The 450,365-nt window shown below is 70.5% G+C and carries 442 protein-coding genes, 3 tRNA genes, 6 pseudogenes and 1 riboswitch (1 of these 452 cut by a window edge); of the genes and pseudogenes, 247 read left to right on the top strand and 204 right to left on the bottom strand.

The annotated features are described in order from the left end of the window. The first annotated feature begins 119 nt into the window (after positions 1–119). Entirely contained in the window at positions 120–767 is a 648-nt protein-coding gene (locus ACGFIB_RS07840; RefSeq protein ID WP_357242071.1) for a response regulator transcription factor, read from the top strand. Positions 768–1,014: 247 nt separating this feature from the next. Here the strand turns inward: ACGFIB_RS07840 and ACGFIB_RS07835 are convergent, their stop codons facing one another. Then, a complete protein-coding gene (locus ACGFIB_RS07835) occupies positions 1,015–2,622 on the bottom strand; it encodes an ABC-F family ATP-binding cassette domain-containing protein (RefSeq protein ID WP_142567904.1) in 1,608 nt (535 codons plus the stop codon). 26 nt (positions 2,623–2,648) lie between these two features. Next, complete coding sequence (locus ACGFIB_RS07830) at positions 2,649–2,816, bottom strand: hypothetical protein (RefSeq protein ID WP_393369434.1); 168 nt, start codon at positions 2,814–2,816, stop codon at positions 2,649–2,651. 790 nt (positions 2,817–3,606) lie between these two features. Here ACGFIB_RS07830 and ACGFIB_RS07825 point away from each other — a divergent pair. Then, entirely contained in the window at positions 3,607–5,064 is a 1,458-nt protein-coding gene (locus ACGFIB_RS07825; protein WP_357241290.1) for an MDR family MFS transporter, read from the top strand. Between the two features lie 146 nt (positions 5,065–5,210). On the opposite strand, the gene ACGFIB_RS07820 is transcribed toward ACGFIB_RS07825, so the two are convergent. From ACGFIB_RS07820 to ACGFIB_RS07805, 4 genes are all read right to left on the bottom strand, one after another. Beyond that, on the bottom strand, positions 5,211–6,404 hold the full coding sequence (locus ACGFIB_RS07820) for an endo-1,4-beta-xylanase (RefSeq protein WP_357241293.1): 1,194 nt from the start codon (positions 6,402–6,404) through the stop codon (positions 5,211–5,213). Positions 6,405–6,451: 47 nt separating this feature from the next. Next, positions 6,452–6,841: a polysaccharide deacetylase family protein gene (locus ACGFIB_RS07815; protein WP_393369429.1), complete on the bottom strand. Its 390-nt coding sequence runs from the start codon at positions 6,839–6,841 to the stop codon at positions 6,452–6,454. A gap of 223 nt (positions 6,842–7,064) precedes the next feature. Further along, entirely contained in the window at positions 7,065–9,059 is a 1,995-nt protein-coding gene (locus ACGFIB_RS07810) for an ABC transporter ATP-binding protein (protein WP_393369426.1), read from the bottom strand. A gap of 32 nt (positions 9,060–9,091) precedes the next feature. Beyond that, positions 9,092–9,796 (bottom strand): TetR family transcriptional regulator, encoded by a 705-nt coding sequence (locus ACGFIB_RS07805; protein ID WP_393369423.1) that lies wholly within the window; start codon positions 9,794–9,796, stop codon positions 9,092–9,094. A gap of 202 nt (positions 9,797–9,998) precedes the next feature. Between ACGFIB_RS07805 and ACGFIB_RS07800 the strand changes: the two genes are divergently transcribed. After that, positions 9,999–10,733: an alanyl-tRNA editing protein gene (locus ACGFIB_RS07800; protein ID WP_208762049.1), complete on the top strand. Its 735-nt coding sequence runs from the start codon at positions 9,999–10,001 to the stop codon at positions 10,731–10,733. A 24-nt stretch (positions 10,734–10,757) separates the two neighbouring features. Here ACGFIB_RS07800 and ACGFIB_RS07795 read toward each other — a convergent pair whose 3' ends face one another. Beyond that, complete coding sequence (locus tag ACGFIB_RS07795) at positions 10,758–11,372, bottom strand: GNAT family N-acetyltransferase (RefSeq protein WP_393369419.1); 615 nt, start codon at positions 11,370–11,372, stop codon at positions 10,758–10,760. Continuing rightward, positions 11,369–11,914 carry a DinB family protein gene (locus tag ACGFIB_RS07790; protein ID WP_393369416.1) on the bottom strand — a complete coding sequence of 182 codons (546 nt, stop codon included), beginning with the start codon at positions 11,912–11,914 and terminating at the stop codon, positions 11,369–11,371. The genes ACGFIB_RS07795 and ACGFIB_RS07790 overlap by 4 nt, the downstream gene beginning before the upstream one ends. Positions 11,915–11,973: 59 nt before the next feature. On the opposite strand from ACGFIB_RS07790, the gene ACGFIB_RS07785 reads away from it, so the two are divergent. Next, positions 11,974–12,951: a helix-turn-helix transcriptional regulator gene (locus ACGFIB_RS07785; protein ID WP_393369413.1), complete on the top strand. Its 978-nt coding sequence runs from the start codon at positions 11,974–11,976 to the stop codon at positions 12,949–12,951. A 51-nt stretch (positions 12,952–13,002) separates the two neighbouring features. On the opposite strand, the gene ACGFIB_RS07780 is transcribed toward ACGFIB_RS07785, so the two are convergent. Further along, complete coding sequence (locus tag ACGFIB_RS07780; protein ID WP_357241310.1) at positions 13,003–13,599, bottom strand: hypothetical protein; 597 nt, start codon at positions 13,597–13,599, stop codon at positions 13,003–13,005. 117 nt (positions 13,600–13,716) lie between these two features. Beyond that, complete coding sequence (locus ACGFIB_RS07775; RefSeq protein WP_263407669.1) at positions 13,717–13,848, bottom strand: helix-turn-helix domain-containing protein; 132 nt, start codon at positions 13,846–13,848, stop codon at positions 13,717–13,719. 92 nt (positions 13,849–13,940) lie between these two features. Between ACGFIB_RS07775 and ACGFIB_RS07770 the strand changes: the two genes are divergently transcribed. Beyond that, on the top strand, positions 13,941–14,486 hold the full coding sequence (locus tag ACGFIB_RS07770; RefSeq protein ID WP_393369410.1) for an alpha/beta hydrolase family protein: 546 nt from the start codon (positions 13,941–13,943) through the stop codon (positions 14,484–14,486). 192 nt (positions 14,487–14,678) lie between these two features. Here the strand turns inward: ACGFIB_RS07770 and ACGFIB_RS07765 are convergent, their stop codons facing one another. Beyond that, positions 14,679–15,524, bottom strand: coding sequence for a PIG-L family deacetylase (locus tag ACGFIB_RS07765; RefSeq protein WP_229689466.1), 846 nt, complete (start codon positions 15,522–15,524; stop codon positions 14,679–14,681). 80 nt (positions 15,525–15,604) lie between these two features. On the opposite strand from ACGFIB_RS07765, the gene ACGFIB_RS07760 reads away from it, so the two are divergent. Then, a complete protein-coding gene (locus ACGFIB_RS07760; protein ID WP_393369407.1) occupies positions 15,605–16,084 on the top strand; it encodes a hypothetical protein in 480 nt (159 codons plus the stop codon). A 19-nt stretch (positions 16,085–16,103) separates the two neighbouring features. Here the strand turns inward: ACGFIB_RS07760 and ACGFIB_RS07755 are convergent, their stop codons facing one another. Next, positions 16,104–17,303, bottom strand: a complete 1,200-nt coding sequence (locus ACGFIB_RS07755) for an MFS transporter (protein ID WP_357258429.1) — start codon at positions 17,301–17,303, stop codon at positions 16,104–16,106. A gap of 147 nt (positions 17,304–17,450) precedes the next feature. Here ACGFIB_RS07755 and ACGFIB_RS07750 point away from each other — a divergent pair, with 147 nt between their 5' ends. Continuing rightward, positions 17,451–18,155 (top strand): alpha/beta fold hydrolase, encoded by a 705-nt coding sequence (locus ACGFIB_RS07750; protein WP_393369404.1) that lies wholly within the window; start codon positions 17,451–17,453, stop codon positions 18,153–18,155. 34 nt (positions 18,156–18,189) lie between these two features. Here the strand turns inward: ACGFIB_RS07750 and ACGFIB_RS07745 are convergent, their stop codons facing one another. Next, positions 18,190–19,140 carry a sigma-70 family RNA polymerase sigma factor gene (locus ACGFIB_RS07745; RefSeq protein WP_393369401.1) on the bottom strand — a complete coding sequence of 317 codons (951 nt, stop codon included), beginning with the start codon at positions 19,138–19,140 and terminating at the stop codon, positions 18,190–18,192. A 154-nt stretch (positions 19,141–19,294) separates the two neighbouring features. Here ACGFIB_RS07745 and ACGFIB_RS07740 point away from each other — a divergent pair, with 154 nt between their 5' ends. The 4 genes from ACGFIB_RS07740 (at position 19,295) to ACGFIB_RS07725 (ending at position 23,644) form a co-directional block, all read left to right on the top strand. Next, positions 19,295–20,686: an MFS transporter gene (locus tag ACGFIB_RS07740; RefSeq protein ID WP_357241334.1), complete on the top strand. Its 1,392-nt coding sequence runs from the start codon at positions 19,295–19,297 to the stop codon at positions 20,684–20,686. Between the two features lie 212 nt (positions 20,687–20,898). Then, positions 20,899–21,324 (top strand): ester cyclase, encoded by a 426-nt coding sequence (locus tag ACGFIB_RS07735; protein ID WP_357241337.1) that lies wholly within the window; start codon positions 20,899–20,901, stop codon positions 21,322–21,324. Between the two features lie 71 nt (positions 21,325–21,395). After that, entirely contained in the window at positions 21,396–22,241 is an 846-nt protein-coding gene (locus ACGFIB_RS07730) for an MBL fold metallo-hydrolase (protein ID WP_393369397.1), read from the top strand. 167 nt (positions 22,242–22,408) lie between these two features. Further along, positions 22,409–23,644: a family 16 glycosylhydrolase gene (locus tag ACGFIB_RS07725; RefSeq protein WP_393369395.1), complete on the top strand. Its 1,236-nt coding sequence runs from the start codon at positions 22,409–22,411 to the stop codon at positions 23,642–23,644. A gap of 13 nt (positions 23,645–23,657) precedes the next feature. Here ACGFIB_RS07725 and ACGFIB_RS07720 read toward each other — a convergent pair whose 3' ends face one another. The 3 genes from ACGFIB_RS07720 to ACGFIB_RS07710 all read right to left on the bottom strand — a co-directional run bounded on the left by ACGFIB_RS07720 (position 23,658) and on the right by ACGFIB_RS07710 (position 26,122). Further along, positions 23,658–24,758 (bottom strand): calcium:proton antiporter, encoded by a 1,101-nt coding sequence (locus tag ACGFIB_RS07720; RefSeq protein WP_357241343.1) that lies wholly within the window; start codon positions 24,756–24,758, stop codon positions 23,658–23,660. Positions 24,759–24,955: 197 nt separating this feature from the next. Next, positions 24,956–25,831 (bottom strand): NUDIX hydrolase, encoded by an 876-nt coding sequence (locus ACGFIB_RS07715; RefSeq protein ID WP_393369393.1) that lies wholly within the window; start codon positions 25,829–25,831, stop codon positions 24,956–24,958. Positions 25,832–25,870: 39 nt separating this feature from the next. After that, on the bottom strand, positions 25,871–26,122 hold the full coding sequence (locus tag ACGFIB_RS07710) for a hypothetical protein (protein ID WP_142567888.1): 252 nt from the start codon (positions 26,120–26,122) through the stop codon (positions 25,871–25,873). Positions 26,123–26,899: 777 nt separating this feature from the next. On the opposite strand from ACGFIB_RS07710, the gene ACGFIB_RS07705 reads away from it, so the two are divergent. Continuing rightward, on the top strand, positions 26,900–28,492 hold the full coding sequence (locus ACGFIB_RS07705) for a cellulose-binding domain-containing protein (protein WP_393370030.1): 1,593 nt from the start codon (positions 26,900–26,902) through the stop codon (positions 28,490–28,492). Positions 28,493–28,648: 156 nt separating this feature from the next. On the opposite strand, the pseudogene ACGFIB_RS07700 reads toward ACGFIB_RS07705, so the two are convergent. Both ACGFIB_RS07700 and ACGFIB_RS07695 read right to left on the bottom strand, forming a co-directional pair. Further along, positions 28,649–29,053 (bottom strand): annotated as a pseudogene (locus ACGFIB_RS07700) (ISL3 family transposase); the annotation flags it as partial. Then, complete coding sequence (locus ACGFIB_RS07695; RefSeq protein WP_030510433.1) at positions 29,050–29,418, bottom strand: VOC family protein; 369 nt, start codon at positions 29,416–29,418, stop codon at positions 29,050–29,052. The gene ACGFIB_RS07695 and the pseudogene ACGFIB_RS07700, both read right to left, overlap by 4 nt. A gap of 63 nt (positions 29,419–29,481) precedes the next feature. On the opposite strand from ACGFIB_RS07695, the gene ACGFIB_RS07690 reads away from it, so the two are divergent. Beyond that, a complete protein-coding gene (locus ACGFIB_RS07690) occupies positions 29,482–29,949 on the top strand; it encodes a MarR family winged helix-turn-helix transcriptional regulator (protein ID WP_393369390.1) in 468 nt (155 codons plus the stop codon). A gap of 261 nt (positions 29,950–30,210) precedes the next feature. Here ACGFIB_RS07690 and ACGFIB_RS07685 read toward each other — a convergent pair whose 3' ends face one another. Further along, the gene (locus ACGFIB_RS07685) at positions 30,211–31,056 is read right to left on the bottom strand and encodes a M15 family metallopeptidase (protein WP_393369387.1); all 846 of its coding nucleotides are present in this window, start codon (positions 31,054–31,056) and stop codon (positions 30,211–30,213) included. A 175-nt stretch (positions 31,057–31,231) separates the two neighbouring features. Between ACGFIB_RS07685 and ACGFIB_RS07680 the strand changes: the two genes are divergently transcribed. From ACGFIB_RS07680 to ACGFIB_RS07665, 4 genes are all read left to right on the top strand, one after another. Beyond that, a complete protein-coding gene (locus tag ACGFIB_RS07680; protein WP_142567885.1) occupies positions 31,232–32,065 on the top strand; it encodes a prolipoprotein diacylglyceryl transferase in 834 nt (277 codons plus the stop codon). 362 nt (positions 32,066–32,427) lie between these two features. Beyond that, the gene (locus ACGFIB_RS07675; RefSeq protein WP_357241360.1) at positions 32,428–32,733 is read left to right on the top strand and encodes a hypothetical protein; all 306 of its coding nucleotides are present in this window, start codon (positions 32,428–32,430) and stop codon (positions 32,731–32,733) included. Next, positions 32,730–34,298 (top strand): radical SAM protein, encoded by a 1,569-nt coding sequence (locus tag ACGFIB_RS07670; RefSeq protein ID WP_357258445.1) that lies wholly within the window; start codon positions 32,730–32,732, stop codon positions 34,296–34,298. Before ACGFIB_RS07675 ends, ACGFIB_RS07670 begins: the two co-directional genes overlap by 4 nt. Positions 34,299–34,314: 16 nt before the next feature. Next, positions 34,315–34,797 carry a hypothetical protein gene (locus tag ACGFIB_RS07665; RefSeq protein WP_393369383.1) on the top strand — a complete coding sequence of 161 codons (483 nt, stop codon included), beginning with the start codon at positions 34,315–34,317 and terminating at the stop codon, positions 34,795–34,797. 51 nt (positions 34,798–34,848) lie between these two features. On the opposite strand, the gene ACGFIB_RS07660 is transcribed toward ACGFIB_RS07665, so the two are convergent. Beyond that, entirely contained in the window at positions 34,849–35,034 is a 186-nt protein-coding gene (locus tag ACGFIB_RS07660) for a hypothetical protein (protein ID WP_393369381.1), read from the bottom strand. Positions 35,035–35,110: 76 nt separating this feature from the next. Continuing rightward, on the bottom strand, positions 35,111–35,776 hold the full coding sequence (locus ACGFIB_RS07655) for a DNA-binding response regulator (protein WP_393369379.1): 666 nt from the start codon (positions 35,774–35,776) through the stop codon (positions 35,111–35,113). 81 nt (positions 35,777–35,857) lie between these two features. On the opposite strand from ACGFIB_RS07655, the gene ACGFIB_RS07650 reads away from it, so the two are divergent. The 3 genes from ACGFIB_RS07650 to ACGFIB_RS07640 all read left to right on the top strand — a co-directional run bounded on the left by ACGFIB_RS07650 (position 35,858) and on the right by ACGFIB_RS07640 (position 39,404). Continuing rightward, a complete protein-coding gene (locus tag ACGFIB_RS07650) occupies positions 35,858–36,736 on the top strand; it encodes an oxidoreductase (RefSeq protein WP_393369377.1) in 879 nt (292 codons plus the stop codon). Between the two features lie 105 nt (positions 36,737–36,841). Next, complete coding sequence (locus ACGFIB_RS07645) at positions 36,842–37,804, top strand: ankyrin repeat domain-containing protein (RefSeq protein WP_357258461.1); 963 nt, start codon at positions 36,842–36,844, stop codon at positions 37,802–37,804. A 418-nt stretch (positions 37,805–38,222) separates the two neighbouring features. After that, on the top strand, positions 38,223–39,404 hold the full coding sequence (locus tag ACGFIB_RS07640) for an ATP-binding protein (RefSeq protein ID WP_142567879.1): 1,182 nt from the start codon (positions 38,223–38,225) through the stop codon (positions 39,402–39,404). A gap of 105 nt (positions 39,405–39,509) precedes the next feature. Here ACGFIB_RS07640 and ACGFIB_RS07635 read toward each other — a convergent pair whose 3' ends face one another. Both ACGFIB_RS07635 and ACGFIB_RS07630 read right to left on the bottom strand, forming a co-directional pair. After that, on the bottom strand, positions 39,510–40,340 hold the full coding sequence (locus ACGFIB_RS07635; protein WP_393369373.1) for a MauE/DoxX family redox-associated membrane protein: 831 nt from the start codon (positions 40,338–40,340) through the stop codon (positions 39,510–39,512). A gap of 3 nt (positions 40,341–40,343) precedes the next feature. Further along, positions 40,344–41,369 (bottom strand): hypothetical protein, encoded by a 1,026-nt coding sequence (locus tag ACGFIB_RS07630; protein WP_393369371.1) that lies wholly within the window; start codon positions 41,367–41,369, stop codon positions 40,344–40,346. Between the two features lie 287 nt (positions 41,370–41,656). Between ACGFIB_RS07630 and ACGFIB_RS07625 the strand changes: the two genes are divergently transcribed. Continuing rightward, entirely contained in the window at positions 41,657–42,157 is a 501-nt protein-coding gene (locus tag ACGFIB_RS07625) for a SigE family RNA polymerase sigma factor (protein ID WP_357016788.1), read from the top strand. Between the two features lie 6 nt (positions 42,158–42,163). Here the strand turns inward: ACGFIB_RS07625 and ACGFIB_RS07620 are convergent, their stop codons facing one another. Then, the gene (locus ACGFIB_RS07620; RefSeq protein ID WP_393369368.1) at positions 42,164–43,177 is read right to left on the bottom strand and encodes a thermonuclease family protein; all 1,014 of its coding nucleotides are present in this window, start codon (positions 43,175–43,177) and stop codon (positions 42,164–42,166) included. A 136-nt stretch (positions 43,178–43,313) separates the two neighbouring features. Next, entirely contained in the window at positions 43,314–43,811 is a 498-nt protein-coding gene (locus ACGFIB_RS07615) for a MarR family winged helix-turn-helix transcriptional regulator (protein WP_393369365.1), read from the bottom strand. Between the two features lie 98 nt (positions 43,812–43,909). Between ACGFIB_RS07615 and ACGFIB_RS07610 the strand changes: the two genes are divergently transcribed. The 3 genes from ACGFIB_RS07610 to ACGFIB_RS07600 all read left to right on the top strand — a co-directional run bounded on the left by ACGFIB_RS07610 (position 43,910) and on the right by ACGFIB_RS07600 (position 46,697). After that, positions 43,910–44,473, top strand: coding sequence for a YceI family protein (locus ACGFIB_RS07610; RefSeq protein WP_357258473.1), 564 nt, complete (start codon positions 43,910–43,912; stop codon positions 44,471–44,473). A 191-nt stretch (positions 44,474–44,664) separates the two neighbouring features. Further along, positions 44,665–44,754, top strand: a tRNA-Ser gene (locus ACGFIB_RS07605). A 518-nt stretch (positions 44,755–45,272) separates the two neighbouring features. Then, a complete protein-coding gene (locus ACGFIB_RS07600; RefSeq protein ID WP_393369362.1) occupies positions 45,273–46,697 on the top strand; it encodes a serine/threonine-protein kinase in 1,425 nt (474 codons plus the stop codon). Positions 46,698–46,947: 250 nt separating this feature from the next. On the opposite strand, the gene ACGFIB_RS07595 is transcribed toward ACGFIB_RS07600, so the two are convergent. Next, positions 46,948–47,298, bottom strand: a complete 351-nt coding sequence (locus ACGFIB_RS07595) for a hypothetical protein (protein WP_357258480.1) — start codon at positions 47,296–47,298, stop codon at positions 46,948–46,950. 71 nt (positions 47,299–47,369) lie between these two features. Further along, positions 47,370–48,272 carry an alpha/beta fold hydrolase gene (locus tag ACGFIB_RS07590; protein ID WP_393369358.1) on the bottom strand — a complete coding sequence of 301 codons (903 nt, stop codon included), beginning with the start codon at positions 48,270–48,272 and terminating at the stop codon, positions 47,370–47,372. A 94-nt stretch (positions 48,273–48,366) separates the two neighbouring features. Between ACGFIB_RS07590 and ACGFIB_RS07585 the strand changes: the two genes are divergently transcribed. Next, positions 48,367–48,972, top strand: a complete 606-nt coding sequence (locus tag ACGFIB_RS07585) for a PadR family transcriptional regulator (RefSeq protein ID WP_393369355.1) — start codon at positions 48,367–48,369, stop codon at positions 48,970–48,972. Positions 48,973–49,150: 178 nt separating this feature from the next. Here the strand turns inward: ACGFIB_RS07585 and ACGFIB_RS07580 are convergent, their stop codons facing one another. From ACGFIB_RS07580 to ACGFIB_RS07570, 3 genes are all read right to left on the bottom strand, one after another. Further along, positions 49,151–49,699 (bottom strand): hypothetical protein, encoded by a 549-nt coding sequence (locus ACGFIB_RS07580; RefSeq protein WP_357258489.1) that lies wholly within the window; start codon positions 49,697–49,699, stop codon positions 49,151–49,153. A 931-nt stretch (positions 49,700–50,630) separates the two neighbouring features. After that, positions 50,631–51,152 carry a GNAT family N-acetyltransferase gene (locus ACGFIB_RS07575; protein ID WP_393369352.1) on the bottom strand — a complete coding sequence of 174 codons (522 nt, stop codon included), beginning with the start codon at positions 51,150–51,152 and terminating at the stop codon, positions 50,631–50,633. Positions 51,153–51,306: 154 nt separating this feature from the next. Then, positions 51,307–51,738: an ester cyclase gene (locus tag ACGFIB_RS07570; RefSeq protein ID WP_393369350.1), complete on the bottom strand. Its 432-nt coding sequence runs from the start codon at positions 51,736–51,738 to the stop codon at positions 51,307–51,309. Positions 51,739–51,824: 86 nt separating this feature from the next. Here ACGFIB_RS07570 and ACGFIB_RS07565 point away from each other — a divergent pair, with 86 nt between their 5' ends. Then, entirely contained in the window at positions 51,825–52,457 is a 633-nt protein-coding gene (locus tag ACGFIB_RS07565) for an SbtR family transcriptional regulator (RefSeq protein WP_393369347.1), read from the top strand. 216 nt (positions 52,458–52,673) lie between these two features. Here the strand turns inward: ACGFIB_RS07565 and ACGFIB_RS07560 are convergent, their stop codons facing one another. Together ACGFIB_RS07560 and ACGFIB_RS07555 are read right to left on the bottom strand one after the other, a co-directional pair. After that, a complete protein-coding gene (locus ACGFIB_RS07560) occupies positions 52,674–53,342 on the bottom strand; it encodes a haloacid dehalogenase type II (protein WP_393369344.1) in 669 nt (222 codons plus the stop codon). 132 nt (positions 53,343–53,474) lie between these two features. Continuing rightward, entirely contained in the window at positions 53,475–53,630 is a 156-nt protein-coding gene (locus ACGFIB_RS07555) for a hypothetical protein (RefSeq protein WP_357242107.1), read from the bottom strand. Between ACGFIB_RS07555 and ACGFIB_RS07550 the strand changes: the two genes are divergently transcribed. Continuing rightward, complete coding sequence (locus ACGFIB_RS07550; RefSeq protein WP_393369341.1) at positions 53,559–54,332, top strand: SDR family NAD(P)-dependent oxidoreductase; 774 nt, start codon at positions 53,559–53,561, stop codon at positions 54,330–54,332. The two genes, ACGFIB_RS07555 and ACGFIB_RS07550, sit on opposite strands and share 72 nt — an antisense overlap. 194 nt (positions 54,333–54,526) lie before the next feature. Here ACGFIB_RS07550 and ACGFIB_RS07545 read toward each other — a convergent pair whose 3' ends face one another. Continuing rightward, positions 54,527–55,387: a helix-turn-helix domain-containing protein gene (locus ACGFIB_RS07545; RefSeq protein ID WP_393369338.1), complete on the bottom strand. Its 861-nt coding sequence runs from the start codon at positions 55,385–55,387 to the stop codon at positions 54,527–54,529. A gap of 102 nt (positions 55,388–55,489) precedes the next feature. Between ACGFIB_RS07545 and ACGFIB_RS07540 the strand changes: the two genes are divergently transcribed. After that, positions 55,490–56,185: an SDR family NAD(P)-dependent oxidoreductase gene (locus ACGFIB_RS07540; protein ID WP_357241418.1), complete on the top strand. Its 696-nt coding sequence runs from the start codon at positions 55,490–55,492 to the stop codon at positions 56,183–56,185. Here the strand turns inward: ACGFIB_RS07540 and ACGFIB_RS07535 are convergent. The 3 genes from ACGFIB_RS07535 to ACGFIB_RS07525 form a co-directional block, all read right to left on the bottom strand. Then, positions 56,154–56,636: a hypothetical protein gene (locus tag ACGFIB_RS07535; RefSeq protein ID WP_393369333.1), complete on the bottom strand. Its 483-nt coding sequence runs from the start codon at positions 56,634–56,636 to the stop codon at positions 56,154–56,156. The two genes, ACGFIB_RS07540 and ACGFIB_RS07535, sit on opposite strands and share 32 nt — an antisense overlap. A 145-nt stretch (positions 56,637–56,781) precedes the next feature. After that, positions 56,782–57,150 (bottom strand): barstar family protein, encoded by a 369-nt coding sequence (locus ACGFIB_RS07530; protein WP_393369330.1) that lies wholly within the window; start codon positions 57,148–57,150, stop codon positions 56,782–56,784. A gap of 8 nt (positions 57,151–57,158) precedes the next feature. After that, entirely contained in the window at positions 57,159–57,572 is a 414-nt protein-coding gene (locus ACGFIB_RS07525; RefSeq protein WP_317984827.1) for a ribonuclease domain-containing protein, read from the bottom strand. 396 nt (positions 57,573–57,968) lie between these two features. Between ACGFIB_RS07525 and ACGFIB_RS07520 the strand changes: the two genes are divergently transcribed. Further along, entirely contained in the window at positions 57,969–58,496 is a 528-nt protein-coding gene (locus tag ACGFIB_RS07520) for a DUF4142 domain-containing protein (protein ID WP_393369327.1), read from the top strand. A 54-nt stretch (positions 58,497–58,550) separates the two neighbouring features. On the opposite strand, the gene ACGFIB_RS07515 is transcribed toward ACGFIB_RS07520, so the two are convergent. After that, positions 58,551–58,673: a hypothetical protein gene (locus tag ACGFIB_RS07515; protein ID WP_263407668.1), complete on the bottom strand. Its 123-nt coding sequence runs from the start codon at positions 58,671–58,673 to the stop codon at positions 58,551–58,553. A 422-nt stretch (positions 58,674–59,095) separates the two neighbouring features. Between ACGFIB_RS07515 and ACGFIB_RS07510 the strand changes: the two genes are divergently transcribed. Further along, a tRNA-Arg gene (locus ACGFIB_RS07510) sits at positions 59,096–59,168 on the top strand. 77 nt (positions 59,169–59,245) lie between these two features. On the opposite strand, the gene ACGFIB_RS07505 is transcribed toward ACGFIB_RS07510, so the two are convergent. Continuing rightward, a complete protein-coding gene (locus ACGFIB_RS07505) occupies positions 59,246–59,716 on the bottom strand; it encodes a hypothetical protein (RefSeq protein WP_357258518.1) in 471 nt (156 codons plus the stop codon). 362 nt (positions 59,717–60,078) lie between these two features. Here ACGFIB_RS07505 and ACGFIB_RS07500 point away from each other — a divergent pair, with 362 nt between their 5' ends. After that, a complete protein-coding gene (locus ACGFIB_RS07500) occupies positions 60,079–60,543 on the top strand; it encodes a hypothetical protein (RefSeq protein ID WP_393369323.1) in 465 nt (154 codons plus the stop codon). A 186-nt stretch (positions 60,544–60,729) separates the two neighbouring features. On the opposite strand, the gene ACGFIB_RS07495 is transcribed toward ACGFIB_RS07500, so the two are convergent. Then, positions 60,730–61,251: a hypothetical protein gene (locus ACGFIB_RS07495; RefSeq protein WP_357258524.1), complete on the bottom strand. Its 522-nt coding sequence runs from the start codon at positions 61,249–61,251 to the stop codon at positions 60,730–60,732. Between the two features lie 236 nt (positions 61,252–61,487). Beyond that, the gene (locus ACGFIB_RS07490) at positions 61,488–61,862 is read right to left on the bottom strand and encodes a hypothetical protein (RefSeq protein ID WP_393369320.1); all 375 of its coding nucleotides are present in this window, start codon (positions 61,860–61,862) and stop codon (positions 61,488–61,490) included. Between the two features lie 501 nt (positions 61,863–62,363). Here ACGFIB_RS07490 and ACGFIB_RS07485 point away from each other — a divergent pair. Continuing rightward, the gene (locus tag ACGFIB_RS07485; protein ID WP_393369317.1) at positions 62,364–63,095 is read left to right on the top strand and encodes a DUF6461 domain-containing protein; all 732 of its coding nucleotides are present in this window, start codon (positions 62,364–62,366) and stop codon (positions 63,093–63,095) included. A 139-nt stretch (positions 63,096–63,234) separates the two neighbouring features. Further along, positions 63,235–64,035, top strand: coding sequence for an alpha/beta fold hydrolase (locus ACGFIB_RS07480; RefSeq protein WP_393369314.1), 801 nt, complete (start codon positions 63,235–63,237; stop codon positions 64,033–64,035). A 36-nt stretch (positions 64,036–64,071) separates the two neighbouring features. Here ACGFIB_RS07480 and ACGFIB_RS07475 read toward each other — a convergent pair whose 3' ends face one another. Together ACGFIB_RS07475 and ACGFIB_RS07470 are read right to left on the bottom strand one after the other, a co-directional pair. Further along, positions 64,072–64,311 (bottom strand): NUDIX hydrolase, encoded by a 240-nt coding sequence (locus ACGFIB_RS07475; RefSeq protein WP_357241436.1) that lies wholly within the window; start codon positions 64,309–64,311, stop codon positions 64,072–64,074. A 92-nt stretch (positions 64,312–64,403) separates the two neighbouring features. Further along, positions 64,404–64,916, bottom strand: coding sequence for an SMI1/KNR4 family protein (locus ACGFIB_RS07470; RefSeq protein ID WP_393369310.1), 513 nt, complete (start codon positions 64,914–64,916; stop codon positions 64,404–64,406). A 549-nt stretch (positions 64,917–65,465) separates the two neighbouring features. On the opposite strand from ACGFIB_RS07470, the gene ACGFIB_RS07465 reads away from it, so the two are divergent. Genes ACGFIB_RS07465 through ACGFIB_RS07455 form a run of 3 tightly spaced genes read left to right on the top strand, consistent with a single transcriptional unit; the run spans position 65,466 to position 68,307 of the window. Beyond that, positions 65,466–66,311 (top strand): peptidoglycan-binding domain-containing protein, encoded by an 846-nt coding sequence (locus ACGFIB_RS07465; protein ID WP_357258535.1) that lies wholly within the window; start codon positions 65,466–65,468, stop codon positions 66,309–66,311. A gap of 42 nt (positions 66,312–66,353) precedes the next feature. Further along, complete coding sequence (locus tag ACGFIB_RS07460) at positions 66,354–67,250, top strand: peptidase inhibitor family I36 protein (protein WP_393369306.1); 897 nt, start codon at positions 66,354–66,356, stop codon at positions 67,248–67,250. 34 nt (positions 67,251–67,284) lie between these two features. Then, on the top strand, positions 67,285–68,307 hold the full coding sequence (locus ACGFIB_RS07455) for a SpoIID/LytB domain-containing protein (protein ID WP_393369303.1): 1,023 nt from the start codon (positions 67,285–67,287) through the stop codon (positions 68,305–68,307). 62 nt (positions 68,308–68,369) lie between these two features. Here ACGFIB_RS07455 and ACGFIB_RS07450 read toward each other — a convergent pair whose 3' ends face one another. Next, a complete protein-coding gene (locus ACGFIB_RS07450; RefSeq protein ID WP_393370026.1) occupies positions 68,370–69,491 on the bottom strand; it encodes an NBR1-Ig-like domain-containing protein in 1,122 nt (373 codons plus the stop codon). 182 nt (positions 69,492–69,673) lie between these two features. Between ACGFIB_RS07450 and cpt the strand changes: the two genes are divergently transcribed. Together cpt and ACGFIB_RS07440 are read left to right on the top strand one after the other, a co-directional pair. Continuing rightward, the gene (cpt, locus tag ACGFIB_RS07445) at positions 69,674–70,210 is read left to right on the top strand and encodes a chloramphenicol phosphotransferase CPT (RefSeq protein ID WP_142567847.1); all 537 of its coding nucleotides are present in this window, start codon (positions 69,674–69,676) and stop codon (positions 70,208–70,210) included. Positions 70,211–70,595: 385 nt separating this feature from the next. After that, positions 70,596–71,027, top strand: coding sequence for a substrate-binding domain-containing protein (locus tag ACGFIB_RS07440; protein WP_393369301.1), 432 nt, complete (start codon positions 70,596–70,598; stop codon positions 71,025–71,027). A gap of 46 nt (positions 71,028–71,073) precedes the next feature. Here ACGFIB_RS07440 and trpD read toward each other — a convergent pair whose 3' ends face one another. Next, positions 71,074–72,126 (bottom strand): anthranilate phosphoribosyltransferase, encoded by a 1,053-nt coding sequence (gene trpD / locus ACGFIB_RS07435; RefSeq protein WP_393369298.1) that lies wholly within the window; start codon positions 72,124–72,126, stop codon positions 71,074–71,076. Positions 72,127–72,292: 166 nt separating this feature from the next. Between trpD and ACGFIB_RS07430 the strand changes: the two genes are divergently transcribed. Both ACGFIB_RS07430 and ACGFIB_RS07425 read left to right on the top strand, forming a co-directional pair. Beyond that, positions 72,293–73,327, top strand: coding sequence for a zinc-binding dehydrogenase (locus ACGFIB_RS07430; RefSeq protein WP_393369294.1), 1,035 nt, complete (start codon positions 72,293–72,295; stop codon positions 73,325–73,327). Positions 73,328–73,389: 62 nt separating this feature from the next. After that, positions 73,390–73,893: a nucleotidyltransferase domain-containing protein gene (locus ACGFIB_RS07425; RefSeq protein ID WP_142567844.1), complete on the top strand. Its 504-nt coding sequence runs from the start codon at positions 73,390–73,392 to the stop codon at positions 73,891–73,893. A gap of 17 nt (positions 73,894–73,910) precedes the next feature. Here ACGFIB_RS07425 and ACGFIB_RS07420 read toward each other — a convergent pair whose 3' ends face one another. Both ACGFIB_RS07420 and ACGFIB_RS07415 read right to left on the bottom strand, forming a co-directional pair. Then, positions 73,911–74,612 carry a helix-turn-helix domain-containing protein gene (locus ACGFIB_RS07420; protein ID WP_393369290.1) on the bottom strand — a complete coding sequence of 234 codons (702 nt, stop codon included), beginning with the start codon at positions 74,610–74,612 and terminating at the stop codon, positions 73,911–73,913. A 122-nt stretch (positions 74,613–74,734) separates the two neighbouring features. Continuing rightward, positions 74,735–75,187, bottom strand: a complete 453-nt coding sequence (locus ACGFIB_RS07415) for an Lrp/AsnC family transcriptional regulator (protein WP_357258557.1) — start codon at positions 75,185–75,187, stop codon at positions 74,735–74,737. A 109-nt stretch (positions 75,188–75,296) separates the two neighbouring features. Between ACGFIB_RS07415 and ACGFIB_RS07410 the strand changes: the two genes are divergently transcribed. Beyond that, on the top strand, positions 75,297–75,782 hold the full coding sequence (locus ACGFIB_RS07410; RefSeq protein ID WP_357258560.1) for a DUF2000 domain-containing protein: 486 nt from the start codon (positions 75,297–75,299) through the stop codon (positions 75,780–75,782). A gap of 341 nt (positions 75,783–76,123) precedes the next feature. After that, complete coding sequence (locus ACGFIB_RS07405; protein WP_393369285.1) at positions 76,124–77,572, top strand: pectinesterase family protein; 1,449 nt, start codon at positions 76,124–76,126, stop codon at positions 77,570–77,572. Between the two features lie 67 nt (positions 77,573–77,639). Here ACGFIB_RS07405 and ACGFIB_RS07400 read toward each other — a convergent pair whose 3' ends face one another. The 10 genes from ACGFIB_RS07400 to ACGFIB_RS07355 all read right to left on the bottom strand — a co-directional run bounded on the left by ACGFIB_RS07400 (position 77,640) and on the right by ACGFIB_RS07355 (position 86,271). Beyond that, positions 77,640–78,035: an ACT domain-containing protein gene (locus tag ACGFIB_RS07400; RefSeq protein WP_393369282.1), complete on the bottom strand. Its 396-nt coding sequence runs from the start codon at positions 78,033–78,035 to the stop codon at positions 77,640–77,642. A gap of 78 nt (positions 78,036–78,113) precedes the next feature. Then, complete coding sequence (locus ACGFIB_RS07395) at positions 78,114–78,767, bottom strand: DUF6461 domain-containing protein (protein WP_393369279.1); 654 nt, start codon at positions 78,765–78,767, stop codon at positions 78,114–78,116. Between the two features lie 186 nt (positions 78,768–78,953). After that, positions 78,954–80,618, bottom strand: a complete 1,665-nt coding sequence (locus tag ACGFIB_RS07390; protein ID WP_393369276.1) for a sensor histidine kinase — start codon at positions 80,616–80,618, stop codon at positions 78,954–78,956. 1 nt (position 80,619) lies between these two features. Continuing rightward, positions 80,620–81,294: a response regulator gene (locus ACGFIB_RS07385; protein ID WP_142568106.1), complete on the bottom strand. Its 675-nt coding sequence runs from the start codon at positions 81,292–81,294 to the stop codon at positions 80,620–80,622. Between the two features lie 25 nt (positions 81,295–81,319). Next, complete coding sequence (locus ACGFIB_RS07380) at positions 81,320–82,840, bottom strand: serine hydrolase domain-containing protein (RefSeq protein WP_393369273.1); 1,521 nt, start codon at positions 82,838–82,840, stop codon at positions 81,320–81,322. Positions 82,841–82,987: 147 nt separating this feature from the next. After that, positions 82,988–83,512 (bottom strand): DnaJ family domain-containing protein, encoded by a 525-nt coding sequence (locus ACGFIB_RS07375; protein ID WP_393369270.1) that lies wholly within the window; start codon positions 83,510–83,512, stop codon positions 82,988–82,990. 178 nt (positions 83,513–83,690) lie between these two features. Continuing rightward, entirely contained in the window at positions 83,691–84,137 is a 447-nt protein-coding gene (locus ACGFIB_RS07370) for a hypothetical protein (RefSeq protein WP_357258578.1), read from the bottom strand. A 58-nt stretch (positions 84,138–84,195) separates the two neighbouring features. Continuing rightward, on the bottom strand, positions 84,196–85,035 hold the full coding sequence (locus ACGFIB_RS07365) for a CDP-alcohol phosphatidyltransferase family protein (protein WP_357241499.1): 840 nt from the start codon (positions 85,033–85,035) through the stop codon (positions 84,196–84,198). 113 nt (positions 85,036–85,148) lie between these two features. Continuing rightward, positions 85,149–85,274, bottom strand: coding sequence for a hypothetical protein (locus ACGFIB_RS07360; protein WP_393369266.1), 126 nt, complete (start codon positions 85,272–85,274; stop codon positions 85,149–85,151). Between the two features lie 484 nt (positions 85,275–85,758). Then, positions 85,759–86,271 carry an SRPBCC domain-containing protein gene (locus ACGFIB_RS07355; protein WP_393369263.1) on the bottom strand — a complete coding sequence of 171 codons (513 nt, stop codon included), beginning with the start codon at positions 86,269–86,271 and terminating at the stop codon, positions 85,759–85,761. 143 nt (positions 86,272–86,414) lie between these two features. On the opposite strand from ACGFIB_RS07355, the gene ACGFIB_RS07350 reads away from it, so the two are divergent. Beyond that, complete coding sequence (locus ACGFIB_RS07350) at positions 86,415–86,903, top strand: DUF5946 family protein (RefSeq protein ID WP_357258588.1); 489 nt, start codon at positions 86,415–86,417, stop codon at positions 86,901–86,903. 103 nt (positions 86,904–87,006) lie between these two features. On the opposite strand, the gene ACGFIB_RS07345 is transcribed toward ACGFIB_RS07350, so the two are convergent. After that, the gene (locus tag ACGFIB_RS07345; RefSeq protein WP_393369261.1) at positions 87,007–88,104 is read right to left on the bottom strand and encodes a L,D-transpeptidase; all 1,098 of its coding nucleotides are present in this window, start codon (positions 88,102–88,104) and stop codon (positions 87,007–87,009) included. Between the two features lie 242 nt (positions 88,105–88,346). Here ACGFIB_RS07345 and ACGFIB_RS07340 point away from each other — a divergent pair, with 242 nt between their 5' ends. From ACGFIB_RS07340 to ACGFIB_RS07330, 3 genes are all read left to right on the top strand, one after another. Beyond that, positions 88,347–88,955: a cupin domain-containing protein gene (locus tag ACGFIB_RS07340; RefSeq protein ID WP_167748114.1), complete on the top strand. Its 609-nt coding sequence runs from the start codon at positions 88,347–88,349 to the stop codon at positions 88,953–88,955. Positions 88,956–89,122: 167 nt separating this feature from the next. Next, positions 89,123–90,553 carry an aldehyde dehydrogenase family protein gene (locus ACGFIB_RS07335; RefSeq protein WP_393369259.1) on the top strand — a complete coding sequence of 477 codons (1,431 nt, stop codon included), beginning with the start codon at positions 89,123–89,125 and terminating at the stop codon, positions 90,551–90,553. A 161-nt stretch (positions 90,554–90,714) separates the two neighbouring features. Next, complete coding sequence (locus ACGFIB_RS07330; protein WP_393369256.1) at positions 90,715–91,272, top strand: hypothetical protein; 558 nt, start codon at positions 90,715–90,717, stop codon at positions 91,270–91,272. Between the two features lie 3 nt (positions 91,273–91,275). Here ACGFIB_RS07330 and ACGFIB_RS07325 read toward each other — a convergent pair whose 3' ends face one another. From ACGFIB_RS07325 to ACGFIB_RS07310, 4 genes are all read right to left on the bottom strand, one after another. Then, on the bottom strand, positions 91,276–95,688 hold the full coding sequence (locus tag ACGFIB_RS07325; protein ID WP_357258600.1) for a cation-translocating P-type ATPase: 4,413 nt from the start codon (positions 95,686–95,688) through the stop codon (positions 91,276–91,278). Positions 95,689–96,170: 482 nt separating this feature from the next. Then, positions 96,171–96,521, bottom strand: coding sequence for an STAS domain-containing protein (locus tag ACGFIB_RS07320; protein WP_357241522.1), 351 nt, complete (start codon positions 96,519–96,521; stop codon positions 96,171–96,173). Positions 96,522–96,721: 200 nt separating this feature from the next. Then, on the bottom strand, positions 96,722–97,579 hold the full coding sequence (locus tag ACGFIB_RS07315) for an SAM-dependent methyltransferase (protein ID WP_357241525.1): 858 nt from the start codon (positions 97,577–97,579) through the stop codon (positions 96,722–96,724). 301 nt (positions 97,580–97,880) lie between these two features. Next, entirely contained in the window at positions 97,881–98,384 is a 504-nt protein-coding gene (locus ACGFIB_RS07310; RefSeq protein WP_142567826.1) for a VOC family protein, read from the bottom strand. A gap of 195 nt (positions 98,385–98,579) precedes the next feature. Between ACGFIB_RS07310 and ACGFIB_RS07305 the strand changes: the two genes are divergently transcribed. Beyond that, the gene (locus ACGFIB_RS07305) at positions 98,580–98,792 is read left to right on the top strand and encodes a hypothetical protein (RefSeq protein WP_357241532.1); all 213 of its coding nucleotides are present in this window, start codon (positions 98,580–98,582) and stop codon (positions 98,790–98,792) included. Positions 98,793–98,931: 139 nt separating this feature from the next. Here the strand turns inward: ACGFIB_RS07305 and ACGFIB_RS07300 are convergent, their stop codons facing one another. Next, the gene (locus ACGFIB_RS07300) at positions 98,932–100,458 is read right to left on the bottom strand and encodes an ROK family transcriptional regulator (protein WP_393369250.1); all 1,527 of its coding nucleotides are present in this window, start codon (positions 100,456–100,458) and stop codon (positions 98,932–98,934) included. Between the two features lie 322 nt (positions 100,459–100,780). Between ACGFIB_RS07300 and xylA the strand changes: the two genes are divergently transcribed. From xylA to ACGFIB_RS07285, 3 genes are all read left to right on the top strand, one after another. After that, the gene (gene xylA / locus ACGFIB_RS07295; RefSeq protein WP_191051108.1) at positions 100,781–101,926 is read left to right on the top strand and encodes a xylose isomerase; all 1,146 of its coding nucleotides are present in this window, start codon (positions 100,781–100,783) and stop codon (positions 101,924–101,926) included. 28 nt (positions 101,927–101,954) lie between these two features. Beyond that, positions 101,955–103,325 (top strand): xylulokinase, encoded by a 1,371-nt coding sequence (gene xylB / locus ACGFIB_RS07290; RefSeq protein WP_393369247.1) that lies wholly within the window; start codon positions 101,955–101,957, stop codon positions 103,323–103,325. A gap of 124 nt (positions 103,326–103,449) precedes the next feature. Then, on the top strand, positions 103,450–104,103 hold the full coding sequence (locus ACGFIB_RS07285; RefSeq protein ID WP_357258610.1) for a DUF998 domain-containing protein: 654 nt from the start codon (positions 103,450–103,452) through the stop codon (positions 104,101–104,103). A gap of 122 nt (positions 104,104–104,225) precedes the next feature. Here the strand turns inward: ACGFIB_RS07285 and ACGFIB_RS07280 are convergent, their stop codons facing one another. The 3 genes from ACGFIB_RS07280 to ACGFIB_RS07270 all read right to left on the bottom strand — a co-directional run bounded on the left by ACGFIB_RS07280 (position 104,226) and on the right by ACGFIB_RS07270 (position 107,281). Beyond that, complete coding sequence (locus ACGFIB_RS07280; RefSeq protein WP_393369244.1) at positions 104,226–105,017, bottom strand: SDR family NAD(P)-dependent oxidoreductase; 792 nt, start codon at positions 105,015–105,017, stop codon at positions 104,226–104,228. Beyond that, entirely contained in the window at positions 105,008–106,522 is a 1,515-nt protein-coding gene (locus tag ACGFIB_RS07275; protein WP_393369241.1) for an MFS transporter, read from the bottom strand. Before ACGFIB_RS07275 ends, ACGFIB_RS07280 begins: the two co-directional genes overlap by 10 nt. A gap of 63 nt (positions 106,523–106,585) precedes the next feature. Continuing rightward, the gene (locus tag ACGFIB_RS07270; protein ID WP_393369239.1) at positions 106,586–107,281 is read right to left on the bottom strand and encodes a type 1 glutamine amidotransferase domain-containing protein; all 696 of its coding nucleotides are present in this window, start codon (positions 107,279–107,281) and stop codon (positions 106,586–106,588) included. A 131-nt stretch (positions 107,282–107,412) separates the two neighbouring features. Here ACGFIB_RS07270 and ACGFIB_RS07265 point away from each other — a divergent pair, with 131 nt between their 5' ends. Continuing rightward, a complete protein-coding gene (locus ACGFIB_RS07265) occupies positions 107,413–108,363 on the top strand; it encodes a LysR family transcriptional regulator (RefSeq protein ID WP_393369236.1) in 951 nt (316 codons plus the stop codon). 56 nt (positions 108,364–108,419) lie between these two features. On the opposite strand, the gene ACGFIB_RS07260 is transcribed toward ACGFIB_RS07265, so the two are convergent. Then, on the bottom strand, positions 108,420–108,995 hold the full coding sequence (locus ACGFIB_RS07260) for a helix-turn-helix domain-containing protein (protein ID WP_191051101.1): 576 nt from the start codon (positions 108,993–108,995) through the stop codon (positions 108,420–108,422). Between the two features lie 213 nt (positions 108,996–109,208). On the opposite strand from ACGFIB_RS07260, the gene ACGFIB_RS07255 reads away from it, so the two are divergent. Both ACGFIB_RS07255 and ACGFIB_RS07250 read left to right on the top strand, forming a co-directional pair. Continuing rightward, positions 109,209–110,723: an MFS transporter gene (locus ACGFIB_RS07255; RefSeq protein ID WP_393369233.1), complete on the top strand. Its 1,515-nt coding sequence runs from the start codon at positions 109,209–109,211 to the stop codon at positions 110,721–110,723. A 77-nt stretch (positions 110,724–110,800) separates the two neighbouring features. Beyond that, complete coding sequence (locus tag ACGFIB_RS07250; protein WP_393369231.1) at positions 110,801–111,874, top strand: alkene reductase; 1,074 nt, start codon at positions 110,801–110,803, stop codon at positions 111,872–111,874. A 223-nt stretch (positions 111,875–112,097) separates the two neighbouring features. Here the strand turns inward: ACGFIB_RS07250 and ACGFIB_RS07245 are convergent, their stop codons facing one another. Genes ACGFIB_RS07245 through ACGFIB_RS07230 form a run of 4 tightly spaced genes read right to left on the bottom strand, consistent with a single transcriptional unit; the run spans position 112,098 to position 116,082 of the window. Beyond that, positions 112,098–112,673, bottom strand: coding sequence for a GTP-binding protein (locus ACGFIB_RS07245; protein ID WP_142567814.1), 576 nt, complete (start codon positions 112,671–112,673; stop codon positions 112,098–112,100). After that, positions 112,654–113,001, bottom strand: a complete 348-nt coding sequence (locus tag ACGFIB_RS07240) for a DUF742 domain-containing protein (protein ID WP_223852897.1) — start codon at positions 112,999–113,001, stop codon at positions 112,654–112,656. The genes ACGFIB_RS07245 and ACGFIB_RS07240 overlap by 20 nt, the downstream gene beginning before the upstream one ends. A 31-nt stretch (positions 113,002–113,032) precedes the next feature. Next, positions 113,033–113,440, bottom strand: coding sequence for a roadblock/LC7 domain-containing protein (locus ACGFIB_RS07235; protein WP_142567813.1), 408 nt, complete (start codon positions 113,438–113,440; stop codon positions 113,033–113,035). Continuing rightward, entirely contained in the window at positions 113,437–116,082 is a 2,646-nt protein-coding gene (locus ACGFIB_RS07230) for a sensor histidine kinase (RefSeq protein WP_393369228.1), read from the bottom strand. Before ACGFIB_RS07230 ends, ACGFIB_RS07235 begins: the two co-directional genes overlap by 4 nt. A gap of 186 nt (positions 116,083–116,268) precedes the next feature. On the opposite strand from ACGFIB_RS07230, the gene ACGFIB_RS07225 reads away from it, so the two are divergent. Beyond that, positions 116,269–117,081 carry an SDR family NAD(P)-dependent oxidoreductase gene (locus ACGFIB_RS07225; RefSeq protein ID WP_142567811.1) on the top strand — a complete coding sequence of 271 codons (813 nt, stop codon included), beginning with the start codon at positions 116,269–116,271 and terminating at the stop codon, positions 117,079–117,081. Between the two features lie 8 nt (positions 117,082–117,089). Here the strand turns inward: ACGFIB_RS07225 and ACGFIB_RS07220 are convergent, their stop codons facing one another. Further along, a complete protein-coding gene (locus ACGFIB_RS07220) occupies positions 117,090–117,929 on the bottom strand; it encodes a helix-turn-helix transcriptional regulator (protein ID WP_357258631.1) in 840 nt (279 codons plus the stop codon). Positions 117,930–118,091: 162 nt separating this feature from the next. Between ACGFIB_RS07220 and ACGFIB_RS07215 the strand changes: the two genes are divergently transcribed. The 4 genes from ACGFIB_RS07215 to ACGFIB_RS07200 all read left to right on the top strand — a co-directional run bounded on the left by ACGFIB_RS07215 (position 118,092) and on the right by ACGFIB_RS07200 (position 122,020). Beyond that, entirely contained in the window at positions 118,092–118,871 is a 780-nt protein-coding gene (locus ACGFIB_RS07215) for an SDR family NAD(P)-dependent oxidoreductase (protein WP_142567809.1), read from the top strand. A gap of 181 nt (positions 118,872–119,052) precedes the next feature. After that, entirely contained in the window at positions 119,053–120,096 is a 1,044-nt protein-coding gene (locus tag ACGFIB_RS07210) for an acyltransferase family protein (RefSeq protein WP_357258637.1), read from the top strand. A 173-nt stretch (positions 120,097–120,269) separates the two neighbouring features. Continuing rightward, a complete protein-coding gene (locus ACGFIB_RS07205) occupies positions 120,270–120,470 on the top strand; it encodes a hypothetical protein (protein ID WP_142568101.1) in 201 nt (66 codons plus the stop codon). A gap of 41 nt (positions 120,471–120,511) precedes the next feature. After that, positions 120,512–122,020, top strand: coding sequence for an SPFH domain-containing protein (locus ACGFIB_RS07200; protein WP_357258640.1), 1,509 nt, complete (start codon positions 120,512–120,514; stop codon positions 122,018–122,020). A gap of 120 nt (positions 122,021–122,140) precedes the next feature. Here the strand turns inward: ACGFIB_RS07200 and ACGFIB_RS07195 are convergent, their stop codons facing one another. After that, complete coding sequence (locus tag ACGFIB_RS07195; protein ID WP_189104859.1) at positions 122,141–122,983, bottom strand: helix-turn-helix transcriptional regulator; 843 nt, start codon at positions 122,981–122,983, stop codon at positions 122,141–122,143. A gap of 201 nt (positions 122,984–123,184) precedes the next feature. On the opposite strand from ACGFIB_RS07195, the gene ACGFIB_RS07190 reads away from it, so the two are divergent. Then, positions 123,185–124,216 carry an aldo/keto reductase gene (locus ACGFIB_RS07190; RefSeq protein WP_393369220.1) on the top strand — a complete coding sequence of 344 codons (1,032 nt, stop codon included), beginning with the start codon at positions 123,185–123,187 and terminating at the stop codon, positions 124,214–124,216. A 22-nt stretch (positions 124,217–124,238) separates the two neighbouring features. On the opposite strand, the gene ACGFIB_RS07185 is transcribed toward ACGFIB_RS07190, so the two are convergent. The 3 genes from ACGFIB_RS07185 to ACGFIB_RS07175 all read right to left on the bottom strand — a co-directional run bounded on the left by ACGFIB_RS07185 (position 124,239) and on the right by ACGFIB_RS07175 (position 128,203). Further along, positions 124,239–125,771, bottom strand: coding sequence for an MDR family MFS transporter (locus tag ACGFIB_RS07185; RefSeq protein ID WP_393369217.1), 1,533 nt, complete (start codon positions 125,769–125,771; stop codon positions 124,239–124,241). Positions 125,772–125,889: 118 nt separating this feature from the next. After that, a complete protein-coding gene (locus ACGFIB_RS07180) occupies positions 125,890–127,968 on the bottom strand; it encodes a glycosyltransferase family protein (RefSeq protein ID WP_142567804.1) in 2,079 nt (692 codons plus the stop codon). A 67-nt stretch (positions 127,969–128,035) separates the two neighbouring features. After that, entirely contained in the window at positions 128,036–128,203 is a 168-nt protein-coding gene (locus tag ACGFIB_RS07175; protein ID WP_357241574.1) for a type 2 periplasmic-binding domain-containing protein, read from the bottom strand. Here ACGFIB_RS07175 and ACGFIB_RS07170 point away from each other — a divergent pair. Beyond that, a pseudogene (locus tag ACGFIB_RS07170) lies at positions 128,197–128,331 on the top strand (carboxymuconolactone decarboxylase family protein); the annotation flags it as partial. The gene ACGFIB_RS07175 and the pseudogene ACGFIB_RS07170 sit on opposite strands and share 7 nt — an antisense overlap. A 114-nt stretch (positions 128,332–128,445) precedes the next feature. On the opposite strand, the gene wecB reads toward ACGFIB_RS07170, so the two are convergent. Further along, entirely contained in the window at positions 128,446–129,573 is a 1,128-nt protein-coding gene (gene wecB, locus ACGFIB_RS07165) for a non-hydrolyzing UDP-N-acetylglucosamine 2-epimerase (RefSeq protein WP_357241577.1), read from the bottom strand. A gap of 222 nt (positions 129,574–129,795) precedes the next feature. Between wecB and ACGFIB_RS07160 the strand changes: the two genes are divergently transcribed. The 7 genes from ACGFIB_RS07160 to ACGFIB_RS07130 all read left to right on the top strand — a co-directional run bounded on the left by ACGFIB_RS07160 (position 129,796) and on the right by ACGFIB_RS07130 (position 139,304). Beyond that, positions 129,796–131,463 carry a glycosyltransferase family 4 protein gene (locus tag ACGFIB_RS07160; protein WP_393369212.1) on the top strand — a complete coding sequence of 556 codons (1,668 nt, stop codon included), beginning with the start codon at positions 129,796–129,798 and terminating at the stop codon, positions 131,461–131,463. A 110-nt stretch (positions 131,464–131,573) separates the two neighbouring features. Continuing rightward, the gene (locus ACGFIB_RS07155; protein ID WP_142567800.1) at positions 131,574–132,836 is read left to right on the top strand and encodes a nucleotide sugar dehydrogenase; all 1,263 of its coding nucleotides are present in this window, start codon (positions 131,574–131,576) and stop codon (positions 132,834–132,836) included. A gap of 14 nt (positions 132,837–132,850) precedes the next feature. Continuing rightward, positions 132,851–133,939 carry a glycosyltransferase gene (locus ACGFIB_RS07150; protein WP_189104858.1) on the top strand — a complete coding sequence of 363 codons (1,089 nt, stop codon included), beginning with the start codon at positions 132,851–132,853 and terminating at the stop codon, positions 133,937–133,939. A gap of 127 nt (positions 133,940–134,066) precedes the next feature. Continuing rightward, positions 134,067–135,893 (top strand): DUF4434 domain-containing protein, encoded by a 1,827-nt coding sequence (locus ACGFIB_RS07145; RefSeq protein WP_357241583.1) that lies wholly within the window; start codon positions 134,067–134,069, stop codon positions 135,891–135,893. A 313-nt stretch (positions 135,894–136,206) separates the two neighbouring features. Beyond that, the gene (locus tag ACGFIB_RS07140) at positions 136,207–136,788 is read left to right on the top strand and encodes a hypothetical protein (protein ID WP_393369209.1); all 582 of its coding nucleotides are present in this window, start codon (positions 136,207–136,209) and stop codon (positions 136,786–136,788) included. 310 nt (positions 136,789–137,098) lie between these two features. Beyond that, the gene (locus tag ACGFIB_RS07135) at positions 137,099–137,755 is read left to right on the top strand and encodes an NUDIX hydrolase (protein ID WP_142567797.1); all 657 of its coding nucleotides are present in this window, start codon (positions 137,099–137,101) and stop codon (positions 137,753–137,755) included. A 244-nt stretch (positions 137,756–137,999) separates the two neighbouring features. Next, on the top strand, positions 138,000–139,304 hold the full coding sequence (locus ACGFIB_RS07130) for an acyltransferase family protein (protein WP_393369206.1): 1,305 nt from the start codon (positions 138,000–138,002) through the stop codon (positions 139,302–139,304). Here the strand turns inward: ACGFIB_RS07130 and ACGFIB_RS07125 are convergent. Further along, on the bottom strand, positions 139,283–140,104 hold the full coding sequence (locus tag ACGFIB_RS07125; RefSeq protein WP_393369204.1) for a polysaccharide deacetylase family protein: 822 nt from the start codon (positions 140,102–140,104) through the stop codon (positions 139,283–139,285). The two genes, ACGFIB_RS07130 and ACGFIB_RS07125, sit on opposite strands and share 22 nt — an antisense overlap. Positions 140,105–140,239: 135 nt before the next feature. On the opposite strand from ACGFIB_RS07125, the gene ACGFIB_RS07120 reads away from it, so the two are divergent. Both ACGFIB_RS07120 and hisC read left to right on the top strand, forming a co-directional pair. Continuing rightward, entirely contained in the window at positions 140,240–140,716 is a 477-nt protein-coding gene (locus tag ACGFIB_RS07120) for a hypothetical protein (protein WP_357241595.1), read from the top strand. A gap of 75 nt (positions 140,717–140,791) precedes the next feature. Further along, a complete protein-coding gene (gene hisC, locus ACGFIB_RS07115; protein WP_357241598.1) occupies positions 140,792–141,856 on the top strand; it encodes a histidinol-phosphate transaminase in 1,065 nt (354 codons plus the stop codon). A gap of 366 nt (positions 141,857–142,222) precedes the next feature. Here the strand turns inward: hisC and ACGFIB_RS07110 are convergent, their stop codons facing one another. The 5 genes from ACGFIB_RS07110 to purD all read right to left on the bottom strand — a co-directional run bounded on the left by ACGFIB_RS07110 (position 142,223) and on the right by purD (position 148,408). Next, entirely contained in the window at positions 142,223–143,185 is a 963-nt protein-coding gene (locus ACGFIB_RS07110; protein WP_142567785.1) for an EamA family transporter, read from the bottom strand. A gap of 36 nt (positions 143,186–143,221) precedes the next feature. Beyond that, on the bottom strand, positions 143,222–144,466 hold the full coding sequence (locus tag ACGFIB_RS07105) for a transcriptional regulator (protein ID WP_167748113.1): 1,245 nt from the start codon (positions 144,464–144,466) through the stop codon (positions 143,222–143,224). 263 nt (positions 144,467–144,729) lie between these two features. Then, positions 144,730–146,007: a UDP-N-acetylglucosamine 1-carboxyvinyltransferase gene (gene murA / locus ACGFIB_RS07100; RefSeq protein ID WP_142567784.1), complete on the bottom strand. Its 1,278-nt coding sequence runs from the start codon at positions 146,005–146,007 to the stop codon at positions 144,730–144,732. A 173-nt stretch (positions 146,008–146,180) separates the two neighbouring features. Next, positions 146,181–147,029: a phosphoribosylaminoimidazolesuccinocarboxamide synthase gene (locus ACGFIB_RS07095; RefSeq protein WP_393369200.1), complete on the bottom strand. Its 849-nt coding sequence runs from the start codon at positions 147,027–147,029 to the stop codon at positions 146,181–146,183. Positions 147,030–147,166: 137 nt separating this feature from the next. Next, the gene (purD, locus tag ACGFIB_RS07090; RefSeq protein WP_393369197.1) at positions 147,167–148,408 is read right to left on the bottom strand and encodes a phosphoribosylamine--glycine ligase; all 1,242 of its coding nucleotides are present in this window, start codon (positions 148,406–148,408) and stop codon (positions 147,167–147,169) included. A gap of 127 nt (positions 148,409–148,535) precedes the next feature. Between purD and ACGFIB_RS07085 the strand changes: the two genes are divergently transcribed. Together ACGFIB_RS07085 and ACGFIB_RS07080 are read left to right on the top strand one after the other, a co-directional pair. Next, complete coding sequence (locus tag ACGFIB_RS07085; RefSeq protein WP_393369195.1) at positions 148,536–148,658, top strand: hypothetical protein; 123 nt, start codon at positions 148,536–148,538, stop codon at positions 148,656–148,658. A 247-nt stretch (positions 148,659–148,905) separates the two neighbouring features. Then, positions 148,906–150,024 carry a magnesium and cobalt transport protein CorA gene (locus ACGFIB_RS07080; protein ID WP_357241606.1) on the top strand — a complete coding sequence of 373 codons (1,119 nt, stop codon included), beginning with the start codon at positions 148,906–148,908 and terminating at the stop codon, positions 150,022–150,024. An 86-nt stretch (positions 150,025–150,110) separates the two neighbouring features. On the opposite strand, the gene wrbA is transcribed toward ACGFIB_RS07080, so the two are convergent. Beyond that, positions 150,111–150,719 carry an NAD(P)H:quinone oxidoreductase gene (gene wrbA / locus ACGFIB_RS07075; protein ID WP_142567780.1) on the bottom strand — a complete coding sequence of 203 codons (609 nt, stop codon included), beginning with the start codon at positions 150,717–150,719 and terminating at the stop codon, positions 150,111–150,113. Between the two features lie 225 nt (positions 150,720–150,944). On the opposite strand from wrbA, the gene sigJ reads away from it, so the two are divergent. The 3 genes from sigJ to ACGFIB_RS07060 all read left to right on the top strand — a co-directional run bounded on the left by sigJ (position 150,945) and on the right by ACGFIB_RS07060 (position 153,435). Continuing rightward, entirely contained in the window at positions 150,945–151,880 is a 936-nt protein-coding gene (gene sigJ, locus ACGFIB_RS07070; protein WP_357258665.1) for an RNA polymerase sigma factor SigJ, read from the top strand. Between the two features lie 144 nt (positions 151,881–152,024). Next, positions 152,025–153,221 carry a cytochrome P450 gene (locus tag ACGFIB_RS07065; protein WP_393369190.1) on the top strand — a complete coding sequence of 399 codons (1,197 nt, stop codon included), beginning with the start codon at positions 152,025–152,027 and terminating at the stop codon, positions 153,219–153,221. A 19-nt stretch (positions 153,222–153,240) separates the two neighbouring features. Continuing rightward, complete coding sequence (locus tag ACGFIB_RS07060; protein WP_139573837.1) at positions 153,241–153,435, top strand: ferredoxin; 195 nt, start codon at positions 153,241–153,243, stop codon at positions 153,433–153,435. Between the two features lie 127 nt (positions 153,436–153,562). On the opposite strand, the gene ACGFIB_RS07055 is transcribed toward ACGFIB_RS07060, so the two are convergent. From ACGFIB_RS07055 to fbaA, 4 genes are all read right to left on the bottom strand, one after another. Further along, a complete protein-coding gene (locus ACGFIB_RS07055) occupies positions 153,563–154,489 on the bottom strand; it encodes a glycerophosphodiester phosphodiesterase family protein (protein WP_393369187.1) in 927 nt (308 codons plus the stop codon). Between the two features lie 102 nt (positions 154,490–154,591). Next, positions 154,592–155,875 carry an adenylosuccinate synthase gene (locus ACGFIB_RS07050; protein ID WP_142567776.1) on the bottom strand — a complete coding sequence of 428 codons (1,284 nt, stop codon included), beginning with the start codon at positions 155,873–155,875 and terminating at the stop codon, positions 154,592–154,594. Positions 155,876–156,091: 216 nt separating this feature from the next. After that, entirely contained in the window at positions 156,092–156,514 is a 423-nt protein-coding gene (locus ACGFIB_RS07045; RefSeq protein WP_142567775.1) for a DUF3151 domain-containing protein, read from the bottom strand. Positions 156,515–156,618: 104 nt separating this feature from the next. After that, complete coding sequence (gene fbaA, locus ACGFIB_RS07040; protein WP_142567774.1) at positions 156,619–157,641, bottom strand: class II fructose-bisphosphate aldolase; 1,023 nt, start codon at positions 157,639–157,641, stop codon at positions 156,619–156,621. A 176-nt stretch (positions 157,642–157,817) separates the two neighbouring features. Here fbaA and ACGFIB_RS07035 point away from each other — a divergent pair, with 176 nt between their 5' ends. Together ACGFIB_RS07035 and ACGFIB_RS07030 are read left to right on the top strand one after the other, a co-directional pair. Further along, a complete protein-coding gene (locus ACGFIB_RS07035; protein ID WP_229689460.1) occupies positions 157,818–158,498 on the top strand; it encodes a DedA family protein in 681 nt (226 codons plus the stop codon). A 130-nt stretch (positions 158,499–158,628) separates the two neighbouring features. Next, positions 158,629–159,090 (top strand): hypothetical protein, encoded by a 462-nt coding sequence (locus ACGFIB_RS07030; RefSeq protein WP_393369183.1) that lies wholly within the window; start codon positions 158,629–158,631, stop codon positions 159,088–159,090. Here the strand turns inward: ACGFIB_RS07030 and ACGFIB_RS07025 are convergent. After that, positions 159,062–159,619 carry an orotate phosphoribosyltransferase gene (locus ACGFIB_RS07025; protein WP_142567772.1) on the bottom strand — a complete coding sequence of 186 codons (558 nt, stop codon included), beginning with the start codon at positions 159,617–159,619 and terminating at the stop codon, positions 159,062–159,064. The two genes, ACGFIB_RS07030 and ACGFIB_RS07025, sit on opposite strands and share 29 nt — an antisense overlap. Positions 159,620–159,809: 190 nt before the next feature. On the opposite strand from ACGFIB_RS07025, the gene ACGFIB_RS36735 reads away from it, so the two are divergent. Further along, on the top strand, positions 159,810–163,601 hold the full coding sequence (locus ACGFIB_RS36735; protein WP_457852306.1) for a hypothetical protein: 3,792 nt from the start codon (positions 159,810–159,812) through the stop codon (positions 163,599–163,601). A gap of 273 nt (positions 163,602–163,874) precedes the next feature. Continuing rightward, the gene (locus tag ACGFIB_RS07015; protein WP_393369180.1) at positions 163,875–165,863 is read left to right on the top strand and encodes an NYN domain-containing protein; all 1,989 of its coding nucleotides are present in this window, start codon (positions 163,875–163,877) and stop codon (positions 165,861–165,863) included. A 232-nt stretch (positions 165,864–166,095) separates the two neighbouring features. On the opposite strand, the gene ACGFIB_RS07010 is transcribed toward ACGFIB_RS07015, so the two are convergent. Together ACGFIB_RS07010 and ACGFIB_RS07005 are read right to left on the bottom strand one after the other, a co-directional pair. After that, a complete protein-coding gene (locus ACGFIB_RS07010) occupies positions 166,096–166,722 on the bottom strand; it encodes a response regulator (protein WP_142567769.1) in 627 nt (208 codons plus the stop codon). Positions 166,723–166,725: 3 nt separating this feature from the next. Continuing rightward, entirely contained in the window at positions 166,726–170,937 is a 4,212-nt protein-coding gene (locus tag ACGFIB_RS07005) for a HAMP domain-containing protein (protein WP_393369177.1), read from the bottom strand. Positions 170,938–171,153: 216 nt separating this feature from the next. Here ACGFIB_RS07005 and ACGFIB_RS07000 point away from each other — a divergent pair, with 216 nt between their 5' ends. Then, positions 171,154–172,629, top strand: a complete 1,476-nt coding sequence (locus ACGFIB_RS07000; protein ID WP_393369174.1) for a PP2C family protein-serine/threonine phosphatase — start codon at positions 171,154–171,156, stop codon at positions 172,627–172,629. A gap of 76 nt (positions 172,630–172,705) precedes the next feature. Here the strand turns inward: ACGFIB_RS07000 and ACGFIB_RS06995 are convergent, their stop codons facing one another. Then, positions 172,706–174,559 carry a S9 family peptidase gene (locus ACGFIB_RS06995; RefSeq protein ID WP_393369171.1) on the bottom strand — a complete coding sequence of 618 codons (1,854 nt, stop codon included), beginning with the start codon at positions 174,557–174,559 and terminating at the stop codon, positions 172,706–172,708. A 109-nt stretch (positions 174,560–174,668) separates the two neighbouring features. After that, positions 174,669–177,392, bottom strand: a complete 2,724-nt coding sequence (locus ACGFIB_RS06990; protein ID WP_393369168.1) for a LuxR C-terminal-related transcriptional regulator — start codon at positions 177,390–177,392, stop codon at positions 174,669–174,671. Between the two features lie 133 nt (positions 177,393–177,525). On the opposite strand from ACGFIB_RS06990, the gene ACGFIB_RS06985 reads away from it, so the two are divergent. Together ACGFIB_RS06985 and ACGFIB_RS06980 are read left to right on the top strand one after the other, a co-directional pair. Then, positions 177,526–178,254 (top strand): ABC transporter ATP-binding protein, encoded by a 729-nt coding sequence (locus ACGFIB_RS06985; protein WP_357258692.1) that lies wholly within the window; start codon positions 177,526–177,528, stop codon positions 178,252–178,254. Next, positions 178,248–180,710 carry an FtsX-like permease family protein gene (locus tag ACGFIB_RS06980; RefSeq protein ID WP_393369165.1) on the top strand — a complete coding sequence of 821 codons (2,463 nt, stop codon included), beginning with the start codon at positions 178,248–178,250 and terminating at the stop codon, positions 180,708–180,710. Before ACGFIB_RS06985 ends, ACGFIB_RS06980 begins: the two co-directional genes overlap by 7 nt. A gap of 106 nt (positions 180,711–180,816) precedes the next feature. On the opposite strand, the gene ACGFIB_RS06975 is transcribed toward ACGFIB_RS06980, so the two are convergent. Continuing rightward, complete coding sequence (locus ACGFIB_RS06975; RefSeq protein ID WP_357241652.1) at positions 180,817–181,632, bottom strand: putative RNA methyltransferase; 816 nt, start codon at positions 181,630–181,632, stop codon at positions 180,817–180,819. 116 nt (positions 181,633–181,748) lie between these two features. On the opposite strand from ACGFIB_RS06975, the gene ACGFIB_RS06970 reads away from it, so the two are divergent. The 4 genes from ACGFIB_RS06970 to ACGFIB_RS06955 all read left to right on the top strand — a co-directional run bounded on the left by ACGFIB_RS06970 (position 181,749) and on the right by ACGFIB_RS06955 (position 184,507). Further along, positions 181,749–181,895, top strand: a complete 147-nt coding sequence (locus ACGFIB_RS06970) for a hypothetical protein (protein WP_357241655.1) — start codon at positions 181,749–181,751, stop codon at positions 181,893–181,895. Between the two features lie 109 nt (positions 181,896–182,004). Next, a complete protein-coding gene (locus ACGFIB_RS06965; protein WP_357258701.1) occupies positions 182,005–182,667 on the top strand; it encodes an MBL fold metallo-hydrolase in 663 nt (220 codons plus the stop codon). A gap of 403 nt (positions 182,668–183,070) precedes the next feature. Next, positions 183,071–183,484: a universal stress protein gene (locus ACGFIB_RS06960; RefSeq protein ID WP_357258704.1), complete on the top strand. Its 414-nt coding sequence runs from the start codon at positions 183,071–183,073 to the stop codon at positions 183,482–183,484. 42 nt (positions 183,485–183,526) lie between these two features. Further along, positions 183,527–184,507 carry a GlxA family transcriptional regulator gene (locus tag ACGFIB_RS06955; protein ID WP_409348762.1) on the top strand — a complete coding sequence of 327 codons (981 nt, stop codon included), beginning with the start codon at positions 183,527–183,529 and terminating at the stop codon, positions 184,505–184,507. 67 nt (positions 184,508–184,574) lie between these two features. On the opposite strand, the gene ACGFIB_RS06950 is transcribed toward ACGFIB_RS06955, so the two are convergent. Both ACGFIB_RS06950 and ACGFIB_RS06945 read right to left on the bottom strand, forming a co-directional pair. Then, positions 184,575–184,736, bottom strand: coding sequence for a hypothetical protein (locus tag ACGFIB_RS06950; RefSeq protein WP_393369161.1), 162 nt, complete (start codon positions 184,734–184,736; stop codon positions 184,575–184,577). A gap of 21 nt (positions 184,737–184,757) precedes the next feature. After that, entirely contained in the window at positions 184,758–185,351 is a 594-nt protein-coding gene (locus ACGFIB_RS06945; RefSeq protein WP_357241668.1) for a TetR/AcrR family transcriptional regulator, read from the bottom strand. 156 nt (positions 185,352–185,507) lie between these two features. Here ACGFIB_RS06945 and ACGFIB_RS06940 point away from each other — a divergent pair, with 156 nt between their 5' ends. The 5 genes from ACGFIB_RS06940 (at position 185,508) to ACGFIB_RS06920 (ending at position 190,848) form a co-directional block, all read left to right on the top strand. Next, on the top strand, positions 185,508–186,431 hold the full coding sequence (locus tag ACGFIB_RS06940) for an NADP-dependent oxidoreductase (protein WP_393369158.1): 924 nt from the start codon (positions 185,508–185,510) through the stop codon (positions 186,429–186,431). Between the two features lie 108 nt (positions 186,432–186,539). Beyond that, the gene (locus tag ACGFIB_RS06935) at positions 186,540–187,487 is read left to right on the top strand and encodes an aldo/keto reductase (RefSeq protein WP_393369155.1); all 948 of its coding nucleotides are present in this window, start codon (positions 186,540–186,542) and stop codon (positions 187,485–187,487) included. Positions 187,488–187,554: 67 nt separating this feature from the next. After that, positions 187,555–188,028, top strand: coding sequence for an NUDIX hydrolase (locus tag ACGFIB_RS06930; protein WP_357241677.1), 474 nt, complete (start codon positions 187,555–187,557; stop codon positions 188,026–188,028). A gap of 73 nt (positions 188,029–188,101) precedes the next feature. Continuing rightward, positions 188,102–188,326, top strand: coding sequence for a DUF342 domain-containing protein (locus tag ACGFIB_RS06925; RefSeq protein ID WP_142567756.1), 225 nt, complete (start codon positions 188,102–188,104; stop codon positions 188,324–188,326). Positions 188,327–188,466: 140 nt separating this feature from the next. After that, positions 188,467–190,848 carry an ATP-binding protein gene (locus tag ACGFIB_RS06920; RefSeq protein ID WP_393369152.1) on the top strand — a complete coding sequence of 794 codons (2,382 nt, stop codon included), beginning with the start codon at positions 188,467–188,469 and terminating at the stop codon, positions 190,846–190,848. On the opposite strand, the gene ACGFIB_RS06915 is transcribed toward ACGFIB_RS06920, so the two are convergent. Then, on the bottom strand, positions 190,811–191,365 hold the full coding sequence (locus ACGFIB_RS06915) for an ATP-binding protein (RefSeq protein ID WP_357241683.1): 555 nt from the start codon (positions 191,363–191,365) through the stop codon (positions 190,811–190,813). The two genes, ACGFIB_RS06920 and ACGFIB_RS06915, sit on opposite strands and share 38 nt — an antisense overlap. Positions 191,366–191,465: 100 nt before the next feature. Continuing rightward, the gene (locus ACGFIB_RS06910) at positions 191,466–191,657 is read right to left on the bottom strand and encodes a DUF5999 family protein (RefSeq protein ID WP_142567753.1); all 192 of its coding nucleotides are present in this window, start codon (positions 191,655–191,657) and stop codon (positions 191,466–191,468) included. Positions 191,658–192,184: 527 nt separating this feature from the next. Here ACGFIB_RS06910 and ACGFIB_RS06905 point away from each other — a divergent pair. Then, positions 192,185–192,646, top strand: coding sequence for a PPOX class F420-dependent oxidoreductase (locus tag ACGFIB_RS06905; RefSeq protein WP_357016088.1), 462 nt, complete (start codon positions 192,185–192,187; stop codon positions 192,644–192,646). 82 nt (positions 192,647–192,728) lie between these two features. On the opposite strand, the gene ACGFIB_RS06900 is transcribed toward ACGFIB_RS06905, so the two are convergent. Continuing rightward, entirely contained in the window at positions 192,729–193,391 is a 663-nt protein-coding gene (locus ACGFIB_RS06900; protein WP_393369149.1) for a GNAT family N-acetyltransferase, read from the bottom strand. A gap of 142 nt (positions 193,392–193,533) precedes the next feature. On the opposite strand from ACGFIB_RS06900, the gene ACGFIB_RS06895 reads away from it, so the two are divergent. From ACGFIB_RS06895 to ACGFIB_RS06830, 14 genes are all read left to right on the top strand, one after another. Beyond that, positions 193,534–194,433 (top strand): GNAT family N-acetyltransferase, encoded by a 900-nt coding sequence (locus tag ACGFIB_RS06895; RefSeq protein ID WP_357258716.1) that lies wholly within the window; start codon positions 193,534–193,536, stop codon positions 194,431–194,433. A 324-nt stretch (positions 194,434–194,757) separates the two neighbouring features. Continuing rightward, a complete protein-coding gene (locus ACGFIB_RS06890) occupies positions 194,758–196,542 on the top strand; it encodes a class I adenylate-forming enzyme family protein (RefSeq protein ID WP_393369145.1) in 1,785 nt (594 codons plus the stop codon). Between the two features lie 65 nt (positions 196,543–196,607). Beyond that, positions 196,608–198,176, top strand: coding sequence for an NAD(P)-binding domain-containing protein (locus ACGFIB_RS06885; protein ID WP_393369142.1), 1,569 nt, complete (start codon positions 196,608–196,610; stop codon positions 198,174–198,176). Beyond that, the gene (locus tag ACGFIB_RS06880) at positions 198,173–199,240 is read left to right on the top strand and encodes an alpha-hydroxy acid oxidase (RefSeq protein WP_393369140.1); all 1,068 of its coding nucleotides are present in this window, start codon (positions 198,173–198,175) and stop codon (positions 199,238–199,240) included. The genes ACGFIB_RS06885 and ACGFIB_RS06880 overlap by 4 nt, the downstream gene beginning before the upstream one ends. After that, positions 199,234–200,625, top strand: a complete 1,392-nt coding sequence (locus ACGFIB_RS06875; protein WP_393369137.1) for a cytochrome P450 — start codon at positions 199,234–199,236, stop codon at positions 200,623–200,625. The genes ACGFIB_RS06880 and ACGFIB_RS06875 overlap by 7 nt, the downstream gene beginning before the upstream one ends. Before the next feature lie 45 nt (positions 200,626–200,670). Beyond that, the gene (locus ACGFIB_RS06870) at positions 200,671–202,029 is read left to right on the top strand and encodes a cation:proton antiporter domain-containing protein (protein WP_142567748.1); all 1,359 of its coding nucleotides are present in this window, start codon (positions 200,671–200,673) and stop codon (positions 202,027–202,029) included. Between the two features lie 153 nt (positions 202,030–202,182). Next, positions 202,183–202,821 carry a response regulator transcription factor gene (locus ACGFIB_RS06865; RefSeq protein ID WP_357241707.1) on the top strand — a complete coding sequence of 213 codons (639 nt, stop codon included), beginning with the start codon at positions 202,183–202,185 and terminating at the stop codon, positions 202,819–202,821. Continuing rightward, entirely contained in the window at positions 202,818–204,137 is a 1,320-nt protein-coding gene (locus ACGFIB_RS06860; RefSeq protein WP_357241710.1) for a sensor histidine kinase, read from the top strand. Before ACGFIB_RS06865 ends, ACGFIB_RS06860 begins: the two co-directional genes overlap by 4 nt. A 220-nt stretch (positions 204,138–204,357) precedes the next feature. Beyond that, on the top strand, positions 204,358–204,816 hold the full coding sequence (locus tag ACGFIB_RS06855; protein WP_393369134.1) for a nuclear transport factor 2 family protein: 459 nt from the start codon (positions 204,358–204,360) through the stop codon (positions 204,814–204,816). A gap of 225 nt (positions 204,817–205,041) precedes the next feature. Then, the gene (locus tag ACGFIB_RS06850; RefSeq protein ID WP_393369131.1) at positions 205,042–205,545 is read left to right on the top strand and encodes a hypothetical protein; all 504 of its coding nucleotides are present in this window, start codon (positions 205,042–205,044) and stop codon (positions 205,543–205,545) included. Beyond that, a complete protein-coding gene (locus ACGFIB_RS06845) occupies positions 205,545–207,026 on the top strand; it encodes a hypothetical protein (protein ID WP_357258736.1) in 1,482 nt (493 codons plus the stop codon). The genes ACGFIB_RS06850 and ACGFIB_RS06845 overlap by 1 nt, the downstream gene beginning before the upstream one ends. Further along, entirely contained in the window at positions 207,023–208,627 is a 1,605-nt protein-coding gene (locus ACGFIB_RS06840; protein WP_393369128.1) for a VWA domain-containing protein, read from the top strand. Before ACGFIB_RS06845 ends, ACGFIB_RS06840 begins: the two co-directional genes overlap by 4 nt. An 11-nt stretch (positions 208,628–208,638) precedes the next feature. Continuing rightward, positions 208,639–209,754, top strand: a complete 1,116-nt coding sequence (locus ACGFIB_RS06835) for an ATP-binding protein (RefSeq protein WP_393369125.1) — start codon at positions 208,639–208,641, stop codon at positions 209,752–209,754. Next, positions 209,751–212,582: a DUF5682 family protein gene (locus tag ACGFIB_RS06830; protein ID WP_393369122.1), complete on the top strand. Its 2,832-nt coding sequence runs from the start codon at positions 209,751–209,753 to the stop codon at positions 212,580–212,582. The genes ACGFIB_RS06835 and ACGFIB_RS06830 overlap by 4 nt, the downstream gene beginning before the upstream one ends. Positions 212,583–212,714: 132 nt before the next feature. Here the strand turns inward: ACGFIB_RS06830 and ACGFIB_RS06825 are convergent, their stop codons facing one another. Then, on the bottom strand, positions 212,715–213,812 hold the full coding sequence (locus ACGFIB_RS06825; RefSeq protein WP_393369119.1) for a sporulation protein: 1,098 nt from the start codon (positions 213,810–213,812) through the stop codon (positions 212,715–212,717). Between the two features lie 104 nt (positions 213,813–213,916). Continuing rightward, positions 213,917–215,176, bottom strand: a complete 1,260-nt coding sequence (locus ACGFIB_RS06820) for an MFS transporter (RefSeq protein WP_142567741.1) — start codon at positions 215,174–215,176, stop codon at positions 213,917–213,919. Between the two features lie 394 nt (positions 215,177–215,570). Here ACGFIB_RS06820 and ACGFIB_RS06815 point away from each other — a divergent pair, with 394 nt between their 5' ends. Continuing rightward, a complete protein-coding gene (locus ACGFIB_RS06815; RefSeq protein ID WP_357241731.1) occupies positions 215,571–217,019 on the top strand; it encodes an MFS transporter in 1,449 nt (482 codons plus the stop codon). Between the two features lie 113 nt (positions 217,020–217,132). Further along, entirely contained in the window at positions 217,133–218,215 is a 1,083-nt protein-coding gene (locus tag ACGFIB_RS06810; RefSeq protein ID WP_393369116.1) for a lysylphosphatidylglycerol synthase transmembrane domain-containing protein, read from the top strand. Positions 218,216–218,247: 32 nt separating this feature from the next. On the opposite strand, the gene ACGFIB_RS06805 is transcribed toward ACGFIB_RS06810, so the two are convergent. Both ACGFIB_RS06805 and ypfJ read right to left on the bottom strand, forming a co-directional pair. Then, positions 218,248–218,973, bottom strand: a complete 726-nt coding sequence (locus ACGFIB_RS06805; protein WP_393369113.1) for a DedA family protein — start codon at positions 218,971–218,973, stop codon at positions 218,248–218,250. Positions 218,974–219,104: 131 nt separating this feature from the next. Continuing rightward, entirely contained in the window at positions 219,105–220,046 is a 942-nt protein-coding gene (gene ypfJ / locus ACGFIB_RS06800) for a KPN_02809 family neutral zinc metallopeptidase (protein WP_393369110.1), read from the bottom strand. 292 nt (positions 220,047–220,338) lie between these two features. On the opposite strand from ypfJ, the gene ACGFIB_RS06795 reads away from it, so the two are divergent. Both ACGFIB_RS06795 and ACGFIB_RS06790 read left to right on the top strand, forming a co-directional pair. Continuing rightward, the gene (locus ACGFIB_RS06795) at positions 220,339–220,935 is read left to right on the top strand and encodes a class I SAM-dependent methyltransferase (protein ID WP_357241742.1); all 597 of its coding nucleotides are present in this window, start codon (positions 220,339–220,341) and stop codon (positions 220,933–220,935) included. Between the two features lie 245 nt (positions 220,936–221,180). Next, positions 221,181–221,780: a sugar O-acetyltransferase gene (locus tag ACGFIB_RS06790; RefSeq protein WP_393369106.1), complete on the top strand. Its 600-nt coding sequence runs from the start codon at positions 221,181–221,183 to the stop codon at positions 221,778–221,780. Positions 221,781–221,912: 132 nt separating this feature from the next. Here ACGFIB_RS06790 and ACGFIB_RS06785 read toward each other — a convergent pair whose 3' ends face one another. Beyond that, positions 221,913–223,013 (bottom strand): PDDEXK family nuclease, encoded by a 1,101-nt coding sequence (locus ACGFIB_RS06785; RefSeq protein WP_357241748.1) that lies wholly within the window; start codon positions 223,011–223,013, stop codon positions 221,913–221,915. Between the two features lie 50 nt (positions 223,014–223,063). Continuing rightward, the gene (locus tag ACGFIB_RS06780; RefSeq protein ID WP_357241751.1) at positions 223,064–223,402 is read right to left on the bottom strand and encodes an Imm51 family immunity protein; all 339 of its coding nucleotides are present in this window, start codon (positions 223,400–223,402) and stop codon (positions 223,064–223,066) included. 252 nt (positions 223,403–223,654) lie between these two features. Here ACGFIB_RS06780 and ACGFIB_RS06775 point away from each other — a divergent pair, with 252 nt between their 5' ends. Then, positions 223,655–224,521: a DUF6745 domain-containing protein gene (locus ACGFIB_RS06775; RefSeq protein WP_357241754.1), complete on the top strand. Its 867-nt coding sequence runs from the start codon at positions 223,655–223,657 to the stop codon at positions 224,519–224,521. A 157-nt stretch (positions 224,522–224,678) separates the two neighbouring features. Here the strand turns inward: ACGFIB_RS06775 and ACGFIB_RS06770 are convergent, their stop codons facing one another. Next, positions 224,679–225,998 carry a hypothetical protein gene (locus tag ACGFIB_RS06770; protein ID WP_393369102.1) on the bottom strand — a complete coding sequence of 440 codons (1,320 nt, stop codon included), beginning with the start codon at positions 225,996–225,998 and terminating at the stop codon, positions 224,679–224,681. 1,194 nt (positions 225,999–227,192) lie between these two features. Here ACGFIB_RS06770 and ACGFIB_RS06765 point away from each other — a divergent pair. Both ACGFIB_RS06765 and ACGFIB_RS06760 read left to right on the top strand, forming a co-directional pair. Continuing rightward, complete coding sequence (locus ACGFIB_RS06765; RefSeq protein ID WP_357241760.1) at positions 227,193–228,653, top strand: RICIN domain-containing protein; 1,461 nt, start codon at positions 227,193–227,195, stop codon at positions 228,651–228,653. A gap of 144 nt (positions 228,654–228,797) precedes the next feature. Next, entirely contained in the window at positions 228,798–229,331 is a 534-nt protein-coding gene (locus tag ACGFIB_RS06760) for a kinase (RefSeq protein WP_357241763.1), read from the top strand. 233 nt (positions 229,332–229,564) lie between these two features. On the opposite strand, the gene ACGFIB_RS06755 is transcribed toward ACGFIB_RS06760, so the two are convergent. The 5 genes from ACGFIB_RS06755 to ACGFIB_RS06735 form a co-directional block, all read right to left on the bottom strand. Beyond that, positions 229,565–229,978 carry an RNA-binding S4 domain-containing protein gene (locus tag ACGFIB_RS06755; protein ID WP_357241766.1) on the bottom strand — a complete coding sequence of 138 codons (414 nt, stop codon included), beginning with the start codon at positions 229,976–229,978 and terminating at the stop codon, positions 229,565–229,567. A gap of 430 nt (positions 229,979–230,408) precedes the next feature. Beyond that, the gene (locus tag ACGFIB_RS06750) at positions 230,409–232,079 is read right to left on the bottom strand and encodes a caspase, EACC1-associated type (RefSeq protein WP_393369098.1); all 1,671 of its coding nucleotides are present in this window, start codon (positions 232,077–232,079) and stop codon (positions 230,409–230,411) included. After that, the gene (locus tag ACGFIB_RS06745; RefSeq protein WP_393369095.1) at positions 232,066–232,392 is read right to left on the bottom strand and encodes a hypothetical protein; all 327 of its coding nucleotides are present in this window, start codon (positions 232,390–232,392) and stop codon (positions 232,066–232,068) included. The genes ACGFIB_RS06750 and ACGFIB_RS06745 overlap by 14 nt, the downstream gene beginning before the upstream one ends. A gap of 741 nt (positions 232,393–233,133) precedes the next feature. After that, a tRNA-Pro gene (locus tag ACGFIB_RS06740) sits at positions 233,134–233,210 on the bottom strand. 35 nt (positions 233,211–233,245) lie between these two features. Continuing rightward, a complete protein-coding gene (locus tag ACGFIB_RS06735) occupies positions 233,246–234,178 on the bottom strand; it encodes a metallophosphoesterase (RefSeq protein ID WP_393369092.1) in 933 nt (310 codons plus the stop codon). 80 nt (positions 234,179–234,258) lie between these two features. Here ACGFIB_RS06735 and ACGFIB_RS06730 point away from each other — a divergent pair, with 80 nt between their 5' ends. Next, on the top strand, positions 234,259–234,714 hold the full coding sequence (locus ACGFIB_RS06730; protein ID WP_142567662.1) for a GatB/YqeY domain-containing protein: 456 nt from the start codon (positions 234,259–234,261) through the stop codon (positions 234,712–234,714). A gap of 105 nt (positions 234,715–234,819) precedes the next feature. On the opposite strand, the gene ACGFIB_RS06725 is transcribed toward ACGFIB_RS06730, so the two are convergent. Next, positions 234,820–237,075, bottom strand: a complete 2,256-nt coding sequence (locus ACGFIB_RS06725; protein WP_393369088.1) for a transglycosylase domain-containing protein — start codon at positions 237,073–237,075, stop codon at positions 234,820–234,822. Positions 237,076–237,334: 259 nt separating this feature from the next. On the opposite strand from ACGFIB_RS06725, the gene ACGFIB_RS06720 reads away from it, so the two are divergent. Further along, positions 237,335–237,631 (top strand): WhiB family transcriptional regulator, encoded by a 297-nt coding sequence (locus tag ACGFIB_RS06720; RefSeq protein WP_030506755.1) that lies wholly within the window; start codon positions 237,335–237,337, stop codon positions 237,629–237,631. Positions 237,632–237,739: 108 nt separating this feature from the next. On the opposite strand, the gene ACGFIB_RS06715 is transcribed toward ACGFIB_RS06720, so the two are convergent. Further along, complete coding sequence (locus ACGFIB_RS06715; protein WP_142568080.1) at positions 237,740–238,852, bottom strand: ArsA family ATPase; 1,113 nt, start codon at positions 238,850–238,852, stop codon at positions 237,740–237,742. Between the two features lie 108 nt (positions 238,853–238,960). Next, on the bottom strand, positions 238,961–239,920 hold the full coding sequence (locus ACGFIB_RS06710; RefSeq protein ID WP_142568079.1) for an ArsA-related P-loop ATPase: 960 nt from the start codon (positions 239,918–239,920) through the stop codon (positions 238,961–238,963). A gap of 511 nt (positions 239,921–240,431) precedes the next feature. Between ACGFIB_RS06710 and ACGFIB_RS06705 the strand changes: the two genes are divergently transcribed. The 4 genes from ACGFIB_RS06705 (at position 240,432) to ACGFIB_RS06690 (ending at position 242,820) form a co-directional block, all read left to right on the top strand. Beyond that, positions 240,432–240,584 carry a DUF4177 domain-containing protein gene (locus tag ACGFIB_RS06705; RefSeq protein ID WP_076440089.1) on the top strand — a complete coding sequence of 51 codons (153 nt, stop codon included), beginning with the start codon at positions 240,432–240,434 and terminating at the stop codon, positions 240,582–240,584. Beyond that, entirely contained in the window at positions 240,584–241,045 is a 462-nt protein-coding gene (locus ACGFIB_RS06700) for a RidA family protein (RefSeq protein ID WP_191051015.1), read from the top strand. The genes ACGFIB_RS06705 and ACGFIB_RS06700 overlap by 1 nt, the downstream gene beginning before the upstream one ends. A 93-nt stretch (positions 241,046–241,138) precedes the next feature. Next, a complete protein-coding gene (locus tag ACGFIB_RS06695) occupies positions 241,139–241,963 on the top strand; it encodes an NUDIX hydrolase (RefSeq protein WP_142567659.1) in 825 nt (274 codons plus the stop codon). A 122-nt stretch (positions 241,964–242,085) separates the two neighbouring features. Beyond that, a complete protein-coding gene (locus ACGFIB_RS06690; protein ID WP_393370017.1) occupies positions 242,086–242,820 on the top strand; it encodes an MBL fold metallo-hydrolase in 735 nt (244 codons plus the stop codon). 7 nt (positions 242,821–242,827) lie between these two features. Here ACGFIB_RS06690 and ACGFIB_RS06685 read toward each other — a convergent pair whose 3' ends face one another. Next, positions 242,828–243,508, bottom strand: a complete 681-nt coding sequence (locus ACGFIB_RS06685; protein WP_030506761.1) for a Crp/Fnr family transcriptional regulator — start codon at positions 243,506–243,508, stop codon at positions 242,828–242,830. 343 nt (positions 243,509–243,851) lie between these two features. Here ACGFIB_RS06685 and nth point away from each other — a divergent pair, with 343 nt between their 5' ends. From nth to ACGFIB_RS06670, 3 genes are all read left to right on the top strand, one after another. Continuing rightward, positions 243,852–244,589, top strand: a complete 738-nt coding sequence (gene nth / locus ACGFIB_RS06680; RefSeq protein WP_393369085.1) for an endonuclease III — start codon at positions 243,852–243,854, stop codon at positions 244,587–244,589. Positions 244,590–244,667: 78 nt separating this feature from the next. Further along, on the top strand, positions 244,668–245,342 hold the full coding sequence (locus ACGFIB_RS06675) for an NUDIX hydrolase (RefSeq protein ID WP_142567657.1): 675 nt from the start codon (positions 244,668–244,670) through the stop codon (positions 245,340–245,342). An 88-nt stretch (positions 245,343–245,430) separates the two neighbouring features. Beyond that, the gene (locus ACGFIB_RS06670) at positions 245,431–246,621 is read left to right on the top strand and encodes a MarP family serine protease (protein WP_142567656.1); all 1,191 of its coding nucleotides are present in this window, start codon (positions 245,431–245,433) and stop codon (positions 246,619–246,621) included. 193 nt (positions 246,622–246,814) lie between these two features. Here the strand turns inward: ACGFIB_RS06670 and ACGFIB_RS06665 are convergent, their stop codons facing one another. From ACGFIB_RS06665 to acs, 4 genes are all read right to left on the bottom strand, one after another. After that, complete coding sequence (locus ACGFIB_RS06665) at positions 246,815–247,201, bottom strand: DUF309 domain-containing protein (RefSeq protein WP_393369082.1); 387 nt, start codon at positions 247,199–247,201, stop codon at positions 246,815–246,817. A gap of 506 nt (positions 247,202–247,707) precedes the next feature. Beyond that, the gene (locus tag ACGFIB_RS06660; RefSeq protein ID WP_142567654.1) at positions 247,708–248,628 is read right to left on the bottom strand and encodes an alpha/beta fold hydrolase; all 921 of its coding nucleotides are present in this window, start codon (positions 248,626–248,628) and stop codon (positions 247,708–247,710) included. Further along, positions 248,618–249,121 (bottom strand): phage holin family protein, encoded by a 504-nt coding sequence (locus tag ACGFIB_RS06655; RefSeq protein WP_357016240.1) that lies wholly within the window; start codon positions 249,119–249,121, stop codon positions 248,618–248,620. The genes ACGFIB_RS06660 and ACGFIB_RS06655 overlap by 11 nt, the downstream gene beginning before the upstream one ends. A gap of 251 nt (positions 249,122–249,372) precedes the next feature. Further along, positions 249,373–251,349 (bottom strand): acetate--CoA ligase, encoded by a 1,977-nt coding sequence (gene acs, locus ACGFIB_RS06650; protein ID WP_357241786.1) that lies wholly within the window; start codon positions 251,347–251,349, stop codon positions 249,373–249,375. A 262-nt stretch (positions 251,350–251,611) separates the two neighbouring features. On the opposite strand from acs, the gene ACGFIB_RS06645 reads away from it, so the two are divergent. From ACGFIB_RS06645 to ACGFIB_RS06605, 9 genes are all read left to right on the top strand, one after another. Then, positions 251,612–252,388: a Fic family protein gene (locus tag ACGFIB_RS06645; RefSeq protein ID WP_393369078.1), complete on the top strand. Its 777-nt coding sequence runs from the start codon at positions 251,612–251,614 to the stop codon at positions 252,386–252,388. Positions 252,389–253,375: 987 nt separating this feature from the next. Continuing rightward, entirely contained in the window at positions 253,376–254,464 is a 1,089-nt protein-coding gene (ssd, locus tag ACGFIB_RS06640; RefSeq protein WP_393369075.1) for a septum site-determining protein Ssd, read from the top strand. Next, on the top strand, positions 254,461–255,639 hold the full coding sequence (locus ACGFIB_RS06635) for a TadA family conjugal transfer-associated ATPase (protein WP_393369072.1): 1,179 nt from the start codon (positions 254,461–254,463) through the stop codon (positions 255,637–255,639). Before ssd ends, ACGFIB_RS06635 begins: the two co-directional genes overlap by 4 nt. Continuing rightward, on the top strand, positions 255,636–256,376 hold the full coding sequence (locus tag ACGFIB_RS06630) for a type II secretion system F family protein (protein WP_393369069.1): 741 nt from the start codon (positions 255,636–255,638) through the stop codon (positions 256,374–256,376). Before ACGFIB_RS06635 ends, ACGFIB_RS06630 begins: the two co-directional genes overlap by 4 nt. Before the next feature lie 171 nt (positions 256,377–256,547). Further along, the gene (locus ACGFIB_RS06625) at positions 256,548–257,294 is read left to right on the top strand and encodes a type II secretion system F family protein (protein ID WP_357258789.1); all 747 of its coding nucleotides are present in this window, start codon (positions 256,548–256,550) and stop codon (positions 257,292–257,294) included. 233 nt (positions 257,295–257,527) lie between these two features. Further along, a complete protein-coding gene (locus tag ACGFIB_RS06620) occupies positions 257,528–258,241 on the top strand; it encodes a DUF4244 domain-containing protein (protein WP_393369064.1) in 714 nt (237 codons plus the stop codon). Positions 258,242–258,318: 77 nt separating this feature from the next. Next, the gene (locus tag ACGFIB_RS06615; RefSeq protein ID WP_393369061.1) at positions 258,319–258,732 is read left to right on the top strand and encodes a TadE family type IV pilus minor pilin; all 414 of its coding nucleotides are present in this window, start codon (positions 258,319–258,321) and stop codon (positions 258,730–258,732) included. Between the two features lie 312 nt (positions 258,733–259,044). Further along, positions 259,045–259,449 (top strand): Rv3654c family TadE-like protein, encoded by a 405-nt coding sequence (locus ACGFIB_RS06610; protein WP_393369058.1) that lies wholly within the window; start codon positions 259,045–259,047, stop codon positions 259,447–259,449. A 291-nt stretch (positions 259,450–259,740) separates the two neighbouring features. Next, positions 259,741–261,639: a hypothetical protein gene (locus ACGFIB_RS06605; RefSeq protein WP_393369055.1), complete on the top strand. Its 1,899-nt coding sequence runs from the start codon at positions 259,741–259,743 to the stop codon at positions 261,637–261,639. Positions 261,640–261,790: 151 nt separating this feature from the next. On the opposite strand, the gene ACGFIB_RS06600 is transcribed toward ACGFIB_RS06605, so the two are convergent. Beyond that, on the bottom strand, positions 261,791–264,079 hold the full coding sequence (locus tag ACGFIB_RS06600) for a DEAD/DEAH box helicase (RefSeq protein WP_393369052.1): 2,289 nt from the start codon (positions 264,077–264,079) through the stop codon (positions 261,791–261,793). A gap of 403 nt (positions 264,080–264,482) precedes the next feature. Here ACGFIB_RS06600 and ACGFIB_RS06595 point away from each other — a divergent pair, with 403 nt between their 5' ends. From ACGFIB_RS06595 to ACGFIB_RS06575, 5 genes are all read left to right on the top strand, one after another. Beyond that, positions 264,483–264,833 (top strand): STAS domain-containing protein, encoded by a 351-nt coding sequence (locus ACGFIB_RS06595; protein ID WP_030506779.1) that lies wholly within the window; start codon positions 264,483–264,485, stop codon positions 264,831–264,833. A 19-nt stretch (positions 264,834–264,852) separates the two neighbouring features. Then, positions 264,853–265,281: an ATP-binding protein gene (locus tag ACGFIB_RS06590; protein ID WP_191051001.1), complete on the top strand. Its 429-nt coding sequence runs from the start codon at positions 264,853–264,855 to the stop codon at positions 265,279–265,281. A gap of 591 nt (positions 265,282–265,872) precedes the next feature. Next, positions 265,873–268,206, top strand: coding sequence for a sodium-translocating pyrophosphatase (locus tag ACGFIB_RS06585; protein WP_191051000.1), 2,334 nt, complete (start codon positions 265,873–265,875; stop codon positions 268,204–268,206). A 169-nt stretch (positions 268,207–268,375) separates the two neighbouring features. Next, entirely contained in the window at positions 268,376–268,909 is a 534-nt protein-coding gene (locus ACGFIB_RS06580; protein ID WP_393369049.1) for a SixA phosphatase family protein, read from the top strand. Between the two features lie 50 nt (positions 268,910–268,959). Beyond that, complete coding sequence (locus ACGFIB_RS06575; RefSeq protein ID WP_393369046.1) at positions 268,960–271,041, top strand: FUSC family protein; 2,082 nt, start codon at positions 268,960–268,962, stop codon at positions 271,039–271,041. A 4-nt stretch (positions 271,042–271,045) separates the two neighbouring features. Here the strand turns inward: ACGFIB_RS06575 and serB are convergent, their stop codons facing one another. Next, on the bottom strand, positions 271,046–272,269 hold the full coding sequence (gene serB / locus ACGFIB_RS06570) for a phosphoserine phosphatase SerB (RefSeq protein WP_189104852.1): 1,224 nt from the start codon (positions 272,267–272,269) through the stop codon (positions 271,046–271,048). A gap of 200 nt (positions 272,270–272,469) precedes the next feature. Here serB and ACGFIB_RS06565 point away from each other — a divergent pair, with 200 nt between their 5' ends. Both ACGFIB_RS06565 and ACGFIB_RS06560 read left to right on the top strand, forming a co-directional pair. Beyond that, on the top strand, positions 272,470–273,204 hold the full coding sequence (locus ACGFIB_RS06565; RefSeq protein ID WP_357016274.1) for a GNAT family N-acetyltransferase: 735 nt from the start codon (positions 272,470–272,472) through the stop codon (positions 273,202–273,204). Then, a complete protein-coding gene (locus ACGFIB_RS06560) occupies positions 273,201–274,205 on the top strand; it encodes a 1-acyl-sn-glycerol-3-phosphate acyltransferase (protein WP_393369042.1) in 1,005 nt (334 codons plus the stop codon). The genes ACGFIB_RS06565 and ACGFIB_RS06560 overlap by 4 nt, the downstream gene beginning before the upstream one ends. A 97-nt stretch (positions 274,206–274,302) precedes the next feature. On the opposite strand, the gene ACGFIB_RS06555 is transcribed toward ACGFIB_RS06560, so the two are convergent. Genes ACGFIB_RS06555 through ACGFIB_RS06545 form a run of 3 tightly spaced genes read right to left on the bottom strand, consistent with a single transcriptional unit; the run spans position 274,303 to position 276,724 of the window. Next, positions 274,303–274,866, bottom strand: a complete 564-nt coding sequence (locus ACGFIB_RS06555; protein WP_142567639.1) for a hypothetical protein — start codon at positions 274,864–274,866, stop codon at positions 274,303–274,305. A gap of 41 nt (positions 274,867–274,907) precedes the next feature. Further along, a complete protein-coding gene (locus tag ACGFIB_RS06550; RefSeq protein ID WP_393369038.1) occupies positions 274,908–276,065 on the bottom strand; it encodes an S-adenosylmethionine:tRNA ribosyltransferase-isomerase in 1,158 nt (385 codons plus the stop codon). Then, complete coding sequence (locus ACGFIB_RS06545) at positions 276,062–276,724, bottom strand: SDR family NAD(P)-dependent oxidoreductase (RefSeq protein ID WP_357258809.1); 663 nt, start codon at positions 276,722–276,724, stop codon at positions 276,062–276,064. Before ACGFIB_RS06545 ends, ACGFIB_RS06550 begins: the two co-directional genes overlap by 4 nt. Positions 276,725–276,848: 124 nt before the next feature. Here ACGFIB_RS06545 and ACGFIB_RS06540 point away from each other — a divergent pair, with 124 nt between their 5' ends. The 4 genes from ACGFIB_RS06540 (at position 276,849) to ACGFIB_RS06525 (ending at position 280,175) form a co-directional block, all read left to right on the top strand. Next, positions 276,849–278,060: a GAF domain-containing sensor histidine kinase gene (locus tag ACGFIB_RS06540; RefSeq protein WP_393369034.1), complete on the top strand. Its 1,212-nt coding sequence runs from the start codon at positions 276,849–276,851 to the stop codon at positions 278,058–278,060. Further along, positions 278,057–278,680, top strand: coding sequence for a response regulator (locus ACGFIB_RS06535; RefSeq protein WP_142567635.1), 624 nt, complete (start codon positions 278,057–278,059; stop codon positions 278,678–278,680). The genes ACGFIB_RS06540 and ACGFIB_RS06535 overlap by 4 nt, the downstream gene beginning before the upstream one ends. A 41-nt stretch (positions 278,681–278,721) precedes the next feature. Further along, on the top strand, positions 278,722–279,186 hold the full coding sequence (locus tag ACGFIB_RS06530; RefSeq protein ID WP_142567634.1) for a MarR family winged helix-turn-helix transcriptional regulator: 465 nt from the start codon (positions 278,722–278,724) through the stop codon (positions 279,184–279,186). Between the two features lie 80 nt (positions 279,187–279,266). Further along, the gene (locus ACGFIB_RS06525) at positions 279,267–280,175 is read left to right on the top strand and encodes an LLM class flavin-dependent oxidoreductase (protein WP_393369030.1); all 909 of its coding nucleotides are present in this window, start codon (positions 279,267–279,269) and stop codon (positions 280,173–280,175) included. A gap of 99 nt (positions 280,176–280,274) precedes the next feature. On the opposite strand, the gene ACGFIB_RS06520 is transcribed toward ACGFIB_RS06525, so the two are convergent. After that, positions 280,275–281,000, bottom strand: coding sequence for a hypothetical protein (locus tag ACGFIB_RS06520; RefSeq protein ID WP_387251946.1), 726 nt, complete (start codon positions 280,998–281,000; stop codon positions 280,275–280,277). Between the two features lie 70 nt (positions 281,001–281,070). Here ACGFIB_RS06520 and ACGFIB_RS06515 point away from each other — a divergent pair, with 70 nt between their 5' ends. The 3 genes from ACGFIB_RS06515 to ACGFIB_RS06505 are packed head-to-tail and all read left to right on the top strand — an operon-like array spanning position 281,071 to position 282,921. Beyond that, positions 281,071–281,859 carry an ABC transporter ATP-binding protein gene (locus ACGFIB_RS06515; protein WP_142567631.1) on the top strand — a complete coding sequence of 263 codons (789 nt, stop codon included), beginning with the start codon at positions 281,071–281,073 and terminating at the stop codon, positions 281,857–281,859. A 59-nt stretch (positions 281,860–281,918) separates the two neighbouring features. After that, positions 281,919–282,668 carry a sulfite exporter TauE/SafE family protein gene (locus ACGFIB_RS06510; protein ID WP_357241839.1) on the top strand — a complete coding sequence of 250 codons (750 nt, stop codon included), beginning with the start codon at positions 281,919–281,921 and terminating at the stop codon, positions 282,666–282,668. Positions 282,669–282,702: 34 nt separating this feature from the next. Continuing rightward, the gene (locus ACGFIB_RS06505) at positions 282,703–282,921 is read left to right on the top strand and encodes a hypothetical protein (RefSeq protein WP_393369025.1); all 219 of its coding nucleotides are present in this window, start codon (positions 282,703–282,705) and stop codon (positions 282,919–282,921) included. Between the two features lie 88 nt (positions 282,922–283,009). Here ACGFIB_RS06505 and ACGFIB_RS06500 read toward each other — a convergent pair whose 3' ends face one another. The 3 genes from ACGFIB_RS06500 to ACGFIB_RS06490 form a co-directional block, all read right to left on the bottom strand. Next, complete coding sequence (locus ACGFIB_RS06500; protein WP_142567629.1) at positions 283,010–283,918, bottom strand: Rieske (2Fe-2S) protein; 909 nt, start codon at positions 283,916–283,918, stop codon at positions 283,010–283,012. Between the two features lie 100 nt (positions 283,919–284,018). Then, positions 284,019–284,621: an HD domain-containing protein gene (locus ACGFIB_RS06495; protein ID WP_142567628.1), complete on the bottom strand. Its 603-nt coding sequence runs from the start codon at positions 284,619–284,621 to the stop codon at positions 284,019–284,021. Positions 284,622–284,764: 143 nt separating this feature from the next. Further along, positions 284,765–284,926 (bottom strand): hypothetical protein, encoded by a 162-nt coding sequence (locus ACGFIB_RS06490; protein ID WP_191050984.1) that lies wholly within the window; start codon positions 284,924–284,926, stop codon positions 284,765–284,767. A 562-nt stretch (positions 284,927–285,488) separates the two neighbouring features. Here ACGFIB_RS06490 and ACGFIB_RS06485 point away from each other — a divergent pair. Together ACGFIB_RS06485 and ACGFIB_RS06480 are read left to right on the top strand one after the other, a co-directional pair. After that, positions 285,489–286,346, top strand: coding sequence for a helix-turn-helix domain-containing protein (locus tag ACGFIB_RS06485; RefSeq protein ID WP_142567626.1), 858 nt, complete (start codon positions 285,489–285,491; stop codon positions 286,344–286,346). A 33-nt stretch (positions 286,347–286,379) separates the two neighbouring features. Beyond that, on the top strand, positions 286,380–286,616 hold the full coding sequence (locus tag ACGFIB_RS06480) for a DUF397 domain-containing protein (protein WP_191050982.1): 237 nt from the start codon (positions 286,380–286,382) through the stop codon (positions 286,614–286,616). A gap of 222 nt (positions 286,617–286,838) precedes the next feature. On the opposite strand, the gene ACGFIB_RS06475 is transcribed toward ACGFIB_RS06480, so the two are convergent. Together ACGFIB_RS06475 and ACGFIB_RS06470 are read right to left on the bottom strand one after the other, a co-directional pair. Beyond that, a complete protein-coding gene (locus ACGFIB_RS06475; RefSeq protein ID WP_393369020.1) occupies positions 286,839–288,287 on the bottom strand; it encodes a catalase in 1,449 nt (482 codons plus the stop codon). Positions 288,288–288,350: 63 nt separating this feature from the next. Further along, positions 288,351–288,794, bottom strand: coding sequence for a Fur family transcriptional regulator (locus tag ACGFIB_RS06470; protein ID WP_142567623.1), 444 nt, complete (start codon positions 288,792–288,794; stop codon positions 288,351–288,353). Positions 288,795–288,911: 117 nt separating this feature from the next. Between ACGFIB_RS06470 and ACGFIB_RS06465 the strand changes: the two genes are divergently transcribed. Together ACGFIB_RS06465 and ACGFIB_RS06460 are read left to right on the top strand one after the other, a co-directional pair. Further along, positions 288,912–290,003 carry a CapA family protein gene (locus ACGFIB_RS06465; protein ID WP_357241854.1) on the top strand — a complete coding sequence of 364 codons (1,092 nt, stop codon included), beginning with the start codon at positions 288,912–288,914 and terminating at the stop codon, positions 290,001–290,003. 223 nt (positions 290,004–290,226) lie between these two features. Further along, entirely contained in the window at positions 290,227–290,877 is a 651-nt protein-coding gene (locus tag ACGFIB_RS06460; RefSeq protein ID WP_142567621.1) for a TetR family transcriptional regulator, read from the top strand. 26 nt (positions 290,878–290,903) lie between these two features. Here ACGFIB_RS06460 and ACGFIB_RS06455 read toward each other — a convergent pair whose 3' ends face one another. Continuing rightward, positions 290,904–291,299 carry a hypothetical protein gene (locus tag ACGFIB_RS06455; protein WP_142567620.1) on the bottom strand — a complete coding sequence of 132 codons (396 nt, stop codon included), beginning with the start codon at positions 291,297–291,299 and terminating at the stop codon, positions 290,904–290,906. A 163-nt stretch (positions 291,300–291,462) separates the two neighbouring features. Here ACGFIB_RS06455 and ACGFIB_RS06450 point away from each other — a divergent pair, with 163 nt between their 5' ends. Next, complete coding sequence (locus ACGFIB_RS06450) at positions 291,463–292,002, top strand: tetratricopeptide repeat protein (RefSeq protein ID WP_142567619.1); 540 nt, start codon at positions 291,463–291,465, stop codon at positions 292,000–292,002. Positions 292,003–292,239: 237 nt separating this feature from the next. Here ACGFIB_RS06450 and ACGFIB_RS06445 read toward each other — a convergent pair whose 3' ends face one another. From ACGFIB_RS06445 to ACGFIB_RS06415, 7 genes are all read right to left on the bottom strand, one after another. Further along, on the bottom strand, positions 292,240–293,676 hold the full coding sequence (locus ACGFIB_RS06445) for a hypothetical protein (RefSeq protein WP_393369013.1): 1,437 nt from the start codon (positions 293,674–293,676) through the stop codon (positions 292,240–292,242). 97 nt (positions 293,677–293,773) lie between these two features. Further along, positions 293,774–296,365, bottom strand: coding sequence for an ATP-dependent chaperone ClpB (gene clpB, locus ACGFIB_RS06440; protein ID WP_357258836.1), 2,592 nt, complete (start codon positions 296,363–296,365; stop codon positions 293,774–293,776). A 23-nt stretch (positions 296,366–296,388) separates the two neighbouring features. Next, positions 296,389–296,736 (bottom strand): heat shock protein transcriptional repressor HspR, encoded by a 348-nt coding sequence (locus tag ACGFIB_RS06435; protein WP_393369010.1) that lies wholly within the window; start codon positions 296,734–296,736, stop codon positions 296,389–296,391. A 4-nt stretch (positions 296,737–296,740) separates the two neighbouring features. Continuing rightward, a complete protein-coding gene (gene dnaJ / locus ACGFIB_RS06430; RefSeq protein WP_142567615.1) occupies positions 296,741–297,910 on the bottom strand; it encodes a molecular chaperone DnaJ in 1,170 nt (389 codons plus the stop codon). A 113-nt stretch (positions 297,911–298,023) separates the two neighbouring features. Further along, positions 298,024–298,665 (bottom strand): nucleotide exchange factor GrpE, encoded by a 642-nt coding sequence (gene grpE, locus ACGFIB_RS06425; protein WP_393369006.1) that lies wholly within the window; start codon positions 298,663–298,665, stop codon positions 298,024–298,026. Continuing rightward, positions 298,662–300,527 carry a molecular chaperone DnaK gene (gene dnaK / locus ACGFIB_RS06420; protein WP_142567613.1) on the bottom strand — a complete coding sequence of 622 codons (1,866 nt, stop codon included), beginning with the start codon at positions 300,525–300,527 and terminating at the stop codon, positions 298,662–298,664. The genes grpE and dnaK overlap by 4 nt, the downstream gene beginning before the upstream one ends. Before the next feature lie 240 nt (positions 300,528–300,767). After that, complete coding sequence (locus ACGFIB_RS06415; protein WP_142567612.1) at positions 300,768–301,268, bottom strand: RAD23 family protein; 501 nt, start codon at positions 301,266–301,268, stop codon at positions 300,768–300,770. A gap of 169 nt (positions 301,269–301,437) precedes the next feature. Between ACGFIB_RS06415 and ACGFIB_RS06410 the strand changes: the two genes are divergently transcribed. The 3 genes from ACGFIB_RS06410 to ACGFIB_RS06400 all read left to right on the top strand — a co-directional run bounded on the left by ACGFIB_RS06410 (position 301,438) and on the right by ACGFIB_RS06400 (position 304,768). Beyond that, positions 301,438–303,162 (top strand): pentapeptide repeat-containing protein, encoded by a 1,725-nt coding sequence (locus ACGFIB_RS06410; protein WP_393369002.1) that lies wholly within the window; start codon positions 301,438–301,440, stop codon positions 303,160–303,162. Positions 303,163–303,308: 146 nt separating this feature from the next. Continuing rightward, positions 303,309–304,037: an ABC transporter ATP-binding protein gene (locus tag ACGFIB_RS06405; RefSeq protein WP_223852888.1), complete on the top strand. Its 729-nt coding sequence runs from the start codon at positions 303,309–303,311 to the stop codon at positions 304,035–304,037. Beyond that, positions 304,034–304,768, top strand: coding sequence for an ABC transporter permease (locus tag ACGFIB_RS06400; protein WP_357291328.1), 735 nt, complete (start codon positions 304,034–304,036; stop codon positions 304,766–304,768). The genes ACGFIB_RS06405 and ACGFIB_RS06400 overlap by 4 nt, the downstream gene beginning before the upstream one ends. A gap of 54 nt (positions 304,769–304,822) precedes the next feature. Here the strand turns inward: ACGFIB_RS06400 and ACGFIB_RS06395 are convergent, their stop codons facing one another. Then, a complete protein-coding gene (locus tag ACGFIB_RS06395) occupies positions 304,823–305,809 on the bottom strand; it encodes an AraC family transcriptional regulator (RefSeq protein ID WP_393368998.1) in 987 nt (328 codons plus the stop codon). Between the two features lie 80 nt (positions 305,810–305,889). Here ACGFIB_RS06395 and ACGFIB_RS06390 point away from each other — a divergent pair, with 80 nt between their 5' ends. From ACGFIB_RS06390 to ACGFIB_RS06340, 11 genes are all read left to right on the top strand, one after another. After that, complete coding sequence (locus ACGFIB_RS06390; protein WP_393368996.1) at positions 305,890–306,726, top strand: NAD(P)H-binding protein; 837 nt, start codon at positions 305,890–305,892, stop codon at positions 306,724–306,726. Between the two features lie 107 nt (positions 306,727–306,833). Further along, positions 306,834–307,628, top strand: a complete 795-nt coding sequence (gene proC / locus ACGFIB_RS06385; protein ID WP_142567608.1) for a pyrroline-5-carboxylate reductase — start codon at positions 306,834–306,836, stop codon at positions 307,626–307,628. Between the two features lie 100 nt (positions 307,629–307,728). After that, positions 307,729–309,117 (top strand): efflux RND transporter periplasmic adaptor subunit, encoded by a 1,389-nt coding sequence (locus ACGFIB_RS06380; protein WP_393368993.1) that lies wholly within the window; start codon positions 307,729–307,731, stop codon positions 309,115–309,117. Positions 309,118–309,245: 128 nt separating this feature from the next. Continuing rightward, on the top strand, positions 309,246–309,905 hold the full coding sequence (locus tag ACGFIB_RS06375; protein WP_189104876.1) for an ABC transporter ATP-binding protein: 660 nt from the start codon (positions 309,246–309,248) through the stop codon (positions 309,903–309,905). 10 nt (positions 309,906–309,915) lie between these two features. Beyond that, on the top strand, positions 309,916–311,100 hold the full coding sequence (locus ACGFIB_RS06370) for an ABC transporter permease (protein ID WP_393368990.1): 1,185 nt from the start codon (positions 309,916–309,918) through the stop codon (positions 311,098–311,100). 78 nt (positions 311,101–311,178) lie between these two features. Next, positions 311,179–312,342 carry an acetoin utilization protein AcuC gene (locus tag ACGFIB_RS06365; protein ID WP_393368987.1) on the top strand — a complete coding sequence of 388 codons (1,164 nt, stop codon included), beginning with the start codon at positions 311,179–311,181 and terminating at the stop codon, positions 312,340–312,342. Positions 312,343–312,384: 42 nt separating this feature from the next. Further along, entirely contained in the window at positions 312,385–313,161 is a 777-nt protein-coding gene (locus tag ACGFIB_RS06360; protein WP_393368984.1) for a phosphatase, read from the top strand. Positions 313,162–313,472: 311 nt separating this feature from the next. Continuing rightward, a complete protein-coding gene (locus ACGFIB_RS06355; RefSeq protein ID WP_114029719.1) occupies positions 313,473–313,676 on the top strand; it encodes a helix-turn-helix domain-containing protein in 204 nt (67 codons plus the stop codon). A 156-nt stretch (positions 313,677–313,832) separates the two neighbouring features. Beyond that, on the top strand, positions 313,833–313,931 hold the full coding sequence (locus tag ACGFIB_RS06350) for a 30S ribosomal protein bS22 (protein ID WP_018654693.1): 99 nt from the start codon (positions 313,833–313,835) through the stop codon (positions 313,929–313,931). Positions 313,932–313,972: 41 nt separating this feature from the next. Continuing rightward, positions 313,973–315,028 carry an NAD-dependent epimerase/dehydratase family protein gene (locus tag ACGFIB_RS06345; protein ID WP_393368981.1) on the top strand — a complete coding sequence of 352 codons (1,056 nt, stop codon included), beginning with the start codon at positions 313,973–313,975 and terminating at the stop codon, positions 315,026–315,028. Positions 315,029–315,037: 9 nt separating this feature from the next. Further along, positions 315,038–315,988: a lysophospholipid acyltransferase family protein gene (locus tag ACGFIB_RS06340; RefSeq protein ID WP_393368978.1), complete on the top strand. Its 951-nt coding sequence runs from the start codon at positions 315,038–315,040 to the stop codon at positions 315,986–315,988. Between the two features lie 138 nt (positions 315,989–316,126). Here the strand turns inward: ACGFIB_RS06340 and ACGFIB_RS06335 are convergent, their stop codons facing one another. The 3 genes from ACGFIB_RS06335 to ACGFIB_RS06325 all read right to left on the bottom strand — a co-directional run bounded on the left by ACGFIB_RS06335 (position 316,127) and on the right by ACGFIB_RS06325 (position 318,502). After that, complete coding sequence (locus ACGFIB_RS06335) at positions 316,127–316,996, bottom strand: HAD family hydrolase (RefSeq protein ID WP_142567601.1); 870 nt, start codon at positions 316,994–316,996, stop codon at positions 316,127–316,129. A 55-nt stretch (positions 316,997–317,051) separates the two neighbouring features. Then, positions 317,052–317,807, bottom strand: coding sequence for a DUF5667 domain-containing protein (locus ACGFIB_RS06330; protein WP_393368975.1), 756 nt, complete (start codon positions 317,805–317,807; stop codon positions 317,052–317,054). A gap of 155 nt (positions 317,808–317,962) precedes the next feature. Further along, on the bottom strand, positions 317,963–318,502 hold the full coding sequence (locus tag ACGFIB_RS06325) for a sigma-70 family RNA polymerase sigma factor (RefSeq protein ID WP_357241901.1): 540 nt from the start codon (positions 318,500–318,502) through the stop codon (positions 317,963–317,965). A 289-nt stretch (positions 318,503–318,791) separates the two neighbouring features. Here ACGFIB_RS06325 and ACGFIB_RS06320 point away from each other — a divergent pair, with 289 nt between their 5' ends. After that, positions 318,792–320,432 carry a putative quinol monooxygenase gene (locus tag ACGFIB_RS06320; protein ID WP_357258867.1) on the top strand — a complete coding sequence of 547 codons (1,641 nt, stop codon included), beginning with the start codon at positions 318,792–318,794 and terminating at the stop codon, positions 320,430–320,432. A 34-nt stretch (positions 320,433–320,466) separates the two neighbouring features. Here ACGFIB_RS06320 and ACGFIB_RS06315 read toward each other — a convergent pair whose 3' ends face one another. Continuing rightward, positions 320,467–320,715 (bottom strand): glutaredoxin family protein, encoded by a 249-nt coding sequence (locus tag ACGFIB_RS06315; RefSeq protein WP_142567597.1) that lies wholly within the window; start codon positions 320,713–320,715, stop codon positions 320,467–320,469. A 194-nt stretch (positions 320,716–320,909) separates the two neighbouring features. On the opposite strand from ACGFIB_RS06315, the gene ACGFIB_RS06310 reads away from it, so the two are divergent. The 7 genes from ACGFIB_RS06310 (at position 320,910) to hemL (ending at position 328,646) form a co-directional block, all read left to right on the top strand. Continuing rightward, positions 320,910–321,608 (top strand): redox-sensing transcriptional repressor Rex, encoded by a 699-nt coding sequence (locus ACGFIB_RS06310; protein ID WP_142567596.1) that lies wholly within the window; start codon positions 320,910–320,912, stop codon positions 321,606–321,608. A gap of 25 nt (positions 321,609–321,633) precedes the next feature. Beyond that, on the top strand, positions 321,634–322,932 hold the full coding sequence (locus ACGFIB_RS06305; RefSeq protein ID WP_393368969.1) for a glutamyl-tRNA reductase: 1,299 nt from the start codon (positions 321,634–321,636) through the stop codon (positions 322,930–322,932). Between the two features lie 35 nt (positions 322,933–322,967). After that, positions 322,968–323,840: a hydroxymethylbilane synthase gene (gene hemC / locus ACGFIB_RS06300; RefSeq protein ID WP_393370012.1), complete on the top strand. Its 873-nt coding sequence runs from the start codon at positions 322,968–322,970 to the stop codon at positions 323,838–323,840. Further along, positions 323,837–325,426: a bifunctional uroporphyrinogen-III C-methyltransferase/uroporphyrinogen-III synthase gene (locus ACGFIB_RS06295; RefSeq protein ID WP_142567593.1), complete on the top strand. Its 1,590-nt coding sequence runs from the start codon at positions 323,837–323,839 to the stop codon at positions 325,424–325,426. The genes hemC and ACGFIB_RS06295 overlap by 4 nt, the downstream gene beginning before the upstream one ends. A 66-nt stretch (positions 325,427–325,492) precedes the next feature. Then, complete coding sequence (gene hemB, locus ACGFIB_RS06290) at positions 325,493–326,479, top strand: porphobilinogen synthase (RefSeq protein WP_357241914.1); 987 nt, start codon at positions 325,493–325,495, stop codon at positions 326,477–326,479. 120 nt (positions 326,480–326,599) lie between these two features. After that, positions 326,600–327,244, top strand: a complete 645-nt coding sequence (locus ACGFIB_RS06285; RefSeq protein WP_142567591.1) for a bifunctional DNA primase/polymerase — start codon at positions 326,600–326,602, stop codon at positions 327,242–327,244. Positions 327,245–327,350: 106 nt separating this feature from the next. Next, positions 327,351–328,646 carry a glutamate-1-semialdehyde 2,1-aminomutase gene (gene hemL / locus ACGFIB_RS06280; protein WP_357258876.1) on the top strand — a complete coding sequence of 432 codons (1,296 nt, stop codon included), beginning with the start codon at positions 327,351–327,353 and terminating at the stop codon, positions 328,644–328,646. 1 nt (position 328,647) lies between these two features. Here the strand turns inward: hemL and ACGFIB_RS06275 are convergent, their stop codons facing one another. Beyond that, on the bottom strand, positions 328,648–329,244 hold the full coding sequence (locus ACGFIB_RS06275; RefSeq protein ID WP_393368964.1) for a Uma2 family endonuclease: 597 nt from the start codon (positions 329,242–329,244) through the stop codon (positions 328,648–328,650). 100 nt (positions 329,245–329,344) lie between these two features. Further along, complete coding sequence (locus ACGFIB_RS06270; protein WP_393368961.1) at positions 329,345–330,238, bottom strand: EamA family transporter; 894 nt, start codon at positions 330,236–330,238, stop codon at positions 329,345–329,347. Between the two features lie 201 nt (positions 330,239–330,439). Between ACGFIB_RS06270 and ACGFIB_RS06265 the strand changes: the two genes are divergently transcribed. The 6 genes from ACGFIB_RS06265 to ccsB all read left to right on the top strand — a co-directional run bounded on the left by ACGFIB_RS06265 (position 330,440) and on the right by ccsB (position 336,419). After that, the gene (locus ACGFIB_RS06265; RefSeq protein WP_393368957.1) at positions 330,440–331,453 is read left to right on the top strand and encodes a LysR family transcriptional regulator; all 1,014 of its coding nucleotides are present in this window, start codon (positions 330,440–330,442) and stop codon (positions 331,451–331,453) included. Between the two features lie 12 nt (positions 331,454–331,465). After that, positions 331,466–332,206 carry a histidine phosphatase family protein gene (locus ACGFIB_RS06260; protein WP_357258885.1) on the top strand — a complete coding sequence of 247 codons (741 nt, stop codon included), beginning with the start codon at positions 331,466–331,468 and terminating at the stop codon, positions 332,204–332,206. A gap of 76 nt (positions 332,207–332,282) precedes the next feature. Next, the gene (locus tag ACGFIB_RS06255) at positions 332,283–332,915 is read left to right on the top strand and encodes a TlpA family protein disulfide reductase (RefSeq protein WP_308424362.1); all 633 of its coding nucleotides are present in this window, start codon (positions 332,283–332,285) and stop codon (positions 332,913–332,915) included. Further along, positions 332,908–333,639: a cytochrome c biogenesis CcdA family protein gene (locus tag ACGFIB_RS06250; protein ID WP_142567585.1), complete on the top strand. Its 732-nt coding sequence runs from the start codon at positions 332,908–332,910 to the stop codon at positions 333,637–333,639. The genes ACGFIB_RS06255 and ACGFIB_RS06250 overlap by 8 nt, the downstream gene beginning before the upstream one ends. Next, positions 333,639–335,456 carry a cytochrome c biogenesis protein ResB gene (locus ACGFIB_RS06245; protein ID WP_393368953.1) on the top strand — a complete coding sequence of 606 codons (1,818 nt, stop codon included), beginning with the start codon at positions 333,639–333,641 and terminating at the stop codon, positions 335,454–335,456. Before ACGFIB_RS06250 ends, ACGFIB_RS06245 begins: the two co-directional genes overlap by 1 nt. 3 nt (positions 335,457–335,459) lie before the next feature. Further along, a complete protein-coding gene (gene ccsB / locus ACGFIB_RS06240; RefSeq protein WP_357241934.1) occupies positions 335,460–336,419 on the top strand; it encodes a c-type cytochrome biogenesis protein CcsB in 960 nt (319 codons plus the stop codon). A gap of 90 nt (positions 336,420–336,509) precedes the next feature. On the opposite strand, the gene ACGFIB_RS06235 is transcribed toward ccsB, so the two are convergent. Next, entirely contained in the window at positions 336,510–336,815 is a 306-nt protein-coding gene (locus tag ACGFIB_RS06235; protein ID WP_167748073.1) for a PLD nuclease N-terminal domain-containing protein, read from the bottom strand. A gap of 536 nt (positions 336,816–337,351) precedes the next feature. On the opposite strand from ACGFIB_RS06235, the gene ACGFIB_RS06230 reads away from it, so the two are divergent. Both ACGFIB_RS06230 and ACGFIB_RS06225 read left to right on the top strand, forming a co-directional pair. Next, positions 337,352–338,059, top strand: coding sequence for a hypothetical protein (locus ACGFIB_RS06230; RefSeq protein WP_393368948.1), 708 nt, complete (start codon positions 337,352–337,354; stop codon positions 338,057–338,059). Positions 338,060–338,068: 9 nt separating this feature from the next. Next, a complete protein-coding gene (locus ACGFIB_RS06225; protein ID WP_142567580.1) occupies positions 338,069–338,305 on the top strand; it encodes a hypothetical protein in 237 nt (78 codons plus the stop codon). A 111-nt stretch (positions 338,306–338,416) separates the two neighbouring features. Here the strand turns inward: ACGFIB_RS06225 and ACGFIB_RS06220 are convergent, their stop codons facing one another. Beyond that, positions 338,417–338,638, bottom strand: a complete 222-nt coding sequence (locus tag ACGFIB_RS06220; protein WP_079315524.1) for a BldC family transcriptional regulator — start codon at positions 338,636–338,638, stop codon at positions 338,417–338,419. A gap of 259 nt (positions 338,639–338,897) precedes the next feature. Here ACGFIB_RS06220 and ACGFIB_RS06215 point away from each other — a divergent pair, with 259 nt between their 5' ends. Then, positions 338,898–339,107: a DUF4229 domain-containing protein gene (locus ACGFIB_RS06215; protein WP_142567579.1), complete on the top strand. Its 210-nt coding sequence runs from the start codon at positions 338,898–338,900 to the stop codon at positions 339,105–339,107. Here the strand turns inward: ACGFIB_RS06215 and ACGFIB_RS06210 are convergent. After that, on the bottom strand, positions 339,104–340,351 hold the full coding sequence (locus ACGFIB_RS06210; protein ID WP_357258890.1) for a hypothetical protein: 1,248 nt from the start codon (positions 340,349–340,351) through the stop codon (positions 339,104–339,106). The genes ACGFIB_RS06215 and ACGFIB_RS06210 overlap by 4 nt on opposite strands. Positions 340,352–340,452: 101 nt before the next feature. Between ACGFIB_RS06210 and ACGFIB_RS06205 the strand changes: the two genes are divergently transcribed. From ACGFIB_RS06205 to ACGFIB_RS06120, 18 genes are all read left to right on the top strand, one after another. Next, positions 340,453–341,175 (top strand): demethylmenaquinone methyltransferase, encoded by a 723-nt coding sequence (locus ACGFIB_RS06205; RefSeq protein WP_142567578.1) that lies wholly within the window; start codon positions 340,453–340,455, stop codon positions 341,173–341,175. A 162-nt stretch (positions 341,176–341,337) separates the two neighbouring features. Beyond that, on the top strand, positions 341,338–342,591 hold the full coding sequence (locus ACGFIB_RS06200) for a geranylgeranyl reductase family protein (protein WP_393368944.1): 1,254 nt from the start codon (positions 341,338–341,340) through the stop codon (positions 342,589–342,591). Next, a complete protein-coding gene (locus ACGFIB_RS06195; protein ID WP_357241946.1) occupies positions 342,588–342,770 on the top strand; it encodes a hypothetical protein in 183 nt (60 codons plus the stop codon). The genes ACGFIB_RS06200 and ACGFIB_RS06195 overlap by 4 nt, the downstream gene beginning before the upstream one ends. Positions 342,771–342,772: 2 nt before the next feature. Continuing rightward, the gene (locus ACGFIB_RS06190) at positions 342,773–343,132 is read left to right on the top strand and encodes an NADH-quinone oxidoreductase subunit A (protein ID WP_142567576.1); all 360 of its coding nucleotides are present in this window, start codon (positions 342,773–342,775) and stop codon (positions 343,130–343,132) included. 2 nt (positions 343,133–343,134) lie between these two features. After that, on the top strand, positions 343,135–343,686 hold the full coding sequence (locus ACGFIB_RS06185; RefSeq protein WP_142567575.1) for a NuoB/complex I 20 kDa subunit family protein: 552 nt from the start codon (positions 343,135–343,137) through the stop codon (positions 343,684–343,686). Then, positions 343,683–344,348 (top strand): NADH-quinone oxidoreductase subunit C, encoded by a 666-nt coding sequence (locus ACGFIB_RS06180; RefSeq protein ID WP_142567574.1) that lies wholly within the window; start codon positions 343,683–343,685, stop codon positions 344,346–344,348. The genes ACGFIB_RS06185 and ACGFIB_RS06180 overlap by 4 nt, the downstream gene beginning before the upstream one ends. Before the next feature lie 49 nt (positions 344,349–344,397). After that, positions 344,398–345,726 (top strand): NADH-quinone oxidoreductase subunit D, encoded by a 1,329-nt coding sequence (locus tag ACGFIB_RS06175; protein WP_142567573.1) that lies wholly within the window; start codon positions 344,398–344,400, stop codon positions 345,724–345,726. Between the two features lie 53 nt (positions 345,727–345,779). Beyond that, positions 345,780–346,484, top strand: a complete 705-nt coding sequence (gene nuoE, locus ACGFIB_RS06170; protein WP_393370009.1) for an NADH-quinone oxidoreductase subunit NuoE — start codon at positions 345,780–345,782, stop codon at positions 346,482–346,484. A gap of 87 nt (positions 346,485–346,571) precedes the next feature. Next, positions 346,572–347,858: an NADH-quinone oxidoreductase subunit NuoF gene (nuoF, locus tag ACGFIB_RS06165; protein ID WP_393368939.1), complete on the top strand. Its 1,287-nt coding sequence runs from the start codon at positions 346,572–346,574 to the stop codon at positions 347,856–347,858. Then, entirely contained in the window at positions 347,855–350,251 is a 2,397-nt protein-coding gene (locus tag ACGFIB_RS06160; protein WP_393368936.1) for an NADH-quinone oxidoreductase subunit G, read from the top strand. Before nuoF ends, ACGFIB_RS06160 begins: the two co-directional genes overlap by 4 nt. After that, on the top strand, positions 350,248–351,606 hold the full coding sequence (nuoH, locus tag ACGFIB_RS06155) for an NADH-quinone oxidoreductase subunit NuoH (RefSeq protein ID WP_142567569.1): 1,359 nt from the start codon (positions 350,248–350,250) through the stop codon (positions 351,604–351,606). Before ACGFIB_RS06160 ends, nuoH begins: the two co-directional genes overlap by 4 nt. After that, positions 351,593–352,108 (top strand): NADH-quinone oxidoreductase subunit NuoI, encoded by a 516-nt coding sequence (nuoI, locus tag ACGFIB_RS06150; RefSeq protein WP_139574090.1) that lies wholly within the window; start codon positions 351,593–351,595, stop codon positions 352,106–352,108. Before nuoH ends, nuoI begins: the two co-directional genes overlap by 14 nt. Further along, the gene (locus ACGFIB_RS06145) at positions 352,101–353,021 is read left to right on the top strand and encodes an NADH-quinone oxidoreductase subunit J (RefSeq protein WP_142567568.1); all 921 of its coding nucleotides are present in this window, start codon (positions 352,101–352,103) and stop codon (positions 353,019–353,021) included. Before nuoI ends, ACGFIB_RS06145 begins: the two co-directional genes overlap by 8 nt. After that, positions 353,018–353,314, top strand: a complete 297-nt coding sequence (gene nuoK / locus ACGFIB_RS06140; RefSeq protein ID WP_030506864.1) for an NADH-quinone oxidoreductase subunit NuoK — start codon at positions 353,018–353,020, stop codon at positions 353,312–353,314. The genes ACGFIB_RS06145 and nuoK overlap by 4 nt, the downstream gene beginning before the upstream one ends. A 66-nt stretch (positions 353,315–353,380) precedes the next feature. Further along, a complete protein-coding gene (gene nuoL / locus ACGFIB_RS06135; RefSeq protein WP_142568067.1) occupies positions 353,381–355,222 on the top strand; it encodes an NADH-quinone oxidoreductase subunit L in 1,842 nt (613 codons plus the stop codon). Continuing rightward, on the top strand, positions 355,222–356,727 hold the full coding sequence (locus tag ACGFIB_RS06130) for an NADH-quinone oxidoreductase subunit M (RefSeq protein WP_142567567.1): 1,506 nt from the start codon (positions 355,222–355,224) through the stop codon (positions 356,725–356,727). The genes nuoL and ACGFIB_RS06130 overlap by 1 nt, the downstream gene beginning before the upstream one ends. Further along, a complete protein-coding gene (nuoN, locus tag ACGFIB_RS06125; protein WP_357016455.1) occupies positions 356,727–358,280 on the top strand; it encodes an NADH-quinone oxidoreductase subunit NuoN in 1,554 nt (517 codons plus the stop codon). Before ACGFIB_RS06130 ends, nuoN begins: the two co-directional genes overlap by 1 nt. Positions 358,281–358,291: 11 nt before the next feature. Then, on the top strand, positions 358,292–359,287 hold the full coding sequence (locus ACGFIB_RS06120) for a polyprenyl synthetase family protein (RefSeq protein WP_357241960.1): 996 nt from the start codon (positions 358,292–358,294) through the stop codon (positions 359,285–359,287). Between the two features lie 533 nt (positions 359,288–359,820). Here the strand turns inward: ACGFIB_RS06120 and ACGFIB_RS06115 are convergent. Then, positions 359,821–360,564, bottom strand: coding sequence for an SDR family oxidoreductase (locus ACGFIB_RS06115; RefSeq protein ID WP_393368931.1), 744 nt, complete (start codon positions 360,562–360,564; stop codon positions 359,821–359,823). Positions 360,565–360,642: 78 nt separating this feature from the next. Here ACGFIB_RS06115 and ACGFIB_RS06110 point away from each other — a divergent pair, with 78 nt between their 5' ends. Continuing rightward, on the top strand, positions 360,643–361,116 hold the full coding sequence (locus ACGFIB_RS06110; protein WP_142567562.1) for an RrF2 family transcriptional regulator: 474 nt from the start codon (positions 360,643–360,645) through the stop codon (positions 361,114–361,116). A gap of 2 nt (positions 361,117–361,118) precedes the next feature. Here the strand turns inward: ACGFIB_RS06110 and ACGFIB_RS06105 are convergent, their stop codons facing one another. Further along, positions 361,119–361,946, bottom strand: coding sequence for a TIGR03621 family F420-dependent LLM class oxidoreductase (locus tag ACGFIB_RS06105; RefSeq protein ID WP_393368927.1), 828 nt, complete (start codon positions 361,944–361,946; stop codon positions 361,119–361,121). Between the two features lie 75 nt (positions 361,947–362,021). Continuing rightward, complete coding sequence (rarD, locus tag ACGFIB_RS06100; RefSeq protein WP_393368924.1) at positions 362,022–362,927, bottom strand: EamA family transporter RarD; 906 nt, start codon at positions 362,925–362,927, stop codon at positions 362,022–362,024. Positions 362,928–363,062: 135 nt separating this feature from the next. On the opposite strand from rarD, the gene msrA reads away from it, so the two are divergent. The 3 genes from msrA to ACGFIB_RS06085 all read left to right on the top strand — a co-directional run bounded on the left by msrA (position 363,063) and on the right by ACGFIB_RS06085 (position 365,510). Further along, on the top strand, positions 363,063–363,725 hold the full coding sequence (gene msrA, locus ACGFIB_RS06095) for a peptide-methionine (S)-S-oxide reductase MsrA (RefSeq protein WP_393370007.1): 663 nt from the start codon (positions 363,063–363,065) through the stop codon (positions 363,723–363,725). Between the two features lie 320 nt (positions 363,726–364,045). Next, complete coding sequence (locus ACGFIB_RS06090; RefSeq protein ID WP_393368921.1) at positions 364,046–364,558, top strand: hypothetical protein; 513 nt, start codon at positions 364,046–364,048, stop codon at positions 364,556–364,558. Positions 364,559–364,580: 22 nt separating this feature from the next. Beyond that, positions 364,581–365,510, top strand: a complete 930-nt coding sequence (locus tag ACGFIB_RS06085; RefSeq protein WP_393368918.1) for a hypothetical protein — start codon at positions 364,581–364,583, stop codon at positions 365,508–365,510. A gap of 53 nt (positions 365,511–365,563) precedes the next feature. On the opposite strand, the gene ACGFIB_RS06080 is transcribed toward ACGFIB_RS06085, so the two are convergent. The 3 genes from ACGFIB_RS06080 to ACGFIB_RS06070 form a co-directional block, all read right to left on the bottom strand. Further along, complete coding sequence (locus ACGFIB_RS06080) at positions 365,564–366,511, bottom strand: hypothetical protein (RefSeq protein ID WP_393368915.1); 948 nt, start codon at positions 366,509–366,511, stop codon at positions 365,564–365,566. A 770-nt stretch (positions 366,512–367,281) separates the two neighbouring features. Then, positions 367,282–367,470, bottom strand: a complete 189-nt coding sequence (locus ACGFIB_RS06075; protein ID WP_393368912.1) for a hypothetical protein — start codon at positions 367,468–367,470, stop codon at positions 367,282–367,284. 228 nt (positions 367,471–367,698) lie between these two features. After that, positions 367,699–367,935 carry a hypothetical protein gene (locus tag ACGFIB_RS06070; RefSeq protein ID WP_393368909.1) on the bottom strand — a complete coding sequence of 79 codons (237 nt, stop codon included), beginning with the start codon at positions 367,933–367,935 and terminating at the stop codon, positions 367,699–367,701. 131 nt (positions 367,936–368,066) lie between these two features. On the opposite strand from ACGFIB_RS06070, the gene ACGFIB_RS06065 reads away from it, so the two are divergent. Next, positions 368,067–368,336: a GntR family transcriptional regulator gene (locus tag ACGFIB_RS06065; RefSeq protein WP_076437814.1), complete on the top strand. Its 270-nt coding sequence runs from the start codon at positions 368,067–368,069 to the stop codon at positions 368,334–368,336. Positions 368,337–368,533: 197 nt separating this feature from the next. Here ACGFIB_RS06065 and ACGFIB_RS06060 read toward each other — a convergent pair whose 3' ends face one another. From ACGFIB_RS06060 to ACGFIB_RS06045, 4 genes are all read right to left on the bottom strand, one after another. Next, positions 368,534–369,931: a replication initiator gene (locus ACGFIB_RS06060; RefSeq protein WP_393368905.1), complete on the bottom strand. Its 1,398-nt coding sequence runs from the start codon at positions 369,929–369,931 to the stop codon at positions 368,534–368,536. Positions 369,932–370,613: 682 nt separating this feature from the next. Next, entirely contained in the window at positions 370,614–371,867 is a 1,254-nt protein-coding gene (locus ACGFIB_RS06055) for a recombinase family protein (protein WP_393368902.1), read from the bottom strand. Next, complete coding sequence (locus ACGFIB_RS06050) at positions 371,816–372,127, bottom strand: recombinase family protein (RefSeq protein ID WP_393368899.1); 312 nt, start codon at positions 372,125–372,127, stop codon at positions 371,816–371,818. The genes ACGFIB_RS06055 and ACGFIB_RS06050 overlap by 52 nt, the downstream gene beginning before the upstream one ends. 164 nt (positions 372,128–372,291) lie before the next feature. Continuing rightward, entirely contained in the window at positions 372,292–373,200 is a 909-nt protein-coding gene (locus tag ACGFIB_RS06045) for a LysR family transcriptional regulator (RefSeq protein ID WP_357242001.1), read from the bottom strand. Positions 373,201–373,342: 142 nt separating this feature from the next. Between ACGFIB_RS06045 and ACGFIB_RS06040 the strand changes: the two genes are divergently transcribed. The 6 genes and pseudogenes from ACGFIB_RS06040 (at position 373,343) to ACGFIB_RS06020 (ending at position 376,744) form a co-directional block, all read left to right on the top strand. Next, complete coding sequence (locus tag ACGFIB_RS06040; RefSeq protein WP_357242003.1) at positions 373,343–373,807, top strand: ester cyclase; 465 nt, start codon at positions 373,343–373,345, stop codon at positions 373,805–373,807. A gap of 119 nt (positions 373,808–373,926) precedes the next feature. Further along, positions 373,927–374,025: pseudogene (locus ACGFIB_RS36730) on the top strand (peptide-methionine (S)-S-oxide reductase MsrA); the annotation flags it as partial. Positions 374,026–374,214: 189 nt separating this feature from the next. Beyond that, complete coding sequence (locus ACGFIB_RS06035) at positions 374,215–374,685, top strand: hypothetical protein (protein ID WP_182883167.1); 471 nt, start codon at positions 374,215–374,217, stop codon at positions 374,683–374,685. A gap of 131 nt (positions 374,686–374,816) precedes the next feature. Next, positions 374,817–375,038: a hypothetical protein gene (locus tag ACGFIB_RS06030; protein WP_393368894.1), complete on the top strand. Its 222-nt coding sequence runs from the start codon at positions 374,817–374,819 to the stop codon at positions 375,036–375,038. 450 nt (positions 375,039–375,488) lie between these two features. After that, a complete protein-coding gene (locus ACGFIB_RS06025) occupies positions 375,489–375,917 on the top strand; it encodes an Rrf2 family transcriptional regulator (RefSeq protein WP_357242012.1) in 429 nt (142 codons plus the stop codon). An 89-nt stretch (positions 375,918–376,006) separates the two neighbouring features. Then, positions 376,007–376,744, top strand: coding sequence for an NIPSNAP family protein (locus tag ACGFIB_RS06020; protein WP_357242015.1), 738 nt, complete (start codon positions 376,007–376,009; stop codon positions 376,742–376,744). A 145-nt stretch (positions 376,745–376,889) separates the two neighbouring features. On the opposite strand, the gene ACGFIB_RS06015 is transcribed toward ACGFIB_RS06020, so the two are convergent. Continuing rightward, entirely contained in the window at positions 376,890–377,501 is a 612-nt protein-coding gene (locus tag ACGFIB_RS06015) for a DUF4240 domain-containing protein (RefSeq protein ID WP_393368889.1), read from the bottom strand. 177 nt (positions 377,502–377,678) lie between these two features. Here ACGFIB_RS06015 and ACGFIB_RS06010 point away from each other — a divergent pair, with 177 nt between their 5' ends. From ACGFIB_RS06010 to ACGFIB_RS05990, 5 genes and pseudogenes are all read left to right on the top strand, one after another. After that, the gene (locus tag ACGFIB_RS06010) at positions 377,679–377,987 is read left to right on the top strand and encodes a type II toxin-antitoxin system prevent-host-death family antitoxin (RefSeq protein WP_357242021.1); all 309 of its coding nucleotides are present in this window, start codon (positions 377,679–377,681) and stop codon (positions 377,985–377,987) included. Between the two features lie 3 nt (positions 377,988–377,990). Then, positions 377,991–378,509 carry a type II toxin-antitoxin system RelE family toxin gene (locus ACGFIB_RS06005; protein ID WP_393368885.1) on the top strand — a complete coding sequence of 173 codons (519 nt, stop codon included), beginning with the start codon at positions 377,991–377,993 and terminating at the stop codon, positions 378,507–378,509. 28 nt (positions 378,510–378,537) lie between these two features. Further along, positions 378,538–378,636, top strand: a pseudogene (locus ACGFIB_RS06000) (peptide-methionine (S)-S-oxide reductase MsrA); the annotation flags it as partial. Between the two features lie 321 nt (positions 378,637–378,957). Further along, positions 378,958–381,033, top strand: coding sequence for a WD40 repeat domain-containing protein (locus ACGFIB_RS05995; RefSeq protein ID WP_393368882.1), 2,076 nt, complete (start codon positions 378,958–378,960; stop codon positions 381,031–381,033). A gap of 467 nt (positions 381,034–381,500) precedes the next feature. Next, positions 381,501–381,599, top strand: a pseudogene (locus tag ACGFIB_RS05990) (peptide-methionine (S)-S-oxide reductase MsrA); the annotation flags it as partial. On the opposite strand, the gene ACGFIB_RS05985 reads toward ACGFIB_RS05990, so the two are convergent. Together ACGFIB_RS05985 and ACGFIB_RS05980 are read right to left on the bottom strand one after the other, a co-directional pair. Next, on the bottom strand, positions 381,600–382,034 hold the full coding sequence (locus tag ACGFIB_RS05985; RefSeq protein WP_393368879.1) for a type II toxin-antitoxin system VapC family toxin: 435 nt from the start codon (positions 382,032–382,034) through the stop codon (positions 381,600–381,602). Next, entirely contained in the window at positions 382,031–382,210 is a 180-nt protein-coding gene (locus ACGFIB_RS05980; RefSeq protein WP_167538702.1) for a hypothetical protein, read from the bottom strand. Before ACGFIB_RS05980 ends, ACGFIB_RS05985 begins: the two co-directional genes overlap by 4 nt. A gap of 88 nt (positions 382,211–382,298) precedes the next feature. Here ACGFIB_RS05980 and ACGFIB_RS05975 point away from each other — a divergent pair. From ACGFIB_RS05975 to ACGFIB_RS05965, 3 genes and pseudogenes are all read left to right on the top strand, one after another. Beyond that, positions 382,299–382,397 (top strand): annotated as a pseudogene (locus tag ACGFIB_RS05975) (peptide-methionine (S)-S-oxide reductase MsrA); the annotation flags it as partial. Positions 382,398–382,540: 143 nt separating this feature from the next. Further along, positions 382,541–382,747 carry a hypothetical protein gene (locus tag ACGFIB_RS05970; RefSeq protein WP_357016507.1) on the top strand — a complete coding sequence of 69 codons (207 nt, stop codon included), beginning with the start codon at positions 382,541–382,543 and terminating at the stop codon, positions 382,745–382,747. Then, positions 382,744–383,160 carry a type II toxin-antitoxin system VapC family toxin gene (locus tag ACGFIB_RS05965; RefSeq protein WP_357242033.1) on the top strand — a complete coding sequence of 139 codons (417 nt, stop codon included), beginning with the start codon at positions 382,744–382,746 and terminating at the stop codon, positions 383,158–383,160. The genes ACGFIB_RS05970 and ACGFIB_RS05965 overlap by 4 nt, the downstream gene beginning before the upstream one ends. A 300-nt stretch (positions 383,161–383,460) precedes the next feature. On the opposite strand, the gene ACGFIB_RS05960 is transcribed toward ACGFIB_RS05965, so the two are convergent. Continuing rightward, positions 383,461–384,543, bottom strand: a complete 1,083-nt coding sequence (locus ACGFIB_RS05960) for a questin oxidase family protein (RefSeq protein ID WP_393368875.1) — start codon at positions 384,541–384,543, stop codon at positions 383,461–383,463. Between the two features lie 10 nt (positions 384,544–384,553). After that, positions 384,554–385,129 carry a dihydrofolate reductase family protein gene (locus ACGFIB_RS05955; RefSeq protein ID WP_357242039.1) on the bottom strand — a complete coding sequence of 192 codons (576 nt, stop codon included), beginning with the start codon at positions 385,127–385,129 and terminating at the stop codon, positions 384,554–384,556. A 100-nt stretch (positions 385,130–385,229) separates the two neighbouring features. Here ACGFIB_RS05955 and ACGFIB_RS05950 point away from each other — a divergent pair, with 100 nt between their 5' ends. Next, a complete protein-coding gene (locus ACGFIB_RS05950; protein ID WP_393368871.1) occupies positions 385,230–386,255 on the top strand; it encodes an ArsR/SmtB family transcription factor in 1,026 nt (341 codons plus the stop codon). Between the two features lie 287 nt (positions 386,256–386,542). Further along, on the top strand, positions 386,543–387,355 hold the full coding sequence (locus tag ACGFIB_RS05945; RefSeq protein ID WP_357258954.1) for an inositol monophosphatase family protein: 813 nt from the start codon (positions 386,543–386,545) through the stop codon (positions 387,353–387,355). Between the two features lie 134 nt (positions 387,356–387,489). On the opposite strand, the gene ACGFIB_RS05940 is transcribed toward ACGFIB_RS05945, so the two are convergent. Together ACGFIB_RS05940 and ACGFIB_RS05935 are read right to left on the bottom strand one after the other, a co-directional pair. Further along, positions 387,490–388,152: a hypothetical protein gene (locus tag ACGFIB_RS05940; RefSeq protein WP_393368868.1), complete on the bottom strand. Its 663-nt coding sequence runs from the start codon at positions 388,150–388,152 to the stop codon at positions 387,490–387,492. Beyond that, on the bottom strand, positions 388,145–389,152 hold the full coding sequence (locus ACGFIB_RS05935; protein ID WP_393368866.1) for a sugar-binding transcriptional regulator: 1,008 nt from the start codon (positions 389,150–389,152) through the stop codon (positions 388,145–388,147). The genes ACGFIB_RS05940 and ACGFIB_RS05935 overlap by 8 nt, the downstream gene beginning before the upstream one ends. 13 nt (positions 389,153–389,165) lie before the next feature. Between ACGFIB_RS05935 and ACGFIB_RS05930 the strand changes: the two genes are divergently transcribed. From ACGFIB_RS05930 to ACGFIB_RS05905, 6 genes are all read left to right on the top strand, one after another. Further along, positions 389,166–390,341, top strand: a complete 1,176-nt coding sequence (locus tag ACGFIB_RS05930) for an ABC transporter permease (protein ID WP_357242053.1) — start codon at positions 389,166–389,168, stop codon at positions 390,339–390,341. 7 nt (positions 390,342–390,348) lie between these two features. Then, positions 390,349–391,350: a substrate-binding domain-containing protein gene (locus ACGFIB_RS05925; RefSeq protein WP_357242055.1), complete on the top strand. Its 1,002-nt coding sequence runs from the start codon at positions 390,349–390,351 to the stop codon at positions 391,348–391,350. Beyond that, on the top strand, positions 391,351–392,952 hold the full coding sequence (locus tag ACGFIB_RS05920) for a sugar ABC transporter ATP-binding protein (protein WP_357242058.1): 1,602 nt from the start codon (positions 391,351–391,353) through the stop codon (positions 392,950–392,952). 47 nt (positions 392,953–392,999) lie between these two features. Next, entirely contained in the window at positions 393,000–393,671 is a 672-nt protein-coding gene (locus tag ACGFIB_RS05915) for an SIS domain-containing protein (protein WP_357242062.1), read from the top strand. A 2-nt stretch (positions 393,672–393,673) separates the two neighbouring features. After that, positions 393,674–395,143, top strand: a complete 1,470-nt coding sequence (xylB, locus tag ACGFIB_RS05910) for a xylulokinase (RefSeq protein ID WP_357242104.1) — start codon at positions 393,674–393,676, stop codon at positions 395,141–395,143. A gap of 89 nt (positions 395,144–395,232) precedes the next feature. Beyond that, positions 395,233–395,877: a transaldolase family protein gene (locus tag ACGFIB_RS05905; RefSeq protein ID WP_357242065.1), complete on the top strand. Its 645-nt coding sequence runs from the start codon at positions 395,233–395,235 to the stop codon at positions 395,875–395,877. 43 nt (positions 395,878–395,920) lie between these two features. Here ACGFIB_RS05905 and ACGFIB_RS05900 read toward each other — a convergent pair whose 3' ends face one another. The 3 genes from ACGFIB_RS05900 to ACGFIB_RS05890 all read right to left on the bottom strand — a co-directional run bounded on the left by ACGFIB_RS05900 (position 395,921) and on the right by ACGFIB_RS05890 (position 397,555). Then, positions 395,921–396,043 (bottom strand): hypothetical protein, encoded by a 123-nt coding sequence (locus tag ACGFIB_RS05900; protein ID WP_393368860.1) that lies wholly within the window; start codon positions 396,041–396,043, stop codon positions 395,921–395,923. Positions 396,044–396,243: 200 nt separating this feature from the next. Further along, positions 396,244–396,771, bottom strand: a complete 528-nt coding sequence (locus tag ACGFIB_RS05895) for a glycosyltransferase family 39 protein (protein WP_393368857.1) — start codon at positions 396,769–396,771, stop codon at positions 396,244–396,246. 118 nt (positions 396,772–396,889) lie between these two features. After that, complete coding sequence (locus tag ACGFIB_RS05890) at positions 396,890–397,555, bottom strand: TetR/AcrR family transcriptional regulator (protein ID WP_393368854.1); 666 nt, start codon at positions 397,553–397,555, stop codon at positions 396,890–396,892. Between the two features lie 109 nt (positions 397,556–397,664). Here ACGFIB_RS05890 and ACGFIB_RS05885 point away from each other — a divergent pair, with 109 nt between their 5' ends. Beyond that, positions 397,665–398,612, top strand: a complete 948-nt coding sequence (locus tag ACGFIB_RS05885) for an SDR family NAD(P)-dependent oxidoreductase (protein WP_393368851.1) — start codon at positions 397,665–397,667, stop codon at positions 398,610–398,612. Positions 398,613–399,044: 432 nt separating this feature from the next. Here the strand turns inward: ACGFIB_RS05885 and ACGFIB_RS05880 are convergent, their stop codons facing one another. Together ACGFIB_RS05880 and ACGFIB_RS05875 are read right to left on the bottom strand one after the other, a co-directional pair. Next, positions 399,045–399,671: a hypothetical protein gene (locus tag ACGFIB_RS05880; protein ID WP_393368848.1), complete on the bottom strand. Its 627-nt coding sequence runs from the start codon at positions 399,669–399,671 to the stop codon at positions 399,045–399,047. 581 nt (positions 399,672–400,252) lie between these two features. Continuing rightward, on the bottom strand, positions 400,253–400,765 hold the full coding sequence (locus ACGFIB_RS05875) for a MarR family winged helix-turn-helix transcriptional regulator (protein ID WP_142567548.1): 513 nt from the start codon (positions 400,763–400,765) through the stop codon (positions 400,253–400,255). A gap of 88 nt (positions 400,766–400,853) precedes the next feature. On the opposite strand from ACGFIB_RS05875, the gene ACGFIB_RS05870 reads away from it, so the two are divergent. Further along, on the top strand, positions 400,854–402,047 hold the full coding sequence (locus ACGFIB_RS05870) for an FAD-dependent oxidoreductase (RefSeq protein ID WP_393368844.1): 1,194 nt from the start codon (positions 400,854–400,856) through the stop codon (positions 402,045–402,047). Between the two features lie 368 nt (positions 402,048–402,415). On the opposite strand, the gene ACGFIB_RS05865 is transcribed toward ACGFIB_RS05870, so the two are convergent. After that, positions 402,416–402,811, bottom strand: coding sequence for a MerR family transcriptional regulator (locus ACGFIB_RS05865; RefSeq protein ID WP_142567546.1), 396 nt, complete (start codon positions 402,809–402,811; stop codon positions 402,416–402,418). Between the two features lie 56 nt (positions 402,812–402,867). Here ACGFIB_RS05865 and ACGFIB_RS05860 point away from each other — a divergent pair, with 56 nt between their 5' ends. After that, positions 402,868–403,818, top strand: a complete 951-nt coding sequence (locus ACGFIB_RS05860) for an oxidoreductase (RefSeq protein ID WP_393368840.1) — start codon at positions 402,868–402,870, stop codon at positions 403,816–403,818. A 180-nt stretch (positions 403,819–403,998) separates the two neighbouring features. Here ACGFIB_RS05860 and ACGFIB_RS05855 read toward each other — a convergent pair whose 3' ends face one another. The 7 genes from ACGFIB_RS05855 to ACGFIB_RS05825 form a co-directional block, all read right to left on the bottom strand. Next, entirely contained in the window at positions 403,999–404,604 is a 606-nt protein-coding gene (locus ACGFIB_RS05855) for a response regulator transcription factor (RefSeq protein ID WP_142567544.1), read from the bottom strand. Continuing rightward, positions 404,601–405,737, bottom strand: coding sequence for a sensor histidine kinase (locus ACGFIB_RS05850; protein WP_393368837.1), 1,137 nt, complete (start codon positions 405,735–405,737; stop codon positions 404,601–404,603). Before ACGFIB_RS05850 ends, ACGFIB_RS05855 begins: the two co-directional genes overlap by 4 nt. Positions 405,738–405,747: 10 nt before the next feature. Beyond that, positions 405,748–406,521, bottom strand: a complete 774-nt coding sequence (locus tag ACGFIB_RS05845) for an ABC transporter permease (protein ID WP_357248059.1) — start codon at positions 406,519–406,521, stop codon at positions 405,748–405,750. Continuing rightward, positions 406,503–407,255, bottom strand: coding sequence for an ABC transporter permease (locus ACGFIB_RS05840; protein ID WP_393368833.1), 753 nt, complete (start codon positions 407,253–407,255; stop codon positions 406,503–406,505). The genes ACGFIB_RS05845 and ACGFIB_RS05840 overlap by 19 nt, the downstream gene beginning before the upstream one ends. After that, on the bottom strand, positions 407,248–408,216 hold the full coding sequence (locus ACGFIB_RS05835) for an ABC transporter ATP-binding protein (protein WP_393368830.1): 969 nt from the start codon (positions 408,214–408,216) through the stop codon (positions 407,248–407,250). The genes ACGFIB_RS05840 and ACGFIB_RS05835 overlap by 8 nt, the downstream gene beginning before the upstream one ends. 278 nt (positions 408,217–408,494) lie before the next feature. Further along, positions 408,495–409,181 (bottom strand): siderophore-interacting protein, encoded by a 687-nt coding sequence (locus ACGFIB_RS05830; RefSeq protein ID WP_393368827.1) that lies wholly within the window; start codon positions 409,179–409,181, stop codon positions 408,495–408,497. Continuing rightward, a complete protein-coding gene (locus ACGFIB_RS05825; protein ID WP_393368825.1) occupies positions 409,178–409,930 on the bottom strand; it encodes an MBL fold metallo-hydrolase in 753 nt (250 codons plus the stop codon). The genes ACGFIB_RS05830 and ACGFIB_RS05825 overlap by 4 nt, the downstream gene beginning before the upstream one ends. Positions 409,931–409,958: 28 nt before the next feature. Here ACGFIB_RS05825 and ACGFIB_RS05820 point away from each other — a divergent pair, with 28 nt between their 5' ends. Then, positions 409,959–410,435 (top strand): MerR family transcriptional regulator, encoded by a 477-nt coding sequence (locus ACGFIB_RS05820; protein WP_393368822.1) that lies wholly within the window; start codon positions 409,959–409,961, stop codon positions 410,433–410,435. A 210-nt stretch (positions 410,436–410,645) separates the two neighbouring features. Here the strand turns inward: ACGFIB_RS05820 and ACGFIB_RS05815 are convergent, their stop codons facing one another. Together ACGFIB_RS05815 and ACGFIB_RS05810 are read right to left on the bottom strand one after the other, a co-directional pair. Then, complete coding sequence (locus ACGFIB_RS05815) at positions 410,646–411,281, bottom strand: helix-turn-helix domain-containing protein (protein ID WP_393368819.1); 636 nt, start codon at positions 411,279–411,281, stop codon at positions 410,646–410,648. Then, positions 411,278–411,673: a DNA-binding protein gene (locus tag ACGFIB_RS05810; protein WP_357016552.1), complete on the bottom strand. Its 396-nt coding sequence runs from the start codon at positions 411,671–411,673 to the stop codon at positions 411,278–411,280. The genes ACGFIB_RS05815 and ACGFIB_RS05810 overlap by 4 nt, the downstream gene beginning before the upstream one ends. A gap of 59 nt (positions 411,674–411,732) precedes the next feature. Here ACGFIB_RS05810 and ACGFIB_RS05805 point away from each other — a divergent pair, with 59 nt between their 5' ends. Both ACGFIB_RS05805 and ACGFIB_RS05800 read left to right on the top strand, forming a co-directional pair. Further along, positions 411,733–413,001 (top strand): PEP/pyruvate-binding domain-containing protein, encoded by a 1,269-nt coding sequence (locus ACGFIB_RS05805; protein WP_393368815.1) that lies wholly within the window; start codon positions 411,733–411,735, stop codon positions 412,999–413,001. 105 nt (positions 413,002–413,106) lie between these two features. Then, entirely contained in the window at positions 413,107–413,721 is a 615-nt protein-coding gene (locus ACGFIB_RS05800; RefSeq protein ID WP_393368812.1) for a histidine phosphatase family protein, read from the top strand. A gap of 137 nt (positions 413,722–413,858) precedes the next feature. Here the strand turns inward: ACGFIB_RS05800 and ACGFIB_RS05795 are convergent, their stop codons facing one another. Beyond that, entirely contained in the window at positions 413,859–414,965 is a 1,107-nt protein-coding gene (locus tag ACGFIB_RS05795) for a LacI family DNA-binding transcriptional regulator (protein ID WP_393368810.1), read from the bottom strand. 142 nt (positions 414,966–415,107) lie between these two features. On the opposite strand from ACGFIB_RS05795, the gene ACGFIB_RS05790 reads away from it, so the two are divergent. From ACGFIB_RS05790 to ACGFIB_RS05765, 6 genes are all read left to right on the top strand, one after another. Beyond that, on the top strand, positions 415,108–416,463 hold the full coding sequence (locus tag ACGFIB_RS05790; RefSeq protein ID WP_142567526.1) for an ABC transporter substrate-binding protein: 1,356 nt from the start codon (positions 415,108–415,110) through the stop codon (positions 416,461–416,463). 6 nt (positions 416,464–416,469) lie between these two features. Beyond that, complete coding sequence (locus tag ACGFIB_RS05785) at positions 416,470–417,435, top strand: carbohydrate ABC transporter permease (RefSeq protein WP_357262882.1); 966 nt, start codon at positions 416,470–416,472, stop codon at positions 417,433–417,435. Continuing rightward, positions 417,435–418,259 carry a carbohydrate ABC transporter permease gene (locus tag ACGFIB_RS05780; RefSeq protein ID WP_142567524.1) on the top strand — a complete coding sequence of 275 codons (825 nt, stop codon included), beginning with the start codon at positions 417,435–417,437 and terminating at the stop codon, positions 418,257–418,259. The genes ACGFIB_RS05785 and ACGFIB_RS05780 overlap by 1 nt, the downstream gene beginning before the upstream one ends. A 5-nt stretch (positions 418,260–418,264) precedes the next feature. Then, positions 418,265–419,170 carry an ROK family protein gene (locus ACGFIB_RS05775; RefSeq protein ID WP_357248024.1) on the top strand — a complete coding sequence of 302 codons (906 nt, stop codon included), beginning with the start codon at positions 418,265–418,267 and terminating at the stop codon, positions 419,168–419,170. A 186-nt stretch (positions 419,171–419,356) separates the two neighbouring features. Continuing rightward, on the top strand, positions 419,357–420,517 hold the full coding sequence (locus tag ACGFIB_RS05770; RefSeq protein WP_393368805.1) for a glycoside hydrolase family 68 protein: 1,161 nt from the start codon (positions 419,357–419,359) through the stop codon (positions 420,515–420,517). Next, positions 420,514–421,554, top strand: a complete 1,041-nt coding sequence (locus ACGFIB_RS05765; protein ID WP_393368802.1) for an alpha/beta hydrolase — start codon at positions 420,514–420,516, stop codon at positions 421,552–421,554. The genes ACGFIB_RS05770 and ACGFIB_RS05765 overlap by 4 nt, the downstream gene beginning before the upstream one ends. Here ACGFIB_RS05765 and lgt read toward each other — a convergent pair. From lgt to ACGFIB_RS05745, 3 genes are all read right to left on the bottom strand, one after another. Continuing rightward, the gene (lgt, locus tag ACGFIB_RS05760) at positions 421,549–422,460 is read right to left on the bottom strand and encodes a prolipoprotein diacylglyceryl transferase (protein WP_393368800.1); all 912 of its coding nucleotides are present in this window, start codon (positions 422,458–422,460) and stop codon (positions 421,549–421,551) included. The two genes, ACGFIB_RS05765 and lgt, sit on opposite strands and share 6 nt — an antisense overlap. A 132-nt stretch (positions 422,461–422,592) precedes the next feature. Then, positions 422,593–423,897: a cellulose binding domain-containing protein gene (locus ACGFIB_RS36695; RefSeq protein ID WP_409348761.1), complete on the bottom strand. Its 1,305-nt coding sequence runs from the start codon at positions 423,895–423,897 to the stop codon at positions 422,593–422,595. 721 nt (positions 423,898–424,618) lie between these two features. Further along, positions 424,619–425,632 (bottom strand): helix-turn-helix transcriptional regulator, encoded by a 1,014-nt coding sequence (locus ACGFIB_RS05745; protein WP_393368797.1) that lies wholly within the window; start codon positions 425,630–425,632, stop codon positions 424,619–424,621. Positions 425,633–425,726: 94 nt separating this feature from the next. On the opposite strand from ACGFIB_RS05745, the gene ACGFIB_RS05740 reads away from it, so the two are divergent. Next, a complete protein-coding gene (locus ACGFIB_RS05740) occupies positions 425,727–426,125 on the top strand; it encodes a VOC family protein (protein ID WP_142567518.1) in 399 nt (132 codons plus the stop codon). 19 nt (positions 426,126–426,144) lie between these two features. On the opposite strand, the gene ACGFIB_RS05735 is transcribed toward ACGFIB_RS05740, so the two are convergent. Beyond that, positions 426,145–426,708 (bottom strand): TetR/AcrR family transcriptional regulator, encoded by a 564-nt coding sequence (locus tag ACGFIB_RS05735; RefSeq protein ID WP_142567517.1) that lies wholly within the window; start codon positions 426,706–426,708, stop codon positions 426,145–426,147. A gap of 83 nt (positions 426,709–426,791) precedes the next feature. On the opposite strand from ACGFIB_RS05735, the gene ACGFIB_RS05730 reads away from it, so the two are divergent. Then, on the top strand, positions 426,792–427,676 hold the full coding sequence (locus ACGFIB_RS05730; protein WP_357262859.1) for an NAD(P)H-binding protein: 885 nt from the start codon (positions 426,792–426,794) through the stop codon (positions 427,674–427,676). 60 nt (positions 427,677–427,736) lie between these two features. On the opposite strand, the gene ACGFIB_RS05725 is transcribed toward ACGFIB_RS05730, so the two are convergent. From ACGFIB_RS05725 to ACGFIB_RS05715, 3 genes are all read right to left on the bottom strand, one after another. Beyond that, a complete protein-coding gene (locus ACGFIB_RS05725) occupies positions 427,737–428,243 on the bottom strand; it encodes a C40 family peptidase (RefSeq protein WP_357248000.1) in 507 nt (168 codons plus the stop codon). A gap of 130 nt (positions 428,244–428,373) precedes the next feature. Continuing rightward, a riboswitch (cyclic di-AMP (ydaO/yuaA leader) is annotated at positions 428,374–428,532 on the bottom strand. A 315-nt stretch (positions 428,533–428,847) separates the two neighbouring features. Then, positions 428,848–429,939 (bottom strand): hypothetical protein, encoded by a 1,092-nt coding sequence (locus ACGFIB_RS05720; protein WP_393368792.1) that lies wholly within the window; start codon positions 429,937–429,939, stop codon positions 428,848–428,850. A gap of 93 nt (positions 429,940–430,032) precedes the next feature. Continuing rightward, on the bottom strand, positions 430,033–431,241 hold the full coding sequence (locus ACGFIB_RS05715; protein ID WP_393368790.1) for an FAD-dependent monooxygenase: 1,209 nt from the start codon (positions 431,239–431,241) through the stop codon (positions 430,033–430,035). Between the two features lie 83 nt (positions 431,242–431,324). Here ACGFIB_RS05715 and ACGFIB_RS05710 point away from each other — a divergent pair, with 83 nt between their 5' ends. Then, positions 431,325–431,906 carry a TetR family transcriptional regulator gene (locus ACGFIB_RS05710; RefSeq protein WP_393368787.1) on the top strand — a complete coding sequence of 194 codons (582 nt, stop codon included), beginning with the start codon at positions 431,325–431,327 and terminating at the stop codon, positions 431,904–431,906. A gap of 118 nt (positions 431,907–432,024) precedes the next feature. Here the strand turns inward: ACGFIB_RS05710 and ACGFIB_RS05705 are convergent, their stop codons facing one another. Beyond that, positions 432,025–433,014 carry a pirin family protein gene (locus ACGFIB_RS05705; protein WP_357247990.1) on the bottom strand — a complete coding sequence of 330 codons (990 nt, stop codon included), beginning with the start codon at positions 433,012–433,014 and terminating at the stop codon, positions 432,025–432,027. Between the two features lie 124 nt (positions 433,015–433,138). Between ACGFIB_RS05705 and ACGFIB_RS05700 the strand changes: the two genes are divergently transcribed. Further along, a complete protein-coding gene (locus ACGFIB_RS05700) occupies positions 433,139–433,804 on the top strand; it encodes an HNH endonuclease family protein (protein WP_393368783.1) in 666 nt (221 codons plus the stop codon). A gap of 70 nt (positions 433,805–433,874) precedes the next feature. Here the strand turns inward: ACGFIB_RS05700 and ACGFIB_RS05695 are convergent, their stop codons facing one another. The 4 genes from ACGFIB_RS05695 to ACGFIB_RS05680 all read right to left on the bottom strand — a co-directional run bounded on the left by ACGFIB_RS05695 (position 433,875) and on the right by ACGFIB_RS05680 (position 436,367). Beyond that, the gene (locus tag ACGFIB_RS05695) at positions 433,875–434,501 is read right to left on the bottom strand and encodes a GOLPH3/VPS74 family protein (RefSeq protein ID WP_393368780.1); all 627 of its coding nucleotides are present in this window, start codon (positions 434,499–434,501) and stop codon (positions 433,875–433,877) included. Between the two features lie 15 nt (positions 434,502–434,516). Then, a complete protein-coding gene (locus ACGFIB_RS05690) occupies positions 434,517–434,759 on the bottom strand; it encodes a hypothetical protein (RefSeq protein WP_393368777.1) in 243 nt (80 codons plus the stop codon). Positions 434,760–434,773: 14 nt separating this feature from the next. Next, positions 434,774–435,700, bottom strand: a complete 927-nt coding sequence (locus ACGFIB_RS05685) for an SPFH domain-containing protein (RefSeq protein ID WP_191050870.1) — start codon at positions 435,698–435,700, stop codon at positions 434,774–434,776. 82 nt (positions 435,701–435,782) lie between these two features. Then, positions 435,783–436,367, bottom strand: a complete 585-nt coding sequence (locus ACGFIB_RS05680; protein WP_393368774.1) for a TetR/AcrR family transcriptional regulator — start codon at positions 436,365–436,367, stop codon at positions 435,783–435,785. A gap of 94 nt (positions 436,368–436,461) precedes the next feature. Here ACGFIB_RS05680 and ACGFIB_RS05675 point away from each other — a divergent pair, with 94 nt between their 5' ends. Beyond that, the gene (locus tag ACGFIB_RS05675) at positions 436,462–436,869 is read left to right on the top strand and encodes a nuclear transport factor 2 family protein (protein WP_357262839.1); all 408 of its coding nucleotides are present in this window, start codon (positions 436,462–436,464) and stop codon (positions 436,867–436,869) included. 6 nt (positions 436,870–436,875) lie between these two features. Here the strand turns inward: ACGFIB_RS05675 and ACGFIB_RS05670 are convergent, their stop codons facing one another. The 7 genes from ACGFIB_RS05670 to ACGFIB_RS05640 all read right to left on the bottom strand — a co-directional run bounded on the left by ACGFIB_RS05670 (position 436,876) and on the right by ACGFIB_RS05640 (position 442,040). After that, the gene (locus ACGFIB_RS05670; RefSeq protein ID WP_393368771.1) at positions 436,876–437,865 is read right to left on the bottom strand and encodes an NAD(P)-dependent alcohol dehydrogenase; all 990 of its coding nucleotides are present in this window, start codon (positions 437,863–437,865) and stop codon (positions 436,876–436,878) included. Further along, on the bottom strand, positions 437,862–438,095 hold the full coding sequence (locus ACGFIB_RS05665) for a helix-turn-helix transcriptional regulator (protein ID WP_030510150.1): 234 nt from the start codon (positions 438,093–438,095) through the stop codon (positions 437,862–437,864). Before ACGFIB_RS05665 ends, ACGFIB_RS05670 begins: the two co-directional genes overlap by 4 nt. Beyond that, entirely contained in the window at positions 438,089–438,517 is a 429-nt protein-coding gene (locus tag ACGFIB_RS05660; RefSeq protein WP_393368767.1) for a hypothetical protein, read from the bottom strand. The genes ACGFIB_RS05665 and ACGFIB_RS05660 overlap by 7 nt, the downstream gene beginning before the upstream one ends. Before the next feature lie 176 nt (positions 438,518–438,693). Then, positions 438,694–439,902, bottom strand: coding sequence for a hypothetical protein (locus tag ACGFIB_RS05655; protein WP_393368764.1), 1,209 nt, complete (start codon positions 439,900–439,902; stop codon positions 438,694–438,696). Positions 439,903–439,923: 21 nt separating this feature from the next. Continuing rightward, positions 439,924–440,595, bottom strand: a complete 672-nt coding sequence (locus tag ACGFIB_RS05650; RefSeq protein ID WP_393368761.1) for a DUF6879 family protein — start codon at positions 440,593–440,595, stop codon at positions 439,924–439,926. A 92-nt stretch (positions 440,596–440,687) separates the two neighbouring features. After that, positions 440,688–440,813, bottom strand: coding sequence for a hypothetical protein (locus ACGFIB_RS05645; RefSeq protein WP_263407591.1), 126 nt, complete (start codon positions 440,811–440,813; stop codon positions 440,688–440,690). Positions 440,814–440,891: 78 nt separating this feature from the next. Beyond that, positions 440,892–442,040 carry a HesA/MoeB/ThiF family protein gene (locus ACGFIB_RS05640; protein ID WP_393368758.1) on the bottom strand — a complete coding sequence of 383 codons (1,149 nt, stop codon included), beginning with the start codon at positions 442,038–442,040 and terminating at the stop codon, positions 440,892–440,894. 200 nt (positions 442,041–442,240) lie between these two features. Between ACGFIB_RS05640 and ACGFIB_RS05635 the strand changes: the two genes are divergently transcribed. Continuing rightward, positions 442,241–443,239 carry a lytic transglycosylase domain-containing protein gene (locus ACGFIB_RS05635; RefSeq protein WP_393368755.1) on the top strand — a complete coding sequence of 333 codons (999 nt, stop codon included), beginning with the start codon at positions 442,241–442,243 and terminating at the stop codon, positions 443,237–443,239. A 92-nt stretch (positions 443,240–443,331) separates the two neighbouring features. Here ACGFIB_RS05635 and ACGFIB_RS05630 read toward each other — a convergent pair whose 3' ends face one another. The 3 genes from ACGFIB_RS05630 to ACGFIB_RS05620 all read right to left on the bottom strand — a co-directional run bounded on the left by ACGFIB_RS05630 (position 443,332) and on the right by ACGFIB_RS05620 (position 446,573). Further along, positions 443,332–445,143, bottom strand: a complete 1,812-nt coding sequence (locus tag ACGFIB_RS05630) for a glycoside hydrolase family 6 protein (RefSeq protein WP_393368752.1) — start codon at positions 445,141–445,143, stop codon at positions 443,332–443,334. Between the two features lie 223 nt (positions 445,144–445,366). After that, positions 445,367–445,792: a nuclear transport factor 2 family protein gene (locus ACGFIB_RS05625; protein WP_357262818.1), complete on the bottom strand. Its 426-nt coding sequence runs from the start codon at positions 445,790–445,792 to the stop codon at positions 445,367–445,369. Positions 445,793–445,964: 172 nt separating this feature from the next. After that, on the bottom strand, positions 445,965–446,573 hold the full coding sequence (locus tag ACGFIB_RS05620) for a TIGR03086 family metal-binding protein (RefSeq protein ID WP_393368749.1): 609 nt from the start codon (positions 446,571–446,573) through the stop codon (positions 445,965–445,967). 57 nt (positions 446,574–446,630) lie between these two features. Here ACGFIB_RS05620 and ACGFIB_RS05615 point away from each other — a divergent pair, with 57 nt between their 5' ends. Together ACGFIB_RS05615 and ACGFIB_RS05610 are read left to right on the top strand one after the other, a co-directional pair. After that, positions 446,631–447,080, top strand: a complete 450-nt coding sequence (locus ACGFIB_RS05615) for a MarR family winged helix-turn-helix transcriptional regulator (protein WP_357247947.1) — start codon at positions 446,631–446,633, stop codon at positions 447,078–447,080. A gap of 44 nt (positions 447,081–447,124) precedes the next feature. After that, a complete protein-coding gene (locus tag ACGFIB_RS05610; protein ID WP_393368746.1) occupies positions 447,125–448,006 on the top strand; it encodes a GNAT family N-acetyltransferase in 882 nt (293 codons plus the stop codon). Here ACGFIB_RS05610 and ACGFIB_RS05605 read toward each other — a convergent pair. Next, positions 447,988–448,518, bottom strand: a complete 531-nt coding sequence (locus ACGFIB_RS05605) for a GNAT family N-acetyltransferase (RefSeq protein ID WP_393368744.1) — start codon at positions 448,516–448,518, stop codon at positions 447,988–447,990. The two genes, ACGFIB_RS05610 and ACGFIB_RS05605, sit on opposite strands and share 19 nt — an antisense overlap. A gap of 44 nt (positions 448,519–448,562) precedes the next feature. Further along, positions 448,563–449,075: a nuclear transport factor 2 family protein gene (locus ACGFIB_RS05600; protein WP_393368741.1), complete on the bottom strand. Its 513-nt coding sequence runs from the start codon at positions 449,073–449,075 to the stop codon at positions 448,563–448,565. A gap of 102 nt (positions 449,076–449,177) precedes the next feature. On the opposite strand from ACGFIB_RS05600, the gene ACGFIB_RS05595 reads away from it, so the two are divergent. Together ACGFIB_RS05595 and ACGFIB_RS05590 are read left to right on the top strand one after the other, a co-directional pair. Further along, a complete protein-coding gene (locus ACGFIB_RS05595; protein ID WP_393368739.1) occupies positions 449,178–449,732 on the top strand; it encodes a TetR/AcrR family transcriptional regulator in 555 nt (184 codons plus the stop codon). A 93-nt stretch (positions 449,733–449,825) separates the two neighbouring features. Continuing rightward, positions 449,826–450,365, top strand: the 5' portion of a protein-coding gene (locus ACGFIB_RS05590) for a carbamoyltransferase HypF (RefSeq protein ID WP_357247938.1). 294 nt of this gene lie beyond the right edge of the window; 540 of the gene's 834 nt are visible here — the first part of the coding sequence; its start codon is at positions 449,826–449,828; the stop codon falls past the right edge of the window.

Raw genomic sequence — 450,365 nt, 5'->3', positions numbered from 1 at the left:
GCTGATCGGAAGAAGGAGCGGGTCGCGATGTACGGCGGGCGGCTGCTGGCCGAACCACGCGGATCAGGATTCGTCGTGCACGCCGCCTTCCCATCCGGGGAGCGTACGCATTGATCCGGGTGCTGGTCGTCGACGATCAAGTGCTGGTGCGTGCCGGTTTCCGCTCCATCCTGGAGAAGCAGCCGGACATCGACGTTGTGGGCGAGGCTGGGGACGGGACCGAGGCCGTCCACATGGCCCGAACGCTGCGGCCCGACCTGGTGCTGATGGACATCCGGATGCCCCGGCAGGACGGGCTCTCGGCCACCGAGGAACTGATGGCCTCCGCATCGCCTCCCCGTATCGTCGTGCTCACCACTTTCGACGCGGACGAGTACGTATACGCCGCGTTGCGCGTCGGTGCCACCGGGTTCCTGCTCAAGGACATCTCCCCGGAAGACCTGGCCACGGCTGTGCGCAACGCGATGTCCGGGGACGCGATGCTCTCCCCGCGAATCACTCAGCGTCTGATCGAATCCTTCGTGCGGAGCCCGCCGCCGTCCGGAGGTGTTCCCGAGCAGCTCCGCGGTCTCACCGGTCGCGAGATCGAGGTACTCCGCGAGTTGGCGACCGGAGCGACGAACGCCGAGATCGGGGCCCGATTGTGCCTGGCGGAGACCACGGTGAAGACCCACCTGGCGCATGTCTTCGCCAAGCTGCAGGTGCGAGACCGAGTGCAGGCGGTCGTGCTGGCCTACGAGTCCGGATTGGTCCGTCCTTCGGCCTGACGGCGTGGGTGGACAACCCGTATGCCGTCTACGTCTACGTCGTCGTCGACCTCGCCACGCTGGCGCCCTGACCCCCGCCTGCCGTTCCCCGACGGCGCAAGAAAATTGGCGGGCATATGTGCTTTAGCCACCGTGCGAGCAGTTGCGCCGCTTGATGCGTTATCGATGCCGGCCGGACTGACCACGACGTGGCGATACACGGCCGCTCGTTCGCTCGCTCGTCGTGGCCAGGGGCGATCCCACGCTGTCAGATGCCCAGGTCGCGGCGCTGGTGCATCCGTCCGTCCCCATCGAGCTCGATGACGGTGCCGACGCCGATCCGTTCGAGGAACGCGAGATCGTGGCTGACGACGAGGAGCGCGCCGCGGTACGCGTCGAGGGCTTCGGCGAGTTGCCCGACGCTGGCGATGTCGAGGTTGTTCGTCGGCTCGTCCAGGATCAGCAACTGGGCGGGCGGCTCGGCCAGCAGAAGCCGCGCGAGCGAGACCCGGAAGCGCTCCCCGCCGGATAGCGTGCGGACGGGGCGGTCCGCGGTGTCGCCACGGAGCAACAGCCGGGCGAGCTGGTTGCGGATCGTGCCGGCCGGCGCGCCCGGGGCGACGGCCCGCACGTTCTCCATCGCGCCGGCGTCTTCGTCGAGCCCGTCAAGGCGTTGCGGAAGGAAGCCGACGAGTTCGGTCACAAGGCGGCCGTGCGGTCGCCCGGGAGTCGGCTCGGCACGCCGAACGAGCTGCTCGATCAACGTGGACTTCCCGGCACCGTTCGCGCCGATGAGCGCCACCCGTTCTGGGCCCTGGATCACGATGGTCCGGCCCTCGTCCTCCAGCTCCGCCAGTCGTCGTCCGCGCGGGACGTCCGGATCGGGCAGCACGAGATGGATGTGCTCCTCATCGCGGACGCGTGCGTCCGCGGCGTCGACCGCGGCCTGCGCGGCTTCGACCTTGTCGTCGAGCGTGGACCGGAGTGATCCCGCCGACGCCTGGGCCTTGCTGGCGCGGTTGCCGGCGAGGATCTTCGGGATGCCGCCGTCCTTCTGGGTCTTCTTCCCCGTCCGTTCGCGACGTGCCAGCTTCGTCTCTGCCTCGATCCGTTGCCGCTTTTCGACCTTGAGCGTCTGCTGGGCTGAACGAGCGGCCTGCACCGCGGCCGCCTGCTCCTGCTCCTGGTGCTCCTTCCATGCGCTGTACGGGCCGCCGAAGGTGTCCAGGGTGCCGCCGTACAGCTCCGTGGTGTTGTCCATGTGCTCCAGCAGTTCGAGGTCGTGACTCACGACGACGAGCGTCCCGGGCCACTGGTCGACGAACTCGGCCAGCCTGGCGCGGGTGGTGCGGTCGAGGTTGTTCGTCGGCTCGTCCAGCAGTGTGATCGGGGTGCGGCGGATGCGCAGCCCGGTGATCGCGATGAGCATGCCTTCTCCACCGGAGACCTCGGCGACGCGACGGTCGAGATCCGCGGCGGAGAATCCGATCTGGTGCAGGGCTTCGTCGGCACGGGACTCGATGTCCCAATCGTCACCGATCGCATCGAAGTGGCGTTGGTCGACGTCGCCGGACTCGATCGCCTTCATCGCGGCGAGGATCCCGTGGATGCCGAGCAGCTCGGCGACGGTGGTGTCCTGCCGCAGCGTGAGCGTCTGCGGCAGGTAACCGACCTCACCCACGGCGACGACCTGCCCGGCGGTCGGCTGCAGGTCACCGGCGATGAGCCGGAGCAAGGTGGACTTGCCTGCGCCGTTGCGGCCGATCAGCCCGGTCCGACCGGTGCCGAAGGTGCCGTTGACACCGGCGAGCGCGACGGTGCCGTCCGGCCACTCGAACGTCAGGTCACGGAGGGTGATGACAGATTTCGTCGACATTGCGGGGTTTCTCCTTCTCTGTCCCGTCAACCGTCGGCAGGCCGGACGGGAATCAGTTCTGTGTCGTCGGGGGCGGCCCCCGGGGAGGGCGTGGCGAGACACCCCGCGTGCACGTGGCCGCAGGCGGCGCCGGTGCCCGCGTCGAGACCCGCGCCGGTGCCCGCGCCGAATCGGCGCCGCCTGGTTGCGTGCACGCCTTGGCTCATGCAGGCGGGGTTCATGCAGGCGGGGTTCATGCAGGCGGGATTCATGTACGCGGGATTCATGTACGCGGGATTCGTACAGGCGGTATCCATACAGCCGGGATTCGTGCAGGTGGTGGGGCCGGAGCGCTGGTCTTCCAGTGCGTGCGGCGGTGACGGGTGCGGGAACGCGAGGTGCGGTGGTGCATGGCAACGCCTTTGTGAACGGGTTGCGGGAGCCGGTGAAAACCGGCAGGACAACCGACCATGGGGCCGTGTGCCGATGCGGCGGCGGGTTCGACCGGAACGGGCACGGAGTCACGCTCCTGCGGCGATGGAGCCGCTGCCCGGACGCCGGGCAGGAGGAGGTCGCGTACCCGGCAGGTCGTGGTCGCGCGTTCGCAGACATGCACCTGGACCGAGGTCGGTGCGATGCGAACGTGCCGGCGAGATTCACGCGGCGGTGTCAACGCCCGGAGAGGGCGGACTCATGCGCGTGCGTTGAAAACGATCGATCACCGGTGCGGACGATGCCCACACGAGTGAAAGCCACCGGCAGTTCGGTGGCTAGGCCCTGTCCACCTCAATCAGCTCCATGGCCGGGATGCTACCAGCCTCGCATCGTCGCACCGTCGCCCGAACGCTGTCGGCGGGGCGGCCAGATGCGCCGGCGGCTCCACGATCGAGGCTAAATGTCGGTGGCGCCTGTCAGGCTTGCCTCAACCACGAACTCTTGTGGGACCCCGGGCTGGGACGCCAGCCGCGACCATGTCGTTTCCCGCCGACCCCTGATCGAGGTGCCGTGTCCATCGCACAGCTTGATTCGCCCGCCGAGCCCGCGACCGCCGCTCCAAGGCGCACCCCGGCCGTGATCCGGCTGCTGGTGCTCGCCACGTTCGTGGTCATCCTCAACGAGACGATCATGATCAACGCGATCCCTCGGCTGATGACCGCTCTGCACATCACCGAGCAGACCGCGCAGTGGCTCTCGACCGCCTTCATGCTGACGATGGCCGCCGTCATCCCGGCCACCGGGTGGTTCCTGCAGAGGGTGCCCACCCGTCACGCGTACGCCACGGCGATGGGTCTGTTCCTGCTCGGCACGGCGTTGGCCGCCGTCGCGCCGTCGTTCGAGGTGCTGCTGGGCGCCCGCATCATCCAGGCGTCCGGGACGGCCGTGATGATGCCGCTGCTGATGACCACGTTGATGCAGGTGGTGCCGGAGTCGGAGCGGGGCCGGGTGATGGGCAACGTCAGCCTGGCCATCTCGGTCGCGCCCGCGATGGGGCCGACGGTCTCGGGCCTGATCCTCCAGTTCGGATCCTGGCGGCTGCTGTTCGCCGTGGTGCTCCCGATCGCCGCGGTGATCACATGGCGTGGCCTGAAGCAGCTCGAGAACGTCGGAGAGACCCAGGTCAGCGCGATCGACTGGTTGAGCGTGGTGACGGCCGCCGCCGGCTTCGGCGGCCTGGTCTACGGGCTCAGCCGGTTCGAGGGCGGTGACGTCCGCGTGGCCGCCGCGATCGTGGCAGTGGGCCTGGCCGCCATCGTGGTCTTCGTCGTCCGCCAGCTGTCGTTGCAGAAGCGCGGCGTGCCGCTGATGGACCTGCGAGCCCTGCGTCACCGCACCTATACGGTCGCCCTGGTCCTGACGTCGGTCGCCTTCATGGCGATGCTCGGCTCGATGATTCTGCTGCCGCTGTACCTGCAGAACGTCCGCGAGCTCAGCCCTCTGGAGACCGGACTCCTCGTGATGCCGGGTGGCCTCGCGATGGGGCTGCTCGGTCCGGCCGTGGGCCGCCTGTTCGACCGGTTCGGCGGCAGGGTGCTGGTCATTCCCGGCGCGATCGGAATCGCGCTCGCGCTCGCCGGCTTCACACAGGTCACCATGACCATGCCGTACTGGCAGCTCCTGGGTCTGCACGCGCTGTTGATGGTGAGTCTGGCGGCGACCTTCACCCCGGTGTTCACCCTCGGGCTCGGAGCGGTTCCCTCGAAGCTCTACTCCCACGGCAGCTCGATCCTGAGCACTCTGCAGCAGGTCGCCGCGGCCTTCGGCACCGCGCTTGTGATCACGGTGATGAGCGCGCGAGCCGATGCGCTGAAATCCGCGGGAGTCGCAGAGGCGCTCGCCAACCTCGACGGCATGCGGCTGGCCTTCATCATCGGCGCGGTGCTGTCGCTGGCGGTGGTCGTCACCGCCGTGCTCCTCCCGGCCCGAGCCGGCGGCGTGGCCGAGAGCGAGGAACCCGCCCGATAAGACGGGCGTCTCCGCGCGGCCGGTCTCCCGGCAGGCGTCACGCGTGGCGGCACACCTCCGTGGAGACGACGCCGCCACGCGTCACGTGGCCGAGTGCGGCGAACGGGGCCGCCCCGTGGAGTGCGGCCCCGCGCCTGTCGTTACGGTCAGTGGCGACCCGCGCCCGGGCCGGACCGGTGCGGCGCGCCCGCGGCCAGGGCGAGGTCCTGCTGGATCACGTAGTACTGCGACTTGGGCTTCAGGTCCGCGTCATACAGCAGGGCGGCGCCCTCCTGCGGGTTGTTGAACCAGCCGGGGATCCAGGAATAGGTGTCGCCGAAGCCCCACGGGGTGAACGAGATGCACTCGCGCACCGCCAGGCAGGCCTTCAGGGCGCGGGACCAGTAGCTCTCCTGCGCGTAGGAGGCCAGCGGGCTGGTCGGGGTGTTCACGTTCGGCGCGGCCTCGGTGAACGTGCGGACGTCCACCTCGGTCTCGGCCACCTTCAGGCCGAGATCCGCGAAGCGCTGCAGGTTGTTCTGCAGGTCCGGGAAGCCGTACTGGGTGTCCAGGTGGCCCTGGAAGCCGACGCCGTCGATGGGCACGCGCTGGGCCTTCAGGGTCTTGACGAAGTCGTAGACGGCGTTGCTCTTCGGCCCGGTGAACTCGAGGTTGTAGTCGTTGTAGAACAGCAGGGCCTTGGGGTCGGCCTCGTGCGCCCAGCGGAAGGCGTCGGCGATGTAGCCGAGGCCGCCCCACGCCTTGTACCAGACGGTCTGGCGCGGCTGCCCGTCGTCGTCGAACGCCTCGTTGACGACGTCCCACTGCCAGATGTCGCCCTTGAAGTGCTTCGCCTGGTCCTGGACGTGCTTCTTGAGCAGGGCCTTCAGCTCGTCGTTCGACAGGGTGGTGGTGGTGCCGTCGGAGGAGAGCCAGGTGGGCAGCTGGCTGTGCCACACCAGTGTGTGGCCGCGGACCAGCTGCTTGTTCTTCTTCGCGAAGGCGACCAGCCGGTCGGCGGCAGCCCAGTCGTACGTGCCGCGGGTGGGCTCCACCAGCTGCCACTTCATCACGTTCTCGGGAGTGACGCTGGAGAACTGCTCGGCCGTGATCCGGGTGTAGTCGGCGTTGCTGCCGAGTTCGTCCGTGTTCACCGCGGTGCCGATACGCAGCCCGACCCGGTCGCCGAGGGCGCGCAGCGAGTCCGCGGCGGGCGGGGCCGGGGGCGGTGCGGGGACGGGGTGCGGGGCCCCGGGCGGCGCGGGGGCGGGGCCGGGTTCGGCCGAGGCCGAGCCGGCGAGGGCCACCCCGCTCAGCAGTGCCACGCTCACCAGGCCGATGGCCAGTTTGGGACGACGCAAGGGAACTCCTCGGGTTGGGGGGAAACGGGGGGTGATGGGTGGTGCGATCAGGTCAGCCTCGGCGGGCGGGCAGCGACAGGCGCCATCCGGGCCGCCATGTCGTCGTGGCGCATGCCGTGATTGCACAGGGTGTGCCCGTCGGCGGCGATCCGCCGGACGACCTCCGGGTGCTGCCGCACATGGTCGCCCCAGAGGCAGAAGACCGCCTTCACGTGGTGTTCGCGCAGCACGTCGAGCAGGCGCAGCGTGTCGGGCGGGTTCGGGCCGTCGTCGAAGGTGAGGCCGATCGACAGCCCGCCGCCGCGGGTCGAGTCGACGACCGAGGGGGGCGGGTCGTCCGCCAGGGCCGGACGCGCCATGCCCAGCAGCAGACCTATCGCGGCCAGTGGAACCGCGAGAAGACGTGGCCTGCGTGGGCGCCGGCTTCGGTTGACCACGATGACTCCATCTTCAGGCGGCGATGACGTCCGAAAGTTTCTGTGAGATTACGAAAGTAATGCAGACCATAGGAACGCGCCTGTGGTACGTCAAGGGGTCAAAACCGCTCGTAAGTTCGCGGGAGTCGCGGTGTCAGGGGCGGGGGCGCGTGATCCGCCGTCCTTGCTGCCTCAAAGTGACGGACAGCGCGTCCGAAACATTTCGGTCATCGGAGAGATGTGATCATAGGAGGTCGTCGAGGTACGCCGACGCCTGCAGGGTGAACAGTTCGGCGTATCTGCCTTCGAGCCGCATCAGTTCGGTGTGGGTGCCGTCCTCCACGAGCCGGCCGTCCTCCAGGAACATGATCCGATCGGACTGGCGGACGGTGGAGAAACGGTGCGAGATGTAGAGCGTGGTCTGCCCCGCGGCCAGGGCGCGCAGCCGGGTGAACAGGTCATGCTCGGCCTGCGCGTCGAGCGCGGAGGTCGGCTCGTCGAGCACGAGGATCGCGGACTCGCGCATGAACGCCCGGGCCAGTGCGATCTTCTGCCATTCACCGCCGGACAGGCTGACGCCCTGGTCGAACCACCGGCCGAGCGGGCTGTCGAAGCCCCTGGGCAGCCGCTCGATGCGCTCGGCTATCCCGGCCCGCTCGGCCGAGCTCACGATCGCCTCCCTGTCGTCGAGCTGCGGCAGGTCGCCGAGGCCGATGTTCTCGCTCGCGGTGGCCTGATAGGTCACGAAGTCCTGGAACATCGCGCTGATCCTGGCGCGGTACTCCTCCGGGTCGTACTCCCTGATGTCGACGTCGTCCAGCAGGATCCGGCCCTCTGTCGGGTCGTACAACCGGCACAGCAGCTTGATCAGGGTGGACTTGCCCGCGCCGTTGCGGCCGACCACCGCGACGGTCTCGCCCGGACGGATCTCGAAGCTGACCCGGTCGAGTGCCTTGACGTCGGATCCGGAGTAGCCGAACGAGACCTCCTCGAACCGCACGTGACCGCGTACGTCCGCCGGCATCGGGCGGGGCTGATCCGGCCTGCGGATCGCCGGGCGGGTGCCGAGAAAGCGGTACAGCAGGTCCAGGAACAGGTTGTTCTCGTACATGCCGCTGAACCCCAGGAACAGGCCCTGGACGGAACTCTGCACGGCGGTCGCGGCGCCGGTGTACAGCGCGAGGTCACCCAGGGTGAGCCTGCCGGAGACGGCCTGCAGCGCGATGTAGAGGTAGATCGCCGAGCTGGTGAGGGTCGTCAGCATGCTCCAGGCGGCGGCGGCCATGTTGCGGGTGCCGATCAGCCTGCGCTGCCGTTCGTAGTAGACCTGGCCGAGCCGGCGGAACCGGTCGACGAGATAGCCGCCGAGCCCGAAGTGCTTGATCTCCTTGGCGTACGTGTCGGTGGTGACGAGCCCCGCCAGGTATTCCATCCGGCGGCGGATCGGGGAGCCGAGGAAGCTGAACGCGAAGCTCCGGGCGGAGTAGCGGGTTTGCGAGACGAACGCCGGGATCGGGGTAACGAGCGCCACGACCGCGAGCAGGGGGCTGATCGCGATCAGCATGGCGATCATCGTGCAAAACGTGATCACGGTCCTCACCAGGCCGAACGCGGAGTTCATCATCGACAGCGGGCGGCTGGGCGCCTCCTGGTCGGCCTGCCGCAGCAGATCGTAGGACTGGGAGCCTTCGAAGAAGGCGAGATGCAGGTTGCCGGCGTGGTCCATCACCTTGTGCCGGATGGTGAGCACCATCTTCTCCTGCAGCAGTTGCTGGGCGATGTTCGTCAGCGACGTGATGACCGTGGTCAGCGTGAAGAGGAGGAACTGCAGCGCGGCCACTGCGCTGATCTTGGCGAACGACGTCATGGCGATGCCGGGGAACAGCGGCACCGTCAGCATGACGACGTCCGGACGGTGCTGGGCGTGCACCTGAATGCCCTCGACCACCGCGTCCATCAGCAGCTTCGTCATGTACGCCGCGGCGGTGGGCAGCAGGCCGCTGACGACGGTGACCACGCCGATCACCACGGTCAGCACGGGACTGGCCTGCCACGTCAGCCCGACCACGCGTGGCAGGCCGCGTACGGTGCCGGCGGAGGTCTGCCGAATCCGTCGCCACCGTGACCTCAGGTCCCTGGGCTGTTTTCGCGGTTTGGGGTCCGGAATGTCGATGGGGCCCGTCAGCCCGCTGTCGGCGACGCTGGTCGGGTCGTCCAACCCGAGTGGCAGGCGGCGCATCGCCGATTCGATACCGCCCCCACCGTGGTCCACTAAGCACCGCCCGGAAACTCGGCCGGCAGTTTGGTGTGGTCGAACGCGCCGTGCAGGAACAGCTCGATCAGCGAGGCCAGGCAGATCGGTTCGCTGTCGGCGTCGGGCCGGCGGGAGTGGGCGAACAGCACGTCCAGCAGGACGCCCGCGAGCTGGTCCGCGGGTAGGCGCAACGCGGGCTGCTCGGGGGCGAACAGCTCGGCCAGCGCCGCTCTGGTCGCGGCGATGCTGGCGACGCGGCTGCTCCGCCCGCGCGGCTGCGCGGACGCCTCGCCCCGGTGGGGTTGCGCGGCCGTCTCACCCTGCCGGGGTTGCGTGGCCGCCTCGCTCCGCTGGGGCTGCGCGGCGGCCTCGCCCTGCTGGGGTTGCGCGGTCGTCTCGCCGCGGTTGCGGGGGCCGCTGCGGAAGCCGGAGGCGTGCATCGCGCCGAGCACGCGGCCCATCCTGTCCATGTGCGCCTCCATCGCGGCGGCGGCCTCGTGCAGCCTTTCGTGCAGCGGGATATCCAACGGGATGGCGCGGATGGCCTCGACCACGTTGTCCGGCCGCAGCGCCTCGGCGATGCACGCTTCGAGAAGCTCGTCCTTGTCCTTGAACACCCGGAAGATCGTGGCTTCGCCGATCCCGGCGGCCGCGGCGATCTGGCTGGTCTTGACCGCGGCGCCGTACTCGGCCACCAGCGGCAGGGTCACGTGCACGATCATTGCGCGGCGTTCTTCGGGGCTCATGCTCGGGGCCCGGCGCCGGGTCGGCTGCGGGGAGGGGACTGCGTCAGGGTCGTTCGGCGTGGATTTCATCATGCCCCGACCGTACGAAGTGAGCGCTCACTCCGTCAAGGCGTTTTCGCCGATCCGGATCGTCCGCGCCCCTGCCGAGGCTCGTGGACACCCCACTAGACTCGGTGAGGTGACCTTCGATCTTCACGGGCGGACGAGGCGGCTGGAGCTGGCCGACCAGGGCCTGCGGTCCTTCGAGGCCGTCGTGCTGGAGGCCACGCCGGACGGGATCGTCCTGGACCGATCGGCCTTCTACCCGGGCGGCGGAGGCCAGCCGCCGGACCACGGCGTGTTGCTGTGGCAGGGCGTCGAGACCCGCATCGAGGGCGTGCGCAAGGGAGACGACCTTCATCTCGTCCCGGCCGCGGACGACCCGATCCCGCCTGCCGGCACGGTCGTGCGGGCGGCGGTCGCCGACGAGCGCCGCTCCGCGCTCATGCGCACCCACTCGGGCCTGCACGTGCTGTGCGGTGTCGTGTTCCGCGACTACGGGGCCCTGGTCACCGGGGGGAACATGGAGCCGATGACCGCGCGGATGGACTTCAACCTTCCCGAGGTGCCGCCCGGCTTCAAGGAGGCGATCGAGGACGCGTGCAACGCCGAGATCGCCGCCGACCGCCGGATCGACGTACGGGTGCTGCCCCGCGCGGAGGCCTTCGCGATCCCCGACATCATCCGCACCGCGACGAACCTCGTGCCGGAGGAGATCCCCGAGGTGCGGATCGTCGACATCGTGGGCCTGGACACCCAGGCCGACGGGGGCACGCACGTCGCCTCGACCAAGCAGATCGGCAGGATCAAGGTCGCCAAGATCGAGAGCAAGGGCCGCGGCTTCCGCCGCCTCCGCATCACGATCTCCGACTGACCGCGCCGGACCCCGGCGCGACGGTCAGAAGTCGATCCGTACGACGGCTCGCCTGAGGGTCGGCCTGCTCACCTCGGTGAACCCCGCGTCGAGGAAGACGTCGCGGCTGCCGACGTGAAGCTCGCCCCAGGTGATCTCGACGCCCGGCCGGGTGATCATCGGGTAGGCCTCCAGGGCCCGGGCTCCCCGCTCACGCGCGAAGTCGATCGTGGCGCGTGCGAGCGCGTACGTCACCCCACGCCGGCGGAAGCCCTTGCGGGTGACGAAGCAGGTCACGGCCCAGACGCTGTCATCGGTCTCGTCCTCCTGCCGCCCCTTCCAGGGGACGCGGGTGCGGGCCAGCTGGGGGTAGGCCGTCCGGGGCTCGACCGCGCACCACCCGACCGGCTCACCGTCCAGATAGGCCACAAGGCCGCTGGTCGACCGGGCTCCGGGGGTTCCGCAGCCGGTCTGCTCACGCAGACGCGCGGCACGCTCGGCGTCGGAGACCGAGCGCCACTGGTAGGTGAAGATTTTGTAGCGCTGGCAATGGCAGTCGGTCGTGCCGAAGACCGCCTGAAGGTCATCCCACGACGCCCGGTCGGCGGGGACGACGACGAGCTCATCGGCGGGAATCGGCTCGGGGATGTCCTGCCTCATCCCGCCGGCCGGTCCTCTCCGACCAGGCCGTCGACGGACTCGCGGATGAGGTCGGCGTGCCCGGCGTGGCGGGCGTATTCCTCGATCATGTCGATCAGCAGGCGGCGGAGGCTGGGTGACTCGCCACGTGAGCCGGTGTACGCCGCGAGCCGCCCGAGGCCGCCCTCGGCCAGCGCCTGCCGTACGTCGGCCCGGGAGCGGGCCACCGCGTCCTGCCACAACGTTGTCAACTGCTCGGGAGTGTCGTCGGCGGCCGTGCGCCACTCCCAGTCGGGGTCGGCGTCGAAGTCCACGGTGTCCCACGGCGGCGCCGGCGGTCGCCCGAACAGCTTCTGGGAGAACATGTCGTCCTCCACCAGGGCCAGGTGCTTGAGCAGCCCTCCCAGGGTCATGGACGACGCGGCGACGGTCGCCCGCAGGCCGGCCGCGTCGACCCCGCCGCACTTCCACGCGAAAATGCGGCGCTGGCGGTCCAGCGCGCCCAGCAAGGTGTCGATCTCGTCGCCGGCGACCGGCGGCTCATGAAGGACGTTTTCGGTCATGCAGGGCAGGCTACGGTGCATTCCGGACGATCCACTTCCGGAATGCGACGGGTTGCCGAATGACGCACGACGCGAGCCCGACCGCGCGGGCGCTCCTGCTCCTCGAACTGATCCAGAGCAGCCCCGGCATCACGGCGGAGCGGCTGGCCGGCCGGCTCGGCGTCTCCGAACGGGCCGCCCGGCGCTACGTCGGCATCCTGCGTGAGGCGGGCATCCCGGTCGAGTCCGAGCGTGGCCGCTACGGGGGCTATCGCATCGGCCGGGGGCTCCGGCTGCCTCCCCTGATGTTCACGCAGGCCGAGGCGCTCGGGCTGGTGATGGCCGTGCTGAACGGCCACCACGACCTGGCGGACCCGGCCGATCCGGTGGCCGATCCGGTGGCCGATCCCGTGGGCCGCGCGCTCGGCAAGATCCTGCGGGTGCTTCCCGAGGCGGTCGCCGGTCCGGCCGCGGCCGTACGGAGCCTGAGCACGAGACACCCCGAGCCCGGGGCCAGGACTCCCAGCCCCGAGACCACCGCCGTCCTCGTCCAGGCCTGCGCGGGTCACCGCCGGCTGCGGCTCGGATATCGCATCCGCCCCGGAGACGAGCGGGTCATGGAGGTCGACCCGTGGGCCGTCGTCGTACGCCGCGGTCGCTGGTATCTCCTGTGCTGGTCGCACACGAGGAACGCCCGCCGGGTGCTGCGGGTGGACAAGGTGGCGGGCGTCGAGGTGCTCGACGTGCCGGCCGCCCCTCCGGCCGATCTGGATCCGGCGCAGATGCTGGAAGACCATCTGTCGGCGGGGTGGCGGCACGAGGTGGAGGTCGTCGTCGACGCGCCCGCCGAGGCCGTTGCCGAGTGGATCCCGCGCAGCCTGGGCCGCCCGGAGCCGATCGACGCGACCACCACGCGCCTGGTGGGCAGCACGGACGAACCGGACTGGTACGTCCGGCAGCTCACGGCGATCCGGGCGCCCTTCCGGATCGTCGGATCACGCGAACTGCGGGAGGCCGCCGAAGCCCTCGGACGGCGCCTCCTCCAGGCCGGATCCTGAGGCGCCGGTCCTGTTTTCCCGATCAGGTGCGGCGCTGGCCCGCGTGCAGTTCTAGGCGGAGCAGGTGGCCCAGAGCTCGGCCCAGTTCTCGGCCATGAAGTCGTCGTTCTGATACCAGACCGAGTACGAGTGTTCCTCGGGGTGGACCGAGGTGATGCTGACCTTGGCGGGGTGGCGCTCGTCGACACCGGTGAGGCGAGGGTGGGTGGGCGGGCAGGCCACCGTGAGCAGAGCCTCGCCGCCCGGCGGCAGCTTCGTGCTCTGCATGAACTCGAAGCCGGTCATGGGCTCGTGCCGCACATTCGAGCAGAGCACCTCGATCTTCACGGAGATGCGCATCCCATGCGGGTCCGACTTCGACTGGGAGTTGCTGAACGATACCTTCACCTCGCGCCCGTTCACGGTGATGGCCTTGTAGTCCAGCAAAGGCCCGTCGTAGGTGTCCTGGATGATGGACGAGGTCCGGGTCGACACCGGGTACGGCTTCGTCGATGGGCACTGCACCGAAACGTAGGCCGAGATGCCCGGCCCGACGGAGGTCGAGTTCGTCATGACCACCGTCTCCTCGGCGAACGCCGGCGCGACGAGAACCGTGAGTGCGGCGGCGGCCATCGCCGTTATCGCGCCCGTCCGCGTGAGCTTGCGCATGTATGCCTCTCCTTGTTCGTCAGGCTTGTCCGTGCGCCGACGACGTTAGAGAGACGGTCTTGCCGCGATCTTGCGCTCGTCGTGTGGAGCGCTTGACGGGCGCTTGGGGCGGGTGTTTCAGCTCGGCATGACGATGGTGGAAAGGAGGCGCCGGGTGCGGCCCGGCGCGGGCTGGTTGGCGAACCTCGGGGCGAGTATTTCTCGCAGGTCCTGCAGGAAGTCCCGGAACTCCTCGTCGCTGAGGTACATGGCCGCCTGCCGGAATCCCACTCCGTCGCGCGCGTGGACGACCCGCAGGCCGTGGTCGCCACCCTCTCCGGCGTCTGAGACGGATCGGCGCGATGCGCGACCTCGACCTCGGCTTCGCCTCGGGCGGCGAGCGGCTCGCCGGCACGCTGACCCTGCCCGACGGCGACGGGCCCTTCCCCGCGGTGCTGCTGGTCCCCGGCTCGGGGCCCGTCGATCGTGACTCCGACCACCGGCGCCTTCCCCTCGGGGTGACCCGTCAACTGGCCGAGGCGTTCGCGGCCGCCGGGATCGCGTCCCTCCGGTACGACAAGCGGGGAGTGGGGGCCAGCACCGGTGGCTTCCTGGCGGCCGGGTTCCGCGACAACATGGACGACGCCGGAGCCGCACTGGCCGCGCTGCGCGAACGTCCGGAGATCGACTCCGGCCGCGTGGCGTTGACCGGGCACAGCGAGGGCGCGCTGATCGCGGCGAACCTCGCCGCCCACGACCCGCGGTGGCGGCGGTCGTGCTGCTGGCCGGCACCGCCCGGAGCGGGGCGGAGACGTTGCGCTGGCAGGCCGCGCGTCTCGCGCCGACCATGCCGGCCTTCGTCCGCGCCGTGCTGCGCCTCACCCGCACCGACCTGGTCGCCAAGGTGACGAAGAACCACGAGCGCATCCGCCGTACGACGACCGACGTCGCCCGCATCGGCGGGGTCCGGGTGAACGCCCGGTGGACCCGCGAGTTCCTCGACTACGATCCCGCGGCCGATCTCGCCCGGATTCACGCGTGGGCCCCGGCGTCCGACGGCCGGGGCGCGGCGTTTCCCCGGCTGCGGCCGGGGGCGGGCGTCAGCGCAGGCCGGCGAACAGGTCGTCTTCCTGGTCGGGGGCGGCCACACGGGACGTCGTCCGGATGAAGTACTCGCGCGAGAAGGCCTGGTGCTGGGCCTCCGGCGGCATCTTCAGGAAGGGGATGTTCTCGCCCTGGCTCGCGTGGGCCGCCAGCGCCTTCAGCTTGTTCTCCACGTACGGCGAGACGTCCACGACGCTGGTGATGAGCTCGTCGGGCGTGCCGAAGTCGTCGGGGAGCTCGAAGTCGTCCGGCGCCATGCCGTTCGCCCGCATGAACTCGAACATCTGCCGGATGCCCTCACGCGGCACGGCGGCGTAGTAGAACTTGTCCGGAATGCCGGTCTTCTCGGCCGCCGCGACCGCGATTCGGTGGGCCTGGATGTGGTCGGGGTGCCCGTAGTTGCCGTTCTCGTCGTACGTGACGATCACCTGGGGGCGGTAGCGCTCCATCAGCGCGGCGAGCCTGGCGGCGGCCGTCTCCACCGGGACGTTCGCGAACGCGTCGGGGTGGCCGTTGCCGTCCCAGCCGTCCATGCCGGAGTCGCGGTAGCCCAGCAACTCCAGGTGATCGATGCCGAGGTGGGCGACCGACTCGCGCAGCTCGGCCAGCCGCCGCTCGGCGACCGCGGCGTCGTCGTGGCCGGGCTCGCCCGGCTTCACCCCGCCGGGGCCGTCCCCCTGCTCGCCGTTGGTGCACGTCACCAGGACCGTGCGGATCCCCTCTGCCGTGTACTTCGCGAGAATTCCGCCGGTGCCGATCACCTCGTCGTCGGGGTGCGCGTGCACAGCCATGAGGGTGAGCTCTCGGTCCATTCCGTCCCCCGGAGTGTCGTTTACCGTCACCTGGACGAGCCTATATCGCCCGTTTATCGGCGCGCGGGCGCGTGTCGTTTGAGGCAGCCCGGCCCGGTTAGGCGACCGCTATGGGAATTTATCGAGACATGGCGGCAGGAGCGGTCGCGGGCGCGGCCGGGACGACCGCGCTCAACACGATCACCTATCTGGACATGGCGGTGCGCGGCCGACCGGCGAGCTCGCTGCCGGAGCAGGCGGCCGGCGCGGTCAGCGAGCGGCTCCACGTCGGCCTCGGCGAGGAGGAGGACGCCCGCAACCGGGAGCGGGGGCTCGGGCCGATGCTCGGCATCCTCACCGGCGTCGGTGTGGGCTTGGCCTACGGCCTGTTCCGCCACGCCGTACGGCGGAGGGTCAGCCTGCCCGCCGCGGCGACCGGGGTGGGCGTGGCGGCGGCGGTCGCGGGCAGCGCGCCGATGACCGCGCTCGGGCTCACCGACCCGCGCGAGTGGGGCGTCGGCGGCTGGATGTCCGACCTGGTCCCCCACCTCGGGTACGGCCTCGCCACGGTCGCCGCGTTCGAACTGACCAGGTCCCGCCGCCGGCGCTAGGCGCTGTGTGCGTTAGGCGTTAGGAGACCGTGCGGGCGGCCGGGGCCATGCGGGTGGTCACCAGCCACCAGATGACCAGTTGCAGCAGGGCCAGCGCCACGGCGAAGGGCGGCAGCGTCCAGGCGCCGATCCCCTGGGCGATCGCCCCCGTGAACCAGGGGAAGACCGCGCCGCCGACCACCGACACCCCGTTGATCAGCCCGATGGCGGTGGGCACCAGCCGGGCCACGGTGAGCCGGGGCGCCACGGCCATCGTGGTGGGGAAGACCGGCCCGAGCCAGAAGCCGAGCAGCACGAAGCTGACGCTGGCCATCGCGGCGCCGGGCACGAGCCAGGCCAGCATCGTGCTGAGCGTGACTCCGGCCAGGCAGAGGAAGGTCATCCCGGTCGCGGTCATGCCGAGCCTGGTGGCGATCGGGCTGATCAGGAAGCGGCCCAGGGTGAGCCCGAGCCAGTAGCCGGAGATGGTGTAGCCGGCCACCAGGTCGCTCTGCCCGTGCTCGTCGACCAGGAAGCTGAATCCCCAGTTTCCGACGCTGATCTCCAGGCCGACGTACACGGCGAGGAACACCGCGCCCAGCAGGACGGCGGGCTGCCGTGACGCGGTGGCCAGCAGGCCGGCACGCTCCGCCTGCTCCTCGGCCGTCGCGGGTGGCGGGGCCTCGCGGGCGGGCAGGGTCAGGTAGAAGCCGATCAGCAGCGGCAGGCTGACCAGGGCCAGCACCAGCCACACGGCCGTCCAGGGCAGGAAGGTCAGAATCCAGGTGGCCAGCAGCGGCCCGAGCAGCGCGCCGACGCCGAAGAACGCGTGCAGGCGGTTGAGCAGCGTCGTCGCCCCGGGCAGGTCGGTGAGGTAGGCGTTCAGCACCGATTCGAAGATGCCCGTGCCGTACCCTGCCACGATCTGGGCTACGAGGAAGGCCAGGAACGGCGGGCGCACGGCCGTGAAGAGACCGGCCAGGGCGAACGTGCCGCCGCCGAGGATGAGCGAGGCCCGGATCCCGAGGCGGTGGATCAGCGGGCCCGCGGTCGAGCCGGACAGCATGAACCCTGCGGAGAAGGCGAAGAACTGGGTGCCGATCGTGGCCTTGTCGAGGCCGTAGTCGTCGATCTGCGCCGGCAGCAGCACCCCGCCCACGCCGGAGCTCAGGCCGACCAGGATGAAGGTGACATAGGAGAGCGCGACCGGCGCCCAGAAATCGCGCCGCAGAGCGGACACCTGACCTCCCGCGTACGAGCAGCCTTCCGGCCACCCGTCAGGCGGGATCGGCCGTATCCGTGATCAACGGTGATCCCGTTTTCCGGCGTCATGCTACTTGGTGCGCCTGTTGCTCCCATAGGGGTTTATCAGGGTTATTGTCGCCATGTGACGGATCACGCGGTGGTTGAGGCCAACGGCGTCGGGATCGCGTACCGGACGTACGGCCCGGTCGACGGCCCGGTCGACGGCGCGGTCGACGCCGCGCCGCTGATCCTGCTGCACGGCCTGGGCGACGGCATGGCCGGCTGGGACGGCGTGGCCGGGAGATTGGCCGCCGACCGGCACGCGTACGCCCTGGACCTGCGCGGCCACGGTGCCAGCGACTGGCCGGGAGACTACGGCCTGGAACTCATGCGCGACGACGTCCTCGCCTTCCTCGACGTGCTGTCGCTCGGCCCGGTGGACGTGATCGGGCACTCGATGGGCGGCGTCGTGGCCTACCTGCTCGCCGCCGAGCGGCCGGGCCGGGTGCGGACGCTGGTCCTGGAGGACGTGCCGCCCCCGGTGCCGCGCGACCCGCCCCCGCTCGTACGGCCGGAGGAACCGCTGTCGTTCGACTGGGCCATGGTGGAGGCGATCAGACCGCAGATCGACCACCCCGACCCGGCCTGGCTGGAGCGGCTGGGCCGGATCACCGCGCGCACGCTCGTGATCGGCGGCGGGCCGGACAGCCACATCCCCCAGGACCGGGTCGCCGAGATGGCCCGCCGCATCCCCGGCGCCGCGCACGTCACGATCCCGGCCGGGCACCTGGTGCACGAGAACGCCCCCGACGCCTTCGTCCGGGAGGTCGCGGCCTTCCTCGGCTAGAGCGAGACCGCGGCCTTCCTCGGCCACAGCACGGCTAGGCCGTGGGCGGCAGCGAGAAGACGGCGAACAGGGCGGGGTTACCGAACACGACGTTCCGCGCGATGCCGTCCTCGGCGATCGTGAGCACCTGGAGCGAGTGGGCCCGGAAGACGCCGTCGCCGCCGTCCACGTAGGCCGCGAGCGCGGGCTGCCCGTTGGCACGCGTCGGCACCATCCGCCAGGGTCCCCGGATGGCGCAGACCCAGCGGATGAAGCCGCCGAACGCCTCCCGACCGGAGAACCACGACAGGAACGGCGGCATCTCCAGGACGGCGTCCTCCCGCAGCAGCCGCTCCAGGGCCTCGACGTCGGCCTTCTCGAACGCCGCGACGTAGCGGTCGAGCAGGTCGCGGCAGGCCGGGTCGTCCGGTTCGAGGAGGTCGTCCTCGGTGGGAGCCACCCGGGCGAGCTGGGCGCGGGCGCGCTGCAGGGCGCTGTTGACCGCCGCGACCGAGGTCTCCAGCAGGCCGGCGACCTCGCTCGCCCGCCAGGCCAGCACCTCGCGCAGGATGAGCACCGCCCGCTGCCGCGGCGGCAGATGCTGCAGGGCCGCGACGAACGCCAGCCGGATGCCGCCCCGCGACGCGACGACCGCGGCGGGATCCACCAGCGCGTCGGGGACGGGCTCCAGCCAGGTCACCTCCGGCAGCCGCCGCTGCGGTCCCGCGTCCGGGTCGTCGGACGGGCCGGTGAGGCCGGACGGCAGCGCCCTGCGCCCGCGCTGGTCGAGTGCCGTGAGGCAGGCGTTCGTGGCGATGCGGTAGAGCCAGGTGCGCGGGGAGGCCCGCCGCTCGTCGTAGTCGCCGGACGCCCGCCACGCCCGCAGCATGACCTCCTGCAGCAGGTCCTCCGCGTCGTGCACCGAGCCGAGCATCCGGTAGCAGTGCGTCATCAGCTCACGCCGGTAGGGCTCGGTGATCCGCTCGAACTCCTCGTCACTCCACATGTGTTCTCCCGCGTCGCGTGGCCGTCACCGGTATCTACCGCCGCGCCGCACCGGACTCATCGGTCGCCGATGAGTTTCCCGGCCGGTCCCGGTACGTACCGGCGAACCCACTGCGGAAGGACACGAAGTGACAATCAGCCATACCGTCCGCCCCGTGACGGCCCGTGCCGGCCGGCCCTGGCCGATGCTGGCGGTGCTGCTCGCCGGCCAGTTCATGGGGCTGCTCGACCTCTACATCGTCAACGTGGCGATCCCCAGGATCGGCGCCGACCTTGGGGCGTCCGGCGCCGCGCTGCAACTGGTCGTCGGCGGCTACATCATCGCGTACGCGACCCTGCTGATCACCGGCGCCCGGCTCGGCGAGCTGTACGGCAGGCGCCGCATGTACGTGATCGGGGTCGCCGGGTTCACCGCGGGCTCGCTGCTGTGCGGGCTCGCGCCCGACGCCGGGACGCTGATCGCCTTCAGGTTCGTCCAGGGAGCCGCGGCGGCGGTCATGGTCCCGCAGATCATGAGCGTGATCCAGACCAGGTTCACCGGCAGGGCCAGGGCCACCGCGCTGAGTGCGTACACCGCGGTGCTCTCGGCCGGTTCGGTCGTCGGGCTGGCGCTGGGCGGGGTGCTGGTCGGCGCCGACCTGGCCGGCACCGGCTGGCGGCCGGTGTTCCTCGTGAACGTGCCCGTGGGCGTTCTGCTCACGCTCGTGGTGCCCCGGCTGGTGCCGGCGGACGCGCCGCCGGACCGCCCGCGCGGCCCGCGCCGGCTCGACCTGCGGGGCCTCGCGCTCGCGCTGCCCGCCACACTGCTGGTCGTGCTCCCGCTCGTGCTGGGACGGGAGGCCGGCTGGCCCATGTGGACGTACGCGTCGATGGCGGCGGGGATCGTGCTCGCCGCCGTGTTCGTCGTGGCGCAGCGGCGTACGGCGGCCCGGGGGGACGACCCGCTGCTGAACCTGGACGTGCTGCGCGCGGCCGGCATGCCCTCGGGGCTGACGACGCTGATGGCCCTGATGGTCTCCTACGGCGGGTTCCTGTTCACCTTCGCCGTGCACCTGCAGGGCGTCCTCGGGGAGAGTCCGCTGCGTGCCGGGCTCACGTTCCTGCCCATGGCGGCGGCGTTCGGGCTGGGCAGCTTCTACTGGCGCAGGCTTCCGGGGCGGGTCCACCACCTGCTGCCATCGGCCGGGCTGGCGCTCAGCGTCCTCGGCACCGCGGCTCTGGCCGTCTCGGCGACCGGCGGCCCGGTGATGTGGGCCGCGCTGCTGGTGTACGGCGCGGGGCTGGGCGTCTCGACCAGTCTGCTCACCCACGCCCTGGTTCACGTGCCGCCCGCCCGCGCCGCCGACGCGAGCGGCCTGCTCACGACGACCATGCAGTTCGGCCAGCTCGGCGGTGTGGCGGTGTTCGGCGCGGTGTTCCTCGCCCTGGCCGACCCGCCGCGGCCGGAGGCCATGGGCGTGACCGCCTGGTGGCTGGCGCTGGCCGCGGCCGCGGGCGCGGCGGGCGCGGTCGCCCTGGCCCGAGCCGCACGGCCCCGGCCCGCGTGACCCGGCCCGCGTGACCCGAGGCCGAACGGATCCGCGGGATCGGCGCCGGGCCCTCGCGCCGATCCCGCCTGCGCACTCCTGCGGGTGCGTCCGCGAGCCCAGGGACGCCGCAGGCGCTTCGCCCGTTGCATCCGGCGGTGTTGCGTCTCCTGCGGACGGCCTTTGCCATGGCGGCGTTACCGTGGATGTACGCCTCTGGGGAGTGAACCGCCATGCCTGACGGCCGACAGCTCGCCGACCGCGTGCTGGACGCGGTGAACGATCATGACCTGGCCCGGCTGTCGTGGTGTTACGACCGGCATGCCGTCCTGTCCACCCCATTGGGCGTGTGCGAGGGGCGCGAGCAGATCGTCCGCTACTGGGAGAGCTTGTTCAGGAGCTTCGCCGACTTGGCCGTGACGGTCTGGAACAGGATGGAGTGCGCCGACCCCGTCTTCAGCGAGTGGACGATGACGGGCACGCACACCGGGCCCTTCACGCTTCCGGACGGCGGTGTCGCCGGCGCGAGCGGCCGGCGGATCACCCTGCGCGGCTGCGGGGCGTGTCAGACGAGGAACGGCCTCGTGGCCGCCCACCGGAACTATTTCGACCTGCTGGAGCTGTATTCCCAGCTCGGTTTCTCACTCGCCGCCGGCTAGTTAACCCACCCCCGCTTTCAGGTGATTTGTGGTGGTTTACGTAGCCTGAAAGCTGGGAGAGGGGAGGCGTCATGCCCGATCCAGCGGACGCGACCGTGTTCTTCGTTGGAAACGCCACCATGATCATTCGTTCTCACGGGTTCACCCTGCTGACGGATCCGAACTTCCTGCACCGGGGGCAGCGGGCCCATCTGGGCTGGGGGCTGAGCACCCGGCGCCGTACGGAACCGGCGATGGAGGTCGGGGAGCTTCCGCCGCTGGACCTGGTCGTGCTCTCGCACATGCACGGCGACCACTGGGACAGGATCGCCAGGAACAACCTCGACAAGGACCTGCCGATCGTCACCACCCGGCACGCGGCGGCCCGGCTGCGCCGCCAGGGGTTCGGCCACGCCGTCGGACTCGAGCCGTGGGAGTACCACCACGAGCGCCACGGGGACAGCACGCTCACGGTGACGGCCACGCCGGCCCGGCACGCGCCGGGTAGGGCGAGCTCGCTGATGCCGCCGGTGATGGGGAGCGTGCTCGACTTCGCCCACGCCGGTGAGGTGGACCTGCGCCTGCACATCAGCGGTGACACGATCATGGACGAGTGCCTGTCGGAGATTCCACGCCGTTTCCCGGATATCGACGTCGGCATCGTCCACCTCGGCGGAACGCGGATCCTCGGCGTCACGGTGACCATGGACGGCGCCCAGGGGGTCGAGTGGCTCAGGCTGATGCAGCCGGATTCGGCCCTGCCCATCCACTACGACGACTACGAGGCGTTCGCCTCTCCGCTGAAGGACTTCCAGCAGCACGTCCGGCAGGCGGGGCTGTCGCATCTGGTCCACTACCTCATGCGAGGCGAGACCTACCGCCTTCCCGTACGGCAGTCCGGCACACGTCCGCGCCGCCCCGTCATCGGGCCCGGCTGACAAGTTCGAGTCAGGGCCTATTGACGCTCCGCGCAATGGGGTGTTGCATCTTAATTCAAGCCGTAAAGCTTGACTGAAGCGCTGGACACGCCGGCGCGCGCCTCCGCCAACGGCGACGGCGCGCGCCGGAGATCCTGCTGGCATCCCCCCACCAACCGGAGATCTCCATGCGCAAACCCCGGCTCCTCATCATGGCCGCGGCCATGGTCGTCACCCTCAGCGGCCTGGTCGGCGGCACGGGCGCCGACCGGGCCGAAGCCGCCATCGGCCCCGTCACCTGGTCGGACGAGTTCAACGCCGCGGCGGGAACGCCCGTCGACGGCTCCAAGTGGAAGTTCGACACCGGTGGCGGCGGCTGGGGCAACAACGAGCTGGAGTACTACACCAACTCGACCCGCAACGTGTACCACGACGGACAGGGACACCTCGCCATCACCGCCCGGCGGGAGAACCCGTCCAACTACCAGTGCCACTACGGCACCTGCCAGTACACCTCCGGCCGCATCCTGACCGCCGACAGGTTCAGCCAGGCGTACGGCCGTTTCGAGGCGAGCATCAAGATTCCCAAGGGCCAGGGCATCTGGCCGGCGTTCTGGATGCTCGGCGGCGGCAACTGGCCGAACACCGGCGAGATCGACATCATGGAGAACGTCGGCAACACGCCCAACACCGTCTACGGCACCGTGCACGGCCCGGGCTACTCCGGCGGCAGCGGCGTCGGCGGCAACCGGACGATCGGCGCGCCGCTCGGCGACGCCTTCCACACCTACCGCGTCGACTGGTCGCCCAACCTCATCGTCTGGTCTCTGGACGGCTCGGAGTACTTCCGCGTCACGCCCGCCGACATCCGCGGCAACCAGTGGGTCTTCGACCACCCGTTCTTCATGATCCTGAACGTGGCGGTCGGCGGCTACTGGCCGGGCAACCCCGACTCCACCACGTCGTTCCCGCAGACGATGCTGATCGACTGGGTCCGCGTCTCCGCCTGGACCAGCGACGGGGGAGGCGGCACCGGCGGCACCGGCACCGCGCTGAAGTCCAACCTGAACGGCCGCTGCATCGACATCCCGAGCGCGAACCCCGTCGACGGCGCCCGGCTGCAGATGTACGACTGCAACGGCACCGCCGCACAGCAGTGGACGGTCAACGGCGACGGCACGGTCCGCGCGATGGGCAAGTGCATGGACGCGGCGGCGGCCGGCACCGCCAACGGCACGCCGATCCAGCTCTACACGTGCAACGGCACGGGTGCCCAGCGCTTCACGCTCACCTCGGCCGGCGACCTCGTCAACACCGCCGCCAACCGCTGCGTGGACATCGCGGACGTGAACCCCGCCAACGGCGCACGCCTCCAACTGTGGGACTGCACCGGCGGGGCCAACCAGAAGTGGACCCGCGGCTGACCGCGTGACCCGCTCATGGGCTCACCGCCAGGAGCAGGAAGGCGGCGAACAGCGTGAGATGGACGCCCGCCTGCAGGAGGGTGGCCCGTCCGGGCACCACGGTCAGCGTCGCCACGACGACCGTCAGGACGAGGAGCACGATGTGCGTCGGGCCGAGCCCGAGCAACAGCGGCCCCTTCAGCCACAGCGACGCCGCGGCGATGGTCGGAATGGTGAGCCCGATGCTGGCCATGGCCGAGCCGAAGGCGAGGTTCAGGCTGACCTGCACCCGGGCTCGCCGGGCCGCGCGTACGGCGGCGAGGGTCTCCGGCAGCAGCACCAGCAGCGCGATCACAACGCCCACCGCCGACTGCGGGAGGCTCGCCGCTCGTACGGCCGTCTCGATGGCGGGGGACTCGATCTTCGCCAGGCCGACCACCGCGACCAGTGCGCCCAGCAGCAGCGCCAGGCTGACGGCGGCGGCGCGCGTGGTCGGCGGGGCGGCGTGCTCGGCGGCGTCCGCGCCCTGACCGGCGGGCTCCACCGGCAGGAAGTAGTCGCGGTGCCGCAACGTCTGGGTGAGCACGAACAGGCCGTACAACGCGATCGAGGCGAGCGCGGCGAACGCGAGCTGGGCCGGGGAGAAGGCGGGCCCCGGGCTGCTCGTGGTGAACGTCGGCAGGACGAGACTCAGCGTGGACAGCGTGGCGACGGTGGCCAGCGCGCCTCCGGTCCCCTCCGCGTTGAACACCGCCACCCGCCGCCGCAGCGCCGCGACCAGCAGCGACAGGCCGACGATCCCGTTGCAGGTGATCATTACGGCGGCGAACACCGTGTCGCGGGCGAGTGACGACGCGGCCGGCCCTCCGGACGTGGTGAGGCTGATGATCAGTGCCACCTCGATCACCGTAACCGCCACGGCGAGCAGGAGTGACCCGAAGGGCTCGCCCACGCGGTGGGCGATGACCTCGGCGTGGTGCACGGCCGCGAGCACGGAACCCGCGAGGAAGAGCGCCGCGATCACCACCACGGCGACAGGGATGGTCCGCCCCCACGCCAGCGCGAGCACTGCCACGGCGAGGATCGGAACGAGCGCGGTCCAGGTGGTGGCCAGTCGGCGGAAGAGCAGGATCACATGCTCCTTCCTGCCCAAATAGGACGAATGGTATGAAAGTCATGCACTCGCGGCCGTAGAAGCAGTCGGCGGGCCAGAGCTGTTCGGCCCGGTGCGGGCGTGGGTCAGAGCCGCTTGAGCAGGCGTGGGGCGTGGGCCAGAGCTGTTGGGCAGGCGGGGACGTGGCCGGAGCTGCTTGAGTAAGGCGTGGACGTGGGTCAGAGCTGCTTGAGCAGCCAGCGAGGACCGGTGACCAGGGCGCCGAGGGCCGTCACCCGCTCGCGCAGCCCCCGGTCGGCGGTGACGACGAGGGCGGTCTCCCAGGGCCGCATGTCGCGCACCGCCTCCACGATCGCGTCGTCTCCGCTGCCTCCGGCCACCACGACCGCCAGGTCCCCGGTCACCGGCCCCGGGTCGGCGGCGGAGGCCGCCGCGCCTTCGAGGACCGCGACCATGCGCGGGAACCACCGGGTCAGGGCGGGCACCCCTTCCGGCATCTGGCCGAGGCCTTGCCCGCAGAGCGGGGTCAGCTCGTTGAGCAGGCGGTTCGCGGCGCCCGCGCGGTCCTTCCACCAGCCGTGCTCGGCCCGCGCACCGATGATGTTGGCCATGTCCAGGACGACGACCACGGGGCTCAGCGCGGGCCGGATCCTCGGCCACGAGTCGGCGAAGCCGGGATGCAGCTCCTTCGACACCACCTCGTCGGCCGCCACCCAGCGCATGTCCGCGCTCTCGCCGTTGGCGGGCGCGGCGTCGAGCAGCCCTTCGGCCTCCGCGATCACCGTCTGGAACGACCAGCCGCCGTGGTCGTCGACGTAGAGCCCGCGCACCCGGACGAGATCGGCGTCCAGCGTCGCTTCCTCCTGGGCCTCGCGCAACGCGCCGGTGATGGCGTCCTCGTGGCTGTCGCGTGCGCCGCCCGGCAGCCCCCACGTCCCGCCGTGATGGCTCCACCAGGCGCGCTTCTGCATCAGCACGTACGGCATGCCGTCGAGCGTATGGTGCACGGTGAGCAGGCCGGCGGCGCCGTACAGTCCCCAGTGCTGGTGCCCCAGCGCGCACAGGGCCCAGCCGTCGCCGTCCTTCGCCGTCATGCGCCCATCTTGCCGCAGCCTGCCGGCGCGCTCCGAGGGTCACCAGTGTTCGAGGGGGACCTCCATCCCGGCGACCAGGTCGAAGAGGGCCGTTCCGTCCTCGATGCGGACGACCTGGACCTGTGTCGCGAAGCCCACGTCCCGAAGGCGCGCGGCGGCTTCATGGGCGGTTCGCGAAAAGTGGTAGCGGTCGGCCGCGCCGCCGTCCGGGATGGGCCGGGCCGAGCGGACCTCGAACCGGTCCGGCGGCCATATGGGGGGAAGGGGAGCGAAGTGCTGCCAACCAGACATGTCTCTCCCGTCGTGCCGTCTTCACAGCAGTGGACCGGTGAGGTCCAGTTGATCGCCAGGGCGTGACGGGGTCGTAGGCCGATCGTTATTAACCGGTAAGCGATCCTTTCTGGTCCGGAGTCCGGAGCCCGTTAGCGTTTGAGCCCTCACTCGTGATTCCCCATTTGTCTGGAGAATCAGGAGATGTCATATCTGGAGAGACGCCCGCTTCCTGCGGCCGGAGGAGCGGGCGTTGTCCTCCCATTTCTCTCTCCACCTCTTCGCGCCGTCGCCGGTGCGGGTGGTGGTTGTTACCCGATCGCCGTCTCCTACGGCTCGGCTCTTTCCCCTGCCGGTGCATCCCGCGCCGGCAGGGGTCGCCGCCGTCACGCGTGTCGAGGGGCGGTGCCGGCAGGGGTCGCCGCCGTCATGCGTATCGAGGGGCGGTGCCGGCAGCCCGAGGTCTTGGGCGGCAGCGGTCCGATCAACGCCGGGTCCCTCTGCCGCCGCCGCGCTGTTTTCCGCGTTCTCGCCTGAACGTTTCAGCCGATCCCGGAGTCCCGTTCGTCGGTCCCGCGGTCCCTGTGCAAGTGGGAGTGGTCGTACGCGCAGTGCCGTTGTGGCGTGTCGTTGACCGGTGATCTGCGTGCTCGTAGCGTGATCCGCGACGTTCCTGTGGATGAACGTGGTTCAGGTGGATGAAACCCTTGTGGGGCCAGGAGCAAGTCCTCGGTCAGGGGCCCTGCACGACCTGCGAGGAGCTCGGGCGTGAAAAGCAGAACCACAACGGGCACCGGGATGATCAGCGCGCTCGCCGGAGTCGTCGCCCTGACCGGCCTGGCCACCGCCGGAACGGCACAGGCCGCGACCGGATGCGCCGTGACCTACACCACCAACGACTGGCCGGGCGGCTTCACCGCCGCCGTCACGATCCAGAATCTGGGCAACGCGATCAACGGCTGGACCCTCGGATTCACCTTCCCCGACAGCAGCCAGAAGGTGGACACCGGATGGTCGGCCACCTTCAGCCAAAGCGGGCAGAACGTCACCGCCACGAACGTGGACTACAACGCCGCCATCGCCACCGGCGCCTCGGTGGCCATCGGCTTCAACGGCACCTGGTCGGGATCCAACCCCCAGCCCGCCGCCTTCACCCTCAACGGCGTCACCTGCACCGGCACCACCATCAACCCATCACCCACACCCTCACCCTCGCCTTCCCCCACCCGCTCGCCCTCGCCCTCGCCGTCGCCTTCGCCCACGCGCTCTCCCTCACCTTCGCCCTCGCCCTCGACGACACCGTCGAATGGTGCGTTGTACGTGTCGCCGAACGGCAGAGACGGCGCGGCGGGGACACAGTCGGATCCGACGACCCTCACTTCGGCGATCAGCCGCGTCGCCCCCGGCGGGACGATCTACCTGCGCGGCGGGCGGTACGACTTCGTGCAGACGGTCACCATCGCGGCGGGCAACAACGGCAGCTCGAACGCCCGCAAGACCCTGTCCGCCTACCCCGGTGAGACTCCGGTGCTGAACTTCTCGGCCCAGAGCGAGTCCTCGTCGAACCGCGGGATCACCGTGAACGGCTCGTACTGGCATGTGTACGGCATCGTCGTCGAGCGTGCCGGTGACAACGGAATCTACGTCGGCGGCAGCAACAACATCATCGAGCGCACGGTAACCCGGTTCAACCGCGACACCGGGCTGCAGCTCGGGCGGATCGCCTCCAGCACTCCCCGCGACCAGTGGCCGTCCAACAACCTCATCCTCAGCTCGGAGTCGCACGACAACGCCGACGCCGACGGCGAGGACGCCGACGGCTTCGCCGCCAAGCTCACCACCGGAACGGGGAACGTCTTCCGCTACGACGTGTCCCACAACAACATCGACGACGGTTGGGACCTCTACACCAAGACGGACACGGGAGCCATCGGGCCGGTGACCATCGAGGACTCCCTGTCGTACAACAACGGCACCCTCACCGACGGCAGCCAGGCCGGCGACGGCGACCGCAACGGCTACAAGCTCGGCGGCGACAAGATCTCCGTCAACCACGTCGTCCGGCGCAGCATCGCCTACCGCAACGGCCACCACGGGTTCACCTACAACAGCAACCCCGGCACGATGTCGATATCGAACAACGTCGGCATCGACAACGCCGAGCGGAACTTCTCCTTCGACACCGGCACCTCGGTGTTCCGCAACAACACCTCCTGCCGTAGCGGCAGCGGGAGCAACGACAAGATCGTCGGTAACATGGACAGCTCCAACCAGTTCTGGTCGGGCTCCAACGGGTCCCGGTGCTCCTCCTACACCGGCGCCCTGGGGTGGTCCTACGCCTCGGACGGCCGCCTCGTCGTGACCTTCGGCGGCAGGACGGTCACGCCGTAACCGGTCGTCTCGTCATGCGGGGTACGGCACGGGCCGGCCGCCGCGGCCTGGCGGGTCAGGTCGGCCGGCAGCCGATCGTCGCCGGCGGTGGCATGCGCTCTGCGGCGGACCACGACTCAGCCCTGCCGGCCGTACCCCTCCCAGGGTCACCGGCGTCCATGGAACCGCGAGGCCTTGGGCGATCCGGGCCACGGTCAGGTGCTGGACCACGATCGCCTCCAGTGCTCACCGCAGCCCGCGGCGCGAGAGCTTCGTGGCTCGGCGGCACGGGTGGTGTCCTGGCGCCACACGCCCGCAGCCGCCGCACCGGTAATGGCGGATCGTGACCAGCAGCGTCGTGGGACGCCACCCGAACGGCTCGTGAGCAAGGCGCCTGGTCACGGTGTCCCGCGGCGATCCCTCCGACCCGCAGCGCCGGCACCACTGGTCAGGTTCAACGACACGGCAGGCGAGGACGGCACGGTCGGGGTCGAGTCGTTGGCCGGTGACCTCGAGTCCGAGTTCGTCGAGTCGGCAGAAGGTGGTCAGATCAGCGCAGGCGAAGCCCGCGCCGCCTGTCAGGCGCGGTCGTGGAGAGTGATCTGGTAGCCGTCGGGGTCGGCGAAGGTGAATGTCCGACCGAAGGGGCCATCGATCGGTGCGGAGACGATGGTGTGACCATCGGCGACGAGAGCATCGTGAATGGCCTGGACGTCTGTGGCGTGGAGCCAGATCGCGGCACCGATGCCGGGCTGAGCAGCGGATGCGAGATCGGTGCCGGGAACGATGTCGCGGAGTGCGAACGCGATCGGCTTCGTCTCGAAGACGACGGCGTGCGGAGGTCCGGCCTGCGAGCGGACGAGGCCGAGGTACTGCTCGTAGAACGCCTGCGATGCGTCGAGGTCGCGCGCTTGGAGCGAGATGAAGTCGGGGCCGGTGGCGGGCATGATGATGCTCCTTCTCTTCGTGTCAGTTTTCTGACATGGGCTAATCTATGTCAGAATGCTGACATGAGTCAAAACGGTGTCGGCGTCGACCTGGAGACGTCACTGGGTTACCTGCTGAAAGAGGCTTCGAGCGCGCTTCGCGCAGCCATGGAGGAGGTGCTGCGGCCGCTCGGGATGAGCGTGACGCACTACTCCTGCCTCGAGCTGCTGGCTCAACGACCGGGCTTGTCGAACTCCGAGCTCGCGCGGGGCGCGTTCGTGACCCGGCAGACGATGAACGTGCTGCTCCAGGCCCTGGAACGAGACGGCTACGTGACCAGGCCTGCGGAGGCACCCGTCGGGAAGGTTCTTCCCACGCGGCTCACGCCTCGCGGCCGACGGAGCCTCGAGAAGGCGACCGTAGCGGTCCGGTCCGTCGAGGTCAGAATGCTGGCCGGCATGACCGAGACCGAGCAGTCAGACGCGTTCCGGATCCTGCAGAGCATGATCCGTTCCCTGCGCGATGGCGGGGAGGTGATCGCCACAGGTTGAAAGCGGCCTGGCTGGCGCCGTACCCGCCCTTGGCGAGCGAGATGACGACGATGTCCCGGCTGTGGGCGAGCGTGATCAGATGGGACGCGACGAGACGGCGTCCCATGCTCTGCCCACGTTCGCATCGAAGGGCTCGGGACGAAGCGATCCCAAGCGCGGGCACAACGGGGGCACACCAAGTGCGAGATGCCCGAAAACGTCGAGAAACGATGAGGGATCGAATCGCAGGTCAGAGGCCCGCCCGTGGCATTGGTGCTGGTCTCAGCGGCCGTTCTCCGAGAAGTGCTGGTAGTCCTTGGCGCCGGACCACGAGCCGCCCCAGCCCCAGCCGATCTGCCCGAAGGCCCGAACCACGCGGTCTCCACTATTGATCACGCCGGGCTTCTTGAGCGGCCGGTCCACGAACGCGTCCGCGTTGCGGTGGGCGTTGGAGCCGTTCGCGTACACGTACGGGTTCTCCCGCGGGTTGAGGTCCACCGCCAGGCCGTACGCGTGGTTGGACCAATTGCCCGAGCCGGTGGCGTTGCGGCAGTTGAAGGCCGAGGTGTTGTCGGCGTCGATGGAGTCGTTGTCGCTGCCCTTGTAGACGTCGACGGGCACCATCCGGCGGATGGGGTAGCGCATCTCGTAGAGCTTCCCGAAGACGGAGGCCACGTCATCGGCGACCTTCTTGTTGATCACGAGTACGCCGGTGTGCGCCTGGTCGTCGAAGCCCCAGTAGGTCATGGTGATCTTACGCAGCCCGCTCAGCGGAACCGGGCAGCCCGGCCGCCAGGACTGCCGGACGTCGTCACGGGACACCTTTTCGATCTTCGCGGAGAAGGGGGGTGGCCCGCTCGGGCTCGGCGCGGGCCCGTTCCCGGGCGCGGGTGAGCCCGGCGCGGGCGAGGGCATGGCGGACGACGGGGTGGCGGATACCGAGGAGGTCGGTCCGGCGGAGGGGGCGGCAGGCGTGGACGAGCCCAGTGCCGCTGACGCCGGGGCGGGCACGGACACCCGGGTCCGGGCGGTGGCGGACGCGCCGGCGTCGCCGACCCCGGCGCAGCCGGTCACACCGACGAGGGCCGCCATCACTACCGCTGACCTGCGGTTCCACAAGGAGGTCATAGGCGCAGGTTACCCCTGGCCGAGGCGTGCGGGGGGCGGTCGCGCACGCTCCTGTGGACAGCGGGATCCCTGTGGACAAAGACCCGCACGGTTGGCGGGAATCGCCGTGGTGAAGGGATGAGAGCCGTATGAATTGACGATCGGAATCGTCGCGGGCCGCCGCTAGGGTGGCGTCGTGCTTGAGCAACTACGCTTCGGCGGGGTGACCGTGCCGACCCACGCGTTTTTCGTGGGTCTCGGCGTGATCCTCGCGAGCGTGGTGTTCGTCCTGGAGGCGCGGCGCCGGGGGGCCTTACGGGAGGAGTCGCTCGTCGCCGTCACCGGCGCGTTGGTCGGCGGGGCGATGGGCATGCGGCTGTCCGGCTGGGCCGAGCATCTCGACCCCGCGCTCAACCCCGGCCTTGTCGAGGCGTGGATGTTCGGCGCCCGGAGCATTCTCGGCGGCCTGACCGGCGCGTACGTCGGGGTGCTGGTGGCGAAACGGCTGGTCGGCTACCGGGAGCGGACCGGTGACCTGTTCGCGCCCGCCGTCGCGCTCGGCATGGCCGTCGGCCGCATCGGCTGCTTCCTCACCGAGGCCCCCGGCCGTCCCACGAGCCTTCCCTGGGGCGTCCACGCACCCGCCACCGTGCCGGAATGCCCCGGCTGCCTGTCCGGGCAGGCGATGCACCCGTCTTACCTGTACGAGACCGTCTTCCAGCTCGCCGCCTTCGGCGCGTTGCTGTGGGCGCGGAGCCGGGTCGACCGACCGGGCGAGCTGTTCACCCTGTATCTGGGCGCGTACGCCCTCTTCCGGTTCCTCGTCGAGTTCACCAGGGCGAACGAGACGGTCTGGCTCGACCTGACCCGCCCGCAGTGGTTCCTCGTCCCGGGGCTCATGCTCCTCGCCGTCCGCCTCGGGCTCGGATATCGCAAGGGGTTCTACGATCGGCTGCTCTCCCGGCGGGGTGAGCGGCGACCGCTGTTACCGGCCGCCCGGCTGTCACCCGCGGGCGAGGAGGAAAGATGAGCACACCCCCCGAGCCGCCCGAGCGGCCGCACGACCCACAGCCGGACGATGCTCCCGGGCATCCGCACGATTCCCAGCCGGGCGATAGTCCTCCCGGGCACCCGGGCGACCCGCAGCCGGGCGATGCTCCCGGGCACCCTCCCGTGCCGCCGCCTCCTGGCCCGCCGTACGGCCCGGCAGGCCCACCGCCGGGCCAAGGTCCGGGCGGCCCGCCGCCTTTTGGCCCTGGTGGGCCGTACGGGCCCGGGGCCGGTGGTCCGTACGAACAGGGCGGGCCCTACGGACAGGGTGGGCCCTACGGACCGGGCGGGCCGCCGCGCGCGTGGCCGCCGCCCCCGCCCCCGGCCCCGAACACGACCGGCGTGGTCATCGCGATGACCATCGCGGGGATCGTGGCCTACGTCGTTGTCAACTTCGTGCTCTTCCTCGCGACCCTCGCGGCGGCGGACGGAGTCGCGAGCGATCACAAAAAGCTCGCGCTCATCGGCGGATCCGTGCTCCTGGCCGTGATCGCGTTCGGCGGTGGAACGCTGCTACTTCTCCTCCGCAAGCCCTGGTCGCGGGGGCTCGGGCTGGGTCTGATGATCGGCTGGGCGCTCCTGACGATTTTCACCGCCGGCTTATGCACCGGCGTCAACCCCTCGTTCTACACGGACGGATTCCTGTGACCACCGGAATGCCCCTGCGGGGAGATCGCATCCTCCGCTACGTCAACGCGTTCTGCCCCCGCTGTCATGACGAGCGGCCGGACCGTCCGCTGGCCGAGGTGCCGCGCCTGTCCGGCTGGCTCGCGGCCCGCGACGGCCGGGTCTACCTGGAGCGCGGCTGCCGCACCCACGGCATGGTCAGGACCCTCTACGACGAGGACCCGGAGATCCTCGCCTACCTGGAGGAGTGGACCGCCCCCACCAAGGCGCATCTGCCCGACGTCGCGGGCAACTTCGATCCGGTCCCCGAGGCGTACCTGCGGGGGCTGCCGGAGATGCAGACCCAGCACACGTGCATCCTCCTTGAGGACGTGGCGGAGGTGTGCAACCTGCGCTGCCCGACCTGCTTCACCGACTCCTCGCCCGACCTGCGGGGGATCGTGCCGGTCCGCGAGGTGCTCGCCAACGTGGACCAGCGCCTGGCCCGCGAGAACGGCCGTCTCGACGTGCTCATGCTCAGCGGCGGCGAGCCGACCCTCCACCCCGACCTGCCCGAGTTGCTCGCCGAGCTGACGGCACGGCCCGTCACCCGCATCCTGATCAACACCAACGGCCTCCTGGTGGCCCGGGACGACGCCCTGCTCGACCTGCTCACCGAGCACCGCGAGCGGGTCGAGGTCTACCTGCAGTACGACGGCCTGTCGGCCGAGGCGTCCCGGCACCACCGGGGCGGCGATCTGCGGCGGCTCAAGGCGGAGGCGCTGCGGCGGCTGTCGGAGCGGGAGATCTTCACGACGCTGGTCATGACGGCCGCCCTCGGAGTGAACGACGGCGAGATCGGCGACGTGGTGCGCCTGGCCCTCGACACGCCGTACGTCGGCGGGGTGTCGATCCAGCCGCAGTTCGGCTCGGGGCGGTCCCTTGCGATCGACCCGATGGACCGGCTCACCCACACCGGTGTGCTCAAGCGCCTCGGCCCCCAGACCGACGACCTGGTCACCTGGCGCGACCTGACCGCCCTGCCGTGCTCGCATCCGCACTGCTGCTCGGTCGGCTACATGATCAAGGACGACGCCGACCGGTGGCGCTCGCTGACCGCGTTGATCGGGCACGACCGCCTCAAGGAGAACCTCGGGCTCGTCGCCAACCGCATCGCCGACGGGGAGATCCCCCGCCAGCTCCGCGCGGCCGTGCAGGAGTCGCTGCTCGGCCTGCTGTCGGAGCAGTCGTCGCTGTCGCACCCCGAGATCGGCAAGGTCTGGCGCGACATCTGCGAGAACTGCGACCTCGGGATGACGACCCTGCTGACGCTCGCGTCCTCGGCCCTGCCCGGGCGCAGGCGGCGGTTGAGGCGGCTGCTGGGCGAGAGGGTCGTACGCATCACGATCAAGCCCTTCATGGACATGTCCACGATGCTGGAGGAGCGCCTGGTGCAGTGCTGCGTCCACGTCGGCACCCGCTCCGACCAGGACCAGTGCGCGCCGTTCTGCGCCGTGCAGGCCTGGCCCGCGCTCGCGCGTCAGCGCCTGTCCGCCGTCGCCGCGGCCGATGCCGGCCTACGGCTCCCGCTGCTGGAGATCACATGACAGGCGTGAGGCGGCGGTGACCACCGGAGAGGGACCGGCGCCCGCCGACAGGCCGAGCGGCGACCGGTCAACCGGCGGTCCGTCAAGCGCCGACCGGTCAACCGCCGACCGGTCAACCGGCGGTCCGTCAACTGCCGACCGGCCAACCGTCGACCGGCTGACCGGTGACCAACCGACCGGTGACCGGCCGACCGGCGTCGCGTACGAGCAGGCGCGCGCCGCCGAGACGGCCCGGGCGTCCGAGGGTGGGCAGGCCAAGCCGTACGACCCGCTGAAGCTGTGCGTCTACGCGACGGTGGCGCTGCTCGCCTGGCTGTTCGGGGCGTGGGCCGTGCTCGGGTTCGCGGCCCTCGGGTTCGCCGGATACTGGCGGGCCCGCCGTGCGGGGCTCACCAGGAGCAAGTGCTATCTCAGGGACACCCGGCTCGTCCTCGCCTACCTGGGGCTGCTCACCCTGGTCGCCGCGGCGGCCCTCGTGCTCCCGCACACACTGCGGTAGGCGTTCCGGCAACGGGCGCCGGTAACACCAGGACGTGGAGCACGAGTCTCATCAGGCGTCGGGAGCGGCCCCGCGCCGTATGTGGCCGAACTCGTCCGCCGGATAGCGCGCCTGCTTGCTCTCGCAGAGGCGCCGGTGGAAATCGTCCATCACCGCTGCCGTTCCCGCATGCCTGTCAAGGATCTCGGCGGCGGGCGCGGCGACACGCGCCAGGCGCCGCTGCTCCGGATACGCCATCAGTGCCGCCTCTTTCCCCATCGGCCCCTTGGCACTGATCGTCGCACCGTCGGTGCCCGGAGGGTCAGGGGCGCCGCTACCCGGTGAGCCCGAGTTCGCCCGCGCGCAGCCCGGCCTGGAAGCGTGAATCGGCCTCCAGCGCGTCCATGAGCTCCGCGACTCGCCTGCGGTAGGTGCGCAACGACAGGCCGAGATGCCGCGCCGCGGTCTCGTCGGTGTAGCCCGCGCCGAGCGCGCGCAGGACCGCCCGGCTGTCGTCGTCGAGGTGCGGCGCGTCGCCGCGCAGGTAGGCGGTCAGCTCGGTCGCGGCGTCCCAGGCGGCCGCGAAGAGGGAGTACACGCCGTTCACCAGCGTGGGCGAGGTGGTCACGGTGTACTCGCGCGAGCCGGGCCCGTCCCGTTCGGCGAGGATCATCACGCGCCGGTCGATGACGATCGTCTCGTGCGGCAGCGGTGTGGAGCTGATGCGCACCTCGACGCCGTTGGCCACGACCTCGCGCAGGTGCGCCCGCGCGGCCTCGTCGGCGAGGGCGACGGGGGTGAACAGCTTCTTGACGGCCAGGCCGGAGGCGCCGTGCCTCGGCAGCCGCCGGGCCACGGACTGCCGCGCGTCGGGCAGCGACCACGTGTCGAGGTCGCGGGCCGCGCACACGAACTCGTGCCGGGCACCGGTGAACAGATGACCGGCACGGGCCACGAGCTCCGCATCGCCGCGGACTGTCATGACCTTGTCAGCTGCCACCCATTCATTATGACCCGCCGCACGTGGCAGCTTGCTGCCACCACGTTGGCCGTCGTCTCCGGACGCACGAGGCTGACGGGTATGACGACGAACACGAACGCCGCGCTCGGCGGCACGTTCCTCCTCGGTGGTGACCTCCCCGTTCACCGGCTCGGCTTCGGGGCCATGCGGCTGCCGACCGGCACCTTCCAGGGCGCTGTCCGCGACCCGGAGACGGGCGTCGCCGTGCTGCGCCGCGCCGTCGAGCTCGGCGTGGACCACATCGACACGGCCTGGTTCTACCGGAGAGGGGGCGTGGCGGCCAACGACCTGATCCGCCGGGCGCTCGCGCCGTACGCGGACGATCTGGTGATCGCGACCAAGGTCGGTCCCCTGCTCGACGACGACGGCGTGCCGAGCAGCCAGGCCGGCCCGGATGAGCTGCGCGGGCTGGTGGAGGACAACCTGCGCACCCTCGGGGTGGAGCGGCTCGACCTCGTGTATCTGCGGGTCGGCGGCCTGAGCCCCCCGGGCGGCGAATCGATCTCCGACAGGTTCGCGGTCCTGGCCGAGCTGCGCGAGGAGGGGCTGATCCGGCATCTGGGCATCAGTAACGTCGACATCGCTCTTCTGGACGAGGCGCTGGCGATCGCCCCTGTGGCCGCCGTGCAGAACAGCTTCCACGTGCAGGACCGGGGCGACACCGAGCTCCTGGCCCGGTGCGAGAAGGACGGCATCGCCTTCGTGCCCTTCTTCCCGCTCGGCGGCGGGTTGCGGCCCATCGACCAGACACGCCTGACGGCGGTGATGCGGCGCCACGGGGCAACCGCCGCACAGATCGCGCTCGCCTGGCTGCTGGCGACCTCGCCCGCGGCGCTCGCGATCCCCGGTACGGGGTCCCTCGACCACCTGGAGGAGAACATGGGGGCAGGACGGATCCGGCTGACGCCGGAGGACCTCGCCGCCCTGGAACAGGACTAGCTTCGATCACCCGCATCCGCCTCGTCGACGGCTCGGCGCGCAGAGCCGGCGAAACTGTCGGTGGGCCACGCCATGATCCGCATACCTACTCATCGAGGGAGCGTCATGGCTGTCGCCCACGAAGCGGACTGGTCCGGCATCGGCTGGGACTCCTGGAAGAGCCTGAGGCTGATCCGTGCCCGGCTGGACGCGGGTGCCGATCCCAATATCGGTGTGTTCTTCCACAGACGGCCGTTGCACGCGGCCGCCGAACTCGGCTCTCCCGATGTGGTGGCGGAGCTGGCCGCCCGTGTCGACGACGTCGATGCCGAGCACGAGGGCCGTACGGCGTTGTGGGCGGCCGTCTTCGCCGACCGTCCGGACAACGCCCGGGTCCTGGCGCGGGCCGGTGCCGACCCGTGGCGGCCGATGATGAACGGGTGGTCGCCCGGGCGGCTCAGCCTGGCCACACCGACCCCCGACCTGTTCGGCGATCCCGCCGGTCGCCCCGGTCTGTCCGATGCCGAGGCCGTTGCCGTGGCCGAAGCCCGGCATCTGATCGCCGCTGTGGGGGACTCCCATGACGACGGGATGGGGCTGGCATGCGTCGCCGGGATCAGCGCGGCGGAGGCGGTGCGCCGCCTGGAGGCGGTCCCGGCCGACGCTGCCGAGGTCGAAGAGATCCTGGAAGACCCCTGGTCCTTGATGGACGAGAGCCTTGACGTCGTCGGCGTCACGGACGTGCCGGGCGGCTGCGTCGTCAGCCAGCCGTGGGGATATGGGCCGTACATGCCCGGCGTCACGAAGCTCCTGTCGGCCGGCACCGTCTGTTACGCGATGTTCGTCAACCCCAAGAGCGGCAACCAGGGAAGCGTCACGCGGGACGGCGAGATCGTGGACTGGGACACCCACCCCGGCGGTGGCAGTCCCCATCCGGAGCAACCGGCCGGGGAGATCCTCATCGAGTACCTCTATCAGGGCAACGCCATGGCGTACTGCTGTGCCGGAGCGGGCCTGCGGCTGGACGACGCCGCGGCGATCGCCGGGGAGCCCGACATCTGGGTGCGGCTCCCCGAACGCGACTACTGAAGCTGACCGCTCCGGGGGAGTGCGCAAGCCGTTGCCGGGGCGGCGACAGCGGGGGTGAGGCCGCCGGTGAACGACGGCGTTTGACGGCGCTTTCGTGGAAAGCTCGCGCAGGTGTTCGATGACGCGCTACAGTCATGGCCATCGGATCGAACACGGGTTCGGTCGAGTCCTGCCAGGTAAGGGGTGTGTGATGGCTGTGCCCACGGTGTCCGCCGCCCCCGTGCCGGCCCTCGCCGTTCCCGTGGCGTTCGATCCGGTCGTGCCCTCCCCGGCTCCGCTCGCTGTCGTCCCGGTCGTCCCGGTTCAGGCTTCGCCCACCGCCGTGCGGTGCGTGCCGAGGCCGCGCCGGGCGACACGCCGTAGCGCTCTCTACGGAAATCTACGACGGCCGCTATATCCCGTCATAAAGTCCGAGAGCGTGGACCCCGTGCGCAATCCCTACGCCCCCGGCGCCGGCCAGCGCCCCCCGGAGCTCGCCGGCCGCGACCGCGAGCTGCAGCAGTTCGAGATCGTGCTGGAGCGGGTGGCCCGGGGCCGCCCTGAGCGGAGCATGGTCCTCACCGGCCTGCGCGGCGTGGGCAAGACCGTCCTGCTCAACACGTTCAAGTCCATGGCCATGCAGCGGCTGTGGGGCACCGGCAAGATCGAGGCCAGGCCCGACCAGTCGATTCGCCGCCCGGTGGCGGCCGCGCTGCACATGGCCATCAGGGAGCTCGCCCCCCGGCACCGCGCTCCCGAGCGCATCGAGGAGTTCCTCGGCGTGCTCAAGGCGTTCGCGATGCGCGATCCCGCCGCGGCGAAGGGCACCTCGCACTGGTCGCCGGGCATCGACGTGCCCGCCGCGCGCGGCCGGGCCGACTCCGGCGACCTGGAGATCGACCTGACCGAGCTGTTCGTCGACGCCGCGGGCGTGGCGACGGACCTCGGCGTCGGCATCGCGCTGTTCATCGACGAGATGCAGGACGTGCAGGCGCCGGACGTCTCGGCCCTGTGCGCGGCCTGTCACGAGCTGTCGCAGAACGGCGGCCCGCTGATCGTCGTCGGCGCCGGCCTGCCCCACCTGCCGAGCGTGCTGTCGGCGAGCAAGAGCTACTCCGAGCGGCTGTTCCGCTACGCGCGCATCGACCGGCTCGACCGGGACGCCGCCGACCTGGCGCTCATCGCCCCCGCCGCTCGTGAGGACGTCGAGTTCACCCCCGACGCGCTCGACGCGTTGTACGAGGCGGCCGACGGCTACCCCTACTTCGTCCAGGCGTACGGCAAGGTCGCCTGGGATCTCGCCCCGCGCAGCCCGATCACGGCCGAGGACATCAAGGTGTCCGCCCCGGAGGCCGAGGAGGAGCTCGCGGTGGGCTTCTTCGGCAGCCGATACGAGCGGGCCACCCCCGCGGAGCGGGACTACATGCACGCCATGGCCCAGCTCGGCGACGACCCCGTGCCGACCGCCGAGGTGGCCGAGACGCTGGGCCGCAAGCCGTCGAGCCTGTCCCCGGCCCGTGACAGCCTGATCAAGAAGGGCCTGATCTACAGCGCCGAGCGCGGCGTGATCGGGTTCACCGTTCCGCATTTCGGGAGGTTCCTCCGCGCGCAGCCGCTGTGAGCGGCGCGCCCATCGACCTCTCTACGGCTTTCTAGAGGGGAAGCTAGAGAGCCGTAGAGAGCTGAAGTGAAAGTCCTCGATGCGGGAATCTACGCCTGTATAGCGTCAGGCCGATACAGGCGTAGATTCCCGCAGAGAGGCATCGCCGTGATCGTCGGACCCGGCGATCCGGCCGTCGGCGCCGACCACGACGGCGCGTACGGCGGGACGCCGGCCGCCGAGATCCACGGCGAACACGACCTCCGCGTCGCCCCGGGCGGGGAAGACGAAAAAGCGCCAGCACAGTTCACGCCACATGTCGGACGGCTCGTCCGCCAGCAGCGACCCGGCGTGGGCCCGCCACTCCGCGCTGCCCCGCAGCCGCGACAGCGCCCGCGCGGGCGGCATCGGCCGCTGCTCGCACGGCACCCGGCGACGCAGGCGGGAGACGACCCCGTCGATCTCGGGTGAGCAGGCGAGCAGCAGGGCGAGGCCCCCGCCGATCCAGGGCGCCGTCTCCACCGTGACATGAGGTAGTCCGGTGACGCCGTCAGCCCCGACGAGGGCCGCCATCACGGTCAGCGCCGCGGCCCGGCCGATCGACCGCAGACCGACAGGGGCGTCGCTCACGTCTCCGAAGCAGCCGCACCCCGCGTCCGGCCGTCGCCTGCGCAGATCCCACAGGACATACGTCGCCAGGGCGAAGAACACGCCCGGCAGCCACCGGGCGACCGGGTGATCCACGACCAGCAGACCGGTCGCCAGCACGAACTCGACCAGGGCGCACACGATCATGGCAGACCTGGCGAAGCGCTCGGGCATGAGCACCGCCGGGCCGAGCCGGGCCAGCGCGCCCGGCGACGTCTCGCGCCCGACCGTGGCCAGCTTGGCGACGCCGCCCAGTGCCAGCGTCACCACGAGGATCGGCAGCGCGGCAGCCGCGATGGTCGAAAGCACCGGTCACCCCAATCCGACGCGGGCATTGAAGCAGCCCTTGGTCAAGTCTCCACCGAGCGCGACGTACGAGCACGCGGCCAGTTCCACGATCCTGCCGCGCGGAGATGTGCCGCATTCCAGGCATCGGTCGCAGAACCGGCCCGCGAGGCACCCGCACGCGACGATCGGCAGCGTGTCCGCGCGGCCGTCGCACACGTTCCGTACGCGCAGCAGCGAGCCCAGCGCGAGGTAGGGCAGGCCGGCGCAGGAGACGCCGGCGTCGTCGCAGCCGGTGTCCTCGCGTTCGAGCATGGGATAGGCGACGCCCTCCGTGATGCCCCCCTCGGCGAGGCCGGGGAGGTCCGGGAGGCCTGGGAGGCCCGGGAGGCCCGGGAGGTCCGGGAGGTCCGGGAGGTCCGCGAGGTCTGCCCACACGGCGCTGCCCGAGACGCCCGCCGCATCGCCGCCTCCGTACGCGACTGAGGGCGGGGGCACGGCCGTGGCCCGATAGGGCGGCTGCGAGGTCGCGGGGAGATGCGCGAACGACGTGCCCTGGTCGAGCAGCCCGATCGCGTCGAACAGGTAGCCCGGCTCCAGCTTGGGATGTCGCACCCGGATCCGCCCGGAGGAGCGGTAGGGCACGACGATGGAGCGTTCCCCCCGATGGGGCCCGCAGTCGAGCTCTACGGTGAGGTCGCGCCGGCCGCTGACCTCCCGGATGACGCCGGTGATCCGGGTGATGTCGGCCCAGATGCGCTCGGCGACCGTGCCGCCGCGCAGCGCCCGGACGACGACCCGGGCGCCGGCCGGCAGATCGGCGGGCGCCACCGCGCCCCCGCGCCACGCGGTCGCCCACGGCGCGATCACCAGGCGCCGCTGCTCGCCGTCGGCGGTCTCAAGGATGATCAGGTGCGGGCTCACGTCGAGGAGGTCGCCGCTGACCACGTCGAACGGCTCCGTCTCCTCCGGCGATCGCGGCGCGGGCCCGGGGTCGCGGCCGAGAACCGCCGCCGCCAGCTTCCGCCTGCGCTCTCCGGCCCGGTATGGCATCGCCCCATCCACGCTCTCCAGCCTCACATGCCGGACGGGGATGGAGAGGCGGTTTTCCGGGCGATGGTGGCGTCCGGGAGCAATATTCCTCCTCTCGGTGCAAGGCGTTGCCACCTGTTGCGGGCAAACCACCGCCCGGCAGGACGTACGGCACGCGTGACGGGGACGCCACCGGCTTGCCCGCTCTTTGCACAGGCAGATGCGAAACCTGAATTTCGGTTCAGCCGGATCCGGGAGCGCGGCTGCGATTCTGGCACGAGATGCCTCTCTGGCCGGGTTGGTGATCCCTGATCGTGAACCATGAGGAGTTCCGCACGTACGTTCAGTCTCGCGGGGCGGCCCTGCTCCGCGTGGCCAACCAGTTGACCGGCAACCCCAGCGACGCCGAGGACCTCCTGCAGACCGCCCTCGCGCGTACGTACCTCGCGTGGGACCGCATCCGCGACCGGTCGTCGCTCGACGGCTACGTGCGGCGGGCGATGGTGAACATCAACATCTCCTGGTGGCGGCGGCGCAAGCTGGAGGAATACCCCTCCGAGGAGCTCCCCGACGTACCGGTGCAGCAGGACGCGCGGCACCGGTACGACGAGCTGGAGCAGGCGCTCGACCGTCTCCCCGCCCGGCAGCGCACGGCGATCGTGCTGCGCTACTACGAGGACATGACCGAGCCCGAGATCGCCAGGACCCTCGGGATCAGCGTGGGCACGGTCAAGAGCTCGGTCTCGCGCGGCATGGCCAAACTGCGCGGCGACCTGGTCATACCCGACGCTCGCAAGAGGGTCAACTGACCGTCTTTATTCGCAGACCTTGCCGTCGTTGTCGCTGTCGATGTACCAGTCGTACTCGGGGTCGATCCCGCGGCGGTACGGGCCGTGTCCCGCGGCGATCGCCTCTTCACAGGTGTTGTACCGGGGATCGGTCGAGCGACTCGGGCTGGCGCTCGGGCTGGGGCTGGGAGTCGGAGAGGGGCTGACCGCGACCGATCCGGTGGTGTTTCCCTGCGGGATGGGCTCGGGGGAGTACGTCGTGCCGGGCGGGGCCGGGGACGCGTCCGCCGGCTCGATCGGCGCCGGAGTCAGGGCGTCGCCGCCGGTCCCCGACGGGACCTGGACACCCGAACGCTTGTCGTAGGTGTCGGCCGCCCAGCAGCCCGACCACAGTCCCAGCTTGTCGGTCTGTGCGCGGACCTGCTCCCAGTATTGCCACTCGGTGTAGCTGTGCTCCGGGAAGGAGTTCACGGCCTGGGCGAGGCCGATCCTGACCATGTCGCCGTTGACGTAGACGCCCGTGGACGACCACAGGTAGATAAGGATGCGTCCCTTCTCGGGCACCTGCTCGGCGGCCCGGACGTACGCGGGCTTGCCCGGCGGGAGCAGGGTCATCAGCCGGGCGAACGCCTCCTCGGACCAGCAGGCGCCCTTGCCGGGGGCGTCCGCCTCCAGCAGGCCGATCCGTACGGTCCGGCCGCTCTCGGTGACGACGTCGGCGGTGTCGCCGTCCACGACCTTCTTGACGGTGACCTGGACGGTGTCCTTCGGCACGGATTTCGGCCGGGTCGTCGTCGTCGGGGTTTTCGTTGTCTTGGGGGTCGCCTTGGGGGTGATCGTCTTGGTGACGGTGACCACCGGCTGGGGGCTCGGGCTCGTCGCGGCGGCCGTCTGTGTCTGCGTCTGAGTGGGCGTCGGGCTCGGGCTCGGGTTCGGGCTCGGTGAGGCCGCGGCCGCGGCGAACGCGGAGGTGGAAGCGGCGACGGGAACCGCGAGGGCCGCGGCGGCGAGGACGGCGAGTGCGTGCGAGGGGAAACGCACGGATGCTCCATTGGCTCGGGTACGGGGGGCTGCGTCGGCTGTCGGAGAGCCGTTACCTGAATTACGGAGTCCACCAGAAATCGATCGTTAACGCCACCCCGTCCGGTCAGTTCCCAGGAATCACGTTCGGTGGGTATCAGCCCGACTTGGCCCGTGGTGCCCTGCTCACCTCCCGCACGCCTGCGGTCGCGCAGGGCCGTACGACGTCGCGGATCACGCGCAGCGCTCCGAGGAAATCGGCGAGCTGGTTTTCGGTCAGCAGCCCGGTGAACCAGGCCTCGATGTCCTCGATGTGCTGGGGGAGCAGCGCCCGCAGGCGTTCCGCCCCCGTCTCGCTCAGCACCGCGTAAGAGGCGCGGCGGTCGCTGGCGCAGGCGCGCCGCTCGACAAGCCCGTCGCGTTCCAGGCGGTCTACCACGCGGGTGATCCCGCTCGTGGACAGCGAGGTCTGGGCGGCGAGGTCGCTCATCCGCAACTGCCGCTCGGGCGAACGGGCAAGGCGAAGCAGGGTCTCGAAGTCGACCTCGGAGAGTCCGGCGCCGGCCAGGGTCGCGCCGGTCTTGCTCGACAGTCCGGTGTAAACCTCCGCGAACAGGCCCATCGCCGTGAGCCGGGGGTCGTCGAATGGGTCCATGCGAGCAGTCTACGACACGATAGTTGACGTGAGGAATATTTGTCGGGTAGACATTTGCTTAGTGAGACATCCGCACAGCAACAATCTGGGGAGTAGCCATGAGCATCCGTGAGTGGGAGGGCCTGAAGGTCCCGACGGCCGGCGAGTTCGCGCTGGACAAGGCGCACACGCGCGTCGGTTTCGTCGTCAAGCACATGATGGTCAGCAAGGTCCGCGGCCACTTCGCCGACTTCGAGGGCAAGATCGTCATCGCCGAGAACCCGCTGGAGTCCAGCGTGGACGTCGTCATCAAGGCGGGCACGATCGAGACCGGCGCGGCCGACCGCGACGGCCACCTGCGGAGCGACGACTTCCTGAGCACCGACAAGTTCCCCGAGGTCACCTTCCGCAGCAAGCGGGTGAGCAACCTGTCGGGCAACGAGTTCACGCTCGTCGGCGACCTCACGGTCCGTGACGTGACCAAGGAGGTCGAGCTCAAGGTCGAGTTCAACGGCGCCGCCACCAACCCCTGGGGTCAGGAGATCTTCGGGTTCGGCGCGGAGACCGAGATCGACCGCGAGGAGTACGGCCTGACCTGGAACCAGGCCCTGGAGACCGGCGGCGTCCTCGTCGCCAAGAAGGTCAAGATCGAGATCGAGGGCGAGGCCGTCCGTCAGGCGTAGCCTGTGCCGACGCTGAGGCGGGTTATCCACACTGCGTGCACAGTCCTTGTCCCTATCCTGTGGACAAGGACTGTGCATCGATCCAAACGCCCCGCGGATTGGATCCTCAACGTGATCCAGCGCGGCACTCGGCAATCCGCTTTGCCGCCTTGGACGATCGCCGGTACGCTGTGCTGAGCAACGCGCTACCAGGAGGCTTCGCCTAGTCAGGTCTATGGCGCCGCACTGCTAATGCGGTTTGGGTCTACAGCCCATCCGGGGTTCAAATCCCCGAGCCTCCGCAGTTCAAAGCCCCTCTCGCTGGCTTCAGCGAGAGGGGCTTTTTGATCTCCACGGGGCCTCTAGTTGCAGTTGGGCGTGTTCCGTGATCCTGGCGTCAGGCGTGCGAAGCAGGCTTTGTGTGCAGGCCGATGTGTCTGCCACGATCATGGGCAATTTTGGATCTTGACCGGTGGGGGCCCACCACGGACAAACGTGCTGGCCTTCCTCTTCCGAGACGGGGACCAGATGCGTCGCGGTGGCCCTGCGGGGCAGTCCGGCAGGGGGCGATCTTGAGGTATGGAGAGGGCTCCGGATCGTTGACGTCATCCCTCTGGACGCGGACGGCTCGTGGGTCTGGAAGCCGGCACGGCTCCCCTCGACCGGCCCCGACGGTGGAAGCGGCGATCACACCGGCGGGTTCCTCTACGGAGCGGGATCGTATTGACCGGATCCCCTTGCGTTAACGATCGTTTCGTGTCGGAAGAACCACCAGCTCCGGTAATGTCGCCTCCGTTTCCGCGTACCCGTGGAGGATGAATTGCAAGGGTCGCAGCAGCTTCGCGCGGATGATCCCCGTCAGGTCGGTGCGTACCGGATCGTCGGTCTGCTCGGTGAGGGCGGCCAGGGCGTGGTGTACCGGGGCGTGGGGGTGAACGCCGAGCTTGTCGCGGTCAAGTTGTTGCACGCGCGGTTCAGCGGGGACGCCAAGGCCCGAGCACGGTTCGCGGCTGAGCTGGCGCACGCCGGAAAAGTCGCCGCGTTCTGTACGGCACGCGTGCTGGACGCGGACGTGGAAGGCGACAGGCCCTACATCGTCAGCGAGTTCGTGGACGGTCCGGCGCTCTCCCAGGTGATCGCGGCCGGCCGGGCGCCTCAGGGGCCCGCACTGGAGAGGTTGGCGATCGCGACGGTGACCGCGCTCGCCGCCATCCACGAGGCCGGGATCGTGCACCGCGACTTCAAGCCCAGCAACGTCATCATGGGCGCCGATGGGCCACGCGTCATCGACTTCGGCATCGCGCGCGCCCTGGACGCGACCGGCACGTTGTCGAGTGCGATCGTCGGCACGCCCGCTTTCATGGCACCCGAGCAGATCGAGGGGGGCGAGGTCGGCCCGGCCGCAGACGTCTTCGCCTGGGCGTGCACCATCGCCTACGCCGCCAACGGCGTCACGCCGTTCGGGCAGGACTCGATCCCCGCGGTGATGCACCGCATCCTGACCGGCGAGCCCGACCTCGGCCGGCTTGTGGGAGCGCTGCACGGCATCGTGACCGAATGCCTCGCCAAGGACCCTGCCGGGCGCCCCAGCGCACGCGCGATCCTGCTCCGCCTGCTCGGCGGGACGCAGTCCTCGTCGACACCGGAGACGTTGCTCATCGCGGGTGCGCAGGCCTCGGCATCAGGCACCCTGCTTTCCGCTGAGCCCACCCGGCCGGTCGGGGAGCCGCCTACCCGGCAGGTCGCGCGACCGGCGGCGCCAGGCGGCGAGCGGGCCGGTGCGGGCCGCCGGGCGACGGCATACGCGGTCGCGGCCGCGGCCCTCTTCCTGGGTGCCGCGACGTTCCTTCCCTGGGGAAGGGTCGGCAAGCTGCTCGGGTCGATCACCCTGCCCATCGACAATGCCGACGTCGCCGGTCTCGCGACACAGTGGGGAGTCATCACCCTGGTCATGGCCGTGGCCGCGATGGCCGTCGCCGTCACCGACGCGCTCACCCGGCGCCTGTCCGCCGCCTGGGCGGTCGTGCCCGGCGGCGTCGCGGCCGCGTCGATGGCCGTGTTCTGGATTCGCCAGGACGACCTGCACTCCAAGCATCCCAGCGCGGGGATGTTGACGGCCGATGATCTGCGCGAACTCGGAACGAGCTTCCACGTCTCCATCTCCTACGGCTGGTACACGGCGATCGCGCTGGCCGCGGTCCTCGTGGTGCTGTCGCTGGTCTCCCTGCTGGTCCGCCGATCCTGACGACTCAGCCATGGGCGGCCTCGGTGACGGCCTCCCACTCCTCCCGTACCGTGACATCACACCCGATCTCTCCAATTATGATCATGTCTCTCGTGGCGTCGACCATCGAGGCGAGGCCGCCTCACGGCTGATGAACAAGTCGGAGGTCCAGAAGTATCGGCCGTTGAGGCATTCGCCCGTGTCCTGTCAGCGCTCCATGACCCTGCTGACAACTCCGAGGGTCATGAAGGTGGCGAAGTGGCGGGTGCCGTCAGGAAGCGTGATGGTCGCGTCGGCCTCCCTCTGCGGTTTCAGGGTCATGCTCTTCCCAGCGAGGGATCAGCATCTCGAAGCCAGGTTCGCTGGGATCGCCCAACGGCAGCGAAGAGATGAACGGGAGGAGGAGGTCGAGCAGGACCAGGAAGGGCGTCCAGACCTTGACGCGGCGGACGACGGCGAGCTGGACGACGAGCGCGGGCTGGACGACGAGCGCGAGCTGGCCGATGTAGAAGAGGAACGGACCGCCGTCGTGGACGGCGATGGAGACACCGGGGACGGCCTGGATCTGATCGGCGAGGACGCCCATACCGGCATGGTCGGCGGACAGGAAGCCGGCCGCCACACCTCCCCTCTACTCCTTCCGAAGGCAGCGAAGCCGGAGCGGTCGACAAGATGGTCCCGAGGCTCTGGCCCTTAGGCGGCCGACGTGAAGAAACGCCGCAGTTCGGCCGCCACGATCTCCGGACGGCCGGCGGGGTTGCGCTTGCTCACATCTCCTGACGCGTCATGGTCGAGTCCGGGGAACTCGATCCGTTCGACGTGGGGAATGGTCTTCTCCAGACCGGACAGCGCGGGCTTGAGGAAGGGGAGTCCCTTACTTCCGCCGAGCAGGAGCACCTCAGCCTGTATGTCGGCGAAACGGTCCAGGGTGTCGGCCAGCTCGGCCATCAGCACGCCTTCGTAGTGCAGAGTCGGGGCGAGCATGCGCATGGTCGCATCGCCTGGCTTGGCATTCTTGTCCTCGCTCTTCGTCAGCAGGCCGGTCAGCCAGGTCAGTAGCCCTCGCGGCATGACGTTCATGATCGGCGGCCCAAGTCGAAGTCCGAGCATGCTGGTCACCAATGCGGCTGCCACCTTGCCTTCGGCCATCTCCCGGTCGAAGCGGTCGATCCACCCGGTCAACTGAGGGATGTCCTCCAGAAGCAGTGCCGGTTCGTACACGGCGACCTTGTGAATCGCCGGTAGCGTGCGTGCCGCCTGGAGCACGGCGACGCCACTTGCGCTGACGCCGAAGACGTAGTGGGCACCCGTCTCCTTCAGAACCGCGTCGAGGTCTTCCACTTCCTTCCGCACGCTGTAGTCGTCCCCGTACGGCCCGCTCTGGCCGCGGCCGCGGCGGTCGGGCAGGTGGACGGTGAACGCGTCGGCCAGCTCTTCGGCCATGGTCACGTGATTCCTGGCCGTCTCCATGGAGCCGTGCAGCAGCACAACACCGGGTCCGCGCCCGATGGTGTGGAAAGCGATACGGGTGCCGTCGTCGGAGGTGACGAAGCTGGTGGCGAGCTCTGCCGCCTGCGGCCGTTCCTGGATGGTCATTGTGGAGTCCCTTGGATCGCTGCGAACCGACTCTCCGGATAGTGTCACGGTAACTAGTTTCTAGTCAACTAGTGTCCGGTGTTAGTGTGGGGGAATGACCACTCCTCGTACCGGCTCGCCTCTCGCCCTGACCGTCCTGGCGCTGTTGCAGTACAAGCCGTTGCACCCCTACGGCATCCAGCGGCTGATCAAGCAGTGGGGAAAGGACAAGGTGGTCAACGTGGGCCAGCGAACGAGCCTCTACCGGACGATCGACCGCCTCGTCACCGCCGGCCTGATCGGTGTGCGAGAGACCGAGCGCGACCAGGCGTATCCGGAGCGAACCGTCTATGAGATCACCGATGCGGGACGCGCGGTGGCCCGCGAGTGGCTGCTGGACATGCTGGCCATACCCAAGCAGGAGTTTCCGGAGTTCCCGGCGGCGTTGTCCCATCTGCTGATGCTCGCCCCTCAGGAAATAGGCGATGCCTTGGATCGGCGTGTCAGAACGCTCAGCGAAGCACTGGCCGCACTAGAGGCCGAAATAAGCGCTGAAACCGGACACGGACTCCCTCGCATCACCATGCTGGAAGCCGAATATCTGCGCGTCGTGACTGCGGCGGAACTGCAGTGGCTCCGCTCGGTCGTCGACGAACTGCGCAACGGTGAGCTGGCCTGGTCGGCCGCTGACCTCGTGGCCTTCGCGGAAAGCCCGGAGTGAAGTTGGCACCGATGCGGCGGACCGTCGCATGGCGTGGCTCACGCACGACTTCACCGTCAGCGTCGCTCACTGGCACGAACGCCGCGATCGCCACGCCCGCCTGCTCGGCGAGCTCCTCCGCGACCGATGTGCACAGGTCGGAGGTGAACGCCGCTGTCGCGTGACCGGCTTCTCCTGCCTAGCGAGCAGGAACTCGGTTGAGCACCATGGCGTCCACCACAGGCGCATCGGGCGCCGGTTGTACGGTGCCGACCTTCCGCCAACCCCACCGCTCGTACCGGGCGTGTGCCGGCGCGGCCGGGTGCGCGAGCAACGTCGCCCACGGCTCGGACCGCCCGGCCAGGAACGTCTCCAAGAGCGCCTTGCCGTGCCCGCACCCCCGGTACGCCTTGCGCAGGACCAGCTCGATCACCGCGACCTTCTCCACGGTGATCACGTCGGCGGGCGGCTCGGACGTCTCGCCGCCCCACCAACCGCCCTCTGGGAAACAGAACCCGAAACAGAACCCCGCCAGCGCCTGGGTGCGGGCGTCGACGGCGGCCAGCAGCTCGAACCCCGGCCGGTATACCTGCCGCCCCGTCCGCTCCAGGAACCGCTCCCGCGAGTACAGCGGCCCCGAGTCGTAAGGCGGCTCGGCGTAGATTTCGGTGTAGGCGTCGGCGTACTCCTCCGACAGGGCGCGGGCTGCCTCCGGGCCTCGGTAGTGGACGAATTCCACATCACCCATGTGTCATGCCTCCATGATCGGGTGGGCGGGGGAAGCGCCGGCCGCTCCCGATACTCCTCTACCGCAGGCGTGTGCGCGATCTCCACCGCTGGCACCGACGGTCGGCGCGGACGTGGGGGGACCGCTCGTCCTCCTGGTCGTAGGCGAGGAGTTCGGCAGGGATGAGGAGCCGTGCCGATCGGCGGCCAAGGGCAGCAGGTCCTCCTATACCGCAGGTACCGCCCGGTCAGTGCCCCAGAACGAAATCCGCCGGTTGAATGACTTCCCAAGGTGGTGGAAGAAGGTGCCACCGAATTGCAAGTCCGCACATGAAAATCGCTCGGATGTGCACCTCTCAGGACTAATCTTCTGGAAGTGGAAGGGCCTCCTACCTGCTGAAGGTGACGCCCGGCGCCGGTAGGAGGCCCGACCACCCCTTACGAGGTGCGGTGGGATTCGACCACGATCCAGATGATCCACGAGATCATCCGGAGCGCTGCGAGTGCCGTCCGGAGCTTCCGCTCAGGGCCGCGCTCGTTCTCACCGTGACAGCGGCATGACATCGCTGACTCCTCTCCCCAGCCGGAGCGTTCGTCCGGCGGATCCGGTCCGGACGACCTCGGCGAGGGAGGCTTACCTCGATCGGGTGTGGTGCTGAGCTCCAACCTAGAAGGTGGCGTCAGGGGCGTGTGATGCGGAGATTGCGGCGGATTGAGGAGAACCACCTTTAAGTGATGGATTCTTCCACTGGATGTGGAAATCCTTCATCGTGGATGTGCGTCGAGGCGCGTTGTCCTTCGCCGGCTGCCACAGGACCCGATCCCAGCTGTCGAGCTTCGGGGCCGTTCGGCCATGTCCTCGTGGCCCGCGACCAAGCTTCCGCGAGAGTGCGACGTTCGTCGTGACCTCGTTCCGGCGTACGGCGATCTTCAGGGCACGTGACGAAACGTGGTCAGAGCTCAAGCACCATAAGGATCTCGTCGCGATCATCGCCGGGGGCGAGCCGTAGCGCAGCGGGCCACCGGCCGATCTCTTTCCAGCCAAGCCGCCCATAGAAGTCTTCGAGCCCCACACCGCCCCGGGCGGCGAGGCGCAGTTGCTCGAGTCCCATCTCTTCGCGGGCCACCTGGCGCGCCTGGCGCATCAGCGCAGCGCCGATGCCCCTGCCACGGAAGCTCGTGTGTGTTTGGACGTGATGAACCGTGCCCCAGTGAGCGATCAGCGGGTCGACGTTCCTGCGTACGTTCAGCCAGCCGGCGAGAGTCCCGCCGACGAGGGCCAGGAGTAACCGGCCGCGCTCTGGGTCGAGGCTGGCGATGAGCTGATCGGCCACAGGCGCCACCTCGTCAGAGGTGACAGGAGGGAAGGGAAAGCCGGCCGCGCCCCCGGCGTTGGTCACCGTCACCCAGCACTCGACCAACTCCTGCCGCAGGTCGGGAGACATCTCCCGTCCGTCGGTGATCTGCGTGAACACCGGAACACTCTTATTCATCACGGCCCAGCTTGACAGAGCCCTCCGACAGACCGGAGAAATGGTGCGTGCCCCTGGACAACCGGATCAGGGGAACGGCGCCGGCGCCGAGCCGGACAGCGCGGGCCGTATTGGCTGAGGTAGCAGCCCGAGCAGGTCAAGAGCCCGATCTGGCGGTCACATCTTCGGGGCTGGCTGCGGGCGGAAATCCCGTGCTGGCCCCCCACATCTCCGCGAACCGGCCGCCCTCGATGCGGAATATCTCGAACAGCATGGGCTGCGCGTCACCGTCCGGGGCCGTGATCCCCTCGACGGTCGAGCGGACGGCGGCCTTGTCGCCGTCCACCAGGATGTCCTGGGCGACGACACGTACGCCGGGAAACCGGGCGACGAGCGCGCGCCAGGCGTCTTTGCCCGCCTCGAATCCGGGGGTGCCGAGCGGATGGCTGAAGAAGCCGGGGGTGTGCAGGTTGGCGGCCTGGTCGAATCGCCGGCTGTTGAAGCACTCCTGCATCCGCCGCACCAGGGCGGTCGCGTCCTCGCGTGTGGTCATCGGCCTGGTCCCCTCGTGGCTGGTGGATCCGGTCATGATGAGCGGCGTACGCCCTAACCGGTGCGGCGCCCCGGTTATCGCCATACTATGCGGTGCGGCGCCCCGATTATGCTGATATCGACATGTCCAGCCAGCCGCCTCAGCCACCTCAGCCGGCCTCGGCGAGCCCGACGGCGGCTCACGGGAGCGACCGGGAGCTGCGGGCCGACGCGCGCCGCAATCGCGAGCGTGTCCTGCGAACCGCGCAGCAGTCGTTCGCGACGGAGGGTCTCGGTGTCTCGCTCGATGAGATCGCCCGCCGCGCGGGCGTTGGCCCCGGCACCGTGCACCGGCACTTCCCGACGAAGGAAGCGCTCTATCTCGCCGTCGCGACAGACCAGCTCAGGCAACTGGTGGCGGACGCACACGCGCTTGCCGCCACCAGCGATCCCGCGGCCCTGTTCAGGCTGCTGTCCGCGATGATGGCCAGCGGCGCGGAGAACGTGGCGGTGAAGAGCGCGCTGGTGGCGGCCGAGTTCGACCTGCGTACCGCGGCCCCGGACGTCGCGGCGGATCTCACCCGCCATGTCGCGGACCTGCTGGATCGCGCACACGTGGCCGGCGCGGTACGCCCCGATCTCACCGTCGACGAGGTGATGGCACTGGTCGCCGGCGCCTTCGCCGCGATCCGCCACGCCGGCGCGGAAACCAGCCGCGAGCGCTCCGCGCACATCGCCCAGCTCATCCTCGACGGGCTACGACCCCGGCTCCGGTAAGCAGCACCTGGCTTGTCGTGTGACGCGCACGTCGTATTGATCCGGTGTCTTAAGGGCATGGCCGAACCTCCCAAGATCGGCGGCTGCGCAGGAACGGCCCGGCCAACCACCTGCGTATGCGCGCCGATGTCGACATCGCCCTGGTCAACTCCCGTCCGGAGTTCGCCGAACGGATTCGGCTGCTCCAGTCGGGCCGCGGCTCGTAGACGACCTCTGTCAGACGTCTACGGCCAGGATGCGATCGGCCACCGCGGAAAGGTCGGCCCCGATGATGTCGGGCCGGCGTCCGATCGGATTCAGCACCATGCCGGGACGCGCGACGAACGCGGCGGCGCACCCCGCCGCCAGCGCGCCGGACACGTCCCACCAGTGAGCGGCCACCAGCCGCACCTCGCCGATGCCGACGTCGAACCCCTTCGCCACGGCCAGGTACGGCTCCGGGGCCGGCTTGAGTCGTTTCACCGAGTCGGCCGAGATGACGGCGTCGAAGTGCCCCCGGATTCCGCTGCCGGTCACCTGTGCCTCGGCGACCGGTCCAGGAGAGTTCGTCAACGCCACCAGCGTGAGCGAGCTCTGCCGCAGCCTTCCCAGCGCGTCCGCCACCTCCGGGTGAGCCGGCAGCGAGGACATCAGGCTCACCACCTCCGTCACCTCCTGGGAGGTCACGGTCAGGCCCTGCCGTTCCGCCAGCATCGACAATGCGGCTCTCTGGGCGGTGCTGAAATCCACGTAGTCGCCGGTCAGCCCGCCCACGAAGGAGATCTGCAGCATCTGCGCGAACCATTGCGCGCGCAGACCCCCCAATCCCAGGCGGTCGAACGCGAGGTCGAGCGGTCGCAGGTCGAGCAGGGTCTCGTTCACGTCGAACGCGATGACCTTCACCATTGCCCTCCTCGCCGTCAGGCCGTCATCCCGATCGGTCCCCCGGCTTCCGGCGTTCATGCGGCAGGGCGCTTCTTCGGACAGGCCGCCCCCTTGTACGGCACCTGGCGCCGGCCCTGTTCTCTTCGAGAAAGATCACCTGGTCGAGGACAGCTCGCCGGTCGTCGGGGTACGTCGTTCGTCGGCCACGTAGATCTCGATCCACGAAAAGGGGCTGATGTGGGCTCTTCGTACGTTGTCACCGGGGGTGGCCGCGGCGTCGGACGTGCGCTCGTCGAACGACTCCTTCACGACGGCAACAGCGTCGTCGTGATCGAATTCGACCCGTCGGCGCTGGAGTGGACCCGCACCCACCCGGCGGGTTCCCGGGTCATCGCGGTGGCCGGTGACGCCGCCGACGCGACCGTCACGGAGCGGGCCGCCGACCTGGCGCAGGCAGCGGGCCCGCTCGCCGGCTGGGTCAACAACGCCGCCGTGTTCCGCGAGGCCTCACTGGACTTCCCGCCCGCGCGCGAGGTCCTGGATCTCATAGGCGCGAATTTCAACCCGGCGGTCGTCGGATGCATGACCGCGATCCGCCGCTTTCTGAGCGCCGGTGCGGGCGGGGCGATCGTCAACGTCTCCTCCCACCAGGCGCAGCGGCCGGTGCGTGGCTCCCTGCCGTACGCGACGGCCAAGGCCGCTGTCGAAGGACTCACCCGTGCGCTCGCCGTCGACTACGGACCGCGCGGCGTCCGGGTCAACGCGGTCGCCCTCGGCTCGATCGGCACCGAACGCTATGAGGCGTTCCTCCGCAACCAGGAGCCCCCGGCGGCCGCACGCGTCGAGAACGAGATGAGCCTGCTGCACCCGGTCGGCAGGGTGGGACGCCCGGAGGAGGTGGCCGCCGCCGTCGCCTACCTGCTGTCCGACGAGGCGAGCTTCATCAACGGCGCGACCGTTCCGGTCGACGGAGGCCGGTCGATACTCGGACGCGACCCCGAAGAAGCCTGAAGGTTCGGCTCACCCGCGGGGATCAGCGGCCGACGCCGGCGTCCCCGGCGCGGACGGCATGTCCGTGCCGGACGTCGTCGGGTGCGGCCCACCTGCTCGCGGGCCACGCCGCGACCGGCCTCGTCACCGCGACCGGCCTCGTCATCGCGATCCGTCCCGAGCTCGTACGCTCCGAGGGCGCGACGACGGGGCCGTCACCATCCGGGAGCCGCGACACCGGCAACGCGGGTGAGGTCGAGCTTGGTCTCGTCTTCGCTGCCGGGTACGGCCGTGTAGACGACGATCTTCAGGTCGGTGTCCGAGTCGGAGAGCACATCGCAGTCGACGGTGATGTCCCCGACCGCCGGGTGCCGGATCGTCTTGCGGTCCTCCGCGTGGGTACCGACGGCGCCGGAGTGCCACAACCGGGCGAACCGCGGGTTGCCGTCAAGCTCCCGGCGGATCAGCCCGCTGAGGCGCGCGTCCCGGGGATAACGGCCGGAGGCGCGGCGCAGATCGGCGACGATGGCCCGATCGGTCGCCTCCGCGTTCTCCGAGACGACGGGCCACGCCGCGAGGCGCCCCCGATCGGACGGAACAGGAAAACGCGAGCGCACCAGATTCCGCTCCTCCGGCGCGAGCACGGAGGGGTCGCCGAGGAGCGCCGCCCAACTGCGGTTCCACCACACCAGCCGCCAGTCGGCGGCGAACACGGCGACCGGCGCGTCGCCCAGCCGGGTGAGCACCCGCTGCATCCCGGGCGGAATGTGTTCGTTGATCACATCGTCCGGGGGCGGCTGCAGCCCGGCGAGCCGATAGAGATGATCGCGCTCGGCGTGGTCGAGCCGCAGGGCCCGTGCCAGTGCGGCGGCGACCTGCGCCGACGGTGTGGTCGCCCGCCCCTGCTCCAGCCGTACGACGTAGTCCACCGACACGCCCGCGAGGTCGGCCAGCTCCTCGCGGCGCAGCCCGGCGGCACGGCGTACGCGGCCGGCGGGCAGGCCGACGGCCGCGGGGGACAGCCGGTCGCGCCAGGCGCGGATCGTCGCGCCGAGGCTCGTCTCGTCCGTCGTCATGCGCCCATTCTGCGTCGGCGGCGGGACGCCAGGGTGGTACTGCCTGTCCTACCGGCGAGCTCTCCCTGGCTGCCCGCGCCCGGAAGGCCGACGCTCGGAAGCATGACCATCACCTTCATCACCGGGGCCAACAAGGGCCTCGGATTCGAGACCGCCCGCCGCCTCGCCGACCTCGGACACACCGTCGTCCTCGGTGCCCGGGACCCCGAGCGAGGCCGGGCGGCTGCCGAGAAGCTCGGCGTACGCTTCGTGCGGATCGACGTCACCGACGCCGCGTCCGTGACCGCCGCGGCAACCGACGTCGCCGCGCACGAGGGCCGCGTCGACGTTTTGATCAACAACGCCGGGATCCTCGGCCCGCACGTGCCCGCCGACGAGTTGACCGCGGACCAGGCCCTTGAGGTCTTCCAGACGAACGTCGTGGGCATTGTCCGGGTGACCAGCGCCTTCCTGCCTCTGCTCCGCAGGTCGGCGCACCCGGCGATCGTCAACGTGAGCAGCGGCACGGGGTCGTTCGCGCTGACCCACGACCCGCAACGGGTGGAATCGACGGTCGTGGGGCCGCTGTACACGTCGTCGAAGGCCGCGGTGACGATGCTCACGACGCAGTACGCGAAGGCGTTGCCCGGAATCCGGGTCAACGCCGCCGACCCCGGCTACACCGCGACCGACCTCAACGGGCACAGCGGCCCCCAGACCGTGACGGAGGGGACCGACGCGATCGTGACGCTCGCGACCGAGGGAGCCGACGGCGGAACGGGCCGGTTCATCGACCGCTTCGGCCCCGTTCCCTGGTGACGTCCGGGCCGGAGCGGAGAAGGGAGCTATCGGATAAATGGATGTTGTTCGGTGATCCGTCCTCCCGGAAGGACAGCAGGACTCCTGACGTGGGGACTCGCCACCACGACTCGCCCGGCGCGTACGGCACGCACTCCTCTGCGGCTTCGCCTCGCGACGCCAGGTCGCGGAGCAGGGTGTCCTTCACGGGGGCCTCGATCGTCCTGGGACGCATCGGCGCAGGCAGTGTGATGCGGGAGCCGGATGGTTCGATCGCGATGTGCCACACGACGTGGTGCCCCGAGAGCCCGATCTGGAGGTCGTCGTAGTACCACATGACGGGCTCTCCCTCCGGCTGTCCCGTGGTGCCGTCGGGTGGACCGAGTTCGGCGAGGAGTTCCGATCGATGCATGCCCAGTCTCAGGGGGCCGAGGGCTCCCCGTGCGGCGAAGTCGGTGATCGGATCGAGCATGGCCCTGTCCTCCCCTGTGGCCCGGTGGGGATCGTACGGTCGATCAGGCCAAGGCGTCGATCAGGCCAAGGCGTCGATCAGGCCAGGGCGTCGATCAGGCCAGGGCGTCGATCAGGCCAGGGCGTCGATCAGGCCAGGGCGTCGATCAGGACAGCGCGTCGATCAGGCGGTGACGGAGCCGGGACGTGTGGGTGGGGTCCGTGTGGAGGGTCAGGGTCAGCCCGGCCTCGGCGGCGCCGGCGAGGACGGCCAGCAGGGTGGCGAACTGCCCGGGAGGTTCGGCGTCGAGCAGCTCCTCGGCGTGCCGCACGGCCAGGTGGACCGGCCCGATGTCGCGCAGAGAGTCGGTGAGGGCGTCCCAGTTGTGGCCGAAGTAGGCCGGGAGGCCCAGGGCCCGTGCCACCTCGTCGAAGAAGGCGGCACGGGTCCGGCAGGCCCGCCCGTCGACGACCGCCGGGACCGGATCGGTGGTCATTGTCAGCCACGGAGGCAGCGGACGCGCGGCGGAGGTCATGAGACGTCCTAAAGCCTGTAGAAGTCGGTGTAGTGGTTGGGCGAGAACCAGGTCACGCCGGTGCTGCGGTTGACGACGATCCGGTACGCGTCACGCGAGGCGCCGCGCGCACGGGAGTAGACGTCGTACTCGTTGTAGGTGGCGCCGCTCGGGAGCTGGCCCTCCCGGTTGTAGAAGCGCCCGCCGGTGTAGTTGTACTTGCCGTCCGGCCAGGAGTACCAGCCGCTGCTGGTGGGATACCCCTTCCCGGCCCAGATCGCGTTCGCCGAGCGGGCGTCGGCGCAGCGCGAGATGGTGCAGGAGCCGTAGACCGACGCGTGGGCGGGGACGGTGCCGGTCACTCCGGTGAGGGACACGATGGCGGCGATCACGACGGTGAGCCGTCCCGGCCAGGACGGCCGGGAGCGTCGCGGAGTCTGCACGAGACCTCCTTGTGGGGGCGAGGGGACAGACATTCGCCAGCATCACCTCGAAACCGGGACGAACCAAGGTAGAGATTGGTGAATTTCCGTTGTCTTCTTCCGTATGCCCCGGGGTGAGCTTCGTTCTTCTATAGGTCGATCCAGGATTGACGCTTGAGCGCAGCCCCAAACGGTACGTACGCGCCGGGCCCGGCGACGAAGGCCGGCCACGTGCCGGAGCGGGTGGGGCCGTTCCGAAGGAGTTCGTGGTCGGGCTACGTGAAGGTTGTCGGCCCATGACGGATTGAGCCGTACCCGAGGCGCGTTGGTGGGTATGAGGCATTTGAAGCGTTATGCCCGGATGGTCGAGGCCGATCAGCCGGTGCTCGGCCGTCCGGTGAAGGATCGGGGGATCTGATGCTGAGATGGCTCATCGTGCTGGTGGCGGCCCTCGCGGCGGCCCTGGTCGCGGCGCTGTCAGGGGTCACCGCAGGGTACGCGGCGCCACCGCGTGTCAGTGACCAGGACAAGGCATTCCTGATCGGTGCGCACCAGGACAACCTCGCGGAGATCCAGGGCGGGCAGCTCGCCGAACGGCAGGCCGGCAAGCAGTCGGTCAGAGACGCCGGCAAGAAGTTCGTGGAGGATCACACCTCCCTCGACGACCAGCTCAAGCGGGTGGCCGAGAAGCTGCGCGTGGACCTGCCGAGCCGGCCGAGCGAGGAGCAACAGGCCGAACTGCGACGGTTCGCCGCCAAGGGCGGCACCGAGTTCGATCGCGCGTGGATCGACGCGCAGGTCAAGGACCACCGCGACACCCTGAACTTCCTGGACAAGGAAATCTCGACCGGTTCTTCCCCGGATGTGAAGAACCTGGCCCAGGACGCCAAGCCGGTGGTCCGGGAGCATCTCAACCTGGTCGAGAGCATTCAGAGCGGCGAGTGACGACCGGTGCCGGCCGGGGCTGGTCTCCGGCCGGCACGTCCCCTCCCCGCGGGCTCACCCGAGCAGCTTGACCAGCAGCAGGATGATGAGCGCCCAGAAGACGAGACCCGCGGCCACGACCGCGATGAGCCCGCGGAGTCGATACCGTTTGCCGGGTGGGCCGGGTCGCTCGTCCACGTCTCCTCCACGTCGGGGTGTGTTCCGGCGTGCACCCCGCGTTGTGCTGATACCCCGCAAGCCATGACTCGTCCGTCACCCACGGTGACGTACATCTTGCCGTTGGTGGTAAAGCTCGCTCGCCCCCCGATGGAACCAGTGTGGACGGCGGCGCGCTTCGAGTCCCCCGATTCGGCCGGTCCCGGGTTCGCATGAACAGGTGCGGTCATGCGGATCCTCACGAACCTCGCCGAACTCAAGGCGAGCCTAGAGCGAGCATCTCGGGTACGGCGACTGGCGAGAGGTCGGTCGGTTCGCTCTCCCGCCGTGCTGAGGAGTCGGCCTGACCGGGGGCGGAGCGACTCTCTATTGGCGCAAGCGGGGGTGACGGGTCTGGTAGAGTTACACCTGTTGCAGGGCACCGCAGGTGAACAGGCAGCAAAGCGGCCGTAGCTCAATGGATAGAGCATCTGACTACGGATCAGAAGGTTAGGGGTTCGAGTCCTCTCGGCCGCGCCCAGCTCAAAGGCCCATTCCGATCATCGGGATGGGCCTTTTTGATCTCTGTACAGCAGCGTGATACAGCACAGCATCTACTGGCGATCCCAGAGATCCCGACCGTCGCGGCCTGAGGGGTCCATGGTGAGTAGGTCCTCGTGAAGATGCCGGACTGCTCTGCCTGTTAGTTCACCTGATGCTGTGGTCTCCATCAGTCGCCAGCCAGGGGAATCGTCTGGTGCTTCGCCGTCGCGGCCGGCGGCGGTGAGGTTGTAGAGCAGCCCGAATATCGCCTCATAGGCGGTAACTCGCGCGAGCTGGGCAAGATCGCTGCGGTCCGCACCGTGTGCGAGTAGTCGGGCCGCTGCCGGGATGTTTTCCAAGGCACCTGGAGCAGCCCAACTGTCGATCAGCTCTGGCCAGATGCGTCGTAGCGCTAGAAAGCGAGCCAGTTGAGGGATGTCTTCCGATATCTCCGAGAGAGCCAAACTGTCGGGATCCGCCGCACCCAGTGCCGCGAAGCTATCCCGCAACGCGAGCAGTGCGGCGCGATCTTCATCATTCATCTTGATATTTCAACATAAGCCGACATGAGGAAGGCCCTGCGGGTCATCCCAGGGTCCTACCTACATTCGTGTCAGTCGGACGTTGCCTGCCGATCGCCGGCCCATCGGGGGCAAGATGGTGCCCGAGCGGTAGGACGATCGCTTCACTCATCGCCGAGGGACTTGCGGAGACGAGAGACCCAGTCGGCGGGAAAGACCTGCTCAAGCCGCTCTCTGCTGATCTCTGAGATGGCCTCATTGGCCAGTCGGGCGCTCCACCTGGACCTGGCGGCCTTGGCCCGCTTCCCCTTCGGGCGGGTCGACGGCACACGGGGTGATCAGGCAGGCGGAGGCTTGCGCGCCGCGCATGAGAAAGTGACCTCGTGGTCGACGATCCTTCCACCCTCATCAACTACTGGCTCAGCGTCTGGGAGCTGAACAGCTTCTACGCCCATCAACCCGAGCAGGGCGAAGGACAGCGAGTGTGGGCAGAGACGGCCATGTATGCGATTGGCAGAGCCGAGGCTGCAGGTCTAGATACGACCAGCGCCAATGCAAGCCGCTTCTACCTGCGCGCAGGTTTGATCAACGACCTCGGCCCCATGGGCTCATCCCTGTGGAACCCCGACGCACTCGCCGCGGACATCCTGGCGGCCCTCCCTCTGCAACTGGAGCAAGCCACAGAGTGGGCCACCAACTGGCAACAGCGGCCTCGGACGGAGATCCTGGCCCTCCGCCGGTGCAAGAACCTGCTGGGGTCAGCCCAGTACATCCGGGACTATTTGTCGACGACGCCGACGGCGAGAAGGCTTGACCAGTGGCTGACGCTCCGAGAGCAACTTCCCTAGCTGATCGAACAGCAACGAATGCACTTGATCAGTGTGCAATCAGCGTGCAATTAGACAGGGTGACGAGGGGCAACCACGGTCACTCATGACCCGCCTCACGTCCAGGTTAGCGCCCGTACGGGTCGTGATCCATGCATTCCAAAGCTGAAAATGCAGATCGTTCTATTCCATGCCAACTTGACTAGATCATCCAGGGTTCAGCCAATATTGAAAGGACGAACTCGTTGATTTGAGCACGGTGGGATCACGTGGCGGTTCAGGCCAGATCTGCAGGAAGTAGTGATCACCTACCTCGATCGCGATTTCTTCGTCCATGCCTCTGACGTGATATCGCAACCGATATGTTCCGGGACCGGCGGACAGCGGAGAAAGAGGATACGTCCTTCCTCCTCCCCACTCCTGCAGCGAAAGCCGGCCCGATAGGGACTCGTAGCTGATCTCGACGATGTCTTCGTAGCCATCAAGGTCAGCACCCGGATCCCGATCGGCAACAGCCACCGTGAACTCCACGGGTCCCCACTGAGGGCCCACAAACAGGAGGGCACTGCCTTTCTCCACTCGGATGATCCCCACAGGGTGGCCCGGCACGTCATCAAACTGGCCGTACGCGTCACACCCCTCATCCACGAGATAAACCTGGCCGTAATCCACCTCCACCTCCACATCCATCTGCTTTATCTGCACGGCAGGAGTCTTATCTCTGGTCATGGACGGAAAGCATAGACTCCGCTACCGACAAGATCGGCTATCAGAGGCAGCACAACCAGGCTGCCGTCAAGTGATGAACAATGAGCGGGTTTCCCGTGCCAGATGCGTGCCAGAACAGGCGGGGAACCACGGTCACTGACAGGGAATCACGGGGACTCGACGCGCCCTAGCCTGCAACCCTGTTTTCCCAGCTCAGCACGGCAAGGTCAGTAGCCTATTCCCAAGCTGACAGCGCATTACGCGGGGTAGTCGGTGTTCCATGGGTAGGCGAGGTGCTCGGGCGACACACCCCATGCCTGAAGCCGCACTACGAGCCCTGCTTCATCCTGAGCCAAGGCCTGCTTGATCTCGCTGCTCCCCATGTCGTAGTCCCAGCCGTCGAGGTACTCGGCGACGAACTCACGATGCACAAGTCGGAAGGCGCGTCCCGCATCGCTTCGCGTCCATCCCTCCCGTCGAGCGGAGGCATCGGCCTCCGTCAGGATCGGGCGGATCTCGACCCATGCCCGGCACCCCGGCCGACTCGTCTCCACCTCGGCGACGAGGAGTCGGCCGAGCCGAAGCGCATTCAGCTTGTCCGAGGGAAGCGCCTCGGCAAGATCATCGGTCATCCATCGCTCTCCAGCTACACCGTCAGCACACCTTTGATACCGCTGGGCCAGCAGATGTCCTACCCATCCTCCGGGAGCCGCCTTGGGAGCCACGCAAAGCGACGATATGAACCGAGCCGGACGGATCTGAACGGCCGGAGTCCCGTCGACCAGCATGGCGAACGACTCTGAACGATCCTGGAGGCCGTTCAGTGACCTAGGGATCAGAAGGTTAGGGGTTTGAGTCCTCTCGGCCGCGCCACATGAAGAAGGCCCTTGAACAGGCGATATGCCGTTCAGGGCCTTCTTGCTTTCCAGATCATCCCAGCTCGTTGCCAACACCCTTGCTAACAGGGGGGCTCCCAACCGTTCTCGCGATGCCTTCTTCCGTCATGGAGCCGGGCCGTCGGCCGTTCCTGGCAGGCGCGTGATCGTGAGAGCCTCGGCGTGGCGTCGATCAAGGAGCTGCCGGGGATGTCTGCTTGAGTCGCCCCCGGAACGATGCACGGGCAGGGAGCGGGAATGCGGCAGTCGGAGCGCCTTTGGCATCTCGTCCGGTCCTATGGCATGGGCGAGTGGTTCATGGCCGCGTGGGTGGAGGGCTTGGAGGTGTGGGAGGCCGCCCGGCGTCTGGGGGTGTCGGTCGCGGATGTGGACGACTCGGTCGAGTGCACCTGGACCGATCTCCTGCGCGAGCGGTATTCCGACCGTGAGGGGGTCGTCTGGGCCGGTCGGCTGACGACGGACTGGACGCAGATCATCCAGGTGCAGGGGTTCGAGTGCGAGCGGGCATTGCGGGAGCTGTCGTTCGGCGGGCGGGCGCTGCTGGTGGGCTGGGATCTGAACGGGCCGCGTGATCTCGAATACGCGGTCAACGGTGAGTACGTCACTGGACTCAGCGTCACCGTCCCCGGCAAGCGCTGGGGAAGCGACCCGCAGGCGCTCGATCCCTACCTGCAGGGGTTGCAGTTCGACTGGGGCGACTCCAGTTGGGAGGACGACCCTGATCTGCCGGCGGGATGGCTGGAGTACTGCGCGTGGGAGGAGGCCCGCCTGGAGAGCGGGGAGGACTACGGAGAGGCGGAAATCCCCGACGAGTGGCAGGACTTCATCGGACTCGCCTGCAACGGGTACAGCCCGCCCCTGGCGACCTGCCTCACCTCTGCCCTGGCGCTTGTCGGCCGGGTGACGGGCCGGGAGATCGACAGGGAGTGGATGTACGGGGCTCACACCCGCTACGTGATCCGCGAGTGACATGACGGCTGATGAGCGACCCGCGATTCTCCGGCCTGACCAAAGAGGAAGGTGGGCTGTCAGCGGTTGGTGTGCCCATGGTCAGCGGGCGCGGACAGAGTGCTGTTCATCGAGACAGACACCTGACGGAGGTTCGATCATGAACGACACCGGCATCACCGCGATCCGCGGCGAGCTCCACATCGACGGCCGCCGACTGTCCTACCTGGACTTCGGTGGACCGGGCCGGCCGCTGCTGGCCCTGCACGGTCACCTCTACGAGGGCCAGACCTGGGCGCAGCTGGCCCAGGGACTAGCACCGCAGTATCGGGTCATCGCACCCGACCAGCGCGGGCACGGCGACTCCGACCGGGCCGCCTCCTACACTCGCGACGACTACGTCGCCGACGCGATCGCCCTCCTGGACCACCTCGGGATCGAGGAGGCCGTGACCCTCGGCCACTCCGGCGGCGGCATCACCGCCTTCCAGATCGCCGCCCGGCACCCCGAGCGTGTGTCGGCCATCGTCAACGTCGAGGGCCCGGTCTGTGATCTCGACGATGGCCCCAGCGCACTGTCGTTCGTCCTGTCGATGCCCTACACCGCCCCCGACCGGCAGGCGCTCCTGGACGCCATCGGCCCGCTGGCCCCGATGCTCGGCGACAAGCTGCGCTCCACGGCCGACGGCGGCTGGCGTCTGCCGTTCCACCCGCAGGACACCATCACCTCGGAACAGGGAACGCACGGCGACCACTGGGCCGACTGGACCTCCACCGAGTGCCCCGCCCTGTTCGTGCTGGCCCGCGACAGCCAGGTCATCACCCCCGAGGACGGCCGGGAGATCGTCGCCCGCCGCGCCAACACCCGGCTCGCCGAACTCCACGGCGACCACTTCGCCCACACCACCGACCCGGATGGCTTCGCCGCAGCCGTCAAGGACTTCCTGAACACCCTCAGCTGACCACCCGAAGACCGGCAGGGCCCTGCCGATCCCCGCTCACGGCGCAGCCCGTCCGCCGGCAATGCCGGTCCAACGACCGCGACCCGAGCCGAAGCGATGGGGTCGGCCGGTCCGTCGATGACGCGCCTTGGCGTCGCGCGCAGAGGCGATGACGGCCGAACCTGCCCGCACCAGCAGCCACCGACCCTTGGCGGCGAGTCGGACGACCCGGCTCCCCACCGCAAGCTGCTTGGCCGTGCCGACGCTGTCGTCGCCAGGCATGTCGATCCACGACATCGTCGGGACCCCGGGCAGGCTCGGCCTGCGGAGAACCGTGGCGGGGTGACGGCCCGGACCCGAGCCGGCGAAGCTCAACGACGAACGGGACGTCAGCTCGGGTATCGCAATCTCAGCTCGTCCATCGCGAGGTCCCAGAAGGACCTGTAGCGCTTGGCACCGGGGAGCCATGGCGCGAGATACCAGGCTTCCCACTCACCTTCAGCGGTGCTGACGTGGGGATTGAGGAGAACGGCTCCATCGTCCCAATATCCGATCAGAAGGGTGTCGGGCACATACTCCCCTCGGTAACGGATGGAGTCCTGCTCCGGTCCGTAGACGAAGTAGAGCTCGTCGGGCACGCTCCAGGAGTTATCCGGCTTGGGTGCTGACCAGCTCTCGGCGATCGGGGGATCGACATCGCGGAGCCAACCGACTTCTTCGATGCGCAGCAGGCGGCAGTCATCGTCGCTGCCCCACCCGTTGGCGAACAGGAGAAACTGCCGGTAACTCGGCGGCAGCTTCACACCCAGCCCCGCTTCAAGCTCGCGGACCTCGGCTTCGGCAGCCGGAGGGTACAGATCGCCCAGTGGACTGACCGCCGGGTAATCAGAGCCCTTGGTCACGGGACGCCCCGCAGGGAAGCGTTCGGACCATGCGTATCGGGCACTCATTGTGAAGAACATCCCCGTTTCGAGTGGCTGCTGCACGTGCTGCACAACGTCAGACGTGTAGCACGAAGCTAGGCGTGTAGCACGAAGCTAAGCGCGGGTCGGGTTGCCGCCGGTCACGAGGGTTGTCTGCTGTACGGCGCGCAAGTGCAGCAACGCCGTCACACAGGACCGGGCCACCTCGCACACCAGCACTTTGCTGACCAGCCAGACAAACCCTCGCCCACGGTCCACGCCGCAGTCCACCGCAGGCGAAGCCGATTCCCACCGGCCCGAGCGCCTCACCGCGGCTGGACGCGTCCGCGTCGACCTGCCCGAGCGCCGCCCCGCGTCAGGCTGCGGGGCTCGCTCGCCCTGGGATCACCTGTCAGGCGGCGCGTACGCCTGTACGAGGCGCCTGCCGTACAGGCTGACAACACGATCTCCTTGAGGACAGCGTGAGCGATCCGAAACCGTGGATCTGCCGCAGGAATCACCTGCCGGCGTTCGTCACCAGGAGAAACGATGAAGCTGCCTCCATGCGCCGCCGCCCCCGTGGCGGCCGTCCTGCTCGCCTGCCTGACCGGAGTGTCCGGGACGTCGGCGGCACAGGCAGCCGACGCCGCCGCCCTTCCGAGCGTGGACATGGAGGCCACGGTCAAGGCGGCACAGATCGACCCGAGGAGATCTGACGACACGCTGACCCCGGGCGCCAAAGCCGGCGTGCTCCTCGTCGAGCGGGCGCTGCGCGACCGGCACCTGCTCGACGCGAAGTGGGTGGACGGCTACTTCGGCACCACGACGGTCGCCGCCCTCGCGAAGTTCCAGAGGTCGCTCGGCTTCACTGGTCTCGCCGCCAACGGCCTTCCGGGCAAGGTGTCGCTCACCAGGCTCGGAGCCGGCCGTTTCACGGTCACCCACGTCATCGGGCCGGGTCCCCGGGTGTCCGTCGGCGGTGTCGTCGTCGACACCCGTACGCGGAGCATGCTGGTCGAGGCGAAGCGGCTGCTCGGCCGCGATCTCGTGCTGTTGCAGGGGTCGTACAACCGGGGCGGCGACCCCACGTCCGCGGGCACCCACGACGGCGGCGGCGTCGTCGACATCTCGGTCAAGGGGATGAACTCCGCCACCCGCACGGCCGTCGTCCATGCGTTGCGACGTGTCGGCTTCGCGGCATGGCTGCGCAACCCCGATCAGGACGACTGGCCGTGGCACATCCATGCCGCCGCCATCAACGACACCGACCTCTCCAGCCAGGCCCAGCACCAGATCGGTGACTACTACCTCGGCCTGAACGGGCTCGCCGGCCGTGGCCCGGACGACGGCCCGAAGGTGACCATCCGCACCTGGGAGGAGTACCAGGGCCGCTGACCATCCGAGAACCCAGGCCGCACAGACACGAAGGAGAACACCATGGGAACCCTCAACAAGATCCTCACCACGGCCGCCACCGCGACGGTGCTCGGTGGGACGGTGCTCGCCACCGCCTCGCCGGCCTCGGCGGCCACGCGCAACGGCGTGTGCGAGACCGGTGAGTTCTGTTACTACTTCAACAGCAACAACCAGGGGTCGCTGTCCGACTTCACCGGATCGGTCGGTGACTACGGCACCCGGCAGCCCTCCTGTTTCGACTTCAAGGGGCCCGGCGCCGGCAAGGGCAAGTGCGTCAAGAACGCCGCGGCCTCGGTCTGGAACCGCAGCGGCAAGACTGTACGCGTCTACTTCAACAGCAACTACGGCGGCAGCGTCTACCAGGACTTCGCGCCCGGAGCCAAGGGCAACCTCAAGCCCGGCCTCAAGAACGAGAACGCCTCCCACCAGTTCGGCCCGTCGTCATCGGTACGCGTCAACATGTCGTACGCGCTGTACAAGACCGGCGGCGGCCACATCAGCTGCGGCTTCGACGGTTACGTGCACACCTCCGGTCGGCATGAGGGCATCGACATCGCCCGCAGTGTGGATTCGGATGTCCACGCCCTGGTGAGCGGTCAGATCATCAACCTCGTGCGCGGGCGCAACGGCGGCTCGGGACTGTCCACGATCGCCGTCTACAACGCCTCGCTGAACAAGACGATCATCTACCTGCACTCCGCTCCGCTGTCCTCGCTGCGTGTGGGCCAGCAGATCTCACGCGGTCAGGTCATCGCGGACGAGGCGTGGCACGGAGTGTCGTCCAAAGGGGCCGCCCACACCCACGTCGAGATGCGCCCTGGACGGCAGAAGCTCGCCGCCAAGAGCGTCGGCGACTCGACTCTGAGCAATCCGAACCCGACCTCGTTCTGGATCTCCCAGGGCTACAACGTCCGCTGACGCGCCGCGGTCTCTGATGGAGAGGAAGGCAACGGTGTTTCCACGAACTGCACGGCTGATCTCGCCTCTGGCCGCGGCGTCCGCCGCGCCGGTGCTCGGCAGAACGGTGCTCGGCAGGGCGATGCTCGGTAGGGCGGCGCTCACCACGGCTGCCGCCGCGACGGTGCTCGGTGGGACGGTGCTCGCCACCGCCTCGCCGGCCTCGGCGGCCACGCGCAACGGCGTGTGCGAGACCGGTGAGTTCTGTTACTACTTCAACAGCAACAACCAGGGATCGCTGTCCGACTTCACCGGATCGGTCGGTGACTACGGCACCCGGCAGCCCTCCTGCTTCGACTTCAAGGGGCCCGGTGCCGGCAAGGGCAAGTGCGTCAAGAATGCCGCGGCCTCGGTCTGGAACCGCAGCGGCAAGACCGTACGCGTCTACTTCAACAGCAACTACGGCGGCAGCGTCTACCAGGACTTCGCATCCGGAGCCAGGGGCAACCTCAAGCCCGGCCTCAAGAACGAGAACGCCTCCCACCGGTTCCTGAGCTCCGCACCGCCGACCGGGTGTAAGACCGACGGCACGTACACCAAGCTGCCCACGACGATCCTCGTCTACCGGAAATCCCTCAATCGCGTGGATCGGGTGGATTTCAAGACCTACATCAAGAACGTCCTGCCCAACGAGTGGCGGTCGTACTGGCCGAGGGAGTCTCTCAGGGCCGGGGCGATCGCGGTCAAGCACTTCGGCTGGTACTGGGCGCTGAGGTCGGCGAGCAAGACGCCGAGCGGCCAGTGCTACGACGTCTCCGACAACACGTCCAGCCAGGTCTACAAGCCCGGCTCCGCGACGGCGGCGACGAACGCCGCGGTGGACGCGACATGGGGCGTCCGGATGACGCGCGGCGGGAAGATCTTCAAGGCCCAGTACTGCTCCACGACGACGGCGTGCCGCCACTGGGCCACCGGCGACTGGATGTCGCAGACCGGCTCCCGCGACAAGGCCGAGGCGGGCTGGAGCTACTCCAGAATCCTCACGTACTACTACAAGGGGATCGTTCTCGGACGCTGAACCCCCGGCGACCGTCAGCCCCTGGTTCCCCGTCGTGTCATGCGCGGCGGGGAACAGGTGTGTCAGCCGACGATGACCTGGAAGTTGAGTGGCCGGCCCCCGGGGAACGCGACCTGCCCCGAGCCCTCCATCATCTTGAACCGCACGTAGCACAAGCCCGGCTTCTTCGGCGTGGTGATGTCGGTGCGGATGTCGACCATCTCTCCGGGCCGCGTGTCCATGATCGGTACGTCGGAGACGGTCTGGCATTGATCAGGTTGCTGCGGGAGGTCGAGGCGATGTAACGAATATCCCCTCCACGGCACGGTTCCGGCGTTCTTGAGCCGCCACACCTTGGTCACGGTCTGGCGGGGGCCGACGCGCGTGCAGTCGGGCAGCGTGATGTCTCCGATGAACTTCGCCGAATCACCCTCGTGCGCAGGCGGGCTCCACGGAGGGTTGGTGGGGTGCACCGGGCAGTCGGCTGCCGACAGCGAGGTCGTCGACGGGCTCCCGGACGCGTTCGCGCTGTGCCCGTCGGTCCCGGAGCCACGATTGACGGCGACCGCGACGAGGACCACTACCGCCACGCCGACGGCCGCTACCGCGAGCGCGGTCACAGCCGGGCGGGCCGGCCGGAATCGCCCGCGACTCCCTGGCGCAGAGGGGATCGGCCGGACGTCGCCCGCGATCTCGCCGGGCGGTGGCGGCGGCGTGGGCAGAGATGCCGGAATCTCACCAGCAGGCCGTAAGGCATGCGACCCGGTGGCGCTGTCCACGTTGGCGCTGTGCATATCGGCGCCGTCCACGGTGGCGTTGTGCACGTTGGCGTTGTGCACGGTGGCGTTGTGCACGGTGCGGCCGTCCGCGACGTCCGCGGCGGAGGCTTCGAGTCCATCAGGCGGACGGGCCGCGAAGACGCCCGCGCGGTTCGAAGGACCTGCGGCGCTCGATGACCTGACCGCCAAGTTGGCGCTCTCCCAGCGTTCGCGGTACGCGGCCGGGTCCGCGCCGCACGCCTTGACGAACTCGACGGTGGTCTCCCAGCTCGGAAGCCGGTTGCCTTTGGTGGCTTCGTGCAACGTCGTGTGTGAGATCGCCCCCGACCGGCCCGACATTTCTCGAAAAGGTGGGTTGCCGACCGTTTTGCGAAGTTCTCGCAGTGCCGCCGCGAAGTGCTCGATCGCCTCCGCCCGTGCACGCATGTCGTCCACCGGGTGAAGCTAACAGCGCTCACGGTAACCACTCAAGCTTATGGAGCATCTCGCCCCTCGCCCGGCGGCCTCCGGCGCCGTCGGCGGACGGCCCCGGAGACCATCGGCGGACGGTACGGATAGCCGCCTGAAAATCGTTTGAGACGTACGCGGCCGCACTCTAGCGTGACGCGGTGGCGACAAACGTGATTGTCCTCAACGGCGGCTCCAGTTCGGGCAAATCCGGGATCTCCCGGTGCTTGCAGGCGGTCCTGCCGGATCCGTGGCTTGCCCTCTCGGTCGACACGATGGTCGAAGCGATGCCCGCCTCCATGCGGGCGTCGGACGCGGGGATCGAGTTCGCCCCGGACGGGCGGGTCCTTGTCGGGCCGGCATTCCTGACGCTGGACGCGGCTTGGACGGCGGGCATCGCCGCGATGGCCCGCACGGGCGCGCGGGTCATCGTGGACGACGTGTTCCTCGGCGGGGCGGCGTCCCAGCAACGCTGGCAGAAAGTCCTTGCCGGGCTGGAGGTGCTCTGGGTCGGGGTGAGGTGCGACAGCGCGGTCGCCACAGGACGAGAGATCGCGCGGGGTGACCGTGTCAGAGGGATGGCCGCGTTGCAGGCGGAGGTGGTTCACGAGGGCGTGGTCTACGACCTCGTGGTGGACACCACGCACACGGAGTCCCTGGTGTGCGCGCAGACCATCGCCACCCGGGTGCGCCGCTGACGCCGGCGTCCTTCGCAGTTCGGCGAACGACCGCTGCCGCCGATCGCCATAGGCACTGCTCGGCGACCCGCCGAGCACGGCGATCGACGCTCGAACGTTTCCACGTCGCCCTGACCGCCGAACCCGGCGCAAACTGACCTCATGGTCGATCACCCTTCCGGATCCATCAACCACTGGCTCGCGGTGTGGGAGCTGAACAGTTTTTACGCTCGACGGCCCGAGCAAGGAGACGGACGGCGAATGTGGGCGGAGACGGCCATGTACGTGCTCGCCAGAGCCGAGGACGCGGGCCTGGGCGCCGTCGCCGCCAACCTGAGCCGATTCCACTTGCGCGCAGGGATGATCTCTGATCTGGGCCCCACGGGCTCGCCCCTTGTGAACCCCGATGCCCTCGCGGCGGACATCCTCGCGGCCCTTCCTCTTGGTCTTGAAGAAGCCGCGGAGCTGGCCTCCGGCTGGCGACAGCGGTCGCACGCGGAGATATTGGCCCTCCGTCAGTGCAAGAACCTGTTGGCGCCGGCCCAGGCCATTCGTCAACGACCTCCAGGCGCTCGGCGTCTACCAGGCCGCCCGCGAGCTGGGACTGCGGATTCCGGCGGACCTGAGCGTGGTCGGCTTCGACGACCTGCCCATCACCGCCCTCGTCGATCCACCGCTGACCACCATCCACCAGCCGCTCACCGAGATGGCCGCGGCCGCCACCGAGCTGGCACTCGCCCTGGGACGGGGAGAGGAGATGCCGCAGGTGGGTGTCGAACTGGACACCACCCTCACGGTCCGGGAGAGCACCTCCCCGCCGGCCGGACCGTCTGAGTAGAGGTCTGTCTGAGTAGAGGTCCGTCTGGCTGGAATGCCGGTCGGCGCTACCGGCCGGCCAGGGACGACGCGAGCTTCAGCCAGCTCTCGAGGACGGTGGTGGCGGCACCGCTGTCGAGAGCGCGGCGCGCGTCCTCCAGGCAGGTCGTGAAGGCGTCGCGCAGGCTCCCGCCGAATCCGCGGTGAGCGGCGAGGGCGCCGGCCGCGTTGGCGAGGACGGCGTCACGTGCGGCACCCGCTTCACCGGCCAGGACCCGGTGGACGACCGAGGCGTTGTAGGCCGCGTCACCGCCCCGGAGCGCGTCCTGCCCGCTGCGGGCCAGTCCGAAGTCGGCGGCGTCCAGCGTCTCCTGCCGGACGCCACCGCTCTCGGTGATCCAGACGCTTGTGGGCGCGGCGGTGGTGATCTCGTCGAGGCCGTCCTGCCCGCACACGACCAGGGCGCTCGCGCCCCGTTCCGCGAGGACGTTCGCCAGGACCGGGGCGAGGGCGCGGTTGGAGCAGCCGACGAGGGCGGCACGGGGACGGGCGGGGTTGGTCAGCGGCGCCAGATAGTTGACGGCGGTGGGGACGCCGAGCGCCTTGCGCACCGGACCGGCGTAACGCAGCCCCTGGTGGAAGCGCGGGGCGAAGGTGAAGCCGATGCCGACGTCGCGCACGCACCGGGCGACGTCGTCAGGCGTGAGATCGAGCGGCAGGCCCAGGGCTTCCAGGACGTCGGCGGCACCGGCCTTGCTGGACGCCGAGCGGCCGCCGTGCTTGACGACCGGGGCGCCGGCGGCGGCCACGACGATCGCCGCCATGGTGCTCACGTTCACGGTGTGGGCACCGTCTCCGCCGGTGCCGACGATGTCGACGACCTCCGCGCCGTCGACGGGCAGGGGTACGACCCGTTCCATGAGGGCGTCGAGCATGCCCCGGAGTTCCGCGGTGCTCTCACCCTTGGCCCGCAGGGCGACCAGGAACCCGGCGAGCTGGGCGGGGTCGGCCGCGTCGTCCATGACCTGCCGCATGGCCCATCGGGTGTCTTCCGCGTCGAGATCGTGCCCGCGCAGGAGCGTGGTGAGCAGGCGTGGCCAGGATCGGGACGGCTCGGTCATCAAGGTCCTCTCGGCATGGGCACGGCGGCCGCTCGGTGCTCCCAGCGTAGTGACCGGTACCGTCGGCCGTTGGCATGAACCCGACCTATCCCGACCTGCACGGATCCCGCGAATGTCGGCCGTTCCCGGGTAGCGATGACACGAACGGGAGAAACGGAAGGCTGTCATGCGAGCGACCCTGATTTACGGCGCCGGCGACGTGCGCGTGGAGAACGTGCCCGACCCGGTGATCGAGCAGCCCACGGACGCTGTGGTGCGAGTGCTGCGTGCCTGTGTCTGCGGCAGCGACCTGTGGCCATACCGGTCGCGGGCCGCCACGCAGCACGGCGACCGCATCGGTCACGAGTTCCTCGGCGTGGTCGAGGAGACCGGCTCCGAGGTGCACGGGCTGAAACGGGGCGACGTGGTGGTCGCGCCGTTCGTCTGGTCCGACAACACCTGCGACTTCTGCCTGGAGGGCCTGCAGACGTCGTGCCGGCACGGCGGGATGTGGGCCAGGAACGGCGTCGACGGCGGCCAGGGCGAGGCCGTACGGGTGCCGCAGGCGCAGGGCACGCTGGTGAGGTTGCCGGTAGGCGAGGACTCGGCTCTCCTGCCGTCGCTGCTCACCCTGTCCGACGTGTTCCCCACCGGCTACCACTGCGCGGTCACGGCCGGCGTGAACGCGCGTACGACGGTGACCGTGATCGGCGACGGCGCGGTCGGCCTGTCGGCGGTGCTGTCGGCCCGGCGCCTGGGCGCCGAGCGGATCATCCTGATGGGGCGGCACAAGGACCGCACCGACCTCGGCCGCGAGTTCGGCGCCACCGACGTGGTCGCCGAACGCGGTGAGGAGGGCGTCGAGAGGGTCAGGGAACTGACCGGCGGCGACGGCACCCACGCGGTGCTGGAGTGCGTCGGGCTGGAGCAGGCCATGGACACCGCCTTCGGAGTGGTCCGCGACGGCGGTGTGGTCGGCCGGGTCGGCGCCCCGCAGTACGAGAAGGTGTCGATGGGGTCCCGGGAGTTCATGAGGAACATCACCCTGACCGGCGGTGTCGCACCGGCCCGCGCCTACATCGAGGAACTCCTGCCCGACGTGCTCGAGGGCACGATCGAGCCGGGCCGCGTGTTCGACCACACCGTGCACCTGGAGGAGGTGCCCGACGGCTACCGCGCCATGGCCGCCCGCCAGGCGCTGAAGGTGCTCATCACGCCCTGACCCGTCCCCGGTTCCGCGGGGGTAGCGTGGCCCGAAGATCGAGTTGAGGGGGAGCGGGACCGGTGCTGCCGATCGGCGAGATGCTGCGGGTGCTGAACGCGCTGGAGGCCGCCGGATGCGAGGTCTGGGTCGCCGGCGGCTGGGGGATCGACGTTCTGATCGGACGCGTCACCCGGGAGCATCATGACCTCGACCTGCTCCACCGCGCCGAACAGGAGCCGCTGGTGATCGGCGAGCTGGAGTCGTCCGGGTACGCCGAGCGGCCCGGCGCGGTGCCCGGGCGGCCGGCCAGGTTCGTCATGACCGACGGCCGTGGACACGAGCTCGATCTCCATCCGCTGCACATCGCCGGGGACGGCTCGGCCGTGCAGCACCTGGACGACCGCGGCGCGGCATTCCACTACCCGGCCGCGGCGTTCGTCACGGGCACGATCGAGGGCGTGCGGGTGCGCTGCCTGTCCGTCGATCAGCAGGTCGCCTTCCACCAGGGCTACGATCCCCGCGACCGCGACCTGCGAGACATGGCGAGCCTGCGCGCGGCGTTCGGCGTCACCACGCACTTTTGACTGTGCCGGGGGAGCGGTCAGGTCGCGTACAGGAGTGACAGCGGCCGCGCCGGCTTCCGATCGCCCAACTGCGTGGCGGTGCGCCCGATGTAACGGCTCAAGGACCGGGCCAGGTGTGGTTGGTCGAAGTATCCGAGCCGGTGGATCACGTCGTGGGCCGGCACGCCCTCCTGGATCAGGACCGCCGCACGCCTGGCGCGGTCGATCTGCCGGATCGCGCCGCGGGTGAGCCCGGTCGCCGCCAGGAAACGACGCTGCACGGTGCGTTCGGACACATCCGGCGGCGCGCCGCTGAGCACCGCGGCGACGAGCGGGTCGCGCTCCACGACACCCGCACGCACCAGCCGTCGCACGAACGCCTCGGCGTTGTCCCAGTCGGGCAGGTGCCAGGCGGAACCCTTCAGCCAGAAAGACCTGGGCGTCGGGTCGGGAATCTCCGCGGACCCGTCCACGAGCCGGCCGAGGGGAAGATGGGGCATCGCGGTGCCGAGGGAGAAGCTGATCCCGAAGAACGTGGCGTCCTCGGGAACGGGGGCCTGGCTCGCCCTCGTCTCCGGTCCCTGGACAGAGGCGCTGACCTGGCCGCGGTGCGTCCAGAAGACGAGATCCCAGTGGGCGGTCGCGACCGCCGTCATCTGTTCCACGTCATGGCTGCTGCTGCGCCAGACCCGCTCGATGTAGGGCGAGTCGGACGATCGGCTCTCGATGTCCAGGCCCATCCGGGCAGCTCCCCCCTGACTCGCGGACCATGGTCCTGCGGCCGGTCCAGGCCGTCCACCCGGTCATGGTACGTCCCCTGACGACGGGCGAGATGTCCGAAGGCCAGGCCCCATGCCGCCTTTCAGGCCGGGCTGATCCGGGTGTTGCGGATGTGCTCGTAGACGATCGACGTGCGGACGTCCGCGACCTCGGGCCGTTCGGTGAGCCTGTCGATCACGAAGGCGTACAGGCTGGCGTTGTCGGGCACCGCCACGTGCACGATGAAGTCCTCCGTGCCGGTCGTCACGTAGACGCCCAGGGTGTCGGGGAGCGCGCTGACCCAGTTGCGGAAGCCCTCGATGTTGCGCCGTGATGGGGGACGCACGCGGATGGCGATGAGGGCCTGGACCGGGCGTCCGATCTCCGCCAGGTCGACGTCGAGGATCGCTCCCCGGATGACGCCGCGCTGACGGAGCGCCCGCGTGCGGTCGAGTGCCGTTGTCGGCGAGACCCCGACCGAGGCGGCGACGTCACGGTTGGTCTTCCGTGCATCCGACTGCAGTTCCGCCAGGATCGCCTTATCAAGTTCGTCCATGCCCGCCTCCACGCTCCTGATTTCGATACAAATACGGATTCCTTGCAGGTTAATCGTACGGGTGCCTAGCATCTACGGCATACGTCCGAACGCATGAACAGGAGGCTGGATGATGGCCGACGAACAGCCAACCTCGGGTGTCGGGTTCGCCCCCGAGGAGATCGACCCGGCCCTCCCGACCCGGGCGGCTCGTCTGAAATGGGTGATCGTGGTCGACCGCGACCTTCCCGCGGGCCGTGCTGTGAACGCCGCCGTCTGCGTGGCCGCGGCGACCTCGACGACGGTGACCGGGCTCCTCGGCGACGACGCGGTGGACGCCGACGGCGGCACTCACCCCGGCCTGCCGTGGGCGGGCTGCTCGGTGCTGGCCGCGGACGCCGCCACACTGCGCGTCATCCGTGCCAAGGCCGCGTCGTCCGCCGGGTGCTTCGTGGCGGACATGCCCGCCGCGGCCCAGCGGACGCGGGTCTACGCCGACTACCTCGCCGCGATGAAGGAGACCGCGGCCGACGACGTCGAGTACTACGCGGTCGGCGTGGTCGGGCCGCGCAACCGGGTGGACAAGATCGTGGGAAAGCTGCCCCTGATGCCGTGACCCGGCTGTCGTCATCCGGCCTGCGTGGCCCGGCCTGCCGGATGGTGCCGGCGGGCGAAAGCTGTCGGCGGACGGCGCGGTGCGTCCTGACTTTCCGAGATTTCCCCTGAACGTTTCACTCGATCCCGGAGCCCCGTCCGTCGTTCCCGCGGCCCCTGTGCAAGTGGGAGTGGTCGTACGCGTAGCGGCGTTGTGGCGTGTCGTTGACCGGTGATCTGCGTGCTCGTAGCGTGATCCGCGGCGTTCCTGTGGATGAACGTGGTTCAGGTGGATGAAACCCTTGTGGGGCCAGGAGCAAGTCCTCGGTCAGGGGCCCTGCACGACCTGCGAGGAGCTCGGGCGTGAAAAGCAGAACCACAACGGGCACCGGGATGATCAGCGCGCTCGCCGGAGTCGTCGCCCTGACCGGCCTGGCCACCGCCGGAACGGCACAGGCCGCGACCGGATGCGCCGTGACCTACACCACCAACGACTGGCCGGGCGGCTTCACCGCCGCCGTCACGATCCAGAATCTGGGCAACGCGATCAACGGCTGGACCCTCGGATTCGCCTTCCCCGACAGCAGCCAGAAGGTGGACACCGGATGGTCGGCCACCTTCAGCCAAAGCGGGCAGAACGTCACCGCCACGAACGTGGACTACAACGCCGCCATCGCCACCGGCGCCTCGGTGGCCATCGGCTTCAACGGCACCTGGTCAGGGTCCAACCCCCAGCCCGCCGCCTTCACCCTCAACGGCGTCACCTGCACCGGCACCACCATCAACCCATCACCCACCCCCTCACCCTCGCCTTCCCCCACCCGCTCGCCCTCACCGTCGCCCTCGCCCACACGCTCGCCCTCACCTTCGCCTTCCCCTACGCGCTCGCCCTCACCTTCGCCGTCGCCTTCCCCCACCAGCGGGAAACCCACAGTGGCCGCCGACGGGACAGGCACGTACCGGACCGTTCAGGCCGCGATCGACGCCGTGGCCTCGGGTAACTCCAGCCGGAAGGTGATCACGATCAAGCCGGGCACGTACCGGGAGATCGTCACGATCCCGGCGAACAAGCCGTACATCACTTTGCAGGGTCTGGGCTCGTCGCCCGGGGACGTCGTGATCGTCAACAGCCACTACGCCGGGGGGAACGGCGGCACCTTCAACAGCGCCACCGCGTTCGTGAGCGGCCACGACTCCGCCCTCACCAACCTGACGATCTCCAACGACTACGTGGAGGACGGCACGACCGTCAACCAGCAGGCCGTCGCGCTGAACCTCAACGCCGACCGGGCGGTCCTGTCGAACGTCCGCCTGCTCGGTGACCAGGACACCTTCCTGATCAACGACTCCGCCCGCACCTACGTCAAGAGCTCCTACATCGAGGGCACCGTCGACTTCATCTTCGGCGGCGGCACCGCGGTTCTCAACGACTGCGACATCTACGAGAAGCGCAGCAGCGGCGCCCCCATCACGGCCGCCAGGACCGACGCCGCCAAGACCTACGGCTTCCTCGTCTACCGGTCCCGCATCACCGGCGCGACCGGAAACACCACCCAGCTGGGGAGGCCCTGGGGCCCGAGCGCCCAGGTGCTCTACCGGGAGTCGTCACTCAGCTCGACCATCAAGACCTCCCAGCCCTGGACCGACATGTCCGGCAACTCCTGGAAGAACGCCCGCTTCTTCGAGTACAAGAACACCGGCGCCGGCGCCACGGTGAACTCCAACCGCCCGCAGATGAGCGACTCGCAGGCGGCCACCTACACTCCGCAGAAGTATCTGGCCGGATCCGACGGCTGGAACCCGATCGGCTGAGGCCCGGCCGGGACAGCTCCGGTTCGCATGCCGTGCGGGACACTCGGAGGACCGGCCACGTCGGGCACTACGAGTCGGGCGTGCGCAGGTGGCGGGTGTCCACCCGGTGTCCCGCCTCCTCCAGGACGGTGACCGCCTGCTTGATCCTCGGCTCCGGCACGAGGACCAGGTCGGCGTGGAACGTCGAGGCGACGAACACCGGGATCGCCGCCTCGGCCAAGGGGCCCACGATCGCCGCCAGCATGCCCGGGACGTCCAGTTGGTGTCCCGCGCCCCCGCCGTACAGGCCGATCCACCGGTCGCCCGAGCCCGTCGGCCAGGTCTCGCGGATCACCGTGAGGCCCTCCGGGGCGCGGACGAGCGCGATCCAGTCGTCGTCTTCGGGGAATGTCGCCTGAGGCAGGTGCTGGACGGCGAACACGGACGGCACGATGCCGAGCTGCTGGGCGGCGGGTGAGGTCATGAAACGTGTGTAGCAGAGCCCCCCGACGGAATCGCCGCGCCAAGACGCGAACGCCAAGACGCGAAGACGCCAAGATGCCTAGTCCTGGGACCACCCGGTGATGGAGGCGACCAGCAGCGGCCCGTCGAAGGAGTCCGGGGTGACGGTCACCCCCGTGATCCTGGCGGCGAGGGCGAACGCACTGGGGAGCGCGTCGTCCCACCGCGTGTCCCAGGCCGCCTTGCCGGTCGTGGCGGTCGACGGCAGCCCGACCCTGCGCATCGGCTCCTTCAGCCGATCCGGGTCACTGCCCCAGCGGGTGACCGGCGCGTGCGGCGTGAAGGCGACGACGATCTCGCCGTCCACGGCGTAAAGGAAGGTGTGCTCGCCGTAGTCGTGGCGTCCGACGGCCACCGCCTCGCATCCCTGCGCGAGGCGCGCCAGGTTCTCGCCCCGCGCGGTGTGCCAGCCACACGGTTCGACCGCCATGCTCCACTCGCCGATCCGGGTGATGCCGACATATCCACCGCCGTCGCCGCCGTCGGTCTCCTCGACGAACTCCGCGACCTCGTCGTCGAGCTCGCCGAGAGTCATCGAGCGGACCGCCGCTCCGGAGGGCTCGAAACGGGCCGCGACATCGGCGGGCTCCACCTCGTGGAAGAACGACAGGGTGAAGACGTCGCCCAGCGGGTTGCGCACGTTGTGCGTCGCCGGGGCCGTCAGCCACCGGAAGGGGGCGAGGGGATCGGGCACCTGGGCTCCCATGGTCGTTTCGCGACATCGTGGCAGCCGCCGCCGACAAAACCGGGGCCGTCGCCGTTCGCCGCGTTCCTGTCCTCCGGCAGCACAACGCCGCCGATCGGCAGCGGGAGGCCGCCGATGCCGAGAGGATCGCGGCACGCTCTTGGAACCGGCTTGGATCTTGTTGTACCCGCGTCGTCACGGGGTGGGCACGACGGCCTTCGAGACGAGCCGGTCGCGGGCGAAGCACAGGCGATAGGCGCGGGCCGAATCGGTCTTCATGGTGTAGTAGACGCAGTCCTGGCCCCGAGGCGGATCCGGAGTGCCGTCCGGCGGGCCGTCCCTGGTGAACACGGGAAGCCGGGACCGCACGTCGTCGCGTGGTTCGCCCGCCTTCAGCCCCTCGTACGTCGCCGGGTCGAGGCCGGAGAACGACGAGCTGACGAAGCTCAGCGGGATCAGGAGGGCGAAGATCCCGGTCAGCACGGCCGCGGGAATCCCGGCCGCCTCCGCCAGCCGCCGCCGTACCCGCCGACGGGCGAGGTCCAGCTCCCGGGCCGCCGTGGTCTCGGACGTGCCGAGGCCGGCCGCTGTCCGCACCTGCTCGTGAGCCGCCCGGAGCCCGGTGACGGGCAGTTCGGCGGCGACCTCGAAACCCCCGCCGGGAGCCGGGCCGGCCCGCAGGACGCCGCCCGCCAGGCGCACCCGTTCCGTCAGCCCGACGAGCCCGGAACCGCCCGAGGCCACGCCCGTCGAGGCCGCCTCCGGGGCGGGGTCGTTGACCACGCGGAGGGTGACGACGCCGTCGCCGGAGGCGAGCCGGACGCGTACGGTCGCGCCGGGAGCGTGCTTGGCGGCGTTCGTCAGGGCCTCCTGGAGCACGCGGCGCACGGCGAGCGCGGTCATCGGGGGCAGCTCGTCGATGTCGCCCCAATGGTCGCCCGGCTGGTAGCCCCGGTGGTCGCCGTGCTGGTCGCCCCGGTGGCCACCCGGCTGGTCGCCCGGCCGGTCGTCCCGGTGGTCGCCTGAGTGGTCGCCCGGGTGCTCGACGACGATCGGCACTCCGGAGTCGCGGGCGCGCTCGACGAGCGTTTCGACGCTCTCCTCACGCGGCGGCACGGCGGTGTTCTCGTCGTCGTCCGCACGCAGCACCCCGATGATCTCGCGCAGCCGTTCGGTCGCGGCCGCGGCGGCCTCACGCAGCTCGCGTACGGACGCCTGCTGGCGCGGGTCCAGGCCGGGGTCGAGCTCCAGGGCGCCGGCGCGCACCGCGAGGAGCGTCAGGTCGTGGCCGAGCGAGTCGTGCATGTCGCCCGCGATGCGCGCCCTCTCCCGCAGGCGGGCGCGGTCGGCGACGGCCCGCTGCTCGCGCTCCAGCCGGTCGGCGAGCAGCCAGCCCGTGCGGACCAGTTCGGCGTGCTGGCGGCGCCAGCGGCCGAGCAGCCAGGGCACCACCACCGCGAGCAGCAGCGTGATGAGCTGCGTGGGCCAGCCCCACAGGTCGCGCAGGACGAGCGCGGACAGCGGCAGCCCGGCGAGGGCGACGGCCGCGAAGAACCACAGCGCCGGCCGGGCGGTCGCCATCCGATGCCCGGCCAGATAACCGAAGACCACCAGCGCGGCCCACGTCCACGCCAGAGGGCCGAACATCTGCACGTCCAGGGCCAGGCTGACCGCCACCGGTACGGCGAGCGCCGCGAGCGGCCACCCGCGGCTCATCGCCGTGGCGGCCCCGAACAGCGGCACGGCCACGGCCGCCGCAAGCACCCGCCGGGCGTCGCCGTCGTCGAGGGCCAGGGCGACGGGCGGCGCGCACACTGACAGCCACAGCCCGAGGTCGAGCAGACGGGACGGCCGCACCATCTCACGCCCTCCGGTCGGGCGGAGCCTCGGCCACGAGATTCGCCTCGTACGCGAGGATCGCGGCCTGGACGCGGTTGCGGAGGCCGAGACGGGTGAGGATCTGGCTGACATACCCCTTGACCGTGCCCTCGACGAGATGCAGGCGCCGGGCGATCTCGGCGTTGGACATGGCGGCACCCACCAGGGCGAGCACCTCGCGTTCGCGGTCGCCGAGCTGGTCCACGAGGGCGCGGGCGGCGGCCTCCGTGCCGAGCGGGCGTGCCCGGAGCCGGGTGATGACCCGGCGCGTGACGGCGGGGGAGAGATAGGCGCCACCCGCGGCGACGGCGCGGACCCCCGCGATCAGTTCGCGTGGATCGCCCGATTTGAGGAGGAAACCGGACGCGCCGGAGCCGAGCGCGCTCGTCACGTAGTCGTCCTCGTTGAACGTCGTGAGCATCACGACGGCGACCTCGGGGAGGACCCGGCGTAGCTCGGCGGCGGCCCTGAGCCCGTCGAGCCGCGGCATCCGGATGTCGAGCAGGCAGATGGCGGGACGGTGCCGCAGAGCGAGGTCGACGGCCTCGCGCCCGTCGGCCGCCTCGGCGACCACCTCGATGTCGCCGGCCGTGCCCAGGATGCTCGCGATGCCGGCCCGGATCAGCGCCTCGTCGTCCGCCAGCAGGACGCGGATCATCGCATTTCTCCCGAAATCCGGCTTATCACGCATTGACTGCTGGTTCGCCCACTTCGCTCGCGCATCCGTGGACGTTACCAACGGCCCGTCGCCGCAGGCGTACGGCGTGGACGAGGCGGGCGGCCACGACGGCGACGGCGGCCAGCGCGCCGGTGGCGGCCCAGACGTACAGCGCGAGCCAGACGTAGGTGAGCTGGTCCAGCGTGCCCACCCGGTTCAGCAGCAGCCCGGCCAGCTCCGCCAGCCCCAGGTAGAACGCGACCGGCAGCGAGTACGGCACCAGCCGCGCGATCATCCGCCAGGCGCGCCGCTGCGCGCGGCGGGCGGCCCAGCGGCGCGAGCGCAGGACCCCCGTCACGCCGAGGGCCAGGTTGAGCAGCGACAGGCCACCCAGCCAAGGGTCCGTCTTCATGGTGAAGGGCGCCGCGCCCGCGTCGGGCCGTCCCTCGATCAGGTCGACCAGGCCGTCACTGATGATCAGGGCGTCGTCGCCGGAGATCATCCCGGTGTTGGTGACGACCGCGATGCCCCACCCGCTCCCGGGCAGGAGGGTCTGCGCGGAGTTGTGCGTGAGCAGCCAGCCGGTGTGCCGCAGCATCGGCGCCCCTCCGGCCGTCCGCTCGGCCGACCACCCCATGCCGTACGTGCTGCCGTCCACGCCGGACGGGGTCTGGGTGACTCTGACGAGGTCTCGGGGGAGGACGTCGCCGTGGCCGTTCTGCGTGATCAGCCATTTGGCCAGGTCGCCGGCCGTGCTAACGACGCCGTAGGAGCCGTTGACGAACCACTTCGGGTGCGCGCGCTCGATCACCTTGCCGTACGCGCGGATGTATCCGGCGCCCGCGCCGGGCAGTTCCTCCGTGGTGTCCACCGTCCGGGTGGACGTCATGCCGAGCGGTGTGAACACCGTGGCGGCCATGAAGTCGGCGAACGGCGTCCCCGACACCACCTCGGCCAGCCGCGCCGCGACCGCGTAGTTGGGGTTGTGATAGATCATCCTGGTGCCGGGCGCGGCGGCGAGCGGCGCGGTCCTGAGCATCGCGACGGCGCTCTTGAGGTCGTCCGGCGCGGGGAGCGTCAGCTCGGGGAAGGTCCGGTCGCTCATGCCCGAGGTCTGCTGGAGAAGCTGCCGTACGGTGATCTTCTCGGCTCGGGCGTCGGCCATGGTGAACTCGGGCAGGTAACGCCGGACCGGCGCGTCGAGGTCGATCCTGCCCTCGTCGGCGAGGCGCAGCACCGCCAGGGCCGTGAACGACTTTGACAGCGAGGCGAGCGGCATGGCCGTGTCCGCGGTGATCGCCTCGCCGCCGGCCGTGTGACCGTGCCCGGCGGCGTACACGACCCGGTCGTCCTTGACGACCGTCACGACGGCACCGGGCAGGTCCGTGCGCCGGATGTAGTCGCGTACGTAGCGATCGACGGACTCCGCGGTCAGGCCGCGCCGTCCGTCCGGGGGCGCCGCCCGCGTCGTGACGGCCACCGCCGTCGTTCCCGTCGTGAGCAGCAGCACACCGGCCAGACCGGCGGTCGCTGCGATCCTGCGCATGCGCACCGTGTGTCCCTCCGAGCTCTTTCCGTTCGCAGGTCACGAACGGTAGGAGCGGCGGGAGGGGCGGCACAGCGGGCGATCGGAAGGCCCTCACCTGACTTTCGTCAGGTCGCCCGGCTCCGGCGGGTCAGCGGAGCCAGCGGGTCAACGGCGCCCGAACCAGCGGAGGAAGGAGCGCTTCGGCCGCTTCGGCTGTTCCGGGTCTTCGAGGTCTTTCGGGCTTTTCGGGTCTTTCGGGTCTTTCGGAGGGGCGGGCTTCCTGCCGGCGGCCGGGTGAAGGGCCCGCCACTGTGCGGCGATCTCGTCAACGTCGATGAGCGGCTGCACGACGGGCGGACCGGACAAGGGTGTGCGGTAACTGTCGCGGATCTTGTCGTTCATCTCCTCGACGATCCTGCGTGCCTCGGCCTCGGTGCGCGCGCCCAGCGCCTCCGCCCGCGCCTCCTCGGCCTCCTTGCGCAGCGCCAGCGTCCCCGGCAGCGGGAACGACAGGTTCTCCGCGCGCATCTTCTGCTTGATCCACCACATCTCGTCGTACGGCTTGCCCTGGCCGGGGATGGGCTTGCCGGCGCCCGGCAGGTCGTCGAACTCGCCACGCTCCGTGGCCTCGCGAATCTGCCGGTCGATCCACGACTCGAAACTCACGCCGAGGGGCTTGCGTTCGGTCACGGCCTCACCTCGCAATCCTCTTGCGAGGATAACTTCCGGCGTGGGCGGCCCCGGGAAGGGGGCAGGGGCAGGGGTCAGGGCACCCGCAGCAGGTCGCCTCCATCCCTTCCGCTCCGCCCCCTCCGGTGAACGTTCGTGGACCGGTGGACCGGTGGACTGGCGGACGGGCATCCGGTGTTCACGGGGTGGTCTCGTGGCCGGGCTGCCCGGGCGTGCGCCGCTGCTGCTTCAGCTCGGCCTCGTAGAGGTGACGTCGTCCTCCGGCCAGTTCGGTGCGGGCCTGGCGTTCCAGCTCCTGGAAGGCCGCGTAGTAGCCGTCGTCGTACTCCTCCACGATCTGGAAGGTCCAGCGGCCGGGGATGACGTTGCGGCCGATCAGCTCGCGTTCGATCCGGTCGGCCCACTTGTCGTGCCCGGCCTGCCGCAGCAGCCGTACGGCGTTGTCCAGTTCGAAGTCCGCCGTGCCGGTGAGCTGGTGGAAGGAGTACAGGTGGCCCCTGACCCGGTGGATCGTCTCCAGCGCCTTGCTGAGCCTGCCCAGCGCGTCGACCGTGACGTCGTCCAGCCCCTCGGGGCGGCGGTGGTCGGGATCGGGCAGGCCGGCGGGCTCCTCACGTTCGGTCATGCCCCACCGCTACCCCTCGCGGCGGCACCTCTATCCGTGTGAGCAGCGGTGCGGACGCTCAACCGGCGGGCGTCCGGGAGGAGGACGCTTCGGCGGGCGAGCGGATCGCGGCCAGCGCGCGGTTCAGATCTCGCGACGACAGCAGAAGCTTGTACATGATGAGGGCCTCGAAGAGGAGCAGCAGGGCGGCCGCGCCGATCGTGACCGGGACGACCGCGCCGAGCAGCGGGCCGACGATGAACACCGCCATCTGGAACTCGATGCCGCTGACCAGGTGGGTGCGGATCCGGTGCTCGCGCAGCCACTCGCGCATACCGGGGTACCAGGAGAAGCGGCTGCGGAACTCCTGCTGCAGGTCCACGGTCTGCGTCAGGCGGACCCTGATCTCGTCGGGGTCGGCGTCGAGGTCCTCGCACAACAGGGACGCCGGCAGCGCGGCCGCACCGCCGGACACCGACTGTTCGTAGGTGTTCCGCAGCGTGCGGCGCATCTGACGCCGGACCTTCGCGATCTGCAGGGCGTCGACGTAGCGCAGCATGTCGAGGAACACCACGGCGATGCCGAGGAGCAGGTAGATCTCCTGCCCGGTCGCGCGGTACTGCCCCCACATGAGCGCGGCGGTGCAGGCCAGCACCCGGATCCGGTCGAATACGTAGTCGAGCCAGCCGCCGAGAATCGTCCCCGTTCCCTTGAGCCGGGCGATCTTCCCGTCCATGCAGTCGAGGACGAAGCTCACGTGGTAGATGGCGGCCCCGGCGACCAGCCACGACCACTCGGCCTGGAGGAAGCACCAGGCCGAGCCCAGGCCGAGCACGAAGGCGCCCCAGGTGATCTGGTTCGGGGTGATGGACGTGCGGTTGGCGGTCGTCACCACCAGCCGGCCCGCCAGGGGATCCACCAGGAAAACGGTCCACCAGGCGTCGCGCGCCTTATATGTCCGAGAGCGTACGTCATGAAGCGTGAACGTCATTTGGGGGCTTTCTCGATTGTGGGGGGATTTCAGGGGAAACGTCAGAAGTCGTCGTCCAGATCCTCCATCTCGTCCGCATCGTCATCCTGATCAAGGGCGTGCGCGTCGTCGCCCAGGTGCAGGTCGTTGTCGGTGTCGAGCAGCGTCGCCATTTGCTGGAGAAGCATCTTAAGCATGTCTTTGCCCTTTGACCGGCGTTTGTTTCGCTACTGCTCATCAAAGCATCGCCCGGCGTCGCCCGTCGACTTTTTCCACAGGCCCTCCAGGCATGCGGAATTCTCCAATTAAACCGAATTTCGGCTTTATTGGTATATCTGCTTCTTGTGGCTTGTTGTCCATCTCCCGCTGTGGGTCGAGCGCGTGGTGCTCGTTCGTCTGCCTGATCCGTGCCGTGCCACACGGCCCGGGTGAAGCGGTGCCGGGGAGGCGGCGGCGCGGCCATCAGCCGGGCGCGGGGCCATGTCGGAAGAGCGCGTCGAAGGCTGCGTCGAAGGCTGCGTCGAAGGCCGAGGCGCAGGCCGAGGCGGTGGGCGGGCAACCGCCGGAGCTCCCGGGCGAGCGGGCACTCGCGAGGCGTCCCTTCTGTGGGTCGTCACCTCTACTCCGCGGCAGGGCCCGGCTTGCTCCTCCGGCTCCGCGGGCCGGGGCCGCTCAGGCGGTCGCGCGGGCGAGATCCGAGAGCCACCGCTCGTGGTTGGCCCGGAGCATGGACTCCCGGTAGAAGAGCGGCAGCAGCGGACCGGCGAGCGACTCTTCCACGGTGATCCTCGTGCGTCCGCCCTCCAGCGGTTCCAGGACGTGCCGGTCCACCGCCCGATAGCGGCCGAGGAAGGTGCCCGTCCAGGTGAGTTCCCGCTGGGGGTCGACCACCGCGAACCGCGACCGCAGGGGCACGCCGTTCAGGCGCCACCGGAAGGGCGCGCCGGGGCGTACGTCGCCGAGTTCGAGGATCCGGATGCCGGAGGCCCATGACGGCCAGGCCCACAGGTCGGCCATGACCGTCCAGACCCGGTCCACGGGCGCGTCCACGACCAGCCGGGACGAGGAGGTCAGCTGGGCGTCGGGGTCGACGCGTCCCCGTGCCGCGTACTCGTCGTGCAGGACGGCCAGAGACGGACCTGAGTAGAGCAGCGACATGGACAGCTCCGGGAGACTAGTGCTCATTGACGAGAGCAATGCTCTCTTGTTCGTGAAGGGCATGTCAAGAGCAGTGCTCTCGTACGCGAGATTGTGGAGTTGGGGCCGTCGGCGGGGCCGGGAGGAAATGCCGTCGACACGGCTGTCGCCGGCTGCCTATGGTGCGGGCCATGACGGACAGCTCCCATGCGGGTCGGTGTGAGTGCGGCGCGGCCGCCGGTCCGCTGGGCGAGTGCGTGGACTACTACCACGCGATCCTGGCCGAAGAGCAGGCCGACCCTGAGATGTACAGGTGGCACACGGTCGTGGTCTGCGCCTATCTCCTGCAGCACCCCGCCCGGGCCCACGACAGGCACCTCGACGGTCAGTTCCGCATGCTGCAGCTCTACCTGGACAAGGGCCTCGACGCCCTGCTCCACGTGGCGGCACATCAGGTGGGGCGGAACAGGCGCGGGGCACGGCCGGGCTACGACATGGCCCCGCTCGCGGAGTACGCGCCACTTCCGCAGGGCGGATCCCCCGGGCCCTTCCGCGACGGCTTCTGCGGGTTGCCGTTCAGGGACGGCAGCCTCGTTTGCGACGGATATCCGGCGTACGGCCGGCGCATAGGGAGCATCGCGGCAGCGACCGTGGAGTCCTGGAGAGACCTCACGACCTGACGCCCGATCTCCCGGCCGTCAAGAACGGCGCCGGAAAGCACGCGGCGCTCCCGCTCCCCCGCCGTGTGGGCGGGGGACGGGAGCGCCGTGTGGAGCGGCGGGCCTATCCCTGCAGACCGGCCTGGGCGGCGGACGGGGAGGCCGAGGGTGAGGCCGCAGCCGAGGCCGACGCCGCGCCGGCGGGCAGCGCGCTGCCGCGCTTCCACTGGGTCCAGTTCAGCTGCCAGTAGCTCCAGCCGTTGCGCCAGTCGAGCTTGCGCTTGGTGCCGGTGACCTGGATGACGTCACCGCGCTGGCTGATGCCGTAGAACCACTTGGCCCCCGCGGGGGTGGCGCGCACGCAGCCGTGGCTCTGGTTCGACTTGCCGAGGAACTGGTAGTCGCCCGCGCTCTGGTGGACGTACTCGCCGCTGTCGGAGATCCGGACCGCCCAGGGGATCTCCAGCTTGTAGTAGAGCGGGTCCTTGGGGTCGGTGACGCCGAGCCAGGACGAGGTCATCGTCTCGACCCGCTTCTTGCCCATCGCGAGGTGCACGCCGGTGGTCGTGAGATAGACGTCGACGCCGTTGCGGGGCAGGCCGCCGCGGCCCGCGCTGATGGGGATGGTCTTGGCGAGCTTCCCGTCGCGGCGCACCTTCATCACGTGCCTCTTGGTGTCGACCACCGAGATGTTGGCGGTGCCGACGGCGAAGCGGCGCGAGACGTCCTTGGCGGCCTCGTTGCCGGGAATCAGGCTCAGCCTCGCGGTGAACAGGACCTTCTGGTGCGGCTTCCAGTAGGTCTTGGTGCGGTAGACGACCTTGCGGTCGGAGACCCAGCGCCATGCGCCCTCGACGGGCTTTTGCGCCTGGACCTGCAGCACCGCTTCCGCGGCCGCCCTGTCGCGCACGGCGCGGTCGAAGGTGACGATGATCGGGAAGCCGACGCCGACCCGCTCGACCTTCTCGCCCATGGGCGTGATGTCGGCGATGCCGAGCTTCGGCTTTTCCGCCTTGCGTGCCGTCTGGGACGCCGCGCGCGGGGCGAGTGCCGCCGCCGCCTTCGCGTCCGAGGCCTGAGTGGCCGGAGCCTGAGTGGACGTACCGGCCGCACCAGTGACTGATGCGGCGGGAGCGGTTGTGCCTCCCGCCGAGCAGGCCGTAGCGACGGCGATGGCGGCAACAGTCAGTGTGACGTGGGCCGCCCGCCGGAGGGTATTCACGGTCTACTCCTCATTGGGGGTTTCACAGGGATTTGCACTGACTTGGAACGTGTGAAACCACTGTTTTGTGCGGCCGATTTCGTAACGATCAAGTAACGCCGCCGTGGGCGGCGACGGGTCGTTCGCGGCCTCCCGGGCCGTCGTGATCGGCACGGCGCGCTGCCTAGACGTGCGCCGGCGGCCCTTCCGGTCAGGCGCGGACCCGCCGGCCGCCCTGCCGTACGATCGGCCGCGTGCTGCTGATGACGCTGGACGCCTACCCCGGCGGCCCCGGGCTGTCCGCCCGCGACGACGAGGAGGCGCTGCGGGTCGCCGCCGCGACCTTCCCCGGCACGGATCCCGTCGTGGCGGTGGACGAGGACGACCCGGGCGCGCCCCTCCGCTTCCTGCGCCGGGACGTCTCCGGAGCGTTCGTGGCGATCCAGGCGCGTCCTCCGATCGCCGAGGCTCTCGGCCTGCTGCCCCACCCCGAGGGCGGGTGGTATCGCGAGACGTGGCGCGCGGCGGTCTCCGTCGAGCCGCCCGGGTACGGCGGCGCGCGGGCGACCGCGACGGGCATCTACTTCCTGCTGGAGCCGGGTGAGGAGTCGGTCTGGCACGCCGTGCGGTCCGACGAGGTGTGGCTGTGGCATCGGGGCGGTCCGCTGACGCTCGTGCTCGGCGGCGCGGGCGAGCGACCCGGCCGTGAGCACGTCGTCGTCCTGGGGCCGGACGTGGAGAACGGACAGGTTCCGCAGGCGGTGGTGCCGGCGGGCACCTGGCAGGCGGCCCGTCCGGCGGGGGCCGAGGGCGTGCTGGTGAGCTGCGTCGTGTCACCCGGCTTCGACTTCGCCGACTTCACCGCTCTCTGAGGGGCACCGCGGCGCCCGGCCCGTCGCACGTGTGCCCGGCCCGTCGCGCGTGTGCCCGGCCGTCGCATCCGAGAAGTCGGAGAAGCCGGGTGATAACCGTACGTGCGGGGGGGTAGCGAGCACGGGTGGAGCGAGCACGGCGGCGTGAGCAACGGGAGGAGATCGGGGTGCGGGACAGGGATCGCTGGGTGTTGACCGACGGCGCGTGGACGGCGAGCGCGAGCGAGCGGCACCGCACGGTCGCCGACCCGGCGACCGGGGAGCCGGTGGGCGACTTCCCCGCCGGGTGCGCCGAGGACGTGGAGCGGGCGGTCGACTCGGCCCGCCGCGCCCAGCCCGGCTGGGCCCGTACGGCTCCCGCCGAGCGGGCCGCGTGCCTGCACCGGATGGCCGAGCGGATCGAGGCCCGCGCGGACGAGCTGGCCGAGCTGGTGACCGGGGAGATGGGCAAGCCGATCGGCGACAGCCGCGGCGGCGTGGCGGCGGGGATCGGCACGCTCCGGCAGTACGCCGAGCTGGGGCCGCTGCACCGGGGACGGAGCCTGCAGGGCGGCTGGGACGCCACCGACCTGATGGTCCACGAGCCGCGCGGCGTGGTCGCGGTGATCACGCCGTGGAACGACCCGGTGGCCATCGCCTGCGGGCTCGTCGGCGCGGCGGTGGTGACCGGCAACACGGTCGTGCACAAGCCGTCGGAGCGCACGCCGCACACCGGGGCGCTGCTCGCCGAGCTGATGGCGGCGGAGCTGCCGCCGGGGGTGCTGACCATGGTGCCGGGCGACCGGCACGCGGGCGAGGCACTGGCCGCGCACCCGGGCGTCGATCTCGTCGCGCACGTCGGCTCGACCGCCGCGGGCCGGGCCATCGCCGCCGTGGCCGCGCGCACCGGCGCCGCGACCCTGTTGGAGAACGGCGGCAAGGACCCGCTGATCGTGGACACGGGTGTGGACGTGAAGTGGGCCGCGGGGCAGGCGGCGACCGGCTGCTTCGCCAACGCCGGGCAGATCTGCACCTCCGCCGAGCGGATCTACGTCCACCGCGACGTCGCCGAGGAGTTCCTCGCCGCGCTCGTGCAGCGGGCCGAGGAGCTGCGCGTGGGGCCCGGCAGGGACGAGGAGACGGCGCTCGGGCCGCTCGTCGACCGGGCCCAGCGCGACGTCGTGGACCGGCACGTACGCGGCGCGATCGAGGCGGGGGCGCGGCTGCTGACCGGCGGATACGTGCCCGAGGGGCCGGGGGCGTTCTACCCGCCGACCGTCCTGGCCGACTGCACCGAGAACATGGACGTCATGCGCGAGGAGACGTTCGGTCCTGTGGGGGCGGTGCGGGTGGTCGAGTCGTTCGACGAGGCGCTGGAGCTGGCCCGCGAGTCGCGATACGGCCTGGCGGCCACCGTCCTCACCCCGTCGATGGCCAACGCCCAGCGGGCCTGGCGCGAGCTGCCGGTGGGCACAGTGAAGATCAACGCAGTCTTCGGCGGAGCGCCCGGCGGCGCGGCCCAGCCGCTCCGCGCCAGCGGGCACGGTTTCGGGTACGGCCCCGAGCTGCTCGACGAGATGACCCACACCAAGGTCGTCCACCTGAGCCCGCTCCCCTGAGTCGACCACTGGGGCCGATCACCGGGGCTGATCATCGGGGCTGGCTGCAAAGAGATTCCGAGCTTTGACCCGACACTGAGCGCGGGGCGTGCGATCGGCGTGAGCGTGCTGCCTACCGTCTTCCTCATACGATGCACGATCCGTGACCTCGGGGGAGACTCATGATCATCTGCTCGGCCGCCGCCGCCCTCGCCGCGACCCTGATCGCCGGACCGGTCGCGTCCGCGGACCCCACGCCGTCCGCGGGCGCGTCCACGGGCGGCGCGACGACGATCGCGGCGCCGCTCGACACGGCGGTCTACGACCCCTACTACGGCCCTTCCGGCCCTGACAACGCCCCCGGATACGGCCCCGGCGTCGGCCCCGGCAACGGCCCGGGATACGCGCCCGTGGCCATGCCCGTCGCCGCCGGCCCCGCTCCTCTCATCGGGCAGGCCGGTGAGCCGAAGCAGGCCGTCTATCACACGAAGGGCAAGGACGGCGTGCGGAAAGACGTGTTCATCGTCCCGATCCCCGACGACCCCTCCAAGCCGATCACGTTGCCCGACTTCGGTTTCCAGAAGTTCCAGGTGGCGGGGAAGCCTCGTGCCCACACCCCGCGTGCCCACACCCCCCGCGCGCACAAGTCCCACAACCGGGCCGCGCGGCAGCACCGCACCGCCCAGGGAGGGGCGAAGAAGCACCGCCACGGCGGCAAGGGCCTGCGCCGCCACCGCTGACGATCAGGCCGGGACGGGCAGGCGGGCCCTGGTCCTGCGGCGCTCGGCCTCGGCGCGGGTCGCCGCCTCCCTGACCGGGCGCTGCACGAGCACTCCCACGAGCGTGGCGGCGGCCGCGCTGCCCAGCGCGATGACCCAGCCCGCCGGGCCGAGCGGCCGGCATCCGAAGACGGCGCTGACTCCCGGCACCGTGACGATGAGCCACAGGACGGCCAGCGACGACAGCGACGCGAGCACGACGATCTTGTCCCGGCCGCCGCCCGCGAGCGTCTGCAGGAGCTGCGCGGACACGAGCGCCACCAGACCGATGGTGTTCGCGCGCCCGCGGGTGCCGGTCATGCGTCCCAGGATCCACGCGGCCGTCGCCGCCGCCGTCGTGACCGCCGCGCGCAGGTAGATGTCGCGGGTCAGCGACTCGCCCAGCGATGCCTCGGGGCCTTCGGCGAGCAGCTTGTCGGGATCGGTCGAGGCGGGCGGCCGTACGGCGACCGCCATGGCCGGCACCATGTCGGTGAGAAGGTTGACCAGCAGGAGCTGCCGGGCGTTGAGCGCGCTCCCGCCGGCCAGCAGGTTGGACCCCACGGTGAACGCGATCTCGCCGATGTTGCCGCCGAGGAGGATGCTCAGCGCGTCGCGCACCGAGCTCCACATCGCCCTGCCCTCGACGATGGCGTCCACGATCGTCTCGATGCGGTCGTCGGTGACGACGAGGTCGGCGGCGGACCGCGCGGCGGGCGTGGCGCGGGATCCCAGGGCGATCCCGACGTCGGCGGTGCGGATGGCGGGCGCGTCGTTGGCGCCGTCGCCCGTGACGGCGACGACCTCCCCCGCGCGGCGCAGGCACGTGACGATCCTGGCCTTGTGCGCGGGCGTGGTGCGGGCGAAGACCGCCACGTCGGGCAGGATCTTGGTCAGCGTCTCGTCGTCGAGCTCGTCCAGCTCGGGGCCGGTCATGACGCGCTGGCTGTTCAGCGCGTTGAGCTCGACCGCGATCGCCTCGGCGGTGCTGGGGTGGTCGCCGGTGACCATGACGATCCGCACCCCGGCCCGCATGAGGCGCCCGACGCTCTCCGCGGCCGTCGGCCTGACCGGGTCGGCCAGGCCGAGGAAGCCGAGGAAGCACAGCTCGTCGATGCGCGACTCGTCGAGGTCGCTCCGGTCGGAGGCGGGCCGCTGCGCGACGGCGAGCACGCGGTAGCCCTGCCGGGCCAGCCGCTCCACCTCGCCCTCCAGCTCCCTGCGTACGGTCTCGTCGCAGACGATCGACCCGTTGTCGCCGTGCATGGTGGTGCAGTGGGTGAGCACGATCTCGGGGGCGCCCTTCACGCTGAGCAGGTGCCCGTGCTCGGTGCGGCCGAGGACGGCGTGGTAACCCCGGGCCGGCTCGAACGGCATCTCGTCCACGCGTTCCCAGCTACCGAACCCCTCGCTGGACGTGACGTTCAGCCGGTGCGCGCCGTCCAGGACGGCGCGGTCGGTCGGGTGGGCGATCACCCGTCCCCCGCCGGACTTGGGGCTGGCCCGGACGGCCGCCGCGAGGACACGTCGCAGCCCGGCGTCCGCCTCCTCGACGGGACGGCCCGCCCGCCCGTCCGACAGGTGCCGCAGGCTGATGCGCCCCTCGGTCAGCGTGCCCGTCTTGTCGAAGCACAGCACGTTGACGCGGCCCAGGGCCTCGATGGTGGACGGGTTGCGTACCAGTGCGGCGCGCTTGGACAGCCGTCGTGCGGCGGCCAGCTCCGCCACGGTGGCGACGAACGGGAGCCCCTCGGGAACGGCGGCGACCGTCAGGCTGACGGCGGGTGTGAGCGCGGCTGCCAGCGGCCGTCCGCGCAGGAGGTCGGTGAGGAGCAGCGCGACACCCGAGGCGATCGACAGCGGCAGGATGCGCCGGCTCAGCTCCCGCAGGCGCAGCTCGACACCCGTGGGCGGGCCCGGCTCGCCCGCGAGCCTGGCGCTGCGCCCCGACTCGGTCATGTCCCCGGTCGCGACGACCACCGCCCGGCCGCTGCCCGCCGCGATCGACGTCCCCTGGTAGACCATCGAACTGCGGTCGGCGATGGCCGCCGCCACGGTCGGCGCCGCCGTCTTGGCGACGAGCTGGGACTCGCCGGTGAGCGTGGACTCGTCCGCCTCCAGTCCCACGGCCTTGACGACGCGGGCGTCCGCGGGCACGGCGTCCCCCGCGCGCAGCTCGATGACGTCGCCGGGCGCGAGCTCGGCCTTCGTCGTCTCGACGACGCCCCCGGGGCGGCGCAGCCGTACGAGGACCTCGGTGGACTCGGTCAGGCGGTGCAGCGCGCGGTCGGCCTTGAACCGCTGCACGCCGCCGAGGAACGCGTTGATGACCATGACACCGCTGATCAGCACGGCGTCGAGGGCCGAGCCGACGAGGGCCGAGATGCCCGCGCCGGTGGCGAGGGCGGGCGTGAGCGGGTTGGCCAGCTCCTCCATCGTGGCGCGGGCCAGCGACTGCGGTCCCTCCGCCTCCTCGGGCGCGGCCTCCGCGCGGCGTCTGCCCGCCTCCTCCTCGGCGATGCCCTCGGAGGAGGAACGGAGCCGGGAGAGCACCTCACGCGCGGACATGGCGTGCCACGGGGTGGTGTCGGCGCGCGGCGGGGTGGGGACGCGGCCGGCGTTCTGCCCGGCCCACTCGCCCAGCGCGATGGCGCCCAGCGAGACGGCGGCGCCGGCGAGCTGCGCCCGGCGCAGGGCGGTGGCGGCCGGGCCCGCGATCGCCAGCAGGGTGCCGACGCACGCGCCGGCCGCGCCGAGCCGTACGGCGTTCGCGCTGTTGCCGCGCGCCCGGGGCAGGCAGCGCAGGAACAAGTGGACGCCGGGCAGCTCGCCGGCGATGTCGGCGTCCCACGGCACCATGCATCCGGGCTCGGCGGCCGCGGGATCGATCACCCCGAGGCCGATGTCGGCCTGGGCGAGCGATCGCCAGGCGCCCCTGGACACGACGACCACGCAGTGGCCCGCCGCCTGCAGGTCGTGCACGTGCCCGGCGAGCTCGGGGCCTCCCGGCAGCGTGCGGCCGATCGCGAGGCGCTGCGCCAGGCCCTCGTAGCCGCTCTCGTCGCCGCCCGCGAGCAGGACCGTGCCGGCCGCCTTGGCGGCGCCGACGACCGGTACGGCCAGGGCGTCGATCTCCGGGGCGAGACCGGCGACGGCGACCCGGACGCCGTCCCTGGACACCTCCACCGCGCGCAGTCCGCGTGACCGCCAGAGGCCGGCGTCCGGCAGCTGGGGATCGGGGTCCGGCAGCGGGCGGACCGACCAGCCCTCCACGGTCCCGGTGCGGCCGGGGTCGGAGAAGTCGATGAGGGAGTAGAGCCGGGAGTACAGCTCGTCGGTGTCCTCCCCCTCACGCAGCGGCTCGACCCGGTCGATCGTCCACGAGCCGGTCGTCAGCGCGTCGGCGTGCAGGACGACGGTGTCGACGCGGTCCATCGTGCGCAGGCAGCCGGCGTCGAGGACGACCGTGTCGTGCCTGCCGAGCGCGCGGGTGATCGCGCCCGCGAACGCCTCCCGGCTGAGGTCGGCGGCCCTCGGGGTGGTGGAGACGAGGATGGACACGGCCCGTTCGCCCCGGGTGAGCACCCGTGTCACCGCGTACGCGGCGGCGCTGATCGGGGCGACCACGTCGGCGTAGCGCTCGATCGGCCCGTGCGGCAGAGGGGCCGGCCGCCGCCGGGCCTCGGCCCTGATGTGGTGGTACGCCCCCGGACGCGTGGCCAGCCGCTCCTCCAGGCTCTCCCATGCGTGCCGGCTGGTCCTGGTCTCGATGTAGCGGCCCACGTTCGCGACGGCCTGCACGAACAGCGCGGTGGGGCGGAGCGTGAGGGTCTGGGTGACGAGGTTGGCGGTGGTGAACAGGGCCTCGGCGGGGCGGCGCCCCAGCCGGCGGTCGAACTGCTCGCGGATCGCCGGCGTGCCGTTGGCCAGTTGCAGCAACGCGGGCACGACCGCCGGGAGCTGAGGGGCCCGGATCGCCTTGCCCAGGAAGATGAGCCCGAGTCCGGTGACGCCGGCCGTCAGCCGCACGGTCGCCAGCAGATGCTCCTCCACGAGGCGGACGGGGCTCTCGTGGGCGTGCTCCTCCTGCTCGTCCAGCTCGGTGGTGACGGCCAGCAGCTTGTCCTGATCGACCCGGTCGGGGGCGCAGGCGACGAAGACCGCGGAGATGCGGCCGTTGACCTCCGCCCGCTCGACGCCGGGGATGCTCTCCAGCCGCTCCTCCAGCAGGCCGGCCGCCGCCTCGGAGCCGGGCCGGCCGATCCCGCGCAGGTTGATGTGCAGCCCGCCGGGGCAGGCGCGCACCTCGCGAGGGCAAGGAACCAGATCTCGGAACGGCTCGGGCAGCACGCCGCGCAGCAGGGCCGCGGACGTCGTGAGCAATCGGTTCAGGAACATTCGGCTCTCCAGCAGACGGGAGCCCGGACGCTGGGTCCGGGCCGGAGCAGGCGGCCGCACCGGCTGATCAGCCGGTGGGGCCGGTTCGCCTTGTCACCGCGGCGCGAGCGCGCGGCGGCGGCTGCGCCATGTCGGCGGATGGCCGCCGGCATGGGTGGCGGGCTGCCGGAGTGCCCGGAAATACCTCATCACCCCTCCTCGCGAGAGTCGGGGGGAACTCACGGATGAACTTCGCCTGAACCCGTGCGAAGGCCCAGGCGCTGGTCATAACGGTCGTACGACCGTCTTCCGATACCTTTCCTCCATCCGGAGCACGAGAAACGCGCGAGCGCGATAAACGCCGGAAGGCGCCGGAGCGCGAGGAACGCCGGGGGGTGTCAGAGACCCGGGTGGTGAGAGACGCGGGGGGTGTCAGAGACGCCGAGGGGTGTCGGAGACGCGCCGCCCGCGACAGGCGCGTCGGGGCGCGTGGGGCCGCTAGGTCACCCGATGGTGAAGGCGGGCCAGTCGAGCATGCCGAGCAGCCTGCGCAGGCCGGGCCTGCTGTTGTGCACCCGGATCGGCCGGCCCAGGGGGGTGTCGGACAGCAGGGCCAGGGCGCGCAGGCCGTAGAGGTCGATGAACTGAAGCTCGGAAACGTCCACGGTTCCGGTCCCCGGCCTCACCCACTCCTTGTGCAGGGCGTCGGCGATCGCGTCGCCGTTGGTGAGATCGATCTGCCCGATCAGCTGTACGGAGCCGTTCCCGGAGGCGCGTACGACCAGTTGCTTGTCGAGGTAGAGCAAGGTCTTGTTGTCCGGAGGCGATGCGAACGACCCATTGACGGTCATCATGCCGGTGCCGCCTTCCTGTAGAGGGGCAACCACCTCCGAGCATCACCGTCACTACTCACCGATGTCAACCGTACGGCCGTCCGGATGGCCGTACGGCCGATGGTCGCTCCGCCGTCGCATGACCCGCTGCCTGCGACGAAGCCCCGCCGGCCGTACGGTTCCGCAGTGACGTAACTCACGTTTATGGCAGGAGGGAAACTTCAGGGTTTGTGCGCCACGCCGCCGACGAAGGTGTGGTAAGTGATGCCGGGCTCGAAGACCTCACCGGGGTCCGGCCTCCACTCGGGGAGCGGCACCAGGCCGGGTTCGAGGAGCGGCATGTCACCGAAGTAGGCCAGGATCTCCTCGCGGGTGCGCCACCGGCCCGTGCCCAGGTTCTCGTTGAACAGCTTCTCGGCCGAGGTCGCCTGCGCCGACACCTCGGGCATGTCCGGCCCGGGGTTGTGGAAGTGGGACAGCGCGAGGTAGCTACCGGAGGGCAGGGCCGCCCGGAAACGGGCGGCGATGGCCTCGGGCTCCTCGTGGTCGTTGAGGTGGTGGAGGATCCCGAACAGCAGCAGGGCCACGGGCTGCTCGTAGTCGATGAGCGCGGTGACCGCGGGGTTGGCGAGGATCGCCTCCGGGTCGCGGATGTCGGCCTCGACGACCGTGGTGCTGCCGTTCCTCGCCAGCAGCGCCCGGCCGTGCATCAGGACGATGGGGTCGTTGTCGACATAGACGACCCGGGATTCCGGGGCGACCTGCTGCGCGACCTCGTGCACGTTGCCCTGCGTGGGCAGGCCCGAGCCGATGTCGAGGAACTGCCTGATGCCCGCCTCGGCCGCCAGATGGCGGACCGCCCGCCGCAGGAACGCCCGGTTGGACTTGGCCGCGGCCGGGGCGTCGGGGGCGATGCGCAAGGCGGCCTGCGCCACGTGGCGGTCGACGGCGTAGTTGTCCTTGCCGCCGAGCATGAAGTCGTAGACCCGCGAAACGCTCGGTGTGTTCGTGTCGATCCTGGCGGCTGCCCGGTCGTGTCCGGCCGGGCCGTCGCCCGCGTGCTGGTCGTTGTCGGCCATGATCCGTCCTGTCCCTCGCCGTACCGGTTCAGATCATGATCATCGTATGGGTATCCGAGGGCCCAGAGAAGGATGTTTGCGCTAAATGGCGCGAACAGGCCGGTCAGCGGACGAGATCGGTCAACAGACGAGATCGGTCAGCGGGCGGGGCCGGTCAACGGACGAGATCGGTCGGCGGGCGAGACCGGTCAGAGAGCGAGACCGGTCAGCGGGCAAGGCCGGTCAGTGGGCGAGCCGGTCGGCGGGCGAGGCCGGCGCTCGTGGGCGGTCACGGGGAAGAGGGCCGCCCACGAGCGCAGGATCAGACGCTGACGCCGATCCCGCCGCGCGTCTCCGCGCCGTACCGCTCCAGTTCCTTCGCGAGGTCGAGCGGCTTGATCTGGGCACGCCCGTCGAGAATCTCGTCGGTGAGCAGGCCGGCGGGCACCAGCCAGGAGACCTCGAACTCCAGCCCGTCCGGGTCCTTCGCGTAGAGGGCCTTGGTGGTGGAGTGGTCGGACGCGCCGACCAGGGCGTTCATCTCCGTCAGCCTGGTCGCGATCCGGTCGAGCTCGGCGAGCGTGTCGACCTCCCAGGCGAGGTGGTAGAGGCCGACCGTCGCACGCCCGGCGGACGAGGGCCCCGCCTGCGCCCCGATCTGGAACAGCCCGAGGTCGTGGTCGTTCGAGGAGCCCTCGGCCTGCAGGAACGCCGCCCCCGGGAACGCCTGCACGACGCGGAACCCGAGGGCCTCCTGGTAGAAGGCCACGCTGCGAGAGACGTCCCGCACGTACAGCACGGCGTGGTTGAGTCGCTGGACCGGCATGGTGCCTCCTGGAAACTTGAACTCTCAAGTAATTGTACCTCGGTGGGTTTCCCGGAAACTGTCGGTGGCAGGTCGTACCGTGTCCACGGGCCGCCGTCAGGGGTGGCGCAGCCCGCCCACCGGCGCATCGCACGGCGCCGGACGTGGGCGGTCCGGCGAGGGGGGCCGGCGACGAGGCCGGCGGAGGGGGACGTCATGATCGTGGACAGGGCGACGCGGGAGCACGAGAACAACCTGGTCCTGTTCCGGGTGGTGCACGAGGTCGCGGTCCGTCATGCGGGCGCGCCCTACCACCAGGTGATCGCGGCGCTGACCGCCTGTCTGCCCGGCGCGCCCCGGCTGGCCGCCGACGAGCTGCGGCGCATCGCCGAGGAGATCAGCCTCGGCCGCGACCCCTCCGGCCTGTGAGCCGCTGAGCGCCTGAGCGTGACCGTCCCCGCCTCTTGGGGCGGCACGCGGTGGAAGCGGAGCGGGTCACTGCCGATTCCCTGCGCCGGTCTGTGCCGGTCCGGTCCGCGCTGGTCCGCGCAGGGGGGCTCGCGTCGCGTCAGCTGTGCAGGAGGGCGGCGGGGTCGGCCATGACCTGCTCGATCACCTGGCCGGCCGCGCCGAGGGCGGCCGCCTCGGCGCCGAGCCGTGACACGACCACGGGCGGCACGGCGCCGCGCATCTGACCGAGGCGGGCCTTCATCGTGTCGGTGACCATGTGACCGATCCAGGGGAAAAGTGGCGCGTAGATCCCGCCGAGGACGATCGCGTCGGGATCGACGAGGTTGACCGCCGACGACAGGGCCACACCGAGCGCCCAGGCCGCCCGCTCACAGGCGGCTCGTGCCTTCTCGTCGCCCTCCCGGAGTCGGGACAGCATCCACGACACGCCCTGCTGCGCGGGCAGGAGCATTTCGAGCGGGATCGTCGCGCTCACGGCTCCGGGCGTCTCGGCCGGTTTCTCCTGCGCGGCTCCGGGCGTCTCGGCCGGCCTCTTGTGGATGGCGCCGGGGGTTTCGGCCATCTTCTCCTGCGCGGCCCCGGGGGTTTCGGGTGCGTCTTTCTGCCCGGCCACGGGCGTCTCGGCCGGTCTCCTGTGCGTGGCTCCGGCCTGTGTTGCTCCGGCCTGCGTTGCTCCGGCCTGTGTGGCTCCGGAACTTCCGGGCGTCTTCTCCTGCGCGGCCACGGGCGTCTCGGCCGCGTCCTTCTGCGGTATCCCGGCTGACACATACCTGGACGTCGGAGGCGTATCGGCGGCGCGGCGGTCCAGGGCGGCGCGGCGGAACGGCGCGGCGCGGGCGGCGGTCAGGAGGGCGTCCTGGCCGGCGTACTGTTCGAGGCAGCCCCGCCCGCCGCAGCGGCACGGCGGGCCGGCGGGAGAGACGACGACGTGCCCGAGCTCCCCGGCGAAGCCGTGCGCACCCCGGAAGAGCCGGCCGCGGACCACGAGGCCCGCACCGATTCCGATCTCTCCTGAAACGTGCAGGAAGTCGGGCAGTCCGGACCCGAACCACAGCTCGCCGAGCGCGGCCAGGTTGGCCTCGTTCTCCACCCGTACGGGGAAGGGGAAGCGCAGAAGCGACGCCAGTGGCACGTCGCGCCAGCCGAGGTTGGGGGCGTTGTGGACGACCCCGCTGGTCATGTCCACGGGGCCGGGCACGGCCAGCACGCCGCCGACCACCCGCAGGCCCTTCTCCACAGCTTCATCCACAACCGCGGCGGCCAAATCCCCAAGTTGTGCGATCACATCCACAGGTGGCGCGGCCCGGTTGTCCACAGCCTGTGTACGGCGCAGCCGCACCGTCCGGGCGAGGTCGACCACGCACACCGCGAGGTAGTCGACGTTGATCTCCAGCCCGAGGGCGGCGACGTGCTGCCCGCTGATCCGGATCTCGACCCCGGGCCTGCCGCGCTCGCCGTCCCGGACCGCGCCGGTCTCCACCACGAGCCCGCCCTCGATGAGGTCGCCGACGAGCTTGGACACGGTCGTCTTGGTCAGGCCGGTCATCTCGGCGAGGGCGGCCCGGGTCACCGATCCCCGGGCGCCGACCGCGCCGAGGACGAGCGCCAGATTCCGTGCACGCATCGCGTCATGCCGCAGGGCCTGCGTCATGGCACCCCCCGCGCGAGTCCCGCCGCACGCCGAACGGCCCACGTCATCCGCACCTCCACACGCCAGCCACGTCACGCCGTACGGGCTGCGTCGTCACATCCTCCACACACCGGCCGCGTCACGCGTACGGGCTTGGTCATCACATCCTCCACACGCCCGGCCGGGTCGCGCCGTACGGGCTTGGTCATCACATCTTCCACTGCCGCGTGTCGAGAATACGGACACACCCTCTTGACCCTGCGGCTCATCACGTCAGATATTTAGTCCACAACGTAGACTAATTCGGAGGCGATTCATGTACACCCCCACTCCCGAGGACCGCTTCACGTTCGGGCTGTGGACCGTCGGCTGGCAGGCGCGCGACCAGTTCGGCGACGCGTCCCGGGCCCCGCTGGACCCGGTCGAGAGCGTCCACCGCCTGGCCGAGCTCGGCGCGTACGGTGTGACCTTCCACGACGACGACCTCCTCGCGGTGGAGTCGGATCGCGCCAAGGCGATCGAGAGGTTCAAGAAGGCGCTGGCCGACACCGGTATGAAGGTGCCGATGGCCACCACCAACCTGTTCACCCACCCGGTCTTCAAGGACGGCGGGTTCACCAGCAACGACCGCGAGGTCCGCCGCTACGCCCTGCGCAAGGTCATCCACAACATCGACCTCGCCGCCGAGCTGGGCGCGAAGACGTACGTGTGCTGGGGTGGCCGTGAGGGCGCCGAGTCCGAGGCCGCCAAGGACGTGCGGGTCGCGCTCGACCGTTACAAGGAGGGCTTCGACCTCCTGTGCCAGTACGTGATCGACAAGGGCTACGACATCCGCTTCGCCGTCGAGCCCAAGCCGAACGAGCCGCGCGGCGACATCCTGCTGCCGACGATCGGGCACGCCCTGGCGTTCATCAACTCGCTGGAGCACCCCGAGATGGTGGGCCTCAACCCCGAGACCGGCCACGAGCAGATGGCCGGGATGAACTTCGTCCACGGCATCGCCCAGGCGCTGTGGCACGGCAAGCTGTTCCACATCGACCTCAACGGCCAGCACGGCCCGCGGTTCGACCAGGACCTCATCTTCGGCCACGGTGACGTCAAGAACGCGTTCTTCCTCGTCGACCTGCTGGAGAACGGCGGCTACGAGGGCCCGCGCCACTTCGACTACAAGCCGCTGCGCACCGAGGACAAGGAGGACGTCTGGGACTCGGCCGCGGCCAACATGCGGACCTACCTCATCCTCAAGGAGAAGTCGAAGGCCTACCGCGCCGACCCCGAGGTGCAGGAGGCGCTCGAGGCCAGCAAGTGCAACGAGCTGGCCCAGCCGACCCTCGCCGCCGGCGAGACCTACGAGGACATCCTCGCCGAGTCGATCGACGTGGACGCGGTGGCCGCCCGCGGCTTCCACTTCACCCGGCTCAACCAGCTCGCGCTGGAGCACCTCTTCGGCGTGCGCGGCTGACCGGTAAGACGAGAGCGGAGGGACGACTGTGACGCTGGTCGCGGGGGTCGACTCGTCGACCCAGAGCTGCAAGGTCGTCATCCGGGACGCGGAGAGCGGGGCCCTCGTGCGCGAGGGCCGCGCCTCCCACCCCGGCGGCACCGAGGTCCATCCCGAGCACTGGTGGACCGCGCTGCAGAGCGCGATCGAGCAGGCCGGAGGGCTGGCGGACGTCGCGGCGGTGAGCGTGGGGGCCCAGCAGCACGGCATGGTCTGCCTCGACGAGGACGGCGAGGTGGTCCGGCCCGCGCTGCTGTGGAACGACACCCGCTCGGCCGGGGCGGCGACCGAGCTGATCGCCGAACTGGGTGGTCCGAAGGCGTGGGCCGAGGCCGTCGGCAGCGTTCCGGTGGCCTCCTTCACGGTGACCAAGCTCCGCTGGCTCGCCCGCAACGAGCCGGACAACGCCAGCCGTACGCGCTCGGTGTGCCTGCCGCACGACTGGCTCACCTGGCGGCTCGCCGGCCGGCCGGACGTGATCACGACCGACCGGGGCGACGCCTCCGGCACCGGTTACTGGTCGCCCGCGACCGGTGAATACCGGACCGACCTGCTCGAACTCGCCATGGGCAGGGTGCCGGAGCTGCCCCGCGTGCTCGGTCCCGCGGAACAGGCGGGGACGGCCGAGCAGGGCGGTGCGCTGCTCGCCCCCGGCACCGGCGACAACATGGCGGCGGCGCTTGGCGTCGGCATGCGACCCGGCGACGTGGTCGTGTCCATCGGCACGTCGGGTACGGCGTTCGCCGTCTCCGAGGCGCCGTCCGCCGACGCCTCCGGAGGGGTCGCCGGCTTCGCCGACGCCACCGGGCGCTACCTGCCGCTGGTCGCCACGCTGAACGCGGCACGGGTGCTCGACGCCGCCGCCGGGATGCTCCGGGTCACGCCCCAGGAGCTGAGCGATCTGGCCCTGCGGGCCCCCTCGGGAGCGGACGGGCTGGTGCTCGTGCCCTACCTGGAGGGGGAGCGCACCCCGAACCGTCCCGACGCCACGGGGTCGCTGCACGGGCTCAGGCTCGCCACGTCCACCCCCGAGCACCTGGCCAGGGCCGCGGTCGAGGGCATGCTCTGCGGCCTCGCCGACGCGCTGGACGCTCTCGGGGTCGAGCCGCAGCGGGTGCTGCTCATCGGCGGCGGGGCGCGGTCGGAGGCGGTGCGCCGCATCGCCCCGACGGTCTTCGGACGTCCGGTGCTCGTCCCCACTCCCGGGGAGTACGTCGCGGACGGCGCGGCCAAGCAGGCCGCCTGGCTGCTGTCCGGGGAGCCGGAAGCGCCGGTGTGGGACACCGGCGCGACCGAGCGGTACGAGGCCGACGCCACTCCCGGCCTGCGTGAGCGGTACCACGAGGCCGCGCAGGAGTGACGTCCCGGGTGGGGCCCCCGGATACCCCGGGGTCCCCACCCTGAGACGACCCTGACCCCTTCTCGGGGGGATCTACGCGTTGTCCCGGATGTTAGAAACGGGCTGTACGCGGGATCCTCACCATATGGTCAAGAGGTTCTATCCCCTGCTCGCCGGCGGCGGCATCCTGCTCGCGGTCGTCACCGTGGTGGCGGCGCAGGTGAGCGGGGATTCCTCCCTGGACCCCGTCTCCATGACGATCAGCGAGTACGCCGCCCGTGACGGGGGCGGCGCCGTCGAGGCGGCGATGGCCGTCCTCGGCCTGGCCTCGCTCGCGCTGCTGGCCGGGATGCGTGCGGTCGGCGCGCCGGTGCACGGCTGGCCGGGCCGCCTGATCGGCCTGTGGAGCGCCTCGCTCATCGGCGCGGCCGTGGTCCCGTCGGGCGCGGTCTGGCAGGGAGACCTGCACGGTGTTCTGTCGGCGGCGGCCTTCGTGAGCGTGCCCGCCGCCACCATCCAGTTGGTGGGCCGCCTGGGACAGGACGAGCGGTGGAAGGCCGCCGTCCGGCCGCTGGAGTGGCTGACGCTCGCCTCGGGTCTCGGCCTGGCGGCCATCACGTACGTCGCGCTGCCCGGCCACGGCGTCATGATCGGCCTGGTGGAACGGCTGCTGCTGACCGCCGAGGTGGCCGTCCTCGGAGTGCTCGCCGTACGGCTCCTGCAGCTCACCTGGGGGCCGGTGCTGCGGGAGCGGATCGATGGCCGGCGCGCCGTGCGCGACTTCCTGGTCCACCGCTGACTGGTCCACCGCTGACTGGCCCACTGCTGAGTGGTCCATCGCTGGGCCGTGTTCACCGCCGGGGGGAGGGGGGCACGCCGGACCGTGCGGGCGCGGGGGCGCCGCACGGCCCGGCTGCGGCGTCAGACGTTCGCCGACAGCTTCCGGGTCAGTTCGCTCAGGCGGCGACGGTAGTCCGGGTCATACGCCTCTTCGGCGGCCCGTGCTTCCTTCTCGCCGTCGAAGTAGCGGCCGGTGACCTCGGCCAGTTCGGGGGCCTCCACCAGACGCCGGGTGGCGGCCACCCCTTTCTCCAGCGTGTCGACGACCTCCATGCCGGATCTCCTGGACATGGCCGTCGGCATGTACGAGCCAGGATGAACGCTGTTCACCGTGACACCGCTCCCCTGGAGTTCTTCGGCCAGATCGCGGGTGTGGCAGATGAGCGCGAGCTTGGAGCGGCAGTAGGCGGCGACGTCGGTGTAGCCGCGTTCGAGTTGCGGATCGTCGAAGTCGATCGGCTGCTGACCGATCGAGGCGACGTTGACGACCCGGGAGGGTGCGGCTCGGCGAAGCAGCGGAAGCAGCTCCCGGGTGAGCAGCACCGGCGCGAGGTAGTTGACCGCCAGGCGCAGTTCATGCCCGTCCGCCGACAGCTGCCGGCTTGTTCCTTCGACGTGGAACCCGATCCCGGCGTTGTTGACGAGCACGTCCAGCCGGTCGTGGGCCTCGGCGATCCGCGCGGTGAGACGCCGGACCTCGGCGAGGGAGGAGAAGTCGGCGGTGAACGTCTCGCCGCCGGTGGCCTCGGCCACTTCGGCGAGCCGCCGGGAGTCTCGTCCGTGCAGCAGCAGCCGGTGCCCGCCGGCGGCGAGGTCTTTGGCGAGCGCACGGCCGAGGCCGTCCGATGCGCCGGTGATGAGAATCAGTGCCATGTCTTCCACCTTTCTGGTGGTCGCGTCTCGTGCCGTGGCCGGACGAGGGTGCGGGCGTTGGTCAGCCCGGCCAGGGCCACGAGCACGACGAGGGCGAATGCGCCCGCGCCCAGGGCGAAGCACACCGTGAACCGGCCTTCGGCGGGCAGTGCGGACGCCTGGGTGGCGAGGTGCGCCGCGGGCTCGACCGCGGGCTCGACCGCGAGCAGCGTCGCGGCCAGGGCGCTGGCGACGGAACTGCCCACCGAGCGTGCGACCGAGTTGATCCCGTTGGCGATGCCGGTCCGGCCGGCGGGCACGGCACCGGCGAGGACGGCCGGGAGGGTGGCGAAGCCGAAGCTGACGGCGACGCCGACGAGGATACCCGCCGCGATGACGGCGACCGCCGAGCCGTGCGCGGCGGCGAGCGCGGCGAAGCCGGTGGCCCCGCATGCGGCGCCCACGGCGAGGGTCGCGTGGGCGCCGATCATCCGGACCATCGCCCCGGCGACCTGGGCGGCGGCCAGGGAGACCAGGGCGGGCGGCATGAGGTAGGCGACGGACGCCTCGAACACCGTTGCTCCGAATCCGTATCCGTCCGGCGGGGCCGGGAGCTGGACCAGCGCCGAAATGCCGAGGAACTGGGAGAACATCGCGAAGCCCAGCAGGAAGCCCGCGAGATTGGCGAGCAGCACCGGTCGCAGGACGAGCATCCGCATGTCGACGAGGGGCTCGCCCGCCCCCCGCTCGAGCATCACCCAGACGGCCGCCGCCGCCACCGCCGAGGCGAAGCAGCCCAGAGTCGGAGCGGACGACCACCCCCACCTGGCCCCCTGTGACAGGGGAAGCAGCAGCAGGGTCAACATCGCGGCGAGCGCGATCGCTCCCGGCCAGTCGGTGCGGCCGCCGGGCCGTACGCGAGGACGGGGGATGACGGCGGCGACGGCGGCCAGGGTGAGCGCGGACACTCCGGCCGACAACCAGAACACGTGGTGAAAGTCCGGTGCGGCGCCTTGGGTGAGCAGCCCCGCGCCGACCAGGGCGACCGCGTTGCCGACCGCCAGCGTCCCGCTGAGCAGGGCCATCGCCCCGGGAAGGCGTTCGCGTGGCAGTTCGTCTCGGACCACCGACTGCGCGAGCGGGAAGATCGCGGTGGAGGCCCCTTGCAACGCGCGTGCGACGATCAGCCAGGGCAAGGTGTCGGTGGTGGCGCCCAGCACGGACCCCGTCAGCGTGAGACCGAGCACGCCGATCAGGGTGCGTCTCGCGCCGTGCTGGTCGCCGTACCGGCCGAGCAGGGGCGTGCAGACGGCGGCGGACAGCAAGGTGGCCGTGGTGAGCCAGCTCGCGCCGGCCGTCGTGGTGTGCAGATCTCGCTGGACGACTCCGAGGATCGGCACGGTCAGCGTCTGCATCATCGAGACGACCATGGCGCCGAGGCCGAGGACCGGAACGAGCAGCCGGCCACTGCGCCGGCCATTGCGGCGGGTGATGGGCGTCGGGGCGTCGATGCGGGTCATGTGCATGAGAGAGCTCCTCGGCGGCCGGCCCTCTGTGGCCGAGGGCCGGCGCAGGGACCGGTGCAGGGGTCAGCCGAGGGTCTTGAGCAGTTCGGCGGCCAGCGCGGCGGAGGAGGCGGGGTTCTGCCCGGTGTGGACGTTGCGGTCGACGACCACGTTGGGCGCCCACGGCTCGCCTGCGGAAAATCGCACTCCCAGGGCGACCAGCCGGTCCTCCAGGAGCCACTTCGACCGGTCGGCGAGCCCGGTCAGGGTCTCCTCCGCCTTGGTGAAGCCGGTGATCCGGTAGCCGGTGAACGGCGAGGTGCCGTCCGGCCGCTCGGTGGCCAGGAGGGCGGCCAGGCCGTGGCAGACCAGGCTCACCGGCATGCCCGCGTCCATGGCGTCGGTCAGAAGGCGGGCCGAGTCGGCGTCGGCCGCCAGATCCTCCATCGGGCCGTGCCCACCGGGGTAGAACACCGCGGCGTACCGGGCCGGATCGACGCCTTCCAGCGTGATCGGGTTCCGGAGCTCCGCGGCGGAGCGGAGCGCGGCGGCCATCGCGTCCGCACCGGCCTGGCCGCCGTTGACCTCAGGGGCGAGGCTCGCCTGGTCGACCGTCGGCACGACGCCGCCGGGTGTGGCCACGATCACCTCGTGCCCGGCCGCGGTGAACGCCTGGTGCGGGGCCACGAACTCTTCGGACCAGAAGCCAGTCGGATGCTCGGTTCCGTCGGCCAGCGTCAGGTGGCGCGCACCGGTCATCACAAAAAGAATCTTCGCCATCACTTGTGCTCTTTTCCGCGGTCCTCGCAGACGGCGAGGTGGGGTGAGCTGACGATGCTCTGCTGCCCGTCAGCGGGAACGAGCTGGATCGTAGGCCGCTCAGGCATAGGACAACCAATAGCATCGGCTCTATGAGTCATAGGAAGGCCGATACCTCCGTCACCGCCGTGGGAGGCCGGGCAGCAGGTGGGCCGCTGGATCTGATGCTGCTGCGGACGTTCCTCGCCGTGTACCGCGCCGGTTCCTTCACCGCGGCCGGCGCGCTGCTGGGGCTGTCCCAGCCGACCGTGACGAGTCAGGTGCGCACCCTGGAGGAGCAGCTCGATCGCCGGTTGTTCGAACGGCTGCCCCGGGGAGTGGCCGCCACGTCGGTGGCCGACGAGCTGGCCGCGCAGGTCGCGGGCCCGCTGGACGAACTGGCGGTGGTGGCCGGACGAGGCCGTCCGGGTGACGAGTCCTCAGAGCCGGTGCATCTCGGGGGTCCGGCCGAGGTGCTGAGCGCCCGGGTCCTGCCCGCCCTGGCGCCGCTGGTCGAACAGGGTCTGCGGCTGCGGGTCACGGCCGGCCTGGCCGACGACCTGCTGGAGGGCCTGCGCGCGGGGCGTTTCGACCTGGTTCTCTCGGCGATCCGCCCACGGGGCCGCACCGTGGTGGCCGTACCGCTCATGGACGAGGAGTTCGTGCTGGTGGCCGCACCTGCCTGGGCGGACCGGATCGGCCCTGTCGGCTGCGACGACCCCGGCCCCCTGAACGATGCCCCGCTGGTCGCCTATGCCGAGGACGTGCCCATCCTCCGCCGGTATTGGCGTCACGTCTTCCGTACGCGTCTGACCAGGTCGCCCGCGGTGGTCGTCCCCGATCTGCGCGGTGTGCTGACGGCCGTCGTCGCCGGAGCCGGAATCACCGTGCTGCCTCGCTATCTGTGTGCCGGCGAACTCGGCAGCGGCGAACTCGTGGCGCTCCTCGACCCGGACGACCCGCCCATCAACACCGGCTTCCTCGCACAGAGGGCGGGCGTGCTCGAACGCCGCTACGTCACCCTCGTCAGGGACCGGCTCCTGCAAGAGGCCCGCCACTGGTGAAAGGCCGGGCCCGAGCTCGCGGCGGTCCAGGGCGCCGGCCGGTGCCCGACGGCGCTTCAGGCGGGACGGGCCCGCAGGTGGGCGCGTTCGCCCTGCGGACCGAACAGGACGAGCAGTTCAACGGGGCGCGCGTCGGCCGACCCCAGCCAGTGCGGGACGTGGGTGTCGAACTCTGCCACCTCGCCGGGCTTGAGCAGCAGATCCCGGCCGTCCAGGAGCAGCCGCAGCCGGCCTTCGAGGACGTAGAGCCACTCATAGCCCTCGTGCGTCTTCAGGTCGGGCTCGGCCTTGTCGCGGTCGGGTGGGATGACCAGTTTGTAGGCCTGCATGCCGCCGGCCCGGCGGGTCAGCGGGACGAAGGTCATGCCGAGGCGGTGCACCGGACGCAGATGCACGCGCGGGTCGCCGGTGCGCGGGGCGCCGACCAGCTCGTCGAGGGGCACGCCGTAGGCGTGGGCCAGGGGGAGCAGTAGTTCCAGGTTCGGCCGGCGGCTTCCGCTCTCCAGCCGTGACAGCGTGCTTTCCGAGATGCCGGTGCTCCGTGACAGGTCGGCAAGCGTGACGCCGCGCTGTTTGCGCAGGTCACGCAGCTTCGGCCCGACGGCGGCGAGGACGTCTTTCAGCTGCTCCATGCCGACCAGCTTGCCGAAACGGCATGAGAAATTGCAACGGAAGCGGGGGGCGGGTCACTCTCGACCATGCCCGCGGGCCGGCCGGACCGCCGCCCCGGGCCTCTGCCCGCTCCCGTCTTCGTGCCCGGCCTTCGTGTCCGGTCTTCGCGTCCGGTCTTCGCGCCGAGGCAGCCCGGGAGCCGCCCCGATCCCGTAACTCGTAAGGACATTTCGATGACCACCGACTCAAGCACCACGCGGCGACAGCCGGGCGCCCGCGACCCCGATCCGCGCCGCTGGGCCGCCCTGACGGTGATCTCCCTGGCGACGCTGATGGTGGTGCTGGACGCCTCCGTGGTGAACATCGCCCTCCCGCACGCGCAGCGCGAGCTGGGCATCGCCGACGCGGACCGTCAGTGGATGGTCACCGCCTACACGCTGGCCTTCGGCGGACTGCTGCTCCTCGGCGGACGCATCGCGGACTTCGCCGGCCGCAAGCGGGTCTTCCTGATCGGGCTGGTCGGTTTCGCCGCGGTCTCCGTACTCGGCGGCCTCGCCCCCAACGGACTGACGCTCTTCGCCGCCCGCGCACTCCAGGGAGTGTTCGCGGCCCTGCTCGCCCCGGCCGCGCTGTCACTGATCAGCGTGACCTTCACCGACCCTCGGGAGCGCGCGAAGGCATTCGGCGTCTACGGCGCCCTCCAGGGCGGCGGCGGAGCGGTCGGTCTGATCCTCGGCGGTGTGCTGACGCAGTACGCCGACTGGCGCTGGTGCCTGTTCATCAACACTCCGATCGCCCTGGTCGCCGCACTCGCCGCGGTGCCGGCCATCCGCGCGAGCCGAGCCGAGGGCGGGCGCCATTACGACATACCGGGAGCCGTCCTGGTCACCGGCGGTCTGGTCGCTCTCGTGTACGGCTTCACCGAAGCCGCGGAGGGCGGGGGCCGGCACATCGGAGCGGTTCTGGCCCTGCCGGCGGCCGCGGTCGTCCTGCTGGTCGCCTTCGTCGCCGTCGAACGGCGCGCCGCACACCCGCTGCTGCCCCTACGGGTCGTACGGCACCGCGACCGCGCGGGATCGCTCCTGGCCTCCCTGCTGACCGGCGCCGGCATGTTCGGCATGCTGCTGTTCCTGACCTACTACCTCCAGGTCGACCTCGGCTATACGCCGCTGCGGGCGGGCCTGGCCTTCCTCCCCTTCAGCGGCGGCATCGTCGCCGCCTCGGTGCTGGGAGCGGGATTGGTGACCCGTCTGGGTCCCAAGGTTCCGATGGTGGGCGGCATCGCGGTGGCCGCGGCCGGCATGCTCTGGCTGGCCACGTTGAACGGTTCCTCGACCTACCTCGCCGGGATTCTGGGGCCCCAGATCCTGACCGCCCTGGGCCTGGGCCTGTTCTTCCTGGCCCTGCCCACGATCGTGCTGTCCAGTATCGAGTCGCGGGACGCCGGGGTCGCCAGCGCCACGATCAACACCACTCAGCAGATCGGCGGAGCACTCGGCCCGGCGCTGCTCAACACCCTCTATGTCGCGGCGCTCAACAGCGCCCTCGCCGGGCGGCGGTCCGCGTCCGGGCAGTGGATCCAGGCCGTCCCGGCGGACAGCTACCTGCACGGCTACCGCACGGCCTTCCTGGCCGCGGGCGGGCTCTTCGTTCTCGCCCTGGTCATCGTCGCCGTGATGGTCACGAGATCCGGCGCATCCACCGGCGCATCCACAGGCGCATCCACCAGGGCCTCCGGCACCCGCTGAGTATTTCGCCCACGCCCGCCGCGCGCTCGCCGATCCCGTCGCGCGGCACCCACCCACCTCACGAGGAGAGACCTTCCATGCCAGACCTGTTCGAGCCGGTGACCGTCGGCAAGTGGACGCTGAACAACCGGATCGTCATGGCCCCCATGACCCGCAACCGGGCCGGGACCGCAGGCGTGCCACGCGACATCACCGCGACGTACTACCGGCAGCGGGCGACCGCAGGCCTGATCATCACCGAGGGCGTCCAGCCCAGCGCGGCCGGGCAGGGCTACCTGAACACGCCCGGCCTGCACACACCCGAGCAGATCGAGGGATGGCGCCGGGTCGCCGACGCCGTGCACGAGGAAGGCGGCCGCATCGTCGCCCAGCTCATGCACACAGGGCGCATCGCCCACCCGGACAACAAGGACGGCCACGAAACGGTCGCTCCCAGCGCCGTCGCCGCGCCCGGCCAGATCTTCACCGCTCACGGTCTCATGCCGCATCCCGTGCCTCGCGCCCTGGAGACGGCGGAGGTGGCGTCCGTGATCGGCGAGTACGCGCACGCGGCACGCTCGTCCGTCGAAGCCGGCCTGGACGGCGTCGAACTGCACTCCGCCAACGGCTACTTGCTCCACCAGTTCCTCGCGCCCTCCACCAACCGGCGCAGCGACGCCTACGGCGGCTCCGCCACGGCCCGAGCCCGGTTCGCCGTCGAGGTGGCCCGTGCCGTGGCCGAGGCGATCGGCGGCGAGCGGGTGGGGATCCGCATCTCCCCGGCGGTCAACCTCCATGGCGCCGTCGAGGACGATCCGGCCGAGACGGCCGCGACCTACCGGGCGCTGCTCGACGGGATCGCACCGCTGGGCCTGGCGTACCTGCACACCATCGGCGATCCCTCCAGCCCGCTGCTCGAAGACCTCCGCGCGCGGTTCGGCGGCCCGCTCATCGTCAACGACGGCTGGGAGCCCGTGACAGACGAGAGCACCGCCCGCCGACGTGTGCGCACTGGTCAGGCAGACCTCGTCGCCGTGGGACGGGCCTTCATCGCCAATCCCGACCTGGTCCGGCGCTGGCAGAACCACGCCCCGGTCAACGAGGCCGACGCCGCCACGTTCTACGGCGGCGACACGCGGGGTTACATCGACTACCCCGCGCTGACGGACTGATCGACGCCGGAGCGCGGGGCAGACGCTCTCGTCCGCCTGGAGGACGCGCCACGCCGCACCACGCCGCAGCACGCCGCACCAGGCGCCGGGCGGACCGATCTCGGCGGCTTCGGCCGACCTGCCACTCAGGCCTGTGACAGCACGGTTTTCAGCTCCGTCGCGACAGCGGAGGCCCAGAGGGCAGGGGTGATGGTCCGGTACGCGTTCCGGAGGGGGCCCGGCTCTACCGCTGGGCCGCCGTCAGCATCTTGAGCGCGTGCTCCACGAGCGTGACGAGCACGACCTTGGCCGAGGCGCGGCGCCGTACGTCGCAGAGCAGGACGGGGACGTCCGGGTCGAGGTCGAGAGCGATCCGCACGTCCTCGGGCTCGTGCCGGTCGGCGTCCTCGAAGCAGTTGACCGCGACGATGAACGGCGTGCCGCGCTGCTCGAAGTAGTCGATCGACGGAAAGCAGTCGGTCAGCCTGCGGGTGTCGGCCAGCACGACGGCCCCGAGCGCGCCGTAGGAGAGCTCGTCCCACATGAACCAGAAGCGCTCCTGTCCGGGGGTGCCGAACAGGTAGACCACGAGCCCTTCCCTGATGGTGATGCGGCCGAAGTCCATGGCCACCGTCGTGGTCGTCTTGCCTTCCACGCCGTCGGTGTCGTCGACGCCGACGCCGCGATCGGACAGCACCTCCTCGGTGCGCAGGGGGCGAATCTCGCTGATCGCGCCGACCAGCGTGGTCTTGCCGACGCCGAAGCCGCCGGCCACCAAGATCTTGAGGGCGACCGGCTCCTCAGAGGGCGCGAAGGCCATTGATCACTTCCTTGAGAATGCGCTCGCTTGGCAGCGGCGCCACCTTGCCCGGAGCTCGTACGTCGACGAGCCCGAGGTCGTGCAGATCCCCGATCAGAACACGGACTACGCCCAGCGGCAGGTCGACGTCGGACGCGATGTCCGCCACCGACGCGCCGCGGCGCGCGATCTCGAGGATCCGCCGCTGCTCAGGGCCAATGCCGGAGACATCCGTCGGTGACCCCGTGGCGGTCACCATGGTGATCAGGTCGAGCCTGGCCCCGGAGTGCCGCGCCCGGCCCCCCGTCAGCGCGTAGGGCCGGACCAACGGCCCGGCCTCCTCGTCCATCCACTGGGGTCCCGTCATGTGGCCGCCCATCTCATGGAGAGATCCGCCGCGGGTTGGTGGAGATGTGCTGGCCCACCCGCTTGACCAGCATCGCCATCTCGTACGCGATGTGCCCGACGTCGGCGTCGGAGGCGGCCAGGACGGCGAGGCAGGTGCCCTGGCCGGCGGCCGTCACGAACAGGAACGCGGCCTCCATCTCCACGATGGTCTGCCTGACCTCGCCCCCGCCGAAGTGCCGCCCCGCGCCCCGCGCCAGGCTCTGGAACCCGGCCGCGACCGCGGACAGGTGCTCCGCGTCCTCCCGGCTCAGCCCCTGGGAGGCCCCAACGACGAGGCCGTCGGTGGAGAGGATCACCGCCTGGTGCACGGCGGCGACCCTGCTGATGAGATCGTCGAGCAGCCAGTTCAGTTCGCCGGTCGACGTCGCTTTGCCGGTCATTCGTCACCCTTCTCACCGTGCGTGTTATGTACGTGGTCGCCGGGTGCGGCCCCACCCGGCTGATCGGAGTCCTCCCGGCCGCGCAGCGCGCCGCGCTGGAAGGCGCTGAACATCGCCCTGGCCTCCTCCGGCGACCGCTCCTCGACGGTCGGGGCGGACAGCGGCGGCGTCTGCGGCGCCGTCTCCTCGGACTGGGTGCGAAGCTGCGGAGCGATGTTGGCCTGGCGAACCCTGCGCGGCAGGCCGGCGTGGGTTCCGTTGGAGACGGCGCCCCTGGCCCGCTGTTTGCTCGTCCGCTGCGCCAGGCCGTTCGGCGCCGCGCCCGCGGCGGTGGTCGCCGGCGCGGAAGACGGCGCGGAAGACGGCGCGACGGACGGCGAAGCGGAGAATGCGGCGGACGGCGAAGCGGAGGGCGCGGCCTCGCTCCGGAGGGCGGCCGGCGTGAAGAACGGGGACGGCTCGGACGCGCCCGTACGCTCCTCGCGGTCCTCCGCCTCCCTGGAAGCCTCCCCGGGAACCTCCCTGGAAGCCTCCCTCGGAACGCCGCCCGGAGCCTCCACGGAAATGCCGCCTGTGACCTCCACCGAAACGCGGCCGGGAAGTTGCACGGGAAGCCCGCCGGAAGCGTCGTCCTGTGCGTCCCCGGCGATCTGCCCGGTGAGCGTGCGGGCTCCCCGGGGGTCGCCGGCGGGGGCGGGGCCTCCCAGCCCGAGGTCGGCCTGGAGGGTGTCGCTGAGCGAGATGTCGGTGTCGTTGCCGCCGGCGGCCGGCGAGGGCTTGGCGTGGACGCCGCGGGGGGCCGGGCCCGCGAGCGCGGCGCGCGAGCCCTTGTCCGTCATCAGGGTCCGGGGGATGAGCACGATCGCGGTCGTCCCGCCGAACGGCGAGCCCCGCAGGATGACCCTGATCTCGTGCCGGGCGGCGAGCTGGCCGACGACGAAGAGCCCGAGCCGGTCGCTGTCCGCCAGGTCGAACTCCGGCGGGTCGGACAGCCGTGCGTTGATCTCGTCGTACTCCTCGGGCATCAGACCGAGACCGCGGTCCTCGATCTCCACCGCGAGCCCGTTGGCGACGACCTCTCCGCGCACCGCCACCTTCGTCTGCGGAGGCGAGAAGATCGTGGCGTTCTCCAGCAGCTCGGCGATCAGGTGCACCACGTCGGCCACGGTCGCGCCGGCGATGGCGGCGTCCGGCATCGGGGCCATCGCGACGCGGGTGTAGTCCTCGACCTCGGAGATCGCCGCGCGGACCACGTCGATGAGCGGCACCGGCTTGCGCCACGAGCGTCCGGGCGCGGAGCCGGACAGGATGATCAGGCTTTCCGCGTGGCGGCGCATGCGGGTGGTCAGGTGGTCGAGCCGGAAGAGGTCCTCCAGGCTCTCCGGGTCCTCGGCGCGGCGCTGCATCGTGTCGAGGAGCGTGAGCTGGCGGTGCAGCAGGGTCTGATTGCGACGGGCCAGGTTGAGGAAGACGTGGCTGACGCCGCGGCGGAGGGCGGCCTGCCCGACGGCGGCCTCCACGGCCGTGCGCTGGACGGAGGTGAAGGCGCGCGCGACGTCCTCGACCTCGTTGGAGCCCGTCGCCTTGATCGCGGGCGCCTCGGACTCGACGTCCACCTCCTCGCCCCGCCGCAGCCTCTCGACGACCTGCGGCAGCCGTACGACGGCGAGTTCGAGCGCGGCGTCGCGCAGGCCGGCGAGGTCGCGGGCGAGACGGCGGCCGAACCGGACGGAGAAGACGATCGTGACGATGATCACTACGAGGCCGAGCCCGCCGGCGATCAGGATGCGGAGCATGACCCCGGTGGCGACCGTTGTGGCGGAGACGCTGAGCGCGTCCGAGGCCTTCACCCGGGCCGAGTCGAGCCGGAGGATCAACTGGTCGACGGTGGGCGACCACTTCTCGGCGTCCGCGGGGAGCGGGCCGCCGGAGCGCACCTGGTTGATGATCTGGTTCTCCAGGGCGGTGAACCGGTCGAACAGCGGCGAGGTGAGCACCTGCTCGTACGGCGCCCGCATCTCACCGCTGAGGACCGGCCGGTTCTTGCCGTAGAGGAACCGCCGGGTGGCGACCCACTCGCTGAAGGCGTTCTGCTCGGCGGCCGTGATCGTGCCGCTGGCGAGTGCCCCGCGCACGAGGGCGTCCTCACGAGTGATCATCTCGTGTGCGTTGCCCATCGCCTGCATGGCGCTGGCCTGCTGGAAGGTGGCCAGGTCGGGCACAGAGACGAGCCGCTCGTAGAGCGCGAACAGGTCGTCCATGATCGAGTTGTAGGCGGTGATCGTGGTCAGCCGGTCGGCGCTGCCGAGCGAGACGCCCTCACGGATCGTGGGCAGGCGTTCGAGGGAGGACAGCAGCGACTCCAGGGGCGCCGTGAGTTCGTCGCTCATGGCGTCGTGGGCCGCCTCGTCCTCGGCGGACTTCTTGAACGTGTCCACGGCGGCGGTGGTCTTGGCCTGCTGGGCGGTGAGCGCGGCGGAGGTCGTCCGCCCGCTGCTGAGGACACCGGCGGTCAGCGCGCGTTCGGCCTGGATCTGGGTGCCCAGGTCGGTGGAGGTCGTTCCGATGGTGTCGTACAGCGTCTTGGAGCGCAGGAGGACGAGGCCGTCGCCAACCGTGAGTTTTAGGGCAAATCCCCACATAGCGCTCAACATGAGCAATGGTAGGAGCAGCAACAAGAAGATCTTGAACCGAATCGACCGGTTTCTCGAACCCATAGCCACTCCTGCGTTGCTGGAGGCTCGCGCCGCATTTATGGGGAAATGCACCTCCGGAAGATCGCACAGAAGGCTAGCACCGATACAGTTCTGGCGCAGTGGGAGGAACTGATGATTACAGTGATCACTGGGGCTGGTGCCGGAATCGGTGCAGCTTCTGCCCTTGATCTCGCCCGGCGAGGTCACCAAATCGTGCTCGTCGGACGTACGGCGGAGAAGCTGCGTGCGGTCGCGGACCGCGCGCAGCAGGCCGGTGGCAGCCGTCCGGACACACTCCTCGCGGACTTCTCCTCCCTGGATCAGGTGCGCAGGCTGGCGGCGGAGTTGCTGGCGAGGTACGAGCGCATCGACGTGCTGATCAACAACGCCGGCGTGATGACGCCCGACCGCCGGACCACCGTGGACGGCAACGAGTCGATGATGCAGGTCAACCACCTGGCGCCGTTCCTGCTGACGAACCTGCTCCTCGACCGGCTCACGGCGTCGTCCGCCCGGGTGGTCACCACCTCGTCCCGGGCCGGGAAGACGGGCCGCCTCGACCCCGCCGACCTGTCCAGGGAGCGGCGACGCTGGAACGGCTGGCTGCAGTACGGCGACTCCAAGCAGGCCAACGCGCTGTTCACCGTGTCGCTCGCCGAGCGCGGGCTGGCGGCCACGTGCCTCCATCCCGGTGTGCTCAAGACCTCGTTCGCCGAGGGCACGTTCTTCATGAAGCTGGTGTGGCTCCTCCCCGGCATGGGCGAGCCGCCGGAGGCCGGGGCCGAGCGCATCGTCCACCTCGCCACCCACTCCGACGGCGTCGACCACCCGGGGCGGTATTTCGTCAAGAACGCTCCCGTACGGGTGCCGGAGAGGCTGTCCGACCCGGCTCTCGCCGCCGCCCTGTGGGACGCGAGCCTCGCCGCCACCGGTCTGTCCGCCTGAAGGAGCGGCTAACCGGCGAGGGCCTGGGTGCCGAGAACGGTGATCAGCTCAAGGCGCCCGGCGTCCTGCGTGCCCGGCTCGGCCGTGTAGACCATGACGCGCAGGTCGCTGCCCGCCACGGTGAGCACGTCGCAGTCGAGCGTCACCGCGCCGACCCGCGGGTGGTCGATCGTCTTTCGGGCGGCCTGGTGGTGCCCGGCGATGCCGCTCTCCCACAACCGGGCGAACCGGTCGCTGCGGACGAGCAGGTCCGCCACCAGCCGCTTGAGCCGCTGGTCGGCGGGATAGCGGGCGGTGGCCGCGCGCAGGTCGGCGACCAGGGCGGCCTGCAGGTCGCGCCGCGACTGCGGGGTGTGCCGCACCCGGACGCTCAGGCCGAGGAAGTTGCGCCACACCCCGTTGCGCTCGTGGCCGCGCCAGCCGGAGGGATCGCCCATCAGGGCGGCGTAGGGCGGGTTGGCCTGCAGCAGCGTCCAGGTGGCGTCGAAGACCGCGACAGGAGTGCCGGTCAGCCGGTCCAGCATGCGCTGCACGCTCGGGGTGAGGTGCACGGGCACCGTGCCGGGCCCCGGCGGCTGAAGCCCGCCCAGCCGGAACAGGTATGCGCGTTCGTCGTCCGACAGCCGCAGGGCCCGGGCAAGGGCCTCGACGACCTGGTCCGAGGGATTGGTGGCGCGGCCCTGTTCCAGGCGGGTGACGTAGTCCACCGAGATCCCGGCCAGCAGGGCCAGCTCCTCGCGCCGCAGGCCCGGCGCGCGCCGCTGCCCTCCCACGGGAAGTCCCGCCGCCTCCGGCGAGACCCGGTCGCGCCAACGGCGTACCGCCTGCCCGAATTCCGACGTCGCCATGCCTCCAGTCTGCCCGTTCCGGCCGGGATCAGCTTGGTACTGGCAGTCCCAGGAAGACCGGACACCTGGCCGGTCGCCACGTCGTCCTGCAGCCTTGGGGCACGGGCGCGGTTTCCACGGGGGAGGCCGGGCGCCACAGCGGCATCGAAAGGTACGACACTCATGCGCAAGCTCGCACTCGTCACGGGCGCCACCTCCGGGATCGGCAGGGCCTTCGCCGAGCGCCTCGCCGCCGACGGCCACGACCTGGTGATCGTGGGCCGGCGGAAGGACCGCCTGGAGGAGTTCGCCGCCTCGCACCCCGAGGCCGAGGTCAGGACTGTGGCCGCCGACCTGTCGACCGACGCGGGCATCGACACGGTCGCCGGGATCTGCGCGGCCGAGCCGCTGACCATGCTCGTGAACAACGCCGGCGTGTCCCACTACATGCCGCTCGCCGAGCTCCCCGCCGACAAGGCCAGGGAACTCGTGCACGTCAAGGTCGTCGCGCCGACGATGCTCACCCGCGCCGCCGTCGCGGGCATGCGGGAGCGGGGCGAGGGCGCGATCGTCAACGTGGCCGGCATGATCGCCTTCAGCGGCCCCGCACCGCACTCGCAGATGCCCCGCAGGGCCGTCTACGCCGGAACCCTGGCCCATCTCGTCGCGATGTCCCAGACCCTGAGCGCGGAGCTCGACGGCACGGGAGTCGCCGTGCAGGTCCTGTGCCCCGGCGTGGTCGCCACCGAGTTCCACGAGCGTCAGGGGCTCGACCTGAGCGGGGTGCCCCGCATGAGCGCCGGCGACGTCGTCACGGCCGCCCTGCGCGGCCTGGAGCTGGGCGAGACCGTCTGCGCCCCGGGCGTCGAGGACGCCGGGCTCCTGGACGCGGTCTTCCGGGCCGAGCTCGCCGCCTTCGGCGCCCAGAGCCCCGAGCTCGCCACGCGCTACCGGGACGCCTGAGCTCGCCACGCGCTACCGGGGCGCTTGAGTCCGCCGCGCGCGGGTCGTCGGGCCGGGTCGCCCGCGTCGGGGGCGGTACGACCGCGGCGGCAGGGCGGCCGGGCGGCGGTGTGAAGAGTTCGGGCAGTGTTCGCCCGCGGTTGCGCCGGTGCTCACGGACGGGTGACTAGGGTCCGGCCGCATGACCGTGACCGCTCCCGCCCGTCCCTCCGGTGCGGCCGTCGCCCGCGACCCGCTGCTGGACAACGCCAAGTTCCTGGCCATCGTGCTCGTCGTTTCCGGACATCTCATCGAGGATTTGAGGGACGTTCCCGCGGCGCACGCGCTCTACTTCTTCGTCTACCTCTTCCACATGCCGCTCTTCATCGTCGTCAGTGGCTATTTGTCCCGGAATTTCACGTTTTCTCCTGGTAAGGCACGCAAGCTCATCAGCGGTCTCGCGGTGCCGTACGTCATCTTCGAGGTGGCCTATTCGCTGCCCCGCCTCTTCCTGTACGGCAAGCTCGAAATCAGCCTGCTCGACCCGTACTACCTGACCTGGTTCCTGATGTCGCTGTTCCTGTGGCGGCTGTCCACCCCGGTCTGGCAGCAGTTGCGCCATCCCCTGGTGGTCGCGGTCGGGCTGTGCCTGCTGTCGGGCACCAGCGCCCTGCCCGACGAGTTGTCGATGAACCGCACGTTCGGCCTGCTGCCGTTCTACGTGCTCGGCCTCATGCTCACGCCCGAGCACCTCGACCGCCTGCGCGTGCGCCGGGCGAGGATCGCGGGCGGGGCCGTTCTGGCGGCGGCGCTCGCCGCGGCGTTCGCCGTGCACACGCTCGTGCCGACGGAGTGGATCCGCTGGCGTCACTCCAACCACCAGATCGGCGTGGACGACCTGACCGGCACGCTGATCAGGATCGCCATGCTGGCGGCCGGCGCTGTGCTGGTGGCGGCGTTCCTCGCGGTCACTCCGCGCCGCCGCACCTGGTTCACCGGGCTGGGCGCCGCCACGATGTACGCCTACCTGCTGCACGGGTTCGCCGTGAAGGTCGCCGAGCGGTTCCACGACGTCCTCGTCAACCCGCTCGGCGTGACCGTCATGGCGGCCCTCGGAGCCGTCCTGGCGACCCTGCTCTGCACGCCCCCGGTGCGCAGGGCGTTCCGGTGGGCGGTGGAGCCCGACGTCTCCTGGGCCTTCACCAGACTCCGCCGCCCCGGAAAAAGGGAACCCGCCGCGACGTGACCGGAACTTCCCGCGTGATCCCACCGTTCGGCACAGTGATGGTGCAGAGTAGGGCGAATCGCGCGGCCGGTGGGGCTGGAATCGGAAGACGGCTCTGTCACGGCAAGGTGATACGGGGTAACCTGCGCATTCGCGGTGCGGCCAGGAGCGGTGAAAACGACGGGGTGACGCGGGTGGTCGGCAGGCAGGGCAGGGTCACAGGCAGGATCGGCCCCGGCCTTGTCGGCGAGGTGATGGTCCCCATCCGCGGGGGTGTCGAGGCGTTCTACGCCTATCCGAGCATTCCAGACGAGGAGATCCTGGTGGGGTCGATCGTCGTCATCGTGGAGTATTCGCCCCCGCGCACCGTCTACGTCGCCCGCGCGATCGTCTGACTCGCTCCCTCCTCCCTTCCCCCCACTACACGGAGGCTCCCATGTCAACGGAGATCCTGGTCGTGGGCGGTGTGGCCGTCGTCGCCGTCATCGTCCTCATCCTTCTGTTCAAGGCCATCTGGCGGGTGGCCGAGCCCAACGAGGCGCTGATCATCTCGGGTCTCGGCGCCCACACGAAGAACGAGCTCGCCGACAGCCTCGGCTTCAAGATCGTGACGGGCAAGGGCACCGCCGTGCTGCCCGGCTTCCAGACCGCCCGGCGGCTGCGGCTCGACAGCCGGGCCACGAACCTCCAGGTCAACTGCGTGACCCAGCAGGGCATCCCGGTCCAGGTGCGCGGCGTGATCATCTACAAGGTGGGCGACGACTTCACCAGCATCGCGAACGCCGCCCGGCGCTTCCTCGACCAGCAGGACTCGATGAACGGCGCCATCCACGAGCTGTTCACCGGCCACCTGCGCTCGATCATCGGCAACCTGACCGTCGAGGACCTCATCCTCAACCGCGAGCGGCTCACCAGCGAAACCCGCAGCTCCGCGGCCGACGAGATGAGCAAGCTCGGCCTGGTGGTCGACTCGCTGCAGATCCAGGAGATCGAGGACGAGACCGGCTACATCACGAACCTGGGCAAGCCGCACGCCGCGAAGATCGCCGCGGCGGCCCGCATCGCCGAGGCGCAGCGCGACCAGGAGGCCACCGAGGCCGAGCAGGTCGCGGCCGCCAAGAAGGCCTCCGCCATCCGCGAGTCGCAGATCCAGCAGGCCGGCTACCAGGCGGAGGTGGACCAGGCGTCGGCCAAGGCCCGGCAGGCCGGCCCGCTGTCCGAGGCCACCGCGCGCCAGGAGGTCGTCGTCCAGGAGACGAGGGCCGCGGAGCTGGAGGCCCAGCTGGCCGAGCAGCGGCTCCAGTCGCAGGTTCGCAAGCCCGCCGACGCCAAGGCGTACGAGACCGTCACGCTGTCGCAGGCCGAGCGCGACGCGCGCATCGCCCAGGCCGAGGCGGAGGCCAGGGAGACCGAGCTGCGCGCCACCGCCCAGGCGTCCCAGGTGAAGCAGGCGGCCGCGGCCGACGCCGAGTCGGTGCGGGTGCGCGGCGAGGCCGCCGCGGCGGCGACCAAGGCCACCGGTCTGGGCGAGGCGGAGGCCGCCAAGGCGCGGGGTCTCGCGGAGGCCGAGGCGGCCAAGGCGAAGGGTCTGGCCGAAGCCGAGGCGGCCAAGGCCAAGGGCCTGGCCGAGGCCGAGGCGATCAGGGCTCGCTCGGAGGCGCTGCGGGAGAACCAGGAGGCGGTCATCGCCCAGCAGCTCGCCGAGAACTGGCCGCAGATCGTGGAGGCCGGCGCGAAGGCGTTCGGCAACGTCGACCACATGGTGGTGCTCAACGGCGCCCAGGGCATCGAGGAGATGCTGGCGAAGGCGCTCACGCTGGGCGGCACCGGGCTGGGGCTGGCCCGCTCGCTGCTGGCCGGCGGCACCCCCGCCGCGGCAGGTGACGGCGCGAGCGTCAACGGCGCCGAGCCCCCCACGAAGAACGCCATCGACGCCGCCTCCTGACCGGGCACGCGTTCGTCCCCGTCGTCCGGGCGGGGACGAACGTCTCGTGCATGGCGAACCCATCCGCCGACGAGATCGTCGAGATCCACGCAGCGGACGTCGCCCCTGCGGCTCGGCGGTTCAGCCGCGGATCAGGTCCTGGAGGCCGACCACGCGCAGCAGCTCCAGCCGCTCGTAGGACTCGCTGCCCGGGCGCGCGGTGTAGACGATCAACCGCTGGTCGTGCTCCGGGCTCAGCATCACCTCGCAGTCCAGCTCTAGCAGGCCGACGACCGGATGCTGGAAGCGCTTGACGTCGGCGCGCCGCACGGCGACGTCGTGGGCGTCCCACAGCGCCGCGAACTCCTCGCTGCGGGCCCGGAGCCGGCGTACGAGCCCTGCCAGCCGCGCGTCGTCCGGGCGGCGGGCGGATGCGGCGCGCAGATCCGCCACCGCCGTGCGGGCGGCGTGGTCACGGTCCTCGGCCGGGAAGAGCTCCCGCGCGGACGGGTCGGTGAAGTAGCGCCAGATGATGTTGCGCTCCGCCTCGGGGCGGGCGGACGCGTCACCGTGAAGTGCCTTGTCCATCGAATTCTGCGCGAGGACGTCGCCGCGGTCGTTCACCACCTGGGCGGGCGTGTCGATCAGCCGGTCGAGGATGAGCAGCAGGCCGGGCCGGACGTGATCCGTGGCCGACCGGTCCCGCGGCGGCTCCTCGCCGGCCAGGTGGAAGAGGTGGTCCCGTTCGTCGCCGGTCAGCCGCAGCGCGCGGGCGACTGCGGCGAGCATCTGGCGGGACGGGTGTGAGCCCCTGGCCTGTTCGAGCCGTGTGTAGTGGTCGGTGGACATGCCCGCCAGCTGCGCGACCTCCTCGCGGCGCAGTCCCGGGGTGCGCCGCCGCGCGCCGTGCGACAGCCCCACGTCGGCAGGGGCGACTCGGGCACGGCAGTGACGCAGGAAGTCGGCCAGTTCGGTTCTGTCCACACCCTTCACCATGCCCTTCACCATGCCCCGGAGCGCCGGACGTTGCCAGGGACGGCCTGTCCCCGGATAAGGGCGTCTCTCCCGCCGGCGCCCGCACCGCCGGAGGCTGGGAGCCGGCTCGGCGGACCGGCGGCGCCCTCGCGGGGGCCGGCGGGACGAGCACCGACGCCACGATGCCCGGATTGTTTGACGAAGGAAGGCATGGTTCGCATGCAGTACCGCACGCTCGGCCGCACCGGTATCAAGGTCAGCTCCTATGGGCTCGGCGCATTGATGTTCGCCACGTCCATCGGCAACTCCGATCCCGACGACTCGGCCCGCATCATCCACAAGGCGCTGGACGCCGGGATCAACCTCATCGACACCGCCGACGTCTACGGCGACTCCGAAGAGGTCGTCGGCAGGGCGCTCAAGGGGCGGCGGGACAACGTCGTGCTCGCGACCAAGGTGAGCCGCCCCATCGGTGACGATCCCAATCAGCAGGGCGCCTCGCGGCGCTGGATCATGACCGCGGTCGAGAACTCGCTGCGCCGCCTGCGGACCGACCACATCGACCTCTACCAGATCCACCGGCCGGACCCCGCCACGGACGTCGAGGAGACGCTCTCCGCGCTCTCGGACCTGATGCACAGCGGGAAGGTCCGCGCGATCGGGACGTCCGCCATGCCGGCGTCCGACATCGTCGAGGCCCAGTGGGTCGCCGAGCGGCGCGGCCTGGAGCGGTTCCGCACCGATCAGCCGCCGTATTCGCTGCTCAACCGCGGCATCGAACGCGAGGTGCTGCCGGCCGCGCAGCGCTACGGAATGGGCACGCTCGTGTGGGGCCCGCTCGGGCAGGGACTGCTCACCGGGCAGGTCCGCAAGGGACGGCAGAACGAGCTCCGCCGCGCCGGCCTCCTCAAGCACGTCAACGACGAGCACCGCATCGAGGTCGTCGAGCGGTTCATCTCGCTCGCCGAGGAGGCGGGTCTCCCGCTGACCCACCTCGCCATGGCTTTCGCCATCGCTCATCCCGGCGTGACCAGCGCCATCGCCGGGCCGCGCACGATGAGCCACCTCGACGACCTGCTCGCGGGCGTCGACGTCGCGCTGACCGACGACATCCTCGACCGGATCGACGCGATCGTCCCGCCCGGCACCGACGTCGGCACGCTCGACCAGGCGTACGTGCCGCCGGCTCTCCAGCAGGTGAGCCTGCGCCGCCGCCCCCTCGGCGAACGCGCGGCCGCCTGACATCTGCGCTGGGAGCGCTCGGTCAGTCGAAGGTCAGCTCGGTCGTACGGCGGGGCATGAGCAGCAGCGCGGCGACGCTGAGCACGGCCACGACGACGAGCGCGACGAAGATGTGGTGGACCGCGTCGTACAGCGCGCCCCGGACGAAGGACGCGGCGGCCGAATGGGCCGCCGCCCCCTGGGCCTTCAGCACCAGGCTGGTGGCGTCGAGGCTGTCCGGCAGCCGTCCCGCGACGTCGGCGGGCGGGTGGGCGAAGCGGTCCGACAGCGTCGCGTTGGAGATGGCGCCGAGCACCGCGGCCCCGACCGTGCTGCCGAGCGAGCGGCAGAACATGTTGGTCGCGGTGACCACGCCGCGGCGTTCCCAGCCGACGACCGACTGCACGGCGACCATCGTCGGGCTGGCCGACAGCCCGAGGCCGACGCCGACGACGAAACAGGCGGCCGCGACCTGCCAGATCATCGCGTGCTGCCCGAGCAGCGCGCACAGCACGGTGCCGGCCACCACCACGACGATGCCGATCAGCGCTGTGTCGCGGAACCCGATGCGCATGTAGAAACGGCCGGAGAACGTCGCGGCGAGGGGCCAGCCCACGGTGAGCGCGGCCAGGGCGAAGCCCGCCACCAGCGCGCCGGTGCCCAGCACGCCCTGCGCGTACGTCGGGACGTACGAGGTGAGCCCGATGGTGAGGGCGCCGATGCCGAGGGAGGTCAGGTTGCCGCCGGTCAGCGTGCGGCGGCGGAACACCCACAGGGGCAGCACCGGCTCGGCCGCGCGGCGCTCCACGAGCACGAAGGCGGCGATCAGGAGGAGGCCCGCCGCGAAGATCAGCAGGCTGGGCGCCGAGTTCCAGTCCCAGGCGACGCCGCCCTCCAGCAGGCCGAGGATGAGCAGCGAGGAGCCGCCGGTGAGCAGTGCGGCGCCTGTGTAGTCGATCCGGTGGGAGCCCCGCTTCACCTGCTCCTTGAAGCGCCGGGCGAGCATCCAGGTGGCCAACGCGCCGAGCGGCAGGTTGATGAAGAAGATCCAGCGCCAGGAGACGTACTCGGCGAACACGCCGCCGAGGGTCGGGCCGACCACCGCGGAGATGCCCCACACACTGGCGAGGTAGCCCTGGACGCGGGCCCGCTCCTCGACCGTGTACAGGTCGCCGGCCATCGTCATGCTGATCGGCTGCACCGCCCCGGCCCCGATGCCCTGGATCGCGCGGAAGGCGATCAGCGCGGGCATGCTCCAGGCCACCCCGCACAGCACCGAGCCGATCAGGAACGCCGCGATGCCGAAGAACATGACCGGCTTGCGCCCGAACACGTCGGCGAGTTTGCCGTAGATGGGCACGGTCACGGCCTGCGTGAGCAGGTAGATCGAGAACAGCCAGGGAAACTGGGCGAACCCGCCGAGGTCGGTGACGACGGACGGCACCGCGGTGGCGATGATCGTGCTGTCCAGCGCCACCAGAGCGGTGCAGAGCATGATGGCGGCGAGCACGGGGCCGCGCTCGGACCGCAGCCCGATGCCTTTCGATGCCGTCGTCGCGGTCGACTTCGTGGTCACGTGAGGGGCTCCCCTGTCCGGCGTGCACGTACACGGGACCCGCCCGCCCGAAGGCTGGAGGGTCCCGGAACAGGGCAACCGCCGCACCGCCCGGGACATTCCGGGCGGTATGACGATTTCAGATGAGAACGTGCGCCTCGGGGTTGCCGGCGAAGCAGAACTGCGCGTTGCGGGTCAGTTTGTAGTCCGCCGCCTGCCAGGTGTGGGCGGTGGCGTCCGAGCCGCGCATGTAGATGAAGTTGTACCGGTCGGCCGAGTAGATCCGGACGCCCTCTTCCTTGCAGCGCCGCACGAGCCGGGTGTCCTCACCCGCGTTGACCGGCTCGAACGGGAACGCCCGCAGCAGGTCGGCACTGGCCAGGATCGTCGCCCCCTGGATGAGGTGGGCGTAGCGGTGCTCCAGCCCGGGCAGGCGGAAGATCGTGACGTCCTTGTCGGGGAAGTACGTGTAGTGCGCGCCCTTGCCGACCATCTCGGCGTCGGCGTAGTCGAAGGAGCGGACCAGGTCCGACAGGTAGTGCTCGCCGTAGATGTTGTCGTCGTCCATCTTGGAGATCAGCTCGCCCTCGGCGTGGGCGATGCCGTGGTTGAGCACCTCGCCCAGCGTCCAGGACGGGTCGGCGGTCAGCACCTTCACGGCCGGGATGCCCGCCGCGAGGGCCTTGTCGCGCACGACCGCCGGGTCCTCCGACAGACCGTGCATGACCAGCACGAGCTCCAGGTTGCGGTGCCGCTGCCGCGCGACCTGGCTGATCGCGTGTTCGAGCTGGCCGGCCCGGTTGGTCGGCAGCACCACGGAGATCGACCGCGACCGCGTGACGACCGGCAGGCCGAGGTCACCGAGGATCTGGTCGACCCGGTGGGAGAACAGGTGCTTGTCGAACACCTCGCGCATCGCCAGGTGGCCCTGGCGTGCCCGCAGCTCGGGGCTGTTGATCAGATAGATCGCCCGGTTGTACGCCTCCTCCTGAGAGTGCGCGACCGGGATGAGCGGGCCGAACGTCTCCTCGATGGCCCTCGACCATCCCGACAGCACCGTGGTCGAGCAGGCCGACAGCTCGAAGACCCGGCGCGCGCACATGGTCGGCGAGTCGATCACCGAGTTCACGTTGAGGAAGACCTTGTACATCTTGTACGCGGCCAGCATCTGCTCGTACGGCAGCTCGCCGACGATGTGGGGGCGATACTCCTCGGGCCAGGCGTACTTGTCGGCCACCGAGGCGTTCCGGGCGTAGATGTGCAGGCCGAGCGGGCGCACGGGCGCGAGGATCGTCTCCATCTGCTCGCGCCGCTCGGGGTGCTTGTCGCGGAAGTACATCCCCGCGAAGACCACGTCGTACGGCCGGCCCTGCTTGGTCTGGATCGGGTTGTGGATCCGGGGCTGGGCGGCGAACTGCAGCACGCCGACACGGTCATGACCCAGCGTCTCGCGATATTTCGGGATCATGTCGCCGTCGCACGTGTACACGTAGTCGAACAGCTTGGCCGTGTCGATGAAGAAGTCGAAGTTGGGCGGGTCCTCCTTGTTCCAGAAGACCGTGGGGATGCCCTCCTCGCGGCACCAGGCGATCAGGTCGCGCAGCTCCTGCTTCGGCGCGTTGGTCCCGGTCATCTGGAAGCGCCAGCGGCCCTGGTTGCCGTGCCAGGCCGACTCGCAGAACAGCATCTCGGGACGCTTCTCCGCGAAGATCTCGCGCCAGTCCTGCAGCCCGAACTCGATCTGGTCCCATTCGTACCTGAACGCCATGCGGGAGAAGTCGTCGAGGATCACCGCGACCCGCATGTCCGGCCGGACGATCGGGCCGTCGGGCCACTTGAGACCGGGGATCTTGACCTCGGGGCCCCGCGCCTCGGCGGCGGCGGCGACCTCGATCGCGGAGGGCGGCGCCTTCGGCGCCTTCCTGCCGTCCTTCATCGCCTTGCCGAGGTCGCGCGGCAGCCGGACGATCTTCTTGGGCTTCGACGCGTTCGTCAGCACCTGCGCGACCCGGTAGGGCTTCTGGGTCTGGGTGGCCTGGAGCCTCCAGAGGGCGTAGTCCGCACGGGCCTCCTGGTAGGCGAGCCGGTTCTCCAGGTCGCGGATCCGCTGCTCGTACTGCTCGACGTGCTTGCGCTCCTCGGGAAGCCAGTTCACCGGCCCCAGCCGCTGGAAACGCGGGCCTTCCGAGGCCTCAGGAGTCTCGTCGGTCTCAGCCATGCCTCTCCCCCTTACGGACATGCCATCGTAAAGGGGCTGCGGAGACCTTTGTGTCGATATAGGGGTTTCAATCGACCGAGCCGGCGGGGTCGCTCGTGGCGAGGGTGATCAGCACCGAGCGGAAGCGCTCGACGAGGGGATTCCCGTCGTTCGTCCGCCAGACCACGTGGAGGGTCGTGGAGGTGCCCTCCAGAGGGCGGGCGCGAACACCGACGCGGCGGATCCGAGCTGTCACCGCGAGACCGGCAGCTCGTCACCCTCGGCGTCCTGACGGCCCTCGGGGGCTGCGAGATCGAGCTCGACGTGCACGTCAACACCGCGCTGAACGTGGGCCTCACCGCCACCGAGATCGCCGAGGCACTCCTGCACTCGGCGGTCTACGCGGGCATGCCGAGGGCGATCAACGCCACGCTGGTGGCGAAGAAGGTCTTCGCCGAGCGCGGTCTTCCCCCGTTCAGAACCTGTCCTGAGAGCCGGCTAGCGCAGGACGCCCTTGGCGGCGGGGGAGAGGCTGTCGCCGCGGAGCCAGGCCTCGATGACGCGGGCGATCCGCGGCCCGGCGGCGCCGTCCCACAGCGGCGGCAGCTCGCCGCTCGGCGTGGCCGCGCCGTCCGCGAGCGCCTTGGACGCCGCGGCGGGGAGCGAGGCGGGAGTGACGAGCCGGTTGGTGCCGTGGGTCACGGTGATCGGCCGCTCGGTGTTGGGCCGGACGGTCAGGCACGGGACGCCCAGCATGGTCGTCTCCTCCTGGACGCCGCCGGAATCGGTCACCACCAGGGCGGCGCCGCGCACCAGGGACAGGAAGTCCACGTAGCCGAGCGGGTCCACGATCTTCAGATTCGGTCGGTCCACGAGCCCGGCGTCGGCCAGCCGCTGCCGGCCGCGCGGGTGCAGCGGGACGACGACCGGCACCTGCTCGGCCACCCCGAGCACGGCGTCGACCAGTTCGCGGGCCGCCTCCGGGTCGTCCACGTTCGCCGGACGGTGCAGCGTTGCCACGGCGTACCTGCCGTCGATGCCCAGGCGCTCCGCGACGGGCGCCGGGTCGAGCTTCGGCAGCGCGGCGAACAGGCTGTCGATCATCGGGTTGCCGACGAGGTGCACCTTCGCCGGGTCCACGCCCTCGTTGGCCAGGTGCGACAGCGCCTCCGGGGAGGTCGCGAACAGCAGGTCCGACAACGCGTCGGTGACGACCCGGTTGACCTCCTCCGGCATCTCCCGGTCGAAGGAGCGCAGGCCCGCCTCGACGTGCGCGGTCGGCACGTGCAGCTTGGCGCAGACGAGGATCGCCGCGAGCGTCGAGTTCACGTCGCCGTACACCACCACGAGCGCCGGGCGGTGTTCGAGCACGACGTCCTCCAGCCCCGTGAGCAGGGCGGCCGTCTGCCGGGCGTGGGTGCCGCTGCCGACGCCGAGGTTCGCGACCGGCTCCGGCAGGCCCAGATCGGCGAAGAACACGTCCGACATCAGCGCGTCATAGTGCTGGCCGGTGTGGATGATGCCCTGCCGGATACCGAGCTCGGCCAGCCCCCTGACGACCGGGGCCGCCTTGACGAAGTTGGGCCGGGCTCCCAGTACGTGCAGGACGAGGGGGTTGTCTCTCATCTACCTCGCCTTTCATCTTTTCTCCGACCTGGGTCGTGCTCAAAAGCCATGCCCTACTGCGCGCGGCCCAGATGGCGCCTCGCCGCGTTGTCGTCGTCGCCCATAGCTCCGCTATGGGCTCCTCCTCCGCCTTGCGATGCATCCATCTGGATCCGCGCTCGCGACGGGCAGCGCGTTTTCGCACGCCCTGGGCCAAACGTTTGCCTATGGTACGGTCGCGCCGTGGAAACCGAGGCCAACAAGCCCGTGAAGGTCGTGTCCGCCGCGTCCGCGAAGGCCGGCCTCGGCGGCTTCCTCCGGGGGTTCGCGAGGAACCCCGTCCTCGTCTCCCGGATCTTCGTGAGCAAGGTCAAGTCCGACCCGATGCGGGTCGCGCAGGCCGCCGCCGACGCGATACCTCCCGGGGTGCGCCCGGTCGTCGGACGCGTCGCCTGGCCCGCGGCCCGGTTCGTCAAGGTCAGGACCCGCAAGATCCTGCAGCGTGCGGCCAAGGGCCCGCTGCGGGACGCCAAGGCCCACTTCGAGGCCGGCCGGATGTCGGACGCGGTCAGCGTGCTCCAGCCGCAATCCCGATGGCCGTTCGTCCGCCGGAGGATGGCCTACTACGAGGGTGAGAAGGCCGCGCTCGGACCGAACCCGATCCCGCCCAAGCCGAAGATCATCATGGGTGAGCGGACGCCGGGCCGGGTGCTGCACATGGTCACCAACGCCCTGCCGTACACGCAGGCGGGTTACACCGTGCGCACCCACCGCATCGTCACCGCCCAGAAGGCGGCCGGGCTCGACCCCCACGTCGTGACGAGCTGGGGCTGGCCCATGCTCCAGGGGCACACCGACGCCGAGCCGTACGAGGAGATCGACGGCATCCCCTACTACCGGCTGCTGCCCAAGGGCGAGATGCCGTTCGAGAGCCAGGGGCGGATGATCCGCGGTGCCGCGGACGTCTCCGAGCTGGTCAGAACCCTCCGTCCGCAGGTCCTGCACGCGGCGACCGACCACCGCAACGGCTCGGTCGCGCTCGCCGTGCGCGAGCGGACGAACACGCCCTTCGTGTACGAGGTGCGCGGCTTCCTGGAGGAGACCTGGGTCTCCCGCGACCCCGCCAGGAACGGCAGCGAGCGGCACAGACTGCAGCGTGAGCGCGAGGCGCAGATCATGCGCGAGGCCGACGCGGTCGTGACGCTCGCCGAGACGATGGCCACCGAGATCATGGAGCGCGGCGTGCCCAGGGAGCGCATCTTCCTCGCGCCCAACGCCGTGGACGACTCCCTGCTGACCGCCGACTACGACGGCGAGGCGTTCCGCGACCGGTTCGGGATCGGCCGGGACGAGATCGTCGTGGGCTCGGTGTCGAGCATCGTCGGTTATGAGGGCTTCGCCACACTGCTGGACGCCGCCGCGCTGCTGCGCGACGCCGGATCTTCGGTGAAGGTCCTGCTGGTCGGAGACGGGGCCGAGCGGCCCGCGCTGCTCGAACAGGTCGAACGGCTCGGCCTGAAGGAGGCGATCCTGCCCGGCCGGGTGGGCCCGGACGAGGCGTTGCAGGCGCAGGCGGCCATCGACATCTTCGTCTGCCCGCGTGAGGACCTGCGGGTGTGCCGCCTCGTCACGCCGCTGAAGCCGGTCGAGGCGATGGCGCTCGGCAAGCCGGTCGTGCTGAGCGACCTGCCCGCGCTCTCGGAGCTCGTCGGCGGTGAGGGCGCCGGTCTGCTGGTGCCGCCCGGCGATCCGGCCGCGCTGGCCGAGGGGATCGCCGCGCTGCGCGACGATCCGGAGCGCCGCCGGCTGATGGGCGAGGCCGGTAAGGCCGAGGTCGCCGCCCACAGGACCTGGAGCAGTCTGGCCCGCACGTACCAAGGGATCTACCGGTCCTTGACCGAAAGCCGATAAACAGCGGAAAGTCGGATGTGTTGCATCAGGCATGCTTGGTTCCGAGTTGAGATAGCCTTTGCCACCATGAAGTGTTGTTTCCGCCCTCAGGTTCCGCCCAAGGCCGCATCGTGACAGCCTTCGATCTCACGATCATCGGGCTGGGATACGTGGGCATGCCGCTGGCCAAGGAGGCCACGGCGGCGGGCCTGCGAGTAGCCGGTCTGGACGTCGACCCCCGCAAGGTCGAGGCACTGAACGCCGGCCGCTCCTACATCGACGACCTGACCGACGCCGACCTCGACGCGATGCTCACCGGCGGCTTCACCGCCACGCTGGACGCGTCCGTGCTGGCGAGGTCGCGCACGATCGTCATCTGCGTCCCGACGCCTCTGGACGAGGACCACCGTCCGGACCTGTCGGCTGTCGAGGGCGCCACCCGGACCGTCGCGGAGCACCTCCAGGCGGGCACGCTCGTCGTGCTGGAGTCCACCACGTGGCCCGGCACCACGGACGAGCTGGCGCGGCCGATCCTGGAGCAGTCCGGCCTGGTGGCCGGCGAGGACTTCCACCTGGCGTTCTCGCCGGAGCGGATCGACCCGGGCAACCCCAAGTTCGGCCTGCGCAACACCCCCAAGGTCGTCGGCGGATTCACCCCCGCATGCAAGGAGCGGGCCGCCGCCTTCTACGCGCAGTTCGTCGAGCGGGTCGTGCCGGTCAGCGGCACCCGCGAGGCGGAGATGGCCAAGCTGCTGGAGAACACCTACCGGCACGTCAACATCGCCCTGGTCAACGAGATGGCGATCTTCTGCGACGAGCTCGGCGTGAACCTGTGGGAGGCCATAGAGGCCGCCTCCACCAAGCCCTTCGGCTTCCAGAAGTTCCTGCCGGGCCCCGGCGTCGGCGGGCACTGCATCCCCGTCGACCCGTCGTACCTGTCCTACACGGTGCGCAAGCTCGGCTATCCCTTCCGGTTCGTGGAGCTGGCCCAGGAGATCAACGAGCGGATGCCGTCGTACGTGGTGGCCCGCGTGCAGCGGCTGCTCAACCGGGCCCGCAAGCCCGTGAACGGCTCGCGCGTGCTGCTCCTCGGTGTGACGTACAAGCCGGACATCGCCGACGAGCGGGAGACACCGGCCATCCCCGTGGCCGAGGCGCTCCTGGAACTGGGCGCCGACCTGTCCTTCTGCGATCCGTACGTGAAGGAGTGGGCGGTCGAGGGCACGCAGATCCCCCGCGAGGAGGACTTGGCCGAGGCCGTGGCCGCCGCCGACGTGGTGGTCCTGCTCCAGCAGCATTCGGCCTTCGACCTCGATGTCGTGGAGGAGCGAGCCCCTCTCGTCCTGGACACTCGCGGCGTGCTGGCCACGAGCGAACGCGTCGAGCGGTTGTAGGAAGGGTTTCGCGCGTGCACGTGCTCGTCATGACGGTGGTGCATCACCCCGAGGACGCCCGGATCCTGCACCGGCAGATTCGGGCGCTCGTCGACGCCGGTCATGAGGTCACGTACGCCGCGCCGTACTCGGCGCGGGGAGTCGTGCCGCGTTCGTGGGTGACGGGTGTGGATCTCCCCAGGGCCGCCGAGCGACGCCGCCTGGCGGCGGTGCGGGCGGCCCGCAAGCTCTTCAAGAGCATGCGCGGCAAGGTCGACCTGGCCCTTATCCACGACCCCGAGCTGCTGTTCGCGGTCGCCGGGGTGCGCCGTCGCCCGCCGGTCGTCTGGGACGTCCACGAGGACACCCCCGCGACGCTGTCGCTCAAGCCGTGGCTGCCGGCGTTCCTGCGCCCGCCGATGCGCTTCCTCGCCCGGCTCCTCGAAACCACCGCCGAGCGCCGGCTGCACCTGCTGCTGGCCGAGACGGCGTACGCGGGCCGGTTCAGGCAGCAGCACCTCGTGGTGCCGAACGAGACATGGGTGCCCGACCGGGTCAGCCCGCCCGGCGACGACCGCGTCGTCTACCTCGGCTGGCTCTCGGAGGCCCGGGGAGTCCAGGAGGCCGTCGAGGTGGCCCGCCTGCTCCAGCCGCACCGGGTGGCCGTGGAGCTCATCGGCTACGCCGACCCCCAGAGCCGCCCCCTGCTGAACGAGGCCGTCGCCCAGGGCGTGCTGGAGTGGCGCGACTTCATGCCGAACGACGAGGCGCTCAAGCGGCTCGACGGCGCGCTCGCCGGGCTGTCGCTGCTGCACGACGAGCCCAACTACCGCCACTCGATGCCCACGAAGATCGTGGAGTACATGGCGCACGGCATCCCGGTCATCACCACCCCCTCGCCGCGCGCCGTGGAGCTCGTGGAGCGCTACCAGTGCGGCCTGGTCGTCCCCTGGCAGAACCCCCAGGCGGTGGCGCGGGCGGTGCTCCAGCTCAGGGACAACCCCTTCGAGCGGATCGGCACCGGTGGGCGCGGCTACGCCGCCGCGCGGGCGAACCACCACTGGCCCAACTCCGCACGCCGGTTCGTCACCCAGTTAGAGGCGTGGGCGGGCGTCAAGAGCTGACCGCTCAGGAGCTGAACGCGCGGTGAACACTACGGCGGGCGGCTCGCGACACCGGCCCGGCAGCGCGCACATCCGGGTAGTCTGGGGCGGCAAGATCATTTGAACGACGGGCGGTAGTGTCCTGAAAGTGCGCTGGCTCACTCTGGTCCTGGGCGTGGCGATTCTCGCCGGCGTCGCATCGGTGGTGATCGTGTTCCGCGACGGGAGCATGGGCTCCGGGAACGCCAGCGCCGGGCAGACCGCCCCCTCGACTCCCGTGATCGGGTCGCCGACGCACAGCGAGTTCACCGACCCCTGCGGGACCTTCGACACCGCGGCGACCACGCCGTACGCCGTGAGCGGCTACTGGCTGATCCCGACCTCAGATCCCTGCACCTGGCGGAGCCAGCTGCAGGCCATCCACCGCCTCGGAGGGGACACGGTCGTCCGCCTCGGCTTCGGCCTGTCGGCGCGCGAGACCGACGACGAGGGCCAGGTCCTTGAGGCGTCGACTCCCGAGGGCAAGGAGCCCAAGCCCGACGCCAGGTACGCCCGCTGCGTCGAGAACGGGCTGTCCTGCATGAAGGCGGCGGAAAAGGAGCTTCAGGCGGCCAACGCGGGCAACAGCATCACGAGGACGTACGTCTACCGCACCGACGAGCGGTTCGGCCCCGGCATCTTCCGCTGCCCGCAGATGGAGCACGAGGTCGTCGTGGGGGACGACGTCTTCTTCCGGCTCCTCGCGCCCGAGGACGGCTCAGACGACCCCACGTGCGACTTCACCCGCGAGGGGCGCGGCTACCACCTGATCCTCGTGTCGGCGGGCGCCAAGGACAGCCTCAGCGAACTGCTCGACCTCGGCGACCGGTTCGGCATCAAGGTCTTTCCCGCCCTGCCGCTCGCGCCGCGCGACCCCGAGGAGTCCACCCGGGCCGACCCCCGCCACATCGGCACGCTCACCACGCTGACCCGGCGGATCCTGCAGGACTACGGTGACCGCTTCAAGGGCCGCGAGTCGCTGGGCGGCGTCTACCAGCCGTTCGAGCTGCAGTTGCGGGACTGGCCCGACCCGAGCAAGGTCCAGACGCTCCAGGTGTACGCCGAGCAGCACCTGATCGTCGAACAGGAACTGCCCGACAAGCCGATCCTGGTGAGCCCGTACATCGACAGCCGCAGACGGGTGAAGTACACCTCCACGCCCAGCCAGGTGGCCCGGGGCTTCAAGGCCCTCGCGCGCACCGGAGTGGAGATCATCGCGCCGCAGGACGGCCGGGGCACGGGCAAGGTCGGCCTGTTCTGGCCCAACTGGAAGAACAAGCCGGTAGACGACAGCCTCAAGCCGGTCGTCGGGGAGAGCACGTACGCCACGGCCTACTACGGCAGCACCCGCGACTACTACCGCGCGATGTCGCAGGCCCGTCAGGAGCTGGTCCAGGAGGGCGTCCAGGTGGACTTGTGGGCCAACGTCGAGGCGTTCGAGCCGTCCACCTCGACGGAGAACTGCGGCCGCCAGGGCACTCGCGGGCGTACCGACAAGCCCAGGCTGGACACGCAGGTGACGCTCGCCGCGCCGTACGTGTCGAAGATCATCTCGTACATGTGGAGCGACTTCTTCACCTGTGGCTCGCCGTCGCTGTCGCAGGAGATCGCGGCGGACTGGGACCGCCCGATCCCGATCGAGGCGCAGCGGCGCGCGCGGCAGATCCAGGACGGCCTGGAGGTGCGCGGCTACCACGTCGGCTCGGCCAAGGTCACGCTGAGCTGGCCGGGCCTGGACACGCCGCGGGTCGTCGACTCGGCCACGGTCGGCTGGCACGACACCACACCGATCCAGGGGCTGCCGGCGGGCACGGAGAAGATCTGGATCCCGGTGGACTGGGCCACGGTCCCCGACGACGTCTGGATAAAGGTGGAGGTGACCTCCGCCGACGGGAGGAAGTCCGCCGAGCCGGTCTACTACCACAACACCGGCTGACCGCCTTCCGGCCGAGCCGGCCGGTTCCCCGGCCCGTCCCCCTGCCGCGCCGAGGTGCGCGATGAGCACGGCCCGCAGGCGCTGCGGTGGGTCCGTGCCGGAGGCGCGCGATGAGCACGGCCCGGCAATGTGCGCGCAAGGAGCGGACAAGGACCGGACAAGGCCGCGGCGGGGCGCGTGCGTGGCCGGCCCCGCCCGCTGATCTCCTATGCCTGCCCCGCCGCCGAAGGCGGAGCGACGGTTGACCCCGTCCACGCCGGCATCGAGATGTCCTCCCCACAGGGCACTCGACGATCGACAAGGAGACCGCCCCATGAACCGACTTCGTCACCTGCCCGCCGGTCTCGCGGCGGGCGCGCTGGTGGCCGCGATGGCCCTGGCCGTCCCCGCGGCCACCGCCCAGGCCGCGAGCGGGCGTGCGAACGTCGTCACCGCGCTCGACTACAACAGCACGGGCTGGGCCTACCTCCAGGTGCCCGCCACGACCCAGGTGGCGGGCTTCGCCGAGCCGGGATTCGACGACAGCGCCTGGCAGCGGGGGCAGGCGGGCTTCGGCACCACCAACGGAACCTGCTCGTGGAACAACCAGACGAACGTCAAGACCCCGTGGGCGGTCAACACCGACATCCTGGTGCGCCACTGGCTGCACCTGCCGCGGGACGCGCAGGCGGTGCGCATCCAGGGCACGGTGGACAACGACGCGCAGGTCTACTTCAACGGCCACCTCGTGCAGAGCGCCAAGAGCGGCAAGTGCGCCGCCGGGGCGATCGACGTCGTGGTGCCCGCGACCTACCTCGACTGCTGCAACCTGCTCGCCGTACGCGGCCACGACTACGGCGCGGCGGCCTACCTGAACCTCCGTGTGACCTACGTCAAGCCCGCGCAGGCGTTCTGACGTTCCCGGCGGTGCGTCGCCCGGCATCGGCCGTGCCATGCCGGGCGTGCCGCGCCGTGCTGTGCTGCGCTGTGCTGTGCCGATCATGCTGTGCCGGGCGTGCTGTGCAGGCCGCCCGGCATCGGGCCGGTGCTGTCCCGATCGTGGTGTGTCGATAGGTGGTGTGTCGATAGGTGGTGTGCCGGGCGACGTCCGGGGACGCCTGTCCCGGTTACGGGGGTGTGGAGCGGTGGTGACGCTCCCGCGAGGGGCCGGACCGGCCGACTCCGGACGGCCCGAGTCGCGGCCCGCGTCCTGTAGCGTGCTGCGCATGATCCCGCGTATCCCCGTCAGCGTGGATCTTGTCGTGCTCACCGTCAGGTCCCAGCAGCTCAGTGCTCTCGTCTGGCGGCGCGACCGGCCGCCGTACGAGGGCCGGTGGGCGCTTTCCGGCGGTTTCATCAAGCTGGAGGAGGACCTCCCCGCCGCGGCGGCCCGCGTGCTTGCCGAACGGGCCGGCCTTCCCGGGGCGCCGGTCCACCTGGAGCAACTCCAGACCTACGGCTACCCGGACCGCGATCCGCGCCAGCGGGTCGTCAGCGTGGCCTACCTGGGCCTCGCCCCCGACCTGCCCGCGTCCACCGAGGCCCACATGAGCTGGCAGCCGGTGGCCGAGCTGACGCAGATGGCCTTCGACCACCGCAGGATCATGCTCGACGGCGTGGAGCGGGCCAGGGGCAAGCTCGAATACACCTCGCTCGGCGCCGCTTTCTGCCCGGCCGAGTTCACCGTCGCGGAGCTGCGCCGCGTCTACGAGATCGTCTGGGGACGTCCGCTCGACCCGCGTAACTTTCACAGGAAGGTCACCAAGACGGAGGGCTTCCTCGTGTCCACCGGGCGTACCACGACGCGGGACGGCGGCCGTCCCGCCATGCTCTACCGCCGGGGCCCCGCCGTGCTGCTGCACCCGCCCATGCTGCGCACCTGACCGGCCTGCAATACCTGACCAGTCTGTTCCTGGCCGGTCTGTTCCTGACCGGCCCGTTCCTGACCGGCCCGTTCCTGACCGGCCCGTTCCTGACCGGCCCGTTCCTGACCGGCTTGCCTGCCCGACCGGCCTGTGTGCCCGCCCGGCCGCGCCCGGCGGGGCGGGTGGGCGCGGGCGCATGCTCCACAACCAGCGCTGGGTGAATGTCCGGCTCACAGGAATCTTTCAGGATATATTCCGGCCTATGCTGGCTGCGGCCCCCCGCATCACCGATGCGCCGGCCATCCCTCCTGGCCCGTCCCGGCTGCGCGTGCTCGACCTTCTGCGGTTCTGCGCGGCTCTCGGCGTCGTCCTTTTCCATTTCGGCGAGACGCGCGCCTGGGGCACGTCCCACGCCTTTCCCACGCTGAGCACGGCGACCGTGTTCGGCGTGTACGGCGTGCGCCTGTTCTTCCTGATCAGCGGATTCGTGATCCTGATGAGCGCCTGGGGCCGCACGCCGGGCCACTTCACGGCGTCGCGGATCGCCCGGCTGTTCCCGGCGTACTGGGCGAGCGTGCTCGTCCTGGGCGGCCTGGCCGTCTTCGGGCTGACCACCGATCACCGGCCGAGCCTCACCGAACTGCTGGCCAACGTGACGATGCTTCAGCACGGCTTCGCCGTACGCGACCTGGAGGTCGTCTACTGGACGCTGTGGCAGGAACTGGTCTTCTACGCCCTCATCGCCTGCCTCGCGGCCGTGGGGATCACCTACCGCCGGTGCCTGGCGTTCATGGGGGCGTGGGTGCTGCTGCTGGCGATCGCGGATCGGGTGGACGCCGACCTGCTGCAGGTGGTGCTCGTCCCGTTCAGCGCGCCGTACTTCATCGCGGGGATGGCCCTGTTTCTCGTGCACCGCTTCGGCGGGTCGCTGTTCCCCTGGCTGTTCGTGGGCGTGGGCTGGATCCTCGGGCTCTACACGGCGCTGAGCGAGGGATCACCGGTGGTCCGCAGATATGGGCAGGCGCTGGGCTCGGCGCTCGTGGTGGGCGTGATCTCGCTGATCTTCCTGGTGATGGTCCTCGTGGCGGTCGGCGCGTTCGATCGGATCGACTGGCGGTGGCTCACCTTCCTCGGCGCGCTGACCTATCCGCTTTACCTCTTCCACCACCACATCGGGTTCCTGGTGATCCGGTGGCTGCACCCGGCGCTGGGCAACCGCCTCACGCTCCCGCTGGCCGTGGCCGCCGCGCTCGTGGTCGCGTACGGCGTGCACCGGCTGGTCGAGCGGCCCCTGCAGCCCCGGATGCGGGCGGCCCTGGACCGCTCACTCACGGCAGACGCGGGCCGCGTCCCCCTGACGGAGACGGCGGTCGCCTCTGCCGTGTCCCCGATGGCACCGCCGGTGCCGGCAGTGTCCCCGCCGGTTCCGGCGGTGCCCCCGCCGGCCTCTCTGCCGGTGCCGGCAGTGCCCCCGCCGGCGTCTCTGCCGGTGCCCCTGCCGCCGGGGGCGTCGGCTCCGCACGCGGAGCCGACACCGGGGGCCGGTTACCTGCCGCGGGGCGGGTAGACCTCGCCGGGGCGCAGTGTGCGGCCCTGCAGCAGGGTCGTCAGCGTGACGAACTTGTAGTGCCGCTTCTCCAGTGCGGTGAGCACGCCGGGCATGGCCTTGACCGTCTCGGGGACGATGTCGTGCAGCAGGATCACGCCGTTGCGCCTGGCGAGCTTCAGCGTGCGCTGGGCGATCACCTTGGTGTCGCGGGCCTGCCAGTCGAGCGTGGACCCCGTCCACAGGATCTGCGGCAGCCCCAGATCGGCCATGAGACTCGCGACCCTGGAGTTGGTCGCCCCGTTCGGCGGGCGCATGTAGTCGGGCGTCTCACCGATCGTCTGGTTGATGATGTTCGAGGTGCTTGAGACCTCTTCGAACACCTCACCGTCGGACAGTTCGGTGAGCGAGGGGTGGGTCCAGGTGTGGTTGCCGATGTCGTGCCCCTCCTCGTGGATCCGCCGGGTGAGCTCGGGACGGTTGGCCACCTTCCTGCCGAGCAGGAAGAAGGTGGCCTTCGCCCTGTGCTTCTTCAGCGTGTCGAGCAGCGCCGGGGTATAGGGCCACGGGCCGTCGTCGAAGGTGAGGGCGATGCACTTGTAGCGGGCGCAGTAGGGCTTCTTCTTCACCCCGGCCGGGGTCGCGGCCTTCGCGGCCACCGTCCCGGTGGTCGCGGTCTTGGCGGTCGCGGTCTTGGCAGGTGCGGCCTTTGCGATCGCGGTCTCGGTGGTCGCGGCGGTCGCGGGTCCGGTCGCGGTGGGGACGACGCACACACCGGCCGCGCAGGCGCCGGCCATCACGATTCTTGCTTTCCGCCACATGCCGGTGGATCTTAGTGCTTGCCTTCGAGCCCGGAAGTGAGATCTCCGGCCCGCCAGGGAGGTACAGCGGACGTCAAGGGGCTTGAAAGCGCCCCGGGACAAGCTGTCCGCAACAACAGAGGAAAGGACCCCGCCATGACCCTCACCCGCTCCCTGGCAGGCATCACGATCGCGGCCGGCATTCTGGCCCTCGCCCCGCTCGCCACCGCGACGGCGGCCCAGGCCTCTTCTTCCAAGTCCTGGGGCCCCTACTACGCGGCCGGGTCGAAGGCCAAGGTGAGCGGCTCCCTGACAGCCGCGGCCAAGGACAACCTGAGCCTGCCCGCGCCGTACGTCAAGGTCGCCGGCAGCGTCACCAGCCTGACCCACAAGCCGTCCACCTGCGGCTGGGCCCTGTTCCGCGTCAGCTACTTCGACGCCGCCAACAAGCCGCACCTGGCCTACCGCAACTACCGCACCTGCTCCTTCGGCGCGAAGAAGAAGTTCGCCTTCACCGCCAAGAACGTCGGCGTGGTCGAGCTCAAGACCTGCTCTGAGCGCAAGGCCGCCAAGCCGTCCCTCAACTGCCAGTACGCCGGCACCTGGAAGGTGCTCTACGCCTACTACGAGTAGGGGCGGGGCCGCCCGGTCGTCCACAGGGGGCGTGCGGGGTGCCGCCCGGCCAGGCGGATCTCCTATCGTTAGGACATGTCTCGATTCCGCTCGATCCTCGACACCATGCCGGCCTACAAGCCGGGCAAGGCCGTGGTCTCCCCGGACGGCCGGTCATACAAACTGTCCTCCAACGAGAGCCCCTTCGGACCCCTGCCGTCGGTGGTGGAGGCGATCGCGCGGGCGGCCACAGAGGTTCACCGCTATCCCGATCCCGGCGCGGTCCGGCTCACCGAGACGCTCGCCGAGCGGTTCGGCGTGCCGTACGACCACGTCGCGCTGGGCGCCGGATCGGTGGCGGTCGCCCAGCAGATCCTGGAGGCGGTCGGCGAGCCCGGCGCCGACGTGATGTACGCCTGGCGCTCGTTCGAGGCATATCCGCTGCTGGTCGGCCTCTCGGGCGCCAACGCGGTCGAGGTGCCGCTGCGCGACGAGACGCACGACCTCGACGCCATGGCCGACGCCATCACGCCGGCGACGCGCCTGGTCTTCGTGTGCAATCCCAACAACCCGACCGGGACGGTGAACCGGGCCGACGAGCTCACCCGGTTCCTCGACCGCGTGCCCGAGAACGTCACCGTCGTCCTCGACGAGGCCTACCGGGAGTACGTCAGGGACGCGGACGTGCCGGACGGCCTCACGCTCTACCGCGAGCGACCCAACGTCGCCGTCCTGCGCACGTTCTCCAAGGCGTACGGCCTGGCGGGGCTGCGGGTCGGCTACCTGATCGGCCAGGAGCCGGTGGCCGCCGCGGTCCGCAAGACGCTGCTGCCCTTCGCGGTCAACCACCTCGCCCAGGCCGCCGCGATCGCGTCCCTGCAGGCCGAGGACGAGTTGCAGGAGCGGGTCGAGACCGTGATCAAGGAGCGCTCCCGCGTCAGGGAGTCGCTGCTGTCGCAGGGCTGGACCGTCCCGCCCACCGAGGCCAACTTCGTCTGGCTGCGCCTCGGCGAGCGCACGATGGAGTTCGCCGCGAAGTGCGCGGCCGCGGGCGTCGCGGTGCGTCCGTTCGACGGGGAGGGGGCCCGGATCTCCATCGGCGACCGCGAGGCCAACGATGTCTTCCTCGCCGCCGCCGAGGCGTTCCGGCACGCTTCCTGAAGGACGTCTCATTCCGCGACGCGCAGCGCATAGTGCTCTGACGCCTCGACGCCGACCGTGGCGACGCGCACAAGAAGTGGTACTTCTCGCCATCTTTCAGGCTGAAGCACTCACTTAGGCAGCACCGGTGAATCCCATCCGGATTCTGTCGTGATCTTGGCGCGGGGGTGACGGCAGTGGATCTCGGCGAATTCCGCGGGCGGCCGCCCGCGGAGTCGCCCGCTCTGCGTCCCCGCGAGACGTCGTCGCCTTTCCCCTTCGAATATCGCGGGATGATTGGCGGATCGCAGCGGAATCAAGCGCCTGATTCGGTCACGGCCTCGAATTACCGGTTTCGCCCGCGCGCTCCATCGAACCGGTCCGATTTCACGGTTCGGTGGTCGGCCGGGACGCCGTGACGCGCCCTGGGACCGCGGCGGTCTCCTCCTCCGGCGGCGGCGCGGTCCGGCCGCGGCGTTCGGTGGACACCACCAGCGCGACCCCCACCACGATCAGGGCTCCCGCCACGAGCATGGCCGCGGTGACCGGCTCCGACAGAACCGCCATCCCGAGGAGCACCGCCACCACCGGGTTCACGTACGCGTAGGTGGACACGAGCGAGATCGGGGCATGGCCGAGCAGCCAGATGTACGACGTGAAGCCCACCAGTGAGCCCACCAGCACCAGGTAGGCCAGGGCCGTCCACGACTGCCAGCTCACCGCGCCGACGTGCAGCCGCTCGCCCTGCACGAGCCCCATGACCAGCAGGGCGACGCCGCCCACCGCCATCTCGACCGTGCTGGCCACGAAGGGGTTGGCCGGCATCGGGATGCGCGGGGAGAGGAACGATCCCACCGACCACGACAGCGAGCCCAGCAGCACCACGGTGATGCCCGCTCCGCTGCCGGACGCGCCGCCGCCCCGGAGCGAGAGGAAGGCGACTCCGGCGAAGCCCACCAGCACGCCGGCCAGCGTCAGCAGGTGCGGCCGGTCCCGGAAGGCCGTTCTGAGCACGATCAGCCACAGCGGGGTCGAGGCGACGAGCAGCGCGGCCAGGCCGCTGGAGATGTGCTGCTCGGCCACGGCGACCATGCCGTTGCCTCCGGCGAGGAGCAGGAGCCCCACCAGCGCGGCGCTCCCGAACTCTCTCCACCGCATGCGGAAGGGCACGGCCCTGACGAGCAGGACCGTGCCGAGAACCAGCGCCGCCGCGACGAAACGGAGTCCACCACTCGTCATGGGCGGAAGGGTCTGGATGGCGATCGCGATGCCGAGATACGTCGAGCCCCACACCACGTACACGGCCGCCAAGGCCAGCCATACCCGAGTGTCATGACCGTTTCGTTCCATGGGTCATGACAATAGACCGTCGCTTCTGTACGGTGATTACCGGTTCAGCTTCTCCACGATCAGGCGGTAGAGCTGCCGCGGCCGGCCCGGCTGAGGAGTGCGGTTGGGCGGAAGCGGCCACGCGAGTCCCTCGTCAACCAGCGTGCGCAGCAACCGCCTGGCCGTCCGCGGGGTCACCCCGAGCATGCGCCCGGCGCCCTCCGCGTCCACGACCGTGTCCCCGCCCTCCAGCTTGGCGGCCAGGCGCGCCAGCACCTCGACCCCCTTGGGCTTGACCGGTCCGCCCGGCTGGGGCGGCATCCGGGGCGGTGGCACCAGCGCGCGCCCCTCCCGGTCGACCGCGAAGCCCTGCGGCTGCTTGCCGCCCTGGGTGCGGGCGAGCGCGCCCCTCGCGTGCGTCTCGGCCTCGTGCGTGGTGCGGCCCATCCCCACACCCACCTCGACGGCCAGACCCAGCTCCTCGCGGATCCGCGCGGCGAACGGCAGCACGCGGAACCCGTCCGTGGCCGTCGCGATGGAGCCCTTCGTCGCCACCACGAGATAGCTGTGGTCGTCGATCGGCCACACGCTCGCGTTGATCCGGTTGGCCTCCTGCACCAGCAGGCGGTGCAGTGACAGCCGCAGCTCGTCGCGCCAGTAGCGCGGCGCTGCCCGCCGCACCGGCTCGCGCAGTGTCGGCACCTCGACCAGCACGACCGTGAGCTGCGACTCCTCCAGCCGGTGACGGGCGCCGAGCAGCGACGCCGTGTGCAGTGCCGTACGGACGGCCGCGGAGGTCGGCCGGATCGGCACCACCGGCACCCCGGCTGCGGTCAGCCGGTCGGACACACCCTGGACGCACGTGAGAGCGCCCGTCGTGGCCCCTTGGCGGAACAGCCGCTCGTGAAAGGCCGTGATCGTGCCGACCGGGCCCGGCTCGTCACGGCTGTGGACCTCACCCGAGGAGAGGTTGAGGTCCATGTACGCCTCGTCGATGTCCGGCCGCCCGAGCACGTCGAGGCTGACCCGGCGCGGATCGATCCGCTCGTCCAGCGAGGCCCGCGCGATGGCCGCCACGAGCGCGGCCCCGCCGAGCTGCACGTGCGTGGCGGGCATCGTCAGCACGCCGGCCCGGCGGGCGAGTTCGAAAGGCACCGGACTCGCGAACAGGCACGCGTCCACACCCGGACCGAGCCGGGTCACCTTGTCAGCCGCCTCCTGTTCATCTCGGTACGCGGCCGCGACCAGCCGGCAGGGCACCGGGGCAGCCGAGTGCCCCATGAGCATCACCCGTTCGACCAGATCGTGCGACCCCACCACACCAATGGTGAGGTCGGGTGTCACCGTGCCCAGACGTGACCCGCGCGGAGTGTCTTCCGTGCGCTCGACCAATGTTCGTCCCATCCCACGTCGCCCTCGTTTGTTGTGGCTTCTCTTTGGAACGATCGCTGGTTAAGGCCGTAATGTCACGCCCAGATTCGCCGGAATACCATTCTGGGTGGTCCCGGCTGTTCCGTAAATCGGAAGGTCCCCGCTGGTCAGGGCATTAGTAAAGGTTTCCGGACTCAGACCTCGTCCGAAGTGGAAATTTCACGCACCACATCTGCGCCGAGTGACTGCATACGCTGCGCGAGCGCGGCGTGACCGCGGTCGATGAGATATCCGGACCCGATCGTGGTCTCGCCCTCCGCCGCGAGACCGGCGAGCACGAGCGCGATTCCCGACCGCAGATCGTGCGCCGTCACCTCGGCGCCGCGCAACGGCGTCGGGCCGTGCACGACCGCCCGGCTGTCCTCGACCTCGACGTTCGCCCCCATCTTGTTCAGCTCGCCCGCGAGCGCGAAGCGGCCGTCGAAGATGCGCTCGTGGATGTAGCTGGAGCCTTCGGCGAGGCAGGCCACGGTCATGAGCGGCGACTGCAGGTCGGTCGCGAAGCCGGGATAGGTGTCGGTGATGACGTTGATCGGGCGCAGCGGGCGGTTGCGGCGGACCTGGAGCACCGCGCCGTGGTTCTCGAACTCGACGCCCATCTGCTCCAGCTTCCACCGGACCACGCCGAGGTGTTCGAGGGAGGCGCCGACCAGGCTGACCTCGCCTCCGGTGATCGCCGAGGCCATCGCGAACACGCCGGCGTCGAGCCGGTCGGGCATGACCGTGTGCTCCACCGCGGTCAGCTCGTCCACGCCCTCGACGGTGATGAAGCCCGTGCCGCCGCCGCGAATGCGCGCGCCCATCCGGGTCAGCATCGTGATGACGTCGAGCACCTCGGGTTCGAGGGCGGCGTTCTCGATGATGGTGGTGCCCCGCGCCAGCGCGGCGGCCATGATCAGGTTCTCGGTGCCGGTGTGCGACGGGGTGTCGAGGTAGAGCGGGGCGCCGATCAGGCCGCCCGCCTTGATGTGGATGACGGACTCGCCCTCGTCCACCATCGCGCCGAGGCGCTTGTAGCCCAGGTAGTGGAAGTCGAGGTTGCGGCTGCCGAGGTTGCATCCGCCGATGCCCTCGATGATCGCCTCACCGAGGCGGTGGAGCAGCGCGGGGACGAACAGCACCGATCCCCGGAACCGGCGGGCGATCTCCGCGGGCAGGACCGGGCTGGTCAGGCGGGAGGCGTCGATGACGAGCGTCCGCTCGCTCTCGTGGAACTCCACCTTCGCGCCCACGGCCTGGGCGAGCTCGACCGCCCGGCGCACGTCCTCGATGACGGGCACGTTGCGGAGCACCGTGCGGCCCTCGGCCGCGAGCAGCGCCGCCCCGATCATGGGCAGTACGGCGTTCTTCGCGCCCTGGATGAAGGCGGTTCCACGCAGTACGTTGCCACCGCGCACGCGGTAACGGACCATGAATTGCTCCTATTTCGGGGGAAGGGTGGGGGACTCCCGTCAGCCGGCAGCCGGGTTGTCGGCGAGGACGATCGGCCTAGAGTAGCCGCTGTTCCGGGAGCTTCGGGGAGGAACTACCCCCAGAACGCAGGGGGGAACGAGTCACTTGAGACTACTTGTGTGACCTGTGTGATTCAGCCGCGGAAGTGCTCGCCGGTCAGCCGCTCGTACGCCTCGACGTAACGGCTGCGGGTGCGCTCGACGATCTCGTCGGGCAGCGGCGGGGGCGCCTCTCCCGACGACCTGTCCCAGCCCGACTCGGGGGACAGCAGCCAGTCCCTGACGAACTGCTTGTCGAACGACGGCTGGGAGCGGCCCGGCTCCCACTGGTCGAGGGGCCAGAAGCGGGAGGAGTCGGGCGTCAGCACCTCGTCGCCCAGGGTCAGCACGCCGTCGGCGTCCCAGCCCAGCTCGATCTTCGTGTCGGCCAGGATGATGCCACGTTCCAAAGCGATCTCGGCCCCGCGGCTGTAGACGTCGAGGGTGATCCGGCGCAGCCGCTCGGCCACGTCCTCGCCCACCTCCGCCGCGACCTCCTCGTACGTCATGGGTTCGTCGTGCTCGCCCATGGGGGCCTTGGACGACGGTGTGAAGATCGGCTCGGGCAGCCGGGACCCGTCGGTGAGCCCCTCCGGGAGCCGCACGCCGGAGACGACGCCCTCCCGGCGGTAGTCCACCAGACCGGAACCGGTGAGGTAGCCGCGGGCCACGCACTCCACCGGCACCATCCGCAGCCTGCGGCACAGCACTCCGCGGCCGGCGAACTCCGCCGGGACGTCGGTCGAGACCACGTGGTGGGGAACCACGTCCTTGAGCTGCTCGAACCACCACAGCGACAGCCGGGTGAGGATCTCCCCCTTGTCGGGGATGCCGGGTTCGAGCACGTAGTCGAAGGCCGAGATGCGGTCGGACGCGACCATCAGCAGCAGCCCGTCGGGGGTCTCGTAGAGGTCGCGTACCTTGCCGGAGTGCAGGTGCTTCACCGTTCCATCTTCCCAGTCCTGCACACCGCCTTGAGCAGCGGGACAGAGCGCGGCCGGGCATGGACGCGGCCGGCCGCGTACGCAGGCGCCGGGCGCCACCTGCGTACGGACGGCCACGAGAGGTCGGGAGGACGCGGTCAGGAGGAGGCGGCGGCCAGGGCGATGTCGGACCGGTGGTGGGAGCCGCGCATCGTGATCTGCTCCAGCGCCTCGTAGGCCCGAGCCCTGGCCTGGGCGACGTCGGCGCCCGTGCCGACCACGTTGAGCACCCGCCCGCCGTTCGACGCGAGCCGGTTGTTCTCGTCGAGGGCCGTGCCCGCGTGCAGGACGTACGCGTCCTCGACCGTCACCGGAAGCCCCGCGATCGGGTCGCCCTTCACCGGGTCGGCCGGGTAGTTCTCCGCGGCGAGCACCACGGTCACGGCGGCGCCGTCGCGCCACCGCAGCGGCGGGTGCCCGGCGAGCGCGCCGGTCGCGCACGCGAGCAGCAGCTCTCCCAGAGGGGTCTCCAGCCGGTCGAGCACGACCTGGGTCTCCGGGTCGCCGAACCGCGCGTTGAACTCGATCACCCGGGGGCCGTTCGCGGTCAGCGCCAGCCCGGCGTACAGCACTCCCGTGTACGGCGTGCCGCGCCGCGCCATCTCGGCCACGGTCGGATGCACGATCTCGGCCATCACCTGCTCCGACAGGCCCTCCGGCGCCCACGGCAGCGGGGTGTAGGCCCCCATGCCGCCGGTGTTGGGGCCCTTGTCGCCGTCGTAGGCCCGCTTGAAGTCCTGGGCAGGCTGGAGCGCCACGGCGCTCGTCCCGTCGCACAGCGCGAACAGCGACACCTCGGGGCCGTCGAGATACTCCTCGATGACGACGCGCTCGCACGCCCTGGCGTGCTCCAGGGCCTCCTCGCGGCTGTCGGTCACGACCACGCCCTTGCCGGCGGCCAGGCCGTCGTCCTTCACGACGTAGGGCGCGCCGAACGCGTCGAGCGCCGCCGCGGCCTCCTCGTCCGTGGTGCAGGTGTACGCGCGTGCGGTCGGCACCCCGGCGGCGGTCATCACGTCCTTCGCGAACGCCTTGGACCCCTCGACCTGCGCCGCCTGCGCCGACGGGCCGAAGCAGGCGATCCCGGCGGCCCTGACGGCGTCGGCGACGCCGGCCACCAGCGGAGCCTCGGGGCCGATCACGACGAGGTCCGCGCCCAGCCGCTCGGCGAGCGCCGTCACGGCCGCCCCGTCGGTCGGTGTGACCTGGTGCAGGGTGGCCACCTCGGCGATGCCCGCGTTGCCGGGGGCGCAGTGGACTTCTACGACGGCGGGGTCGAGCCGCAGGGTCCGGCACAGAGCGTGCTCACGACCCCCGGAACCGATGACAAGTACGCGCACCGGACCATTGTCGCAGCGGTCGGCCGCCTCCCGGCCTCTGGCGTCCTCTCCGGCGTCTTCTCGGGTGTCTTCTCGGTGTCTTCTCCGGCGCCGGCGCGTGCCCGGGTGGGGGCGCCGAGGATGTCACGTGGAGCTCGCCGCCGTCGCCGGCGAAGCGGCGCCGATGTGCCAGGTACGAGTGGGGATACACACCGATGGCCAGTTTGTGGAGGCTGTTTTTGGCAAGAAGTGCATGATCGGCGGGACTTGACGCCGCTACCCTGGAACAGGTGTCCAACGGCCGTGTGGTAGGTTGGATAGGCTTCGCGCTGTCTCGTGGCGATTGGAGGTGGTCTGGGATGAATTCTGGTGATCCCGTCAGTACGTGCTCGCGCACGTACGTCGTGCGCAATCCCGACCACTCCACAACTGAAGCCCGAGGGACAGCTCACGCCTGTATGAAGGGGTGACATCACGTCGCGCGTAGAGCGTGTCGGCTCGGGCGGGAAGGGACCGCCATGCGCTCCACTCTGCTCTTTCCCCGCATCAACAGGCACACCCGCGTCATGTCCACGCACCTCGGCGCCGCGTCGATGAACGCGGAGCCGGTCGTCGGCTGCGTCCCACCGAGCAACTCCCTCGTCGAGTTCGGCGCGTACGTCGGCGGCAGGAAGGTCGACGCCGGCGGCATTCCCGAGGCCGTGCGCCTGGTGCGCGAGCACAACGAGGCCAACGAGGTGCCCGACGCGTACGTCTGGGTCGGTCTGCACGAGCCCGCCGCGCCCGAGGTCGAGTGGCTCGCCGAGGTGTTCGGCCTGCACCCGCTCGCCGTCGAGGACGCCATCAAGGCCCACCAGCGGCCCAAGGTCGAGCGGTACGGCGACTCGCTGTTCGTGGTGCTCAAGACCGTCGCGTTCCTCGACCACGAGGTGTCGACGGCGAGCGGAGAGATCATCGGCACCGGCGAGATCATGGTGTTCGTCGGGCCCGACTTCGTCGTGACCGTGCGGCACGGACGGCACTGTCCGCTCGGCGACGTCCGCGAGAAGCTGGAGTCGAAGCAGAAGCTGGTCGGCCGCGGCCCCACGGGCGTCCTGCACGCCATCGCCGACCACGTCGTGGACAAGTACCTGCAGGTCGCCGACCTCATGCAGGCCGAGCTCGAAGAGGTCGAGGCGGCCGTCTTCGCGGAGGTCAGCTCCCGCGACATCAACAGGATCTACCAGCTCAAGCGCGAGATGCTGGAGCTCAAGCGCGCCGTCGGACCGCTCCTGACCCCCTTCAACGCCCTTCCCCAGCGGCGCAGCATCCCCTCCGAGATGCGTGAGTACTTCCGCGACGTCGGCGACCACCTGTCCCGCGTGTGCGAGCAGGTCCAGGCGTCCAACGAGCTGTCCGACTCGATCCTCCAGGCCGCCCTGGCGCGCTCCAACGCCCTCGCCAACGAGGACATGCGCAAGATCTCCTCATGGGTGGCGATCATCTCGGTCCCCACGATGATCGCCGGTATCTACGGCATGAACTTCGAGCACATGCCCGAGATCCAGTCTCTGTACGGCTACCCCATCGTGATCGGCGTGATGGTCGTGGCCTGCACGCTTCTGCACCGCGCCTTCCGCCGCAACGGCTGGCTCTGACCGCCCTTCTCCCCTTCTCCCCGGGACGCCCGCACGCGCGTCCCGGCGGGGAGTCTCCCGGCTCGCCAGGACGCGCGTGGGCCGGATCAGGCGGCCCGGCCGGCCTTCAGCAGGGCCGCGGTGTCGGCGACCCGGCGGCCCTGGTGACGGGCCGCCTGCAACGACACCTCGCCGGGTGCGCCGTCGCCCGCCACGTGCGAGGCGCCGTAGGGATTGCCCGACTGGAACTGGACGGGGTCGGTGTAGCCGGGGGGCACGATGATGCCGCCCCAGTGGTAGAAGGTGTTCCCCAGCGCCAGGAGGGTGGATTCCTGTCCGCCGTGGGCGGTGTTGGAGGCGGTGAAGGCCGAGTACACCTTGTCCGCGAGCTTGCCCTGGTACCACAGCGGGCCGGTGGTGTCGATGAACGCCCTGAGCTGGCCGGCCGGGTTGCCGAAGCGGGTGGGGGCGCCGAACAGCACGGCGTCGGCCCAGACCAGGTCGTCGAGGGCGGCCTCGGCGACGTCGGCGGTGTCCTGGAGGTGCGCGACCCACTCCGGCCTGGTGCCGACGACCTCCGGTGGGGCCGTCTCCGCGACCTTGCGCAGCCGCACGTGTGCGCCGGCCTTCTCCGCGCCCTCGGCGACGGCCTGCGCCAAGGCGTGCACGGTGCCCGTGGCACTGTAGTAAACGATCGCGACGTTCACGGGTTCCATGATCGGCTTCCTTCTTCAGGGGTGGTCTCAGCGGTACGACGACACACCCCCTCGCAATGTGAGGCGGCGCCGCGATCTCCCAGAGCCGGGACCTCCCAGAGCCAGGACCGCACAGAGACGAGACCTCCCGGCACCGAGACCTCCCGGCACCGAGACCTCACAGTCGGGTGGGGTGTCTCGTCGTACCGAGTGAGGACGGATGCGACCAAGGGGGCCGGCGACACCATGACCAACCCATCGGGGCCGGGAGACGGCCGGCTCGACCCGAGCCTGAGCGTGATCATGAGCGAGCGGCGCCGGTTGATCAATCTCGCGTATCGGCTCCTCGGCTCCCTGGCCGACGCCGAGGACGTCGTGCAGGAGACCTACGCCCGCTGGTACGCCATGTCGCGGCAGCGGCAGGAGGCCGTCGAGTCTCCCGGCGGGTGGCTGATGACGGTCGCCAGTCGCATCTGCCTCGACCTGCTCGGCTCGGCGCGAGCCCGGCGGGAGCGCTACGTGGGCGAATGGATCCCGGAGCCGCTGCCCGAACCCGCGGAGTGGATCGGCGGGCGACCGGGCGGCGCGACGGCCGATCCGGCCGACCGGGTCACTCTGGACGAGTCGGTCAGCATGGCCTTCCTCGTCGTGCTCGACTCGATGACCCCGGCCGAGCGCGTCGCGTTCGTCCTGCACGACGTCTTCCGCTATTCCTTCACGGAAGTGGCCGAGATCGTCGGCCGCACCCCGGCGGCGTGCCGCCAGCTGGCCTCCTCGGCCCGCCGCCGCATCCGCGACGCCCAGGCTCCGGCGACCCCGGTGGCCCGGCGCGCGGGGATCGTGAGGGACTTCAAGCAGGCGTGGGAGGCCAAGGACATCGACGCACTCATCGGCCTCCTGGCCCCCGACGCCGTCGCGACCGGCGACGGCGGCGGGTTCGTCGGCGCCGTGCCCCATCCGGTCGAGGGCGCCGAGCGGATCGCACGCTTCTTCATGGACCGGGCCAGTGCGGTGCCCTCCGTGACGGTCCGGGAATGCACGGTCAACGGCCAGCCCGGTCTGGTGGCCCGGCAGGACGGCGTCACCGTGTCGGTGATGGCGTTCGACATCGCGGATGACCGGATCACGCACATCTGGGCGGTGCTCAACCCCGACAAGCTCCGGCCTTGGGTGACGGGCTGACCACCGCGGCATCCGTTTCGCCGCGTACGCTTCATGACCGGAATCATGAGCAATTAGTCATTGCGATATGTCAGATGATGTTGTTAGGTGGGGGGAGCGGGCCGCTCGACACATCGACCGTTTCCACTCGCACAGGAGCGTGTCATGACAGAGGCGACACCCCGGCTGGCGACTTATCCCCTGACCCGGGAGCGTGCCTTCGATCCACCGGACGAACTGGCACGCCGTCGCGCCGAGGCGCCGGTCCAGCGGATGACGTACGCGGACGGGCACGAGGGCTGGCTGGTGACCGGCTACGCCGAGGCCCGCGCGATCCTGGCCGACAACCGTTTCAGCACCCGGCCCGAACTGCTGCACTCGCCGATCCCCCAGCGTGGCGATTTCCGCGGCGAGCCGCTCACGCCGGGGTTCTTCCTCCGCATGGACGCTCCCGCGCACACCCGCTACCGCCGCCTGCTGACCGGGCAGTTCACCGTGAGGCGGATGAAGCAGCTCGAACCGAGAATCCAGGAGATCACCGAGAGCCGCCTCGACGCCATGGAACGCGAGGGCGCCCCCGCCGACCTCGTCGAGTCCTTCGCGCTGCCCATCCCCTCACTCGTGATCTGCGAACTGCTCGGCGTGCCGTACGAGGACAGGCAGAAGTTCCAGCGTGACTCGGCGGTGCTGCTGGACCTGGGCTCCTCGATGGCGGACATCCGGGCGGCGGTGCAGGACCTGTACTCCTACCTGCACGACCTGGTCACGGCGAAGGCGAAGGAACCCGCCGACGACATACTGAGCGGCCTGGTCGCGGGCGCTGAGCTGACGACCGAGGAGATCGCCGGCGTAGGGCTGCTGCTGCTCATCGCGGGTCATGAGACGACCGCCAACATGCTCGGCCTCGGCACGTTCGCGCTGCTGACGAACCCGGACCAGCTCGCCGTCGTGCGGGACGACCCGGCCGCCGTCGAGAACGCGGTGGAGGAACTGCTGCGCTACCTCAGCATCGTGCACATCGGGCCGACCCGTACGGCCCTGGAGGACGTGGAGGTCGGCGGCGCCCTGATCAGGGCCGGTGAGGCGGTGACGCTGTCCATCGGGGCGGCGAACCGGGACGCCGGGCGGTTCGAGGGCGGCGACGTCCTCGACGTGAGCCGGTCGGCGCACGGGCACCTGAGCTTCGGGCACGGCATCCACCAATGCCTGGGTCAGCAGCTCGCCCGGATCGAGATGCGCATCGCCTATCCCGCCCTGCTGCGCCGCTTCCCCAACCTGCGCCTGGCCGTGCCGGCACGGGAGGTTCCGTTGCGGTCCAATATGGCGATCTACGGTGTGCACCGCCTGTCGGTGCTGTGGTGAGACAAGTGGTGGGAGAACGATGAAGATCAAGGCGGACACCGGACGGTGTATCGGTGCGGGGATGTGTGTGCTCACGCTGCCCCAGGTGTTCGACCAGAGCGAGGACGACGGGACGGTCGTGGTGCTCGACGCCGAGCCTTCGGCGGATGTGGCGCCCGCCGTGAACAGGGCCGTGCAGCTCTGCCCGTCCGGCGCGCTGTCCGTGGAGGAGTGAGTCGCCCGGGGCCGCGCGACGGCGACCGCGCCGGGCAGGGTGCCGGGCAGGGTGCCGCTCGGCTACGTGACGGCGCGGCGCGGGCCGTGCGGGCGGTGCGGGCGGTGTGGCCCCGGGATGCCGGGCTTCAGGCTCCTACGGGGCGGAGCGGGGTCACCGGGTCGGGCAGCGGCAGGCCGCGGGCCTTCCAGAGGCGGCGCATGCGGTCGGGGTAGTCGGTGACGATGCCGGCCACCCCCAGGTCGATCAACCGGGCGGCCTCGTCGGGTTCGTTGACCGTCCACACCACGACCGGCAGGCCCTGCCGGGCCGCTCCGGTCATCAGCGCCTCGTCGACGAGCACGCGGTCGGGGGACAGCGTCGTCGCCCCCACCGCCGCGGCCGCCGCCGCGAGGTCGCCGCCGACCTCGCCGAGGCGGATGCCGTTCATCCAGGCGGGGGTCATCGTGTCGCGCTCGACCAGGGCGTACCGCCGCTCGACCAGCGGCCTGGCGATCTCCAGGATGCGCCAGTCGAAGCTGAGCAGGGCCGCCCTCGACAGCCGGTCGTGCCGGTCGAGCTCGTGCACGACCTCCTCCACGAAGCGGCGCGGGTCGGCGCACAGGTCGGGGCGGGTGGGATCGGACTTCAGCTCGACGTGGAGGCGCACGTCGTCGGCGCCGAGGGCGCCGATCAGGCCGAGCACCGCCCCCAGCGTCGGCATCCGGGTGTCCGGCAGCGGCACCTGCGTGAGCGCGAAGCGGTCGTCCGGCCGCTCGGGCAGCCGTACGCCGACGTCGAGGGTCCGCAACTGGGGCAGCGTGAGCGCGACGATCGGCTTGCCGACGTAGGGGAACATCTCGTCCCCCGGCGCGGCCATGCCCGTGTCGGCGCTGGTCACCGGGGACACGTGCAGGTCGTGAGTGAGCACCAGCTGCCCGTCCGCGGACATGGCGACGTCGAACTCCAGCGCGTCGACCCCCAGCTCCAGCGCGAAGGCCAGGCCGGGCAGGGTGTTCTCGGGCCTCAGGCCCCGGGCTCCGCGATGCCCGTGCAGCTCAACGTATCCATGCACAGCGGCGTACCTTACCGCCTCGGTCGTCCGCGGCCCGGAACCCTCCGGTTCCGGGCGCGTACGCCACCGATCATCAGATAAGGGAGCGAATCCGGATGGTCCTCAGATGAGGGAACGAATCTGGATGGTCTGCGTGCGGCCCGGGCCGACGCCGATGGCCGAGATCGGGGCGCCGCTCATCTCCTCCAGCGCCCTGACGTACGCCTGCGCGTTCGGCGGCAGGTCGTCGAACGTCTTGGCGCTGGTGATGTCCTCCTGCCAGCCGGGCAGCTCCTCGTAGATCGGCGTGGCGTGGTGGAACTCGGTCTGCGTCATGGGGATCTCGTCGTGGCGGACGCCGTCGACGTCGTACGCCACGCAGACCGGGATCCGCTCCAGCCCGGACAGCACGTCGAGCTTGGTCAGGAAGAAGTCGGTCACGCCGTTGATCCGCGTGGCGTACCGCGCGATGACCGCGTCGAACCAGCCGCAGCGGCGGTTGCGGCCGGTGGTCACGCCGTACTCGCCGCCGGTCTGGCGCAGCCAGTCGCCCTGCTCGTCCAGCAGCTCGGTCGGGAACGGCCCCGATCCCACGCGCGTGGTGTACGCCTTGAGGATGCCGATGATCCTGGTCAGGCGGGTCGGCGGGATGCCGGAACCGGCGCAGGCGCCGCCCGAGGTGGGGGAGCTGGAGGTCACGAAGGGGTAGGTGCCGTGGTCGATGTCGAGCAGCGTGCCCTGCCCGCCCTCCAGCAGCACGACCTTGTCCTGGTCGAGCGCCTGCGAGAGCACGAGCGAGGTGTCGGCGATGTGGGGGCGCAGCCGCTCGGCGTAGCCGAGGTACTCCTCCAGCACCTTCGCCGGGTCGAGCCCACGGCGGTTGTAGATCTTGGTGAGGATCTGGTTCTTCTCGCCCACCGCGGCCTCGATCTTCTTGCCGAGGATGCCGGGGTCGAGCAGGTCCTGGACCCGGATGCCCATGCGGTAGATCTTGTCGCCGTACGCCGGGCCGATGCCGCGGCCGGTCGTGCCGATCTTGGCCTTGCCGAGGAAACGCTCGCTGACCTTGTCGATGGCCTTGTGCTGGGGCATGATCAGGTGCGCGCTGGCCGAGATCAGCAGCCGGTCGCAGGAGATGCCCCGCTCGGCCAGCCCGTCGATCTCGCTGAGCAGCACGCCCGGGTCGATGACCACGCCGTTGCCGATCACCGGCACCACGTCGGGCGACAGCACTCCCGTCGGCAGCAGGTGCAACGCGTACTTCTGGTCGCCGATGACGACGGTGTGGCCCGCGTTGTTGCCGCCTTGGTAACGCACGACATAGTCGACGTCGCCGCCCAGAAGGTCGGTGGCCTTCCCCTTGCCCTCATCGCCCCACTGGGCGCCAACGAGAACGACAGCCGGCATGGTTCAACTCCTGCACCAAGACGAAAGCCCCTGACGCAAGCGCGGCAGGGGCCCCTTGCACACAGAGACTACCTGAGGGGCACCCTGACGGTGAACGGAGTCTTAAGCCGCGAGACGGGCCCACGGCTCCGCGCACAGCCCCGTGTACGGCCCTGTTCAGGCAGTTCATCCGGGAGGTCGTCCGACAGTTCGTCCGGGAGGTCGTCCGGGGGTCGTTCAGGAGTTCGCGGTGAGCGCCTGCGCGGCGTCCTGGCTGCTGTCACGCAGGAACTGGGCGCAGCGCTCGGCCTCGTCCTTCTCGCCGATCGCCTGGGCGGCCCGGGCGAGGGCGTTCAGGCAGCGCAGGAAACCCTGGTTCGGCTCGTGCTCCCACGGGATCTGTCCGTGCCCCTTCCAGCCCGCCCGGCGCAGCTGGTCGAGACCCCGGTGGTAGCCGGTGCGGGCGAACGCGTACGAGGTGACGGCGTGACCCGCGGCGAAGTAGTCGTCGGCGAGAGCGGCCCAGGCCGCCGAGTAGGCGGGAAAGCGAGCCGCCACGTCTGCCGCCTTGGCGCCCGACTCGAGCATCTGCCGCGGCTCGGGGGTGTCCGGAAGCAAGGTGGGCGGCGGGCCGGCAAGGAGGTTCTCGTGCGATTCCATGGTGACAGTCTTACCTGTCACGAGCCCGAGGGGTATGGGCCGCCCGGCGGGAACAGAAGATCGATACAAGAATGGATCTTCGTGTTTCCCGCCGGGCCGTTCCCTTACTTGATCCTGGTGCCCGTGGAGTTGAGCTGCTGGCACGCCTCGGCGATGCGCGCGGCCATGCCGGCCTCGGCGGCCTTGCCGTACGCGCGCGGGTCGTAGGCCTTCTTGTTGCCGACCTCGCCGTCGACCTTCAGCACGCCGTCGTAGTTGCGGAAGATGTGGTCCACGATCGGGCGGGTGAAGGCGTACTGCGTGTCGGTGTCGATGTTCATCTTCACCACGCCGTACGAGATCGACTCGCGGATCTCCTCAGCGGTGGAGCCGGAGCCGCCGTGGAAGACCAGGGAGAACGGCTTCTCCTTGCCGTACTTGGCGCCGACGGCGTCCTGGATCTCCTTGAGCACGCTCGGGCGCAGCTTGACGTGGCCCGGCTTGTACACGCCGTGGACGTTGCCGAAGGTGGCGGCCACGATGTAGCGGCCACGCTCGCCCAGCCCGAGGGTCTCGGCGACGGCCAGTGCGTCCTCCGGCGTCGTGTACAGCTTCTCGTTGATCTCGCCGACGACGCCGTCCTCCTCACCGCCGACCACGCCGATCTCGATTTCGAGGACGACCTTGGCGGCGGCGGTCTTGTCGAGCAGCTCGCTGGCGATCTGCAGGTTCTCGTCCAGCGGCACGGCGGAGCCGTCCCACATGTGCGACTGGAACAGCGGGTCCTGGCCGCGCGCGACGCGCTCGGCGGAGATCTCCAGCAGTGGACGGACGAACGAGCCGAGCTTGTCCTTCGGGCAGTGGTCGGTGTGCAGCGCCACCGTCACCGGGTACTTCTCGGCGACCACGCGGGCGAACTCGGCGAACGCCACGGACCCGGTGACCATGTCCTTCACGGTGGTGCCGGAGAGGAACTCCGCGCCACCGGTCGACACCTGGATGATCCCGTCACTTTCCGCCTCCGCGAAGCCGCGCAGCGCGGCGTGCAGGGTCTGCGACGAGGTCACGTTGATCGCCGGGTACGCGAAGCCGCCCGCTTTGGCGCGGTCGAGCATCTCGGCGTAGACCTCTGGAGTCGCGATAGGCATGCGAAGTCATCTCCTTCTGACGGTATGCGGCGTGGCAAGTATCCCGAAGGCCGGGCCGATCGGGAAAGCCGGGTATGTGGCGTGCCCGGAAAGCCGCGGTCATTCCGCGATTCACGGTTTTCCACAGCCCTGCCGCTTCTCAGTCTCATCGCATCCGGGACAGGTAGGCTCGCCCCGTGGACGTGCTCTTGGACCTTCTTGACCCGAAGTGGTGGCTGAGCATGCTCGGCGCCTTCGCGACGATCGGCGTCATCGCCATCGTATTCGCCGAGACGGGGTTGCTCGTCGGGTTCTTCCTGCCCGGTGACTCGCTGCTGGTGACCGCTGGAATTTTCAGCACCGCCGCCGCCGCGAAGGGATTCGGGATCGCGCCTCTGTCGCTGCCCACTCTGCTGATCGGCGCGCCGCTGGCGGCGATAGCGGGAGCGCAGCTGGGCCACCTCCTGGGGGCGAAGGTCGGCAGGAGGATGTTCGACAAGCCGGACTCCCGGCTGTTCAAGAGGGAGCACGTCGAGAAGGCGGAGTACTACTTCGAGAAGTTCGGCCCGGCGAAGGCCGTGGTCGCGGCGCGGTTCATGCCGATCGTCCGCACCTTCATGAACCCGGTGGCCGGCGTGCTGGAGATGGACGCGCGCCGTTTCTTCGTCTGGAACGTCGCCGGCGGTGTCGTCTGGGTCGAGGCCCTGCTGCTGCTCGGCTATTTCCTCGGCAGCAAGGTCGAGGGCATCGACAAATACATCCTTCCCGGGGTCTTCGTCGTCATCCTTCTGTCGGTGATCCCGATCGTGCGCGAGGTCATGAAGAGCCGCCGGAGCGCCACCGCCGCTCCCAAGGGCCGCCACCACGCACCCCGGTAAAGCCGCCGACGGGACGCGCCCGTCCGCCGGCGCCTACGGGGAGCCGGCGGATGACCTGCGGGAAGTCCTGCCGCACGAGAAGTGACCGGTCAGTACTGAGATATGCCTCACACCCGCTACCCTCCCGATTGTGGGACGCCACAGGTCTGATCCCCTTGGCATCGCCAGGCTGGCGCTGGTCGGTCTGGCGGCCGTGCTGCTGCTCGCCGTCATCGTGGTCGGCGCGGGAGCGCTCTTGTCCACGTTCGGCTCGGAGGAGCCCGGCTCCGGCGTGGCCTCCACCCCGTCGGCGCAGCCCTCCGCCGGGTCCTCCGCAGGGCCCTCCGCCGAGCCCTCCGCGCCCCGCGCGCCCACCATCCGCGTGGTTTGCCGGGCCGAACGGTGTCCCGTGTTCGTCCGGGTGCCCGGCGGCGACGTGCTCATCGACCGGGACCTGACCCGGGGCGAGGAGGCGTCCTATTTCCAGCCCGAACTCGACGTCGTCCTCGACGACGCGAGCACGGTCCAGGTCTTCGAGAACGGAACCGTCAGATCCCCCGGGCCGGCCGGTGAGCGGCAGGCGTTCAGTGTGAAGCGATCCGCGGATCAATGAGCGACAGATCGGCGAGCGAGTAGGCGGAGCGGTACGGCACGCCCGTCGCCGCCAGCGCCTCGTCGCCACCCCGGTGCACGATCGTCGCGATGCCCACGACCTGCGCACCGGCCTCGCGCAACGCCTCCACGGCGGTGAGCACGGACCCGCCCGTCGTGGTGGTGTCCTCCACCGCGAGCACCCGGCGCCCGGCGACGTCCGGCCCCTCGATCCTGCGCTGCAGGCCGTGGGCCTTGCCCGCCTTGCGCACCACGAACGCGTCGAGCGTGCGGCCGCGGGCCGCCGCGGCGTGCAGCATCGACGTCGCCACCGGGTCGGCGCCCAGCGTGAGACCGCCGACCGCCTCGTAGCCCAGATCCTCGGTGAGGTCGAGCATCACCCGGCCCACCAGCGGCGCCGCCACACCGTCCAAGGTGATGCGGCGCAGATCGACGTACCAGTCGGCCTCCTTGCCGGAGGACAGCACGACCCGGCCGTGCACGATGCCCTTGTTCTTGATCTCGTCAAGCAGTCTGTCGCGGTCACTCATGAGGCTCAGCGTACGGCCGGTCTCGCGGTGCGGGCCGTACGGGCCGGGACGCCCCGGGTGTGGCGTGCGAAGACTACTGAGAGTAAAGAGGCTCCAGCGGTTTAGCCAGGACATGGACTGCGGAATGTATCGCCGTGCAACTCACCGTAATCGCGAGGTCGCAATGGGTAGAGAAGTCCGGCATGCCGACATGGAACTGCTTGAGGCCGTGCGGGGAGGCGACACGGCGGCCTTCGGAACGCTCTACCGGCGACACTCGGCCGCCGCGCGGTCCCTGGCCCGGCAGGTGGCGCAGAGCGAGGGCACGGTCGAGGACCTCCTCGTCGAGACCTTCGCGAGAGTTCTCGAGGTGGTGCGGCGGGGAGGCGGGCCCGTCTGCGCGTTCCGGCCCTACCTCCTCGCGTCGGTGCGCCGCTACGCTGCCGCCGGAGTGGTCGACCTGGCCGACGGCGACTCCCTCTACGTCGATCCCGAACTCACGGGGCTGGAGCGCTCGCCGCTCGCCCGCGCCTACCGCTCGCTGCCGGAACGCTGGCGCGCGGTGCTGTGGCATGGGGAGATCGAGGGCGGCAGGCCCGCCGACGCGGGTCCGATGCTCGGTCTGTCGGGCAGGGCCACGGCCCTTCTCGCCCGGAAAGCGCGTCAGGGCCTGCGGGAGGCATACCTGCGGTTGCACCTGGAGAGCGCGCCGCGTGCCGAGTGCCGGCCGATCCTGTCGATGATCCTGCGCTATGTCGAGAACGGCCTGCCCAAGCAGGAGGCCGGTGCGGTCGACGCCCACGTGGCCGAGTGCATCGACTGCCGGTCGGTCTTCCTCCAGCTGGTCGATCTCACGCAGGAACTGCGGGCCGTCGTCGGTCAGCTCGTCGCCGGGCCGGCCGTGGACGACTACCTCGCCGACCTCGCCACTTCGGCCGCCACGGGAGCACGGCCGTACGGGGGCATGACGAGCCGCATGAGCGGGCGCGGTTCGAACGGCTGGGCGGACGGCAGGCTGGGTGGCGGGTTGGGCAGCGGGTTGGGGAGCAGGGCGCAGGCGCGGCTGGAAGCCGTGCGTCATCACATGGGGGCGTTGGCGAGCCGCGCGGACCGCATGAGGGGGGCCGGGCGGACCGCCCAGGGCGGGACGGGCCCGGCAGGGCGTGCGCGTGGACGGGCGGGCGCGCTGCTGCGAGGGGCGTACGCCAGGGCTCGGACGACGACCCTGCGCGCGTCCGCGAAGGTGCGTGCGGTGCCGGGGGCGGTGTACGGCCGTGCGCGAGTGATCACCAGGCGCGTGTTCGCGAAGGCGGGCCCGAAGGTGGGTGGGGTGCCGCGACTGGCGTTCGCCCGAGCGCGGGCGACGCCGGCGCGGCTGTCCGCACTGGTGCGGAGCGTGCCGACGTCGCATCGGGCGGTGCTGGGAGGCATCGCCGTGGCCGCCCTCGCGACGGCCGCCTTCCTGCTCGTCGCCCAGCCGACGGGCATGATCTTCACCGGCGGCTCGGGAGGGCAGGACGGGACGCGGGCTCTGGACCGTCCGCAGCCTGCGGACAGTGCCTCCCGTTCGCGGGCCGCGACCGGCCACCCCGAATCGACGGGCGCCACGTCTCCCTACGATTCGCCGAGGCCGAGTGCTCAGGAGTCCCGGACGGATGTGAGCGCCCCGACGCCGGAGACCTCGGACGATCCTGCGGCCGTAAGCGGTGCCGACGGGCCTAGCGCGGGCATCGCGCTCGGCATGCCCGAGATCACCGGAAGGGTCACACCCGGTGCCGATCGGCAACCGTCGCGGGAGGAACCCACGGCGCGGGAGAACACAGCACGAGAGGCCACGGCACGAGAGGCCACGGCGCGGGAGGCCATCGCGCGGGAGGCCACGGCACGGGAGAACACGGCACGGGAGAACACGGCACGGGAGAACACGGCGCGGGAAGACAGGGCACGGGAGGCCATCGCGCGGGAGGTCAGAGGTCAGGCCGCCACGGGTCAGGCCGCCAGCGGCCAGACGGCCACGGGGCAGGCGGCCACGGGTCAGGCGGGTAAGGGCCAGGGGGCTAAGGGCCAGGCGGCCACGAGCGCCTCACGGGCCTCCGCCCCGGAACGGCAGCAAGTGCGAGGTCAGCTCTCCCGGGACCCCTACCAGGACCGTCCCGTTCAGGCCCGCGCGCAGGGCAGTACCCAAAGCACCACCCAAAGCACCACCAAAAGCACCACCCAAAGCAGTGGCCAAAGCAGCGTCCGGGCCCGCGCGCAGGGCGGTACCCAAGGCGCTGCCCAGGGCAGTGCCCAAAGCAGTGCCCAGACGCGCGAGCGGGACAGTGCCGGCGGCAGTGCCCGGGGCCGCGGGCAGTCTGAGGCGCGGCAGACGCCGGAGCGGGCTCGGGAGCGAGGTGAGTCGCAGGCAGGCCGCCCGGCCACCGAGCGCGCGCCACTCGTGCGGCCAGGAACCGCACAGGGCCGCTCGCAGGCAGAGGAGCGCGGCCGGGCGGCCCGTGAGCATGTCCGGTCGGGCCAGAGCGGCACCGGACCCCGGAAGGCCGCAGGCGCCGGGAGGAAGGCGAAAGAGACGCTCGTCGTCGCCGTCGATCCGCTCGGCGCCCTGCTGCGCGGCCAGTCCGGGCTCCTCGCCGTACGGCTGCGCAACGCGGGCGACGCGGCCACCGGCGAAGTCGCCGCGACGGTGACCCTCCCGCTCGGCGTCCGTTACCTGGGTCAGGACGGGCGCGGAGGCCCGAGCCGCGCGGCGGGCGGCGGCACGCGGCAGGGGCACGAGCCGAAGCCGGGCGCGGTGGGGCAGAACGGTGCGGTGCGGGAGGACCGTGAGGCGGGCGACGGCGCCGGTCAGGGGCGTGCGCCGGGCGAGCGCGCGGAGCACGGCCGGACGGAAAACGGCGCGGGCGACGGCTGGTCGTGCACGGCGTCGGGCCGCCTGGCACCGGGTAAGGCGGCGCAGGGTAAGGCGGCGCAGGGCAAGGCGGCACAGGGTCAGGTGGTGAGGTGCGTCCGGGGACCGCTCGCCGCCGGCGAGGTGACAGCGATCTTCCTGAAGGTGGCCGTGGCGGCGGACGCTCCCACGGGCCGGGCCTTCACCGTACGCGTGCGGTCGGGGCGGCTGGAGACCACCGCCGAATCGACCGGGGGAGTGCGCGCCTCCGGCGCGGCCGCGCGCTTCGCCGCAGACGGGCGCCTCCTCGCCCGGGTCGTCGGCAACGCGCTCGTGGGCTCCGCCGCGCCGGCCGCTCCCTGCGGAGCCGCCGCGGGCGGCCGGGACTCGGGCGTGAGCGTGCCGATCGACCTCGACAGGGACCCCTCGACGCCTACGTCCAGTTGCGCCGATCTCGGCCTGCCCGCCGGAGGCAAGGTGCTGTGGGCGGGCCTCTACTGGTCGGGCGGCGGCCGGGGGACGGTTCCCCCGGAGGACATCCGGGTGCGCGCGCCGGGGATGCCGGGATACACGACCCTGCGCGCCGCCGAGGTCGCCCGCCGGAATCTGACCAATGGGTCCGGCTATCAGGCGTTCACCGAAGTGACCTCTCTCGTCCGTACGGCGGGTGGGGGCCGCTGGTGGGTCGCGGGCGCCCCAGCGCGTGCGGGAACGGTCCGGCACGCGGCCTGGGGCCTGGTGGTGATGGTCGAGGACGAGCGGCAGCCGTACACGCGGGCCGTGGTCCTGGACGCGGCGGCGGTCATCGGGAGCGGGGAGAAGGCCCTGCGGCTCCCCCTCGACGGCCTCGCCCCGGGCGGCGCGCCCGCGCGGATCGACCTGATGGTGTGGAACGGCGCGGGGGTCAGGGCGGGGGTCGTCACCATGAGTGATCGTGCTCGCGGGGACCGGGAGGACCCGAGCCGGGAGGGCGTCCTGGGCCAAGGAGACGCCGGAGGCGTCGCGGTCGACACGCTCCACGCTCTCCTGGGATCCCACCCCGCACTTCAGCTCGCCACCCGGCGCGACCCTGTCTTCTTCGGCGTCGCGGTCGTGAGCGCGAGAACGTGGTCTTGACAGCTCCCCTCACTGTGGAGAGGGGAATCAGCCGTCGCCGGGGCCGGATTCCCGCTTCATTGCTGGTCGCCTCTTTGCCCGCTTTTCATAACAAATTGGGGGGAGGCGATACATGGACAAACTGGTACGGTCGGCGTGAACGCTTCCGATCCCAGGGTCGTGGGTGTCTCGATTCCTCTACCAGGCGGGCGAGGGCTGAATCGTCGGGAATCACCCTCGCGGGAAGACACGCTTGTCTACCCTGAGAGAGCCACGTAGGAAGGGCGGTGTCGCGTGGATCGCTGCGCGCTGTTCGTTGACGCCGGCTACTTGCTGGCAGACGGCGCGATGGCCGTCCATGGGACCCGCCATCGCGAGGCCGTCTCCTGGGACTATCCGGGCCTGCTGCAGCTCCTGACCAGCTTGTCAAGAGAGCGCACCGGCCTGCCGCTCCTGCGCTGCTACTGGTACGAGGCGACCGTCGAGGGCCGCCGTACGCCGGAGCACGACGTGCTGGCGGACATCCCCGGGCTCAAGCTCCGCCTCGGCCGGATCCGGCCGGGCCGGCGGGAGGGCGTCGACGCCCAGGTCCACCGGGACCTCATGACCCTGGCGCGCAACAACGCGGTCTGCGACGCGGTCGTGGTCAGCGGTGACGAGGACCTCACTCAGGTGGTGAGCGACGCGCAGGACCTCGGTATCCGTGTGACCGTCATGCAGATCGCCGCCGACGGCGCCTGGTCGGCGGCGCGCACCCTGCGGCAGGAGTGCGACGACCTCGTCGAGATCGCGAGCGGCCATCTCCGGCCGTTCGTCGCGATGCTCACCGGAGCGGACCCCGGTCCCGGCCTCGGCAACGGCCAATCCCACGGCAACGGCCAGTCCCACGGCAACGGCCTCGTCCCTCTCTCCCACGGCAACGGTTCGCTGTCCAACGGGACCCACCTCACCGGCTCGCATCAGAACGGGACACCGCCGAACGGGGCACCGCCGAACAGCAGTCAGTCACAGGGGAGCCACGCCGCCGGCCTTCACGGCGGGGCGACCCCGGTGACGGGATCGCACGGCCCCCCCTCGCCGAGCGTGTCGCAGGACCCGGGTGCTTCCGGCCCGGCCTCGAACGTCACTCAGCCGCACGCCATGGGGACACCCGGCATGGGCACCCACAGCGGCGGATCGCACGGCACGGGCCCCCAGGGGACCGGAACTCACGCGAACGGCATCCACGCGAGCGGCGCCCCCCAGGGAAGCGGCCTTGAGGGAGCCGGCGCCCAGGGGACCGGCACCCACGGCAGCCAGGGGACCGGTCTTCAGGGAACCGGCGGGCATGGCTCCCAGGGAAGCGGTCTTGAGGGGACCGGTATCCACGCGAACGGCGCTCAAGGACCCGGCCTTCAGGGAACCGGCGGGCATGGCGCCCAGGGAGCCGGTTTCGAGGGAACCGGTACTCACGCGAACGGCGCCCAGGGAGCCGGCACCCACGGCACCCAGGGAACGGGTCTTCAGGGAACCGGTGGGCATGGTGCCCAGGGAAGCGGTCTTGAGGGGACCGGTATCCACGGGAATGGCGCTCAGGGAGCCGGTCTTCAGGGAACCGGCGGGCACGACACTGGCGCACACGGCACTGGGGGGCACGGCACTGGAGGACACGGCACTGGGGGACACAGCGGCGGGCGGTCCTCCGCCGCCCACGCGCGTCCGGCCCTTCCCGCGCAGCCGTCCCCGCCGGTCTACAACGGCTACTCGCCGGAGTCCCCGCAGCCGCCCGTGCAGCCCTCTCAGCAGCAGCGCCAGGCTCAGCCGCCCGGGAATACTCCGCTGCCGGCTCCGCCGGCGTCCGCCGCGGCGTCGCCGCCCTCGGGAGTTCAGACGCCGCCGAGCAGCCCGGTGCAGAGCCAGTATGGCTCCGGTGCCTCCGGGAGCCAGTACGGTTCGGGTCCCGCCGGAGGCCAGTACGGCTCCGGCTACTCCCCCTCCCAACTGGGGCCGTACACGGGGCCGCAGCCCGCGCCGGTGCCGATCCACACGGGAGGGACCACGACGCTCGCCGAGGCGGTGAAGGCGGCGCACAAGGAGGGCCACGACTTCGGCGAGTCGGTCGCCAGGGACGCCCCCGCGCTGTGGCTGGAGGCCGTGCTCGCCCGCAAGCCCCGGATGCCGTCCGATCTCGAGGCTCGCCTGCTGCAGGGGTCCTCGCTGCCGATCGACTTCCTGCTGCACGACGAGGTCCGGCACGCCCTGCGCCGCGGCTTCTGGGACGCCCTGGAGCGTGCCCGCCGCTGACCGGGCGTCCGTGACGGTCCCGCCCGGCTGAGCCGGGGGAAGAGCGGAGCGGGTGTGCCGGGGAAGAGCAGAGCGGGCATGCCGAGGGAGAGCGGCGTGGGCGTGCCGCCACGCCCACGCTTACCCTGACCCAGGCGAAGGCGAAGGCGAAGGCGAAGGCGAAGGCGAAGGCGAAGGCGAAGGCGAAGGCGCCCCGTCCCCCGGCCTTGCTGAACGGGGCGCGTACGCGATGTCAGCCCAGGGCGTCGAAGCCGGCCCGAAGGTGGGAGACGCGCTCGCCCAGCTCGGCGACGGCACCCTTCAGGGGCGTGTCACCGGACTTGTCCGCCAGGTCCCGCACCCGCCGCAGCTCGTCCTCGACGGCGGTGACGCGGCTGGACAGTTCGGCCAGTACGGAAGTGTGGTCGCCGCCGCCCGGAAGCTCGTTCGACAGGCGTTCGCGCAGCAGCGCCGCCTGCTCGGCGAGCCGCCGGTTCATCGTGTAGAGCTCCACGAACACGGCGACCTTGGCGCGCAGCACCCAGGGGTCGAACGGTTTGGTGAGGTAGTCCACGGCTCCGGCGGCGTACCCGCGGAAGGCGTAGTCGGGGGCGCTGTCGACCACGGTCAGGAAGATGATCGGGATGTTCCTGGTGCGCTCTCTCCGCTTGATGTGCGCGGCGGTCTCGAAGCCGTCCATGCCCGGCATGCGCACGTCGAGCAGGATCAGCGCGAAGTCGGTCGCCAGGAGGGCCTTCAGCGCCTCCTCTCCGGACCGGGCCCGCACGGGCAGCACGTCCAGGGAGCTGAGGATCGCCTCCAGGGCGATCAGGTTCTCTTCGCGGTCGTCGACCAGCAGGACCCTGGCGCGGTCAGGCATCGATCATGCCTCCTGGGAGTCTCGGGCCTCTGGGGACAGCACGCCCCTCGTTCGTTCTGTTCCCCCGTTGCGGCCGCGCATGAGCCATCCACGCAACCGTTCGAGCAGCCGGTCGACGTCGACGGGCTTGGGCACGTAGTCGGAGGCGCCCGACGCGATGCTCTTCTCGCGGTCTCCCCGCATGACCTTCGCCGTCAGCGCGATGATCGGCAGGTCGGCGAACTGCGGCATCGTGCGGATCGCCGAGGTCGTGGCCCAGCCGTCCATCTCGGGCATCATGATGTCCATCAGCACGAGCGCCACGTCCTCGTTGCGTTCGAGCTGCTCGATGCCCTCGCGGCCGTTCTCGGCGTACACGACGGTCGAGCCGTGCCGCTCCAGCACGCTGGTCAGCGCGAAGACGTTGCGGATGTCGTCGTCCACGATGAGGATCTTGGCCCCGGACAGCGGGTCGTCCCCCTGCCAGTCGTGGCCGTCCACCAGCGGCGTGTACTGGGGGACCGGCAGATCGGTCGGGAGAGGGATCTCCGGGAGGATGTCCTTGATGTGCAGGTCGGGCACCACGTCGACGCGGCTGTCCGGCTCCACGGGCGTGGCGATCGCGCCGCCGTCGGGTGCGGCGAGCGGCCCCGAGTAGCTCGGGGGCAGGTACAGCGTGAAGGTGCTGCCCTCTCCGGGAGCGCTCTGGACGTGGATCTCGCCGCCGAGGAGACGGGCGATCTCCCGGCAGATCGACAGGCCGAGGCCGGTGCCGCCGTATTTGCGGCTGGTCGTGCCGTCGGCCTGGCGGAACTGCTCGAAGATCACTTCGAGCTTGTCCGGCGCGATGCCGATGCCGGTGTCGACGACCTTGAAGGCCAGCATGTCCTCCTGCGATCCCTGCAGTTTCTCGTCAACGTACGGCACGTTGGCGGGCGCGTGGGTGACTTCCAGCCTGACCTCGCCCTCGTGGGTGAACTTCACCGCGTTGGACAGCAGGTTGCGCAGCACCTGCTGCAGCCGCTGCTCGTCGCTGCGCAGGTCGTTGGGCACGGAGGGGTCGACCTGAACGGTGAACGACAGGCCCTTGTCCTGCGCGAGCGGCGCGAAGGTGGCCTCCATGTAGTCGACCAGCGCGGACAGCGACATCGCCTGCGGGTGGATGTCCATGCGGCCCGCCTCGACCTTGGACAGGTCGAGGATGTCGTTGATGAGCTGCAGCAGCGCGGAGCCGGCGTCGTGGATCGTCCGGGCGAACTCGACCTGCTGCGAGGTCAGGTTGCCCTCGGTGTTCTCCGTCAGCAGCTTGGCGAGCACGAGCAGGCTGTTCAGCGGGGTGCGCAGCTCGTGGGACATGTTCGCCAGGAACTCGGACTTGTAGCGCGAGGACACCGCCAGCTGCTCGGCCCGCTCCTCCAGCGTCCGTCGGGCCTGCTCGATCTGGAAGTTCTGGATCTCGATGGCACGGTTCTGCTTGGCCAGCAGCGCCGCCTTGTCCTCCAGCTCGGCGTTGGACCGCCGCAGCTCCTCCTGCTGGCGCTGGAGCTCGTCGGAGCGCTCCTGCAGCTCGATCGCGAGCCGCTGCGACTCGGTGAGCAGGTCCTCGGTCCGGGAGTTGGCCATGATCGTGTTGATCGTGACGCCGATGGTCTCGACGAGCTGGGTGAGGAACGCCAGGTGCACCTCGCTGAACTGCCTGAACGAGGCCATCTCCAGGACGCCGAGCACCTTGTTCTCGAAGAGGATCGGCAGTACGACGATCTGCGCCGGGTTCGACCGGCTGAGCCCGGTCTCGACCGTGATCGAGTCGACCGGCACGCCCTCCAGGATGACCTGCTTGGCCTCCAGCGCGGACTGGCCGATGATCCCCTCGCCCAGCTCGAAGCGCGGCTTGGGGGCCGATCCCGGCTGGATGCCGTAGCCGGCGATGAGGTTGAGCCGGCCGTCGTTGTACAGGTAGCAGGCGCCGTGGCTGGCCGAGACGAGCGGGGTGAGCTCGCTCATGATCAGCCGAGCGACCTCGATCAGGTCGCGGTGGCCCTGCATCAGGCGCGAGATCCGGGCCAGGTTGGACTTGAGCCAGTCCTGCTCCTGGTTGGTCTTGGTCGTCTGGCGCAGGGTGGCGACCATCGTGTTGATGTTGTCCTTGAGCTGGGCCAGCTCGCCCGGAGCCTCCACGGTGATCGACCGGGTGAGGTCGCCCCTGGCGACGGCGCTGGTCACCTCGGCGATGGCGCGCACCTGGGTGGTCAGGTTGCCGGCCAGTTCGTTCACGCTCTCGGTGAGCCGCTTCCAGGTGCCCTCGACGCCCTCGACGCGGGCCTGGCCGCCGAGCTGGCCCTCCGAGCCGACCTCGCGGGCGACGCGGGTCACCTCGGAGGCGAAGGACGACAGCTGGTCGACCATGGTGTTCATGGTGCTCTTGAGCTGGAGGATCTCGCCCTGGGCGTCGACGTCGATCTTGCGGGTCAGATCGCCGTTGGCGACGGCGGTGGTGACCTGGGCGATGTTGCGCACCTGGTAGGTGAAGTTGTTGGCCATCGAGTTGACGTTGTCGGTGAGGTCCTTCCAGACGCCCGACACGCCTGGGACGCGCGCCTGGCCGCCCAGCCGGCCCTCGGTGCCGACCTCGCGGGCGACGCGGGTCACCTCGTCGGCGAAGGCGGACAACTGGTCCACCATCGTGTTCATCGTGTCCTTGAGCTCCAGGATCTCGCCCTGGGCGTCCACGGTGATCTTCTTGGACAGGTTGCCCTGCGCCACGGCGGTGGAGACGACGGCGATCTGACGGATCTGCGACGTCAGGTTGTTGGCCATGAAGTTGACGTTGTCGGTGAGGTCCTTCCAGATGCCGGACACGCCGCGCACCTGCGCCTGGCCGCCCAGCCGGCCCTCGGTGCCGACCTCGCGGGCGACGCGGGTCACCTCGGAGGCGAAGGACGACAGCTGGTCGACCATCGTGTTCATGGTGCTCTTGAGTTCGAGCATCTCGCCCTGGGCGTCGACGTCGATCTTGCGGGTGAAGTCGCCGTTGGCGACGGCGGTGGTGACCTGGGCGATGTTGCGCACCTGGTAGGTCAGGTTGTTGGCCATCGAGTTGACGTTGTCGGTGAGGTCCTTCCAGACGCCCGACACGCCCTTCACCTCGGCGCGGCCGCCCAGCTTGCCCTCGGTGCCCACTTCGCGGGCGACACGGGTGACCTCGTCGGCGAACGCCGAGAGCTGGTCGACCATCGTGTTGAGGGTCTCCTTGAGCTCCAGGATCTCGCCCTGGGCGTCCACGGTGATCTTCCGGGACAGATCGCCCTTGGCCACGGCGGTGGAGACGACGGCGATCTGCCGCACCTGGGAGGTCAGGTTGTTGGCCATGAAGTTGACGTTGTCGGTGAGGTCCTTCCAGACGCCCGACACCCCGCGCACCTGCGCCTGGCCGCCCAGCTTGCCCTCGGTGCCCACTTCGCGGGCCACCCGGGTGACCTCCTCGGCGAACGCCGATAGCTGGTCGACCATCGTGTTGACGGTGTGCTTGAGCTCGAGCATCTCGCCGACCGCGTCGACGGTGACCTTGCGGCTCAGGTCGCCCCGCGCGACGCCGGTCGTCACCTCGGCGATGTCGCGGACCTGCGCCGAGACGCGGTCGGACATCGTGTTGACGGCCTCGGTGAGGTCGCGCCAGCTTCCCGACATGCCGCGCAGGTTGGCCCGGCCGCCCAGCTTGCCCTCGGTGCCGAGGTCGCGGGTGACCCGCGTCACCTCCGAGGTGAACAGCGAGAGCTGGTCGACCATGCCGTTGATGGCCTTGCCCAGGCGGCGTACCTCGCCCCGGGCCGCGCGGTCCACGTCGATCCGGCGGGACAGGTCGCCCTTGGCGACCGCGTCGATCACGTCGGCGGCGCCGCTGACCGGCGTCACAATGGCGTCGATGAGGTCGTTGACCGAGCCCACGCTCTCCGCCCACGCGCCGACGCCCGGCCCGGGGCTCAGCCGTTCGGTGAAACGGCCCTCCTTGACGATCTCGCGTCGCACCCGGGCCAGCTCGTTGGCCAGGTGTTCGCGCCGGTCCGCGACCTCGTTGAGCAGCAGCCGGATCTCGCTGAGGACTCCCGGCGGGGCGTGGGAGACGCGGCGGCGGAAGTCGCCGTCACGCCATGTGATAAGCGTCTCAAGGAAGGGAACGAGATCGGATTCGCGGTAGACCCGTTCGGTCCCGGCCAGCTCGGCGTTGGCGGGCGACATTTAGCCTCCTTTACCCCGACGGGGCTGACGCGACCAAGGCGTAGGGCTTCGTACGGCCTGTCAAGCCGCGGACTCCATGCCAGTCTGTCACGTTCCGTGGGGTGCGGGGCCCCCTTGCTTGACCCAAGGTCGGCCGGGAGTGTGGTAAGCACAATGGTGGTGTCAACTAGTCCCCGAGCCGTCCTGGCGGCGTCCTTCACGCCAAGTGAGACGGCTGTGCCCGAAGTGAAGCGGTTCACGCGCGAGGTGATGACGGCGTGGGCCGCCATGTCCGTGTACCCCGAGGCCGAGCGTCTGGTACGAGAACTGGTCGCGGAGTCGGTCGGCGCGCCCTTCGAGGTCGTGTGGCTCCACCACGGCGAGTCCATCCAGGTGGAGGTGCGGGAGAAGACGGACGGCCAGGACTTCGGGCCGCCGGCCGACGCCGTCGCGTGGGGCGTCACGTTCACCTCGTCGTTGCGCACCCGCTGGGCCCGCCTGGAACTTCCGGGCGGGGAGCCGGTGCAGAGCGACGAATGGCTGCTTGAGGCCGCACACGGCCCGGGCTGGCTGGGCTTCCTCGCGGACGCGAGCGATCTGCTCGCGGGCACGCTCAACCCGGACATGGTCCCGGCGATCATCGCGCAGATCGTGGTGCCGCGCCTGGCGAGCTGGTGTGCCGTCTACACCGACCAGGACGGGCTGGGCGAGCTGCGGCCCGCCTATCTCTGGCACGCTGACGAGACCCAGATCGACGTCATGCGCGACGAGCTGGAGGAGATCGCGCTGCCGGCGGACGACGCCCCCGCCGTGCTGCCGATGAGCGAATGGCAGGCGCTGGCCTACCCGCTGACCGCCCGGGGGCGGCGGCTCGGCGTGATGTGCCTGGGCCGGCGCGACCGCTTTCCCGACGAGGCCATGCAGATCGCCGAGGACCTCAGCCGGCGTGCGGCGCTCGCGCTCGACAACGCCCGGTTGTACGCGCAGCAGGCGGCGGCCAACAGGGCGCTGCAGCGCAGCCTCCTGCCCCCCGACGAGCCCACGACCCCCGGGCTCGACTTCCATGTCATCTACGAGCCGGCCGGGGAGAACAACGAGGTCGGCGGCGACTTCTACGACCTGTTCCCGATCGCGGAGGGCGTCTGGCGCTTCGCGATCGGCGACGTCTGCGGCACCGGGCCCGAGGCCGCCGCGGTCACCGGGCTGGCCCGTCACACGCTCCGCCTGCTCGCCCGCGAGGGGTACGGCGTGGCCGCCGTCGTGGGCCGGCTCAATCAGGCCATCCTGGAGGAGGGGGAGCGCGCCCGCTTCCTGACGCTGCTGCACGGCCAGATCACGGTCACTCCGGAAGGACTCGACATCCGCCTCGTCTCGGCCGGGCATCCCGAGGCCCTGCGGCTGCGGCCGAACGGCGTCGTCGAGGTCGTCGCCTCGCCGCAGTCGCTGCTCGGGGTATTCCCCGAGGCCAAGTTCCAGGAGGACAACCTGCGGCTCACCCCGGGCGACGTGCTGCTGGGCGTGACCGACGGGGTGACCGAGCGGCGGTCCGGCGGCCGGCTGCTCGACGACGACGGCGGCCTGGCCAAGCTGCTGGCGGAGTGCATCGACCTGTCCGCCCGCGCGGTGGCCGAGCGCATCCGCCGCGCCGTGCAGGACTTCGCGCCCGAGCCGAGCGCCGACGACCTGGCCATCCTCGTCCTGCGCGCCCCCTAGTCCTGGGCCTGATCTCGTCGGCGACATCGTGCGAGGGCCTGCTCGTAGGTCATCACCGAGCCGTGCTCGCGGGTCGTCACTGAGCCGACGGCTGCTCGCGGGCGGACAGGGCGCGGACGGCGAAGTCGATGGACGCGGTCATCTGGTGCACGCGCTCCTCCACTCTCGGCGTGCCCGGTCCGGTGTCGTACCGGTAGACGGACGCCTCCCTGCCGTGGTCGGCCAGGGCCCGCACGTAGTGCTCCACCTGCCGTGCCGGGCAGCGCGGGTCGTTCGCCCCCATGAGAATCAGCAGCGGGGCCTCCACCATGTCGGCGTAGGTGATCGGGGAGGACGCGGCGTACCGTTCGGGCACCTCGGCCGGTGAGCCGCCCAGCAGCGCCCGGTGCGCCGCGCGCAGGCACTCGGCCTCGTCCTCGTACGCCGCCGCGTGGTCGGCGATGGGCACGGCGGCGATGCCCGCCGTCCACGCCTTCGGCTGGGTGCCGAGTGCCAGCAGGGTCAGGTAACCGCCCCACGCCGTGCCGGCGAGCACCAGGCGGTCGGGGTCGGCGATGCCGCGCTCCACCGCCCACTCGCGCACCGCCGTCACGTCGGCCAGCTCGATGTGGCCGACCTCGCCGCGCAGGGCGTCGCGCCAGGCCGAGCCGTAGCCGGACGAGCCGCGGTGGTTCACCCTGATCACCGCGAAACCGCTGTCGACCCACGCGGCGACCTGCGGCCGGAACGAGTCGTCGTCCTGGCCGCCCAGGCCGCCGAACCCCGGCAGCACGCTGCGCAGGAGGAACACGGTCGGGTACGGCGCGGCCACCCGCTCCGGCCGGGAGACGAGGGCGTGGATGCGCCCGCCGGGGCCCTCCACGTCGATGTCCTCAAGCGGCACGGACGGCGGCGGTGTGCGCCCGGGGCTGAAGACCACGTGGCCGTTGCTCGACTTGACGACCGGCGGGTGGGCGGCGCTGGACCAGGCGTATTCGACGGTGCCGTCGGGGCGCGGCGCGGCCGCCTCGATCACCCCGTGCGGGCTCTCGATCGGGGTGAGGCCGCCCCCGGCGAGGTCGTAGCGGAGCAGCTCCGTGCGTCCCCGCTGGTTGTGGATGATGAGCAGCGCCCGGCCGTCGTCGTACCAGTCCGCGGAGATCTCGCCGCGCATAGGCAGCCAGATCTCCCGCTGCTCGCCGGTCACCGGGTCCCAGACGAGCGGTTCGCGGCGGCCCCGGCGCTCGTGCAGGAGGAGCAGGCGCCGGTCGCCGGGGACGGGGGCGAACCTGCCGCCGGTCAGGCCCCTGCCCGGTCCGTCGTCCAGCTCGGCGACCGTCGCGCCGTTCGCCCTGATGACCCGTATGGCCGGGTGCAGGACGTCGCCGTGCTCGCTGTGGTGAACGGCGATGAGCGATCCGTCGAGCGACATGTCCGCGACCGCGGCGTACTCGTGGTGGCGATACAGCGTGACCGGCTCGTTCCCGGGCCTGGCCAGCAGGATCTCGAAGCCGTCCCGGGAGGAGCGGCCGACGGCCGCGGCGCCGTCCGAGGAGAGCGCGAGCCCGCAGGGGTGGCCGGGCGGCATGGCCAGGGGCACGTCCGGGCCGCCGTGGAACGGCTGGCGCGACCACACGCCGTGCCCGTCGTCGTGCCCGTCGTCGTGCCCGTCGCCGTCCGTGTCGCTTCGGGCGTCGCCGTGAGTGTCGCCGTGGGCGTCGCCGAACCACCAGATCCACTGGCCGGTGGGGTCGATCGCGCCGTACCGGGTGCCGCGGGGGCGGTCAGTGACCTGGCGGGTCTGGCCGCTCGCCCGGTCCCAGGCATAGATCTCCCAGAAGCCGGAGGCGTTGCCGCGGTAGACGGCACGCTGCGGCGCCTGGCGTGCCCACGTGGGTAGGGTCACCCGCGGTGCCCGGAACCTGGCCTGCCAGCGTTCCTCGGCCTTCATGCCGGCCCTCCCCTGCGCTCCTACGGGGTCGGGTTCAGTATGTCTCGCCACTCGCGACAATGCCTCACAAATGGGCGATGTCGGGCCGTGAGTTCGGGCGGCGGACCGGTCAGGACAGGTCCAGGCCGGCGAGCTGGGCGCGGCTGGCCACGTTGAGCTTCGGAAACGCCCGATAGAGGTGGTAGCTGACGGTCTTCGGGCTGAGGAACAACTGCGCGCCGATCTCCCGGTTGGTCAGGCCCTTGGCGGCCAGCCGCACGATCTGCAACTCCTGCGGGGACAGCGCGGACAGCACTTCAGCAGGCGCGGCCGGGGAGCTGGTGTCGCCGGTGGCGCGCAGCTCGGTGCGGGCGCGCTCGGCCCATGGGCGGGCGCCCAGCCGCTCGAAGGTCTCCCACGCGGCCCGCAGGTGCGGCCGGGCGCTGCCCTTGTCGCGCTCTCTGCGCAGGCGCTCCCCGAAGGCGAGCCTGGTGCGGGCCGCCTCCCAGGGACGGCCGCTGCCGGCGTGGAGCCGTACGGCGGCGCCGAAGTCCTCGTGCGCCCGCTCCCAGTCGGTTTCGAGCAGGGCGCGGCAGCGGTGCAGGACGGCCAGCGCCCAGTCCTGTCCCGAGGCCGTCGCCCACTCCTCGAACCGGCGCAGCGGCTCACGCGCGGGCAGCCCGAGCCGTACGGCCGCCTCGATCTGGTCGGGGGCGAAGTAGACGGCCTGGATCTGGTGGCGCACCGGGCCGGTCATGGCGGTGTCGAGCCGGTCCAGAGCCTCGGCGAACCGGCCCTGGCCCAGGTCGAGCAGGGCCAGCGCCCACTCGGCCCACGCCAGGCCGTTGACGATGTGGTTGGCGTCGAAGCGGTCGCGCGAGCGGGCCGCGAGCTCGGCGCATCGGTCCGCCTCTCCCCGCACGGCCGCCAGCCACGCCAGCGTGCCCTCCAGGTAGCCCGCCCGGTTGCGCTGCCCCGTGCCGGAGGTGAGCCGCAGACCCTCGGTCGCGGTGGCCTCGGCGTCCCGGAACCTGCCCAGATACAGCTCGGCGGCGGCGAGAGTGACGTGGACCAGGGGGAGTTTGCCGATGTCACCGGCGGCCCGGCACTCCGCGGCCATGGCGGCGGAGATGTCGTGTCCCGTCCTGAAGTCACCGACGAGCGGGGCGACGAAGGCCGCGTTGATCCGGAACGTGTGCGCGCCGGAGGCGATCCCGCCGCCCCTGGCGACCATGCCGCGCATGATGGGGAGCCCCTCCGCCGGCCCCCGCTGCAGCAGCGCCGCCGCGCCGGTCACCGCCTGGACGGCGGGATCGAGGCCGTCCTCCGGACGCAGGCCGAGCCTGTGGAGGTGTTCGGCCGCCTCGGCGACCCTGGCCGGGTCGCTGAGCTGCCAGGCGTTGCGCGCGGCGTCGATCAGCATGAGTCCGGCCGCGATCAGGTCCTGCCGCGCCTGCCCGCCGGGGCCCTCCGCGCTCGTGAGCGCGGTCAGCTCCTCCGCGCCCGCCAAGAGCAGATCGTGGGCCAGGTGGGGGGCGCCCTCGTCGAACGCGATCCTGGCGCGCAGGTCGCACAGCCGCGCGCGGGAACGGGGGTCGTCCACCAGCGCGGCGGCGTCCTCGACCAACTCCCTGGCTCGGCGGGCCTGGCCCGCGTCGGCGGCGGCGACGGCGGCTTCGGCCAGCCGCCCCGCCTTGAGCGCGTGGTCCTCGGTGAGCTCGGCGGCCCGTTCGAGCGCTGCGCAGGCCCCGGCGTTGCCATCGCGTTCCCGGGCGCGCCGTGCGGCCTGCTCCAGCGCCCGCGCCGCCGTCTCGTCGGGGCCGGTGGCGGCGGCGGCCAGGTGCCAGGCTCGCCGGTCCGGCTGATGATCGAGCAGCCGCGCCAGGATCGCGTGGATCTCCAGCCGCAGATCGTAGGTGCCGTGCCGGAACGCCGCCGCGCGCATGAGGGGGTGGGTGAAGGTCACCCGCCCCCCGTCGATCGTGACCAGGCCGGACTTCTCGGCCACGCCCAGCGCGGTGGGCGCGATCCCCAGCTCCCGGCCCGCCCGTACGATCACGTCCGGGTCGCCGCCGTCGGTCAGCGCGGTGACCAGCAGCGCCTTCTGGGCGTCCGGGGGAAGTTCGGCGATGCGGGCCTCGTACGCCTGCTGGATGCGGGCGGGCAGCGGCAGCGGGCTCCGGTCGTAGGCGGGCAGGTCCGTGCGCGGGAGTTCGAGCAGGGCGAGCGGGTTGCCGCAGCTCTCCTCGATGACGCGGTCGCGCGTGCCGGGGGCGAGCCCGGGGGCCGCGTGGGCGAGCAGCGAGGCGGCGCTGCCGGCGTCGATGCCCGACAGCCGGTGCACGGGCAGGCCCGAGGGGTCGAAGCCGTCGCGCGCGGCGAAGATCATGACGATGCCCTCGGCGTGCAGCCGGTGGGCCGCGAACCGCAGCGCCTGCGCCGACTCCTGGTCGAGCCACTGCGCGTCGTCGATCAGGCACAGCAGCGGCCCGCCCTCGGCCAGCTCGGCCAGCAGCGACAGCACGGCCAGGCCCACCAGGAGCCGGTTGGTCACCGGGGCCAGGCCGAAGGCGCCGCGCAGGGCGGCCGCCTGCGGCTCGGGCAACGCGTCCAGCCGGTCGAGCCCATGCCCGAGCAGCAGGTGGAGCGAGGCGAACGGGATCTCCGCCTCGGTCTCGATGCCCACGCCGCGCAGCACGCGCATGTCCTGGGCGCACTCCGCCGCGTATGCCAGCAGCGACGTCTTGCCGATGCCCGGATCGCCCCCGACCACGAGCACGCCGGAGCGTCCGGCACGCGCCCGGTCGAGCAGGCCGTCGATCAGCGCATGATCGGTCGCACGCCCCCACAGCACGCCGGAATCCTAGTGCCCCTGATCGCTCCGCCCGGCCCGGCGTCCCGGGGCGATGCGCCGGGGGCCCTTCCGGTGACAGCACCGGTCATGTGTCCGATACCCCTCGGACATCGGCATTCCTAGCGTTCTCAGGGTGAACAACACGCAAGCGGTCGATCTCCTCGGGGTCACCAAACACTACGCACACGGCGTCACGGCGCTGGACGACGTCACGATCGGCTTCGGCGCCGGCACGTTCACCGCAGTGATGGGGCCCTCGGGGTCGGGCAAGTCGACGCTGCTGCAGTGCGCGGCCGGGCTGGACCGGCCCAGCACGGGCCGGGTGGTCGTGGATGGCCGCGACCTGGCCGCACTCGGCGACCGGAAGCTGACGCTGCTGCGCAGAGACCGGATCGGCTTCGTGTTCCAGTCGTTCAACCTGCTGCCCTCGCTCACCGCGGAGCAGAACGTGGGCCTGCCGCTGCGGCTCGCCGGGCGGCGCCCCGACCGGGAGCTGGTGCGGCAGAGCCTGGGCGCCGTGGGCCTGGCCGAGCGCGCCGGGCACCGGCCCGCCGAGATGTCGGGCGGGGAGCAGCAGCGGGTGGCCATCGCGCGGGCGCTGGTCACCCGCCCCGCCGTGCTCTTCGCCGACGAGCCGACCGGCGCCCTCGACGCCAACACCAGCCGCGACGTGCTGCGCCTGCTGCGCACCCTGGTGGACCGGCAGGCCCAGACCATCGTCATGGTCACCCACGACCCCGTGGCGGCCTCGTACGCCGGCCGGGTCGTGTTCCTGGCCGACGGCCGCGTGTTCGGCGAGCTGCACGAGCCCACCGCAGAACTGGTCGCCACCCGGATGCTGCAGCTGGAGGCGTCGTGCTGAGGATCGCCTGGTCCACGCTGCGTACGCGCTGGATCTCTTTCGCGGGCACCTTCGCCGCGCTGGCGCTGGGCGCCGCGTTGATCGCCGCGCTCGGCCAGGTGCTGGCCTCCAGCGTCACGTCGCCGCCACGGGGGCCGCAGCGATACGCCGCCGCGCCCGTCGTGGTCGTGCCCGACGAGAGGCTCACCGTGGACACCTGGCGGGGCGGCAGCAGCGCGCCCCTGGCCGAGCCGCGCGGCCTCGGGGACGACCTGGTCGCCCGCTTCCCCGGCGCGGTGGTGGACCGGATCTTCGCCGCCCGGCTCTCGGACGGGCCGGCGGCGGTGGGCAGGCCCTGGTCGGCCGCCCGTACGGCCCCGCAGACGCTCGTGGCGGGCCACGCGCCCTCGGCGGACGGCGAGATCGCGATCAGTTCCGGGACCCGGCCCGAGCGGCGGCGCGCGTCCGCCGGGGCGCGGGCGCTGGTCGGCACGCGGGTGCCCGTGGTGACCGCGACCGGGATCGAGACGTATCGGGTGGTGGGCGTCACGACGGCGGGGCCGCAGCCCACCGTGTTCTTCGCCGACGCGCGCGCCGCCCGGCTGTCGCCACGCGTGGACGCGCTCGCGCTGTGGCAACCCGCCGCCGAGGTGACGAAGGCGGTGGCGGGGGCGGCCCAGGTGCTGACCGGGCAGGACCGGGCGCTGGCCGATCCGTCCCGGGAGGCCGACGAGCGGGCGCGCAACAACGCCGACACGATCGTCGGCATCGCCGCCGGGTTCGCCGCCTTCATCGCGATTTTCGTGGTCTCGTCCACGTTCGCGTTCGCGGTGGGGCAGCGGCGGCGCGAGTTCGCCCTGCTGCGGGCCATCGGCGCGACCGCGGGCCAGGTCAGGCGGATGATGTACGGCGAGGCGGCCCTCGTCGCGGTGGCCGCCTCCGCGGTCGGCGCGGTCCTCGGCCCGCTGGCCACCCGGCCGATCCTCGACCGGCTGGCCGCGCTCGGGATGGCGCCGGAGTGGCTGACGCCGTCGCGGTCGTCCGTGCCCGCCTGGGTGGCCTTCGGCACCGGAGTCCTGGTCGCCGTGACCGGCGTGACCGTGGCCGCGCGGCGGGCCGGGCGGGTGCGGCCCGCGGAGGCGCTGCGCGAGGCGGCGGTGGAACCCCGTGCGATGACCTGGGGCCGGTGGATCGCCGGGCTGGGTCTGCTGGGCACGGCGGTGGTCAGCATGGCGGTGAACGCCGTCGGCGATCCAGGGTCGGCCACGAACAACAAGACCTTCATGCCGATCGTCATGCTGCTCATCGCCGCGCTGGGCCTGCTCGCGCCGGTCTTCGTGCGGCCCGTCACCCGCCTGCTCGTCGCGCCGCTGGAGCGGCTGCGCGGCGCCGGCGGCGTCGTGGTCGCGGGCGGGACGGCGGCCTCGGCCAGGCGGACCGCCGCCACTGCAGCGCCCGTCCTGGTCACCGTGGCGCTGGCGGCCTCGCTGCTGGGCGGGGCCGCGATGACCGACGCCGCGAAGTCGGCGCTGCAGACCCGGCCGGTGCGCGCCGACTACCTGGTGCTCCCCGACGGGGACGCCGGACTGGACCGGCAGCTCGTCCAGCGGCTGCGGGCGATCCCCGGCGTGGACGTCGCCACCGAGACCGCGACCAGCGTCTACACCCTCGAAGGCGACACCCAGCTCATCCGCAGGCCCGCCCAGGCCGTCGAGCCGGGCACGCTGTCCACGGCGCTGTCGGTCCCGCTGGTCGCCGGATCGACGGCCGGGCTGCGCGACGACACGATCGTCGTCTCCCGAACCTGGGAGCTGAGCGTGGGGCAGCGGGTGCGCATGTGGCAAGCCGACGGCAGCCCGGTCACGCTGACGGTGACCGGCGTGCTCGGGGACGATTCGCCCGCCGACGCCTACGTCACACCCGCCCACGCCTTCTCCGCCCTGCCCTCCGTCGCGTACGTGACGCCACGTCCCGATGCCGCGGCCCCGGCCGTACGGGCCGCGCTGGAGGATGCCGTACGCGGCCACAACGCCCGCGCGGTGAGCAGGGCCGAGTGGGTGCGGGAGTCCGGCGACCGGCAGGCCTCGGCCAGCCGGCTCGGGCTGCTGGCCGTGCTGGGGATCATGCTCTGCTACACCGTGATCGCGCTGGTCAACACGCTGCTGATGGCGGCCTCCGACCGGGCGGCGGAGCGGGGCGGCCTGCGGCTGCTGGGCGCGACGCGGGCGCAGGTGCTGCGATACGTCGTGGCGGAGGCGCTGGCGGTGGTGGCGGTCGGAGTCGTGCTGGGATTCGCGGCCACGGCGCTCGGCCTGCTGGGGCTGGAGGCGGCCCTGCTGCGCCTGGCCGGGTTGTTCGCCTTCGACGTGCCGTGGCTTCCGGTCGTCTCGGTGATCGCGATCTGCTTCCTGCTGGGGGCGGTCGCGGCGATCACTCCCGCGCTCCGGACCAGGGGTGTGGCGATCCCGCGCCTGTGATCCGCGCCTGTGATCCGCGCCTGTGATCCGCGCCTGTGATCCGCCCTGTGATCCGCCCTGTGATCCGCGCCGTGTGGTCAGGTCGTCGGGGGCCGGGCTCGCCTGGTCAGGACAGCGCCGTCCAGCGGGTGATGTGGAAGGACGCGGTCACCGGCATGGGGGCGGGCAGCGCGGCGATCTTCGCGGCCAGGTCCTCGGGCCGCGTGTGCCAGGCGCTCGGGCCCATGCCGACCACCGCCTCGACCTCGTCGTGGCCGAGGGAGAGCGTGATCTCCTCGGTCTCCTCCGCGGTGCGGGCGAACCGGCCGCCCAGCGTGTCGTCCAGGCGGCGGTCCTTGTCCTCGTCCACGCTCAGCAGGCCGAGACGCTCGACGAGCGGGCTCAGGTGGCCGGGGCCGGGCGTGACGACGACCAGGGAGCCGCCGGGCCGCAGCATCCGGGCGAACTCCTCCGCGTTGCGCGGCGCGAAGACGTTGAGCAGCACGTCCACGCGGTCGTCGCCGACGGGGATCGGCCGCCACACGTCCGCCACCAGGGCGCCGACGCGGGGGTGCGCGCGGGCGGCCCGTTTCAGCGCGTGCTTGGACACGTCGATCGCGATGCCCACCGCGTCGTCGCCGAGCGCCGCGGCCAGGTAGTAGCCGGTGCCCGCGCCGGCGTCGGCGACCACGGCGGCGCCCTCGCACATCCGGGCGAGGCGGCGGGCCAGCGGGGCGTAGTGGCCCGCCTCAAGGAAGCGGGCCCGCGCGGCCACCATGGCGGGCGTGTCGGCCGTGCCGGCCGGACGGGTGAGCATGTTCACATACCCCTGCCGCGCCACGTCGAAGGAGTGGCCACGCCCACACCTGACCGACCCCTCGGCCAGGTGGATTGCCGTACGGCAGGCCGGGCAGATGAGGTGGTCGACGACGTCGGCGAGCATCCGTCCATCATGCACCCCGTGCGGACTGCGACCCGGCGACAAGCCGGCTGCAGGAGCACGGCAAGCCGGCGGAGGTTCCATGGACGCGCAAGGAGCTTTCGAAGGGGGAGACCACGATGACCCGCACTCGCCGCCGCTGTCCGCGCTGCCGCACCGAACTCGACGAGGGTCCGATCCTCTACCGCTGCGCCCACTGTGAGCGCGCCGTCTACGCGGCCGACGTCGACCTCGACTACACGCCCGTCCCCGCCGCCGCCCGCTGAACCGGGCTTCTTCTGGCACGGGTGCTTCTTCTATCGTGATGCGATGCCGCAAGAGCCGAGAATCGTGGCCGGTGTCGAGATCGTCCCGCTTTGTGATGCCGTGGGTCCCATGAAGGAACCGGTCCGCAAGCCGCTGCCCGAGATGTTCGCCGGTGCGGTGTTCGAGCCCGGCGAGGAGTGGGTGCTGCACTTCCACTGCTTCCTGGTGCGGGCGGCGGGCCGTACGGTGCTGGTGGACGCCGGGATCGGCGGCGCCGGCTCGCCCGCGACCTGGGCGCCCCTGCCCGGCCGCCTCGTCGGGGAACTGGCCGCCGCCGGGACCGATCCGGCCGACGTGGACATCGTGGTGCTGACCCACCTGCACAGCGACCACGTGGGCGGTGCGGTCGTGGACGGCGCTCCCGCCTTCCCGAACGCCCGCCATCTCGTGCAGCGCGCGGAGGTCGAGTGGGCCGCCGGCCCGGTGCGCGAACTGATCCTCGATCCCCTGCGGGACCTGCTCGACGTCGTCGACGGGGACGCGGAGCCCGTGCCCGGGGTCCGGGTGGTGCACGCGCCGGGCCACACGCCCGGCCACCAGATCGTGGAGGCGGGAGACGTCGTCATGAGCGGCGACGCCCTGCACCACCCCGTCCAGCTGGCCGATCCGACGATCCGCTACGTGTACGACGAGGACCCCGGCCTCGCCGTACGGACGCGCAGGGACATCCTCGCCCGGGCCGCCGTCCTCGCCCCCTCTCACTTCCCCGACCCCTTCGTGCACATGAAGTGATCGGACGGCCGCTCCGCGCTCGTCTCCTTGCCGGGCTCTCGGCCGTGGGCACACACGGATTTCCCTCATCGCCGATGCCGTCCCCCCTGTCGCGGTGATCCCCTTTCGTCCGGATCTGCTCGTTCTCGATAGTCTTGTCCGGAAAGGGGGGTATGTAATGCCCGACGTCGTGGGGCTCCGGGGGACGATCAGCTACGGTGACGCGCTGGCGACCGAGCTGTGCATGCCTCTGACCTTCGCCACGACCGGCTAGCGCCGGCGAATCCTCTCCCGTGCGCAAGACGAACGACCTCCGCGGACAACCCATGGCCGGATTCGGCGTGCTGCCCGTGCTGCTCATGCCCCCCTGGACCGGCCGCCGCGCTGCTGCCGGCCGTGCCACACCCCACATTTGGAGGAACCGATGTACACCCGAATTCTCGCCGCGATCGACGGCTCCGACCGGGCCGACCGAGTCATCCGGGCCGCCACCGATCTCGCCCGCCTCACCGGCGCCACCGTCCACGTCCTGCACGCCGAGGCGAGCGAGGCCGTGTACGACCAGGTGGTCGCGCTGGAGGACGACGCCACGGCGCACGCGGTGGTCGACCAGGCCCTCACCCGGTTGCGTGAGGCCGGCGTCGAGGCGGACGGAGAGGTGGTCGACGTCCTGCGCGAGGGCGTTCCGGACGCCGTCCTCAACCGAGCCCGCGCGATCAACGCCGATCTCATCGTGCTCGGCCCCCGCCACCATGGCAGGCTCGGCGCTCTGCTGGGCGGCAGCGTCAGCCACGAGGTCGGGCTGCACACACCCACCTCGCTCCTCCTGGTGCCCTGAGCCGCTCGGCCGGTGAGGAGCAGGGTGGCGCAGACTGGACGCATGGGCGTCCGGGCGGGGGCGGGTCACTGCGTGGTCGTCGTCGTGTACGACGGCGTCCGGTTGCTGGACGTGACCGGCCCGCTCGAGGTGTTCACCGTCGCCAACGAGCACGGAGCGACGTACCTGCTGCGCACCGCCTCACCGGGCGGGCGGGACATCAGGACCAGCGGCGGCGTCCGCCTCGGCGCCGACCTGGCGCTGGAGGACCTGGCCGGGGAGGCGCCCGACGTACTGCTCGTGCCGGGCAGCCCGGACATCTCGGCCACCGAATGCGACCGGGCCCTGCTCGAACAGGTCCGCCGGCTGTCGGAGCGGGCCGGGCGCACGGCATCGGTGTGCGCCGGGGCCTTCGTCCTCGCGGCGGCCGGGATCCTGGACGGCCGCCGGGCGGCCACCCACTGGGATCTGGCAGACCGCCTGGCGCTCACCTACCCCCGTGTGACGGTCGACCCGGACGCCATCTTCGTCCGGGACGGCCGGGTCATCACCTCGGCCGGGGTGACGTCCGGGATCGACCTGGCCCTGGGCCTGGTCGAGGAGGACCACGGCACCGCACTGGCCAGAACGGTCGCCAAGCACCTGGTGGTGTTCATGCAGCGGCCGGGCGGCCAGTCGCAGTTCAGCGTGCGGCTGCGTTGCGGGGGCACACGCGGCGAGGCCCTGCGGCCGGTGCTGGACGCGGTGACCGTCGATCCCGCCGCGGACCATGGGCTGAGCGCGATGGCCGCCCGGGCGGGGCTGAGCGTCCGCCAGCTCACGCGCCTGTTCAAGGGGGAGACGGGCATCACCCCTGCCCGGTACGTCGAACTCGTCCGAATCGAGACCGCGCGGGGCCTGCTGGAGGCCGGGGACGATCCGCTCGACGTGGTCGCGCGCCGCGCCGGGTTCGGCTCGCCCGAGACCATGCGGCGGGCGTTCGTCCGCGAGATCGGTGTGCCGCCCGCCGCGTACCGGTCGCGTTTCCGCACCACCCGCGCGTAGGGCGTGCCGGCGCGGGTGGTGCGTGACCGCTTCATCGAGAGCAGCGCGGGCAGCACGGGCAGCACGGTCAGCGAGCCGACGACGGCCGTGAGCACCACGAGGATCGTGCCTCGGCGAAGCCCATGAAGATCCCGTTGCCGGTGAGGAACATTCCCGCCATGGCCACGATGACGGTGATGCCGGAGATGAGCACGGCGCGTCCGGACGTGGCCGCCGGGACCAGCACCACCTCGACAGCGACGGACAGCCCCTAGTGGGGATCGGGACTCGTGGAGACCGGGCCGGGGTCCGGCGGGTCGGCGAGGGCGTGCACGCCTGCGCGAATACGTTCGGTGGCCATGTGCCGATGCTGACGGAGGTAGTCGATGACGTCGGCGCGGAGTGCGGTGAAGACGGCGTACGCGAGGTAGCCGGCGTCGACGGAGGGCCGGGCGGCACGGATCCGGTCGGTGAGTTCGTCGATCCAGAACTGGCTGGCGGGGTTGGCGTAGTAGGCGTGCGGTCCGTAGTGCTCCAGTGCGCGGATCAGCGTGCGGTTTTCCGCGACGAAGTCGAACAGGGCATCGAGGTAGGCATGGAGTCGTGCACCGGCGTCTCCGCCGGGTCCGAGTGGGGGCTCTCCCGATCGCACGCGGTCCTGCAAGGCGGCGACGCGTGGTGCGATGAGCGCTTCGACCAGTCCCAGCAGGTCGCCGAAGCGGCGCATGACCGTGGCCTTGCCGACGCCGGCGGCCTGGGCGATGCGGGCCAGGCTGACATGCTCGAGGTCCTCTCGCTGGAAAAGCGCTTCCGCGGCGGTCAGTACGGCGGCGCGGTTGCGAGCGGCATCGGCGCGTTCGGTCACGGTCACGCTCCTTGCATAAGTGGACCGTTGGACCGTATCGTACCGGACCAGCGGACCGGTTCACCCTCTCCGGCGTCGTTCGCCGGCTGCGTGGCTCCGGTGAAACGCATGGGCCGGGCCCTGTCGCGAGTGGGGCGCCATCCGGGAAAGGAAGCTATGAAACGGATCTGCCGGGCTGTCATGTTCTCCGAGTACGGCGAGGCCGAGGTCCTGCGTGTGGCCGAGTGCGAGGTGCCCGACCCCGGCCCGGGACAGGTACGGATCGCGGTCCGCGCCGCCGGTGTCAACCCGATCGACTGGAAGGTCCGCAGCGGTGCCATGGCCGCGGTGATGCCGGTGCGGTTTCCGGCCGTCCCAGGGGTCGACGTGGCCGGGATCGTCGAGTCCATCGGGCCGGAGGTGGCCGATGTCGCCGTCGGAGACGAGGTCTTCGGCAAGGCGGCCTCCGGGAGTTACGCCGAGCTGGCGCTGGCGAGCCGCGATGCCATCGCGGTGAAACCTGCCACGGTGTGCTGGGAGGTCGCAGCCGCTCTGCCCGTGGCCGGCGCCACTGCTTATCACGCTCTCGCCCAGCTCCGCCTGGCGCAGGGCGATACGATCGTGATCGACGGGGCGGCCGGTGGCGTGGGAACCGTCGCAGCCCAGCTCGCCCGGCTTCGCGGGCTCACGGTGATCGGCACGGCCGGCCCAGGCAACCACGACTACCTGCGCTCTCTCGGCGCCGTCCCGGTGAGCTACGGCGACGACCTGGCCGACCGAATCCGCGCTGTGGTCGCCGGCGGTGTGGACGCCGCTGTCGACGCCTCGGGGCGTGGTTCCCTCCCCGCTTTGGTGGAGTTGACCGGGGACCCCGATCGGGTCATCACTCTCGCCGACGCGTCGGCACAGTCACTGGGCGTACGGTTCGTCTACGGCGAGCCCGACGACATGCGCGGCATTCTGACCGAAACGATTGCGTTGGTGGCGGCAGGCGCGATCACGGTGCCCATCGCCCTCTATCCCTTGACCGACGCGGCCGCCGCTCACCGCGACAGCCAGGCAGGGCATGTCCGCGGCAAGCTCGTCCTGGCGCCCATCTGACGGCTGCGGCCGGGACGAATTCCGAAACGAGTTTCTCCGTCAAGGTGTTGACCTTGAGTCCACTCCAGCTACCAGACTCCTGCCTGTTTCGGTCGAAGGGAGCACGATATGGAACACGTGAACCTCGCGCTTGGGGCGATGCGCTTCGGCAGCCAGGTGGACAAGCGGGCCGCGTTCGACCTGCTGGACCGCTTCGTCGACGGGGGCGGCACCCTGATCGACACGGCGAACTGCTACGCGTTCTGGTCCGACCCGGACGGCGCCGGGGGGCACAGCGAGAAAGTGATCGGTGAATGGCTGGCCAAGCGTCCCGGCCTCCGCGACCGCGTGCGCCTCAGCACGAAGGCGGGCGCGCAGCCGGTCGGCGGCGGAGAGTGGCCCGCCAACCGGGAGGGGCTGTCGGCCGCCGCGATCAAGACGGCGGCCGAGGACAGCCTCCGCCGCCTGCGCACCGATCACGTCGAGCTGTTCTGGACGCACATGGAGGATCGGTCGGTTTCGCCGGAGGAGACCGGCCACGCGCTGGCGCTGCTCGTCGAGTCGGGAACGGCCGGTCGCCTCGGCGCGTCCAACCACCCCCTCTGGCGGGTGGAGCGCGCCCGCGAGATCGCCCGGGCCAACGGATGGCCGGGGTACACCGCCCTGCAGTTGCGCCACTCCTACCTCAGCCCACGCCCCTGGGCGAAGGTGCCGGACCAGACCCACCGCTTCGGCTGGGTGACGGACGAGATCCTCGACTACGTCGCCGTACACCCCGAGGTCGCTCTGTGGGCCTACACTCCGCTGCTCAACGGCTCCTACACGCGCGACGACCGCCCCCTGTCCGAGGCGTACGACCACCCGGGGACGAGCCGGCGGCTGGCCGTGCTGACCGACGTGGCGGCCGAGCTCGGCGTGACCCGCAACCAGGTGGTGCTCGCCTGGCTGGCCGGGGGCGTCCCGCCGCTGACGCCGATCGTCGGCGTCAGCAACGCCGCTCAACTGGATGAGGCCCTGGCGGGCGTCGCCCTGACACTCCCCGGAGAGCTGCGCGCGCGCCTGGACGCGGTGGCCTGAGCGGCGCCGCCGGCCCCACCGCCTGTCCGGACACGATCTAGGCTCAGGACATGAGATCGGAGCTGCGATGATCCCGGCGGACACCTTCTACGCGGGGCTGTTCAAGGTGGCCGCCGCGGCGGCCGGTTTCCTCACCGACTCCTCCGGGCGGGTCCTGCTCGTGAAGCCGGGCTACCGCGACCACTGGGGCTGGCCGGGCGGGCACGTCGACGAGGGCGAGTCGCCGGAGGCGGCCTGCGGCCGGGAGCTGGCCGAGGAGCTGGGCCTCACCCGCTCGGTGGGCCGCCTCCTCGTGTTCCAGTGGGTGCCGCCGCTGGACGACCGGCCGATCCCGCTGGTCCACTTCCTGTTCGACTGCGGCACGGTCGAGGACGGGACCAGCGTGACCCTGCAGGAGGAGGAGCTGGACGACTACGGGTTCTTCACCGCGGAGCAGGCCGCCTCTGTCATGCCGGCCTACCTGCTGGCGCGGCTGACGGCCGCGCAGCGGGCCCGTACGACCGGCGAAACCGTCTATCTCCCTGCCGCCGTCGCCGAATAGTTTCCCGTCCCCGTGGAATGGGGTGGACGAACGCGACATGGCGCGCGTGAGTGACGCAACGGGATGGTGAGGCATGGACGATCCGGAGCTCAAGAAGGAGCTCGACGAGGTGGACACGCAGATCGAGCGCCTGCGCGAGGAGACCAGGCAGATACGCGAGGAGATCGGGCAGAGCTGGGACGCGCCCACGGATATGGCGGAGAGGGCCACCCTGCTGACCAACGTCGAGCAGCAGGAGGCGCTCATCGACGACCTCCAGGTCAGACGCGAGCAGATCCTGCGGCGGATGAAGGGCTGAGCCCCGCCCCGGGCTGCCCTGCCGGCGGACCGCTTCGACGAGTGGGGCAGAGCGCGGCCGGAACCGCGTTTGTACGCTGGTATGTGCCACGACGTGGTGGTGTACCGGACGACGGGGGCGGCGTGGGTGTCATGACCGCTATGCGAACGAGAGCTGTCAGGGGGGAACCGGCCGGGCTGCCCGCGGAGGTGACCAGCTTCGTGGGGCGTCGGCACGAGCTGGCCGAGCTCAAGCGCCTGCTGGGGAGCGCGCACGTGGTCACGGTCATCGGCGTGGGCGGGGTGGGGAAGACCCGCCTCGCACTGCGGGCGGCCGAGGAGGTCCACAGGAGCTTCCCCGGCGGCGTACGGCTGGTCGAGCTGGCCGCGCTCGAAGATCCCGGCTTGCTGGCGCAGGCCGTGGCCGAGGCGTTGACGGTCAACGAGCACTCGACCCGGCCGCCGCTCGACGTGCTGGTCGAACGCCTGCAGGGCAGGCAGAGCCTGATCGTGCTCGACAACTGCGAGCACGTCCTCGCCGAGTGCGCGGTGCTCGTGGACACGCTGGTCCGTGCGCTGCCCGAGCTTCGGGTCCTCGCCACCAGCAGGCAGGCGCTCGGCATCGGCGGTGAGCGGATCGTCGAGCTCGCGCCGCTGCCGATGCCCGGCCCGGACGGCGACTCGGCGGTGCCGCTCGCCGAGTCGGACGCGGTCCGGCTGTTCGCGGAGCGGGCCGCGGCCGTCGTGCCGGGCTTCGAGGTGACCGAGGAGAACGAGGAGGCGGTGGCCGAGATCTGCCGCCGGCTCGACGGCCTGCCCCTCGCGATCGAGATGGCCGCCGTACGGCTGCGCGCCCTGTCGGTGGGGCAGGTGCTGGCGCGGCTGGACGACCGGTTCCGGCTGCTCACCGGGGGATCGCGGGCCGCGCTGCCCCGGCAGCGTACGCTGCGGGCGCTGTTCGAGTGGAGCTACGAGCTGTGCACCGGGCAGGAGCGGTTGCTGTGGCAGCGGGTCTCGGTCTTCGTCGGGTGCCTGGACCTGGAGGCGGCCGAGCAGGTGTGCGCGGGCGACGGCATCGCCCGCGAGGACGTGCTCGAACTCGTCGCGGGGCTGGTCGACAAGTCGGTCCTGCTCCGCCGGGAGTCCGAGGGGGCGGTCCGCTACTGCCTGCTCGACACGGTGCGGCGGTTCGGCCGTGAGCTGCTGGCCGCCTCCGGGGAGGAGGCGACGCTGCACCGGCGGCACCGGGACTACTACCGGAAGATCACCTCACGGGCCTGGGCGGAGCTGTTCAGTTCCGCCCAGCAGTCGTGGGTGGAGCGCCTGCAGCGCGACCACGCCAACCTCCGCAAGGCCCTGGACTGGTCGCTGCGCGAGCCGGGAGAGGCCGAGACGGGCCTGGCGATGACCGCGGAACTGCTCTACCACTGGAGCGGCTACCACCTGTCGGAGGGGGCTGGCTGGTTCGACCGGAGCCTGGCCGCCGCGGCGGAACCCGGTGAGGTGCGCGCCCACGCGCTGTGGGCGGGCGCATGGATCGCCTTGCTCAGGGGCGACTGCGCCACCACACTGGCGCGGCTGGAGGAGGCCACGGAGATCGCCGAGAGGCTCGGGCTGCGGGTGACGCTCGGCTACATCGCCTTTCTGTCCGGCATGGCGGCCGTGTCCGGGGGCGACCTGGAGAACGGCATGCGGCGATACGAGGAGGCGGCGGCCGTCCATCGCGCCCTCGGCAACCCGATCGGGCTCGCGCTGGCGCTCAACCGGCTCGCCCTGGCCAACGCGTTCCTCGGCCGTCCGGGCGTCCGCGATCTCGCCGAGGAGTGCCTGGCCCTGTGCGACCTCTACGGCGAGGGCTGGCACCGGGCGTACGCGCTGCTGGCGGTGGCGATCGACGCCTGGCACCGGGACGACATGCGCGAGGCCTGCGAGATCGACAACGAGAGCCTGCGCCACAACACGGCGGTGGGCGACCAGCTCGGCCTGGGCATGAACCTGGAGGCCCATGCCTGGTTCGCGGCCGGCGAGCAGAAGTACGAGCGGGCGGCCCGGCTGCTCGGCGTCGTACGGACCTGCTGGCAGGCCGTCGGCGCGCGGCTGCCGGAGTTCCGCTACATGGGCCGCTGGCACGACGAGTGCGAGGCGGCCACAAGAGAGGCGCTGGGCGAGCACGCCTTCCAGGCCGAGGTGTCCCGAGGCGCGGCCATGACGCGGGAGGAGGCTCTGGCGTACGCCCTGCTCGAACGGGCGCCCGCCGCGCGCGGGCCCGCGCCGTTCGAGGGCCGGATCGCACCGCTGACGCGTAGGGAGACGGAGATCGCGCACCTTGTCGCCGAGGGACTGAGCAACAAGGACATCGCCGGCAGGCTGGTCATCTCCCAGCGCACCGCGGAGGGTCACATCGAGCACATTCTCGACAAGCTCGGGTTCAAGTCGCGCGCCCAGGTCGCCGCCTGGGTGAAGGAACGGCTGAGCGAGCGCGCGGACGGATCGGCGAGCGGGCCGGTCAGTGCGAGGCGTAGGCCGGCAGCTCGAACCACATGATCTTGCCCTGGCGGGTGCGCTCCGCGCCCCAGCAGCAGGCCAGCGAGGCCAGCAGCCGCAGTCCGCGCCCGTGCTCGTGCTCGTCGGAGACGGGCTGCCGGGTCATCGCGGGCATCTCGCAGTCGCTGTCCTCCACCTCGCAGCGCAGCAGTCCTTCGACGGCCGACAGCCGTACGACGAGGTCGCCGCAGCAGGTGTGGCACAGCACGTTCGTGACCAGCTCGCTCACGAGCAACTGCGTCACGTCGGACAGGTTCTCCATGGCCCAGGCGGTCAGGCGCTCGCCGACCAGTCGGCGGGCCTGCCCGGCGGAGGTGGCGTCGGCGGGCAGCCGCCAGGTGGCCGCCTCGACGTCGGGGTCGTCCACAAGCTGGATCGCGAGGTCGCCGACCCGCTGCCGCAGCCTCTCCCAGCGCTGCCGGACCGCGGAGTGCCAGCGCTGCGAGGCGGTGAGCGCCTCGTCGGCCTGGGCGGACGACGGTGATTCGTCCCGGACGGGACAGTAGAGCAAAGTCATGACTTCTCCTCGCCCTCGGCTCGGAGTTCGGTCGAGCCGGGGGCACGCGATTCGGCACCTCGCCAGACGCTGTGTCGCCTGATTCGCTCGATACGCTCACTCATGCGGCACACCCCAGAGACGCGCGCGCCGGGATACTGCGGCCATCCGGCATGAGCTCACCGCTGTCGTCGAAGAGCACCACGCCGTTGCAAAGCAGTCCCCATCCCTGCTCAGGATGGAAGGCGATCAGACAGGCCGCGTCGCGGTCGGGTGCGTCCGCTGACGGGCACTTGGGGTGGTGCTGGCACATGATCGGTCCCCCTGGCTCTCATGCACTCTTAAAGACGTTTTCAGACTGCCTTCTCCTACCTTGGGGTGATGAGGGGGAAAACACCCGTATCGATACCTGTTCGAGGCATACGTACGTATTGGGTGCTGGCAGGGTCGACGGCAGGTAAAGTCCTTCGGGACCCTCACTCGTTGAGGGAGATCGTGCGTCCTCGGCCGATCAACCGGTGGCCTGAAAGCCGTACGGCGTCCGGGGCCGACGCCGGGCGCCGCCGCGGAGCCGGGACGTTCCCGGCCTTGCCCGAGGTCGTCGGCGAGCGGAGCGAGGACGGGCGCGGCGCGTGCCTCGACGACCTGTTCGAGCTCGGTCATGCGGCTTCTGCTCGACGGCGTCACCTGCCCAGTGGAGCGGAGCCGTGCCTCCGGTGGTGATTAAAGTGGCCGCATGAGTGAGCGCAGCGAGCGAATCAACAGGTACGGCGTCCGGCGAGGTGCCGGATCCCGTGCCTGCGGCACGACCGAACTCCGGACCGCAGGCGAGGAGCGAGCATGAGTCCCAGGATCGCGACCGCGGAGACCGTCTCCCGTGAGCAGTTGCTCGATTTCGTCCGTGATCGCCACCGCGCGATCCTGATCACCACGAGACGCGACGGCGGCCCCCAGGCGTCCCCGGTGACGTGCGGCGTCGACGCCGAGGGCCGCATCGTCGTGTCGACCTACCCCGAACGTGCCAAGAGCCGCAACGCCCGCCGCGATCCGCGCGCGAGCGTGATCGTGCTGTCGGACGATTTCGACGGGCCGTGGGTGCAGGTGGACGGCACCGCCGAGGTGCTCGACCTGCCGGAGGCCCTGGAGCCGCTGGTCGAGTACTACCGCTCGATCTCCGGCGAGCACCCCGACTGGGAGGAGTACCGCGCGGCCATGGTCCGCCAGGGCAAGTCGCTGGTGCGGATCACCCCGGCGTCCTGGGGGCCGGTGGCCACGGGCGGGTTCCCGGCCCGCCTGGCCTGAGGCGACGCGGCCGCGCGGAAGCCGGACCGGCAGGTCCGGCCGTCGGGCCGGCCGCGCAGGGCCGCGGACACGACCTGGACGCTCAAGGGGCTCCCCCTGGATCGGTGATTCCCTCCGAGGCTCCGAACAGGGGGAGGCAGGGTTCGAGGCCGTGGATCTCGAACCCGTCGGGGGCGGTCCACTCGTCGCGCGACAGCCGCAGCCGCTGCTGCAGGGCGGCCTCGCCTCTGCGCTTCTCCACGGCGAATCCGTCCTCCCGGTAGCCGAGCCGCCTGGAGACCGCCAGCGACTTCGTGTTGTCCAGGAAGGCGGACGACGTCGCACACCGTGCGCCGAGCCCGGCGAAGGCGAGGTGCAGGACGGCGGCGCGCATCTCGGTGCCGATGCCTCTGCCCTGGAAGCGCCGCCCGAGCCAGGAACCGGTGTCGACCTCACGGGTGACCGCGAAGTCGCGGGCCCGCATCTCCTGTACGCCGGCCACCTGGCCCTCCCATACCGTCACGAACGAGCACGCCCAGTGGTCGGGCGACCAGGTGCCCCACTGCCGGAAGTGGATCTGGACGGTCGAGCGGGCGCGTTCGTGCGGCGGGGCGTCCGTCCACGGCTCGCCGAACGGCATCTCGCCGGGATCGTGGACGCCCTCGGCCGCCCGGTCGGCGAGCGCGTCCAGGTCGTCCAGGCCGGGCAGGCGAAGCTCCAGCCGGGGGGTCGTCAGTCGCAATGTCAGGAGCGGCCAGTGTCGCATGGCACGATCCTGACAAGACGGGCCGCCCGCCGGACAGTGGTTTTCCCGGAGAAAACGAGTGTCCGTCGTGTCGGGGTGCGGCTAGCCTCGGAGGCCGCCACGAGCGCCGGGGCCGCGAACCGGCGCGGACAAGGAAGAACGCATGCCCGACCCGCTCACCACGCCGGCCGCCGAGCTCCCCGTACGACGACTCGGACCCGAGGACCTGGATCGATGCCTGGCCCTGAGCGAGGACCGGGCCTGGGGCCGGGAGGAGCGCAAGTGGCTGTTCCTCCTGGAGAACGCCGAGGTCTACGCGATCGAGGCACCGTCGGGAGAGCTGGCGGGCACGGTCACGCTGACCCGGTACGGCACGACCGCGGCGGGCATCGGCATGATGCTCGTCGCCACCCGGTACGGCGGACGCGGCCTGGGCCGCCGGCTGATGACGCACGTGCTCGACACGGCCGGTGACGCGACCGTCTTCCTCTGGGCCACCGAGCTCGGCCGTCCGCTGTACGAGAAGCTGGGGTTCGAGACGCTGGGCGTGACGGAGGCGCGGGTGGGGCGGCTGCGCCCCGGGGACGACCCCGTCCTGACGAGGCCGGCCGATCTCGGCTCCGATCTCGACGCGGATCCCGGCTCCGATCCCGGCTCCGATCTCGACGCCCTGCTCGCGCTCGACGCGGAGGTCTTCGGCGCCGACCGGGCCGCGCTGCTGGCGCGGCTGTTCGCCTTCGCCGAGGAGGTCAGGGTCGTCGAGGACGAGACGGGGCCGACCGGCTACGCCGTGTCGTGGCGGGCCATGAACAACTTGCTGTTCATCGGGCCGGTGGTCGCCGGCGACGAGGCCGCCGCCCGCGCGCTCGTCACAGACCTCGCGCGCGACGCCGACGGCCTGGTGCGGATCGAGGTCGAGCGCTCCCGGCCGGGCCTGCTGGGGTGGCTCGGAGAGCGGGGCACGTCACAGGCGTTCTCGACGACCTTCATGGTCCACGGAGGCAGGCCGCTCCCCGGCGACCGGACCCGCATGTACGCCCCGATGATGCTCGCGATGGGCTGAACCCCCGATCACGGGACTCCTGGCTCTCGGGCGTCCCGGCTCACGGTGACTCCCGGCCCGCCGGGTCCTGACTGGCGCCGCTCGCGGGGTCCTGGCTCACCGGAACTCCCGGCCCGCCGGGTCCTGGCTGGCGGGACTCCCGGCCCGCCGGGTCCTGACTGGCGCCGCTCGCGGGGTCCTGGCTCACGGGATCGCTTCGATGCCGGCTCTGATCCGGCTCTGATCTGTGCCGTCTACCGTCGCGACGTGGGACACCGGCGCCCGCGCAGCAGCCGGCCGCGTCGTCGGTGCGGGCGGGTGCCTCGCGAGACGAAGGAGCCGGACATGCGCGATCCCGTCACCCACGCCACGCACCACGAACGCACCGAGCCCAGCACCGAGCCCAGCAACGAGCCCAGCACCGAGCCTGGGCTCTACGCGGCGCCCCGCACCGGGTCCTGCGCCGAGCCCTACGCCGAGCCCTGCGCCGGGCCATCGGAGCCCGACGGGCCGTCCGGGCACGCCGCCGACGCGTTCCCGCACGTGCTGCTGGAGGCGCTGCGAGGCTCTCCCGGCACCCCCGCCTTCGAACAGGGCGCGAGGATCGTCTCCCGGGGCGAGGTGCTGGACCTCATCGGGCGCATCGCCGTCGCCATGCGCGATGCGGGGCTCGGGCCCGGCAAGGGCGTCGCCGTCCGCACCGGCCTGTCGCCGGAGGCGTTCGCCGCCCAGATGGCCGCCCATGTGCTGGGCTGCCGCGTGGTGAGCGTGAAGCCCGGGTACACGCCCGGTCAGCTCGCCGATGTGCTCGGCGTGGGAGTCGACGCCGTGGTCCTCGACCGGTCGACGGCGACACCGGACCTGCTCCATGCCGCCGGGGCCGCCGGGTCCGCCGGGTCCGCCGGGGCCGCCGGGGCCGCCGGGTCCGCCGGGTCCGCCGGGTCCGCCGGGTCCGCCGGGTCCGCCACGGTGCTGTCACTGGGGCCCGCCCCCGGGGTGGCCGGCGCGGCCGACCTCCTGGCCCATCCTGGCGACGGTCGCTTCCCCGCCGTGACGGCGCGACCGGACGACACGGCCCTGCTGACCTTCACCAGCGGCAGCACGGGCCGGCCGAAGGGTTGCGCGCTCACCTACCGGGCCCTGGCGGCGCACTGGTCCGCCCTTCGCGGCTGGTCGTCGGCAGCGCCCCGTTTCGGCGAGTCCTTTCACCGCTACATGCTCTTCGGCACCCTGTCCAGCCTGGTGGTGCTGGAGTTCCTGGCGCCGTGCCTGCTCGGCGGCGGCACCGCGGTGATCCCCGACGAGGACGGCCGGCCCCTGTTCCCGTACGCGATCGAGCGGCACCGGATCACCGGCGCGATCGTGACCGTGCCCCGGCTGTGCCAGATGCTCGACCTGCTCCGCGAGGAGCCGGTCGACCTCGGCAGCCTGCGCGCGCTGACGGTCTCCGGGTCGCCCCTCAGCCCGCATCGGCTGCTGGAGGCGCTGGACCGGCTGGGCCCCGTCGTCCACGTCGTGTACGGCGCGACCGAGGCCGGCGCCATCTCCATGCTCACCCCGGAGGAGGGCCACGACGCGCCCGGCTCGGTCGGCCGCCCGCACCCCGGCGTGGAGATCAGCGTGCGCGACGAGGAGGGCCGCCCGGTCGCCCCGGGACGCACCGGCGAGATCCACGTGCGCGGCCCCTACCTGATGGCGGGCTACTGGAATCAGCCGGAGGAGACCCGCGACGTGCTGCGGGACGGCTGGCTGCGCACCCGCGATCTCGGTCACCTCGACGAGACCGGCCTGCTGCACCTGGCCGGCCGGACCAGGGACGTGATCATGGTGAACGCGATCGTCGTCTATGCCGGTCCCGTCGAGCGGGCGCTGGCCGGTCATCCCGGCGTGGCCGAGGCGTACGTGACCGGCGCGCCGGACGAGCGGACCGGGGAGGCCGTCCACGCGTTCGTCGTCCCGGCTCCGGGCGCCACCCTGGACCACGCCGCGCTGGCGGAGCTGGTGCGCGCCGAGCTCGGCGCGGACAGCGTCCCCCGGACGATCACGACGGTGTCCTCCGTGCCGGTCGCGCCGAGTGGCAAACCCGACAAGCGCGCGCTGGTGGAGCGGCATCTGCCGCCGGCGCTCTGATCCATCTCTGAGAATCACCCGCCAACACTGGTGAAACTTCAACCACCCCAGTGAGGGAGGCGTCAGTGCCCGACAACACCCTGGACTATCTGGTGATCGGCGCCGGACCGGCGGGCCTGCAGATGGGCCACTTCCTGCATCGGGCGGGGCGCGGCTACCGGATTCTCGAAGCGGCGCCCGAGCCCGGCGCGTTCTTCCGGACCTTTCCCCGCCATCGCAAGCTCATCTCCATCAACAAGAAGCACACCGGATGGGACGATCCGGAGCTCAACCTCCGGATGGACTGGAACTCGCTGCTGTCGGACGACCCCCGTCTGCTGTTCACCCGCTACAGCGACCGCTACTTCCCCGCCGCCGAGGACTTCGTCCGCTACCTGGAGGACTTCGTCGCCTTTCAGGGCCTGCACGTCACGTACGACGCGCGGGTCGCCGAGATCGCGCGCCCGGACGCCGAAGGCCCGTTCCAGGTGACCGACGAGCACGGCCGGACGTACCGGGCACGGCGGGTGATCGTCGCGACGGGGGTCTCCCTGCCCAACGTCCCGCCCATCCCCGGCATCGAGACCGCCGAGCAGTACGGCACCCACTCGACCGACCCCGCGGACTACACGGACAGGCGGGTGCTCGTCATCGGCAAGGCCAACTCGGCCTTCGAGACCGCCGACAACCTCCTTGAGACGGCCGCGGTCGTCCACGTGGCCGGACCGCACTCGCTGCGCCTGGCCTGGCGGACCCACTTCGTCGGGCACCTGCGCGCGGCCAACAACAACTTCCTCGACACCTACCAGCTCAAGTTGCAGAACGCCTTGCTGGACGGCGACATCAGGCGCATCGAGCGCCGGGCCGACGGCTCCTACCTGGTGACGGTGGCCTTCGCCCGAGCCGACGAGGTCACCAAGGACATCCCGTACGACCGGGTGATCGTCTGCACCGGATTCCGGTTCGACGCCTCCGCCTTCGCGCCCGAGTGCCGTCCGGAGCTGACGATCGGGGGCAGGTTCCCCGCGCTGACCCCCGCCTACGAGTCGGTCAACGTGCCCGACCTCCACTTCGCCGGCACGATCACCCAGTCGCTCGACTTCAAGCGCGGCACCAACGGGTTCATCCACGGGTTCCGATACGGCGTGCGCGCCCTGCACCGCACGCTGGAGAGCAGGCATCACGGCGTCCCCTGGCCGGGCCGAGACCTCCCCGCCGATCCGGACGCGCTCGCGGCGGCCGTGCTCGAACGGGTCAACCGCAGCTCGGCCCTGTGGCAGCAGTTCGGGGTGCTGGCCGACATGATCGTCCCGGACGGGCGCGGCGGCATGCGCTACCTGGAGGAGCTGCCGCTCGATCTGCAGGGCCCGCCGATCGGCGACGGGGGCCACTTCGCGATCACCCTGGAGTACGGCCCGAACCACGACCAGGTCGACCCCTTCGACATCGCGGTGGGGCGGATCAGGCAGAGCGACGCGGAGCGTGCGCACGAGGGCCACTACCTCCACCCGGTCGTACGCCGCTGCCGAGGCGGTGTGGTGGAGGCCGTCCACCATGTCACCGAGAACCTGGAGAACGACTGGACCTCGGAAGAGGTGCACCTGCGCCCGCTCCGGGACTTCTTCCAGCGCCAGAGCATGCCGGTCTCGGTGTGACGGCCGTGCTGCCGGCGATCCGGGACTTCGAGGCGGCGGCCCGCGACCGGCTGGACCCCGCTCACTACGACTACTTCGCCGGCGGGGCCGGCGACGAGCTGACGGTGAGGGCCAACGAGGCGGCGTTCGCCCGGCTCGCGCTGCTGCCGCGGGTCCTGCGCGGCGCGGGGAGCCCGCGGATCGGGGTGACTTTGCTGGGCAGCCGCGCGGCGATGCCGGTGCTGGTGGCGCCGACCGCGTTCCACCGGCTCGCCGACCCGGAGGGGGAGAAGGCCACGGCCCGCGCGGCCGCCGCCGCGGAGACCATCATGATCGTGAGCATGGCCGCCACGGTCGCCGTCGAGGACGTCGCGGCCGCGGCGCCGGGCGCCACCCTGTGGTTCCAGCTCTACGTCCAGCCGGACATGGCCTTCACCGAGGCGCTCGTCCGGCGTGCCGAGAAGGCCGGCTGCGCGGCGCTGGTCGTGACCGTCGACTCCCCGGCCCGGGGACGCCGGGACCGGGACGTGCGCAACGGCTTCGACGACCTGCCCGCGGGCATGCGCTGCGAGAACCTGCGCTGCGAGGACCTGCGCGACGGCGGCGCCGGGCCGGTGCGGCCGATCGTCATGTCGCCCGTTATCTCCTGGGAGCACGTGGACATGCTGCGGCGGATGACGCGGCTGCCGATCGTGCTCAAGGGCGTCACGCACCCCGCAGACGCGCGCCTCGCCCTGGACCACGGGGTGTCGGCGCTGTACGTCTCCAACCACGGCGGGCGGCAGCTCGACACCGTTCCGGCCACCGTCGACCTGCTGCCGGAGATCGTGGCCGCCGTCGGCGGGGCCGTACCGGTGCTGATGGACGGAGGGATCCGGCGCGGCACCGACGTGATCAAGGCGATGGCGCTCGGCGCGTCCGCCGTCGCGGTCGGCCGTCCGGTGATCTGGGGCCTGGCGGCGGGCGGCGAGTGCGGCGTGGCCCGCGTGCTCGGGCTGCTGCGCGACGAGGTCGAGCACGCGCTCACCCTGTGCGGCCTCGCCTCGACGCAGGACCTGGAGCCGGGGCTGGTGCGGCGATGCTGACGGCGGCGTGGGTGGCGATGCGGGTGGTGCTGTGGGCGGCCGCGGCCGTCGTCGTGATCAGCCTGCCCCGGTGGCTCCCCGGGCGCGTCGTAGTGCTGCGCGGGTGGGTGTTCACGAGGATCAACGGCGAGGAGAGCATCGCCGTGCCGGGTGACCTGGTCGGCGTGGACCGGTTCAGGGAGGTCTACTCCCATCCGGCGGCCTCGGGCCGGAGCAAGGGCGCCGTCCTGTCCGACCTGTTCTGGTACTGGCTGTCGCCGGGGCCGGAGATGCACCAGGAGCACCTGGAGGCCGGGGAGCGGTACGACGCCGTCGCCCTGGCCACCCGCCGCATCCTGTCGCGCCCGCGGGCGCAGGTGGAGGAGCTCACCCGCCGGTGCGTCCGCCGGACGCTGGAGGGCAGGCACGGGGTCAGGCGCGGGGTCAGGCACGGAGTGGTCCGGCTGCGCGACCTGATGATGCCGGCCTGGGCCGAGTTCTCCTACGAGCTCGTCTTCCGCGAGCCCTGCCCGCCGCACGCCCGCGACCTCATCGTCGGCAACGCGGACGACGTCGTGACCGCGCTCAAGTGCTGCGGCCTGCGGCACATGGACCGGCGCGACCGGCTGACCGAGTATCTCGTCGAGTCACTGCCGCGGGTGGGGCACGAGCTGCCGCCGGGCCTGACGGCCCGGGAGCAGGCGCTGTATCTCCAGGGCGCCTTCTTCAACACCGCGGTCGTGCAGATGTCGGAGGCCACGGCCCATGTGCTGATGGCTCTCGCCCGGCACCCGGACGTGCAGGACCGGGCGCGGGCCGGCGACGACCGCTTCCTCGACCAGGTGATCGCGGAGACGCTGCGGCTCTACCCGCTCTTCGGCATCGCCCACCGCGTCACCACGGGCGACATCCCCGTGGCCGAGAACGTCGCCATCCCGGCCGGCTCTGTGCTGTGCTTCGACTACCCCGCCTTCCACCGTGCGGGCTTCCCCGAACCCGAGCGCTTCGATCCCGGACGCTTCGATCCCGGGCGCGCCTCGGTCAAGGAGCTCAACCACATCCCGTTCGGCATGCCGGCGAACCGGCCCTGCCCGGCGTGGCGGCTCGCGCCGCTCGCCATGCGGGTCGCGGTGCGGGAGGTCCTGCGTTCGTACGAGCTCGACTCCACCGCCGCGCACACCCGGTCGCTGCCCAACCGGGGACCATGTCTGCTCACCCCGCCGGGCGCGCGGCGCGGGCGGGGCCGGCGCCTGACGCTGCTGTCCATGCGGCTCAGGGACGGCTGGGAGGACGTCTGGCGCAGCCTGGTGCAGCTCGTCCTCGGCACGTACATGGTGTGGGACGCCCGCCGGCTGCGGCTGTGCGAGCGCCACTTCTCCGGCGACGCCCGTTCAGAAAGCACGTAGACCCCGGCCGATCTCAGGTCCCGATCACGAGCGGAGGCGCAAGCCATGCCCGTTCCAGCTCTTCTCCCCGACCTTCTCCCAGCACAGGCGTCCGCCGCCGACCCCAACCTCGAACTGGCCCTCAGAGTGCTGCCGGCATTGGCCGTCATCCTGCTGACCGCCGCACTGTGCGGCCGGCTGGCCACTTTGGTGATGCAGCCGCGCGTGGTCGGCGAGATGGTCGCCGGCGTCCTGCTCGGGCCGACGCTGCTCGGCGCGGTGTTCCCCGACGCCCAGGCGGCCCTGTTCCCCGCCCAGGTCAGGCCGGTCCTGTACGTACTGAGCACCCTCGGCCTGACGTTGTACATGTTCCTGGTCGGGGCCGGGATGGACCACGACGCCCGGGCGCCGGGCGAGCTGCGCAAGGCGAGCGTGCTGGCGGCGTCGGGGATCATCTCCCCGCTGGTCCTCGGCGGCGCCGCCGGGCTCGTCCTGTGGGAGCGGCTGTCCCGCCCGGACGTCGGCCGGCTGGAGTTCGCCCTGTTCCTCGGGGGAGCGCTGTCGCTGACCGCGTTCCCCATGCTCGCCAGGATCCTCTACGAACGCGGGCTGCAGAACACCCGCGTCGGCCGGATCGCCCTGCTGTCCGCCTCCATCGACGACGCCGTGGCCTGGTGCCTGCTCGCGGCGCTGTCGGCGGTGCACCTCGGCGGCGGCACCGGCGACACGCTGCGCACCATCGCCCTGGCCGGGGTGTTCGCCGCGGTGATGCTCGGGGTGGTGGCTCCGCTGCTGCGTCCCCTGGGCCGCCGCGTCGCGCGTACCGGGCATCTCGGCGCCGGCGCCGTGTACGTGGTCGTGCTGGTGCCGATCGTGGCCGGGTGGATCACCGACGCCATCGGCGTCTACTCGGTGTTCGGCGGCTTCGTCGCCGGGTTGGCCATGCCGCGCCAACCGGCGTTCCGCGCCGCTCTGCACGGCCGGATGATGGACCTCGTATCGACCCTGCTGCTGCCCGTCTTCTTCGCGTTCTCGGGGCTGAACACCCATCTCGGCGGCATCACCGGGGGTTTCGCGCTTCTGGCGTTCGCGCTGATCCTGCTGCTGGCCTTCTCCGGGAAGTACTTCGGCTGCTCGCTGGCGACGCGGGCGCTGGGATTCGGCTGGCGCGAGTCCTGGGCCATGGGCGCGATGATGAACGCCCGCGGGCTGATGATCCTCATCTTCATCAACATCGGCCTGGCGCAGGGCATGATCACGCAGGAGCTCTTCGCGATGCTCGTCCTCGTGGCCGTGCTCACCACCGCGGCGGCCCTGCCGCTGTACAAACTGGCGCTGCCGGAGCGCCATGAGCCGGCGGATGCGGAAGGCGCGCAGAAACCGGCCCCGGTGGGCGCGGCGACGGGAGAAACCGGTTTCATCTAATTTCATGTGAAAGCTCGGGACAACCGCAGAACATGGGGCGGCCTCCCGGCAGCGGCAATCCGGAGTCTGGATATTTCCTGATACTGGTGCGACGGTTGGCCGGTGGCACGGATATCGGGGACATCCGAACCGCGCTCGTCGCGTCTACTGCTCGTGGAGGACGACCGTGAGCTGGGAGACATGCTGGTCGAGGTGTTCACCGGCCAGGGATACACGGTCGACCTGGCGCTGGAGGGACAGCGGGGCCTGCACCTGGCGCTGAGCCGCGGCTACGACGCGATGATCATCGATCGCGGACTGCCCGTCGTCGACGGGCTCGATCTGCTGCGGCGGCTGCGCCGGCAGGCGGTCACCGTGCCGGTGCTGATGCTCACCGCCTTCGGCGCCCTCGCCGACCGGGTCACCGGACTCGACGCGGGCGCCGAGGACTACCTGGTCAAGCCGTTCGAGATCGACGAGCTGCTGGCCCGGGTGCGCGCCCTGCACCGCAGGAACCTGGACCAGGCCGCGCTGCTGCCGCTCGGCGCCGCCTGGCTCGACTCCGCGTCCAGCACCGTACGGCTGCCGTCCGGCGAGCAGGTGACGCTGTCGGGCCAGGAGTGCCGGCTGCTCCACGCCCTGGCGGCCCGTCCGCAGCAGGTGCACACGCGCGCCTCGCTGCGGCAGCGGATCTTCGACGGCGCCAGGACCGAGTCGATCGTGGACACCTACGTCTACTACCTGCGCAACAAGCTGGGGCCCGGCGTCGTCCGCACCGTGCGGGGCGTGGGATACCGCCTGGGCGAGCTGTGACGATCAGACGGCCCTTCGACCCGGAGCGGCGCCTGCTGATCGGGACCCGCCGCCGGATCACCGCGCAGGTGGCGGCCGTGTTCTCGCTGGCGATCGCCCTCCTGGGCGCGCTGGTCTACTTCGTCGTGGTCGACGCGCAGGATGCCACCGCCCGGCGCGATCTCGCCGTGGCCGCGGCGTCGGCCCCGATGGACCACCCGCCGCCCTGCGTATGGCTGTTCGAGCTCCGGGCGAACACCCTGCGGAGCACCCCCGGGGCGCCGGAGAACCTGCCGGTGCGCGAGGCGCTCGACCGGGTCGCCGCCGACGGCCGCACCCGGGTCGAGGTCGCGGAGGCCGGCGGCAGCACCTACCTGGTCCGTACGCAGCGGCGCGGCGAGGTGCTGCAGCAGGCGGTGATGGACCTGTACTTCCCCGTCACCGAGCGGCGGCGACTGCTGCACACGCTCTGCGCGGCCGAGGTCGCGGCCCTGCTGGCGGCGTTGCTGATCGGCCAGGTCCTCGCCCGCCGGGCGATCGCGCCGCTGGGCGAGGCCCTCGACCGGCAGCGCCGGTTCACCGCCGACGTCAGTCACGAACTGCGCAGCCCGCTGACCCGGCTGCACGTCCGCGCGCAACTGGCCGCCCGGCGCCTGCGCGGGGAGCCCGATCCTCTGCTCGTCGTGGGCGACGTCGACCGGCTGGTCACCGGCATCGGGCAACTCGGCGAGGTGATCGAGGACCTGCTGCTGTCGACCCAGCTCAGGCAGCGCCGCCGGCCGTTCGGGCTCGCGGACCTGGGCGCTCTGGCGGAGGAGTCGGCCGAGGCCGAGGCGGCCCGCGCCGGGCAGCACGGGGTGACGATCGACCTGCGGCGGAGTCCGGGTGACCATGTGGTGTGCGGAGCGCCGTCCGCGCTGCGCCGGGTGATCTCCGCGCTCCTCGACAACGCGCTCCGCCACACCTCGGCGGGCGGCCACATCTGGGTGACCGTGGGTTCGGATCCGGAGACGGTTCGGCTCAGTGTGCGGGACGACGGCGTGGGGCTGGACCCGTGTGACGGCGAGCGCCTGCTCGTCAGACATGCCGGCGCGCCCCACGCCGGGGGTCTCGGTATCGGCCTGGCTCTCGTGAACGAGGTGATGGACGCGCACGGCGGCACGATCGACGTGGACGGGCGGCCGGGAGCCGGAGCCACCTTCACCATCCGTCTGCCACGGGCGGCGCCGGACCCCGCCGCGCGCCTGTCCGGGATCTTCCTGCCCCAGGAGGCGCGGAGCGCGACGAACAGAACGCCCGAGGCGACCGCCTCCGGCCCCGGCGACCCCTCCCTGTAGTCCTCCGGGAAGGGCGCAGCGGTCGCGGGCACACGGACGCTCCGCCTGGAGAGCATCCGCACCGACGCGGCCACCCTGACGTACGCGCAGTGGCCGGCGCGGAAGTCGCCGATCGCGATGCTCTCCAGGTATGCCGCCATCAGCGCGTCCTTCGATGGGTAGCACTGGTAGAGCGCATTTCCGGACAACGATCGTTGTCTCGTCCGGGGAGGAGAGCACGATGAGCACACGTCCGCCGCTTCCGCCGTTCACCGAGGACAGCGCCAGGCAGAAGGTGCAGGCCGCCGAGGACGCCTGGAACACCAGGGACCCCGAACGCGTCGCCGCCGCGTACACCGAGGACTCGGTGTGGCGCAACCGCGCGGAGTTCCTGACCGGACGGGAGGAGATCGTCGCCTTCCTGACCCGCAAGTGGGAGCGCGAGCGCGACTACGCCCTGCGCAAGGACCTGTGGACCTTCGGCGGCGACCGCATCGCCGTGCGGTTCCAGTACGAGTGGCACGACGCCGAGGGCCGGTGGTGGCGCAGCTACGGCAACGAGCTGTGGGAGTTCACCGCCGACGGCCTGATGAGCCGCAGGGAGGCGAGCATCAACGACGTGCCGATCGAGGAGAGCGAGCGGCGCATCCGCGGCCCGCGCCCCGAGTCCGAGCACGGGGCCGGCTTCCCACTCGCCTGACCGGCGGGGACGGCCCGAGGTCCGTCACCCGGCCATGCCGCCGAGGGACTCGGCGCGGAGCGCGTCCGGCCGCGCGGGCGACGACTTCTTTCGAGGTCCTCGTGTCGTCCATCGCGCTCAGGGCCGCCCAGGAGCAGCCGTCCGGATCGCTGCTCTCCTGGGCGGTCCCGCCCGTCCGGACCGGGGCGGGCGGTTTTGTCGTACGGCTCGGCTACTTTCCGGATCATGACAGACCGTTCCCCCAACGGCGCGACCGTGTGGGCGCGACACAGCAGGCTGCGGGTGGTGCCGCCGGTCCAGCCACGCAAGCTGGCGAAGGTCCCCTTCGTCGAGCTGGCCGACGGCCGGCTACAGGGCGTGGTGTCGAGCGGCTCGGACATCGGCCGGGTCTACGTCTCCTCCATCGCCGCCGGCTCCCACAACTACAACTGCAGCACCAACAACAACCGCCCCTGCGGCGGCTTGTACGGCTCGCCGTGCAAACACCTGCGGGCCCTGGTCGCCGAGGCCGTCGTGCAGTACGGCGCCGACCGCGTGGCCCGATACCTGCGGGTCGAGGTCCCCGAGGGCGCGGATCCGGCCGACTGCCTGGGCGGCGTCCACGAGCCCGCCCCCGCCGCGGTCGTGTTCAGCCGGTTCCTGCGCCACCTGGCCTACCTGGAGGTGCCCGACACGACCCTGCCGATCCCGGAGCTGCACTGGTTCCCGGCCGCGGGGACGGTGGGCTGATGCTCGCCGTGCAGCTCGCCGCCCTGCTCGGCGGTGACTCGGGAAAGGCCGGTGAGGGGGCCGAGGAGGCGCTCGCACTGCTCGACGGCTTCGACGACGCCCTGGTGCACGGCCTCGCCCGGCTCGCCGACGAGCGCGCCGAGGCGGTGGCCGCGCTGGCCGCCGCGTTCGCCGCCACCCCTCTCGGCGATCGGCTGGCGGAGGCCGCCGATGCGGTCGTGTCCGGTTCGATCACGCAGGAGCATCTGACGGCCCTGGCCGGCGGCCGGGTCGCGTTGTCCGGCGCCGTGCACGACGCCCTGCTCGAAAGCCTGGACACGGCATTGGGACGGGAACGGGAGGAATGGCCGCCGGCGCCCGATGGCCTGGGGACGACGGGCGGCGCCACGGCTCAGCCTGCCGTTGATCAGGCCGCTCAGCCCGCCGTTGAGTCGGCCGTTCAACCGGTCGGGAACGTGCTCGGTGGCGTCCGCTCCTGGCTGCGCGAGCTGGCCATCACCGGCTGGCGCGGCGTCGACCACGACCTCGTCTCCGCGGCGGACCAGATCGTCGAGGCCCTGCTCGCCGCGCCGGATCTGCGCAGGCTCGCGGTGCTGCTCGACGGCTTCGCCGCCGAGCTGCGCGCCTCCTGCCCGATCGGCTCGGCGGAGCACCTGCCGGTGCGGCGCTGGGCCGACCTGTGGACCCGCGCCCTGCTGTTGTCGCAGGACGGCGTCCTGACCGGAGAGCCCCGGCCCGCCGCTACGGTGTCGGGACGGCTGCTGGTGCTCGGCGTCGACGTGCACGAGCACGGCACCGCCGTCCAGTTCCAGGTGCACGCGGTCCTGGAGCCCGCCGACGGCGGCAGGCCCCGGCTGCTGCGCACCTCCGTCGCGGTCGCCAAGGTCGACACCATCGCCGGGCCCGCGCTGTGGAAGCTGACGCAGCGCCACAAGATACTGCTGGCCGCGCTGGCCGACCGCCGCTGCGTCGAGATCACGGACATGCCCCTGCTCGACAGCGGTGACCTCGTCTGGGACGACGACCACGCCTTCGTGAGCAAGCCCGCCGACCCGTTGGCGGCCGCCCGGCTGTGCCTGTCCGGCGCGCTCGCTCCGGCGGTGCCGCCCCTCGACCGCGTTGCCGTACGGATCGCCGAACCGGTGCTGGTGGAGGGCTACAAGGTCACCAAGGACGGCTCCTTCGACCTGGGCGGGACCGTCCTCGCCGTGGACGCGCAGCGGCTGCCCGAATGCGGTCCGCTCACGCCAAAGCTGGTGGCGGCCTCGTCGGCGTGTGTGGGGCTGGTCCGGTGGGACGCCGGCCGCTGGACGCTGCAGCCGCTCGCCGTGCAGGCGAAGGTCAAGCGGGAGGCGGTGGTGGTCGCCACCGGCGACTGGGCGCTCGGCCCCACCGACCCCAAGGCGGCCAAGGCCGAGGCCAGGGCCGCCGACGCGGTCACCGTGCTGCGGGAACGAGCCGGACGGTTACTGCGACGATGAGCGACGACATCCCCACGACCGGCGTCCCTACGGCCGATATCTGCACGACCGGCGTCCCTACGAGCGGCATCTCCGCGGACGGCATCCCCACGACCGGCATCTCCGCAGCCGGTGTCCCCACAGCTGGCATCTCCGCGGCCGATATCTCCACGACCGGCGAAGACGGTCTGACGAACGCCGACCGGAACCGGCGTCAGGTGCTCTACTGGCGGCTGCTCGCCCGGTTGTTCGACCACGAGGAGCAGCCCGCGCTGGAGACCGCCGGCGTCGCGGTCGTCGGCGACCTGGGGCTGCCCGCCGGGCTGCTCAACCCGGCCGTGTCGGTCGACTCGCTGGTGCAGCGCTTCCCCGACCTGGCCACCGAGTTCGAGACCCTGCTCACGCCGGGCGAGCATGTGCCGGGCGGTGAGGTGCGCCGGGCGGCGCTGATCTCGAAGCTGCTGCTCAACGTCTTCGCCACCGGCTCGGGTGACGTCAGCGCCACCCAGCTCGCGGCCTGGCAACGGGACGCCGCCTGGCTCAAGTGGGCCCTGTGCGCGGGCCCGGCCCCCGGATCGGGAACGGGCGCGGGGACGGGCTCGGCACCGGGAGAGCAGGACGGCGAAGCCGGGACGGGAGCAGGATCCGGCTCCGGCCACGGCTCCGGGAGCGGTCACGGCTCTGGCCCCACGGCCGGGTCCGGGCCGGGCTCCGGCGTCAGGGTCGGCGACGACGACCTGGCCAAGGCGCTGGCCGGCATCGAAGCCGGGCTGGTCAGCCGCATGCGGCTGCGCGAGGTCCTGGCGGACCCGGCCCTGGCGCGGCAGCTCACGCCCAGCATGTCGCTGGTCGAGCAGTTGCTGCGCGACAAGTCCAACCTGTCGGGGGTGGCGCTGGCCAACGCCAAGGCGCTGATCCGCAGGTTCGTCGACGAGGTCGCCGAGGTGCTGCGCACGCAGGTCGAGAAGGCCGGCGTGGGCACGATCGACCGGTCGGTGCCGCCCAAACGGGTGTTCCGCAACCTGGACGTCGAACGGACGATCTGGAAGAACCTCACCAACTGGAATCCGGAGGACCAGCGGCTCTACGTCGACCGGCTCTACTATCGGCGCACCGCGAGGCGTACCACACCGGCCAGAATGATCGTGGTGGTCGACCAGTCCGGTTCCATGGTCGACGCGATGGTCAACTGCACCATCCTGGCGTCCATCTTCGCCGGGCTGCCCAAGGTCGACGTGCACCTGGTCGCGTACGACACCCGCGCGCTCGACCTCACCCCGTGGGTGCACGATCCGTTCGAGGTGCTGCTGCGCACTCAGCTCGGCGGCGGCACCGACGGCACCGCCGCCCTGGCCCTCGCCCAGCCGAAGGTCGCCGACCCCCGCAACACGGTGGTCGTGTGGATCTCCGACTTCTACGAGTGGAACTGTCCCGCCGTCTACGCCGGGATGGAGGCGCTGCACCGATCCGGCGTACGGATCATCCCCGTGGGCTCGGTGGACAGCGGCGGCCAGCAGAGCGTCAATCCGTGGTTCCGGCAGAAGCTCAAGGACCTGGGCACACCGGTGATCTCGGGCCACATACGCAAACTCGTGTTCGAACTCAAGAACTTCCTCGCCTAGGAGACCCCCACATGACCAACGAGATGCTTCGCGCGCCCGCCGAGGTGAAGTACGCCGAGGAGCTCGACTGGCTGGAGTCGGTCGACGACGGCCCCAAGCCGTTCTCCTGGCGGCTCAGCCCCCGCATGGTCCGGCTGTTCGTGCTCGGCAGCGAGCGGTCCGACGGCCTGGACCGCGAGATCCCCCAGAAGTGGTTCGGCGACCGGAGCTTCGTCGAGCGCAGCATCGTGACGCTCGCCTCCGACCGCGGCCTGCTGCTGATCGGCGACCCGGGCACCGGCAAGAGCTGGCTGGCCGAGCTGTTGTCCGCCGCCATCTGCCGCGACTCCACCCTGGTCGTGCAGGGAACGGCGGGCACCACCGAGGACCACATCAAGTATTCGTGGAACGTCTCGATGGTGATCGCCAAGGGCCAGTCCCGCGAGTCGATGATCCCCTCGCCGATCATGACGGCGATGGAGCAGGGCATGATCGGTCGTTTCGAGGAGCTGACCCGTTCCACCAGCGACGTGCAGGACGCCCTGATCTCGATCCTGTCGGAGAAGTACGTCTCCATTCCCGAGCTGGACACCGACAACACGGTGTTCGCCAGGCCCGGGTTCTCGATCATTGCCACTGCCAACAGCCGGGACCGGGGCGTCAACGACCTGTCCTCCGCGCTGAAACGGCGGTTCAACTTCGTCCGCATCCCCGTGGTGACGAGCAAGACCAGCGAGGCGGAGATCGTCCGCTTCCGCACCACCGAGTTGCTGCGCCGGCACCGCATCGAGCTGGACGTGCCGCCCGCGCTCCTCGACATCCTGCTGCAGAGCTTCGCCGACCTGCGCGCCGCGGCGGTGTCGGCCACGAGCGAGGACGAGAAGCTGGAGTCCGCCCTGTCCACCGCCGAGCAGATCGGCGTGCTGGAGGACGCCATCCTGCACAGCCACTTCTTCGGCGACCGGACGCTACGCGCCGAGACGCTGGGCGGCGCGCTGGTGGGCTCGTTGGCCAGGCGCGCCCCGGAGGACCTGGCCATCCTCAACAAGTACTGGCACGGCGTGGTCGAACCCCGCAGCAAGAACGACGGCGGGGAGTGGACGCGGTTCCTCGACGGCGGCCGGCAGACGATCTCGACGCTGTCATGAGCACCTTCGACGCCCTGCGCGAGCAGCTTCTCGACGCCGCCACGGCCTTCTCGGGCGACGGCGACGCCCTGGCCGGCATCCTGTCCGGCATGGTCGACGACGTCGACCGCATGCTGCGCGAGGAGCTGGAGATCTTCCCGGTGTGCCACCACTCGCCGGCCTCCGCCCTGGCCATGACCCGGCGGCTGCGCGACAGGCGGCCCAAGGTCGTCTACCTGGAGTTGTGCGAGGACCTGCGCCCCCTCCTGGACGAGCTGCGCAACTGCCGGCTGCCGGTGGCACTGCAGGCGTTCGCGACCCAGCTCGACGGGTTCCCGCCCGGCTCCGGGCCGCTCAGCGTGATCGCGCCGGTCACGGAGGCGTCGGCGGAGTATCAGGCCATCGCGTACGCGCTCGACACCCCCGGCGTCGAGATCGTGCTGGTCGATCGCTCGGTGGACCACGTCTTCCAATGGCTGCCCCGGGAAACGGACGGCCCGGCCGGTCCGGCTCCGGAGGAGTCCGGCTCCGCCGACGACGGGCACGGTGACGAGGTGGCGCTGCACGGGGACGCCGTGGGCGTGGAGATCGGCGACCTGCGTCCGCGCTTCGCCGAGCTGGAAAAGCACCTGCTGCACCACGGCAAGGTGCGGCACTGGTCGGAGTGGTGGGACCAGTACGTCGAACAGCCGCTGACCGGGGCCGACTACGGCACCTACCGCCAGGCGATGGCGCTGGTCGGCAGCCTGTTCCGGCGGCTGCGCCCCGACGGCGACGGACGCCTGGCCGTCGACGAGGAACGCGAGCGCCACATGTGGGCGCGTATCCGCGAGCACCTCGCCGCGTCGGGCGCGGACCCCGCCGACTGCCTGTACGTGTGCGGAGCCTTCCACGCGGTCAGTACGGTCGCCGAGTTCGGCCTGCGGTCCGAGGCGCCGCCGTACGAGATCAGCCCGCGCACGGGCACCCACTGGCTCTACGGGCTGATCCCCTCCAGCCACTCCGCGATCGAGGCGCAGTTCGGCCTGGCCCGGGGCTCGGTGTCCATCGCCGCCGCCACCTGGGCCAAGGCGGTCAAGCGTGGGGGCCTCACGCCCCACCGGCTGGAGGGGCAGCAGGGCGGGTCCGGCAAGCGGACCACCAAAGCCACCAAAGCCACCAACGCGACCGGTCCCGCCGGCCCCGCCGCCGCACCGCCCGCCGCCGAGCCGTCGGCCGACCGGCTGACGGGGTTCCTCGCCGGCCCGCCCGCGCTCGACGGCCTGGACGAGGACGAACTGCGCGGATGGTGCGTCGACATCGTGCGGCTGGCCCGCCGCAACGGCTATCTGGCCAGCACGGCCGACGCCATCGCCGTGTTCGAGACGTCGATCCTGCTCGCCGGCGTGCGCGGCCGGGCCAGGCCCACGCCGTACGACTTCGCCGACGCGGCCGTCACCTGCATCGAGAAGGACGTCGTGCCGGGCCGCCGGGACGTCCGCCGCCTGTGCGAGATCCTCCTGGGCGGCGACAAGATCGGGATGGTCGGCTACGCGGCGCTGCCCCCACTGGTCCGCGACGTGCACGACCGGCTGGAGCCGCTCGGGCTGGACCTGACCAGGCGCACGCAGCAGCGGGTGCTGCTCGACCTCAAGGCGGATCCCGAGCTGGAGCCGTGCTCCGATCTGCTGTGGACGCTGCGCTACCTGCTGCCCGACGGCGCGATCCGGCCGATCATGGGGGCGCGCCGCCTCGGCGAACGGCCGATCCAGGAGAGCTGGGACGTGGCGCTCGGCCGGCACCAGCGGGAGATCATCGAGCTGGGCTACGAGGGCGTCACGGTCGAACAGGTGCTGGAGCAGCGGCTGCGCCGCACGGTGTGGGACCCCCAGGCCACGGCGGGAGTCGCGCTCGCGGCCGTTGAGGACGCCATCCTCTACCTGGGCGGCCGCCGCCTCCCGAGCGAGCTCGGCGCCCGCGCCGTCGAGCTGCTGGCCGCCGAGCGCACGGTGGACGACGCACCCGAGGTGCTGCGCAGGATCAGGCGGCTGCTGACCTACTACCGGGCGAGCGAACCGGAGCTGCCCGCCTGGTGCGAAGACTTCGTCACGGCCGGATACGCCCACTACTGCACACTGCTGCCCACCGCCTTCGCCGACGACGACACCGGCGTGCGTCAGGTCGGCGCGATGCTCGGCTTCCTGTTCACCCTGGAGGGCCTCGCGCTGTCGCTGGGCTGCGACCGGGCCCAGCTCGAACTGGCCGTACGGCAGTCGCACCCGCGGGCCCCGGCCAAGGTCGCGCTGCTGTGGGCGGCGCAGACGCAGCTGGGCCTGCTGACCAGGGAGGAGCTGCGCGCCCGCTGTGACGAACTGCTGGCCAACCCGCTCGTCGTCCCGGCCTATCCGCTCTACGTGAGCGGGTTCGTCCAGGCGCTCGAACCTGTCCCCGGCCTCGCGCCGTTCGTGGTCGAGGCGCTGTCGAAGGCCTTCGCGCGGCTGCCCGACCCCGTCCTGCTGCCGTGGCTGCCGACGCTGATCACCACGTTGCGCCGGCACGCGCCGGAGCTGGTCCCCGTGCTCGTCCGTGAGGCCGGCCGGACCTTCCCCGGCACCCTGGCCGAGCTGGACGCCTGGACCCCGCCGTGGGAACGGCCGGCCGCACCGCCGCGCAGGGCCCGTGCGGCGCCCCTGCCGAGCGGGCCGGTGCCCGCGCTGCTGACCCGGCACCCGGCGACGACCGGCGCGGTCGCCGCGCTGCTCGGCTGCACGGCGGAGTGGGGGAGCCGGCAGGAGAACGGCGAGGTGGCGGCCCTGATCGCCCGGCACCCGATGACGACCGGGGCGGTCGCCGATCTGCTCGGCGCGTGAGCCTGCGCCCGCGGCTTCATCCGGTGGCGGCGTTCTCGACCCGAACTCGGCGGCGCCCCCCGACGGCGGCGCCCCCCGACGGCGGCGCCCCCCGACGGCGGCGTGCCGGGCGGAGGGGCGGCCGGCGGGGGGTTACCAGTCGCCGTCCCCGCCCTCGTCCTCGTCGTCCTCGAAGATCTCTTCGATGACCTCGCCGGCCACCAGGCCGCCGACGACCCCGGCGGCGCCGGCCGCGGCCACCACGCCCCAGCCGGGGCCACCGCGCTGCTCGTGGTGACCGTGGGGATGGTGGTCCTCGTAGTGGCCGCCGTGCCCATAAGCGGGCCCATGAGCGGGCCCATAGCCGTGCCCGTGTTCCCCGTGCCCATAAGCGGGCCCATAGCCGGGCTCACCGTACGGTGCGCCGTGATGGTCGCCGTACGGTGCGCCGTAGGGGGCGCCGTGGGGAGCGGCGTGCCGGGTGCCGTACTGGGCGAGCCCGGTCAGCCAGCGGTCGAGCTCGCCGGGCCAGTCCATGCGCGCCGCGTCCTCGTGACTGACACGGAAGCGGCCGATGGCGTCGCCGGAGTAACGACCGGCCCGCTTGTCGGCCTCCAGGATCACCTCCAGACCCGCGGGGTCGGCCACGAAGGTGAGCTCGGCCTCCCCCACCACACCGGCGTGCCGCGGGGGCGGGTAGAACTCGATCTCCTGGTAGAACGGCAGCTCCTGGCGCACGCCGTACAGGTGGCCGGCCTCGAGATCGGCCGACTTGAAGGCGAAACCGAGCTGGAGGAGCGCCTCCAGGACGCGGAACTGCGAGGGGAGCGGCTCGACGGCGATCGGGTCGAGGTCGCCCTTGTCGACGGCCTTGGCGATGGCCACCTCGGTGCGTACGCCGAGGGCCATGCCGGTCAGGCGCTGCCCGTCGATCTCACTGATCGGGGTCTCCCACGGCACCGGGATCTGGAAGGGGACGCTCCGGTTCTCGCCCTGGCGGAGGGTGAACGGGCCGGACACCCGGGCACGGGAGAACTCGCCGAGCCCCCCGCTCTCGCCGTCGCCGTGCTCGATCTCCACCGCGGCGACCAGGCCGAGAGTGATGTCCTCGATCTCGGCGTCGAAGTCGCCGCCGGTCAGGCGCACCTCGCCCGTGAGCACGCCGCCCGGCCGGACTCGCGGGGTGGTCAGCACGGTGTCCACCGAGGGGGCGCCCACTCCGAGAGCGCCCAGCATCCGCTTGAAGACCACGTATTTCTCCCTGTAGACGATCGATGAGGTGTGTCAGCCGCCCACCTGAACGATCAAGGGCCATGGCCGGGTTCCGCCCGCCGGTAAAGACCGCCCCGAGGTGATCAAGATCTCGTCGGCACGGCCCGTACGTCCGGGACCCGGAGCTCCCGCACCCCCGGGAAGAGCACGGCCAGCATGGAGACCAGCACCACCATCGCGCCGCACCCGATCAGCGCGGGCTGCGCGCCGACCGTGACGGCCAGCGGACCGGCCAGCAGCATGCCCAGGGGCCCGAGCATCAGGGAACCGAGCGAGTCGTAGGAGCTGACCCGCGACAGCGACTCGCCCGGGATCTCCCGCTGGACCGTGGTGTTCCACAGCACGCCGTAGATGTCGAAGCAGACGCCGGCGACGAGGGCCCCGCTCACGATGGACCACAGCGGCGCGCCGACGCCGAGCAGCACGTACGGCGCGGCGGTGGGCAGGGTGAGGAGCGTCGCGACCATGACGGGCCGCCGGGGACGCAGCCGGAACGCGAGGACGACCCCGATGGCCATTCCGACGGCCTCGCCGGCGAGGACCGCCGACCAGGCGGGAGCGCCGCCCATGTGCTGCCTGGCGACCAGAGGGCCGAGCACGCCGTACGCCGCCTGCACGGCCATCATCAGGATCGAGAACTGTGCCACGGCCACCCACAGCCACTGCCGGGAGACGAACTCGCGCCAGCCGTCCCGCAGATCGGCCAGCACCGAGTGGGCGCCACCGGGTGAGCCTTGACCGGGGGAACCGCGGAGCATCGTGACCAGCACGGCGGCGACGGCGAACATGACGCCGCTCGTCATCAGCACCCAGCCGCTGCCGATCAGGACCACGGCGCCGCCGCTGAGCACGAGACCCGCCATCTTCGAGACGTTGGTCCCCATCCCGAGCAGGGCGTTGGCACTGTGTAACCGGCCGGGCGGGACCACGTCGCGGATGATCCCGGTCAGCGCCGGGAACAACATGGCGCCGGCGATGCCGCTGACGGCGCTCGCCACCAGGAGCGGGGGGAGTGGCGCCCACTTCGTCAGCATCATCGCGGCCAGGCAGAGGTGGGCCGCCGCGTTGACGGACTCCGCCGCGGTCATCACCCGGTGCCTCGGCATCCGGTCCGCGACGACCCCTCCGAGCAGGAGGAAGGCCACCATCGGCAGCGCCTGGGCGGCGAGGACCGCCGACAGCGTCGTCGCCCTCGCACCGGGCAGCGCGAGGACGCCGAAAGCGAGGGCGATGGGAGCGAAGCCACTGCCCAGCACCGAGACGGTGCGAGCGGCGAGCAACAGGGCGAACCGCCGCTCCCTGACCATGGCCAGATCGCCGCCGAGCCCGTACGCGTCGCCCATCCGGAGCGGCGGGGAGCCCGGCTCTCGCCCCTGATGTTCTCGCCGGCCGGAATTCGTCCCGGTTTCCGCGGCCGGATCGGCGCCTGGCGCCGGGAAGGGCCCTCGCCGGGTGTTTCCGGCCCTGTCGACGTCACGAGAAGGTGCCCTGTCCATCAGCCGCCCTCCGCACGAGATCAGTACGTGGTGGGCGCCCGCGCCTCGGACCGGCCGTCCGCGCCGCGCTTCGGGTTCCTCCTGCGGCCTGTCCTGGATCGGACTCCGGCCCCCACTCGCGCCCGGTATCCGTCGGCCCCGCTCGAACACCGAGGGCCCGGAGAGGGATTGATGCCCGTGTATCCCGCGCCACTCCTGATATGGCCGGATACAGCGTCATATCCTGCGAAAAGGGGGTGACATGTTCGGGCAAATCAGCACCGACATCCCCGGACGGCTGGACCGGCTCCCCTGGGCTCGCTGGCATTGGATGGTGCTGCTCGGTCTCGGCACCGTCTGGATCCTCGACGGCATCGAGGTCACGATCGTCGGCGTCATCGGCCCGAGGATCACCGAGCCGGGCAGCGGACTGGGGCTCACCGAGAGCCAGGTCGGGATCGCGGCCGGGATCTACATCGCCGGCGCCTGCGCCGGCGCGCTCCTGTTCGCCCACCTGACGGACCGCTTCGGACGTACGAGGATCTTCCTGGTGACGCTCGCCCTCTACCTGGCCGCCACCTTGGCCACCGCCTTCTCCCATCACGCGTGGGACTTCTACCTGTGCCGGTTCTTCACCGGCATGGGCATCGGAGGCGAGTACGCCGCGGTCAACTCGGCGATCGACGAGCTCATCCCCTCGCGGGTGCGCGGGAGGGTCGACCTCGCGGTGAACGGCTCCTTCTGGCTCGGCACGGTTCTCGGCGCCCTCATCGCGATCCCGGTGCTCAACATGAGCATGCTCCCGACCGACCTCGGCTGGCGTCTGCTGTTCGGGCTCGGCGCGCTGTTCGGTTCGGTGATCCTGCTGGTACGGCGGCTCGCGCCGCCGCCGGAGAGCCCACGCTGGCTGCTGATCCACGGTCGCGTGCGGGAGGCGGAGGAGACGATCGGTCACATCGAGGCGACGGTGCGGGAGCAGGCCGGCCGGAGGCTCGATCCGCCCCGCGCCAGGATCAGGATCACCCCGCGGAGGTACACACCGCTGACCGAGGTGGCCGCCACCCTGATGCGCCGATATCCCCGGCGGACGGCGGTCGGCCTGCTGCTGTTCGTGGGCCAGGCGTTCCTCTACAACTCCATCTTCTTCACCTACGCCCTGGTCCTCTCGACGTTCTTCACCGTCCTGGACGACGACACGCCCTGGTATCTCATCCCGATCGCGATCGGCAACTTCCTCGGTCCGGTGCTGCTGGGCCGGTTCTTCGACTCGGTCGGACGCCGTCCGATGATCGCCGGCACGTACGGGACATCGGGGGTGCTCCTGCTCGGGACGGCCGCGCTGTTCCAGGCGGACCTGCTGTCGCCGGAGACACTCACCATCTGCTGGATGGCGGTGTTCTTCTTCGCCTCGGCCGGGGCGAGTGCCGCGTACCTGACGGTCTCGGAGATCTTCCCGATGGAGACGCGGCCGGTGGTCATCTCGTTCTTCTACGCGCTCGGCACCGGCCTCGGAGGCATCGTCGGCCCCGTGCTGTTCGGCCACCTGGTGGAGAGTCACAGCGTGGGCAACGTCGTCGTCGGATACCTCATCGGGGCTGTCCTGATGATCGCCGCCGGGCTCGTGCAGTGGTTCATGGGAGTGGAGGCGGCTCGCCGTTCGCTGGAGGACGTCGCCGAGCCGCTGGGCGCGGAAGGCCCGCGAACGGTCTGATCGGCGCTGCCGTAAATTTGCCGCCCATTTTGCTCAAAACGCATGTTTGGGATTGTTCTTCATTTGACTCGCTAATCCGGATGAAGCGGACAGGGTGGAGGTGGCGAACCGGCGTGGAGACCATTTCAGCGGCGGCAGAGGCGGAGGCGGACGCGGGGGCGGACGCGGGGGCGGACGCGGGGGCGGAGGCGGCGACGGGCCGCGCGCCCCGGAGCAGGGTCGTCATGTCGCTGATCTCCCTGGCGCTGGCGGCCGTGCTCATCTCGTTCCTTCCGCACATCACCGGAGTCACCTGGGGGCAGCTCGACGAGCGCCTGGTGCGGATCGGCTGGGGCGCGATGGCGGTGCTCACCGGGGTGTGGGCGGCCGGGCTGTGGGCGTACTCGAACGTGCTGAGCGACTCCCTGCCCGGGTTGAGCAGGCGCCGGGCGCTGCTGGTCAACTGCGTCGGCAGCGGCGCCAGCAACATGCTGCCGTTCGGCGGGGCCGTGGGCGTGGCCATGACCTTCACCATGATGACCAGGTGGGGCTTCGGACGGCGGCCGGTGGTGGCGTCGACGGTCGTGACGGGCGTGTGGAACCTGCTGTCCCGCTTCCTGCTCCCCGCCGTGGGACTCGGCTGCCTGCTCGGCGCGGGATACATGCCGGATCGCCGGCTCGCGACGGCCGCAGGGGTCGGCGGCGCGTTGCTCATCGGCGTCGTCGTCGCCATGACGGCCGCCCTCCACCGGGAGGCGGTGGCCGACCTGCTGGGGCGGGGCCTGGATCGGGTGGTCCGATTCCTGCCGCTCAGGCGAAAGCCGTGCCTGCGCGACTTCCTGCTCGACCTGCGTCACTCCACCATCGAGATCACTCGTACGCGGTGGCCCCGGCTCACGCTCGGCATGGTCGCCTACATGGCGCTGCAGTGCGTGCTGTTCATCGGATGCCTGCGCGTGACCGGTGCCGAGGTCGCCGTCCCCGAGGCGGTCGCGGCCTTCGCGATCAACCGGGTGCTGACCACCGCCGTCATCACACCCGGCGGATCGGGGATCAGCGAGTCGGCGACCGCGCTGGCGCTGATCGGCTTCGGCGTCGCACCTGGGGCGGCCACGGCGGCGGTGCTGCTGTTCTGGTTCTTCGCCCACCTGATCGAGATCCCGGTGGGCTGGTTCGCCTGGAGCATCTGGTCGCTGACCGCACGGGCGCGGCCGTGAGCCGCCGGCCGGCGTGCGGCGCGGGGGTCGAGCTACCTCTGCACCGGGCGGCCGGAGGGCGTGGCCCTGGCGCGCTCCGCCCTGGCACACTCCGCCCTGGCACACTCCGCCACGACAGACTCCGCCCCGACAGACTCCGCCACGACCGGCGTTCGGGGCCGGGTCAGCCGGTGGACGCCCAGGCCGGCGGCGGCCAGCGCGACCAGGCCGGCCGCGACCAGGAGACCGACACGCCCGGAGAACTGCTCCACCAGCTCGTACGAGCTCCCCGCGGCGTACCCGAGCGCGACGGTGCCCGCCCCCCAGGCCAGCCCGCCGGGCACCCCGTAGGCGAGGAATCTCGCGTACGGCAGGCGTCCCATGCCGGCCAGCATGGGGACCAGGGCGCGCAGCAGACCGACCCAGCGGCCGAACAGGACGGCCCATCCACCGCGCCGCCGCAGGTAGTCCTCCGTGCGGTCCCATCGCTCCGCGCTCACCCGGCGGCCCAGCCGGCTGGCGCGCACGCGAGGCCCCAGCCGCCTGCCGATCCGGTAGCTGATCGAATCACCGGCGACCGCGCCCACGCCGGCCACGACCATCATGACGAGCAGGCTCACGTGCCCCGTGAAGGCGAGGAAACCGGCCATCAGCAGGGTGATCTCACCCGGCACCACGAGCCCGACGAGCGCCCCCGTCTCCGCGCAGGCCATCAGCCCGACCACCAGGTAGGCCCATGGGCCCGCCATCGCCATGAACTGGTGCAGCCCCTGCGTCATCGGATGCCCCCCGCCGCCGCGACGACTGTCTCCCCACAATGCACGCCCTCCCCACAATGCACGTCACATGGGGAACGCCAGTAGTTCGAGGCGGGAAAGCCTCAGTAAGCGTCCAGGCGGCAGGGAAAACGTCAGACCGCGCCGGAGAACGTGTCGCACCGGGCGGGAGAGCCCGTCGTATAGCCCGTGGTGAACCATTTGACCCGCTGCTGGGAGCTCCCGTGCGTCCACCCCTCGGGGTCCACCCTGCCCCGGGAGCGCTCCTGGATCCTGTCGTCGCCCACCGCCGCCGCGGCGTCCAGGGCCTCCTGGATGTCCGCCTTGGTGAACGGGCTCTCGTAGAACCCCGTGTCCACCGCGTTCTTCGCCCACACCCCGGCGTAGCAGTCCGCCTGAAGCTCAAGCCGTACGGAGGCGCTGCCCGCGCCCTGGCTGTCGCCGGCGGCCCGCCGGTTGGTGCCGAGGATGTTCTGCACGTGGTGGCCGTACTCGTGACCGATCACGTACGCCTGGGCGAAGGGCCCGCCCTTGGCGCCGAATTCGCTCTCCAGCTCCTTGAAGAAGCCGAGGTCGAGGTAGACCCGGCTGTCGGCCGGGCAGTAGAAGGGGCCGACGGCCGAGCTCGCCTGGCCGCAGCCCGTGCTCACGGCGTTGGTGAACAGGACGGTCCGCGCGTTGCGGTACGACTGCCCGCCCCGCTCGGTGAAGGCGTCCCGCCAGTATTTCTGGACGCTGTTGACCACCCCCACCACGCGGCACTTCTCCGACTGGTCCGCGTCGCTGCCCTTCTTGCACTCGCTCAGATCTCGGGAGGTCGGATCCGAGGCCGGGCGCGCGCCCGTGGACCCGCCGGACGAGGAGCCTCCACCGCTGAGGAGATCGGCCGGGTTGACCCCCAGAACCAGGGCGACGACCAGGGCGACGACACCGACGACGCCCCCGCCGATCGCGAGCCCGCCGCCGGGGAACCCGCCACCTGAGAACCCGCCACCTGAGAACCCGCCACCTGAGAACCCGCCGCCGCCCTCCTCCACCTGTGACGCGTCGAGATCCACGTCGTCGCGGAAGTCCATCACGCCCGCCTTCCTGTCCCGGGACCAGCCACGTCCTATGATCCCCGACGCGCCGCACCGGGAGCGGGCGCAGTTGTCGATCTACCGGCGTAGGCGGGGCCGATCCCCACCTGGCGCTCGGACCTCGCCCGGCGGTCCCTGCCGGCGTGCGGAGCCCGGATCGTCATCCCCGGCAGTGCGGGCAGCGCCCTGTCCGAGCCCCTCTGGGGCGGCCGGCCGCCCGGCTTCGTGACGAGGCCCGGACCGTGGTCGAATCGTTCATCCACCTCCTTCCGCTGAGGAGCCGCAGACCATGAACGATCGATCCCTTGAGGAGACCAGGGAGTTCTTCGCCGCGAGGGCGGCCACCTGGGAGGAGAAGTATCCCGACGACGGCCCGGCCTTCGCCGCCGCGATCGCCGAGATGGCCCTGCCCGCCGGGGGGCTGGTCCTCGACGCCGGATGTGGAACCGGCCGTGCGTTCCCCCTGCTGCGGGACGCGGTCGGGGCCGCCGGGCACGTGGTGGGCGTGGACGTCACCCCGGAGATGATCCGGTCCGGTCGCGAGCGGGGACGGGGCGAGTTCGGCCGGCTGGTGATCGCCGACGTCGGGCGGCTTCCACTCCGCGACGGCGTGGCCGACGGCGTGCTGGCCTCCGGGCTGATCTCCCACGTTCTCCTGCCGGCGGCCGTGCTGTCCGAGCTGGCCCGGGTGACCCGCCCCGGCGGGATGCTGGCGTTGTTCCACCCCGTGGGCCGCGCGGTGCTCGCGGCGCGGCGTGGCCGCACCCTGACCCCCGCCGACATACGGGCCGAGCACAATCTCCGTCCCCTGCTGGATGCCGCCGGCTGGACCCTGCTCGACTACGACGACACCGAGGAGCGCTACCTGGCGCTGGCACGGAGATGAGCGACCGATGACGCGGGTGACGTGGGTGACGGGGGTGACGGGGTGACGGGGTGACGGCCCAGGAGGAGATCGCCGCCGGCGCTCGCGCGAACGCTGCGGACCACGCTCTCCGCAGGAGAGGTCCCGTCAGCGGCGGTCGTCGGTTCCGCGACACTTGGTCCTCGACGAGTGCCCGAATCGGCGCCTGCGCGGCCCGGCTCGAAGGCGACCGCGCAGCCGACGAGGACCGAACGCAGGAGACGACCGTGAGCCTTGAGGCACAGCGCGCCCACATCCTCACCGGGCGGATGTACAACGACCTGACCGGCGAACTGGTCGCCGCCCGGCAGCGTGCCGTGCTGCTCACCAACGCCTACAACGACAGCTTCGGCGCTCCCCAGGCCCAGCGCGAGGCCCTCCTCCGTGACCTGCTCGACCACGTGGGCCCCGGCGTGCACTTCGAGCCCACCTTCCGGTGCGAGTTCGGCTACAACATCACCGTCGGCGCCGGCTTCTACGCCAACTTCGACGCCGTCATGCTCGACGGCGCACGCATCACGATCGGCGACAACGTCCTGCTCGGGCCGCGCGTGAGCATCTACACCTCCAACCACGCCATCGATCCCGACGAGCGCGTCGCGGGGGCCTGCTACGCCAGGCCCGTGACCATCGGCGACAGCGTGTGGATCGGGGGTGGAGTCACCATCAACCCCGGCGTGACCATCGGCGACGGCGCGATCGTCGGCTCCGGGGCCGTCGTGACCCGAGACGTCCCCGCACGCGTCATCGCCGCCGGCAACCCCGCCCGGGTCCTGCGCGAGATCACCGAGCGGGATGCCACCGGCTGGCGCCCCGACGCCCTGTAACCGCGCCCGACACGGCGACGTCGAGCCCACTTGTGTGGATCGACACTCCGGGTGCGCCCTCGCCCGGGCCGCGGAGACATTCCGCCCGTGGACGCAACCCATGTCAGCGTCAACGCGGCATTGGACAGGCCCCTACTCTTCTGCGGGAGTTCTGCGATTAGCTGATTCCTCGTAGGCACTTCTCAGAAGCGCGAGCACCTCGTCGTTGATGTCGCACTTCAGGTAGTTGTTCTGACCGATCTGGCCAGGAAGCCGTTCGTCCAGGCGGGCTAGTGCGTTCGGCGCCTCGGCTTGGATGACGGTGCGCTGCGGGCTCACATAGGCGCCTCCGTCATTCCAGATCGTGAACATTCCACGGCTCTGGCCGGGAAGACGCGGATTGAGGATCCAGCGGCCCTTGCCCACGGTGGTGAAGAGGGTGGTCAAACGGTCCGACTGCAATTGCTCCGCCCAGTCGCACAGCCGGCGGAGCAGTTCACGATGGGAGGGATCGGCGCTGTCGATGCTGTCGCGGAAGGAAGCCGATCCCGAAGCCGGCTTGGCTTCCCGCTGCATCCTCGACGGCGAAATCGAGGCCGCCAAAGCGCGCTCCGGTTCGACCAGTTGCGGGACGAGCACCTGGCTACCACCCACGTCGTAGGCTGTCACCGTCACCAGATCGATGTCCAGACGATCGTTGGTGACGGTCTGCAGATACCCTGCGAGCTCGATCAGGTCGGTCGGCGCGGCATCGAAGACCACAACGCAGCGCGCATTCCCTTTTTCGAATTCCTCAGCCATGCCGTTGCGAAAGGAATCGATGTCGAACGACCCGTCACCGACCTCGGCAGCCACCAAGGCGGCGACAGTCGCGTGTCCACGCTCGGTCACATAACGCTGCATGAGCTCTTCGAACGCGGTCGCCGACAGCCGGAAAATATAGGACGCGTATCCGAGAACCTGTGCGAAGACGGTTCTCCGATCCGAATTGGCGGCCAGTTTCACTTCAATGACCACTGGTCGCCCACTGTCCGCGTCCACGGCCACGAGATCGGCATAGCCATTGCCGAGCTGCACCTCCCGGCCCAGAATCACCAGTCTGGGCTGACCGGGAAGCGGCAACATCGCTGGAGCGCGTTCGATGCTGCTGTGTAGCGCCTGCTCGTCCGCGTAACGCTGGGCCGGGAGAGGCACGAGCCCTTTTCCTTCGTCATGCCAAATACCTGTCACCGATGCTCCCTTGCTGACCGTCACTGTTGCCCGATGACCGGCGGGCTTGCCGTCTACTGCTCAGCGGCAGGCGATCAGTCGTCGAACTCGAACCCGTCCGCCTCGGCGGCCGTGATAAGCCGCCGCATGCGGTCGGCGTCTGCGGCGACGGCCGCCATCCGGGCGCCCAGGTCCTCCAGCGCGCCACGGTCCCCGCCGTACGCGCAGAACATGCCGCCTTCAGGGTCGTATGCGAACCGGCCTTCCAGGGCAGGGGCCTCGGTGCGGACGAGCACCTGTGCGACGCCTTCCCAGAAATATCCGTTCGGCTCGTGACCGAGTTCTTCTATCACGTCGTCCACCTGCGTGGTTCCCGCGTTCAGCACCAGCGTGTACTGTCCCGGGGTCGAACCGATCAGCTTCAACGGATGCATCGGCGCATGCTGTCACCTTCGAACCCACGCTGCAAGGCACGCTCGTCGCCCACTGGTATGCCGCCGCAGCGCAGCACGTCGTGAGGGCCGGTCGGCGCGACGCGCGTGCCCGCCTCGGCGCGACCGGCCCGTCCACTGCGGATGCGAGCGGCGGTTGGGGCGGAGACCAATCGAGCGGTTGCGCGCACCGCGGAGCACAGGCCATTATCGAGGCATGATCTCCAACCGAAAGGGCGGCGACGCCCACGCGCGGTGACCGCGCTCACGCGGCGCTATGCCGCCGCCGAACCTGTGGCCGACGTCCGGAGCAAGAGCGCTCACGACCGGTGGCAGGAAGCAGTCAAGATCCGGCAGGAGTGGCTGGACCACGGTCTGTCCACACAGCCCGCCGCCCGGCAGACTGCCGAACACAGCCTCACCGTGATCTACGCGAGGATCTCTCGCCCGAAACCCCGGTTCGAATGGGTCGACTCACCGGCCAAGGCGATCCCGCTTGTCACCGGTCTGCCCACTCTCGACCAGCTCTACGGGTGGATCCGGGATCCTCATCCACGGGGGACACCATCACTGGCCAGTGATCTGGCCATGCTCGAGTCCCAGCTGCGCGGCGCACTCAGCGCCGGTGTCTCCCACACCGACCCTGAGCTGTCCCCGACGCGGAAGGGTAAGCGGGGCGAGCCCTGGCCCGAACTGCCCCCGCTGAAGGCACTCGACGCCGGCGTTCCACTGGGTGTGGTGCTGCACCAGGGCATCCGCACCGCACTGCACCGGAGCCTCGCGCACGGATACCGCGTGCCCGTCCGCAACGCGCTGTCCGGCGGCAGGCCCTTACCGGCGTGCTGGTACGGGCAGCAGGACGCGGCATGGGTCGCCTACTACGACGCCCTGCACCGGCTCGGACTGGCCTCCTACGGGCCGGACGAGGTCGAGCACCTCGGCCACTGGGCCGCACTGGTGCGCTCCTGCGGCTGGTGGTGGCCCGGCGAGGATGTGTGCGTCGTCGTGGATCGGCCCGAAATGGTCCGCGTCGAACCAGTGCCAGGAACCTGGCACGACGAGGTCCGGCTCCGTCGCGGTGGCGTCCGCTACCGGGACGGCTGGCACCCGTTGCTTACGTGACCACGGGGCTTACCTGATCACGGGGCTTGCCTGACCACGGGCGGGCTGGGGACGAGACAGGTTGTTCCGTCCCCGGCTCGCCCCCCAGCCCGCTCCCCAGCCCGTCCCCCGGCCTGCCCCGACAGCGGGGCCGCGCCGGCGCGGGCATGAAGCCGGGTTACATCCGGCTGCAGGGCGTTGCCAGGCGCCGGTGCCTCTGAGACCAGAGCAGGGCGGCCGAGACCAGGCAGGCTGCGGTGAACCACAACGGTGAAACGGTCGGCCTCGAGAAGGTCGCGATCATGCCGTACAGATCGACGTCATCCGGCCGGGAGAGAACCCAGCCGCCAGGGAGACCAGGCCCACGCCGGTCGACCAGGGTCACGGCGAGCCCGCCGAGCGCGGTGAGGAACAGGCCGCTCATCGCCGCCCAGAACACGGCCCGCCGATGCAGAGCGACAAGCACCAGTACGGACAGGCCGCCGACGCCGACGAACAGCTCCAAAGCGTGCCAGAACGCCGGGGATACGGCGCCCACCACGTCACCCACGACGGGAGGCAGTCGTTCGATCGACACGTGCGGGCTGATCCACGCCGGATGCTTGTTGGCCAGCGGCGGAAGGAGCAGAACCAGGCACGCGGTGAGGCGGGCCACCACCATGAGCGTGGCTCTGCGGTCGGCCGGCGGGACGTACGGCGCGAGCCCGCTGGGCGCGCCCCCGAGCTCGTGGGCGGACCGGGCCAGCCAGATCACGAAGAGGGCGGAGGCGGCCGAGGTGGCCTCGTCGTACACGTTGTAGAGGTCGCCGGTCCCGCTCAGCGGTATGCGCCCGAGGAGGAGCGCGTCCGGAGCCACCAGTGAGGCGACGCCGTACCACACGGTCGCCCGCCCCCAACGGCCGTCCCGCCACTGCGCCACGAGCACCAGCACGGACCACACCAGAGTCCCGACGGCGGCGAACCCGCCGAGCGCCGCCGCGCGCTCCGCCGCGCGCCAGTCGAGCACGTCGAACACCTCGGTCGCCGCCACGCTCCCCTGGGCCAGCAGGCCGGCGCCCAGGGCGAGGCCGGCGTGACGTACGTTGCGGCGCAGCACCGGGTGGAACAGTATGACGACCGCCGACGTCACGAGCACGTCGAGCAGCACGGCCCACCACGGCCAGGTCGGCATGACCGCGTAGAACGCCCAGAACGCCACTGCCGCATACAGAGCCCGTCGCAGCGGGCGCGTCTCGGGGTCGGCCGGGAGCGTCTTCCCGTACGGCAGGCCCCGCAGGCTCTGCCACAGGGCCCAGGCCCACAGCCCGCCCGCGAAGACGAGGATGACCACGATGGGCCACGTGGCCACGGCGTCCTCGTCCGCTTCGACGAACAGCGACAGCCGCCACAGGAAACCGACGTCGCGGCCGGTCAGCGCGAGCACGACGGCGACCATGAGCGCCGCCGTATATCCACCGGTCACGAGCACGGCGGGAAGGATCGACCGGTAACGGAGCACGCGTCACGTCCAGGAGATCAAGCGGGGGGACGCTCACTCTAGCGATTCCTGATCACGAATTCGATCGGCAGCCGAACGGCCAAGGGATCACGGCGGAGGAGCCGGCGTGCCCAGCCCGGCCAGGGTGACGGCGACCAGGCGGTGGACCGCGTCATGGCTGTCGACCGTGCCGGCCGCGGTGAGGGCGTGCAGGCAGTAGCCGGCCAGTTCCCGGCCGCTACGTCGTCACGCAGGTCCCCGTCCTGTGCGGCCTCGGCGATCAGGTTCTCCACGAATTCCCGTAGCCGCTGCCGCGCCCTGTCGACGTGCTCACCGCGGCGATCTGCGACGTGGATGGCGCCGGAGGTGACCGTTCGAGCCTGTCGATGACAGGGCCGGGCGGTCTACCAGTGCGGATCGAAGGGCAGCATCGGGATCATCCCCAGCAACGAATCCCGTATCAGCGTGAGTATCCACAACACACCCGCGCTGAGTACGACGCCAATCAGAAGTGACACCACGACCAGCGTCACCAAAGTTCGCCCAGAGGACCGGGGCCGACGCTGAAGAACCATGCCACCAGCCAAGCAAACGGACGGCAGGCATACCAGTCTCGATGGCGTTCGCTGCGAATTCGATACGAGTCGTCAACCGGCATAGTCACCAGGTCGGCACTCGGGAATGCAGAAGGCCGGTTCCGATCTTCGGAACCGGCTTGATCGTACAGCCGCACGGCAGGCGCGACGGCGACACTCGCACCTCCGGGATCAGCGTCCCTCCGGGTGTCCAGCAGGGACGGCCCTCGGCCTGGTAGGCCGCTGTGCCCCCCCGGGCGGCAGGCGATCCTGTTCGTCCCCTGCACCGACCCCTGCACCGACCGGGCCGCGATCGGAGAGCGGAACGTGTGGCCGAGGCGCGGTGGAGTTGCATTCGCGCCCCTGGGGCGCCGTCGGGGCGTCGGCGCGACCAGGAAGTCTGTCTGAAATTTACAGCGGTGTCCGTGACGGACCAGCGGTTCGAGTACGTCGTCTCCCTTTCTGTTGACGCGCTACCGCCTCCTCTCTAGCGTGTGGCCTCCGTGGGTGTTGTTATCGCTAACAGTGTGCACAAGTGAGAGTTCGACCCAGCAATTCGGATCTCGTGATGGGACATTTCATGGCACTGAGCATGGCGTCTGATGATTACTCATCAGGACCAACGCGGAGCATCCGGTCGTTGCGCCAGTTGCTGATCGCCCTTGTGGTGACCGCGCTCGCCGCAGTGGCAGCCCTCGTCCCCGCGTCGTCGGCCAATGCCGCCACCAGCCAATTCCGAGGCATGAACTGGGCCGTGCTGGGTGACAACTTCAGCACCGGCACGCTCGTCCTGCAGGGCCTGAGCCAGTCCGACAGCAACGCGACAGTACGGGCCAAGGCCAACGCGCTCTACGACCACATGGCCTCCACCATGGGGGTCAACACCGTCCGGTTGCCCATCAACACTCACACGGTGGCCAACACGACCTGGTGGAACTCCTATCGCGGCGCCATCGACGCCGCCACCGACCGTGGATTCAAGGTCATCCTGGCCTACTGGGAGGACGGCGCAGCCTCCGGCGGCAGGATCACGAACCTCGCCGCATGGAACTCGATGTGGTCCACCGTGACCAACACGTACGGCTCCAACAGCAACGTCTACTTCGAGCCGATGAACGAGCCACACGGCTACTCATCGGCGGACTGGCGCAACGTCGCGGCCAACTGGCTCAGCTCCCACCCCTCGGCGGCGCCCGGCCGGGTGCTCATCGGCGGCACCGGCTTCAGCCAGGACCTGCGGGACATCTGCAACGACAGCCGCTTCAACTCGACGCTGCTGTCCTTCCACTACTACGCCTTCTTCTACAGCGCGATGACCTACGACGCCTTCCGAAGCCACATTCAGACGCTTCTGGGCAACTGCGCCTCCCGCGCGATCGCGACGGAATTCGGCGCGCCGATGTCCACCGGCCTCAACTACGCCGACGCGAACAGCACCGACAACTTCGTGCGCTACCTCCGCGCCGTGGCCCAGGTCATGCGTGACAACCAGATGGGTGGCACCTACTGGCCCGCCCTCGGCGGCAAGCCGGGCACCATCGGGTACGACTGGTACTCGATGTACGCCCTCGGCGGCAGTGGCACCAATCTCACCTTGAGCATCCGCAACCAATCCGGCGCCGACCGGATCCGCTACGCCTGGGGCGACACCATCGGCAACTCCACCCCTTCGCCACAGCCCGAAACGTTCTACAGGATCGATGCGCGCCACAGCGGCAAGACCATGGACGTCCTGCAGGCGAGCACCAGCAACGGCGCGCGCGTCGACCAGTACACCTACGGCGGCAATCCATGGCAGCAGTGGCAGTTCCAGGACGCCGGCAGCGGCTACTGGCGCATTATCAGCCGCCACAGCGGAAAGTGCCTCGACGTGACGAGCGCCTCGACCGCCGACGGCGCCGAGCTCATCCAGTACACCTGCGGCACCGGCACCAATCAGCAGTTCCAGATGGTCGCCAACGGTGGATACTTCCAGCTCCGGGCACGACACAGCGGCAAATGCGTGGACGTACCGTCCGCATCGACCGCGGACGGCGTGATCCTCAAGCAGTATTCGTGCAACACCGGCGCCAACCAGCAGTGGTCGCGCACGGCCGTCTAACGCTCGTCTCGACGTGACCGCGGATCCGCGGATCCGCGGTCACGTCCCTTCCCCGGTGCCGCACGTGAGGTTGTTCGAAGGATCCCGGGTCCGTGCAGTGAAGATCACCGTACAGTCCCCCCGACCTGTTCGTACTCTGAGGCGGTGCGTACCGGCTCTCCCGACACTCGTCTGATCGTTCTTCGCGGGAACTCCGGCTCTGGGAAGACCAGCGTCGCCCGTGCCGTGCGGGCCGCCTATGGCCGCGGTCTGGCGCTGGTCGGCCAGGACGTCGTACGCCGGGAACTGCTGCGGGAGCGGGACGTGGACGGCGGAGTGAACATCGGCCTCATCGACACGATCGTCCGGTACTCCCTCGACCACGGGTATCACGTCCTGCTCGAAGGCATCCTCACCGCCGGCCGGTACGGGGCGATGTTGCAGTCCCTCCGCCGTGACCACGCCGGGACCAGCGTCTTCTTCTACCTGGACGTGTCCTTCCCGGAGACGCTCCGGCGGCACGACAGCCGCCCTCAGCGGTTGGAGTTCACCCCGGACCAGATGCGGGAGTGGTATCAGGAGCGCGATCTGCTGCCGGACGGGTGCGAGACGGTCATCGGCGAGGACAGCCCGCTGGAAGCGTCGGTACGGCAGGTGCTGCGCCAGGCGCGCCTGACTCCAGCACAGACCAGCCAGTGACAACGCCGCTCGATGGCGGTCGCCTCAATCCGATCTCGGGACTGTACGGTCTTTGACCAGACAGACCCCCACCAGCGTCGAAACTCGGCCTGCCCGGATCTCGAACGCTCCCGCGACGCCGTCAGCACCAGCTCGGCGGCGGTGTTCCTGACGGCCGGAGCACCAGCGGAGAACAGCGTCGCCGACGTGGGCGACGGGAGAACTCCGCACCCAATCCGATGCGGCACGCCCGTTCACTCCGGGCGTGTCCGGCGGTCCCGCTCCTCCACCATCGGGCGCCCGAGCAGTTTGTCGATGCTGCGGCGCTCGCGTTTGGTGGGACGTCCCGCGCCACGAGCCCGAACGGCCACCGTCACGGTTTCCTCGCGCGGAGGAGGCGGAGGGCTCTTGTCGACGTAGCACTCGGCGGCCACGGGGGCGCCGACGCGCTTGGTGATGACGCGGGAGACGACCACGATGCGTTCGCGCCCCTCGTGCCGCAGGCGGACCTCGTCACCGACCCGGACGACGTGCGCGGGCTTGACCCGCACCCCGTTGACCCGGACGTGACCGCCCCGGCAGGCGTCGGACGCGATCGAACGAGTCCTGGTCAGCCGTACCGACCAGATCCAGATGTCCACCCTCGCGCCCACCTGCTCACCCGACACCCCGCCACTGTACTGAGACCGGGCGCACGGCGGGCTGAGGTCCTGGTCGCTTGAGATCCGCTTGAGGAGGGCGAGTTGGCGGGGATTGACGGGGTCCCAACGGTGCATGACGGCAGCTCGCACCTGCTCGCGGAGCGGGGGCAACCCCTCGTGTCGTACAGAGCGCGGAGAGCCATGCCGGGTGAATTGAACTGCCGTCGATGGCCGGAGCTTGTTCATCAAGGTGCCCAGGAGAACCCGTCCGTGCCCCCTGGCGGCGTTCAGACTGACGTCGAACGATCAAGGGCCTGATCGCTGTCTCCAGCGATCAGGCCCTTGACCTGCAACTACCTGGTCGGGGTGGCGGGATTCGCGTCGCCACACGGAGACACCCGAAATCTCACCGTTCGCCCGAGCGAATGGGTTGTCCGCGGAGTCCGGCACGCTAGATCTAGTTACCGAATGGGTTTCCCCCGTCGTCCCCCTCCGGCGGGTCGGTCGGCGGGTCTGTGGGCGGCTGCTGTGCGGGGCCGCTGGAGACGGTCAGCGTGATCGTGGTCTCTGGCATGCGCTTGGTCCCCTCCTGCGGCGCCTGGTTGATCACGTTGCCCTGCGCGACGACGTCGCTGGGTTGCTCCGAGGACTTGACCTTGAAACCGGCGTCCCGGAGCGTTTTCGTCGCGTCCGCCAATGTAAGGCCGACCACGCTGGGCACTTCCGTAGTCAACCTCGGTGTGTTCTCTGGCCTGGGCGAGGTCTGTCGTGGCGATGAGGACGGCGATGACAGCGGTCGCGACGGCGATGACGACGGCGATGACGACGGTGATCGGGACGGCGATCGAGACGGCGATCGCGACGGCGACGGTTTTGGTCCCAGGGACACCCGCAATGTCACCGATTCGTCCGAGCGAATGGGCTGCCCGCTGGGGGGATCCGTGTCAATAACGATGCCGGCGGAGATCGTGTCGCTGTTCTCCTCGACCAGGGTCGGCGTCACGCCGAGACGGGTCAGCTTGCTGATCGCGGCCTGCTTGGCCATTCCGTTAAGTGGGGGTACGACGGCCGCGAGCGGATCGGGTGGGATCAAGTTGGTCGCGAGTAGGACACCCAGCACTATGGCGGTTATCGTGCCCGCAGTCGCGACGATTCCCAGCACGCCCCTGCGTCGGCCGGACGCGTTCTTTCGGGACTGGACTGGCTGGGTCGGGAGTGTGGGAGGCGCGACCGCCGTTGGTACGGGCGCGGTCGGGGGCACGGACGTGTTGGCCACCAGGCGGAAAGGCTGGGTCGCCTTGACCGACTCATCCTCAGCGTCGTCTTGTCCGGGGTCGGCACTGCCGGAAGAAACGGGTCGGGCGTGAGGTGCCCATCGGGGGTTACGAGCGATGATCAGCTCGCCTCGTACTGTACTGATCTTCTCGGGGGTCTGATGCGGTGTGATCTGACGAACGTGATCGAACAGGTAGTCGTACAGTTCGTCCACAGACACGATGCCGTCGCTGTCGATGTCGGCCTTGCCCGTCCGAAGCCCTTCGACCAGCACCCCTGTGAACACGGATGGTCGCCCGGCGCCGCGCAGGAGTCCCGTGTCGGATTCGTATGCATATTCCAGGGCGGTGGACGCGCTGATCACGACCCGGCCGCGTCCCTGGAATCGATCCAGGCCCATACGGTCCGACGACCGGGGAATGAGGTTATGGGGAAACGCTCCGCTATAACAACAATCCAATAACAGGACTATTTTCTGGGACCTGCTGCGGTCGATCTGCTCGTTGACGAACGCCGCGGAAAGGCCGGTGGCTGCCAGCCGGTCAAGTCTGGTCGACGACATTGCGAAGTAGAGGCGGCCCGACTCGTCCTTGACGCCGTGACAGGAAAGGTGCAGCACGAGAAGATCGTCGGCCCGGCGGTCGGCGAAGAACCCCTCAATCTCCTCCGCCACCTCATAGGCGGGCCGGTTGAACAGTTGGCGGGTGGAGAAGCCGCCGATTCTTGGATCCGACAAGACCTCAGATAGTTCGCGGCCGTCGTGCGTCGGAGATCTCAACTGTCCCAGCGCCTTGTCGGCGTAGGTATCCGCCCCCACAATCAGCGCATACGAACCGGGCTCAGGGCTTGGCATGACGCTCGATCCAGTGGTCGATCAGCCGACGCTGGTCCTCCCGGGAAATTCCGGTCACCTCCAGCACGTCCTTGCCAAGCTGGACCTTCACCGAACGCCCCTGCCCCCGGCTCGTCCACCCACGGATCAGTTCGATCACTGCCGTCACTCCGGCTGGCTCGATAAGGCTGACGAGCATCACGCCAATGGCGCCGACGTCAACACCTTTCGCGCCTTCGGGTGGAGCGCTCGGAATCGCGTCGACTGCCAGAATGTCGAGCTGCAGAAGGTCCCGACGCAGAAGGATGGCGGCTTGGGCGACCTCTTCCGGCACCCCCCACGGCCCTAGACCGATCTCAACCCGAAGTGAAACAGGCCCGTTAGAGTGAGCCCTACCTTCTTCCACCGAGCAAGACTCCTCAGCAGGGATGTCCGAAATACTCAGTCCTCAAAACTTCGTCTCCGAGCATATCCGGCGGCATGCCCGCGGACCAGACGGTGACGAGTGATGTCGGCTCTTCGACATTCAGCGGCTTGGTGACGTTCCGGTCCGTCCATCCACGGCCGAGATCCGCCGGGTCCTGGCCTGGGCTCTTCTGCCCTGCCACAAATGCGGTCGAGCATGTCCTGACTTGGTCGAAGCTCCGTAGAGCGCATCAGGCACGAGCGCTGATCAGCCAATACCGCAGGCAGGGAGAACCGCTGCCAAGCGATCTACGAATGGGGGTACCGGGACCAACGCGTGCCGCTTCCCGAAGTCCACCACGCCTTCCAAGTGCCGCGTCGCTTTGAGATCTCGATAAGCCCTCGGTGGCGTAGTGCGTGCGCCGAGTGCCGTTCGGGCACGTCGTCAGGCCTACGGAGGTTTTCGCCCGCTGAGATCCGCTTGCGGAGTGCGTCTCCGGAGAGCGCGGAGAGTCATGACTGCGCGACCTGGCATAGCCGGGTGACCAAGGTGCCCAGGAGAACCTGTCAGTGCCCCCTGGCGGCGTTCAGACCGGCGGTCGAATGCCAGTAAAACGATCAAGGGCCTGATCGCTGTCTCCAGCGATCAGGCCCTTGACCTTCAACTACCTGGTCGGGGTGGCGGGATTTGAACCCACGGCCTCTTCGTCCCGAACGAAGCGCGCTGCCAAGCTGCGCTACACCCCGGTCGCTTGGACTTTTCGTCCTGCGCCTCGGCAAGTCTAGCGGACTTTGCGGCTGCTTGTGTCATCCGGCACGACAGGGCGGCGGGGGACGAGCGTCAGCAGGGTCGCCTCGGGCGGGCAGGCGAAGCGCGCGGGCGCGTACGGCGAGGTGCCGAGTCCGGCCGAGACGTGCAGCCAGGAGCTCTCGTGCCTGCTCAGGCCCTTGACGCGGGCGCGGTCGATGCCGCAGTTGGTCACCAGGGCGCCGTAGAACGGAATGCACAGCTGTCCGCCGTGGGTGTGCCCGGCCAGCAGCACTTGATACCCGTCCTGGGCGAAGCGGGACATGTTGCGCGGCTCAGGCGAGTGCATGACGCCGAGTCGCAGGTCGGCGTCCACGGGAGCCTGGCCCGCGATCTCGTCGTATCGGTCCCGGTCGATGTGGGAGTCGTGGATGCCGCCCACATGGACGTCGAGATCGCCCACCTTGAGGCGGGCCGTCGCGTTGTTCATGTCCAGCCAGCCGGCCTCCCGCATCGCCGCGCCCAGCTCATCCCATGGCAGGTTCGGCACGTGCTGCCGGGGGTCCCCCTTGGACGTGCGCCACAAATAGCGGACGGGGTTCTTCGGCCGGGGGGCGTACATGTCGTTGGAGCCGTAGACGAACAGACCCGGCCGGTCGAGCAGTGGCTCCACGGCGTACATGTACGACTCGACCGCGTCGGGGTGTGCCAGCGTGTCGCCCGTGTTCACGACGAGATCGGGGTCGAGGGAGGCCAGCGAACGCACCCACTCGATCAGCCGGTGGCGCCGGGGGGTGAGGTGCAGGTCGGAGATCTGCAGGATCCGGACCGGCCGCTGGCCGGGAGCCAGGACGGGGACGTCGAACCGGCGCAGCCGGAACCAGTTTCGCTCGATCACCGAGGCGTAGCCGATACCGGCCACGCCGAGGCCGAGGATGGACAGGGGAATCGCGGCTGCTTTCCTCACACAGCCATGATGCCCGACGTACGGCCCGTCTCCCGCATAACCTGGCGAAGACGGGAGCCCGGGCACGGCAAGATGGACGCATGAGTGCGTTGAAGGACAAGCTGAAGGTCGACCTCGCGACCTCGATGAAGGCTCGTGACGAGGTACGGGTCCGGACCATCCGGATGGCTCTGGCCGCCGTCAACGTCGAGGAGGTCGCCGGCAAGGAGGCTCGCGAGCTCTCCGACGACGAGGTGATCAAGGTGCTGACCCGTGAGGCCAAGAAGCGCCGGGAGGCGTCCGAGGCGTTCGCGGGCGCCGGGCGGGCCGCGCAGGCCCAGGCGGAGCTGGACGAGCAGGCGGTCCTGGAGGAGTACCTCCCCGCCCAGATGAGCGACGAGGAGCTGAACGTGCTCGTCGACGAGGCGATCGCCGAGAGTGGCGCGCAGGGCCCCAAGGCCATGGGTCAGGTCATGAAGATCCTGAACCCGAAGGTCGCGGGCCGCGCCGAGGGCGGCCGCATCGCCCAGGCCGTACGCGCCCGCCTGTCCGCCTGACGGCCGCGGGTGTCCGGCCGAGGCCGGGAACTCAGCCTGACGGCGGAGGGCTGAGACGCCGATGGGCCGCTCCTCGGCGAGAGGAGCGGCCCATCGGGAGAAGGATCATCCAAACGGGTTGAAGGGCGCGTCACCGCCACCGTGGCCGCCGCCCCGGCCGCCACCGGGACCGCCACCGTGGCCGCCGCCCCTGCCACCACCGGGGCCGTCCCCACCGGGACCGCCGCCAGGGCCGTCGCCGTCGCCCCGGTCGGACTTCGGCTTCGGCGGGGGAGCGCACTGGTGGGCGCAGCCGCCGAATCTCGACATGTCCGGCTTGGTGAACGACGAGGCGTCGACGCCCTTGAGCGCTGACATGAAGGTCGCATTCCAGATCGGGCCCGGGATGCTGGCGCCGAAGACCGAGCCGTACGACCGGCCGCCGATCACGCGGTTGCTGAGCGGGTACCGGACCGGACCGCGCGGGTCGCCGAGGCTGACCGCACCCGCCAGGTCGGGGGTGAAACCGGCGAACCAGACGGTCCGGGAGACGTCGCCCGTGCCGGTCTTGCCGGCCGCGTCCCTGCCGATGCCGCCGACGGCCGACATGGTGCCCTTGGTGAACACGCCTGACAGGATGTTCGTGGCCGCGTCGGCGACCTCTTCCTCGACGACCTGCTTGCACTTCGGCTTGAACGAGGTCACCTTGTTGAAGCGGTCGGTGATCTCGGTGATGGCCATCGGTGTGCAGTACTTGCCGCGGGCGCCCAGCGTCGCGTACGCCGTGGCGACGGTGACCGGGTCCATCTCGTTGAAGCCGAGCGTGAACGGCTCGAACTCCTGGAGCTTGCCGCCGTCGGCGCGCTTGATGCCGAAGTCCTTGGCGGTCTTCACGACGTCGCAGAGGCCGACCTTCTGCTCAAGGGTGAGGAAGAAGGTGTTCACCGAGCCCCAGGTGCCGGTCTGCAGGGTCAGGAACCCGCCGTGGCCCTCCGCGTTGTGCAGCGGGGTCTTGATGTCGCCGACGTTGTTGCCCTTGCAGTCCTTGAACGCGGAGTAGCTGGGCGCCGTGTATGTGCTGCCGACGTTGAAGCCGTCGTTGAACTTGTAGCCTTCCTTCAGCGCCGTCACCAGCGTGAACATCTTGAAGGTCGATCCGGCCTGGAAGCCCGTGCCGCCGCCGTGCAGTCCATCCGCGACGACGTTGATCGACATCTCGTTCTTCTTCCTGCTGGTGCCGAACTTCCGGCTGGAGGCCATCGCCCTGATGGCTCCCGTGCCGGGCTCGACGAGCGCCTCGGAGGCGACCGGCTTGTCGCTCGGGAAGACGTACTTCTTGATGGCCTTCTCGGCGGATGTCTGCATCTTCCGGCTCAGCGTGGTCCTGATCGTCAGGCCGCCGCGGGCCAGGAAGTCCTGACGGGCCTTCTTGGTCTTGCCGAACTGCTGGTCGTTGAGGATCTCGTTGCGCACGTACAGGCAGAAGTACGGGTAGTCGCTCTCCTCGCAGCCGCCGGGGATCTCCTTGTCCTTCCACCCCAGCTTCTTCTTCTTGGCCGCGTCGCGCTCTGCCTCGGTGATGATGTGCAGCTGCTGCATGCGGTCGAGCACGACGTTGCGCCGGCTCAGCAGCCGGTCGCGGAACTCCTTGCCCCGGTTGGGGTCGGTGGCGTTCGGGTCCTGTACGGCTCCCGCCAGCGTCGCGGCCTCGCTCAGGCTCAGCTCGGAGGCGTGCTTGCCGAAGAAGCGCTTGGACGCCGCCTCGATGCCGTACGCGCTGGCGCCGAAGTAGGCGATGTTGAGGTAACGATTGAGGATCTCGTCCTTGCTGTACTTCTGCTCGATCCCCATCGCGTAGCGGATCTCGTTGAGCTTGCGACCGACGGTCGGCGCGACGGCGGCGGCCTTCTGCTCGTCGGTCTCCGCCTTGTTGTACAGCACCTGCTTCACGTACTGCTGGGTGATGGACGAGCCGCCCTGGGTCACCCCGCCCGTGGTGAGGTTCCTGACCAGGGCGCGGGTGGTGCCCTCGACGTCGAGCGGACCGTGCTCGTAGAAGCGGAAGTCCTCGATCGCCACGATCGCCTTGAGCATGATCGGCGCGATACGGTCCATCGGGACCGATTCCCGGTTCTCGAAGTAGAACTGGGCGATCTGCTTGCCGTCCGCGTCCAGCAGGACCGTCTTCTCGGGCAGCGGCGGTTCGTCGAGCTTCGCCGGCTTGAGGCTCAGAGTGTCGATGCTCGACTTGACCGTCACGCCGGCCCCGCCCACGGCGGGTAGTGCAATCGCCGCCGCCAGCACTCCCGCGACGCCTGACGCGCCGATGAGGCGCAGGGCCGCACCTGTCCGGGATGCCAGAGTTTTGCCGTGAGCTTGCACGGAACCAAGGGTACGTCCGTTTGGCGGCTCTCCCGGCATCGACGTCACGGGTCGGCATTACCCGCCGGAGGGGGGGACTAGTCATTCCCGGCCACATGGCCTGACATGACCATGCAAGAATTTGGTCCCCCCGGGGTATGTCGGTTCGATCGTTTCGTTGCGTACTTTCTCCTCTGCGGCTACTGCAAACCAGGAGGCCCGACGCCCGCGCCCGTCGGCCGAAACGACGACTGACCACCTAAGGGGAGTGGGGTCGAACATGTGGATCACGGATTGGACCTCCCGTGCCGCCTGCCGAGGTGCGGATCCTGACGCACTCTTCGTGCAAGGCGCCGCCCAGAACCGGGCCAAGCTCATCTGTCGTGGATGCCCCGTCCGTACCGAATGCCTCGCCGATGCGCTGGACAATCGCATCGAGTTCGGGGTGTGGGGCGGGATGACGGAAAGGGAAAGGCGTGCACTGCTCAGGCGCAGGCCGGACGTGGAGTCCTGGCGCGACCTGCTGGAGTCCGCCAAGGAAGAGTACGAGCGGACCAACGAGTTGATCGCCGGCTGAGCCGGGCGCGGCGTCCCGCGGCGAAGCGGGACGCCGGATGCCGCGTCTCACAGGACACGCGTCGCGTCTTCAGGACACGGAGCGCGTCTTCAGACGCGAGTCATGTCTTCAGGACGCGAGGAGTCGCCCGATCTGGCGCAGTCCGGCCAGATCGTGCACATCCTCGGGCATCGCGGGCACCTGCGCGATGGGCACCGTCGGGTGGGCCGAGGTGAAGTGCTCCTGCTGGCGCTGCTCCCGGGAGGCGAGCTGCATCCTTCCGGCGTGCAACCGCAGCACGGCCGCGGTGAGCTCGTGTTCGCCTCTGGCGTCCAGGTCCTCGGCGGCGGCGGAGCTGCGCGCCGCCGACAACGACGGCGCCAGCGGCCGGTGCACGCGGTTGACGACGAGCCCGGCCAGCGGCATGCGCTCGTCGGCCAGCCGCTCCACGAAGTAGGACGCCTCGCGCATCGCGTCGCGCTCCGGCGCGGCGACGACGACGAACGCCGTGCCGGGGGCCTGCAGCAGCCGGTACGTCTGCTCGGCGCGCTGGCGGAAACCGCCGAACACCGCGTCGAGGGCGGTGACGAACATCTGAATGTCCCGGAGCACCTGGGCCCCGATCACCTTGGTCAGGATGCCCGCGACCATCCCGAAGCCGGCGTTGAGCAGCTTGAACGCGCTGCGCCCGCCGGCCTTGGCCGGTGCCGTGAGGATGCGGATCAGCCTGCCGTCGAGGAACCGGCCGAGGCGCTCGGGAGCGTCGAGGAAGTCGAGCGCCGACCGTGACGGCGGGGTGTCCACCACGATCAGGTCCCACTCGTTCGAGCGGCGCAACTGGCCCAGCTTCTCCATGGCCATGTATTCCTGGGTGCCGGAGAAGCTGGACGACAGCGACTGGTAGAAGGGGTTCGTCAGGATCTGCTGGGCGCGCTCCGGGTCGGCGTGGGCCTCGATGATCTCGTCGAAGGTCCGCTTCATGTCGAGCATCATCGCGTGCAGCTCGCCGCCGGCCTCCCCGGCGCCGTCCACACCGTGTACGCGCCTGGGGGTGTTGTCGAGCTCGGTCAGGCCCATGGCCTGGGCCAGCCGCCTGGCGGGGTCCACGGTCAGGACGACCGCCGAGCGGCCCCGCTCGGCGGCGCGCAGCCCGAGAGCCGCGGCCGTCGTGGTCTTGCCGACACCGCCCGAGCCGCAGCACACGATGATCCGGGTGTCCGGATCATCCAAGATCGCGTCCATGTCCAGCGCGGGCGCCGTCCTCGTCACAGCTCAGCCTCTCACTCGGTCGAAGTTCACACCGCACCGTTCACGCCGCACCGGTCCACGCCGCACCGTTCACGCCCACGTTCACGCCACACACTGGGCTCGCAACGCGTCGGCCAGCTCGTAGAGACCGGCCAGGTCGGCGCCGTCGGGCAGCAGCGGCAGGTCGTACCGCGGCACGCCGGCCTCCTCCAGCGCGACGCGCTCGCGCTTTTCCAGCTCGGTCCGCAGGGCGTGCTCGGTCACCTCACGGGCGAGCGCCTCGGCGACCGCCGTGGTGTCGGCCGTGGCGTCGGTGAGCCCGGCCGTCTTGAGGCCGAGCGCGAGCTCGGCGGAGTCGAACCGCCCCCGGGCGGCGGCTTCGAGCACGCTGCCGGGCAGCCCGGCGGGGCGCACCATGTTGACGAACACGCCGCCCACCGGCAGGCCGGTCGTGCGCAGCTCGTCGATGCCGTCCAGCGTCTCCTGGACGGGCATCTCCTCAAGCAGCGTCACGAAGTGGACCACGGTCTCCGGGGAGGTGAGGACGCCTCGCACCAGGTCGGCATGGTTCTTGATGGGCCCGACCCGGGCCAGCCCGGCGACCTCCTGCGTCACGTTCAGGAAGCGGGCGATCCTGCCGGTCGGGGGGGCGTCCATGACGATCGCGTCGTACACCCTCCGGCCCGACTTGTCGCGGCGCCGTACGGCCTCGCTGGTCTTTCCGGTGACCAGGACGTCTCGCAGGCCCGGGGCGATGGTCGTGGCGAAGTCGACCACACCCATGCGGGTCAGCGCCTTGCCCATGCGCCTGATGCCGTAGAACATGTCGAGATATTCGAGCATGGCCTCTTCGGGGTCGACGGCCAGCGCGTACACGTCCCCGCCGCCGGGCGCCACGGCGATCTTGCGTTCCTCGTACGGCAGCGGTGGCAGGTCGAACGCCTGGGCGATGCCCTGCCGTCCCTCGACCTCGACGAGCAGCACCTTGCGCCCGCCCGCCGCCAGAGCCAGCGCGAGCGCGGCGGCGACCGTCGTCTTCCCGGTGCCGCCCTTGCCGCTCATTATGTGCAGGCGCACGCCGTCCCAGTCGGTGTCACGGGCCTCCCCGTTGCTCCCGCCGCGACTGCTGGTCGGCTGACTCACCGTGCCTCCTCGGGACGGCCGGCGAGATCGCGTGCGCGGGTCGTCGCGCGGTGGTTCCCGTCGGCGTGCCTGCTCCACTCGCCCACGTGAGGAAGGCTACCCAAGGGTCACCTGCCGATTCGCGGGGGTCGTCCGGAGTCGCAACCAGAGGTACGGCTTGCGCGTCGATCGGGCAAGGGTTCGCCGATGGGTGTTTGCCCGATCCGGCCGGCGGAGGAGGCGCCGGCCGTGGAGCCGGTGCTGTTGACGCCGCTCTGCACCTGATCGTGGCGATCGTCGAACCGGATGCAAAAAGTGGACATCCGGATCGTCAGGATGGGGGTGCCCGTGCAGGAGGGCATCACCGGGGACGACGTTTCCGTCCGCGCGCCCCGGCCGGAACCGCGTTCCTGAGCATCCCCGGCGGGCCGTGCCTCGATAGCCTTTGCCCATGACCAAGTGGGAATACGTCACGGTGCCGTTGCTCACGCACGCCACGAAGCAGATTCTGGACAATTGGGGCGAGGACGGGTGGGAGCTCGTCTCGGTCATCCCGGGGCCCAACCCCGAGCAGCTGGTCGCCTACATGAAGCGGCCGAAGTGATGGCCACCCCGGAGGAGCGGCTCGCCGAGCTCGGGATCACGCTGCCCGAGGTCGTGCCCCCGCTGGCCGCGTACGTGCCCGCCGTGCGGACGGGCGGCCACGTCTACACCTCCGGCCAGCTTCCGCTGGTGAAGGGTGAGCTGGCCGTCGCCGGCAAGGTCGGCGCGGAGGTGTCGGCCGAGGAGGCCAAGGAACAGGCGCGCATCTGCGCGGTCAACGCCCTGGCGGCCATCAAGGCGCTGGTGGGCGACCTGTCGCAGGTCGTGCGGATCGTGAAGGTGGTCGGGTTCGTCGCGAGCGCTCCCGGCTTCACCGGGCAGCCGCAGGTCGTCAACGGCGCCAGCGAGCTGCTCGGCGAGGTGTTCGGCGAGGCGGGCAAGCACGCGAGGAGCGCGGTCGGCGTGGCGGTCCTCCCGCTCGACGCGCCGGTCGAGGTGGAGGTCATCGCGGAGGTCCGCTGACCGTCCGTAAGGCCGGAACCGGTGTTTGCGGTTCCGCCAACGCGTGGGGGAGCATGGGGGCCGGTTGACCCGATCCTTGTTCTGGAGGGCCTCATGGGGTTTCCACTGCCCGGCGAGGTCGGCGAGCGGGCGCGGGAGATCCTGGCCGGCCGCCTGGCTCCCGTCCCCGCCAGGGACGCGGCCACGGTGGTGCTGCTGCGCGACGACCCCCTGGAGGCGTACCTCCTCAGGCGCAAGGCCACGATGGCCTTCGCCGCCGGCGCCTACGTCTTCCCCGGCGGATCGGTCGACCCGCGGGACGCCGACCACACCGTGGCCTGGGCGGGCCCGCCGCCCGCCGCGTGGGGCGAGGTCTTCCGGGCCGACGAGAACACGGCCCGGGGCCTCGTCTGCGCCGCCGTACGGGAGACGTTCGAGGAGTCGGGCGTGCTCCTGGCCGGGCCGGACGGGGACACGGTGGTGACGGACACGACGGGCCCGGACTGGGAGGCCGACCGCCTCGCCCTGATCGCGCGCGCGCTGTCGTTCGCCGAGTTCCTCGACCGGCGCGGTCTCGTGCTCAGGTCCGACCTGCTCAAGGCGTGGGCACACTGGATCACGCCGGTCGTGGAGCCCCGGCGCTTCGACACCCGGTTCTTCGTGGCGGCGCTGCCCGCCGGGCAGCGTACGCGTGACGTGGGCGGGGAGGCATCCGGGGTGGCCTGGATGCGCCCGAGTGCGGCGCTGGCCGCCGCGAGGGCGGGAGCGGCGCACCTGCTGCCGCCCACCTTCCGGACGCTGGCCGAGATGGCGGCGTTCGAGTCGGCCGGCGACGTGTTCGCCTGCCCCCGGTCGATCACGACCGTCCTGCCGGAGCCCGCCGAGGTGGACGGGCAGATGGTGCTGATGATCCCCGAGACAGGAAAGGCAGCCGAGTGAGCGGCCTGCGCATCCCCGGACCGGACGGCGTCGTCGGTGGTGACGGCGTCAACGGTGGCGTCAAGAGTGGCGTCAACGGTGACAGCCGCGGCGGCCTTGACGGCGCGGGCACGGCGAGCGCCGTGAACGTGCTGGCGCCCAACCCGTCGCCGATGACCCTCGACGGCACCAACACGTGGATCGTCGGCGGGGCGGACGCCGTACTGGTGGTGGATCCCGGCCCGGACGACGAGGCGCATCTGCGGCGGGTCGCCGAGCGGGTGGACGGCCGCCGGGTGACCGCCGTCCTGCTCACGCACGGCCACCCCGATCACAGCGAGGGCGCGACGGCGCTCGCGCGGATGCTCGGCGCGCCGGTGCGGGCGCTCGACCCGCGCCTGCGCCTGGGCGAGGAGGGCCTGGCCGACGGCGACGTGGTGGCGGCGGGAGACACGGAGGTGCGGGTCGTCGGCACGCCCGGCCACTCGTTCGACTCGCTGTGCTTCTGGCTGCCCGGCGACCGGGCGATGCTGACCGGCGACACGATCCTCGGCCGGGGGACGACCGTCATCGCCCCCGACGGGGACCTCGGCGACTACCTGCGCAGCCTGGACAGGCTCAGGCAGGGCGCCGAGATGCTGGAGGCCACGGTGCTGCTGCCGGGGCACGGGCCGGTCCTGCCCGATCCGTCCGGGGTGCTCGACGCGTACATCGCCCACCGGCGCGTGCGGCTGGAGCAGGTGCGCGAGGCGATCCGCAGGGGTGCCAGGGACGCGCGCGAGATCGTCGAGATGGTGTACGCCGAGGTGGACCGGTCGCTGTGGCCCGCCGCCGAGATGTCGGTGGCGGCCCAGCTCAACTACCTCAAGACGCTCTAGCGCCGCCTCAGCGGGAGCGGTTGAAGAGCCGCTCCCTGTCCATGATCACCACGGCCTTGGCCTCGATGCGCAGCCAGCCGCGCTGGGCGAAGTCGGCCAGCGCCTTGTTGACCGTCTCCCGCGAGGCGCCCACGAGCTGGGCGAGCTCCTCCTGGGTGAGGTCGTGATGCACCCGGATGCCGTCGTCGGTCTTCTGCCCGAAGCGGTCGGCCAGGTCGAGGAGCTGCTTGGCGACGCGGCCGGGCACGTCCGTGAAGACGAGGTCCGCGAGCACGTCATTGGTGCGGCGCAGCCGCTGGGCCAGGGCGCGCAGCAGGTGCAGCGCCACTTCGGGCCGCCCGGTCAGCCACGGCCGCAGGTCGTCGTGCCCCAGGCCGGCGAGCCGTACGTCGGTCAGCGCGATGGCCGAGGCCGTACGCGGACGGGGGTCGAACAGCGACAGCTCGCCGAACATCTCGCCGGGGCCGAGCACGCTGAGCAGGTTCTCCCGGCCGTCCGGGGCGGTGCGCGCCAGCTTGATCTTGCCTTCGAGCACCACGTAGAGCCGGTCGCCCGTCTCGTTCTCACTGAAGAGGGTGCGGCCCTTGGGCAGCTCCACCTCGGTGATGCTCGTCCGCAGAGCCGCCGCGCTCTCGCGGTCGAGCGCGGAGAAGAGCGGCGCCTTGCTCAGTACTTCTTCGGTGCTCACGGTGCCTCCTTGCTGCGGGCGCGCTCGGTCGCCGGCTCCGTGCTAGCCATTGTGACCCACGCCTTCCACGACGCATTGCGGGGTGTCCCGTTACGTCGCATGGGCGTAGGCTCCCGGCTCGCACTCGTCTGTGTCGTGCCTGGCGAAACAACACAATCTTGGCGGAAACCCATCCTTACGCCCACTGCGCGCTCGACCGGCTCGGGCAGCCGGTCGTCCCCCTACGGGCACAGTGTATTGCGCAGCGTAGGGACAAATTGGCAAATACGGGCTGGATATGTGGCATGTGTGGCAAGCCATGACCTGGGAGCGGGCCAGGGATGCGAGGCCCTACGCTTGCGGCATGGCGACGAACACGGCCGCTCCCCGACGGCGACAGCGCCAGGCCGAGACCCGCCTGGGGCTCGTGCGCCGGGCGAGGCGAATCAACCGGATCCTGGCCGAGACCTACCCCGACGCCCATTGCGAACTCGACTTCGGCAACCCCCTGGAGCTGCTGGTCGCCACGATCCTGTCGGCGCAGTGCACTGACAAGAGGGTCAACATGGTCACTCCGGTGCTCTTCGCGAAGTACCGCACCGCGGCCGACTACGCCGGAGCCGACCGCGCCGAACTCGAGGAGATCATCAAGTCGACCGGGTTCTTCCGGGCGAAGGCCAACAGCATCATCGGCATGGCGCAGGGTCTCTGCGAACACCACAAGGGGGAGGTCCCGGGCAGGCTGGCCGACCTGGTCAAGCTCCCCGGCGTGGGCCGCAAGACCGCGAACGTGGTGCTCGGCAACGCCTTCGACGTCCCCGGCATCACCGTCGACACGCACTTCCAGCGGCTGACGAGGCGCTTCGGCTGGACGACCGAGACCGACCCCGTGAAGATCGAGCACGAGGTCGGCGAGCTGATCCCCAAGTCCGAGTGGACGATGCTGTCGCATCGGCTGATCTGGCACGGCCGGCGCATCTGCCACGCCAGGAAGCCGGCCTGCGGCGTGTGCCCGCTCGCCGCGCTCTGCCCGTCGTACGGCACCGGCCCCATGGACGCGGACGCGGCGCGCGCACTGGTGCGGCCGGGTCCGTTCTCGTGACCATGCGGTGATCGGGAAGCTCGGGCGCACTTTCGTGGTTGTAGGGCACGCCTGGGCCCGCGCGTGCCGGGTGGGACGATGCGGTGTGACGATGTGGAGGTGGTCGTGACTCCCCCTTGGTTGACGGAGCTGGCCGCGAAGGCCGCGCACAGTCCTGTTCCCACCGCGTTGCGGCCGCCCGCGAACGGCGCCGGCCGTTCGGCGGCGGTGCTGCTGCTGTTCGGCGATGGGCCCGAAGGGCCCGACATCCTGCTCATCCAGCGCAGTTCGAAGGGCCGGGTGCACGCCGGCCAGCCCGCCTTCCCCGGCGGCGGCGTCGATCCCGGCGACGACGGCCCGATCGGCGCGGCCCTGCGCGAGGCCCGGGAGGAGACCGGGCTCGACCCCTCGGGCGTCGAGGTCGTCGGGACCATGCCCGAGCTCTACGTCTGGCGCAGCGACAACCGGGTGACGCCCGTGCTCGGCTGGTGGCACACGCCCTGCGCCGTGCACGCCGCGTCCCCCGACGAGGTCGAGACCGTCGAGCGGGTCCCGGTCGCGGAGCTGGTGGACCCGGCCAACCGGTTGCGGCTGCGCCATCCGCGCGGCATCGTCCCCTCCGTGGCGTTCCGCGTACGCGGCCTGCTCGTGTGGGGATTCACCGCCGGCGTGCTGGACGGCGTGCTGACCGCGGCCGGCTTCGAGCGTCCCTGGGACCGCTCACGGATCGAGGATCTTCCTCCCGAAGTCCTCGACCTGGCCGCGCGGGGCTGAGCCGGCGGGGTGCCCGTACGCCGCGTATGGCGGCGAGACCCGGCAGACGCCCGCACACGACGAGTGGCATGCCTATACCGTGGAAACTGTGCGCGGCGATCTTCTGGATCTCATCCTGATCGGCCTGGTGATGGCCTTTGCGGTATCCGGTTACCGGCAGGGCTTCATCATCGGGGCTTTCAGCTTCATCGGATTCATCGGCGGTGCCCTCCTGGGCCTGTTCATCGCGCCGCCCCTGGCCGGAGCGATCGTCAGCGGCGACATCGAGAGGGCCCTGTTAGCCATCGTCATCGTCTTCCTGGCGGCGACGATCGGGCAGTTCGCGTCCTCGACGATCGGCGCGGTGGCCCGCAGCCACGTCACGTGGGAGCCGGCCAAGGCCGTCGACGCCTTCGGCGGCTCGGTCGCCAGCGGCCTGTCGGTTCTCGCCATCGCCTGGCTGATCGGCTCCCTGATGGTCTCGATGAGCATCGGCCAGCCGCTGGTCAAGGACCAGATCAACGGATCAGTCGTGTGGCAGACGGTCGACGATGCCATCCCGGACGGTGTGGGGGCGCTGCAGAAGCAGTTCAGGGACTTCGTCAACACCTCGGAGTGGCCGCAGGTCATCACCTCCATCGGCGGACAGAACGTCCCCCCGCCGGACCAGACCCTGATCAACGGCAGCCCCGCCCTCGTCCGGGCCCGCAGGGCGATCGTCAAGGTGCAGGGCACGGCCCCGAGCTGCCGCAAGCGCATCGAGGGGACCGGGTTCGTCTACGCGCGGGAGCGCATCATGACCAACGCCCACGTTGTGGCCGGGGTCACCGAGGGGCTGCGGGTCACCGACTACGCGGGCAACGAGTACGACGCCCGGGTCGTCCTGTACAACCCCGAGCGCGACATCGCCGTCCTGTTCGTCCAGGGCCTCCCGATCAACGCGCTGCGCTTCGACATGAACGCCGACAAGGGCGACAGCGCGATCATCGCCGGTTACCCGAAGGGACACCCCTTCACGCCGCTCGCCGCCCGCGTCAGGATCAAGCAGCGCGCCGAGTCGTACGACATCTACAACCAGCGCAGGGTGGAGCGTGAGGTCTACGCCATCCGGGGCAAGGTCCAGCCGGGCAACTCGGGCGGGCCGCTGCTGAGTCCGGATGGCCGGGTGTTCGGAGTGATCTTCGCGGCCGCCACGGACCAGGCCGAGACGGGCTACGCCCTCACGGCGAAGGAGGTCATGCCCGACGCCAACGACGGCAGCAGCACCGTCGCCCGCGTGGACACCCAGGACTGCGACTAGGGCGCCGAGCGCAGACCCGGTGCAGGCCCGGCGGCGGCCCTGAGGCAGCGCTGAGGCGGCGCTGAGGCAGCCCTGAGGCGGCCTGTGACAGGCGCGGGGAGGGCCGCGCGAGCAGCAGCGGCACGGGTCGGGGGCCACGGCGAGCCCGGCAGCGGCACGGGGGCCACGGCGAGCCCGAGCGCGCCGCCGCGGACTAGCCTGCGGGGGTCAGGCGGGCCAGGATGGCGGCGATGGCGGAGCCGGCGTCGGCGTTCCCCTCGTCGATGGCGGTCGTGACCGCGTCGGCCTCGACGGCCAGGGCCCGTAGGTCCAGCCGGTAGGGCCGGGTGGAGCCGTACGCGCCGAGCCTTGCGGACCCACGGGTCAACAGGGCGGCGGCGCCGGAGAGGTTGCCGCGCTGGATGTGCGTCAGACCGACGCACATCTGGGCGAGCCCCTGCCACAACTCGCGTTCCTCGGCCGGGCCGGTCTTCCACCGGGCCTCCAGCACCTCGTGGGCGTGGAACGGTCGGCCTGCCGCGAGCAGCGTCCTGGCCTCCTCCAGCGCCTCCTCGGCGGAGGGGGCGTAGTCGTCCGGCACCCGGGGCACTCCCTCTGTGCCTCGTGGGAGCGGCCTGCCGTACTCGTCGCGAGGGCGTGCATTGCGGGGGCGACCCGCTTCGTCACGGTCACGCATGGTTTCTCCGCAGGGCGCGTGGGCGGTTCGGAGCGGCCGGAACGCCGGTGATCTCCCGGATCCACTCGGAGATCAGCCAGGAAGTCGGGCCACTCCAGGGCACATTTCTACTACCTACTGCGAGATCACGGGTACCGATCCGGCAGCCGGGGCGGTCGCACTGGGGTGACCAGGGTGTGTGAAGCGGGTGTGTGAGGCCGGTGTGTGAGGCCGGTGTGTGAGACCGGTGTGTGAGATCGGCGACGGCGGGCCACGCCCGGCGCCGGGCGGCACGTCATCGGCCGGGTTCATCGGTCGTTCATCGATTGTTCATCGGTCAGGTCGGCGGTGGCGTTCCGGGGCTGGGTTGAGCGGTCGGGCCAGCGGTCGGGTTCCGGGGTTGGGCTCATCGGTTGGGTTCCGGGCTGGGTTCATCGGTCGGGTTCCGGGTCGGAGAGCCAGGAGATGAGCTCGGCGTTGAACTGCTCGGGGCGCTCCTCATGCGGAAAATGCCCGGCGCCCTCGATCAGCCGCCACCGGTACGGCGCGGCCACGAACCTGCTGGAGCCCTGGGCGGTCCGCGGCAGGATGCACGGGTCGAGCGCGCCGTGCAGTTGCAGCGTCGGCGCCTCGATCTCCGCGCGCATCTGACGGGCGTAGCGGAAACCGTCGGGGCGGAGCTGGGACCGGGCGAACCAGCGGTAGTACTCCAGTGCGCAGTGCGCCACGGTCGGAAGCCGCATCGCCTCCCGGTACACCCGCGTCACGCCGTCGCCCGGCCACTGCGGGCCGGCCCACCTCTCGACCAGCCTGCCGACGGCGGCGCCGCCCTTGCGGGTCAGCTTCCGCTCCGGCAGGAAGGGGAGCTGGTATCCCAAGGCGTAACGGCTGGCCTTGAGCTGCCCGAGCGGATCGGTGAACAGCGCGGAGCGCAAGCGCAGCGGATGCGGCGCCGACACCGGCACCAGCCGCCGCACCACCTTCGGATCGAGGACGCTCATCGTCCAGCCCAGCAGGCCCCCCCAGTCATGGCCCACCACGATCGCGCTCGTCTCACCAAGCGCGCGCACCAGCCCCGCCGCGTCGACGGCCAGCGCGGGCAGGTCGTAGCCGCGTGGCGGCTTGTCGCTGGTTCCGTAACCGCGCAGGTCGACGGCGACGGCGCGGTAACCGGCCTCCGTCAGTGCCGCGAGCTGGTGCCGCCAGGTCCACCAGAACTGGGGGAACCCGTGCAGCAGCAGGACCAGCGGCCCGTCCCCGGCCTCGGCCACGTGGAACCGGACACCGCCCGCGTGCACCGTCCGGTGTGTCCAGGGGCCGTCGACCTCGATCAGCGTCTCGTCAACCGGCATCGCTCACGGACTCCCGGTGGGCGCCCACCTGCCCGGCGGTCGGGCCCGTGTACGGCGGCGGCGCCGGGGCCGCGGGCCGCGGTGCGGTGCCGGCCGGGATCCTCTCCGGCAGCTCCTCCTCCGCCTCCTCCGGGCCCGCCAGGCCGCGCAGGCTCCGCCTGGTGCGCTTCATGCCGGTCAACCCCTTGAGCCGGCGGTAACCGACGAGGACCAGCAACCCGGCCATCAGGAGGTAGAACACCGTGACGATCGTGAACGCGAGCCAGGTGGCCAGCCCCACGGCCACGAGGGCGTACGCGATCGCGAACGAGGCCAGGATCAGGCACAGGTGCCCCATGAAGGCCGCGGCGCCGAACAGTCCGGCGGCCACGCCGACCCGCTTCGCGTCGAACTTGAGCTCGGCCTTCGCCAGCTCGATCTCCGACCGTACGAGGGTCGAGATGTGATGGCTCGCCTGGGCGACCAGCGCACCGAGCGATTCGTCCTCGGGCATGAGCGATCTCCTATCTGCGACTATCAAACATCATCCCGTGCCCGTCCGCGCGCGTGCACGGAAGCCCCGCGCCTGTGGATAACCGGTTCGAAGAACGCGACACGCGGAGACCTGCCCCCCGACGACCCGAATATGACGGCTCGGGCGATCCGTACGCTCCGCGCCGCGACCCGCCCTCGGCCGGCGCGGAGACGCGGAAGGCGTGGACGCCGTTCGTCCACGCCTTCCTCACGAAATCGGGCGGCTCGTGATCAGTCGTCGCTCTTGGCGCTGGGCAGCTTCTCCGCGATCAGGTTCATGACCGAGCTGTCGGTCAGCGTGGTGACGTCGCCGAGCGAGCGGTTCTCCGCCACATCGCGCAGCAGCCGGCGCATGATCTTGCCGGAGCGGGTCTTCGGCAGCTCGGGCACGACCAGGATCTGCCGCGGCTTGGCGATCGGGCCGAGCGTCTTGGCCACGTGAGCGCGCAGCTCGGCGGCGACGTCGTCGCTCTCCTCCGCGCTGCCGCGCAGGATCACGAAGGCCACGATGGCCTGGCCGGTCACCGGGTCGGTGGCGCCCACGACGGCCGCCTCGGCCACCTTCGGGTGGCTGACCAGCGCGCTTTCGACCTCGGTCGTGGAGATGTTGTGTCCCGAGACGAGCATGACGTCGTCCACCCGGCCGAGCAGCCACAGGTCGCCGTCCTCGTCGCGCTTGGCGCCGTCGCCGGGGAAGTACATCCCCTCGAACCGCGACCAGTAGGTGTCGACGTAGCGCTTGTCGTCGCCCCAGATGGTCCGGAGCATGGACGGCCACGGCTCGCGGACCACGAGGAAGCCGCCGCCGCCGTTCGGCACCGAGTTGCCCTGGTCGTCGACCACGTCGGCGGAGATTCCCGGCAGCGGCTGCATGGCGGCGCCGGGCTTGGCGGCAGTGACGCCGGGAAGCGGGCTGATCATGATGCCGCCGGTCTCCGTCTGCCACCACGTGTCCACCACCGGGCAGCGGCCGGCGCCGATGTGCTCGCGATACCAGACGTACGCCTCGGGGTTGATGGGCTCGCCGACCGAGCCGAGCACTCGCAGGGACGACATGTCGTACTTCGCGGGGATGTCGTCGCCCCACTTCATGAACGTGCGGATCGCGGTGGGCGCGGTGTAGAGAATCGTGACCTTGTACTTCTGCACGATCTCCCAGAAACGGCCGCGGTGCGGGGTGTCCGGGGTGCCCTCGTAGATCACGCTGGTCGCACCGTTGGCGAGCGGGCCGTACACGATGTAGGAGTGCCCGGTGACCCAGCCGATGTCGGCCGTGCACCAGTAGATGTCGCTGTCGGGCTTGAGGTCGAAGACCGCGTCGTGGGTCCAGGCGACCTGGGCGAGGTAGCCGCCGGTTGTGTGCAGGATGCCCTTCGGTTTCCCGGTCGTGCCGCTGGTGTAGAGGATGTACAGCGGGTCCTCGGCGTCGTGCGGCACCGGCTCGTGCTCTGCGGGCTGGCGGTCGACGAGGTCGTGCCACCAGACGTCCCGCTCGGTGACGGCGACGTCCTGGCCGGTCCTGCGCACCACGACGACGTGCTCGACGCCGGGGCACTCGGCGACCGCCTCGTCGACCGTCGGCTTCAGCGCGCTGGGCGCGCCGCGGCGGAAGCCGCCGTCGGCGGTGACGACGACCTTCGCGTCCGCGTCGTGGATGCGGCTCTTCAGAGCGGAGGCGGAGAAGCCGCCGAAGACCACCGAGTGGATCGCCCCGATTCGGGCGCAGGCCAGCAGGGTGATCGGCAGCTCGGGGATCATCGGCATGTAGACCGCGACCCGGTCGCCCTTGCGCACTCCCAGCTCCTGCAGCGCGTTGGCGGCCTTCGAGACCTCTTTCTGCAGGTCGGAGTAGGTGATCGTACGGCTGTCGCCGTCCGGCTCGCCCTCCCAGTAGTAGGCGACCTTGTCGCCCCGGCCGGCCTCCACGTGGCGGTCGACGCAGTTGTAGGCGACGTTCAGCTTGCCGCCGACGAACCACTTGGCGAAGGGCGGCTCCCACTCAAGCGTGGTGTCCCAGCGCTCCGCCCACGTCAGCCGCTCCGCGACGCGCTCCCAGAACGCGAGCCGGTCCTGTGCGGCCTCCTCGTAGGCCTCCGCCGTGACGTTCGCGGCCGAGGCCAGGTCCGCAGGGGGTTCGAACCGGCGCGTCTCGCTCAGCAGGTTCGACAGCGTCTCCTGGGTTTCCTGACCGGGGGTCTCGGTGGCCACTCCGTACTCCTTCACAGCGTCTAAAAGGTTGTCTCTCGTTCGGCCGCCTCGGCCAAGCTGGGGTATGTCGTGTCCCACTTCACCAGGCGAGCGGTGTCAAGTACAAGTAATCGGGGTGGGGGCGTTTTGTCCGGTTACCGCCTATAACCTGCCAACTTAACGATAGGTGAGGAACTGACCGAGACCGGCGTCGTCTTTGTGCGCTGAACGGCCGTACCTCCTCGGCGAACGACCTTCAACGTGGCGGGTATGGTCGGGGGCTGTGAGCGATCCCCTGGCCGTCATCGCCGGGTTGCCCGGCGTGCCCGAGGCCGTACAGGAGGCCCGAGAGGCCGTCGACCGGCTCTACCGGCACCGGGTGCTGCGCCGGCGCAGTCCCGAGGTGTCGGCCGAGTCGGCCCTGCGCGGCGCGCGCGCCTCCGCCGCGATCGAAGGTGTCGACGTGCCGCTCGAGTCGCTGCGCGGGGGCGAGGTGACCGATCCCGTCGTGCAGGGCGCGCTGCGCGCCTCGGCCGAGGTCGGCCGGCTGGCCCCGACGTGGCGCTCGGCGCCGCGGCAGGTCCTCGCCCGGCTGCACGCGCTGGCGGCGGCCGGGATGACCGTCGACCCCGGCAGGCCCCGGACCGCGTCCACGGCCACCGATCCGCTGGGGCTCGGCCCCGCGCCCGGGCCGGAGGAGACCGCCGCCCGCATGTCGGCCCTCGCCGGGCTCGTCACGGGTTCCACCGCGGCGCCCGCCCTCGTGCTCGCCGCGATCGTGCACGCGGAGCTGGCGGTGCTGCGTCCGTTCGGCGTGGCCGACGGCCTGGTCGCCCGCGCCGCCGAGCGGCTCACGCTGGTCGACCTCGGCCTCGATCCGAAGTCGCTCGCCGTCGTCGAGGTGGGGCACGCCGACCTCGGCGACGCGTACGCCGAGGGCCTCAGGGCGTATCTCAAGGGGACGAGTGAGGGCGTCGGCACCTGGGTGAGGCACTGCGCCTCGGCGGTCGTCCACGGTGTCCGCGAGACGACGGCGATCTGCGAGGCCATGTCCCGCTGATCCGCCCCTGCGCGCCACCGTACGCGGTGCCTGGGCGTGGTCCGCCGGGCCGAGCCGCCGGGTCTGTGGTCCGCTGGGCGCGTGCCGGTCTGCCGGGCCTGCACGGGCGGGTGTGGTGCGCTGGGCCGTGGCCGGGCCGCCATGTGCGGCAGTGGTGTGCGCGGCGCCGGTGTGTGCGGCGGTGGTGTGTGCGGCGGTGGTGTGTGCGGCGCCTGTTGTGGACAAAGCAGACGGCGTCCCTGGTGTGGGACGCCGTCGCCGGTACGTGTCATCGGGCTACCAAGCGTGCACCCTGATTTGTCGGACGGGTCAAGCCCGTCTCGACACGCCTCCCGCGGCTGGTCGCGCGTGGGTACCCGATGCCGTACGTACACGGACCCGCAGGTCCGTAATCCCTTTTTACGTCCGTTTCCCCGAGATGGAAACCCCAAGGCCAAGAGCTTTACCGAGTCGCATGGGTCATTCCTATGCTTATGTCCCCATTGGTGCCGTATGTCGGCATGAGGAAGTGGGGACGGTGACTCCTCGTGGCCCGCTCCACTACCCGTTGCGACGGCGTGTGTCGACATGCCACACTGACTCTGGGGAAAAGTTTTACTCAGATTGGTGAGAGTGCTCGACGTACCTCTCGTGATCAGGCAAGATACGGGTGTGTCTCTCGATACGGAACGGCGTGCGCGGCTTGATGGCGCAGGAGCCCTTGCCATGTCCTGGTCCGTTGTTTAAAGCTTTCTTGTTATAGGGGACCGGCTCTACCCCCCCAGAGCCGGACCGCTAGGCGACCCCCGCTCTCCCCCCCGGCGGGGGTCGCCCTTTTTCATCGATCAACCTGCCTGTGGCCATTAGTGGACAACCCGAACTATCTCGGTCTTGTCCACAGGCCGGGCTTCGTCCACAGAACGCGGTTCGCTCGCCCGCGCCGGTCGCGGCCTCTCGCATCGTGGTCCTCCCGAACACCGAGTCGTCCGGGACGACAGGGAGACACCGATGCCACGCCCACTGGCCATAACCGACGATCAGGAACTCCTCGACGATCTGCTCCGCATCGCCGCCGCCGCGGGCGTCGAACTCGACGTCGCCCACGCGGCCGCCCACGCCCGGCCGTACTGGATCCGGGCCCCGCTGGTCGTGGTCGGCAGTGACCTGGCCGACGATCTGGCCGCCACGGGTCCGCCGCCCCGGCAGAACGTGGTCGTCGTGACACGGACGACCGACGACCCCGACATGTGGCGCAGATGCGTCGCGGTCGGGGCGCACACCGTGCTGGAACTGCCCGAGGCGGAGCGGCTCCTCGTGGAGGAGTTCGGCGACACCGCCGAGCCCGTGACCCGGGCGGGCACGGTCCTGTGCGTCGCAGGAGGGAAGGGCGGCGCCGGTGCCACCGTCCTCGCGGCGTCCCTGGCGCTGACGGCGTCCCGCGGCGGGCTGCGCACGCTCCTCGTCGACGCCGACCCGCTCGGCGGCGGCATCGACGTGCTGCTAGGTCAGGAGGATGCCCTGGGCGCCCGCTGGCCCGACGTCGTCGGGAGGGAGGGCAGGGTGAGCTTCGCCGCCCTCCAGGAGGCGCTGCCCACCTTCGGGGAGCTGACGGTGTTGTCGGCGCATCGCGGTGAGCCGGTGCGCATCCCCCGCGAGGCGATGCGCGTCGTGCTCGACGCCGCGCAGCGCGGCTGCGACCTGGTCGTGGTCGACCTGCCCCGGCACGTCGGCGAGGGCGAGGCCGAGGCCCTCGCCAGGGCCGCCGCGACGATCGTCGTCGTTCCCGCGGACCTGCGGGGAGCGCTCGCGGCGGCCCAGACGGTGACGCTGCTCCGGCCGGGGACCGGCGACCTGCGCCTGGTGATGCGCGCCGGGACGCTCGATCCGGAGGTCGTCGCGGCCTCTCTGTCGGTGCCGTGCGCGGGTGTGCTCCCGGAGACGCGCGGACTCGTGGAGACGGTGGACCGGGGAGACCCGCCGCCGCTGCGCCGGTCCCCGTTGGGCCGCTTCTGCGGTGAGCTGCTCGACTCTCTCTTGGGCGGGCTCTCCCAGAGCGGCAGGACCGGCCGTTCGTCCGCCGGGGCAGGTGGCCCGTGACGCGCCCGGGACCGGCGACCGTTCCCGGGGTCGGCGCGGAGCTGGTCGAGGCGGTGCGCGTACGGCTGTCGCATACCGGCGCCGCCCCCAGCGAGGCCCAGGTGGCGGCCGCCCTGCGCGCGGAGCGGGCCGTGCTCGGCGACTCCGAGATCCTGGCCGTTGCTCGGACGCTGCGCGCCCATCTCATCGGCGCGGGCCCGCTCGAAGCCCTGCTGGCCGAGCCGGGTGTCACGGACGTCCTGGTCAACGGGCCGCGCGAGGTGTGGGTGGACGACGGGGACGGCCTGCGCAGGACGAGCGTGACGTTTCCGGGGGACGACGAGGTCCGCAGGCTCGCTCAGCGTCTGGCCGCAGCGGCCGGGCGTCGTCTCGACGACGCCTGCCCCTATGTGGACGCCCGGCTCGCCGGCGGCGTGCGCCTGCACGCGGTCCTCCCGCCGATCGCGGCAGAGGGGACCTGCCTGTCCCTGCGGCTGCCGTCACGACGGGCGTTCGCGGTGGAGGAGCTCGCCGCGGAGGGCGGAGCCGCCGTGCTCCGCGCGATCATGGCGGCCCGGCTGGCGTTCCTGGTCACGGGCGGCACCGGCACTGGAAAAACGACGATGTTGAGTGCCATGCTCTCGCTCGCCGGCCCGGCGGAGCGTCTGCTGCTGGTCGAGGACTCCGCCGAGTTGCAGCCTCTGCACCCCCACGTCGTACGGCTGGAGGCCCGGCCGCCGAACCTGGAAGGCGCGGGCGGGGTCGGGCTGCGCGATCTCGTACGGCAGGCCCTCCGGATGCGACCCGACCGCCTGGTGGTGGGCGAGGTGCGCGGAGCGGAAGTCGTCGACTTGCTGGCGGCGCTCAACACCGGTCACGAGGGCGGCTGCGGCACGCTGCACGCCAACAACGCCGCCGACGTGCCCGCGCGGCTGGAGGCTCTGGCCTGCGCGGCGGGGCTGACACGGGAGGCGGTGCACAGCCAGATCGCCGCCGCGCTCGATCTCGTCATCCACCTCGTGCGGGAGACCGGTGGCGGCCGTCGCCGCGTCGCGGAGATCTGCGTGCTCGAGCGCGGCCCGTCCGGCCTGGTGACGGCGGCTCCGGCCCTGACCTTCGACGCGGACGGCCGGGCGCGCCGCGGCCCGTCCTTCGAGGCGCTACGAGCACGTTGCCCGGTCTCGTGGCCGTCATGACGCCGCCGGGCGGACCGGCGGCGGGGCTGGTCGCGATGCTTGCCGCCGCCCTCGCCGGCTGGATGTGGGCCGGGCCGGATGCCGGGACGACACGGCTGGCGTCGCTCACGCGGAACCGGCGGTCAAAGGACGCACGCAGGTCCTTGGTTGTGCTGGCCCGCCGCCCACGGCCAGGGGCGACGGCGGCGGCCTGGCGTGCGGCGTCCGTGGAGCTGTGCCAGAGCCTGGCAGCCGAGCTGTCGGCGGGCAGGACCCCCGGAGACGCCCTCGCTCGGGCGGTCTCCTCGGTCAGCCCACCCGATCCGGCCGCGCTCGCCCCGGTGGTCGCCGCCGCCCGAGATGGCGGCGACGTCGCCGCGGCCCTGATGAAGGCCGCGCCCGCGCGCGGCGGCGAGGGATTGGTCCGGCTGGCCGCGTGCTGGCGGGTGAGCGTGGCCGTGGGCGGCGGCCTGATCGCAGTGGTGGAACGGGTATGCGCGTCTCTGCGGGAGGCGCAGGCACATCGAGAGGACGTGGCCGCCCAGCTTTCCGGACCCCGGGCAACCGCCCGGATGCTGGCGGGCCTGCCCGTGCTCGGCCTGCTGATGGCCGCAGGACTCGGCATGGATCCGCTGGCGTTCCTGTTCGGCGACCCGGCGGGGTTCGTCTGCCTGGTCGTCGGGCTCGCCCTCGACGCCGCAGGTGTCTGGTGGACCCACAGGCTCGTCACCCGGGCGGAGGAGCTGACGATGCCCTGATCGGGCGGCGCCGTGATCGGGCGGCGCCGTGATCGGCCGGAGGAGCTGACGGTGCCCTGATCGGGCGGTGCCGTCATCGACCGGACGGCCGTCGTCGTGGGGAGACGCCGCCGACTGTCCTACTGCGGCTGTCCTGCTGGAGACGGTTGTCCTACTGAAAGGGGGCGAGGCATGATCGCCGTACTGGCCGGGCTCTTGACCACACTGGCGATGCTGACGTGGCCGGTTGCCCGTTCGCCGGCTGTGCGGCTGAACGCCGTCGCGGCGTCGGCGGCGACGTCCCGGGGATCACCAGGCGCCGCGCCGATGGGCGCGAGCGCGTCACGTCGAGGGGTGGCCGTCGCGGCACCCGTGGGAGTCGCGCTGTTCCTGCTTCTCGGTGGTCTGGTGGGGGCGTGTGCGGGGACGGCGACGGCCATCGGCCTGTTCGTCGCCGTTCGCAGGCGGGAACCGGCCGAGGTCAGGCGCCGCCGGGAGCGTATGGGCGCAGACCTTCCGTTCGCCGTCGATCTGATCGTCGCCTGTCTCCGAGCAGGGCAACCGATGAGCGGGGCCGTCGAGACGACCGCCGACGCGATCGGGGGTCCGGTGGGTGAGCGCCTCTCGTGGGCCGGTGCTCAGATGCGCCTGGGCGCTCCTCCTGAGGAGGCGTGGGCCGCTCTGTCCGATGAACCGGCGCTCGGCGCTCTGGCCAGAACGATGATTCGGGCCGCCCAGAGCGGCGCGCCGGTCGCCGACGTCCTCACCCGGCTCGCCGACGACGCCCGGCGTGCGGCTCAGGCGACGGCCTCGGCTGCGGCGCGCAGGGTAGGTGTCCACGCCGTCGCACCGCTCGGGCTCTGTTTCCTGCCGGCCTTCGTCTTCCTGGGGATCATCCCCATGGTCGCGGGTCTGGCGGGCCAGATCCTCCTGCCATGAACAACCTGTGGACAGCCTCATCCACAACTGTGGACAGCAGGCGAGGCAAAGGGTACAGACGCTCAACAATCGCTGATCGTCGATCCACAGACGAGAGCGCTGTATTTGTGGAAAACCCCGGTGGCAGGGCTCTTGTCCACAGAACCGCGCTCGGCCCGAATTCCTCCGTCCGTGATCCCGCAGTCTGGCCCCAGCACGGGCGGAGGGGCCGCCCGAGCGGGTCAGGAGGACCGATGAGCAAGCACGCCGCGACCGGCCGGAGGAATCAGACGGGCACGACTCTCCGGCGGCGAGACGGTGACGCCGTGGGCCGTCACAGGGCGCGGCCGTCACGATGGGGGGCGCTCGTGCGCTCGGCACGCAGGGCGCTACTCGGCCGCTCCGGGCGCACGTCCGCGTTCACCCGCTTCGGACGGTGGGCAGGATTCGGCGCTTCCACGGCCTCGGGGTCGTCGTCGCTGTCCGGGTGGGAGCCGAAGCCCGGCAGCCCGCCACAGCGCGCGATCGCGGGCCCGCGCGTGATCGCCGGCCCGCGTTCGATCGCCGGCCCGCGCGCGATCGCGAGCCGGTGGGCGGTTGTGGGCCACGGGGCGGGAGGCAGGCTGTGGACGGAAGATCGCCGCCGCCGATCCGGTGTGAGCCCGCTGGGAAGCGTCCTCGCTCTCAGCGCCCTGGCCGGCTTCCCGAAGGCGGGCGTGCTGCGGAGGTCGTCCGCCGCGCTGCGGCGATCGGCCGCCCGGGCCTCGTGCCGAGTTCGAGAGATGAGCGTTCAGTGGGCGGTGCAGGCCAAAACGAGGGCCGACGCGGGCATGTCCACCGCGGAGTACGCCGTCGGCACGATAGCCGCCTGCGCGTTCGCGGCGCTGCTCTGGAAGGTGGTCACCAGCGGAGAAGTGAGGTCGATGCTCGCCGCGCTCATCCAAAAGGCGCTGAAGCTGGCCGCCTGAGGCCTGCGGTGGTGCGCTGCTGTGCCTGGATGTCGCGTCGGGTGGTGGACGTGCCGCCCCCGCGGGAGCGAGGCTCCGTGACCGCGGAGACCGCTGTCGCGCTTCCGGCCCTCGTGGTGGTGCTGATCGCCTCACTGTGGGCGGTGACGGTCGTGGGCGCGCAACTGCGATGCGTTGACGCGGCCCGGGCCGGCGCACGCGCCGCCGCACGGGGCGAGGCGGCCGAGGAGGTGAGCGCGGCGGTCCTGCGACTGGCTCCCGAGGGTGCCACGGTGTCCATTCGCGTGGGAGCGGACACCACCCGGGTCGAGGTCGTCGCGACCGTCCGGCCGCCCTTCAGATCGCCGCTCCCGTCTGCTCGCCTCCGGGCCGCCGCCGTCTCCGCCACCGAACCCGGCGTTCTTCCGGCGATGTCGGCGGGTTGCGGAGGCGACCCGTTCTGCGGGCCTCGGGCGGACCTCGTCGCTCCGGCACCAGGCGGACGCGAATGACGAGCGGTTCGGAAGCGATGTGAACGCGGCCGGCAGTCGCACTGAACGCAGTCGCACTGAACGCAGTCGCCCTGAACGCGGTCGCCCTGAACGCGGTCGCCCTGAGTCCGGAGGAGCGGGAGGAACGGGGGATCGCGGGAGCGGGGGCACGCGAATGAGGAATCATTCCCGGCCGGCAGGCGCGGGAGCGGTGCATCCGGCGGGACATCCCGCGGAAGTCGGGTGATCACGGCCGCCGGACGGGCCCGGAGCCGATTGAGCGCCGGGACGACTTCGAACGGCCAGGACGTGTCATGGCTGATCGTCGCGGACATGAGGGCAGGCAGAATGAGGAGATTTCAGGCATGCGAAGGCGGAGCGTGCTCCAGTCAGGAGCGCGGCTCGGCGACAATCTGGACGATCGCCCTCATGACCGCCGTTTGGGCCGTGGCGATGGTGGCCGTCCAGGTGGGTGTCGCTCGTGTCGCCCGGCACCGGGCACAGAGCGCCGCCGACCTCGGCGCGCTCGGGGCCGCTCGCGTGGCGCTGGCGGTCCCGGATGAGGCGTGTGACCGTGCGCAGGCGATCACGGCCGCCAACGGGGCTTCGCTGCGGTCGTGCTCGCTGTCGGACGGTGTCGCCGAGGTCGCGGTAACGGTGCGGTTCGTGGTCCCCCTCCTCGGTCCCGCGACGGCCACCGCCTCCGCATCGGCCGGTCCCGTCGGCGCCGCCGCATGAGGGGGCGGTCGCGGCGGGCGGATCATTCCGGCGGAGAAGGACACGGCATATCCCGCCGCCGACCCCCGTCGAGCCGGGATGAGTATTACCGGCCGCTGCGGGCGCGACCGGGCAAATGGCGTATTTCTGATCTTCCGCAATGTGAGACTACTTCTGTCGCAATAGAATCACGACTTCTTAGACATTCGGTCCAAGAGTGGACGGCTGGCGTAAAGTGCCGCGTACTCTCAGTCGCCGTACGTGTTCCGCCGAGGCGGCCGGGGCGGACGGTTCTCCACGAAGGGATACGTCGTGACCAGGGTTCGTCGGCTGGGCACAACGGCCATGATCGTTCTGATGGCTCTGGCGTCCACGCCGATGATCGGTGTCACACCCGCGAACGCGGCCGACGCCGAGATCCTGTCCCCCGCGGACGGGGAGGTCGTCAAGTCATCCGGTGCGGTCGCCATCTCCGCGAAGACGGACTGGTTCCAGATCAGCATGGCCCTGTATGTCGAAGGCCCCTCCGTATCCCGGCAGAAGATCGCGTCCGGCGGTGCGAACCAGACGATCAGCGGATCCTTCGACCCCCGCGACGCCCCCAACGGCACATTCACGGTCAGTTTGTTCGGTGAGGTCACACACAAGACCTACGCCACCTCCACCTTCGTGCTCAGCCGTCCGCCGGAGGCTCCCTCAGGGGTCGAGGCACGGCTCAAGAACCCCTCGACGATCCTGGTCGGCTGGGCGAAGGGCGCAGAGCCCGACCTGCAGTCGTACGAGATCACCTCGGTCAAGGCCGGCAAGTCCGGGTCCGTGTCCGCCGACTCCGCCTGCTCCGGTTCCACCTGTCAAACGAGCCTCGCGCTTCCGGCCGGTATGGGTGGACAGAAGGTGGACGTCTCCGTCCGCGCGTTCCGATCGGACGGCACCGGCGGCTCCGTGGCATCTCAACGGTCCGCGGCCGCGTACGTGACCGTTCCCGCCCCCAAGGCGTCCGCGAGCCCCTCTCCGTCTCCGTCGCGGAAACCGGCCGCCCAGTCGGTGGGCAAGTCGCGCGCCGCCGAAACTCCGAAGACGCATCGGTCCACCGCCGTGCCGAACGCGGAACCGGCACTGCCGCAGAACGCCACGCTGCCCAAGGACACCGAGCTGCCGAAGGACACCGAGCTCACGCTGCCGCAGGCGAACGGTGGCAGTGACCAGACCGAGCCGGTGGTCGCCCCGGACAAGACCGACGATCCGAAGATGACGGCGCAGTCCTCTTTCCTGCCGCTCGGCGGGCTGAGCTTCGGCGTGTACGTCGCGCTTGCCGTCGTCCTGCTGCTCACGGGCGCGAATCTGGGCGCCTGGCTGCGGCGCAAGGGCCTGACGAGCGACAGCGCGGGTGAGGGACGATCCGGGAGCTCGCAGCCGCGGTCGGTGACAGGAAGGACAGGCGCCTCGCCCGAGGCTGCGACGGTGGCGAGCGGTGCGGCCGCCGTCAGCGGCACCGCCACGGCGAAGGCCAGGGGAAACGTGCCGCTACGACGTCCCTCCGTGATCCTGGCCAGGCCGAAGGCCCGCGAGAATCTCCCGGATCCGGAGGCCGACACCGAGATCCGCCTGGGCGCCGTCTCCCCGACGACCGAGGACACGACCACGGACACGGGCGCGAGCGTGTCCGCGAACTCGAATACAGACGCGGGCGTGATCAAGGGCGCGAGCGTGGCCGCGACGACGGATACAGACGCGAGCGTGGACGCGACTACAGGCATGGCCACGACCTCGAATACGGACACGGGCGTGACCACGGACACGGGCATGGCCGCGACCACGGATACAGACGCGGGCGTGATCGCCGACGCGGGCGCGACCACGGACACGCGTACGGGGACCAGGTTGTCCGATCAGGAGCCGGCTGCTTTCCTCGACCGGCCGGACCAGCAGGAGCCGCTGCCGGCAACCGCGCAAATCGGCCCTACCGCTGACATCGGGTCCACCGGCGAGATGCCGTCTTCGGGGGCGCTGCCCGGACAGATGCCGGCGGTTGTGGCGCCGGCGAGGCTCGCGGGTAGGGCGCCGGCGGGGGCCGCGGGTAGCCCGCCGGCGGGGCCTGCGGGTGCGGCGATCAACGGCCAGATGCCGGAACGGCCGCTTCGGCAGCCCGAGCCGGACGTCTGGACGGAGGACGACGAGAGCCTCCGCTCCGGCCGCCGCCCCGAGCTCTGACGGCCGCGTGGTCCCGGCAAGGGCCGGGTGGTCCCGGCAAGGGACCCGTGTTTCCCCAAGGGGACTTGTGCCTGCGGCGCTTGCCTGCCTGCCGGGAGGGCCCGTACCCGGCCTGACGTGTTCCGCGCGCCGGATCGGGTGCTCAGCTGGATCAGGTGCGCAGGAGGATGTCGAGGAGGCGGATCGCCCCGGCCTTGTCGAGCGGCTCGTTGCCGTTTCCGCACTTGGGGGACTGGATGCAGGACGGGCAGCCGCGTTCGCATTCGCACGAGGCGATCGCCTCCCGCGTCGCCGTCAGCCAGTCGGACGCCCGGGCGTACCCGCGCTCGGCGAAGCCCGCGCCTCCGTCGTGGCCGTCGTAGACGAAGACCGTGAGCAGACCCGTGTCGGGGTGGAGTTCGGTGGACACGCCGCCGATGTCCCAGCGGTCGCAGGTGGCGAACAGGGGCAGCAGGCCGATCGAGGCGTGCTCGGCCGCGTGCGCCGCCCCGCCGAGATCCGCGGGGTGTCCGGGCTCGATGAGCTCGGCGAGTGCGGGCGTGGGCAGGGTCCACCAGACCGCACGTGTGCAGAGCGTGCGCGGCGGCAGGTCGAGGGGCTCCTCGCCGAGGACCTCCCCGGTCTGGGCGCGCCGTTTGAGGTACGAGACGACCTGCCGGGTGACCTCCACCGAGCCGAAGTGAATGGTCCCCGGCCCGAAGGGCCGCGAACGCAGCGACTCCATCACCCGGATGTCGGTGACGTCCCGCGCGAAGGTCGCGTAGTCCGGTTCGGCGGCGGTGACCAGGGCGACCCCCGCGTCCAGATCGAGCACGTCGACCACGAACGTCTCGCTCTGGTGCAGATAGACGGCTCCGTGATGGACCATGGTGTGCGCCGACGGCTCGTCGACCGTGCCCAGCAGGCGGCCGGTGGACGCCTCCACGACCTGCACCGGGGCGCCGCCCGAGCCACGGATGTCGGCCAGATCGGCCGCGCGGTCCCGGCTCGTCCAGAACCACCCTGTGGGGCGCCTTCGCAGCAGTCCCCGGCTCACGAGGTCGTCGAGCACGCCGCGCGCCGCCGGGCCGAAGATCTCCACGTCGCCCTCGGTGAGCGGGATCTCCGCGGCGGCGGCGCACAGGTGGGGCGCCAGCACGTACGGGTTGTCGGGGTCGAGGACGATGGCCTCCACCGGCCGTCCGAACACCGCCTCCGGATGATGGACGATGTAGGTGTCGAGCGGGTCGTCCCGCGCGATCAGCACGGCCAGCGCGTCCTGGCCCGCGCGGCCGGCCCGGCCCGCCTGCTGCCACAACGATGCGCGGGTGCCGGGCCATCCGGCGATGAGGACCGCGTCGAGACCTGAGACGTCGACGCCGAGTTCGAGCGCGTTGGTGGTGGCCAGGCCGGTCAGTTCGCCCGAGCGCAGGGCCTTTTCGAGCACCCGCCGGTCGTCGGACAGGTAGCCCGCCCGGTAGGCCGCCACCCGGTCGGACAGCCGCCCTCCTCCGCGATCTGTCCGGCCTCCCGCGTCGATCTCAGCCGGCTCTCCGGCCTCCGTGGCCTTCGCGGGGGACCGCCCCCGCCCGCCGTTTCCGTCGAAGGCCTCGTCCGGAACGCCGCCGAAGGCGTCGCGAAGAGCTCCGCCGTCGTCCGGTCCGCTCACTTCTTCCGGCCCGCCCTCGGCGTACTCCCCGTACGGCACGGGCTCCTCGTCGAGAAGGGCCTCGACCTCCTCCAGCGTGCGGCGGGCGGTGAGGGCCACGGCCTCCGCGGCGCGGCGGGAGCGGACGAACGCGAGAGTGCGCACGTCCTCGATCACGAGGTCCGCCAGGAGGTCGGCCGCCTCGGCCGTGGCCGTACGGCGGACGGGGGCCCCGCTCTCCCCGCGTAAATCGGTCAGGGGCGGCTCCCACAGGGCGAAGGTGGTCGAACCCCTGGGAGAGGCGTCCGTGGTCACCTCGGCCATTTCAAGGCCGGTCAGACGCACTCCCGCGGCGGCGGGGTCGCTCGCGGTGGCCGACGCCAGCAGGAACACCGGGGAGGAGCCGTACCTGGCGGCGACCCGGCGCAGCCGGCGCAGGATCTGGGCGACGTGGGAGCCGAAGACGCCCCGGTAGCCATGGCACTCGTCCACGACCACCAGCTGCAGCCGTCGCCAGAATGACGACCAGGACGAGTGCCGGGGCAGGATCGACCTGTGCAACATGTCCGGGTTGGTCAGCACGTAGTTGGCGTTCTGGCGGACCCATCGGCGTTCCTCGGGCGGTGTGTCGCCGTCGTAGGTCGCGGCGCGCACCTGCGTCAGCCGCAGCGAGCGCAGAGCCCTGAGCTGGTCGGCGGCGAGCGCCTTGGTCGGGGTGAGATACAGCACGGTGCCACCGGAGAAGATCTCCGTGACGGCCGGCACCAGGTAGGCCAGGGATTTTCCGGACGCGGTTCCTGTGGCAATGATCACGTTTTGGCCACGTTTAACCAGCTCGGCGGCCATAAGCTGGTGTTCCCACAGGCCGGAGACCCCCTGTGCGCGCAGCCGCGAGACCAGCAGATCAGGGGCCCATTCCGGCCACCGTGTCTCACCTGCCTGACGTGCTGGAACATGCTCCACGTGAGTCACGCGCCCCCGGCGTGCGGGAACGGCGAGCAGACGGGTGAGAAGGTCGCCTGTTCGGGCAGAGGACGAAGAAGTCGGAGTCACTGGTTTCCAGTTTGGCATCTGCGGGGAGAGTCGCCCGGAGTCGTGATTTCGTATAGACACGGAGTCGTAGCGTGGTTGAATGCCGCGCATCGGGTCGTGCCTCTGGACTACCAGGATGCATGACCTGTATCGAGACCTACGCAAGTAAGGCGCTGGAGGATCTGTGGATCTGAAGTTGGACCACCATTCCGAGGACAATCTCACCATCGTCGATGTCGAGGGTGAGATCGACGTCTACACCGCGCCCCGACTGCGTGAGCTGCTGATCGACCTGGTCAACAAGGGCAACTTCCACCTGCTCGTGAACATGGAGAAGGTGGACTTCCTCGACTCGACCGGCCTTGGCGTGCTGGTCGGCGGCCTCAAGCGGGTGCGGGCGCACGACGGCTCCCTGGAGCTCGTCTGCACACAGGAGCGCATCCTGAAGATCTTCCGTATCACCGGTTTGACGAAGGTCTTCGGGATCTACGCCTCGGTCGAGGAGGCCAAGGAAGCCCACGGCCGGGACAAGTGACGGTCGAGGATTCAGCCACATGGCCACCGTCGAGCTGACGTTCAGCGCTCTGCCCGCCCACGTGCGTACGGCACGGCTGGTCGCCACGGCCATCGCCCGGCGCACGGGAGTGGCGGAGGCGATCCTGGACGAGGTGCGGCTCGCCGTCGGAGAGGCGTGCTCGCGGGCTGTGGAGGCGCACCGCCTCCACTGCCCGGGGGAGCCGGTTCGCATCGAGTTACGCGATGACGCGGGGCGTTTCGAGGTGACGGTCACCGACGCCGCCCCGGGTGAGGACGTGACGCCTCAGGTGCTGGAGGCGGACGGCAGCCTCATGCCCGAGATGGACAACCTGGGCATCGCGGTGATCGCGGGACTGGCCGACGACGTCGAGGTGCTCCCCGGGCCGAAGGGCATGCGCATCCGCATGAGCTGGCCCGCGTCGCCCAACGGCATCGCCGCCCTCTGACCTCCGGGAGCCTCCGAGAACCTCCGAGGAGATCAAAAGGACCTCCGAAGAGATCAGGAGCCTCCCAAGAGATCCCTGAGCTTCCCCAGATGTCCCTCAGCCTCCGAAGACGGCCCCCAGAGCCTTCGGAGCCTCCCGGGGGCATCCGAGGAGGACCTTCAAGGACCCCCGACGACTCCGACGCCCCTTTGGCGCGAGGTCTTCGAGGGGAGACTTCGAGCAGATCGAGTGTCGCCCCCGGCGTGACACTCGATCTTTTGCTGTGCCCGGCCTAATTTCGGGGAGGCCGAAACTAAGAACAAGGGAGTACCGTAACCAGGGCGACCCTTGCCGCCGCGCCCCTGACTGTGCTGGTCAAACCACCTTCATAGCGCCGCAAATGTTCGCTCATTACTGGACGCCGCCTCGATTGCGAGGCACGAGGGCCTTCATATCCGTGGCATCGCTGCGTAGACTCCCGGCACCGGCCAAGGTATTGCGGATGCAACCGGAAGCGGCACTTGCCAACCGCCCGGAAGTGCGCCGCACGGCCAGTCGGATCGTCGGCGCCGTCCGGGCAGGACCGAAACCCCGTCTGGCCGAGGAGGACGGATGTCTGCCTATCACGCCGCTGGCGAGAGCGCAGCGGTAGCTTTGAATGGTTCCCATCTCACCCTTGTCATAGTCGTCGCCGTAGTGGCGTTGCTCGCTCTTGCCGTCGCGGGCGGCCTGGTGCGCGAGGTGCTCGCCGCCGGGCAGGGCACCGAGCGAATGCAGAACATCTCGCGTGCCGTGCAGCAGGGCGCCGCCGCGTATCTCACGCGGCAGTTCCGGACGCTTGCGATATTCGTCGTCATCATTCCGTTCCTGCTCCTGCTGCTCCCGGCGGGCTCGACCGGCGAGAGAATCGGCCGGTCCGTCTTCTTCGTGGTCGGCGCGGTGTTCTCCGCGCTGACCGGTTTCATCGGCATGTGGCTCGCCGTACGTGGAAACGTCCGAGTCGCGGCCGCCGCCCGCGAGTCGGGTGAGAAGACCGCGATGCGCATCGCGTTCCGCACGGGCGGCGTGGCCGGCATGTTCACGGTCGGCCTGGGCCTGCTGGGCGCCGCGATCGTCGTGCTGGTCTACAAGGGCGACGCGCCGAACGTCCTCGAGGGGTTCGGCTTCGGCGCCGCGCTGCTCGCCATGTTCATGCGTGTCGGCGGCGGCATCTTCACCAAGGCCGCCGACGTCGGCGCCGACCTGGTCGGCAAGGTCGAGCAGGGCATCCCCGAGGACGACCCGCGCAACGCCGCCACCATCGCCGACAACGTGGGTGACAACGTCGGCGACTGCGCCGGCATGGCCGCCGACCTGTTCGAGTCGTACGCGGTCACCCTGGTCGCGAGCCTGATCCTGGGCAAGGCCGCGTTCGGCACCGAGGGTCTCGTCTTCCCGCTGATCGTCCCGATGATCGGCGTGATCACGGCGGTCGTCGGCATCTTCACCACGGCTCCCCGCTCCGGCGACCGGTCCGGCATGGCCGCCATCAACCGCGGCTTCTTCATCTCCGCCGCGATCTCGGCCGTGCTGGTGGCCGTCGCGGCGTTCGCCTACCTCCCGTCGAGCTTCGCCGAACTGTCCGGAGCCTCCGCGAACGTCGCCGCGCTCACCGCCGACCCGCGCCTGATCGCCATCGGCGCGGTGCTCGTGGGCCTGGTCCTGGCCAGCGCCATCCAGGTCCTCACCGGCTACTTCACCGAGACCAACCGGCGCCCGGTGCGGGAGATCGGCGAGAGCTCGCTCACCGGCCCCGCCACTGTCATCCTGTCCGGCATCTCGGTCGGCCTGGAGTCCGCGGTCTACTCGGCGCTGCTGATCGGCGGTGCGGTCTACGGCGCCTTCCTGCTCGGCTTCGGCAACGTGACCGTGGCGCTGTTCGCCGTGGCCCTCGCCGGCACCGGCCTGCTGACCACGGTCGGCGTGATCGTGTCGATGGACACCTTCGGCCCGGTCTCCGACAACGCCCAGGGCATCGCCGAGATGTCGGGCGACGTCGAGGGCGAGGGCGCCCGGGTCCTCACCTCCCTGGACGCGGTCGGCAACACCACCAAGGCCATCACCAAGGGCATCGCGATCGCGACCGCCGTGCTCGCGGCGACCGCGTTGTTCGGCTCGTTCCGCACCGCGGTCGAGAGCGAGCTCGCCAAGGCGACGCAGGGGGTGAAGGACGCCCTGGGCTCGTTCGCCGACTTCAGCCTGTCGGTGGACGCCCCGAACGTCCTGGTCGGCCTCATCGTCGGCGCGGCCGTGGTGTTCCTGTTCTCCGGTCTCGCGATCAGCGCCGTCGGCCGCGCCGCCGGCCGGGTCGTGTACGAGGTGCGCGAGCAGTTCCGCACCAAGCCCGGGATCATGGACGGCACCGAGCTGCCGGACTACGGCCGTGTGGTGGACATCTGCACCCGCGACTCGCTGCGCGAGCTCGCGACCCCCGGCCTGCTCGCCGTGCTGACCCCGATCGCGGTCGGCTTCGCGCTCGGTTACGCGCCGCTCGGGGCCTACCTGGCCGGCGCCATCGCGGCCGGAACGCTGATGGCGGTGTTCCTCGCCAACTCCGGTGGCGCCTGGGACAACGCCAAGAAGCTGGTCGAGGACGGCCACCACGGTGGCAAGGGCTCGGAGGCGCACGCCGCCACCGTGATCGGCGACACCGTCGGCGACCCGTTCAAGGACACCGCCGGCCCGGCCATCAACCCGCTGATCAAGGTGATGAACCTGGTCGCACTGCTGATCGCCCCGGCCGTCGTCACGTACGCCGACAACGTCGCGGTGCGCGTCACCGCGACGGTCGTCGCGGTGGCGGTCGTGGTCGGCGCCGTTGTGGTCTCCAAGCGCCGCGCCACGGGTATCGCCCCGTCCGGCGAGGCCGACGAGGCCTCCCGTGCCACGGAGCCCGTCGCCCACTGACGCGGCCCGCACCACGGCCCGAAGGTCCCTCGCTCGTGGAGCGGGGGACCTTCTCCATACACTGAGCACTTATGGACAAGCCGAACGGGGGCAGGACGCTGGCGCTGATCCTGCTGACCATGGCGGTGATGATCGCCGTGATCGTGGGTCTCGCTGTCTGGGCCATGCCGTGAGCGCCCGGACGCTCGTCGTGGTCAGGCACGCCAAGGCCGGTCACGCGCCCGGCCTTCCAGACGGCGAACGTCCGCTCACTCCCGGCGGTGAACGGGACGCCCGGGCGGCCGGGGAGGAGATCCGGCGAATCGTCCCCGGGCTCACCACAGGGCTCACCACAGGGCGCACCACAGGGCGCACCGCAGGGCTCACCTCGGGGCCCACCTCGGGTCTCGTCCTATGCTCGCCGTCGGTCCGCACCCGCAGGACCGCCGAGCTGCTCGGCCTCGACGCCCCCCTTGAGATCGAACGCGACATCTACGAGGCCTACCCCGACGACCTGCTCGGCGTGCTGCGCCGTACGGACGGCGAGATCGGGTCGGTGGTGCTTGTCGGCCACAACCCGGGCGTGCACGAGCTCGTCGCCGCCCTGACCGGCACCAGACTCGACGGCTTCCCACCCGGCGCGTACGCGGTGATCGAGCTGGACGTGCCGTGGGAGGACGTCGCCCCCGGCACCGGACGGCTGGTCCACGTGAGCCGCACCTGATTGCGGCCCGGCACGGCGGGTAGTAAGGGCGCCTGCCGCTCAGGAACGTCGTGCTCGCCAGGGCGCCGAGGCTGGAGGATCCACGGCTCGCGCTCGGTTTCGGCCTGACCGGGGCCGCCTGCCTGCTGATCCCGCTGCTCGTGGGCCTGCTCACCGGGCACCCCGCGGGCGGGGCGACGGTCGGCCTCGGCGCGTGGCTGGTCGCGGCGCGGGCCATCACGAACCCCGCGGGCGTGCGCACGCTGTACATGCTCGGCGTCATGCTGTCGGTCGGCGTGGGGACGTCGCTGGGGATCCTGCTGTCGGGCAGCGGCGGGGCCATGGTCCTGGTCGCCTCGGCCCTGGCCGGGCTGGGCGGCCTGGTGCGCCCGATCGGCGTCACCCCGGCGCTCACGCTGCTGCTGACCGCCGCCAACCCGCTGCCGCTCGATCCCGTGCCGCACGCGGGCCTGCAACTGCTCGGCGGTCTGCTGGCGGCCGTCCTGCTCACCCTGCCCTGGCCGTGGCGGCGCACCCGCCCCATCGTCGCGATGCTGGGGGAGACCGCCGACACCCTGGCCGGGTTGGTCGGGGCCGTGGCCGATCCCGCGGTGGGTCAGGACGAGTGGGACGAGCGCCGCAGGAAGGCCGCCGACGCCATCGCCGAGGTCCGCACGGCCCGAGCCCGCCGTGTCTGGTGGGAGCGGTCGCGGGCGGCCGGGGACGTCGCGCTCGCGCTGCGCCGGGTGTTCCACGAGATCATCGCGTTGCGCGGGCTGTGCGACACGCTGGCCCGGCGTGCGCCCGGCGGGGCGGACGAGGCGGGGCTCGGCGACCTCGTGGCCTCGCTGTCCGCGGCGCTGAGCGCCTACCTGGCCGACTGCCCGCCCACGCACGTCCCCGTCATGGATTTCGGCGATCGGGTCGACCGGCTGCGCGACCAGGCCGCGGGCGGCGAGCGCGAGATGGTCGTGCTCGTCCTCCTCCGGCAGATCGCCCACAGCGTCACGCGGATCCAGGAGGCGCTCGACGGCTCCACCGAGGCGGCCCGCCGCCTGTGCACGCACGGCCTCGATCTGACCACGCTGGCGGCTCCCCCGTCGCTCGCCTTCGACGATCCGCGCGTGCGGCACGCCCTGCGGGTCGTGCTCGGCACGGCCTTCGCCTCGATCATCATCGTGCTGGTCAAGCCGGCGTTCCCGCACTGGCTGGTGATCGCGGTGCTGGTCACCATCCAGCCGACGTACGGGGAGACGCGGGCCAAGGTGTGGGCGCGGGTGAGCGGCAGCACGGCCGGGGGTCTGGTCTCGGCCGCCGTCCTGACCGTCGCGCCGGGTCACTGGACGCTCGTCGCGCTGATCGGGGTGTCGGCCGCGCTGGCGTTCGGCCTGGCCCCGACGCACCAGGCCTACTGGGCGACGTTCATGACGATGTGCGTGCTCCTGCTGCTCGACTTCCAGATGCCGCAGACCGCACGGATCGCCGAGTCGCGGGTCGTGCTGACGGTCGTGGGCGGCGTCATCGCCATCGCGTGCGCGCGACTGCTGTGGCCGCGGGGGGAGACGGAACGGCTGGCCGAGCGGGTCGGCCGGATGATCGACTCGCACGCGGCGATCGCCCGGACGCTGGCGCAGCTGGCCAGGGGGAAGGCGGGCGTGGAACGCGCCGAGGAGCGGGTCAGGAAGGCCGCGGTGGACGCCGAGATGGTGGCGGAGGCGCTCGGCTACATCGCCGAGGAACCCGGCGGCACGGCGCCCGAGGCCGTCGGCGAGGCCCTGGACGCGGCCCAGCGGGTCCGCGACGACCTGCTGACGCTGATCTCGGTGCTGCGCGACGAGCCCGCAGGCGGCGGGCCGGTCCCCGACGTCCTGGACGCCGTGGCCGGCCACCTGCGGACCGCCGCCCGGGGCGTGCGGGGGCGGGAGCCGTACGAGCCGGCGGCGGAGGTGAGCCGGGGGCTCGCGGACAACGCCGTATGGGTCGGCGCCCAGGCCGAGCGCCGCCTCAGCGAACTGGAGGCGGACGTGACCGAGCCGGGCTCGGGGCGGGCGCTGCTGCGCACCGCCGCCGTCGACCAGGCGCTGCGGTCGCTGGGCGCCGACGCCGTACGGCTGTGCGCGGCGGCGGCCGGCGCCTTCGCGAACCGGCCCTGAGGTCTCAGGTCATGGTGGGCGGCATGCCGTCCTCGGCGTCGGCCGCCTCCACGTCCTCGCGGGAGATGCCGAGCAGGTAGAGGATCGAGTCGAGGTAGGGCACGTTGACCGCGGTGTCGGCGGCCTGCCGCACGATGGGCTTGGCGTTGAACGCGATGCCGAGCCCGGCGACGGCGAACATGTCGAGGTCGTTGGCGCCGTCGCCGATCGCGACGGTCTGGCTCAGCGGGATGCCCGACTCGGCGGCGAAGCGCTCGAGCGCCCGGGCCTTGCCCGGCCGGTCCACGATCTCGCCGACGACCCGGCCGGTGAGCCGGCCGTCGACGACCTCAAGGGTGTTGGCGGCCGAGTAGTCGATGCCGAGGTCGGCCACCAGAGAGTCGGTGATCTGGGTGAAGCCGCCGCTGACGATGGCGAAGCGGTAGTCGAGCCGTTTGAGGGTCCGCACCAGCGTGCGCGCGCCGGGGGTGAGGACGACCTCCTTGACGACCTTCTCGAAGACCTCCTCCGACAGCCCTTCGAGCAGCGCGACCCGCCTGACCAGCGACTCGGCGAAGTCGAGCTCGCCGCGCATGGCCTCGTCGGTGACCCGGGCGACCTCGTCGAGACACCCGGCGTGCCGGGCAAGCAGCTCGATGACCTCGTTCTGGATCAGCGTCGAGTCGACGTCCATCACGATGAGGCGCTTGGCGCGGCGGTGCAGGCCGCTGCGCTGCACGGCCACGTCCACCTGCTGCGCCGCCGCCTCCGCGGCCAGCTCCGCGCGCATCGCCTGCGGGTCGGCGCCGGAAACGGCGAGCTCGATGCATGTCACCGGATAGCTCGACAGTCGCTCGATCCTGTCGATGTTCGCGCCGCTCGCCGCGATCCGGGCGGAGATCCCGGCCATGGCGGCGGGCAGCAGCGGCGCGCCCAGGACGGTGACGTGCAGCCGCCCGCGTCGCCGCTTCTCCTTGGAGATCGTGCCGGTGGCGATCTCCAGGTCCATGTCGAGGTCGGCGGCGACCTGCTCGACGGCCGTCCACAGACCGCCGAGCGTGCCCCCGGTGCCGGTGGGCGGACCCCCGGCGTAGGCGACGAGGACACCCAGGGTGAGGCGGCCTCGGATGACGACCTGCTCCACGTCGGCCACGACGACCGGGAACCCGGCCAGCACGGAAAACAGCCGCGAGGTGACGCCCGGGCGATCCGGACCGGTCAGCGTGATCAGAAGCGTGCGCTGGTTCACGTTGTTTGAGGTTACTGCGCCGCTTGTCATGAGCGCGCACGAGGTTCACGATGCGGACGTCTTCATGCCCCCGCTCCGAGGCTCCGCTGTCATTTCCGCATGTCGTCATGGTGGTGGGCCCCGAAGAAGGCCAGGCCGGGACATCCTGCGCCGTCCGCCTCATCGTGGCCGGCACCCCCCGGAGGAAGGACGCGACGCGCATGACGATCTCTCTGCAGTCTCAACACTCCCTTGGCTCAGGCCGCTACACCGTCGGGTTCGCCGAGAGCGCCGCGGATTTGCGCGCCGCCCAGCGCCTGCGCTACGAGGTGTTCGCCGGGGAGATGGGCGCCCGGCTCGACTCCCCCCTGAGCGGGCTCGACGCCGAGCCGCTCGACGCGTACTGCGACCACCTCCTCGTCCGCGAGGGTGACACGGTGGTCGGCACCTACCGCCTGCTGCCGCCCCGCCGCTCCGATCGGCTCTACGCCGACTCCGAGTTCGACCTCGGCGGGTTGAAGGGCCTGCGCGGCGACCTGGTCGAGGCCGGGCGCACGTGCGTGCACCCCGACCACCGCGGCGGCGCGGTCGTCGCCCTGATGTGGGCGGGGATCGCGCACTACATGACCAGTCGCGGCCACGCGTGGCTGGCGGGCTGCTGCTCGGTTCCCCTGAACGACGGGGGTGCGGTCGCCGCCGGAGTCGTCGACCGGGTCCGGCTGGGGCCCGAGGAGTATCGCGTCACGCCGCACACGCCCTGGCGGGACGCCGGGGTTCCCCGGCCCGGCAGGTTCGTGCTGCCGCCGCTGCTGCGCGGTTACCTGCGGCTCGGCGCGTGGATCTGCGGCGCTCCCGCCCACGATCCGGACTTCGGCACCGCGGACTTCTTCGTGCTGCTCTCCGTGGCCGACGCCGACCCCCGCTACCTGCGGCACTTCCTCGGGCAGACGCGGTGAGCGCCGTCACGCACCTGCCGGCGGCCTCCTCCGCCTGGCTGCCGACGTCTCCCTGCATGCCGGATGTCTGCCTGCGCGCGCAGGCCCGCAGGGCCGGCCCCCTGCGGCGGGCCGCTCGCATGGCGGGCGCGGCCGCCGTGCTGCTCGCCGGTCTGCCGATCGCGCTCGCGCTGGGCCGTACGGCACGGCGGGGGGTGGTCACCATGCTGTGGTCGCGGCTGCTGTTGCGGGCTCTCGGCGTCAGGATCGTGACGCACCGGGGGTTCTCCTTCATCGGGGGCTCGGCGCGGGTGCGGGCCGTGCCCGGGGAGGACGGGCCGGCCCTGCTCGTCGCCAACCACGTCTCCTGGCTCGATCCCCTGGTCATCACGGCGACCGCCGCCTGCCGCCCGCTGGCCAAGGCGGAGGTGGGCAGATGGCCGATCATCCGTACGCTCGCCGGCCGGGGCGGCGCGCTGTTCATCGACAGGGACAGGCTGTCGGCTCTGCCGGGGGTCGTGGCGGACATGACCGCCGCGCTGCGGCGCGGCGAGAGCGTGGCCGCGTTCCCCGAGGGCACGACCTGGTGTGGACGCGAGATGGGGCGTTTCCGGCCCGCGGTGTTCCAGGCCGCGCTCGACGCGGGAGTGCCCGTACGGCCGGTGGCGCTGCGTTTCCTGGAGGGCGCTGGAGCCGGCCGAAACGCCGGCCGAAACACGGGTGCCGGCCGAAACACTGGGGCCGGGCGATTGACCGGGGAGCGGGTCGCCCTCTCCACCCGGCCGTCGTACGTCGGGGACGACACTCTGCTCGCGTCCGTCCTGCGGATCGTCGCCACCAGGGACCTCGTCGCGGAGGTGACGGTCTTCCCCGCCGTACGGCCGGTCGGCCCGGTCGCGCTCGGCGGGCCGGTTCAGCGCAGGCAGGCGCGGACGGCGCTGGCGCGGATCGCGGAGGCTCAGGTCAGGACGGGGCTCGTGACGGGGCTCGTGGAGCCCGGGGAGCAGGTCGTGGCGGCCTGAGCGGGGCTGCCGGACACGATCGCCGGCGTCTGCCCGGCGCCTCGCCGGGCAGACGCCGGACGGGCGCCGGACAGACGCAGTGGATGACGGACGGAACTCAGCGGGTGATCGTGCTCTTCGACTTCACCCAGCCGATGCGCTCGCCGAACTCGGTGAACAGCTCCCTGGGGTCGGTGTTCGTCGACGTGTCGATGACCGCGCCGCCGAAGTAGCCGTAGAGCTTGCCGCGGGCGGACCCGCTCACCTGGGCCTTCGCCCAGAACGTGTAGCTCCCGCCCTTCTTGAGGCCGGGCAGCACGCACAGCGCGCGGGTCCGCTCCCGCGTGCAGTGCTCGTGGTACTTGGAGCCGTGCGGCACGTAGACCCGGGTCTTGGTGACGTTCTTGGGGAACTTGACCGCCAGGAAGATCTCGTCGGTCCTGGTCTTGAGGTTGTTGACGAGCTTGACCTTGTATGACACCACGCGCCCGGCGCGGACGCCGTAGGGGTAACTGACCTGGATGCGGACGGGCGCCGAGGCCGCCGTGTTCGCCGTGGTCGCCGCGGACGAGGTGGTCGCGGCCGACGACGCGGCGGAGGCGGGCGCGCCGGACGCGACCAGCGCGCCCGCGGCCAGTGGCAGTGCCAGCAGCGCGGTCGGCTTGCCGATGAGGGTACGCATGCGGTCAGCCTTGACGATCGAGATCACAGTTGGATCACGTATCAGAGGATGAGATGGCTGTCGCCGAACTCGTGCCAGAGGTAACCCTCCTCCAGCGCGGCCTCGTACGCGCGGGCCAGCACGCCGGTCCCGGTGATCGACGACAGCATCATCAGGTGGCTGGAGCGGGGCTCGTGCAGGCCCGTGACGAGGCCGTCCACCGCTCGCACGCCTTCCGCCGGCGTGACGACGTGCGAGGTCCAGCCCGACGTCGCCCGCACCGTGCCCGGGGCTGGGGCGTCGAGGGCGGCGGTCTCCAGAGCCCGTACGACGGTCGTGCCGACGGCGATCACCCGGCCCCCGTGCTCGCGGGTGATGTTCACCAGCCGTGCCGTCCACGGGGAGACCGAGAACCACTCGGGATAGGGCGGTTCGTCCTTCTCCGGAGACGCGACCCCGGTGTGCAGCGTGATCGGCGCGATGCCGATCCCCCGGCGGACCAGGTCGGTGACGAGCTCCGGGGTGAACGGCCGGCCGGCGCTGGGCATCTCCGCGCTGCCCGGCTCGACCCCGAAGACCGTCTGGTAGTCGGCGAGCGGCCAGTCGCGTCTCACGTGGCCGTACCGGATGGGCACGCCGTGCACGGCGAGGTAGGACAGCACGTCGCGGTCCAGGTGGGCACGCCACAGGCGCGGCGTCTCCTGCGCCGGCAGGCGCAGCGTGGCCCCTCCCGGGAGCGGCAGCCACTCGCCGGGCGCGACGCCGGAATAGGGCTCCGTCGCCGTCGCCGTACGGCGGCGCAGCTCGACCAGCCACTCGCCGGACGCGAGGCGGCCGGAGAAGTGGACGGCCAGCCGGTCGAGCCGCACCGCCGCGGGCAGGGTGGCGGAGTTGTTGACCACCAGCAGGTCGCCGGGGGACAGCAGCGACGGCAGGTCGGCGAAGACGTGGTGGGTGACCTCTCCGGTGACCTCGCCGGTGACTTCGCCGGTGTCACGGCGGGACACCAGCAACCTGACCTCGTCGCGGCGCAGGCCGCGCGCCTCCGGCGGTTCGTGCGCCTCCAGCGGCGCCGCCAGTGCGAACTCGAACGATTCCCCCGCGCCGTACGGCCTGACCCCGGGCGGCGTCGCGTCCGCCCCGTCCGCCCGGCCGGGGGCGGTCTTCGCGGGGCGATCGGTCCGGGGCGGGACGGTGGTGTGCGGGTCCCGGGCGGTCATTCCAGTTCTCCTCGCGTGAAGCGGCCGGGGGCGGGGCGGGCGCCCACGAGGCGCAGCAGCGCCGGGACCACGCTCTCGGGCGGCGGCGCCGCCGCGGCCTCCTCCGGCCCCACGGCGTCCGCCAGCATGCGGGTGCGCATCTCGCCCGGGTCCACCCACCAGACCGCCACGTCGGGCTCCTCGGCGGCGAGGACGTTCGACATCTGGTCGAGGGCGGCCTTGGTCGCGCCGTAGCCGCCCCAGCCCTCGTACGCCTCGACGGCGGCGTCGGAGGTGATGTTGAGGATCGCGCCCCGCCGCTTGCGCAGCGCGGGCAGCGTCGCCTGCGCCAGCGCGAGCGGCGCGATCACATTCGTCTCGAACAGCGCGCGCAGCGCGTCCGGCGGATAGTCGGCGAGCCTCGGCAGCGGGGCCGGGCCGAGCCCGCTCGCGTTGTTGATCAGCAGGTCCAGCTCGGGCACGGACTCGGCGAGCCTGGCCACGTGCGCCGGGTCGGCGACGTCTCCGGGGATGGCCAGGGCGCCGAGGTCGAAGGCCGCCGACATCAGCTCCTCCTCGCCGCGGGCGGTGAGGAGGAGCGACCAGCCGTCGCCGGCGAGCGCCTTGGCGAGAGCGAGTCCCAGCCCTCGCGACGCTCCGGTGATGAGTGCGTGCTTCATGTGCTTCACGCTAGAAATCAGCACGTCGGGCGCGCATCGGACCGAGGTCCGGCCGCCGCTCGGCAGTTGGGTCTAGGTCCTGCGGCCGACGCGGAGCGTTCGGCGGTGGACCTACTCTGTGTCCGTGCCCGAGCCTGCCGACCCCGCCGCCGACCCGGCCGCCGGCCCCGCCGCCTCTGCGCGGGACCGCGACGCGGTGCTGCACGCGGTCAGCTCGGCCGTGCTCGCCGTCACCCGCCACCTGTCGGTCCGCGAGGTCCTCCAGGTGATCGTGCGGTCGGCGGCGCGGCTGCTCGACGCGAGATACGCCGCGCTCGGCGTGCCGGACGACGACGGCGCTTTCGCTGAGTTCGTGGCCGAGGGCATCTCCGACCAGCAGTGGGCGGCCATCGGGCCCACCCCCCGCCAGCACGGCATGCTGGGCGCGATGCTCCGCGAGGGGACGCCGGTGCGGCTGCCCGACATCCGCAGGGATCCCCGGTTCGGGTGGTGGCCGAAGGCCCACCCCATCCTCAAGGACTTCCTCGGTGTGCCGATCACGGACGGCGACACGGTCCTCGGGATCATCTTCCTGTCCAACAAGCGGACGCCCGGGGGGTTCGGCGAGGCCGACGAGGAACTGCTGACGTTGTTCGCGGCGCACGCCGCCATCGCGATCACCAACGCCCGGCTGTACGAACGGGGGCGCGAGCTCACGGTCGTCCAGGAACGCACCCGGATGGCCCGCGAGCTGCACGACGCCGTCAGCCAGAAGCTGTTCTCGCTGCGGCTGACCGCGCGGGCCGCCGCCGCGCTCACGCGCACGGACCCCGAGCGGGCGGCCGAGGCGATCGAGCGGGTCGAGCGGATGGCGGGAGAGGCGCTGACCGAGCTGCGCGCGGTGATCGTGGAGCTGCGCCCGGCCGAGCTGGACCGGCACGGCCTGGTGGAGAGCCTGCGCAAGCAGGCGGCCCTCCTCAACCGCCTGCACCCCATGACGGTCGCGTTCTCCGCCGAGGGCGACCCGCCGGGCGACCGCGGCCTCGGCGGTGCCCCCGATCCGGCGCCCGAGATCGAGGTCGCCGTGCTCCGGGTCGCCCAGGAGGCGCTGCACAACGCCGTACGGCACGCCAGGGCCGCCCGCATCGACGTACGGCTCGCGCATCGGGAGGACGCGCTGGTGCTGGAGGTGACCGACGACGGCGCCGGATTCGACAGCGCCGGGCCCAACGGTGCGGGCGTGCACGGCTTGGGCCTGCCGTCGATGACCGACCGGGCCCAGGCCGTCGGCGGCACGCTGACGGTCTCCTCCGCGCCCGGCCGCGGCACGACCGTGCGACTGGAGGTGCCCGCGTGATCCGCGTGCTCATCGCCGACGATCACCCCGTCGTACGGCAGGGCCTGCGTACGTTCCTGGAGATCCAGGAGGACATCGACGTCGTGGGGGAGGCGGCAGACGGCGCGGAGGCGGTCGAGCTGGCCGGAGCGCTCACGCCCGACGTGCTGCTGCTCGACCTGAAGATGCCGGTGCTCGACGGCCTCGGCGCGCTCGCGGAGCTGTCCGGCCGGGACGTGCGGGTGATCGTCCTCACCTCGGTCAGCGACCGCGGCGACGTGGCTCCGGCCATGCGGGCGGGCGCGGCGGGCTTCCTCTACAAGGACGTGGACCCCGGCGCCCTCGTCCAGGCGATCCGGGCCGTGCACGGCGGGCAGGTCCTGCTCGCGCCGGAGGCCGCCGAGGCGATGCTGGCCGGCCCGGCGGACCGCGAGCGGGACGCGGCGGGGTCCGCGCTGACCGACCGGGAACGCGAGGTGCTGCGACTGCTCGCCGCCGGCCGTTCCAACCGCGAGATCGCCCGCGAGCTCACGGTGGCGGAGAAGACCGTGAAGACGCACGTCTCCAACGTGCTCATGAAGCTCGCCGTGCAGGACCGCACCCAGGCCGCGCTTTACGCGGTACGCCACGGCCTGTCCTGACGGGACGGTAGTTCGTCTCGCGAATTGGTTATTCTGGACCGGTGAGCAAGGATGCTGGCGGCCGGATCGGGACGGTGGCCGCACTGGTGCGGTCCACGTTCCTGGTGAACGCCGTGTACGCGAATTCCGCCCGCGAGTACGGCCTCACCCAGCAACAGGGCCAGTTGTTGTGCGTCCTGATGGCGCAGCCCTACGGCATGAGCGAGCTTGGCGCGGTGCTCGGCCTGGCCAAGTCGAGCCTGACCGGTCTGGTGGACCGCAGTGAGCGCAACGGACTGGTCCGGCGCACCTCCGACCCTCAGGACTCCCGCGCGGTGCGGGTGTCGCTCACCGGGCAGGGCGCCAAGCTGGCCGACGAGTTCTACGCCGAGACCTGCCGCCGCGTGGAGGAACTGGCCTCGGGTCTGGCGCCGGCGGAGCGCGACACGCTCGCCGCCCTGCTCGGCCGCGTCGTGACGGACAACAAGGTCCCCAGCGTCTTCGTGGAACCGGATTCGATGCGCTGAACCCCGAAGGGATTGTGGTTCGCACTACGAACTAATATGGTTCGTAGTGCGAACTTTTGTCCCTGTGGAAAGGCGGAACGTTGTCAGCACATGACGTCGTCTTCGGGTTTGGCGCGCACTCCGGCATCGAGGACCTACCCGAGCTGCTGCCGATGGTCCAGCAGGCCGACCGCGACGGGCTCGACATCTTCACGTTGTCGGACCATCCCTACCTCGGCGGACGTGTGGACGCCTATGCGGCCCTCGGCTTCATCCTCGGGCGTACGCAGCACATCGCCGGTTTCGCCAACGTCACCAACCTGCCGACCCGGCCCGCGCCCATGCTGGCCAGGATGGTGACGTCGTTGTCGGCGCTGTCGGGCGGCCGGATCGTGCTCGGCATGGGCGCGGGCGGGTTGTGGGATCGCATCGCCGACATGGGGGTGCCGCTCCTTTCGCCCGGCGACGCCGTGGACGCCTTCGAGGAGGCGATCGTGCTGGTCAAGCTGCTGTCCGGCGGCGGCCCTCCGGTCACCTACCAGGGCAAGCACTACCAGGTGAACCAGATCGAGCCGGCCCCCGTGCCCGCGCCGCCCGTGTGGACCGGATCGGTCGGCCGCAAGTCCCTGGCCGCCACCGGCCGGGTGGCGGACGGCTGGATCCCCGGCCACGCGGCCGACTGGCTGAGCCGGCGCTACCGCACGTCGCGGCCGGTCATCGACGAGGCGGCGGCGTCCGCCGGGCGTGATCCGCGCGAGATCCGCACGGTCTTCAACTTCCCCGGCCGCATCACCGACCGGCCGATGCCCGCCACCCGTGACGCGGAGGGCCGCTGGATCGGCGGCTCCGTCGGCCAGTGGGTCGAGGAGCTGACCGGGGCCGTGGTGGAGCACGGCGCGTCGGGCTTCACGATCTTCTCCGCCGACCAGGGCGCCCCCGGCCGCACCCTCCTGGCCCGCTGGGCCCAGGACGTCGTGCCGGCCGTCCGCGAGGCCGTCGCGAAGCAGTGAGCCCGGTCCGGGCCCGGCAGACTGGGCGCGTGCGGCGGACCGGTGCGCGTGTCACACCGGTCGCGCGTCGGACCGCTCGCGTGTCGGACTGGTCGCGGGTCAGACCTGGGACTCCGCGATCGCGTTGTGCGCGGCCACCCTGGCCCGCCGTACGGCGCGGTCGAGGTCGCGCAGGGCCTGCCCGCGCGCGGCGACCTGCCCGGAGGTGAGTCCCCGCTCGTCGGCCAGGCGCAGCGCGGCCGTCAGCCGGGCGGCGAGGGCGCCGACCCGGTGCGCCCTGCCGGGATAGCCGGGGGCGAGGGCCTCGCCCGCGCGGTCGAGCGTGTCCGGGGTGGGGAAGCCCTGTGCCGGGCCGCCCACGCTCAGCAGCGCCTCGGTGGCGGCCATCATGGCGGTCCGCAGCGCCTGCTCCGCCTCGGCCAGCGACGGCACGTCGGGCGGGACGGCCGACGCCTCGGCCACGGTCCAGCGGATTCCGGAGTACGACGAGCCGCGCCGGTCGGCGGACGGCACGAGACCGAGGCACCGGCCGGACAGCACGGCCACGACGGCCTGGCCCGCGTCGATCGCGGCGCCGTTGAAGGCGGGCGGGCCGGTGAGCCCGAGCGGGTCGCCGGGCACCGGCAGGGCCAGCCGGAACGCGTCGAGGCCCTCGATCCGCCGGTCGACGAGGTAGGCGAGCAGGGGGGTCTCGACGCCATCCGCCGCCACCACCTGGGGCCCGGCCTCGCGCTCGACGCGGTCGAGGGCGTGCTCCAGGCTCACGTGTCCCCCGAGCCAGGCATTGCCCCAGGCGACGAGCGTGGCGGAGATCGGTGAATCGATGCGCACCCGATCCACGATATGTGGTCGGACTGCCATAGTTTTATCTCAGCGAACCACGGAGGGGGACCACATGGGCGGTCAGGTGCTTCAGCTTCAGGACGTGACCGTCCGTAAGGACGGCGCTGCCTTGCTGCGCGGCATCGACTGGAGCGTCAGGGAAGACGAGCGCTGGGTGGTGATCGGGCCCAACGGCGCGGGGAAGACGACGCTGCTCCAGGTGGCCGCGTCGCTACTGTTCCCGTCCGAGGGCTCGGTGGAGATCCTCGGCGAGCGGCTCGGCCAGACGGACGTGTTCGACCTGCGGCCCCGGATCGGCCTGGCCAGTGCGGCCCTGTCGGAGCGCATCCCGCCGGATGAGAAGGTCATCGACCTCGTGCTCACCGCGTCGTACGCGATCCTGGGCCGGTGGACGGAGGAGTACGACTCCCACGACGTCACTCGGGCGGTCGAGCTCATCGACCAGCTCGGCTGCGCCCACCTGATCCGGCGGCGTTTCGGCACGCTGTCGGAGGGCGAGCGCAAGCGGGTGCAGATCGCCCGGGCGCTCATGCCGGACCCCGAGCTGCTGCTGCTCGACGAGCCCGCCGCCGGGCTCGACGTGGCGGGCCGCGAGGACCTCGTACGCCGCCTCGGCGCGCTGGCCCAGGACCCGAAGTCGCCCACGATGGTGCTGGTCACCCACCACGTCGAGGAGATCCCGGCCGGGTTCACCCATGTGCTGCTGCTGCGGCACGGCTCGGTGGTCGACCAGGGGCCGATCGACTCGGTGATGACGCCGGAGAACCTGTCCGCGACCTTCGGCGTGCCGCTGCATCTCGACCGCGGCCAGCAGGGCCGCTGGTACGCCCGTCCCCTCTGATCCCCACGCGGAGCCCGGCGCCTACCCTTGGCGGATAGCCGTACGAAGGAGATGTGCGAGTGACGCCGTGGGAGGCGGTCGCGGTCTTCGCGGCCGGTATCGGGGCCGGGGCCATCAACGCCGTCGTGGGATCGGGTTCGCTCATCACGTTCCCGACGATGCTGGCCGTCGGCTTCCCTCCGATCGTCGCGAACGTGTCCAACAACGTCGGGCTCGTGCCGGGCGGCGTGACCGGGGTGCTCGGCTACCGCGCCGAGCTCAAGGGCCAGCGCGAGCGGCTGCTCCGGCTCGGCGTCGCGTCCGTGATCGGCTCGGTCGCGGGTGGGGTGCTGCTCCTGCGCCTGCCCGCGGAGGCGTTCAAGGTCATCGTTCCGGTGCTCATCGCGGTCGCCTGCCTCCTCGTGGTGTTCCAGCCGAGGATCAACGAGTGGCTGGCCGCACGGCGCAGGCCGCACCCGCACGGCGGGCCGTGGCTGTGGCTGGGCGTCCTGGGCGCGGGCATGTACGGCGGCTACTTCGGCGCTGCCCAGGGCATCGTGCTGATCGGCCTGCTCGGCAGCTTCCTCGACGAGGACCTGCAACGGGTGAACGCGGCGAAGAACCTGCTGTCGCTGCTGGTCAACGCCACGGCGGCGGTGCTATTCGCGTTCATCGCGCCGGTGGACTGGGCCGCCGTGCTGATGGTCGCGCTCGGTTCGGCCGTCGGCGGCTTCCTCGGCGCCCGCCTCGGCCGCCGGCTGCCCGCACCCTTGCTGCGGGGATTCATTGTTGTCGTGGGAATCGTGGCGATAGTGAAGCTGGTGTCCTGAAAGGGTATGTCTGCCCTTTGTGAAGGGCGACCGGGTGGAGATCGTCATCGATGCGGGGGGCACCCCGCGCACCTACGAAGTCATCGCGACCAGGGCGGGCCGCCGGATCGAGATCACGACGGGCCGGGGAGTGGTCGAGGTCACCGAGGTCACGCGGGCGGGCACTCCTGTCCGCACCGCGAGGTTCATGTCCAACCGTGTCCTCGCCCTGGTCGAATATCCCGCCGACGACCGCGCCCCGGACACCGGCTGACCCGGGCCCGGGCGCGGGACGCGCCGCAGTGGTGGAGTCACTGTGGTGGAGCCACTGATGGAGTCATCGTGGTGGAGCCGCTGCGGGATCACTCCGCGGGGCGGACCTGGATGACGCCGTCCTGCCGCAGCCGGGTCTGGAAGGCCGGCTGTCGCGACGTCGCGGGACCGTGCATGACCCGGCCGTCGGAGATGCGGAAGGCGCTGCCGTGCCACGGGCAGACGATGCAGGCCTGGCCTTCCTCCATGGCGACCCGTCCTTGGTGGAGAGGGCCGGCGAGGTGGGAACAGTTGTCCGCGAGCACGCTCACGTCGTCGCCGAGGCGCAGGACGAACAGGTCGATGTAGCCGAGCCGTCGCCGCACCGGCCGCCCGTTGGGCAGGTCCTTGAGCGCGCACAGGTCGTGCCAGCCGAGCGGCATGAGGTGGCCGACCGACTCCGCGTGGTTGGCCCCGGCGGCCTGGCGATAGGACATGTGGCCGCCGAGGTTCGCACCCGCGGAGGCCGCCGCCAGTCCCGCGTACCCCAGCATGCGCCCGGCGCGTTCGCGCCCCGTCACCCGTAAGAAGACAGAGCCCGAGTAGCAGAGCGCCGCTACGGCGTTCGTCATGGCGTGCACCAGGCCCACGCGCTGCTGCTCGCGATGGAGGGTGGACCAGTCGGTGAGGCCGGCCGCCACCGTGGGAACGGCGCTGCCCAGTCCCACCAGGATCAGCGTCCGCGCCGCGCGTGAGCCCGTCCTGGTCATGTCCACCACGCTCGCCGACAGCCAGCAGCCGAAGGTCGTCATGGCGAGGGCCGGGTGCAGCGGGTGTCCCATGGGCACGCCGTGCAGGACGTCTCGGAGCTTGCCCGGGCCGAGTCTGCGGCGGACCTTCTTGGATATGACGGCGATCGGCCGGTCGAGCGCGGTGGCCCGCTCGAGCCCGTCGAGGAGCTCTGCCGAGGGGACCCTCCGTGCCGTCCGGCCCGCATGCGGCCTGGTCGTCTCTTCCATTTCTCGCCCCCTAACACGGGATCACGTACCCCCGCGTCACAGGTGTGAACATGGACAGGCATGAGACGGTATGTGCGAGTTTCGGCCGGGACGTTCCCGGTCAGGGCGCCAGATGCCCCTGGGCGACCGAGCCGGCGACCAGCCGCGCGGCGTACTCGCCGAGCGTGGGCGACCCCTCCTCGATGAGCCGCACCTTCTCCATGACCTGGCGGGCCGTCACCTTGTAGAGCGGCCAGGTGCCGCCCTCGTTGTGATGGTTGGCGATGATCGGTGCGAGCCGGTCGAGCGCCCTGGCGAACCTCGCCTCGGGTGTGCGCCGCTCCTCGAACTCGTCCCACAGCCCGCGCAGCCGCGCCCCCTGGTCCTCCGGCAGCAGCCCGAAGATCCGGTCGGCCGCCGCGCGTTCGAGGGCGGCCTGCCCCTCGACCGCGACGGGATCGTAGATGAAGGTGTCGCCGGCGTCGACCTCCACGATGTCGTGCACGAGCAGCATCGCGACCACCCTGGAGATGTCGGTTTCCGGGGGCGCGTGCTCGGCCAGCGTCATCGCCATCATGGCCAGATGCCAGGAGTGCTCGGCGTCGTTCTCGCGGCGTGAGCCGTCGATCAGCGAGTTCCGGCGGATCACGCGCTTCAGCTTGTCGATCTCTGTGTGGAAGGCGAGCTGGGACTGCAGCCGTTCGTGGATGAGCGCGGTCGTCACCCGTGCAAGCCTAACCGGTCACGATCAGTTCGTCCCCGATCCGGCGCCGCGTGCCGTCCAGGTCATGAGACACACCCTTCTCCCGTCCGGCCCCTGGACCTGTTTCCCGGAGGCGAAGAGGGCGCCGAACGGTGAGCCGGGCGTCAGACGGTGAAGAGGCGGCCGACCTCCTCCAGCTCGCGTACGAGGTCGAAGCGGGGGTCGCGATAGTGGCGGGCGCCGAAGCCGGTGCGGCTCACGGTCCACTTCAGCTCACGCGCCCACCGGTCCTGGTCGGCGCACAGCGCCATATCGGCCATCGTCATCCGGATTTTGATCAGTGATAACCAGGCGGCACCGGAGGGATTCACCAAGAGACTCCTTTCGGAGGGGTGCCAAGCGGAGATCTCGTCGTCCTGAATTCGTCGTACGGAGGGCGCGTTCCATCGCCGGAACGGCCTATTCGGTGTTCGCTTCTTGTGCGATGCGAGCGTTGTGACGCCCGCCGAATGTCGAAATCCCGCTGGCCCGGATGCCTCCCGTTGTCACGCACACCCGAAGCGGCCGGCGCCCTCGCCGGGCGCGTGCCTCGGATGGGGAAGCGGGTCCGGAGTATTTCGCCGGCGATCGCCGGCGCCCCCACTCTCCAGAAGACCCTTCCCGTATCGATCGTGACTCAGGACGCAATGCCCTGCAATACTTGACGAAAAGAAATCCGCAAGAATCTTGTGCCGATACGCTGCAAATCGCGGTGCAAGTTGCACGAGCGGGCGCGGTAATCTTCGAACAGGGCGCCCCTCACCCGTGCGCCCGGTCCGCCAGGGCGCGCCCATCGTCCGTGCGTCCACCGCAACCACCGGATTCACCGGATGAAGGAGGTCGGCAGGGGTGCCCGAGCACGGCAGTCCCACCGTCCGCCGCCGTCGGCTGGGGCAGGAACTGCGCCGGTTACGCGAGCGCGCCGATCTGACGGGCGACCAGGTCGCCGTCCGGCTCGGCTGGTCCGCAGCGAAGATCAGCAGGATCGAGACGGCGCGCACCTCGCCTCGCACGAGCGATGTTGAGGCACTTTTATTGATCTACATGGTAGATTCCCGCCAACGCCAAGAGCTGCTCGCCCTGCACCGGGACGCGACCCGGAAGGGCTGGTGGGAGGACTACCGCGACTCCCTGCCCAAGGAATACACGACGTTCCTTGGCCTGGAGGCCGAGGCCACGGCGGCACGCGACTGGGAACCCCAGGTCGTGCCGGGTCTGTTCCAGACAGAGGCGTACGTCCGAGCCATGATGGAGAGCGGACAACGGAGCACCCTTGAGGCGCCGGGCGGCGTCCGCAGCCGGATCGAGGTCCGGATGGCGCGCCAGCAGGCGGTTCTCAGGACGGACAGCCCGCTGGCCATCTCGGCTGTTCTGGAGGAGTCGGTCCTGCTGCGCCGGTTCGGCGACCACGAGGTGATGCGGGAACAGCTCAGGCGGTTGATCGAGGTTTCAGAGAGGCCGAACGTCGAGTTGCGGATCCTGCCGCTCGACGCGGACCATCCGATCAACACCGGGGCGTTCTGCCACCTCAAGGTGCCCGAGTTCCATGACGTCGTGTACCTGGAGGCACTCCTGGGCGGGCGTCTGGTCGAGGACGAGGCGATCGTCTACCGGTACGAGGTGGCATTCGACTACCTGGAGACGAAGGCCCTCGACGTGGACGACTCCCGCCGGTTCTTGGAGAAAACTGTCCGTCACTGGCGTTAGCCAGCTCTAGACCGCCCCGGAAACCCGCGCGACATGATTTCCGGGGGGAGAGAAACATTGTCCAAGAACTCGAGTGACCTGTCCGGCGCCATCTGGTGGAAGAGTAGCCGGAGCTCTAACAACTGCCAGTGTGTGGAAGTTGCCGTACTTTCAGACGGCCACGTGGGTGTGCGCGACAGCAAAAACCAGGACGGTCCCGCTCTCGTCTTCACTCCCGCGGAGTGGGACGCGTTCATCGGTGGCGTGAAGGACGGCGAGTTCGACCTTTAGTCCTTGGCCTGGCCGACCTGTCCGGCGGCCAGGCTCTTCTTTTTCCTGGACATCCCTAGTCGTATCCCCATCGCTTTTTCCTTGCCGCGCGGCCTGCCTGGCCTGCGGCATCAGGGTGGCTGCGACTCCCGGTCCACGTCCGCGGAGGCGGCGATCGTGAGACAACAGGCGCGTACGGCCCGCGCCTGAAAGGGGCGCGAGCCGTACGCGAGGGGAAGGGGGTCAGGCGACGCCGAGCCCCTGCGCGACGCGCTGTCCGAGGTCCTTATGAATGTTGGTCCAGTAGTCGACCACGCGCTTCTTCATGTCGGCGGTGACCTCGGGAGCCGAGGCGTGGCCGACGATGTTGCTCACCATGTGGTCGCGATCGACGTCCGAGAGCACGTTCTCCCACAGCGCGCGCGGCTGGACGTAGTCGTCGTCCTCGCGGTGCCTGACGTAGGCGCTCCGGATGATCTCACCGGTGACCTGGTAGTTCTCGCCCTCGTAAAGCGACGGGTCGGCCGCGGGGCCGTTGACGCTGTTCGGCGCGTAGACCGGGTCACCCGGGTTGCGGTAGCGCATGTGACCGTCGACGTTGTAGCTGTGCACCGGCACCTTCGGCGCGTTGACCGGAAGCTGCAGGTAGTTCGGCCCGATGCGGTAGCGGTGGGCGTCCGGGTAGGAGAACAGGCGGCCCTGGAGCATCTTGTCGGGGGAGGGCCCGATGCCCGGCACCAGGTTCGCCGGCTCGAAGCTCGCCTGCTCGACCTCGGCGAAGTAGTTCTCCGGGTTGCGGTTCAGCACGAACCGGCCGATGGTGATCTCCGGGTAGTCGGAGTGCGGCCAGACCTTGGTGAGGTCGAACGGATTGAACCGGTAGTCCGCCGCGTCCTCGAACGGCATGATCTGGATGTTGACCTTCCACGCCGGATGGTCGCCGTTCCTGATGGCGGTCTGCAGGTCGCGAAGATGGAAGTCCGGGTCCTCCGCCACCAGCGCCCTGGCATCGGCGTCGGTGAAGTTCTCGATGCCCTGCTCGGTCTTGAAGTGGTACTTGACCCAGAACTTCTCGCCGGCGGCGTTGTACCAGAGGAAGGTGTGCGACCCGAAGCCGTGCATGTGCCGCCACGAACGCGGCGTGCCGCGGTCGGTCATGAGGAACGACACCTGGTGGGCCGACTCGGGCGACAGCGTCCAGAAGTCCCACTGCATGTTGTGGTCGCGCGTGTGGGTGTCGGCGCGGCGCTTCTGCGAGTGGATGAAGTCGGAGAACTTCGAGGGGTCGCGGATGAAGAAGATCGGCGTGTTGTTGCCGACGATGTCGTAGTTGCCGTCCTCCGTGTAGAACTTGATCGCGAAGCCGCGGGGGTCGCGTACGGTGTCGGCGCTGCCCCGCTCTCCGGCGACGGTCGAGAACCGCAGGAAGAGCCCGGTCTCCTGGCCCTTCTGGAACAGCTTGGCCTTGGTGTACCGGCTGACGTCCTCGGTGATCCGGAGCACGCCGTACGCGCCGCCGCCCTTGGCGTGCACCACCCGCTCGGGGACCCGCTCCCGGTTGAAGGCGGCCATCTTCTGGATCAGGTAGTGGTCCTGCAGCAGCAGCGGGCCGTTGGGGCCGACCGACAGGGAGAACTCGTCGCTGGGAGCGGGAATCCCGGCGTCAGTGGTGGTGATGGGCCTGTCGGTCATGGGGTTGCCTCCGGGGTCACTTCATGGAACTGCGTGCGGAAAGCGATGGAACAAGCACGGGACTCAGACGCGGGCGGAGTCGGGCTGGGCGCTGCCGGCTTCGGCCCGGCACGGGGGGCACAGGCCCCAGTAGATGACGTCCGCCTCGTCCACCAGGTAGCCGGCGTCCGACGCCGGCTCCAGGCAGGGCGCGTGCCCCACGGCGCAGTCGACGTCCGCGACTCTTCCGCAACTGCGGCAGACGAGGTGGTGGTGGTTGTCGCCCACCCGCGTCTCGTACCGCGTCGGGCTGCCCGCGGGCTCGATGCGGCGGAGGAGTCCGCCGCGCTGCAACGCGTTCAGCGAATCGTAGACGGCTTGCAGGGACACCTGGCCGACCCGTTCGCACACACCGCGATGGATGGCTTCCACGTCGAGGTGGTCGCCCCCGCTCACGGTCTGCATGATCGCCAGCCGCGCCGCGGTCACCCGCAGTCCGGCCTCGCGAAGGCGCCCGGGGTCGTTCACAACCCCCACGTTAGCAGCAAACTTGAATGGTTCAAGTAAAGGAACTCTCCCAGTTATTTGCCCCAGGATCTCCCACAGCCTCCCCGTCCGCCGACGGAGATGGCATGCTCGGGTGCCGTGAGACGTCAGCCCCTCGCCCTGTCCCTGTTCGCCCTCCTCGCGGCTCCCCTTCTCGTCGCGGGGTGCAGCCCGGCGGAGAGTGAGCCCGTCCCCGGCGCGTCGCAGTTGGAGGTCAAGACCGCGAAGCCGTCTCCCAAACCGCCGCAGCGGCGGCCCTTCACGATCTCCTTCGCCGGCGACGTGCACTTCGAGGGCGTCCTGCGGAGCCGGCTCGACGCCGACCCGCGTACGGCGCTCGGCCCGATCGCCGCCGTCCTGCGCAGGTCCAACCTCACGGCGCTCAACCTCGAGACGGCCATCACCACCGCCGGCACGCCCGCGCCGGGCAAGCAGTTCACCTTCCGCGCCCCTGCCACGGCGTTCGCCGCGCTCAAGGCCGCCGGGGTGGACGTCGTCACGATGGCCAACAACCACGGCATGGACTACATGGAGAGCGGCCTGGCCGACACACTCAAGGCGATCAGGTCCTCGAAGTTCCCCGTCATCGGCATCGGCGCGAACGTGACCGAGGCATTCCGTCCCTACCGCAGGACGGTCAACGGCAACCGGGTGTCGATCATCGGCGCCACCCAGGTGCTCGACTCGCAGTTCATCCAGTCCTGGACCGCCTCCGGCAGCAAGGGCGGGCTCGCCTCCGCCAAGGACGAGCCCCGCCTCATCCGGGCCGTACGGCAGGCTCGAAAGAACTCCGACACCGTCATCGTGTTCCTGCACTGGGGCACCGAGCTGGTCAAGTGCCCGACGCCGGTGCAGCGGAGCCTGGCGGACAAGCTCGTGGCCGCGGGGGCCGACGTCATCGTGGGCAGCCACGCGCACATCCTGCTGGGCGGCGGTTTCTCCGGTCAGGCGTACGTGCAGTACGGCCTGGGCAACTTCGCCTTCTACAACTGGGGCCCGGACACCGGGACGACCGGCGTGCTCACCCTGACGATCAACGGCAGGAAGGTGCTCAAGGACCAGTGGACCCCCGCCCGGATCAACGGCGGCGTGCCCATTCCCGTGACGGGCGGCGCCAAGCAGCAGGCGCTCGGCGCGTACCGCGCGCTGCGCGGCTGCACCGGCCTGTCGGCCGCACCCGCCGACTCCTGAGGCGGTGCGACGGGATTCTTGACAGCGGTGCGACGGGATTTCTTGCTGTAAATCAGACGACTGGTCGATAAGCGCTGACCGCGGCGCGTGAAACAGGCAAGATGAGTGGGTGTCCAGCTGGTATGTGAGGGAAGCAGACGGCCCCGCTTTCGCCGTCGAGCACTGTGCTGCCATTGAGACCCGTGCCGCCGTCGAGAAATGGGGCAATGGGGGTGGTGAGGGAATGCCGCCGCGCTCGTCGCATCCCGGTGAGCCGCTGCGGCGGCGTCCTTCGCAGCGTCGCAGCGCCCGCAGGGTGGAGCGGATGCTCGACGCCTGCGCCGAGCTGCTCGACGAGGGCGGGTACGACGCACTGACGACCACCCGGGTGGCCGAGCGGGCCGGGGTGGCGATCGGCTCGGTCTACCAGTTCTTCCCGGACAAGCGGGCGCTCAGCCAGGCCCTGACGCGGCGCAACGTCGAGTTGTTCGTCGCGCGTGTCGGGCGTCGCTTCATCGCCGAGGACTACGCGGGCTGGTGGGACGCCGTCGACGCCATCATCGACGAGTACGTCGAGATGCACCGCAGCGTGCCCGGGTTCCGCTCGCTGCACTTCGGTGAGGTCTTCGATCTCGACCTTCTCGATTCCGTGGCCGACAACAACACCGTGATCGCCGGTCGGCTGCGCGCGTTGCTGCTCACCGAATTCGGGCTGGCTGACAGTGAGGATTTGGATCGTGCCATTCTCGTCGCCGTCGAGGCCGGGGACGCGGTGCTGAAGCTCGCCTTCCGGCACGACCCGAACGGCGACCCCGGAATCGTGGCCGAAGCCAAACAGCTCGTCCGCGGATATCTGTCCCGGCAACTCGCCTCCGCCGTCTCGCGCCGCGCGTGACGGCGGGCGTGTTCGCGCCGGGCGGTTCACTCGTGCGGGTGGCGGAGATCGCCCGGCGCCTGCGGGCCGGGTACGGCATGGGGGACGCCGATCGAGGGCCACAACCCCGGTGCGGTGCTCCGGACGTAGGCGGTGTTCTGCCAGGACCTGGTGCGGGTGCGCGGCGGGATCGTCAGCTCCCGCGTGTCGTCCTCGTCGGTCAGGCTCGGCTGTCGCTGCCCGCTCGTGTCGGCGCGGCATCGCAGATCCGCCGCCGGCTCGACTCTCAGCTCCATCATCTGCAGCTTGGTCTGCAGCCGGGACAGTTCGGCTCGGGCCCGGTCGAGCGCCTCGTACTGGGCCGTGACGAAGCCGGCGAACCCCGGAACCACGGCGGCGAGCACTGTTGTGGAGGCGAGAGTCAGTATCACCCGCTTGGACATGCTGTAACGCTCCTCGCCGAGCTTCGATTGGCACAGGCATGGTGCGATATGCCCGACTATCTGCCGAGAAAAGCGTATGGTAGTCAAACGTGTACTAACTGTTGCTTCGGCAATGCCTGGTGTTGTCCTGCGAAAACAGACCGGGATCGGTAGCCTCGGCTCTGTGGCACATGTGACAAATGAGCAGGTGGACCGACTGCTCGAACAGGCTCTGCTGCTCGATGACCACGGTGCCCTCGCCCGCCGCCTCGACGCGCTGGCCCAGGGGTACGAGTCGGGAGAGATGTCCAGGGCGGCGATCCTCGTGCTCGCCGCGGAGGAGTGGCGCCAGGCCGGTCAGCCCGCGACCGCCCTCGACCGCTACCAGAGCGCTCTGGAGGACGGCGGGGAGGTGCCGGTGGACCCGCGTGCGGGCATCGCCGACACGCTGTTCGAGCTCGACCGGCCCGAGGAGGCCAGGGCGCTGATCGCCGCGGTCGGGTCGGGAGACTGGAACCCGGCCACCGCGCTGACCGTCGCCGAGACGCTCATGGCGTACGGAGACCTCGACGCGGCGCACGAGTGGGCCACCGACGGCGCCCGCGCCTGCGGCGCGGTGGGGTCGGGCATCCGCGACTCGCTACTGCGCACCCGCTACCGCATCCGGGTCGATCTCGGCCTGCCGGAGGACGACCTCGACGCCCTCCTCGACGCTTCCCGCTGAGCCCTCTCGGCACTTCGGGAACGGCTGAGGGCCTCCACCCGGCGAGATGGTGTGCGGGCATGGAAAAAGGGGCCGTGGATCACGGCCCCTTGGTCACATCGTCTTCGGTTCTGTTGTCTTCGGTTTCGTTGCCTTCGGTCTCGTCGCCTTCGCAGTCTTCGTCTTCGCTGTCTTCGGTATTCCGGCGGACGAGACCGGATGCCGACCCCGGGGGAGCGGGGGCGTCGTACGGCGGGGTTACGGCAGGAGCTTCTTGCCGGCCGCGGCGGCGAAATCGGTCACCGCGCGCGTGCCCGTCGCCTTGGTGAGGGCCGCCGGAGCGGTGATGTCACCGTTCTGCCGGTGCGATGCCGCCTTGGGGTACTCGCGCAGCCGCGGCACGTGCCGGCCGTCCGCCGCGTCGGGCAGCACGCCCATGGCGGTTCCCTGCCCGCTCGCGCCGTCGTTGCGCTGACGCTTGTCCTTGGCCCCCTTCTTGCGCTCGCCTTCCGGCAGGGAGGCGTTGCGCGTGCCGGTCAGGGGCCGGCCGGCCTGGCCGGCACTCTGGTTGGCGGCCTGGCCAGGCGCCATGGCCCCGGGCTGCTTGTGAGGGTGGTGCGCCTTGCGGTGGCGGCGGTCCTTCACCGGGAAGGTCTTGGTGCTCTGCTCCTGGCCCGACGCGCCGCTCTGCGAACTGTGGCTGTGGGACTCGCCCTGGGACGCGAGAGAGCCCTGGGCGCCCTGGTTCGGCGCTCCCGGGTTCCGCGCCTCGGGGTTCCGTGCCTCCGGGTTACGCGCTCCCGGATTCCGTGCCTCCGGGTTACGCGCGCCCGGGTTCTGTACGCCCGGGTTCTGTGCGCCCGGGTTCTGCGGCACCGAACCCTGGGCGGAGTCGCCTCGCGACGCCGAGCCCGCCGGTTGGTCCTGCGGCTTGGGGTTCCGGTGGTTCTTCTTCTGATGTCCCTGCGCCTCGGGGTGCTTGCGCTCCTGGGCGGCCGGCGCGGTCCGCAGTGCCTGCGGCGCACATGCGTTCGCGGTGCCGGGCTTGGCCGGTGCGGTGGCGAGGAGGGGCACGGTGCTCCTGGCCGGGAACAGGGTCCTGGCGTCCGCCGCGGGCGCGGCGGGCGCGCGGCGCGGTTCGGAGACGGCCGTGGCGCCCGCCACGGCGTTCTGCACCGGGGCGGAGATCGCCTTCGCGGGCGCCGAGAGGGTCGTGGCGTCGGCGGGAAGCGTCTTCACGCCCGCCGGTGCGGGCAGTGCCGTCGTGGTGCGGGGAGCGGCGGGAGCGGCCTTGGCCACACTGGGAGCCGCGCCGGCTGCCGCACCGGATGCCGCGCCGGGCATCGTGCCCGGCAGCGCACGGGGGCCGGGCACGGCCGGCAGCGCCGTGGGCCCGGGGATGGTCCTGGTGAGCACGGCCGGGCCGGTGGGAAGCGAGTTGTGCCCCTGCCCGGCGGCCGCTCCGGCCGCGTCGGCGATGCTCAGCACACCCGCCGCCGGCAAGGTGGTCACTCCTCCCGACAGGTCGCGGCCGGTGACGTCGTGGCTGGTGACGTCGCGGCTCTGGGCCCGGCAGGCGTCGGCGAGCGCGCCGTCCTTCGCCATCGCCGGGCCCCCGGTCAGCCAGCTCACTCCCGCAGTGACCGCCGCCAGCGCGACGCACCGCCCTCGAATACTTCGTGATGTCCTGGACATCCACGTCCCCCTGATCGCGTACGGTAGTCCGACGAACGCCGAACGTAGCAGCGAGGGAAAAGGGCGGGGCGCGCTTGCCCCAATGGTGGAGAAGACCTTACCGAGCGGGCCGGATCGTCAACGTGTCACCTGCCTCGTCAAAGTCGACGATTACCTCGTCGCCGTCCCTGATGGCCCCCGACAGCAGCTCCTTGGCGAGCTTGTCGCCGATGGCCGACTGGATCAGGCGGCGCAGCGGGCGGGCGCCGTACAGCGGGTCGTAGCCGGTCAGCGCGAGCCAGTCGCGGGCGGCGGGCGTGACGGTCAGCTTCAGCCGCCGGTCCGACAGGCGCCGCGCGAGCCGGGCGACCTGCAGGTCCACGATCTGCGACAGCTCCTCGGTGCCCAGCGCGTCGAACACGATGATGTCGTCGAGCCGGTTGAGGAACTCGGGCTTGAACGACGCCCGCACCGCGTTCATGACCGCCTGGCGCTTGGCCTCGTTCTCCATCGTGGGGTCCACGAGGAACTGCGAGCCGATGTTCGAGGTGAGGATCAGGATCGTGTTGCGGAAGTCGACCGTGCGGCCCTGCCCGTCGGTGAGCCGGCCGTCGTCGAGCACCTGCAGCAGGATGTCGAAGACCTCGGGATGGGCCTTCTCGATCTCGTCGAGCAGCACCACGGTGTACGGCCTGCGCCGCACGGCCTCGGTGAGCTGGCCGCCCTCCTCGTAGCCGACGTAGCCGGGTGGCGCGCCGACCAGACGGGCCACGCTGTGCTTCTCGCTGTACTCGCTCATGTCGATGCGGGTCATGGCCCGCTCGTCGTCGAACAGGAACTCCGCGAGCGCCTTGGCCAGCTCGGTCTTGCCGACGCCGGTCGGGCCGAGGAAGAGGAACGAGCCGGTGGGCCGGTCGGGGTCGGCGATGCCCGCCCGGGCACGCCGTACGGCGTCGGAGACGGCCTGGACGGCCTGGCGCTGGCCGATCAGGCGCTCGCCCAGCTCGTCCTCCATCCGCAGCAGCTTGGCGGTCTCGCCCTCCAGCAGCCGCCCGGCGGGGATGCCGGTCCACGAGGAGATGACCTCGGCGATGTCGTCGGGGCCGACCTCCTCCTTCACCATCGGCTCGGCCTCGGCCTCCGCCGACTCGGCGGCCTTGGTGGCCTCGGCGAGCTCCTTCTCCAGGCGGGGGACGTCGCCGTACATGAGCCGCGACGCGGCCTCGAAGTCGCCGTCGCGCTGGGCCCGCTCGGCCGCGCCGCGCGCCTCGTCGAGCCGCTTCTTCAGCTCACCGACCTTGTTGAGGCCGGCCTTCTCCCGCTCCCACCGGCTGACCAGGGCGTTGAGGTCCTCCTGCCGGTTGGCCAGCTCCTCGCGGAGCTTCTCCAGGCGCTGCCGGCTGGCCTCGTCGGTCTCCTTGGCGAGCGCGAGCTCCTCCATCTTCAGGCGGTCCACGCTGCGCTGGAGCTGGTCGATCTCCACCGGCCGCGAGTCGATCTCCATCCGCAGCCGCGACATCGACTCGTCCACCAGGTCGATCGCCTTGTCGGGAAGGAAACGAGCCGTGATGTAGCGGTCGGAGAGCGTCGCGGCGGCGACCAGGGCGCTGTCGGAGATCTGCACCTGGTGGTGCGCCTCGTATCGGCCCTTGAGCCCGCGCAGGATCGCGATCGTGTCCTCGACGGTGGGCTCGCCCACGTAGACCTGCTGGAACCGCCGCTCCAGGGCCGGGTCCTTCTCGATGCGCTCGCGATACTCGTCGAGCGTGGTGGCGCCGATCATGCGCAGCTCGCCGCGGGCCAGCATGGGCTTGAGCATGTTGCCCGCGTCCATCGCGCCCTCGGCGGCGCCCGCGCCGACCATCGTGTGCAGCTCGTCGATGAACGTCACGACCTGGCCGTTGCTCTCCTTGATCTCGTTGAGCACGGCCTTGAGGCGTTCCTCGAACTCGCCGCGATACTTCGCGCCCGCGACCATCGCGCCGAGGTCGAGCGCGACCAGGCGCTTGTTGCGCAGGCTCTCGGGCACGTCGCCCGCGACGATCCGCTGGGCGAGGCCGTCGACCACGGCGGTCTTGCCGACGCCGGGCTCGCCGATCAGCACGGGGTTGTTCTTGGTGCGGCGCGACAGCACCTGGATGACCCGGCGGATCTCGCTGTCGCGGCCGATCACCGGGTCGAGCTTGCCGGCACGCGCCTGCTCGGTGAGGTCGACGCCGTACTTCTCCAGCGCCTGGTAGGTGTCCTCGGGCGTCTCGCTGGTCACCCTGGCGTGCCCGCGGACCTTCTCGAACGCCTCAAGCAGTGCGTTAGGGGTGGCGCCCGCGGCCTTCAGCAGGTCGGCGACCTGCCCGCCGTCGGTGGCGAGCCCGACGAGCAGGTGCTCGGTCGAGACGTACTCGTCCTCAAGCTGCTTGGCCCGCTGCGCCGCGGTGTTGAGCACGGTCAGCAACTGGCGGGAGCTCGACGGCGCGCTCACGGTGGAGCCCTGCGCCTTCGGCAGCCGGCCGAGCAGCTCCTCGGCCTGGGTGCGCAACTGCCGGGGGTCCGCGCCGACGGCCTGCAGCAGCGACCCGGCGATGCCGCCGTTCTGCGCCAGCAGGGTCGTCAGCAGATGCGCGGGCGCGACCTCGGGATTGCCGTCGGCCGCGGCGCGCCGGACGGCCCCGGACAGAGCCTCCTGGCTCTTCTGAGTGAACTTGTAGTCCATATCTGAATGCCTCGTTTCGCCGATCAGGCAGGTGGCAGTTCGTAGCGGACCAGTGCCCGCAGCATGGCGAGCTCACCCCTGAGCCGGGTGGCCTCCTCGTGCAGGCGCATGTTCTCGGTTTCGAGTTCGAGGATGCGCTTGATGCCGGCGAGGTTGATGCCGTGCTCCTGGGAGAGCCGCTGGACCTCGCGCAGAAGCACGATGTCCCTTGTCGAGTACAGCCGCCCCCGCCCTGCCGTACGGCCGGGGCTGACGAGCCCGAGCCGGTCGTACTGGCGGAGCGTCTGCGGGTGCAGCCCGGACAGCTGGGCGGCTACGGAGATCACATAGACGGGGGTGTCGTCGGAGATGTCGAAAAACCTGGCATCCATCGGCTCACTCGCTTCTGGCCTGCTTGATCAGCTCTTCGCGAAGGTCCTGGCCCTCCGTGGCGTTCCTGAACTCCTCAAGGGCCGCGCGGGCCTTGTCGTCGAGGGTCTGGGGCACCGTGACCTGGACGGTGACCAGCAGGTCGCCCTTCGTGCCGTCTTTGCGGGAGGCCCCTCGGCCGCGCACCCGGAACGTCCGTCCGTTGGGCGTTCCCTCCGGGATGCGCAGGGTCACCGGCATCCCCCCGAGCGTCGGCACCTTGATCTCGGCGCCGAGCGCGGCCTCGGGGAAGGTGACGGGGACCGTGACGGTCAGGTTCTCCCCGCTGCGCCCGAACACGGGGTGCGGCTTGACGTGGACCAGGACGTAGAGGTCGCCGGCAGGACCGCCGTTCTCACCGGGCGCGCCCTTGCCCTTGATCCTGATGCGCTGGCCGTCGCCGACCCCGGCGGGGATGCGGGCCTGGATCGTACGGGTGCTCTTGCCGCGCCCGCTGCCCTCGCAGACGGGGCAGGGGTCATCGACCACCAGGCCCCGGCCGCGGCAGTCGCGGCACGGCTCGGAAAAGGCGAAGTTGCCGAGGTTGCGGCTGGCCGCCCCGGTTCCCTCGCAGGTCGGGCAGACCCGTGGGGTGGTGCCCGCCTTCGCCCCCGTGCCGCCGCAGGCGGTGCAGGCGGCCGAACTGGTGAGCCGGAGGGACACGGTGGTGCCGTCGACCGCCTCGCCGAAGGCGAGCGTCACCTCCGACTCGACGTCCTGGCCGCGCCGTGGGCGGGCGGTGGTCGTGCGCGTGCCCGCTCCGCCCCGGTTGAACAACCCCCCGAACAGGTCCCCGATCCGCTCACCCGACCCCGAGCCGCCGAACAGGTCGCCGAGGTCGAAGTTGAAGTTGCCGCCGGCCCGGGTCCCGCCCGCGCCCGCGTAGCCGCCGAGCCCCGACCCGAAGAGCGTGCGCGCCTCGTCGTACTCCTTGCGCCGCTTGGCGTCGGAGAGCACGTCGTACGCCTCGGAGACCTCCTTGAACTTCTCCTCGGTCTCCTTGTTCCCCGGGTTGGCGTCGGGGTGGTACTGGCGGGCGAGCTTGCGGTAGGCCTTCTTGATCTCCTCCGCGCTCGCGGTCTTGGGCACACCAAGGACGGCGTAGTAGTCCTTTTCCAAGTAGTCCTTGGTGCTCATCTATTGCTTCCTTCGCACGAAAGGGGAGTGATTCAGTGTGCCCGCGGCTGTCGTCGCGGGCGCCCTCGCGGGTCTCTCCCGATCTTCGCCGATCGGGAGAGACCTCCGCGTTTTCAGTTCTGGTCCGGTCCGCCGGACTCGCCGGAGCCGGCCGCCGTCTCCTCCGTCGCCGTCTCCTCGCTCGGCTCGGCGACGGCGACGCGGGCGGCGCGCAGGATCCGCTCGTTGATCCGGTAGCCCGGCTGGAGGATCTCGACGCACGTCGGCTCGGTCACCTCCGCCGAGTAGCTGTGCAGCAGGGCCTCGTGGACGGTCGGGTCGAAGGGGTCGCCCTTCGCGCCGTACGCGGTCAGGCCCAGCTTGCCGACGGCCGCCTCCAGCGACTCGCTCACCTTCGCGAAGCCGCCGGTGAGCTCGCCGTGGTCGCGGGCGCGGCCGATGTCGTCGAGCACCGGGAGCAGCTCGGTGAGCACGCTCGCGACGGCCTGTTCCCTGACGGCGATCCGGTCGCGCTCGACCCGCTTGCGGTAGTTGCTGAACTCCGCTTGGAGCCGCTGCAGATCGGCGGTGCGCTCGGCGAGCAGGTCCGTCGCGGACCCCTCGGCGGGCGCCGCCGCCGTCTGCGTGCCCGGGTCGCCGAGGGCGCCCTCGGGCGCGTCCCCGGCGGAGTCGCGGGCCTGGCCGGTCTCCGGGTCGATCTTGCGGTTGTCGCGGATCACCGGCTCCTCCTCGGAGCCGTTCTCACGCGGGCTCACTTGCGGCCGCCCTCCCGCTCATCGTCGACGATCTCGGCCTCGACCACGTCCTCGTCGGCCTTCGCCTGCGCGCTGTCCGCGTCCGCGCCGGCCGGGGCGCCCTCGGCGCCGGCCTGCGACTGGGCGTAGATGGCCGAGCCCATCTTCTGGCTGACCGTGGCGAGCTTCTCCGCGGCGGTGCGGATGGCCGGGATGTCGGTGCCCTCCAGCTCCTTCTTCAGCTCGGCGAGCGAGTCGTTGACCTCGGTCTTCACGTCGGCCGGGACCTTCTCGTCGTTCTCGCGGAGGAACTTCTCCGTCTGGTAGGCCAGCGCGTCCGCGTTGTTGCGGACCTCGGCCTCCTCGCGGCGCCGCTTGTCCTCCTCGGCGTAGGAATCCGCCTCGCGCATCATGCGCTCGATGTCGTCCTTGCCCAGGGCCGAGCCGCCGGTGATGGTCATCGACTGCTCCTTGCCCGTGCCGAGGTCCTTCGCCGAGACGTTCACGATGCCGTTGGCGTCGATGTCGAAGGTGACCTCGATCTGCGGGATGCCGCGCGGGGCCGGGGCGATGCCGGTCAGCTCGAAGGTGGCCAGCTTCTTGTTGTACGCCGCGATCTCACGCTCGCCCTGGTAGACCTGGATCTGCACCGACGGCTGGTTGTCCTCGGCCGTGGTGAAGACCTCCGAACGCTTGGTCGGGATCGTCGTGTTGCGCTCGATGATCTTGGTGAAGATCCCGCCCTTGGTCTCGATGCCCAGGCTGAGCGGGGTCACGTCGAGCAGCAGGACGTCCTTGACCTCGCCCTTGAGGACACCGGCCTGGAGCGCGGCGCCGATGGCGACGACCTCGTCCGGGTTCACGCCCTTGTTGGGCTCCTTGCCGCCGGTCAGCTCCTTGACCAGGTCGGACACGGCCGGCATACGAGTGGAGCCGCCGACCATGACCACGTGGGCGATGTCGGAGATCTTGACCCCCGCGTCCTTGATGACCTGGTGGAAGGGGCCCTTGCAGCGCTCGAGCAGGTCGGCGGTGATCCGCTGGAACTCCGCCCGGGTCAGCTTCTCCTCGAGGTGCAGCGGGCCCTCGGAGGAGGCGGTGATGTAGGGCAGGTTGATCGAGGTCTCGGTCTGGGCCGACAGCTCGATCTTGGCCTTCTCGGCCGCCTCGCGCAGGCGCTGGAGGGCCATCTTGTCCTTGGCCAGGTCCACGCCGTGCGCGTTCTTGAAGCGGGTCACCAGCTCGTCGACGACCCGCTGGTCCCAGTCGTCGCCGCCGAGGTGGTTGTCGCCGCTCGTGGCCTTGACCTCGACGAACCCGTGCCCGTCCTCCTGGCCGACGTCGAGCAGGGACACGTCGAAGGTGCCGCCGCCGAGGTCGAAGACCAGGATGGTCTGGTCCTTCTCCTTGTCGAGGCCGTAGGCCAGCGCCGCGGAGGTGGGCTCGTTGATGATGCGCAGCACGTTGAGGCCCGCGATCTGGCCGGCCTCCTTGGTGGCCTGCCGCTGGGCGTCGTTGAAGTACGCCGGGACGGTGATCACCGCGTCGGTGATCTTCTCGCCCAGGTACGCCTCCGCGTCCTGCTTGAGCTTCTGCAGGACGAACGCGCTGATCTGCTGGGGCGTGAACTTCTTGCCGTCGATCTCGATCGACCAGTTCGTGCCCATGTGGCGCTTGACCGAGCGGATGGTCCGGTCGACGTTGGTCACCGCCTGCCGCTTGGCGACCTCGCCGACGAGAACCTCCCCGTTCTTCGCGAACGCGACCACGGACGGCGTGGTCCGCGAGCCCTGAGCGTTCGCGATGACCGTGGGCTCGCCGCCCTCGAGAATCGAGACGACGGAGTTGGTCGTCCCCAGGTCGATACCTACCGCACGTGCCATGAGTACGTCCTTGTAGTCAAAGTTGAGTCGGTCAGACTCAAATACTAGCCCCGCCGGGGGGTCTGTCAAACAGCTTGAGTCTATGGGGCTCAACCTTGGAGCGCGCGGATTTCATCCCGTCGTCGCGACTTGTGTGGACTGTTTTGTCTGCCTCGTCCGGGGCCGGAGCCCGGGCGGTGGGCGTGCCCCCCCCGGCCGCGGCCGCATCCGGCTCGGTTCGGCTCGGTTCGGCTCGGTGGCCTACTTCGCGCCGTCCACGACCTTCCGGCCGCCGAGGGGGGCCTTGAGGTGCACCTTCGTGGTCTTCAGGACGGCGATCGCGATGCAGACGGCGTCGGGCGAACGCCGGTCCTGTCCCTCGTACAGGGTGACGGTGACCTCGCGCGCGGTCTCGGTCACCTCGACGTGGTCGAGCACGTTGCAGGGCTCCACCCCGGACCACCACACGACGTCGAGGGACCGGCCGTCGCCGGCGGGGGTGGCGCTCTCCCACGGGACCGTGTGCGGGTTCAGCGTGGGCCCCGCCGGGGTCACGGGAGACGGGGTGCCGCTCGGCGCGCCGGACGGGGCCGCCGGTGCGCCGGTGGCCGTACCCGGCGACTGGGCCGGCGGACGGGAGGGGTGGTCGACCCCGGCGCCGGAGGGGGAGCCCTCGGGCTGCTCGGGTGAGGCCGAGGTGGAGGAGGTCCCTCCGCAGGCGACCACCAGGAAGAGGAGGGCCACGAGCCAGAGCTTTCTCATTCCCCTTACACGGCTGTGAAGGCTCTCCGGTTCACCCGCCGTGATCGCCCTGGGCGCCGCTCCCGGGTCCCGCTTCCGAGGCCCCTTTACGCGGTCGGACGGGTACGTGATCATGTGGGGAGCCGCTGGACGGGCCGCATGCCACGGCACGGATTCGAGAGGGACGCGGATGCGCAAGGCCACGGGGGCCGCAGCTCTGCTCGCAGGGCTGGCCGCCGTCGTCCTCGCCGCGCGCTGGATTGACGTTCCCGGCCTTCTCGCGCGCCTACCGCCCGGCGGCGTGCTCGCCCTCGGCGGGCTGGTCCTGCTGCTGGCCGGACTCGTACTGCTGGCCACGAACTCGAGGTCCGCGCGGACGTCGCCCTCCCCGATGCGGGTGCTGTCGGTCTGGTGGATCGTCGGCGGCCTCATCGGCGTCGCAGTCTCGACCTGGATCGCCACGACCGCCCTCACGGCGATCGCGGGAGCGGATCCCGCACTTCGGCTGGACGCGATCAAGAGCGGCTTGACGGTGGGCGCGGGAGCTGCCGGAGGCGTGGCGCTCCTCCTCGCTGTCCGCCGCCAGTGGCTGGGTGAGCGCACGCAGGTCTACCAGGAGTACGACGCGACGGAGAAGCGGGTCACCGAGCTCTACTCGAAGGCCGTGGACCAGCTCGGCTCCGGCAACCCGGGCGTGCGCATCGCAGCCATGTACGCCCTGGAGCGGCTGGGCCGGAACAACCCTGAGCACCGCCAGGCCGTCATGGATGTGCTCTGCGCGTACCTGCGGGCCCCCCTGCCGGGAGGCGCGGCGGGTGACCCGGCGGACCGGGCACGCGAGCCGGCCGGGGGCGCGGGCGACATCGGGGACCACGCCCCGGGCCAGGAGCACTCGCCGGACCTGGAGGCCCGTCTCACCGCACAGCGGATCGTCGTCCGCCATCTGAAGTCCTCCGGTGGCGCGTCCGGCGAAGGCGACGACGGCGATCACTGGCCGGGCGTCGCCGTCGACCTCACGAGAGCGTCTCTGGTCGACTTCGACGTGAGCGGCAGCGAGGTCGAGGCGGCGAGCTTCGAGCAGGCGGTCTTCTCCGGCAGGACGGACTTCACCGGCTGCCGCTTCCGCAGCAGGGCGGTCTTCACCGGCGCCGAGTTCAGGGGCTTCGCCGACTTCGGCGCCGCGGCGTTTTTCGGAGCGGACTTCACGGGAGCCGAATTCCGGGGCGGGGCGGGCTTCGCGTACGCGTTGTTCAGGTTCGACACCGACTTCCGTGAAGCGACGTTCACGGACGCCGACTTCAGCGGGGCCCGCTTCGGCACGGCGAGGTTCACCGACGCGAGCTTCGATGGGGGCCTCACGAGCTTCGAAGACAGCGAGTTCTTCCTGGGGCACTTCGAAGGCGTGGCCTTCGAAGGCAGCTTGAACTTCGGCTTCGCGATCTTCCGCTGCGGTGTTCGTTTCCGCTATTCGGACTTCGCCGGTCCCGCCTCCTTCGAAGGGACGTTCTTCGGCCGGGCCGGTTTCCGGCACTGCGCGTTCCTCGACGACGCGTCCTTCGCCGGTACGGCGTCGCGCGGCATCGCGTACAAGACCGACCCCGGGGCGGCCGCCGTGCATTTCGAAGCGGAGCACGAAGGCGTGTCAGTCGTCCGGCGGAGCATCAGAGCGCTTACGGTTCGGGTTCAGGGAAGGGAACCGCGCGGCCTCCAACGTCTGGACGTGGCGGACACGCACTTCAAAGGCTCTGTGAATTTCGACGGCGCCGACATCGGCGGCGGTGACCTGTCCGGTGTCACCTTTCCGCGCACCACCGCGGCCGCGCGCGTCTGGCCTCCGGCATGGTGCGAGATACCGGATCCGGCGGACCCCACCCGTGGCACTGTGGCCCGATCCGCCGGTGCGCCGCGACCGTAGCCGGACTCCTCGCGATCGACGGCCCTCACCGGTGTGATCCGGTCCGCAGAGGAGGCTTCTCGACCGGGCGCCAGCGATCGCGTGCGCCGCCACCGAGCAACCGATCACGCGTTGACGCGCCCCTGTCGCGGGTCTAATTTCATCACATGATGAATTTATCGGATCCCGCGATCGCCGTACGGGATCTGCGGGTGGTCAGGGGCGGGGCGGAGGTCCTGCACGGCCTGACCTTCGAGGTGCCCCGAGGGCAGGTCACCGGCCTGCTCGGGCCGAGCGGCTGCGGCAAGACGACGCTCATGCGGGCGATCGTGGGCGTCCAGATCGTGTCCGGCGGCGAGGCGAGGGTGCTCGGCGAGCCGGCCGGGAGCGCGGGCCTGCGCCGCAGGATCGGCTACTCGACGCAGAGCCCGGCGGTCTACCGGGACCTGACCGTGCTGGAGAACCTGCGCTACTTCGCCGCCGTGCTCGGCGCGCCGAAGGACGACCCCGAGCGGGTGCTGGCCGAGGTGGGGCTCGCCGGTGCCGCCCGCCAGCTCGGGTCCACGCTGTCCGGCGGCCAGCTGGGCCGCGCCGGGCTCGCCGTGGCGCTGCTCGGCCGTCCGGAACTGCTCGTGCTGGACGAGCCGACGGTCGGGCTCGACCCCGTGCTGCGGCAGGAGCTGTGGACGCTCTTCCACCGCCTGGCGGAGGGCGGCACCACGATCCTGGTCTCCAGCCACGTCATGGACGAGGCCGCGCGGTGCGAGCGGCTGATCGTGCTGCGCCAGGGGGAGATCCTCGCCGACGAGACCCCCGGCGCCCTGCGCGCGCACACGGGCACGGCCGACCTGGAGGAGGCGTTCCTGCGCCTGATCGAGGAGAGGGCGGCGGCATGAGTGTCGCGATCACCCTCGCCACCGCAAGGCGGATCACGACCCAGCTCCGCCACGACCGGCGGACGGTGGCGCTGATGGTCCTGGTGCCCACACTGGTGATGATCCTGCTCTACTACGTGATGGACGACGAGCGGTCGTTCGGCCACTGGGCGCCGATCCTGCTGTGCGTCTTCCCCTTCCTGGTGATGTTCCTCATCACCTCGATCGCGACCCTGCGCGAGCGCACGTCGGGCACGCTGGAGCGGCTCATGGCGATGCCGCTCGGCCGGCTCGACCTCCTCCTCGGCTACGGCCTCGCGTTCGGGCTGGCGGCGTGTGCCCAGGTGGCGCTGGCGCTGGCCGTCTCCCTCACCTGGCTGGGCCTGGACCTGCCGGGCCCGCTGTGGCCGCTGGTGCTCGTCGCCCTGCTCAACGCCCTGCTCGGCACCGCGCTCGGCCTGCTGTGCAGCGCGTTCGCCCGTACGGAGTTCCAGGCCGTGCAGTTCATGCCGATCGTGATGATCCCCCAGATCCTGCTCGGCGGGATCCTCGTGCCGCGCGGGCAGATGGCGACCGTGCTGGAGTGGATCTCGGACGTGCTGCCCATGTCGTACGCGATCGAGGCGATGGCGCACGCGGTCGCGGACGCCGACCCGGGCGGCGAGTTCTGGCGCGACGTCGTCGTGGTGGCGGGGTCGGCCGTGCTTGCCCTTCTGCTCGGCGCCGCCACGCTGCGCCGCCGGACCTCCTGAGCGAATCCTGATCGCCGCCGTACGCCGTGGGTAACGAGGCTCAGCTAACGAGGCTCAGCGCGTTCGACGGCGCCAGGCCGAGGGGCTGGCCCCGTGGGCGCGCTTGAACGCCACGCTGAAGGCGAACGCGTCCTCGTAGCCGACCTCGCGGGCCACGGCGGCGACGGTGGCGTCGGTGTCGCTGAGCAGATCGGCTCCCAGGGCCATCCGCCAGCCGGTGAGGTAGGTGAGCGGGGGCTCGCCCACCATGCTCCTGAAGCGCGCGGCGAAGGCGGCGCGGGACATGCCGGCCCCGGCCGCCAGCTCGGCGACCGTCCAGCGGTGAGCGGGACGGTCGTGCAGCAGGTGCAGCGCCTCGCCGACGGCGGGATCGGCCAGCGCCCCGTGCCAGGAGGGGAGCGGAGCCTCGGGCCCGGCGCACCAGGCCCGCAACGCCAGCACGAGCACGAGGTCGAGCAGCCGGTGGAGGACCGCGTCCTGGCCCGGTTCGTCGCGGGCGACCTCGGTGGCGAGCAGGTCCAGGGCCGCCCGGGTGCGCGGCCCGGACGGCACGACCGCCAGCGGCGGCAGCATGCGCAGCAGCCGGACGCCGGCCTCGCCGCGCAGTTCGCAGGCGCCCCTGAGCATGATCGTGGCCCCGGGCAGGCCGTCGCCGTAGGTGCGCGGGCCCAGACTCCGCTGCGCCCCGACCGCCCCTACCCCGACCGCCCCCACCCCGGCCGCCCCCACCCCGGCCGCCCCCTCGCCGCCGACGACGTGTTTCCTGTCCCCGTGGATCACGGCCTGCGGCGGGGTGGCCGGACTGTCGGCGATCGTGTGCGCCTGCGGGCCGCCGATGAGGGCGATGTCGCCCGGGGCCAGGCGCACCGGGGTGACGCCGGCGTCGTCGAGCCGGACCGACGCGTGGCCGCCGAGCGCGGCCACGACGGTGAGGGGAGGGACACCGGTGAAGGCCAGCGCCCACGGCGGCCGCTGGATCAACTGCCTGACCGTGGCGTTCCTGGCGTGAGCCCGGTGGAGCAGATCGCTCAGCACGTCCATGCCGTCACGGTAGACGATCACAAATGGATGAGGGACGTTCTCCCATGGATCGTCTTGGCTTCCCCCGCTTTGCTTGAGGCATGGAGAAGATCCTCGTTCTCGGCGGCACCGGCAAGACCGGTCGTCGCCTCGTCCGGCGCCTGAAGGCCGCCGGTATGCAGGCACGTACGGCATCCCGCACCGGCGGGGACGTGCCCTTCGATCTGGGCAGACCGGAGACCTGGGGTCCCGCGCTCGGCGGGGCCGCCGCCGTCTACATCGTCGAGCCCGACCTGCGGCCGGGCCTGGACCGCCGGGCGCGCGTCCCCGCTCTCGTGGCCGAGGCGGTGGCCGCGGGCGCACGGCGGCTGGTGCTGCTGTCCGCCCGCGGTGTGGGCGAGGCCGGTGACGATCACCCTCTGAAGTCCGCGGAGCAGGCCGTGCGCGACTCGGGCGTCGGCTGGACCATCCTGCGGCCCGACTGGTTCGCGCAGAACTTCAGCGAGGCCTTCTGGCGGCAGGGCATCCTCGCCGGGGCCCTGGCCCTGCCCACCGGCGACGGGCGCACCCCGTTCGTCGACGCCGAGGACATCGCCGAGGTCGCCGCGGCGGCGCTGACGCACGAGCGCCACAGCGGCCGGATCTACTGTCTGACCGGCCCGCGGGCCATCGCCTTCGGCGAGGCCGGCGGCCTCATCGGCAGGGCCACGGGGCGCACGATCCGGCACGTCGACGTCGATCCCGAGGTCTTCGTGGAGCGTCAGGTCGCGAACGGCGTCCCGTCCGACGTCGCGCGGCTGCTCACGGGCCTCCTCCTCGACATCCGCGACGGGCGGGGCGCCGCGCCTTCCGACGGCGTGGAACACGCCCTCGGCCGGCCGCCCAGGCGGTTCGAGGACTACGTCGCCGGGACCGCCGCAGCGGGACACTGGGACTGACCCTTTCGGCCGGCGCGTGGCGCAGCGCGTTCGGCTCCGCGAGGCAGGGTCGGTAAGCTGCGGGCAGATCCCGGCAGATCCCGGCACAGCCCAGAAGAGGTGCAGCAATGATCGCGATTCTCGGGACCGGAAAGATGGGCGAGGCCCTGCTCTCCGGGCTGGTACGCGCCGGTCTGCGGCCGGACGAGATCGTGGCGACGGCCCGCAGGCCAGAGCGGGCCGAGGCGCTGCGCGAGCGGTACGGCGTGCGGGTCGCGAGCAACGCTGAGGCCGCCAAGCTGGCCGACACGGTGATCCTCGCGGTCAAGCCGCAGGACATGGGCGCACTGCTGACCGAGATCTCCCCGCACGTGGCCGCCGACCGGCTGGTGATCTCGGTGGCGGCCGGCATCACGACCGCGTTCGTGGAGGCGAGGCTCGGGGACGGCGTGGCGGTCGTCCGCGTCATGTCCAACACGCCCGTCCTGGTGGACGAGGCCATGAGCGTCATCTCGGCCGGGGCGCACGCCTTCGAGGAGCACCTCAAGCGCACCGAGGAACTGCTCAGCCCGGTGGGCAAGGTGCTGCGCATCCCCGAGTCGCAGCAGGACGCCGCCACCGCCCTGTCCGGCAGCGGCCCGGCGTACTTCTTCTATCTGGTCGAGGCCATGGTCGACGCCGGGATCCTGCTGGGCATGCCGCGCGCCGCCGCCCTCGACATGGTCACCCAGTCGATCGTCGGCGCCGCGATCATGCTGCGCGACTCGGGGGAGCACCCGGTGATCCTGCGCGAGGCCGTGACCTCGCCGGGAGGCACCACGATCTCCGCCATCGCCGAGCTGGAGCGCCACAAGGTGCGGGCCGCGTTCCTCGACGCGATCGAGGCGGCCTGCGAGCGCAGCCGGCGTCTCGCCGCCGGCTGACCTCGGCGCTCCCTCCCGGAGCCGCCCCGGTTGCCGCACTTTGCCCGGTGGTGACCGGCGTTCCCGGGACGGAAGATGACCACCGCTTTACGATTGGCGGGTGACGTCTCGTCGCGGGGTCGTCCCCCTTCTCGCCGTCCTGCTCGCCGCCGGATGCACGTCCGCGGAACCACAGAAGGCCCCGGTGGCCGTGGTCACCAGAACCACCGTCAGCGAGGTCGTCGAGGCCCCGGCGACGGTGGGCGCGCGTGCGACGGCGACCCTGACCGCCCCCGCCTCCGGCACGGTCGCCCGCCTGTACGTCCAGGACGGCGACACGGTGAAGAAGGGCCAGATCCTCGCCAGGATCAGCTCTCCGCAGGCCAGACAGCAGCTTTCGGCCGCGCGGAAGGCCGACAGGCAGGCCGCCCGGCCGGTGTCCTTCGGCGGCGCTCCGGTCGGCGTACGGCTGCCGCGCCTGCGGCTGCCGAGCTCGCTCGACGCGCACGTCGCCCGGTCGTTCGCGCAGGCGAGGAAAGCGGCCCGGTCGATCGGCGACCGCACGGCCAGGGCCCGGCTGCTGGCCGCCGTCGACGCCGCGGACAAGGTTCAGCGGGCCCGGCGGCGGGCGCTCGACGAGGTGCTCGACGGGCTGACCCGCTCGCTCGACCAGACGCTGTCGCAGGTGAGCGGCCAGGTGAGCGCGGGGATGAGCGGGCTGAGCGCGTCCATGGCGTCCCTGCGGGCCGCGTCGAGGTCCCAGACCAGGGCGGCCGTGCACGCGGCCGAGCGGGCCGTGGACGCCCTGGTCGTCAGGGCGCCGTTCGGCGGCGTGGTCACGCTCGGCGGCGCGTCCTCCGCCGCGGGCGGGGCCGGTCTCGGCGCGCTGGTCTCGCAGCTGCCGGCCGGCCTGGCGAGCCAGGCGGGCGCCGCGGCCGCCGTCCCCGCCGGCCGTTCCGGCGGGACGATCGCCACCGGAGTCCCGGTGGCCGCCGGGGACCCGATCGTCACGGTGACCGACGTGTCGGTGCTCACGTTGTCGGCCGACGTGGACGAGACCGACGTGCTGCTGGTGCGCAGGGGCACACCGGCCGAGGTCGAGTTCGACGCGGTGACCGGCGCGACGTACACCGGCAGCGTGACGGGCGTGGGGGTCACCCCCAAGGAGGGCGCGACCGGCGGGGTCAGCTATCCCGTACGGCTGCGCCTGGGCCGGGGCGCCTACGACGACGGCGGCGCGGCCCCCGCGCCCAAGCCGGGGATGAGCGCCGTGGTGCGGCTGGCCGTGCGCCGCTCGGAGAACGCCACGGCCGTGCCCGCGTCGGCGATCGTGACGAGCGGCAGGGAGACGATCGTGTGGGCGGTGCGCGGCGGCAGGGCCGAGCGGCGGGTCGTCCGGCTGGGCGCGCAGGGCGACGCGGTCGTGGAGATCCTCAGCGGGGTGTCCCCCGGTGAGCGGGTGGTCGTCAGGGGCGCCGACGCCGTACGCCCCGGTCAGTCGCTGTCGTGAGCCGCGACGAGCGCGCCGCCGGGCCTGCCGCCGCGTCCACCGGCGCGTCCACCGGCGCGCACGCCGCCGGGCCCGCCGCGGCGGCGTCGCCGGGGGCGACCGGCGAACCCGTCCCGGCGTTCGAGGCGATCGGCCTCACCCGCTCCTACCGCCTGGACGGCGGGGTGCTGGTCGACGCGCTGCGCGGGGTGAGCCTGCGCATCGGGCAGGGGGAGTTCGCGGCGATCGCAGGACCGTCGGGCTCGGGCAAGTCCACGCTGATGCACCTGCTGGGCTGCCTCGACCGGCCGACCTCCGGCACGCTGCGGGTGAACGGGGTGGACGTCGCGACGCTCGACGACGCCGGACTGGCCGAGCTGCGCAACCGCACGATCGGCTTCGTGTTCCAGTCCTTCCATCTGCTGGCCCGCACGTCCGCGCTCGACAACGTGGCGCTGCCGCTGGTCTACCGGAGTGTGTCCCGCGCCGAGCGCAGGGAGCGGGCCGGGGCGGCGCTGGAGGCGGTCGGGCTCGGCCACCGGCTCACGCACCGGCCGTCCCAGATGTCCGGCGGCGAGCAGCAGCGGGTGGCGATCGCCCGGGCGCTGGTGGGCGATCCCCGGGTGCTGCTGGCCGACGAGCCCACCGGCAACCTCGACACCCGCAACGGCGAGGAGGTGATGGGCCTGCTCGAACGGCTCAACGAGGGCGGCGTCGCCGTCGTCCTCGTCACCCATGACGCCGAGGTCGCCGCCCGGGCCCGTCGCCGGATCCACGTACGCGACGGCCGGATCGAGCGCGACACATGAGGACGGCGTCATGAGGACCGCCGAGGCGCTGCGGATGGCGGTGGAGGCGCTGCGGGTCAACCGGCTGCGCAGCACGCTGACCATGCTCGGTGTGATCATCGGCGTGTTCTCGGTCGTGATCCTCGTCGCCATCGGCACCGGGGCCAAGAACGCCGTCGAAAAGGAGATCTCGGGGCTCGGCAGCAACATCATCCTCGTGGTCCCCGGCCAGGTGGGGCTGGGCGCGGCCCCCACGCAGAGCCGCCTCGACCTGTCGGACGTCGCGTACGTGCGGCGCGTGGTGGGCGACCCGTCGAGGGTGACGGTCGCGGTGAACTCCGGCGAGCCGGTCCGGGTGGGCCGCGTGGAGGTGTTCGCCACGCTCACCGGGACCGACGAGAACATGCCCCACGTCTTCGACCGGCCGCTGCGCCGGGGCCGCTATCTCAGCGAGACCGACGTGGACACGCGGCGGCGCGTGGTGATCCTCGGCTCGGAGGTCGCGGCCAAGCTGTTCGGGGACATCGATCCGATCGGCCGCCAGGTCACGATCGCGGGGGTGCGGTTCCGGGTGATCGGCGTCTACGAGACCGTCGGATCCACGTTCGGGGTGGCTCGGGACCAGGAGGTGCACCTGCCGGTCACCACCGCCCAGCGGCTGATCGGGCTGCCGAGGATCAACGGCATCGCCGTCGGCGCCTCCGGCCCGGACGAGATCGAATCGCTGCGGCAGCGGGTCGTGGCCGCTTTGGACGCCCGCTACCCGGGCGAGACGTTCTCGGCCGTCACGCAGACCCAGCTCCTCGGCACGATCGGCACGGTCCTCGGCATGCTGACCGGCGTGCTGGCCGCCATCGCGGGGATCTCCCTGCTGGTCGGCGGCGTCGGGGTGTCCAACATCATGCTGGTCGGAGTCAGGGAGCGCACCAAGGAGATCGGCCTGCGCAAGGCCCTCGGCGCCCGTGGCCGCGACATCCTCGGGCAGTTCCTCATCGAGGCCGTGCTGCTGACCACGATCGGCGGTGTGATCGGCATCCTGACCGGGGTCGGCGGGGCGCTGCTGATCCAGGCGGTCTCGCCGGTGCCCGCGTCGATCACGTGGTGGTCGATCGTGCTCGCCTTCGGGGTCTCCGCGGCCGTCGGCGTCTTCTTCGGCGTGGCCCCCGCCCGGCGGGCGGCCAGGCTCGATCCCGTCGTCGCCCTCCGTACGGACTGATCGGGGCACGGACTGATCGGGGCACGGACCGAACGGCCGGGTGAACGCCGGTGACGGCCTTTGCGGTACCGTCGCCGCATGAGTCAGGCGGTGCGGGTCGTCTGGGACGACGCTCTGGTTTCGTACGATTTCGGGCCCGGCCATCCGCTCGCGCCCGTACGCGTGGAGCTCACCATGGCGCTCGCCCGCGACCTGGGCGTGCTCGACGGCACTGAGACGACCGGCTGCGCCCCCGCCACCGAGGACGAGATCGCGCTGGTGCACAACCGGGACTACATCGAGGCGGTCAAGAACGTCTCGAAGGACGGCCGCCCGGACCTGCGCTACGGGCTCGGCACCGAGGACAACCCCGCCTTCGTGGGCGTTCACGAGGCGTCCGCCCTGGTCACCGGCGCGTCGCTGGCCGCCGCCAGGGCGGTGTGGACGGGTGAGGCCGAGCACGCGGTCAACGTCGCGGGCGGGCTGCACCACGCCATGCCCGGCGCCGCCAGCGGCTTCTGCGTCTACAACGACCCGGCGGTCGCCATCGCGTGGCTGCTGTCGCAGGGCGCGACGAGGATCGCGTACGTGGACGTGGACGTCCACCACGGCGACGGCGTGCAGGCCGCGTTCTACGACGACCCGAGGGTGCTCACGATCAGCCTGCACGAGAGCCCGCGCACGCTGTTCCCCGGCACCGGTTTCCCGCAGGAGACGGGGGCGGAGGGCACCGCGGTCAACGTGGCGCTGCCGGCCGGATGCGGCGACACCGGGTGGCTGCGCGCCTTCCACGCGGTGGTCCCGCCGCTGCTGCACGCCTTCCGGCCGCAGATCCTGGTCACCCAGCAGGGCTGCGACAGCCACGCCCTCGACCCGCTGGCCCATCTCATGCTGAGCCTGGACGGACAGCGAACGGCGTATGCCGCGCTGCACCGGCTGGCCCACGAGACCGCCAGCGGCCGGTGGATCGCGGTGGGCGGCGGGGGATACGAGCTGGTCCAGGTTGTGCCGCGGGCGTGGACGCATCTGATCGCCGAGGCGCTGGGGCGCCCGGTCGAGCCGTCGACCGCCACGCCGGACACCTGGCGGACGTACGTGGGCAAGCGCACCGGGGAGGTGCCCCCCCTGACCATGACGGATGGACGGCACCCGCAATGGCGGGACATTTCGGAGGGGTACGATCCAGCCGACGCCGTCGACCGGGCCGTCATCGCGACGAGGAAGGCGGTGTTCCCCTTCCACGGCCTGGACCCCATGCCCTGAGAAGTACGGAATCACGCCGAGCAGAGGAGCGCTGTACCTGCCGTGACCCCTCCCAAGCGAGCCGAGTTGCGCGAACATCTCGTCCGGACCGCCATCGCGGGTGACGTGGCGACCAGCCGCGAGAACAACCTCGATCACTACCGGTCGCTCGCGCTGCGCGACCCGCACTACCTCTTCGGGCTCACCTTCGAGGGCGAGTGGTCCTACCGCGAGGTGCTGGCGCTGATGGCCGACAAGGTGGGGGTGGCGGCCGACCCCGGCCACCGCGAGGGCCCCGACACCATCGACCCCGAGCGGACGATCGACGCCGTCGAGGAGATGGGCGAGCGGATCGCCAAGGTGCTGCGGCGCGGCGCGCCCCGGATCGTGCTGGCCACCGGTCACCCGACCGGCCTGCTCACCGTCCACCTCGCGCTGGCGCGGTTCCTCGCGGACAACGGGGCGACCCTGCTCTTGCCGGCCGAGGGGTGGACGTACGTCGGCGGTCTCGGCCGCCGCAGGGAGATCCGCTACCTCGACGGCGTGGCGATGCTGGAGGACCGGGGCACGTTCGTGCACACCCACGAGGCGGCGCCGATGGAGGCGATGCTCGCCGAGGAGCGGCCCGACTTCGTGATCGCCGACCACGGCTGGGCGGGGGCGGCGGGCGAGGCCGGGATCGAGACCGTGGGCTTCGCCGACAGCAACGACCCCGCGCTGTTCGTGGGCGAGGCGGAGGGGAAGATCGCCGTCGCCGTGCCCCTGGATGACAATGTGCTTCCCCGCTTCTACGCTCCGTTGACGGCGTACCTGCTCGGCCGGGTCGCCCGCAGCCTCTGACCCCCTTCCGGACCTCCCAAACCGGGATTTTCGCGCCCGTTTTTGCGCGGGTGTGTCGACCGTTTGCCAACTTTTTCGTGTGCCTGGGCGACTCTAATGTGAGAGAAGTTGGTCCGTTCCAAGGTTGAGGCGAGGGGCACGGTCCGGCTGCTGCCAGCGACTTTCCCGGTTTTCGGGGGATACGGCTCCGTTGGTTGACCGAATGAGGGGTTTGCCTACTCGGAGTCCGGACTTACGCTGACGGCAGTACACGTGCGTGAGCAATGGCACCAGTGGGGATAACCCGGAAACACGTGCGGAAGAGGCGTCCGATGGCTGCAGGCGAAAGACCTCTCAGCGAGGTGAAGTTCTTGACGGTGGCCGAAGTCGCGACCGTCATGCGGGTGTCCAAGATGACCGTGTACCGGCTGGTGCACTCCGGGGAGTTACCGGCCATCCGTGTCGGCCGGTCCTTCAGAGTGCCCGAGCAGGCGGTCCACGACTACTTACGGGACGCGTTCATCGAAGCAGGGTGAACGCGCCCGGGTGACCACGCTTGACGGCGGCGTGGCCGACTCCCGGTCGACGCGGGGTCCCCCGGGGGAGCGATCTACCACGGATCGCCGGTAGTCTGTTGTGCCGGTGTGCGCTCGCGCGCCGATTTGACAGACACACCTTCACCTGGGGGTCCCGTGGGCTCTGTGATCAAGAAGCGCCGCAAGCGCATGGCCAAGAAGAAGCACCGCAAGCTGCTGAAGAAGACCCGCATCCAGCGGCGTAACAAGAAGTAGCCGAGACGGAGCGCGCACCGGTCCTCAGGGACCGGGCGACCGTGAACACGCACACCCCCGGCGAGGCGTCGATGGCTCGTACTGTGCTGGTCACCGGTGTCTCCGGTCACATCGGCGCTCGTGTGGCGATCGCGCTCGCGGCCGACCCGGAGATCGACCGGGTCGTCGGCGTGGACACGGCGCCGCCGCCATCCCCTGCCGGGGAGGACGGCGCGGTGCTCGGCCGCACGGAGTTCGTCCGGGTCGCGTTGCGCAGTCCCGACCTGGTCCAGGTCATCAGGGACGCCGACGTCGACACCGTCGTGCACCTCAGTCTGGTCAGCGGCCCCGGCGGCGGCAGGCCGGCCATGAAGGAGCACAACGTCATCGGGACGATGCAGCTACTCGCGGCGTGTCAGCGCTCCGCCACGGTGCGCCGGGTGGTCGTGCGGTCGACCACGGCCGTGTACGGCTCCTCGCCGCACGCTCCCGCCGTGTTCACGGAGGACACCGAGCCCGTCGAGGTGTCGCACTCCGGGTACGCCAGGGACGCCACCGAGGTCGAGACGTACGTGCGGGGCTTCGCCCGGCGCCGGCCCGACGTGACGACGACGACGCTCCGGTTCGCCACCTTCATGGGGCCGGGCGTCGACTCACCGCTGACGAGTTACTTCTCGCAGCCGGTGCTGCCCACCGTGCTCGGCTTCGATCCACGCCTGCAGTTCGTCCACGAGGACGACGCGGTCGAGGTGCTGTGCCGTACGGCGGGGGCCGACCACCCGGGCGTGTTCAACGTCGCGGGCGACGGCGTCCTGCTGCTGTCGCAGTGCGCGCGGCGCACGGGCCGGCCGGTGATCCCGATGCCGTCCCCCGCCTTCCGCTTCGTCAGCGGGCTCGCCCGGGGCGCGCGGCTGGTGGACTTCTCGCCCGAGCAGCTCGCGCTCATGAGCCACGGCCGGGCGGTGGACACCACCAGGCTCGCCGCCGAGCTCGGCTGGCGGCCGAAATACAGCACCGCGGCGGCGTTCGACGACTTCCTCAGGTCGCGAGGCGGTCCCGGCGACCTGCCGCGCGCTCTGGTCGACTGGCTGGCCGACTTCGTCCGGCCGATTTCGTGACGGGACTTGATGAACGACTTCCAGGGTCGGCGTACGGGCGAAAGCGCGAACGAACGCATGGGCGACGGCACGGACGGGAGCCCGGGAGGAAGCCCGGGAGAGAGCGCGGGGGGAAGCGCGGCCGACGAGCGGCTCGCCGAGCTGTTCGCGTTCCTGCGGCGCAGGGTCACCGGCGAGTACGAGGTCGACGAGTTCGGCTTCGACCCCGAGCTCAACGAGAAGGTGCTGCTTGAGGCGCTGCGCCCGCTCTACCGGCGCTGGTTCAGGACCGAGACCCTCGGGCTCGGCAACGTGCCGGCCGACAGGGGCGCGCTGATCGTGGCCAACCACTCCGGCACGCTGCCCGTGGACGCGCTCATGCTGCAGGTCGCGGTGCACGACGAGCTGGGCAGGCCGCTGCGCCTGCTCGGGGCGCACCTGGTCTATCAGCTTCCCGTGCTCGGGCACCTGGCCCGCAAGTCCGGGCACACGCTCGCCTGCCCGGAGGACGCCGACCGGCTGCTGCGCAAGGGCGAGGTCGTCGGCGTCTTCCCCGAGGGCTTCAAGGGCATCGGCAAGCCGTTCTCCGAGCGCTACCGGCTCCAGCGGTTCGGCCGGGGCGGGTTCGTCGCGTCGGCCATCAGAGCCGGTGTGCCGATCATCCCGTGCACCATCGTGGGGGCGGAGGAGATCTACCCCAAGATCGGCGACATTCCGGCGCTCGCCCGGCTGCTCGGCCTGCCCTACCTGCCGATCACGCCGCTGTTCCCCTGGCTCGGTCCGCTCGGCCTGCTTCCGCTGCCGTCCAAGTGGCTGATCGAGTTCGGCGAGCCGATCCGGACCGACGAGTACGCCCCGGAGGAGGCCGACGACCCCATGCTGGTCTTCGACCTGACCGACCACGTCCGGGAGACCGTGCAGCGGCAGCTCGACGCGCTGCGGCTGCGCCGGGGCCCGGCGTTCCCCCCGATCGTGCTGTGACACCACGCTGCCCGACGGCGGAGCCGTGGGGTCGTAGAGCGGACCGGCGGTGCCCGTAGGCGGAGCGGCGGAGCCAGGGGGCGGAGCGGCGGCGTCAGAGCGCGGAGCGGCGGTGCCGGAGACCGGAGCGGCGGCGTCTCAGAGGGCGGAGCGGTAGTGGCGGCGCAGGGCGATCCCGGCGGCGACGCCGCCCGCGATGGCCCCCGCGGTCGCGGCGATCGGCAGGCCGATCATCGTCGCCTTCCTGCCCGTGCGGAAGTCGCGGACGTCCCAGCCGTTCTCCCTGGCGTGCTCGCGCAGCTCGCTGTCGGGGTTGATGGCGTGCGGGTGCCCTACGAGGGAGAGCATCGGCAGGTCGTTGGCCGAGTCGCTGTAGGCCGTGCAGCGCGCCAGGTCGAGGCCCTCGCGGCGCGCCAGCGCCCGGACGGCCTCGGCCTTGGCCGGGCCGTGCAGCAGGTCGCCGACGAGCCTTCCGGTGTAGGCGCCGTCGGCGGTCTCGGCGACCGTGCCGAGCGCGCCGGTGAGCCCGAGCCGCTGCGCGATGACGCGGGCCAGCTCCACCGGCGTGGCGGTGACCAGCCACACCCGCTGCCCGGCGTCCAGGTGCGCCTGAGCCAGCGCGCGGGTGCCCTGCCACACGCGGTCGGCCATCACGTCGTCGTAGATCTCCTCGCCCAGCCGGACGACCTCGTCCACCTTCAGCCCGGCGACGAAGGCGAGGGCCATGTCCTTGGCCTTGGCGATGTGCTCGGGGTTCTCGTTGCCCCGCACGCGGAACCACGCCTGCCCGAGCGCGAACTTCATGAGGTCACGGCTGGTGAACAGGCCGCGCGCCGCCAGTCCCCGGGCGAAGTGGTAGATCGAGGCGCCGCGCATCATGGTGTTGTCGACGTCGAAGAACGCCGCCGCCGTGAGGTCGGGGACGACCTCGGGGACGGACACCGCCGCGGCGGCCGCCACCTCGCCGGCGATCTCCGCCTCTTCCCGCCGTCGCAATAGCCGCCTCATGACTCATCAGCTTAACCGCCGGAGAGTGCACGGAACGGGAGCAGGACATGACGTGTCAACGTCCGGAACCGGTGAACGACTCGATATAACTCAGGTACTGGTTGGCCTTGTCGCGATTTTCCCGGTCGAGCTTCGGCAGCAGCGGCTCCACGAGATTGCGCTGCTCACGGGCGAACTCGCGCGCCCCGCCGTCGGTGCGCCCCTGCCGCGTCACCCGGCTCAGCGCGGCCCTGGTGGTCGTCTCCATGTCGTCGAGCGTCTGCCCGATGAGCCGGCGGCGCTCCGGGGTCGCCTTGTCCACCAGCGAGGCGGTCTCGGCCGCCCGCTGCCGCGCCGCGACCATCTGCCGCTTCGCCCGCTCCTCCTCGTCGTGCGCGAGATCGAGCACCGTCGACTCCGCCATCCTCTTCAACGGGTACAGCACCTCGCCCGGTACGGCGTGGTAGGTGCGCACACCGGTGCCGAACATCCCCGCCAGCAGCGCGCAGAACACCATCAGGGGGCGCAGCCGCACGAGCAGGGACCGGCGGGGCCGCGGCGGCGCGGCGGGGGGCGCCGCGTGCTTTCCCGCCGTGTGCCTGCCCGCGGCGCGCTCGGCGGCGTGGGCCCCCATCAGCTCGGCTCGCAGCTTTTCGCGGAACTCCGGTCTCGGGCCGCCGCCCAGCAGGGAGCGCAGGCCGCCCACGCGCGCGGCCACCCCGCGGGCGCGGGCCGACGCCCGCCGGCGCAGCAGGAAGCGGCGAACGGCGTCCCAGCGGGTGTGGGCCGACGCCGGGCCGCCCGCGCGGCGCGAGGGTCGCCACCAGCCCATCACGCTCCCGCCATCCCCCCGCCTGACGCGCAGCGGAGATCCGTTCGCGGGGCCCTGGAAGCCTTCGCCGCCTCCCGGCCGGCCCGCGAGATCCGCCTGAAGATCCAACCTGCCACATGCCCAACGATGGGGTACGGGTAATGGTTACGGGGGGGTCAGCCGAGATCGTCGGGTAACGCCCGGGCGAGCGCCCTGATCGCCCGGAACTGGAGCGCCTTGATCGCCCCGGATTTCTTGCCCATGATCACCGCCGTCTCCTCCAGCGACATCCCGTGCAGGAAGCGCAGGATCACGCATTCCTGCTGCTCCGCGCCGAGTTGCTTGATCGCGAGCATCACGTGCTCGTTGACCATGTTGGCGACGACCGCGTTCTCGGGGATGTGCGGGCCGTCCAGGGGCGTGTCGAGTATCTCGGCGGTGGTCACCTCAAGGCGGTTGCGGCCCGACTTGTAGTGGTCGGTGACGAGGTTGCGGGCGATCGTGACGAGCCAGGCGCCGAAGTCGCGGCCCTGCCAGGTGAACTCGGAGATGCCCCGCAGCGCCCGCAGGAACGTCTCGCTCGTCAGGTCCTCGGCGAGCGCGTGGCCACCGACCCGGAAGTAGACGTACCGGTAGACCAGCTCCAGGTAGTGGTCGTAGAGCACGCCGAACGCCTCGCTGTCGCCGGTCTTGGCGCGCAGCACGAGGTTTCGCATCTCGTCGTGCTCGTGCTCGCGGTCGGTGAGATCGGCAGAACGCGCGGCTTGCGCTGCTCCTGCTACGACCGGAGGGGAAAGCCCGGTTAACGGCCACGTGTTCGGCATCCGTTATCCCATGGGGGAAGGGGAGTCGGCGTGCTCGAACACTCTAGAAATCAACGGGAGATAACACAATCCGTTCGGGTGGAGGAATCCATTTCAAGAGTGGAGACGGGGGCGGTGGCATTCCCGGACAGGGTGACCGGCTACCGGTGGGAAGCAGATGTCCGGCAGCATGGGAGCCACCATGGAAGTCCTCGTCGCTCTCCTCGCGTTCGCCGGCGCACTGCTCGCCGGCATCACCACCGGCGTCCTCGTCGGGCGTCTCCGTGACGAGCCGGCCGGTTGGCTGATCGCGTGGAGCATCGCCACAGGCGCGCTCGCGCTGTCGCTCGGAGCCATCGCCGTCGGCCACCTCACCGGGTTCGGGCCCGTGACGTTCCGGGTCTACCAGATCACCGGCTCGCTGCTGGCGCCGCTCTGGCTGTCGATCGGCGTCATCCAGCTCCTCGCGGAGAAGGGCGGCGCCCGCTTCGCCGGCTGGCTCCTCGGCGCCGCGCTGACGGTCGTAGGCACGGTGATCATGGTGCTCGACCCCGTCGTCACCGCCGGCTTCGGCAAGTCGCTGCCCGATGGGCCGGCCCACTGGGACCTGTGGCCGGAGTGGCTGCTGCGTGGCGTCCACGGCCTGGTGATCTTCATGCTCCTGCTCCTGCTCGCCATGGCGGTGATGGCCTGGCGGGACGGCGACGAGTACGACGTCGACAACATGAACGCGACCGTCGTGCTCGCCCCGGCGGGAATGGCGATGTCGGGTGTGCTCGAGTTCGGGCTTCCCGGGCTGGTCGTCGTCGTGGTGCTGGCCGCCTCCGCCGGAGGCGTCTGGTACGCCGTGGCCCGGCCGCTCGCGCCGTACGACGACGAGGGCGAGGACGACGAGGTCCCGGAGGAGGAGTGGCAGGGGAGGCGCGCCGGACGGGCCGGCGGCGCCCTGCGGGCCGAGACCCGCGTGCCCTCCGCGCCCTCCGGGCCGCCCGCGCCGCCGCGTGGAGCTCCGGGCGGCCGCCCCGGCGGACCGGGCGCGGTTCCTCCCGGGATGCCGGGAGCGGCCGGCACTCAAGGAGCTGGGATTCCGGGAGCCGGGATTCCGGGGGCTGGGGGTCCGGGAGCGCCGCGCCGTTCCGGGCTCGGCGATCTGGTGGCCGAATACCGGGCGGGAGAGCAGGGCGAGGTCGACTACGCCGCGCGCATGCGGCCCTCGGACGTCCCCTCGCACGCCGACGGGTTCGGCGGGCCGGCCACCGGCCAGCTTCTCGCCGCGGACCAGTACGGCCAGCCCCGCCGGCCCGAGTACGGAATGCCCGCGTCCCCGGTCGAGCCCGACCGGGCGATGCCCGCCACGGGAGCCCTCTATCCCGGCGCCGAGATCTCCGACCCGGCCGACCTCGCCGCCAGCTTCGGCGTGGGGTTCGGCGGCAGGTCCCGGCCCGTCATGGGCCGCGAGGGCGGCGGGCAGGCGGGCCGGCCCGCAGGCCAGGGGAGTTCGGTGAAGCCGGCCCCCGGCATCTACGGCCTGCTGACCGTCTTCACGCTGCTCGACGGTTCGGGCGAGGCGTTCGACAAGCTGGCGGAGGAGACGGTGGAGGCCGTTCAGCGCAACGAGCCCGACACGCTGCTGTTCGTCTGCCACGCGGTCAAGTCGGCCCCGCTCCAGCGCATCGTCTACGAGCTCTACCGCGACGAGGTCGGCTACGGCGAGCACCAGCGGCAGCCGCACATGGAGCGGTTCACGACCGAGCGGGTGAGGTACGTGCTGGCGGCCAACGTGATCGAGCTCAGCGTCAACGCCGCCAAGGTGGCACCCCTCCCCACCCGCCAGATCCGCTAGCCGGACCCCGGCCGCATCGACTCCGGCCGCGACCTCATCGCCGCAGGGCCTCGCGGAGGCGGTTCTCGTTGACCCGCCAGTAGTCGTGCTGCACGCCGTCGATCAGGACGACGGGGATCATCTCCCCGTACTCGGCCTGGTCCTCCGGTGAGGCGGTGATGTCGCGTTCCTCCCAAGGAACGCCCAGCTCTGCGGCCACGCGCTCGATCACCGCGCGGGCGTCGTCGCACAGGTGGCAGCCGGGCTTGCCGAGCAGCGTGATCCGGTGGTCTTGAGGCGCCATGCTCTCGATTATCGCGATCCCTCCGGCCCGGAATGGAGACCGCCGCCCCCTCCTGGGACCCTTGAACACGAGGAAGCCGAACACGATCGACTTTGTGCATTGCTTCACAAAGGCACTAACCTGGTACTCATCCGTCGCATCCGCTGTGCGGCCGGGGGCGCAACCGGCCGTCCGTCCCCCTGGAGCCCCGGCAAGTGATCCGTCGTATCCCGCAGGCCCGCGATCGCGGCATTCCCGACGCCACCGTGGCGAGGTTGCCGCTCTATCTGCGTGCGCTCAACGGGATGGCCGAACGAGGCACGGCGACGGTGAGCTCGGAGGATCTCGCGCTCGCCGCCGGGGTGAACTCCGCCAAGCTCCGCAAGGACCTGTCCCACCTCGGGTCGTACGGCACCCGGGGCGTGGGCTACGACGTGCAGTACCTCATCTACCAAATATCGCGTGAGCTTGGTCTCACTCAGGATTGGGCCGTGGCCATCGTCGGCGTGGGAAACCTCGGCCGGGCGCTGGCCAACTACGGCGGGTTCGCCTCCCGCGGGTTCCGGATCGCGGGCCTGCTGGACGCGGATCCGCACGTCGTGGGCGATCGCATCGCGGGTCTCGTCGTCGAGCACGCCGACGAGCTGGAGTCGGTGATCAGCAAGCGCGGCGTCTCGATCGTGGTGATCGCCACCCCTGCGACGGCGGCGCAGCGGGTCTGCGATCGTGTCATCGCGGCCGGCGTCACCAGTATTTTGAACTTCGCCCCCGTCGTCCTGGCTGTGCCTGACGGCGTGGATGTCCGTAAAGTCGATTTATCCATCGAACTGCAGATACTTGCGTTCCACGAGCAGCGCAAGGCTAATGGAGGGCCCATCATGGCCGAGGAGTGGCCGGACGGGGTGGTCATGTGAGTGAGCCATCGATCGGAGCGAGCTCATGAGTGTCCTCGTCGTCGGCCTGAGCCACCGGACCACACCGGTCGCGCTGCTCGAACGTGTCACGGTCAGCGGGGACGCCCTCGTCAAGCTGCTGCACGACGTGCAGTCCGACGAGAACGTGTCCGAGGCGCTGGTCGTCTCGACGTGCAACCGCGTCGAGGTCTACGCCGTGGTCGACCGGTTCCACGGCGGGGTGATCGCGGTGACGAACATGCTCGCCGCGCACTCGGGCCTGCCGCAGGAGACGCTCGCCCGGCACCTGTACGTGCACTATGAGGACCGGGCGGTCCAGCACCTGCTGAGCGTCGCCTGCGGGCTCGACTCCATGGTGATCGGCGAGGGGCAGATCCTCGGCCAGATCCGGGCCGCGCTGCGCCTGGCGCAGGAGGAGGGCACGGCCGGGACCACGCTCAACGAGCTGGCCCAGCACGCGCTGCGCGTGGGCAAGCGCGCGCACGCCGACACGGACATCGACCGGGCCGGCGCGTCGCTGGTCGGGGTCGGGCTGACGCTCGCCGAGCGGGTGCTCGGCCCGATCACCGGCAGGCGGGCCCTGGTCGTGGGCGCCGGCTCGATGAGCTCGCTGTCCGCCGCGACGCTGTCCCGCGCGGGCGTGACCGACATCGTCATCGCCAACCGCACCCGCGAGCGGGCGGAACGGCTCGCGGAGGCGGTCGGCGGGCGGGCCGCGGACCTGGCCGACGTCCCCGCCGAGCTGGCGGAGGCCGACCTGGTCATCTCCTGCGTCGGCGCGGGAACCCGCACCATCACCGCGGAGACGATCGGGGACCGCGACAGGCCGCTGTTCGTCCTCGACCTCGCGCTGCCCCACGACGTGGACCCCGGCGTACGGGACCTGCCCGGCGTGACGCTGGTCGACCTGAAGTCGATGCAGCAGGACGGCGTGGGCGACGACGTCTCCGACGGCGGCAGGGCCGAGGCGATCTGCGAGGTCAGGCGCATCGTGGCCGAGGAGGTCGCCGCCTACCTCGACGCCGCGCGCGCCGCGCTCGTCACCCCCACGGTCGTGGCCCTGCGCAGCAAGGCCGCCGGGGTGGTCGACGCGGAGATGGGCCGGCTGCTGTCCCGCCTGCCGGACCTCGACGGGCGGATGCGGGACGAGATCACCCAGACTGTTCGGCGGGTCGTGGACAAGCTGCTCCACGAGCCGACCGTACGGGTCAAGAGACTGGCCGCATCCCCGGGCGGCGACCAGTACGCGGAGGCGCTGCGCGAGCTGTTCGGCCTCGACCCGAAGACGCCCGAAGCCGTCGCGAGCCTGGAGGTGGAACAGTGACCGTCCCCCTGCGGCTCGGCACCCGCAAGAGTTTGATGGCGACCTCGCAGTCGCGGATCGTCGCCGACCGGCTGACCGCCCTGACCGGCCGGGAGGTGGAGCTCGTCGGCGTCACCACGTTCGGCGACGTGTCCCGGGCCCAGCTGACCCAGCTCGGCGGCACCGGAGTGTTCGTCAGCGACCTGCGCGGCCGGCTGCTCGCCGGCGAGGTCGACTTCGCGGTCCACTCGTTGAAGGACCTGCCGACCAAGCCGGACGAGCAGATCGCGATGGCTGCGATCACCCGGCGGGACGACCCGCGCGACGCGCTCGTCGGCCCGGTCAAGCTGCACGACCTGCCCGCCGGCGCCCGCATCGGCACCGGCTCACCGCGCCGGGTGGCCCAGCTACAGCTGCTCCGGCCGGATCTCGAATACGTCCCCATCAGGGGCAACGCGGACACCCGCATCGGCAAGGTGACGTCGGGCGAGCTCGACGCCATCGTGCTGGCCGCCGCAGGGCTGGTCAGGATCCGCCGGGACGGGGAGATCGCCCAGGTGTTCGAGGTCGACGAGATGCTGCCCGCTCCCGGGCAGGGCGCCCTCGCCGTCGAGTGCCTGGCCGGCCGTGACGACCTCATCGAGCTGCTGAGCGCCGTCGACGACCCGCTGACGCGGGCCGCGGTGGACGCCGAGCGCTCGGTGCTCGCCGCCCTCGAGGCCGGTTGCGCGGCCCCGGTAGGTGCTTTCGCCTCCGGTGACGGGCACATTCTCAGTCTGACCGCCGCCGTCGTCGCCGTCGACGGCGCACGGTCGGTGCGCAAGTCCGCCTCCGGACCCTCTGCGACGGCCGTGGAGATGGGCCGCGAACTCGCGGCAGCCATGATCGCCGAGGGGGCCGACACGTTGATGGGGGAGCAGGCCCGTTGAGCCCCGCGAATCACAGCACGCAGACCCGGTCCGGGTTCGTCGCCTTCGTCGGCGCCGGCCCCGGTGACGAGAACCTGCTCACGTTGCGCGGCGCCGACCTGCTGGGCAGGGCGGATGTCGTCGTGCTCGACCGGCAGGCGTACGGCGCGCTGCTGCGCCACTGCCGCGAGGACGCCGAGGTGGTGGACAGCTCCGCCGACGCGGCGGAGAACTCGGTGTCGCTGAAGACCATCCAGGCCGCCAAGGCGGGCCGCACGGTCGTGCGGCTGTGCTCGGGCGACCCGTCCTTCTTCTCCTCCGTCACCGACGAGGTGGCCGCCTGCGCCAAGGCGGACGTGGACTTCGAGATCGTGCCCGGTGTGCCGCCGGCCACGGCCGTGCTGACCTACGCCGGAATCCCGCCGGCGGCCTCGGTGCCGGAGTTCCGCATCGTGGACGCCGCGCAGGTCGACGACTGGGCCAAGCACGCCGCGTGCGAGGGCACGCTGGTGATCTACAACGGTGTCGCCGACGCGGTCCCGATCAGCAAGGCGCTGATCGCGGGCGGCAAGCCCGACTCGACGCCGGTGGCGGTGACCAGCGACGGCACGACCACCGAGCAGTACACGGTGGTCTCCACGCTCGGTCGGCTCGGTCCCGACCTCAAGCACGCCGGGATGACCGAGCCCGCGCTGGTCGTGGTGGGCGACGCCGTCGGCATGCGCGACCGCCTGTCCTGGTTCGAGACCAAGTCGCTGTTCGGCTGGCGGGTGCTCGTGCCGCGCACCAAGGAGCAGTCCAAGGGGCTGTCGGAGCAACTGCGTTCGTACGGCGCGGTGCCCGAGGAGGTCCCGACGATCTCCGTCGAGCCGCCGCGCACGCCCCAGCAGATGGACCGCGCAATCAAGGGCCTGGTGACCGGCCGCTACGAGTGGGTCGCCTTCACCAGCGCCAACGCGGTCAAGGCGGTGCGCGAGAAGTTCGAGGAATACGGCCTGGACGCCCGGGCGTTCGCCGGGCTCAAGGTCGCCGCCGTGGGCGAGGCCACCTCGCGGGCGCTGGTGGAGTTCGGCGTGAAGCCCGACCTCCTGCCGACGGGCGAGCAGTCGTCCGAGGGCCTGCTGGCCGAGTGGCCGCCGTACGACTCGATGCTCGACCCGATCAACCGGGTGCTGCTGCCGCGGGCCGACATCGCGACCGAGACGCTGGTGGCGGGGCTGACCCAGCTCGGCTGGGAGTGCGACGACGTGACGGCCTACCGGACCGTGCGCGCCGCGCCGCCGCCCGCCCCGATCCGCGAGGCGATCAAGGGCGGCGGGTTCGACGCCGTGCTGTTCACCTCGTCCTCGACCGTCCGGAACCTCGTCGGCATCGCCGGAAAGCCGCACAGCGTCACGGTGATCGCGGTCATCGGGCCGCAGACGGCGAAGACGGCCGAGGAGTTCGGCCTGCGGGTCGACGTGATGGCCGACGAGCCGTCCGCTTCGGCTCTCGCCGCCGCGCTGGCGGACTACGGTGCGAAGATGCGGCACGCCGCCGTCTCGGCGGGCGAGGTGCCCCGCCGTCCGTCGCAGATGCGCAGGGGCGCGCGGCGACGCGTGAAGTGAACTGATTGTCCTGCGGCCCGCCGGGGCATCCGGCGGGCTCGCGCGATCCGGAGCGGGGAGACCATTGTGAACGCCCAGTACCCGGTGGCGCGGCCCAGGCGGCTGCGCCGTACCGCCGCGATGCGCCGGATGGTCGCGGGGACGCGGCTGCACCCGGCCGAGCTCGTCCTGCCGATGTTCGTCAAGGAGGGCATCGCCGAGCCGCAGCCGGTGGGCTCCATGCCCGGGGTCGTCCAGCACACCCGCGAGTCCCTGCGCAAGGCGGCCCACGAGGCGGCCGAGGCAGGTGTGGGCGGGCTCATACTGTTCGGGATTCCGGCGCACAAGGACGCCCGGGGGTCGGGCGCCGACGACCCGGACGGCATCGTCCAGGTGGCGCTGCGCGACCTCGCCTCCGACCTGGGTGACGCGCTGGTGCTGATGACCGACACCTGCCTGGACGAGTACACCGACCACGGCCACTGCGGCCTGCTGACGCCGGACGGCGAGGTGGACAACGACGCGACGCTGGAGCGCTACGCGTCGGCGGCGCTCGCGCAGGCGGCGGCCGGCTCCCGGATGATCGCGCCCAGCGGCATGATGGACGGCCAGGTCGGCGCCATCCGGGCGGCCCTCGACGCCGGCGGCTTCGCCGAGATCCCGATCCTGGCGTACGCCGCCAAGTATGCATCCGGGTTCTACGGACCGTTCCGCGACGCCGCGGAGTGCGCGCCGCAGTTCGGCGACCGCAGCGCCTACCAGCAGGACCCGGCCGGTCCGATCGGCGAGGCGCTGCGCGAGGTGCGCCTCGACCTGGCCGAGGGCGCGGACGCCGTCATGGTCAAGCCCGCCCTGGCCTACCTCGACATCCTGCGGCAGGTGCGCGACACCGTCGAGGTGCCGGTCGCCGCCTACCAGGTCAGCGGTGAGTACGCGATGGTCGAGGCGGCGGCGGCCAACGGCTGGATCGACCGGGAGCGGGTGATCATGGAGTCGCTGATCGCGATCCGCCGCGCCGGTGCCGACATGATCCTCACTTACTGGGCCACCGAGGTCGCCCGCGGACTATCCTGACACCTCATCAGGGGGGTCCTGCCGCGTCGCAATCAGGCAGAAGGCATTATCAGGTACGTACCGCGAGCATCTTGCGTATCGCAGGAGGGCAGCGGGGTGACGCTTGTGGGGAGGAGCGCCATGGTGGGGGTACCGCTGGCCCGACGTGCGAAACGGCGTGCGCATCACGCACCGCGGAAGATGACGTCGGTGCTCGAGTACGCGCAACTGGGCTGGGCGAGCTGTCTGGGCGCGCATCCGCTGAGCGAGGGAGGCAGGGCGTGCTCCTGTGACCGGGTCGGCTGTCCCGACCCCGGCATGCACCCGCTGTCGCCCGCGTGGCAGATGCAGGCCACGACGGACACGGCGCTGCTCACGCGGTGGTGGAAGCAGGATCCGGACGCGAACGTGATCCTGCCCACCGGCAGGGTGTTCGACGTGTTCGACGTACCGGCCGCGGCGGGCCGTCCCGCCCTGGCCGCCATGGACGCCGCAGGCTTCGACACGGGCCCGGTCGCCGAGAACGGCGACCGGGTGCTTTTTTTCGTGGCGACGCGTGGGGCGCCCGAGGACGAGGACGAGTGGTGGTCCTGCAGCCTCGACGCGGGACCCGAGACGATCGACAGCACGCCGGGGCTGCGCTGGCACTGCCGGGACAGCTACGTGCTCGCGCCGCCGTCCACCGCGCCCTCGGGCGAGGTCGTGAGCTGGATCAGGCCCCCCGACGGGCGTCCGCTGCCCGACCCGCTGCGCGTGCTCGACCTGCTCGCCGACTTCTGCGAGTAGGTCGTGGCTCGTAGTCGTTTCGCCTGTCTCGTTATGGCGTGAGATCACGAGCCGCTCCCCGTTCCCGGTAGGGGCTCCGGACGGGTGGCCCCGTAACCTGGAGGGCGTGACTCGCACGCAGACCTCCGAGGACCTCTTCGACCGCGCCCGCCGGATCGTTCCCGGCGGCGTCAACTCGCCGGTGCGCGCCTTCGGCGCCGTGGGCGGCACTCCCCGCTTCATGGCCTCCGGCGAGGGGCCGTACATCACCGACGTGGACGGCAATCGCTACGTCGACCTGGTGTGCTCCTGGGGCCCGATGATCCTCGGCCACCGCCACCCCGCCGTCGTGGAGGCCCTGGAGGAGGCCGTCGCGCGCGGCTTCTCGTTCGGCACCGCGACCGAGGGCGAGGTCCTGCTCGCCGAGGAGATCGTCTCCCGGGTGGCCCCCGTCGAGAAGGTCCGCCTGGTCAGCTCCGGCACCGAGGCCACCATGTCCGCCGTACGGCTGGCCCGCGGCTTCACCGGGCGCGCGAAGGTCGTGAAGTTCGCCGGCTGCTACCACGGGCACGTGGACGCGCTGCTGGCCTCGGCCGGGTCCGGGGTCGTCACCTTCGGCCTGCCCGACACCCCCGGCGTCACCGGCGCCTCGGCGGCCGACACGATCGTCCTGCCGTACAACTCGGTGGAGGCGGTCGAGGAGGCCTTCCGCAGCTTCGAGATCGCCTGCGTGATCACCGAGGCGTGCCCGGCGAACATGGGCGTCGTGCCGCCCGCCGAGGGCTTCAACCGGCGCCTGCGCGAGCTGTGCACCGAGCACGGCGCGCTGCTGATCGTCGACGAGGTGCTGACCGGGTTCCGCGTGTCCGCCTCCGGCTGGTACGGCATCGACCCCGTCGAGGCCGACCTCATGACATTCGGCAAGGTCATGGGCGGTGGTCTGCCCGCCGCCGCGTTCGGCGGGAGGGCGGAGGTCATGGCCGCCCTCGCCCCCGAGGGGCCCGTCTACCAGGCCGGCACGCTGTCGGGCAACCCGCTGGCCTGCGCGGCCGGGCTGGCCACGCTGCGCGCTTGCGACGACGACGCCTACGACAGGATCGACGCGTCCGCGCTGGTCATCGGCAGGGTCGCCTCCGACGCGCTGGCCGCCGCCGGGGTCCCGCACCGCCTCCAGCGGGCCGGGAACCTCTTCTCGATCTTCTTCACCGACACCCCGGTCACCGACTTCGACTCGGCCCGGACGCAGAACACCGACGCCTACCGCGCGTTCTTCCACAGCATGCTCGACCAGGGCGTCTACCTGCCGCCGTCGGCGTACGAGGCGTGGTTCCTGTCGGCCGCCCACGACGACGCGGCGCTCACCCAGGTGGCAGAGGCCCTGCCCCTGGCCGCCAAGGCCGCCGCCCAGGTCGCCGGGGTCTGACTCACTTCACCAGCTGGTCGAGATCCACCTCGAACGGGAAGGGCACCTGCACCGCCAGGTGCCCGTGGTGGATCCCGGTCGGCGTGTACGCGCCGGTGGCGGGGTCCCGTTCGTACACGTAGACGACGGGACGCCCGTCGCTCTCCTCCACCCGCCAGAAGTGCGGGATGCCCGCCTCGGCGTACCGCAGCGGCTTGAGCTTGCGGTCGCGCTCCACCGACTCGGGGGAGACGATCTCGATCACGAGATGGGCCTCCCGCGCCTCGTAGAAGGTGCGCGTGTTGTCCGTCGCCGCCTCTGCGTCGATGACCATCAGGTCCGGGCACGGACGCGTCCGAGACCCCAGCTTGACGTCCATCTGATCGACCGCCGTCAGATGCGGCGGCACCTGTACGGCAAGCCGTTCTGACAGGCCGCGGATGAGCCGCTGGTGGAACCGCCGCTGGGGGGGCATGAAGACGAGTGCTCCATCAATCAGTTCGACGTGTTTGAAGAAGTCGGGCTCGCCGTTCGGGCCCTCATAGGGCAGATGATCGAGGTCGTCCGCGGCCCACCCCCAGGGAGGCGGCGCCGGCCAGTACTCGAGTGCGCTGCTCACGTCGTGCACCTTAGTGTCATCCTCGTCACTCACGGTAGCCGTTCCACTCAATCGCGTGGCCCTCACCCATTGTCTCCCGATTGGCATGCGAGGGCGAGGATCAGCGGGATGCGGGGAGGGAGTGCCTTTCGCGGGCGGGGGCCGTACGGGGGCGCGTGGTTGCGAATAGGAGGCCGGCGAGGATGAGGGCGCCCGCGGCGACCGTGAGAGGGGAGATCGGCTCTCCGGTGAACAGCGCGGCGGAGGCGATGCCGAAGACCGGCACGAGCAGACTGTACGGCGCGACCACCGAGGCGTCGTAGCGCGTCAGCAGCCACCCCCAGACGGCGAAGCCGCCGAGGGTGGACAGGAACGCGGTGTAGAGCACGGCCCCCACGCCCTCCGCCGTGAACGACGTCAGCGAGGACGGTCCCTCGGTCACCAGGGACAGCGCCAGGAGGGGCGGCGCCGAGACCGCGCTGACCCAGACCATGAACCGCAGGGAGTCGGGCGGCGCGGCCCTGCGGGTGGCGACGTTGCCGAGCCCCCACCCGGCCGCCGCGCCGACGCACAGCAGGAACGCCCCGAAGGGGATCGCTCCCGACTTCGCGGCGACGCCGGCCGCGATCAGGGCGAGGCCGCCGAAGGCCACGGCCATCCCGGCGATCCGCCGGGGGCCGAGTCGTTCGCCCAGCAGCGTGGTCGCGAACAGCGCGGTGAACACGGCCTGCACCTGGATGACCAGAGAGGTCAGCCCGGCGGGCATCCCGGCGCGCATTCCCAGCAGGAGCAGGCCGTACTGGGCGACACCCAGCGACGCGCCGGTGGCCACCACCCACCGCCAGGGCACGCGCGGCCCTCCGGCGACCAGTACGGCGGGGAAGGCGGCCAGCAGGAACCGGAGCGCGGCGTACGTCAGCGGCGGGTAGTGCTTCAGGCCCGTCTGCATCACGACGAAGTTGACGCCCCAGACGGCGGCGAGTGCGACGGCGAGAGCGAGGTGGCGGGGGCGCATGAATCAGCGGGAGATCAGTGCGAGGGACGGCGTTCGCGGGTCTGCCTGGCCTGCCTCGCCAGAGTCTCCAGATAGGAGGTCTGCTCGGAACGTAAGGGCTTTGTGAAGACCTTGTTGAAGATTCGCATGCCTATATAGTCGCATCACTAAACAGTTGAGCACAAACAACTTTTTCTAAGGAGAACGGTTTAGACTGGCTACATGTTGGACCTGAACCGGTTGAAGGCTCTGCACGCCGTGTCGGTCTACGGCTCCGTGGGCGCGGCGGCCGAGGCGCTGATGGTCACCCCTTCCGCGATCTCTCAGCAGCTCGCCAAGCTCGAACGGGAGACCGGCGCCGTCCTGATCGAGCGCAACGGGCGCGGCGTCAAGCTGACCGATGCCGCCGGGCTGCTCGCCGAGCACGCCGAGCGCATCCTCGCGCTCGTGGAGACGGCGGAGGCCGACTTCGAGGCGCTGCGCGGGGAAGTGGTCGGCAAGCTGAGTATGGCCGCCTTCCCCACCGCGGCCCGGGGCATCGTGCCGCGCGCCCTGACCTTGCTCAAGAGACAGCATCCCGATCTCGACCTGCTGCTTTACGAGAGGGAGCCGGAGCGGCAGATCCGCGAGCTGGTACGCGGAGACCTCGACCTCGCCGTGCTGCAGGACTGGCTCAACCGGCCGATGGCGCTGCCCGAAGGGTTGTCGCGCACGACGCTGCTCGACGACGTGGCCGACGTCGTCGTGCCGGCCGACCACCCCCTGGTGAACGCCGAGCGGGTGCGGCTGAGCGACCTCGCCGGCGACGACTGGATCAGCTCGACCCCCGGCACGGTGTGTCACGACTTCCTGGTGTTCCTGTTCCGTTCCGAGGAGCGGGAGCCGCGGATCGTGTGCATGGCCGACGAGTACCCCACCCACCTCGCGCTGGTCGCCGAGGGCCACGGCTGCGCGCTCATCCCCCGGCTGGGCCGGGGACCGCTGCCCGAGGGCGTCGCCGTCCTGCCCGTCCAGCCGCCGCCCGTACGGCGGATCTACGCGGTCTGGCGGACAGACGCCGCCCGCCGCCCCGCGATCCGCGCCGCCACCGACGCGCTGCGTTCTGCCACCGACGCGCTGCGCGCTGCCCCCGACGCGCTGCGCGCTGCCCCCGACGCGCTGCGCTCTGCCCCCGACGCATTGCGCTCTGCCCCCGACGCGCTGCGCCCCGCGTGCTCAGAGCCGCTCGGCGGGTAGGCTGTCCAGGTCATGACAGAGATGACCATCGTTCACCTGCTCCGGCACGGTGAAGTTCACAATCCCCGTGGGGTCCTGTACGGCAGGCTGCCGGGCTACCACCTGTCCGAGACCGGCCGCCGGATGGCCGAGCTGGTCGCCAAGGCCGTCGAGGGCAGGGACATCGTCGCGCTGTGGAGCTCGCCGATGGAGCGCGCCCAGGAGACCGCGGCCCCGGCCGCCCTGGCTCTGGGCCTGGAGGCGGCGACCGACGAGCGGCTGATCGAGGCGGGCAACGTCTTCGAGGGCCTGCGGATGGCCGGGAGCGACAACGTCTTCCGCGACCCCCGCTCCTACCGCCACTTCAGGAACCCGTTCCGTCCGTCGTGGGGCGAGCCGTACACCGAGGTCGTGGCGCGCATGAAGGCGGTCGTGGACGACGCGCGGACGGCGGCGCGCGGCCACGAGGCACTGCTCGTCAGCCACCAGTTGCCCATCTGGATCATCCGGCTGGCGGCCGAGGGCAGGCGGCTGTGGCACGACCCGCGCCGCCGCCAGTGCGCGCTCGCCAGCCTCACCAGTTTGACCTTCGAAGGGGATCGGCTCATCAGCGTCGGCTACAGCGAGCCCGCGGGAGCGCTGCTCAGAGCCGGTACGCCGCCGCAGGGCGAGGCCGCGCTGTTCGACAAGGCCGACGAGGCGCTCCCGGAGGTCCTCCGGGCGGGCTCGGAGGACGAGGAGACGCCGGGCTCGCGATCCGTCCCCGGCGTGTGACCCGGCGAACGGGCCACCCGCACCGGTCGGTAGGCTTACAGCTCTACCGGTTGTAGTACAAGGAGATTCTCCTCCCGTGTCCGCCAAGCGCCCGTCCGCCTACCGCGTGACCGCCAACCGCGCCACCGCCGCCCGCGCCACCGCCAAGCGCCTGACCGCGCTCGTCGTCGCGGCCGCGGCCGCGACGGTCCTCGCCGGCTGCGCCGGCGGCCAGGCGGCCCAGCCCCGCTCCGGCGACACGCGCTTCGTCGCGGGGGACGGCCGTGTCGAGTTCTTCGCCGCCGCGCAGCGTCACAAGGCCCCCGTGATCGAGGGGCAGACCCTCGACGGCGGCGCGGCCTCGCTGACCGCGGGCAAGGTCCACGTGCTGAACTTCTGGGCCTCCTGGTGCGCGCCCTGCCGGGCGGAGGCGCCCACGCTCAAGGACATCGCGGCGACCACCAAGTCCAAGGGCGTGGAGTTCCTCGGCGTCAACTTCAAGGACCTGGAGGCGTCCGCGCAGGCCTACGACCGCGCGGTCAAGCCCGGCTACCCGAGCATCTACGACCAGAGCGGCAAGGTGCTGCTGCAGTTCCAGGGCACGGTGCCGCCCGCCGCCATCCCCTCCACGCTGATCATCGACGCCCAGGGCCGCATCGCCGCCCGCGCGCTCGGCGCGGTCAAGTACGACGACCTGCTGTCGGCCGTCACCAAGGTCAGCGATGAATGACCTCGGCAGCACCGTCGCGACCGGGTCGCTGCTGCTGGCCGCGCCGATCGCGGCGGTCGCCGGGCTCGTGTCGTTCGTCTCGCCGTGCGTGCTGCCGCTGGTCCCCGGCTACCTGTCGTACGTCACGGGCATGAGCGGCGACCCGAAGCGGGGCCGGATGGTGCTCGGTAGCGCGCTGTTCGTGCTCGGGTTCGCGGCCGTGTTCGTGCTGGGGGGTGCGCTGTTCGGCGGCCTCGGCGCCGCGCTGCACGGCAACGCCGACGTGATCACCAAGGTCCTCGGCGTGGTGACGATCGTGCTCGGGCTGGCCTTCGTGGGGATCCTCCCCGGCCTCCAGCGTGACGTGCGCATCCATCGGCTTCCCTCGGCGGGGATCGCGACGGCGCCGCTGCTCGGGGTCGTCTTCGGCCTCGGCTGGACGCCGTGCATCGGCCCGACGCTGGCGGTGGTGATGACGCTCTCGGTGAACCAGGGCAGCGCGCTGCGCGGCGCCGCCCTCGCCTTCGCGTACGCGCTGGGCCTCGGCCTGCCGTTCGTGCTGGCGGGGCTGGCCTACCGCAAGGCGCTCCGCACGTTCAAGGCGGTGCGCCGCCACACCCCGCTGATCACCAAGGTCGGCGGGGCGATGCTCGTGGCCGTCGGAGTGCTGCTCGTGACCGGGCAGTGGTCGCAGATCATCGTCCACCTGCAGGTGTGGGTCGGCGGCTTCAGGCCGGTGATCTGATGAGCCCCCCCGACGACCTCGCCTCCGCAGTACGGGACGAGCCGGCGCAGGAAGAGACCGAGCGGCAGGCGCAGGAGCGGACGAAGCCGGTCGGGCTGGGCCCGGCCGGCTGGATGCGCTGGACCTGGCGCACGCTCACCTCGATGCGCACGGCCCTGATCCTGCTGTTCCTGTTCGCGCTCGGCTCGGTCCCCGGGTCCATCTACCCGCAGCGGAGCGTCGATCCGGGCAGGGTCGCGCAGTATTTCAAGGACAACCCGGCCCAGGCGAAGTGGCTCGACCGGTTCTGGCTGTTCGACGTCTTCAGCTCCCCCTGGTTCGCCGCGATCTACCTGTTGCTGTTCATCTCGCTGGCCGGGTGCGTGTTCCCGCGTGCGCTGTCGCACATCAAGGAGATCCGGCGCCGCCCGCCCGCCGCGCCGCGCAACCTCCTGCGCCTGCCGCACAGTGAGACGCTCGAGGGCGGGCTCACGCTGGAGCAGGCCGCCGCCGCGCTCAGGCGCAGGCGGTTCCGGGTGGTCACCGGCGACGGCTGGGTGTCGGCCGAGAAGGGCTACCTGCGTGAGACGGGCAACCTCCTGTTCCACGTCGCGCTGCTCGTGCTGCTGTTCGCCGTCGGCGCCGGAGGCCTGTTCGGCTACCGCGGCAACGTGCTGGTGGTGGAGGGCGACGGCTTCTCCAACGCCGTGGCCGCCTACGACCGCTTCATGCCCGGCAGCCGGGTCACCGCCGAGTCGCTTGAGCCGTTCTCCTTCACCCTCAAGGACTTCCAGGCGAGCTACGTGGCCGCGGGGGAGAAGCAGGGCCAGCCCCTCGACTATCTCGCCAAGCTGACCGTGCAGGACGCGCCGACGGCCGCACCGCGCGAGGTCGACCTCAAGGTCAACGACCCGCTGGACGTGAACGGCACGCTGACCTACCTGATCGGGCACGGCTACGCCCCCACGTTCCGGGTGACCGACGGCAAGGGCCAGGTGGCCTACGACGGCCCGGTGCCGTGCCTGGCCGACGACCAGGCCACATACACGTCCGAGTGCGTGATCAAGGTGCCCGACGCCCAGCCCACCCAGCTCGGGTTCCTGGCGCGCTTCCTGCCCACGACCGTGCCGAACGGCGACGCCTGGGTGTCGATCTTCCCGGGGGCCGCGAACCCGACCGTGCAGGTCTTCCCGTTCGCCGGCGACCTCGGTCTGAAGTCGGGGCAGCCGCAGTCGGTGTACCAGCTCGACACCTCCGACCTGAAGCCGCTCGGCAAGATGTCGGCCCAGCCGACCCCGCTGAACGTGGGCGACACCAAGGAACTCGCCGACGGCGCGGGGAAGATCCAGTTCACCGGCGTCAAGGAGTGGATCAGCCTCCAGATCACCTACGACCCGGGCCGGGAACCCGCCCTCCTGGCGGCGGCCGCCGCGGTGATCGGGCTCGTGCTGTCCCTCACGGTCCGCCGCCGCCGCGTCTGGGTGCGGGTGAAGGACGGGAGGGCCACGGTGGGAGGATTGACCCGCTCCGAAGGCGGTGGCGCGGCCTTCGCCGAGGAGTTCGCCCAGATCGTCACCGCCCTGCGCGGCAACCCGTCCGCTGACACACCGTCCGCTGACACACCGTCCGCCGGCCCGCCGCTCGCTGACACGCCGCCCGGCGACGACCCGTCCCCGGATGAGCCGCCCGCGGACGACCGGTCCCCGGGTGATCCGCCCGCGGGTGACCAGGACGGCGATCGGGGCGGGGAGCCGGACGAGTCCGGGATCACCGGGCACGTCGCGCCGGACGCGCCCACCGGAAACGCTGCTCCGGGCGCCCGCCCGGACGAGGAGTGAGTGATGCCCGCCGAGGTCAATGAGAGTCTCGCCACGCTGAGCGACCAGCTCATCCTGGCCACCGTCCTGCTGTATCTCGTCGCGATGATCTGCTACGCGCTGGATCTCGCCTTCGGCCGGGCCCGCACGGTCGTGGCCGTGCGCCGGCGGCAGCTGGTCGGCGCGGGCGGTCCCGCGGCGCCGGAGGACACGACCGGGGACGCCGCGGAGGATTCCGGCCCGCAGCCGGCCACGTGGGCGGTCCGGGCGGGCACGATCGGCGTGGTCCTCACCTGGATCGCGTGGGCCGGCAACCTCGGCGGCATCCTCACCCGTGGCATCGCCGTCGACCGGTGGCCGTGGGCCAACATGTACGAGTTCGTGGTGGCCATCTGCTTCGCCGCCGTCACCGCGTTCCTCGCGCTGCTGATCCGCCAGCCGATCCGCTTCCTCGGCGCGTTCGTGACCGTGACCGCGGCGCTCGGGCTGGGCTTCGCCGTGCTGTTCCTGCACGTCCAGGCGGGCCCGGTGATGCCCGCGCTGCACTCGTACTGGATCGCGATCCACGTCACGGCGGCGATCGTGGCCAGCGGGCTGTTCATCCTGGCGGGCGTCTGCGCGATCCTCTACCTGATCCGCAGGGACGGGCGGCCGTCGGTGCTGCCGAGCAGGGAGGGCCTGGAGCGCGTCGCACACCGCGCGATCGTCATCGCCTTCCCGATCTGGACCTTCGCCGTCATCGCCGGCGCCCTGTGGGCCGACCGCGCGTGGGGCCGCTACTGGGGCTGGGACCCCAAGGAGGTGTGGGCGTTCGTCACGTGGGTGGTCTACGCCGCCTACCTCCACGCCCGGGCGACGGCCGGGTGGCGCGGCAAGGCCGCGATGATCGTTTCGCTGATCGCCTTCGGCTGCCTGCTGTTCAACCTCATCGGCGTCAACATCTTCTTCTCGGGACTGCACTCCTACGCCGACGTGCCCCAGTAAGACGGTCGGCGCCCGGGGGGCGGGCGGCGTCTGAGGGAGAGGGCGCCCGGGGAGAGCGCGCCTGAGGGACGGGCGGCGTCTGGGGGAGGATCAGTCCTCGTCGTGCAGGCGCCGCTCCAGGCTGCGCAGGAACTCGGGGTCGTCGTCGGGGCCGCGGGGCACGTCGGCGCTCTGGGTCCACGAGCCGCCGCCACCCGCCGCGTACATCGCGTACCGGGCACGGGGCCGACCCACGAGGAGCCAGGTCAGTGCGCCCACGTCCGCCAGGAAGATCACGATGAGGACCCACATGAACTTGGGGAGGTTGCGCACGTCCTCCTCGGGGGTCGTGATCACGTCGAACAGGCAGTAGAGCCAGAGGGCAAGCAGCGCCAGACCGATAATCACGCTAGGCATGCCCACACGGTAAGCCATACCGGCGACTGATGGTGTCGGCCTTCGGGGTGACGGGGACAGCCCGGCATCGTACGGTGGACCGGTACACGGCATGCCGGGAACGCTGAGCCTGACTGAGGGGTGCGATGGCGGAGCCGGGCGACAGGGGCCGCCATCGGCGGGGGTCGCGGTGGTGGCAGCGAGGGCCCAACTGGTCCTCCCCCCGCCGCAACGATCTCCCCGAACGCCCTCCCGATCGTGCCGTCGACCGTGCTTCCGACCGGGCCGCTGACCGGGCCGCTGATCGGGGCGCCGACCGCACGGCGGAGCGGACACAGGACCGGCCCACGGAATGGCCCACCGAATGGCCCGCGGATCGGCCCGCGGAACGGCAGCAGGGCCGTCGCGCCCAGTGGGACGCACGACAGCGGGATGCGCGACAGTGGGACGCGCGACAACGGGACCCGCGACAGTGGGATACGCGACAGCGGGATACGCGGTGGGGCGCCGACTGGCCCGGATGGCCGCCGGAGCAGCCGGTGGACCGGGTCCACGCCGTGACGGCGCCTGTGGCGGACGACCGGCCGCACTACACCTGGCAGGACTTCGAGCTCGACGACCTCTCGACGCGAGCCGCGCCCCACCCTCCCGACGCGCCCGACCTGCGGGACGGCAGACGGCACTGCGGGCCGCTGGAGCGCATCCTCCACCGCGAGTGGGACGCCGCCGAGGGGCCGCCCTCCGCCGACGCCGTACGGGCCGTGGACAGCCTGGCGAGCCTGCCCGACCAGCTCAAGACCAAGCTCGCCATCGGGCTCGAAGGCGTCTACGTCGGGCGCGGCGGGGTGCCCGACCTGGACGACATGGGCTATCTGCGCGGGGCGCCGCTGCCGTCGGGACGGGCCACCTGGGACATCTGCGCCGGCGCGTACGGCGACCGCAAGATCGTGGTGGGGGACCGGCCGTCGCCCACGCCGGACGTGATGATGCACGAAGTCGGACACGCGCTGGACGACGTGGACGCCGGTCCGGGAGAGTGGGTCTCGGACTCTCCCGAGTTCGCGGCGCTCTACGAGGAGTGCCTGCCGCTGTTCGCGTCGTCGTTTCACCGGCAGCCCGGCGGCCTGGGGTGCAAGGAGTTCTTCGCCGACGCGTTCGCGGCGATCGCATCCCGGCAGCGTCCGGCCCTGGTCGACATGCTGGGCGGCGACACGCGGGCGGCCCTCAACGTCATGCTCTTCTTCAACCGGCGTTACGGAATCTAGGTGATTCGGATGTACGTGATCCGGCTCGGCGACGGCACGCTGCGCGTGCCCAGGTCACTCACCACCGACGACGGGCGCATCATCGGCAACGCGTACGTGGAGGTCGCGCCCGGCGAGCCGGACTACGAACGCTGGCTGGCGGAGTCGATCACCGAGGAGGAGGACGCCGAGCGGCGGCGCCGCTGGCGTGAGGGCGACGATGCGCTGGAGCAGGCGTTCTTGGCCTTCAAGGCGGAGCAGGACTGACGTACCCGGCAAGGGAGCAGGACAGGCCGGGACGCAGACATGACATGGTGCTGACTTCGGTGACCCTGCGACGTCCGGGTAGCGCGCAGGATCACCTGGTGCTGGTACTCGTCAGACTCGCGGGGAGTCGCCGTTCGGCCGTTCGGCCGTGAGGACGTCCTCACCACGAAGGAGGGCGTGCACTTCCGATTCACGGAATCGCCTGTGCCCCCCGGGGGTACGGATGCTGCTGATACGCCCGGCCGCGGCCCAACGGGTCACGGTCTTCGGGTCTACCCTGAAGAGAGCGGCAACCTCTCCAGGAGTCAGCAGTCGCTCGCTGCTACTCTCCACAATCTCTCCCCCTCGCGTCCCGCGTCCTGCAGCGGGCGGACAGGTAACCAGTGTGCCGAGCGAAGCCTGATTTATCCGTGGTTTTCGGAGAAGATCACGGGTTGTTACCGGCTCAGTGCCCGATTGTTATATGATAGAGCCTCTTTGGGGCGCTCATGGGTGTTTCTTTACAAAAGCGCCTTGTTGTGAACACTAGCAGTGCTCGCAGCAGATGCGAAGAGAGACCGGCGCGTCGGAAGAGTGACGTAACCTCGACGCTGTGCATCCGGTTGTCGTTTACACCCTTTCGCGCCTCGGCCTGTTCGCCGTGGCCCTCGGAGTCCTGTATCTCGTCGGCCTGCGGTCGCTCCCGCTGCTCCTGCTCGCGGTCCTGGTCAGCGGTCTGGCCAGCTATGTGCTGCTGACCAAACAGCGCGACGCGGTGAGCGAGCGCATCGCCGGGAAACGGCGTGAGACGGGGAAGAACTAGGTCGCCGGGAACATGCCGACGCGGGCATGGTACTCATGCCCGAGCTCCGTCGTGTCGCTTCCCACCAAAAGACCTGTCTTTACGGTCAGGAAGGCCTTTACCCCGATACCCCTTTCCCGCGTCGGGTTCCAGCGCAGCGCCCTGCCCGTGACCGGGTCGATCGCCCCGATGCCGGGCCGGCTGACCGCTCCTGAGCCGGCCGTGTCGGCGCCCCGCGGGTTGTCCAGCCAGCGCTGGTGTCCGCCCACGTAAACGGCGGACCCCGTGACCGCGACCGCGTACAGGGAGTCCCCTCCTGTCCGGTTCACCCAGGTGGGCCGGACCGCCTCGCCCTTCGCGTACGTCTCGAACCTGGCGGCGGAGTCGCACAGCTTCGAAGCGCCCCCTACCGGCCCGCCGGTCGTGACGACCACGAAGTAACGACCGTCCGGGGACAGGTCGAGCCCCCGCACGTACGACGGGAAGTTCGGCTTGCACGCCGGGGCGTACGCCTCGGTGCGCCAGTCGGCCACCCGCCCGGTGGTCAGGTCGATCACGCCGAGCTGCGGGCGGCGCAGGCCGTCGAGGGTGGAGAACGAGCCGTCCACGACTAAGCGGTCGCGGACGGCCGCCATCGCGTAGATCCGGGGATCGCCACGCCGCCCGTCGCCGGGAGCGACCGTGAACCGGGGGTCCACCGCCCCGGTCTCGGCGTCCACGCGGGCCAGTGCGGTGCGCGGGCTGCGGCCGATCCTGCTGAAGTCGCCGCCGACGTAGAGCGTGGGGCCCAGCGCGACCAGGCTGGTGACCTCCCCGCCGTAGACGGGGGCGGAGAAATCGTCGACGGGAGCGCCGTCGGACACGCGGAGGCGGGCCAGGCCCCGATAGGGAGCGCCGAAGGCACCGCCCACGTAGACCGTGCCGCCGGGACCGGCGGCCAGCGCGGCCACCGGCCCGTCGAGGTCCGGCGCGAAGTCGCGCAGGACGCGCCCGGTGTGGAGGTCGAAGGCGAAGATGTTCGCCCGCGGCAGGTCCTCCCCGCCCCGGGCCTCGCGGACCGCGCTGAACTCTCCGCCCACGATGACGGTGCGGCCGACCAGCGCGAACGCGGTGACGATGCCGTCCAGCACGTGCGGAGTGGTGTTCACCGGGTTCTCCGAGACCACGCGGGGCTGCGCCATCCCGGCGGACGCCGGGACGACGGGGACGAGGGCGGCGTATGTGACGAGCGATGCGACTGGGAGTAGTGCGGTGGTGACGCGCATTCCCCAATTTCTAGCAGACGCAGCGTAATCGATGAACTACGTTCCGCTCATCCGGTGGCGGCGATGAGGGGGCATGCCCGTCGCGGCCTAGGCTTGCGTGCATGACGCGCGCATCGCTGGACAAGCAGCCGCACGAGGTCGCCGCGATGTTCGATCGCACGGCCCGGCGCTACGACCTTGTCAACGACGTTCTCTCGCTCGGCCAGGACCGCCTGTGGCGGAAGGCGACCGCGGCGGCGATCGACGCGGGGCCCGGCGAGCTGGTCCTCGACCTCGCGGCGGGCACCGGCACCTCGACCGACACGTTCACCGCGCTCGGGGCGCGGGCGATCGCGTGCGACTTCTCACTCGGCATGCTCCGCACCGGCGTCGAGCGGCGCGGCGGCTCCGGCCTGTACGGCGGGGGCGTGCGCGGCGTGACGTTCGTCGCGGGCGACGCGCTGCGCCTGCCGTTCCGCGACGGGACGTTCGACGCGGTGACGATCTCCTTCGGCCTGCGCAACGTGGCCGACACCGGGCACGCGCTGCGCGAGTTGCTGCGGGTGACCCGTCCGGGCGGGAGGCTGGTGATCTGCGAGTTCTCCCGGCCGACGCCGAAGTCGTTCGACCTCGTCTACTCGCAGTACCTGATGAAGCTGCTGCCGCCGGTGGCCCGGATGGTCAGCTCGAACCCCGACTCCTATGAGTACCTCGCCGAGTCGATCCGGGCCTGGCCCGACCAGGAGGCGCTGGCGGGGATCATCCAGGAGGCCGGCTGGCGGAAGGTGGCCTGGCGCAACCTCACGCTCGGCATCGTGGCCCTGCACCGGGGGGTCAAAGCGTAATGAGACGTACTTGGCCATACCCCTCTGACACTGTGTGCCGGATAGGGGTTAGACTGCGGCGCGACAGTTTGTGAAGTTGTTCACAAAGGCACGAAGGTCTAAACCAATTCGAGGCCTTCCTTCCCTGGAACGGACAGGTCCCCCGTGAGCGAGCAAGCCCGCGTGACGCGGAGAGAGGTCGACACCGACGTCATCGTCGTCGGTGCGGGGCCCGCGGGCGCGACGACGGCCTTCCACCTCGCCCGCGCCGGTCTCGACGTGCTGCTGCTGGAGAAGACGCGCTTCCCACGTGAGAAGGTCTGCGGTGACGGGCTGACCCCGCGTGCGGTGAAGGAACTCGTCGCCATGGGCGTCGACGTCGACGCGCCCGGCTGGGTCAGGAACAAGGGACTCCGCGTCTACGGCGGCGGCGTGAGCCTCGAACTCGACTGGCCGGAGCTGTCGAGCTACCCCGACTTCGGCCTCGTGCGCACCCGCGCCGACTTCGACCAGATCCTCGCCAGGCACGCCGAGCGCGCGGGCGCCCGGCTGCGCGAGGGCGTGAACGTTACAGGCCCGGTGCTCGACGAGCGCAGCGGCCACGTCGTGGGCGTGACCGCCAAGGCGGACGGCGAGGAGGTGACCTACCGCTCGCGGCTCGTGGTGGCGGCCGACGGCAACTCGACCCGGCTGTCGCTCGCGCTGGGCCTGCACAAGCGCGAGGACCGCCCGATGGGCGTGGCGGTGCGCACCTACTACAAGAGCCCCCGGCACGACGACGACTACCTGGAGACGTGGCTCGAGCTGTGGGACGGCGACCGCCTGCTCCCCGGCTACGGCTGGATCTTCCCCGTCGGCGACGGCACCTCCAACGTCGGCCTCGGGCTGTTGAACACCAGCGATGCGTTCAAGAGCATCGACTACCGCGACCTGCTGCGGCGCTGGATGAAGAACACGCCGGCGGAGTGGGGCTTCACCGACGAGAACATGACGGGCCCGATCAGGGGCGCCGCGCTGCCGATGGGCTTCAACCGGCAGCCGCACTACACCCGCGGGCTGGTTCTCGTGGGCGACGCGGGCGGGTCGATCAACCCGTTCAACGGCGAGGGCATCGCGTACGCCATGGAGACCGGCAGGACGGCGGCCGAAGTGATCGTCCAGGCGCTGTCCCGCTCGACGGCCGCCCAGCGTGAGCGCGTGTTACTCGCCTACCCGCGTATCCTCAAAGACGCGCATGGGGGATACTTCACCCTCGGTCGCCTGTTCGTCGAGGCGATCGGGAGGCCGGGAGTGATGAGCTTCGCGACCCGGCACGGGATGCCCCATCCCACCCTGATGAGATTCGCCTTCAAGCTGCTCGCTAATCTCACAGATCGTCGGGGCGACGTCCCCGACCGCATAATCAACGCCCTGTCGAAGGTGGCTCCGCCATCATGACCGAAGCCAGCATGACGCGAACCCGCATGACGCGAACCCGCATGACCGAAGCCCGCGAGACGACGCGCACCTCGCCGCCGGCCCCGCAGACGGCGCCACAGGCGGCGGCCGCCCGACCGGCCGCGTTCTCCGGCATTCTCGTGATCGCCCAAATTCACCGAGTTAGCGAGGACATGTAGCCATGGAGCTGTATGTGCCGATCGTGGTGCTCGCGGTCCTCGCGGCGGGATTCGCCGTGTTCTCCGTGAGCATCGCGCCCTTCACCGGGCCGAAGCGCTGGAACCGCGCGAAACTGGACGCCTACGAGTGCGGCATCGAGCCCACTCCGCAGCCGGTCGGCGGCGGGCGCTTCCCGCTGAAGTACATGATCACAGCGATGCTGTTCATCGTGTTCGACATTGAGATCATCTTCCTCTATCCGTGGGCGGTGGCCTTCGACAGACTCGGCGTGTTCGGGCTCGTCGAGATGGTGCTGTTCATCGTCACCGTTCTCGTGGCGTACGCCTATGTCTGGCGGCGTCGCGGCCTCGATTGGGATTAGCCATGGGTCTTGAAGAGAAACTCCCGAGCGGGTTCGTCCTCACCACCGTCGAGCAGGTGGCCGGCTGGGCCCGGAAGAACTCCGTCTGGCCGGCGACCTTCGGTCTCGCCTGCTGCGCCATCGAGCTGATGGCCACCGGCGGCCCGAAGCACGACCTGGCCCGCTTCGGCATGGAGCGCGCCTCCGCCTCGCCGCGGCAGGCGGACCTGATGATCGTGGCCGGCCGGCTGTCGCAGAAGATGGCGCCCGTCCTCCGCCAGATCTACGACCAGATGGCCGAGCCCAAGTGGGTCATCGCGATGGGCGTGTGCGCGTCCAGCGGTGGCATGTTCAACAACTACGCCATCGTGCAGGGCGTGGACCACGTGGTGCCGGTCGACATCTACCTGCCCGGCTGCCCGCCGCGCCCGGAGATGCTGATCGACGCCATCGTGAAGCTGCACGACAAGATTCAGAACATGAAGTTCGGCGCGCACCGTGAGAAGCAGATCGAAGAGCTGGAGCTCCGCGCGATGCGCACGCTGCCGCTGATCGACCAGGGAGCCGGGAAGTGACCACCGAGAACCTGCCCGGGCTGCCCGAGGAGCCCGTCGCCCGCAAGGGCATGTTCGGCGTCAAGGACAGCGGCGACACCTCCGGCTACAACCGCCTGGTCGTCCGCCGCCCGCCCAAGCTGTTCAGCAGCCGGCCGTACGGGTCGTACTTCGACGAGGTGGCCGACGCGCTGGAGCCGACGTTCGCCGACGCCATCGAGCGCGTGGTCGTCGACCGCGGCGAGGCCACCTTCCACGTGCGGCGCGAGCGGCTGGCCGAGGTGATGCGGCACCTGCGTGACGACGCCGCGCTGCGCTTCGAGCTGTCGCTCGGCGTCTCGGGCGTCCACTACCCCGAGGAGACCGGCGCGGAGCTGCACGCCGTCTACCACCTGTGCTCCATCACGCACAACCGGCGCATCCGGGTGGAGGTCTCCTGCCCCGACGCCGACCCGCACATCCCCTCCACGGTTCAGGTCTACCCCACGCACGACTGGCATGAGCGCGAGACGTACGACTTCTTCGGAATCGTCTTCGACGGCCACCCGGCGCTGACCAGGATCGAGATGCCGGACGACTGGGAGGGGCACCCGCAGCGCAAGGACTACCCGCTCGGCGGAATCCCGGTCGAGTACCGCGGCGCCGAGGTCCCCGCGCCGGACCGGAGGAGGTCGTACTCGTGAGCATCAGCGGCGACCTGCACGAGTGGACGAGCGCAGCGAGGAGAACGTCGTGAGCACCACCGAGACCGCCACCGAGACCCAGGGCCGGATCTACGACGTCGCCGGTCAGGACTGGGACGAGCTGGTCAAGACCGTCAGCGAGTCGTCCGACGAGCGCCTGGTCGTCAACATGGGCCCGCAGCACCCGTCGACCCACGGCGTGCTCCGGCTCGTGCTGACCCTCGACGGCGAGACCGTGACCGACGCCCGCACGGTGATCGGCTACCTGCACACCGGCATCGAGAAGAACATGGAGTTCCGGACGTGGACCCAGGGGGTCACGTTCGTCACCCGCATGGACTATCTCGCGCCGATCTTCAACGAGACCGCCTACTGCATGGGGGTCGAGAAGCTTCTCGGGATCACCGACCGGATCCCGGACCGGGCGCAGGCCATCCGGGTCCTGACGATGGAGCTCACCCGGATCTCCTCGCACCTCGTCGCGATCGCGACGTTCGGCCTGGAGCTGGGCGCGACGACGCCGATGCTGTTCGGCTTCCGCGAGCGCGAGATGGTGCTCGACATCATGGAGTACATCACCGGCCTGCGGATGAACATGGCGTACGTCCGGCCGGGCGGCGTCAGCGTCGACCTGCCGGCCGGCGCGGTCGACAAGATCGGTGAATTCCTCAAGGTCATGCCGGACCGGATCAAGGAGATGCGCAAGCTCCTCGACGCGAACCCGGTCTACACCCGGCGCACCAAGGACGTCGCCTACCTCGACCTGACCGGCTGCATGGCGCTGGGGGTCACCGGGCCCATGCTGCGCGCCGCCGGCCTGCCGTGGGACCTGCGCAAGTCGCAGCCCTACTGCGGCTACGAGACGTACGAGTTCGAGGTGCCGACGCAGAACACCTGCGACGTGTACGGCCGCTATCTCGTCCGGATGGACGAGATGGAGGAGTCGCTCAAGATCATCGAGCAGGTGCTCGACCGGCTGTCGGGCCCGCTCAAGACCGGTCCGGTGATGATCGAGGACAAGAAGATCGGCTGGCCGTCGCAGCTCGCGCTCGGCCCCGACGGCCTCGGCAACTCGCCCGACCACATCGCGCACATCATGGGCAGCTCCATGGAGGCCCTGATCCACCACTTCAAGCTGGTGACCGAGGGCTTCCGGGTGCCGGCCGGCCAGGCGTACGCCTCGGTCGAGTCGCCGCGCGGCGAGCTCGGCGCGCACGTGGTCAGCGACGGCGGCACCCGGCCCTACCGGGTCCACTTCCGCGACCCGTCGTTCACGAACCTGCAGGCGGTGCCCGCGACGTGCGAGGGCGGCATGGTCGCCGACGTCATCGCCGCGGTCGCCTCGATCGACCCGGTCATGGGAGGTGTGGACCGATGAGCGGCGAGCCGACGAGTGAGCGGAGCGGTGGGCCGAGGGCCCAGGCCGCCCGCGTGGCGAATGAGGAGGGGAGCGCGACCATGAGCACGGGTTACGCGCCCGAGGTCCGCGAGCGTCTGGCGACGGACGCCAAGGAGATCATCGGCCGCTACCCCCGGCCGCGTTCGGCGCTGCTGCCGCTGCTGCACCTGGTGCAGTCGGAGGACGGCTACATCTCCGACGCCGGCCAGGAGTTCTGCGCCGAGATGCTGGGCCTGTCCAAGGCCGAGGTCGTCGGTGTGGCGACCTTCTACACCATGTACAAGCGCGAGCCGTCCGGCGAGTACAACGTCGGCGTCTGCATCAACACGCTGTGCGCGGTCATGGGCGGCGACCAGATCTGGGAAGAGCTCACCGAGCATGTGGGCGTCGGCCACGACGAGACCACCGCGGACGGCAAGATCACGCTGGAGCGGCTGGAGTGCAACGCCGCCTGCGACTTCGCGCCGGTCATGATGGTCAACTGGGAGTTCTTCGACAACCAGACCCCGGAGTCGGCCAAGCAGCTCGTCGACGACCTGCGCGCCGGCACGGAGGTCTCGCCCACCCGGGGCCCGCGCCGGCTGTGCACGTTCAAGGAGGCCTCCCGTGTCCTCGCCGGGCTGCCCGACGGCCTGGCCGGTGACGGCCCGTCGGCCGCTGGCCCGTCGCTGGAGGGCCTGAAGGTCGCCAAGGCCAACGGCTGGGAGGCCCCCAAGGCCGAGGGGAGCGAGAAGTGACCACGCGGAGAGAACCCGACGCAGTGAGCGGAGCGGTCCGCGAGGTACGAGCGGCCCGCGCAGCGAACGAGGAGCGGTGAGCGACCAATGACAACGCTGACGCCTGTTCTCACCAGGAACTGGGACCGGGCCGACTCGTTCACCCTCGACGGGTACGGCGAGTACGCGGCCGCGAAGAAGGCCCTGGGCATGGACCCCGACGCCGTCATCCAGGCGGTGAAGGACTCCGGCCTGCGCGGCCGCGGCGGCGCGGGCTTCCCGACCGGCATGAAGTGGGGCTTCATCCCGCAGGGCGACGGCAAGGCCCACTACCTCGTCGTCAACGCCGACGAGTCGGAGCCGGGGACCTGCAAGGACATCCCGCTCATGATGGCCAACCCGCACGCGCTGGTCGAGGGCGTGATCATCTCGTCCTACGCCATCCGGGCCAACCACGCGTTCATCTACGTCCGCGGCGAGGTGGTCCACGTCGTCCGCCGGGTGCAGGCCGCGGTCCAGGAGGCGTACGAGAAGGGCTACCTCGGGACGGACATCTTCGGCTCGGGCTACGACCTCGAACTGGTCGTGCACAGCGGCGCCGGGGCGTACATCTGCGGCGAGGAGACCGCGCTGCTCGACTCGCTGGAGGGCTACCGCGGCCAGCCCCGGCTCAAGCCGCCGTTCCCGGCGGTCGCCGGCCTGTACGCCTCCCCGACCGTGGTCAACAACGTCGAGTCGATCGCGAGCGTGCCGAGTATCATCGCCAACGGCGCCGACTGGTTCGCCGGGATGGGCACCGAGAAGTCCAAGGGCTTCGGCATCTTCTCCCTGTCGGGCCACGTGACCCGGCCGGGCCAGTACGAGGCCCCGCTGGGCATCACGCTGCGCGAGCTGCTCGACATGGCGGGCGGCATCCGCGAGGGCCACGAGCTGAAGTTCTGGACGCCGGGGGGCTCCTCGACGCCGATCTTCACGGCCGAGCACCTCGACGTGCCGCTCGACTTCGAGTCGGTGGGGGCCAAGGGCTCGATGCTGGGCACCCGCGCCCTGCAGATCTTCGACGAGACGACCTGCGTGGTCCGCGCGGTGATGCGGTGGACCGAGTTCTACGCGCACGAGTCCTGCGGCAAGTGCACCCCCTGCCGTGAGGGCACCTTCTGGCTCAAGCAGGTGCTCAGGCGGCTGGAGAAGGGCCAGGGCTCCGAGGAGGACCTGGCCACGATCACCGACATCGCCGACAACATCCTCGGCCGCTCGTTCTGCGCCCTCGGCGACGGCGCGACGAGCCCGATCCACTCGTCGGTGAAGCAGTTCCGCGACGAATACCTCAAGCACTTCGAGATCGGCGGCTGCCCGTTCGATCCCGCCGCTTCCACGGTGTGGGGGTCCAAGTGACAGTTCAGACGACGCAGCCGGAGCAGCCGGTCGTGGACATGGTCAGCCTGACCATCGACGGCTTCCAGATCAGCGTCCCCAAGGGGACTCTGATCATCCGGGCCGCGGAGCTGCTGGGGATCCAGATCCCCCGGTTCTGCGACCACCCGCTGCTCTCGCCGGCGGCCAACTGCCGTCAGTGCCTGGTCGACATCCCCGACGCGGGCAACGGCCGCGGCTTTCCCAAGCCGCAGCCGTCCTGCGCGATCGAGGTCGCCGAGGGCATGGTGGTCAACACGCAGCTCACCTCGCCGGTGGCCGAGAAGGCCCAGCGCGGCGTGATGGAGATGCTGCTGCTGAACCACCCGCTCGACTGCCCGGTCTGCGACAAGGGCGGCGAGTGCCCCCTGCAGAACCAGGCCATGTCGAACGGCCAGGGCGAGAGCCGGTTCGTCGAGGAGAAGCGCACGTTCGACAAGCCCGTCCCGCTGTCGAGCGAGGTGCTGCTCGACCGCGAGCGCTGCATCCAGTGCGCGCGCTGCATCCGCTTCTCCGAGCAGATCGCCGGTGACCCGCTCATCGACTTCTTCGAGCGCGGGGCCAAGGAGCAGGTGGGCGTCGCCGACGGCGAGCCGTTCCAGTCCTACTTCTCGGGCAACACCATCCAGATCTGCCCGGTGGGCGCGCTGACCGGCGCGGCCTACCGGTTCCGCTCCCGCCCGTTCGACCTGGTCTCCACGCCGAGCGCGTGCGAGCACTGCGCGTCGGGCTGCTCGCTGCGCACCGACCACCGCCGCGGCAAGGTCACCCGCCGCCTGGCCGGGGACGACCCGCAGGTCAACGAGGAGTGGAACTGCGACAAGGGCCGCTGGGCCTTCACCTACGCGACCGCGCCCGACCGCCTGCGGTCGCCGCTGGTCCGTGACGAGAGCGGCAAGCTCGTCCCGACCTCCTGGCCGGACGCGCTGGCCGTCGCCGCCGAGGGCCTGCTGCGGGCCCGCGGCAAGGCCGGTGTGCTGGTCGGCGGGCGGCTCACGGTCGAGGACGCCTACGCCTACAGCAAGTTCGCCAGGATCGCCCTCGGCACCAACGACATCGACTTCCGCTCCCGCCCGCACTCGGAGGAGGAGACGCGGTTCCTCGCCCACGCCGTGGCCGGCAAGGGCATCGAGGTCTCCTACGCCGACCTGGAGACGGCCCCGGCCGTGCTCCTGGCCGGGTTCGAGCCCGAGGAGGAGTCGCCGATCGTCTTCCTGCGCCTGCGCAAGGCGGCGCGCAAGCGGGGCATGAAGGTCTACTCGCTCGCGCCGTTCGCCACGCCGGGCCTGGCCAAGATGAAGGGCACGCTGATCCGCACGCGGCCCGGCGCCGAGGCCGAGGCGCTCGGCGACCTCATCGGCGGCGACCTGCTGCCCGCGGGGACGATCGTCCTCGCCGGTGAGCGGCTCGCCACCGTTCCCGGCGCCCTGTCCGCGCTCGTACGGCTCACGCAGGCCACGGGCGCCAGGTTCGCCTGGGTGCCGCGCCGGGCCGGTGAGCGCGGCGCGCTGGAGGCGGGCGCCCTGCCGGGGCTGCTGCCGATCGGCCGCCCGGCCGCCGACGAGACCGCCCGCGCGGAGGTCGCCAGGGTGTGGGGCGTCGCCTCGCTGCCCGAGGCGCCCGGCCGCGACACGGCGGGCATCATCGAGGCCGCGCTGAACGACGAGGTCGACGCACTGGTCGTGGCGGGTGTGGACCCCTACGACCTGCCCGACCCCGCGAGGGCCCTGGCGGCGCTGGAGAACACGCCGTTCATCGTGAGCCTGGAGATCCGCGCCAGCGCGGTCACCGACCGGGCCGACGTGGTCCTGCCGGTCGCCGCGGTGGCCGAGAAGTCCGGGACGTTCGTCGACTGGGAGGGCAGGGGCCGCTCGTTCGGTGTGGCCACGGCCGTGCCCGGTCTGATGAGCGACCTGCGCGCCATCGCCTCGATCGCCGACCAGATGGACGTGCACCTCGGCCTGCCCGAGCCCGCCGCCGCCCGGCGCGAGATGGCCTCGCTGGGCGCCTGGAAGGGCGCCCGCCCGCTCGCGCCCGCGGTCACCGGCCGTCCGGTGCGGGAGCCGCAGGCGGGCGAGGCCGTGCTGGCGACCTGGCACCTGCTGCTCGACGACGGCCGGATGCAGGACGGCGAGCCCTACCTGGCGGGGACCGCCCGCACGGTGGCGGCGCTGCTGTCGGAGGCCACCGCCGCGGAGATCGGCGCGGTGGACGGTGGGAAGATCGCCATCGGCGACGACCTGATCGTCCCGGTGCGGATCGCGGACCTGCCCGACCGGGTCGTGTGGCTGCCGTCCAACTCCGCCGGCCTGTCGGTCACCCGCGACCTGCGCGCGGTGGGCGGCGACATCGTAACGATCGGGAGCGTGTCGTGAACAACGTACCCACGCTGGACGACTTCGGCCATGATCCATTGTGGATCAGCATCATCAAGGCCGTCGCGATCTTCGTGTTCCTGATGCTGGGCGTGCTGATGGGCGTGTGGACCGAGCGCAAGCTCATCTCGCGCATGCAGCACCGCTACGGCCCCAACAGGGCGGGCAAGTTCGGCCTGCTGCAGTCAGTGGCCGACGGCCTGAAGATGGGGCTCAAGGAAGACATCATGCCCCGCACCGTGGACAAGGTGATCTACTTCCTGGCCCCGGTCATCATCGCCGTCCCGGCCTTCCTGGCCTTCTCCGTCGTGCCGTTCGGCCCGATGGTGTGGATGTTCGGCCACAAGACGCCGCTGCAGCTCACCGACCTGCCGGTCGCGGTTCTGCTGGTCCTGGCCACCGCGTCGATCGGCGTCTACGGCGTCGTGCTCGCCGGGTGGGGCTCCCGCTCGCCGTACGCCGTGCTGGGCGGTCTGCGCTCGGCCGCCCAGGTGGTGTCGTACGAGATCGCGATGGGCCTGTCGTTCGTCGCGGTGTTCCTCCAGGCGGGCACACTGTCCACCTCGGAGATCGTGGCGAAGCAGGCGAGCGGCGGCACCTGGGACATCCTGGGGCTGTCCATCCCGGCGCCGTCCTGGTATGTGGTCTCGCTGATCCCGTCCTTCCTGATCTACGCGATCACGATGCTGGGCGAGACGAACCGCGTGCCCTTCGACCTCCCCGAGGGCGAGGGCGAGCTGGTCGGCGGCTTCCACACCGAGTACTCCTCCTCGCTGAAGTTCGCGATGTTCATGCTCGCCGAGTACGTGAACGTCTTCACGGTCTCGGCCATGGCGATCACGTTGTTCTTCGGCGGCTGGCGCGCCCCGTGGCCACTGTCGCTGTGGGACGGCGCGAACTCCGGCTGGTGGCCGATGCTGTGGTTCTTCCTCAAGCTGGTCATCGCGTTCGGCTTCTTCGTCTGGGTCCGCGCCTCGCTGCCGCGTGTCCGGTACGACCAGCTGATGGCCTTCGGGTGGAAGGTGCTGATCCCGGTCAACCTGGCCTGGATCCTGCTGGCCGCCACGTTCAAGGCGCTGCGCATGCCCGAGGCCGACCGGGCGATCATCCTGAGCATCGGCGCGGTCGTCATCATCGGCGCCTTCGCGATCTGGCTGCGGTTCGACACCGTCAACCAGCGTCGCAGGGAGGCCAAGGCGGCCGCGATCGAGGAGGAGTTCGAGCAACTGCGCGAGGAGCCCGCCGCGGGCGGCTTCCCGGTTCCGCCGCTCGACGCTCCGCACTACCACGGAGTCGTGCCCGCCGCGCGTCTCAATTCCGACGCCGCCAAGGAGGTGACCAGTGGGAGCAACTGATTGGCTGAACCCGATCAAGGGATTCGGCGTCACCTTCCACCACATGTTCAAAAAGCCGGTGACCGTCAACTATCCGGAGGAGAAGCGGCCCACCGCGCCGCGTTTCCACGGGAGGCACCAGCTGAACCGGTGGCCCGACGGGCTGGAGAAGTGCGTCGGCTGTGAGCTGTGCGCCTGGGCCTGCCCGGCCGACGCCATCTACGTTGAGGGCGGCGACAACACCGACGAGGAGCGTTTCTCGCCCGGTGAACGGTACGGCCGCGTTTACCAGATCAACTACCTGCGCTGCATCCTCTGCGGGTTGTGCATCGAGGCGTGCCCGACCCGGGCGCTCACGATGACCAACGAGTACGAGCTCGCCGACTCCAGCCGCGAGTCGTTGATCTACACCAAGGAGATGCTCCTCGCACCGCTCGGACCGGGCATGGAGCAGCCGCCTCACCCGATGCGCCTCGGCGAGACCGAAGAGGACTACTACCGGTTGGGTCGAAGCAATGGGTGAGTCCATCACGTTCTGGGTGCTCGCGGTCGTCTCGGTGATCGCCGCGCTCGGACTCGTCTTCAGCCGCAGGGCCGTCTACTCGGCCCTCATGCTCGGCGTGGTCATGCTCTCGCTGGCGGTGCTGTACGCGGTCCAGGACGCTCCGTTCCTGGCCGCGGTGCAGATCATCGTCTACACCGGCGCGGTCATGATGCTGTTCCTGTTCGTGCTCATGCTCGTGGGCGTGGACTCGTCCGACTCCCTCGTGGAGACGATCAGGGGACAGCGGTTCTGGGCGATCCTGGGCGGGCTCGGCTTCGCCGTCCTGCTCGCCCTCGGCATCGGCAACGCGGTCGTCGGCTCGCCCAAGGGGCTGGCCGCCGCCACGCGGTCGGGCAACGTGCCCTCCCTGGCCGAGCTGATCTTCACGCGCCACGTGTTCGCCTTCGAGGTCACCTCGGCGCTGCTGATCACCGCGGCGCTCGGCGCGATGGTGCTCGCGCACCGGGAGCGCGCCGAGGCCAAGCCGACCCAGAAGGACCTGTCCCGGCAGCGCTTCGTCACCTTCGGCAGGACGGGCAAGAACCCGGCGCCGCTGCCCGGCCCCGGCACCTACGCCCGGCACAACGCCATCGACATGCCGGCGCTGCTGCCCGACGGGTCGGTCTCGCCGCTGTCGGTCAACCGGTACATCGCCCGGTACGAGGAATCCCGGGGCACCCTGTCTCCCGAGGTCGCCCAGGTGCTGGAGCAGGAGGAGGCCGCGCTGCGCGCGGCCGGGCACAGCACGCCCACCGTGACCGAGGAGGTCAGGGACGGCGGCCCCGACACCGAGCCGATGCCCGACGACGGCGACAGCGTCGTGGCGGGCCGGGTCGTCCGCCCGCGCGGTGAGTCTCCGATGGAGTCCCTGAGCGAGGAGGACGGCAAGTGACCACGCACTACCTGGTGCTCTCCGCGCTGCTGTTCGCCATCGGCGGCGTCGGCGTGCTCGTACGGCGCAACGCCATCGTGGTGTTCATGTGCGTCGAGCTCATGCTCAACGCCTGCAACCTGGCGTTCGTCACCTTCGCCCGGCAGAACGGCAACCTCGACGGCCAGCTCATCGCGTTCTTCGTGATGATCGTGGCCGCCGCCGAGGTGGTCATCGGCCTGGCCATCATCGTGACGATCTTCCGAACCCGCAGGTCCGCGTCGGTCGACGACGTCAGCCTGCTGAAGTACTAAGAGGTGGCCGTGGAACCCGCTGAGATCATCCAGCACTCCGGCGGAGCGATCGGAGCAGCCTGGCTCATGATCGCTCTGCCCCTGGTGGGAGCGGCGGTCCTCCTGCTTGGCGGCCGGAGGACCGACAAGTTCGGCCACCTGCTGGGCGTGCTCATGGCCGTCGCGTCCTTCGTGGTGGCGGCGCTGTCGTTCGCGCAGCTGCTCGGCTTCGCTCCCGGTGAGCGCCGCCGCGGGATCGAGCTGTACGACTTCATCCCGGGCCTCGCGAAGGTGGGCCTGCTGGTCGACCCGCTGTCGATCTCGTTCTGCCTGCTGATCACCTTTGTGGGCTCGCTGATCCACATCTACTCGATCGGCTACATGGCGCACGACCCGAACAGGCGGCGGTTCTTCGCCTACCTCAACCTGTTCGTCGCGGCGATGCTCCTGCTGGTGCTGGCCGACAACTACGTGGCCCTGTTCGTCGGCTGGGAGGGCGTCGGCCTCGCGTCGTACCTGCTGATCGGGTTCTGGCAGCACAAGCCCTCGGCGGCGACCGCGGCCAAGAAGGCGTTCATCGTCAACCGCGTCGGCGACTTCGGCCTGCTGATCGGCATCTTCACGATCTTCGCGACGTTCCACACGCTGGCCTTCAACGACGTCCTCGCGAACGCCGACAAGGCGTCCTCGGGCACGCTCACCGCGATCGGCCTGCTGCTGCTGGTCGGCGCCTGCGGCAAGTCGGCGCAGCTCCCGCTGCAGTCCTGGCTCCTCGACGCGATGGAGGGCCCGACCCCGGTCTCGGCCCTCATCCACGCCGCGACCATGGTCACCGCCGGCGTCTACCTGATCGTCCGGTCCGGCCCGATCTTCCAGGGCGCCGGGACCGCGCAGCTCGTGGTGACGATCGTCGGCGTCGCGACGCTGCTCGCCGGTGCGATCATCGGTACCGCCAAGGACGACATCAAGAAGGCCCTGGCCGGTTCGACGATGTCGCAGATCGGCTACATGGTGCTCGCCGCGGGCATCGGCCCGGCGGGCTACGCCTTCGCGATCGCCCACCTGATCACGCACGGCTTCTTCAAGGCCGACATGTTCCTCGGCGCGGGCTCGGTCATGCACGCCATGAACGACGAGGTCGACATGCGCAAGTACGGCGCGCTGCGCAAGGTCATGCCGGTCACGTTCGTGACGTTCCTCGTCGGCTACCTGGCGATCATCGGGTTCCCGCTGCTGTCCGGCTACTTCACCAAGGACGGCATCATCGAGACCGTGATGGAGCACAACGCCGTCCTCGGCTGGCTGGCCGTGCTCGGCGCGGGCATCACCGGCTTCTACATGTCGCGCCTGGTGTTCATGACGTTCTTCGGCGCCAAGCGCTGGGAGCCCACGGCCCACCCGCACGAGTCGCCCGCCGTCATGACCTGGCCGCTGATCATCCTGTCGGTCGGCGCGATCGGCCTGGGCGGCTTCCTGGTGCTGGGCAACCGGTTCATGACCTTCCTGTCGCCGGCCGTCGGCGCGCCGGAGGAGATGCCGTCGTTCCACCCGTTCAGCCTCACCGGTCTGGTCACGCTCGCGCTCGTCGCGATCGGCGCGGCCCTCGCCTGGGCCAAGTACGGCAGGGCCGAGGTGCCCGCGGTCGCCCCGCGCGGCTCGTTCCTCACCGCCTTCGCCCGTCGTGACCTGTACGGCGACGCCCTGAACGAGGCGCTGTTCATGCGCCCCGGCCAGTGGCTGACCCGCCTGGCCGTGTTCTTCGACAACCGCGGCGTGGACGGCCTCGTGAACGGCCTGGCCGCCGGCATCGGCGGCACGTCCGGGCGACTGCGCAGGGTCCAGACCGGGTTCGTCCGCTCGTACGCGCTGTCGATATTCCTGGGCGCCGCCATCCTGGCCGGTGCCTGGCTCGTCGTAGGGAACCTGTGATGCCCTGGCTTTCAACCCTGATGGGCGTGTCCGTACTCGGCGCGCTGGGCGTGACCCTTGTCCGCAACGACAAGCTCGCCAAGCAGTTCACCCTCGTGGTGTCGCTGATCGTGCTGGCGCTGACCGTCGCCATGGCGGTCCAGTTCAGCCCGAACGGCGACAAGTTCCAGTTCGCCGAGACGCACGACTGGATCCCCGCGTTCGGCGTGCACTACGGCGTCGCCGTGGACGGCATCGCCCTGGTGCTGATCCTGCTGTCGGTGATCCTCGTGCCGATCGTGGTGCTCGCCTCCTGGCATGACGCCGAGGCCGGCAAGCGCTCGGTCCGGACGTACTTCTCACTGCTGCTGGTGCTCGAGGCCATGATGATCGGCGTCTTCGCGGCGACCGACGTCTTCCTCTTCTACGTCTTCTTCGAAGCCATGCTGATCCCGATGTACTTCATGATCGGGTCGTACGGCGGTGCGCAGCGGTCGTACGCGGCCGTGAAGTTCCTGCTGTACTCGCTGTTCGGCGGGCTCCTGATGCTGGTGGCGGTGATCGCGCTCTACTCGATCGCCGGCAAGGGCACGTTCATGTTCTCCGACCTGGTCGGGACCATCCAGGACGTGACGACGCAGAAGTGGCTGTTCCTGGGCTTCTTCATCGCCTTCGCGATCAAGGCGCCGCTGTGGCCGTTCCACACCTGGCTGCCCGACGCCGCCGCCCAGGCCCCGGCCGGCGCGGCCGTCCTGCTCGTCGGCGTGCTGGACAAGGTCGGCACGTACGGCATGCTGCGCTTCTGCCTTGAGCTCTTCCCCGACGCCGCGAAGTTCTTCACGCCGTTGGTCATCGTGCTGTCGGTGATCGGCATCGTGTATGGCGCGATCGTGGCCATCGGGCAGACCGACATGAAGCGGCTCATCGCGTACACCTCGGTGTCGCACTTCGGCTTCATCGCGTTGGGTGTGTTCGCGATGACCACCAGCGCGGGCTCGGGCGCCACGCTCTACATGGTCAACCACGGCTTCTCGACCGGCGCGCTGTTCCTGATCGTGGGCTTCCTCGTCTACCGCAGGGGCTCGCACTTCATCGCCGACTACGGCGGTGTGCAGAAGGTGGCGCCGATCCTCGCCGGGACGTTCCTGGTGGCGGGTCTGTCCAGCCTCTCGCTGCCCGGTCTCAGCACGTTCGTCAGCGAGTTCATGGTGCTGACCGGCACCTACCAGCGCTACGTCGTCCCGGCCGTGATCGCGACGGTCGGCGTCATCCTCGCCGCGATCTACATCCTGTGGATGTACCAGCGGACGATGAACGGCCCGACGGCCGAGTCGGTCAAGTCGCTGCCCGACCTCAACGCCAGGGAGAAGTGGGTGGTGGCGCCGCTCGTCGCGCTGCTGCTGGTGTTCGGCTTCTATCCCAAGCCGCTGCTCGACGTGATCAATCCCGCCGTGAAGGACACGCTGTCGAGCGTCTCCGTCACGGACCCGAAGCCGGCCGTACCCGTTGCTCAGGAGGGCCAGTAGTGAACGGCACCATTCAGGCGCCGAGTATCGAGTACGCCCTGCTGGCGCCGGTACTCGTCGTCTTCGGCGCGGCGATCGTCGGCGTGCTGGTGGAGGCATTCGCCCCGCGCTACCTGCGCTCGGCGATCCACCTGCCGCTCACGTTGCTGTCGCTGGCCGGCGCGTTCGCGCTGGCCGTGTGGCAGGCGGTCAAGGGTGTGCCCACCAAGCCCGCCGCGATGGGCGCGGTGGCCGTGGACGGCCCGGCCCTGTTCATCTGGGGCACGATCCTCATCCTCGCCTTCGTGAGCGTGCTGCTCATCAAGGACGAGGAGCACTTCGTCGGCTCCGCGGCGGCCGTGCCCGGCTCGGCCGAGGAGGAGCAGTCGCTCGTCGAGCGGGCCGCGCACACCGAGGTCTATCCGCTGGTGCTGTTCGCGGTCGGCGGCATGCTGCTGTTCCCCGCGGCCAACGACCTGCTCGTGGCGTTCGTCGCCCTCGAGGTCATGTCGCTGCCGCTCTACCTGCTGTGCGGCCTGGCCCGGCGCCGTCGTCTGCTGTCGCAGGAGGCCGCGGTCAAGTACTTCCTGCTCGGCGCGTTCTCCTCGGCCTTCTTCCTGTACGGCACGGCCCTGCTGTACGGCTTCGCGGGGTCGGTCGACCTCGCGAAGATCAACCAGGCGCTGGGGGCGGTCGGCGGCCAGGACACGCTGCTCTACATCGGCGCGGCCATGCTCGGCGTCGGCCTGCTGTTCAAGATCGGTGCCGCGCCGTTCCAGGCGTGGAAGCCGGACGTCTACCAGGGCGCGCCCACGCCCATCACCGCGCTGATGGCCTCCGGCACGCTGGTCGCCGCCTTCGGCGCGCTGCTGCGGGTGTTCTGGGTGGGCCTCGGCGGTCTCGACTGGGACTGGCGCCCGGTGCTCTACGGTGTGGCGATTCTCACGATGGTGGTCGGCGCGATCCTCGCGATCACGCAGACCGACATCAAGCGGATGCTGGCCTACTCGTCCATCGCGCACGGCGGCTTCCTGCTCATCGGTGTCATCGCCACCGGCCACACCCAGGCGGAGAACACCTCGGCCCTGTCCGGTCTGCTGTTCTACCTGGTGGCGTACGGCTTCACCACCGTCGGCGCGTTCGCCATCGTCACGATGGTGCGCGACGCGGGCGGCGAGGCGTGGCACCTGTCCCGCTGGGCCGGGCTGGGCAAGCGCTCGCCGCTGCTGGCCGGGACGTTCGCCTTCTTCCTGCTGGCCTTCGCCGGCATCCCGCTGACCAGCGGGTTCTTCGGGAAGTACGCCATCTTCCAGGCGGCCGTCGCCAACGGCGCCATGCCGCTGGTCATCATCGGTGTGGTGGCCTCGGCGATCGCCGCGTTCTTCTACGTCCGGGTGATCGTGCTGATGTTCTTCAGCGACCCGGCCGCCGACGGCCCGTCCGTCGTGCTGCCCTCGCGGGGGACCGCGGCTGTGGTCGGTATCGCGGCATTGGCTACCGTAGTTCTCGGGGTGTACCCCCAGCCTGTGCTGGACCTCGCGCACACGGCTGCACAATCCCTGTTCGTCCGATAGGAGATCTCCGTATGGCCGCGCCGCCCGTTGTGGACATTCCTCTCGTCGACGAGCGGCTGGCCGACGACCTCGCAGGCGGGCTCGCGGCGGTGGAGAAGCTGCTGCGCTCGTCGGTCGAGAGTGAGGACGCCTTCGTCACCCAGACGTCCAGGCACCTCATCGAGGCGGGTGGCAAGCGGTTCCGGGCCATGCTCGTGCTGCTGGCCGCCCAGTTCGGCAACCCGGACGCCCCGGGCATCGTGCCCGGGGCCGTCGTCATCGAGCTGACCCACCTGGCCACGCTCTACCACGACGACGTGATGGACGAGGCTCCGGTGCGCCGGGGCTCCCCGTCCGCCAACGCCCGGTGGGACAACACCGTGGCCATCCTCACCGGCGACTACCTGTTCGCCCAGGCGTCGGAGATCCTGGCCGACCTCGGCAGCGAGCTCATCCGGATCCAGGCGCGTACGTTCTCCCGCCTGGTCCGCGGCCAGATCCGCGAGACGATCGGGCCCGCCGAGGGCCGCGACGCGATCGCCCACTACATCAGCGTGCTGGCCGACAAGACCGGCTCCCTCATCGCCACCTCGGGCCGCTTCGGGGCCATGCTCGCCGGCGCCTCCGCCGATGTGGTCGAGCGCCTGACCGACGCCTGCGAGGCGATCGGCGTGGCCTGGCAGCTCGGCGACGACCTCATCGACGTGGCCGCGCCCACGGCCGACTCGGGCAAGACCCCCGGCACCGACCTGCGCGAGGGGGTCCGCACGCTCCCCGTGCTGCACGCCCTGGCCTCCGACGACCCCGCCGACGCCCGGCTGCGCACCCTGCTGTCGGGGCCCGTGGCCGAGGAGGACGTCGATGAGGCGCTGACGCTGCTGCGGGCCAACCGGGCCATGGAACAGGCCCGTGAGGAGCTCACCCGCTGGATCGACCGGGCCAAGGAGGCCCTCGCCGGCCTGCCCGAGATCCCGGCGCGTACGGCCCTCGTCGCCCTGTGCGACTACGTCGTCGAGCGCACGGGCTGACCATCCTGTAGGGGATCATTGGCCGGGTGAGGATCCCCCGGCTCGCGGCCCTGTCTCTTCTGGTCGCCGTGACGGCGTGTGGCGGGACGGCGTGTGGCGGGACGCCACGCGCGGGCACCTCCGTCGCTCCGACGCCGGGGAGCTCGATGCCCCCCGACGCCGTCCTCGTGAACAAGGACCAGGTCCTCACGTGTGGCGTAGGGCGAGGGCTCGGCGCAAGCCCTGTGCGACGCCATCACAGCGGCTTCGCCCACTGCCGTGTCGCCCGTCGCGGCTGCGCCCGCTCATCTGGTGTTTCGCCGGTGCCGGTGGGTCCGTCCCCGGGTGCCGTCCGTGGAGCAGGTCCTCGAGGCGGAGGCGCTGAAGAAGGGGCAGCCGCGGAGACCGACCCCGCCGTACTGCTGCCGCGCATCGCCGAGGCCGCGTATGCCAGGGCCGAGGCGGCGCTGACCTGACGCCTTCGTGACCGTGGCCGCCCTGCCCTCAGTGGGGGGCGGCCGAGCACGAGGTCCAAAGGGGCGCGCTGCCGGTGGCTACTGCTGGGTTGCGAGCCACTCGTCGAAGGTGGTCGGCGCGATGCGGGCGCCTTCCCCGGGCAGCAGCACGTCGCCGGCCATCGTCGTGTCGAAGATTCCCGACCAGGTCGGCACGAGCTTGACAGCCCGGCCGCGCGCCGCGAAGGTGCGCCGGGCCATGTCAACGAGGTCCTGTGGCTCGGGACCGGCCACGTCGGTGTAGCGGCCCCGCGGCTCGCCCACCGCGATCTCCGCGAGGACGTCGGCCACGTCCGCGGGCGCGATCGGCTGCACCAGCAGCGGCGCGATCGTGGCGACGCCGTCCTGCTCGACCCACCCCGCCACCATCGCGGCGAAGTCGTGGAACTGCGCGACCGGGACGATCGTCCACGGCACCGGACCGGCGGGCACCAGGCGCTCCTGCTCCCGCTTGCCGGCGTAGTGGGCGTTGCCCTCCACCTGGTGGATTCCGATGATCGAGAGCAGCACGTGGTGGCGGACGCCCGCCCGCTCCTCGGCGGCCAGCAGGTTCCTGGTGGTCGTGCCGAAGTAGGCAACGGACTCGTCCCGGTCGGTCGCGTTCGAGCTGATCGCGTCCACGACCGCCTCGACGCCGTCCAGGGCCTTCTCGAGCCCCTCGCCCGTCATCAGGTCCACACCGAGAGAGCGGCTGACGGGGACGACGTCGTGCCCGTCCCGTTCGAGGGCGGCGACGGTGAGCTTTCCGATGTTTCCGGTGGCGCCGGCGACTGCGATGCGCATGGTCTTCTCCTTCGTTAGACGCCTCGGATGCTATCTCGGACAAAATAGATCTGCAATCTCTCCAATACACTGGAGGGCATGAAGCTGCCTGCGAGCACCGAGTGGGTGTTGCACTGCGCCGCCACGCTGGCGCAGCTGGAGCCGGGAGCGACCGCGTCGGCGGCGCAGCTCGCGGAGTATTTCGACGTTCCGGCGCCCTACCTGGCCAAGCAGTTGCAGGCGCTCGTCAGAGCCGGTGTGCTCGCCGCGATGACGGGTCCGCGGGGCGGATTCCGGCTCGCACGGGCGGCTCCCGACATCACGTTGCTGCAGATCGTCGAGGCGGTCGACGGCGCCTCCTCGCCGTACGAGTGCCGCGAGATTCGTCAGCAGGGACGGGGGGCCCTGCCTCCCGAGGACTGCCGGAGCATCTGCATCATCGCCGAGAAGATGGCCGAGGCGCACCGCGCGTGGCGCAGCAGCCTCGCGGGGGTCTCGCTCGCCGACCTCCTCACCACGCTGCCCGCGTCGACGCCTGCCCGCACGCGGTCACGCCTGTCGGCCACCCGCTGACGTCAGCGGCCCGCGAGGAGTTCGACGACGGGAGCGAGGGCGTCGGCGAATGCGCCGTTGACGGTGATGTAGGACAGGCCCAGCTCGTCGCGGCGGCGCAGCAGCGTGTCGGCCATCTCGCGAGGTGAGCCGCGCAAGATGGCGGCGGCGTCCGCCGAAATGGTCCTGAACCCCTCCGGCAGCCACGGGGGCGGCTCGTCGCCGATCTGGAAGAGGTTCATGCTCAGCTCGATGTCGTCGAACCTCGCCCCGGCAAGCTCCCGCAGCGTGCCCACAGGCCCGCGCAGGCCCTCCTCCGGCGTGTCGGCCTGTACGGCGAGCGCGACGATGTCCGCCTCCTGCGCGGCCAGCGCCAGCATGCGCGGACCGGCCCCCGCCACGAGGATGGGCGGCCCCTGGCGTTGCACGGTGGTCCGGCTTCCGGCGAAGGCCGCCCGCACTTCGCCGATCACCGAACGGACCAGCGCGACGCGTTCGCCCGCCGTGCCGTACGGCATGCCGAGCGCCAGGGCATCCTCCCCGGCGGCGGGACGTCCGGCCCCCACGCCGACCTCCAGCCGTCCGCCGGACAGGAAGTCGAGCCCGGCGAGCTCGTGCGCGAGCAGCCGGGGGTTGCGGTAGGGCGCGGCCAGCACGAACGTGCCCACGCGAAGCGTCGTCGTGACGGTGGCCGCGGCGGTCATCGCGAGCAGCGGCGGCAGCGTCCCCAGGGTGTCGGGGACGAGCAGGGTCGAGTAGCCGAGGTCCTCGGCATGGCGGGCCGTCTGCGTCCACGTGGCGGCGTCGGCGGCCAGACCGGCGACGATCCCGAAACGGAATTCCTTGCTCATGCCACCGATCCTCGCCGTTCCGGCCGGCCCCGTCGTCGTACCGTCGGAGGCGGACCTCGTACGCCGGGAGGCGTATCAGACGGTCTCGAGCGCCGCCGTGCGTTCCTGCCGGGACGTGTGGGCGGAGCGGATGCTGTCCCAGGTGAAGGCGCTCAGCGCGAGCCAGACGACCACGAACCCGGCCCACCGGCTGGCCGGCATCGTCTCGTGCACGATCAGCACACCGCACAGGAACTGCAGCACGGGGGCGATGTACTGGAGCAGGCCGATGACCGTGAGCGGCACCCGCAGCGTGGAGGCTGTGAAGAGCATCAGCGGCACCGCGGTGATCAGGCCGGCCGCCACGAGCAGCAGCGCGTGGCCGAGACCGTGGTTGCCGAAGGTCCCGGTGCCGTTCGCCTGCAGGACGAGCAGATAGCCCAGGGCCGGCACCAGCAGCACGAGCGTCTCGATGGTCAGGCTCTCCGCACTGCCCACCCCCGCCGCCTTCTTGATCAGTCCGTACGTGCCGAAGCTGAAGGCGAGCACGAGGGCGATCCAGGGGAGGCGCCCGTAGTCGAGTGCCAGGATGAGGACCGCGAGCGCGCCCAGCGCGACGGCGATCCACTGCCATCGGCGCAGCCGCTCGCGGAAGATCAGCACTCCGAACAGCACGCTGACCAAGGGATTGATGAAGTAGCCGAGGGCGCCTTCCACAACGTGGCCGGCGTTGACGGCGTAGATGTACACGCCCCAGTTGACCGAGACCGTGACGGCCGCGAGGGCGAGGAGGATCAGCTGCCGGCCCGTTATGGTGCGGATCCACGACCAGTGGCGCCGTACGGCAAGGACCGCGATCACCACGACCAGCGACCAGACCATCCGATGGGCGAGGATCTCGACGGCGCCGGACGGCTTGAGCAGAGGCCAGTAGAGAGGGAACAGGCCCCACATCGTGTAGGCGGCGACGCCATACAGCACACCGCGGCGCGTATCAGGCATGACGCCCATCTTTGCTGCTTACCTAGATTCAGCACAAATAAGGGTCTCTATGCCCGGGTTTTAGAGGCGCTTATGTCAGGAACAAGGCCGCCCGCTGTCTGGTTGTGCATGGCAGATCGGAAGGAAGGGTACGTGATGGGCTGGCTGTTCGGCACAGACAAGACGACGATGGTGGACTCCGCGAAGGCGCTGCCGGGCCGGGCCGAGGTCATGCCGGTGGCCACCCGCCACCAGATTCTCGGCGCGCCGCTGGCTCCGCCGTACCCCGAGGGCGTGGAGATCGCCGAGTTCGGGCTGGGCTGCTTCTGGGGCGCCGAGCGCAAGTTCTGGCAGACCCCCGGGGTCGTCTCGACCGCCGTGGGCTACGCGGGCGGCTATACGCCGAATCCGACATACGAGGAGGTGTGCTCCGGTCTGACCGGGCACGCCGAGGTCGTCCGGGTGGTCTTCGACCCGGCCGAGGTGTCGTACGAGGAACTGCTCAAGGTGTTCTGGGAGGCCCACGACCCGACCCAGGGCATGCGCCAGGGCAACGACGTGGGCACGCAGTACCGGTCGGCCGTCTACACCTACGGCCCCGAGCAGGCCAAGGCGGCCGCAGCCTCCAGGGACGCGTACCAGGAGGTGCTCACCAAGGCCGGGTTAGGCGAGATCACGACCGAGATCGCTCCGGCCGGCCAGTTCTACTTTGCGGAGGATTACCACCAGCAGTACCTCTTCAAGGTGCCGAACGGCTACTGCGGTATCGGCGGCACGGGAGTCGCGTGTCCGATCGGCCTGACCACCGGTGAGGCCTGACCTGCGGTAACTGACTGATCCTGGCCCTTGGTCGCCCGGCTAGCCCGGTGCCGATCAGGGGCCAGAGCTGTTTTCGGCGAGAACCTTCACTACAGGGTCAAGGGGCTTGCTCCGCTCGCCCGCCGCCCGCCCGCTCCGGGCGGCCAGCGGGCCGGGCGTGCGGCTCTCCGGCCGGTCCCGGCCCGCGCCGCCCGCGCGACGGGTGGTGTGCATCAGAATGGGGGCCTCAACGATCACGGAAAATGTCGGACCTCCCAGAGATAATCGAACAGTAGCTCGATCGCTGGTGCCGGCTGCAGACACCGAGCACGGGAGGCCGAATGCTTGCCAAGCCGCTCTTGTTCCTCTCGTCCTATGCGCCGCTCTTCGCTCTATTAGCCGTCAGGTTCCAGGAGCAGTGGCTGTGGATCTCGTGCGCCGTCATGGCTGCTGTAGGAGTGGCTTCCGTTCTCGCGCTACTCGTACTCGATCGAGGAGTAGCGCCGAACCCTCATATCCTGTCTCAAATCAGAGACGCTGGCCCCGAGACCGCCTCCTACCTGGCATCTTATCTGCTTCCATTTGTCACGGTTTCATCCCCTTCAATAAGGGATGTCATAGCTTACGTAGGATTCTTAGTCATTGCGGCAGTGATCTATCTAAGATCCCCAATGGTGCAAGTTAACCCTCTTCTCTACCTGCTCGGTTACCGGGTCTTGGCTATAGAAGACGACCGAGGACTCCGCGGATATTTGATCACCCGTAAGCCTCCCACCGAGGGGGCACAGGTGCTCGCGACGCGCTTCCGTGATGATGTCCTCATTCAAAGGACAAAATCGGATAACGACTCGTGATTGGCGAGCTACACTAAGTCTCATGAGCGAGCACCACGGCACTTCCCCTGCCTCCCTTATCGCCGTCGACACGTCGGCAGCAGCTTCTCTCATCGTGGTTTGGCGGACAGGTACTAACGCCCAGGGGCGAGTCGTCAAAGCTGGAGAGAACGTCGTAGAGACCCTTCGTGGCTATGCGGCACAGACTGTGGAGGCCATCAATCATGGGACCGGTCGTCCGTACGATCCAGACGACGAACAAGAACCTGAGTGTACGTACTTGACAGCGGACACAGAAGAGCTGCTGGACACGGCGGTTATCGAGCGGATCAGAGAAGGCGGCTCTCTGGCACACGCCTCAGAAGAAGAACTTCGTAAGCGGCCCTTGGCGCTTTATGCCCTGCTCGTAGGCAGTGATCCCGGGCGCCGCGTCGCCTTCGTGCGGAGAACTAATCCGGTCAGCCTGTTGAAAAAGAGCCTCGTGACTTTTTTTGATGAGTCGCTGCGAAGACTGGAAAGACCGATACTTTCATTCGATCAAAGCTTCGACGTCGTCTTGGATGAAGATAACGTATGGGTTCTTCGTCAGAAGAACTTTGAGGCAATCTTCAAGGAGAGCGATGCGGTTCTGGCCAAAACGACAGAATGGGTAGAGCAGTTGAGTTCTGCAGTGCCCTTATCTGAGGAGAGTAAGGAATATCTTGCTGTCCGACTCAGAAAAACGTCTGTCCTTCGTCGGAAGGTGACAAGCCTCCTTCGGAGCCCTCATCTAAAAACACTCACTCCCGAGGTTATTCAATCCAAGCTGATCGCTCACGGATATGATCCTGGAAGCGTTTTAGACGAGCATGGACACTTTATTTTGAATCCAGAGAACGAGAAGTCAATCCTTCTCCTCTTGAACGAAGACCTGTGGACTGGCGACTTCTCGGGAGAGAAGTATGCAGCCACGCGTAAGGCCAAACTGAGCTAAATTCAGGTCAGGGTGCTCTGTCGCGAGATTTAGCTTCGCCGCCTCTGGTCGAATTATCGACGTTCCGCTTCGGCGTCGGTGCGGATGGGATCTTCAACGCCTTCTTCGGGGCGAATGCGAAAAAGCCCTGGCTCTAGTTCGGTTGAACGCATACGAACTGTCTCCTTCGTATTTGGTGGCCATTGGGTGGTCTCTGACCAAAGGGCACCAGCAAGCTTTAGGATCGTCAAATTGATATTGGAGAGGTCGGCGTCCCGCAAATCGGTATGAGAAAGGTCGAGGGTCAGGCCGCGAGCAAGCGTGTCGATGAGTGCATTCGCATGTTCCATTTTGGATGCGTAATCGATTGCTTGCGCTTCTTGTAGGAGTGCTTTCAATTGATCGACTCGGTCTAGAAGCTGCCTCATGTGATGAGGGCTTCCCAAAAGACCTGCAGATGGTTGGGCGAGCGTAAGGGCTAGTGCTGAGGCGGATAGAAGAGCCTTCTCAACCTTGACTGCTTGGTCCAGAACGTGTCCGAGAGTGTGGGCGCGAGTGGCGCTTCGAGTTAGGTCATTGCCGAGCGCCTGCCTCAGCTCAGTTGCGTGCATATCTGCATCTCTTCGTATATAGCCCAAGGTGATTGCTAGATCATCTGCAATGGCAAGGGTCATAGCTAACGCGAGGTCTCTGGCGTCTCTTCTTGATTGGGAAAGTACAAGCGCGCGAGCTAGGTTTTGCCGAGCCCTTGGCCGGCGGGTCAGATTTTGGGCAATGGGGCGGGCGCGAGCTAAATTGTCTGCGATAGCGGCCGATGATTTGGCGATTACTGGACGGATGATAGGGGTGCTGGATTCCAAACTTTTCTGGGCGTCGGAATGGGCGAGCGCAGCGATGACGCGCGATGCGAGCGTTGTGCCGTTGAAGCCGTCATGGTCTGATAACTCATGGGTTTCCGGTGTCTGGTCGATGCGCGCGAGAGCCCCTACGAGGCGCACTATGAATGACGTTCTAGGTTCCATCGCTAGCTCCTGAGAGCGGCCTTGAACTAGCAATCTTTTCGGATGTCACTGACTCGGTTGCGGAGGCTGAGACGCTAAGAGATGACGATGCTAGTGAGTCGGAGGCCACAACAGCCGCCCTTGTGATTTTCTCCACAACTAGCGGGGCCGCCACTCCAAGTGCCAGGGCAGCGAATGCGCCGCCAATTTGGCCACTATTTGCCGCTGCCCCGGCCAGGATTGCTCCAACACCTGCACGGATGAGAATGGATATTAGATAGGCGGCGAGACCTTGCGGGATAGGTCTTCGCCATGACCACTTACGAGCGCGTCTTATGCGTGCGTAGAGCTCAAGCCCTTCAACGCATAAGCTGCCTGCTAATCCCCATAGCAGCGCTGCCCACACTTCTAACATAGTCAGACCTTAGACCAGGCCAACACATGTGAGCTAGGTAGGCTTAGCGCTCAGGACAGCCACCGGTTGTGTAGTTGGACCGGGTGGATGTGAGACTGTGTTGGGTGACCGACTAAGGCGGTAAGCCCTGCAACCCTGTGTCCGCCCCCGCTGCCCAATTGTTCGTGGCCCTTGGTCGGCGTCAACGCCGTCTGTGCAGGTTGGGTACCAGGTTGCGGTGTACGTCGCTGGTGGACGGACACGCGAAGACGGCATTGACACCTCGGTCGGGCCACCGATGTCGGCAGCTATCGGGGGCGGGGGAGGAGTGGCGCGGGTCGTGAACGTGAGTGCGGCCCCGCCCGATGTGAGCGGGACCGCGTGAGGGGTGGACCTTCTACCGCATCTCGCCGAGGAGCAGGGCATGCCACACCCTGCGCGCCTCCTCTATGGGCCAGCGGTGTGTTTCCTCGATCTTGGGTGTCGGTTGGGTCTGGGTGGTCTTGCGGATGAACGCCTGCCCACCGGCCTGGAGGAGTTCGTAGACGACGGCCCGGCAGTCGCACGTCCACGCGAGTGCTCGCACCCGCCGGACCCCCTCGAACGGTTCATGCCAGGCGAGTTCTAGGTGATCCTTTTGGCGCATCTCCCAGTGCGGACTCAGACATTCGTCCAGGTGCGGGATGGAGGCCGCCATGAGTGCCGCGGCCTTACCGTGTACCGCCGTTGGCCCAACCGGCGATCCAGCGGACGGCGGACTGTGGCTGGTCGACCGTGGACAGCGGAACGACTGTCCCGGACTTCGGGAGCTTGATCAGGAAGCGGCGGGGCTTGTGCTTCTGGTCGACGGTGACCGTGCGACTTGTCCGCCGAGGCCGTAGATGTCCAGCTCCGAGACTGCCGGGTCCCAGACTGGGAGCCCGGTCATCCGCAGGGTGATGTGGCTGATGAGCCGGGTACGGACCTCCTGGGATCGGAGTAGGTCGCCGAGGGCGGCCAGGATGCCCGCCTGCTGGTTGACGCTTCTGGGGTTGATCGTGATCTGGCGCATGTCTCTCCCATCTGTCTCGCTGACGGGTTGAGCGTACGCCAACCTTCCTAGTCCTACCTAGTCCTTCTCCTAGGTACCTCTAGGTACCTGTGGTAACGACATGGAACGCTTTCGTTCCTACTCTTGAGCCCGTGATCGAGTTCCGGCCTGACCAGCTCAAATGGGAAGCCGTCCTCGAAGAGATACGACGCCGTATCCGGACGGGCGAATACCAGGTGGGACACCCCATCCCTGGCGAACCCCGCATGGCCGAAGAGTTCGGCATCGCCAAGGGCACCGCACGCCGCGTCATCAACGAACTGCTCAAAGCAGGAGACGTCTACACCGTGCTCGGCAAGGGAACCTTCGTCGCCGACCCCGAGACCGGCGGCCCGCCCAGGAGAGACACCGAAGACGAGTGAAGGCCCCCGAACGAATCCGGGGGCCTTCAGCCTTCTATCGGTTGTCAGCGAGACGATGGAAGGCGCACCAAGCGTAGAGCCGACGAGCCAAGGGCAGTAGCCTCCCCCCGTGGCGCCGCCGGCCCAACCGCTTCGCGGCCCTTCGGGTGCCTACGGCATTGCGCCGGCCGCACCACTCCCACCGCACCTCCCGCCGGTCAGGCCGACTCTCCCCGCTCACGAGCGATCCGGCGCGCGGTGGCGACGCGTTGCCGGATCATCTCGGCCCACAGGTGTTCGCCGTGCCGGTAGCCGCTCCCGGCGAAACGCCACTCACCAACCGTCACCGTCTCCCGCTCGGCAGGATCAGGCAGGCCGCGCCGTTCCCGAGCCCGCTCGGCCTGGTGATCGGCCCGCACCTGACGCAGCGCGCCGAGCGTGGTCGAGTAGTGACGGCTCTTGGTCGAGAAGTGGCCCCGGTAGCCGAGCATGTGCGCCCACCGTCGCAACGGGATCAGCCGGTAGGCCGGATCGCTCGCCAGGGCGAAGCAGGTGTAGATCATGCGCCGCGCATGCTCGGTCACGTCGAGCCGCGCGACGTCGGCGACCTCCCGGATCGGCCGGTCCACGGTTCCGGCTGACTCGGCCCCCTTCGTCGCGTACTTCGCGATGTAGGCCGCCACACGCTGATCCGCGATGCCCTCCAACCCCGTCGCGACGTAGATGGGGTCCACGTCGAGCTGCGTCCCCCACCGGCCGACGAACGACGGGTCATCGTCCGGCACGGGAACCGAGACCGCAGCCGCAGTTTCCCGAATCGCCGCCTGAAGCACGGGCACGGTCGCCCAGTCCGGCGGACGATCGGACGGAACATCCGGGCCGTCGAGGCGGATCACCGCGTGGAAGTGGACCAGGCCCCGCGCCTGATACTCGGCCACCTTGGCGTACGACAGCCGAAGCCGCCGCCGAAGCTCGGCCCGCGAGACGCCGAGATGCCGGACGAACGCCGCCGGTAGCGCCTGCGTGAAGCGCCGCCACAGCTCGCCCGCGTGCGCGTTCCACAAAACCGCGCCCCGATAGTCGTAGCAGTCTACGCAGAGCGGCTGCCCGACCTGGGAGTCATCCTCACCGTGTCGGACCCCGCAGCCTTCCGGCCTGCCGTGCTCGCACACCGGGTTGTCCCGCCGAGGACGACACGGCAACACCTTGTCACCCTTCACCCGACGAGCGTGGACCGCGCCGAACGAGGGGGCGGTGAACGTGGCGAACACGCGGGGATGCGCGCTCACGTCCTCGGGCACGCCCTTGCCGCCGCGCAGACCTGACAGGATCAGGTGGTAGGTATCGTCCCGGTAGACCTCCGAGCAGGCCGGGCACCGCGACGCACGACGGTTGCCGCACGCGGTCAGCAGGTACGCGGTCGGCTCGTCGGCCGTCCGGTAGACATCCAGCACCTCCAACCCGGCATCGAAGGTGATCCGGTGACCCTGCAGCCGGATCGGTTGGGCACAGCCGCCCGTCGCGCGCACCATCTCCTGCCACCGGGCGAAGTCCGGCATGGCGGCGCGCTGGGCAGCGGCCAGAACATCGGGGGAGAGGAGAGGAAGCTCGCTCACGCGGCATCCCTCCCGCTCTCCTCATCGGCGGGCTCGGTACGGCCAGGTTCGTCGGCCAGTACGGCACCGAGAACGGTGGCCACCCGGTGCCACTTGTCGGCAGACCAACGAGGAGACTCGGCGGCTTTGCGTCTGCCCCACTCCTGGGCAGACATGGGGGTCGGTGTGGTCAGGTGGGCTCCTTTCCTCGCGGGTGGAGCCACCGCCGCGCATGCGGAACAGACGCCGAGCACCGTGAGCCAGCAGCCGAACGGCCGAACACGGGCACGTCAGCGAGAGAACCTGGGAGTGTGCGACCAGAAAATGAAAGGGCGTGACGCCTGCCGCTGGGCCGGGTCCCTCCAGCGGTACGGCGTTAGTTGTTTTGTTTGCCGCCCGGATCTCATGCACGCCGGAAAATGGGTCGCGTAGCTTCTCGCCTGTGTCATTCCGTCAGGGAGACGGTGACTTCTTACAGTTCTGTTCTACCCCAGTAGAACGCATATGCGTACCGGTTAGTTCCGAAGCCGGAATCAGCATGACGTCTTTGACGGCGTCCCAGTGCGTCCGCTGGCGTCCAACGGCGTCCGTAGACGTCCGGCTGCTGTGGGAGGTCAGTAAGCGACTTGTCGCCTGACGGTAAGGCCGGAGGAGCTACCGCCGACCGCAAGACGTCCTGGACGTCTTGGGCGTTCTCGCGTCCTCAGTCCTCACGCCAGACCAGTTCAAGAAGGTCGGGATCGAAGCGCCTGCGCCCCTTGCCGCTCGGGTAGATGATCACTGCGTGCAGCGCCTCCCGGATGTAGGACCGCTTCAACGAGAGCGGTAGACCGCCCTCACTCTCCGACAGGAACCACCGCCGCCGTATCTCGGCCACGTCGGTAGCCGAGCGGGCCTGGCGTCGTTGAGCCGTCGCCGCGAAGCTCTGCGCGTCCGTGCGAAGGCGGGATATGCGCTTCTCCAGATCGGAAGCCGCCGAGAAGAACAGCTCATTGCTGATATTCCCTGCCGTCCATTGCGCGCGTAGCTCTTCGAGCCGGGCCTTCGCGTCTTCGTAATCCTGTTGGCCAGGCCATTCGGTAGGACCTGTGGACGAGGCCAACTGCACCTCTTCGAGTTTCGCGAGGACCGCTTCCGAGACGTAGAGGTCAACCATGTCCCCACGTCTGCCGAGACCGCCACAGCCGCCCACCGTCTTGGCGGGACAGATGTAGATGTGCTGCACGCAGTGCTTCTGGTGCGTGACCCGGAGGGACGCATTGCACAGAGCGCCGTCCGGTTGGGTCCGGCCACGCCGGAGGAACCCGGTGAGCAGGTGGCGGGGCTCCTTGAAGTCTCGCGGAAGGATCGGGCCGAGTCGGCCGTCCCGGTAGACGAAGTGACCCTCGCGCGCGTCGAAGATGGACTTGACCGCCATCCACTGTTCCGGCGTCACGATCGGCTGCCACTGCCCGACCACCGGATTGCACTCGGAGTCCCGTATCAACTCGCCGTTCATCTCGCGCCAGCCGCAGACCCGAGGGTTGGTAACCGTGATCTTCAAGGAGCGGGGAGTCCAGAGATTGCCCAGGGAGGTCTTCACGTCATCCCGCTGCCACTGGTTCACGATGGAGTTGAGCGATCGGCCGGCGACGAGGTCAAGGATCGCCTGACGCACGAGAGGCGCCTCTTTCGGATCGAGGGTCAAGCGATCGGGCAACCAGCCGAAGGGACGCGTGCCGCCAACGGGTAATCCCTGCTCGGCCCGTGCCCGGTGGGAGCGGCGCATAGGGCGCTGCATCTTCCGCACCTCCATCTTGGAGATGACCGCGCCGAACAGGCCCATGCTCTCGGTGTCTTCGCTGTAGAGATCCTTCTGACCCCGCGCATCCGCGAAGACGCGGCCGTCCTGGTAGGTGATCGCTTCTACGAAGCGCTCGTAGTCACCCGGACGTCGAGCGAGGCGATCCTCAGCCACGATGACGACGCCTCGCACCCACTGTCCGGAAGCTCGCCCGAGCGAAGCACCTTCAACATGGCCTCGAAGTCGTCGCGGACGACATCGGCCTTCGCAGCGGACTTGTCGTTGTCCGTGAACTCGTGGACGACGGTCCAGCCGTACCGGGCCGCAGTTTCCCGGTTGAGCTTGTGCTGGTCCTGGACTCCGTGTTCGTCCCGCCTGACGTCGGCCGAGATGCGAGCGTAGGAGACGACGGGGATGGGGGATTGCTCAGGCAAGGCGACCTCCGCAAGAATTATTGCTTCAAGCGAAGGTCTACCACCAGCAATACCTTTTTAAGGTGCCCAACGGCTACTGCGGCATCGGCGGCACCGGCGTCTCCTGCCCGGTCGGTCTGACCGCCGGCGACGCCTGATCAGCCGCCAGGCAGGATTGTGAGTCGTCAGCGCCTCTGCTGGTCCTCAAAGGGTTCCCGCAAGGCCCGGACAATGATTTCGTGCGTTTCCACCCCGTCATTCCTGGTGACCGCGAGAATGCGCCGTCCGAGCCAGTTCGGGTCGTCCACGCGTACCAGGGCGATGTTCTCCGGGACGACCGGGGCGAGGATGTCTGGAATGACGCAGATTCCGAGACCGGCGGCGACGAGTCCAAAGCGGCTGTGCCAGGTCCGCGTACGGAAGGCGATGAGCGGATCGGTCAGCGTGGGCCAGGCGCCGAATTGTGGTTCGTCACCGGCACCCTTGCCCACGACCCATGACGCGTGGGCGAGTTCACCCACCGGGACGGCGCCTTCCACCGCGGCGAGAGGGTGCCCGCGCGGCACGCCCACCGTCAGCTCACCGCCCGGCAGCGAGGCGATCCGCAACCCCTCCAGGGCCAGCTGCGGCAGGCCGGACCCGGAGGCCACGACCGCGACGTCCAGCCGCTTGGTGATGACCTGGTGCACGAGCTGTGGCGAGGACGCCTCGGTGAGCGCGAACGTCAACCTGGGCTGCTGCTCCAGTGCTCTGGCCAGCGCGAAGGGGAGCAGAGCGCTGGTCGCGGCGGGGAAGGCCCCCACACGAACCCGCGCCTCGGGTCCGTAGGTCAGCTCGTCGAGCCGTTCGTCCAGCCGGTCAAGGCCGGCGAGGGTCTCGGTGGCGAACCGGGCGACGAGTTCCCCCGCGCGCGTCGTTCTGACGCCGCGCGCGCCGCGTACGAAGAGCGGCTGCCCCGCGGCTTTCTCGGCGGCCGAGACCTGGCGGGAGATGGCGGGCTGGGAGTAGCCGAGGGTGCGCGCCGCGCCGCTCAGGGAGCCGTGCGCTGCCACCGCGCGCACGACGCGGAGAGCGTTGATGCTGAGTTCGGGCACGGCACCATCGTAGCCTTCCAAGCCATGCACGGACGTTATGGGAGCGGGCCGATAATTGCATGCCGCGCAGGGCCGAAGAAGAGTTTTCAGGGTCTAGTGTCGAAAGCGGCGACAACGCCACTGCCCCAGAAAGGATTTTCTGATGAGCGAGTTTATTTCCCCTGACGACACCCATTACGATGAGCGGGCGCGCGCCCTGGTGCGGATCGGCCGCGAGGCGATCGCCGTGGCCGACGACGAGAAGCTGGACGCCTATTTCGCGGACGACTTCGTTTTCCACGGCCCCGACGGCGACATGACGTACGCGCAGCTCCGTTCCTTTTTCGCGGCCATGCGTGCCGCGTTCGAGGGATTCGCGTGCGAGCGGCGCACCATTGTCAGCGAGGGTGAGTACATCGGTTCGCGTACCTGTATGTCGGGGCGTTTCACCGCGCCCTTCGAGGCGTCCCCGATCGGCACGATCGCGCCGAACGGGCAGCCGATGCGACTCGAACTGATCAATGTCTTTCGCTACCACGAGAACGGCCAGTTGGCCGAGGAGTGGGTCCAGTACGACAACGTCGGCTTCCTGCGTCAGCTTGGCGTCGACCTCACCGAGGGGCGCTGACCGACACCCCGGCGGCCGTCGCCGCCGGGGTCCCTTCAGGGGTGTCTCCGCGGAAAGATCGGGGACGCACCACTAGTCGTAGTCAGATACGCGGTGATTTATTGCCTGAGGGGAACCGCCACCACCAGCAATACCTCTTTAAGGTGCCGGACGGCTACTGCGGCATCGGCGGTACGGGCGTGAGCTGCCCTGTCGGCCTGACCGCTGGCGAAGCCTGACCTGCGGGTAACTGACTGATCCTGGCCCTTCGCCGCCCGGGCCGGTGCGGTGTGGGCCGGGGTCAGGCTCGACGCGATCGGCGGTCTCAAAGTGCGGGCCTGGGTGGGGCGCAGCCGTCCCACGGCGCGGTGCGCCCGGTGGGCGAGGTTGAAGCGCTATCAGAATGTGTTCTGAATTAGACTGGCGGCGTGAGCATCAGCAATGCCGACGCCGTCACCTTCTCGGACCTGTCGAGGAATCCCCGGGCCGTCGCCGAACGCGCCGCACGACTCGGTCGCGTACGTGTGACTCACCGGGATGCCCAGGACTTCTACCTGACCGCGGCTGACCGTGAGGAACGACGCGAACAGACGCTGGCCACTGCTTCCCGTCTGTTCCTCGCTCTCCTAAGGCATGATCCGACCGCCCGCGCCCTGGTCATCGCTATGCCTGAGGTCTTCCCCTGGGTTCGTCACCTCTCCTCTGACGAGGTGCGGTCCTTCACTCTTGAACTGGTTGAGGCGCTCTCTGACGCTGCCGAGCTGGATGTCGACGCCACTACACAGGAAGTCATCGCAGGCTGGCGGGCCACCGCCCGGATCAAGGCCGACCCCGCGCACTATGCGCAGGCGCGTGAGGCGACGAGCGGAGACTTCGGGCCGGTTGAGGTTTCGGTATGAGTCCGAAGCGCGGAGACCGGGTCACAGTCCCGCCTCCTGACAACGAATGGGACGTACGGTTCGGTACGAGCGATGCGGTGAAGGGCTGGGAGGAACTATGCCGTCATGCCCTGGCCAACACACGCCGATGCTTGGAGACGCTGCGCGCAGATCCACGCTCACGCACCGACCATGAGCGTCAGCATCGCCTGCGTGGCGACCTTGCGGCTCATCGCCACAACGGACAGGACCTCGAGCAATGGGAGTTCGAGGTTACCAGCGGCGGGCGCGTGCGCTACGTAATCGATGACACCGCTCACACGGTATGGATCGTCTATGCCTCACCCCGTCATCCCAAGGACACCGACGCCTGAGGCCGGCTGACCTGCTGACGAATGTGACACAGCCAGTCCCAGCGCCGAGGGCAGGAGCAAGCGTCGCAAGGTCCTAGCGCGACCTATTGCCTGAAGCGAAGGTCTAACACCAGCAATACCTTCAAGGTGCCCAACGGCTACTGCGGCATCGGCGGCACCGGTGTGATCTGCCCTGTCGGCCTGACGACCTCCAGCGGGAAGTAACCGGGATTGCTGAGACCTCCGGGTGGCGCTTCAGGCCTCTACCGGTGACCTTTTGATCATTTCGCGTGTGTGTTGCGCTCGGTTCGCCGATCGCCCCGACCGCGGCGGAGCATCGGCCACCCCGTGATGATCGCCGGACCGCGTGAGGACGGCGGTGCCGCTGTCCGCGTCCGCGCGGCAGCGGTCCGTCAACGCGGCTTGACCACCGCGTAGCTGTAACACAAAATGTCACAACAAGGAGGGGTGATGGCAGCGAACAGTCGGTTGACCATCGCGACGCATGTGCTGACGTGGCTGGCGCTGGCGCAGCGCCGCGGCCAGGAGGTGCTGACCTCGGACCAGGTCGCGGCAAGCGTCAACACCAACTCCGTGATCATCCGACGCAGTCTCGGCGACCTGCGGCGAGCCGGCCTGGTGGAGGTCCGCCATGGTGCCGGCGCGGGCTGGAGTCTGGCCCGCGCCCCCAGAGAGATCACCCTGCTCGAGGTGTATGACGCGGTCGGCGGGGAGCCGCCATTCGGTCTGCACCGTTCCGAGCCCAATCTGGAGTGTCCGGTCGGCCGAGGCATCCGGCCCGCCCTCAACCAGACCTACGGTCGGGTCGAGCAAGCCATCCGGCGGGAACTGGCGGACACGTCCATCGCCGACGTGCTTCGCGAAGCGTTGATGAACTAGCCGACGATATGGCGGTCGAATCCCGTCGTATCGCGGCGCGGCCGTTGCTGTAACAGCGATTGTTACAGCTTGAACGAGGAGTGAATCCGGTGAAAGCCGTACGGTGCCCGATCGTCGAACTACGGCAGTACACACTGCACCCAGGACAGCGCGACGTGTTGATCGATCTGTTCGACCGGGAGTTCATCGAGACCCAGGAGGCGACGGGTATCACCGTCCTTGGGCAGTTCCGTGACCTGGACGACCCCGACCGGTTCGTATGGCTCCGTGGCTTCGAAGACATGCCGCGCCGCGCGAAGGCGCTGGAGAGTTTCTACGGCGGGCCGATCTGGCGGGCGTACCGCGACGAGGCGAACGCAACGATGATCGACTCTGATGACGTACTACTGCTACGGCCGGCCTCGGCGTGGGGCGGCTTCCCCGTCCCGGTGGACGCCCGGCCGGCCCTCGGCGAGCCGTCGGGATCACCGCGGTCGCTCATCCTCGCAACGATCTGGCACGGCGTCGGCCCGTTCGACGACGCGTTCGTTGAGTTCTTCGAGCAGAGAGTCCGGCCCGTGCTCACCCAGACCGGCGGCGAGCCACTGGCGTATCTGCGGTCGGAGCACGCTCCAAACACCTTCCCGGCGCTGCCCGTACGGACCGGCGAAGAGGTCTTCGTGTGGTTCGCACGGTTCGCCGACGAAGATCGACTCAACGAGCATCTGGATTTCCTGCAGCGGTCGGAACGCTGGTCCAAGGAGATGCTGCCCGCTCTTTCGGAGCGGTGGGTGAGGAAGTCGCAACGGCTACGACTCGCACCCACCGAGCGGTCACTGTTGCGATGAACTCCAAGGGGAGCCGTCCCGGCCTGCTGGCCGGAGGTCACCAGCAGGCCGGGGCGGTACGCCGGCATCGCGCCGCGCACCCCCGAAGTGACCAACGGCGCCCGACCCGAGGGAAACCCTGGTCGGGCGCGGGGAATGATTGAAGTCAGCCACGGCTGGTCAGGGGGCGGGCTAGCCGGGGAAGTCGACGGGCGATCTCCGCATCATCGGCGATATCCCAGTCTTGCTCGCCGAATTCGGCTGCCAGGAGCGGAAACCTAGTGCGGACTTCTCGGGTTTTGACGGCGGCGTAGAGACCGTCCACATCCGTGCCGGTGACCTGCTCGTAGGCGTCCAGCGCCACGTAGGCGAGGAGTTCGAAGCCTGGGTGCTCCTCGTCGGACCACGGAAAGCCGCGACGTCGTTCGGTGAACCAGCGTCGCTTCAGGTCGAGGAGGTGTGCGACCTGCGGCAGTTCCATGACGCTATCCGGGCAATCGGCGACTTGGTGGTACGCCTCTCGGCCCAAGCTCATGAGCCAGTAGACGAAACACTCGAAGTCGTCCGTTGATTCGCGTCGTAACAGGTGACAGCTCATCGCGTACATGTCACATGTACAGCCGCGGTTCGCATTGAGCTCCCACCACATGTGGTAATCGATGATCTCGTCGACGGGAAGTTGGCAGAGCTGGGTATTCAGCCAGACCAGGCGCTCCATCCTGCTGCGTGTCTCTCTGCCGGAACGCTCAATAAGTTCCCAGAACCGGTCCTCGTCCACGAGAAGCGATAATGGCACGGCGTTCACGCCGTAGTTCAGCGGAAGCAGTCACCGTGAGCAGTGCACATCCGGCAGGTGCGCAAGCCCGCCTATATGACGCGGTCCGGTGTCATGATCGCCATAACCGAACGACGGGGCCTCCTGTCTGTTCTGTATAGATTGCTGTACAGTGGTTGTATGACCGTGCTGCATGAAGCTGCCGAGTTGAGCGTCACAGAAGCGGCCCAGCGTGGGGTGGCCCGTCTGGTCGCCGACGCCGAACGCGGGACCGATCTGGTGGTGACCCGTCGGCATCAGCCGGTGGCGGCGGTTGTCAGCATCCGGCGCCTGAATGAGCTGGAGGAGGCCGCCGCCGATCTCCGGGACCTGGCGCTCGTGCTCGCACGCTCGGTAACCGACCCCGGAGAGCGTGTCTCACTCGATGACGTGCTCTCCGCTTTCGGGCACACGCGGGAGTCTCTGGCCGCGCTGCCGGACGACGAGTAGCCCGTGTCCGACGTCGTCTTCACGGCTCCGGCGGTCGATGATCTGCGGCGGATCGGTCCGGACGCCGCGCCCAAGGTGCTCAAGAAGATCCTTCTCCTGCTCGACAATCCCGAGGCGGGCTATCCGCTGGGCGGGGAGCTGACCGGCTTTCGCAAGCTTGTGGTCGGGCGTAACACCTGGCGGGTCGTTTATCGCATCACGGACGAGAAGTCGATCGAGATCTGCGAAGTATGGGCTGTGGGCGAAAGAGCCGACGGTGAGGTCTACGCCGAGGCCACATCCAGGGTTCGTGCCGCCGGCGAGGGGCGTCCCGAGGTGGTGCAGCTTGGGCAGATCATCGAACGCCTGGGCGCGCTGGCCGATCACATCCGCGTGGAGCAACCGCCTCCCAGGGAGCCGGTGCCGGATTGGCTAGCGGATCGCTTGATCTTCACCGTCGGTATGTCTCGCGAGGACGTGGCCGCCCTCGACTTGCAGCAGGCGGTCGACCTCTGGGCTGACTTCCGCTCCAGTCCACGCTAGCGGCGAATTATCGCCCGAAGAGAACCGCTACCACCAGCAGTACCTCTTCAAGGTGCCGAACGGCTACTGCGGTATTGGCGGCACCGGCGTGAGCTGCCCCGTCGGCCTGACCACCGGCGAGAGCTGACCAGCGGTAACTGACTGACCCTGGCCCCGGTCGCCCGGCAAAGCCCGGTGCCGATCGAGGGCCGGTGTCGTTTTCGGCGATACAAGGTCAAGGCGAGCCGCCTGCGGCGGCTCGCGAGACGCCGGGCGCCCAGCAGGCCGGTTCCGACGAAGCGCAGAGTTTTTGATGCTCGGGCCGGAATGCTGCGAGGAGGGGCGCTGAGCATGAAGCCTGAGATAGGCCCGCGTTTTCTGGACAGCCGCTTGACGGTTGGTTCACGCTGCGAACTGCCGGCGGGGGATGCGGTTTAAGCTCGGGAGCGATTCGGCGACAGGGGTTCGGATGTTCTTTCGACGGCTGCCACCCATCCTCGCCGTGCTGGTTCTGGCCGGGTCCGTGCCGCTGGCCTCGGCCGGGTCGACCGTCGTGAGTTGGCCCCGGGCGGCCACCACCTGCCAGGAGACGTCACCCGGTGGCGTTCCCGCCTCGTTCGCAGCGCCCGTCGCGATGGACATGGGCGGTCACTCGGACGTGACCTCGATGGCCGTGGGTAAGCTGGACGGCCGGCCCGTCGCGATCAGCGCGGGTGCCGAGCACACCATCCGGATCTGGGACAGGGCCACTCTGAGACCGATCGGCGATCCGATCCCCGGCGACGGCCCGGTGGCGTACGGCACCGTCGACGGCAGACCCGTCATCCTCGGCCGGAGCCACGGGGCGCTCCAGAGGTGGGACGCGACCACTCGGCTGCCCGTCGGCGGACCGCTCCCCGCCGGGCGGTTCCGTGCCGTCGCGTTCGGCGAGCTCGACGGCAGGTCGATCGCCGCCGCGGCGGGCACCGACGGCGCCCACGTGTTCGATCTGGCGACCGGCCGCCGGATCGGTCCGCCCATCGGCACCGGGATCTTCAGCGCCGTCGCGCTGACCCGCGTCCACGGCGTCCTGCTCGTGCTGACCGGAGAGGGCGACGCTGTGATCGCCTGGGATCCGGTGTCCGGAAAACCCGTCGGGAAACCGCTCACTCTTGAGAGCGAATTCATCCAGAACATCAACACGATCACGACGACCACGATCGGCGGCCGTCCGGTGGCCCTGATCCCCACGGCCGATCTCGGGGTGATCCGCTGGGATCTGGTCACGCGTGAGGCGACCTACCACTCACTGAAGGGGACGTTCGGCCCTTCGTCGCTCGCCGTGCTGAACGGCCGGACCGTGTTCGTCTCGGTCGAAACCGTCGGGAGTATCGCCACCGACCCTTACGGATCGAGGCTCCGAAGCTCGATCGCGGTCATCGATCCGGCCACCGGCGAGAGGGTATCGTCCTTCGAGATCCCGGGGCACGTCACGTCGCTTGCGGTCGGTGATCTCGGCGACCGTCCCATGATCGTGACCGGCGGGCGCGACAACGCCGTCCGCGCCTACGATCTTGCCACCGGCCGGGAATCCGCTCCTCCCGCCACCGGGGGGCCTAACGGTGACATCTACGGGGTGAACGGCGAGCTGCTCGGCAGGCCGATCGTGGTGGCCCAAGGGAACGGTGACGACACATTCCCCCGCGTGTGGGATCTCGGCAGCGGCAGGCCGCTGGACGCGCCGGTCAGGCTGCCCGGGGGCATCACCTCGTTCGCGACCGGCGAGTACGGCGGACGAGCGGTTCTGCTCGCGGGGATCGGTTCCGGAGACTCCTCGATCCGGGTATTCGATCTTGCCAGTCGCATGCCGATCGGCGAACCCCTCATCGGCTATGACGGCTTCGTCAACGGGGTCGCGCTGACCGAAGCCGATCGCCGGGCGCTTGTGGTCGGAGCGGTCGACGAGGACGACGCGGCCGGTGACTCTTCTTCTTCTCGGGGCGCGGTACGCATCTGGGACTTTCCTTCGGGAGCGCTGCTGCACGATCTCGCCGTCAGAAACGGCCCAGCCGGACAGCTGGCCCTCATCAGCCTCGCCGGCCGGCCGGTCGCGGTGACCTTCAGCGCCACCCGCGCCCGGCTCTGGGACGTCGGCGCGGGAAAACGGATGGCATCGTTCCGCATCGCGAAGACCGAGCACTCGGCCCGGGTGGAGATCGCCTTGTTCGACTGCACGACGGTCGCGATCGTGGCCACAGGCAGGACCGTGGAACTCTACGACCTCGCCACGGGCAAGCAGGTCGAGCGTCCGTTGCTCGGCCACTCCAAGCAGGTGAACAGCATCGCCTCCGGACGGGTCGCCGGTGTCCCGATCGCGGTCACCTACTCGCCACAGGACAGGAGCATGCGGGTCTGGGACCTCACGACCAGCCGGCAGGTCGGGACGCTTCAGCGTCCTTCCCGCTACATCGGCTCTCTCTCGATGAGCTACCTCGACGGCCGCGCCGTGCTTGTCGGCGCCGGTCGCGAAGCGCTGTGGACCTGGGATCTCGGGCCTGCCGCGTAATACAGGAAGACCGTCCCATGATCATCGGAGCGTCGTCGATGCCGTAACGAGCGCCACGTCCTACCGGTCGGCGCGGCGTCCACGCCACCGGCCGAGACACTCGCGTGGACGCCGGGTTCGCCGCTGCCCTCTTCGTGCGGGCCGCCTCGCCAGAGCGGCTCCCGCCCCTCGCCGATGGTGAGGTCTACGCCGAGGCCACGGCCAGGGTTCGTGCCGCCGGCAAGGGGCGTCCGGAGGTGGTGCAGCTTGGGCAGATCATCGAACGCCTCGCCGGCCGATCACATCCGCGTGGAACAACCGCCTCCCAGGGAGCCGGTGCCGGGATTGGCTCGCGGATCGCTTGATCTACACCGTCGGTATGCCTCGCGAGGACGTGGCCGCCCTCGACTTGCAGCAGGAGGTCGACCTGCGGGCTGACTTCCGGTCCAGTTCACGCTAGCCGCGAATTATTGCCTGAAGAGAACTGCTACCACCAGCAGTACCTCTTCAAGGTGCCGAACGGCTACTGCGGTATCGGCGGCACCGGTGTGAGTTGCCCCGTCGGCCTGACGGCTGGCGAAGCCTGATCAGTCGCCTGGCAGGATCGTGAGTCGTTGCCCCTTGGGAAGGTGACGAGGGGCAACGACGAGGTAGTCGCGCTGATCCAGCGTGGCTACCTCGTGAAGGTCGAAGCGCTCGGCCAGGGCTATCACGCAGGCGTCGACGGCCTGGAGGCGGAGCGAGGCGTAGGCCGAAAGCAGTTCGGACATTCGCCGATATTCGTGGGGCGTCGCCTCGATCACGCGAAGTTCGTCGTGGGCGAGGGCGGCGCAGAACTCGGCCGCGAGAGTGGGGCTGCCGCGACGGACTGGATCGGAGAGCAGGTGGCAGATTTCTGTCACCGTGAGTGACGGTACGACGAGTTTGGTCCAGTTCTGTGCGAGAAACTGGACGCAGCGAGCGTGGTCCTTGTCGGCCCTGTTGAATGCCGCGACGAGGGGTCCCGTGTCGCAGAGGATCACGCGGTGATCGCTCCGTCGGACTCCTCGTGGTGTGGATAGGTGAGGTACCGGTCATGGTGGACACCGAGGTCTGCCGGCCCTTGTAGCGCGCCGACGAGCGCGGCGAGATGCCGTGGAAGCGCGGGCGCGTCGAGGGGCTCCTCGATGTCGGCCCAGCCTTCGTTGTCCAAGTCCATGCTGCCAAGTGTAGGCGCCGACCTGCCCGCCGCCAGTGAGGAGTCAGAGAGTGCGGTGAGGGAGAACTTATTGCCTGAGGTGAATCGCTACCACCAGCAGTACCTCTTCAAGGTGCCGAACGGCTACTGCGGTATCGGCGGCACCGGTGTGATCTGCCCCGTCGGCCTGACGGCTGGCGAAGCCTGAGGGTGGGTCTCGTCGGCCCGGAGACACCAGGCTTCCCGCCTGAAGGCCCTGGGCCGACAGCCTCGGCAGCGGCGCGGTTCGCGGAAGTGCAGCAGTGATGCTACGGGACTGTCCGTAGCAGCCCGACTGATTACACTCGATGCATGAGCGTGATGCGCGAGGAACTCCACCACCTGGTGGATCGGCTGCCGGAGGAGAAGGTGGCTCCTCTGCTCCGGCTTGTCCGGGATCAGCTCGAAGAAGCGCCTGTGGTACGTAGCTTGCCGTTCATCGGCCTGCTCGAAGCGGAGCCTGACTTCGCGGAACGCTCGGAGGAGATCCTGCGTGCGGAGGACAATCACTCCTTGTGATCGTCATTGACTCGGGTCCGTTGATCGCTGCCCTGAACATCCGCGATCGCTACCACGAGGCCTGTGCCCACCTTCTGCAGACCCATCCAGAGCCACTGCTCGTCCCCGCGACCGTGGTCACCGAGGTGTGTCAACTCGTCGAGAAGCGGCAGGGGAGCAAGGCGGAGGCGGCGTTCCTGCGGTCTTTCGGGTCTGGCCTTACCTTGGTGGAGCTCGCGGACCGTGATCTTCAGCGAATGAGCACTCTGGTTGAGACGTACGCCAGCCTTCCCCTCGGCGCGGTGGATGCCTCCGTCGTCGCCGTCGCTGAACGACTTGGTATCACAGAGGTGGCCACTCTCGATCGCCGCCACTTCACTGTTGTCCGCCCACAGCACACCGGAGCGTTCATGCTCCTGCCGGAGCGGCTCTGAGCGCTGTCCCGCCCGCCAGTACGGAGAGCGGTGTCCCCTTTGGTTGAGGGTCCTGACAGGGCGGGCGCGAGCCTTGCGATTTGTTGCCTGAAGTGGAGCGCTACCACCAGCAATATTCCTCAAGGTGCTGAACGGCTACCGCACCGTGGTGCCGGACCGCCAGGCGAGTTGTTCGGTTCGCCTATTTCGGCCGAGGCGAACAACTCAGGCCGAAGTTGTTCGGGGTTGCACGGGCCTGCGCCACCTTGAGGTCGCGCACGTCCGCACCGAGGTCGTCGTCAAGATCTGACCTTGCTCGCGTCAGGGACGGTCGATCAGCTCGCCGACGTGCAGGGTCGCGGCGAGCAGCTCAGGGTCGCCGGTGCAGTCGTACGACTCGACGGCCGTGTCGGCGAACTTCAGGACGTGCTCGTCGCCGTGCTCGGCTGCCCTCTGGAGCGCGTCCTCGCGGGTCAGCTCGGGATAGCGCCGGACGATCTCCGCGCACGGGGCCGGCCGGGCCGGGGCGTACGTCGCGATGACCGCCACCACGGCCGCCCAGGCCGCCGTCAGGCTCGGCAGCCACTGCTCGGTCGGCAGGACCGGGAGCACGTGCCGCACGGCGTTGGGCGCGGTAGCGGCGTGGACCAGCAGGACCGGCGAGCCGTGGCCGAGCCTGAGGTACGCCTTGGCGGCGCTGTCGACGAGCGACTCCAGCCGCGCCGGGACCTCCTCGGCGGACGCGGCGGGTTTCAGCGCGCGCAGGCTCGCAGTCCAGCCCGAGCTGCGCTCGAGCCGGTCGAGCCGGTGGGCGATGAAGCCGTTTTGCTCTTTGAGCCGGGTGACGGCTGGCAGGGCCTGTTGCGGTGTGAGGGTGCCCTCCGGCGCGACCACCCCGGCGAGCTCGCGGTAGCGCGCCGCCCAGAACGCCAGCCCGTGGGCCAGTTCGTCGAGGGTCTGGCGTGCTGGGGCGCAAGCGGTGCCGCGCAGTGCACGCACCGCGTGACCGACCCGGATCACGCCGTGGGTCGAGCCGGCCACGATGCCCGGCAGCAGCCGTGGCCACCACCCGGCGAGCACTTCCTGCCATGGGCGCTCGGTCAGCTCGTGCCGGAAGTACGCGGCCCAGTCGGGCAGCCGCCGCGCCTGGCCCAGCGCCGCGCCCCACGCGCCGGGCTGGATGGCCGCGCTCGTGCCGGGCAGCTCCGCCAGGCGGCGTACGTAGCGGTCGAGCCAGCCCTCGACGTCGATGTCGAGCCCCCGCCGGACCATGACCTCCACGGCCATCGGACCGTGGTTGGTCAGCCCGTGGTTGCCCTCCTCGTCGCCGCCGAACTCCGGCCCGTACGCGTGCAGTCGTTCGTACGCCGCGGGCAGGGCCTCCGTCATCGACTCGCGGGTCATGGCGGCCACCTCAGCGGACGACGTCGTAGACGAGCTTGGTGATGCCGTTGGCGTACGTCTCGGACTCGACCACCTTCAGCATCTGCTTGTCCTTGTCGGTGTCGCTGAACATCCGCTTGCCGGCTCCGAGCAGCACGGGGAAGACCAGCAGGTGGTAGCGGTCGATCAGGCCGGCGTCGGAGAGGCTGTGGGCGAGCGCGGCACTGCCGTGGATGAAGATCGGGCCGCCGTCGCTCTCCTTGACCTTCACGACGTCCTCGAGGGAGCGCAGGATCGTGATGTCACCCCAGTTGTCGACGAGGGCGTCCTGGCCGAGGGTGGTCGATACGACGTACTTCGGCAGTTCCTTGAGAGCGGCGAAGTCCTCCATGTCCGGCCATACCGGCGAGAACACCTCGTAGCTGGTCCGGCCGAACATCAGCGCGGTGGCCTCCTCGATCTCCCGGCCCTTGAGCTCGTACGCCTCGGGCAGGAAGTCGATGTCCTTGAAGGTCCAGCCGGCGCTGCGGTGGGCCTCGGTGCCGCCGCCGGGAGAGTCGATGACGCCGTCCAGCGAGACGAAGGCGGTGTAGATCAGCGTGCGCATCTTCGATGTCCTATCCGTGGTCAACGTGGATGGCCTGAGTCTGTCCTGACGTCGCGGACACGGCCACGATTAGGCTCAGGGCTAATCGAAGGGCGGCCGCGTGATCCACCTGCACTTCACGGCGACGGACGTGACCCGCGTACGCTTCGCCGCCTCACCCCTCATGGAGACCGTCGCCAGCCTGCGTACGCTGGCCGCTCGCAGGCAGGGCCGGCATCTGCACCGTCCCTGGATGGACAGGTTCGCCGAGCGAGCGGGCCGGCTGCGCGAGCGCGACCTCGACCTACTGCGAGCGCTGGTGCGTCCGGAGGGCTACATCCCCGATTTCCTGGTGCCGCCGCCGGGCCGCCGGTCCTCGACCTTCGCGGACGCGCTGGCGCAGATCGCCGACGCCGATCCGGAGATCGTGGCGCGGGAGTTGGCGCACCTGGCGGCCCACCCGGTCGCCCAGCAGGGGCCCGGCCGCGAAGGGCGGCGAGCGCTGCTCCAGGCGCTGGTGGACCGGCCGGATGCGGGCATCGGCCCCGTCACGGAGGCGCTCGAGACGTACCACCGGGTCGCGATCGCCCCAGACTGGCCGCGGATCAATGCGTTGCTCAACGACGACATCGCCTACCGGCTCGATGCCCTTGCCGACGGCGGCGTCGACCGGATGATGAGCAACCTGCACCCGTCGGTGACGTTCGCCGGCCAGACGCTGAGGATCGTCAAGTACTACGAGGGCCACGCCGACTGCGGCGGGCGCGGCCTGCTGCTCGTGCCGTGCGCGTTCGCCTGGCCGGACGTCCTGGTGCGGACCGCGCAGCCGGATTCACCCAGCGTCTCCTACTCCCCGCGCGGCCTCGGCCGGCTCTGGGAGAAATACCCCGAGCAGAGCGGCTCGGCGCTTGCCGGCGTCCTCGGGCCGACCCGGGCCGCCCTGCTGGCCCAGCTCGACCTGCCGATGTCGACCAGCCAGGCCGCCACTCAGATGGCGCTCTCCGCGCCGACGCTCAGCGTGCACCTCCAGGCGCTGCGTGCCGCCGGGCTGCTCACCTCGCGCCGGGCGGGCCGGCAGGTGCTCTACTCGCGGACCGAACTCGGTGACCGACTGCTCAGCGAGGCGGGCCGGCAGTCCGACGCCTGAGCTGCATGTGCGGCTCCAGGCGGAGCCCGAGGATCCGCCGGCCCCTGGAGTGATGATGGCGGGCCAGACGGCGTCGGCGACGATCTCATCCAGCAGGGGGCGGGTGGTCTGGAAGCTGCTGCGAGGTGTGTGCTCCCTTCGCCCACTGATCCGAGCTGACGCGAGCTCCGGCGTCGGACCTGGCCTGGCCGTCCGCGATACCTCCTGAGTGCGGAAAAGCGGCATCTGAAAGGCTGTTCTCCGACTTCGACCAGGTTTCACCCTTATACGGAAGCGGAGCGAATCCCATGCCAGTCGACCCCTGCGCGCTTCTGCCGGTAGCAGAGCAGGCTGTCAATATCGCCACCGAAATCGTCAGGACCATGCTTCCGGGAGCCGTCACGGCCAAGGGCGACCGCGACATGGCCACCGAGGTCGACTACGCCGTCGAGCATGCCGTACGGGACTTTCTCACCGGGGAGACGCCGGAGATCGGTTTCCTCGGCGAGGAAGAGGGGCTCACCGGCGCAGAGAACGGGGTCATGTGGGTGCTCGACCCGCTGGACGGGACCGCCAACTTCACCCACGGCATCCCGCTGTGCGGGGTCTCGCTCGGCCTGGTCGAGCACGACCGTTCGATCGCGGGGGTCATCGATCTCTCGTTCCTCGGCACCCGGTACGCCGCGGCGGAGGGGGCTGGGGCGACCGCCAACGGCCGCCCGATCAGCGCCGGACCGATCGACGCCCTTGAGGACGCGATCGTTTCCGTGGGCGACTACGCCGTGGGGGAGGGAGCGGAGGCCGCCAACCGTGTCCGGCTGCCGCTCAACTACGAGCTCGCCACCCGCGTGCAGCGGGTTCGCATGCTCGGATCGGCCGCCATCGACCTCGTATGGGTGGCTGAGGGCAAAATCGACGCCTGCGTCATACTGACTAACAAGCCGTGGGACACCTCGGCCGGGGTCATCATCGCCCGCGAGGCCGGAGCGGTCGTCGCCGACATCGACGGCAGCCCGCACACAACGAACTCCCGGGCCACCATCGCCGCCGCCCCCAAGATCTTCGCCGATTTCCTGGATCTCGTAGCCAAGGCCGAGCAGGACGCCCTTCGTACGGCCTGACCCTGCGCATGGTTTCTAATCCGTCCGCTGTAGGCCTGCACCATCGGCAAGATCCGACAGGTGCCAGGGCCACCCCTGCCCTACCTTCGAACCGCTGTCACCGCACACCCTGCCGAAGGTGTCCGCGTACGACGTCACTCAGCTGATGGCGCGGACGGGCACGGGAGTTTTCTGACCTCGGACAGCCAGTCTTGCGGGGTGGCGGAGCCGACCAGGTCGGTGCCGCTCACGAGCCAGTTGCTACCGCTTCCCACGGCGCGTCGGGCTATCTCGCGGGTCACGCCGCCGTCGATGCCGAGCAGCCTCGGGGCGTGCGCGGCGGCCTCCCGCAGGCTCCGTACGATGGTCAGCGCCGACTCGTCGAAGGCGGCACCGGCGTTTCCCGGCACGACGGACATGGTCAGGACGGCGAGTTCGGTCGACGGCACACCATCTGCCGGGGTGCCGGGGGACAGCGCCAGCGCCGGACGGGAGCCGCGTCGCTCGATGCGGTCCAGAGCGGCCCGCCACTCCTCGGCCTCCGCGTGGACGACGACTAGCTCGCAGAAACCGGTCCACGCGTCGAGGTGAGCGAGGGGATCGGCAACCATAAGGTGGGCCTCGGCGAGCGCCCCGGTCTCCTCCGTCATGGTCGCGGCGACGTCAGCGGAGAACCCGCCCGCACGTGCGAAGACGCCGTCGGTCGTGTCCCAGTGGAACACTCCGAGGCCGGCCTCGCGAAGCCGACGTGCCTCGGCCGCCTGGGAGCCGGAAGGGACCGACCAGAGCGAGGCCGCGACGCGTACCTGTTCAGACATCGAAGCTTCCAGGCTCGTGATTGAAGGATCCGCCCCCGCCGGAGGGGTTAGCCAAGGGTTGCGCGAGCACGGCTTCGGCCAGCGGGCGGTCGGTGACCAGGGAGGACAGCAGCCCGGACCGGGCCACGGCGAGGACGGCCTCAGCCTTGTCGGCGCCGGCGGCCACGGCGATGACGCGTGGTACCCGGGCGAGCTCGGCCGCGCTGATGGACAGGCAGCGCTCGGCGAAGTCCTCTCCGACCAGGCGGCCGTGGCAGTCGATGAGGATCCCGGCCACTTCGGCCTGCACGCCGCGCGCGGCGAGGGCGGCGCGGTCGGCCTCGGGCAGTACCTCGCGGAGCTGAGAGATCGGCGGGTCCCATGAGCCGACTGCTACAACCGCGACGGTCACTTGCCCGAACAGGTGCATGGCCGATGCGACGTCATTCTGGCGCCGCAGGGCGGCCGCGGTGGCGGCGTCCTCGACCACCAACGGCGCGAAGATGGCATGTGCCTTGCCGCCCGCGCTCAAGGATGCTTTGCGCACGACTTCGACGGGCGACTCGGCGAGGTCGGAGCCGACCGCTCCGGTGAGCTGCACGACCGAGACTGGCGGCAGGGCGGTGAGTTCCTCGGTCATGGCGGTGAGAGTCCTCCCCCAGGCCAGCCCGAGGACGTCGCCCGCGTGAAGCGTCTCGGTGAGCAGGTGTGCCGCGGCCGCCCCCACCTGTCTGCGCACCTCCGCCTCGGTGCCAAGTGTCTCGATGACGACCGCCTCGCGCAGCTGGAGATGGGCGCTGAGCTGGGTGGACATTGCGTCGTCCACGAACCCGGCGTCTCGTAGAGTGATGGTCACCATCCCGGTGCTCTTCGCCTGATCGAGGAGCCGCGCGACCTTGAACCGAGAGAGCCCCAGCTCCTTGGCGATCTCCACCTTCGAGGCGTCGTCGATGTAGAACCGCCTCGCCACGGTAGCCATCAGCCGCCGGTCGGCGGTGGAAATTCTGGCGAGGTCGCTCATTTGAGCGCTCGGGTTGCTCATTCGTTACCTCACTGCGATCGCGCACGCCTTGTTGGCGGCCGCCAATGAAACCTATAGTACACAAACGAGCGATCGGATCGCTCAAATGAGCGACACTGTGGGAGGAACACTTGTGAGATCACGCCGTATGCCAGACGAGGTCGGAATCCTCGGAATTCTGATCCTGGTCGCCCTGGTCATGAGCCTTCTGTCCGAGAACTTCCGGACCGTCGCCAACCTGCAGATCCTGCTGCTCAACGGTGCGGTCATCGCCTTCCTTGCCCTGGGGCAGACCTTCGTGCTCCTGACCGGGGGCATCGACCTGTCCACTGGGTCGAACGTCGCCCTGACCGGGATGCTGGCGGCGGTCGTCATGGAGTCGGGTGCAGGCTGGCCGGTCGCCACGCTGGTCGCCGTCGTGGCGGGAGTCGCGGTGGGCCTGTTCAACGGTGCGGTCATCCACTACCTGAAGCTTCCAGCGTTCATCGTCACGTTTTCCACCTTCGGCATCGCCGCGAGCATTCCACAGATCATGACGGGTGCGAAGTCGGTATCGGTCGCTGACCCGATGTTCGCGATCATCGGCCGCGGCGCGCTGATGGGCATCCCCATGCCGGTCGTCATGGTGATCGTGGCGGCCGCCGTCCTCACCTTCTTCCTGCGTCGGACCGCCACGGGCGTGTACATCTACGCCGTCGGCGGAAACGCCGAGACCAGCAGGCTCGCCGGCATCGGGATCGGGCGGACCACCATGCTGGTATACGCGATCAGTGGGCTGTGCGCCGCGTTCGGCGGCCTCATCACCACCAGCCGCCTCATGGTCGGCTACCCCACGGCCGGTTCCGGCAACGAGCTGTTCTTCTCCATCGCGGCGGCCGTGGTCGGCGGCGTTAGCCTGTTCGGGGGCATCGGCTCGATCCCCGGAGCTTTCCTCGGCGCGGTGCTGATCGCGACCGTCTCCAACGGCATGAACGTCATCGGGGTCGACAGCTTCTGGCAGCCGCTCGTCATCGGCGTGATCATCTTGCTCGGCGTGAGCCTCGACACCTACCGCCGCAAGCTCTCCCTCTCAGACCTTTCCCGGCTCTTCAGCCGGCCCGGCTCCCAGAGCCCGACAGCACGGGAACCGCTCGGTACCGCTTCCCCCTCCTTGGGCGAAGGTGCTGTCTCCATCGACAACCGGAGGTAGTTTCCCCATGCAGCGACGTCTCTTCTCAGCAGTCGGCACGGCCATCGCCGCGCTTGCCCTCGCCGGCTGTAGCACCGGGGTCGACACGGGAGCCACGGCGAGCACCAGCGAGGCGGCAGGGGGTGCGCCCAGGCCCCAGGCGTGCGACGCGAGCTCCCCGTACGTCGCGGTCGCGCTGCCCAACCTCACCAACCCCTATTACGTGGCGATGAAGAAGGGCTTCGAGACCGCCGGACAGGCCGCGGGGTTCAAGATTGAGGTGCAGATCGCCAACGACGACGACGCCGCCCAATTGTCCCAGGTTCAGGCGATGCTCCAGAAGAAGCCGTGCGCGCTCGCGCTCAACCCGGTTAAGTCCCAGCCCGCCGCGGCGGTCGTGAAGCTGGCCAACGACGCGGGCGTGCCGGTGTTCACCGTGAACGTCACCGTCGACGACGCCGCGCTGAAGGCCCAGGGCGGCAGCATCGTTCAGTACCTCGGCGCGGACAACGCCGCGGGCGGCGAGCAGGTGGCCAAGCAGGTGCTCCAGGACCTCGGTGCCGATGCCGACCTCAAGATCGGCTTCATCACCGAGCCCGACGAGGGCCCGGTCGTGGCCAGGGACAAGGGCTTCGAGGACGCCATCGCCTCCGATGCGAAGGCGAAGGTGGTGGCCAAGGTCGACGGCAACGTCAAACCGGACGACAGCCTGGCCGCGACCACCGAGCTCCTGCAGGGCAATCCGGACGTGAACGTGCTGTTCGCCAGCACCGGCCCGGCCGCCTACGGGGCGCTCCAGGCGGTCAAGAGTAGCGGTAAGAACGTCAAGGTCTACGGGTTCTGCGCCGCCGACGAGCCGCTGACCGATCAGTACCCCGCCTGCGTCGCACAGGAGCCCGAAGACTACGGCAAGCGCGTGATCGAGCAGATCTCGGGCTGGCGCGGCGGCACCAAGCCGGAGGCGCAGATCCTGCGCCCGCTCAAGCTCTTCACCAAGGGCCAGACGCCCGCCCCCGGCGAGGTGGGCTGAGTGAGCGGGACGACGGGGACGGCCTCGCCGCCGGAGGAGGAGCGGCCCGCGGCGGAGGGGGGCCTTCAGGCCGAGGGGATCGTCAAGCGCTACGCCGGCGTTCCCGCGCTGTCCGGCGTGACCGTCACCGTACGGCCCGGCGAGGTCGTCGGGCTGGTCGGGCACAACGGCGCCGGCAAGTCGACCCTGCTCAGAACGCTCGCCGGAGCGATCAGGCCGGACGAGGGCACGATCAGCGTCGACGGCCACCGGGTGGTGCTGACCGGCCCCGCCGCGGCGTTGAAATCCGGCATCTCCACCGTCTATCAGGAGCTGTCGCTCCTGCCAAACCTCACGATCACTCAGAACGTGTTCCTGGGCAGAGAGCGGCGGCGAGCCGTCGGCACCCTGGACGGCGAGGGAATGCGCCGCGCGGCACGGGACCTGGTGGGGCGCTTCGGCCTGGACGTCGACGTAGACCGTCCCCTGGGCCACTACCCGGTGGCCACCCGCCAGCTCCTGGAGATCGCCGTCGCCACCGAGCGCGACACCCGCTTCCTCCTCCTCGACGAGCCGACGACGAGCCTGGAAGGCGGTCAGGTCGACCGGCTGCTCGACCTGATCACATCCCTGACCAGGCAGTCTGGACTCGGCGTGCTCCTGGTGGACCATAAGCTCGACGAGCTCTATGCGGTGGCCGACTCCGTCGTCGCCCTGGTGGACGGCCGGGTGCGGATCGCCGGGCCGGTCGCGGAGGTCGACCGCGCGGACATCGTCCGGGCAATCGCCGGCGAGGAGGCTGCTGCGCACATCACCGCGGACATCACCGCGGGCGGGCGGCACGGCGAGGCCCCCGCGGGCGAGCCGAGCGACTCGGCCGCCGTCCCCGACGGGACCCGGCCCACCTTGCGGGTGCGCGACCTGAGGACGCCCAGCCTCACCGGGGTCACCCTCGACGCCTACCCTGGGCGAGTTCTCGGGATCTACGGCCTGATCGGGTCGGGGCGTACGGAGTTCCTGCGCGCCCTGGTCGGGCTCGACCGGATCGAAGGCGGCACCATCGAGCTGTTCGGCGAGCCGTACCATCCGCGCAACCCCGCCCATGCGCAGCGGGCCGGCGTCGTCTACCTGACCGAGGAGCGCAAGGTCGACGGAATCGTCCCGGGGCTCGACTCCGTCACCAACGTCGTCCTGCCCATGGTGCGCAGGTTCTGCCGATACGGCGTGCTGGACCGACGCGCCATGGCCAGGAGCGCGGACCGGCTCATGGATCGGCTCCAGGTGCACGGCGACCGGCACGCTCCGGTCGTCAGCCTGTCCGGCGGCAATCAGCAGAAGGTCCTGCTGGCGCGCACCCTGGCGCAGGAGCCCCGGCTGCTCCTGCTGGACGAGCCGACCAAGGGCGTGGACATCGGCGTGAAGATCGAGATTCACCGACTGCTCCGCCGGCTCGCCGCCGAGCAAGGCATGACCATCGTCGTCGTGTCCAGCGAGGAGGAGGAGATCCTCGACGTGGCCGACGACGTGACCACCTTCTCGCACGGGAGCTGTGACGGCGTCACCCAGCTCGCCGCCGGGCTCTCGCTTGTGAAACTCCGGCAATCCGCGTGGGGAGCGGCGTGATCCATCGCCGCGATCCCGTCCATCCAGAAAGGCAACGAGGACAGTCCATGACCGTCGTTACGAATGAGGTGCTGGCAGAAGGCCGCGAAGCCGTACGGCGCGAGGCCGGCGGCGTGCTGTCCGTGGCCGACCAGCTCGACGAGACGTTCGTCGCCGCCGCCAGGATGCTCTACGACTGTGAAGGAAAGGTGTTCGTCACAGGGGCCGGCACCTCCGGGGCGATCGCCCGAAGGATGGCCCACCTGCTGTCGGTCTGCGGCACCCCCGCGGTCTACATCCAGGCTGCTGATGCCCTGCACGGCACGATGGGGGCGGTCACGGCAGGCGACATCCTGATCGCGATCTCGCGGGGCGGCGAGTCGCGTGAGATCAATGACCTGACCATCCGCGTGCGGGAGCGGGGTGCCCGGGCGATCGCCCTGACCGCGGTCGCCGACTCCGAGCTGGGACGCCGCGCGGATCTGGTGGTCACGCTGGACAGTCCGCCCGGGGTCGACCCCGGCGAGGTGATCGCCATGGGCTCCACACTGGTGACGGCGGTGTGGGGTGACGCGCTCGCCTACGTCCTGATGAGGTTGCGCGGCTACGGGTGGGAGCAGGTCCTGCACAGCCACCCGTCGGGTGCGGTGGGCAAGATTGAGGACGCCCCCGAGTCTCTCCCCATGCTGGCTTTCCACGGCGACTCCGATGACGCCGGCGCGCCCGACAGGCCGGCTTGACCATGCCCGTCGTTGCCGGCATTGACAGTTCGACGCAGTCCTGCACCGTTGAGTTGCGCGACGCGGACAGCGGCGTGCGGCTCGGGACCGGTCGCGCCCCGCATCCGGTCACCCATCCGCCGCTGAGCGAGCAGGACCCCGAGGCGTGGTGGCGTGCCCTAGGCGCCGCGCTCAACCTGGCCTGCCAGGAGGCAGGCGTACGGCCGAACGCCATTGACGCCCTGAGCGTGACGGCCCAGTGTCACGGGCTCGTGGCCCTCGACTCCACCGGAGGGGTTCTGCGGCCCGCCAAACTGTGGAACGACACAACGTCCGCCCCCCAGGCGACTCGATTGGTGACGCAATACGGGGCCCGCGAGTGGGTGCGCGCGATCGGCCTCACGCCGACCGCTGCGCTGACCGTCACCAAACTCGCCTGGCTTGCCGATCATGAGCCCGGTAACCTGCGACGCCTGGCCGCAGTACTCGTCCCCCATGACTGGCTGACCTACCGCCTCACCGGCGAGCGCACGACAGACCGATCCGACGCGTCCGGGACCGGATACTACGCGGCTTTCGAGCAGCGCTGGAGAACGGATCTGCTCGCCGACCTTGTCTCGGAGGAGGTGGACTGGGACGCCGTGGTTCCGAAGGTGCTGGGCCCCACGGAGCCCGCGGGTCACGTGCTGCCCCAGGCCTCGGCGGAGCTCGGCCTGCGGCCAGGCGTTCCCGTCGGTCCTGGCGGGGGTGACCAGCACCTGGGCGCTGTCGGCCTCGGTCTCAAGCACGGCGATGTCGTCTATAGTCTCGGCACATCCGGCGTGGTGTTCTCGGCGAGCACCGATCCCGTCTTCGACTTCACCGGCTGGGTGGACGGCGTCGCCGACGCGACAGGGGGCTACCTGCCACTCGTGTGCACCCTCAACGCCGCGAAGGTCACCGACACGTTCGCCCGTCTGCTGGGCACCGACGTCATCGGGCTGGGCGCACTCGCGCTGGCCGCGGACCCGGCCCAGCAGCGCCCCACCTTGGTCGCGTACCTGGACGGCGAGCGGAGCCCGAGTCTGCCCCGCGCCCAGGGGCTGCTGGCAGGCCTGACCACGGCTTCCACCCGGGAAGGACTGGCGCTTAGCGTGTTCGAGGGCGTCGTCTTCGGGCTCGTGCGCGGGCACCGGGCGATCGAAGCCGTCGGGGTTCCAACCTCGGGAAATGTGCTGGTTGCGGGCGGCGGGGCCCGATCGCCGGCCTACCGACAGGTTCTGGCGGATGTGCTGGGCCGGCCCGTTATCACGCGGGACGCTCCAGAGGCGAGCGCACGCGGAGCCTGTGTTCAGGCGGCCGCAGTGCTGTCCGGCACCGGCATCACCACCATGCGGGACGCCTGGTGCCCTCCGCCTGCGGCGACCGTCGAGCCTCGTCCCTGCGATTCGGCTGCGGTGATGGAAAGCTATCTGACGCTCGCCGACCAGGTGCAGGGGCGCAGCGGCGACTGATAGGCCGACGCCCCAAGTGATTGCTTTTCTGCCTCACCGCCCTGATCCTGCTCTCCCCCTTCAACCGACTTGCTTTGAGGAACGCATCCATGGCTCTCTATGTAGACAGCGCCGACCGCTCGGCCGTCGAACCCCTGCTGGCCACCGGCCTGTTCACCGGCGTCACCACCAATCCCAGCCTGCTGGCCCGCGCCGGAAAGACCCAGGAGGATCTGCCCGCTGTCTTCGCCTGGGCGACGGCCGCAGGGGCGCAGCAGGTGTTCATGCAGACACTGGGTACCACTACTACGGAAATCGTGACCTGTGGAAGACGGATCCGCGACCTGGGTCCGCAGGCGGTGGTGAAGATCCCCGCTTCCCGGGAGGGGCTCGCGGCCGCGCGGGTCCTGACCGACGAAAACGTTCCCATTCTGGTTACCGCCGTCCACCACGCGACTCAGGCGCTACTGGCGCAGGCGGCGGGCGCTCAGTTCATCGCGCCGTACGTGGGGCGCATGACGGACCGTGGGAGGGAAGGCGTCGCCCAAACGGTCCTGATGCAGCGTCTGCTGTCCGGGGCGTCCACGCGCGTGCTCGCGGCCAGTCTGCGGAGCGGGGATGACGTGGCCGCACTGGCCGCTGCGGGCGTACCCGATTTCGCGCTGAGCGCACCGCTGTGTGAGGCGCTTCTGTCGGACGATCTCACGATCGCCGCCGCAGCTGAGTTCGAGGCAATCGGGGCATCGTGGAGCTAGGCTAGAGCGTTGCGTTGATCCTCTGAATCTAAGGGGCGATTCGTCAGCTGATGGTGCGGAGCCCGGGCCACATCGCGGTCCACGACGACTTCAGGCCGGTGCAGACCGAGACGGCCTTGCCCTGCTCCCCGTTCGGAACGCCCAGTCCGTTGTCGATCCGGGCCACATCGTGGCAGCCGACGAAGAACCTGTCCAGTCGGTGGGCCGCCAGTCGCCGACGTGGACGACGACGGTGCGTTGAGCCGGTGGCGGGCCCCATGACCAGTACGAGTTGTGACCGGAGTAGACGGGGGCAGTCCCGATCCGAGCAGGTCGAGTGCGCTCGCCTCGCTGTAGTCGTTGGTCAGGATCACCGCTCGGGCGCGCTCATCGGCGGGCAGGGCTGCCACCGCGCCCTTGACCGTGGAGACGAACGCCGGCCAGCCACAGGCGCCGGTCGGCGCCGGCGAGAAGCCGGACCGCCAGCCACAGGATGAGCGCCCAGGCGAGCAGGTCGAGACCTGTGGTGGTGTCCATGTGGCCGGCGGCGAGATAGCCGGAGACGGCGGCCGTGACGGCCGCCAGGAACTGCGCCCGCCGAGACCCGCCGAGGTCGCGTGAGATGAGCGCGACGAGGACGACGACGAGCGCCGCCTCCACGGCCGGCAGCACCCGGACCGCGGTCGGTGAGACGCTCAGCAGGCCCACCGAGGCGGCGGAGAGCAACGGGGTCAGCGGCGGCTGGTCGACGTAGCCGAAGGCGGGATGCCGGCCCGCCACGACGAAGTACATCTCGTCGCCCAAGAAGCCGTAGGCGCCTGAGAACGCCAGCAGCAGAGCGACTACCAGACCAGCCATCAGGACCACCGGCCAGGGGACGACGAAGGACCGGGTGCGCTGGGTGGTGTCCGGCATGGTCACAGTGCGATCGCGCTACCGCCACGGCACCAGGGCCTGTAGCGAAGTCGACCAGAGCCATTCGTCGATCGCGCGATGAGGATGGAGGGCAGGAGCCGTGCAGGAGCAGGGCAGGTCAGCGGCGGGGTAGCACACCGAGGAGGGTCGCGGTCAGGGCCAGCTTCAAGGAGTCCTTCAGCTCCATGTGGAAGCGGGCCAGGTCGGGTTCGGCCTGGTAGGCCGCCTGCAGGCTGGGTGGGGGTGTGCTGTACGCCGACAGTGCGCCGGCCATGACCATGGTTTGCAGGCTGAACAGTGTCGCGTTCTCGCCCAGCTCCGGCAGGTAGTCCTGGATCAGGGCGGTCATGGTCGCCAGGCGCTCCAGGGATGCGCGCTTGTAGCGTGCGACGACCTCGACGGAGACGTTGTGCTCCAGGACGCTGCCCTGTGCGCCGAAGAGGTCGCACAGCACCACTCGGCTGGAGAGCGAGCGGCTGAGGATCTCGGCCATCGCTGCCGCTCGCTCCGCCATGGGCAGATTCTCGTCGACGCCGGCGGCCAGCTCGTCCGCCAGCTCCGTCAGCCACTCCCGTAGGAAGCGGTCCAGCAGTTCCAGCAGCACCGCCTCGCGGGACTCGAAGTAGCGCAGCACGTTCGGCTTCGCCAGGCCCACCCGGCGGCTGAGCTCGTTCAGGGTGACCGCGGCCACGGGCATCTCGTCGAGCATCGCCGACGCCATGTCGAGGATCGCCCGCCGGCGGATCTCCCGCTGCTCCTCGGTGCGCGCCCGCTGGAAAGTCACGATCGCCAGCCTAACTTAGGTACCTCCGGTACGTTGACAACGTACCGCGAGTACCTTAGCGTCGTCGGTGCAAGATACCTTCGGTACGTTAGTTAGTTGGGAGCCTGACATGGGCGAGAAGTGGACGACGGCCAACATTCCGGACCAGCGCGGGCGGGTGGCCGTGGTGACCGGGGCCAACACCGGACTGGGGTACGAGACCGCCAGGGCGCTCGCCGAGCGCGGGGCGTCCGTGGTGCTCGCCGTACGCGACGTCGAGAAGGGCGAGCAGGCCGCGGCCCGCATGACCGGCGACGTGACCGTGCAGGCGCTGGACCTGACCTCGCTCGACTCCGTCCGGGCCGCGGCGGCGGCGCTGCGGTCCCGGTTCGACCGGCTCGACCTGCTGATCAACAACGCCGGCGTGATGTACACCCCGAAGCAGACCACCCGGGACGGCTTCGAGATGCAGTTCGGCACCAACCACCTCGGCCACTTCGCGCTCACCGGGCTGCTGCTCGACCTGATGCTGCCGGTGCCCGGCTCGCGCGTGGTCACGGTCAGCAGCATCGGCCACCGCGTCCGGGCCGCGATCCACTTCGACGACCTGCAGTGGGAGCGGTCGTACAGCCGGGTCGCCGCCTACGGCCAGTCCAAGCTGGCCAACCTGATGTTCACGTACGAGCTGCAGCGCCGGCTCGCCGCGCACGGCACCACCGTCGCGGTGGCCGCCCACCCCGGCATGTCCAACACCGAGCTCGCCCGCAACGCCCCCGCGGCCCTCCGGCTTCCGCTCACCTGGTTCGCGCCGCTGATCACCCAGACGTCGGCGATGGGCGCGTTGCCGACCCTGCGCGCCGCCACCGACCCCGCGGTGCTCGGCGGCCAGTACTACGGTCCCGGCGGACGCTACGAGGTCATGGGCCACCCCCGGCTGGTCACCTCCAGCCCGGAGTCGTACGAGGTGGCCGTCCAGCAGCGGCTGTGGGCCGTCTCCGAAGACCTCACCGGGGTGAAGTTCCCCGTCGGTCAGCCCAAGCAGAACCCGTTTCCCTCCGCATCGGTCATCACGATCTAGCCCGCGCCGGCAGGAGGCACCGGCTCGTCGCGGAGCAAGCGGACGGCGCCGAAACCGACGAGGCGCTCGCGCTCCGCTTCGAGGGCGGCCATCCGCTCGTCGCCGTGCAGGCCGGGTGCGGCGCGTACGTCCAGGTGCAGGCGGTTCTTGAGGTCTTGCCCTCAGAGACCACTGTGTACTCACCGGCCTTCGATGCCCGGCTGGCCCGGTGTCGATCGAGGGCTGGAATCTCGAGTGGAGTCCGCGGTCGAGGGTCGAGTCAGCGGACCCGCTCTCGACCTGGCTTCGGCTGAGGAACAAAGCCCCAGACCGGCGATCGCCCCCAATCATATGCAGAGGCCACCCGAAGCGAGACGATCGTCAGGACTGCCTGTAAACGATGACATAAAGCATTGTTTGAGCAATTGGCCGGCGACTGTGCACTCGAATGTGCTAAAGGGTGTCTGTGCCTACATCGCGCCTCATTATTTCAGCCAGTCGAGATGCGTGGCTGTCGAGAACCTCGGCCAGAATCCATTTTTTCCCATTGCGCTGCCGTATCATGTGTCCATCTTTCAATCCTTCGTACAGGAGAGCCGAATGAACAAAATAGACATCGTCGACGAGCTCGCTGACCTTGCTCTGCGATTCATTTCCACAAAAGCATCTTATGCAATACAGGGAACGTAGTGCCAGTCGGAGTGTGGCGCTTACGCTTTGCTCGCATGCCCGCTTTTGGGCGTCGTCCGAGAAATCCCCTGTCGCTGCGTCAAGCGACCCGGCCTCCATTAGCCGCTCAATACCATCAAGATAGTGCTTGATTTTTTCGATGTGCATCTGTCGAGATCGTTCGCCGGCATCTTGTCGGCGCCACTCCTGCTCGTTTTGCTCTCGAATTTCATTGGATTTCACCTCCTCTGCTTGTCTATTCCTCTCCCACTGCAGCGCGTCCCTATCGCGCTGCTCGGCCCATCGTGCAAGCTCTTGACGCCATTGCATACGAGAAACAAGCAGCGTTCCCAGGATCGAAGCAACGCTTCCGATAAGGGCTCCAGCGAGCCCCAGCCATGCGGAGTCCATGGTGGGACTATACGTCGACGGACCTTTCCGAGTAACCTCCGCTTGCTTTCAGTAGTCATGTCAAACGAGGCGGCCGTGCTCCAATTGCAGCAGAACGAGTACCGCAGCGGCGAATCAGATAATGCGGCTAGGGTCGAGGCCGACCCGGAGGAGAGCCCTCAATGTGGCCTTGAGCAGGGCGTTCGCTCGTTCGCCGACCCCGTGAATGCCGCGGATGACCACGTTAAAGCTCGTTCGGCTTCGTTCGTGATCGTCCGCTCGGGTCCCAAGGTGGCTCCCGAAACCGGGTCGCGCTACCGACTCATTGGCCCAGACACGGTCACGGTAGGTGCCGAGGAGTTCGCCCGCCTACCTTCATGGTTAGCCTTCCAGCAGCGCGTCAGGGCATCGGCGCGATGGTGTCTTGGAACTCGTGTGCTCCCTTCGAGCTGCGGCCAACTGGCGCCCGGCGGCGGATTCGCCCTGCATGCCCGGCTGCCGCTCGGACCGGCGTGATCACTGCGGCGCCTTCCGTACAGATCGGCAGCGGTAGCGCACAACCTAAGCGCGCCAGGCAGCGGTTCGAGAACGTCAGTCAGGTCTTACGTTCGTTCGCGCTTCTCAACCGTAGCCCTGCGCGTGGCATGCGCCTTGCCGTTCCTGCGCAGCAGGGCGGCCTGGTCTAAAGCGACGTCCCTGGCCGTGCCGGCGAAGTCGGCGACAAAGCGGAGCTGGTCGTCGGTGCAGGCGCTCAGCCGCTCCTGGAGGAAGGCGGCCATCGGCCGGTAGAGCTCGGCGAGCTCGGCGAGTCTGTCGGGTAGTTGGCTGATGATTACGCGCCGACGGTCGCCGGGGTCGTGCTCGCGCCGGATCAGTCGCTGATCCTGCATCCGGTCGAGCATCTTCGTGACGGCGCCTGTGGTCATGCCCATGCGCTCGGCGAGCTGCGTGGGTGTTACGGCCTGACCCGAGCTCACCAGGTTCAGGCAGTGTAGGTCGTTGACGGGCACGCCGAGCTGGTCGGCCACGGCGTTCTGGAACAGCGTCGTCGCACTAACGAACTGCGGGATCTCCGCGAAGGCGGCGGCCTCCAACTCTCCTCGCCCTGTTGACATCCGATTCTCTCCAAGTTAGCTTTCCAAAGAAGTAATCATCTTCAGGAAGTTACTTACCGAAGTGCAGGTTTGGCCTGAAGGGTAGACCATGAAAGCTGTGATCATCGGTGGCGGTGTCGCGGGACCGGTGGCAGCCATGGCGCTGCAAAAGGCCGGCATCGACTCAACCCTCTATGACGCGCATCCCATCAGCGCACACGGTGTGGGCGCCACGATGGGGCTGTCCACCAACGGGCTGGCGGCGCTCCAGATTCTGGGCGTGCACCGTGCTGTCGCCGACGCCGGGTTCCCCTGCCCGCGAGGTGTGATGTGGCTCGGCGACGGCCGGCGGCTCGGCGAGGACGTCCCGACCCCGCTGCCGGACGGCATCACGGCCATCCAGCTTCTGCGCGCCGACCTGTACGCCGTACTGCACGAGTGCGCCGCTACCAGGGGTGTGCGCATCGAGCACGGTAGGCGTCTCGTCAAGGTCGACCACCGCGGAGACCAAGTCGTCGCGCGCTTCGCTGATGGCGGTGAGGCGGTAGGCGATGTGCTCATCGGCGCCGACGGCATGCGTTCGGCGACCAGGCAATTCGTCGCTCCCGGCGCGCCCCGTCCCCGCTACTGCGGCATCTTCGGCACCAGCGGGTTCGCGCACGGCCTCGACCTGGACACCGAGCCCGGCACCTTCCACATGGTGTTCGGCAAGCGAGCGTTCTTCGGCTACGTGCAGCGCGAGGACGGCTGCGTCTGGTGGTTCGTCAACGTTCCCGCCACCAGGGAACCCGCGCCCGCCGAGCTCGCAGCGATCCCTGCCGAACAGTGGCGGCATCGGCTGCGCGAGCTTCTGGTGGTCGACGCCTCACCCGCCGCCCGGATCATCCAGGCCACGCCGCCCGGCTACGGCTGGTTTGTTTCCCATCAGATGAAGGCGCCCAAGACCTGGCACCGGGGCCGGGCCGTACTGATCGGTGACGCCGCCCACGTCACCTCCCCCAGTTCGGGGCAGGGCGCCGCAATGGCCATCGAGGATGCCATGGAGCTTGCCCGTTGCCTGCGGGACCTGCCACTGGCCCAGGCCCTCCCGGCCTACCAGCGGCTACGTGAGGGGCGCCTGCGCAAGGTGCACGTCGGCGCCCAGCAGGTCAACCGAAGCAAGTCCGCCACAGGTGTGGGCCGCGTGCTCCGCGACGCGATGTTCCCGGTGCTCATGAAGCGGTTCGGTAGTCCCCAAGCCCTGGCCTGGCTGTACGACCACCGCATCGACTTCGACAGCACGGTCGTGCCCGGAACGGGATGACGTGACCGTAGCGGCGAGCTCGTGGCCGGGTCCAGCACCTGACGAATCAGCCACGTGCCTCTGCCGCCCAACCATGAATTACTGCCGGAGAGTCGCGACTTCACGAAGATGGAAGCGCTCGGCCAGGGCTGTCACACAGGCGCCGACGGCCTGAAGACGGAGCGAGGTGTAGGCCGAGAGCAGCTCGGACATGCGGCGATAGTCGTGTGTCTCGCGCCTATTGCCTGAGCTGAACTGCTATCCAGCAGCACCTTGTACAAAGTCCCCAACGGCTACCGCGGCACCGCCGGCACAGGGACGACCTGCCCCATCGGCCTCACGACCGGCGCCTGTTATGTCCCCTCTCGGCACAGGCGGGTGCGTTTCTGCTACCACGGATCTCCAGACGCGCCGATGGCCAGGTGTCGCTGATAAGCGGCCACCTTGTTGTTGATGAGGTCGAGACAGGCGTGCAGCTGTGCGAGCTGATCCGCGATGCGGTGCTGGTGCTCGCACAGCAGTTCGAGCCGTTCCGCCTCGTTCCCGGTGCCCTCGCGGACAAGCCGGGCCAGCCGGCTGATCGTCGCCAACGGCATGCCGGAGGAGCGGAACTTCACGCAGTTGGCCAGCCACTCGACATCCCATTCGCTGTACAGTCGCCGGCCTTTCTCGTCACGGCGCACTTCGCCGGCCAGGAGCCCCTCACGCTCGTACAGTCGTAGGGTGTGCACGCTCAACCCGGTACGGCGTGCCACCTCACCTATGCTCAGATCCGCGGTCTCCATCTTCTGGATCATAGGGCGTTGACCTAGACCTCGGTCTAGCACCTAGCCTTCCCGGCATGGCAGATCGCACGACTACTGGCGCCAACGACGACGGATTCGGTGCTACGAGTACCGCCGATGATGTTCTGGCCGGCATCGATCTCAGTGGCAGGACCGTGGTCGTGACCGGTGGTTACTCCGGTCTGGGGCTGGCGGTGACCCGTGCGCTCGCCAGGACAGGGGCTCTGGTGGTCGTGCCGGCTCGGCGGCCCGATGCGGCGCGGCGGGCACTCGCCGACGTGAAAGGGGTCGAAGTCGACAAGCTTGACCTCGCTGACCTCGACTCTGTCCGGATGTTCGCCGAGCGGTTCCGCCGCGGCCACAACACCCTCGACATCCTGATCGCCAATGCCGGGATCATGGCCTGTCCGGAGACGCGGGTGGGGCCGGGCTGGGAGGCGCAGTTCGCTACCAACCACCTGGGCCACTACGCACTGACGAACCTGCTGTGGCCCGCTCTCACGGCCGCCGGCAGGGCCCGGGTCGTCGCGGTCGCCTCTGGGTACAACCCTGACTGGAGCATTCGCTGGGATGACGTGCGGTTCGATCGTGGCTATGACAAGTGGGCCGCTTATGCTCAGTCCAAGCTCGCGAACATCCTGTTCGCCCGCCACCTCGACAAGGTCGGACGAGCGCGCGGGGTTCACGCCTTCTCAGTCAACCCCGGCTGGATCCTCACTTCTCTACAGCGACACCTTACGGTCGGCGAGATGGTCGCAGCCGGCTGGATCGACGCCGACGGAAACCCGGTGCCGGGCCTGTTCAGAACACCTGAGCAGGGGGCGGCGTCCCTGGTCTGGGCCGCGACCTCACCCCTGCTCGATGACCATGGCGGTGACTACTGCGCCGACTGCCGCATCTCGCGGGACGGCCCGACGGACAGCGGTGAGGCGGCCCGTCTGTGGGCGCTCTCGGCCCGTCTCACCGACCTGGATGTCGCCGCTGATGATTCGCGGCAGGACGGTTGATCTCTGGGGTGCGTTCGATCGACCTCGCGCCAGCCGATCATTGCCTCGAACAAACCGCTACCACCAGCAGTATCTGTTCCGTAACCCGAACGGCTTCCGCGGCATCGGCGTCCTGTGCCCGGTCGGCCTCACGGCGGGCGAGGCCTGACAGGCTCTGCAGGTCTCATGGCGAACCGAGGTTCACAGCCAGCCCGCGTCCTCGGCGATTCGGATGGCGTCGATCTTGTTGCGGGCGCCGGTCTTGGTGATCGCGCCGGTGAGGTAGTTGCGTACGGTGCCTGCCGACAGGTGCAGCCGGGCGGCGATCTCCTCGGCGGACGCTCCTCGGGCGGTTTCGCGCAGGACTGTGGCCTCGCGAGGGGTGAGAGGGCTCTCTCCGTACTCCATCGCCGAGGCCACCAACTCCGTGTCCAGCACCCGCAGCCCGGCCGCCGTACGCCTGATGGCGTCGGCCAGGCGGTCGCCGGGGGCGTCCTTGACCAGGAACGCCTCGATGCCTGCCGACAACGCCCGCCGTACCTGACCCGGCTGGCCCATCGCGGTCAGCACCAGGATGCGGCAGGTGGGGAGCACCTCCCGCAGGTGCGCGGCGGCGGTGATGCCGTCCAGGACGGGCAGGTCGATATCGACGATCGCCACGTCCGGCCGCACCCGCAGCGCGGCGGGGACGATCTCGTCCCCGCGCGTCACCTCGGCCACCACCTCAAGGTCGGACTCAAGGCGCAGCAGGGCGGTGAGCGCGGCCCGGATCATGTGCATGTCCTCGGCCAGGAGGACGCGGATCACGTGGGCACCTCCATCGTCAGCCGGAACCCGTCCTCGGACGTTCGCCCGGCCTCAACCGTGCCCCCCACCTGCGCGGCCCGCTCCGCCAGCCCGATCAGCCCGCCGCCAAGAGGCCGGGCACTCTCGGGCCCGTCATCGACCGGGTCGGTAAGGGTCTGCGCGGCATCAGATTGGACGCCGTTGTTGACGATCTCCAGGTGGGTGCGTCCCGCGCGGTTCGAGGTGGTGATCGAACAGGTGGTGGCGCGGCTGTGCCGCAGAATGTTCGTGACACCCTCGCGCACGGCCCAGGCGAGCGCCTCGTCCGCCTCGGGGGACGGGGTGATCTCGGCGAGGTTGACCTGGCAGCCGATGCCGGAGGATTCCAGCAGCGCCACGGCCCGGTGCACCTCATCGGCGAGCGTCATCCGGCGGTAGCCGCGAGCCACCTGACGTACCTCCTGCGCGGCCTCCCTCGCCACTTGGACCAACGCGCCGACCTCGGTCTTCGCGGCGGAGAGATCGCGGTCCATGAGCCGGGCGGCCAGGTCGCCCTTCAACACGATCGCGGTGAGGTTGTGGCCCAGCCCGTCGTGCAGGTCGCGGGAGATCCGCAGCCGCTCCTTCAGTACGGCAGCCTCCGCCAGGTCGGCCCGCGCCTGCTCCAACTCGGCGGTGACCCGGCTCAGCCGCACGACGACGTAGATCATGGAGCCGGTGATGACAATGGTGAGGGCGTAGAAGAACGAGCCGGTCACGTTGTGCCAGATGCCCTGAAGCCACCAGAACTCCACCGCCGCCATCGTCATCACCATGAGGCCGCCCCAACGCAGTGGGAGCAGCAGGAGCACCGGCCCGGCCAGGAGCGGCGCGGTCCCGGCCGACCAGTTGGTGAACCCGACGGCCTCCGGCAGGTAGGTGGCGACCACTTGCACCGTCAATGTCGCGCGGAGCCACCGGGATCGGGTGCCCGTGAACGCCTGCCGTACATGAAGGAAGTGCGGCCAGTAGAAAGCGGTCAACACCATGAGCAGCCGGGCGTTGAGCGACGCGGAGGTGGTGACGAGGGAGACCACGAGGGGGATGATCGTGTAGCCGACGCTGACCAGGACGATCAGCGCGATTCCAAGCCGCCGCGCGGAGGTGGAGTTCATGATCGCCCCATTATGACCATCTGGATTCCCAGCGGAACCACCTCCTGATCGACAGGAGCGCGACCCCCGCCCACACCGCCAGAACCAGAGTCGGTACGGCCGCCGCCACCAGGTCGGAGCCGAGTGTGCCGGGCCCGTAGGAGGCGCGGACCGCGTCCACCACCGCGCTGGTGGGCAGGGCGGCGAGGAATGGGCGCAGCCAGGAGGGCAACAAGTCCATGATCGAACCCATCGCTCCGGACGCGAGGCCGGCCAGGAAGAAGAACGGCAGAGTCATGGGCGCCGCAAGCTCCCCGCGCGGAATCGCGGCCGTCCAGGCCACCCCCAGCGTCGCCAGCACCGCCGAACCCGCGACCGCGAACACCGCGAACAGCACGGGATTCCTCGGCAGCGGCACATCGGCCAGGAGGTGTACGGCCACGGCTGACACGATCATGAGGGCGACCGTCTGCGTGACGGTGTTCGCCACCTCGCCGAGGAGAATCTGCCGGTCGGTGAGCCGGGTGGTGCGTAGCCGTTTGAGCAGGAGCTGGTCACGGCGCATGGTCAGGGCGACGGTGATGTTCAGGAACGCGGTCCCCGAGAGGATGAGCGCCAGCGTCCCCACGAACATCTGCGCCGCTGCCGTGACACCGTCGGCCTGAACGTTGCGGATCAGCGCCGGCATCCCGATCGCCAGCCCCAGCGGGGTGATCACGGAGGCGGGCAGCATGCCCTTGTCGCGCCAGAACAGCAGGGCGCTCAGCTTGTAGGTGGCCGCGAGGCTCATCGACGTGGGTCCCATCGGAAGAGGAAGCGGACCGCGACCAGGCCGAGGAGGGCCCAGACGGTCAGGTTCAGAACGGGCCCGGTCAGCGTCGTGAGCTCGCCGCCCCGGTAGGCGAGCCGCGCGATCTCGACCATGGCTCCGGTCGGCAGCAGGTCGAGTGTCCACCGGACCCAGCCGGGAAGGAGGCCGGTGACGAACGGCCCATATCCTCCGGCCCCGACCGTGGTGGCCAGAATGAACGGGATCGTGGCGGGGGCGTTCAGGTCGGGGCGCCGGGTCACGATCGAGAAGACGGCGCCGATCGTCGCCAGCACCCCAGCCACCGCGACGACGCACGCCGCGAACAGCAGCGGCAGCTCGGGCGGCGGTAGGTAGGTGAAGGTGTAGAGGATCACCGAGACGACGGCCGACAGGAGAGTGGCCTGCGCCACGATGTTGACCAGCTCGCCGCCGATGACGGCCCGCCCGCGCAGGCCCGAGGCGCGCAGCCGCTTGAGAACCAGCATCTCCCGACGGGTCGACAGCGTCACGGCCGTCTGGGTGGTCGCGACGATGGTCAGGACCATGGCGAGCATGCCGAGATGTATGCCGAGCACCACCTCCACGTCGCGGCTCCTGAGCGAGGCGGCGATCAGCAACGGCAGGCCCGCGCCCAGGCAGACGCCGAGCACCGCGACGCCGCCGACGGCCCGCCCGTCGCCCCAGAACAGCCGCCCGCCCAGCCGCGCCACGGCCAGCACGTCACGCACGGGCGCCACCCCTTCGGGCAGGGCGGTCGCTTTGAGTTCCATGGTCGCTTCGGGCGGGCGCGTTATTTTGCGACATTTCGTCGTTTCGGGCCAGCTCTAGGAACAGGTCCTCCAGCGAGGCCGTCCGGACCTCCAGGCCGCGCAGGGGCAGGCCGCGTTCGCTCGCCCACCCCAGCAGCGTCTGGGCGGCCAGGTCGGGATCGGCGGCCTGGACAATGGCGAGCCTGCCCCGCACGGTCGCGGGAAACGGCAGCTCCCCGGAATGAATCATGGACGGGAGCTCGAACGAGACCCGCCCCACCCGTGCGGCCAACGTCTCGGCCATGCCGCCCTCGACGACGATCTCACCCTTGTCCATGATGGCCAGGTTCGTCGCCAACTGCTGGGCCTCCTCCAGATAGTGGGTGGTCAGCAACACGGTCGTGCCCTGGGCGGCGAGGTCGCGGACGACCTCCCAGATGTTGCGGCGGGCCTCGGGGTCCATGCCGGTTGTCGGCTCGTCCAGGAACAGCACGTCGGGTCGGCCCAGCAGGGCCAGCGCCAGGTCCAAGCGGCGTTTTTCACCGCCGGACAACTGCCGGACCTTCGTCTTCGCTTTCGCCGTCAGGCCCGCCAACTCCAGCGCCTCGCCCGCGGGGCGCGCGGCGGGGGTGAAGTCACGCCAGATCTCAACCGTCTGCCCGGCCGTCAGATCGGGGAAGAATCCGGCCTCCTGCACCATGATGCCGACGTTGCCGCGCACCTCGGCGCGGTCTTTGACCGGGTCGAGGCCCAGCACCCTGACCGAACCGGTGTCCGGCTTCTGGAACCCGGTGAGCAGTTCTATCGTCGTGGTCTTGCCCGCGCCGTTGCGGCCGAGCAAGGCGAAGACCGTTCCCGCCTCGACCTCGAACGAAATGTCGTTGACCGCCTGGAATCCGCTGTAGCTCTTGCTGAGATGGTTCACCTGAATCGCTGCCACGCCCCGATCCTTCGTGAGGAGCGGTCACGGAAACAGTGAGCAATTCACAACCTGGTGCCCCGACCGGGCTGACGACCTCTCTGGATCGGGGGTTCCTCAGCTGGGCCGATCTCATCGCGGGGCTCCTCGATGCCGGACCAGACCTCGTTGTCGGAATCCATGGGCGCGAGTGTGGGCGCCGACCTGCCCGAGACCGAGAGATCTTGCCGTCTCTGGTGGGGCAGTCAGTATTTGACGAGCCCGCCCTCATCCGAAGGGCGGGCGTTGCGCGGGGGGCGTCAGTCCATGCCACGCCGTCCGGGAGTCCAGAACGGTTTCACGACGACGGCTTTACGGGGCCAGCCGCGTTCCCGGACGAGGTGAGCACGCACGGCCTGGCAACTACGGGCCTCTCCGGCGAGGTAAGCGACGCCCGGCGTATCTGGGAGCTCCAGGGAGCGGACCACGTCGGCGAGATCGGTCGGCCGACACCTCCAGGTGAGGCGATCCGCATGTTCCAGCGGGAGACGGTCGTCGGGGTCTTCGACCGAGATCGCGCCATGTGCGATCGCGGACGGCGGCAACGCGCGCAGCATCGCTCCGAAGGCGGCGGTCGCGGTCTCGTCGCCGGCGAACAGGTGGTATCGCGCATCCTCGCGGAGGACGAGCCTGCCTTCCGGCGGGGTGAGAGCCGCCTGGTCACCGACGCGTACCCGCCGCGACCACTCCGCTCCGGGCCCGGCGGACGAGTGGTCGAGTATGCACAGGTCGAGGCGGCCGGTGGGGGAGTAGTCCCAGATCGAGTAGGTCCGAAGTAACCCACGCAGCCACGAGCGGGGCGAGCGGGGGTCGCCGACGCGCAGACGGGTGTGCATGCCTGGCACCCAGGTCAGGTCGCGCAGATCAGGGCCGGTGATCCGGACCCGGCGCATGCGTGTGGAGATCTGCTCGATCTCCTGGATGGTTCCGTACAGGAACATGCTCATCGTGCCGACTCCCAGCGCTCGCCCGTGGGCAGGTTTACCACTGTCAGATCCGTTCCAGCCAGGGTGATCGCGTCTGAGGCGGTGCCTGTGGTGCGGAACAGCGCCGAGAGCGGATCGCGCCCGTGGGCGTCGTGCACCGGGACCAGCACCTTCGCGCCGAGTACGGACGCCCCGGCCACGGCCTGGGCGGGACCCATCACCAGCGGCGGTCCGAGCAGCGGCCGCAGGCCGTTCACCGGCAGCAGGGCCAGGTCCGCCGGTGGATGCTCGGCGCGATACCGCACCAAGAGCGCGACGTCGGCGATCTCTCCGCCGAAGAACAGCCGGGATCCCGCCGTGCTGAACGCGTAGGCGTTGTTGGGCCACACCAGGGTCCGCCCAGCAGGCACGACCCGCATGGACAGCTCGGGCGCGATCTGCCGCGTCTCGCCCCAGCGCACCTGCTCTGCGCGCCGGAAGCCCAGCGCCCTCGCCCGGCGGGCCATGCCCGCGGTGGGCACGTACAGCGGCGTGGAGTCCTTGCCGGGGAACGCGCGCAGCCCGCGCAGGTCCCAGTGGTTGGTGGCCGGATTGGTGACGACGATCGCGGCGAGTGGCGGCAACTCGGCGACCCGCAGCCCGAGTGGCTCGCCGCGGCGCAGGAACCATCGTTCGGTGAACCACGGGTCGGTGAGCACCGCGTGGCCGTCCATTTCCAGCAGCACACATGAGTTGACCACGCGGGTGACGGCGATCGCTTGCTTGAGCATGCGGCCAACGGTGCCGGTTAATGTACGCATGAAGTCAAGCGAGGAACTGACGATCGGAGAGTTGGCGGACCGGTTCGGCCTGGCCACGCATGTGCTGCGGCACTGGGAGAGCGTGGGCCTGATCGAACCCGCTCGGCGTGCCGGTGGTCAGCGGCGCTACGGACCGGACGCGCTGGTGCGAGTAGCGCTGATTCTGATGGGAAAGGAAGCCGGTCTCGGATTGCGCGAGTTGAGCGCCGTGCTGTCGGCTCCCGATCCGATGGACCACCGGGATCTGTTGCGCCGTCACGTCGTCGAACTGGAACAGCGCATCGCACAGGCGCACGCGGCCAAGGAGCTGATCGAGCACGCCCTCGCCTGCCCGCACAGGTTCGCGGACTGCCCGCACGCCCACGAGCAGATCACGGCGCGTATCCCGTCCCGCCGGACGGACCGTGCCGCCGATGCCTGCGACGAGGTGCTGTCACCAGCACTGTTTGGATGCGGTGGGCAGTCGCAGCAGTGACCGCCGGCGCGTCAGAACCGGAACCGTACGATGCGAGTGGAACGTTTCACGGCAGCGACGCTACGCGTGGTCAAGGAACTGTGAACAGCTCCCGGGCTGCTGCCCGCTCGTCCGGTCTCCTGCCCCGTGGGCCTGACGACCTCCGAGCGGCGTCGCGCTGCTCGGAGGTCTCACGATTTCGGCGCCGATGCATCGCTACGGCGAACGATCTCAGGGTTGCGCGTGCCGGTCGAGGCCGAGCGTGGCGATGAGGTCTTCGTGGAGCTCGAACCAGACGCGATGGCAGGAGTCCACGCCGGTGCGGTCGACCCAGGAGCCGTCCCCGGCCCGGGCGCGCGCCAGGGCTGTGGTGAATCGTGTGTCGTATCCGCGGAACCGCGTGAGGACGCGGCCGAGCCGGTCCGCGAGCGGCGTGAGTGCCCGGTCGACGCAGGCGAGCTCATGGAGCACACCGGCGTCCCAGGTGGGATCGGAGTGGTCGTTGACGGCGAGCCGATCGCCCGCGGTGGGCCGCAGTTGCCAGTCGGTGCAGGCTTGCAACAGGAGGGCGTTCAGCGGGAGGAACGCCCGGTAGACGTCCCGGACCTCGTCGGCGGCGCCGGCGCGGGTGAGTTCGGCCGCGAGCAGGCGCTCGTTCTCGGCCCGGCCCGGTTCGGTCAACGACCAGCCTCCGTCGCCGGCGAAGGCCGTGTGCTCGACCCAGCCACGTGCCTCGGCGTCGAGCAGCATCTCTTTCGTCGTGGCCGCGTCGAGGCCGTACCGACGAGCGATCACCGCGGTGTCCGCGAACCCGGTGATACGAACGGCGTGCAGCACCAGGAGGACGAGCGGAGAGTCCCGCGTCACGAGCCGCCGTCCTGTCGCGCTGTCAGGCGGGTGTAGTGCTGCTGGCACGCCTGCGGGGAGTTGAACCCCATCACGTGCGCCATCTGCGCCCAGGTCAGTCCTGCGCTCCGGGCGATGAACAGCAGGGCGGATTCGAGTCCGTCGACCTCGGCTCGTGCGGCGGGCAGGAGGGCGAGCGCGCTCAGAACGTCCTCCGGGTCCAGGTCGGCGTTGCGCCAGACGGCGAACTGCACAAGGTCGACCGCGGACGGCGGGGCGGGTGAGGGGCGCCACGGGCGGGCGTCGAGCTCGTCCGCGCCCAGACTTAGAAGACGGTCGCGTGCGTCCCGCTCACGCTGTGCCTGGGCGTGGTCGGCGTGCACCCCGTCAGCCATCTCGTGCTTGCGTTGCATGGCTCTCACAATGCACAATCAACAAATTGTTGTCAATCTTCTGTTGAAGGGCGGAGCGGGTGATCGTACCTCTCGTGGAGGCCGTCGCCGAGACCTGCGGGGGCAAGGCCGGCGCACTCGGCGCGTTGCTCCGCGCGGGCCTGCCGGTTCCCGACGGCTTCGTCGTCCCGTTCGCCGCCTACCTCGCCGCTGCCCGCGACCTGGACCTCGGGCGATTCGCCGGTGAGCCGGACGACGCCGACGCGGTGCGGCAGACGATCGAGGCCCGCTCGGTGCACGCGGACGTCATCGATGCGCTGGGAGGTGCGCTCGACGACATCGGCGACCCACCCGTGGCGGTGAGATCATCGGCAGCCGGGGAGGACACCGGCCAGGAGTCGGCGGCCGGTCAGCACGAGAGCTTCCTCGCCGTGCACGGAGTCAGTGCGGTCGCCGAGGCCGTGCGCGCCTGCTGGGCCTCGCTGTTCTCCCCGCGTGCCATCGCCTACCGGGCCGCCTACCGGGCCGACTCCGGCCGCGACGGCCGCGACGGCCGACCACCGGACGATCTTTTGATGGCCGTCATCGTCCAGCGCCATCTGGACGCCGAGATATCCGGCGTCATGTTCACGCCCGCGGACCCGGACGACGCGACCCGGATCGAGGCGTCCTGGGGCCTCGGTCCCAGCGTCGTCGAGGGCAAGGTCACCCCTGACGCCTACCGCGTCGCCGAGGACGGGTCGGTCACCCGCACCGTCGCGGACAAACAGCAGCGCCTTGACCGGCGCGGCACGCGGCTCGTCGTCCGCGACGTGCCCTCCGCCGCCCGGAACCAGCCGACACTCGACGACGCGACCGCCGCGCGGCTGGCCACGCTGGGCGCACAGATCGCCGCCGCGCTCGGCGGACCGCAGGACGTCGAGTGGGCGATCGCCGACGGCCGCACCTGGGTTCTGCAAGCACGGCCGGTCACCGCCGCACCCCCACCACCGACGTCGCCTTCCGGCGCCTCCGCCGTCCCGGCCGCCACCTTCGCCGGAACGCCGGGCAGCCACGGGACCGTGACCGGCACCGCGAGGATCGTCCGTGGTCCCGGCGACTTCGCGCGCGTGCGCCCCGGCGACATCCTCGTCTGCCCCTTCACCGACCCTGCCTGGACGCCGTTGCTGCGCATCGCCGCGGGCGTCGTCACCGAAACCGGAGGCGTGCTCTCGCACGCCGCGATCATCGCCCGAGAGCACGCCATCCCCGCGGTCCTCGGCGTTCCGAACGTGACGAGCAGGCTCCGCGACGACACCGTCGTCACCGTCGACGGCACCTCCGGCACCGTCACGGCGACGAACGCGTGACTGATCACTTCCGTTCGCGGGCGAAGCGTCCCGCCGCCGAACCCCCACGTACGGATCGAAAGGAGAGGGGGAAACGGCCCGCGCGGGCCCCGTCCCCGCCTACGCATGACAACTCGACGCCTCTACCTGACACGCCACGGCGCGGCCGACGCGTTCGGGGAGCTCACCGACGCCGGGCGCCGGCAGGCCGGCCTGCTGGGCGAACGGCTCGCCGGCCTACCGGTCGACGCCGTGTGGCACTCGCCGCTGCCACGGGCCGCGGCGAGCGCGCACGAACTCGCCCGCCATCTCCCGGACGTGCCCGTGGCCGAGGCCGCCGAACTCGTCGACCACGTGCCCTACGTGCCCAGCGCGGCCGAGACGCCCCCGTCCTGGGCCGGCTTCTTCGACGGTTACGACGACACCGAGGCAGCCTCGGGGCGGCGGCTCGCCGAGGCGCTGATCGCCCGGTTCGCGAAGGTCTCCGACCCTGGCACACAAGGGACCGGGTCCGGCGCACACGAGGTCCTGGTGACGCACGCCTATCCGATCGCGTGGCTGGTGCGGCACGCACTGGACGCGCCGCCGTCCCGGTGGCTCGGGTTGAACAGCGCCAACACCGCGCTGACGGTGATCGAGTATCGCGACGGCCTGCCGCCCACGATCGTGATGTTCAACGACATGAGCCACCTTCCGCCCGACCTGCGGTGGACCGGGTTCCCCGCAGGCATCCGGCCGTGAGGCGGTTGCCGCTGCCCGTACGCGCGTAACGCCCCGATCGTCACGGACCTCGGTGACTACGGCATTCCCGTGACGGTCGGCCCGCAGCCCGCAGCCCGTCGGCCCCCGACCGGCCCGCCTGCTCCGGCGCGTGCCGGTCAGGCGTCCCGCGACGCGACCGACTCCCGGAGGCGGATGGGCATCGGCACGCGATGCACGGCGCCTTCCCCACCGCTGCCTTCCCCACCACTGCTCTTCCCGGCGGCGCCCTCCGCGCCGTCGGCGTCACGGTCACGGCCGATCTCCGTGAACAGCACGTCGACGGCCTTGCGGCCGAGCTCGTAGTGGGGGAGGGCCACCGTCGTGAGCTGGGGACGCATCCACGCGGCGATGGGATGGTCGTCGAAGGACACGACGGAGACGTCGGCGGGCACCTTGAGCCCGAAGTCGTCGAGTGCCTGGTAGGCGCCCAGGGCGACCCGGTCGTTGAAGCAGATCAACGCCTGCGGGCGCTCCTTCTTCAGCAGTTCCCGGGTCACGGCGAGGCCGTACTCCGGTTGCCAGTCGGCGCAGACGTGGCCGCCCGCCGGTTTGACCCCCGCCTCGGCGAGCACCTCGCGGATGCCGATGAGCCGTTCGACGGCGGCGACACTTCCCCCGGCGGGGACGTTGCGCCGTCCGGGGCCGGCGCCGATCAGGTGGATGCCCTCGCGATGGCCGGCGTCGAGCAGGGCCCTCGCGGCGACGCGTCCGGCCTCGATCTCGTCGGGGATGACCGAGGGCAGCGCCGACGGCTGTTTGGGGAGCGCGTTGAGCAGGACCGCGGGGGCGGCCGCCATGCCCTTCGGCACCTTGATGGTTCTCGTGTACATCGAGGCCAGGATGATCCCGTCCACCTGACGGTCGTGCATGGCCTGCAGCAGGAGCCGCTCGAGTTCGGCGTCCCCCTCCGTCTCTCCGATGAACAGCATGAAGCCGCGCTCCCGCGCGGCCTCGAGCGCTCCCTTGATCATGTCCCCGGCGAGCCGTGACGTGGCGACCGTGTCCGAAACAAAGCCGATAGTCCGTGTTGTCCCAGTTCGCAGGCCTACGGATACGATGTTTGGCCGGTACTGCAACTCGGCCGCGGCCTTCAGGACACGCTGCTCGACATCCTGAGAGATGCGCAGCTCCCGGCCGCGTCCTGACAGCACGAGCGACGCGGTGGTCGGCGAGACGCCCGCGATCTTGGCGACGTCCGCCAGAGTGACCCGTCGTGGGCTCACCGAGCGACCTCCTGCGATGTGGGGGTTGACACTCCGCGACTCGTGTGATGAGACTATCGCACTGCTAATCCGATTTAGCAAACCTGAGTCATGGGGCGTCCGGTATGTGCCGGCGGGTCCCCGAGCAATCAAGGAGACGCAGATGTCGCGTCGAACTCGCTGGAACGGGGCCGCACTCGCGGTCGTGATGGGGGGAACGCTGGCGGCGGGCTGCGGGGCGCCCGGCGGCGACGCCCCCCAGCCGGAGGCCACCGGCGCATCCCTGGCGGCCGCGCCGACCTGTGGCACGGCGCCGGTCACGTTGAACGCCTACATCGAGACCGGCTTCCCCCTGCCGAAGGAACTCAGCACCGAGTTCTCCAAGCAGTACCCGAATGTCAAATGGAACATCCGCGAGGACCAGTTCGCGGTGATCACCCAGAACGCGCCGCGCGTCCTCGCCGACGATCCGCCGGACCTGATGCGGCTTCCGCAGGTGTCGGAGCTGGTGAAGAACAACCTGCTGAAGAACCTCGACGGCTACGCGAAGGCGTTCGGCTGGGACTCCTGGCCCGCCTCGCAGCTGGAGCAGATGCGGCTGGCCCCCGGCGGGAAGACCCGCGGCGAGGGATCGCTGTACGCCATGGGGCTGAACTTCAGCATGACCGGTGTGTTCTACAACAAGAAGCTCGCGGACAAGATCGGCATGTCGTCCCCGCCGACCACCCTGGCCGAGCTGGACGACGCGATGGCGAAGGCCAAGAGCGCGGGCATCACCCCGATCGCCCAGTTCAACGGCGGGGCCACCGGCGGTCTCGCCTTCCCGCTGCAGGACCTCATGGCCTCGTACGGTCCCTCGGGGCCGATCAACGACTGGATCTACCAGAAGCCGGGCGCCACGATCGACACCCCCTCCAACGTGCAGGCGACGCAGCACCTGGAGAAGTGGATCAAGGCCGGGTACTTCTGGAAGGACATCAACGCCGTCGACTACGCGACGATGATGAGCCGCTTCATCAAGGGCGAGGGCCTGTTCTCGTTCAACGGCGACTGGGAGTCGGGGAACCTCGACAAGCAGATGGCGGGCAACGTGGGCTTCTTCCTGATGCCGCCGGTGCAGCAGGGCGGCAAGCAGGCCGCCATGTCGGCGCCCCTCACCTACGGGATCAGCTCCAGGGCGAAGAACGCCGACTGCGCGGCGTTCTTCCTCAACTGGGTGGCGACCGACCCGAAGGCGCGTGAGATCGGCGTGAAAATCGGCGGGTCGCACCCGATGGGCCCGGCGGACGCCCCCATGCCGGAGGTGGCGGAGGGCACGGTCACCGCGAGCACCCTGGACGCGGGGGCGAAGATCGCCCAGGACAACGGCTCGATGGACTTCATCGCCAACGCCACCGGCGCGATCTACGCCAAGAGCTGGACGCCCCAGTTGCAGAAGCTGGTCGCCGGGCAGCAGACCCCGGAGGAACTGCTGAAGTCGGTGCAGAGCGACTACACGAGCCAGGTCGGGGGGAGCTGAGCACCGATGACACGGCCGACTCCCGACAGCGCGGTCGATTCCCCCGCGACCCGCCCCGGGCCGGCAGCCGTGACGAGGAAGCGGAGCCCCGCCCGCGCGGGCGGGCTCCGCACGCCGAGTCGGGTCGGCTGGCTGTTCGTGGCTCCGGCGCTCATCGTCTACGCGGTCTTCGTCCTACGGCCGATCGTTCTCACCGTTCAGTACTCGCTGTATCGCTGGGACGGTATCGGCCCGTCCACCTGGGCCGGACTCGGTAACTACGCCAAGGTGTTCACCGACCCCGACCTGTTCGCCTCCATCCTGAACGCGGTCAAGCTGATCGCCTTCTTCAGCGTGATCCCGGTCGTGCTGGGTCTGGCGATCGCCTCGACGATCCGCCGGATCGCCGCGAGTCGGCTCGCGCTGGTGGCGCGGACGGTGCTGTTCCTGCCGCAGGTCATCCCGCTCGTCGCCGCCGGCATCGCCTGGAGCTGGCTGTTGTCGTCGACCGGGCTGGTCAACCAGCTGCTCGGGTACGTCGGGCTCGACGGCGTGGCGCGCGCGTGGCTGGGCGACTTCTCCACGGCCCTGCCGGCGGTCGGCGTGATCGGGGCGTGGGTGCTGCTCGGCCTGTGCACGATCCTTCTGCTGTCCGGCATGAGCAAGATCGACCCGTCGCTGTACGAGGCGGCCCGGATGGACGGAGCAAACTCGCTGCGCGAGTTCGTCTCGATCACCGTGCCCAGCCTGCGGCAGGAGATCGGTGTCTGCGTCACGGTGACCGTGATCGCGGCTCTGGCCAGCTTCGACATCGTCTACGTCTCCACCCAGGGCGGGCCGGGGAACGCGACCATGGTCCCCGGACTGGAGATCTACTACCTGGCCTTCTCGGAACGGCAGGTGGGCATGGCGTCCGCGCTGGCCGTCGTGCTCATGCTGCTCGTCATCCTCGTCGCCCTTCCCATCCAATGGCTCACCAAGGACAGGTCCTAATGATCGTCGGACGTCGAGAGGCCTGGACCGGAAGGCTGCTGCTCGTCCTGCTGATGGCGGTCACGCTCATGCCGTTCCTCAGCCTGTTCGTCACCGCTCTGCACCCGTCCGGCAGCTACCCGTCGGGCCTGGAGTGGCCGAGCGACCCGCAGTGGGGCAACTTCGTCAAGGCCTTCCAGGCCGCGCGGATGATCGAGCTGATCAAATCAAGCGTGCTCATCGTGCTCGGCGTGGTCCCCCTCTCGTTGCTCCTCGGGACGCTCGCGGGTTTCGCCATCGGTCACCTGCGGATGGCGGGACGGAACCTGGTGTTCCTCGTGTTCGTGCTCGGGCTGACGCTGCCGTTCGAGGGCATCATCACGCCGCTGTACTACCAGGTGCGCGACATGGGGCTGCTGAACACCCGGTGGGCCATCATCCTGCCGCTCATCGGGCTGTTCATGCCGTTCGGGGTCTTCTGGATGCGGGCGCACTTCGTCAACGTGCCCGAGGCGCTGTCCGAGAGCGCGCGGATAGACGGCGCGAACGTGTGGCAGCTCTTCTGGCGCATCCACGTCCCGCTGGCCATGCCGGCGCTGTCGTCCCTGGCGATCCTGCTGTTCCTGTGGACCTGGAACCAGTTCCTCCTGGCGATCGTCCTCGTCGACGACCCGTTGAAACGGACGATGTCGGGAGCCCTGGGCGCCTTCCAGGGGCAGTGGGGAACCGACATGCCGCTGCTGTGCGCGGGATCGCTCCTGATCCTGACCCCCACGCTCGTGATCTTTCTCATCTTCCAGCGCCGCTTCGTCACGGCTCTGCTCCAGGGTTCTTTGAAGGGGTGACGCGCGTGGACGGAACTGCCCTGTTCTACGGGGGGATCGAAGCGGGCGGGACGAAGTGGGTGTGCGCGGTCGCCGACGCCGAGGGAGGCGTTCTCACGACCGAGGTGATCCCCACGACCACACCGGAGACGACCATCGGCGCCGCGGTGCGGTTCTTCGAGGACCATCCGCCGCTCGCCGCGCTCGGCGTCGGCACCTTCGGCCCGGTGGACGTGCGACCGGGTTCGCCGACGTACGGCCACATCCTGGCCACGCCCAAGCCGGGCTGGGCGAACGTGGACGTCGTCACCCCCTTCCGCGCCGCGCTGGACGTACCCGTCCGCCTGGACACGGACGTCAACGCCGCGGCGCTGGGGGAATGGCGGCGGGGTGCGGGCGCGGGGCTCGGCACGCTCGCGTACATCACCGTGGGCACCGGCATCGGCATGGGGGCGGTGGTGAACGGCGGGCTCGTGCACGGGCTCCTGCATCCCGAGTTCGGGCACATCCGCATCCCCCACGACCTGGAGAGGGACCCGTTCGAGGGGAGCTGTCCCTTCCACGGCGACTGTCTCGAAGGGCTCGCGTCGGGCGAGGCGATGCGCCGGCGCTGGGGGCGTCCGGCCGAGTATCTGGACGACCCGTCGGCCTGGGAACTCGAAGCCGAGTACGTCGCCCTCGCCGTCATGAACCTGACCTACGCGCTGTCGCCCGAGCGGATCGTCGTGGGCGGGGGCGTCGCCAAGCACCCCGCGCTGCTTCCGGCCGTGCGGGCGCGGCTGCTCACCCTCACCGCCGGCTACCCCGGGGCGCCGGTGCCCGTCGGCCCCGCGGCGATGGGGGAGTACGTCACCGGCCCCTCCCTCGGCGACCGCTCGGGAGTGGCCGGGGCGGTGGAACTCGCACGCGCGGCACGGGCCGCGCCGAACTGACCCCGGTTCTGCTGACGCTTTTCTGATGACGCTTTCTGTGACGCGCCGGGAAACGGCCCGCGCGACTGAGTTGGAGGTTCTTCGCATGGCTCCATGGGGGCGGCGAGACGGCACGCCCGGACCGGAGATCCGGTCCGGCGCGTACGAGGTGCTCGCCGGCGGGCGGCGACGTGACGGGGGGACCGCGTGAACGGCGAGCCCGCGCGCTGGACGCGGGAGCACCTCGCCGCGCCGGCCGGCGACGCGGCGACGACCGCACCGGTCATCGGCCTTCCGGCGCCGCCGCGCGTGCTGCCGGACGACGACATCTGGGATCTGTGGCCGATCCAGGAGGAGGACGGCTCGACGTCCGTGGTGCGCGGCAGTGAGTTGTGGATGGCGCTTTCCGCGCCCGCCCTCGGCCACCCGGAGGAGCGGCACGACCGCGCCCGCCTCCGGCTGCTCGCCAAGGACGGCGACGGCTGGACCGACCTCGGTCACGCCTTCGCCGACGGAGTCTCACCGGGCAGTCGCGAATGGTCGGGATCGGCGGTCCGCAGACCGGACGGCACGGTGTCGGTGTTCTACACGGCCGCGGGCCGGCGAGGGGAGGCCCGCACGACGTTCGCCCAGAGCGTCGTCGAGGCCCGCGCCCGGCTGGTGACCGACGGCGGCCGAATCCTGCTGGACCAGGCGGCCGAGCACACGGAGGTCCTGCGCTCGGACGGCGTGACGTATCTGCCGGCCGACGAGGTCGAGGGAGGACCCGGGCGCATCAAGGCCTTCCGCGATCCTGGGTGGTTCCGCGACCCCGCCGACGGGCGCGAGTATCTGCTCGTCGCCGCGTCCGTCGCGGCGTCCCCCGGCGCGGACCACGCCTTCATGGGCGCGGTGGCCCTCGCCGCCGCGACCCCGGACGGCTGGTCGCTGCGGCCGCCGCTCCTCGTGGCCGACGGAGTCAACCACGAGATCGAACGGCCGCACATCGTGGCGCACGGGTCGTCGTACTACCTCTTCTTCTGCACGCATCGTCACTCGTTCCACCCGCCGGGAAGCGCGCCCACCGGGCTCTACGGCTTCGTCGCCACCAGCCTCACCGGGCCGTACACGCCGCTGAACGGCTCGGGGCTCGTGCTGCGCAACCCCCCGGAAGAGCCCGACCAGGCGTACGCCTGGGTGGTCCTGCCCGACCTGAAGGTCGTGGGCTTCGTCAACTACCGCTCCACCGGAGTGACGGATCCGTGGCAGGCTGAGGCCGCCGAGGCGAGGGCCGCCTTCGGCGGGACGATCGCGCCCGTTCTCGAACTCACCCTGCACGGAGCCGCCACCTCTCTGGTCGTTCCCGTGTCCACGGGAGCGGGGCGTTGAGCACGTCGCGCGGCGCGGCGGCGGGAGTGGCCGCGGCGTCCGCCGTCGCGGCCACGGCGGCGGCCACGGTGGCGGTCTCGGTGGCGCGTCGTCACCATACGCTGTCGGCCGTCGCGCCGGAGCTGAGGACACCCGCGCTGTGGCTGCCGCGCCCGATCACCGGCAAGTGGAGCCTGTCCCGCGCCCGGCGGCGCTCGCGCCTGGCGACGGACCCGGTCGCGGGGGTGGCGATCACGCGGCACGACGTCCCCGGCGGACGGGACGCCTTCGTGTACGAGCCGCCCGGTCACCGGCGCCCCGGCGGGGCGCTGCTGTGGATCCACGGGGGCGGCACGATTCTCGGCCACCCGGAAAGCGACCACGAACTGTGCAGCCGCATCGCCCGCGACCTGCGGATCGTGGTGGTGAGCCCACGCTACCGGCTCGCTCCGGAGCACCCCTTCCCCGCCGGGTTCGACGACTGCTTCGCCGCGCTGCGCTGGCTGCACGACGCCGCCCCCGCGCTCGGCGGGGAAGGCACGCGTGTCGCGGTGGGCGGAGCGAGCGCCGGCGGCGGGCTGGCGGCCTCGGTCGTGCAGAAGGCGCACGACCACGGGCTGCCGGTGGCGTTCCAGATGCTCCTCTATCCCATGCTGGACGACCGTACGGCGCTGGTGCGCGACCATCGGGGACGTGGCAGGGTCGGATGGACGCGGCGCTCCAACACGTACGCCTGGACCTGCTATCTCGGTCGCGGGCCGAGTGTCGCCGAGTCCCGCCCGTACGCCGCGGCGGCCCGCCGGGAGGACCTGCGCGGTCTGCCGCCCGCGTGGATCGGCGTCGGCGACCTCGACCTGTTCTACGCGGAGAACCTGAGCTACGCCGAACGGCTCAGGTCGGCCGGCGTGCCTGTCGACCTCGTCGTCGAGCCGGGCATGTATCACGGCGCAGACTTCGACCACCACGCGACCGTGCCGTCCATGCACGCGTTCCGCCAGGGCATGCTCGACGCCCTGGCCGCCGGGCTCGCGCTCGGCCCGGCGGCCGAACGGTCATGAGGGAGCAGCGGCGCCGGTGCGTTCGTCCGGGTGTTCGTCAGGGTGTTCATCCGGGCGTTCGTCCGGGCGCGCGGCGCCGCGGGTCGCCCAGAGATAGACCAGGGCGCCGAGGAACAGCACGATCGAGGTCCACTGGTTGATCCGCAGCCCCAGGAGCGTCACCGCGTGGTCCACTCCGCCCACCGGGTCGATCCGCAGCCCCTCGATCCAGAACCGCCCGAAGGTGTAGCCGGCGACGTAGAGGGCGAACAGGCGGCCGTGGCGCAGCGTGGACCGCCGGCCGGCGGGGATCAGTCCGAAACCGATCAGTCCGCACCCGATCAGTCCGAAACCGAGCGCCGCGTCCCACAGCGACTCGTACAGGAACGTCGGGTGGTAGAGCACGCCCGGCTCGCCGCCGTGCGCCTGGTCGATCTCCAGGCCCCACGGCAACGTGGTCGGGCCGCCGTACAGCTCCTGGTTGAACCAGTTTCCCCAGCGGGCGATCGCCTGCCCGAAGGCGATGCCGGGCGCGACCGTGTCGGCCACGGCGCCGAGAGGCAGCCCCCGGCGGCGGCAGGCCAGCCACACGCCCACGCCTCCGAGGGCGACCGCGCCCCAGATGCTGAGCCCGCCTTCCCAGACGAACAACGCCTGGTAGGGCTCCTTGACCGCGCGCGGGCCGAAGTAGGTCTGCCAGTCGGTGATGACGTGGTAGAGGCGGGCGCCGATCAGGCCGAAGATCACTCCGGGGACCGCGATGTCGCTGATCGCGCCCTTCTCGCCGCCGCGGGCGCGCCAGCGGCGCTCGCTGAGCCAGGTGCCGAAGACGATCGCGATGATGAAGCACAATGCATAGGCCCGGATCGGGATGAATCCGAGATACCAGACCCCTTGGACAGGGCTGGGGACCGAGGCGAGCGGCATGCCGGTGAGGCTAGTCAACGTGAGGCCACTCGGCCGCCTTCGTGACCTGATCGCAAGGCGCCGGGGGTGACGTAGAGGGCGAACAGCGGGGGCGGCGCCCGCTCGGGCGCCGCCCCCGGTGATCCTTGTCGATCAGGCGACGGTGCAGGGGCTGCCGTTGAGGCTGAAGGCGGTGGGCTTGGCGGCGTTACCGGTGTGGGTGGCCTGGAAGCCGACCTCGGTGGAGGCTCCGGGGGCCAGCGACCCGTTGTAGCTCATGTTTCTCGCCGTGACCTGTCCGCTGGTGGGGGAGTAGGTGGCGTTCCATCCGCCGGTGATGGTCTGTCCGCTGGGGAGGGTGAAGGCCAGCGACCAGCCGTTGACGGCCGAGGAGCCGGTGTTGGTGATGGTGAGGTTCTCGGTCAGGCCGTTGTTCCAGGCGTTGACGGTGGCGCTGACCCGGCAGGCGCCCGATCCGCCGCTGGGCGACGCCGACGGAGAAGGCGACGCCGACGGGGACGAGGAGGGCGATGCCGACGGGGACGCGGACGGGGACGCCGACGGCGACGCCGACGGGGACGGTGAAGGAGACGCGTTGGACTGGAACTGCGTGAAGAACTTCCACACCTCTGCCGACGTCCAGGTCCTGGCACCGCTGGTCGAGGTGGACCCGTCGTTCGGAGAGGGGGTGTGGTCCCCGTCGAACGCGGCCCAGACGACCGGGTAGCCGGCCCGGCATCCCTGGTAGGCGGTGATGATGTGCGTCAGGCTGCCCTGCGATGGCTCTCGCGGGCTCATGGGGGTGCAGCCGTTGTTCGAGACGAACCTGTCGCGCAGCGACCGTCCCTGGGAGATGTTGAGCACCGAGTCGTGGATGCCGTGAATTCCCATGTACGCGACGGGCTGAGTGCCGCCGTTGCACCCGCTGAGCTGCGCGCCGGAGTAGACCGCGACCGCACGGAAGATCGTCGGCCGGGCACAGGCTTCCGCGAAGCTCATCGCACCGCCGTAGCTCCACCCCATGGCGAAGCGCTGCGACGTGTCGACGCAGAGATCGCTCTCGACACGCTTCAGCACGTCGTCGGTGAAGGTCAGGTCTTCACCGTTGGAGTTGCCCCAGCCGTTGTTGATGCCCTGGGGTGCGATGAAGATCGTGCTGTTGTTCGAAAGCTGCTTGAGCCCGTAGTAGGCCCAGACGGATCCGTCCGATCCGCCCGTGTCGACGATCTGGGCGGTGCCGTTCAGCCAGTGATACGCGAAGATCAACCGGTACGGGCGGTTGTTGTCGTAGTTGTCGGGGATTCTGAGGATCCAGCTGCGACTCTTGCCGCTGGTCGTGATCGTCTGTGAACCGCTTCTCAGCGTCGGGGTCTTGCCGCATCCGGCGGTCGCCGCCGCCGCGGCGGCGGCGCTGATCGAGGACGGCGTGGTCGCACCGAGGCTGTCACTCAGTGCCATGCGTCCTGTACCCAGGACGAGGACCGCGGCGGCCGCGATGGCGGTAAAGATGGATCTCTGTCGCAACTTCACGCAACTCCCTTTGCCGTTCGAACAATCGACAGATGTCGATGGGGAAGCAATTGGGTTTTCCTTCAATTCGGTGGAGCGTCCGCGGCCGGCAGGTGCGTGCCGGCCGTACGGCCTCCCCGGACGGATTCGAACGCTAAGTGAGCCCACCGTCCGTCGACCCGGAGGAGCGCGGCGACCGACCGGCGTCGGCGTGTACGCGCTCGCCCCTTTCCTTGCTGGAAGAGCAAGGCGAGTTCAGCTGTCCGTCAGCGTCGGCATGGCCCTGCCGTGTTCTCTCCTCGGCGGTGCGCTGGAGAACGCGGCGGAATTCGTCCTGGCGTCGAGCCATGATTGTTAGCGCTAACAGCAACGGAGGGCGACCAAGTGCTCCTCTCTGCCGGGCGACTGGAGGTGGTGGTGAGCCGGAGCAAATAAGAAGTCATGAGATCTGTCAACGATCTCGACTTCTCATCGTCGTCCTTCGCCTGCGACCGTTCGTTCCTTCGGTTGTGACCAGGGAAGAAGTCGCGGCTGCCATTGACGCCGCGATGAAAATTACATCGTCTGACGCTTCGCGCCCGCGGCGACGAGACCGTTCGTTTCCCCACGCGGACAGAGGTGGCCGGGGGTGGCCGGGGGCGTGCCGGGGGCGTGCCGGGCGGTAGAGAGGTCAGGCGACCGGGCCATCCCCGGGCGGGACCCTGCGGGCGGAGGCCGCGAGCCGATCCGCGAGCGCGGCGACGAGGTCGCGCAACTCGTCCGGGCGCTCGATGACGAACGGCCGGTCGAACGACGCGAGCAGTGGAGGCAACCAGTCGAGCCGCTCGGCTCGCAACTCGACGCGGAGCCATCCCTCGGCCGCGGGATCCGCGCCTTGCGTGGGCGCAGACTCCTCCACGGTCGCGACGCCGGCGGGAAGCCGGACGCGGATCTGCTCGACCGTTCCCTGCATCCGCAGGACCACTCGATGCCGATACGGAGCCGTCGCGAACCCTGACAGGACGTGCTGCGCCGGATCGAACCCGGCGGGCGGCTCGAACGAACCGGGCAGCGCCCTCGCGTCCGCGATGCGATCCAGCCGGAAGGTCCGGTCCTCGCCGATCGCGGGATCCGCACCGGTGACGTACCACCGGCCCGAATGGGCGACGAGCCCGTACGGATGCAGCGTGCGTTCGCTGCGCCGGCCGTCGGCGGCGGTGTACCTGATCGAGATCGGCCGGTGATGGCGCACGGCATCGGCGACGCAGAGCAGGACCGCGGTCTGCGGGGTGGCGAACTCGCCGGGCGGAGCGGTGAAGGCGAGGGATTCGAGCACCGTGTCGAGCTTGTGGGCGAGCCGCTTGGGCAGGACCCGCCGGATCTTGGCCGCCGCCGTCTCACTCGCGGTGCCGGTGGTCGTCGTCAACCCCGACCGGCGACCGGCGACCAGGCCGAGCAGCACGGCGAGCGCCTCGTCGTCGCTCAGCATGAGCGGAGGCATGCGATATCCGGGGGCGAGCCGGTATCCGCCGTAGCGGCCGCGCACCGACTCGACGGGCACGTCGAGGTCGACCAGGTGGTCGACGTACCGCCGGACGGTGCGCTCGTCGACACCGAGCCGGTCGGCGAGCTCGGCCATCGTCCGAATGCCACCCGACTGCAGGAGCTCCAGCAGCGTGAGAACGCGATGAGTAGGTCGAGCCACGTCCACAACCTAAGGGACAATACTGGGCGGTTTCTGTCCGGTATTCGCCCTAGTGTGCCATCGGAGAACGACCCGACCAACCAGGGAGATCACCATGGACTTCGTATCGATCCGCATCATCACGGGCGACGTCGCGCGCCTCGTGGACTTCTACGAGCGAGCCACGGGAGTGGAGGCCAAGCGGTACAGCGAGGACTTCGCCGAGCTCAGGACGGCCTCCGCCACCCTCGCGATCGGCAGCACCCGCACCGTCCCGTTCCTCGCCTCCGGCGCCGCCCGGCCGGCCGGCGACCAGCGCGTGATCATCGAGTTCCTCGTCGACGACGTGGACGGCGTGTATCGGAACCTGTCCGGCTTCGTCGAGGAGTTCGTCCAGGAGCCCACCACGATGCCCTGGGGCAACCGGTCGCTCCTGCTGTCCGACCCCGACGGCAACCTCGTCAACTTCTTCACTCCGGTCAGCCCGGCCGCCATCGAGAAGTTCGCCCGCTGACGACGGCCCTGAGGGGACTTCAGCGTTCGGGGCGGCGGATGCCTTCGAGCACAAGCGTGACGTGTCTGCGCCAGCCGGCGGCGTCGGTCATGTTCGCCATGGCGCCACGGGTGATGAGGACGAAGTCGTCGGCGCGGAAGTCTTCGCGCAGGCGGCCGGCGTCGACGGCGCGCCGCACGATGCGTTCGGTGATCGCCGAGAAATCCGTCTTCTCCGTGGCGATGTCGTTCCAGCGCGGCTCTTCCGGGCCGAGGAGCGCGAAGCGGAACGCGGCGTCGGCCTGTGCGGACTCCAGGTAGCCGTAGAGCAGCGTCTCGAACGCCGTCCAGGGATCCTCGGCCTCGTCGGCGGCGCGGGCGAGGGTGGCCATCGCCTCGAACCGGCGGCCGATGATCGCCGCGAGTAGCGCCTGCTTGTCGGCGAAGTGCCGGTAGAGGGTGCCGACACCGAGGCCCGCGCGCTCGGCGATCTCGTCCATCTGTACGGCGTCGCCGCGCCGGGCGAACAGCTCACCGGCGGCGTCGAGGACGGCTTCGCGGTTGCGCCGGGCGTCGGCGCGCAGCGAACGTTCGGGAGCGGTCATGGTCATTCCACTGTAGTTGACGGTGCGCGGCGATGGTCTTTATATTCGGAACCGGAATTCAGGTTCAGGTTAGAGGAGATCCGATGATCGTCGTCACCACACCGACAGGACAGATCGGCAGCCGGCTGGTCCGCCGGCTGCTCGACCAGGACGAGGAGCTACGGGTCGTCGTCCGCGACGCCTCGCGTCTGGACGACACGGTCCGCGAGCGGGTCGAGACCATCGAGGGCTCCCACGACGATCCGGCCGTGCTCGACAAGGCGCTGCCCGGGGCCGAAGCGCTGTTCTGGCTCGTCCCGCCGAACCCGGCGGCCCCGAGCGCCGAGGAGCACTATCTGCGTTTCGCCCGGGCGGGCGCCGACGCCGTCGCCCGCCACGACGTCGGCCACGTCGTCGGGGTCTCCAGCGCCGGGCACGGCTGGCCGGCCCCGGCCGGCGTCCTGTCGGCGGCCTTCGCGATGGACGCCGAACTCGGCAGGTCCGGTGCGGCCTACCGGGCGTTGTCCATGCCCTTCTACATGGAGAACCTCCTCGGGCAGCTCGACGCGATCCTCGGGCAGGGCGCGTTCTCCCTGACCTGTGCGGGTGACCTGCCGCTGGCATCGATCGCGACGCGGGACATTGCGGGCGTGGCCGCCGATCTGCTCACCGATCTGTCCTGGACCGGGCAGGAGAACCTCCCCGTGTTCGGCCCCGGCCGGATCACCCCCGACGGCATGGCCGAGGTGATCGGCCGGGAACTCGGGCGCCCGGTCGCCTACCGTCGCGTGAGCCTGGACGACTACGCGTCGTTCCTGCGCTCCCGAGGCGCCGGCGACCAGGCGGTCAAGGATCTGACCGAGGCGTTCGCCGCACAGGACCACGGCATCTACGACGCGGACTGGGCGATCGCCGCGCCCACGTCGACGGACTTCCGCACCTGGTGCAGGGAAGTGCTCAAGCCCGCCGCGGACGCCCGGGCATCCTGATTCGGCGACGCGGGCGACGCATCGAGCACCATCTCGCCGAGGAGGTCTCCACGGCCCGGCTCAGACGCCGGGGCGTACGGCGGCGAGGAAGCTGCTCCTCCAGTAACCGTCGAGCTTGTCGATGTTGACCACCGCGCCGCTGTGGGGGGCGCTGATCACCTTCTTGTGCCCCACGTACATGCCCACGTGGCCGCCGCCGCTGGTGAAGATGAGGTCGCCAGGCTTGAGGTGCGCCAGGGAGACCCTCTTCTTTGCGGCGCTGAGCATCGACCACGTCGTACGCGGGAGCTTGACGCCCGCCTTGCGCCAGGCGAACTGGACCAGCCCGGAGCAGTCGAACGCCCGTGGGCCCGTGGCGCCCCACACGTACGGATCGCCGAGCTGCTTCTTCGCCACCTCGACGGCGTGCTCGGCCTTCTCCTGCCGGAGGGCCGACCTGGTGAGCTTCCTGTTCGCGGAGGCCTCCGCCGCGGCCGGCGCGGGAGCCGCGCCGTCGTACAGGGTGGTCGCCGTAGCGGGGGGCTCGGGAGGAACGATCGCCGGGGCGGCCGAGGGCGGGACTGTCACCGCCGCAGACGCGGCGGCCGCGGGCAGTGCGCTCAATGCCCCTACGGAGGCGGTGAGCGCTGCGCTACTGATAGTGACGCAGGCAATGCGGAGCAGAGGGGTGGAGTTGGTGAACAGGGGATCTCTCCCTAGGGTCTTCCGCTTGCGCCTACCGGGTTAGCTGACGGATTCGGGCAGGGAAGTCGCCCTACGGCGCTGGCGCGCCGATTCACCCCGGACCTTCACCGAAGGTCGATTGGTTCCCCGGCTCCGCGCCTCCTTGCCGGCGCGGACTCGGCGTCACCGGCGCCCAGGGGGGCGGAGAGGGCGGGGCGGCCGGTGACAGTGGATGGTCGTTTCGAACCACGACCGGGCCGGTCTCCTGACAGCGGCACGTGGACCCGGTCGTTGGGCAAGGAAACTACCAAGAGCCCCATATTGGTGCAAAGAGTATGAAAAGGATAAAGATCGCACAAAGGGGATGAAATCAATAAAACCGCAGGCCAGGGCGGCTGTGGAAGGCGAGTGTGACGCTCGTCACACTCGCCGAGTGTCCTGCGGGCCACCAGGGCGCGCGCCTGGTCCGCGACCGGCTCGCGGGGATGACGTGTTCGCCTTTACCGCTTTACCGCGTACGCCAGAGCGTGCCGTCGGCCGAGGGGTCGTCGGGGTCGCCCTGCGGCACGGTGAAGCCCGCGCCCCACAGCGTCGTCGTCCCGGGCCTGCGCGCGATCGAGAACAGGACGGCGTCGGTGCCGGCCTTCCGGGGAACCGGGGCGCTGCGCCACGTCGAATCCGTGACGTGCCACAGAGTGGAGTTCCAGTTGCTCTGCACGATCCACACGCCGCCCTTGCCGTCGGGCTCGACCTCCGTGTAGGGCTGCGCGTTGCCGGCGCCGATCGAGGTGGTCCATGAGCGGCCGTTCCAGTGCATGACCAGGGTGCGGCTGTAGGTCACGTCGTCCCCCTCGTCGTCGGCGCCCTCCCAGCTGACGCCGCCGACGGCCCACACGTTGCCGGGGTTCACGACGGCGATGTCGTTGAGGACGGCGGCGGCGCCGGGAGCGGGAAGCGTGATCGCGGGGGTGGGCACCGCCGCCCAGGACCTTCCGTTCCACCGCATGATGGCGGGGCGGTCGCCCTTGGTCCCCGCCGCCCAGACGTCACCGGCCCTGTACGCGTCGACGGCGGCGGCGCGGGCCGGCAGCCGGACGCTCTTCCACGAGGACCCGTTCCAGTGCCTGGCCGAGGCCGAGGACTCGGCGACCGCCCAGACGTCCTTCGCGCCCGTTCCGTCGGCGTCCGTCGCGGCGAAGCCGCCGCCGAGCGAGGCGGTGGTCCACGCGCGGCCGTTCCACCGAGCGGCCTTGCCCGGGCCGAAGACCCATACGTCCCTGTCCGAGGTGGCGGTCACGGCCTTCAGCTCGTACGGCGGGCTGCCGGGGATCACCTTCCACGATCTTCCGTCGAACCGCTGCACCAGGCCCCGCTGCCCGCCGTTCACGAGCCGGTGACCGGCCGCCCACACCGACCCGCTGCCCAGGGCCGTCACGTCGTTGAGGACGTCGTCCCCGGGCAGGGTGTTCACCCTGGTCAGCCGCCACATCGGCGCGCTCTCCCCGGCCTGGCGTCCTTGGTGGGTCACGCCTGAGGCCGCTGTGCCCGGCATGCACGCCAGGCCGAGCGCCGTCATACCCGAGACGAACACGGTACGCACGATGCCTTCCCCTTCCGCTCACCCGTACGACGTCTGGCGGAGGGGGGGCCGTTCACACGGATCCGCCGAGGATCCCGGCCCCGGCGCCGGGGGCTACGAGGCCGGCGTCCGGTAGTCCCTGATCGTGATCGCGGTCGCGGCCCTGCGGATGGGCCCGGTGACGCGCTCGATCATGCGGTCCTTCCCGGGCAGATGCGGCATCAGCCGCAGCATCAGCATCTGGAAGCGGATCTGTGCCGCGGACTTCAGCACCATGCCCTTGAGGTTGTTCGCGGCGAGCTTCTGGTTCTCCTCCGCGAAGTGCCGCATCTCGCGCTCGTAGGCGGCGAACCCCGCCGCGTGGTCCCCCGCCGCCTCGGCGAGGCAGCCGGCGAGGACGTACGCGCCGACCAGGGCCAGGCTGGTGCCCTGGCCGGACGCGGGTGAGGCCGCGTACGCGGCGTCGCCCACGAGCGCCACCCGGCCCGACGACCAGCGGTCCATGCGCACCTGGCTGATCGAGTCCAGGTAGAAGTCCGGTGCGTCCCACATCGCGTCGAGGAGGCGCGGAACCTCCCAGCCCTGGCCGGAGAAGAGGTCGGCGAGCAGCTTCTTCTGCTGGACGGCGTCCCGCCGGTCGTACTCCACCGGTGGTGAGGGGAAGAGGAATATCGCCTTCGCGTCGTCGCCGCGCCCGGTGCTGTACATCCCGGTGCTCTTGCCCGGTGCCGGATACATCATCTCCGTACGGTCCAGGCCGAGATGGTTGGGCACCGTGAAGATCGAGATGTGGTGCCCGAGGTCGTGGACGAACCGGGACTCCTCGCCGAAGGCCAGCGCGCGCACGGTGGAGTGCAGGCCGTCGGCGCCCACCACCAGGTCGAACGTACGCGTGGGGCCGTTAGCGAAGGCCACCTCCACGCTCTCGGAGGTCTCCCGCAGGGCCGTGATGGAGTCGTCGAAGACGTATTCGACGCCGTCTCCGGCCGCCGTGTGGAGGAGCCGGGTCAGGTCGCCGCGCATGATCTCGACGTCGTCGCCCTCGCGGCCGCCGAACAACTGGGCGCTCATCGTGCCGATCTGCCGGCCGCGGGCGTCGACGAAGCGGGCGACCCGCATGTCCGTGCTGTGCCGCCGCACCTCGTCCAGCAGGCCCATGCGGGCGGCGACGTCGAGGGCCGCCCCCCGAATGTCGATCTTGTAGCCGCCGTCCCGCGGCGAGGGCGCCCGCTCGACGACGGTCACCGCGAAGCCGTGCTCGCGGAGCCAGAAGGCCAGCGTCAGCCCGGCGACGCTCGCGCCGGAGATCAGGATGTTCGCCATGCCGTGAACTGTACAAGCGTCTAAGTCATTCGTCTAGTACGGATGTACAAGACGTTTGTGCTGGCATGGGCTAGGCTCTGGCCATGGGAAACCGGGAAGATCTGCTCGCGGGCGCCAAGCGGTGCCTGATGGAGAAGGGATACTCCGGCACCACCGCGCGTGACATCGCGGCGGCCGCCGGCACGAGCCTCGCCGCCATCGGCTATCACTTCAGGACGACGAAGGCCCTGCTCGACGCGGCCCTCATCGAGGCGATGGAGGAATGGGGAAAGGAGATCGAGCAGACGCTCGCCGCCGACGCGGCACTCGACGGCGCGCCCGCGCAGCGATTCGAGGCGACGTGGACGCGGATCATCGAGTCCTTCGACAGGCTGAGACCGCTGTGGGCCATCCAGTTCGAGCTCATCGCCCAGATGGACCGGCTCCCCGAGCTGCGCGAGGCGTTCGCGACCGCCAACCGGCAGGCGAAGCTGGGCCTGGCGGCGATCTTCGAACACCTCGATCCGGCCGCGGACGAACGCAGGGCGATGGCGGTCGGCGCGTTCTACCAGGCGCTGCTGGGCGGGATGGCGGCCCAGTGGCTCGTCGATCCCGAGGAGGCTCCGTCGGCCCGCGATCTCCTCGACGCACTGCGCACGATCGGCGCGGGGCTCGGGACGGAGTGACAGGCGCAGTGACAGGCGCAGTGACAGGCGGAGTGACAGGCGGAAACCTGGCTCCGCCGCTCGCGGCCGGCCGAGCGGCGCATGGGCGCGCTCCTCGGCCGGCCTTCCGGCGGACGCGTCAGTCCGTCGCGGTCAGGGGTCCGTCGGCGTGCGGAACCCGCTCGGCGGGGATGACGCCGAGGCGGCCCGCCTGGTAGTCCTCCAGCGCCTGGACGATCTCGGCGCGGGTGTTCATCACGAACGGCCCGTAGTGCGCGACCGGCTCGCGGATCGGCCGCCCGCCGAGCAGCAGCACCTCCAGGTTGGGCTCGGCCTGGGGCTGGGCGGTGTCCGCCGCCAGGGTCAGCGACCCACCCGCGCCGAAGGCGGCCAGCTGCCCCTTGCGGACCGGCCGCCGCTCGGCGCCCACGGAGCCCTGCCCGGCCAGGATGTAGGCGAGGGCGTTGAACTCCGGGTTCCACGGCAGGTCGAGCCGGGCGCCGGGGCTGACGGTCGCGTGCACCATCGTGATCGGGGTGAACGTGACGCCCGGGCCGGCGTGCCCGTCCAGCTCCCCGGCGATCACGCGCAGCAGCGCGCCGCCGTCGGCGGAGGCGAGCAGCGCCGCCTCTCGTGCCCGGATGTCCTGGTAACGGGGCAGGTGGAACTTGTGCGCGCGAGGAAGGTTCACCCACAGCTGGATGCCGTGGAAGAGCCCGCCCGAGACCACCAGATGCTCCGGCGGCTTCTCGATGTGCAGCAGCCCGGCCCCGGCGGTCATCCACTGGGTGTCGCCGTTGGTGATGGTGCCGCCGCCTCCGTTGGAGTCCTGGTGCTCGAAGACGCCGTCGATGATGTAGGTGACGGTCTCGAAGCCGCGGTGCGGATGCCACGGGGTCCCCTTCGGCTCCCCGGGGGCGTACTCGACCTCGCCCATCTGGTCCATGTGGATGAACGGGTCAAGCATCGCCTGCGGCACTCCGGCGAACGCGCGGCGTACGGGGAAGCCCTCGCCCTCGAAGCCGCTGGGCGCGGTCGTCACCGAGCGAACGGGTCGTGGTGCCGTGACGGCGGGATCCGGTGCGGCGACGCGGGGGAGCGTCAGGGTGTCGGCGGTGACAGCGGGCATGGCCGCCCTCCTAATTGAATCTTCAACTTCCGTTCGCCTTGAACCATCCGAGATCGCCGAACATTCCCGCCCGCGGATCGCACTGACGCCCGCATATCGTCACGGTCCGTGGAGAGAGACTGGTATGGCTGGAACCATGATCTCCATAAGACGCGCTCTCCAGATCGCCGTGCTGTCCCTTGCGGTCCTCCCGATCACCGCTGTCTCCACGGCCCCGCCGGCCGCGGCCGACGCCCGTGGGCGGGCCGATGCCGGGGCGCCGGCCCGCCGCATGCTGGCGCAACTGAAGGTCGCCAAGCCGTTGTCGCTCCGCGGCTACAGCCACCGGCGGTTCCAGCCGCGCTGGGCGCATCACAAGGGGGAGTGCGACGCGCGGGAGGTGATCCTCGCCCGCCAGGGCCGGGGTGTGCGGAGGAACGGAGCGTGCCAGGCCGTGAAGGGCGTCTGGCACAGCCCGTACGACGGCAAGGTGCTGAAGAGCGTGAAGCAGATCGACATCGACCACGTCGTCCCCCTGGCGTACGCCTGGCGTTCCGGCGCCAAGAGATGGAGCCAGGCGAAGCGGCGCGCGTTCGCCAACGACCTCAGCCGTCCCGAGCTGGTCGTGGTGAGCCACTCCGTCAACATGGCCAAAGGAGGCCAGGGGCCGCAGAGCTGGCGTCCGCCGCGCCGTGCCTCCTGGTGCCGCTACGCGACCTCGTGGGTCGCGGTGAAGCACCACTACCGGCTCTTCGTGACCCGTGCGGAGAAGGTCGCCCTGCTCAACATGCTCCGCACCTGCGGGAGGTGAGCGGGCCCCGGCGGACCCGGCGGCCGGGGACGGCGGCCGGGGACGGGGACGGACGGGTTCGTCCCCGAGGTCAGCCGCCGCTGGCGGCGCGGGCCTGCTGGATGACCTTGCGGAGGGCCGGCGCCACCGGGCCGCCGCGTTCGGACAGCAGGGCGATGCGCTGCTCGTGCGCCCGTCGTCTGGCGCGCGGGAGGATCGTCCCGAGCTCTCCCGCCGCGGCCAGGCCGACAAGGGCGGCCTCCCGGTCTCCGATCCGGGAGACCGGGCCGGTGAGAGCGGTGGAGACCTGCGCCACGAGTCGTTTCACCACCCGCGTGTCGCGTACGCGGACGTGGCTCGTGCTGAAGACGAGGAACGGCCGGTGCGGCTCGACCCTGATCCAGCGTCCCGTCTCGAGTTCGTCGCGAACCGCCCGCACCGTCGAGCGGCCGTCCTTGCCGATCCAGTGCCGCCAAGGCCGGGGCCCCGACTGGGCGATCTGGTGCAGCAGGCCGTCGAGGACCGGGTCGGCGAGCGGGTCCTCCGACACCACGCGCACCTTGCCGCCGTCGTCGGCGATCCGGCCGGTCAGCAGCAGGTCGGTGAGCGCGGCCGCGCGCAGCAGGTAGGGAAAGCGGTGGTTCGTCACCACCCGCTCCTTGCGGGCGTCGTAGGCCAGTAGGTAGAGCTGAGCCGTCAGGGAGCCGGGGACGTCCACGTGACCGCCCTCCTTTCAGTCGTCGGGCCGATCGGCGGTGGGGCTCTCCGGAGGCGGGGTCTGCTTCTTGGCGGGCCGGCCGCGCCGGGGGATGCGACCGGCGTCGCCCGGCAGTCGTCCCGCCTCTGCCAGCGCCCGGCGCAGCAGGAACTCGATCTGGGCGTTGGTGCTGCGCAGCTCGTCGCCGGCCCAGCGGGCCAGCGCGTCGTGCACCGCCGGGTCCAGCCGCAGCAGGACGCTTTTTCTCTCGGTCGCCACAAGTCGCCTGCGGTCTAGCGGTACAGGGAGCCGGTGTTCACCACGGGCTGCACGTCGCGGTCGCCGCACAGGACGACGAGCAGGTTGCTGACCATGGTGGCCTTGCGCTCCTCGTCGAGCTCGATCACGTCGTGCTCGTCCAGCCGGGCCAGCGCCGCCTCGACCATGCCGACGGCGCCGTCCACGATCCGCTGACGGGCCGCGACGATCGCTCCGGCCTGCTGGCGGCGCAGCATCGCCTGTGCGATCTCGGGGGCGTACGCCAGGCGGGTGATGCGCGACTCGATGACCTCGACTCCGGCGGACGCCACCCGGGCCTGGATCTCGGCCGACAGGCGGCCGGTGATCTCCTCGGCGTTCTGCCGCAGGGACAGCATGTCGTCGTGCCCGTCGTACGGGTAGCTGCCGGCGATGTGACGCACCGCGGTCTCGGTCTGGAAGGCGACGAACTCCATGAAGTCGTCGACTTCGAAGACGGCCTTCGCCGTGTCCTCGACCTGCCAAACCACCACGGCGGCCATCTCGATCGGGTTGCCGTCGGCGTCGTTGACCTTGGTGATGTCGGTCTCGTGGTTGCGGATCCGGGTCGAGACCCGGCGCTTCTGCGTGAAGGGCGCCACGAACCGGAGACCGGGCGTGCGGACGGTGCCCACGTAGCGGCCGAGCAGCTGGATCACGCGGGCCTCACCCGGGGCGACCGCGGTGAGGCCGGTGAAGACGACGACGGCCGCCAGGAGGAGCAGCACCCCGGCGGCGATCAGGGCGACTCCCGCGCCGCCGCTGCCGCCGGCCGCGAGGACGGCTCCGATCGGGACCAGCGCGAACGGGCTGAGCAGGCCGAGCAGGGCCAGGACCAGCAGCGGCCACCCCGAGGCCGCTCGCGCCGTCCGCTCGTGGGTCTGGGGGGCCGGCATGTCCACGGCGATCTGGAGGTCTGTCATGTCTTCTCCTCGGTGTCTGGCACGACACTAGCAAAGTGATATCACTTTTCGCCAGACCTGCCCTCGCCGAGGAGCCGAACCCTCAGTCGCCGGTTTCCAGGCCGCCGCGCAGGAGTGCGGTGAGCCGCCGGGCGTGGGCCACGTCGGTTGCGGTGAGTGCCGCGCCGCCGGCGAGGGCCAGCAGGTCCGTCACGGTGAGTCCGGGCCGTACGGCGCCGGCGTCCTGGGCCCGCCGCAGCAGGCCGGACGCGGTGGCGTGGATCGAGGTGTGCCACTGGTCGAACAACGCGCTACGGCGGCCGGTGGCACCTTCCGTGGCCGCGAGGGCGAGCGGCCGTTTCGTCGCGACGTGCACGACGAACGCGTCCAGCCAGGAGAAGAGCGCGTCGGCCGGGGAGAGCCCCGCCGGCAGGTCGGCGCCCTGGTGGCACAACTCCGCCACCTCGTCCGCGTACACGGCGACGAGCAGGTCGGCGCGGGTGGGGAAGTGCCGATACAGGGTCGCGTTGCCGACGCCGGCCCGCCGCGCCACCTCGTCCAGCGCGACCTCGGGCCCCGACTCCGCGACGAGTTCGCGGGCGGCGGCGAGCAGCAGCGCGGCGTTGCGTGCGGCGTCCGCCCTGCGCGTACGGCCGGGCGGTGCGGGCTCGGGACCACTCGGCGTCATCCGCGCTTCCCTCTCTTGCTATCCGGGGAGTTCCCCATTTACGGTAACAGCTCTAACCGGGGAGTTCCCCACTTGGACGAAACGGGGGAGGACGATGACGATGACCCTGACCGCCGACGACCGCACGGCCATTACGGACGTGATCAACCTGCACGGCCATCTCACGGACAGTGGCGACTTCGACGGCCTGCGCGAGGTGTTCCTGCCCGACGTCGTCTACGACGTCGGCGACCTCGGTGGCGGGGTGATCGTCGGACTCGCGGCGCTGCGCGACGCCGCGCTCGCCCTGGGCGAGGGGAACCCCGTCGCCCACCACGTCACCAACATCGTCGTCACCGAGGCGGCGGACGGCCGGGCGCGAGCGATCTCGAAGGGCATCGGGGTCAACGCGGACGGGACCACGGGCAGCGTGACCTACGAGGACACGCTCGTGCGCGGCGACCACGGCTGGCGGATCGGCCACCGCACGGTCCGCGCCCGCCGGATCCCCCTGACTTCCTGAGGGTGGTCACACGGTGACGACGACCTTGCCGGCGGGGTGGCCTTCCATGAGGTGGCGGATCGCGTCGGGCGCCTCGGCGAGGGGATAGGCGCGGTCGATCGCCGGGACGACGGCGCCGGACTCGATGAGCCGGGTCAGCTCCTCCAGGTGCTCGGCGCGCTCGCGGGAGAACGTCGGGCGCAGCCGCTGCCCCCTGAACATCGACCCCGTGAACAGTGACAGCAGCGGCGCCCGGACCGTGCGTCCCATGCCACCGGTGAAGCGGTACGCGGCGTGCCCGCCGCCGACGATCACCAGCGTGCCGCGCGGGGTCAGGGCGCGCCGCAGCAGGGACAGCGGCCGGTTGCCCGCGGTGTCGACGACGACGTCGTAGCGTGCGCCGTCGCGGTCGATCTCCTCGTGGGCGTAGTCGATGACGTCGTCGGCTCCGAGCGACCGCACGAACTCCGCCTTCGCCGCCGCGCACACGCCGGTGACGCTCGCGCCGAGCGCCTTGGCGATCTGCACGGCGAACGACCCCACGCCTCCCGACGCGCCGATCACCAGCACCCGCTGCCCCGGGCGCACGCCGGCGACGTCGCGTACGGCCTGCAGCGCCGTCATGCCGGAGACCGGCACCGCGGCGGCCTGTTCGAACGTGAGGTCGGCCGGCTTCGGCGCGAGGCGGGCCTGCGGCGCCTTCGCGTACTCGGCGAGCGAGCCGGTCGGGCAGGTGCCGTACACCTCCTGGCCGGGCCGGAAGCGGGTGACGCCGGCGCCGACCGCCGTCACGACCCCGGCGACGTCGCGGCCCCGGACGGGAACCTTGGGGCGGCGCAGCCCGAATCCGGCGCGCGCGAGGTACGGCGTGCCGGTCATCAGGACCCACACGCCGGGGTCCACGGCGGCCGCGCGGACCTCGACGAGCACCTCCTCGTCGCCGATCGAGGGACGGTCGATGTCGCGTAATTCGAGCACGTCGGCCGGGCCGTACGTGTCCTGGACGATGGCTTTCACTTCGTCTCCTCGGGGAGGTCGGGATACTGGAACACGTCGTCGAGCGGTGCGCCGAACACCCGGGCGATCCGGAAGGCCATCTCCAGGGACGGCGAGTATCGGCCCTGCTCGATGGCGATGACGGTCTGTCTGGTCACGCCGATGCGCTCGGCGAGTTCGGCCTGGGTCATCTCGTCGTGGGCGAACCGCAGCGCGCGGATGCGGTTCGTCACACGGGTGGGCTTCACCACTCCGGAACGCTCCTGCGATAGAGGATGATCTTGGTGACATCGCTGAGGACCGCCGACAGGACGAAGAAGAGGTAGATCACGTTGGCGATCCAGAACCTGTCCCACTCCGCCACGGCCATGAGCATCGCCGCGAGCGCCCCGATGGCCACGAACGCCTGACCGGTGTAGTCGCCGAGCCGCCCGATCTCCTTGTCGCGGACGTCGATGACGCGTGAGGCCCGCGGGTTGACGATCGCCATGCCGATCTCGGCCAGGATCGCCGCGACGATCGCCCCGCCGATCGTCCACAGCAGGGCGGCGGCGTACGGCACGTCGGGTAAGGGGCCTCCGTCCGCCCGTCTGAGGATGGCGACGACGTACGCGGCGTAGGCGATCACGGCGACGACCAGCCGGATCCAGGCGCGCTTCTCCTCGTGAGTCATGATCGATTCCCTTCGGATGTACAACATCTTTGACACTACGAAGGTAACCCGTCTTTGACGTGATGTACAGAATTATTTACATCGAACCCGTCGGCGGAGCCCCGGCGGTGGATCGCCGAGACGGCCGCCGGCCTGACCGGAGCGGCCGGACGGATCGAGGAGCTGACGACCGGCTCCTACGCGCAGTCCTGATCGGCGACCCGTTCCCTTCCCGGGCGGCGCAGGGCGCGTCGTACGCGCGGGCCGTGCCTGCGCCACCAGGCCCGCGCCCAGAGCACCTGGAACGCGACCGCGGACAGCAGCACCGCCACGGCGTCCAGCCCGGAGAGCGGATCCGCGGGGGCGGCCAGCACGCCCACGGCCCGGCCGAGCAGCGTCAGCGTCGCCGGCACCGTCACCGCGAACGCCACCCCCAGGCAGGCCGCGGTGCCCGCCACCAGCAGCACCGCGTAGGTCCTGAGGGCGCGGCGCTCCCGGCGCGGCAGCCCGGTGAGCGGGTCGGGGGAGGGACGGCGCAGCACCCGCAGCGCCAGGTGGCGGGCGTAGGAGGAGGCGTCGCCGTACATGTTGCGGCATCCGCTCAGGTCCTGCAGCAGGAAGTAGACGTCGGTGCGCATGAACACGAGGAACTGCGTGGCCAGCATGCCGAACGAGGTCAGCGCGACCAGGGAGAGCACGGGACGGTGTCCCAGCACGGCGGTCAGGAGGAGCGCGACCGAACACGCCGCCGCGTCTGTCGCCATCCCGGCGAGATAGACCGTCAGGCGGACCCGCCGCCCGGCCAGCCACACGCCGGACACCTCGGTCTGGACGGCCAGGAACTGCAGCCGGGTGCCGAGCCGGATCCTGCCCGGCACCCCGGCGGCCCTGGCGGTCGACAGGTGGGCCATCTCGTGCAGGAAGATCAGGATCCAGCCGACCGCGATCTGCGACGCGAGCACGAGCGTGCCGCGCTCGCTCCACAGCAGGTCGCGCCAGCCCGGCAGCGTCTCCCGCCGGGTGACCGCCGTCGCGATCCCGGCGGCGATCAGGCCGGCGACCAGCAGGTGGACCAGCGGGTGCAGCGTCCACCGCACGTGCCCGGGGCGCAGCCACGGAAAGGTCGGCGGCGCGGCGGGGGCGGCCGGTCCGCCGGGCTCCTCAAGGAATCCCAGCTCGCCCAGGGCGCGGACGAAGCCGCGGACGTCGAGATCGGCGCCGGTCTCGGCACGCAGCCGCCGTTCCGTCTCCTCGACCGTCGCTCCCGCCGACAGCAGCCCGATGGCCCGCACCCCCTCGTACGGCACGGCGACGAACGCGTCCCCGTCCGGGCGGCCGACGATCCACTGGGAGCCGTCCTGCCGGAACGCGAGGTCGCGCAGCCGCACCACGCTCGCATCTCCCACCGTGGGCCTCCAGGCGCGGGGTCAGGGGCGGAAGACCCCGGTGTGGTGCGAGTAGCCGGACAGGAGGTCGCGCCTTCGGGCGGTGATCACGGGTGGCGGCAGCGGGGCGACCTCCCGCTCGACGTACGCCCGGACGTCCTCTCCCCGGCCGTAGAGTTCCTTGATCGCGGCCAGGCAGGGCCCGACGAGGGCGGGATCGGTGATCCGCCGGGCGCCCATGTGCGCGCCGATCTCGTCGTATCGCACCTCGTAGAGCAGAGTGGGACCGAGCACGACGATCTCGGGCAGCGGTGTGGGGTGCTCCAGCTCCCGCACGGCGTCCGCGTGCAGCACCCGGGGCCGCTCGCCCGCCGTCGCCCGAACGGCCAGGACGTGCAGCTCCCACTGGAGGTAGGGGGTGAGCGGTGTCTCCACGACGCGGACCCGGCGGGCCGTGGGCCGGGTCCGGTAGTAGTCGACCAGGAACTCCCGCAGCCCCTCCAGCAGGGCGAGCGACCCGTCCCAGTCGCCGGCCATCATCGCCCGCCAGCTCGCCACGTCGGGTTCGAAGAACTCCTGAGCGCGTTCGAGCTTCCACACCCCGTCGGGGGCGCGCTCGAACTCCTCGGTGAACTCGGCCTGGTAGGCGTCGGCGGACAGGACCCGCGCCTCGGCCTGCCGTATGTCGTCGAAGACGGTGCCGGCGTTCGCCACCCTTCCCTCCCTGAGTTCCGGCTGCGGGCTCTCGCCGGCCGCGGCGTGCGGGCCGCCCCGCGGCACCCCCGCACGCCGCGGCCGGCGCTTGGTCAGTTGCCGACGCTGTTGCTGCTGGTCGTGGTCTCGATCTTGTCGAGCAGCCGGATGGTGATCGTCGTCTTCGCCGGCACGACGGCCTCGTCGACGGCCTCGGTCTCGTGCTCGTTCGTGTTCATCCGGTTCCTCTCGGAAGGGGAGGGGACATGGATGTTCTCGCGAGAACCCGTTCATGATTCGTCCGTTGACCGGCGCAGTCAAGGCCTGCTTCTGTTCGCACGGCCGGCGTCGATTTCGGTCATTCGGTGCATTGGATTGTGTTCCGGCCCGTCGGCCCGGGTCCCGCACACCGGGCAGCCGGGCCGAGGCGGATGCCGGACCCACACGTGGTGGTCCGCGGCGATCAGGTTGACCCCCTGGATGGTGCCGACCGGCGGCACCGGCACCCCGGTCAGCAGGCCGAGCAGCGCGTGGGCGACGAGCTGGCCGGACACGCCCGCCGAGGTGGCGATCACGCCGGGCCCGCCGAGGTCCACGGGCGTGCCAGGGTGGCGCCGCGCCTCCTCGCCGCTGCTCAGGCACTCGTAGCAGGCGCCCGCTCCCGGCGCGAAGCACCCCACGGTGACCAGCGGCCCGTTGTATCCGCCGCCCGCCCAGGGGATGCCCGCGGCGGCGCAGGCGCGGTTGGCCCACACCCTGATGTCGTGCCCGGTGGGCCGGTCCGCGCAGAGGGCGAGCGCGTCGTAGCCCGCGATCAGCTCGTCCAGTTCGCGCCTGCTGCCGATGTGGCGGCGTTCGCCCGTGACGGAGATGTCGGAGTTGACGGTTCGCAGCCGGGCGACGGCCGCCTCCGCCTTCGGCCGCCCGACGTCGCCCTCGCCGTAGAGCACCTGGCGGTTGAGGTTGGACAGCTCGACCAGGTCGGGATCCACGCAGTGGATCGTGCCGACGCCGACGGCCGCGAGCGCCCAAGCCGCGTGGCAGCCCGTGCCGCCCAGGCCGAGCACCACGACCCGCGCGGACTTCAACCGGAGCTGGGTCTCCCAGCCGTGGCCGCGCGGCACGATGTCGACCGTGCGGAAGAACGCGTGATTCCTGCTGTAGCGGTCGCGCTCGCGCTCGCTCAGCCCGGCGGGCGGCACCGCCGCGGCGTCCTCGACATATCGGGTGGCGGCCAGTTGCTCGACGATCGACTCCGGGTCGGGCAGCTCCGGGTGGGCCAGCCGCAGCCGCTCGGTGATCTCGTCGTGAGAACGGGTGCCGTCCATCAGCGTGAGGGCCGTCCACGCCCAGCCGTACGGGTCCGCGATTTCGGCGGCGATCCCGTAAATCTCGCCGCCGATGCGAATGGTGCCGTCCTCGTATCGGTGAGGCCGATGCTCGAATTTTACGCGGGGCAGTCGCACGTTATGACGACTACTGGGCGATAACTGTGTGAGTCAACATCGAATTTTACAGAAGGGAAAAAAGCGGTCAGCCGTAAAACGTTCCCGCCTCCTCGGACGGCTCTCGGACGGCTCTCGCAGGGCTCTCACAGGGCTCTCGCGGGGCGCCGCTTCGCCGTGAAGGAACATGAAACGTCCCCGCGCGGCATACGTTGGTGACGATGAACGACCAGCCTGCCGTGATCTCACCGCCGATGCCCCAGCGCGCGATGCCCCAGCGCGCGATGCCGGAGCGCACGATGCTGGCCGCCGCGCTCGCCGCCGTGGTCGTCCCGCTCTCGGGATGCGGGGGCTCAGTGGGCGAGGCCGCCTCGGTCGCTCCCCGCGAGAGCGTGACCGCGCCCGCGTCGGAACGGTCCCCCGCGAGTACGGAGCGGCCGGAGCCGGCCGCACGGGACCTGCCCGCGCCGGACGAGGCGATCCCCAAGGACCCCAAGCGGCTGGCCGACGCCCTCAGTCGCACGTCGGAGCGACTGCGTGACGCGATCGACGACTGGAGGCGCACGGGCGACCCCGCGAAGGGGGAGGCTCCCGAGCCGGTGGTCCTGCTGTCCCTGTACGAACAGCGCGTCTACCGCTATCTCGCCCGCCATTCCACAATCGCGTCCCGGACGTACGGAAAACTGCCGGAGGACATGGCCGCGCGGGCGCGGGACAACGTGACGGCCATCCGCGACCTGCTCTCCCTCGCCCATCCCGTCAGCGGTCCGATCAAAATCAAGGTCGAGGCGCCGCAACCCGCCGACGCCCTGCTCGCCGCCTTCCGGCGCGCCGAGCGCCGCTTCGGCGTCGAGTGGGAGGTGCTCGCGGCGGTGATGCTCGTGGAGACCAAGTTCGGGCGGGTGCGCTCGCCGAGCTACGTGGGCGCCAAGGGGCCGATGCAGTTCATGCCGGGCACCTGGAAGGCGTACGGCATGGGCGGCGACATCGACGACACCGGCGACGCCCTGCTCGCCGCGGCCAACTACCTCCACGCGTCGGGCGCGCCGGGCGACTACCGGCGCGCGCTGTACGCCTACAACCACTCCCAGGCGTACGTCGACGCGGTCCTGCTGCACGCGCGCCAGATGAAGCGGGACGTCAGGAACTACTACGCCTACTACACCTGGCAGGTCTACGTGATCACGACGAAGGGGGAGCGCCGCCTGACCGGCCCCTGACGACGGCGAGCGCGCCGCCGCCTGCCGCCGCCCGGCGGCAGGCGCCTGTGGAGCCGGCTCGGGAACGGCGTCAGGCAGCACGCGTCGCGGGCTCACAGAGCGGGGTAGGCGTTCTCCACCAGCATCACGAACTGCTCGTGATGCCAGTCGCCCGCCAGCGGCGCGTCGGGGAGGGCGCCGGTCGGCCGGAAACCGTCCGACCCGGGGGTGAGGGAGCCGTTGGGATCGCACCTGTAGTCGACCAGCCGGTCGGAGTCCTCGGGCAGGAGCGGTCCGCCGACGCCGTCCGACTCGCCGGGCCGTTTGATCCACTGGTAGGCGTCCACGCCCGGAACGGGCGCGGCCACCGGCCGGGCCCCCAGCCCCGCGCCGTTCTGGTTGCACTCCGCGGCGCGTGACGGACGCCGGTCGACGCGGCTCTGGTCCACGAACGTGTCGATGTTGAGGGAGGTGCTCGCCGCGGTGGGCCGGGCCGGGCCGCCCCAGCCGTCGCGGGAGGTGTCGACGACCACGCCGAGCAGGCTGGAGAAGCCCTTGGCGATCAGGGCGCTTCGCATCGCGACGGCGTAGTCCCGTTCGTTCAGGTAGGGGTTCCAGTCGATGAACCTGCTCTGCTTGATCGGCTGGCCGGCCACGGTCTGATCGGGGCCGGTCAGGAACGGCTCCTCAAGGGGGATGTAGTCCGCGACGTTCGTGGCGATGCCGTCGAGGCTGTTCAGGCCCGCCGCCGTGCCGCGCACGGTCTCGGTGACGGAGGTCGCGAGCGCGGCGAGGTCCGTCTCCCACCCGGTCCATCCCGCGCTGCCCGCGTCGAGGTAGGTGTAGACGTTGGGCAGGGGCGACAGCTTGTCGAGGGCGTAGCGGATGCCCGTCACGTAGACGCCCGACCCCCTCGCCTGGACACACGGATAGATGCCCAGTGCGCCTCCCACGACGAGGTCGGCCAGGGCCCGCGGCTCGACGACGGCCGCGACGCGCAGGTTCCGATACTCGGGCCTGGCCAGGAGGGCGGCGACGGGGTCCACGAACTCCGCCTTGTAGCGGTCGAGGCCGTTGTCCCGCTCGTGCAGCTCGGCGCTGGAGACACGCGACCGGCAGTCGCGGTCGGGCAGGTCGTGCAGGACGAGCGTGATGTACCCGGCCCCCTGCTCGACGGCGGTGTCGAGGTGGTCCTTCAGCGTGCGGGTGACGCCGGAGCCGCCGCCGACGTCCGCGATCCGGTCCAGCCAGACCGCGGTGGGCGTGTTCTTCAGGCCGCGCATCTTCGCCGCGGTCGCCTCGTCCACCTTCGCGGCGGAGGACTCCACGTCGGCCGCCCAGCCGGGGTCGACGTACCCCTTGGCGCCGGCGAACGGGTTGTCCACCGGCACGTCCCCGCCCGGGCTCGGCGTGATGCTCGCGCTGGGACCGGCGGACGGGCTCGCGCTGGGACCGGCGGGCGGGCTCGGCGACGTGCCCGGCACGATGACCTGGCAGGGCACGCCGTTCAAGGCGAAGTCCATGGGCGGCATGTTGTCGCCGGTCCAGGTGCCGTTGAAGCCGAGCTGCACGGACCCGCCGGACGCCACCGTGCCGTTCCAGGACTCGTTCTCGGCGGTGACGTGGCCGGCGAGCTGGGTCCATCGGGCCGACCAGCCCTGCGTGAGCTTCTGCGAGCGGGGGAACGTGAACGTCAGTTTCCAGCCCGTCAGCCTTTCGCCGGTGTTCCTGACGGTGATCCCGGCGGTGAAGCCGCCCGAACCCGTGCCCCACTGGGTGCTCGCGTAGGTGACCTGACAGGTGACGGCCGCGTCGGCGGACGCCACGCCCAGGACCGGTCCCGCCGCGGCCAGTGCTGCGACGGGGACGGCCGCCGCCGCGGCCGTCAGGATTGCGCGGACAGACCGACGGTGGCCGAAGGACATGGGCGATCGTCTCCAGGGTGAGGTGACCGGCTCGGGCATGCCGGCGCCCGGTCCGGCTCGCGCGTGGGGGCCGACGCTCCTCAGACTCGGCAATCGCCCGGCTCATGTACACGATTCGCCGAAGTGGAAATATCCCTTTCCGCGCCGAGTTCGCCGAAATCGTGCGGCACCTCGGGAAACACCATCCGATATCTCCCGGCCGGGACCGAATCCCGTGAAATATTCAGCCGAAGCGGAGGTGGCCGCCGATCTGGGCCGCCATCTCCAGCTGGTCGTAGAAGAGCCGGTGGCTGAGGATCGTCCCGCCCTCCACCGTGGAGAAGCTGCACGAGCGCACGAGGACAGGCCGCCCGGTGCCCTCCAGCACGTCCCCGCCGGGGACGAGCAGCGGCCCCTTGTGCGTGCCGCTGATCGTGAACTCCACCGCCACCGTGTCCTGGAACATGGTCACCGACTGGGGCGTGATCAACATGTTGGGGAACGCGTCCATCCACTCGCCGTAGTAGGAGGCGATCTCCTCCTTGTTCTCGGCGATGCCGTCGGGGGCCACCAGAACGGCTCGCTCGTCGAAGCACCGCGCCAGGGCGTCGAGGTCGTGGCGGTTGATGGCCTGTCTCAGTCTGTCCAGGGGGCGGAGCACTTCAGACATCGGACTCCCTTTCTTGACGTGAGCGGCCGTCGGTGTGCTGTGCCGTGACCGGCACGACGCCCGGACATCGGCGGCATTTTTCACGATAGCCCAGCTCAGGGGGTGGGCCATGTGAGGTCGTGGAGGACTCATGACTCGTCAGCACCCCTGTCCTGTGCCTTCCACGGTCCCTCTATTGGGCCCGCTGCTCCCGTGAGCGGGGAGCAGCGGGGGTCCGGCCCAGGCGGGCGAGGATCTGGTCGAAGCGGGAGGCCTCCGGGGCGGTGGGCACGCTCGGCGCGAAGGCGGCGCCCGGCCTCTCGCGATACTCGCCGTCCGGCACGGCCAGGGCGATCGGCCAGGCCGCCTCGGCCAGCTCGGGGTCGGGGTCGTAGGCGATCCCCAGTGTGCGGGCGACGTCCCACCCGTGGACCAGATAGTCGATGAAGTGGAAGCCGATGGCGTGCGCGGCCGGGAACGGCGCGTCCACCCCCACTAGGGGAAGGACGAGCCCGCGGTCGAGCACCCCCTCGGCCGCGAACGCGGCGGTGAGGCGCTCGGCCGCCGCGGCGTAGGCCCAGACGGGGTCGGGGGCGGGCCGCTCCCGCCACGCGTCGAGGTCGGCCCCGCGGCCCTCCGCCGCGGCGGCGAAGCCGAGGTGCTGGGCGGTCATGTGCGCGAGCAGGTCGGCCAGAGTCCAGCCCGCGCAGGGGGTCGGGCGCTCCAGGTCGCCGGGGCGCACCTCGGCCACCATGTCGACGCTCGCCTGCACGGCCCGCCGGTCCAGTTCCCGCATGTCCATCTTTCCTCCAATTTCATAAGCGCATGCAGACAATATGCACGTGCTTATTGTCTGTCAATGCCTAAGCTGTGGGGCATGCCCGACCGCCCCGATCTCGCCGCGATGGCGGCCCCCCTGACCAGGGCGCTGATGGCCGCGGAGACGCCGATCCTGCGGGAGCACGGCCTGTCGATGTGGGCGTACGCCGTGCTTCTGCGTCTGGACGAGCGGCCCGTGCGCACGCAGGCCGCGCTGGCGGAGTCGATCGGCGCCGACAAGACACGCATCATCAGCGTCCTGGACGACCTCCAGCGCAGAGGGCTGATCGAGCGGAGCCCGGACCCGGCCGACCGGCGCGTCCGGCTCCTGTCCATCACGCCCGAGGGTCGCCGCCTGCGGGACGCGGCTCAGGCGGGCATCCGCCGGATGGAGGAACGGCTGCTGTCCCGGCTGCCCGACGACGACAAGGAGGCGTTCGTGCGGGTGTTGCGGGTCCTATCCGCTCTGCTTCCGCAGGAGTTCCGGTAAATCCCGTTGATCGATGAGTGAGCCGATGGTTACGGTGTGCCCCCATGTCTTTGCAGTTGACCCGTCTGGTCGATCCGCACACCGGCACATCGAGTCAGCGTCTGGCCTGGCTGGCCTCCCGGCCCGACGGCGCGCCCGCGGGATCGGCGTACCTGCGCCTGTTCACCGCCGCAGGGCACGAGCATCTTGCCGAGCTCGACCTGCACGTCCACCCGGCCGAGCGCCGCGCCGGGGTGGGGTCGCACCTGCTCGGCGCGGCCCTGGCGGCGGCGCGTGAGGAGGGCAGGCGGTGCGTCACCGCGGAGGCGGAGGCCGGCGCCCCCGGAGAGGCGTTCCTGGCCGCGCGGGGGTTCCGCCCGGCGCTGGGCCTGACGTTCACCCGCCTGCCGATGGCCGGGGTGGACCCCGCCGTCCTCGGCGCGGCCCTCGCGGAGCCGCATCCGGGATATCGGCTGGTCTCCTGGGAGGGCGTCGTCCCGGACGAACTGGCCGGGACGTTCGCCGAGTCCCGCCGCGCCATGGACGACATGCCGATGGACGGCCTCGATTACCGGCCGGCGCCCTGGGACGTCGCCCGGGTCAGGGCCGCCGCCGAGGCGATCGCGCGACGCGGCGAGCTCCTGCACACCGTCGCCGCGGTCGACGAGGCAGACGGGACGATCGCGGGCTTCGCCGAGCTGGTGGTGCCCGGCGACGGCACGGGCGACGGGCAGCACTACGGCACCGGCGTCCTTCCCGAGCACCGCGGGCGCGGCCTCGGCCGCTGGATGAAGGCCGAGATGATCCGGCTGGTCCGGGAGCACCACCCGGACCTCGGCGGGCTGCTCGCCGACACCGCCGACGGCAACACGTACATGCGGGCCATCAACGACGCGTTCGGCTATTCGCCGACGCACCGGACCGTGCGCTACCGGCTCGACCTCTGATGGCTCGTGAAACCGCGCCCGAGCGGCGGGCCCAGCCGCAGCTGGAGAGCCGGATAGCGGGGCTCGTCGAACCCGAAGGACTGGTACAGCTCGATCCCGTACGACGTGGCGTTGAGGTCGATCGTCCGGACCTCGGTCTCGGTGCGATACCAGGCGAGCAGCGCGTCGAGGCAGAGGCGCGCGAGGCCGAGCCGGCGACGGCGCCGGTCGGTGCAGATGTTGAAGACGTGGCCCTGCAGGCCGCTCGGGTTGGTCGGCCCCGGAGCGTGGGGGTCGCAGGTGCCGGCCGCGCAGCTCACCACGCCGAGCTCCGGGTCGTCCACCACGAACGCGGCGAAGTCCTCCGGATCGCCCAGCCGCCGGGCGAACCACGCCTCGGCCGCCGCCCGCCAGGGAGCGCTGTCGTCCCCGACCTCCGCCCCCATGTCCTCCAGCATCACGGCGCGCAGGCGGACGAGAGCCGCGGCGTCCGCCGCTTCCGCCCGGCGGACCACGGTCCCCGAGATCGTCATGGTCACCATTGTGGCCGCGCCCGCGGGCAGGCGTGCGACCCCTATCAGGCCGTGGCGGCGGGGTTGCCGGCGGCAGGGTTCTCGACGGCAGGGTTCCCGGCGGCGGCGTTCTCCGCGGTCCAGTTCTCCGTGGCGGCCACGACGTCCTTCAGCCGGCCCATTGCGTGGTAGGTGCCGAACACGTCCATGTAGTCGCGCGTCTCCACGATCTCGCCGTCCCGTACGCGCAGGGTCAGCAGGCCCGTGGCCCGGAACGGCCGGCCGTCCGGCTCGACCGTGCCGGTGCCCTCCCACTCGCCGGTGACGACCTCGGGATCGGCCGCATCGTGGACGACGACGTCGTGGATCTCGGTGAGCCGTACGGGGCTCGCGCCCCACGTCGCGCGGTAGAGGGCGCGGATCTCCTCCCGCCCCTCCAACCGGGCGGGGAACAGCGGCGCCCGGAACGGGAACGTGTGAAGGGCGCCGGCGGCGTAGAGGTCGGCGAGGTCGTCGGCCGACCTGTCGACCATCGCCCGGTGATAGCGGGCCAGGACCTCGCGCGGGGTGAGCTGCATTCGTTCGCTCCGATCAGTGGGAAAGCACTTCGCTCAACACTTGTTGACTCAACGACTGTAGAGCGAACGGGCCGATGTGGTCAACGCCGGTAGAGTCGTCCCGTGGAGGGGACGCCGACGAGCCGGGCAGAGCGCCGGCGCCGCACCGAGGAGCGCATCCTGTCCGCCGCGCGGGCGATCTTCGCCGAGTGCGGCTTCCAGCGCACGACGATCCGGGCCGTGGCGGCGGCCGCGGAAGTCGATCCGGCCCTGGTCATGCAGTACTTCGGGTCGAAGCAGGAGCTGTTCGAGCAGGCCGTGCGGATTCCGTCGATCCCGCCGCTGGACGGCGAGCTGGACCCGGTCGAGGAGCTGCTGGGCAGGATCGGCATGAAGACGGGGCCGCTGCCGCAGGCGACGCTGGCGATGATGCGCTCCATGCTCACCCACCCCGACGCGGCCGAGGAGGTGCGCGGCAAGCTCGACGCGCAGGTGGCGCAACTGGCGGACGCGATCGATTCCGGCGACGCCGAGCTGCGGGCGGCCCTGATGGTCAGCACGATGCTGGGCGTGACGATCGCCCACCAACTGCTCGGCCTCACGGCCCTGCGCGGCGCGTCTCCCGAACGGATCGCCGAAACGCTCCGCCCGTCCCTGCACGCCCTCGCCGACGGCTGAGCCGTCCCGTACGGCATGACCGCAGGTCAGGCGCTCTTGAGAATCATGTGGCCGGTGTGATTAGGGCGGCCGGCCGGGGGCAGTGCCGCTTCCATGGTCATCTCGGCATCCCCCCGCGCTCGGCGGAGTGAGCGGGGGCTCTGTTCGGCCTGCGTGCGTGAGCTGTTCGACCGGACCGGCCGCAGGTATTTGTATCCGCTCGTCTGCTGCGACGACTGCCGCCCGCCCACGGCCGCGACGCCCTCGGCCGTCCTGTGCGAGGACTGCGGACGGGAGAGCAGGGAGCCGGACGTCCGCAGATCGGCCTCCGTCGCGACGGGCTGCGCGGCCTGCGGCCCCGCCCTGCGGTGGGAGGCCGCCACGGGCGCGGACGCGCTGGCGGCGGCCGTCGCGGCGATCGGGGCCGGGGGAGTGGCCGGCGTGCGCGACCTGTTCGCCGACCAGGTCGTCTGCGACGCCAGGTCCGAGCAGGCGCTGGCCCGCATGGACGGCGCGTCGGGACCGGTGCGGGTGCTGGTCAGGAACGTCTCGACGGCCCGGGAGGTGGCGAACCTCTCCGCTCCCGACATCCGCGCGCTGGTCGAACGTGCCGAGCCGGCCACGCTGGTGCGGCTGCGCGAGCCGATGCTGCCC

The sequence above is a fragment of the Microbispora bryophytorum genome (genome assembly GCF_043197435.1).
Taxonomy (GTDB): Bacteria; Actinomycetota; Actinomycetes; order Streptosporangiales; family Streptosporangiaceae; genus Microbispora; species Microbispora bryophytorum.
This window is presented reverse-complemented; position numbering and strand designations above follow the sequence as displayed.

Coding starts and splice junctions, on each gene's coding strand:
- ACGFIB_RS07660 (WP_393369381.1), bottom strand. CDS start 35,034: ATGGCGTATCCGGAGCAGCGGCGCCTGGCGCGTGTCGCCGCGCCCGCC.
- ACGFIB_RS05635 (WP_393368755.1), top strand. CDS start 442,241: ATGAACGACCAGCCTGCCGTGATCTCACCGCCGATGCCCCAGCGCGCG.
- ACGFIB_RS07360 (WP_393369266.1), bottom strand. CDS start 85,274: ATGCTTCTCCAGCAAATGGCGACGCTGCTCGACACCGACAACGACCTG.
- ACGFIB_RS06955 (WP_409348762.1), top strand. CDS start 183,527: ATGGGCGTCCGGGCGGGGGCGGGTCACTGCGTGGTCGTCGTCGTGTAC.
- ACGFIB_RS07725 (WP_393369395.1), top strand. CDS start 22,409: ATGCGCAAACCCCGGCTCCTCATCATGGCCGCGGCCATGGTCGTCACC.
- sigJ (WP_357258665.1), top strand. CDS start 150,945: ATGACCAACCCATCGGGGCCGGGAGACGGCCGGCTCGACCCGAGCCTG.
- nuoF (WP_393368939.1), top strand. CDS start 346,572: ATGACAACGCTGACGCCTGTTCTCACCAGGAACTGGGACCGGGCCGAC.
- ACGFIB_RS07795 (WP_393369419.1), bottom strand. CDS start 11,372: ATGAGGCAGGACATCCCCGAGCCGATTCCCGCCGATGAGCTCGTCGTC.
- ACGFIB_RS07495 (WP_357258524.1), bottom strand. CDS start 61,251: ATGACCAGAGATAAGACTCCTGCCGTGCAGATAAAGCAGATGGATGTG.
- ACGFIB_RS07580 (WP_357258489.1), bottom strand. CDS start 49,699: ATGGGTGATGTGGAATTCGTCCACTACCGAGGCCCGGAGGCAGCCCGC.
- ACGFIB_RS07835 (WP_142567904.1), bottom strand. CDS start 2,622: ATGTCGACGAAATCTGTCATCACCCTCCGTGACCTGACGTTCGAGTGG.
- nth (WP_393369085.1), top strand. CDS start 243,852: ATGGCGACGAACACGGCCGCTCCCCGACGGCGACAGCGCCAGGCCGAG.
- ACGFIB_RS06185 (WP_142567575.1), top strand. CDS start 343,135: ATGGGTCTTGAAGAGAAACTCCCGAGCGGGTTCGTCCTCACCACCGTC.
- ACGFIB_RS06130 (WP_142567567.1), top strand. CDS start 355,222: ATGCCCTGGCTTTCAACCCTGATGGGCGTGTCCGTACTCGGCGCGCTG.
- ACGFIB_RS06325 (WP_357241901.1), bottom strand. CDS start 318,502: ATGCGAAACCTCGTGCTGCGCGCCAAGACCGGCGACAGCGAGGCGTTC.
- ACGFIB_RS06455 (WP_142567620.1), bottom strand. CDS start 291,299: ATGTCCAAGCGGGTGATACTGACTCTCGCCTCCACAACAGTGCTCGCC.
- ACGFIB_RS05645 (WP_263407591.1), bottom strand. CDS start 440,813: ATGAACACGAACGAGCACGAGACCGAGGCCGTCGACGAGGCCGTCGTG.
- ACGFIB_RS06625 (WP_357258789.1), top strand. CDS start 256,548: ATGATCGCCGTACTGGCCGGGCTCTTGACCACACTGGCGATGCTGACG.
- ACGFIB_RS07570 (WP_393369350.1), bottom strand. CDS start 51,738: ATGACCGGATCCACCAGCCACGAGGGGACCAGGCCGATGACCACACGC.
- ACGFIB_RS07315 (WP_357241525.1), bottom strand. CDS start 97,579: ATGGCCGACAACGACCAGCACGCGGGCGACGGCCCGGCCGGACACGAC.
- ACGFIB_RS06085 (WP_393368918.1), top strand. CDS start 364,581: ATGAGCGAGCACCACGGCACTTCCCCTGCCTCCCTTATCGCCGTCGAC.
- ACGFIB_RS06585 (WP_191051000.1), top strand. CDS start 265,873: ATGTCTGCCTATCACGCCGCTGGCGAGAGCGCAGCGGTAGCTTTGAAT.
- ACGFIB_RS05995 (WP_393368882.1), top strand. CDS start 378,958: ATGTTCTTTCGACGGCTGCCACCCATCCTCGCCGTGCTGGTTCTGGCC.
- ACGFIB_RS07125 (WP_393369204.1), bottom strand. CDS start 140,104: ATGTGGCGGAAAGCAAGAATCGTGATGGCCGGCGCCTGCGCGGCCGGT.
- ACGFIB_RS05790 (WP_142567526.1), top strand. CDS start 415,108: ATGTCGCGTCGAACTCGCTGGAACGGGGCCGCACTCGCGGTCGTGATG.
- ACGFIB_RS05885 (WP_393368851.1), top strand. CDS start 397,665: ATGGGCGAGAAGTGGACGACGGCCAACATTCCGGACCAGCGCGGGCGG.
- ACGFIB_RS06550 (WP_393369038.1), bottom strand. CDS start 276,065: ATGACCGCCCGGGACCCGCACACCACCGTCCCGCCCCGGACCGATCGC.
- ACGFIB_RS07475 (WP_357241436.1), bottom strand. CDS start 64,311: ATGTCGTGGATCGACATGCCTGGCGACGACAGCGTCGGCACGGCCAAG.
- ACGFIB_RS05710 (WP_393368787.1), top strand. CDS start 431,325: ATGGGAAACCGGGAAGATCTGCTCGCGGGCGCCAAGCGGTGCCTGATG.
- ACGFIB_RS07275 (WP_393369241.1), bottom strand. CDS start 106,522: ATGCACATGACCCGCATCGACGCCCCGACGCCCATCACCCGCCGCAAT.
- ACGFIB_RS05895 (WP_393368857.1), bottom strand. CDS start 396,771: ATGCCGGACACCACCCAGCGCACCCGGTCCTTCGTCGTCCCCTGGCCG.
- ACGFIB_RS07715 (WP_393369393.1), bottom strand. CDS start 25,831: ATGACGGCGAAGGACGGCGACGGCTGGGCCCTGTGCGCGCTGGGGCAC.
- trpD (WP_393369298.1), bottom strand. CDS start 72,126: ATGACCGAGCCGTCCCGATCCTGGCCACGCCTGCTCACCACGCTCCTG.
- ACGFIB_RS06930 (WP_357241677.1), top strand. CDS start 187,555: ATGATCCCGGCGGACACCTTCTACGCGGGGCTGTTCAAGGTGGCCGCC.
- ACGFIB_RS06845 (WP_357258736.1), top strand. CDS start 205,545: ATGCTCGCCGTGCAGCTCGCCGCCCTGCTCGGCGGTGACTCGGGAAAG.
- ACGFIB_RS06110 (WP_142567562.1), top strand. CDS start 360,643: ATGAAGCTGCCTGCGAGCACCGAGTGGGTGTTGCACTGCGCCGCCACG.
- ACGFIB_RS05715 (WP_393368790.1), bottom strand. CDS start 431,241: ATGGCGAACATCCTGATCTCCGGCGCGAGCGTCGCCGGGCTGACGCTG.
- ACGFIB_RS06750 (WP_393369098.1), bottom strand. CDS start 232,079: ATGCCAAGCCCTGAGCCCGGTTCGTATGCGCTGATTGTGGGGGCGGAT.
- ACGFIB_RS07745 (WP_393369401.1), bottom strand. CDS start 19,140: ATGTGGAGTGACGAGGAGTTCGAGCGGATCACCGAGCCCTACCGGCGT.
- ACGFIB_RS07025 (WP_142567772.1), bottom strand. CDS start 159,619: ATGAGTGACCGCGACAGACTGCTTGACGAGATCAAGAACAAGGGCATC.
- ACGFIB_RS05980 (WP_167538702.1), bottom strand. CDS start 382,210: ATGGACTTGGACAACGAAGGCTGGGCCGACATCGAGGAGCCCCTCGAC.
- ACGFIB_RS36695 (WP_409348761.1), bottom strand. CDS start 423,897: ATGGCACTGAGTGACAGCCTCGGTGCGACCACGCCGTCCTCGATCAGC.
- ACGFIB_RS07790 (WP_393369416.1), bottom strand. CDS start 11,914: ATGACCGAAAACGTCCTTCATGAGCCGCCGGTCGCCGGCGACGAGATC.
- ACGFIB_RS05925 (WP_357242055.1), top strand. CDS start 390,349: ATGCAGCGACGTCTCTTCTCAGCAGTCGGCACGGCCATCGCCGCGCTT.
- ACGFIB_RS06960 (WP_357258704.1), top strand. CDS start 183,071: ATGTACACCCGAATTCTCGCCGCGATCGACGGCTCCGACCGGGCCGAC.
- xylB (WP_357242104.1), top strand. CDS start 393,674: ATGCCCGTCGTTGCCGGCATTGACAGTTCGACGCAGTCCTGCACCGTT.
- ACGFIB_RS07760 (WP_393369407.1), top strand. CDS start 15,605: ATGGGAATTTATCGAGACATGGCGGCAGGAGCGGTCGCGGGCGCGGCC.
- ACGFIB_RS05700 (WP_393368783.1), top strand. CDS start 433,139: ATGGCTGGAACCATGATCTCCATAAGACGCGCTCTCCAGATCGCCGTG.
- ACGFIB_RS05675 (WP_357262839.1), top strand. CDS start 436,462: ATGACGATGACCCTGACCGCCGACGACCGCACGGCCATTACGGACGTG.
- ACGFIB_RS06205 (WP_142567578.1), top strand. CDS start 340,453: ATGACGCGCGCATCGCTGGACAAGCAGCCGCACGAGGTCGCCGCGATG.
- ACGFIB_RS05850 (WP_393368837.1), bottom strand. CDS start 405,737: ATGAACTCCACCTCCGCGCGGCGGCTTGGAATCGCGCTGATCGTCCTG.
- ACGFIB_RS06630 (WP_393369069.1), top strand. CDS start 255,636: ATGACGCCGCCGGGCGGACCGGCGGCGGGGCTGGTCGCGATGCTTGCC.
- ACGFIB_RS07390 (WP_393369276.1), bottom strand. CDS start 80,618: ATGGTGCGGCCGTCCCGTCTGCTCGACCTCGGGCTGTGGCTGTCAGTG.
- msrA (WP_393370007.1), top strand. CDS start 363,063: ATGGGCTGGCTGTTCGGCACAGACAAGACGACGATGGTGGACTCCGCG.
- ACGFIB_RS06780 (WP_357241751.1), bottom strand. CDS start 223,402: ATGCATCCGTTGAAGCTGATCGGTTCGACCCCGGGACAGTACACGCTG.
- nuoL (WP_142568067.1), top strand. CDS start 353,381: ATGATCGCTCTGCCCCTGGTGGGAGCGGCGGTCCTCCTGCTTGGCGGC.
- ACGFIB_RS06920 (WP_393369152.1), top strand. CDS start 188,467: ATGCGAACGAGAGCTGTCAGGGGGGAACCGGCCGGGCTGCCCGCGGAG.
- ACGFIB_RS06900 (WP_393369149.1), bottom strand. CDS start 193,391: ATGCGACACTGGCCGCTCCTGACATTGCGACTGACGACCCCCCGGCTG.
- ACGFIB_RS06895 (WP_357258716.1), top strand. CDS start 193,534: ATGCCCGACCCGCTCACCACGCCGGCCGCCGAGCTCCCCGTACGACGA.
- ACGFIB_RS06910 (WP_142567753.1), bottom strand. CDS start 191,657: ATGTGCCAGCACCACCCCAAGTGCCCGTCAGCGGACGCACCCGACCGC.
- ACGFIB_RS07245 (WP_142567814.1), bottom strand. CDS start 112,673: ATGGCCTTCGCGCCCTCTGAGGAGCCGGTCGCCCTCAAGATCTTGGTG.
- ACGFIB_RS07695 (WP_030510433.1), bottom strand. CDS start 29,418: ATGCCCGCCACCGGCCCCGACTTCATCTCGCTCCAAGCGCGCGACCTC.
- ACGFIB_RS07060 (WP_139573837.1), top strand. CDS start 153,241: ATGAAGATCAAGGCGGACACCGGACGGTGTATCGGTGCGGGGATGTGT.
- ACGFIB_RS07410 (WP_357258560.1), top strand. CDS start 75,297: ATGATGGCCGACGAACAGCCAACCTCGGGTGTCGGGTTCGCCCCCGAG.
- ACGFIB_RS07080 (WP_357241606.1), top strand. CDS start 148,906: ATGCGCTCCACTCTGCTCTTTCCCCGCATCAACAGGCACACCCGCGTC.
- ACGFIB_RS06935 (WP_393369155.1), top strand. CDS start 186,540: ATGGAACACGTGAACCTCGCGCTTGGGGCGATGCGCTTCGGCAGCCAG.
- ACGFIB_RS06490 (WP_191050984.1), bottom strand. CDS start 284,926: ATGACGATGGCCGATATGGCGCTGTGCGCCGACCAGGACCGGTGGGCG.
- ACGFIB_RS07480 (WP_393369314.1), top strand. CDS start 63,235: ATGAACGACACCGGCATCACCGCGATCCGCGGCGAGCTCCACATCGAC.
- ACGFIB_RS06370 (WP_393368990.1), top strand. CDS start 309,916: ATGAGGACCGCCGAGGCGCTGCGGATGGCGGTGGAGGCGCTGCGGGTC.
- ACGFIB_RS07810 (WP_393369426.1), bottom strand. CDS start 9,059: ATGCGCCGCCTGCCACTCGGGTTGGACGACCCGACCAGCGTCGCCGAC.
- ACGFIB_RS06730 (WP_142567662.1), top strand. CDS start 234,259: ATGAGTGCGTTGAAGGACAAGCTGAAGGTCGACCTCGCGACCTCGATG.
- ACGFIB_RS05630 (WP_393368752.1), bottom strand. CDS start 445,143: ATGTCCTTCGGCCACCGTCGGTCTGTCCGCGCAATCCTGACGGCCGCG.
- ACGFIB_RS07065 (WP_393369190.1), top strand. CDS start 152,025: ATGACAGAGGCGACACCCCGGCTGGCGACTTATCCCCTGACCCGGGAG.
- ACGFIB_RS07775 (WP_263407669.1), bottom strand. CDS start 13,848: ATGTACCTCAGCGACGAGGAGTTCCGGGACTTCCTGCAGGACCTGCGA.
- ACGFIB_RS06660 (WP_142567654.1), bottom strand. CDS start 248,628: ATGCCGGTTGACGAGACGCTGATCGAGGTCGACGGCCCCTGGACACAC.
- ACGFIB_RS06475 (WP_393369020.1), bottom strand. CDS start 288,287: ATGACCGACAGGCCCATCACCACCACTGACGCCGGGATTCCCGCTCCC.
- ACGFIB_RS07135 (WP_142567797.1), top strand. CDS start 137,099: ATGATCCCGCGTATCCCCGTCAGCGTGGATCTTGTCGTGCTCACCGTC.
- ACGFIB_RS07490 (WP_393369320.1), bottom strand. CDS start 61,862: ATGACCGATGATCTTGCCGAGGCGCTTCCCTCGGACAAGCTGAATGCG.
- ccsB (WP_357241934.1), top strand. CDS start 335,460: ATGCCCGCCGAGGTCAATGAGAGTCTCGCCACGCTGAGCGACCAGCTC.
- ACGFIB_RS07190 (WP_393369220.1), top strand. CDS start 123,185: ATGGTTCGCATGCAGTACCGCACGCTCGGCCGCACCGGTATCAAGGTC.
- ACGFIB_RS06115 (WP_393368931.1), bottom strand. CDS start 360,564: ATGCGCATCGCAGTCGCCGGCGCCACCGGAAACATCGGAAAGCTCACC.
- ACGFIB_RS05860 (WP_393368840.1), top strand. CDS start 402,868: ATGGCAGATCGCACGACTACTGGCGCCAACGACGACGGATTCGGTGCT.
- ACGFIB_RS07280 (WP_393369244.1), bottom strand. CDS start 105,017: ATGGCACTGATTCTCATCACCGGCGCATCGGACGGCCTCGGCCGTGCG.
- ACGFIB_RS07560 (WP_393369344.1), bottom strand. CDS start 53,342: ATGGTGAAGGTCATCGCGTTCGACGTGAACGAGACCCTGCTCGACCTG.
- ACGFIB_RS06315 (WP_142567597.1), bottom strand. CDS start 320,715: ATGGCGCCTCAAGACCACCGGATCACGCTGCTCGGCAAGCCCGGCTGC.
- ACGFIB_RS06340 (WP_393368978.1), top strand. CDS start 315,038: ATGAACGACTTCCAGGGTCGGCGTACGGGCGAAAGCGCGAACGAACGC.
- ACGFIB_RS06835 (WP_393369125.1), top strand. CDS start 208,639: ATGACCAACGAGATGCTTCGCGCGCCCGCCGAGGTGAAGTACGCCGAG.
- ACGFIB_RS07450 (WP_393370026.1), bottom strand. CDS start 69,491: ATGCGTGCACGGGCGGAGGCGATCGAGCACTTCGCGGCGGCACTGCGA.
- wrbA (WP_142567780.1), bottom strand. CDS start 150,719: ATGGAACCCGTGAACGTCGCGATCGTTTACTACAGTGCCACGGGCACC.
- ACGFIB_RS07215 (WP_142567809.1), top strand. CDS start 118,092: ATGCGCAAGCTCGCACTCGTCACGGGCGCCACCTCCGGGATCGGCAGG.
- ACGFIB_RS06970 (WP_357241655.1), top strand. CDS start 181,749: ATGACCCGCACTCGCCGCCGCTGTCCGCGCTGCCGCACCGAACTCGAC.
- ACGFIB_RS07730 (WP_393369397.1), top strand. CDS start 21,396: ATGCCCGATCCAGCGGACGCGACCGTGTTCTTCGTTGGAAACGCCACC.
- ACGFIB_RS07265 (WP_393369236.1), top strand. CDS start 107,413: ATGAGTCATAGGAAGGCCGATACCTCCGTCACCGCCGTGGGAGGCCGG.
- ACGFIB_RS06105 (WP_393368927.1), bottom strand. CDS start 361,946: ATGAGCAAGGAATTCCGTTTCGGGATCGTCGCCGGTCTGGCCGCCGAC.
- hemC (WP_393370012.1), top strand. CDS start 322,968: ATGGCGACCTCGCAGTCGCGGATCGTCGCCGACCGGCTGACCGCCCTG.
- xylA (WP_191051108.1), top strand. CDS start 100,781: ATGTACACCCCCACTCCCGAGGACCGCTTCACGTTCGGGCTGTGGACC.
- ACGFIB_RS05880 (WP_393368848.1), bottom strand. CDS start 399,671: ATGGACTCCGCATGGCTGGGGCTCGCTGGAGCCCTTATCGGAAGCGTT.
- ACGFIB_RS05605 (WP_393368744.1), bottom strand. CDS start 448,518: ATGACGATCTCGGGGACCGTGGTCCGCCGGGCGGAAGCGGCGGACGCC.
- ACGFIB_RS07385 (WP_142568106.1), bottom strand. CDS start 81,294: ATGATCCGCGTCCTGCTGGCGGACGACGAGGCGCTGATCCGGGCCGGC.
- ACGFIB_RS07220 (WP_357258631.1), bottom strand. CDS start 117,929: ATGGCGACGTCGGAATTCGGGCAGGCGGTACGCCGTTGGCGCGACCGG.
- ACGFIB_RS06120 (WP_357241960.1), top strand. CDS start 358,292: ATGGCCGCGCCGCCCGTTGTGGACATTCCTCTCGTCGACGAGCGGCTG.
- ACGFIB_RS06010 (WP_357242021.1), top strand. CDS start 377,679: ATGACCGTGCTGCATGAAGCTGCCGAGTTGAGCGTCACAGAAGCGGCC.
- ACGFIB_RS06830 (WP_393369122.1), top strand. CDS start 209,751: ATGAGCACCTTCGACGCCCTGCGCGAGCAGCTTCTCGACGCCGCCACG.
- ACGFIB_RS06545 (WP_357258809.1), bottom strand. CDS start 276,724: ATGAAGCACGCACTCATCACCGGAGCGTCGCGAGGGCTGGGACTCGCT.
- ACGFIB_RS07590 (WP_393369358.1), bottom strand. CDS start 48,272: ATGACCATCCAGGAACGGCCGCAGGCGGCAGAGCTCGCCACCAGCTTC.
- ACGFIB_RS07300 (WP_393369250.1), bottom strand. CDS start 100,458: ATGCGTGCACGGAATCTGGCGCTCGTCCTCGGCGCGGTCGGCGCCCGG.
- ACGFIB_RS07645 (WP_357258461.1), top strand. CDS start 36,842: ATGGCTGTCGCCCACGAAGCGGACTGGTCCGGCATCGGCTGGGACTCC.
- ACGFIB_RS05810 (WP_357016552.1), bottom strand. CDS start 411,673: ATGCAACGCAAGCACGAGATGGCTGACGGGGTGCACGCCGACCACGCC.
- ACGFIB_RS06840 (WP_393369128.1), top strand. CDS start 207,023: ATGAGCGACGACATCCCCACGACCGGCGTCCCTACGGCCGATATCTGC.
- ACGFIB_RS06195 (WP_357241946.1), top strand. CDS start 342,588: ATGACCGAAGCCAGCATGACGCGAACCCGCATGACGCGAACCCGCATG.
- ACGFIB_RS07520 (WP_393369327.1), top strand. CDS start 57,969: ATGCTGAGATGGCTCATCGTGCTGGTGGCGGCCCTCGCGGCGGCCCTG.
- ACGFIB_RS07770 (WP_393369410.1), top strand. CDS start 13,941: ATGCGCGACCTCGACCTCGGCTTCGCCTCGGGCGGCGAGCGGCTCGCC.
- fbaA (WP_142567774.1), bottom strand. CDS start 157,641: ATGCCTATCGCGACTCCAGAGGTCTACGCCGAGATGCTCGACCGCGCC.
- ACGFIB_RS07045 (WP_142567775.1), bottom strand. CDS start 156,514: ATGGAATCGCACGAGAACCTCCTTGCCGGCCCGCCGCCCACCTTGCTT.
- ACGFIB_RS07400 (WP_393369282.1), bottom strand. CDS start 78,035: ATGACCTCACCCGCCGCCCAGCAGCTCGGCATCGTGCCGTCCGTGTTC.
- ACGFIB_RS05905 (WP_357242065.1), top strand. CDS start 395,233: ATGGCTCTCTATGTAGACAGCGCCGACCGCTCGGCCGTCGAACCCCTG.
- ACGFIB_RS07005 (WP_393369177.1), bottom strand. CDS start 170,937: ATGTCGCCCGCCAACGCCGAGCTGGCCGGGACCGAACGGGTCTACCGC.
- ACGFIB_RS05705 (WP_357247990.1), bottom strand. CDS start 433,014: ATGCCCGCTGTCACCGCCGACACCCTGACGCTCCCCCGCGTCGCCGCA.
- ACGFIB_RS06995 (WP_393369171.1), bottom strand. CDS start 174,559: ATGAAGGCCGAGGAACGCTGGCAGGCCAGGTTCCGGGCACCGCGGGTG.
- ACGFIB_RS06720 (WP_030506755.1), top strand. CDS start 237,335: ATGTGGATCACGGATTGGACCTCCCGTGCCGCCTGCCGAGGTGCGGAT.
- ACGFIB_RS06355 (WP_114029719.1), top strand. CDS start 313,473: ATGGCTGCAGGCGAAAGACCTCTCAGCGAGGTGAAGTTCTTGACGGTG.
- ACGFIB_RS07735 (WP_357241337.1), top strand. CDS start 20,899: ATGCCTGACGGCCGACAGCTCGCCGACCGCGTGCTGGACGCGGTGAAC.
- ACGFIB_RS06270 (WP_393368961.1), bottom strand. CDS start 330,238: ATGCGCCCCCGCCACCTCGCTCTCGCCGTCGCACTCGCCGCCGTCTGG.
- ACGFIB_RS05945 (WP_357258954.1), top strand. CDS start 386,543: ATGCCAGTCGACCCCTGCGCGCTTCTGCCGGTAGCAGAGCAGGCTGTC.
- ACGFIB_RS05680 (WP_393368774.1), bottom strand. CDS start 436,367: ATGACGCCGAGTGGTCCCGAGCCCGCACCGCCCGGCCGTACGCGCAGG.
- ACGFIB_RS06235 (WP_167748073.1), bottom strand. CDS start 336,815: ATGCCTAGCGTGATTATCGGTCTGGCGCTGCTTGCCCTCTGGCTCTAC.
- dnaK (WP_142567613.1), bottom strand. CDS start 300,527: ATGGCACGTGCGGTAGGTATCGACCTGGGGACGACCAACTCCGTCGTC.
- ACGFIB_RS07585 (WP_393369355.1), top strand. CDS start 48,367: ATGACCACTCCTCGTACCGGCTCGCCTCTCGCCCTGACCGTCCTGGCG.
- ACGFIB_RS07130 (WP_393369206.1), top strand. CDS start 138,000: ATGCTGGCTGCGGCCCCCCGCATCACCGATGCGCCGGCCATCCCTCCT.
- ACGFIB_RS06250 (WP_142567585.1), top strand. CDS start 332,908: ATGAATGACCTCGGCAGCACCGTCGCGACCGGGTCGCTGCTGCTGGCC.
- ACGFIB_RS06025 (WP_357242012.1), top strand. CDS start 375,489: ATGGCAGCGAACAGTCGGTTGACCATCGCGACGCATGTGCTGACGTGG.
- ACGFIB_RS06245 (WP_393368953.1), top strand. CDS start 333,639: ATGAGCCCCCCCGACGACCTCGCCTCCGCAGTACGGGACGAGCCGGCG.
- ACGFIB_RS05610 (WP_393368746.1), top strand. CDS start 447,125: ATGTCTTTGCAGTTGACCCGTCTGGTCGATCCGCACACCGGCACATCG.
- ACGFIB_RS06190 (WP_142567576.1), top strand. CDS start 342,773: ATGGAGCTGTATGTGCCGATCGTGGTGCTCGCGGTCCTCGCGGCGGGA.
- ACGFIB_RS07010 (WP_142567769.1), bottom strand. CDS start 166,722: ATGCCTGACCGCGCCAGGGTCCTGCTGGTCGACGACCGCGAAGAGAAC.
- ACGFIB_RS07705 (WP_393370030.1), top strand. CDS start 26,900: ATGATCAGCGCGCTCGCCGGAGTCGTCGCCCTGACCGGCCTGGCCACC.
- ACGFIB_RS07235 (WP_142567813.1), bottom strand. CDS start 113,440: ATGACCGGCAAAGCGACGTCGACCGGCGAACTGAACTGGCTGCTCGAC.
- ACGFIB_RS06260 (WP_357258885.1), top strand. CDS start 331,466: ATGACAGAGATGACCATCGTTCACCTGCTCCGGCACGGTGAAGTTCAC.
- ACGFIB_RS05955 (WP_357242039.1), bottom strand. CDS start 385,129: ATGCGCACGCTGATCTACACCGCCTTCGTCTCGCTGGACGGCGTCATC.
- ACGFIB_RS06675 (WP_142567657.1), top strand. CDS start 244,668: ATGCGGTGTGACGATGTGGAGGTGGTCGTGACTCCCCCTTGGTTGACG.
- ACGFIB_RS07200 (WP_357258640.1), top strand. CDS start 120,512: ATGTCAACGGAGATCCTGGTCGTGGGCGGTGTGGCCGTCGTCGCCGTC.
- ACGFIB_RS07430 (WP_393369294.1), top strand. CDS start 72,293: ATGCGAGCGACCCTGATTTACGGCGCCGGCGACGTGCGCGTGGAGAAC.
- ACGFIB_RS07785 (WP_393369413.1), top strand. CDS start 11,974: ATGACGCACGACGCGAGCCCGACCGCGCGGGCGCTCCTGCTCCTCGAA.
- ACGFIB_RS07320 (WP_357241522.1), bottom strand. CDS start 96,521: ATGATGACCGTCAATGGGTCGTTCGCATCGCCTCCGGACAACAAGACC.
- ACGFIB_RS07420 (WP_393369290.1), bottom strand. CDS start 74,612: ATGGGCCTGGACATCGAGAGCCGATCGTCCGACTCGCCCTACATCGAG.
- ACGFIB_RS06965 (WP_357258701.1), top strand. CDS start 182,005: ATGAAGGAACCGGTCCGCAAGCCGCTGCCCGAGATGTTCGCCGGTGCG.
- ACGFIB_RS07225 (WP_142567811.1), top strand. CDS start 116,269: ATGATTACAGTGATCACTGGGGCTGGTGCCGGAATCGGTGCAGCTTCT.
- ACGFIB_RS06875 (WP_393369137.1), top strand. CDS start 199,234: ATGCTGACGGCGGCGTGGGTGGCGATGCGGGTGGTGCTGTGGGCGGCC.
- ACGFIB_RS05625 (WP_357262818.1), bottom strand. CDS start 445,792: ATGTCTGAAGTGCTCCGCCCCCTGGACAGACTGAGACAGGCCATCAAC.
- rarD (WP_393368924.1), bottom strand. CDS start 362,927: ATGCCTGATACGCGCCGCGGTGTGCTGTATGGCGTCGCCGCCTACACG.
- ACGFIB_RS06655 (WP_357016240.1), bottom strand. CDS start 249,121: ATGCCCGAGGACGAATCGCTCGGTGCGCTGGTCGCCCAGGCGAGCCAT.
- ACGFIB_RS05785 (WP_357262882.1), top strand. CDS start 416,470: ATGACACGGCCGACTCCCGACAGCGCGGTCGATTCCCCCGCGACCCGC.
- ACGFIB_RS07370 (WP_357258578.1), bottom strand. CDS start 84,137: ATGACCGAACGTGAGGAGCCCGCCGGCCTGCCCGATCCCGACCACCGC.
- ACGFIB_RS07255 (WP_393369233.1), top strand. CDS start 109,209: ATGACCACCGACTCAAGCACCACGCGGCGACAGCCGGGCGCCCGCGAC.
- ACGFIB_RS05940 (WP_393368868.1), bottom strand. CDS start 388,152: ATGTCTGAACAGGTACGCGTCGCGGCCTCGCTCTGGTCGGTCCCTTCC.
- ACGFIB_RS06395 (WP_393368998.1), bottom strand. CDS start 305,809: ATGGACGTGCTGAGCGATCTGCTCCACCGGGCTCACGCCAGGAACGCC.
- ACGFIB_RS05685 (WP_191050870.1), bottom strand. CDS start 435,700: ATGACAGACCTCCAGATCGCCGTGGACATGCCGGCCCCCCAGACCCAC.
- ACGFIB_RS05845 (WP_357248059.1), bottom strand. CDS start 406,521: ATGGGACCCACGTCGATGAGCCTCGCGGCCACCTACAAGCTGAGCGCC.
- ACGFIB_RS05870 (WP_393368844.1), top strand. CDS start 400,854: ATGAAAGCTGTGATCATCGGTGGCGGTGTCGCGGGACCGGTGGCAGCC.
- ACGFIB_RS07630 (WP_393369371.1), bottom strand. CDS start 41,369: ATGCCATACCGGGCCGGAGAGCGCAGGCGGAAGCTGGCGGCGGCGGTT.
- ACGFIB_RS05970 (WP_357016507.1), top strand. CDS start 382,541: ATGAGCGTGATGCGCGAGGAACTCCACCACCTGGTGGATCGGCTGCCG.
- ACGFIB_RS05935 (WP_393368866.1), bottom strand. CDS start 389,152: ATGAGCGACCTCGCCAGAATTTCCACCGCCGACCGGCGGCTGATGGCT.
- ACGFIB_RS07305 (WP_357241532.1), top strand. CDS start 98,580: ATGATCGTGGACAGGGCGACGCGGGAGCACGAGAACAACCTGGTCCTG.
- ACGFIB_RS05865 (WP_142567546.1), bottom strand. CDS start 402,811: ATGGAGACCGCGGATCTGAGCATAGGTGAGGTGGCACGCCGTACCGGG.
- lgt (WP_393368800.1), bottom strand. CDS start 422,460: ATGCCGCTCGCCTCGGTCCCCAGCCCTGTCCAAGGGGTCTGGTATCTC.
- ACGFIB_RS06590 (WP_191051001.1), top strand. CDS start 264,853: ATGGCCACCGTCGAGCTGACGTTCAGCGCTCTGCCCGCCCACGTGCGT.
- ACGFIB_RS07485 (WP_393369317.1), top strand. CDS start 62,364: ATGCGGCAGTCGGAGCGCCTTTGGCATCTCGTCCGGTCCTATGGCATG.
- ACGFIB_RS06410 (WP_393369002.1), top strand. CDS start 301,438: ATGCGCAAGGCCACGGGGGCCGCAGCTCTGCTCGCAGGGCTGGCCGCC.
- ACGFIB_RS07545 (WP_393369338.1), bottom strand. CDS start 55,387: ATGACGACGGACGAGACGAGCCTCGGCGCGACGATCCGCGCCTGGCGC.
- ACGFIB_RS07610 (WP_357258473.1), top strand. CDS start 43,910: ATGAGCATCCGTGAGTGGGAGGGCCTGAAGGTCCCGACGGCCGGCGAG.
- ACGFIB_RS06445 (WP_393369013.1), bottom strand. CDS start 293,676: ATGTCCAGGACATCACGAAGTATTCGAGGGCGGTGCGTCGCGCTGGCG.
- ACGFIB_RS07415 (WP_357258557.1), bottom strand. CDS start 75,187: ATGGACGAACTTGATAAGGCGATCCTGGCGGAACTGCAGTCGGATGCA.
- ypfJ (WP_393369110.1), bottom strand. CDS start 220,046: ATGGACTTCCGCGACGACGTGGATCTCGACGCGTCACAGGTGGAGGAG.
- ACGFIB_RS05740 (WP_142567518.1), top strand. CDS start 425,727: ATGGACTTCGTATCGATCCGCATCATCACGGGCGACGTCGCGCGCCTC.
- ACGFIB_RS05615 (WP_357247947.1), top strand. CDS start 446,631: ATGCCTAAGCTGTGGGGCATGCCCGACCGCCCCGATCTCGCCGCGATG.
- ACGFIB_RS07710 (WP_142567888.1), bottom strand. CDS start 26,122: ATGTCTGGTTGGCAGCACTTCGCTCCCCTTCCCCCCATATGGCCGCCG.
- ACGFIB_RS07285 (WP_357258610.1), top strand. CDS start 103,450: ATGGTCAAGAGGTTCTATCCCCTGCTCGCCGGCGGCGGCATCCTGCTC.
- ACGFIB_RS07050 (WP_142567776.1), bottom strand. CDS start 155,875: ATGCCGGCTGTCGTTCTCGTTGGCGCCCAGTGGGGCGATGAGGGCAAG.
- ACGFIB_RS07650 (WP_393369377.1), top strand. CDS start 35,858: ATGACGACGAACACGAACGCCGCGCTCGGCGGCACGTTCCTCCTCGGT.
- ACGFIB_RS06040 (WP_357242003.1), top strand. CDS start 373,343: ATGAGCGAGTTTATTTCCCCTGACGACACCCATTACGATGAGCGGGCG.
- ACGFIB_RS07465 (WP_357258535.1), top strand. CDS start 65,466: ATGAAGCTGCCTCCATGCGCCGCCGCCCCCGTGGCGGCCGTCCTGCTC.
- ACGFIB_RS06265 (WP_393368957.1), top strand. CDS start 330,440: ATGTTGGACCTGAACCGGTTGAAGGCTCTGCACGCCGTGTCGGTCTAC.
- ACGFIB_RS06080 (WP_393368915.1), bottom strand. CDS start 366,511: ATGGAACCTAGAACGTCATTCATAGTGCGCCTCGTAGGGGCTCTCGCG.
- dnaJ (WP_142567615.1), bottom strand. CDS start 297,910: ATGAGCACCAAGGACTACTTGGAAAAGGACTACTACGCCGTCCTTGGT.
- ACGFIB_RS07535 (WP_393369333.1), bottom strand. CDS start 56,636: ATGCTCGATCCGATCACCGACTTCGCCGCACGGGGAGCCCTCGGCCCC.
- ACGFIB_RS06890 (WP_393369145.1), top strand. CDS start 194,758: ATGCGCGATCCCGTCACCCACGCCACGCACCACGAACGCACCGAGCCC.
- ACGFIB_RS06705 (WP_076440089.1), top strand. CDS start 240,432: ATGACCAAGTGGGAATACGTCACGGTGCCGTTGCTCACGCACGCCACG.
- ACGFIB_RS07210 (WP_357258637.1), top strand. CDS start 119,053: ATGACCGTGACCGCTCCCGCCCGTCCCTCCGGTGCGGCCGTCGCCCGC.
- ACGFIB_RS05825 (WP_393368825.1), bottom strand. CDS start 409,930: ATGCTCAAGCAAGCGATCGCCGTCACCCGCGTGGTCAACTCATGTGTG.
- ACGFIB_RS07685 (WP_393369387.1), bottom strand. CDS start 31,056: ATGACCTCCTTGTGGAACCGCAGGTCAGCGGTAGTGATGGCGGCCCTC.
- ACGFIB_RS06915 (WP_357241683.1), bottom strand. CDS start 191,365: ATGACTTTGCTCTACTGTCCCGTCCGGGACGAATCACCGTCGTCCGCC.
- ACGFIB_RS06320 (WP_357258867.1), top strand. CDS start 318,792: ATGGAAGTCCTCGTCGCTCTCCTCGCGTTCGCCGGCGCACTGCTCGCC.
- ACGFIB_RS06905 (WP_357016088.1), top strand. CDS start 192,185: ATGAGTCCCAGGATCGCGACCGCGGAGACCGTCTCCCGTGAGCAGTTG.
- murA (WP_142567784.1), bottom strand. CDS start 146,007: ATGGTCCGTTACCGCGTGCGCGGTGGCAACGTACTGCGTGGAACCGCC.
- ACGFIB_RS07110 (WP_142567785.1), bottom strand. CDS start 143,185: ATGGAACGAAACGGTCATGACACTCGGGTATGGCTGGCCTTGGCGGCC.
- ACGFIB_RS06090 (WP_393368921.1), top strand. CDS start 364,046: ATGCTTGCCAAGCCGCTCTTGTTCCTCTCGTCCTATGCGCCGCTCTTC.
- ACGFIB_RS07615 (WP_393369365.1), bottom strand. CDS start 43,811: ATGGACCCATTCGACGACCCCCGGCTCACGGCGATGGGCCTGTTCGCG.
- ACGFIB_RS06285 (WP_142567591.1), top strand. CDS start 326,600: ATGGTGGGGGTACCGCTGGCCCGACGTGCGAAACGGCGTGCGCATCAC.
- ACGFIB_RS05735 (WP_142567517.1), bottom strand. CDS start 426,708: ATGACCGCTCCCGAACGTTCGCTGCGCGCCGACGCCCGGCGCAACCGC.
- ACGFIB_RS06815 (WP_357241731.1), top strand. CDS start 215,571: ATGTTCGGGCAAATCAGCACCGACATCCCCGGACGGCTGGACCGGCTC.
- ACGFIB_RS06620 (WP_393369064.1), top strand. CDS start 257,528: ATGAGCAAGCACGCCGCGACCGGCCGGAGGAATCAGACGGGCACGACT.
- ssd (WP_393369075.1), top strand. CDS start 253,376: ATGCCACGCCCACTGGCCATAACCGACGATCAGGAACTCCTCGACGAT.
- ACGFIB_RS07350 (WP_357258588.1), top strand. CDS start 86,415: ATGACGGACAGCTCCCATGCGGGTCGGTGTGAGTGCGGCGCGGCCGCC.
- ACGFIB_RS06850 (WP_393369131.1), top strand. CDS start 205,042: ATGACAGACCGTTCCCCCAACGGCGCGACCGTGTGGGCGCGACACAGC.
- ACGFIB_RS06480 (WP_191050982.1), top strand. CDS start 286,380: ATGATTTCCGGGGGGAGAGAAACATTGTCCAAGAACTCGAGTGACCTG.
- ACGFIB_RS06795 (WP_357241742.1), top strand. CDS start 220,339: ATGAACGATCGATCCCTTGAGGAGACCAGGGAGTTCTTCGCCGCGAGG.
- ACGFIB_RS05820 (WP_393368822.1), top strand. CDS start 409,959: ATGAAGTCAAGCGAGGAACTGACGATCGGAGAGTTGGCGGACCGGTTC.
- ACGFIB_RS05780 (WP_142567524.1), top strand. CDS start 417,435: ATGATCGTCGGACGTCGAGAGGCCTGGACCGGAAGGCTGCTGCTCGTC.
- ACGFIB_RS07565 (WP_393369347.1), top strand. CDS start 51,825: ATGTCCAGCCAGCCGCCTCAGCCACCTCAGCCGGCCTCGGCGAGCCCG.
- ACGFIB_RS05915 (WP_357242062.1), top strand. CDS start 393,000: ATGACCGTCGTTACGAATGAGGTGCTGGCAGAAGGCCGCGAAGCCGTA.
- ACGFIB_RS06335 (WP_142567601.1), bottom strand. CDS start 316,996: ATGAGGCGGCTATTGCGACGGCGGGAAGAGGCGGAGATCGCCGGCGAG.
- ACGFIB_RS06145 (WP_142567568.1), top strand. CDS start 352,101: ATGGGTGAGTCCATCACGTTCTGGGTGCTCGCGGTCGTCTCGGTGATC.
- ACGFIB_RS07460 (WP_393369306.1), top strand. CDS start 66,354: ATGGGAACCCTCAACAAGATCCTCACCACGGCCGCCACCGCGACGGTG.
- ACGFIB_RS07380 (WP_393369273.1), bottom strand. CDS start 82,840: ATGCGCAGGATCGCAGCGACCGCCGGTCTGGCCGGTGTGCTGCTGCTC.
- ACGFIB_RS06940 (WP_393369158.1), top strand. CDS start 185,508: ATGAAACGGATCTGCCGGGCTGTCATGTTCTCCGAGTACGGCGAGGCC.
- ACGFIB_RS07440 (WP_393369301.1), top strand. CDS start 70,596: ATGCCCTCGCGGCGGACATCCTCGCGGCCCTTCCTCTTGGTCTTGAAG.
- ACGFIB_RS06700 (WP_191051015.1), top strand. CDS start 240,584: ATGGCCACCCCGGAGGAGCGGCTCGCCGAGCTCGGGATCACGCTGCCC.
- clpB (WP_357258836.1), bottom strand. CDS start 296,365: ATGGACTACAAGTTCACTCAGAAGAGCCAGGAGGCTCTGTCCGGGGCC.
- ACGFIB_RS06565 (WP_357016274.1), top strand. CDS start 272,470: ATGACGATCTCTCTGCAGTCTCAACACTCCCTTGGCTCAGGCCGCTAC.
- ACGFIB_RS06805 (WP_393369113.1), bottom strand. CDS start 218,973: ATGACGCAGGGGCTGCACCAGTTCATGGCGATGGCGGGCCCATGGGCC.
- ACGFIB_RS06415 (WP_142567612.1), bottom strand. CDS start 301,268: ATGAGAAAGCTCTGGCTCGTGGCCCTCCTCTTCCTGGTGGTCGCCTGC.
- ACGFIB_RS07250 (WP_393369231.1), top strand. CDS start 110,801: ATGCCAGACCTGTTCGAGCCGGTGACCGTCGGCAAGTGGACGCTGAAC.
- ACGFIB_RS07355 (WP_393369263.1), bottom strand. CDS start 86,271: ATGAGCACTAGTCTCCCGGAGCTGTCCATGTCGCTGCTCTACTCAGGT.
- ACGFIB_RS07230 (WP_393369228.1), bottom strand. CDS start 116,082: ATGTGGGGATTTGCCCTAAAACTCACGGTTGGCGACGGCCTCGTCCTC.
- ACGFIB_RS07690 (WP_393369390.1), top strand. CDS start 29,482: ATGAGTCAAAACGGTGTCGGCGTCGACCTGGAGACGTCACTGGGTTAC.
- ACGFIB_RS07780 (WP_357241310.1), bottom strand. CDS start 13,599: ATGCGCAAGCTCACGCGGACGGGCGCGATAACGGCGATGGCCGCCGCC.
- ACGFIB_RS07270 (WP_393369239.1), bottom strand. CDS start 107,281: ATGGCGAAGATTCTTTTTGTGATGACCGGTGCGCGCCACCTGACGCTG.
- ACGFIB_RS06500 (WP_142567629.1), bottom strand. CDS start 283,918: ATGGAAGAGACGACCAGGCCGCATGCGGGCCGGACGGCACGGAGGGTC.
- wecB (WP_357241577.1), bottom strand. CDS start 129,573: ATGAGAGACAACCCCCTCGTCCTGCACGTACTGGGAGCCCGGCCCAAC.
- ACGFIB_RS06975 (WP_357241652.1), bottom strand. CDS start 181,632: ATGCTCGCCGACGTCGTCGACCACCTCATCTGCCCGGCCTGCCGTACG.
- ACGFIB_RS05620 (WP_393368749.1), bottom strand. CDS start 446,573: ATGGACATGCGGGAACTGGACCGGCGGGCCGTGCAGGCGAGCGTCGAC.
- proC (WP_142567608.1), top strand. CDS start 306,834: ATGATCGCGATTCTCGGGACCGGAAAGATGGGCGAGGCCCTGCTCTCC.
- ACGFIB_RS06555 (WP_142567639.1), bottom strand. CDS start 274,866: ATGCGTACCCTCATCGGCAAGCCGACCGCGCTGCTGGCACTGCCACTG.
- ACGFIB_RS07240 (WP_223852897.1), bottom strand. CDS start 113,001: ATGGACGAGGAGGCCGGGCCGTTGGTCCGGCCCTACGCGCTGACGGGG.
- ACGFIB_RS06610 (WP_393369058.1), top strand. CDS start 259,045: ATGAGGGCAGGCAGAATGAGGAGATTTCAGGCATGCGAAGGCGGAGCG.
- ACGFIB_RS07180 (WP_142567804.1), bottom strand. CDS start 127,968: ATGGCTGAGACCGACGAGACTCCTGAGGCCTCGGAAGGCCCGCGTTTC.
- ACGFIB_RS07340 (WP_167748114.1), top strand. CDS start 88,347: ATGACGCTGGACGCCTACCCCGGCGGCCCCGGGCTGTCCGCCCGCGAC.
- ACGFIB_RS07530 (WP_393369330.1), bottom strand. CDS start 57,150: ATGACCTCCGCCGCGCGTCCGCTGCCTCCGTGGCTGACAATGACCACC.
- ACGFIB_RS05830 (WP_393368827.1), bottom strand. CDS start 409,181: ATGAGCATGTTCCTGTACGGAACCATCCAGGAGATCGAGCAGATCTCC.
- ACGFIB_RS06460 (WP_142567621.1), top strand. CDS start 290,227: ATGCCGCCGCGCTCGTCGCATCCCGGTGAGCCGCTGCGGCGGCGTCCT.
- ACGFIB_RS06400 (WP_357291328.1), top strand. CDS start 304,034: ATGAGTGTCGCGATCACCCTCGCCACCGCAAGGCGGATCACGACCCAG.
- ACGFIB_RS06070 (WP_393368909.1), bottom strand. CDS start 367,935: ATGCGCCAGATCACGATCAACCCCAGAAGCGTCAACCAGCAGGCGGGC.
- ACGFIB_RS06390 (WP_393368996.1), top strand. CDS start 305,890: ATGGAGAAGATCCTCGTTCTCGGCGGCACCGGCAAGACCGGTCGTCGC.
- ACGFIB_RS05600 (WP_393368741.1), bottom strand. CDS start 449,075: ATGCAGCTCACCCCGCGCGAGGTCCTGGCCCGCTATCACCGGGCGATG.
- ACGFIB_RS07540 (WP_357241418.1), top strand. CDS start 55,490: ATGACCATCACCTTCATCACCGGGGCCAACAAGGGCCTCGGATTCGAG.
- ACGFIB_RS06515 (WP_142567631.1), top strand. CDS start 281,071: ATGGGCGGTCAGGTGCTTCAGCTTCAGGACGTGACCGTCCGTAAGGAC.
- ACGFIB_RS07260 (WP_191051101.1), bottom strand. CDS start 108,995: ATGGAGCAGCTGAAAGACGTCCTCGCCGCCGTCGGGCCGAAGCTGCGT.
- ACGFIB_RS05960 (WP_393368875.1), bottom strand. CDS start 384,543: ATGACCCGCGAGTCGATGACGGAGGCCCTGCCCGCGGCGTACGAACGA.
- ACGFIB_RS06435 (WP_393369010.1), bottom strand. CDS start 296,736: ATGGATGCCAGGTTTTTCGACATCTCCGACGACACCCCCGTCTATGTG.
- ACGFIB_RS06820 (WP_142567741.1), bottom strand. CDS start 215,176: ATGGGCGACGCGTACGGGCTCGGCGGCGATCTGGCCATGGTCAGGGAG.
- ACGFIB_RS07325 (WP_357258600.1), bottom strand. CDS start 95,688: ATGTTCCTGAACCGATTGCTCACGACGTCCGCGGCCCTGCTGCGCGGC.
- ACGFIB_RS06710 (WP_142568079.1), bottom strand. CDS start 239,920: ATGAGCGGCAAGGGCGGCACCGGGAAGACGACGGTCGCCGCCGCGCTC.
- ACGFIB_RS36735 (WP_457852306.1), top strand. CDS start 159,810: ATGGAACTGCTTGAGGCCGTGCGGGGAGGCGACACGGCGGCCTTCGGA.
- ACGFIB_RS05800 (WP_393368812.1), top strand. CDS start 413,107: ATGACAACTCGACGCCTCTACCTGACACGCCACGGCGCGGCCGACGCG.
- ACGFIB_RS05875 (WP_142567548.1), bottom strand. CDS start 400,765: ATGTCAACAGGGCGAGGAGAGTTGGAGGCCGCCGCCTTCGCGGAGATC.
- ACGFIB_RS06855 (WP_393369134.1), top strand. CDS start 204,358: ATGAGCACACGTCCGCCGCTTCCGCCGTTCACCGAGGACAGCGCCAGG.
- ACGFIB_RS06210 (WP_357258890.1), bottom strand. CDS start 340,351: ATGCGCGTCACCACCGCACTACTCCCAGTCGCATCGCTCGTCACATAC.
- ACGFIB_RS06405 (WP_223852888.1), top strand. CDS start 303,309: ATGATGAATTTATCGGATCCCGCGATCGCCGTACGGGATCTGCGGGTG.
- ACGFIB_RS06225 (WP_142567580.1), top strand. CDS start 338,069: ATGTACGTGATCCGGCTCGGCGACGGCACGCTGCGCGTGCCCAGGTCA.
- ACGFIB_RS07140 (WP_393369209.1), top strand. CDS start 136,207: ATGAACCGACTTCGTCACCTGCCCGCCGGTCTCGCGGCGGGCGCGCTG.
- ACGFIB_RS06330 (WP_393368975.1), bottom strand. CDS start 317,807: ATGGGCTGGTGGCGACCCTCGCGCCGCGCGGGCGGCCCGGCGTCGGCC.
- ACGFIB_RS07505 (WP_357258518.1), bottom strand. CDS start 59,716: ATGAATGATGAAGATCGCGCCGCACTGCTCGCGTTGCGGGATAGCTTC.
- hisC (WP_357241598.1), top strand. CDS start 140,792: ATGTCTCGATTCCGCTCGATCCTCGACACCATGCCGGCCTACAAGCCG.
- ACGFIB_RS06365 (WP_393368987.1), top strand. CDS start 311,179: ATGAGTCAGGCGGTGCGGGTCGTCTGGGACGACGCTCTGGTTTCGTAC.
- ACGFIB_RS06715 (WP_142568080.1), bottom strand. CDS start 238,852: ATGGACGCGATCTTGGATGATCCGGACACCCGGATCATCGTGTGCTGC.
- ACGFIB_RS07805 (WP_393369423.1), bottom strand. CDS start 9,796: ATGATCGTGCACGTGACCCTGCCGCTGGTGGCCGAGTACGGCGCCGCG.
- ACGFIB_RS05730 (WP_357262859.1), top strand. CDS start 426,792: ATGATCGTCGTCACCACACCGACAGGACAGATCGGCAGCCGGCTGGTC.
- ACGFIB_RS06695 (WP_142567659.1), top strand. CDS start 241,139: ATGGGGTTTCCACTGCCCGGCGAGGTCGGCGAGCGGGCGCGGGAGATC.
- ACGFIB_RS07330 (WP_393369256.1), top strand. CDS start 90,715: ATGATCATCTGCTCGGCCGCCGCCGCCCTCGCCGCGACCCTGATCGCC.
- ACGFIB_RS06925 (WP_142567756.1), top strand. CDS start 188,102: ATGGACGATCCGGAGCTCAAGAAGGAGCTCGACGAGGTGGACACGCAG.
- ACGFIB_RS05660 (WP_393368767.1), bottom strand. CDS start 438,517: ATGACTCACGAGGAGAAGCGCGCCTGGATCCGGCTGGTCGTCGCCGTG.
- ACGFIB_RS07120 (WP_357241595.1), top strand. CDS start 140,240: ATGACCCTCACCCGCTCCCTGGCAGGCATCACGATCGCGGCCGGCATT.
- ACGFIB_RS07310 (WP_142567826.1), bottom strand. CDS start 98,384: ATGCCGGTCCAGCGACTCAACCACGCCGTGCTGTACGTGCGGGACGTC.
- ACGFIB_RS06305 (WP_393368969.1), top strand. CDS start 321,634: ATGAGTGTCCTCGTCGTCGGCCTGAGCCACCGGACCACACCGGTCGCG.
- ACGFIB_RS06870 (WP_142567748.1), top strand. CDS start 200,671: ATGCCCGTTCCAGCTCTTCTCCCCGACCTTCTCCCAGCACAGGCGTCC.